Source organism: Anaerococcus marasmi, assembly GCF_900290195.1.
Classification (GTDB): domain Bacteria; phylum Bacillota; class Clostridia; order Tissierellales; family Peptoniphilaceae; genus Anaerococcus; species Anaerococcus marasmi.
The window spans coordinates 237,501-698,873 of record NZ_OLMF01000004.1; the positions used below are offsets into that span (position 1 = coordinate 237,501).

A 461,373-nucleotide genomic window follows, 5' to 3' on the forward strand; every position below is an offset into this window, starting at 1 on the left:
CCCTAAATCTTCTGCTGCGCCTTGAGCCGCTTTTTCATTATCACCTGTTGCCATAATTGGTTGTATATTGTTCTCTTTAAGAGCTTTTATTAACTCTTTGCTGGTTGGCTTTAATTCGTCTCCTAAAGCTACAGCACCAATCGCATCATCGTTTTCTACTAATATACTAAGAGTTGCTCCTTTTGGAACATCAATATCCAAATTACGTCCATATGATTTTTGGCTGATTAATTGATAACTATGGCCCTTGGCTTTACCTTCTACACCAGCACCGGAAATCACATCAATTGAATCAAATGATACTGGACGTATATCTTGCTTCTCGGCGAAACTAATAATTGATTGAGCAATTGGGTGGCTAGAACCTCCTTCAATACCTGCTAGTAAGGCAGTGATTTCCTCTTTTGTATATTTGTCATTAAGAAGTTTTACATCTAACACTTTAAACTCACCAGTTGTTAAAGTACCCGTTTTATCTAAAATCATCACATCCGCATCTTGAGCTATTTCTAGAGCCTCACGGTCTTTTACTAGTAAGCCACGGCTAGCTCCTAAGCTTGTGCTACGGGCGGTTACCAATGGAATAGCAAGACCTAATGCGTGCGGACAAGCTATAACTAATGTTGTGATAGCAAATTTTACTGCCGTTGGAATATCCGCTATAAGAATCCATACTACAAAAGCTATTAGTGCGGCAGTTACCGCAATATAGAACAGCCACCCTGCAACTTTTTGAGCAATATTTTCTGCACGAGAAGGTTGACTTTGAGCTTGGCTGATTAAATCCTGTACTTGAGAGATAAAGGACTTATCACCTGTCTCATTCACTTTAATATAAAGAACCCCTTCTCCATTTGTTGAGCCTCCGATTACTTCATCGCCAGGACCTTTTTTAACTGCTTTTGATTCTCCAGTCAAAAGAGCTTCATTTAGACGTGATTCTCCACGCTCGATAGTTCCGTCTGCTGGCACATTTTCTCCGGCTTGAACACGAATTAAATCACCTACCTTTAAGTCAGCAACTGGACGTGTTTCAATTGAATCATCTTCTAACACAACGTGAGCATCTTTTGGTACCAACTTAGCCAATTCTGTTTGTGCATCTCCTGCTTCTCCGATAGCTTTCATCTCAATCCAGTGACCTAATAACATGATTAATAGTAATGAAGCAAATTCAAAGAAAAAGTCCATCACGTTGCCACCTGTCACGTATCTATTGATAACAGTATAAATACTATATACATATGAAACGCTCAATCCTAAAGAAACCAGAGCCATCATTCCAGGTTCTTTTTGTTTAAATTCGTCAACTGCACCTTGATAGAATGGGCGTCCACCATAAATAATTAATATAGTAGATAAAATAGCTACTACAATATCAGAATATGGAAAAGTAAACTGGAATGGTAGGTCAAACCCAGCCATAGGGGATAAGAGCATAATAATGATTCCTAGTGGTAATGACTTTAAGAAAAGTTCCTTAAAGTTACCGTGATGATGATGCTCATGTCCACCGTGCCCATGGTGAGCATGATGGTCGTGATGTTGATCCTTGTGGTCTCCATGTTCTTTCGTGCTTACGTGCTCATGTTTTGAATGATCCATGTCGCCATGATTATGGTGACTGTGGGATGAATGTTTGTTGTTATTGTTCATTTTAAGTTCCTCCTTATACTTAATGATGATGTAAATGACATTCGCATTGTCCTTCTGGACAATTGCAATCCACTTCTTCTACTGCGAAAGATTTTTTCTTCTCTAATATTTTTTCTAGTCGATCTATATCATCGAAGCTTAAAACATGATCTTCAATGATGTCTCCTATTACATTTCCGACTTTCTTATTGCAAATACGGTTAAAAATATCTTCTGTATAATCTCTTACAGCTTCTTTTTCTTCAATATTTGCAGTGTAAATAAACTTTCTACCTTCTTGGTCTGTATTTAGTATGCCTTTTTCAACTAATCGACCTAAGATCGTTTTGATAGTGGATTGTGTCCAATCCATTTTTTCTTTCAATACGGAAATGACTTTTTTACTAGTTACTCGATCATTTGCCCAAACTACACGCATGACTTCCCATTCAGCATCTGTGATATGAGTATTATTTACTATTGCATCCATTTTCTTTCCCTCCTTTCTGTTTACAATTGTAGATTTAATACTTAAAATAAGTTTACTCTTGTAAACCAATCGTGTCAAGTATTTTTAATAAATTTAAGCAACGCTTATTGCGATTGTTTTCCAATTTCTTCCCAGTATGATTTATAAGGTAATCATTGATTTACATTTATTGCTTTTTTAATTCCTTATTTTTAATAATATGATAAATATGATGATACATTTTCTGAATTTATTGTTTGGCTAAATATATAGTCATAAATTTCTCAAATTCTATCCTTTCGTTTTTAATGGTAGTTTGGTTTAATTCACTGCAGGAACTTTACTCTAAATTTGTAGATTTATTTAAATGAAAGTTGTGCAATTGATTTATCTTATTAATAAAAATCTGGAGAAGTTTTTCAAAGAATATAGGGCCTATTGTTTAAAAATTAGTGACTATGTAAGGTTTTCAACCGATTTTTATTCTGTACTTTTATCCAATGGATTTAATGGGCTAAAACTTTGAGATGGTGTTAAGAATCAAGGAGAAGATTAAAAAGTGATTTTATGTAAACTGGTTATTGTGCAAGTTTCGAAGGTTATATAGTAATAAACTTAAAATTTGTCTTTATATAAAGATTATAGAAGAAATCTTCACACAATAACTATTAAGCATGAAGATATCAATGTAAGAAAAGGTGATAGAATCAAGTTAAGTTGATAATATAAAAGTGAATATAGGGCTTTGTCTTAAATTCACATCCCCATCAATGACAGAAATACCAGATAGGATAATACTTCTGTCAAAAGAAAAGATTGAATTTATTGAAACAAAAAGACCTGGAAGAGAACCAAGACCAGTTCAAAAAAAGAATAAGGCCATTTCAAAAATTAAATTTTAAGATTTATGTTCTTGATTTTAAAGAAAATATTGATGAAATAATAAAGAGAATCGAAGATTATAACTTGGACTACACTCTACGTAAATATCAAAACTATCCTACTGAATTTATAAAAGAAAATAGAAAATCGTCACTTTTACTAGATATAGGTTTAGACAAGACGGTTATAGGCCTAATGGCTATAAAAGATTTATACTTTGATGCTTTTGCAATTTCTAAAGTTTTAATTATAGTAATATTAAGAGTTGCCAGATATACTTGGAAAGAAGAGGTAGAAGGTTGGTTCCACCTTGATATTTTAAAATATTCAGTATTAATAGGTTTTGAAGGCGAAAGATTGTACAAAAGTCAGATGTGAAATACATTAAAACAAGGAGGGGATCTTAGTGAAGGTTGTTTATGGTTCTGTGTATGGACACGCACAAAGATACGCTGAAAGTTTCGCAAATAGTTTTAATACAAAGTCTATAAGTTACAAAAACATCGATCGCTTTAAAAGTGAAGATTTCATTGTATATTTTGGGAGCCTTTATGCAGGTGGTGTTAAAGGACTAGAAAAAATAAAGGGAATACCTAAAAATTTTATTTTAGTCACAGTAGGGCTTTCAGATCCAAACAAATCTGAAAACATCATAAGTATAAAGAAATCTATAAAATTATCCGAAGAGAAGCTTGATTTTGACATAACAAAAGTTTTTCATTTACGTGGCGGTATCGATTATAAACATTTAAAATTGCATCACAAAGTTATGATGAGACTACTGTACATGAAAATAAAGAACATGCCGCAAGAGGAGTCTAACGATGAGAATAAAACCATGATCAATACTTATGGAAGTAAAGTTGATTTTGTTGACTTGTCTGAACTGGAGCCTATTAAAGAATATGTAAAAAAATATAGTTTGTAAAAGGTAATTAAAAATACCATTATGGGCATTTATTATGCTCCAACACGTCGACTTAAGCCAGCATACAAGGATTAAAAAACTCAAATATTATCCACAATATATTCTCAAACCACTGAGAAGCTGTTTTGTTGCTATAAAGAAAATAAGTGTCTACAAGGAGGAAAAAAGATAAAGAAAATAGGAAGTGTTAGTATATCTAATGTTGTTTTGGGGGAAAGTTTTATTGAGCATGAAATAAAAATATGATTAGACAGATTAAATAAGTTAGGAGTAGAAATAGAGTTTTTACCTAATTCTTTGAAAGGCATTGATTATTTAAAGAATCATCAAGAGGCTATGGTATTTTATTTATACAAATAATAATTATATATTATAAGTAAATTTAGATTTAGAGATGATTTAATACATAAGAAATATACTAATGGATATATTCTTACATACGAAGCTTACTTAAAATATTAAAATTTATCCATACTGACCACTTAAGCTATGTAGAGACGGTAGCTCTATTGTCCAAACTAAATACAGAACATCATTTTTTTGAATTACCCTTATTATAACCTTTCATTTCCCACTTCTCATAATTAAGAAATATAGTTCTTTCGCTTTCAATCAGTAGGTTAATGGCGTTCTCTAAGGGTTGACGAAATAAATTATAAATAAATTCACCTTGTGCTAGTGCTGTGATTAATTTAGTGTTGAAGTCTCTCATAAGGGCCTCCTGTTTGTGATTGTTTTGTCTTAATTTCAATCTTACAAAAGGGAGGTCTCTTTTTCTATGGAGACTTCGAGGTTACACAAGATAATTTACGCTATAAATGTTGGTAATGTCAAATTTTTTGTGTAAACTCTAACTTGTAAATTTTGTCTTCTAAATTCACCATCTACAATTAAATCGTAGATTTGGTTGTAGATGGTGAATCACTTATTTTCTCTATCATCATTTTAAGCTCATATCTTACCAAACCAAATCCTATGTGGGTCCTATTTGAAAATTTATTATTATATTCTGATACTAGTATATAGATTGCTTTATCAAGGCTTTCTTCATTTGGGAATTGAACTTTCTGTTTTAGCTTTCTTTTTATATCCTTATTGAAATTTTCACATATATTATTGGTATACAAGCTTCTTCTTATTGCTTTTGGAAATAGCATAAAGGTGGATAAATTATCTTTTCCTTCTATCATTTTTCTTAGTTTAGGATATCTAACTGACCATCTTGATAAAAACTCAGTCAATCTTTTTTCTGCTGTTTCTATATCATCTGAGGTGTAGATTAGTTTGGCATCATTTGCTACTTCTAGTTTATCTTTTGCCCTTACTTTATTTTCTATATTCCTCATTAAGTGTGTCCAGCATGTTTGATGTTTTGATTTTGGGAATATATCTGTTACCGCTTCTTTTAATCCTACTAGTCCATCACTTACAAAGAGTAATACATTTTCTAATCCTCTTGATTTTAAGTTTATTAGCATTTCTTTGTAGTTATTAGCTGATTCTTCAGGGAATAATGAATAGTCTAGTACTTCTTTGTTTCCGTTTGGATCTATACCAATTATTACATGAAGAGCTTCTTTTGCTACTGAATCCCTTCTTACTGGTAAGTATGTAGCGTCGCAATACAAGACTACAAAGTCTTTTTTTATTTTTCGATTGTGATAAGCTTCTATTTCATTTTTCATTACTTTTGAGATGTTTGATATGGTTGTTGGAGAATAATTGTTTCCATACATTTTTTCTAATAGATCTGCTATTTCTCTTGTAGTTATACCTTTCTTATATAAAGTGATGACCATATTCTCAAGATTATCTGTGTTTCTAGCGTATGCTTTTACAGTTTCTTGTTTAAACTCACCTGCTCTATCTCTCGGTATTTGAAGCTCAAGTTCTCCAAATCTAGTTTTTAAGTTTCTATGATAATATTCATTTCTAGAATTGCCCGATCCATAGCCTTTGTATTCCCATTTTTCATAGTCTAAAAATACTGTTAGTTCTGATTTTAGTAAATCATTGATAGCTATTTCTAACTGTTGCCTAAAAAATTCATTGATATCTAATCCTTGGGCTAGTATTTGCATTAAATCTGTGTTAAAATTATTCATAAGAGAACTCCTTGTTAGTTTATGTTTTTCTTTTATTTCTTAACAAAACTTTACAAGTTTGAGTTCTCTTTTTCCATTTTACACATAATATTTTATACTATGGATTTTTACTAATCAAATAAATATAAAACGTTTTTATTAAAAGGCAAATATACTTATAAAGTACAAAATGTAAATATTATTGGCGATATGTATTATCAGGTTAATTGTAAGTAGGCAGAAGAGTATTATAATAAAATTAATACTCCAAAAAGAGAGCTATATATTATGAAAGTTACAAGTCATGGACTTATGGTGTCTAAATCAAATGAATTTTCAGATTTATTAGATTTAATATTTTAAAAGTATAAGTGGGTTTATGTATGCTCTCTGAAAGATGCAGCTAAAAAAGACAAGATATTCAGTGAAATTTTTAAAGGAGTAATTTCATGTATAAATTATATCAAAAAAATGAACTAGCTTTTGCCCTAGTTTGGGTTGGAATCTATTGTGTTATTATGACACCGCTTAGAGGACAATTTGGTGATGATAGCATTTTCATGGCACTATCTCTAATTGTTATGGCAATGACTATCAGTTTGTGGATTCAAAAACACAAGTTGACAGAAAAATACGGACTTAGTGCTTTTCCTAAAGATTGCAAAAGATACATTTACTTTATCCCGATGTGGATTCTTATGACGGGAAATTTGTGGGGTGGATTAGCTCTATCACATGGCGGTCTTGCTCAAGTATGGGCGACTATTTCCATGATCTTATTTGCCTATATTGAAGAAGTGATTTTCCGAGGTCTTTTGTTGAAAGCCATGCTAGCAAAAAGTGGGGTAAAAGAATCGATTATTGTAATTTCTATAACATTTGGTATAGGACACATACTAAATCTATTCACAAGTCAAGCCGGAGTTGATACCCTAATTCAGATTCTCTTTGCTATAGCATGGGGATTTATCTTTACTATGGTATCATATAAGAGTAAGAGCATATGGCCATGTATCGTTGCACATGGATTTATTAACGCCAGCTCCAAATATGCCATTGAGAATACAGAAATGAATTGGCTTTTTATAATTACCACGGTAATCACTGCCGTGTTTTACTGTCACTATCTATGGAAGCTGAATGACAAAAATATAGTTTAGAAATAGCTTAATTCAATTTCTAAACTATAATTTATTTTCATCAACACGAATTGACAAAGAACCTTTCTTTTTACACAATTATACGGACTCTATCCGTTTTCTTTATGGATAAATTTTAAATGATGTTAAAAGCTGAAATGTTTTAGGAGGAGCAATGGATAGCAAATTAGTAATACCTAGTAGTAGATTTAAAAATATAATATTAAGTTTGGCTGGCATTCTTATGACACTTATGTCAGGATTTCTGCTATTAATTGTATATTATTCCGGTAGTATTTTATATAATATATTCACATTGATTTTTGGGGTATTTGGAGTCTTGTTTTTTGGACCAGCAACCTTATTTTCCATTAAAAATATTTTCGTGAGTAAACCAGTCTTAATTATAAATAAGGATGGATTTTACGAGAATTCAAGCATGTTGTCTATGAAAAATTCTTTGATAAGTTGGGGATCAGTTCGAAAGATAAAAAATATGCCTATGATGGGTCAAGGAATGGTATCAATATTTATGAAAGATCAGGATGCATATTTGGATAAGTTACCATTATTTAAAAGGTTAATAACTAAAATGAACATTAAATTGGGATATGGAGAGATAACAATTAATATGAATCAAATCAAGAATATGGATGGGGAAGAGCTGACTGAAATTATGAATGAATATCGAAAGAATCGTCGTAAACGCAAATCTTAATTTTAAGGATATTGATAGGTTAAGGATTTAGAAGATGTTTTGCAACACAATTTTTCTATTAGATTGGATATTTTTTTACTTGTACTCCTTGTATATACATTTTAACATGGTTGTGAGTAGAGCTTTTTCAATTCTTTGATATTTTTTAAAGACATCTGTTAAAAATTTACCATCTCTTATTCTAGATATTCTAAGGGCAGGAGTTCCTATTTTTATTGTACAGTCACTTTTATATTAGCTATTACTGTAAGTGCTTATATTAGGTTCCTTTGATAAGAATTATTTTCTAAGTACTCATCTCTTTATTTTTCCATAAACTCATTAAAAACCTTGATTAGATTAGTTTTTGGCATATTGTTTTTTTGACTTCAGCATTGATTAAATTTGAATATCTTCTATGGTAAATGCAAACTGTCGTTGGTTCATTTGTCAGTCTTAGTTAGTATTTGTCGTTAAAACAATGTACTAGTTTTGGTTCAAATGACATTTTCTTTTTACATAATTATACGGACTCTATCTGGTATACTTAAAATAAGATATGAGAGAATTTTGAGAGGGAAAAATGAAAAATATATTAATTATAGAAGACAATCAAGATATAGCCATACAAATGAAAAAATATTTACTTAAGAATGGATATGGAGTTGAAATTGCCAAGTCATTTTATGAAGCTGATTACAAGATGAATATTGATATAGATGTGGCACTTCTCGATATAAATTTACCTGACAAGGAAGGTCACAACTTGATTGATAAGCTTAAGAAAAAAGATATTAGAGTTATTGTAACAACAGTTAAAAATGATGAAGATTTTATAATTGAGTCTCTAGATCAAGGAGCAGACGACTATATAACTAAACCATTTTCCCTTGCCATATTAAGGGCAAGAATTGATGCGGTTTTAAGGACAATACCTATATCACAAGATAAAAGTATATCTTATAAGGATATAAAAATAGATTTAAATCAGTCAAAAATTTATTTTAAGGGAAATCTAGTAGATTTAACTTCGCTTGAATATGAAATCCTAGTCTTATTTATTAAAAATCCCCATCGAGTTTATACCAGAAGTCAGCTGCTTGAAATGTTTTGGGAAGATAGGGATAAGTTTGTAAATGACAATACCCTTACATCAACTATTAAGAGAATCAGAGAAAAGCTTGATAGGGAAATTATCACTACTGTTAGAGGAATTGGTTATAGGATGGATTAAATGCTATATGTATTATGGATAATAAGTCTTTTTCTTCTATATTATTTTTTAGAAAGAAGAAAGAAAAATAGAATAAATGAGCTTATAGATCTGATAGAAAACATGAAAAATCAAGACTATAAAATTCCTATGAAACAAGACGATTTTTCAATTTTGGAAGATAAGATTTACAAACTTTTTATAGAAATAGTAGAAGCCAAAGAGACGACCACTAAAAACAGCGAAAAGCAAATCGAATACCTAGAAGACATCGCCCATCAAATCAAAACTCCCATCACATCAATGCTTTTTTCCATAGAAAATTTGGAGATGGACTTTCCAGATAATGGAGATATAGAGATTTTAAAAAGGCAAACAATCAGATTAAACTCACTATCAGATATTTTGCTCAAACTATCAAGCCTTGATGCAAACAAAAATCTTATGAAAAAAGAACAAGTCCGTTTAGATGAATTAGTGGATTATGCTTTAGATAGCTTAAACTTAAAGAGATCTATAAAGATAGAAAAGAGAACGGATTTAAAAGAAAATAGCATCATTGGAGATTTTTATTGGCTTGCAGAAGCTCTGATTAATATTGTGAAAAATGCTGATAATAGACCGACTTGTGATAAAATCAAAATTTTATCTCATAAAAATCCTCTCTATACAAGCCTAATCATTGAAGACAATGGCGGTGGAATAGAAAAAGAAAATATGAAAAAAATCTTTAAACGCTTTTATAAAACTCCCGACTCAAATGGCTTTGGAATAGGTCTTGCTATGGCGAAGACAATTGTTGAGAAAAATAACGGAGAAATTTCTGTTTCGAATACAAATTCTGGAGCAATATTTGAAATTAAATTTTATAATGTCACCTAAAAATCACTTTACTTTTATATACTTACCTTAAGATAAGAAAAAGGAGGCAAGTATGGAAATTTTAAAAGTAGAAAATTTAAGAAAAGAATATGGAGAGGGAAACTCCAAGGTAATTGCCTTAGATGGGGTTGACCTCACAATAGAAAGAGGAGAATTTGTCGCCATTGTAGGACCGAGTGGGTCTGGTAAATCAACACTTCTACATATCATAGGAGGAGTGGATAATCCGGATGATGGCAAAGTTTATATAGATGGTAACGACATCTCAAAGTATTCCTCAAAAGAATTAGCCTACTTTAGAAGAAGAAAAGTTGGGTTAATTTATCAGTTTTATAATTTGATACCAAATTTAACAGTTCGTCACAATATAGAGCTTCCATTAAAACTTGATAAAAGGAAAATCAATCAAGATGAATTTTCAGATATAGTAAAAAAACTTGGTATAGAAAGTAAACTTGGCTCTTTTCCAAGTGAGCTTTCAGGAGGTCAGCAGCAGAGAGTTGCCATAGCGAGAAGTCTTATCTATAGTCCATCTATTATATTGGCAGATGAACCGACTGGAAACTTGGATAGAAAAAATTCTAAGGAAATAATTGAAATTTTTAAATATTTTAATAAAACCTTAAAACAGACGATAATCCTAATCACCCACGACGAAGAAATAGCCTTAGAAGCAGATCGTATCATTACCATAGTAGATGGGAGAATCATAGGAGATGAAAGAAATGAATAAGAAGAATTTTCCTATTTTTATTTCACTATTTATTGTAAGTTTATTTTTCACAGTGGTTTTTTACTTTGGATATAGAAGCTTGAGATCCAACTATGGTAATTATATGGCTTCAAGCTTTTATCATGGGGAGATTAAAGAAGAACTCTCAAATGAAGATGTTGAAAAACTAAAGTCCATTGAAGATATAGACTTGGTCGGAAAAATGTCTCTTAAACCTGACAACGGAAAACTTGCTGACGATTTAGTCGTTATCAACTACCAAGACGAAGCAATCAATAAGATGAGAGAGTATTCAAGACTTACCCACGGCAGGTTTGCAACAAAGGAAGACGAAATTGTACTATCTGAAAGCCTAGTAAAGAAAAATAATCTTAAAATAGGCGATCGTGTAGAACTTGATTTAGGCAAAAGGTTTCTAAATGGCGAAGAGATAGGTGCCACAAGTGCAAATACTGACAGAGAAAAATTTGAGAGCCAAGGTTCTAAGAGTTTTACTTTAGTTGGTGTTTATGGAGATGTCTACAACAAGTACAGTAAACTAAGTTTTGCTTTAGGGTTACAAGATAAAATGACCATCTTCAGGACTTTTGTAAAATTTCATTCTTTCGAAGAAGCATATAGAGATAGAGATAAAATTCAAGCAGAAATCAATCAGACCTTGGGTAAAAAAGTTACTTTAGAATTTTCCGAAAGTCTAATAAACTATTACGGAGTAGAAAACGAACCCTTACAAAACATAATGAGCAAGGCCGTTCTTGTTCTATCAGTTCTTGGATGCATGGCAATATTTGTGTTTTTTATAAAAAACATCTTTTGGGTTTGGGGGCTAAGAAAGATAAGAGAGCTTTCCATTTACAAGTCTATAGGATCTACCAATGGACAAATATATCTCTTGCTCCTAAAGGAAGGACTTATTATAACTGCAATTCCAATACTCTTAGGACATCTTGTAGGCTTTTTCTCTATATATTATCTGTACAAATACATTCAAATAGACATACAATTTAGTGAATTTAATCTAGTAAAGTTTAATCCCTTATTAAGTTTAGCAATAATTTTGGTTTCTTTTACAATTGTGGCACTAGCCATTAAATCCCCTGCGAAAAAGATTTCTAAAATAAATATTATAGACGGCATAAGAGGAAATATAGATTTTTCAAAATCAAAGAAGAAAAGAGCCAAAGATTTTTGGAAGGAATTAAAACTCAATAACTTAGCTTCAATAAAATCACAAAGATATATTTCTGCAATAGGGATAATAATTATCTCATTGTTTATAATCATCATAGGTATATCAAGTTACTACAGAGATTTTTCGTTTTACGATGATGGCTATAATTTCTCTGTTGATTATTTTAGCAAAAATAACCAAGTACCAAAAATATTAAAAGAAATTGTAGATAAAATTTCTAACGAGAAGTCATATATTTCAAAAGATAAGCATGTTCAAGTGGAAAATACAAACGAATTTTCAAAACAAGCAAAGACAGCTGGATTAGACGAGGAAGCTAGAAAGAATATAGAAAAATATAAGTCAGAGGGTATGGATGGCTTTATCATCGCCTTGGAAGAAAAAGACTTAAGAGAACTTGGAGGAAAGAAGGGCGAATTTATTCTCTACAATACAATTCAAGAAGATTCTTCTATTCCAATAGCTAAGGCAAAGAGAATTCCATATTTTGAAAATCCACAGACTTTAGACATTAACTTAAATGATTATAAGAAGACGATTAAAATTTCAAATACAATAACAGATTTGGGAAAATATAAGTCGAGAACAAGACCATTTGATGTAAAAGTTTATACAGATTTTGACACTTATTTTAAACTTATGGAAGAAGCAGGTGATGAAAAATACAAAAATTATGCCTATAATTTAAATATGAAGATAAAAGATTCGGATACCAAAGATGTAAAAGAATATGCAGAGGCCATGATTAGAAGTAAAATCTCACCAGAAGATCGCTTTAATATAACAACAGGTGAGGAAACCGCAAAAAATGAATATAATGATTTGAAAAGTCTAATAAAAATTGTAATAGGAATTGCTTCAATCATCTTTGTACTAAATATCACCAATGGCTACTCGTCCATTAATTTAAGTCTTATGAGCAGAAAAAAAGAAATCGGCAGTCTTTACTCTTGTGGTATGGATGTAGATGAGTTAAAGAACATCTATCAAAAGGAATTTATTGAAGAACAGGTAAAATCCTTTATAATTTCTATTATTGTGAGCTTAGCCGTAATGCTTATAATATCATTAGTAGCCCCTGATTTAAGAATGGGTACTTTAATAAAATATTATGACTATAAAAGCTTCTTAGGATTTTCACTAGTTGTCTATGGTATTAACCTAATCATCTATCATTTTTCATTAAAGAGAATCTTAGATAGACCGACCATAGATTTAATTCGAACAATATAACCTCAAAGAAAGAGGATATTATGAGGAAGAAAATCAGCAAGAATAATCTGTAGTTGAAATCGCATTTTTGGTGATTTCTGACCTACTTTCAGCAGAGATATTTGAAAGCTATACAGGTCAAAGACCAGCTAGATTAAAATCCATGTTTGTTTGCCCAATTATTGGACAAGTAGGTTTAATATAGGGTACAAAGGGAAAGTAAAGATTGTTATAGTGTTGAATATTCTGTTAATCTTGTTACTTCCTATAGCAATGCTTGTAGGTCATCCAATATAAGTAATGCGATTTAAACAAGAAAATGATAATCTAAACAGCTCTTTTATGGGCTGTTTTTTCTTAGCTTAAGAATGATATAATATATTATAAGATGCGTATTTATTGCTCATTCCCACATTTAAGTCTTATGAGCAGAAAAAAAGAAATCGGCAGCCTTTACTCATGTGGAATGGATGTAGACGAGTTAAAGAGTATTTATCAAAGAGAATTTATTGGGGAGCAGGTGAAGCCTTTACAATTTCTATTATAACAAGTTTAGGTCTTATATTTGTAACATCATTAATCGCTTCTGATTTAAGAATGAGTACTTTAATAAAATATTATGACTGCAAAAACTTCCTAGGATTCTCACTAGTCGTCTATGGTATTAAACCTATCTTCGGAAGAAATTTGTTTAGAAGAACTGGTAGATTATGCTATAGACAGTTTAGACTTAAAGAGATCTATCAATATAAAAATAGAGAAGAGTTTAAAGGAAAATAGTATTTGTGGAGACTTTTATTGGCTGGCGGAAGCTCTCATTAATATTATAAAAATGCTGATAATAGATCCGCTTGTGATAAAATCACAATTTCATCTCATAAAAATCCTCTCTATACAAGCTTAATCATTGAAGACAATGGTGGTGAAATAGAAAAAGAAAATATGAAAAAAATCTTTAAACGCTTTTATAAAACCCCTGATTCAAATGGTTTTGGAATTGGTCTTGCTATGGCGAAGACAATTGTAGAGAAAAACAACGGAGAAATTTCTGTTTCGAATACAAATTTTGGAGCAAGATTTGAAATTAAATTTTACAATGTCACCTAAAAATCACTTTACTTTTATATACTTACCTTAAGATAAGAAAAAGGAGGGCAAGTATGGAAATTTTAAAAGTAGAAAATTTAAGAAAAGAATATGGAGAGGGAAACTCCAAGGTGGTGGCCTTAGATGGGGTTGATCTCACAATAGAAAGAGGCGAATTTGTAGCCATTGTTGGGCCGAGTGGATCTGGTAAATCAACACTTCTACATATCATAGGAGGAGTGGATAATCCGGATGATGGCAAAGTTTATATAGATGGTAACGACATCTCAAAGTATTCCTCAAAAGAATTAGCCTACTTTAGAAGAAGGAAAGTTGGGCTAATTTATCAGTTTTATAATTTGATACCAAATTTAACAGTTAGACATAACATAGAACTTCCATTAAAACTTGATAAAAGAAAAATAAATCAAGATGAATTTTCAGATATAGTAAAAAAACTGGGTATAGAAAGTAAACTTGATTCTTTCCCAAGCGAATTATCAGGAGGTCAGCAGCAAAGAGTTGCCATAGCCAGAAGTCTTATCTATAGTCCATCTATCATATTGGCAGATGAACCGACTGGAAACTTGGATAGAAAAAATTCTAAGGAAATAATTGAAATTTTTAAATATTTTAACAAAACCTTAAAACAGACGATTATCCTAATCACCCATGACGAAGAAATAGCTTTACAAGCAAATCGCATTATTACAATAGTCGATGGAAAAATTGTAGGAGATGAAAGAAATGAATAAGAAGAATTTTCCAATTTTTATTTCCTTATTTATTGTAAGTTTGTTCTTTACTGTGGTTTTTTATTATGGTTATACAATTGTTAAATATAATAATGAAAGTTTCATGACCGTAAATTTTTATGATGCAGAACTTGAAGGGAACTTAACAAGTAATGATATTGAAAAAATAAAAGATATTAATAATATAGAATTTATAGGTGAAATGTCCATAAACCCTGAATCGGCAAAGTACAAGAATGATTTGATTGCCGTAAATTATCAAGATAATGATATAAATAAAATGAGAGAGCATTCAGATTTACTTGAAGGACGCTTTGCTAGAAATGATGGAGAAATAGTTTTATCTAAAAGTCTAGTCGAAAAAAATAAGCTAAAATTAGGAGATAAAATACAGCTTGATTTTGGGCATAGACTAATAGAGGGTAAAGAGATAGATGCCATAAGTACTTTTACTGATAAGGAGTTTTATAATCTTAGTTTTAGTAAAGACTTTGAGGTAGTTGGAATTTATGAAGATGTCTATAATAAATACAGTAGAGTTAATTATGCTTTAGCACTGAAAAATGAAGATGATTCAGGCAAAATAGTATTAAAGTTTAATTCGTTTGAAAACGCTTATGATAACAAAGTAAATCTACAAAATGAAATCAATAAAAAATTAGGTAGAGATGTTCCCTTAAATTTCAATCCTAATTTAATAGATTACTACGGTGTTGAGTATGACTTTCCCCATAATATTTTAACTGAATTAGGAACCATTCTTTCTGTAATAGGGGCTATATTACTATTTGTATTTTTTGTAAAAAATATATTTAAGGTGTGGGCTTTTAGGAAAATCAAGGAACTTTCTGTATATAAGTCTATAGGCACTACGGATTTTCAGATATACTTGTTACTATTAAAAGAAGGTATTTTTCTATCTGTTCTACCTATATTAATTGGTCATATCTTTGGATACTGTCTTATCTTAAAATTGTTTAGGCATCTTGAGATTGATCAAGGGGTCGAAAACTTGGTATCTAGTTATTTCAGTCCTTTACTTAGCCTAGCGATTGTTACAGTAGCTCTTTTAGTAGTAGTATTTTCTATTATTCAACCAGCAAAGAAAGTTTCAAAAATACCTATTATTGAAGGTATAAAGGGAAATTTAAACTTTAATAGCTTTAAGAAAAAAAGATCTAGGAATTTATGGAAAGAATTAAAATCAAATAATCTTGATAGTATTAAATCACAGCGTTATGTTTCTGCTATTGGTGTCATTATAATTTCTGTTTTAGTTATTATTGTGGCAGTAACTAAATATAACAGAGATTTTTCTTACTATGATGCAGGCTACAATGTAATAGCTAGTTATTATAGTGAAAATAGGAGCGTTCCTAAAGTTTTTAAAGAAATTGAAAAAGAAATTCCAAATGATAAGTCCTACATTTCAAAAGAAAGTTATATTCAGGTAGATAATGATTTAGAATTGTCCAAAGAAGCTATTAACATGTCTCTAGATCAAAAGTTAGAGTATTATTTGAAAAAGAGTCATTCAAGCCAGTTGAATGGGATGCTTATAGCTTTAGAAGATGAAGACTTTAGTAAATTGGGGGCAAGTAAGGGAGAATTTATTCTTTATAATATGGTACAAGAAGACCCAAACACTCCAGTAGCTAAAGCAAATAAAATACCATATTTTAATAATCCGAAAGATATAAACTTACAGATAGGGGAGGATTTTCAAAAAAGTATAAAAATTTCTAAAACTATAGATGATTTGGGAAACTATGATTCAATAACTTTGCCATTTTATGTAAAAATCTACGCAGATCTCGATACCTTCTTCCAACTTATGGATGAGTCAAAAGATGAAGAACTTATTAATGCTCCGTATGTATTAAATATGAATGTAAAAGACTCGGATATGAGAAATGTAAAGGATTATTTGGATAATAAGATAAGGAAATCGATAATGCCAAATGAAAAGTACGATATTAACACAAAAGCAGATATTGAAATGAATCGAAAAAGTGATCTAGAATCTTTAAAGAAAGTCGCATTTGCGATGGCTTTCATTATTTTTATTCTTAATGTGACAAATGGTTATTCATCCATTAATTTAAGTCTCATGGGTATAAAGAAGGAAATTGGCAGCCTTTATTCATGCGGTATGGACGTAGATGAGTTAAAGAATATTTATCGAAAAGAGTTTATAGAAGAGCAAATAAAATCATTTATTGTTGCCGGAATAACCACATTAGTAGTCATGTTTGTAATATCTCGTATAGCTCCTAATTTAAGCCTTAATGTATTAATAAGATATTATGACTATAAATTGTTTCTTGGATTTTCTATTGTGGTATACGCAATCAACTTACTAATCTATAATTTTTCTTTAAAGAGAATTTTAGACAGACCAACAATTGATTTGATTAGAACAGAATAGTTTCAAAGAAAAAGGAGGCAAGTATGGAAATTTTAAAAGTAGAAAATTTAAGAAAAGAATATGGAGAGGGAAACTCCAAGGTAATTGCCTTAGATGGGGTTGACCTCACTATAGAAAGAGGTGAATTTGTAGCCATTGTAGGTCCTAGTGGGTCTGGTAAATCAACACTTCTACATATCATAGGAGGAGTCGATAATCCGGATGATGGCAAAGTTTATATAGATGGTAACGACATCTCAAAGTATTCCCCAAAAGAATTAGCCTACTTTAGAAGAAGGAAAGTTGGGCTAATTTATCAGTTTTATAATTTGATACCAAATTTAACAGTTCGTCACAATATAGAGCTTCCATTAAAACTTGATAAAAGGAAAATCAATCAAGATGAATTTTCAGATATAGTAAAAAAACTTGGTATAGAAAGTAAACTTGATTCTTTCCCAAGCGAATTATCAGGAGGTCAGCAGCAAAGAGTTGCCATAGCCAGAAGTCTTATCTATAGTCCATCTATCATATTGGCAGATGAACCGACTGGAAACTTGGATAGAAAAAATTCTAAGGAAATAATTGAAATTTTTAAATATTTTAACAAAACCTTAAAACAGACGATTATCCTAATCACCCACGACGAAGAAATAGCCTTACAAGCAAATCGTATCATTACCATAGTAGATGGGAGAATCATAGGAGATGAAAGAAATGAATAAGAAGAATTTTCCTATTTTTATTTCACTATTAATCGTAAGTTTATTTTTTACTGTGGTATTTTATTATGGTTATATAAACAGACAAGCCAACTATGGTTATGCCATGTCAAATAATTTTTATCATGCTGAGATTAAGGATGAGTTATCAAATGATGAAGTAGAAAAACTAAGGTCTATTGAAGATATCAAATTAATTGGAAAAATGTCCAATGACCCTGATAATGCTAAATATAATAATGATTTACTTGTCATTAATTATCAGGATGAAGCAATAAATAAAATGAGAGAGTATTCAAGACTTCAAAAAGGTAGATTTGCAGAAAATGAAAATGAAATTGTTCTATCAGAAAGCTTCATAAATGAAAATAGCATTAATTTAGGTGAAGAAATAAAACTTGAAATAGGTAAAAGGTTTATAGATGGGGAAAAAATAGGACCTACTAGTGCAAATACTGATAAGGAAAAATTTAAAAAAGTTTCCACTAAATCTTTTACTGTAGTAGGAGTTTATGGGGACGTTTATAACAAATATAGTAAACTAAACTTTGCTTTAGGATTACAAGAAAAGATGTCATCCTTTAAAACATATGTGAAGTTTGATTCATTTGAAAAAACTTATAAAAATAAAGAAAATATTCAGGAAGATATAAATAATAAGCTTGGTAGGGATGTAGAGCTAGAATTTTCTGATGGATTAATATATTATTATGGTATCGAAAATGATCCTTTACAAAAAATTATGAGTAAAGCGGTTATAGTATTATCTATACTTGGATGTATAGCCGTCTTTGTATTCTTTATAAAAAATATCTTTTGGGTATGGGGTCTTCGAAAAATTAGAGAACTGTCTATATATAAATCTATAGGGTCAACTAATGGTCAAATTTATTTGATGCTTTTAAAGGAAGGGTTAATTATATCAGCCATTCCAATAGTTTTAGGTCACATAGCTGGTTTTTCTTTTATATATTATCTGTATAGAAATTTACAAAAAGGTGAGGGAGTAAGTGCCTTTGAAGTAGTAAGATTTAATCCATTATTAAGTTTAGCCATACTATTTGTTTCTTTTATAATTGTTGCTTTGGCTATAAAATCTCCTTCAAAAAAGATTTCTAAAATCAACATTATAGATGGTATTAGAGGAAATATAGATTTTTCCAAGTATCAGAAAAAGAAGAAACAGAACTTATGGCAAGAACTAAGAATTAACAACTTAGCTTCAATAAAATCACAAAGGTATATTTCAGCTATTGGAATTCTAATCATCTCAGTATTTGTAATTGTAATAGGAATTGGAAATTATCTTAGAGACTATTCGTATTATGATAATGGATATAACTTTTCTGTAGATTATTATAGTGATAAGGATGTAGTGCCATCGGTACTAAAAGAAATTGATGAGAAAACTCCTAATGAAAAATCCTATATTTCTAAACAGAAATATGTAATAGTTGAAAATAATAAAGATTTTTCAAAAGAAGCTAGGAATGCAGGATTAGATAAAGAGGCTGAAAAAAACATTGAAAAATATAATGCGGAAGGAATGTATGGATTTTTGATAGCCTTAGAAGATGATGATTTAAAAGAGCTTGGAGGAAATAAGGGAGAATTTCTACTTTATAATATGATCCAAGAAGATTCTTCCATACCTATATCTAAAGCAAAGAAAATTCCATATTTTGAAAATCCAACAAGTCTTGATATAAGTATTGGAGATGATTATCAAAAAAATATTAAGATTTCAAAGTCAATAAGAGACTTGGGAAAATTTAATTCCAAAACCATGCCTTTCGATGTGAAAATCTACACCGACTTTGATACATTTTTCAGTCTAATGAAAGAAGCAGGCGATGAAAAATATAGAAATTATCCTTATATTTTGAATATGAAAGTAAATCACCTCGATGAAAAAGATACAAAAGATTATGTGGAAACCTTAATTAGGGGACAAATTTCACCTGAAGATAGATTTAATATTACTGTAGGGGAAGAGCTAGAAAAGAAAGAATTTGAGAGTCTACAAGACCTAATGAAAATTGTGCTAGGTATAGGATTAATAATATTGGTTTTAAATATTACAAATGGATATTCATCTATAAATCTAAGCTTGATGAGTAGAAGAAAAGAAATAGGAAGCCTTTATTCTTGTGGAATGGATTTGGATGAACTTAAAAGGGTTTATGAAAAAGAATATATAAATGAACAGATAAAATCATTACTTATAGTTATGTTAACTAGTATTGGTGTAATGTTTATAATTTCTATATTCTCATCAAGATTGACTTTTGTAAATTTACTTAAATATTATGATTACAAAATTTTTCTGGGATTTTCTTTAATAGTATATTGTATAAACTTACTAATCTATCACTTCTCCTTAAAGAGAATCTTAGACAGACCGACTATAGATTTAATTCGAACAATATGACCTCAAAGAAAGAGGATATTATGAGGGATAAAATCAACAAAAATAATCTGTAGTTGGAATCGTAATTTTGGTGATTTTTGCCTACTGCTAATCTACATCTTTGAAAGCTATACAAGTCTAAGACCAAGTGGACTGACATCAATGTTTATCTGCCCAATAATTGGACTAATATGTTTGATAGTTAAGATAAAGAAAGAGGATAAGTAGATTAAATTATTTAATATACTTTTAATCTTCTTACTGCCTATAGCCACGTTTGTAGGACAGCTAATATAAGTAATGAACTAGATGACGAGATAATAATCTAAACAGCTCTTTTATGGGCTGTTTTTTCTTTGTTTAAGAATGATATGATACGTTCTAAGATGGATATTATTTTTATAAGAACCGATCCTGCTGGAAACATTAAAGCATACAAGGAAAAATCTACAGATAAGATAGATGATGGGGTTATTGCTACAATCATGGCCCTTGATAGAGCGATAGGATGTGGAAATGATGCAAGTGAATCGGTTTATGATGATAGGGGATTGATTGTTTTTTTAATTTTCGTTATACATGCAAAGCAAACTTGACAATAAATGCAAAGCAAACTATACTTATAGTGAAAAGTAATTTATGTATTTAAAGAAGGTGGTTAATTGAAGACAAGGATAGCTGAATTAAGAAAAGAAAAGAAAATATCACAAGCTGAACTGGCTGATATTGTTGGAGTTACAAGGCAAACTATTACATCTATAGAAACTGAAAAATACATAGCGTCTTTGCCATTAGCCTATAAGATAGCTAAATATTTTAACTTAAAGATTGAAGATGTATTTTATCTAGAGGAGGAATAATGAACTTAGAAAATTATCATGAAGTATTGAAAAAAAGAGAAAGATTATATAAATCTTATATAAGTTTTGCACTGATATTTTGGGGAATAGGAAATTTTTTATTAAAGGATCAGGCGAGGCTCAATGATTCAGCATTAGGATTTATTAATGGCTTAACATTAGGAATAGAAATAATCTGTGTTTTCTGGGTGTTTAAAATTAGAAAAGCTTTAAAAGACGATAAAATATTAAGAAAATTGTACATTGATGAACATGATGAAAGGAAAAATTTTATAAAACTAAAATCAGGTTCTAATTTAATAGGGAAAATAGTACTTGGAATTTTTGTAGTTTCTATTTTAGCTAGTTATTTTAATATGGTTGTTTTTTATACACTAGTAATAGCTGGAATTTTACTAATAATAGTGAGTTTGTCACTTAAATTTTATTGGAGAAAGATGATATAAAATTTTAAGTAGAGCCACGTGAAGGAGGTAGTAATATAAATATTTTAAATTTTTTGGTTAGTAAAATTAGGTTAGACGCTTTTAAATTACTTGGATAGTAAAATTAAGCTAGACACTTTTAAATGAAATAAAAAGCCATTTATGATACACTTAAATTACACAAAAAAACATTAAGGAGTACCAAAATGGCTTACAATCATCTTACCATAAAAGAGTTAATTTGGATAGAGCAATACTATAAATCTGGAGAAAAAGTTACAAATATATCAAAATACTTATCAAGAGCAAGACAAACAATATATAATGTCGTAAATTGGCTAAAAAAAGGTTTAACTATACAAGACTACCATGAAAACTACAAGAAAAATAAGTCTAAATGTGGAGCCAAAACCAAACAATTAAGTGGTAAAGAATATGATTATGTCCTTGATAAAGTAAGTAAAGGATGGACTCCTGATGTAATAGTAGGCAGAGGTGAAATGAAACTATCGATGAGTTCAAGAACACTCTACAGAAGGTTCAAAGATGGAACTTTGGAAGCAAAACTTCTACCAATGAAGGGTAAAAGAAAAAAGAATGATAGTGTTGAAAAAAGAGGAAAACAAGCATTTAAGAGAAGTATTCATGGTAGGAATAAATCATATCCTAATTTCAAAAATGAATTTGGGCATTTTGAAGGGGATACCATAGTGGGCAAGGATCATAAAAGTTGTGTAATAACTTTAGTAGAAAGAGTATCCAAAGCAATAATAACTTTAAAACCAGAAAACAGAACGGCGAAAGCAATAGAAAATAGGCTAAATAGTTGGTTAGATCAAATTCCTAAACACCTTGTAAAATCAATAACATTTGACTGCGGAAAAGAATTTTCAAACTGGAAAAGTGTATGCAATAAGCATGATATATCAATATTCTTCGCAGATCCAGGCTGCCCAAGTCAAAGGGGGTTAAATGAAAATTCGAATGGGTTATTAAGAAAAGATGGATTACCAAAACAAACTGAATTTAGGCTAAAAAGTGAGGCGGATATTGTTTCTGTAGCTAGCTACAGAAACAATATCCCAAGAAAGTCTTTGAACTACAAAACACCGTTAGAAGAATTTATGAATTTAGTGTATTCTGTCTAGGTTAATTTGACAATTGAAAAAATGAAATAAGTATTCAAATTATATGCAAAAAGATAATATCGAAAATATATATTGTCTCGGTGGGTATGAAATTATAAGGATTACTTATTCAAAATTATTAGAGATCTTAGGAAATCCTAATTGATAGCAATGGGGACCTCCTACTATACTCATAGCTAAAATTTTATTAATAAACATCCAAATTTTTACCAAATCTTCTAACTTCTTCATCTAATTTTTCAAACAGATAAAAAAATACGCTAAACTTATAAACTCTTCCAAAGATGTTTAAAATTTTATAAAAATTGAGTATAGAAGAAAATGACTTCTATTAATTCACGATCTATGACATGAAAGGCATAATTTTCTTTAAAACCACTAATAACTACATAAATCTTCTTCTTTATAAGATTTATTATCTAAAAATCGAATTTTGTAGACGCTAATTAGCATATAATAAGATAGAACAATCTAAGCATTTTATGGATTATTAATGTCTAAAACTCTATTTAAGCGTATTTCAATATTTTCTTTATAAATTTTGAAAGGAATTTTAAGTCAGATTTGATTGTCATTTTTTGTGAAAATTTATATAATAAATAGAGCGATTACAAATAGAAATTTCTAAAGAATGAAAATAACATATATAAGAGGGAGAAAAAAATGAACATAAGCAAAAGTGATATGAAAATATTATTAAAATCTCAGCAAGGAGAATTAGACGTAGTTTTGATGTATCAAGCCCTTGCTAAAGTAGTTAAGGATGAAAATGATGCTGCTACCTTTAGAAAACTTGCAGCAGAAGAAGGTCATCACGCTAGCGTTTTTCATAGACTAACTCAAGAAAATTTAAAACCAAAGAAAACCTTGGCATTCTTTATGCCTATCCTTTATAAATTAATCGGTAAAAAAAGATTATATCCCAAAATCGTAAAGGGAGAGTATAAAGCTTACGAAAATTATGCTCCTGTTGCAGAAAAGTTTCCGGAAATTGAAAGCGTTAAGGAGGACGAAAAAAGGCACGGAGATATAGTCGCTAGCTTGTTATAAGAGAATCTAGTGATTGTAAATACTCCATATAAGCTTTACTTTAGGACCAATTTTGAATAAAACACTACTTAGAACAAGTATAAAACATCCATAGTTGCTAGATGGTCCTTACTTCTAGCCCAAGCTAGGCCTTAAATTCTCATCTTAAGCAGTGATTATTACTATACTTGATACCGTTGAGACTATAAAAGCTACACTAAATATGAACTTGAAAAAATAATATATGCTACAATAGCCCTTGTTTTATAGAATTTAGTATTTAAAATTTTTGACTATAAAACCTGGGCCTTTGGTATATATTTACTCTTATTTGCGTCTATCTTTTTATTATTAAAGATAGGACTACGTCTTGGGCCATTAAGAATAAATCTATAAAAGAAAATTTCTACATGAAGTAACTTGCCAAAACTTACGAATACTTTTACTATTTCATTCTATCATGCAATTTAGAAGATATTGGAGCTTCTCTTTAGTATCAGTGAGGATTGGTCTTAAAAAGACGAAGTACTGAATATTAAGCGTATAGCTGAGTTTTCATTAGAAAATAACCTAATTACTTTTTCACCTCTTCTAACTTCTTCGATTATTCCTTCCAAACAATTTGTCAATCTAAGTCTGCTACCAATGACGTCTGTAGCAAATAAGTAAAGGCATCTTCATATCTTTTATCTAAGGTGTTTAAAGAGTTTTGAAATTTCTTTTCTTTTTCATATTTTAAGAATATTTTCTATTACATTTGATCTTTTTACATATCTATAAGGACTTAGATTTAATTCGAACAATATAATTTCAAAGAAAGAGGGGTATATGTGGAAAAAATTAGTAAAAATTATTTGTACTTGGACTCATGATTTTTGCGATTTCCTTCCTACTACAAATAGACATCTTTGAAAGCTATACAAGTCCAAGATCGGCTGGAATGACATCAATGTTTGTTTGCCCAACTGTTGGACAAGTAGGTTTAATATAGGATACAAAGGGAAAGTACAGATTATTATAGTGTTGAATATTCTGTTAATCTTATTAATTCCTATAGCGATGTTTGTAGGTTATCTAATATAAGTAATGCGATTAGACCAAAAAGATAATAATCTAAACAGTTCTTTGACCTGAACCCGTAAACATGGAATAATTTAATAATCTTTTAAGCGGAATGTAATCTGTACATAGCAGGAGACGTTCCGTTTAATTTTGTTTTAATCCTATCTTCATTGTGCCACTTAATATATTTTTTAATCTCATTTCTCAAATGATCATAACTTTTAAAATCTTCTCCATAATACATTTCCTGTTTCATAATTCAAAAGAAATTCTCCATAGGAGAATTGTCTAGACAATTGCCTTTTCTTGACATAATTTGCCTAATATTCATTTTTTCTAGTTTCTTGGTCCATGAATCATGTTGGTAATGGAATCCTTGGTCTGAGTGTATTATTAAGTTATTCTTGTTTTTTAATTTGTGTAAAGCCTTATCTAACATTGTATTTGTTAATTCTATTGTTGGGTGATAACTTAGGGTATAGCTAATTATTTCACTGCTGTATAGGTTTAATATTGGTGATAGGTATAGTTTATTTTCTTGACCATTAATTCTAAACTCGGTTACATCTGTTAGCCATAATTGATTTGGTTTATCAGCTTTAAATTCTCTATTTACAACATTATCTGCTACTTTACCTATTTGTCCATTGTATGATGAGTATTTTCTTGATCTAGTTTTGAATTTAGTACATAACAAGAATTCTTCTCTCATTATTCTTAAGACTCTTTTATGGTTGATATTAAATCCCTTATTTTTTAATACCATAGTTACTCTTCTATATCCATATCTACCTTTTGATGCTTCTACTATCCTCATTATTTCTTTTCTAATTTCTTTATCTTTATCTACTGGTTTAGCTAATTTTATCTTCTATTCATAGTATGATGTTTTTGGTAGTTCAGCTATTTCCAACCATTCGCTTATCTTGCTTTTTGGATATTTTTTTATTAACTTGAGGATTATCTTTGTTTTTCCTTGCTTCTACTTCCTATTCCAGTAGCAAGGCTTGTAGCTTTTTTTCGTATACTATCTTTATTTTGAGAAGTCTATTTTCTTCCCTTAATTTTATTAATTCTTCTCTTTCACTTTCATTTATTGGAGTATTAGTTTTAGACTTTTTATTTGATTTGGTCATGTTTTTCTTAGGCCTTCCTCTCTTATCTTCTAGTCCAGATAGATCACGTTCAAGATACGTCTTCTCCCATTTGTATATCATAGACCCATTAACAAGATTAAAGTGCTCTGCAGTCTCTCTAAGCGTAGTATTATTGATTTGCCTATATTGTATTACAGATAACTTAAATTCACTAGTGTATTTATTGTTCTTTAACTTCTTAGATAAGCTCTCTAAGCTTCCTGAATTATATTTATTTATCCAGTTCCGCATGGTTGAATATGGAATATCATATTTTTAAGCCACACTTTTATGACCACCTGATTCTCCTGATAAATATTCTAGTACTAATTTTATTTTAAATTCCTTTGTGTATTTTGGTATGAAAAAAACCTCCATCCGTATTCCGTATTTTGGGGTTCAGGTCAATTACAGCGATATTTATGATTGAGGAGCTGTTGCAGAGTGAATAAATCGTCCTAATATCACCAGAGGAACCTATTAGAAAATTTTGCTTCCATAAGCCGGAAGTCTATATAAAAAATTTTCTAAGAGACCCTCTGCTATAGGACTTTAGGAGTTAGGTCGAAATCTTAAAGTAATAGTTTGTAAATGTCAACGGTGAGATTATATTTGACAGCAGACTATATTTTAATCTGAGTACTTATAAAATAAATAAAACAGATAGAGAAAGATATAATGAATAAGTCAATTATTATTTTAAGACTTTAGGACAATTAGTTTCTAGAGTCTTTTATTTTTGGGTATTTATGTGTTAGTGAATGAAATATTAAGAGCTTAAATCTATATATAAATAAGAAAAAAATCCAGCTTATAGATATTATATAAAGGAGATCTTGATGGAAACTTGTAAAGAATGTAAGAAAAAAGGTGCATGTCTATCTAAAATAAATCTTTTTAATAAACTTGGTATAGATGAATCAAATAGTATTTATATATCATCAATCCACAGAAATATTAAAAAAAACCAAAGTATTTTCTTTAGTGATGATCCAGTAGATAAAATAATTGTAATTAGTCATGGAAAAATTAAAGCTTCTTCTTATGACGAGGATGGAAGAGAGAGTATAAGGAAAATTTACCTAGAGGGCGATATTATCGGAGAGGACTCAATTTTCCTTGATAATACCTATAATTCAAATGGTGTAGCTATTGAAGATACCGGGATTTGTCAAATAGACAAAAATTTATTAAGGAATATTTTGGTAAAAGATCATGACTTTTCACTAAATATGATAAAATCACTTAGCGAAAAATTATATGATACAGAAAAACTCCTAGAAATTTTGTCAATAAAAGATTCTTACAAAAGATTAGCCGCATTTTTACTTTATAGGTCGAAAATGAGCAAGAACCATTTAGTAAGTCTTAACCAGGAAAACATTGCATCGTCAATAAATATGACAAGAGAAACTGTATCTAGAAAACTATCTGAGCTTGAAAAAGATGGATATATAGAAAATATAGCCTATAAAAAAATTAAGATAAAAAACATATCCGCTTTGGAAAACTTAACAATTATGTAAATGTGTGATATAGAACACGGAAATATATAATCTCTTAGTTTACAATATAATTAAGTAGACTATAGGAGGTTATAATGATTGGTATAAAGACTAAAATAGAAGATGTAGTCAAGACAGATAATAGTATGATAGATTTTTTTAATAAGGAGAAGATTGACTTTTGTTGCAATGGCCATATGACTGTTGAAGAGATTGCAAAAGAAAAAAATATTGATGCAAATGATCTTGCTAAAAAAATTCAAGGAGCGATTAAGTCCGATAATTCTAATAGAGAAGATATAATGAATATAGATGATTTTAAGAATTCAGATATAAAAGAGATGATAGACTCTTTAATCATAGATCATCACAAAAGAGAAAGAGATTTACTTTTTGAAATAGATCCTTTATTAAATAAAATATTATCTGTTCATTTCGCACGTCATGGTGAGGAATTGATGAAGCTACATTCTCTTTTTGCAGACCTTAAGAAGGAATTAGAAGAACACTTTGTTAAAGAAGAAGAAATAACTTTCCCACTAATGTTAGAAAATGAATCACCTAGCCAAGAAGTAATCAAAAAGGTTGAAGAATTAGAAACTGACCATGAAGAGGCGGGAGATATTATCAAGGAAATGATAGAACTAACCGATTGGTTTGAAACGCCGGAAGATGCCTGCAGAACATATGTGCATACATTTAATTTGCTAGAAAAGCTAGTAAAGGATGTATTTATCCATATATTCAAAGAAAATTCTATAATGTTTGAAAAATATAGGGAAAAAGGAGGAAAATAATGAAGAAACAAATAAAAAATAATGTATATTGGGTCGGCAAGATCGATTGGGAGCTACAGGAATTCCATGGGAGTGAATTTTCTGTACACCATGGCTCTAGCCAAAATGCATACCTAATACAAGAAGAAAAAACTGTACTGATAGATACAGTCTGGACACCTCATAAAGAAGAATTTGTTAAAAATCTCAAAACAGAAATTGACCTAAAGGAAATTGATTACATTGTAATTAATCACGGAGAACCAGACCATTCTGGATCACTTGTAGAAATCATGGAAGAAATTCCAAACACACCGATTTATTGTACAGCTAATGGAAAGAAATCTCTAATTGGTCAGTACCACCATCCGGAATGGGACTATAGGGTAGTTAGGACTGGTGATTCTGTGGATATAGGCAATGGCAAGCAACTAGTTTTTGTAGAAATGACCATGCTTCATTGGCCTGACTCAATGGCAACATATATGACGGGCGATAATATCTTGTTTTCAAATGATGCCTTTGGCCAACACTATGCCCTAAGTGAACTTTTCAATGACAAGGCAGATCCAACCATCCTTTGGAATGAAGCTATGAAATACTATGCGAATATATTGACACCTTTCTCAAGTTTTGCAAAAAAGAAAATAGAGGAAATTGTTGCAATGAACCTTCCTATAGATATTATAGCAACAAGCCATGGAAGCATTTGGAGAAAAAATGCCCTAGAGATAGTACAGAAATATGCTGAGTGGGCTGATAACTATAAGGAAGATCAAGTAACAGTTATCTATGATTCAATGTGGGGAGCAACTAAAAAAATAGCCCACAAAATTGCAGATGATATTAGAAAAATTTCACCATCTACCAGGACGAAAGTCTTATCAGTTGCAGAAATGGATAGAAATGATATTATGACAGAAGTATTTAGATCAAAAGCAATAGCTGTCGGCTCTCCTACAGTTGGTAGGTCCTCTATCACAACCATATCTGGCTGGCTTCACTTCTTAAAAGAGCTTAAATTTAAAGATAAAGTAGCAGGAGTCTTCGGATCTTATGGTTGGTCTGGAGAAGGAAATAAGGTATTGAGAGAAGAGCTTGAAAAAGCAGGTTTCCAAATTATTGATGAGGAAATAAAAGCTTCGTGGATGCCGGATGACGAATTTTTGAAGGAAACAGAAAAATTTTCTAAAGCTTTGCTTGATGCATCTGTTATTGAGAAAAAAGAATAACAAAACAAGTATTATTTTAAGATTTAGTTAAGATTTTATTAATTTTCATTAGGATGTTTTTAGCTTATCTTATTGAAAATGATGTATTTTCACTATTCTGTTATTTGTTTGCAGTAGTGACTTACAAATTCTAATATTATTTACTTTCTATAAAAAAGGGAACAAAAGAAACTGTTGGGGCTATGAATAAACATACCAGCTTCAACAGTTTTTTTAAATAGATAGTTTATCATAATAAGTGCAATATAAGATAAACTCATAGCTAATCAGCTGTGTTAATATGTAAGTGACCAAACAAAACACATTAAAAGGAGCGATAACCATCTTACCATAGAAGAGCGAGCTTGTATCTATCAATTTTTAAATTTGAAAATGAGTATAAGAAAATTACACAAGCAATTAAAAGAAATTCATCTAAAATAAAAAATAGTAGTGTAGATTATACTAAGTATTTCCCAATAAAGGCAAATGACAAATATATTGATAGAAGGAAAAACTTCTATAGGGAAAGTAAATTATCTAAAGATATTATTGATTATTTAACTATAAAGATTAACGAACATTAGTCCCCTGAACAAATATCAAATAGAAGTACAAAAGTTATTCACCAAATACCATCTACATCAAGTATATTAGCAATGCTTGTAGGTCATCTAATATAATTAATGCGATTAGACCGAGAAAAGAATAATTTAAACAGCACTTTTGACCTAAACCCATAAACACGGAATAATTTAATAATATTTTAAGCGGAATGCAATCTGTACATAACAGGAGACATTCCGTTTAAATTTAGGTATGATGCAAATTTTTGGTATATTCAGTAAGACTTGTTTAAATTGGATTTCTTTATTTGTTCATGGGAGTAATTATAATATAATGGTTATGAATAGTTATGAGGTCCATAAATAAGTCAGAATAGAGATAAAAGGTGATAAAATGAAGAAACCGAGATCATTAATATATTTATTTATTATAATAGTAACCTTTTTGTATACGGATTTTATAGTTAAAAAAGATAATTCAACTGATATTGATAAAATAAGATTAAAGGATATTCAAGAAGTTAATTTTGAATTAGATAGAGAAGAATATATTGAGGATTTCAATTTTGTATATGAAACATTAAAAACTCATTATCCTTTTTTCGAGATTAATAAAAGAAAAAATGGAGTAGATTGGCTTTCGAACAAAAGATCTTATGAAGAGTATATATCTAAATCTAAAAATGATGAAGATTTTTTTAATAGAATGAATGATATTTTATCTGATTTAAATAATGTTCATACAAATTTAGTTCCAGAGACAAATGGAATCTTCATGTACATAAGCTATAAAACTATGCCACAGAATAATTGGAGATATGATATTTCTAAGATTTATGAAAAAGATAGGGTTAGAAGTAGATATAACATAAGTAACTCTACTGTAAATGAATTTATAAACAGTAATATCAAGAACGATAAAGAAAATCTAGATGATTCAGATTATCAAAATCTAACCACTGATATTTTAATAAAAGATAAGCTAGCCTATATTAAAATTAAATCCATGTTGGGAGAACAATTCAAAGGAGACGATAGAGAAATTTTATCAGATTTCTTACGTATAATAAAATCATATCCGTATCTAATTATTGATATTCGAGGAAATGGTGGTGGAGATACTAGATATTGGCAAGATTTCTTATTGCCTCGAATCATTGATAAAGAATATGAAACTACGGTATATAGTTTTTTTAAGAATGGTGATCTCAATAGAAAAATAATCAAGCAAAAAGGTGTTAAAAAGAATGTAAATGAATTTTTAACTAACAGAGTGTTTAACGATGATGTAAGCTCAATAACTAAGGATTTTGAATATTATGGCAAGTCTAAAATTAAAATAAGTCCTTCTAAAGACTCTATCAAATATAAGGGAAACATTTATCTTATGGTAGATGAAGGAGTTTATTCTTCGTCAGAAACTCTAGCATCATTTTGCAAGGAAACAGAATTAGCAAAGCTCGTTGGTACAAAAACAGGTGGAGATGGAATAGGATTTGATCCTATGCAGGTAGACCTTCCTAATACAGGGTATGTTCTTAGATTTGCTAATAATTTGGGTATTACAGAATCAGGTTCAATAAATGAAATGGATCAAACAACTCCTGATATAATAGTAGATAGTAATTACACATATACAACTAAAAATTTAATAGACCAAGATATAGTCAAAGCCATAATTGAAGATGTAAATATTCGTTAAAGCAATACATTCTGATTGTAAGAATATGAAATCAATTAGAAAAAGTTTTACTAAAGCTCGTAATAAAGAGTTCAAAAATTTATGTTTAAATTTTCATAATTTATAATTGAAAAACTCATAAAACCAGGTCAATCATCAGTCCAAGGTTTTATGAGTTTTGTTTTTGGAGCTAGAAACAGGACTTGAACCTGCAACCTACGGTTTACGATACCGGTGCTCTACCAATTGAGCTATTCTAGCATATGTATATGATAACATATTTTTTCTTTTTTGGGAATGGATTTTAAATTCTTATTGTATCTTATGGGATTTTTGATATAATTATTAGTATGGAGTTATTATGGATTATACAAATATATTAAATGATATAGTTGAATTATTTACATACAATAGAATAACTTTGATTCCGGTAATCTTTGGTCTTATCTTATTAATACTATTTATTATTTCTAAGGCCTTTAGAAAGAGCGGCTTGTTTGTGCTCGCTTTAACTTTTGCTGTAGATTACGGTATTAGGTCTTTACCTTTTGACCTTTATGGGACTTTTCCTATTTTAAATAATGTTGTTGCAGGATTTTACTTGCTTGGTGGTATTATTTTTGTTATAAAAATTGTTAAGATTCTAGTTAAGACTTCATCTAATTTAGTAAAGGCAAGTGATTACAAGCCAGGCAAGAATGGATTTTTTAGATATACTGGTGCTTTGGCTTTTATTATAATGCTTTTAGTTAATATTATTGATAGTAATAATATTATTCCAAGATCTTTGAAGAGTCTTCTTACTTCCTTATCATTCTTGTATATGGTTTTTAGGACTTTACTATCTACTTATAAACATCTTAATGAGAAAGACGTTAGGCTTGTTAAGGATAAGATGAGTTTTGATGATATCGACGAATACTTAAATGAGAAGGACCAAGCTCCTAGAGGTGTCAATGCTGATAGGAGAGTGAGAAAAAGTCTTGATGATGATGTGAAGATATTTAAGGGATTTGATTCAGATAAGTCTCATACGGTTAAGATGGATGATCCTATAAGAGTTGAGGATTTAAGTTCTGATCTTACGAGGATTAGGAATAAGGAAAGGGAGATTGAAAAAATCGAAAGAGAACTTTCTAATACTGATATTATCCATTTAGTAAGTAGGGACGATGAGAAGGCTCTTAACGAGACGACTATTAAGATTACTAATATTGAAAGCGGCGATGTTACTTCATATACTAGTAGGAAGGCCAAGTTTAATATGGTTGAGGAGAAAGAGTATAAGGTTGATTTGGAGTTTAGACACAACAACGAGTACGATTACGGAAGATTTATAGATATTTTGATTAAGTATGCCAAGGATAAATCAGTCTATAAGTTTGAACTTATAGTTTCACCTGCTGATATCAAGGAATCTAAGATTGTTCTTTATGATCCTTCGAATATTTTCGATTTAGATGAGGAGGATTATCAAAATATTGGTGGAAGAATCATAAGTATGAATTTTCCAAAATACAAGATTAATTTTATTACTGGAAATTAGAGTTATTCGATAAAGCATGGGTAGGATGAGTCCTATCTTTTGCTTTTATAGGAGTTTATTTTTATGAACATTACAGAAATTTTATCAAAACAGCTAGAAATTAGCGAAAAGGGTATAGATGCGGTCACCAAGCTTTTGGATGAAGGCTCGACTGTTGCCTTTATCGCAAGATATAGGAAGGAAGCTACTGGAAATCTTACTGATGTTGAGATCAGGGATATAGAGAAGAATCTTAACAAATATAGGAATATTGAAAAGAGGCAAGAGGAAATTATTAATTCTATTGACTCTCAGGGTAAGCTTACTGAAGAGCTTAAAGAGGAGATTCTATCTACCAACACTCTTACTATTCTTGAAGATATTTATGCTCCCTATAAGTCTAAGAGAAAGACTAGGGCCGATATTGCTCGTGAGTTTGGACTTGATAAGCTATTAGATTTTTTGTTTACCAAGGCAGAAAGCGAGAGAGAAGCGATAGATGAAGCTCGTCAGTATCTTACAGAAAATCTAGAAAGTGAAGAGGAAGCCTTGGATAGGGCTCTGGATATTTTGGCAGAAGATATTTCTAATAGTATACCAGCGAGAAATATAATTAGAAGAGATGGTTTCTTAAGGGCTAAGCTTGTTTCAAGCTTAAAGGAGGATGAGGCTGGTCTTTATGAGAATTATTATGATTTTTCTAAGAAATTAAGGGAGATGAAATCCTTTCAAACTCTCGCTATTAATAGGGGTGAGAAGGAAAAAGCCCTTACTGTGAAGCTTGAATTTACAGATGAATATAATAAGAAACTTATTGCTGATTTGTTTAGGGAAGATAAGGACCTTAACCCTTATCAGGAATCACTTCTAGTAAAAACCGTAGATGACGCCTATAAGAGACTGATGCTTCCTTCAATTACAACAGAAATGAGAAACTTCCTTACTGAAAGTGCAGAAGATGAGTCAATTGGAGTATTTGGTAAGAATCTCAAGCCATATCTCTTGCAAAGACCGATTAAGGGCCAAGCAGTTATTGGACTTGATCCTGGTTTTAGAACAGGTTGTAAGGTGGCAGTTGTTGATCAGTTTGGTAAATATTTAGATTCTACCGTAATCTACCCAGTAGAGCCCCACAAGAAGGAAAAAGAAGCTATAGCAACTTTGAAGAAACTCGTAGAAAAATACGAGGTAAGTCTAATTGCTTTGGGCAATGCAACTGCCTCTAGGGAAACCGAGCTAGTTGTAAATAAGCTTATACAAGAAGTCGATGGACTAAGTTATGCCATAGTAAATGAAGCAGGGGCTTCTGTATATTCTGCATCAGCCCTAGGCGAAGAGGAATTTCCTGATCTTGATGTAACTATAAGAGGAGCAATTTCTATGGCTAGAAGGCTCCAAGACCCTATGGCCGAACTTGTGAAGATTGAGCCAAAACACATAGGAATTGGGCAATATCAGCACGATCTAGATGGTAAGAAGCTTGATGAAGAGCTTTCCAAAGTTGTGGAGGATGCGGTAAATGAAGTTGGTGTTAGTATAAATAATGCCTCTTATAAGCTTTTAAGTTATGTATCAGGTCTTAATGCCAATCTTGCCAAAAGAATAGAGGAAGATTTCAAAGAAGGGAAGATTGTCTACAGGAAAGATCTAAAGAGCGTAAAGGGTCTGGGAGATAAGACCTATAAGCTTTGTGCAGGTTTCTTGAGATTTCCTGACTCACCAGAAATTTTAGACAATACTGCAGTCCATCCAGAATCCTACAAGATAGCCAAGAAACTTGAAGGGGAGGACCTTGATAGTATAAATCTAGAAAGTCTTGCGGAAAAACTTGAGGTAGGAGTTCCGACCCTTAAGGATATTATTTCTGAGCTTAAAAAGCCAGGAAGAGATCCTAGAGAAGATAACCCTGAAATTCTAACTCGCAAGGAAGTAATGGGGATTGATGATTTAAAAGAGGGTATGATACTTAAAGGAAAGGTTAGAAATATTACAGACTTTGGTGCCTTCGTAGATATAGGCGTAGGAGTTGATGGACTTGTTCATGTTTCAAAAATTTCCAATAAATTTATCAACAATCCTAACGAAGTCTTGACCAATTCGCAAGTTGTTGAAGTAAAAGTAATAGAGATAGACAGGAAGAAAGAAAGAATAGGTCTATCAATGAAAGATATAGGTGAAAAATGAGATTATCAAAATATTATATGCCAACATTAAGGGAAGATCCTGTTGATGCAGAAACTGCAAGTCATAAGTTTTTGACAAGGGGAGCCTTCATTAGAAAGCAAGCAAGTGGAGTTTATTCATTCCTACCACTTGGCAAGAAAGTTATAAATAAGATAGAAGCCATTGTAAGAGAAGCTATGGAAAATCATGATTCTATCGAAGTTTCAACTTCTATCTTACAAGCAAGAGAAATTTGGGAAGCTTCAGGTAGATGGGAAACTTTCGGTCCTGAGATGTTTAAGCTCAAGGACAGACACGAAAGAGAGTACTGCCTTGGCCCAACAGCAGAAGAAGCCTTCACATCTCTTGTTAAAGATGAGCTTAATTCTTACAAGCAACTTCCACTAAATATTTATCAGATTGTAGATAAGTTTAGAGATGAGAAAAGACCAAGATTTGGTATCAATAGGTCAAGGGACTTCCTAATGAAAGATGCTTATTCCTTCGATGCTGACATGGAAGGGCTTGAAATATCCTATCAAAAAATGTGGGATGCCTACGTTGAAGCCTTTGATAAGATGGGGCTTGATTACAAAATTGTTGAAGGTGACTCGGGAACTATGGGCGGCAAAAAAAGCCATGAGTTTATCGCCCTATCAGAGACAGGAGAAGGAGTAATCCTTTATACTGATGATTCCGATTATGCCGCAACTGATGAAAAGGCAAGATTTAAGATGGACTTTGTCAAGGAAGATGAAAAAGACCTAGAATTAGTTGAAACAGTAGGGAAAACTACTATAGATGAAGTCTCAGAGTATTTAGGCAAAGATAGCCATCATTCAGCTAAGGCAGTAGACCTTTTGGTAAAGGGAGAGCCAGTACTCGCATTTGTCCCTGGAGATAGGGAGCTTAATATGGCAAAGCTTATCTCTTATCTCAAAGTACCAGAACATGAAATCGAAATGCTAGGTGATGAATCAATCGAAAAAATCACAGGAGCAAAAGCAGGTTATACTGGACCTATTGGATTAAAGGAAGACGTCCGTGTTCTAATTGATGAATCCCTAACCAAAATAAACAACCTAACAGTTGGTGCCAACAAAACCGACTATCACTACATCAATGCTAACTTTAAGAGAAACTTTGATGGAGAAATAGTAGAAGACCTTCTTACTGCTAAGGAAGGCGACATGGCTTATGACGGATCGGGCATGCTTAAGGCTGCGAGAGGAATAGAAGTAGGAAATATCTTCCAATTAGGGACAAAATATTCAGAAAGTCTAGAAGCTTACTTCTTAGATGAAAATGGTAAACAGAAACCATTTATAATGGGCTCTTACGGAATAGGAATTTCTCGTTCAGTTTCAGCCATAGTTGAGCAATATCACGACGATAAGGGAATTATATGGCCAACATCAGTTGCTCCTTTTGAGGCAATTGTAACTATTATAAACATCAACAAAGATGAGCAAAAAGAGCTTGGTGAAAAAATCTATCAAAGACTAAGGGAAGAAAGAATCGACGTTATCCTAGATGATAGAAAAGAAAGAGCTGGAGTTAAGTTTAACGATAGAGACCTAATTGGTATACCATATAGGATTACTGTTGGAAAAGATGCAGCAGATGGCATAGTGGAATATTCTACAAGAAAAGATATGGAAAATGCAAAGATCTCATCAAGTGAAGCCATAGAAAAAATCGTAGACTCAATCAAAAAAGACCTATCTTTTAAATAGAAAACGGGTATTATTATTAATGAAAGAAAAAATAAGAACTATAAGGAGACAATATGTTAGTTAATGCAAAAGAAATGTTAGATAAAGCTTACGCAAATGGATATGCAATTGGTCACTTCAATACAAACAACCTTGAATGGACAAAAGCAATCCTTAAAGCAAGCGAAGATAAACAAACAGCTGTTATAGTAGCAGCATCTGAGGGAGCTATCAAATACATGGGAGGCTTTAGAGTAGTTGCTGACCTTGTAAAAGCTATGCATGATGAAATGGGAATTACAGTTCCTGTAGCAATTCACCTTGACCATGGTTCATATGAAGGAGCAAAGAAAGCAATCGAAGCTGGCTTTACTTCAGTAATGTTTGATGGTTCACACTTCCCGCTAGATGAAAACCTTGAAAAGACAAAAGAAATTGTTGAGCTTGCTCACTCTAAAGGAATCTCTGTAGAAGCAGAAGTTGGTGGTATCGGCGGAGAAGAAGATGGAGTTACATCAGCAGGAGAGCTTGCAGACGTTGAAGAATGCAAGAAGATTGCAGGTCTTGGAATAGACTTCTTAGCAGCAGGTATCGGGAACATCCACGGAGTTTACCCAGCTGACTGGCAAGGACTTAACTTTGATAGACTAAAAGAAATTTCTGATGCAGTAAATATGCCAATAGTTCTTCACGGTGGTACAGGAATTCCTGATGATCAAATCAAAAAAGCTATCAGCTTAGGAGTTTCAAAAATCAATGTAAACACAGAATGCCAACTTGTATTTGCTGAAGCTACAAGAAAATATATAGAAGCTGGTAAAGATCAAGAAGGTAAAGGCTTTGACCCTAGAAAATTATTAGCAGATGGAACTCAAGCGATAATCGATAAAGTCGAAGAAAAAATTGACATGTTTGGTTCTGAAAACAGTGCAAAATAACAAAGAGAATGGGGGCCTTAGGGCTCCTTTTTTCTATAAAGGAATATATGGATAATTTAAAAGATAAAAAACTAGTAGAATTAAGAGAATTGGCCAAGGAGATGGGTATCGAATCTATAAGCAAGTATAGAAAAGATGAACTCATCAAGCTAATCGAAGAAGAAGAAGCTAATAGAAACGAAGAGAAAAAAGAAGAAGCAGAGAATGACCTAGGTCAAAAGTTCGATTGCGATGGTATCTTAGAAATTTTGCCTGATGGATATGGCTTCCTCCGTACCCAACTTTATGAAAGTGGAGATGATGATATATATGTTCCACCTAAACAGATTAAAATGTTTAGATTAAAGACAGGCGATTACATAAGAGGAATTGCAAGAGAAAAACACGCCAGAGATAAGTTTGCACCGCTCATTTTTGTATCTGATGTCAACGGTATCAATCCAGGAGTTGCCTACAATAGGCCATATTTTGAAGATCTAACTCCAATTTACCCAAAAGAAAAAATATCCTTAGAAACAACTAAAGATCACTTTTCTGAAAGAATCATAGATTTTATAAGTCCAATCGGTCGAGGCCAAAGAGGGTTGATTGTCTCCCAACCTAAGGCAGGAAAGACCACTCTCATCAAAGATATTGAAAGATCCATCGAGAAAAACTATGACGATATCAAAATAATAGTTCTATTAATAGATGAAAGACCAGAAGAGGTAACTGACTTTATTCGCTATGTAAACAAATACAGGGATCCAGAAAACGAGCTCATGCGTACAGAAGTTGCAGCATCTACCTTTGACAAAACACCCCAAAGCCATATAGACATGGCGGAGATGGTTCTAGAGAGAGCTAAGAGATTCGTTGAAGAAAAAAAGGATGTAGTAATACTTTTAGATTCAATAACTAGACTTGCTAGAGCTTACAATATTATGACACCACAATCAGGAAGAACACTTTCTGGTGGACTTGATCCCCTAGCTCTTGTAGGACCTAAGCAATTTTTCGGAGCAGCTAGAAATATAGAGGATGGGGGTTCACTAACTATACTTGCTACAGCTCTAGTCGATACAGGTTCTAGAATGGATGATATGATCTTTGAAGAGTTTAAGGGAACTGGCAATATGGAAATCCACCTAGACAGAAGACTTGCTGATAGGAGGATATTCCCAGCAATTAATATTGAGAAGTCTTCAACAAGAAGAGAAGACCTCCTCCTTACAAATAAGGAACTTGAGGCAGTAATCAAGTTAAGAAAGTCCAATATGAATAACGCAGAATCCATAGTCGAGTTAATCGATTGGATGAGGAGAACTGAGGATAATAATAAGTTTATAGAATTGATAAATAATTCCTACTAGGGCTTGCAATAATTTCGTCTGACTGGTATGATATTAATTGCTTATTGAAAGAAGAAACAAGAGGTGTTATATGAAAAAAGACTTACATCCAGAATATCACCAAGCAAAAGTAACATGCATTTCATGTGGCAATGAATTCACTGTAGGTTCTACTGAAGATGAAATCAAAGTAGAAGTTTGCAACAATTGTCACCCATTCTACTCAGGAAAACAAAGAAATGCTGAACGTGGTGGTAACGTTGAGAAATTTAACAAAAAATACGGTAGAAAATAGTAGAAATTATAAGGTAAGGCGACTTACCTTATTTTTGTGTATAAAAAATGAAAATAAAAGATTATTTAGATAAAAATTATGATATTAGCCTTATCGCTCTAACTTATCTTCTAGATACAAATAAAAGCTCGGTAATTCTAAAAAGTGAGGAAGAGCTTGATGACAAAATAAGTGTAAAATTAGATGATATTATAGCTAGATATAATAAGGGTTATCCACTCCAATACGCTATAGGAGAATGGGAATTTTATGGACTTAACTTTAAGGTAGATGAAAGAGCCCTTATACCGAGATTTGAAACTGAAATAATAGTTGACTTTCTAGTAAAATCTTCCTATAAGAAAGATAAAATACTTGATATTGGCACTGGTTCTGGTGCAATAGCGATTAGTCTTGGCAAAAATTTACCTGCTAGTGAAATTGTAGGCAGCGATATTAAAGATAAGGCTTTAAGTCTTGCCCAGGAGAATAAAGAGAGATTAAAGGCTTTTAACGTTTCTTTTATAAAATCTAATTTGTTTGAGGAAATTTCAGAAAAATTTGATATAATAATATCGAACCCTCCCTATATAAATCAGACTGATTATGATAAGTTAGATGAGAGATTATACTTTGAGCCAAAATCTGCGCTATTGGCAAGCGAAGATGGCTTATATTTCTACAAAAGAATAATAAAAGATGCAAAGGCTTATCTTAACCAGGGAGGAAGGCTTGTTTTTGAAATTGGATATGACCAAAAGCAAAGGATATGTGAGCTTTTGAACGAATCTGATTTTAAAAATATCAAAAGTATGAAAGATTATAATGATTTTGATAGATTTATAATCGCTGAGAAAGGATAAAAGATGTTTGAAAATATTGAACATATTAAGGAAAACTATTTGGATCTTGAGAAAAAAATGATCGATCCAGAGGTTTTGGCAGATATTTCTAAACTAACTAAGATAACTAGAGAGTACAATTCTCTAAAACCAATAGTTGAAAAATATGACCAAATCAAAGATTCTGAGTCTACAATTGAAGAAAATAAAGACCTAATCAATGAGACAGACGACCAGGATATGGTCGATATGCTAAAAGAAGAAATAAAAGAAAATGAGAAGCTCTTAGAAGAGTACAAGGAAGAGATGAAAATTCTCCTTATACCAAAAGACCCTAACGATTCAAGAGACGTTATTGTTGAAATAAGACCAGGAGCTGGCGGAGACGAGGCAGGACTTTTCGCTGGAGATCTTTATAGGATGTATCACATGTATGCTGACAAGGAAGGCTACAAGACAGAAGATGTCGAAGTAAGCAGCCAAGGAGTTGGTGGAATCAAGGAAGCTACCTTTATGATTAGAGGAGAGGGAGCCTATTCTAGATTCAAATATGAATCTGGAGTTCACAGGGTTCAAAGAGTTCCAGAAACAGAATCAGGTGGTAGAATTCATACTTCAACAGCCACAGTTGCAGTTTTGCCAGAAGTAGATGAGGTCGATGTTGAGCTTGATCCTAATGATATAAGAACAGATGTATTTAGATCATCAGGAAATGGTGGACAATCAGTAAACACAACAGATTCTGCTGTAAGGCTAACCCATATTCCAACAGGAATTGTTGTTAGTATGCAAGATGAGAAAAGCCAAATCAAAAATAAAGAAAAGGCCATGAAGATTCTTCTAGCCCGTATATATGAACTTGAAGAAGAAAAGAGAAATAAGGAAATAGCTGATAATAGAAAAAGCCAAGTTGGTACTGGTGACAGGTCAGAGAGAATTAGAACTTACAATTTCCCTCAAGGAAGAATTACAGATCACAGGATCAACAAGACGATTTATCAATTAGATGACTTCCTAAATGGTAATGTAGGAGAGATGATAGATTCCTTAATTGCCGAAGATCAAACTAGAAAATTAGAGAAAATAGGCGAGGAAGAATAGATTGTTTGAATTCTTATCGAGAAAGTTTATCAAAAAATCCACCAATATGGATGATTTTTCCTATAGACTTTCTTTAATATCCCTATCTTCATCTATAGGTATAGCTATAAACGTATTGCTATTTATTATGAAGGTAAGCCTTGGATTTGTAATCCATTCTCAGGCTATAATAAATGATGCTTTTAACAACTTATCGGATTCTGTAGTATCTTTGATGGCGCTTTTTGGATCAAATATTAGCAAGAAACCTGCTGATAAGGAACATCCTTTCGGCCATGGGAGAAGTGAGTATGTAATTAGCTTATTAGTTTCTATAGTAATTATGTATGTAGGATTCACTCTTTTTGTAAATTCTGTAAAAAGTTTTAGCGACAATAGCTTTGATGGGCTAAATCTTCTAACTTTAGTAATACTACTCCTTAGTAATGCCTTCAAAGTTTACATTTATCTATTAAATAAGAAGCTTTATAAAAGTCTCGATAGCGAGCTAAATTTAGGAGTAATGCTCGATGCGAGAAATGATATAATAGCGACAAGCGCAATCCTTGTTGGGTCAATTATACAAGCTTATGTAAGCTTTAATGTCGATGCAATTATGGGTATTATCATTTCATTTTTTGTATTCTATCCAGGTCTCGAGATGTTTAAAGATACGACGAAAGTTTTACTTGGAAAAAGGGTCGATAGCGAGATAGAAAAGAAAATTGATCAGATAATTATGGAAAGTGACCTGGCAATTGGATATCATGATTTACAAATTCATGAATATGGCAAAGGAAGGATGGCGGGATCTGTCCATGTGGAAGTTCCAGCTAACTTAACTGTAGAAGTTGTCCATAGACAAATCGATAAGATAGAAAGTGAAATCTACGATAGGACAAAAGTCGAGATAACAATTCACATGGATCCAACCTATTGTGTAATAGATGATAAGTGAAAGAAGATGTAATGGAAACAGAAGTTTTAAAGATTGATAGAGAAAACATAGATGATGAAATTATTAAAAAGGCTGCAAGCCTTCTTAGAGTCGGCGAGCTTGTAGCTATTCCAACTGAGACCGTTTATGGACTTGGGGCAAATGGCTTAGACGGTAAGGCTTGTCTAAATATTTTCAAAACTAAGAAGAGGCCAGCTGATAATCCTCTAATTTTACATATTTCTAATAAAAAAATGTTATATAATCTAGTAGAAGATGTAAGCGATGATGCAAAAAAGCTTATGACTTTATGGCCGGGACCATTGACTATGATTTTCAAAAAATCAAAGATTATTCCAGAAGTTGTAACTGCAGGTGGAGATACAGTAGCTATTAGATTTCCAGTTGATGAAATCGCTAGAAGAATAATAGATGAAGCTAATCTTCCTATTGCGGCTCCTTCTGCTAATATATCAGGTAGACCATCTCCTACAAATGCTAGTGACTGCTACTATGATCTTAATGGGAAGATCCCATTGATTGTAGATGGTGGAGCTTGTAATATAGGAATAGAGTCGACTGTAATTGACATGTCAGAAGAAATACCGACAATCCTAAGGCCGGGATTTTATACTTTAGAGTATATAAGGGAAATTCTTCCTAATGTCGTCTTAGATGATGCCTTAGTTGATGATAATAAGATTCCTAAATCGCCAGGACAAAAATACAAGCACTATGCTCCTAAAGCTAGAATGCAGATTTATGTAGGAGATAGGGCATCTGATTTTATTTATAAAAAGGCCAGAGACTATCAAAACAAGGGAATCAAAGTCGGAGTCTTGGTATTTGAAGATGATATGGAAAGATTTGATGGATTCGAGAGAATATCTTTTGGTGACAGAAATGACCTTAGACAAATGAGCCAGGTCTTATTTACGGCGCTAAGGAAGATGGACAAATTAAAAGTAGATCTTATACTAGCTGAAGGTGTAATGGATAATAACTTGGGTAAGAGTATAATGAATAGAATGAAAAAATCTGCCTCAGGCAATATAGAATATTTATAGGAGGGCATATGGGAAAAGTAAATATACTAGATCATCCAGTAATTAAACACAAGATAACAATTTTAAGAGATAAAAATACAGGTGCTAATGAGTTTAGGTCTTTAGTAACAGAGATTGCAATGATACTCGCTTACGAAGCAAGTAAGGATTTAAGCCTTGAAGAATTTGAAATGGAAACACCTATTTCAAAGACAACAGGATACAGATTAGCTGGTAAAAAACAAGCCGTAGTTCCAATTCTAAGAGCAGGACTTGGTATGGTTGATGGAGTTCTTGAAGTACTTCCAGCAGCTAAAATTGGTCACATAGGAATGTACAGGAATGAGGAGACTCTAGAACCAGTTGAATATTACTGTAAACTTCCAAATGATATTGGAAACAGAGATATTTTGGTAGTAGATCCAATGGTTGCGACAGGTGGATCAGTAAATGACGCTGTGGAAAGACTTAAAGAAAGAGGATGCAAGTCAATCAAGCTACTTTGCATAATAGCTGCACCAGAAGGAATAAAAGCTATTCAAGAAAAACATGAGGATGTAGATATTTTCGTAGCCCAAATGGATGAGAATCTCAACGAAAACGGTTATATTGTCCCAGGTTTGGGAGATGCTGGAGATAGGTTGTTCGGAACAAAATAAGGACTTAAGATGACTAAAGAGATATTAATAATAAATTCAAATGGACCACTTAAGGGAGAAGTAGAAATATCTGGTGCCAAAAACTCTGCCCTACCAATACTGGCTGCTTGTGTTTTAGGTACTGAAGAAATAATCTTAGACGGTGTTCCTGAACTTAAAGATGTTGAGATAATGGTAGATGTCCTCAAACATCTAGGTTCTAAGGTAGAATATATAGATAAAAACAGCTTGAAGATAGATTCAAGTGGAATTAATACCTGTGAGACCCCTTATGAGCTTATGGATAAGATGCGTGCATCCTTTGTGGTTATGGGCCCACTTCTTTCAAGATTTCAAAAGGCATATACAAGAGCACCAGGCGGTTGCAATATCGGTTCAAGGCCTATTGACCTTCACCTTAAGGGCTTCAATGCCTTGGGTGCAGATACTAGGATAAATGATGATGAGATCGCGATAGAAGCAAATGAAGGCCTGATAGGTGATGAAATTTATTTAGATTTCCCTTCAGTTGGTGCAACTCAAAATATTATCATGGCAGCTACCCTTGCAGAAGGTGAAACCATAATCGAAAATGCAGCCAAGGAGCCAGAGATAGTAGACCTTGCATCCTTCCTATCCAAAATGGGGGCAAAGATCAAGGGAGCGGGAACTTCTACAATTACTATTACTGGTGTAGAAAAGCTTACAGGAACCAGACACACAATTATTCCTGATAGGATAGAAGCAGCAACCTATATGCTAGCAGCTGCTATGACTAGGGGAGATGTAAAGATTACTAATGTAATCGGATCTCACATTAGACCAGTTATAGCAAAGCTTATTGAAATTGGTGCAGATGTTGAAGAAATTGAAGAAGAAGATATTATCTTTGTCAAGGCCCCAAATAGATTAAAGGCAACTAATATCCAAACCCTACCATATCCAGGATTTCCTACAGATGTCCAGGCTCAATTTATGGCTCTTTTAACCTTAAGTGATGGAGAAAGCAGGATTCAAGAAACTGTATTCGAGAATAGGTTTATGCACGTAGAAGAGCTATCTAAGATGGGGGCAGTCATAGCGACCTCTGGTAATAGAGCAACTATTGCAGGCGTTGCGAAACTTCATGGGGCAAGTGTAAAGGCAACAGACCTAAGAGCTGGAGCAGCCCTTGTTATGGCGGGCCTTGTCGCTGAGGGAGAAACCAGAGTTTCTGAAATTTATCATATAGATAGAGGCTATAGCAACCTTGTCGATAAGTTGACTAAGCTTGGAGCAGATATCAAAAGAGTTACAGTTGATTAATAGGAAATAAAATGAAGATTAAAGGCATAGTTACCAACATTATATTTAGAAACGACGAGAATGGATACACAATTATGGCTGTAGACACTCCAGATTCTGATATAACTTGCGTTGGTACCATGCCTTTTTTTAATGAGGGCGATAATGTCGAGATGGAAGGAGATTTGGTCTATCACGACAAATATGGTGAGCAATTTAAAATTTCTGCTATAAGACTTGTAAAGCCATCTTCTAAGGAAGCTGTAGTAAAATTCTTATCTTCTGGAAATCTTAAGGGTATAGGCAAAAAAACTGCTTGTGCTATCTTTGATGTTTTCGGCAAGGATTCTGTTGATATAGTCTACAACGATCCTGATAAGCTATTAAAAGTGGATGGAATTGGCAAGAAGAAACTAGAAGATATAAAGCTTTCTGCAGAAGAAACGAGAGATTCTAGAAGGACAATAGAATACCTTCAAGGCTTGAATCTATCATACAATTTATCTATGAAGATTTATAAAAAGTATGGTGAATCGACAGTAGATGTTGTAAAGGCCAATCCCTACAAGTTAATAGAAGACATAAGAGGGGTAGGTTTTACTATGGCCGATAATATAGCCTTTAATATGCAGATGGATCTTACATCTAAGTTTAGGATTTCTGCAGGAGTCTACTACATACTAAATACAGAGGCAGAATTTAACGGTCATACTTGCCTTAAATACAATACTCTGTCCCAAAAATCAGCCAATCTTTTGAAACTTGAAGAAGGAAGAATAAAAGAAGTAATTAATGATGATATAATTTCTGGTAAATTAGTTTTGGTAGAAATTGAAGATATCAATTATATCTATAGTTCTAATCTTCTTAAGGCAGAAAAATCAGTTGCAATGGCAATAGCAAGTAAAATAAATGAAAAATATAATTTTGATATAAAAATTGACTATGATCTTTCTGTATTCTCTGATGAGCAAAAAATAGCAATAGAAAAGGCCTTTGAGTCCATGGCTCTTGTTATAACTGGAGGTCCTGGTACAGGAAAGACAACTATTATCAATGCTATTTGTAAAATTTTATCCAAAAATGGCCTCTCATATGCCTTAACAGCACCGACAGGAAGAGCTGCGAAGAGGATTATGGAATCGACCGGAGAAGATGCCTACACTATCCATAGACTTTTGGGTATAAGACCTGATGAAGTTGTAGCTGAGTTTAATGAGGAAAATCCTATAGACAAGGACTATATTATAGTTGATGAGACCAGTATGGTCGATATCTTTCTAATGAAAAACTTGATGGCAGCCATTGGTGAGAAGACTGCAATAATACTTGTTGGAGATAGCGATCAGCTTCCTTCGGTAGGACCGGGTAATGTTTTAAAGGATATATTAAAGACCAGTGTTGAGTCTGTAAGACTTAAGAAAATATTTAGGCAGGCAGGTAAGTCGAACATTATAGTAAACGCCCATAGGATTAATGAAGGGAAATACCCAATCTTAAATGAAAAAGACAAAGATTTCTTCTTTATTGATACGAGGGCATCTGAATTTCTCCCAGTTTTGTTATCCCTAATGAAAGAGAGACTTCCTAAATATTATGATTTTGATCCGATTAAGGACATACAAATCCTATCTCCGACAAAGAAAACTGATTGGGGTGTAGTTAATATTAATGATAATATTCAAGAATCTATTAATAAGGAAAAAACCTCACTAAAAATAAATAATAGAATATTCAAACTACATGATAAGGTTATGCAAGTTAGGAACAATTATGATCTTAGGGCGATTAATAGTGGATATGGCTATGAAGAAGGTGTATACAACGGTGATATAGGCATTATAGAAGATATTGATAAGATCGATGAGAGTCTCGATGTAAGATTTGATGATGGACGATTAATAAGATATAAGAAAGAAGATATCAAAGATTTAGACCTTTCATATGCTATTACAATCCATAAGTCTCAAGGCTCTGAATTTCCTTGTGTAATTATTCCTATGATGCAGGTAGCACCGATGCTTCTTACGAGAAATCTCCTCTATACAGGCGTGACAAGGGCTAGGAAAATCGTAATCCTTTTAGGAAATAAGAAAATCCTAAAAACTATGGTAGATAATAATAGGTCTAACAGAAGATTTACCAACCTTTCTTACTGGATAGGAGAAATGGAGAAGGTAATTGATGATTGATTTTTTGTTTTTGGATGAAGGGCTTTGCTTTTCTTGTAAGAAAGAAAGGGTTTATAAATACAAGCTATGCAAAGATTGTCTTGATAAGTTAGACTACATAGGAAATAAGTTCGATCTTTCTGGAAATACATGCTATAGTTTATATTTTTATAATGATTTTATGAAAAGATTGATAGCTGACTATAAGTTTAGTAGAAATACTTCACTCAAAGAAGTCTTTTCTGATATGATATATAGATTTTTAGTAGATAAGAATTTAACTGATTTTGATTATATCCTAGCCTCACCTTCATCTAAGAAGACCGTAAATAAGAGAGGTTTTGACCATATTAATCTAATAGTAGATGATTTTTCTAATAAACTTGGAATTAGAAAACTTGATGAATTTAAGAAGATTAAAAATACTAAATCACAACATACGCTCAATAGACTTGAGAGAGGCGAAAATCTGAAAGGAGCTTTTAAATTAGATAAAGATATAAAAGGCTCTAGGATTTTACTTATAGATGATTTGATAACTACTGGAAATACTGCTCTGGAAATTATAAAAGAATTAAAATATATGGGAGCAAGTGAGGTTGTAACCCTTGCTATTTGTTCAGAAAGTAGCATAAATTAAAAGAGATGATAGGAAGAAGCTCCATTAGGGAGTAATTCTTCTATCATCTCTTTTTATTATTTTCTTTTAGATGGTCTAACCATACTTACATCTAGGAGATTAATTGCCTCATCGTCAATTATTCCGTCGTCGTATTGTTTCTTCTGCATAGATGCTGAAAGTGCTAGACCAATATTAATCAAACTAATAAGTTGGAAGGTTCCTCCGTATGAGAAAAATGGAAGAGGTATTCCAGTTACTGGCATAAGACCTATTGTCATCGCAATATTTTCAAATATATGGATGAATAAAAGTCCTGCAATTCCAATAAGCATGATTGTGATAAAGGTATTTCTCGATCTCTTTGCGATTATTACAAGTCTCATAATTACAATTGCAAAAAGAGCTATTACAATAATTGCTCCCAAAAATCCTAGTTCTTCTGCTAGAACTGAGAAGATAAAGTCAGTTTCTTTTTCTGGAATATATCCGTATTGGGATTGGCTTCCTTTAAGATAGCCACGGCCAGTAAGCATGCCTGATCCGATAGCAATGAGACCTTGTTGTTGCTGCCAGTTACTTCCTGAAGTATCTCTTGATGGATCTAGAAAGTTTTCTATCCTATCAAGTCTGTATCCTGAAAGGTTGGTCAATACAAAAAATCCCACTATTGCAGCAAGTCCAGCAAAAATACCAATCCATTTCCAAGAAATACCTCCAATGAAAATCATAGCAGATACAAAGAATACATATACCATAGCTGTACCAAAGTCAGGCTGCAAGAGAATAAGGCCTATTGGAAGACCTGCCATAGCTATAACCTTTAATAAAGTCAGCTTGTCATTGATATCAAACTTGTGCTTATCAAGAAAAGCAGCAAGAGAGAAAATTATTCCCACCTTGGCAATCTCTGAAGGTTGGAAGGAAAATGATCCAATATAGACCCAGGATTTCGCTCCCCATTCATCAAGACCTCGACCAAAAACTAAGGTCAACAGCAAAAGTGCAATCATTACTGCATAAACGCCGACGTAGGATCTCTTGATAAAATCCAAGTCAATTGTACATAGGACTAATATTATTATAAATCCAAGTATAGTAGCAAAAAGCTGTGTCGTTATAGGCTTAATATTTCCACCATATGCTGAATATAAAACGACTAGACCAATTACGCTTAAGGCAATGGTTGCAAACAGAAGCATAAGGTCAAGCTCTTTTAAATCTTTTTTCTTTAAATTAAACATCTAATCACTCCAATTCTCCATTTATTATATAACATGAATCAGTCTTTATCAATCAAATGTTATTTATTAGTCGAAGAGTATAATAAATTTGAGGTGATAGTATTTTAGATTCTAAAGAAATTAAAGAGCTTTTGGAAATTCTCGATAGGATGTATCCTGATGTGGATTATTCTATGCTAAATTTCACGACTCCTTTTGAGCTATTGGTAGCGACAATACTCTCTGCCCAATCGACTGATGTAAGGGTCAATAAGGTTACAAGTGTGATGTTTAAGGAAATGAATACAGCAGAAGAATTTGCTAAAGCCGATATTAAAACAATCGAAAATTATATAAGAACAGTTGGAATATATAAGAACAAGGCCAAAAATATCTCTGCTACAAGCAAGATCTTGTGTAGTGATTATAATGGTAAGGTGCCAGCAGATATAAAAGAGCTTATGAAGCTTCCTGGAGTTGGGAGAAAAACTGCAAATGTAGTGGCATCAAATGCCTTCAATATACCAGCAATTGCTGTTGATACCCATGTTTTTAGGGTGTCTAATAGACTGGGACTTGCCCAGGCTAAAAACGTAGAAAAAACTGAAAAGCAATTGATGGAAAATATTCCCAAAGAAAGATGGAGAAAGACCCACCATCAATTGATAACTCATGGCAGGGCTCTTTGTAAGGCAAGAGGCCCAATTTGTGAGGAATGTGACTTAAATGTATTCTGTGAGTTTTATAGGAGAGATCATGATTAGAATATTTGCCCTAGACATAGATGGAACACTTTTAGATTCTAATTCTAAACTCTCAGAGGACAATATTAAAGCCCTAAGGGATTTAGAAAGCACGGGAGTCAGAGTAGTTCTTGCTAGCGGTAGGGTCTTTAAGTCTGTCTTGTATTTTGCAAGTAAGATTAGCAAAAATCCATGTATAATTGCAAACAATGGAGCTCTTCTTGGATCTGACTACGATAATTTATTCTTTGAAAATCCCCTAGATGATCAATATTTAGATAGGCTTTATGATTTAGCCTTAGAAAATGACTTGGATTTTCATTTTTACGATTTAGACACTTATTATTCAAATAAATTGAAAATAGAAAAACTCGATCATCTCCGTAAGGAAAATGATAGTGAATATACTACAAATATATTGATTTCAGATGATCCTTTAAGAGAGCTTAGAGAGAAAAATCACAAGGCTTATAAATTTCAAATTAACAAGACGAATGACCATCCTCTAGGAAGTGAGGGAATTAGCAAGTTAGTCAGGGATGAATTTTCTGATAGGATTTATATGACTTCATCTTTTGGAGGTGTACTTGAATTGATGAGTAAGGGAGTATCGAAGTTTGATACCCTACTAGTCCTTGCAGATAAATTAGGATTTTCTAGAGAAAATATAGCTACAATCGGCGATGGTCTTAATGATTTAGAAATGACCCAAGGAAGTAAGCTTTCTTTTGCCATGGGAAATGGAAGAGAAGAGCTTAAGGAAATTGCAAGCCATGTAGTTTCTGATAATAATTCCGGAGCAATAAGAGAAGCTTGTGAAATAATAAAGGAATATAACCGTGTTTAATATAGTATTAATTTCGCCAGAGCATCCTGGAAATGTAGGAAATATTGGAAGGACCTGCGTCCTAACAGAATCCCGTCTTCACTTGATTAGACCCTTCAAGTTTGATTTTTCTGATAGATTTTTGAAAAGAGCGGGTATAGATTATTGGGAACATGTTGATCTTGTAATCCACGATAGTCTAGAGGAATTTATGGACTATGTAAAGGATAAAAGATATTTCCTAATAGAAACTGGAACAAAGAAGAAATATACAGATGTAGAATTTAAAGATGGCGACTTTTTGATATTTGGTAGGGAAAAAGAAGGAATACCAGATGATTTACTTAATGAGAACAAGGAAAAAATTCTAACTATCCCTATGACAAAAAAGATAGAAAGGTCCTTAAACCTAGCTAACTCTGTTAGTATAGTTTTATACGAGGCTTTAAGGCAAGATGGATTTAAATTTTAGGAGGATAAATGTACGATATAATTATAATTGGAGGAGGTCCAGCAGGACTTACCGCAGGACTTTATGCAGGAAGAAGTAAGCTTAATACACTTATTATTGAAAAAGCAGTAGCTGGTGGCCAGATTTCTGGAACAGCCTTTGTTGAAAACTACCCAGGATCAATAGATGAGGCAACAGGAATGGGGCTTTCTGAAAGGATGCTCGAGCAAGCTGAAGAATTTTGTGATATAAAGTATGAAGATGTTAAGGAAGTAGAGCTTGATGGCAAGGTTAAAAAAATAAAGACTGATGGCGGAGAATATGAGGCCAAAGTAGTTATCATTTCATCAGGTGCTACCCACAGAAAATTGGATGTTCCAGGCGAGAAAGAATTTGCCAATAAGGGAGTATCCTACTGTGCCACATGTGATGGACCATTTTATACAGGTCTTGACATATATGTAGTTGGTGGAGGAGATTCTGCCCTAGAAGAGGCGACCTATCTTACAAAATTTGGTAAATCTGTAACTATTATTCACAGAAGAGACGAATTTAGGGCAAGTGGGGTAGTCGTTGATAAGATTAAGGAAAATCCAAAAATCAAATTAGAACTTGATGCAGTTGTTAAAGAAATCAAGGGAGATAAGGAAGCAGAAACGCTTATAATTGAAAATACTAAGACTGGCGAAATAAAAGAATTAAAATCTGATGATAATTCTCCAATTGGGGTATTTATATTTATAGGATACATTCCACAAACTGAGATATTCGAAGGCAAGATTGAAATGAACCATGGTTATATCCTAACTGATGAAGATATGAAGACTAATATCGAAGGTGTATTTGCTGTAGGCGATACCAGAGAAAAGAAGGTTAGACAAATGGTTACAGCGGCTGGAGATGGATGTATTGCAGCAGTCCTTGCTAATAGATATCTCGAAGGAAGCAATTGGTAAAGTAATGTTGACAAATTTCTAACAAATAAGTAAAGTAATATTTGTAGAAAGAATTAATTAGGAGGAAATAATGGCAACAAAAGTAGCAATTAATGGATTTGGTAGAATCGGACGTCTTACACTAAGAAGAATCGCCGAAGTTGAAGAAAATATCGAAGTTGTAGCAATCAACGACCTTATTGACAAAAAAGGTCTACTATATGCTTTCAAATACGATACAGCACAAGGTAGATTTAACGGAGACGCTGAACTAACAGAAGACGGATTCAAAATCAACGGCAAAGACATCAAAGTATTTGCTGAAAGAAACCCAGAAGATCTTCCATGGGAAGAGCTTGGAGTTGATATAGTACTAGAATGTACAGGATTCTTTACAGAAAAAGAAAAAGCAGAAGCTCACATCAAAGCAGGAGCTAAAAAAGTACTAATCTCTGCACCAGGTAAGGGTGATCTAAAAACTATCGTATACGGAGTAAACCACGAAATCCTTGATGGATCTGAAACAGTTGTTTCTGGAGCAAGCTGTACAACAAACTGCTTAGCACCAATGGTTAACGTATTAAAGAATGAATTCGGATTTGTTTCTGGACAAATGTCTACAATCCACGCATACACAGCTACTCAAGCTATCCAAGATACACCAGCAACTAAGAAAGACTTAAGAGGTGGTAGAGCTGCAGCACAAAACACAATCCCTGCATCAACAGGAGCTGCTAAGGCTGTAGGTAAAGTACTTCCAGAAGTAGAAGGAAAAATTGATGGATCAGCTCTAAGAGTTCCAACAATTACAGGATCAATCACAGAACTTTACTCAGTACTTGAAAAGAAAGTTACTGTAGAAGAAGTAAACGCAGCTATGAAAAAATACTCAAGTGATGCATTTGCTTACACAGAAGATGACATTGTATCAAGTGATATAGTTGGTTATCCAGCTGGTTCAGTTTTCGATTCTCAACTAACAAAAATCGTTGAAGGCGCAGACGGAACACAAGTTGTTAAAACTGTTGCTTGGTATGACAACGAAATGGGATACGTTTCTAACCTAGTTAGAACACTTGACTATCTAGCAAATCTTTAAGAGTTAATAAAGGCGGGGGATAGCTTCCGCCTTTTTTTAACGGAAATATGAGGAGTAATATGAACAAAAAAACTGTAAAAGACTTAGACGTAAAGGGTAAAAAAGTACTAGTAAGAGTTGATTTTAACGTACCTTTATCAAAAGAAAACAACGAAGAAATTGCTGATGATACAAGAATTAGAGCAGCTCTTCCAACAATTGATTACCTACTAGAAAATGATGCTAAGGTAATCCTAATGAGCCACTTAGGTAGACCAAAGGGAGAAGCTAAGCCAGAATATTCTCTAAAGCCTGTAGCAGCTTGGCTAGAAAATCATTACAAAGACAAATTCCACTTCTTCCCATCAGATGAAGTTGTTGATGAAAAGGTAGAAGAAAAAGTTTCTTCTCTTAACGAAGGAGAAATTGCTTTAATAGAAAACACTAGATATGTTGCTGGTGAAACCAAAAATGATTCTGAATTTGCCAAAAAGCTAGCATCTCTTGCAGACTTATACGTAAATGATGCCTTTGGAACAAGCCACAGAGCACACGCATCTAACGTTGGAGTAGCAAGCATTCTTCCTTCAGCTGTAGGTTTCCTAATAGAAAAAGAAATTGACGTAATGGGTAAGGCACTAGAAGCCCCAGAACATCCATTTGTATCAATCCTTGGTGGAGCTAAGGTATCTGATAAGATTGGTGTAATCGAAAATCTTATCACTAAAGTAGATACAATCCTAATAGGTGGTGGAATGGCTTATACCTTCCTCAAGGCTCAAGGAAAAGAAATAGGTAAATCTCTTCTTGAAGAAGATAAGATGGACCTATCCCTTGAACTAATCAAGAAAGCTGAAGCTAACAACGTAGAAATCCTACTACCAGTAGATGTTGTTATAGCAGATGAAATCAAGGCAGGTGCTGAAACTGAGATAGTTGATATTGACTCTATCCCAGAAGATAAGGAAGCCCTAGATATAGGACCAAAAACTGCAGAACTTTTCTCATCAAAAATCAAAGAAGCTAAGACTGTTGTTTGGAATGGACCAATGGGAGTATTTGAAATAAAAGAATTCGCAGATGGTACAAACAAGGTTGCAGCAGCCCTTGCAGAATCAGATGCAATTACAATAGTAGGTGGAGGAGATTCTGCACTTGCAATTGAACTTGCAGGTCTAAAAGATAAGATCACTCACGTATCAACTGGTGGTGGAGCAAGCTTGGAATTCTTAGAAGGAAAAGATTTACCAGGAATATCATCAATAGAAGATAAGTAAGGAGATATAATGCGTAAACCAGTAATTGTTGGAAACTGGAAAATGAATATGACAGTTTCTGAAGCAGAAAAACTACTTGACGAAATTAAAGACTTAGACCTAGATACTGAAGTAGAAGCAGGAGTTTGTACACCAGCTATTGATCTTCTAGTTGCTAAAGAAAAACTAGCAGGAACAAACGTAGGCTTTGGTGGACAAAATATGTACTTCGAAGAAAGCGGAGCATTCACAGGAGAAATTTCTCCAACAATGCTAACAGATATCGGAGCAAAATATGTAATTTTAGGTCACTCTGAAAGACGTGAATACTTCAGTGAAGATGATTGTCTAATTAACAAAAAGGTAAAAGCAGCCCTAGACCATGACTTAGTTCCAATTCTTTGCTGTGGTGAAACTCTTGAAGAAAGAGAAGCTAACGAACACGAAGCAAAAGTTAAGGGACAAATAGAAAAAGATCTTAAGGATGTTTCAGCAGAAGATATAGAAAAAGTAATTATTGCCTACGAACCAATCTGGGCAATAGGAACAGGTAAAACTGCATCAAGTGAAGATGCTGATGCTATGTGCGGTTATATCAGAAGCTTAATAGAAGAAAAATACGGCAAAGATGCTGCTGAAAAAATTAGAATCCAATATGGTGGTTCTGTAAAACCAAACAATGTAGTAGAACTTATGGGCAAGGAAAACATTGACGGAGCCCTAGTTGGTGGAGCAAGCCTTAAAGCAGAAGATTTCAAAGCTTTAGTTAATTTTAATAAATAAGGAGATATAAATGAGTTTAATAACAGATGTATATGCAAGACAAATCCTTGATTCAAGAGGAAACCCAACAGTAGAAGTAGAAGTTTATACAGAAGATGGTGGATTTGGTAGAGCAAGCGTGCCATCAGGTGCTTCAACTGGTGAATGGGAAGCTGTTGAGCTTAGAGATGGTGACAAAAACTACTATCTTGGAAAATCAGTTCTTAAAGCAGTTGAAAATGTAAATGAAATCATAGCAGAAGAACTAGAATTTACCTATGATGTCACAGATCAAATCGGAATTGACAATGCAATGATCGAACTTGATGGAACAGAAAACAAGGGTAAACTTGGTGCTAACGCAATCCTCGGTGTTTCTCTTGCAGTTGCAAAGGCAGCAGCTAATGAACTTGGTGTTCCTCTATACAACTACATTGGTGGAACAAACGCTAAACTTCTACCAACACCAATGATGAACATCCTAAATGGTGGAGAACACGCAGACAACTCTGTAGATATCCAAGAATTCATGATCTTCCCACTTGGAGCAGAAAGTTTCGCTCACGCTCTACAAATTGGTGCAGAAGTATTCCACAGCCTAAAATCAGTTCTTTCATCTAAAGGCTACAACACAGCTGTAGGTGATGAAGGTGGATTCGCTCCAAACCTTAAATCAAACGAAGAAGCTCTAGAAATTATCTGCGAAGCTATCAAGGCTTGTGGTTATGAACCAGGCAAGGACGTTTATATAGCAATGGACTGTGCTTCAAGCGAATTCTACAACAAGGAAGATGGTAAATACCACCTTGATGGTGAAGGTACTGTTAAGACAGAAGACGAAATGATCGACTGGCTTGAAGAATTAGTAGGAAAATATCCAATCATCTCAATCGAAGATGGTCTAGATGAAAACGACTGGGAAGGTTGGGCAAAACTTACAGAAAGACTTGGAAACAAAGTTCAACTTGTAGGTGATGACCTATTCGTAACAAATACAAAGAAACTTGAAAAAGGTATCAAAGAAGGCGTTGCTAACTCAATCCTAATCAAAGTTAACCAAATCGGTTCACTAACAGAAACACTTAATGCTATTGAAATGGCTAAAGAAGCAGGTTACACTGCAGTAGTTTCTCACAGATCAGGTGAAACAGAAGATGTTACAATCTCTGATTTAGTAGTTGCAGTAAATGCTGGCCAAATCAAAACAGGTGCACCATCAAGAACAGATAGAGTTGCTAAATACAACCAACTTCTAAGAATTGAAGATGAACTTGCTGATGATGCTAAATTTAAAGGAATCAAGGCATTTTATAACATCAACAAATAATATAAATTAAGATGGCCCCTAGGGGCTGTCTTTTTTTGCCAAAATCTAAGGAAATTTATAATTTAATATTTAGAGGAAATTAGCTATCCAATTTATCTCTTTTGTTGAAATTATAGATAATTTATGGTATTATAACAGAGTATGAATCGGAGGTGTCTATATGGTAAATTTCTTAGCGATTGTACTAGTTATTGCATCAATAATCATTATAGCTGCAGTAACATTACAAGATCCTAAAACAGAAGGATTAGGAGCTCTTTCAGGAACTCAAACAAATGTTTTTGGTAGAAGCGCTCATAAGTCAAAAAACGAAATGTTAGACAAAGTAGCTATCACAGGCGGAGTAATTTTATTTGTAGCTAGTCTAATCATGATAGCAATTAACTAATAAGGGGTAAGCTATATATATAGCTTAGCCTCTTTTTTAATATAGACAACAGGAGAAATTATGAATCTAAAAGATATAATATTAAATATAGTATATGATGAAAACTACCTGCCTATGACATTTAAGGAATTAGACAAGTATCTGAAGGTTGATAAATATACTAGAAAGGCTGTTAGAGATATAATAAAGGACTTGGAGAAAGATAATAAAATCAGAGTTTCCAATAAAAAAAGAATTATGCCTCTAACAGATGAAGAGATTAATCTAACTGGTAAAATTTCTATGGCTCAAGGCGGGTATGGTTTTTTTATTTCAGATAACACAGACTTTGAAGATGTCTTTATAAAAAGGGACAACATGAACAGAGCCCACAACAATGATAGGGTAAAAATTGAGCTTGTTAAAGGTAAAGAGAAAGGAAGAAAGGCCGAAGGGAGAGTCCTTGATGTTATTGAAAGAGCTAAAGATGAAATAGTTGGAAGCTTTCAAAAAAACAAGGGCTTCGGCTTTGTAATTCCAGATGATAGAAGTTTTGGTGATGATATATTCATAGCTGAAAAATTCTTCAATAAGGCAAAAAATAAAGATAAGGTAGTAGTTGAGATCATAAATTATCCAAAAGATGGTAAGCCTGAAGGAAGAATTAAGGAAATTATCGGCGGAAAGAACGATAAAAATATTGAAATCTTATCCCTAATCAGATCTCACGGTCTTCCTTACCAATTCTCAAAGGAAAGTAAGAAAGAAAGTCTTTATGTGAAGGATAAGGTCAATGAAATAGAACTTGAAGGAAGGAAGGACTTAAGAGATCTCTTCACGGTTACGATTGATGGGAGAGATTCCAAGGACTTCGACGATGCTATTTCTATAGAGAAAAATGGTGAAAACTATGACTTGTATGTTCACATAGCAGACGTTGCTCATTATGTGAAAAAGGGGACCGCCATCGATAAAGACGCCTATGAGAGGGGAAACTCTACTTATCTATTTAATATAGTAATTCCCATGCTACCAGAGGTCCTATCAAATGGTATCTGCTCTCTAAATCCGAATGAGGATAGGCTTGCCATAAGTTTAAGGATGACAATCAATTATAAGGGCAATGTTATAGATAATGAGTTTTATGAATCAGTGATTAATTCTGACCATAGATTAGTCTATGACGATGTAAATGCATTTTTGGATAAGGATGATGAGAATGTATATGATGATGAGCTTATAAAAGAAAAGTTAAGGATTTTTGATGAGCTTAGACAAATCCTAAATACTATGAGAGAAAAAAGAGGGGCAATTGACTTTAACTTCTCAGAAAGTCAGATAGATGTAGCAGAAGACGGAAGAGTTTTAAATATATCAAACTTTGAAAGAGGATCAGGCAACAAGATGATTGAAGAATTCATGCTTGCCGCTAATGAAACGGTCGCATCTCTTTTTGCCTATATGGATTTTCCTTTTATCTACAGAATTCACGAAAAACCTAAGGAAGAAAAGATTGAAGGCTTCAAGAGAGCCCTTAACACTATGGGATATAATATAAGAGGCAATGACCTACATCCTAAGGACTTCCAACAAATTTTAGAAGAAGTGGAAGGTAAGGACGTTGAATCTGTAATTAATATTCTGATGCTAAGGACCATGCAGAAGGCCAAGTATTCCGAGCATAGGGATATGCACTTTGGTCTATCTACATCCTTTTATACTCACTTCACATCGCCAATTAGGAGGTATCCTGACCTAATAGTTCATAGATTAGTAAAAAAATTTATTCATAACAAGCTAACTAGTCTCAACCAGACAAGTCTTGAAAAAACAATCACAAATAATGCAGACCATCTTTCAATGACAGAAAGAAGAAGCGAAGATTGTGAGAGAGATGTGGAAGATTTACTTAAATGTAAGTATATGATTCGTTTTATAGGCGATGAATTTTACGGGAATATATCTGCCATAACTGACTTTGGAATATTTATTGAGTTAGATAATACCGTAGAAGGGCTTTTCATGTACAAGTTTTCAAATGATAGATACGAGTATCTAGAAGATAAGATGAAGGCATTTAATACAGATAAAAAGATCTTCTATTCTATTGGAGATAGGGTCAAGATTAGAGTAATGGATGTAGACACATATCAGAGAAATATCGACTTTGATTTGGAGGTAAACGATGAAATTATTAGCCAACAATAAGAAGGCTTATCATGATTATTTTATAGAAGAAAAATATGAAGCAGGACTTTCACTTTTGGGAAGTGAAGTAAAATCAATCAAAAAAGGAAAAGTTTCTATCAAGGAGTCATTCATATCAGATAGAAAAGGGGAGATGTTTATCTACGGTATGCATGTTACTCCTTACTCTCAGGCCTATGATAAGGATATCGATCCAACTAGAATTAGGAGACTCCTCCTTCACAAAAAGGAAATAAATAAGTTAATAGGCAAAAAAACTCAAGCAGGATATACAGTAGTTCCCCTTAAAATCTATGAGAGAGACGGACTGGTAAAGTTAGAGCTTGCCCTTGCCAAAGGTAAGAAGCAGTACGATAAGAGAGAATCTATTAAGGCTAAGGATGATAAGAGGAAGATGGATAGGGCCCTTAAGAATTATTAAAGGAGAGTAAATGACAAATAAAAGCACACTAAAAGTTAAGTTACTTAACTACACTCCTAGGGCAGAAGAGACCATAGCCCAAGCGGGAAAACTCTGCTATTCACAAGTCGGAGTAGATGAAATAGCCGAAAAACAGGACGAAGAGTCTATTGCTAGATATGTAAAAATGCTTCAAAACCTCGGCCATCTTTCACCAATTGAGCATGTCTCCTTTACCTTTGCTGCGGAGGGAGTATCTAGAGTCTTGACCCACCAGCTGGTCCGTCACAGACTCGCTTCCTATTCTCAACAGTCACAAAGATATGTTAAGCTCGACCAATTTGAGTACATAATGCCTAAAGAAATCGATGAAAATGAAGAAGCAAGAGAAATATTTATTAGGCAAATGGAAGAAAGCCAGAAGGCTTATGGTGACTTGACTGATATATTGTTTGAAAAACATTACCAAAGCTTTATGGATGAAGGTCAAGATGAAAAATCAGCCAAAAGATCTGCTAGTAAAAAGGCAATAGAAGATGCAAGATACGTCTTTCCAAATGCTTGTGAAACAAAGATCGTTTTTACAATGAATGCAAGAAATCTTCTTCACTTTTTCAATATCAGATCTTGCCTAAGGGCCCAATGGGAGATAAGAGACCTATCAGATCAGATGATAAGACTCGTAAAAGATATTTATCCAAATCTCTTCCTAAATGCAGGTCCATCTTGTCTTGTAGGACCTTGCCCAGAAGGTAAAATGACTTGCGGGAAAATAAAAGAAGTACGCGAAAAGTTTAATAATTTATAAATCTTGAATATTTTAAAATCTAAAAACAAGGATGGAGACTTTATGTCTTATATACAATTAAATAATCTAACAAAAGAATTTAAATCTGGTGATACAAGGATTGTCGCAAATGATAAGATAAACTTCTCTCTGGACAAAGGTAGACTTCTAATAATTGTCGGAGCAAGTGGGGCAGGCAAGACCACCCTTCTTAATCTTATTGGTGGGATGGATAAGGCAACAAGTGGTGAGATTTTTATAGATGGAAAAAACCTAGTAGGTCTTAGTGATAGAGAGCTTACTGAATATAGGAGAAATGATGTTGGTTTCATCTTCCAACATTACAATCTCATACCAAACCTGACTGCTCTTGAGAATGTAGAAATGGCATCAGAAATCTCTAATAATCCACTTAGTCCAAGGGAAATACTCGAAGAAGTAGGTCTTAGTCATAGGCTTAATAACTTCCCTTCTCAACTATCAGGGGGAGAACAACAAAGGGTGGCCATAGCGAGGGCGCTCGCCAAAAACCCTAAGCTTTTACTTTGTGATGAGCCAACAGGTGCCCTAGACTATGAGACAGGAAAAAATATCCTTAGGCTCTTGCAAGATGCTTCAAGGAATATGGGAGCCACAGTAGTAATCATAACTCATAATTCATTGATAAAGCCAATGGCAGATCAGGTAATAGAGATCAGAGACGGCAAGGTCGATAAGGACTATATCAATGAAACTCCAGTTTCAGTTGATGAGATAGAGTGGTAATATGAATAAAACTTATATAAAGAGCATCTTCGCTGATATGAAGAAAACTAAGGGAAAGGTCTTATCTATTATGATAATGGTAGCTCTTGCTAGCCTTGTAGTAGTGGGGCTTTTACTTTCTGGTGCTTCTATGAGAAAGAGTCTAAACAAATCTCTAGCTGAATATGAACATCCTGACCTAATAGTTAGGTCGACCTATGGACTAGACTATGAGGATGAGGCTCTTATTAAAAAAGAAGAGGGAATTGATAAGATTAATTTCATCAAGGCCACTGATCTAAGAATCGGTGAAGATATTATTAGACTAAAAGAATACAATTCCGAAGTCTCAAAATCGGTAATTACGGAGGGAAAAATACCTTCAAAAGATGACGAGATAATCCTCGATGAAAATCTTAAAGATAAATATAAGATCGGTGATGAGCTTAGTTTTTCTTATATCAATGATCAACAAAAAGATGATCAAAAGATGGCGAATTTAAGATATAAGCTTGTAGGTTTTTACAAATCATCTGATCACTTTATGGAGGATATGAAGGAAATTTCACCGCTTGGTAAAAGTGAAATTGCAGGATTTGCCTATGTCTTGCCTAATAATTTCTTGTCGGATAAGTATCATGAGGCAAATATAGTCTACAAAGACCTACTTAATCTTGATAGGACAAGTTCATCCTATATCAAAAAAATAAATAGTAAAAAAGATAACTTGACAGACAGGATTAGAAATAGGCCAGACCAAGTCTTAAATAAAATTAGAAAAGATGCTGACGATGAAATAACTGATGCAGAAAAAGACATCACTAATGCAGAAAAAGAGCTTAGTGATAATGAGAAAAAACTAATCGAAAGCAAGAATTACCTTGATGAAGGTTTTAGAAAGTATGAAGCAAATAAGAGTGATTTTGATCAAGAAATTGCTAAGGGAGAAAAAGACCTCGCTAAAGCTAAAAATGATCTAGATCAAGGAAGAGAAAAGCTTGAAGAAGGTAGAAGAGAATATCAGACAAATCTAGAAACATATGAAAATGAAATAACAAAAGCTGAAGAAGAACTTGATAAAAAACAAAAAGACTTAAATTTAGGTCTTGCCCAAATCGATGGACCTAAGAAGGAAATGGATAAGGCTTATGAAGAGCTTAATGAAAAGTTTGAGTCATCATTTAACAAATTAGAAGAGGCAGAAGCAAGTCTTATTCTAGAAGAAAATTATATTAATTCTAAAAAACAAGAGCTAGAAGAAGCGGAAAGCCTCAAAGATCAAAAAGACCCTGATCTTATAGAAAAAATTAAGCAACTAAAGGAAGAGATTCAAACAAGTGAAGCGAGCTACGAAGCGGGTAAGATAGAATATGATAAAAATAAACAAGAATTAGACGAAAAATATAGCCAGGCGAAGTTTGAACTTGATCAAAAGCTAGGTAGTTTAAGGGCTAAGGAAGAAGAATTAAACAAAGCTCAAGCCCAGCTTGATGAGGCTAAAAGACAATTAGCTAGTAAAAAATCCTCAGGTAAAACTGAGCTAGATAAAGCAAATGAGACCATTAAAAATAGCGAAGAAGAGATAAATCAAGGTCAAAGAGATTATGAAAATGGTCTAGCTGAGCTTGATAGAAATAAGGAAGAAGGAAAGAATAAACTCGCTCAAGCCTATGATGAATTAATTGATGGGCAAAAAAAATATCAAGATGCTAAGGAAAAATTCGACGAAGAAAAGGCAAAGGCTTCAAAGGATATAGATAAGGCTAAGAAAGATATCGGAGATTCAAAGGAGAGCCTCTTGACCCTACAAGATCCAGAATATTCGGTAGAAAGCATATTTGACAATAGAGGAATCGACACCTACTATCAAAACTCCTTGAATATGGACAGATTATCTAAGGTGTTCCCTGCATTTTTCTATCTAGTAGCAATGCTCGTAACTCTTACTACCATGAAAAGATATATCGAAGAGCAAAGGACTATCAATGGATGTCTTAAGTCTTTGGGTTATACCAACACAGACATAGCCAAGAGATTTTATATATATGGTATAAGTCCAACAATTATAGGAGCTCTATTGGGAGCTGTTATAGGAAGATTTGTAATCCTTAATGTAATATTTACAGCTTATTCAACAGGATTTAAGGTCCTATCAATGGAAGTAATAAATAGTTTTCCAGCCTTACTTATATCTGTTCTAGTATCGACTTTCCTTATAGCCTTTACAGTTTTTATTAGTTCTAAAGAAACAGTTAAAGAGGTACCAGCCAATCTATTAAAGGCTAAAGCTCCTGATGCTGGTAGCAAAATATTTCTTGAAAGAATCGAGTTCTTGTGGAAGAGATTATCCTTTATGGCGAAAATTACATCTAGGAATCTTTTTAGATATAAATCCAGGATGTTTATGACAATATTTGGTGTTGGAGGATGTACGGCCCTACTTTTCTTTGGCTTTGCTATGATAGATGCTATTAAGGACACATCAAGTATTCAGCAAGAAGAAATCCAGCATTATAGCCTAGTTTCTATGATAAATACTAAGGCCAAGAAGGAAGATCTTGATAGCTATAATCAACTTATAGAAAGTTACGATAATATTGATGTATATAATGAGAAGGCAAGTCTTGAAAAAAATAGGGAAAAACTTGACTTGTCTATAATAGTCCCAGAAAATGATAAAAAGCTAAAAGATTTTGTAAGCCTTAGAGATAAGCATAGAAATCCAATCGATTTAACTAGCAAGAATGTAGTTATTACAGAAAATATAGCAAAAAAATTAGGAATAAAAAAGGGAGATAGGTTAAAATTTGAAATAGATGGAGAAAATACTGAAGTTATCCTAGGAGATATAAGTGAAAACTATATCAGTGACTACATGTATATTTCTAGAAAATATTACGATGATAATATTGGAAAAAGCCTAGTCTATAATTCCAATCTAATTAAGGCGGATCCAGGAGAAATCAAAGATAAGCTTAACGATAACAAAGCGGTCAATGCCCTTATCAATAAAACTGGTGCCTACGAATCCATGGATGCACTTTTAGCTAATTTGAATTTAGTTATAAGTGTTATCACCCTGATATCTTCAGCCCTGGCTATTGTAGTCTTGTATAATATAACAAGTATTAATGTCGGGGAAAGAAAGAGAGAGCTTGCAACAATAAAAGTATTAGGTTTTTACTCCAAGGAAGTTACTTCTTATATATATAAGGAGATTTTCATCCTAACAATACTAGGAATTGTAGTGGGATTCTTCTTAGGCTATGCTATGTTTAGATATATTATAGGCATAGTTGCGCCGGAAGATATAATGATAGCATACAGGACCCACATAATCACTTACCTTATCTCAGCAGCTATAACTTTGGTAATTTCACTAGTGATATTGATATTTGTGCACAAGGACTTGAAAAGAATTGACATGGCAGAAGCGATGAGCTCTGGAGAATAAAAGTGGCCTTAGGGTCACTTTTTAAAATTTAGTAATTTTGTTATAATATGTACTGAGGTGTTTATGAAAATTATTTTAGTAAGACATGGCCAAACCCAAGCAAATATCTCTTGGAAATATTCCACAGATGATACGCACCTTGCGGAAAGTGGCCTTTATATATTAGATAAAACGAAGAAATTATTAGAAGATTATAAGATAGATAAAGTCTATACTTCAAATCTAGTTAGGAGTCAGGAAACTGCAAAGAGATTAGGTTTTTTTGACTTTAAAATAGATAAAAGATTAAATGAGATGAACTTTGGAGACTTTAGGGGTCGTGGGATTGATGAGGTAAGAGAAATCGAGAAGGAGTTTTTCCTCAAGGAAGAAGAAGATTATTTTGATATCAAATACCCATCTGGTGAATCAAGAAATGATGTGATCGAAAGGACGACTGATTTCTTAGATGAAAAGTCTATAGAAGAAGATGGTACAATTCTTTGTATATCACATGGCATAGCCATAAGGTCAACTCTTTTTTGGATATTGAAGGATTTAGATAATTGGGGAAGCTTTTGGATTGATAATGGCTCACTTACAGTCTATAATATCGAAGATAAGAAGAGATTAATCGAAAGTGTAAATAAGATATGAAGTTCATCCACCTAGCTGATGTCCACTTGGCTGATTCTTATAACTTTGATAAGACTCTATCCAAGAAAATTAGGGAGGCCTCATGGCAGAGTCTTTCTAACATACTAAATTCCAACAAGGATGTTGATTTCGCCCTAATTGCTGGTGATCTTTTTGAAAGAGCCTATTTTACAGCGAGCGATTTTAAAAGATTATTTTCTATATTTGAAGATTTTTCTAAGGATATTTATTATGTGAGTGGAAACCATGATTATTTTGACTCCTATAATAGTATTTTCTTGGAAAATTCTCCGGAAAATTTCCATGTCTTTGGCTCAGAGAATCTAGAAGTCTTCGAAAAAGATAAGCTGAGAGTTTATGGAATATCTTATAAGGATAGGATTTTTTCTAAAGATTTAGACCTATCTATAAGCTTAGACGATGAATTTTTCAATATTTTTTTAATTCATGGAGATGTTGATAGGGAAGAATCTAATTATTTTTCTTTAAATTCAAAAATAATGACCGAGACTAATTTTGATTATATAGCTATGGGCCATATACACAAGGCTCATCGTATAGATGGTATCTACTATCCAGGTTCTGTTGAGCCTCATGATTTTACCGATATATATGATTATGGTTATATCAGATACGATGATGGAAAGGTGAGTTTTATTGATTCTTCTATCCTAAAATTCTATGATATGAGCGTGAACTTTAGGGATTTTGATAATGAAGATGATCTTCTTGCTTTTATAAATCAAAAATTACTAGATAAGAAAAATATTGTAAGACTTGAAATCTCTAGCGATAAGGATATTGATGAGAGATTTATAAGAAACAATATTGATGCGATTTATAAGGAGATTCATATCAAAAATGAAAGAGACTTATCCGATATGGTAAGGCTTTTCCCAAATTCTCTTCTATCATTATATAGCCAAAAATTTGACAATTCTAGTGGTGAAATTGAAAAGCTTGCCCTAGACATTGGACTTGATGCAATTCTTAGGAGTAAAGATGACTAGAGTTTTTATCAAAGAAATCCATATGATATCCTTTGGAAAGTTTGAAGATAAGAAAATAAGATTTGATGAAAATTTCAATTTAATTTATGGAAAGAATGAAACAGGAAAATCTACTGTTACGAGTTTCATAGAGGGCTTGCTATATGGATTTGATGAAGGGAAAAATAAGAAAAGTTTTTCTTATAAAAAAGAAGCCTATAAGCCCAATCTTTCCTATAAATACGCAGGAAGTGGAATTTTTAATAAAGATGGTATAGACCTAAAAGTAACAAGGAACTTCGAAGACGGTTCATACAAGTTGATTAATCTTTCTAGTGGAGAAGAAATTTCTTCTAAGCAGTCGCATCTTGGATTTCCTGGAGAATATATTCTAGATATGAACTATGATATCTATAAGAATTACCTCACAAGTTTTCAAGGGCAAAAGTCAGAAAAAAAGGCCAGAGAGAAGTTAATAGAAAGCTTGGCCAACCAAGACATAGACTATGATTTTTCAGCAAATAAGGCTATTAGAATATTAGATGATAGGTTAAACAAACTTGGAAGCGATAGGGCCTACACAAAACCATATCTTAAGGTGAAGACTGAAATTAAAGAAATCGAAGATAGGCTTTATGAAATAAAATCCTTCAAGAAATCGTACGAGAAAGACTTTAAGAGGCTTGATTATAATAAGAAAAGACAAAAGGTCCTAAGAGAAAAATATGATAGAGAAAAAGAAAAAATAGAATCTTACAAAAAGTATAGGGCAAATCAAAACTATAAAGACTATAAGAAATGGACGGATGAGCTTTATAAAATAAATGAATCAATCGCATCTTATAGCGATGTATTTGGGCTTGATGAAGAGTATTTCCAAGATTTAGGATACGATTTAGGTCAAAGTAAAAATCCTCAAAGCTCTACGAGCAAGTATTTAATTTTTATATTTTTCTTACTTTCCTTATTCTTAGGATTTTCTATTAACAAATATTTTTACCTATTGGCCCTAGCTCTTCTAGGGGTTTTTATTTTTCTAGTAAATTCTAGTAAAAATACAGAAGATAGTAGAAATGATCTAAGCCAGTATAATAAATTGAGGGCTAGATTTCTGAAATATAATAGCTTAAAGAAGGAAAAGGAAAAAATAGAAGATGTCCTTTCAATACTTCGAAACCAAGATATCAAGCTTGGTGAAAGTCCTTTTGACCTAGAAGATTATGAAAACTATGATATTGAAAAGGCAGAACTTAAGCTAGATTCTTATCTAGACGATTTAGATAAAATAAATGGTGAGATCTCAAGAGATGAGAAAAATCTCGTAAGTATTGAGGAGAAAATAGAAGACGAAGTCGACCTAGTCGATAGATTACACTTCTTAGAAAAAAGACAAAGAGAGATTGAAAATGAAAAAAAGGCAATTAATCTCGCTAAAAATACAATAAAGAGGATTATCGATGAAAATAGAAATGATTTTACCAATCTAAACAAAAGAGCAAATCAAATTATTAAGGAAATTAGCAAAAATTCCTTTGACTCAATAATATTTGATGAAAAATTAAATCCTAAGATAAGAACTAGGGAAGGCTATGATATGATGTTAGATCAACTTTCTAAGGGTTTTATGGACCAACTATCTTTTGCTTTGAAACTTAGCATAAATGAGGAAGCTTTTTCCAAGATATTTATGGTCTATGATGATGCTTTTATCAACTATGACCTAGAAAGATTAAGAAATGCTCTATTCATTCTTTTAGATGCCGCAAGCTTTAGACAAATTATCTATTTTACCTGCCATGATAGGGAGAGGGAAGTGTTTGAGTCAGAAGGAATTAAAATTAACTATTTAGATATGGAGGATGTATGATATATGCAATAGCAGATTTACATCTTGATTATACAGAAAATAAGTCCATGGAGGTTTTTGGTGACGGTTGGGCTAATTACCAGGAGAGGATTTTTGTAAATTGGGAAAATATCGTAAATGATGACGATACTGTCCTAATACCAGGAGATATTTCCTGGGCTATGAGTGTAGAAGAAGCAAGGATTGACCTAGGAAAAATTGATAAAATGAAGGGAAAGAAAATACTCATGAAAGGCAATCACGATTACTGGTGGTCTTCCCTGAAAAAACTTGAAGACCTGGGCCTTTCTACTTTATCCTTTCTTCAGAACAATCATTTTGAAGTCGAAGGATATGATATTTGTGGAACCAGGGGCTGGATTTCTAAAGACAACAAAGAATTTGATGAACACGATTTAAAGATATATAAGAGAGAGCTTATTAGGCTTGAAAATTCATTTAGAGAAAGTAAGAGTAATAAGAGAATAGTCCTCCTCCACTATCCGCCCCTAAATGCGGATGGAAGCTTTAATGAGTTTTTTGACTTATGCAAGGAATATAAGGTATCTAAACTTATTTACGGGCACTTACATGGAGTAGGACATAAGTTAATCAAAGAAGGGAATATAGAAGGCATAGAGGTCTCTTGCGTTGCGGGAGATTATATTGATTTTATGCCAGTAAGGATAGGATAATGCATAGAGAAATAGAAGTAAAAGTTTTAAATATTGATATAGAAAAGATGAGAGAGAAGCTAGAAGGTTTGGGTGCAGATTTAATTAACCATGAATTCCAGAAAAACTACACCTTTATACCAAAAGGAAGCGATGGTTTCGAGGAAGGCTATCTAAGAGTCAGAGAAACTACCCATAAGGATAATGGCGAAAAGGAAATAGAGCTTACCTTCAAGGAAGTTAAAAATGTTGATGATGTAAGGATTAATAATGAATACACAACCCATATAGACTCAGTAACTATGATGAATAGAATCTTAGAGCATATAGGTATGGAGCTTGAATATAGTGGTGAGAAGGAAAGAATCTCCTACAGATACAAGAATCAAAGATTTGATATTGATATTTGGGATAAGGATACTTACCCAGAACCATATATGGAAATAGAATTTTCTAATCAATCAAAAATCGATGAGATCATTGATGATTTAGGCATTGATAGAAAAAATGTAACCAATAAATCAATAACAGAATTAAGAGAAGATTTATAAAAATTTTGACATTCGTTTATTTCGTGATATAATAAAAAAAACTTAAGGAGTAAACGATGATTTCTATAAAAAATTTATTAAATTCATTTGATTTGACAAAAGAAGACTTACTAGAGATAATTGAATTAGGTAATGCTATTTATAAGAGTCCTGACGATTTTTCCCATTGTGCAGATGGAAAGATATTAGGGACTCTTTTTTTTGAGCCTTCAACTAGGACTAGACTCTCATTTGAGTCAGCCATGTTAAGGCTAGGTGGTTCTGTAGTAGGATTTTCTGATGCAGGAGTTTCTTCATCAACTAAAGGAGAAAGTCTAGCCGATACTGTAAGGACAGTAAGCCAATATGCCGATATTATCGCCATGCGCCATCCACAAGAGGGAGCAGCCTTCCTCGCAAGTAAAACTGCAGATTGCCCAATAATAAACGCTGGAGACGGTGGCCACCAACATCCTACTCAAACACTTACTGATATTTTAACAATATCAAACTACAAGAAAGATCTTTCAGGTCATGTTATAGGCCTATGTGGAGATCTTAAATATGGAAGAACAGTTCACTCACTACTTAAAGTGATGAGCATGTTCCCAAACAATAAATTCATCCTTATATCACCAGAAGAATTAAAGCTTCCAGAATACGTAAAAAAAGAAGTATTCGCAGATGGAACTAATAATTTCGAAGAAGTTAGAAGCCTTGACGATGTTATGGATCAGTTGGACATCCTATATATGACTAGGATTCAAAAGGAAAGATTCTTCTCTCAAGCCCAATACACAAGACTAAAGGATTCTTACCTACTAGATAAGGAAAAAATGCAAGCTGCAAAGGATGATTGCATTGTTCTACATCCACTCCCAAGAGTAACTGAGATTGCAACAGAAGTCGACTCAGATCCTCGTGCAGTTTATTTCAAACAAGTTAAGTTTGGTATGTATGTAAGAATGGCGCTAATTTTAAAACTTTTGGAGGCAAACAATGATAGAAATAACTAGTATAAAAGAAGGAATAGTAATCGATCACATCAAGGCAGGCCTTGGAATGGAAATATTTAATAAACTTGATCTAAGACATCTTAAAGATGAGGTAGCAATAATATTAAATGCAAAATCAACCCAACATGGAAGAAAAGATATATTAAAGATAGCAAATAACATAGATATTAACCTTGATATTGTATCAATCATCGATCCATCAGCTACAATAAATATCATAAAAGACGAGAATGTTGTCGAAAAACTAAGCCTAAAGCTTCCTAAGGAAGTAAAGGGAATCTTAAGCTGCCAAAATCCAAAATGCGTATCAACTACTGAAAGGGCTGTGGAAAGCGACTTTATCCTAATAGATGAAGAAGAGAAAAATTACAAATGTGCCTACTGTGGCCATATCTATGATGTGGAAGAATAGATGAAGCAGATTTTTACAAACTTTTATGGCTTTGACGATATAAAGATTACAAAAAGACCAATCTATGTCGAAGATGGAATAATAGTTGATAAATTTGCAAAGGACGATGATACCGAAGTAATAGATTGCAATAACCTCGCCCTAATTCCTGCCTTCACAGACCTTCACGTTCACTTTAGAGATCCTGGTTTTACCTACAAGGAGGATGTTGAAACAGGCTCTAGGGCAGCTCTTAAAGGAGGATTTACATCTGTACTTCTTATGGGAAATACGAATCCCCCAGTATCAAGCCCTGAAGTCTATGATGATATTATAAGAAGGAGCAAAGTCCTAGATCTTATCGATGTAGAACAAGTCTACACAATCACAGAAAATCTTGGAGGGAAAAGTTTAGATCATCTAGAAAAAATGCCAGAATCTGTGAAGTTTCTATCAGATGATGGAAGGGGAGTAAATGATGATAATATCATGTATGAAGCTATCCTAAAGGCCAAAGAACTGGGTGTAAAGCTTGCTCTTCATGAGGAAGTTGAAAGAGTTTCTAGGAAGGATTACGAAATAGCAGAAGATGCTATGACTATTAGGGATTGCTATCTTGCCTATAAACTAGATTGTCCAATTCACTTCTGCCATGTATCGACAAAAGGGGCAATGACAGCCATAAAATATTTTAAGGATTTAGGCGCTCCAATTACATGCGAAGTAACCCCTCATCATATAAATTTTTCGGAAAAGAAAAGAGAAGAAATGATGGTCAATCCTCCAATTAGAAAAGAAATTGATAGGAAATTTCTTATTCAAATGATAAAGGAAGGTTATGTAGATGCAATTTCTACTGACCATGCCCCTCATACAAAAGAGGAGAAAGAAAAGGGAGCTCCAGGATTTATTGGCCTAGAGACAGCCTTTTCAACTTGCCTTAAAGTCCTAGTTAAAAGCGGTGAGATTTCTCTAAACAAGCTAGTGGAGATAATGTCTACGAATCCAGCAAGAATTCTTGACTTAAATAAGGGAAAACTTGAAAAAGGCTACGAGGCAGATTTCGTCCTCATAGATTTAGACGAAGAATATATCTACAAGGAAGAAGAGATTGCCTCAAAATCAAAGAATTCTCTAATGATTGGCCAAAAACTTCCTGGAAGAGTTAAAAAAGTTTACAAGAAAGGAATACTAAAATATGAAGATAATAGATAAATTATACGAAAAAGTTTCAACAAATGGATTTGTATGTATTGGACTTGATAGCTCCATTGATTATATTCCGGAGAATATGAAAGAAGGAAAAAGTGTTAGCGAGGCACTTTTTTCTTATAACAAAGAAATAATAGATCAAACTTATGATGTTTGTGCAATTTATAAATTACAAATCGCCTACTATGAGTCCTACGGTATCGAGGGAATGATTGCCTATAGAGATACACTTTCTTACCTTAGAGAAAAAGATCTTTTATCAATAGGAGATGTCAAAAGAAGTGATATAGCAGCAAGTGCGAAAATGTATGCCAAGGCCCACTTTGAAGGTGATTTCGAAACAGATTTTATAACTCTCAACCCTTATATGGGCATGGATTCAATAGAGCCTTACGAAGAATACATAGAAAAAGGAGATAAGGGGGTCTTCGTACTTCTTAGAACATCAAATCCTGGAGCTAAGGACTTCGAAGTCCTCCCAGTAGGTGGAGAAGAGTTCTTCTACAAGGTAGGAGATAGGATGAGAGAGCTTAATGATAAGTATATAGGAAAGTCAGGATTTGGCCCTATAGGGCTTGTAGTTGGGGCAACCCATAGTGAAGAAGTAGAAAAAATCAGAAATAGATATGATAAAATGTTCTTCCTAATTCCTGGATTTGGTGCACAAAAAGCGGACAGCATGAATGTATACAAACTCCTCGAAGGATTAAATGGCGGAGTGGTAAACTCTTCAAGGGCAATACTTAAAAACTGGCAAAACTATGAAGATGGAAGCGAAAAAGTTGGCTACTATGCCAGGAAAAAAGCTATAGAGACTTATGAGGAAATTAAAGCAAATGAAGTCTTATAAGAAAGCAATAATAAAAGAAAATATAGAAATATCCGAAGGAATCTATCTAATGAAGCTAGCTTGCGATATGAAGGCAAGACCTGGACAGTTTTTTATGTTTAGGTCAGATTCATTCAGGCAAGACCCACTTCTTTCAAGACCCTTTGGTGTTTGTGATGAAAAAGACGGTGAACTCTCCTTCCTCTACCAAGTTGTAGGAAAGGGAACTGAAATTATGGCAAGCTTAAGAAAGGACGCTGAGGTAAAACTATTAGGTCCTCTAGGTAATGGCTTTAGTCTCAAAAAGGGAAAGAAAATCGCAGTAGTAGGTGGGGGAATTGGTATAGCTCCTCTATTATATTTGGTAAAAAGTCTTAAAAATAAGTGTGATTTTTATGCGGGATTTGCCAAAGATCCTTACTATATGGAAGAGTTTGAGCCTTATGCAAACAAAGTAGTTACTACGAGTGATTTATATGATAAGAAATTCATAACTGATGCTATAAATCCAGACGACTATGATTATATATACGCATGCGGACCAAATCCAATGCTAAAATCTCTCTATGAAAAGGCAAAAGATACTCCTATGGAAGTATCTATGGAAGCTCACATGGCCTGTGGAATTGGAGCATGTCTAGGATGCACTATAGAAAAATCTGATGGAGAATTCCTAAGAGTTTGTAAGGACGGTCCTGTTTTTGATAGCAAGGAGGTCTTTGGATGAATACTAAGCTAGAAATTGCTGGAGTAAAATTTAAAAATCCAGTCATAGCTGCAAGTGGAACTTTCGGTTTTGGTAAGGAGTTTTCTGAATATATAGACTTAAACAAATTAGGAGGAATATGTTCCAAAGGCCTTACCCTTCACAGGAACTTAGGTAACAAGGGAGTAAGGATTCATGAGACTGCATCAGGAATAATGAATTCGATTGGCCTTCAGAATCCAGGCATTGACTACTTTACCAAGGAAGAATTACCTTTTCTTGAGAAATTTGATACGGTAGCAATAGCAAATCTTGGGGGTCATAGCGTAGAAGATTATGTCAAGGGAGCGGAGATCTTAGATAAGACAAGTGTCCCTATGATTGAGCTTAATATATCTTGTCCTAACGTCAAAGAAGGGGGAATGGCCTTCGGTACTGAGCCTAAAAAGGCTTGTGAAGTTATAAAGAAGGTTAGAAATGTAACTAAAAAGCCTCTAATAGTAAAGCTATCTCCAAACGTTGGATCTATAGGTGAATTTGCTAAAATCGCAGAAGATGAAGGAGCGGATGCAATTTCTCTAATCAATACCATAAATGCTATGGCTATAGATATCAGGAAGAAAAGGCCGGTATTTGAGAATAAGACTGCAGGTCTTTCAGGTCCTTGTGTAAAACCAATAGCTGTTAGGATGACCTATGAGGCAGCATCAGCTGTTAATATTCCAGTTATTGGCATGGGAGGAATAATGACCTACGAGGATGCCATAGAATTTATTATGGCGGGAGCCTCTGCAATTCAAGTTGGGACAGCAAACTTTATTGATTATAAGTCAATGGAAAATATTATAGATGGAATTTCTAATTTTATGAAAGAAGAAAATATAGGAAATCTTGAAGAAATAAGAGGAATAATTTAGGAGGAGATAATGGATAAAACACTAGAACTACTTAAAAAATCAGATGCACTTTTGGAAGGTCACTTTATACTATCGAGTGGTAAACATTCGAATAAATACATACAATGTGCTAAGCTAATAGAAAATCCTGTATATTGCGAAGAAGTTGCAAATATAATAGGAGAAAAGCTTAAGGAAAAAGGCATAGAGGTTGACCTATGCGTTGGTCCTGCTATGGGTGGAGTAATCATCTCTTATGAGCTTGCTAGAAAGCTTGGAGTAAATGCTATATTTACCGAAAGAGAAAATGGCAGGATGACCCTAAGAAGAGGCTTTGAAATCAAGGAAGGTATGAAGGTTATAATAGTAGAAGATGTAATCACTACAGGTAAGTCTTCATTTGAAACTGTTGATGTTATAAGATCTTGTGGAGCAGAAGTCCTTGCCTTAACATCAATTGTAAATAGGTCTAATAAAGATGAAATAAATGGACTTCCAATAATTTCAGCCACAAAAATTGACGTAGATACCTGGGATGAGGACGAAATTCCGGATGAGTTAAAAAATATCCCAGCTACAAAGCCAGGATCTAGATCGCTTAAGTAAGTCCTTGCATTATCTATAATTTAACATATAATTAAATAATAGATAAGGGGATAGTTATGAAGGTAAGAAATTCTATTAAAAAGTTAATATCTGCAGCCGCTATACTAACTCTAGGAGTTACTTTGGCTAACACAAAATCTTTCGCTAGTTCAAAAGATAAAAAGGACCTAATGTATTATGGTTTGCAGAAGATTAACGCCGAAACTTATAATCTTAGAGATATGAAGAAGGAAAGATTTGATAAGTTAGATAAGGATCTTGATAAAGCGATTGAGATCGGTTGCGATAATGTTGATAGCAAAAGCTATTTTTATCTCTTACAGGATATGCCTTTTACAGGAAGCGAGTTAGATTATGGCTTGGCTGACACAGGCCTTTACGGCTTGGGTCAAGACTTCAAGGAAGTTTCCGAAAAATACGGAATTAATCCATTCTTGCTAATGGCAATGGCCAAGCATGAAACGGGTAACGGGACTAGTGATTTGTTTAGAGAAAAGAATAATCTCTTCGGATTTAATGCTATAGATCACGATCCTTATAATATGGCAAGTAAATTCAAAGATCCAAAGGATTCTATTGATACAGTTGCCAAGCATCTTAAGGAAGAATATTTAGACAAAAACGGCACATATTTTAATGGGGTTTCTGCAAAGGGCATAGGAACATCTTATGCTTCTGATCCAGAGTGGTCCCAGAAAGTTAATTCAATGATGATTGAAATCGCAGATAAAATGTTAGAAACATACAAGGCAGGTCAGTAATGGCCTGTTTTTTTGAATAGTAATAGTATAATGTATTAAAGGAGTAGATTATGAATACAAGAGATTATTTAGAAGCTAAGTCCTTTGATGGCTACAAGTTTTTTGGAGCCCATAAGAAGGATAAGGGATATATATTTAGACTGCTCGCTCCAAATGCTAGCGAGGCATATATTATCGGTGACTTTACCAATTGGGAAAGACAAGCTATGAGAAAGTATTCTACAGGAGTTTTTTCTATAACTATCGATCAGGCCAAAATCGGTGATTCTTATCAGTTTATCTTAAGAGATGGCGAAAGTAAAGTAAAGAAGATTGATCCTTTCGCGAAGTCTATAGATTACAGAGAAAAGGCTGCTGTAATATGTGATGGGTCGTATAAATTTAAGAGTAAGAAGATCAAAACTGATGTTAGGAATATTTTGCAAGTTTTTCTAGGATCTTTATTTAAGAATGAAGAGAAGTCAGCTGATGAGATTTTAAGCTCCATTATTGATCACAGCTTAGATAATAATTACGACACAATTTTTCTTATGCCAGTAAATGAATACCAAAATTATAAATCTATGGGCTATGCACCTTTGAATTTATTTTCTTATTCAAATAGATACGGGGATATAGGATTCTTTAAGAAGTTTATTGATTTGGCTCATAAGAACAAAATAAAGGTCTTAGTAGAAATTGATATAGGTGAATTTGATCCTGATAATGCAGGGCTTATAAACTTTGATGGAAATAATATTTATAATTATGATTACGATGATATACTCTATAATTATCATGGTTCAATTAATTTCGACCTTAGTAAGGATTTGGCGAAATCTTATATTCAAAGCGCTGTGAATTATTATTTAAAAGAATATAAGGTCGATGGAATTTATTTTCCTGCTATAGAAAATATATTATATTGGCAAGGGGATAAAAATAGGGGAATAAACAAAGAATCTTCGGAGTTTTTATCTAAGTTAAATACCCACATCAAAGAATCTAAGGCTTTAAGTCTTGCTAGCTTTAGTGGAGAGTATAATTACGATATTGATTTTGATATGGTATTTGATAATAAAACTAAAGCTTGTCTCAATATGCTAAAAGATCAACCTATAAAAAGGGATTATTATAAAAACTTCATTACAGATTTAATAAATAAATCTACAAGTACAAACCTACTAGGATTTTCATATGTTGATTCTTTCCTAAATGAGGCAAGTCTTGCAATGAAGATGTATTCAGACGATAAGAAATTAGAACAACTTAAAACTTTGTTTACCTTCATGTATACAATCAAATCTCCTAAAATGCTTTTTATGGGAGATGATTCAGGAGATCTTAAGACATTTTCAGTCTATAACAAATTTGACTTTAAGAATTTTGACAATAATATAGAAGAATTAAATACTTACTATAAGGATATAAGCGATTTATTTATAAAAGAAAATTGTCTAAATGATAAAGATAGCGAAGTAAGCCTATTAGATATTGAAGGCTATAGTCTCTACGCTTACAAGAGAAGCTTTAAAAACCATAATTTATTGGTAATAGTAAACTTTACAGATATAGATTACGAAATAAAATCTCCTTACGACTTAGAAGAATTGATTAATACAGAAGACTTAAAATATAAGGGGTCAGGTAATATTAACGGTAGCTTAAAAAAGGGAGATAATATTTACATCATGCCTTTTGGATCAGCTATATTTAGAATAAAATAAAAAAAGTGGCTGTTGCAGAATGAATAAATCGTAGCGCTATCATTAGAAGAAGCTCTAGGGAAAGATTAACTAAGCCTGGGGCTTATCGCCTATTAGCCTGCGGGCTTCAATTGGCCTAGCGGCTAGGAGAGGTAAATTTCCTAAGAGCACCTTCTAACGATGGTAGGATGATTATTCATAGTTTTGCAACAGCCATTTTCAATTTATACTAAATCTCTAGTCTTCTCAACTAGGTCATATTCATAATCTATATTGTGAGCAATATGGGTGAATCTTTCAAGGGCAACCTTTCTAGGAATAATCCCCAAAAAATATCCGTTTTTGTGTGTGATACATACAAAGTTATTATTAACCAAAAATCTTAGGACGTCTTCAAGATCATAATTATCAAATAAGATTGGAACGACTTGATTCATCACTTCCTTAACCTTAATAGCCTGAAGCTTATCCTCATCGAATAGAGAAAGATCATCGAAACTTGTAACTATATCAGATATAGATATAAGTCCTCGTACGTGGTTTTCCCCGTCAAGAACTGGTATTATTTGATAGCCTGAATTTGACAAGACTAAAACTGCGTGAAGGAGAGTATCTTCTTCGTTACAAGTAGCCACATCTTTTGCCGGAATCATAAGATTTTCGGTTGGTCTGTAAAACATATCTTCAATTACATTACTTATCATTTTCTACCTCTTTAGGTTTACTTTAATATTCTTTCAATTCTCTTTTAAGTAATTATATTATATTTATATGTGTTTTTAATGTAGAAAAAAGCTAGCCTAAATATATCACTTAGATAATTCAGACTAGCTCATATGTAAGCACACCCAAGGTCGAACTTAGAATTTTTAACAGTGTCCAGAAAGACTAACTCATGTTAGGTTGGCTTACGGCACACAGAAAGTACCGCTTAATGCTGCTACGTTCCCGTCCTGACATGATTCACAGCTTTCTGTTGCGTAAGTTCTAACAATCAACACCAATCTTAAAGGTCTTAATAAAAACCCTAAGCCCTCACTTGGGGATTAAACCCTGCTATAGCGGATTGCAGGTTACAAGGCACCGCTAACTCCCTGTCTAGTGCATGGCGGAGAGCATGGGATTTGAACCCATGATACGCTTACAATACGTATACACGATTTCCAATCGTGCTCCTTCAACCACTCGGACAGCTCTCCTCGCTACATTAGTAGACTATACCCCATATAAATAATAAAGCAAAATAAAGTTCTGATTTTTCTTAGTGATAATGTTTACTTATTATTAGAGGAGACTTATGGTATAATAATCCTGATAGAAAGGAAATAATATGGCAAAAGCTTTGTATAGGCAGTACAGGCCCAAGACCTTCGACCAAGTTTTAGGTCAGGATAGGGTTGTAAATGTCCTAAAAAATCAAGTTAATAATAATAACTTTTCCCATGCTTATATTTTTGCTGGCGAGAGAGGATGCGGGAAAACAACTTGTGCAAAAATCTTTGCAAAAGCTATCAACTGCTTGCATCCTGTTGATGGTTCACCCTGTCTTGAGTGTGAGAATTGTAAGGCCATTGATGATGAATCTACTATCGATATAATAGAGATGGATGCGGCTAGCAATAGAAGAATAGATGATATTAGAAATCTTAAGGATAATGTTATCTATCCACCTAACAAGCTTAAGTATAAGGTCTATATAATAGACGAGGCTCATATGATTACAAGGGAGGCATTCAATGCTTTACTTAAAATAATGGAAGAGCCTCCAAGTCATCTTGTTTTTATCTTAGCTACGACAGAAATTGACAAGATTCCTAATACTATTTTATCAAGAGCACAGAATTACGAGTTCAATAAGATAGACAAAGGTAAGATAAAAGAGCAAATATCCTTAATTCTCAAAGATAAGGATATAGAAATGGAAAATGAGGCTATAGATCTTATAATTAGGAAAGCAAAAGGTGCTATGCGTGATGCATTAAGCATCTTGGATCAAGTCTTATCCTACGATACAAAAGCTTATAAGTTATCTGACGTGGAAAATCTTCTAGGTGTAGTTGATTTCTATGATATAGATAAGCTTACTAATTCAATTTTTTCATATAACCAAAAACAAGCTCTATCCTATATATTTTCTTTAAGAGAAAATAATAAGTCTAATAAGGATATAATTGATTCTCTTATAAACTATTTTAGGGATATTATGGTTTATAAAATGAGCGAAGATCCGGATCTTTTCGATAATGAAGAAAGATTTGACTTTATAAAGAAAAGAGCAGGAGAAATTGAAATCGATAGATTGCTGGATTTACTAGATATATTAAATGAATATTCTACTAAGATTAGGTCATCTGACAATACAGATTTGATAGTGGAGCTTATGGCAATAAGACTTATAAACTCCAAAGATGTAAAATCCTTAGATTCGAGGATTAGGGCCTTAGAAGCCAATAATGAGAAAGACTTAATGAGTATAATCAATAGATTGGTTGATGATAAACTCTCAAATCTCGATTTTAGTAAATATGAAAATATCAGTGACAGTAATGGTAGAAACGCATCATATACAGTTGTTAATAATAATGATATAAGCGATGTAAAAGAAGATAGGTCTTATAATACAGAAATAGTCGACGAAAATATAGATTTACCATACGAAGAGGATAATGAATCTCCTCCAATGGAGATTACAAATGATTCCAATACAAAGGATAATTTGAACGAATCATCTGAGGAATTCGAAAAGAATCGATCAATCGATATTCCTTCAAAAATGCTTGATGATATAAGGGATATGATTATAAATACAGCGGGTAGGATGTTAAAGCCGATGTTTGAGAAAGATGGCTTTAATTATATCTATAGACCAGGAGAATTTGTCCTTTATCTTAAGGATGAGTTCTATGGGATTTTCATCCAGACCAAGACTGATGATATAAGTAAAGAACTGAATGAAATACTAGATGATGAAGTGGTATTTTCTGTAGATAATTACTCGAATTTTATAGAGAAAAAAGACAGTAATTCGGATAGAGAAAAATCTGATAAGCTCGAAAAAGAAGAAAAAAAAACCAAAAAAATAGAAAAACTAGACGATAATAATAAGACTAATAGCGAAAAAAAAAGTCTAGCGAAGGAAGAGGATACTAAGAAAAATCAATCTAATTTAGATAGGTTGAAAAAAATATTTAAAGAAGAATTAATTGTAAAATAAAGGAGATAATAATTATGGCAAGAGGCGGATTTAGACCAGGTGCAGGAAACATGAACAATATGATGAAACAAGTTAAGAAGATGCAAGAGCAAATGGAAAAGGCTCAATCTGAAATAGAAGAAAAAGAATTCTCATCATCTGCAGGAGGTGGAGTAGTAGAAGCTACAGTCAATGGAAAAAAAGAAGTAGTTAACATAAAGATTGACCCGGATGTAGTTGACCCAGAAGATGTTGAAATGCTAGAGGACTTGATTATGGTTGCTGTAAACGATGCAAGTAAGAAGGCAAGCGACTACAATGAAGAGACAATGGGTAAACTTACAGGCGGAATAAATATACCTGGTCTTATGTAATGGCTTTATATCCAGAATCCTTACAAAACTTAATAGAACAATTTCAAAAGCTACCTACGATTGGAAGAAAAAGCGCAGAAAGACTCGCTATGGCGGTTGTAGAATCTGATTATAAGTCAGTAGACGATTTTTCTAAAAGCCTTACTGAAGTCAAAGATAGAATACACACCTGTAAGATATGTGGCAATCTAACTGAGGATGAAGTGTGCGATATCTGTAAGGATATAACGAGAAGTGAAGAGTATTTGTGTATAGTAGAAGATGTGAGAAATCTTATAGCTATCGAGAAATCGCACGCCTACAGGGGTAAATACCACGTTCTAGGTGGGCTAATTTCTCCATCTGATGGTCTTGGTCCTGATCAATTAAATATTGATAAGTTGCTAGAAAGAATCGAAAGAGAAAACATCGAGGAAGTAATTCTTGCGATTTCATCAACGATTGAAGGGGAAACAACTGTTTTGTTTTTAACAAACTTACTATCTAAAAGAAATATTAAGATTACTAAGCTTGCTCAAGGAATACCGGTTGGTTCTAACCTGGAATACTTCGACCAGTTAACTCTAGAAAGAGCCCTTGAAGATAGGAGAGAGATTATTGATTAAATTTAGAAAAACTCTTTTCATCTTAATTTTGGCATTAGCTATAACTTCTTGTAGGTCAGAAAAGATAGAAGAAAATACTAGCGAAAATAATGAAATTCAAATGGGAAAAGAGGCTACAAAAAAGCCTGTTTCTGCAGATATTCGAATAAATACCACTACTTTCGCATCGGATATTATTGTTGATAATCTAGAAAACTCTTCAGGTGACGCATATGAAATAGAACACGTTACTGATTTAGAAAGTATCAAAGAAGGAAACTTTGACATAGCGGTTGTTCCAGCTTTAATTGCTGCGAATTTATATAATGACACTGGTGGATCAGTACAACTTGCGGCTATTACTTTACTTAATAATCTATATGCTTTAAGTGATACTGAAATACTTTCACCAAAGGATTTAATAGGAAAAACACTTCTAATACCATATCTTGATGAAGATTATGATAAATTAATTGAAAGTAAACTAGCTATAGCTAAAAATTTATTAGGGATAAGTACACTTTATTACAAAGACTTTGAAGAGTTAGAGAGTTTAAGTAAAGAAAATGAATCTTCTATTGCTATCGTCTCTCAACCTAACCTTTTTAAGTTAAGTTCAAAGAGAGACTATAAGCTATATGACTTTTCAGAAATTTTACCTTTATTTTCTAAACAAAATGATGAAGGGCTAGGAGATTTTATCTCAGAAGTTATTATAGTTAACAAGAAATTTGCCCAAGACAAAAAAGAATATCTTGACCAATTCCTAAAAGAATACAAAATTAGTGTAGATAATTTTAAAGAAAAGGGAAAGATTTCTGCTGATATAATCAACGCTTATGATATAAAAAGTGATGAAGCCTTAGATATATATAATAGGATGGATCCGGTTTATATCGAAGGAGATACTATGGTTGGAATGTATAAGCTATTTCTAGACTCACTATCAAGGGTAAAGTTAGACTTATACGAGGGCGATAAGCCTGCTGAAGATTTTTACTACAAGAAATAAGATAAGGGAAAAGATGCTTGATAAGAAAACATTTGAAGAAAACTTTGTGAAATTTAGTGGAATGAAAAATAAGGTTAAAGAAGATCCTAATCTATTAAGCTTTCACATCTATCCAGAAGCAGGTTGGCTCAATGATCCAAATGGATTATGCGAATACAAGGGGAGATATCACATATACTATCAGTATTCTCCTTTAGATGAAAATAAAGCTGATACCTGCTGGGGACACGTTAGTACAGAGGATTTTATAAATTATAAAAGAGAAGGAACTCTTATTTATCCTGATTCACGATTGGATAAGGACGGAGCATATTCAGGGTCTGCTTTTATCAAAGATGATAAGATAAATTTCTTCTATACAGGCAATGTCAAATATGATGGGGAATATGACTTTATAAAAGAAGGAAGAGAGCATAACACTATTAAGCTAGTATCAGATGGATATAAATATTCTGATAAAAGATTAATCCTAGATAATAATGATTATCCAAAAGATTTGACAAAACATGTTAGAGATCCAAAAATATATGAAAAAGATGGATATTTTTATATGTTTATAGGAGCAAGAAGTCTTCTCGATAAAGGATTGGTGCTAGTTTATAAGTCAAAGGACTTAGATAATTTCACCTATCATATGAGAATTGAAACCGACTACGATTTCGGATATATGTGGGAATGCCCTGATTTCTTTACGATTGATTCTAAGGACTTTCTTATACTTTGTCCTCAAGGCCTAGCAAGTGAAACTTATAAATTTCAAAACATTTACCAAGCTGGATACTTTCCTATAGAAATTGACCTTAGTAAAAAAACCTATAAATTGGGAGAGTTTACTGAACTAGATTACGGATTTGATTTCTACGCACCCCAAACATTTAAAGATTCTAGATCAAGAAGAATCCTGATTGCTTGGATGGGAATGCCCGATGCAGATTACACAAATCCTACGATAGAATATAAATGGCAACATTGCTTAACCATACCTAGAAGGCTATCTGTAAAAAATGGAAAGCTATGTCAAAATCCTATTTCAGAGATGGAAAATATAAGAAAAGATCATGAAAGACTTAAAATAGGAGAAGTCTATGAGGATTTTATCTTTGAAGCTTTGGCAAAAAATACCAAAGACTCTTTTGTAATCAACCTAAGAAGGGACGTAAGTCTGTCCTACAAAGATGGAATATTAACATTGGATATGGGTGATTCATCTTTTGGAAGAGAAACTAGGCAGGTTAAAATCGATACTATAGGCGATATAAGAATATATTCCGATAAGTCTTCTCTAGAAATTTTTATAAATGAAGGAGAATATGTTTTAACAAGTAGAGTTTACTCTAAAAAAGCAGGATTTTATTCTAAGGATTTAGATTTTGACCTATACACATTAAACTCAATAGATTTTATATAAATAACAATACCCTTATAAGCTTGAATAATTAGAAATTAGCTAATCTAATTATTTATCTTATAAGGGTTATTTTAATTAATTTAATAATTCTTATTATTTAAATTAATTAATTTCATTTATTATTAAAATATAACAAACTAAAAAGAGGCGCATGCCTCTATTTTTAAATTGTTAGCTTTGTTTGTTTTTTCTTGAGGTCTTAGAGTTTCAAACTTCTACAAAACGGTGGTTTGAAGCCTTCTGACTTCTCTTAATTCTTATGGTGGAGGTGAAGGGAGTCGAACCCTTGTCCGCGGAAGATTTCTCCATAGCATCTACAAGCTTAGTAAGATTTATAATTTTGCATAAAGAATATAAATCTTACGAAAAATCTTTATGCTAGCTTCATGGTACTGATTGTATGGCAAAGCTTACATACAATAGTTGTCGCTAAATTATAAAACAAATATCAGGCTTGCGACGAGCTCGATATCTGCTGCTTACCTAAAACTAGGCAGCTAGTGCGAAGTTTGCTTCGCTATTGTTGTTTGCGTTTATATTTAATTGCTGATTTACGTTTTAGCATACGACTTGCAACTATGGGATCGTCGACCACGTCGAAACCAAGTCACCCCCGTAGCCATTATTATACTTTGAAAGTTTTACTTGTCAAAAGATGAGATATTGGTTAAAATATTAGTAAGAAAAGGTTTTTCTTAAATTTAATTTTTATACATTATATATATTTATATACATTGGGTATATATATGAATAGATAGATTTTCTTATCAAGGAGGAAATATGAGAAATTCAAATAAGATTTGCGCCATGCTTTTAGCAGGAGGACAAGGTTCTAGACTAAAAGCTTTAACAAGAGAGATGGCAAAACCAGTTGTACCTTTTGGCGGCAAGTACAAAATTATAGATTTTGCTTTAAGTAACTCCACAAATTCAGACATTAAAGATATAGGTGTACTTACTCAATACAAACCTCAATTACTTAATCAACACTTAGGAATTGGTGCTCCATGGGATTATGATAGAAACTTTGGAGGTTTAAGGATACTTACACCATATTACACCGAAGAAGGCGGTAGATGGTTTGAAGGTACAGCCTCTGCTATATATGAGAATATTAATTATCTAGATGAAGTAAACCCTGAATATGTTTTAATACTTTCAGGAGACCATATCTACAAAATGGACTATAGAGAGCTTTTAGATGTTCATAAGAAAAATGGAGCTGATGCTACAATTGCTGTTATGGAAGTTGATTGGGATGAGGCTTCTAGATTTGGGATAATGAATACTGATGATGAAGATAAAATCGTAGAGTTTGAAGAAAAACCAGAAAATCCAAAATCAAATCTAGCTTCAATGGGAATTTATATCTTCAATTGGCAAGTATTAAGAAGAGAATTAATCGAAGATAGCAAAAATGAGAATTCTTCTAATGACTTTGGTAAGGATATTATTCCTAAAATGCTTGATGAGGGTTTAAATCTATATGTATACAAATTTGACGGCTATTGGAAAGATGTAGGAACTGTTAGAAGTTTTTGGCAAGCAAACCTTGACCTTATAGATCCTGAAAATGAGTTAGATATTTATGACGAAAACTGGAAGATTTATACAGCTTCTCTTAATTTACCTCCACACAGGATCGGAAAAACAGGAGAGCTAAGTGATTCACTTGTTAATGAAGCTTGCGTTATAGACGGTAAGGTTAGCAATTCCGTATTATTCTCAAGTGTTGAGGTAGAGGAAGGAGCCGAAGTTTATAATTCAGTCTTACTAAACGGAGTTAAGGTAAAAAGTGGAGCTAAGATTTATAATTGCGTTGTGACATCTGATATGACAATAACAGATAAGATTGGCAAGGAAGATGATGACAAAGTCTACCTTGTAAGCAAGGAAGGAATTGGGGAGGAATAATATGCCAAATATAGTAGCTTTAATATATAGTTCAGAATTTAAAGAGAGAAATTATGGTGTATTGTGTAAACATAGGCCAGACTATATGCTTCCTTTTGGTGGTAGATATAGGATAATAGACTTTGCTCTATCAAACATAGCCAACCATGATATTTCAAGGGTAGTTTTGTATGCAGACAGGATGATTAGATCAACTCTTGATCATATTGGTAATGGAAAAAGTTGGGAACTAAATAGGAGAAATGGTGGACTATTAATAAACTCTCCTTCATATAGTTCTAATGGAAATCTTAGCGAGATAGAGACATATTATGACACTATAAGATACTTTGAAGATCATCCATCTGATTACATTTACATTAAAAACCCAATGTATATCAATAAGGTAGATATAACCGACGCAAAGGAGACTATGGAGTCCAATGATCTTGATTGTCTAATATTCTCATCCAAAACAGTGGATAAGGATGGATATTATTTAAATAGAAAAATAATATCATCTGATGAGGAAGGAAAACCATCTTCTGTAGGTCTAAATCTTGGAATGAGTGAAAATATTGATTTATTCCTTGGATCAATCATGATTAAGAGAGATTTATTCTTAAGAATCTTAAGAATTGCAATGGAAAGAAATTCACAAATGTCCTTACTTAACGCTATATTTTCTTTTGCTGGAGATATTAATATAGATTTTTATAGACATAATAAGGAATTTGAAATAATATCTGATATTAATTCTTTCTTCGAAGCTAACATGAAATTATTAAATAAAGAAGACTTCGATCAACTCTTCTACGAGGATGGATTAGTTTATACAAAATCAAAAGATGAACCTTCAACCTCCTATACCAAGGAATCTAATGTAAAGAATTCTCTAATTGCTAATGGTTCAATCATAAGAGGTGATGTTGAAAATTCAATCATATTCAGAGGTGTAGATATTGGTAAGGGCGCTACAATCAAGAACTCAATAATATTCCAGGATACTGTAATTTCTGATGGAGCAATTCTAAATTATGCTATCACAGATAAGAGGACTTTTGTGGATAAGGATACTAGACTATTTGGTAATAGGTCTCATCCATTTATAACATCAAAAGATGAACATTTAGAGAAAGGATTGTAATATGAATATTCTCTTTCTTACTGGAGAAGCAGTTCCTTTTATAAAGACAGGAGGCCTTGCTGATGTGGCAGGTGCCCTCCCAAAGGAACTAGTTAAAAAAGGTGTAGATTGTAGGGTTGTGCTTCCTTTATACGGGGATATAGGCGACGAATATAGGAGTCAGATGGAAAAGATAACAGAATTCTATGTTGATCTAGACTGGAAGCACCAATATGCTGGAGTATATCATCTAAAATGGGATGGAGTTACTTTCTATTTTATAGACAATTTAGAATATTTTGATAGGAAAGGCTGTTATGGCTTTGATGATGATGCAGAGAGATTTATCTTTTTCTCTAAGGCATGTACTCTTCTTGGCAAAGAGATAAATTTTCATCCTGATATAATTCATTCTAATGATTGGCATACAGCTATGGTTAATGTTTTTGTAAATGATTTTAGAAGGGGAGATTCTTACTATGAAAATGTAAGGACTCTATTTACTATACATAACCTTAAATATCAGGGTGTGTTTGATGCAGAAAACCTCAGACTAGCTGGACTTGATGGATCCTACTTTAACGAAAATGACCTTAAATTCTATGATGCTATTAATTTTATGAAAGGTGGTATAATTCACTCTACAGCTTTCAATACTGTATCGGAAAACTACTCAAGAGAAATCCAATATCCATTCTATGGGGAAGGCCTTGATGGTATTATAAGAAAATATTCTGATAAGCTTACAGGAATAGTAAATGGAATAGACTTTGATATTTGGGATCCTTCTACAGATGGGCTAATTAGCCAAAATTATGACATTGGCTCTATCAATGATAAGGTTAAAAATAAGTTAGACCTACAAAAAATCTATGGCCTTCCTCAAAGAGAAGACGTGCCTTTGATAGGAATCTGTTCAAGACTAACAGAGATGAAAGGTCTTGACCTAGTAAGGTATATAATGGATGAACTTTTGCAAGAAGATGTCCAATTTGTAGTTTTAGGAACAGGAGATTACACTTACGAAGAGATGTTTAAATATTTTGGGTGGAAATATCCTGATAAGCTAGCTGCTAGAATTTATTATAGTGGAGATGAAAGTCATAAGATTTATGCTGGAAGTGACTTTTATCTGATGCCAAGTGTTTCAGAACCATGTGGCATAAGCCAACTTATAGCGATGCGATATGGTTCATTGCCGATAGTAAGAGAGGCAGGAGGACTTAAGGATACAGTCATAGCATATAACGAATATACAGGAGAAGGTACTGGATTTTCATTTGCAAATATCAATGCTCACGAACTTCTATTCTGTATAAAAGATGCTCTAAAAATTTATAAGGAAGATAAAGAGGAGTTTAAGAAACTTATAGCTAATGCTATGGGACAAAATAATGACTGGGAAAAGTCTTGTGAAAAATATTTAAATTTATACAATGAAATTAAAGCGAAATAAGAAAAATGAAAGAAATTTATTAGAAAGAATACAAAGCTTTTTGTATTCTTTTTATGCTAAAGATTTGGCTAACGCCAGAATTAACGAAGTATATGATTGCTTATGTAGAGCCTTGATGGAAGATATAGGTAGAAAATGGGTAGATAGTAAGTCCGATACGAAGGAATTTGAGGTATATATACTAAGCTTTGAATACTTGCCCGGAAAATTTATTGAAAGAAATATTGCAAGGCTGGGCAAGGAAGAAGAGATTAGAGATGTATTAGCGGAAATTGGATTTTCCTATGAGGATGTAATCAATTTTGAAAAAGAGGCCAATCTTGGTGTCGGGGATATCGGTATTGGATCGAGTTTTCTGATAAGCGAACTTGCTAATAAGAAAATTAGGTCGGTAGCTTACGCTCTTCGTTATGAGAATGGTAATCTCAAACAAAAAATTGTAGATGGTAAACAGGTTGAGTATTCTGATTATTGGCTCGAAGAAGGGTCGAACTGGGAGCATAAAAAAGGATTTTCCTATGAGCTAGATATTGACGGCAAGAAACATAAGTCTATAGCCTATGATATAGCGATATTAAATGATAAGGCTGATTTTGTAAGCACACTCCGTCTTTTTCAGTCAGAACCTACCCAGGCGATAAATTATTCTGATTTTACAAGAGGAGATTTATTTAGGGCCTACGACGATTATGTGAGGGCTAGTTCTATAAATCAATTCCTATATCTGGATGATTCTTCATACGACGGAAAACTGCTAAGACTAAAACAAGAATATTTCTATTCGGCAAGCGCAATTAGAGACATATTTAAGAGATATATCAACAGATATTCTTCGATTGAAGGTATAGATGAGAGAATTAAAATCTTTGCTAATGATATCCATCCAACTATAGCTCTGGTCGAATTTATAAGGATTTTACACAGTAGATTTTCCGTTGATATAAAAGAGGCTATATTTATAACAAGAAGAATATTTGAGCATATAGCATTTTCTATTACTAGCGATAGTCTTGAAAGCTATCCAGTTGATATGATAAAAAGGATAAATCCTGAGATATTGGAAACCATTATTTTAATCCAATCAACCCTCCAGGAGGAAGATCAAAAAGTCTTTTTGATAAAAAATGGCTACGCATATTTTAAAAATATCAACTTAGCCTTATCAAACAATTATATCTACCTATCTAAGATCTTAAAGGATGAAAAAAAAGCAAGAAGAAAGCTATCCTACACAAATCTTGGAACAGATAGATTAATGTATCAAGAAAAGAATAATAAACAACTTATGGAAGTTTTTAGAAAATATGACCTTTATGACGAGTATTCATATGATATTTCTAAAATTGCAAGTTTAAGAGAGGATTCCAATTTTATAGATGATTTAGAAAGAGCAAAATACCATAACAAGCTTGAGCTAATTGAGTTGGCAAAAGAGAAGATAAATCCTTATAGCTTATTTGATGTACAGCTTTCTATAATACACGAAAGTAAAAGACAAATATTAAATGCCTTGGCTATTGCCTATAAATATTATTATTTTAAAGAAAATACAAATATTAGGATTACTCCTAAGACCTATATCTTCTCAGGGAAGGCAAACGAAGGATATTTTATGGCCAAGGAAACTATTAAATTTATCCTAGCCTTAAAGCATATGATAGACAAGGATAAGATTATAAGAGAGAAAATAAAAATAGTATTTATAGAAGATTTGGATGTATATAGGTCTAAAATCATATTAAAGGCAACTGACATATACAATAATTTGACCTTAGCGAATTTAGACAATCAAGACTTCCATATGCTAAACTCTGCTCTTAATATGGCAAATATCCTAACCACTAAAGGTGGTGTTTGTGAAAATATAGAAGGAAATAAGTCTTTTTATACAATAGGTGACACTTATAGAAAGATAGTCGATGATAAAGAATCTGGATCTTATGATGCGAACAGTTTTTACTATTCCAATGATATGGTAAGATATACTGTAGAAAATCTAATAAGAGAAAGTTATGATATTTTCCCATATGATTTTAAAGTGATGTATGATCAGATCATGATGTATAACGATTCGTTTAGAATCTTCAAAGATCTTGAAGATTTGCTTGTTAATAGAGAAGATATAGAGATAGACTATCTAGATAAGGATAAATGGGTTAAAAATGAAATCGACAATATACTATGGGCGAATAATTTTAAATTAGATAATAAAATTATAAGGAATGGTATAAATGATTGGAACAAAAATTAAAATAAGTGATAGAATCAAAGATTTGACTTATGATGAAATAAAGGACGAAAAGCTAGGAGCAATTTATAAGAATAATAAAACAACCTTCAGGGTTTTCTCACCAACGTCAGAGACCCTAGATCTCTTGATAAGTGATGACTATATGAAGGTGAGGAAAAATAAATATCAAATGGTAAAAAATGAAATTGGTATTTATGAGATCACCTTAGAAGGTGACTATAAGGGTTATTATTACAACTATTTGGTAGACAATAAGTACGAAGTAACCGATCCTTATTCTTTTACAGCATCCATAAACAGCTTAAGCTCGGTGGTTGTTGACATGAAAGAAACAGATCCTTCTGGTTTTAGGGACGAAGGGTCACCTCAAAATTTAGAAGAAGATGCAATAATTTATGAGATGAGTGTAAAAGATTATACAGCTGATAAGTCTAGTGGAATAAAGATGAAAGGGAAATTCCTTGGATTAACTGAAGAAGGAAGAAGCCTTGATGGAGTAAAGACTGGTATAGATAACATAAAAGAACTTGGTGTAAGTCACGTTCAATTACTACCAATATATGATTTTATATCAGTAGATGAAGACGATTCTTTATTTTTTGATGATGAGAACTACAACTGGGGATATGATCCAGAACTATACTTTGCTCCAGAAGGTTCTTATGCGTCAGATCCCTATGACCCTTTATCTAGGATAAGGGATGCGAAGAAAATGATTCAGACCTTTCATAGAAATGATATTTCTGTTGTAATGGATGTAGTATATAATCATACATTCAAGTCCTATGATTCAAATCTTAACACCCTAGCAAGAGGGTATTATCACAGAATGAATGAGGACGGTAGCTTTTCAAATGGATCTGGTGTTGGCAATGAAGTAAAAAGCGAAAATGCCTTTACTAGAAAATTAATAATAGATTCCCTCTGTCATTGGGCTAGAGAATATAATGTAGATGGATTCAGATTTGATCTTATGGCCTTAATTGACCTTGATACTATTAAAATTGCCTTAAAGGAACTTAGAAAAATAAATCCTAATACGATAATTTATGGCGAGCCTTGGATGGCTTTTTATTCTCCACTGCCTCTTGATAAGCAAATCCTAAAGGGAGCTCAAAGATCAAATTCATTTGGCGTATTCAATGATGATTTTAGAGATGCTATAAAAGGCGATGCAAATGGCTATGAGAAGGGATATATCCAAGGGATTTTTTCTAATAAAAGCAAAATCGAAACAGGTGTAGCTGGCTCTATTAACTTCGATAATAAAAGAATAGGATTTGCTGACGATGCAAATGAGACAATAAATTATTTTAATTGCCATGATAATCTAATAATATATGATAAGCTAGCAATTTCTTTAAATGATACTAAGGATATAGACTCTTATATTAAGCTTGCTCTTGGTCTTATTTTCTTATCCTTCGGTAAGCCATTTATATACGAGGGTAACGAGTTTAATCATAGCAAAAATAACGATGCCAACTCCTATAGATCCCCTCTTAGCATAAATTCAATCAAGTGGGAAGATAAGTTAAATAATATGGATATATTTAACTACACCAAAGATTTGATTAAACTAAGAAAATCCATAAAAATTCTAAGGATGACTAAGGCTAGTGATATCAGAAGATCCTTAACTTTTATGGAAGATATAGAGGAGTCATTGATTATTTATAAACTAGAATCTGAGAAAGAAAAATATCTAGTAGCTATCAATGCATCAATGGATGAGAAGTCAATCGATAGAAAAAAATTGGATGAATTTATTAAAGCGAGTAAAATCAGCAAGATATTTACCAAAAAGGGTATAAATAAAGTAGATATTAATGTAGAAGATGGCTTAATACTAGAAAATAAATCGGTAAATGTATTTAAATTAGGAGAGTTAAATGGACTATAAAGAAATTTATAACAAATGGTTAGAAGATGATAGATTTGACGAAGAAACCAAAAAAGATCTTTTAAGTATTAAAGATGATGAGGAAGAAATAAAAGATAGATTTCATCAATCTTTAAAATTCGGTACAGCTGGTCTTAGGGGCAAGCTTGGCGCAGGAACAAACAGGATGAATGTATACAACGTGGCACAAGCAAGCCAAGGATTTGCCGATACCATAGCAGAAGGTGGAGAAGAAGCGAAGAAAAAGGGTGTAGCTATTGCCTACGACGTAAGACATAAGTCTTATGAGTTTGCAAAAGTAGCTGCGGAAGTTTTTGCAGCGAATGGAATTAAGGTCTATATCCATAAAGAGATCCAACCAACACCAGTATGTTCCTATACAATAAGAAAACTAGGTAATGTCGCAGGTGTTATGGTAACAGCAAGCCACAACCCTAGAGAGTATAACGGATATAAGGCTTATAACCATGAAGGAAGCCAAATTTTAGATGAAACTGCAGATAAAATACTAGCCCATATACAAGAACATCCAGACTTTTTTGAGATACCAAGAATAGATTTTGAAAAGGGTTTGGAAGAAGGAATCATTGAATATGTAGATGATCAATTGATAGAAGATTATATCAAGGAAGTTTTATCTTGTACAATTAATGACGAGGATATAGATAAAAGTATTAACGTAGTCTATACTCCACTAAATGGATGTGGAAACAAATTAGTTAGAAGAATCCTTGACGAGAGAGATTTCAAAAATATCCATATAGTTAAAGATCAAGAAAAACCAGACCCTGACTTTACAACTGTTGGATATCCTAATCCAGAAGATCCAAAGGCCTTCAAATACTCTGAAGAACTCGGTAAAGAAGTATCTGCAGAACTTTTACTTGCTACAGATCCTGATTCTGATAGATGTGCAGTAGAGGTTTTGGATAAGGATGGAGAATATAAATTCTTAACAGGTAACCTAATTGGTTCTTTATTAACAAACTATATACTAGAAGCTCTCGAGGGAAATAATGAACTTCCAGAAAATGGTGCTGTAGTTAAGTCTTTGGTATCAACTGACTTAGTTAAGCCTATTGCCAATAAATATGGAGTAAAAGTATACGATGTACTTACAGGATTTAAGAATATATATGCAGTAGCCAATGAACTAGATGAAAACAAGAGTGGCAAGTTCATATTTGGTTTTGAGGAAAGTATAGGATACAACTATAAGGACTTCGTAAGAGATAAAGACGCAGTAAACTCTGCTATGATGATCACTGAAATGGCAGCCTATTACAAGGCTAAGGGCAAGAGCCTAATAGATGTTATAAATGGCTTGTTTAATGATTACGGTTACTATTCTAATGAAGTTGTTTCCATTGTGCTTGAAGGACTAGATGGACAAGAAAGAATTTCTAGAATAATGACAGAAGTTAGAAACAATCCTATTAAAGAAGTTTGTGGACTAAAGGTTAAAAATATCATAGACTACCAAAATGATGATATTGGACTTCCAAAATCAAATGTTTTAAAATATTATCTAGAAGATGATTCTTGGTTTGCCCTAAGACCTTCAGGAACTGAGCCAAAAATAAAGGTCTATATTAATGCAATTGATGACAACCTAGAGTCTTCTGAGAAGAAACTAGAAAATATAAATTCATTTATGCAAAATATCATTGATTCAATTGAATAAATCAATAACTAATCTTGATTAAATTAGCGATAAAATCTTTTTAGTAGAAAATATGAGTAATTCGAATAGTTTCTAGAAAAGATATCACTATAGAAAAAGTCGTCTTTGGGCGACTTTTTTAAATTACTTATACATAATACTTGAACTTTCTTTGAAAATGAAATAATATATATCAAAAGGAGATAAAAATGGAAAGTTTTTTTAATGTAATAGATAAAATATTTTCAGTTAATGTATTTGGAAGTTTAACTTTATATCAACTGATATCAACTATATTAAAGTATATTTTTGTATTTATAGTTTTCTACTTCATATATTCTATCATTAGAATCATATATTATGATGTAAGAACTACACTAAAGAAAGAATCTAAGTCAGATACATATCTAAAACTTTTGAATTTAAGCGAGAACTTCTCGTTTACCGTACAAGAATTTTATTTTTTAGCATCTGATAATACAATTGGAAGAGATGACAGAAATAGTATTTGTATTAAAGATAAGTTTATGTCAAAATTTCATGCAAGGATTGTAGAAGACGAGGGAATATTTTTCTTAGAAGACCTAAAATCCGCCAATGGGACTTATCTAAATAGCGAAAGGATTGAGGATGCAATAGAATTAAAATCTAACGATATAATAAATATCGGAAAACTTCAATTCTTATTTATCCAAGGTGATGGCAATGAATAGGTTAAGAAATCTCACTATAAACAAAAATAAAGCACAGAGAAAGGCTCTTTTCTTGCTATTTGCCTTTGAATTCTTAGCCCTTTCCTTAGCATTGATTTATAATATAGAAAATATTACTAATACAGATTTTATAACGTATTTAGCAATTTTAGTCGCAACATTGATATCGAGTTTTATGATAAACAAAGTCATTAAATCGGATGGGATTTTGCTAATGATTGTAAATATGCTTTTCTCTATAGGCGTTTCGGTTATCTATAGGTTAGATCCCTCACTAGGAAAGAGGCAGTTACAATATTATTTAGTTGGCCTTGTTATGTTTTTTGTAACATATTTTATATTAAAGTCATACAGCTCTTGGCATAAATTATCTAAGTTTTATGTCGGAATTTCAGTAGTACTATTTATACTTACTCTTGTATTCGGATCATATCTTGGAGGAGCTAAGAACTGGATTTATTTGGGACCAGTAAGTATTCAGCCATCAGAGTTTATCAAGGTACCCTTGGCATTTTTTATAGCAAGTTTTTACACCCATTATAATGAGTTTTGCAAAAGGCCTTTCGGAAAATACTATATGAACCTAGTGATTTTTGTATTTATAGGATTTTTATTTTTACAAAAAGACCTGGGTACAGCTTTGATTTTCTTTGGGACTATGATTTTAAGTCAATTTGTGTACGATAGAGATAGAAAGCTTATATTGATTAATCTTTTAGCAATGGTTGTAGGATCTGTAATAGCGTATTTCCTATTTTCCCACGTCAGAATAAGGGTGGCTACTTGGAAGGATCCTTGGTCAGATATCGACGCAACAGGTTATCAGATAACCCAGGCCTTATTTGCGATGGCAAGTGGGGGACTTTTTGGAAGTGGTATAGGACTCGGTAGGCCTGATTTTATACCAGTGGCTGAATCTGACTTTATCTTCTCAGCTATTTGTGAGGAGATGGGAATATTTATGGGTATTGCCGTAGTATTGTTATTTATGATTCTGGTATATAGGGCTATTAAGATTTCCCTTATACAAAAAGACAAATTTTATTCTATATTGGCATTTTGTATAGGAATCTTATTTGCTTTGCAGACCTTCATAATCTTAGGTGGTGTCCTAAAGTTGATTCCGCTTACGGGAGTAACACTTCCTTTTATCAGCCAAGGGGGATCTTCCATGATTGCAGGATTTATTCTTCTAGGTTGTTTACAATATTCAGGGGAAGAAATTAAGTATGGTGATGAATTAGATGAAGAAAAGAATTGATAAAAAAAGAAAAAATTCTCAATCTTTAATAGATAAGATAAGACAAATTGAAGAGGAGAAGAGGTTAGAAGATGTAGATAAATTAAATATCTTACCTAAGACTACACTAAACAAAAGGTTAGTCTTTGTTATGGTATTTTTTGTGGCACTTTTTATGACCCTCGCCTTATATCTAGTATATTTTCAACTTTTTAAAAGAGCTGATATAGAAAATGATTCTCATAACAGAAGGCTTTGGGTTAATGAAGATAATATCAAGAGAGGTAGTATCTACGATAGAAATGGCAATATACTTGCTTATAGTGAGGAAGATAGTGACGGTAGTCAATATAGAGTTTATAACTATGGAAAGTCAGCTTCATCAGTTACAGGCTACTCTTCCACAACTTATGGTAAAACAGGTATAGAGAAGTCTTATAATAAAGAGCTTCTCGCCCTTAGTGGAGAAAACCTATCTAACTTTAGGAAAATGGTCGTCAAAAATGATACAGGCTATGATGTTCACTTATCCTTAGATCAAAATATTCAAGAGATAGTTTATGAACATATTAAAGATATAAAAGGCTCTTGCGTTGTGATGAACCCTAAGACCGGTGAAGTGCTTGCCCTAGTATCCAATCCTAGCTATGATCCAAATAGTGTAGATGAAGATTGGGATCTTCTTATACAAAATACAGACGGTCCTCTAGTAAATAGGGCGACGTCTGGTTCCTATAGACCGGGATCAACTTTTAAGATAGTTACAGCAACTGGTGTTCTAAACTATGGTCTTGATACATCTTACAATGATACTGGAGTTGAGACTATCCAAGGCTATGATATCAAAAACTTTGCTGATCAAATATTTGGAATGGTCAACTTAAGATCTGCCTTTGTTAATTCTGTAAATACTTATTTTGCTTCAAAGACTAATGATTTAGGACGAGATAAATACGAAGAACTTGCTGAGAAGTTTATGATCAACAGAGATTATGACTTCGATTTGGAAAAGAATAAGGCAATAATTCCTTTTGATGACTTAAACCAAGTAGACTTAGCAATGACAGGATTTGGATACGGAAAAACACAGATAACTCCACTTCATATGGCTATGATTACCTCAGCAATAGCAAACGAAGGAAAGATGATGCAACCAAGGCTTGTGACAAAGGTAGTTGATAAGGATGGTAAAATTATCGAAGAGAAGAAAAATAAAGTCTTAAGCGAGGTAACAAGTGTAGAAAACGCAAACTATATTAGAGATATGATGGTTTCAGTTGTCAATGAAGGTACGGGGACAAGCGCATATTTGGATTCTGTCCAAATAGCAGGAAAGACAGGAACTGCAGATAAGGAAAATAATCTGTTGGACGCTTGGTTTGTAGGATTCGCTCCTGCCTATGACCCAGATATTGTTATTGCTCTAGTAGTAGAAGATAGTGACGATACGGGAGGTGTAGTAGCTGCGCCGATTGCACGAGATATTTTAAGTTCAATTTACCAAACAATAGAATGATCACATTAACTTATTCTTGATATTATTCCAGTAGTGGTTTTTATTGAGAATAAGTTTTTTTATTTTAGTATCTGAAACTTTGATTCTAATCTTATAATCTTTTGTAGAGTATTCCTTGCCGTCGAATATAAATAGGGTGTGATAGTTATCTCTTTTTGAAACAGAAATATCAATTGTAGCATCATTTGGTAAGACCACGGGACACCTTAGGGCCTTGTTCATATTAGAATAAACTGGGGCTACAGGTGTTAGTTGAAATCCGTTTAGTGATTGATGAAGAATTGCTCCGCCTGATGATAAATTATAGGCGGTAGATCCATGTGGGGTAGATATAATTAAACCATCTCCCGAATAGGATTCTATATAATTACCATCTATAAAAACTTTTAATCTTACGATTTGATTTCTATCACTTTTGACAACTACTTCATTTATAGAATTCATTACTTTGCCATTAACTTTTGCCTCAAGAATAGAAAGGCTTTCTGTATGGTAATTTCCTTGATCAAAGGATTTGATAAAATTATCTAACATATTAACTTCTATTTCTTGATAAAAACCAAGATGACCTGTATTAATCCCAATAAAAGGAATAGAAGAAAAGTTAGACAAGTGAACAGCGTTTAAGAAAGTACCATCTCCTCCTATAACAAGATTCAAAACAGCATCTTTGTCATAAGTAGTTGTTAGGATGTAACCGTAATTGTAGAAAATCTTCTTGCATTTTTGATAAATAGATCTAGAAAATTTAGACTTATTTTTAAAAACATTGATTTTATTTGTCATTTTTCCCTCCTCTCATATAATATATTATTATATCATAGAGGAAGGAATATGAAATATATAAAATATGAAGTTTATGAAAATACAAGTGTAAGACAATTTCTAAGGGCTAAAAATTATTCTAAAAAAAGTATAGAAAATATTCTAAAGACAGGTTATCTTTTAAATGGCAAGAAGAAAAGGAAAAGTCTTAATCTTAAAAAAAGAGATGAGTTAAAGATTATTATAGAAGATGAAAAGATCGACTATGATCCGATAAAGGGCAATCTTAGTATAATATTTGAAGATGAGCACAGCTTAGTTGTGAGCAAGGATTCTAATTTAGCAGTAAATTCTAAAAATCAGACAAGTCTATCTAATTACATAGCTTATTATTTTAAGGAAAGCAATCAAGAGAGTAAGATAAGGCTTGTCAATAGACTAGATATGAATACATCAGGACTTATGCTTATAGCTAAGAACAAATTTGCCCACGCTTTCTATCAAAAACAGCTAGAAGAAAATATAATGAAGAAAAAGTATATAGCTGTTGTAGAAGGAAAGGTAGATATTGATCTCCTATATGAAAATAGATTCTCATATAATGAAGAAAGGAAAAATTACGAGCCATCAAATACTGGAAAAATATCTAGGACATACTTTAAATCGAAAAATATTAGTGAGGATTTTTCTATAATAGAGTGTGAAATATTTACAGGAAGGACTCATCAAATTAGAGCTAGTCTAAGCGATTTAGGACATCCTATTTGGGGAGATAGCTTGTATGGATCAAATAAAAAGCTTGATAGATTCCTGCTTCATTCTTATAAGCTTGAATTTACAAGTTTCTATGAAGAGGAAAACATCAAATTGGAAGATTGTCCGAATTTTGTAGGATTCATCGAAGGGCAATGAAAACAATATTATTTGCATAAATCCTTTGCATATTATATAATAAAACTATCCTAAGGTGTCGGTCCAAATTTAAACCTACAACTTTTATAAGGGATTGCGGAGTTCTAGCTTTGATGGCAAGCCCCCTTTGAGGGGAAGTCAGAGATTCTAGACAGCTTGCCCACCTTCACATATGCGAAGGTCTTAAAGATAGGGCCCCCTTGGGATTTAATTAAATATAGTTTTACTTACCAACTTTTGGGTATATATTAAGCAAGACTAAATAATAAAGGAGAACATATGTCAATATCAGATTATATCGAACAAAAAGCACAAGCTAAAAAAAGAGAAGTAAAATACGAAATTTGGAAAGCAAAAAATCATGACAGCAGAATGAGAGCTCAAGGAGCAATCCTTGGTACTTTAGTTGGAGCTGCAGCAGGTTTATTGCTTGCCCCAAAATCTGGAAAAGAAACTAGAGAAGATATCGTAGATGCCTTCAATGATACAGTTGATACTGTAAAGGATGGGGCAATCAATGCTGTTGATAGCGCAAAAGACGGCTACGAAAATCTTAGATACAGAGCATATACTGATTTAAAACCAATCAAGGATGGTTTCGAATATGGTACAGAAATTGTAAAAGAGACTGGTAGCCAAATTAAAGATGCCTCAAAAGACGCTGCAGAAAATATCAAAGATGGCGCAAGTGATGTAAAAGATATCGTAAAAGAAGGTACTAAAGAGACTAAAGAGGTAGCTGAAGAAACAGGCAAAGAAGTTAAAAAAGACGTAAAAGATGCCGCTGATGATTCAAAGAAAGCTGCCAGAGAAGTAAAAAAAGAAGCTAAAGATACTACTAAGGAAGTAAAAAAAGAAGACGAAAAAGCCAAAAGAGAGATTAAGAAAAACTAAGGAGATTTAGATGCTAACAATAAATGTAAATCTTCTTGGAAATATTATCCTAACAATCTTAGGCATTATTGCCCTAGTGTTTTTAGTGCTTCTTCTAAAGAATTTGAATGCACTAGTGACAAAGGTCCAAGGAGTACTTGATAAGAATTCAGACAATCTTGATCAAGTAATAGACAAATTACCTAATATAGCTGATCAAGCAAATACGCTTGTATCAAATGTTAACACAATCGTAGCTGATCCTAATCTTAAAATGGCAATAGCCAAAGCTAATGATACCATGACAAATGTAAATAGCATTACTGACGATATAAGAGATACAGTAAATTATGTTGGAGTTACTGCTGTTGATAGTGTCGATACATTAGGTGCTGGGGTTGCTTCTATAACTGATTATTCAACATTAATTATGGATGTAATTGATATAGCAAGAAATGTAATATCAGGTAGATAAAATTAAGGTCATCAAGCGATGGCCTTTCTTATTTCTTATTTAAGGAGGAGATATGGGTCAACCAACAATTAAAGATGTAGCGAAGCTTGCTGGAGTGTCAATTTCAACCGTATCTAGGGTAATGAATAATTCTAAGCCAGTTAGTCCTGAAGCAAGGAAAAAAGTATTGGATGCTATAAACAAACTAGACTTCAAGCCAAATGAGCTAGCAAGATCTCTTGTAATGCGTAAATCCAACCTAGTTGGTGTAATTGTCGAGGATATAGGCATAGAATACATGGCTCAACTTATAAGAGGAATTGAAGAGATCGGTAGGGTATATAAATACGATATCCTATTATCAAGCTCTTATGGTGATGAGGAAGCTCTAGAAAATTCAATTGATTTTCTTGCAACAAAACAAGTAGAAGGTTTAGTTATAATAACCGAGAATATTTCACCAGAAGTTCTTGTTAAACTAAGAGATAGAAGGATTCCTTTTGTACTTTTAGATAAGTATCACACATACAAAAACGTTAAGTCAGTAAAAGTAGATTATGCTGCAGAAGAAAAAAGGCTTATCGAAAGTTTGCTTGAAAAGGGTCATGAAAATATTTTATATATTAATCATGAAGAGAATAATATACTTAACGATAATATGCTAAAAGGTTACAGAAAAGCCCTATCTGATTTTGGAAAGAAAGCTTTTGTTATTAATACGAAAGGAACAAGTTCTGATGATGGATACAATGTAGGTGGAGAAGTCCTAAAGCTTGTCAAAGAAGAGAAAATAACAGCAATATCCTGTGTAAATGACGAAGTAGCAATTGGTTTTATGAATTACTGTGTGGATAATGGTATAGACGTACCTGAGGACATATCGGTTACAGGATTTGGTAACTCAAATATAGCAAGCATTTACAGACCTAAAGTAAGTACTGTATCCATTCCATATTATGATATAGGGGCGATTTCTATTCGTGCCTTAATTAAAAGGATAAAGGAAGAGGAAGATATTCTCGAAGATGACTGGATTATAGACGGTCAAGTTATAGAAAGAGAATCAACAAAGTCAATAAATTAACTATAAGTATTATCTTATTGTTAATTTATAAAAAAATAGTAAAATAGAATTGTAATAATAAAATAGGAGGCAATCAATTATGGCAGAAAGAAAAGTTGTAGTAGCTAATGAAACTGGATTACACGCTAGACCAGCAGCATCATTAGTACAATTTGTTAAAAACTACCCAGGTGAAGTTAAGATAATCAAAGAAGGCAAAGAAGCAAATGCTAAATCAATCTTCAACGTTATGAGCCTTGGAATTGCTAAAGGAACAGAAATTACTTTAGTAGTAGAAGGTGAAGATGAAGAAAAATTTGCAGATGAATTAGTTGAATTTATCAATAACTTATCTGAATAATACGATTGTTATGAAGGATACTGTTACAGTATCCTTCTTTTAAAATAAGGAGTAATGATTATGACCGAAAAATATGAAGGTTTAATTGCCAGCAATGGCGTTGCTATTGGCAATTTGTATTTATTTACTAGAGATAAAGTTGTAATTAGCGATAACAAAATCGGGGAAAATGATACAAAAGAAGAATTTGCCAAAGTAAAAAAAGCGATAGATGATTATAGAAAGGATCTAGCGAAGCTAGAAGGAGCAAGCGAAGCTCAAGCAAATATTGCAAAGGCACATACTGAACTTCTCTCTGACCCATATTTTACAGATACAATAGAATCAAAAATAACAAATGAGTTAAAAAATAGCGAGATGGCTTTAGATGAGACTATCAAAGAAATGGTTGAAATCATGAGTCAAATAGATGATGACTATTTGAGAGAACGTGCAAGCGACTACCAAGATATAGGCTTCCAAGTAATGTATAAGCTAAAAGGCATCACACCTAAGACTTTATCAAATCTTGATAAGGGAAGCATAGTTATATCTAAAGAGCTTACCCCATCAGATACTTCAAATATGGATAAGGAAGCTGTAGTAGGATTTGCTACAGATCTTGGCGGAAAGACAAGCCACACTTCTATCATAGCCCAAACACTAGATATTCCAGCACTTGTAGGAATGGGAGATATTTCTAAAAATGTCAAAGGTGGAGAAAAAGCAATACTAGATGGAAATGAAGGGGTATTGATAGTAAATCCATCTGAAGAAGAAATATCAAAATACGAGCTTTTAATCAAAGAACAAAAAGAAAAGAAAGAAAGATTAAAAGAAATTAAAGATAAACAAGCAATCAGTACAGATGGCAAAAAGATAGAAGTTTCTGCTAATATTGGTAATATTGAAGATCTTAAACTTGCTATTGAGAATGGTTGTGATGGTGTTGGTTTATTTAGAACAGAGTTTTTATATATGCAAAATACTGACTTCCCATCAGAAGAAAGTCAATTTGAAGTATACAAAGAAGCTACTCAAATGCTTGGAGATAAACCTCTAATTATAAGAACACTTGATATAGGTGGAGATAAGGGACTAGATTATTTTGACTTCCCAAAAGAGGACAACCCATTCTTAGGATACAGAGCTATAAGACTTTGTCTAGATAAGAAAGAAATATTTAAAGATCAACTAAGAGCTCTAGTCAGAGCATCTGCTTTTGGAAATCTTAAGATAATGATTCCTTTTGTAGTTAATATTGATGAGCTGAAAGAAGCGAGAAATTTAATCGAAGAAATCAAAAAAGACCTTGATGAAAAAGGCATTGACTACAACAAAGATCTTGACGTTGGAATAATGGTTGAGACATCTTCATCAATTATTATGGCTGATAAATTTATAAAGTATGCTGATTTCTTCTCTATAGGAACAAACGATTTAACACAATACACCTTAGCAGTTGATAGAGGAAATGAGCACATAGCAGATTACTACTCAAACTTTAATCCTGCTGTCCTAAGAGCGATAAAACATGTAATAGATGTATCACACGAAGCTGGTAAATGGACGGGTATGTGTGGAGCCTTTGCATCAGATACCCAAGCAACAAAATTACTACTTGGTCTAGGGCTAGATGAATTTTCAGGTTCATCAGCTAAAATTGCCGAAATTAAGGATACAATCTTAACATCTAGCCAAGAGGAAGAAGCAAAATTTGCTGAAAAAGTACTTGACTGTGAGCTAACTGAGGAAGTTGAGAATTTAGTTAAAGAGCATAATTAAAAAATGATAAAGAACTATGATTTTTTAAAACATACACAATTATTTTCTGATGTAAATAATATAGTTTCTATTGATAAGATATCAGAAAATAAACTAAAAATAACAAGCAGGCTTGGAAAAGAATATGTCTTTGCCTATTATGACATCAAAGATCATGAAGCGATTGAAAGCGAACAATTTATCCAAGGGCGTCTAGAAGATATAGGGCTGGTTCCTCTTCGTATATATGAGGAGGGAATAATGCCTGATATAAACAAGGCCTACAAAATTTTTGAATATAGACAGGAGATTTCCCTAGGAGAGTTTCTCAGAGATAATAGTAATAGCGAGTGTAGGAATATTGGTATAGCTTTTGGAAAGGTCTTAAAAGATTTTCACCAAGTAAAACCTACTGAAGCTGTCGACTGGGAGAAGAAATTCCTCACCAAATCAAATTACCTATTTTATATACATGGTTTATCAGAAGATATTGGGGAAAATGACTATATACTAATAGATTATATTGAAGATAACAAACATTTAACTAAAAATACTCCTATTAATCTCATGCATGGTAAAATCAATGAAAAGAATATTAGAATATATGACAATAATAAGCTTGATTTAAGAGGCATAAAGGATATATCCTATGGAGATGGTGTCTTTGACTTTGTTGATATTAACAAGCTTGCCTTATATTCTGAGGAGTTTGCCAGAGGTGTTTTGGAAGGGTATTTTGAAGGAAATAAGCCATCTAGGAAGTTTTTTAGGCTCCTAAGCTTGTATCAAGCATATAATATTTTATATAATAAAGTTGATAGTAATAGCAAAAAAGACCATAGTTTGGATGAAGAAGAGATCAAACAAATTCTAGAAATGTATGATTATTTTAATGAATTACTTCCTGAATGGGCTAGATAAATAAGGAATGAGTCAACTTACGAATGATTGGTTGTTTAAGTATACTTATAATCAGTAATTTAATGTTTAGATTAAGAAACTTTACTGGCTAATTTATACTTAGACTAATAATTTTATATTTCGTAAGTTCTCTTCCTTTTTCATTGCTTTATTTTATAAATATTCTGATTGAATATATATCGATTTTGTGATAACATTTTATTATATAAAATCGGAGGAATAATATGAAGAAATATTTGTGGATACTTCTAGGAACTTTTCTGCTTTCAGCGGGCTTATATTTTTTCTTGATTCAACATGATATTGCTGCAGGAGGAATATCGGGTTTTTCAATAGTTTTGTCGACTTTTTTCCCCAGATTCAGTATTGGAACAATTAATCTTGTACTAAATGTATTGGTATTGGTCTTAGGTATATTGGTATTGGGCTATGATTTTGCGAAAAAGTCCTTGTTTGCATCATTTGCCTTATCAGGCTTTATTATTTTGTTTGAAAGAGTGTTTCCAAATGTAATTTTAAGTCACGATAAAATAATAAATATTATTTTTGGGGCAATTGTTATGAGTTTAGGCCTATCTATAGTATTTTATCATGATGCTTCAACAGGAGGTACTGATTTAATAGCTGCAATCGTCAAAAAACTCACTAATATGCCCATACATATATGCATGTTTATAGCTGATTTCGTCGTAGTAAGCTTATCTATCAAGGTTTTTGGTATAGAACTTGCTATGTATGCAGTTTTGACAATCCTAATCCAATCGCTTGGAATCGACTATTTTATCCAAGGCTTTGGTAGGAAAATAGCTATATTAATCATATCTGATAAATATGAGGATATAAACAAGTTAATATTAGATAAACATAAAAAGGGAGTTACTTTGCTTAAAGCTCAGGGTGGATATTCCTTAGAGAATAAAAATGTAATAATGACAGTAACATCTGTGAGAAAGTTTCCAATGCTTAGAGAAGATATAATTTCTATAGATGATAGAGCTTTTATTTTTACCTATCAGGTATCTGAGGTTCTCGGTGAAGGATTTACTTTTGATCAGTTGAATAATTAATTAGGAGAATATTATCAAAGAATTTACTATAAAAAGATTTAGCAAAAATAAGGCATATCTTAAAACAAGACTAGGAGATGCTGTAATAGATAAAAAATATTTGAAGGATAAGAGGGTTAACGATAGAGTTTGCGCAGTTATATACCATGATAGAAATCAAGTATTGAGAGCATCAACAGATTTTCCTTATGAAATAGGATCTATTCACTCTCTTAAAGCGGTGGATATTGATAAAAAGGGTGTTTATTTTGAAATTGATAATAATCAAAATATCTTTTTGCCTTTTACTGAGAGAACATACAAAATTCTAATGGATATGACATATCCTGTAGCTTTCAAAGAGGATAGAAACGCCTATGTTTATCTTACTTCCAAAATAAGAGACTTACTTAGCAATGATCATTCATACAAGGAAAATGATGAAGTAAGTGGTAGAATTTATTCCATAAACAAATCTATAGGTGCTTTTATTGCAATTGATGATAAATATGACTCATTGCTTAGAATAGTTGAGCTTAGGGGTGTTCACATAGAAGGCGAGCTAATCGAAGCAAGGGTTAAAGAAGTGAAAAATGACGGGAAACTGGAGCTTTCCTTAAGGCAGAGAGCTTACTTACAGATGGATGATGATAGTGACAAAATATTAGATTATCTCTATGATAATGAAGGTATTGCGTACTTATCAGATAAGTCTTCGCCAGATAAGATATATAGGGTCTTTAATATGAGCAAATCTGCCTTTAAAAGAGCGATTGGTAGACTTTATAAGAATAATGATATAATAATATATAAAGATAGAATAGAACTAAAGGAGAATAAATATGACAGAAGATAATAATAAATTATTAGCAGAAGTCAATGGCAAAAAAATATATACAAGCGATGTATATCAATTGATGAATAGCATTGAAGATAGAGAAAGATTTAATAGTGAAGAAGGAATAAAAATCCTGGCTGATGAGATGGTAAATCAAGAAATTTTACTAAAAGACGCCTATGATGAGGGACTCGACTCTGATGAAGAGTTTGTTAAAGAACTAGATCTAGTTAAAACTAATATGCTAAAGAACTATGCTATGCATAAAATATTTGAAGAAGTAAGTATAGATGATGATGAGATTAAAAATTATTATGAAGAGAATAAGGAAACTATAAACCCCCAAGTTTTATATGAAGCATCTCATATATTAGTAAAAGAAAGAGAAACAGCAGAGAAAGTTAAAAAACAAATAGAAGAAGGATTGGCATTTGAAGATGCAGCTAAAAAATATTCTATAGATCCTTCAAAGGAAAATGGCGGATCCCTAGGCAAATTTCCAAAAGGTGTAATGGTTAAAGAATTCCAAGAAGGTCTTGATTCTATTGAAATAGGAGAAATTTCATCTCCAGTGAAGTCTCAATTTGGATATCATATTATAAAGCTAACAAATAAAGATAATGTTGAACCTCCAATTTTCGAAGAGATAAAAAGTCAAGTTGGTCAAAGACTTATGATGGCCAAAAGACAAAAAGCATACTTGGATAAGTTAGCAAAAATTAAAAAGGATGTAGAAGTTAAGAAGTATTACTAGGAATAATTATGGATTATAAAAATATTTATAATAATCTTGATAATTATCTTGGATCTATAGATAGGATAGATGGGGAAAGAATTTCAATTGAATCTATAGAAGAGTTTATCCTAGCTAAAGCCCAGGAAAAAAACCTAGATATTATAAGTTTTGGCAACTCCCACTATATTAAAAACAATGGCTTGGCCAAAATGATCCTTCACCTGAATTTAGATGATGCTAAGGATAAGATTCAAGTAGAAGTTGAAAATCTTGAAAACACAAAGATTATTAAATCAAAATTAAATCTAAACTGCCTGATGAGCGCTTTTATTATAAATTATATGATCGAATATGCTGATAGTAATTTCGATATCTTGCTCACAAAAAACAATATTCACTTAAAAAATGGTGAGTTTGATAAGCTTAGGGAAATAATTAGAACAGATAAAGTAGTCAACTTAAATCTTTTACAAAGCGATTGTATAGCGGATGAATTCTCAGCATTAAAGTTATTTTTAAACCAAGTAAGAGTTGAAAGGTTTATTCCAGATTATGATTATCAAACATATAGGCTGGAGCTTTCTGGCCTAAGCGGAGGACACGCAGGTGAAGAGTTCGATAAGGTAAAGCTTAATTCTATTAAATTAATGATAGGAATAATTAGAAAAATTAGAGCAAAGGTAGATATAGATGTCGTATCATTAACAGGTGGCTTTAGATATGACTATATACCTAAACAAGCTCAAGTTGATTTTATTGTGAATAAGGACTTTGAAGCAGACTTAATAAATATATTTGAGATTGTAAAAAACGAAATAATAGAAAAAAATCTGAAGTATGAACCTGAGATGAAACTTTCCATAAGAAAAATCGAAAATAGAAAGCATAATCCAATAAATGGAGAATCTTTTAATCATTTAGCCTCTTTCACAGAACTAATTCCTACGGGTAGCTACTTTGTAAACTCAATTGACGAGCAAACTGTAAGCTCGTGTTCTTTGGCTACAGCAAGAAGTCTTAAGAATCATATAAACATGATTTTGGTACTAAGGTCTTTATCTGAAGAAAGCATGATAAATATGGAAGAGAAAATTAAACTTGCCTCTAAAATATCATCATCTATTCTTACCGAAAGATTTAATATCGGCAAATGGAAAAATCCAGATTCCTGTTTAACTGAAGCATTTAAAAAGTCATATATGAAGCTAGAAGGAGAACAGTTAAAGCCTATTAAGACGCAATTCTCTCTTGACAGTAGCATTATATTTAATGACTTAAATGTGAAAATCATATCAATTGGGGTAAAATATAAACAAAGTGATAGTATCTATTATTCAAGTTTAGATGATCTTTCTAAGCTCATTTCTTTACTTGAAACGGTACTTAGCGAAATTAATTAATAGGAGGGACTATGACAGAAAAGCTTAATCTACATGGTCATGAAGTGGAATTTGGAAAGAACAAGGGCAAGGCCATAATAGAGATTGGTTTTGATGAGAACACAGATCAATGTTATCTCATTGACATCTTCACTGTTGATGAAACAGATTATGTTGCTTTACTATCAAGCGATAGCTCGCAGATTTATTTATTCTACTATAACGATTCCTTCGATAATGATGAAATAAATTTAGAAATAATTGAAGATGAAGAGGAAATGGACGAAGTCTTCCATTTATTCTCCCACTATTGGGACGAAGAAGCTTTAGATAATTTAGTAGATGATTATGAAAGTGATATGGATGATAACGAAGTGATAGATGAATAATAATCCATATTATTCAGTTAGTGAGTATTATAAGGATACTTACGGAGAGAAAGTTTATAAACTACCTATCAAACTGTCCTTAACTTGTCCCAACAGAGATGGGGCTTGTGGACTTGGAGGCTGTATATTTTGTTCAGAATCTGGTGGTTCTTTTGAGAATTTACCTAGTTTTCTAACCGTAAATCAACAGCTAGAAAAAAACAAGGATTATATAGGTAGTAGGTATAAAGCAAAAAAGTTCATAGCATATTTCCAAAACTTCTCTAATACCTACATGAGTCTAGAGGATTTCAAAGAAGTGATTACAGCTTGTAACAAGGATTATATTGTAGCAATATCGATATCTACTAGAAGCGATTGTGTAAGTAGGGACAAGCTCGTGTTTTTAGATGAATTTAGACGTAAAACCGGTATTGATATAACATTTGAGCTTGGACTTCAAACAGCTAATTATAGAAGTCTAGATATCTTAAATAGGGGAGAGTCCCTAGCAGATTATATTTTAGCAGTTAATATGCTAAATGAATATAAGATTAGAGTATGTACCCATGTGATTTTATCTCTACCGTGGGATGATATAAGGGATGTTGTCGAAACAGCAAGGATTATAAATGCACTTGGTGTAAAAGAGATAAAAATTCATTCTCTGTTTATTGTTAGAAATACAAAACTTGCACAGATGTATCAAGAAAATAAAATACAGATGATTAGCAAAGAAGAGTATGAAAATAATGTTATTGAGTTTCTAAGATATATAGATAAAGATGTCGCAATAGCAAGAATTGCTGGAAGAGCCCCAAAAGAAGAAACCATTTTTTGTAATTGGGATACTTCTTGGTGGAAGATTAGAGATGAGATAATCCAAACTATGAACGATAAAGGAATAGTTCAAGGCGATAAAAGCAAAAAAATAATTTATGATAAAATAAAGGAGGATTAAAATGATTAATTTAGTGTTAGGCGAACAAGGTGTTGGAAAAACAAAATACTTGGTTGAGGAAGCAAATAGAGAGAAAGAAAAAGGCAACAATAATATCGTATTTGTTGACACTGACGATAGCCAAATCAATACATTAGATCACAAAGTTAGACTAATAAATGCAAAAAGCTACAAGGTTTCTAATATTGATGGATTGCTTGGATTTGTGGGTGGAATTCTAGCTCGTGACTATGATATTGGAAAGATTTATCTAGATGGAATATATGACATAATTGATATCAACAAAGATAACATTGAAGAACTTAGTCAAAGACTAAAAGATCTATCTGAGTATTCAAAATCTGACATATACCTAGGATTAGATTGGACAAAAGAAGACGTTCCTAGCTCTCTAGATGCAGAAGTTATTGAATTAAAACTAGAAGATTAGTTATGACCGTCTCTAAGGAGACGGTTTTTTATTATGAATATAGAAGAAAAAAAACTAGAGATTTTCGAGAATTGGAGAAAGGAATCAATTGATTTATTAGATAATGCTAAGATTGATAAGGATGAGTTTTTGGATTTAAATTATAATTTCTTTAAAAAACTTGAACTCAAACCTTTTTCACAAATCACTAAACCCAAAGAGGCCATCTACAATTATCAATATTATAATGTTATGGCCAAAAAATGTAATTTTGATGCAAGAGTGTATCAGAATTTGAAAAAGAAAAGAAGAATATATAATAAGCTTATAAATGATAGAGAAAATTACTATTATCTAAAAGATATAGCAACACAAAGATTATTAGAAATGATTGATTATAAAAACTTGGAGTGTTATTACATAAGTCTAAGGTCCAAAAGACTTAAGGGCTTGATATTTGAAATTCATATCCAAGATAGAGAAAAGCTTATATTACATTCAAAAAACAAAAAAATACTGGATAAGTTAAAACAAAAGGGTGTATTTAGTGAGATGGCAAGAGAATCGTTAATTGATTCTTATGTAAATAAATCATATTAATATGAAAGAAGTTAGAATAAGTGAAAATGACGGAAACCAACGATTCGATAGGTTTTTGAGGAAATATTTTGAGAATGCTCCTCTATCAGTGATACAGAAAAATATTAGGAAGAAAAACTTCAAAATCAACGATAAGAGGGCGAAGAATGATGATTTTGTATATCCTAATGACATAGTTAAGATGTATATAAAAGACGAGGATTATGATAAATGGATTACAAAAATCGATTATAAAGCAAGTGACTTTGATCTTGATATAGTCTATGAGGATAAGAATATAATAATTATGGACAAAAAACCAGGTCTTTTAACTCATAGCTCTTCTAAAAAAGATTACGGTAATAATCTCGTAGATAATATGTTACAATATTTGTATAAGACCAAATCTTTTGACATGTCAGATAGAACCTTCAAACCAGCTGTAGTTAATAGGCTAGATCGAAACACAGCAGGCCTTGTTATAGGAGCAAAAAATGCTGATAGCTTAAGGAAGCTTAACAAAGCAGTTAGGGATAATAAAATCGATAAGTACTATCTAACGATAGTAAAGGGATTTGTTAAAAATGATTTTTCTATAGATACTTTTATTAGTAAAAATGAGAATCGAAATCGAGTAAAAAAATCAAAAGATGGGAAAAGAATTAAGACTAATTTTAAGCCATTAGATACCAATAAAAAGTATAGTTTACTAGAGTGTGAATTAATTACTGGCAAGACTCACCAGATAAGATTTTCGTTGAAAGAAAATTCTACCCCTATAATTGGCGATAGAAAATACGGTGATAGCAATACTAATCAAAATCTTGAAAAATTTGGAATAAAAAATCAAATTCTTTTAGCTTATAAACTTAGATTTTCAAAAATCGAAGGATTAGAATATTTGGAAGGCAAGGAATTCTATTCTGAAAGACAAGGATCTGTTCTAAAATTAAAGGATAAAATATTTAAGGAGTTGTAATGAGAAAAGTAATAGGAATTGATATTGGTGGAACTAAAATTAATGCATGTCTAATAGATGACAATGGTGAAATATTAGAAAGAAAAGAAGTACCTACAAATGCGAATAGGGGTAGAGAGGTAGTTCTAGATAATATAAAAAATGCAATTTATGACTTATCTTACAAGGAGGCAAGTGCTGTTGGTATAGGTACTCCAGGCTTTATTGACTCAGAAAATGGTATTGTAACCTTTGCTGGCAATATTAAAGGATGGACAGGACTTAACTTAAAAGAAGCTGTTGAAGAATTTGTTGATGTCCCTGTCTTTGTCGAAAATGACGCTAATATTGCTTTAATAGCTGAAAAATGGATAGGAGCATGCAAGGATTACGACAATATTGTAATGATTACTCTAGGAACAGGCCTTGGAGGAGCTATTTATACAAAAGAAGCTGGTCTTCTTTCAGGATCACATTTCCAAGGAGCAGAGTTAGGTCATATGATCCTACATGCAGGTGGAGATCCTTGTACTTGTGGACAAAATGGATGTGCTGAAAGCTATTGTGCTGGAAGTGCCTTAACTAAAGGATACAAAAAGCTTACTGGTAAAGAATTGAGCGGTCAAGCTATTTTTGATCTCGTAGAAACAGATAATAATGCAAGGAAAGTCTTAGAAGATTACCAATCTGACCTTGGATATCTTCTAACATCACTAAGAAATATATTTGACCCTGATGTTATTGTAGTAGGTGGAGGAGTAATTCATGCTAAAGACGTCTTCTGGGACGGCATGGTATCTAAATATCAAGAATACTGCAATAAACCTAGTGAAGTTGATATTATTCCTGCTAAATTTTTAAACAATGCAGGTGTAATCGGTGCAGCTAAGATTGCCTTAGAAAGGGTAAATCATGGAAAATAAGAAAATTTTAATAGTTGATGATGAAGATCCTATTAGGCAGTTTATGAAGATCAACCTAGATTATCAAGGTTATCAGACAGTAGAAGCTGCTAGTGGTGAAGAAGCAATTAAAATTTTTGAAAAAGAGAAACCAGCCCTAGCCATACTTGATATAATGCTACCTGGAATGAGTGGATATGAAGTATGCGAGAAGATAAGAACTGAAGCTCCTATGACTGGAATAATAATGGTTTCTGCCAAATCACAAGATATTGATAAAATCTTAGGTCTTGAAAAGGGAGCGGATGACTATATTATCAAGCCATTTAATCCACAGGAATTAATTCTAAGAGTAAGATCTCTTATGAGGAGAGTGAACTTAGGTCAGGCAAAACCTAAGGATGATAGCAAAGAAAATTTGACAGATGGACCATTTACCCTTGATATTTACGCCAAAAGTTTCTACAAAAACGATAAGGAGATAGATGTAACTCCAACTGAATTTACAATCTTACAAAACTTTATCAAAAATAAGGGCAAGGCCATGACTAGAGATGAAATAATGACTCAAACATGGGGAGAAAATTATAGCAATGATACAAAAATTGTCGATGTAAACATCAGAAGAATTAGAGCTAAAATTGAGGATAATCCCGCAAAACCAGAATTTATAGAAACTGTGTGGGGTACAGGTTATAGATGGAAGTAATTAGAAGCGATGAATTTATAGATAAAGAAATAAAATCCTATAACAACAAGAGTCCCAACGACAGTATTAAATTTAATGTTATCAAAATTATAATGTTTTTTGTAATTACAGTAGTTATAGGGTTTGAAATATTTGCTTATAATAGCATTAGATCATATTATGAGTCTGCTCTAACAGATTCAATGAAAAATCAAGCTAGAATTAATCAATTACAATTTAACAATTACATGAATAGATATGACCTTACAGATATTATAATTGGAGATAAAAATATATTTTATAGGTCGAATGATACTCAAGTGCAGATACTTGATAATTCTGGAATTCTTTTATTTGATTCTTTAGCATCTGATCTAATTGGTAATACTATAGACAGTCCTGACGTTAAATCTGCTATAGAAGGTAAGCAAAACACTACAAAATATAAGAGAGAATCTACTGGGGAGAGTGTGCTCTCCCTATCTCATCCTTTAGTATCTAATAATCAACAAGTTGGGATTATTAGATTAACTTCTTCAATGGATAAAGTAGATAAGAGAATTAGCAATGATACTTTCTGGTATGTGATATTTGGTATACTGGTAAGTTTAGCAGCCCTAATTGTTTCCTTTTTTGCTGCATCTAGTTTCGTAAAACCAATAAATGATTTGATTGAGGTTTCCGAGAAACTTGCTTCGGGGGACTACACAGCAAAAGCCAATATTAGAGGAAATAACGAGATAACAGAGCTTGCTAACACCTTAAACAGCCTAAGCGAAAATATTATCATAAGAGAAGATATGAAAAATGATTTTATTTCTTCAGTCTCTCATGAACTTAGAACTCCACTAACATCAATAAAAGGATGGGCTATAACTCTACAGGCACAAGAAATGCAAAAGAATGAAGATATGATGAACCAAGGGCTTAAAATTATTGAAGATGAAGGTGATAGACTATCTATGATGGTAGAAGATCTATTGGATTTTTCAAGACTATCTTCATCAAGTTTTAAATATGATAAGGAAAAATTAGACATGGTAGAACTATCAAAGCAAGTTCATACCCAACTTTTCCCTAGAACACAAAGTCAAAATATAGAATTCAATTTTGTAACTGTATATAAAGAGATACCTGTATTTGCCGACAAAAATAGGATCAAGGAAGTTTTGATAAATATAATTGATAATGCTATTAAGTTTACCTCTGAGAACGGTCAAATTGACCTAATAATAGATCAGGAAGATGGAAATGTTCTTATTACTATTAAGGATAATGGAGAAGGGATTAAGGAGGATGAGATTGCATTTGTAGCAAGTAAATTCTACAAGGGTTCTTCTTCTAAATCACAAACTGGTCTAGGTCTATCTATATGTGAAGAAATCGCTAAGGCTCATGGAGGAAAGCTTGTGATTAAGAGTAAATATGGTGTAGGTACATCAGTAACAGTACAGATACCGAGGTTTGAAGATGAAGAAGATTTATAGACTACTTTTAGTTTTAGTATCGGTTATCGTCTTATCATCGTGTACTAACTCCAAGAGTGAAGAATTAAATGATTTAATACAAATGCCTAAACAAGAATCACCCTCAATTACAGGTACATGGAGGGTGAAGGAGGTAAAAAGCAAGAAGTATTCCTCCGAGGATCAAATCCCTAGAGTTGACGATTTTGTATATATCGACCAGAATCTTGTTGCTATTGGCGATTCATATGCCTTTCCTCCAGTATTTTCATCTAAGTATGTAAACTTGTCAAAATATCTCAAAAATAGAGGTATAGATAATAAGAAAATAGATAAAGACAAAAATTCTGTTGTAATCAATGCTTCTCAGGGTCAGTTGTTTTCAAAGGATTTTATAAAGCAAAGCGAAATATCTATGTTCTATATAGTTAATGACAGCATGATTGTATTAGAGAAAGTCTCCAATAAAGTTGATTCAAAAATATTAAACAGCTACTCTAAAAAGGCAAGCAAGGAAAGGATGACAAATCCAGAAGGGGAAGAAGTAGCAGAAGATCAAGCAATAACTCTAGGGATTAGGGAAAGAATTGACGAAGGTAATGATTATGTATCGTATAATTATTACACTTATTTGATAAAAATCAAGGATGATGGTGATATTTCTTACAAAAAGGCCTATAATATTTTTGTAAATGATAAGGACGAATATTGGTCAATTAATACCAATAGCAATAATATAACAAATAATTATGACGAGCTTTTAGCTTTTCCTGTTAGAATTAGGCAAAAGATGGGTGATTCTTCAACCAGAAATAAATATTCATATAAAGATATTAATCTTAACATGCGTATAAACTATGTTTCTGATGAATATATATCAATAGACTATACTAGTCCAGTAAATGATAATCCTATAAGGAAATATGCAATTCTTGAAACGAAGAACCTAAAAGATGGTAAGTTTCTATCTCTTCAAGAATTTACTGGTGAGGAAGATTCTGATTTGATTTTTAAAGAAAGAGTTTTGGATGAGGCTAATTCTAATTTTAAAAATTTTGATGAAAAAAACATTCCTTTTGATAACACTAATTTTGGTATAATAAGAAACCAAGGACAATGGATATTCCAATCTTCTATTTTTACTGGTACAGGAGAAGATTTTGAACAAAACTTTTTCCCAATTGAAATAGCTATAGGTAGTCAAATGCTAAATAAGAAACCTAGCAAGGATACAAAAGATTCCCCAACTAGGGATCAAGTTAGAAATATCAACCCGCAATTTAAGGACTATCATATACTATCTAATGGAAAATATGTTATAATACAAACTCCAGATGAGATTTTGCTTCATAAAATAAATGATAACTTAATAGATAAGAATCCTATATATTCTATACCAACTATGAATTCTACCACAATAGTATCTATCGATGAGCAATCCGCAAGTTCTGCTGAAAATTTGGAGTCAGCTTTTACTAACTACAACGAAATAATAGAAGAGCAGCGTTAATTTACTTGACTAAGTCTAAGTTTTTCTGTTATTATTTTATAAGGAGAGTATATGCAACTACTATTTGCAACTGGTAACAAAGACAAATTAAAAGAAGTTAAGAAAATGCTAGCTAACGATTCAATTAAAATGCCTATAGATGTTGGAATCAAGAATTTTGAAGTCGTTGAAGATGGCAAAACCCTTAAGGAAAATTCATATAAGAAGGCTTATGAGCTTTACAAATTAACTGGTAGAGCAGTATTTGCTGATGATACTGGACTATTTGTAAAAGCAATAGATAATAGACCTGGTGTACATTCACATAGATATGCATCAGCTAATGCTACTTATGAGGATAACCGTAAGAAGTTACTTGATGAATTGTCTGACAAAGAAGATAGAAGTGCCTACTTTGAGACCGTGATTTTATATATAGACTCAAAGGGAGAAGTCTTTTATTTTACAGGAAGACTTGATGGATATATTAGCGAGATAGAAAAGGGTGAGGGAGAGTTCGGCTATGATAAAATCTTCATCCCTGAAAACTCGCAAAAAAGCCTTGCAGAGCTAAGCATAGAAGAAAAAAACCAGATATCACATAGGGCAAGAGCAATGGAGAAATTCAAGGAGTTCTTAGTTGAAAAATGAAAATTTTAGTAACAAGTGACACCCATGGAACGTATGATGCAATAAGCGATTATATACTCACTCATGATGATATAGACTTATTAATTCATGCTGGTGATGGTCTAGAAGATGTAGAGAAGATTTACTATGAGACTGGGATAGCCCATTACGCTGTCAAAGGAAATAATGATTTCTTTATAGAAGAAGATTATGATAAAGTAATTAATATCGGAGATAAGAAAATTTTTCTAAGCCATGGTCATAGGTATAACATTGACTTTACCTATGAGAATATTTTAGAAAAAGCTAAGAGTGAATCTTGTGATATCATTATTTTTGGTCATATTCACAAATATGTAAACGAGATCAAAAATGATATACTTCTTCTAAATCCTGGATCTCCTTACTTAGCTAGAGATGGATTTTATGGTTTTGTTATATTAGAAATCGATGATAAAATAAAGATAAATAGGGTTGAGTTAAACTAATGGAGGACTTATGACTGGATTAATTAATTTAGTTTCCCAATACTCATCTAGGCTTGCGATAGTACCTGTTGTGTCTTTCATTATGGCGGCAATATCTATAGTTATATATTTCATTAATAAAAAAAGGATTGTAAAATTCATTCCTTCACTTGCATTAGGTGTATTGGCATTAATTATTGGAATAATTTCTATTACGATTTTTACAAGTGAAACAGGTTTGAATATGGCTTGGATTGCTATATTTTTGGGATCTGCTTCCATAGTGGGTATAATAGTTTGTTTTCTTATAGAACTTGTAGTAGATATAAGAAGTAAAGTAGAAGTATTAGAAGCTAACGATGATAAAAACTCGTCTAAAGAAAGAGTAGCCAAGAAGAGAAATTTTAAGAAAAAATCGGATAAGAAGGAAAAATAGAATGAATAAAAGAACGGCAGCGTTTTTTGATATTGATGGAACTCTTTTTAGAAATTCTCTTTTAATAGAGCACTTTATAAAGCTTACAGAAGACGGAATTCTTCCAAAAGAGATCTGGACTAATGAGATTGGTCCCTTGTATGAAAAATATCAAAATAGGCTTGGCGCCTATGAAGACTATCTAGATAAGGCAGCTTTAGTCTATCAGAAAAGCATGATAGGTCTTGATAGGGATATTATAGAGAAATATTCCAAGCTTGTCATAGAAGAAAACAAAAATAAAGTTTATATGGTTACGAGAAAAGCTGTCGAAAACCATAAGATGCGTGGTGATTTGATCTTTTTCATTTCTGGGTCACCTGATTTTCTAGTGAATCAATTCGCTAATTTCTATGGAGCAACAGAATCTATATCGACCGACTATGTTTTTGATGAAAATAATAAATTTTCTGGTAAAGTAATTCCTATGCGGGATGGAAATAGTAAACTTTCCGCTATAAAAGATCTTGATAATAGATACGAAATAGACTTAGAAAATTCTTTTTCTTATGGTGATACTAATGGGGATATAACAATGTTCGAAATGGTGGGCAATCCTCATGCAATAAATCCAAGCTACGAGCTTATTAACAAGTTATTGTCTAGAGAAGAGCTTAAAGAAAAAGCTGTTATAAACATAGAAAGAAAAGATGTGAATTATAATTTTAGACTAAGAGATATGGTCGTAGAATTTAAGAAGTTTTAAGATTTTGATGGATATTATTTTATTATAAAATTGATTCTAGCTAAATTGAAAGAAAAATATACAAAGATAAATTTTTCATGAATATTGTTTCTTTTGTTTAGCTATTTTTGTTCTTTGGTAGAAAAAAATATGGTTTTTGTGTCTAATTTTATGGTAAAATAATATAAGAGGTTAGGAAGTAATGAAGGCAGATTTAAGCGAAAGATATCCAATAATTGAAAAACTTGAATATAATTTTTTAATAAATGAAGATGTATACTCATTGAACACGCTTATGTCTTTGTTACATGATAAAAACTTTGTTTATTTTTCCAAAAATAGTTTTTATGTTAAAGATTATGTTCTAAAAAACCTTAAAAAATATTTTTGGAACCTAAGAGACATTGATCAAGTTATTGATTCCTTAGATAGGTTGATTAGCCAAGATATTTATAGATATGAGTACATTATTTCTATAAAAGCTCAATATAGAGCCTTCAGAGACAAGAAGGCGGTTGATCAATTAGAATATAAGTTGATTGATGATCTGGGTGTGAATTACCTTATTGAAAGCACAAACTTTCACTACAATAGACTTGACCCTGTAATTATCGAAATTTCTGATAATTTTAAGAGAAAAATTTATAGTAACAAAGGATTAGTCAAGGAGCTTAACAAAGACATCAAAGTCTATTCTGATATGTTAATTAGGGATAAAATATATAATATAGATACAACAACCCATAAACAGTTAAGTTTTGACACTGATTCTATTTATACTGAAGACATAACAAGTCAACAATCGAAGAAAATGTACGAGAAAACTCTAACTTACTTGTATAAATCTATAGTAGATACCTATGCAGAGTATTATTTTAGAGGACTAATTAGAGAGGTGTTTAAAAGATATCAATAGGGCATATAGCCCTTTTTATTTTGATGATTATGAGAATATTAGGTATAGATCCAGGTATTGCCATTATGGGATACGGAGTGATTGAATTTAAGGGAAGTAAGATTAAAGTATTAGAAAACGGGGTTGTAACTACTTCATCTAAGACCAAGACAGGGAAAAGATTGGAGCTTTTATATGATAATTTGCACCAGATTATAGAGGAATTTCAACCAGATGAGTTTGCAATTGAGGAGTTGTTTTTTAATTCTAATGTAAAGACAGCTATAATAGTGGGACACGCAAGAGGAATACAGGTTTTATGCGCTCAACAAAAAGGGCTTCCTATATATGAGTACACACCCTTACAGATAAAGCAAGCTATAACAGGTTATGGAAGGGCTAGCAAAAGTCAGATGCAACTTACCATTACTCAATTATTAAATCTAAAAGCAATTCCCAAACCAGATGATGCAGCAGATGCTTTGTCTGTTGCCCTATGCCATGCACTAAGTCAGAGATTTAAAGAAAGATACAGGTTAAACTAATGATTTCATATATTATAGGTCACATAAGAATGATCAATGAGGATAGTTTTGTTATTGAAAATAACAATATGGGTTATTTGATATTTTCCTCCCTAGCGACTTTAGCTAACATTGAGATAAATAACGAGTATAAAATTTATACTTCCATGCAAGTTAGGGAAGATGATATTTCTTTGTTTGGATTTTTTACAAAAGATGAGTTAGAGATGTTCACTCTCTTAACTTCTGTTTCAACTATTGGTCCAAAGATTGCGATGGGAATTCTTTCGTCTATTTCTGTTAATGAAATAAAAACTGCAATTATTAATAACGATATCGATAAGCTAACGGTTGCTAAAGGAATAGGAAAGAAATCCGCATCAAGGATTATCTTAGAACTTGTAGATAAGGTTAAGAAAATGGACTTTGTACCTGTAGAAAATATAAAAGTAAACAATAATAAGAACGATGAGATTGATGTTGCAAGGGAAGCTTTATTAAACCTCGGCTATGAGAAAAACGATGTTGAAAAAGTATTATTTGAGCTTAAAGACACCGACTTAAGCCTTGAAGGACTTGTCAAAGAAAGTCTTAAGAGATTGATATAGGTGATTAAATGTTTGATGAAAATGAAAGAATAGTTGGAAGCAACGAACAAATAGAAGATCTACAGTCAGAAAGTAGTATTAGACCAAGATGGTTGAAGGATTATATTGGCCAAGATAAGGTTAAAGAAAAACTTGATATCTTTATACAATCATCTCTGTCTAGAAATGAACCCCTAGACCATGTCTTGCTGCAAGGACCACCAGGCTTAGGTAAGACAACCCTTTCTACTATTATAGCTAATGAATTGGGAGTTAATTTAAGGGTAACAAGTGGTCCTGCTATAGAAAGACCTTCAGACCTTGCAAGTATTCTTACAAATTTGGGCGAAGGAGATGTCCTTTTTATAGATGAAATTCATAGGATTAATAGATCAGTTGAAGAAATCTTATATTCAGCCATGGAAGACTTTGTTTTAGATATAATTGTAGGTAAAGGTCCTAATGCTCAATCTATCAGAATCGACCTAGCTAAATTTACCTTAATAGGCGCTACAACTAGAGCTGGCATGCTTTCAGCGCCACTAAGAGATAGGTTTGGAGTCCTTTTGGCCCTTAATCTCTATGATACAAAAGATTTAACTACAATAGTGCAAAGATCAGCTCAAATCCTTGAAATTCCAATAGATGATAGGGGAGCATTAGAGATTGCTAGAAGATCTAGGGGGACACCAAGGATAGCAAACAGGCTTCTAAAAAGAGTAAGAGATTTTGCTATAGTAAAGGCTGATGAGAAAATTGACTTCGAAACTAGTAAAAGAGGTCTCGAACTTTTAGAAATTGATCCCATGGGCCTTGATACTATGGATAAGAAAATAATAATGACAATGTATGATAATTTTGGCGGAGGTCCTGTTGGAGTAGATACTATTGCAGCATCTACTGGGATAGAAAACGTCACAATTGAAGATGTATATGAACCATATTTGTTACAGATCGGCTTTATTTCAAGAACTCCAAGAGGAAGGGTCTTAACAAGAAAAGCCTACGAGCATTATGGACTTAAGATAGAGGAGTAAGATGAGAACAGAAGAATTTGATTATGATTTACCAGAAAGCCTGATAGCTCAACATCCTTCAGATAAGAGAGATGAGGCTAGGATGATGGTATTAGATAAGAATACAGGAGAGATAGAAGATAAGCACTTCTTTGATATAATAGATTATTTGAAGCCAGGAGATGTTCTGGTTATGAATGATACTAGAGTTATCCCAGCAAGGCTATTTGGCCATAGAGAAGGAAAAGATGAGTCAATTGAAGTTTTTCTCCTACACAATATAGAAGGAAAAAAATGGGAAGTCCTTGTTAGACCAGGCAAGAAAATGAAGATTGGTGTTGAAGTAATATTTTCGGATGAACTTAAGGCCAAGGTTATTGATATAAAGGAAGATGGTAATAGAATCGTAGAGTTCACTTATGAAGGAATATTTAATGAAATTCTAGACAAACTAGGTAATATGCCACTGCCACCATATATCAAGGAAAAGCTTAAAGATCCAGAAGAATATCAAACAGTGTATTCTAAAAATCCAGGATCAGTTGCTGCTCCAACGGCTGGGCTACATTTTACAAAAGAACTCTTGAAGAAAATAGAAGAAAAAGGGATAAAGCTTGCTTTTTTGACCTTAAATGTGGGTCTTGGTACCTTCAGGCCTGTAAATGAAGATGACATCAAAGACCATAAGATGCATTCAGAATTTTATACTATAAGTCAAGAAACTGCAGATATTATAAATAAGGCTAAACATGAAGGAAATAGAGTAATAGCAGTAGGTACAACGAGTATCAGAACTTTGGAATCAGTTTATAAAAAATGTGGCAAAGTCCAAGAAGATTCTGGATCGACTGATATATTTATATATCCAGGCTTTGAATATAAGGTAGTAGATGCAATTATAACAAACTTCCACCTCCCAAAGTCTACCCTTATCATGTTAGTAGCAGCTTTCACAAGTAGAGAAATAATACTTAATGCATATAAGTACGCGGTTAAAGAAAAATATAGATTCTTTAGTTTTGGCGATTGTATGTTTATTTGTTAAGGAGAAATATGGCTTTAAAATATGAATTAATAAAAAAAGATAAATACTCAAATGCTAGAGTTGGAGTCATTCACACAGCCCATGGGGATATACCTACTCCTATTTTCATGCCAGTAGGTACCTTGGGAACGGTAAAGACAATGACACCAGAAGATCTACTAGATATGGGAGCAAAGATTATTCTCGGTAATACCTATCACCTTTATCTAAAACCAGGTATGGATATTATGAAAAAAGCTGGTGGTCTTCATAAATTTATGAATTGGGATAAGCCGATTCTTACTGATTCTGGTGGATTTCAAGTCTTTTCCCTATCGGGCAACAGAAAAATAACCGAAGAAGGAGTAACCTTTAGATCTCATATTGATGGATCTAAGCATCTTTTTACTCCAGAGAAATCAATAAGCATACAAAACGACATACATTCAGATATTATGATGAGTTTCGATGAGTGTGTTGATGCAAGGGCTGATTATGACTATGTGGAAAATTCCATGAAAAGGACGCTAAGATGGGCAAAACGTGGTCTTGATTATCATAAGGAACATTCTCATCCGGACCAATCCTTATTTGGTATAGTTCAGGGTGGTATGTTTAAAGATCTTAGAGAAATCTCTGCAAGAGAGACGACAGCGATGGACTTTGACGGATTCTCGATTGGAGGACTTTCTGTAGGAGAAACTAAGGAAGAAATGATTGATTTATTAAACTTTACAACTCCATTTTTACCTGAAGATAAACCTAGATATAATATGGGGGTTGGAACGCCTGATTACTTATTTGAATCATTTGAAGCAGGGATTGATATGGCGGATTGTGTGCTTCCAACAAGAATCGCAAGAAACGGAACAGCTCTCACTTCCAGAGGAAGACTTGTCGTAAAAAATGCCGCCTACAAGGAAGATTTCACATCCCTTGATCATGAGTGTGATTGCTACACTTGTAGGAACTATTCAAGAGCTTATATAAGACATCTTATGAACGTAAATGAAATTCTTGGAGCAAGATTACTCTCTTATCACAACTTATATTTCTTATTAAAAATGTGCGAAAATATCAGGGAAGCTATTATGGAAGACAGGTTCTTGGATTATAAGAAAGAATTCTACGAGAAATATGGATATTGATGAAGATAGAATATTTAATACTGATAGTTTTAATCGCATATTATTATAAAATAAGCATAAAAGACACTATCACTGATTCAAAGAATAGAAAGTTTGTAGAGGAAAATCTTAAACTTGGGTCATTTGTAGTAAGCTCATCCGGAATAATTGGTGAAGTTATAGATATGGATGAATCGACTGTAATAATTATAAGCGGGAATAGAGAAAATAGATCCTATCTTAGAATAGAAAAAGATGCGATCAAAAAGATAATTGACAGAACATATTAATGGGGAGGCTTAGGCCTCTTTTCTTTATAAGATTAATTAAAGAAGTATAATTTATATAATTAGAAAGGAAGGGCTATGGCTAATTGGTATATATATAATAAAAAAGAAAACTATATTAATAACTTAAAAAACAAAGATATAACGAAGTTAGAAGCCCTTATCTTGGCTAATAGAGATATTGTAGATCCATCTGTCGTCGACATGTTTATTAAGCCAAGCTTAGATAAACTTCATGACCCCTTTATGCTAAAAGATATGGATAAGGCTATAAATCTTATTATAGAAACAATACAAAATAATGGAGAGATTAGAATCTTTGGGGATTATGATCAGGACGGCATTGCTTCTGTTATGACTCTTTTGGATGGACTATTGATTTACTATGACAATATAAGTTATGATATCCCCCATAGGGTAGAAGATGGTTATGGCATATCGGATAATATGAGTGAGAAGGCCATAGCAGATAAGGTAAGCTTAGTTATAACTTGTGATAATGGAATCACAGGATTTGATCAAGTAAAAAAACTTAAAGAGAATGATATCAAAGTTATAGTAACTGACCACCATCAGATAGAAAAAAAAGATAATGACGGTTGGGTCGATCAAATTCTACCAGATGCCGATTGCGTTATTAATCCCCATAGACTTGATAGCTCTTACCCCTTTAAGGACTTATGCGGAGCAGGAGTTGCCTTTAAGCTAATGCAGGCATTATATATGAAGCTTGAAGGAGATTTTGAATATCTTTTCTCGCTTCTAGAATATGTAGCCATGGGAACGGTTTGCGATATAGTATCACTTACTGATGAAAATAGAATATTCGTTATTGAAGGATTAAAGAGGCTTAATTCGACTGAGAAATATGCAATAAAAGCCCTGCTTGAAGAAGCAGGTTGGAAGAAGGAAATCAACGAATATACTTTAGGCTTCATCATAGGACCCCTAATGAATGCGACAGGTAGACTAAGCACTGCAAAACTAGCCATAGAGCTCTTAATGGAAGAGGATATCGATAAGATTCATGAGTATGCTAAAGAACTTGTAGATCTTAATAACAAAAGAAAGTCCCTTACAGAAGAGGGAATTAATAAATGTATTAAGATTGCAGAAGATAATTCTTATGAGAAAGATGATGTTATAGTTATTTATGAGCCCTCTATCGATGAAAGTATTTGCGGAATTGTTGCTGGAAGAATCAAGGAAAAATATTATAGACCTACTATAATCCTTACCAATTCTTCAAAAGAGGGGGTTCTTAAAGGATCTGGCAGGTCTATAGAGACTTATAATATGCACGATGCTATTGTTCCTTTCGATGATAAATTAGAATCATTCGGAGGCCATCCAATGGCATGCGGCTTATCGATAAAGCTAGATACATTGGATGAATTTAGACAATTTTTGAATAAAAAATCAAATCTTTCTAAGAAGGATTTAGAAGAAGTGATTAATGTTGATACTCAAATTAAACTATCAAATTTATCTTTAGAGTTTGCAGAAAGTCTTGAAAAGCTCAGACCCTTTGGTAAGGATAATCCGAGACCTATTTTTGCAAACAAGGGTGTAGATATTGCTGATGTTGAAATGATTGGAAAAGATAAAAAGACCATGAGGATGAAACTATTCCAAAATGGAAACTATTATAATGCTATTAAGTTTAATGCAGTTGATGATTATGAGTATTTATCTTTAAAATTTAATGGGAATATAAAGTCTAACAAAATTGATATAGTCTATTATCCTGATGTAAATGAGTTTAGAGGTAATAGGACTTTACAAATAAAATTGATTGATATAAGGTGATGATATGGCAACTGATTTTAATAAAGAATATGAATTATTTGAGGATGATATAAAGAAAAATAATCCAAGTGCAGATGTAAAGCTAATCAAAAAAGCCTATGATTTTGGTGAGCTTCACCACAGAGGTCAAAAGAGAAATTCTGGTGAAGATTATTTTATTCATCCCATAGCTGTTGCTAGAAAATTGTCTGATATGAAGCTTGATGATGAGACAATTTGTGCTGGTCTAATGCATGACGTCTTAGAGGATACGCCAGTAACAAGAAAAGAGATGGCCGAAGAATTTGGCGAAGAGATAACATTTCTTGTAGATGGTGTAACTAAGCTAAAGAATTTGAATTATACCTCAAGAGAAGAGAAACAAGCTGAAAATATCAGAAAGATGGTCATGGCCATGTCTAATGATGTTAGAGTTGTGCTGATAAAACTATCAGATAGGCTCCACAACATGAGGACACTTGAATATATGACTAGAAAAAAACAAATTCAAATAGCTGATGAGACTCTAGAAATATATGTCCCACTTGCTCACAGACTTGGAATATACTCACTTAAATGGGAGCTTGAAGATCTATGTTTTAGATACCAGGAGCCAGAAAAATACTACGAATTAGCTGAGATGGTAAATGTCAAAAGGCGTGAAAGAGAAGCCTATATTAATGAAATAATTAATACATTGACAAATTCCCTAAAGGGAACTAGTATAAATTTTGAGATATCTGGTAGACCTAAATCATTGTATTCTATAAACAAAAAGATGGAAAGAAATGGCATAGCCTTTGATGAGATCTATGACTTGACTGCCATTAGAGTCATTGTGGATACAATTGCAGAATGCTACGCTGTCCTGGGCAAGGTCCATTCCCTATGGAGGCCAATTCCAAATAGGATTAAAGACTACATAGGTCAACCTAAGCCAAATGGATATAGATCTCTCCATACAACGGTTTTCGGAGAAGATTCCAAGCCGTTTGAAGTTCAAATTAGAACAAGACAGATGCACAAGGAATGTGAGTATGGAGTTGCAGCCCACTGGAGATATAAGGAAAATAACAACACCAAATCTGACTTTGATGATGCAATGAGTTTCCTAAGAAGGATTGTTGAATGGCAACAAGAAGGTGGCAAGGATGTAAATAATAAAGAGTTTATGGACACATTAAAAAATGATTTCTTCTCGAGAGAAATTTACGTCTATTCACCAAGGGGAGAAGTTTATTCCTTACCTATGGATGCTTGTTCTATAGACTTTGCTTATAAAATCCATACAGAAGTTGGAAATAGTTGTGTGGGAGCTAAGGTTAACGGAAGGATGGTTCCTCTAACACATAAGCTTAAAACTGGGGATTTGGTAGAAATTATAACTAGCAAAAATTCCCATGGTCCATCAAGAGATTGGCTTAATATTGTTAAAAGTAATCAGGCTAAAAGCAAGATAAAGCAATTCTTTAAGAGAAATGATAAAGAAGAGAATATAGAAATTGGTAAAAATACTGTTATCAAAGAACTTAAAAAATATAGGCAAGGCTACAAATCTCTTTTGAGAGAAGAGTGGCTTGAAAAGATTGCTAGTGATTTGGGCTATCCTGGAGAAGATGAAATGTATGCTTCTGTTGGTTATGGAAAAACAAATGTTGAACAGATCACACAAAAACTAATTAAGTTTGAAGTAGATGAGAAAAAAGAAGAAGAGGCTAAAAAGCCAATAGATTTTAGTAAGGGTGAGATACAAAATACAGGTTCAGGTGAGATTAGGGTTAGCGACTTAGATGAAAATGTAGAAGTTAAGCTTGCAAAATGTTGTACACCAGTACCTGGAGATCCAATAATTGGTTTTATAACAAAGGGAAATGGAATATCAGTCCATGTGAAAACCTGCCCGAATATTATAAATTTGAAATCTCCTGAAAGACTAATTGACGTATATTGGCAAAATTCTAAAGAGGATAAATTCCCTGTGAAAATTCAGCTACTAACTACAAACTCACCATCTATACTCTTTGAAATAACAAAGCTTATGTCGACTGTAGATGTCAATATTTTGGCTATAAATGCAAGAACTGATAAGGATGCAGGTACAATAGATTTGTTAATCGAAGTAAACAACATGGATCAATTATCTGATGTTATTACTAAATTAAAGTCTATTAAAACTGTGGAGAATGTATATAGGATAAAGAATTAATGAGAGCAATAATACAAAAAGTAAGAGAAGCAAGTGTTGAAGTAGAAAATGAAAAAGTATCTGAAATTGGACCAGGATTTATGGTTCTACTTGGAGTCAAGGATACAGATGATAAAGATGACTTAGCCTATATAAAAAAGAAAATATCAAACTTAAGAATATTTGAGGATGATGATGAAAAAATGAACCTATCACTTAAGGATGTAGGAGGAGAAATCCTCGTGGTTTCTCAGTTTACACTTTATGGAGATGCAAGAAAGGGGAATAGACCATCATTTACAAAGTCAGCTAAGGCAGATAAGGCGAAGGAATATTATGAAATACTAATAGATGAACTTAAGGAAGAAGGTTTCAATGTGAAAACTGGAGTTTTCCAAACTCATATGCAAGTAAGCCTTACAAATGATGGACCTGTAACTATAATTTTAGATAGCGAGAGGATACTTTAGTGATAGTAAAAAGATTTATTGAAGGGCCAGTCATGACCAATATGTACGTAGTAAGTGACGATAATAGAGAAGGTTTCATCGTTGATTGTGCCTATCCTAGTAGGGCTGTAGAGGAATATATAAGTAAAAACAATATTAGAATAAAATTCATCCTACAGACCCACACTCACTTTGACCATGTCTTAGGTCTTGAGCATTTTAAAAATCTTTACAAGGTCAAAGCTTATGCTTCGGAAGATTCATTAAACATCGCTAACGACAAAGATTACAATCTAGCGTATTCATATGATCTTAAGGTAGATATTGATGAATTTTTAAAAGATGGGGAGGTCTTTAGCGAGTATAATATTAAAGCGATTAAGACTCCAGGTCATACAATTGATTCAATGTCTTTTAAAATTGATGATATGATATTTTCTGGAGATACTTTATTTAAGCTATCAATAGGAAGGACCGACTTTCCTGGGGGAAGTTATCCTCAAATAATTGATTCAATAAAAAATAAATTGGGTGGATTTGACAAAGACACTATAGTCTATCCTGGTCATGGAGATGAAACTTATATAGGCTATGAACTTAATAACAATCCATTTTTAGCATAGGAGGTAGTATGGAATTTAAAAGAACAAACATGTGTGGTGACCTAAGAATCGAAAATGTTGGAGATTCTGTAGTTTTGATGGGTTGGGTTGCCAAGAAAAGGAACTTAGGATCCCTAGTTTTTATTGACCTAAGAGATAAAACAGGAATCACTCAGATCGTTGTAAGAGAAGACGATAAGGACAATTATGAAAAGGCGAGATCTATAACTCAAGAATACGTCCTAGAAGTTAAGGGAAGGGTAAACGAAAGAGAATCAAAAAATCCTGATATAGCTACAGGTGATATTGAGATAATAGCAGATAAGATAAATATTTTAGATAAGGCTAAGACACCTCCTATATATATTAAAGACGATGATGATGTTAGTGAAAATTTAAGATTAAAATACAGATACTTAGATTTGAGAAAGCCATCTGTACAAAGAAACTTAAAGCTAAGAAGTGATATAGTTAGAACAATGAGAGAGTACATGTATGATAACGACTTTACTGAAGTAGAAACTCCTTTTCTAACTAAACCAACGCCAGAAGGAGCAAGGGACTATCTAGTACCTTCAAGAATTAATGAAGGAAAGTTTTACGCTCTTCCCCAATCTCCACAACTTCTAAAACAAATCCTAATGATTGGTTCTTTGGACAGATATTTCCAAGTTGTTAAATGCTTTAGGGATGAGGACTTAAGAGCTAACAGACAGCCTGAGTTTACCCAGCTTGACCTTGAGATGAGTTTTTCTAATCAAGATGATGTTATAGCGATGAATGAAGGCTTATTAAAGGAGTTATTCGACAAATATACTGACTACGAATTAAAACTGCCTATCGATAGGATGGATTATTCAGAAGCTATGAGTTCATACGGGTCTGATAAGCCAGATTTAAGATATGGGTATAAAATTAATGATATAAGTAGCTTATTTGAAAATAGCGACTTTAAAGTCTTTGCTGACAATACAAGCGATGGTAGATCTGTAAGAGCAATAAATTTTAAGAATATTGCAGATAATTATTCAAGAAAACAATTAGATAAATTAACTGATTTCGTTAAAGATTATGGTCTTAAAGGTTTATCTTATATCAAATATTCTGAAAATATGCAATCATCAATAAAGAAGTTCTTAACAGATGATATAATTGAAGGACTTAAGGATAAGCTTGATATGGCAGATGGTGATTTGATCTTAATTGGAGCTGATAAGGATAAGACTGTTCTTGAAGCTATGGGAGCTCTTAGAAGAAAAGTAGCAAAAGATAATGATCTGATTGAAAAAGAATATGCTCTTTGCTGGGTTGTGAACTTCCCAATGTTCGAATATAGCGAGGAAGAAGATAGGTACGTTTCCCAACACCATCCATTCACAATGCCAAATGAAGAAGATATAGACTTACTATTAACTGAACCGGAAAAAGTAAGAACTCAAGCTTACGACATTGTTATAAATGGTGATGAGATGGGAGGAGGATCTGTAAGAATTAACAATTCCGATCTCCAAGAAAAAATATTCGAAGCTCTTAAGTTAAGTGATGAAGATATAAAGAATAAGTTTGGATTCTTCATAGAAGCTCTCCAATACGGAACACCACCACACGCAGGTCTAGCATACGGTCTTGATAGGCTAGTAATGCTTTTTGCAAAAACAGACAATATAAAGGATATTATTGCTTTCCCTAAGACACAGTCTGCTACATGTCCATTGACAGAAGCACCAAGTCTTGTTGATGAGAAAGCTTTGGATGAATTAAATATAAAATTAAGGTAGGTTTTATGGATACAGTTAGAAAAGAAGGAATAGTAATCGATAATAACAAGGGTAATTTAAAGGTACAAATTTTTAGGAACGGGGCATGTGGCGCATGTGCTGCTAAGGGCTCTTGTGCTGAGAAAAAAACTACAGAAATTGAGCTTTTCTCATATGAAGATCTTAAAAAAGGTGATCGTGTTATTATTGAAGGATCTTCAAGTGATGTAAGCAAATTAACAGCTACTGTATATATTGTTCCAGTAGTAATGATGTTGATGGGAGCTCTTATTCCTAATATTTTTCTAAAGAACACATCTATGGATATTAACCTATTGACATTAATATCAGTAGCAATATTTTTCGCCATATCAATTATTTTTATGAAGAAACTAGATAAAAATGTAAAGAATAAAAATATGATGAGAGTAAGAAAAGCATGATCCTTTATCCAGAAATAGAAAAGTTTGATCCAGAAGTTTATCATGCCTTGATGAAAGAACTTGATAGACAAGAAAGAAATATAGAACTTATTGCATCTGAGAATTATGTATCAAAAGCAGTATTAGAAGCTGATGGAAGTATCCTCACAAATAAGTACGCTGAAGGACTTCCAGGAAAAAGGTATTACGGTGGATGTGAAAACATTGATATCATAGAGCAATTAGCTATAGATAGGGCCAAGGCCCTATTTGGGGCTCGTCATGTTAATGTACAAGCTCATTCAGGTTCCGATGCAAATTCAGCTGCATATTTTGCCCTCTTAGAAGATGGGGATAAGGTACTTTCCATGAACTTAAATGAAGGGGGCCACCTATCACATGGTTCTAGGGTCAATCACTCTGGAAGAAGATATGATTTTCATCATTATGGGGTTGATGTAGAGACAGGCCTTATAGATTATGATCATGTTTTATATCTTGCTAGAGAGATTAAGCCTAAACTTATAGTTTGCGGGGCAAGTGCTTATCCTAGAGAAATAGACTTTAAGAAATTCAGACAAATCGCTGATGATGTCGGGGCTCTATTAATGGCAGATATTGCACACATTGCAGGGCTTGTAGTTTGTGGAGAGCACATGTCACCCGTTGATTATTGTGATGTAGTCACTAGCACAACTCATAAAACACTAAGAGGTCCTAGGTCAGGTATCATCCTTTGTAAGGAAAAATGGGCCAAGAAAATTGATAAGGCAGTTTTTCCTGGACTTCAAGGAGGCCCATTAGAGCATATAATCGCAGCAAAGGCTATTGGATTTAAGCAAAATTTAGATCCTAGCTGGCTAAGCTATGCCAGACAGATAAAGGCAAATGCAAAACAAATGGAAATATCCTTTAAAAAGAATAACTTTAATTTAGTTTCTGGAGGAACTGATAACCATTTATTGCTTTTAGATTTAAGAAATATGGAAATAACTGGAAAAGAAGCACAAAACTTACTTGATGAAGTCTATATTACAACTAATAAAAATACAATCCCGGGCGAAGAATTATCTCCTAATATAACGAGTGGATTAAGGATAGGAACTGCCGCAGTTACTACTAGGGGAATGAAGGAAAGAGAAATGGAAATTATAGTGGACTTGATTAAGAAAACTTTGAAACAAGAAGATACTGTGGAAAATATTAGAAAAGAAGTAGAAAGCTTAACTAAAAGATTCCCAGTATATGGAGAAGTAATATGAAAATGCCGATAGTAACTCTTGTTGGAAGGACAAATGTTGGAAAAAGCACTTTATTTAACAGACTTGTAGGCAAGAGAAAATCAATAACGGAAGATATATCTGGCGTAACAAGGGATAGAATTGTAGATAAGGTTGAGTGGCAAAACAACGAATTCTTGCTAGTAGATACTGGTGGTCTCGACATTTCCAATAAGGAAGTAATGAATACTGAGATTAAATCCCAGGTAGAAAAAGCCCTTATAGAGACAAATCTGATTCTTTTTGTTGTAGATGGCAAGGAGGGAGTCAATCCTTACGATGTTGATATAGCAAACGAAATTAGAAAATATAATAAGCCAGTTATAATAGTCGCTAATAAACTAGATTCATTCAAAATCCCTGATGACATATACGACTTTTATCAATTTGGTTTTGATGATATGTCAATGATCTCTGCTGAGCAGAGTAAGGGATTAGGAGATTTATTAGATAAGATTGTTTCTTTCATCGACTTTTCTTCATTTGATCAGATAGAAGATGAAACAAGGATCGCTATTATTGGAAAGCCAAATGCTGGTAAGTCTTCCCTAGTTAACCTGTTATTAAATGAAGAAAGAATGATAGTTACAGACATTGCGGGAACTACTAGAGATGCAGTAGATAGCTACTGGCAATATAATGACGAGAATTATGTTTTGATTGATACAGCAGGACTTAGGAGAAAATCAAAGGTTAGAGAAAACGTAGAATATTATGCGAATCAAAGGACCTTCGATGCTGTAGATAGCTCAGAAATATGCTTATTTCTAATTGATGCAAATGTTGGTGTAACCGAACAAGATGCAAAAATTGCTGGATATGCTTATAATCAAAAGAAGGCAATAATAATAGCAGTAAATAAGTGGGATTTGGTTGATAAAGATACAAATACCATGAGAAATTTAGAAATGGACATTAGAAAAACACTTTCATTTGCTCCTTATGCTCCAATAGTATTTATTTCAGTCCTAGAAAATAAGAGAATTGATAAATTATTAGAATTATTTGAGATAGTTTCTAATAATTATCATACAAGAATTAAAACTGGTGTTTTAAATAATATTTTACAAGATGCGATATTATTAAATCCACCGCCTCAAGATAAGGGTAAGAGACTTAAGATATATTATATGTCACAAGTATCTACAGCCCCTCCAAAGTTTATGCTTTCAATAAACGATAGAGACCTGGTTCACTTCTCATATACTAGGTATTTAGAAAATCAAATAAGGCAAAATTACAGTCTTATCGGCGTACCATTTAGTTTTGTTTTCAAACAAAAAGGTGAGTAAAATGATCGTACTAATAGCTATATTATCCTATATATTAGGTTCTGTTCCTTTTGGTTTTATAATTGGAAAGATGTTTTTTAAAACAGACTTAAGAAAACTCGGATCTGGTAATGTAGGAGCTACAAATGCTTTAAGAAACTTTGGAAAATTTGCTGGATTTATTACTTTTCTTTTCGATTTCCTAAAGGGAAGTCTAGCTTGCTATCTAGGGGAAAAATATGGAGGAGAGTTAGGCCAAGCTGTAGCTATGTTTTTTGTAGTGATTGGACATATGTATAGCTTTATACTCAAGTTTAAGTCTGGAAAGGGAGTTGCTACATCATTTGGAGCACTTCTTGCAATAGATTATAAATTCGCTCTAGCACTTCTGGCAATATTTATTGTTTTGGTACTTATATTTAGGATAGTTTCTTTGTCATCTATAACAACAGCTATAATTGCCGCTGTTCTTTCACTATTCACATATAAGATTAGCTATCTAAGTTTGGCTATTATTTTAATAGCTTCCTTGGTAGTTTTTAAGCATAAGGATAATATAAGAAGATTAAAGTTAGGCGAAGAAAAGAAAATATTTTAAGGAGTCTTATGGAAATATCTATTATAGGATCAGGTAGTTGGGCTACTGCTATTGCAAATCTTCTAAGCGAAAGTCAAGATGTTCTTATGTATGCTAGAGATATAAATGTAGTTAATTCTATTAATGAAAATCATATAAATATTAAGTATTTCCCTGACGAGAAATTAAGAAAAAACATAAGAGCTACATCAAATATTGAGGAACTTTTTGAGAATAAATATATAGTAAACGCAATTCCAACTCAAAATATCAGAAGTGTTTACGAAAATCTCAATCCCTTTTTTGATGAGAACAAAGTGATCATAAATCTATCCAAAGGATTGGAACTTAATACTCACTTTAGAATATCAGAAATATTGAAAGATATATTAGGAGATATTAATTACGCTATTGTCAGCGGTCCATCCCATGCAGAAGAAGTAATAAAAAAGATGCCAACTACACTGGTTTGTGCATCAAATGATATAAATCTTGCCAAGGATATTCAAGATATTTTTAATAGAGATTACTTTAGGGTATATACATCTACAGATGTTATTGGAGTAGAGATAGGAGGAAGTGTCAAGAATATACTTGCATTTGGCATAGGAATGGCCGATGGCTTATCTTATGGAGATAACTCTAAGGCAGCTCTTATAACACGTGGCATACACGAAATGGAAAGATTTGCGAGAAGCTTTGGAGCGGATGAGAAAACAATAAATGGTCTTGCAGGAATTGGTGATCTTATTGTTACGGCTACTAGTAATCTTTCGCGAAACAATAGGGCTGGAAGACTTATCGGTGAAGGATATAGCATTGAAGAGAGCATAGCTAAGGTAAATATGGTCGTAGAAGGTATACCTACTACCAGGGCAGTCTATGAACTTTCTAAAGAAAAAAATATTGAAATGCCTATTACTTATGAAATCTATAAGGTTTTATTTGAAGGGAAGTCAGCTCACCAATCTGTTAAGGATTTGATGGCTAGAGACTTAAAAAATGAATATTAAATTCGAAATATTCTTCTTATTAAGATATAATGTAATAGAGAGATAAAAAACGCAAAGGAAGTAATTATGTTAGATAGGTTTAAAGAATTTATAGGTATTGATGACAAGTACGATGATTACGATGAGGATCAGTTGTATTACGACGATCTAGAAGACGAAGTAAAAGAAGAAGACAGCGATAAATCTGAGAAGGACGAAACATACAAATCTTATTTCTCTGACTCAGATTTTAAGAATGAAGAAAGTGATGAAAGTTTCAAACCATCATTTGTAGATAGCTTTAAGAATAATTCTTCGTTTAAGAGTTCTAAATCATCAAGAAGAGGAGATAATGTAGTTAAAATGAGTGATAAAAATTTTGCTGGATCAAATTCAATGAGAATTTCAATCCAAGAACCATTAGATTATGAAACTGATGCACCAAAGGTTATTGATGACATCCTTAACAAAAAAGTAGTTGTCCTAAACTTAGAAATGGTTGAATCAGATACAAGAAGGCAAATATTTGACTTCGTAAGCGGTGCTGTCTATGCTTTAAGTGGTACTGTTGAGAAAGTTACAAAGGGAATATTTGTTATAAGCCCAAATGGTATACAAATCGATCCGGCTGTTACTGATCAAATATCTGAAGGAAATTATAATCAATTATAGATCGATCTAAAAAATCGATCTTTCTTTTTTATGAGTTTAGAATATAATTTGAACTTTGTTAATGACAAAGCTAAAAAATCCAATATCAAGAAGGCTATATCTATATTGGAGAGAGGATTTTATACCAAGAAAGAAGTCTCTAGTTTCTTTCTCGACCCATTCGAGAGGAAAGTTATAAGAGATATTGCAAGAGTGAATAATATAGACATTGTGTTTGTTGGTGGTAATGATAAATGCGAAAGAAAAATCTTTGTAGCAAATTACTATTATCTCCCTTTAGAAGAGAGCGATTATATAAAAGTTCTTAGTTTTAATAGTAGTGATATCAAGCATCCTGATGTATTAGGCGCCTTAATCCATATGGGAATTGACAGAAATAGTATTGGTGATATATCTATATTAGATAATTTAGTAGAATTTGTTGTACTTGAAGAAGAAGCTAATTTCATTAAATATAATTTAAGTAAGATAAAAAGAGAAGGCATTCACATTGAAATCAAAGAAGAAAGTATATTAAATAAAGCAAAAGAAGATTATATTTTATCTACTAGCTTTATTTCTTCATTAAGACTCGATAATATAGTATCTAGCCTCGTAAATACTTCTAGGTCTAAGGCTAAGAATTTGATAAATAACAGGCTGGTGAAGGTTGATCATCAGACGATAACAGATCCGAGCTATAATGTAGATGAAGGTGCCATGCTATCGATTAGAAAGGAAGGGAGATTTATCTTTGATAGGATAAAAGGATTTAGCAAAAAGGGAAACTATCACATAGAATATAGGAAATTAGTATGATATATTTAATAATTATAATATTGGGTCTTGTAATTGATAGGCTCACAAAAATTTATGCTGTTAATAACTTAATGGAAAAAAATATTGATGGCAAGTTGTTTAATTTAACCTACCTTGAAAATAGGGGGGCGGCTTTTGGAATCTTACAAGATAAGAGATTGGTTTTTATAATACTTACAAGTGCAATAGTCATATATTTGCTTTATTATTTTGTTAAAAACATAAAAACAAGTCCAATGATACTCAATTTATCACTGGCAATGATTATATCTGGAGCTATAGGTAACTTCTATGATAGGCTTATCCAAGGATATGTAGTAGATTTTATAGAGTTTGCTTTTGTGAAATTTCCAGTATTTAATGTCGCTGATATTTTGGTAACAATAGGTTGCGCCCTTATGATTATATATATCATCTTACATGGGGATAAATGATGAGTGTACAAATTGGAAATGATTGGGATCAATTACTAAAAGAGGAGCGGGATAAGCCATATTATAAAAAACTCAGAAAGTTCTTGATTAATGAATATAAGCATTATAATATATATCCCGATATGTATGATCTTTTTAATGCACTAAAATATGTAAGTTATGAGGATACGAAAGTCGTAATTCTAGGACAGGATCCCTACCACGGCAGGGGGCAAGCACACGGCTTTTCTTTTTCTGTAAAAGAAGATGTGCCCATACCACCTTCCTTATTAAACATATATAAGGAGCTTAATAATGATTTAGGTCTTTTTATACCAGACAATGGTAATTTGACTAAGTGGGCCAAGCAAGGAGTTTTGCTTTTAAATACCGTCCTTACAGTTAGAGAAAAGTCTCCGAATTCCCATAGAGGAAAAGGATGGGAAATACTTACGGATAGGATAATAGAGTTGTTAAATAAACGTAATAAGCCGATGGTTTTTATCCTATGGGGAGCAAATGCAAAATCAAAGGAAAGATTAATTACCAATAAAAATCATCTTATCTTAAAATCAGTGCATCCTTCACCCTTATCGGCTTATAGAGGATTTTTCGGATCAAAAGTTTTCTCAAGGACAAATGAGTTCTTAAGGGCAAACAATATGGGCGAAATTGACTGGCAAATCGAGAATCAAAACTGATTCTCGATTATTTTTTTTGCCAGGGCAAGGATATTCTCGTAATTGTATTTGAAGTTTTCTCTTATTATCAAGAAATGATTGTCAATATTTACTGTGGATTTATTATCAAGTTTAAAATTGTTGATACTTACATAGCCTCTTATATTTTCAGCAAGAATCCCGTACAAAACTTGTAAATTTATTATTATAAGATTATCTTTTATTATTAATTCATAATTTTCTCCATTAAAATAAGATTCCTTTAGAAGATTTTGAGACCTTAGAGAAATTCTTGCAACGTCGTTATTTATATCACAGTTTAATAAAGTTATAGGGGATAAAGTAGAATTAATTGAAAGTTTATCTTCAAAATATTTTTCTATATAGACAATCTTCTCGGTTGCAATAAGATCATTTTCATTATGCTTCATTATAGGATAAGGATTTGTACGCCTTTTCAAATCATTAGTTAATTTGCTGAAAGTTTTGTAGCGTGAAGGGTCATTCCTATAGAAACCTGCAAGTTTCTCAATGTCATTAAGCTTAAGTGATTCAAAACCAAAAAACTTGTTGTAGGGCCTTATTAGCTTAAGTAAGTCCAAACTTTGTGGTAGTAGCGGGAAGTCTCTGTGTTTTATAAGCCTATTATTTAAGAAAGGTATATCAAAGGTATCACCATTGTAGGTGATTATTTTTTTTTCTGATATTTTTCTCTTATAAATTTCAAGCAATCTTTGCTCTTCACTGTCATCTATAGCAAAATATTGGTAAATATATGCTTCGTTGTTATTTTTTTCAATAATTCCCAATAGTACAAGACTATCTATAGAGGAGTCAAGTCCTGTAGTTTCTATATCTAAAATAATTTCATCATCTTTTAAATTTGTTGCTTTATATCTTTTCTTTAATGTAATCATGTAATTACTATACTATAATTTGTAATTAGACTTCCTTATAATATAATGAATAAGTTAAGGAGAAGTCTATGATATATTTAGATAATGCAGCAACTACAAAAATGTACAGAGAAGCCATAGAAAAAATGGTTGAAGTAGAAGAAAATTATTATGCAAATACTTCATCAATTCATTCATTTGGCATGGATTCTGAAAATTTAATAAAAAAAAGTAAAAACATAATGGCAAAGGCTATAAATGCGAAAGAAAGTGAAATATACTTCACCAAAGGAGCAAGCGAATCAAATAATATTGTCGTTTCATCTTTTGCATCTGCTGATAGCAAAGTCATTACAACAAGTATAGAGCACTCATCTATATATGATGCTGTTATAAATAATAACTACAAAGAAATAGTATTTTTAAAAAATGATAAGTATGGTTTTGTAAATATAGAAGATTTGAAAGAAAAGTTAGATAAAGATGTTAAACTTGTTTCCATTATATATGTAAATAATGAAATTGGAACAATACAAGATATAGAAAAAATTTCTAATTGTGTAAAATCTTATAATCCAAATATATGTATGCATATAGATGCTACCCAAGCTGTCGGCAAAATTTCTTGTGATGTTGATAAACTTGGCGTAGACTCTATGAGTTTTAGCGCACATAAGTTTCATGGACCAAAGGGTGTTGGCATTCTTTATGTAAGAAATAATATGCTATCTAAGATCAAACCAGTTATCTATGGGGGCAGGCAAGAAATTGTATCTTCAGGAACTGTAAATCACCCTGCAATTTATGCCGCAGGCCTTGCCCTAGAAAAGCAAATTACAAATGATGAGTACCAACATATACTAGATCTCAATGAAGGTCTTAGAAATGCAATTGAGGCAAGTATTGATGATTATTATATCATATCACCTAAGGAAAATTCTTCAGCATATGTTTTAGACGTTTGCTTTAAAAATATTAAGTCTGAGGTTTTGGTTCATTATTTTGAAGATAATGGGATTTTTGTATCGTCTGGTTCTGCCTGCTCTAAGGGAGAAGATAATAGGATATTAAAAGCTTTGGGAATAGATAGAGATTATATTGATGGAGCTATTAGATTTTCTTTTTCAAACGATACAAGTATGGACGATATTAATAAAACTGTTGAAGTTTTAAAAGAAGGAATTGAGATGATTAGGGAGGTGTTTTAATGGATTGGTTTCTAGCGGTAAGCTTCGGTGAAATATTTCTAAAAGGGAGAAATAGAAACACCTTTTATAAAACAGCTATAAACAATATAAAGAGGAATATCAGAGATATTGGCTATGAGGATATGTTCCAAGAATCATCAAAGCTATATATCAAAGCTGATAGAGACAAGTTTGATAGATTAATAAAAGAAATAAAAAAAGTATTCGGAATAGTGTATATATCTGAAGTTGTAAGATGTGAGAAAACAGTTGAAGATATAAGTAAGACTAGCATAGATTTAGTTAAATATTATGATTTTGATAAGGATATGACATTTAAGGTGGAATCCAAGAGAACGGATAAGTCATTTGCTCTTACCTCACCTAAACTAAGTGCAAAAATTGGTGGAGATATCCTAGGAAAGTACAAAGACTTAAAGGTAGATATACATAAGCCAGATTTTACAGTATTTATAGATGTAAAATCAAAAGCCTATATCTATATAAAGAGAGTAGAAGGTCTTGGAGGACTTCCTCTTGGTTCTGGTGGAGAGGGACTCCTCCTATTATCTGGAGGAATAGATTCACCAGTAGCAGGATTTCTTATGGCAAAAAGAGGAATGAATATCAACGCTATACACTTTCACTCTTATCCATTTACATCAAAAAGAGCCCATCAAAAGGCAATGGATCTTGCAAAAATTCTATCAGCCTATACTGGTAAAATGACAGTATATTCTGTAAATCTTGCTGAGATTTATAAGGCGATAAGCAAGAATTGTCCTAGAAGAGAAACTACAATCCTATCACGTAGATTTATGATGAGAATCGCGAATAAAATTTCTGAAAAATACTCTTATCAGGCCTTGATAACAGGAGAAAGTCTTGGCCAAGTTGCAAGCCAAACTATAGAATCAGTTTCAGTTATTAACGATTCTAGTAAACTTCCAATACTTAGACCCCTTATTGCTATGGATAAGAAGGATATAATAGAAATTTCTGAAATAATAGATTCCTACGAAAAGGCAATCGAACCATATGACGATTGCTGTTCGATTTTTGCGCCAGACTCACCAGTCACAAAGCCGAAACTAAAATATATAGAAAAGTCAGAAGAAAACCTAAATATAGAAGAACTAGAAAATCAAGCTATAGATAGTATGGAAATCATAGAAATTGCTTGACATATAAGTTAAAGATAGTATTATAATCAAGTAAACCGCTCAGTCCGGGTGCTGATCCCCAACACTGGCGAGAATTTTAGTAATAGGAGGTTTCCATGTACGCAATAATTAAAACAGGTGGAAAACAATACAAAGTATCAGAAGGTGACTTAGTAAGAGTTGAAAAACTTCCTTACGAAGTTGGTGACACCGTTGAATTTGACCAAGTGCTTTTAGTTTCTGGAGATGAAGTTAAAGTTGGTTCTCCAGTAATCGAAAATGCAAAAGTAACAGCAACAGTTGAAGATCAAAATAAAGATAAGAAAATTGTTGTATTCAAATACAAACCTAAAAAACAATACAGAAAAAAACACGGTCACAGACAACCTTATACTTTAGTAAAAATTGATAGCATTAGCCTTTAATGATTAATGTTGATTTATTAATCAAAGAAGGAAGAACAGTAGGATATGAAATTCGTGGCCATGCTGATTTTTCTGAGCGTGGCACAGATATTGTTTGTTCTGCAGTTACAATTTTAGCATATACCTGCATTAATACTTTAGATAAGTATGATACAGATGTCGATTTTATAGATGATGGCGATTTACTTAAGCTTAAAACTTATGAAAAATCAAAGGAAGTTGATGTTGTATTTGACTATTTTGAAACTGGAATACAAACTTTGTTAGGTAATTATAGCGATTACGTAAAATTAAATTATAAGGAGATGTGAAATGATATTAAATATAGATTTACAAAGATTGTCAAGCAAAAAGGGAGTTTCTTCATCTAAGAACGGTAGAGATTCTAATGCTAAAAGACTAGGTGTTAAAAGAAGCGATGGACAATTTGTTAACGCTGGAACTATCATAGTTAGACAAAGAGGAACAAAAATTCACCCAGGTAACAATGTTAAAAAGGGTGCTGATGATACTCTTTACGCTTCATGTGAAGGTGTTGTTAAATTCGAAAGAAAGGGCAGAGACAAAAAACAAGTTTCTGTTTACGCTGAAGCAGACATTGCTTAGAGAGTCAGAGCTTGCCAATTGGCAAGCCTTTTTTTATGAGAGGATTTAAATATGATAGATTATGCGAAAGTGAGTCTTAAGGCAGGAGACGGAGGAAATGGAGCTGTTGCCTGGAGACGTGAAAAATATGAACCAAATGGCGGTCCTGCAGGTGGAGATGGAGGAAACGGTGGCTCTATAATTATAAAAGCTACAAGAAATCTATCAACTCTAGATGAATTTAGATATAAAACTAAATATAAGGCGCAAAATGGTGAAGCTGGTGGCAAGAAGAAGAAATTTGGAAAAAAGGGTGATGATCTAATAATAAAAGTCCCTGTCGGAACCTTAGTTAGGGAAGCTAATAGTGAAGTTATAATTAAAGACCTAAATAAGGATGGGGAAGAGTATATTATAGCAAAAGGTGGTAGAGGTGGAAGAGGAAATGTCCATTTCAAAAATTCCATACGTCAAGCGCCACGCTTTGCTGAATTAGGTAGAAGTGGTCAGGAAATAGATGTTATATTCGAACTAAAAATACTTGCAGACGTAGGACTAGTAGGACTTCCAAATGTTGGAAAATCTACTTTGATTTCTGTAATTAGCAAGGCTAGACCAAAGATTGCCAACTATCACTTCACGACCATAGATCCTAATCTAGGAGTTGTAAATATTGACAGCGAAAGATCTTTTATAGTTGCCGATATACCAGGTCTTATTGAAGGAGCAAGTGACGGTAGTGGACTCGGCCATGACTTCTTAAAACATGTCGAAAGATGTAGAGTTTTGGTTCATCTTGTAGATATTTCTGGAATTGAAGGAAGAGATCCTATAGAAGATTTCAAAATGATCAATGAGGAATTAAAATTATACAACGAAAAGCTTGCACAAAAACCAATGATTATAGCTATGAATAAGTCTGACCTTGACTTTAATAATAACGCAGAGGCCTTCCTCAAGGAATTTGCTGATAAGTACGATATATATAAGATATCTGCAGCTACAACCAAAGGAATCAAGGAGTTGGTAGATGCAATATCAGAATTGTTAGCTAAAAGTGAAATTAAAGAGTTTGATCCAATGGAAGAAGTTGATACAGAATTCTTGGATAAATATTACGACAAAGAAATTGATTATGATTTAAACTTTAGAAAAGTAAATGATATTTTTGTTGTCGATGGAAAAAGAGTTGATAAGTTACTAGAAAAAGTAGACCTTGAAGACTATGATGGCAAGATGTATTTCGAGAAGACTTTGAGAGAAATGGAAGTCTTTGATAAATTAAAGGAAATGGGAATCCAAGAAGGTGATAGTGTCGCCTTTGGAGACTTAGTATTTGAATATTATGAATAGGAGGATATATGTTAACAGGTAAAGAAAGAGCAAGATTGAAACAAGAATCTCATGATTTTAAACCAGTAATTAACATTGGAAGGTTTTCTGTTACTGATGATTTGATTAAGGCAATAGATGAAGCTTTAGAAGCACGTGAGCTTATTAAGATTAAAATTCTAAATAACAATATGGACGACCAAGAAGAAATAATCGATACAATCATTGAGAAGACAGGATCTGAATTTATTTCTCACCTAGGTTCAATCTTTACAATCTATAGAAAAAACGACGATAATAAATACGATTTATAATGAGAATAGGACTATATGGGGGGACTTTTGACCCAATTCATGTAGGGCATTTGATTGTAATAGAAAATGCTATTAATTTTATGAAGCTTGATAAAGTAATCATTTTACCTAGTTCAAATCCTCCCCACAAAAAGCACAAGAAGAAGACAGATACAAATATAAGAGTTGAGATGGTTAGTGAGGCTATTAAGGATAATGATAAGATTGTCCTATCTACTTTTGAATCTACTGATGATAGAGTTAGATATACCCACGAGACTATAAGATACTTTAAGAAATTTTTCAAATATGATGATATATTCTATATAATGGGTGAAGATTCATTTTTGACTATTGATACTTGGAGAAATTATGATGACATCTTAGATGAAAATATCATTGTTTTTACAAGAAGTAATATTGATGAAGATAGTGAGTTGGTAGAAAAGGTTGAATTTATCAAGAAAGATAATCCTAATATATTTTTAATTAATAACCTTAATATCAATATTTCATCAACACTTATAAGAAATCTGGTAAAGAATAATTTAAGTATTAAATATTTAGTTAGAGATAGTGTTAGATATATTATAGAAAATAGGGGCTTATATGTTTGATATTGAATTATATAAGGATAGATTGATTTCAGATATTGGCGAGAAGAGATATAAGCATAGTCTTAGAGTTATGGATTGCGCAGAAAGATTAAGCGAAGGGAAGAAAGTTGATAAGGAAAAAGTAAAAATAGCAGCTTTCTTACATGATTGTGCTAAATATAACGAAGAAAGATACATGAAAGAACTTAACATAGACAATTTTGAACAAATCGACCCTGATTCATCAAAATCTGTAGTTCATTCTTTTTTAGGAGCAGAAGTTGCGAAAAAAGTGTATAATGTTAGAGATGAGGAGATATTAAAAGCTATCAAATATCATACAACGGGAAATGAAAATATGAGTCTTTTAGAAAAAATTGTATTCTTAGCAGATGCAATAGAGGAGAAAAGATCATATCCGGGAGTAGAAGAGATTAGAAAGAAGGCCACTAAAAATCTTGATCTAGGTGTTTTAGAGTGCTTGAATCACAATATTAGATATCTAATAGATATTGATGCTTTTATTGATCCTTTAACACTTAAGGCAAGAAATTATTTGATAAAGGAGAAAAATGGAAAAGCTTGAAACTATTTTAAAAACATTAGATGATAAATTAGCTGAAGATGTAAAAGTTATTGATTTAAATTCTTCCTCTATAGCTGATAAGTTTGTTATAGCAAGTGGTGGAAGTATTAATCAAACTAGAGCTTTAGCTGATTATATAGAAGATGATTTAGAAAAAGAAGGATATAGCATTTTATCCAAAGAAGGTCTAAGAGAAGGAGAATGGATACTCTTGGATGCTGGAGATATAATTGTACACATTTTCACACAAAAACAGCGTGAATTTTATGATTTAGATAATCTATGGGAGAATTAACTCTCATAGATTTCTAGGAGTATTTTATGTCTGATGATAAAAAAGATAAAATCATTTACGGTTTAATAATAGCAGTTTTTATCTTAATAGCTAATTTCGCGTATTCAAATAATATGGCTGGAATTTTTGACAAATCTGATAAAATTTCCTTAGTTGATGAGGATAATTTAGATGAAGATCAAGATATTGACTCTAAAAAAGAAGAATCAGCGAATGACTCAATAAAAAAAGTTTATATATCAGGCGAGATAAACAAACCTGGAGTCTATCAAATTAAAGATGGAGATAGGCTCGAGGATTTGATTAACGAAGCTGGTGGATTGACTGATAAGGCAAGTGAGAAAACACTTAATCTTGCACAAAGACTAGATGATCAAATGAAAATTTACATACCTAATATCGATGAAGAGAATTCATTAGAAAATATTGATCCTAATCAGGCTGCAAATATTAGTGCTAGTAGCAAATCTGAGCTTATTAATATTAATACCGCCAGTAAAGAAGAACTTATGAGCTTACCTAACATAGGTGATAAGAGGGCAGATGCTATAATCGAGTATAGAAGTGCAAATAAGTTTGAGAAAATAGAAGATATTAAGAATGTTACAGGAATAGGCGATAAATTTTATGAAGCCTTAAAGGATTTGATTACAATATAGGTGAGAATACAATGAAACTATCGACAAGAGGCAGGTATGGACTAAGGGCTATGTGTTATCTAGCAAGCAATAAGGAAAGAGGATATATCTCTGTATCAGAGATGAGCGAGAAGCTAAATCTATCAGAAAATTATTTGGAGCAGTTGATAAGGCTATTAAAAAATGATGGCTTAATAACATCTGCTAGAGGTCCTAAGGGAGGATATAAAATCACAAGAGATTTAGACGAGATTTCTGTTGGTGAGGTATTAAGAGTTCTAGAAGGCAACATAACCATGAGCGACTGTGTAAGCGGAAATCACTTTTGTGATGATAAATGCGATGCGTATTTTGTCTTTGACAGAATAGATAAGGTGATAAATGAAGCAGTCGACTCTATTAGTTTAAAAAATATGATAAATCAGGAAGTTTGAGGTAAATGAATGAAAAACTTAGGGATGAATGAGTTAAGAAGCAAATATTTGAATTTTTTTGGAAATGAGAAAGGTCATACACTTCTAAAATCATTTCCACTAATTCCTATTGATGATGATTCTTTGTTATTAATCAATGCAGGAATGGCACCACTTAAAAAGTATTTTACTGGCGATAAGAAGATGAAAAACAACAGAGCGACATCTTCACAAAAATGTGTAAGAACTGCCGATATAGAAAGAGTTGGAAAGACAGAACGTCATGGGACATTTTTCGAAATGCTCGGTAACTTTTCATTTGGTGATTATTTCAAGAAAGAAGCAATAACTTGGGCTTATGAATTCCTAACCAAAGAACTTGAGATTTCTAAAGAAGATATTTGGGTTACAGTATTTGAAGAAGATGATGAAGCCTACAATATATGGCATGATGAGATAGGTCTTGATAGCGAAAGAATTCTTAGAGAAGGCAAAGAAGATAACTTCTGGGAACTAGAAGTTGGTCCTTGTGGTCCTTGTTCGGAAATCTTTATAGATAGGGGAGCTAGTAGGGCTGTAGATGAAAATGATAATAAGCCAGGAAACGATAATTCCGATAGATTTATGGAAGTATGGAATCTGGTATTTACACAATTCAATAAAGATAGTCAAGGAAATTATACTCCGCTTGCCCATCCGAATATCGATACAGGAATGGGACTTGAAAGAATCGCCATGGTATTACAAGATAAGGACAACATTTTCGAAGTAGATGTAATGGCTGAGATAATATCAGAAATTGAGAACTTATCAAAAAAAGGATACAAAGAAAATAAAAAAGATGATGTATCTATCAGAGTAATAGCAGATCATGCTAAGGCAATGACATTTTTAGTTTGTGATGGAGTTATGCCTTCAAATGAAAAAAGAGGATATGTACTAAGACGCCTCATAAGAAGAGCCTATAGGCATGGTAAGCTTTTAGGAATAGAAGGTGAATTTTTAACAAATATAGTCGATAAAGTAATCGATACCTACAAAATAGAGTATGACGAACTCGATACGGATAGAGAAAAAATAAAATCTGTAGTAAGAGATGAAGAAGATAGATTCCAAAAAACAATTGATCAAGGCCTAGAAAGATTAGAATCCTTAATCGTAAGAATGAGTGAAATAAAAGAAAGAATTCTAGATGGTAAGGAAGCTTTCAAACTCTATGATACTTATGGATTCCCACTTGATTTAACTAAAGAGATCCTAGAAGAGAAAAATCTTGATGTCGACGAAGAAACTTTCAATGAACAAATGCAGATTCAAAAGCAAACAGCAAGAGATGCTAGAAAGAAAGACGCAGGATGGTCACTTGACAATATAAATACCGATGGAATCGAGAAAACCACTTTTGTAGGATATGATGATCTAGAGGTAAAAGCTAGAATTTTAAACTTATTCAAAGAAAACTCAGAAGCTTCTTCGCTAAGTAAGGGAGATAACGGTATAATAATCAGTGATAAGACTTCATTTTATGCAGAAGGCGGCGGTGAAGTAGCTGATACTGGGCTAATAATAAGTGATTCCTTTAAGGCAGAAGTAATCGACGTACAAAAGCAAAAAGATATTTATTTTCACTATATTGAAGTAATTGAAGGATCTATCAATGTTGGTGATGAGGCTAACTTTATAGTAGATAGAGATAAAAGACTAGCAATACAAAGAAATCACTCTGCAACTCACTTGCTTGACCAAGCTCTAAGAGACGTTTTGGGTGAAGAAGTTAAGCAAGCAGGATCACTAGTCGATGAAAAGAGGTTGAGATTCGATTTTTCTCATAATAGGGCTCTAACAAGAGATGAAATAAATAGAGTTGAAGAAATTGTTAATAGAGAGATTGTTAAACAAGAGCTTGTTACAAAGGATATAGTTGATTACAAAGAGTCACAAAAAATGGGGGCAATAGGCCTATTCGAAGACAAATACAAGGATAAGGTCAGAGTTGTTTCTATGGGTGATTACTCTAGGGAATTATGTGGTGGTTGCCATGTAAATTACACAAGCGACATTTTGATTTTTAAAATTAAACAAGAATCATCTGTATCTGCTGGTGTAAGAAGAATCGAAGCCCTTACGGGTGAAAAAGCGTTTGAATATCTAAACGACAAAGCTAATAAACTAAATCAACTAGCTGATAGACTAAATACCAGCTCTAATAATATAACTAATAGAATAGACAGCCTAGAAAATGAAATTGAAAAGTTAAAATCAGAAAATAGTAGGTTAAAGACCACTAACAGTTCTGACATAGTTAGCGAACTAAAAGAAGACGTAAGAGAAATTAAGGGTATAAATTTATTAGTTAAGAAATTTGATAATGTTTCTATGGACGAGCTAAGAGATTATGAAAATAGGATAAAGTCATCTTTTGATAATCTAATAATTGTCTTTGCTTCAGTAAGTGATAAGATTGTATTTACAGTTTCTGTTGATGATAAACTTACCGATAAGTACAATGCTGGTAAAATAGTAAGACAAATAGCTCAAATTACTGGAGGTAATGGTGGAGGCAAGAAGAACTTTGCTCAAGCCGGAGGAAAAGATATTTCTAAACTAGAAGAAGCTTTAGAAAAAGTCAGTGAAATAATTTAAAGGAGATATTATGGCTGATAAAAATAACTTCAATGAGACCATGCTATTTAAGGCAGATAAGGATCAAGAAAAAGATATTAGAGAAATTCTAACAACAGTATATAAATCTTTGGAAGATAAAGGATACAAACCAACAGGTCAAATAGTAGGCTATTTATTATCAGGAGATCCAACTTATATCACTGCCCATAACGGTGCTAGAAAATTAATAAGAACAGTAGACCGTGATCGTATACTTGAAGAGTTACTAGAGAAGTATATTAATGAGTAGAATAATGGGTCTAGATGTTGGTAATAAAACAATTGGGGTTGCTCTAAGTGACCCTATGTTTTTATTAGCAAATGCACTAGAGACAATAAAAAGAAAAAAGGCAAGTTTAGACATCGAAAGAATTAAAGAATTAGTCGAAGAAAATGATGTGAATCTAATAGTAGTTGGCCTACCTAAAAATATGAATAATACAATAGGCCCTCAAGCTATGAGAGTTATAAGTTTTGTAGATTTACTAAAAAAACAAGTAGATGTCGAAGTTGTCTATGAAGATGAAAGAATGACTACTATTCAATCAGAAGCTGTTCTTATGGATATGGAAGTTAGACGTGAAAATCGTAAAAAGTATATAGATAAAATCGCTGCAACTTTCATCCTTCAAACATATTTGGATAGGAGAAAAAATGGATAATATTATTTTGCTCGATGAAGATAACAATGAAGTCGAATTTGAAATATTAGATACATTCGGAGTAGATGAGGCAAATTATGCTGCCTTAAAACAAGTAGAAGATGAGCTTATTTTAATTGTAGAAGTTATTGAAAAAAATAACGAGATTGAACTAAAATCCATAGAAGACCAGGATTTATTAGATGAGCTCATCGAAATTTATGAAGAAATGAAAGAAGATGTCGATGAATACTGATCAGATTAGAAAAATTTTTGAAGAAAATAACCAAAAATTTACTAAACAAAGAGAGATTATCTTTAACGCACTGAAAAACTCTGAGGCAAAACACATTACGCCAGAAGAACTTTTTTCAATAGTACATCAGGAACATAAGCAAGTAGGAATAGCAACAATTTATAGAACTTTAAATATTTTTGAAGAACTTGGAATTGTTAATAAACAGGAATTTACCGACCAAGCATATACTTACGAACTTATCGATCCTAAAAATGATCATCATGATCACATTATTTGTACTACATGCGGTAAAATTATAGAAGAAGAATTTCTATCAAAAGATGAAATGAAAGAATCTTTAAAAAAAGTATATGATTTTGATTTAGATTATTATTCGTTGAGAATCTTTGGAACATGCTCCGATTGTCAAAAAAACAAGGAGTAATAATGCAAAATGACAAAAAATTAAGAATAATCCCTCTTGGAGGATTACAAGAAGTAGGTAAAAACTGTACATTGGTAGAATATGGAAATGACATGATTATGATAGATTGCGGATTGACCTTTCCTGATGCAGAGATGCTAGGGGTTGATATCGTAATTCCTGATTTTACTTATGTTGAAGAAAATAAAAACAAACTAAGAGGAATATTTGTAACACATGGCCACGAAGACCATATTGGAGCTATACCTTATTTTCTAAAAAACATTGATACCAATGTATATTGCTCAAAATTAACTAAGGGTTTATTAGAAAATAAATTTAAAGAGCACGGACTAAATCCTAACAAAATCAAGATGGTAAATGTAAATAATACTGTCAAAGTTGGATCATTGAGTGCTGAATTTATTAGAGTAAGCCATTCTATACCTGACGCTTGTTCTATAGCTGTTAAGTCTCCAGTTGGAACAGTCATATTTACCGGGGACTTCAAGATGGACTTTACCCCAATTGATAATGACCCAACTGACATCCAAAGACTTGCAGAATTAGGACGAAAGGGAGTATTAGCCCTATTTGCTGATAGTACAAACGTTGAAAGAGAAGGATACTCCCTAAGCGAGAAAACTGTTGGAGATACCTTTATTCAAATATTTGGAAGAGCTAAGTCAAGAATAATCGTTGCAACATTTGCATCAAACCTTCATAGGGTCCAACAAATAATTTATGCTGCAGAAAGATATAATAAGAAAGTTGCCCTATCTGGTAGGTCTATGCTTAATAACGTAAGAATCGCTAGTGAATTAGGATATCTAAAAATTAAAAGCAATACCCTAATAGATATGAAAAATATCAAAAACTACGCTGACGATGAGATTGTTGTTCTTTCAACAGGCACCCAAGGTGAGCCTCTATCAGCACTTACTAGAATGGCTAATAGAGAACATAAACAAATAAATCTAAATGAAACAGATACGGTGATCCTATCATCTTCAGCGATTCCTGGCAATGAGATGGCAATTAATAATACTATAAACAATCTAACAAAAATAGGGTGTAAGATTATTTATTCATCTCTTGCTAAAGTACATGCTTCAGGACACGCTTGCCAAGAAGAGATTAAATTGATGTATCAATTAGTTACACCAAAATACCTTATTCCAGCCCACGGTGAAGTAAGGCAATTACAAAAACATGCCGAAATAGCTGAAGATATGGGTCAGCCTAAGGAAAATATCTTGATTGGTAAAAACGGTGATGTTTATGAATTTACAAAAAAACATGGATCAATCAATGGTAGAGTTCAAGCTGGAAATATCCTAGTAGACGGTTCTGGAATCGGTGATGTTGGTAATATCGTTCTAAAGGATAGAAAACACTTATCTGAAGATGGGTTAGTTGTAGTTTCAATTACCTTTGATAAACATACCCAACAATTACTAGCTGGACCAGATATTGTTTCACGTGGTTTTGTTTATGTGAAAGAAAATCAAGATATCATAGAAAATGCTAAGGATGTAGTATTAAGATCAATTAAGAAATGTGCAGATAAAGAAATTCGAGCTATAAGTCAGATTAAATACAAGATTAGAGAGGATTTGAAATCTTATATTTACAATGAATTAGGCCGTGATCCTATGATACTACCAGTTATATCAGAGTTAGAGAGTAATGAATCGTATAAATAATGAATATATCTCATCATTTATTGAAGATATAATTATAGATTATGATTTCCTTGAGCTTAGAAAGTTTGCTGAAAAAGAAAATGTCCCTATTATGAAACTAGAATCTAAAGAATTTCTTAAAAGCTTGCTTGCTATTAAAAGACCAAAGTCAATACTGGAAATAGGGACAGCTATTGGCTATTCATCTTTAGTATTTGATAAGTATTCTGATGCTAAAATTACTACAATAGAGTTATCAGAACATATGGCTCATATCGCTCAGGAAAATTTTAATAAATATAATGTAGATATAAATTTAATAAATGATGACGCAGAAAAAGCCTTGACTAAATTGAATCAAGGCTTTGATTTTGTTTTTATAGATGCAAATAAAGCTAATTACAAATTCTATTTTGACTATGTAGATAAAAATCTCCTTAATGATGGAGGAGTAATTGTAGCAGATAATATTTTGTTTAGAGGCGAAGTTTGTAATGATGATTTGGTTGAGAAAAGGAAGATTACAATAGTAAAAAGACTTAGGAATTTCCTAGCATATATTACTTTAAGAGATGATTTCAAGACATCTATTATACCTATAGGAGATGGAATAAGTATTAGTATTAAGGAGGAAAAGTGAAAGATAAAAAAGTAGAGTTATTAGCTCCCGCAGGGGATATGGAAAGATTAAAATCAGCAATTAAGTTCGGAGCAAATGCAGTCTTTCTTGCAGGAGACAGTTTTGGCTTAAGAGCTAATGCCAAAAATTTTGACAAAGAAGAGCTAAAGAAGGCTGTGGAATATGCTCATGAGAATAATGTAAGAGTCCATGTTACAATGAATATTTTGCCTCATGATGAAGATATGACAGGACTTGTTGAATATCTAGAGTATCTAGATTCTATAGAGGTAGATGCATTAATAATTTCTGATCCAGGAATTTTTGCACTAGCAAAAGAGCACACTAATGTTGATCTTCATATTAGTACTCAAGCTTCTGTTACAAACACTGCTACCGTTAAATTTTGGCATGATATGGGTGCTAAAAGAGTTATACTAGCTAGAGAGTTATCTTTTGAAGAAATAAAAGAAATAAAGAAAAATGCTCCTAAGGACATGGAGATAGAATGTTTCGTTCATGGTGCAATGTGTATATCATACTCAGGTAGATGCCTGCTTTCTAACTATATGACAGGAAGAGATGCTAATAGGGGAGATTGTGCTCAATCATGCAGATGGAAATACTCTATCCAAGAAGAAACAAGGCCAGGTGAGTATTACCCAATTGAAGAAGACGGCAAGGGTGGTACCTTTATAATGAACTCCAAGGACCTTTGTCTTTTAGATGAAATTGATAAACTTATAGAAGCAGGCGTAGATAGCTTTAAAATCGAAGGAAGGATGAAAACAGCCTTTTATGTGGCAACAGTAATTAGAAGCTATAGACAGGCTATTGATGCTTATTATGAGGGTAAGTTCAATAAGGATGTAGCTAAAAAATATTATGATGAGCTTACTAAGGCAAGTCATAGACATTTTACTAAGGGATTTTTCTATAAAAAGCCTGACAGCAATGATCAAATATATGAAAATTCTTCCTATATAAGAAATTACGACTTCATTGGAGTAGTATTAGATTATGATAAGGAAAATAAAATTGCAACAATTGAGCAAAGAAATAGATTTTTCTTAAATGATGAGATAGAGATATTCTCAAACTCTCCTGACTTTTACGAATTTAAAATTGACAATATGAAAAACTCTAAAGGAGAGGACATAGAAGTTGCAAATAAACCAAAAGAGAAGATTATGATTAAGATTGATCTTCCTCTTGAAAAAGGTGACATGCTTAGAAGAAAAATTTAAGATTAGTAATTTAAAAACCCAGGCTTTTCACCTGGGTTTATGTAATATTTTCTAGTCTTCTGAAGGATTCTCAGAAAAATCAGCTCTTGTTCTACGTGATTCTGCACCAACGTTTGAGTTTTCATCAGCTTCATCGCTAATGCTTCTAAGATTTTCTTGGTCAGGGCCTAGTTTTTTGTCTAATGATTCTCCACCAGTTTCTTTGTTTTCTTCCCTAACTTTTTTGTCAAGTTCGGCATTTCCTCTGTATTGGTTTTCATTAGATACTTTTTTGTCGTTTGTCATATAAATCTCCTTTTATATATTCAAATTTCCTTACATTTATATTATAACAGATTTCTAAAAAAATTTCATTAATTATCGTTTGCAATTAGCTTAATTATTTCTATTACAGTTTCGCTAGCTTTTTTCATATGCTCTATCGGTATGATTTCATAGACTCCATGATAGTTCATACCACCGGTAAATATATTTGGAGTTGGTAGATCCATGAATGAAAGTTTGGACCCATCTGTACCCCCTCTAATTGGCTCAATGATTGGTTTTATCCCAAGATTTTCCATTGCTGTCTTGGCATAATCAACAATCTTCATGTTTTTCTCAATTATTTCACCCATATTATAGTAAGAATCTGAAATATCTATACTAATATAATCTCCGTATTTTTTATTTAAATAAGAAGCATTATCGGAAAACTCTTTTTTCATAGCTTCAAATTTATTTCTATCATGTTCCCTAATTATATATTCCATTTTGGTATTTTCTATGTCACCATTAATACTTAATAGATGGAAAAATCCTTCGTAGCCTTCAGTATGCTCCGGTCTTCTTACATCACCTAGTAAACTATCAAATTCGCGAGCGATACTAATTGAATTTACCATGGTGTTTTTTGCAGAACCTGGGTGGATTGATTTTCCTTTTATATTTACTAGACCACTGGCTGCATTAAAAGACTCATATTCTAATTCTCCTAGATACCCACCGTCAACTGTATAGGCAAAGTCTGCTCCGAAAGATTCTACATCAAAAGTATCGCATCCTGTTCCAATTTCCTCATCAGGAGTAAAGGCTATCATAACATCTCCATGCTCTATATCAGGATTATTTACAAAGTATTCAACCGCATTCATGATTGAAGCTATACCGCTCTTATCATCAGCTCCCAATAAGCTTTCTCCCCTAGTAGTGATTAGTGTTAGGCCTTTGAGTTTATCTAGAATTGGAAACTCACTAACTTTAATAGATCTATTGCTATTAAGTTTAATATCTCCGCCTTCATATTTAATCATTTGAGGATTTTCAATCTTACCATACATCTCAGGTGATGTATCCATATGGGATAAGAAACCTACTACAGGTATTTTTTTATCAGTATTTGAGGCTAATTTAGCAAAGACAAAGCCTTCTTCATTTATACTAGCTTCTAGTCCCAATTCCTCTAGTTCTTTTTTAAGTTCTTTTGCAAGTACAAGTTGACCTGGAGTTGATGGCTTTTGAGTTTTTCCCAACTCTGGGTCACTTTTTGTATCAAAAGAAATATACTTAAGAAATCTTTTCGTTATATTATCCATAATTCACCTTCCTTCTTTTTTATTATACTCTTATGATTGTAAAAATAAGGAAAATTGGTATATTAATTAAGGAAAAGGTGGGATTATGAATAATAAAAAACTCAAAATGATTGTTGAAGATAAGGTTCCAGCATATGGCACTAGCCATGCTGCTGGTATTGATTTATACTCGTACACAAAAGAAGATATTGAAGTTAAACCAGGAGAAACGGTGAAGATTCATACTGGGGTTAAAGTAGAAATTCCTGAAGGCTATTTTGGAGGAGTTTATCCAAGATCATCAACTGGAGTGAAAAAACAATTGATGCTTGCAAACACCATTGGGGTAATTGACTCCGATTATAGGGGCGAAATAATGGTGTTTTTCTATAATTATGGTAATGAGACACAAGTTATTAAAAACGGTGATAGACTGGCTCAGTTAGTTATTCAGCCTTACTTAAAATGTGATATAGAACTTGTAGATAGCCTAGAAGATTCTGCTAGAGGAGAGGATGGATTCGGTTCTACCGGTAGATGATGAGAAGAGATGCACTTAAAAGATTTAAAAAGAATAAATATAATATTTATTTAGCTTTGATAGGATTTGTTGTCTTATTACTTATATTTTTCTTCGTAAAAAATAAAATATCTGATTATAATTTAAAAAAACATGATAATGAAATTGTAATTATAAAAGATAGTGAGAATAATCAACATTCTTATACTCTAAAAGAAATTAGAAAGTTAAAATCTGTTAAGAAAAAAGTTAAACTTGAAAAGGGCTTAGAGGAAGTAGAGTTAACTGGAGTAGCTTTGGAGAAGCTCTTAGGCGATTTAGGATATAAATTAGAAGAATCACCAGATCTAATAATAGAAGACTCAGATGGTAATTATACTACATATCCAATGTCTGTAGCCCTAGAAGTAGATAGGGTTCTCTTAGTATATAAGATAAATAACAAGCCAAATCAGGATTATGACGATGCTATGGGAGCTCTCTCATTAATAGATACTAATAGTGACAGTAAAGATGATTGGATTAAGGATGTAAAAGTTTTAAACATTAAATAATAAGGCTATTGCAAATTAAAATCTACTGGTAAAACCTACGTAATTCATTAAGACTTAAACAAAGCCTTAAAGATTATAGTAAGTTAGTAGATTAATTTTGCAGTAGTCTCATTTTATTTATGGATTAATAAAAAGGAGTCAAAATGAAAAACAATTTTAAATATGATAAACTTACTCCTATGTTAAAACACTACGTGGACGTTAAAAATGATTTCAAAGATGCTATACTCTTATATAGGGTAGGAGATTTTTATGAGGCTTTCTTTGATGATGCAATAATGACTAGCAAAGCTCTTTCTCTTACGCTGACTGGCAAAGAGTGTGGTCACGAAAAGAAAGCTCCTATGTGTGGTGTCCCACATCATGTGATAGATAATTATGCCTTTAAACTAGTAAAACAAGGCTATAAAGTGGCTTTGTGTGATCAAGTAGAAGACCCAAAAGAAGCTAAAGGACTCGTCAAAAGGGCTATAACTCGTGTTATAACTCCAGGCACAATTACTGATATGGAGTCCTTAGATAATAGAAAAAATAATTATCTCCTCTCAATATTTCAAAACGATTATGGTCTATCAATTAGCTATTGTGATATTTCAACTGGGAAGCTCGTAAGCTTTGAAATAAAAGGATTAAGCTCTTCTATAGGGAAAAAAGCAATAGATCAGATAGAGAAAATTAACCCATCAGAAATTCTAATTAACTCTGATTTTAATGATCAAAGCTTAAGAAGATATTTTCAGGATGAAGAAATATTTGTAAATTATATACAAAATCCTAAAGATTATATGAATAGGGCAAGTCTTATAAGAGATCATTTGGGAGATGATAATCTTAAAAAGATTGAAAATATGAGACTATCTATTCTTTCTCTTGCAAATCTTCTTGATTATATCTATAAATATCATAAGGATAATTTAGTCCATATTAATAACATTGAGATTATTGAAATAAATGATTACATGGAGCTTGAAGCAAGTACAAGGAAAAACTTAGAATTAAGTAAGAATTTAAACAATAATACTAAGGAAAATTCGCTATTAAGTATAATTGACAAGGCTGATACAGTTATGGGTTCTAGGATGATTAGCGAGTATCTAGAAAGACCTCTAATAGACAAAAGGAAGATAGAGAGAAGGTTAGATATTGTAGAAGTCCTATTTAATGATAGAATTCTTGCTAGTAACATTTCAAATCTATTGTCAGATGTCTATGATCTTGAAAGACTTATAGCTAAGATATCTTATAAGAGAGCAAATGGACGTGACTTTATATCACTGAAGAATTCTATTGCTAACATTCCTCAGCTAAAGGATATATTAAGATCTTATTCAGATACAAATATCAGTAATATAGGTGAAAACATACCAGATGTTAGTGATATATTTAATTTGATAGATAAGGCTATAGTGGAAGATCCACCTATTGCTATAAGCGAAGGTGGCATAATTAAAGACTCATATAACGATGAACTTGATAAACTTAAAGAGTCATCCTCTAGTGCACAAAGTGCTTTGATAGAATATGAAAATAAGGAAAGAGAAAAAACTGGTATTAAAAACTATAAGATAGTTTTTAATAAAAATAATGGATATTCTATCGAGATAACTAAATCAAACTTAGACAAAGTTCCGGATTCTTATGTAAGAAAACAAACACTAAAAAATCAGGAGAGATATACAACCGAAAAGTTAGAAGAAATATCTAGTTTGATTTTAGGTGGTAAGGATAAGATAAACGACTTAGAATATAAAATATTTCAAGATATTCGCGAAAAAGTTTTAAGAAATACCATCAAGCTTCAAGCTTTAGCTAAGATTCTCGCTACGGTCGATACCTTAAATACCTTTGCCAAGATTTCTTTAGAAAACTCTTATGTCAGACCAGTAATTCGTGAAGATAATATAATAAAAATTAAAGATGGAAGACATCCTGTTATAGAAAGAAAGCTCAAAGAAAATGAATTTATCCCTAATGATACTGATATAGGAGAGGAGAATAATTTAATCCAGATTATAACAGGACCTAATATGGCAGGCAAATCCACCTATATGAGACAAATGGCAATAATTATAATTCTTGCACAAATGGGATGCTTTGTACCAGCATCTCTAGCAGAAATCTCAATCTGTGATCAAGTTTTTACTAGGATTGGTGCAAGTGATAATATTTCAAAAGGTGAATCTACTTTTATGCTTGAGATGAATGAAGTAAGTAGTATTCTTAAAAATTCTACAGAACATTCTTTCGTTATCCTAGATGAAGTGGGTAGGGGGACTTCTTCTGATGACGGATTAAGCATAGCTATGGCGATTGTCGAATATCTTAGCAAGAGAAAAAAAGTAAAGACAGTTTTTGCTACACACTTTCATGAGCTTACTATACTTGAAAACGAGCTAGATAATGTTAAGAATCTTAAGATTGAAATATTAGAAGAGAATAATAATTTAGTTTTTTTAAGAAAGATAAGCGAAGGAAAGTCTGATAGATCATATGGAATAGAAGTAGCTAAATTAAGTGGTCTCCCTGATGAAATAATCGACAATGCCAAAATAATTATGGATAAGCTTTCAACAGATGATTTCTATGATCTTGATAAGAAAAAGGAAATATCGACTTCTTTGGAGGAGATTTCTGATCAAAAACTAGAAGAAGTTAAGATAGAGGCATCAAATATTGATATAAATAATTTGACTCCAATGGAAGCAATTAATTCTTTAAGCAATTTATTAAATAAGATTGGTGAACTTTGATGACTATACTAAAACTAGATGATAAAACAATTGAAAAAATTGCTGCTGGAGAAGTAATAGAATCACCAGTATCTATTGTAAAAGAACTAGCAGAAAATTCTATAGATGCAGGTGCTGATAGTATAACAGTTGAGATTAAAAATGGTGGCAAGACTTATATAAGAGTCACAGATAATGGATCAGGTATAAGTAATGATGAAATCGAGCTTGCTTTTAGTAAGCACGCTACATCTAAAATTCGTGACTTCAATGATTTATACGATATCTACTCCCTAGGCTTTAGGGGTGAAGCCTTGGCTAGTATTGTAAGTGTCAGTGAAGTAACTGCAATAAGCAAAACAAAAGATGAACTAGTAGGAAGTAAAATTAATTTTAATAATGGTGAGAAAACTCTTACAAGTATTGCTACAAATGTGGGCACCAGTATTATAGTGAAAGATTTATTTAGAGATATTCCTGTCAGAAGGAGATTTCTTAAGTCAGATATTGTTGAATCTAATCATATAAGCAAACTTATGTATGCCATAGCAATTGGATACCCTGAAATCTCATTTAAGTTTATCAAAAACGAAAATATTGAATTTTCTACAATAAAAAATGAAGATTTGAAAATGAGAATAGCTAAACTTTTAGATGATAAGTTAGAGGAACATCTAATAAAAATTTCTGATAACAACGACATCTATCATCTAGAAGGATTTATATCTAATAATAATTATTACAGGGGAAATAGGTCTTTGCAATATATTTATATTAACAATAGACTTGTTGAAAGTGAATTGATAAGAGATAGGATAGAGATGGCATACAGGGGAAATATACCAAATGGTAGATTTCCGGTTTTCTTTATATATATAAAGACAAATCCCAAAAATATAGATATTAATGTCCATCCAAATAAAAGAGTGATTAAGTTTTCTTATGAAGACCAATTGATTAATCTTATAGATTCAAGCATTAGTAGGTATATAAATGCTTCTAATGGAGTAAAAGAAGTAAGTATCGAAGAAAATAATAAGAATGATCTAATGGATTTTTCTGATTATTCTCAAATACTAAATAACTATAATAGTAGTAAATCTCTTGTAAGAGAAAGTTCATTTGACAATTTGTATGAATCTGAAAATAATGATTCTAACATAGAAGAAGAATCTAAAAACTTTTTTGATAGTAATACAGACATAAGTTTTAAGGAAGAATCAAACTACAAAGAATGTCTACTAAATAACAATAGTGGGCTAGAAGAAGAAATCGAAGAAAATAGTTTCATTGAAGATTTTGAATATCTTAACTATAAGTGTTCAATATTTGCTAGGTATTCTATATTTGAAAGAAAAGATAAACTTTTCATACTAGATCATAGGAGAGCTAGCGAAAAGATTAATTTTAGTAGATTCTTAAATCAATTTGAAAATAAAACTATGGATGAACAAATTCTTTTAAATCCATTAATAATTAACTTGAATAAATTTGATATTGATAGGTTCATTGAAAAGAAAGATTTAATAAAGAGATTGGGATTCGATGCGGAAATAATTGGGGATAGGTCTATAATAATTAGATCAGTTCCTTTCATCTTTTCTGTACCTGAAGATGATAAGTTCTTCTATGACTTATTAGACCTTGATTACAGCAAGGATACAGACTATTTGTATAAAAAACTTAAGAAATTAAATCTCTCTTTATCTTTTAGAAAAGGAGATAAGATAAATGAAGCTGAGGCTTATGAACTTATTGGAAAGATAAAAGAACTGGAAAATCCATATGCAACTTATGACGGGAAAGCAGTTCTTATAGAGATAAATGAAAAAGATGTGGAGAAATATTTTGAAAGATAGATTAATTGTAATAACGGGACCAACAGCGAGTGGTAAAAGCGATATAGCAATTAACTTGGCTAGAAATCTCGACTCAATGATAATATCAGCAGATAGCCAACAAGTATATCGATATATGGATATAGGTACGAATAAGACTCGTGATGTTTTTGAGGTTGATCATTTTATGCTAAATATGGTTGATCCCGATGAGGAATTTTCAGTAGATGATTTCTCTAAGGAAGCAAAGAGTTTAGTAGAGAAAATAAATCAAAATCTTAGAATACCGATAGTAACTGGAGGTACTGGATTTTATATAGATTCATTAATTTATGATATGAATTATGGAAGAGTCGAAAAAAATCAAGCCTATAGAGATGAATTACAAAAATTGGTGGAAGAAAAAGGCAATGAATATCTCTACAAGAAGCTAGAATCACTAGATCCAGAAACTAGCAGGAGATACCACCCCAATGAAGTAAATAGAATTATAAGAGCCCTTGAGATATATAAAGTTAGCGGAGAAGTTCCTTCAAAGATAAGAAAGGGTGAGAGAAAGCTAAACGATAAGCTAGATCCTTTAATTTTCTTTTTAAACTATGATGATAGAGATTTACTATATAATAGAATAAACCAAAGAGTTCTAGATATGCTAAATTCTGGCTTAGTAGATGAAGTTAGAGAATTAATAAAAAGATTTAACCTAGATAATAAGTCTCAGTCTATGTCCGCTATTGGATATAAGGAAGTATTAGACTATCTTAATCACGATATAAACTTAGATGAGATGATTGATTTAATACAAAAAAACACTAGGCATTATGCCAAAAGACAGATAACGTGGATGAAAAAATACTTAAATTATCCATTTACTTATGAAATAAAGATGGATGAGTTAAGTAAAAAAGACGCAAGTGATATAATTTTAAGTATAGTTAAGGAAGTATATGAACTATAAAGAAATAAATGATACATTTAAAATAGATAATAATTTTGACAAAGAAATAAAAGAAATAGAAAAACAATTACAAGATGAATTTTCAAGAATAGATGAAATATCTGAATACAATCAGCTAAAAGTATTAAAGGCATTTAAGCGAAATGATCTTCAAACTTCTGATTTCATGCAATCTACGGGATATGGATATGCGGATACAGGAAGAGATAAGATAGAGGCTATTTTTTCGGATATATTTAAGGCTGAAGATTCCCTGGTACGCCCAAGCATAGTATCTGGCACCCATGCCTTATCAATCGTCTTATTTGCTCTTCTAAAAGCAGGTGATAAGATGGTTGCCATCACAGATGATCCCTACGATACTATGCAACAAGTTATAGGTATTGCTGGTAATAAAAAAGGAAATCTTATTGAAAGAGGAATCAAATATGATAAGCTCGAACTAGATTCAGCTAATAGAATACAATATGCTAAAATAAAGAATCATGTAGATTCTTATACTAAGCTTGTCCTTATTCAAAGATCTACAGGATATACTCAAAGAAGAGCCTTCACTATAGAAGAAATCAAAAAGGCTATAGAATATATAAGAAAGGCTAATCCTAATGCTATAATCTTTGTAGATAATTGTTATGGAGAATTTACCGAAACAAGTGAACCCATTGAGGTTGGAGCTGATATTCTTGCAGGATCTTTAATCAAGAACCTTGGAGGGGGAATAGCTATTACAGGTGGATACATCTGTGGTAAGAAAGATTTAGTAGAGTATTGTGCCAATCACTTAACAGCGCCTGGTATAGGAAAGGATGAAGGCTTAAGTTTTGGTACCAACAGACTTGTAGCAGAAGGCTTATATTTTGCTCCTCACATTGTGAAAGAAGCTATTAAGGTGGCCTTATTATTTGCTCATACATTTAATAACTTATCTTACGAAGTAATACCAAAAATCGATGATCCAAGATCTGATATAGTCCAATCTATAATTCTAGAAGATGCCGAAAAAGTTAAAGTATTTTGTAAGGCAGTCCAAGAAGCTTGTAGTGTAGATTCCAACTTCGTACCAGAAGCCTTTCCAATGCCTGGTTATGAAGATCCTGTAATAATGGCGGCTGGTGGATTTGTTGAAGGTGCTACATCTGAATTATCTGCCGATGGACCATTAAGAGAGCCTTATGTAGTGTATTTACAAGGTGGCTTAAATTATTTTCATGGTAGATTAGCTCTAAAACTTGTACTAGACAGATTTAAAAAAGAAAACTTCATATAAGAAATAAAAAGCGTTTCTATTATAAGGTTTAAGGTATATAGTTATATATAATATCTTCCTTTACTTATCTAGAACGCTTTTATTTTATATGTTAAGATTTGAGAGTGGGTTTTTATTTACGGCTTTTTTAAGATCTTCATCATCAAGGTGGGTATAAATCTGGGTGGTTGAGATACTTTCATGGCCTAAGATATCCTTGAGAGCTCTTATGTCAACATTCCCATATTTATACATGAGCGTTGCAGCCGTGTGCCTTAATTTATGGGTAGAATATACAGAAGTATCAAATCCTGCTTTTTTTAAATACTTATCTATAGTGCTCTGTACTGCTCTATTTGAAATTCTCTTCTTTCTAGTTGAGATAAATAGGGCATCAATCTTTAAATCTTTAATATATTTATTTCTTATTAATATATATTGATCGAGAAGTTCTCTGCAATTATTAGTTAAATAAACAGTTCTTTCTTTATTTCCTTTACCGATAATATTAAAATGGTCGTATATTATATCTTCCATATTGATACTTACTAGTTCCGATAAACGCATACCTGTAGTCAAGAAGGTAAATACTATAGCTAGATCCCTAAATCTAAGAAATTCGTTAGTCTCATTTTTTATAGTATCAAGCAACAACTCAGTCTCATTTAAGGTCAAATAAACAGGTTGTCTTTGGCTTATCTTAGGGTTGGAAAGCTTGTCGCTAATATTTGAATCAATTACTTCTATTTCAGAAAATAAGTACTTATAGAAGGATTTTATAGCTGATATTTTCCTTGATCTAGTGGTGGAAGAATCATTCTTCTCGTTGTCTAAAAAACTAAGAAAAGCATAGAAGTCTTGGAGTGTTAATCCTTCAAAAAATTTAGGATTAACAATTTTATTAATTTCTATATTTTCGAAGTCTTCATTATAATTCTCTTCATTACCATAATATTCTTTCCTTATAATCATATATCTAATCATAAGCATAAGGTCATATCGATACTCTTTGATTGTGTTGGAGGATAGGCCTCTGATTGATTTTAAATAATTTAAATAGTCTGTTATGATAATAGGTTCATTAATTTCTTTCATAAAATCCCTTAATCTAGTAAATTCTTATTCTTACATTTAAATTATACTAGTATTATCTATATTTTCAAATTATTGCACAAAATTACTATTTTGTGCAATAATTTATTTTTATTTCCTATCCTCTGATGTCGCATTTCTCTATAATCAATCAAATCACAAGTGCTTCTTTTAAAATTCCTTTCTATTTATAAGATTTTATTCTGTAGTTAATATTTTTATTTTTACATATGTCTAAGACAGCTTCTAAATTCTTTTTTATAGTTAAGTATTTTAAATAATTGGTCATAAACTCATTAAATTCTATATTTTCTAAACTTAAGATTATTTCCTATTATATTTCGAAATTTATAGATAATAGCTTGCTATTATATCCTTATAATCGAATAAATTTTACTCTTAATATCATATTTACAGTTTTCAATTTTCTGAAGTAAGATCTTAAAAACTAGTAACCAGCTTCTAGCATTAGAGTATAATATCCTCTATTCTAACTTAAACTGAAATTTATAAAATAATTAAATCTTTTTAAAAAATGCCAGCTCGTATTTTGCGATTTAAGGCTTTTAAAAAAATTAGACATATAATAGTATTCCTAAATTCTTATTTAATATATGATTCACGAGATGATACCTTACTTATTACTATAGAAATATCATTTACTTCTACAAAACGATTTATTATAGACCCGAAATATTTAATATAAATATATAAAATAAAAAGACTACCAAATTATTGGTAGTCAGTTAAAATACAATATTTATTTAGCAAAATCAATCACTTTAGACTCTCTTAATACATTAACCTTAATTTCTCCAGGATATTCTAATTCTTCTTCAATTTTCTTTGCAATTTCTCTAGCAATTACAATCATTTCATCGTCGGAAACCTTATTTGGTTTAACCATAATTCTTAGTTCTCTACCAGCTTGTAGAGCAAATGATTTCTCGATTCCATCGAAAGAATTAGCAATTCCTTCAAGATTTTCAAGTCTCTTAACGTATTTTTCTAAGCTTTCACGTCTTGCACCAGGTCTTGCAGCTGATATAGCATCTGCTGTTTGTACCAAAATTGATTCGACACAATTAGGCTCAACTTCGCCATGGTGGGACTCTATGGCATTTATGACATATTTATTCTCGCCATATTTATTCGCCATATCGACACCTAAGCTAACGTGAGTTCCTTCTTGTTCACGATCGATAGCCTTACCGATATCATGGAGCAAGCCACCACGTCTTGCTATTTGTGGATTTGCACCTATTTCTTCAGCAAGCATACCTGCAAGATTTGCTACTTCGACAGAGTGCTTTAGAATATTTTGTCCATAAGATGTCCTAAATTTCATCTTACCGACTAATTTAACTAACTGTGGATGTAAGTTTACAACTCCAGCCTTATCTACAGCCTCTTGTCCATCTTCCATAATTCTCTGTTCTACTTCTTCATCTGCCTTATTGATCATTTCTTCGATTCTTGAAGGGTTTATTCTTCCGTCTTGAATCAATCTTTCAAGAGCAACCTTTGCGACTTCACGTCTTACAGGTTCAAATGAAGATATAACAACAGCTTCTGGTGTATCATCTATTATGAGATCTACGCCTGAAGCCTGTTCAAAAGCTCTTATATTTCTACCTTCACGGCCTATGATTCGGCCTTTCATTTCATCATTCGGTAGAGAAATAACTGAAACTGTATTCTCAGCTACTTGTTCTGCAGCATATCTTTGAATAGTTGTTGCTAGAATATCTGTAGCTATTTTCTTGCTTTCAGCTTTTACTCTTTCCTCAGCTTCTTTTATAAGCTTAGATGATTCATGAATAGTTTCGCTTTTAACATTTTTTAGAATTATTTCTTTTGCTTCATTATTGGTGAGTCCAGCGATGTTTTGTAATTCCAATTGCTGTTCTTCAATCAATTTATCAATTCTGTCTTCTTTTTGTTTTAACTTTTTCTGATCACTAGAGATTTGATCAGACTTTTTGTCAATCAATAAAGATCGATTGTCTAAGCTTTCCTCTTTTTTTAACAGACGTGCTTCTCTCTTATCAAGATCTTTTTTAGTCTGTTTGAACTGCTCTTCATTTTCAGATTTCAATTTAGATATTTCATCTTTAGCTTCAAGAAGAGTTTCTCTCCTTAAGACTTCGGCCTGGTTATTAGCATCTTCGATTATTTTTCTACTGAGTTCTTCAGCTGAACCAATCTTTGCTTCACCAGTTTTCTTACGATAAAGATAGCCAAAATTAAAAGCTAACAATACGAAGGCGACAGCTATGATAAGAATAACGATTGGGTTAATACTTTCAAACATCATATCACCTCCTAATATAGGAATTATTATTCCTATATCATTATACCATAAATTAGATTATATACGAAAAATATAAAACTGTATTTATGAATTTACATTTTATTTTATTTCTTATTTGATATAATTCTAGCAGGTGCTCCAACAGCGGTACAATTATCACCTATGTTAGTTAATACAACTGCATTAGCTCCTACTTTGACATTATCTCCAATTTCAATATTACCCAAAAGAACAGCACCTGCACCTATCATTACATTGTTCCCAATAGTAGGATGTCTTTTAGTTTTTTCGTTTGATACTGCCCCCAATGTTACCCCGTGGTATATAAGACAGTCATCGCCGATTTCGGCTGTTTCACCAATTACTACTCCCATTCCGTGGTCTATGTATAGGCGTTTACCTATTTTTGCTCCAGGATGGATTTCGATTCCTGTCTCCATCCTGGATTTATAGGCAATTTCCATAGCTTCATATAAGTTCCCATCCATAAAGAGCTTATGGGCAGACCAATGGTATAATAAGGCTCTTATTCCTGGTGAAAAGAGGGCAGCTTCCTCCCTGCTTCTGAGTGCTGGATCCCTCTTAATTGCATTCTCGATTAATTCTTCTTTGTATTTTTTATAGTTGTCCATTTTCGTATAATTCAGTAGATAAATATCTCTCACCAGTATCAGGTAGAACTGTAACTACTGATTTACCTTCGCCTAATCTATCAGCTATCTCAATTGCTCCACATACATTTGCTCCTGATGAAATGCCCACTGCAAGCCCCTCATCATTAGCTAAAGTCCTGCTCATCTTGATTGCGTCATCTGATGCTACGTCTACGATTCCATCTACTATTGAAAAATCTAAGTTCTTTGGAATAAAGTTTCCTCCGATACCTTGTATTTTGTGTCCACTAGCCTTACCACCTGAAAGTAATGGGCTTTCTTTTGGTTCAATAGCATAGATTTTTACGTCTTGATTACTTTCTTTTAGTCTTTTACCAACTCCTGTTACTGTTCCACCTGTTCCTACACCTGCTATAAAGGCATCTGGTGTTATTTCTTCAAGGATTTCTGGACCAGTAGTTTCATAATGGGCTTTTATATTAGCAGGATTTGAGAATTGGTCTGGGAAGAAATATCCTTTTTCTTCTGATAATTCTTTTGCCTTATCATATGCTCCTTGTAAAGCATTTTCTGTAGTTCTTATAACTCGAGCTCCATAAGCCATAGCAAGTTTTGCTCTTTCTATACTCATAGAAGCTGGCATAGTTAGGATTAATTTATACCCTTTTGCAGCAGCTAAGGCAGCGAGAGCTACACCAGTATTTCCACTTGTAGGTTCTACAATTGTTCCACCTTCTTTTAATATCCCCTTCTTTTCAGCCTCTTCTATCATATATAAAGCAATTCTATCTTTAATAGAACCTGCAACATTATTTTTTTCTACTTTTACATATATATCTGCTCTTCCATCTTTTTTTAGAGATTCAAGCTTAAGTAAAGGTGTATTACCTATTAATTCTTTAGCATTATTTTTAATTGTCATGGTTATCCTTTCATTTATTACAAATTTCTAACGACATTATGTGTATACCCTTAAATTTAAATACAAAACTTTTTATTAAGTTTAGATTTGCTAATTGATAATAATTATAGAGTACATGTCCCAACGAAGTATAATTTGTACAGAAAAAGACAAACCACATAGACGAGGTTTGTCTTATACTTTAGATGTATATTTATTTTATCTATTTCATTTGGCTTTGAACTTCTTTAGCAAAGTCTTCTTCTTTTTTCTCTAAGCCTTCACCAACTTCGAATCTAGCAAATCTTCTGATTTTGATGTTTTCCCCAACATCGTTTGCTGTGTTTCTAAGGTATTCTTCGATTGTGATGTCAGGATTTTTAACAAATGGTTGATCTAATAGGCATACTTCAGAGAACCATTTTTTCATTCTTCCTTCAACCTTTTTCTCAGCGATCATTTTTTTCTTATCTTCTGGCATATTATCATTTGCCTCGTTGATAGCTTGGTTTACAAGAATATCCTTTTGCTCAGCAACAATTTTTTCATCAGCGTCGTCTTCAGAGATGAATAATGGGCTAACAGCTGCTATGTGCATAGCTATATCTTTAGCGAAATTTTTAACTGTATCAGTGTTTGCAGAGAAGTCAGTTTCTGTGTTGATTTCAACTACAACTCCGATTTTATCGTTATGAATGTAAGATCCGATAACACCTTCAGCAGCAATTCTACCAGATTTCTTATCTAGTGTTGCTTGACCTTTTTCTTTAAGGAGCTTTTGAGCTTGATCGATATCACCGTTAGCTTCTTCTAAAGCTTTTTTACAATCCATCATTCCAGCGCCAGTTCTTTCTCTTAATTCTTTAACTAATTTTGCACTAATTGCCATTGTTATCTCCTTAATTTTCTTCTGATTCGTCTAAATTTTGTGATTTTAATTCTTCTGCAGCTTCTTTTATTTCATCATCAGAAACTTCTTCAACAACTTCTTCTTGATTATCTTCTGATTCACTATCTTCGTTTTCTTCAACGAAATCTTCTTCAGATGCGTCAAATTGGCTTCCTTGGTTAGCTTCTACAACTGCATCAGCCATAACAGATGTTATAAGTTTAACAGCTCTTATAGCGTCATCATTTCCTGGGATAGCAAGATCTACTTCATCTGGGTCACAGTTTGTATCAACTATTGATATTACTGGTATTCCAAGTATTTTAGCTTCATGAACAGCTATTGCTTCTTCCCCTGGATCTACAACAAATAGTAAGTCTGGAAGTTCTTCCATTTCTTTGATACCGCCAAGGTTCTTTTCTAATCTATCCATTTCTTTTTGGTATTGTAGGACTTCTTTTTTAGGTAGAAGATCGAATGTTCCATCTTCTTCCATAGCTTCATATTTTTTAAGCTTGTTTATAGATTGTCTAATTGTCTTGAAGTTTGTAAGCATTCCACCTAACCATCTGTTAGATACGTAGAATTGTCCACTTCTTTTTGCTTCTTGTTCAATAGAATCTTGAGCTTGCTTCTTTGTACCTACAAATAACACTCTACCGCCGTCAGCTACAATATCTCTAACTTGTGCGTAAGCTTCTTCAATTTGAACTGCTGTTTTTTGTAGATCTATTATATAGATTCCATTTCTTTCTGTGAAGATGTATTTTGCCATTTTAGGATTCCATCTTCTAGTTTGGTGACCAAAGTGTACACCTGCTTCTAATAACTTTTTCATTGAAACTACTGCCATAAAATTACCTCCGTTTATTCTTCCATCTTCTTCTGCTGATAATTTAACCAAAAAAGGCAACGAAATTACCATCCAAAGATGTGTTTACTCGTAGTACTTTTTAATGATACCCCTTATTTCTAAGCTTTCAACATTAAAACATAGCTTCTACAAATGTTTTGGAGTCAAATTTCTCTAAATCATTAATTCCTTCGCCAACCCCAATATATTTAACTGGCACTTCAAGCTCCACTTGTAGAGGGAAAATTACTCCTCCCTTAGCTGTTCCATCAAGTTTAGTAAGAATAAGGCCTGATATATCTGTGACATTTTTAAATTCTCTAAGCTGACTTACTGCATTCTGGCCAGTCGTTGCATCAAGAACCAACAGATTATCTCTACTAGCTCCCTTAGCGTGGGTATCTATAGTTTTATTAATTTTTTCTAATTCTTTCATTAGATTTTTCTTGTTATGAAGACGTCCTGCTGTATCACAAATTAATACATCGGCGTTTTTTGCCTTAGCTGATTTTATGGCATCAAATACAACTGCGGATGGGTCAGACCCTTCTTTGTGAGATATCATTTCTATATCAGACTTTTCTGCCCATTCTCCTAATTGTTCTATGGCTGCTGCCCTAAATGTATCAGCAGCTGCAAGTATTACATTCTTCCCTTCTTTTTTGAGATTATTTGCTAGTTTACCTATAGTTGTTGTCTTACCTACTCCATTTACTCCTATTACAAGTATTACTGACAAATTATTATCCTCGATATTTAAATTATTATCCAGATTGTTCTCATCTAGCTTAGATGTCATTATTTCTTTTAATACAGGATAAATCTGGTCAGCTTCTTTGATACTTCTTTTCTTAATCTCATCCATAAGCTCATCTACAATCTCTAAGGTAGAGGTCATTCCTATATCTGCTGATATGAGAATCTCTTCTAATTCATCATACAAGTCATCATCAATTTTGACGTTTCTAGTGAATAGATTTGTAAGTCCTTGGCTAAATTGACTGCGAGTTTTAGTTAAACCTTTTTTTATCTTTGCAAAAAATCCAGTAGCTTCAGCATCATCATCTATTGATTCATTTGTGTTTATCTCTTCTTTATTGATTGTATCAATCTTATCATCAAAACTTTCTAATTCATTGTTGTCTTCTAACTCTTCTTCTAAAGAAAGATCGTGGGATTTATCATATCCCTCTTCTTCTGAAACTTCCTTGTCTTCTATAGGAGATTCGACAACTTCCTCAGTTTCATCTATCTCCTCTTCTTTTCTTATCTCTTCTTTGTTCTTCTTCCTTTTAAAAAAATCAAACATCTTAACTCCTTAATTAATATTTACTGGATTAAGGGCAGGTATAAAACTTGTATCCTTATATTTATTGATATATTTAATCCTTAATGAATTGATAATATCAATAACTTCGCTTAAACCCTTATCATCGACTTTTATTAATATATTATACCTAAACTTATTGTTAATTCTTGCAATTTTACATGGATTGGGTCCTATAAGATCAATACTATTATCTTTTAGTGACTTAGAAATATCTTTATAAAGATTTCTCGAAATATCTATGGCCTTAATTCTTGATTCATTAACTATTCTTATTGTCAAAAGATTTGTATAAGGTGGATAATTAAATGTCTTCCTTAATTTTAGCTCATTTTCATAGAAGGCTTCGTAATCATTGTTCTTTGCAGCCTGAATTACAAAATTATCTGGCCTATATGTTTGAATTACTACTCTACCTTTTATTTTATCTCGACCTGCCCTTCCAGATACTTGAGTTAGCAATTGAAAGGTAGTTTCATTCGCCTTAAAGTCACCCACATTTAGACTTAGGTCAGCTGATATTATTCCTACTAATGATACATTCTTAAAGTCTAAGCCCTTAGCAATCATTTGTGTTCCCAAAAGAATATCGATTTTGTTATCTTTCATATCCCTATACATTTTTTCATATAAGCTTTTATTAGTAGCTGTCATCGAATCCATTCTCAAAATATTAGCACTCGGAAAGAAACGTCTTACTTCTTCTTCTAATTTTTCAGTTCCTGCACCAAATTCTTTGATTTTTTTGGAATGGCATACCGGACAAATTCTAACCTGTTTTTTAGTTCTACCACAATAATGGCAAACTAGCTTATCTACGTTTTTGTGATAAGTCATGGCTACATCACAGGCTTCACATTTTATAACATGGCCACAAGATCTACAAAAGGTAAATGAATCATGTCCAACCTTATTTAGAAATAAGATTGTTTGCTCAGAATTTTTAAGATTATTTTCTATTTCTCTCTGTAAATTTCTAGAAATCATCGAGAAATTAGATTTTTTAAGTTCCTCTCTCATGTCGACAATATCGACGCTAGGCATGTTTTTATTGATTCTATTATTTAGTTTTATTAAATCAAAGTCACCCTTTAATACCCTATCCATAGTCCTTATAGAAGGAGTTGCAGTAGCAAGTATTAGATTACAAGAATGTATTTTTGCTCTTTCAATAGCAATTTCATCTGTATGATATTTCGGATCTTGCGATGATACATATGACTGATCATGCTCTTCATCAATTATGATTATGCCAAGGTTTCTAAAAGGAGCGAATATAGCAGACCTTGCTCCAATGACTATTTTAACTTCACCATTATTAATCATCCTCCATTGATTGAAACGTTCTTTGGGTGTAAGTTTTGAGTGCATAATTGCTATTTTCTCATCAAATCTTCCCTTAAATCTTTCAATTGTTTGTGGAGTTAGAGAAATTTCTGGTACAAGAATGATAGCTTCTTTCCCTTCACTTATTACCTTTTCTACCATCTGTAAGAAAATTTCTGTCTTGCCGCTACCAGTAACTCCATACAAAAGGAAGTGCCCTTTTCTATCATTATTTATAGTATCATAAGCTCTTTGTTGCTCTTCATTTAAGCTAAACTTATTGTATTTGCTGTATAAATTGTTAATTTCTTTTTCTTTTTCCTTTTTAGTTATAGAAATTATACTTTTACTTATGAGAGCATTTAGGCTAGTTCTACCCGCTTTTGTATGAGCAAGTAACTCTTTAACTTCTGTTATGCCATTTTCTTTAAGGTAATTGACAATCTCAATTTGTTTATGTGCTCTTGAATTTATTTTTTCTTCATTAATTTTAGTTAAATCCGCATACTCATCATAGGAAATTTTCTGACTCGTTTTTACATCAAATGTTTCTTTTATCATTTTTTTCTTGATATAGTAATCTAGTTTATCTTTATAATTAGGAAATTTCATCTTCAAGTCTTTTGCTTCCCTTTTCTCATTGAGATAATCAAGAAACTCATTTGAATGATCACTTGTGTTTTGATAATATATGTGGATATCTTTGATTTTAGTTGGAGGCATAACCTGTTTTAGGGCAGCTTGTATAGGAGAAATATATCTTTTGGACATAAAAAAAGCTAAATCCATAAGTTCTTTTGAAATTAGCTTTCTATCATCAACAAGGTCTAGAATCTCTTTAATTTTAAAATCTATATCTGAATCCATCTTATCTACTAGCTCATAGACAAAAGCCACGTAAGTCTTATTTCCTCCACCAAAAGGAACAAGGACCCTCATGGCAATAGATATATCATCAATTAATCTATCAGGGACCTTGTAGGTAAAACTTCTGTCTAAAAATCTGCTATTGGTATCCAAAATTACTTTTGCGTACAAAATATCACCTTAATAAATCAAGTATCTTATTTGCAAGTTCATCTTTAGGCATTATACCTAAGTCTTCAATGTTATCTTTTGATATTATACTTGCAATATTGGTATCTACGTTAAAGCCTGCTCCCCATTTAGTAAGATCGTTGGCAATAATATAATCAAGCTTTTTCTTTTCTAACTTAGCTTTAGCATTTTTGATTAAGTCATCAGTTTCCGCAGCAAAACCAATTATTTTTTGATTTTCTTTCTTATTTGCAAAATACTTAACTATATCTGAATTTTCGATTAGCTCTAATTCTAAATTATTTCCTGTTTTCTTAAGTTTCTTATCACTTGGATTTTCAACCCTATAATCAACCGGGGCCGCTGACATAATCAAGGCATCTGACGAATCAAAATATCTATCAATAGTATTTTTCATATCTTCATTTGTCTTGACTTCTATTCTTGTAATACCTTCTATATCTAGTGGTTTTACTGGGCCAGACACTAATATTACATCTGCTCCTCTTTTTTTTGCTTCATTGGCAATGTTATAACCCATCTTACCACTAGATTTATTCGTTATGTATCTAACAAAATCAATCGGTTCAACAGTAGGACCAGCAGAAATTATAATTTTCTTTCCTTTTAGGTCTTTTTTAGTAAAATAATCTTCTAAAAATTCTACTATCTTGCTAGGTTCTTCAAGTCTCCCGTCACCTACTGTGTTACATGCTAGGATTCCAGCTTCCGGCCTAATAATTCTTACACCATAGCCTTCTAGCGTATCCATGTTCTTAACTGTAGCTTTATTCTTAAGCATGTTAGTATTCATAGAAGGGGCTATGATTACATCCTTATCGCACGCAAGATAGGAAGCAATTAGGAAGTTATCTGCTATTCCATTAGCCATCTTGGCAATTGTATTAGCACTTGCTGGCGCTATTAGAAAGACATCTGCCCACTTAGGTAGGTCTATATGGTGAACTGATTCGTGACTTCCTTCAAATAAATCTGAGTAAACCTTGCATTTACCCATAGTTTCAAAACTAAGCGGGCTAACAAATTTACTCGCAGATTCTGTCATTATAATTTTTAGATTAGCATTTTTCTTCTTCAGTCTAGAACATAGATCTAATACTTTATAAGCAGCGATACCCCCACTTACACCCAGAAGAATATTTTTGCCTTCTAACATTTTTTGCTAACTTTCCCTTCTATAACTTCGTTTAAAGCTTGTGTTACAGGCTTAGCTTCTATTTCTTTAGTTAAAGGTGCAGAGCCATTTACAATTCTTCTGGCTCTTTTGGCGCACATCATACAAATTTCATATCTACTTGGACTAATTTCGCTTAACTTTTTAAAAGATGGATTATTCATTATCATTCTCCTTAAAATCTAAATTTTCTTCCCTAAATACCCTATGTTTTTCTGCATTTATAATCTCATTAACAGATGTAATAGCAGTATTTAAATGGTCATTTACTACTAAATAATCATAGTCTTTAATATACTCGAGCTCTTTCCTAGCATTATGCATCCTTATTTTTATATCTTCATCGGTCTCAGTACCACGACCTACAATTCTATTTTTAAGTTCAGTAAGTGATGGTGGTGCCAAAAAAATAAAGACCCCATTATCAGTATTTTTCTTGATATTTAGAGCTCCCTGTACATCTATTTCTAATATTACAATTTTTCCTTCGTTTATCTTATTTTCAACAAAATCTTTAGGAGTGCCGTAGTAGTTATTATGGACGTGAGCATATTCAAGGAATTTATCTTCTTCAATCATTTTCTCGAATTCTTCATGGCTTATATAAAAATAACTTACTCCCTCTATTTCTCCATCTCTTTTTTTTCTTGTAGTAGCTGATACAGAATACACTAAGTTAGTTTGCGTATTCATAAGATCGTGTAAAACAGTACCTTTCCCTACTCCTGATGGACCAGATATTACTAATAAAAATCCCTTCTTCATTTCGCCCCCTTATTATAGATATTCTACTTTTAGCCCCAGCTTACTTCAAGTATGTAAAAATAATTGTATAATGCATAGGAGGTGATTATATGAGCTATGATGGAATAGTTACACGTAAAATAGTTAATGAGCTTAGAGAAAAATTATTAGGAGGTAAGATTCAAAGGATTAGTCAACCTTCTAAGAACGATATTGTTTTCAATGTGTATTCCATGGGTAAAAATTACAAATTGATAATAAGTGCGAATAATAATGAAGCAAGAATAAATATAACTAATAAAAAATATGAAAATCCTGATGTCCCACCTAATTTTTGTATGGTACTAAGAAAGCATATAAATCAAGGCAAAATCATAGATATAAGCCAAAAAGGACTAGATAGAGTTGTTATATTTTCAATCTCTTCAATAGACGAGATGGGCTTTGATACATCTAAGAAGCTTATAGTGGAAATCATGGGCAAGTATTCAAATATAATCTTAGTAGATGATAATTACAAAATAATTGATGCTATAAAAAGAGTAAATAGTCAAATGTCTTCCGTTAGAGAAATATTTCCATCACTTAAGTATGAATTTATCGAAGATGATAAAGAAGATATAACAAAGGATGATTTCAAGTTAGATATAAAAACACTAGATCAGAGGCTCTCAGATGAGCAGGTTCCTTACAAAATCTTCCATCAAAATTATACAGGCTTTTCCCCTGCTGTGGGCAAAGAATTGGTTTTTAGGGCAGGGATTGATGATAGAATTAACTGGGGACTTGTAAGCGAAGATGAGAAAAGAAAGTTAGATAAACTTTTGGAAGAATTAGCTGATGATATAAGAAACAATAATTTATCTAGTTTTGTGTACAAAGATAATATAAAAGTGAAAGACTTTCACTGCATTAATTTTACTCATTTATCCTTTGATAAGGAAGAAAATGAAACTATGAGTGAATCTGTAGAGGTTTTTTTCACTACAAACAAAACCCATGATAGATTAAATCAGAAAAAATCAGATTTAAATAAGAAGCTAAATTCCAGTATAAAATCAGTTAATAAAAAAGTGAAGATCCTAAGATCTAATTTGGATAAAAAAGATTCTATTGATAAGTTTAAGAAAAGAGGAGATTTACTAGCTGCTAATGTATATAAGATTAATAAGGGAGATAAAGAGGTTAAGGTTTTAGATTATTATAAGAATAATCAAGAGACAGTAATAAATATCGATCCACAAAAAACTCCTTGGGAAAATGTTGAAGTAAACTATACTAGATCTAAAAAACTTAAAGCTTCTTATGATTATGCAAATAAAGACCTACCTAGACAAAAAGAATTATTAGATTATCTAGAACAAACTAAAGATTTTATTAATAGATCAACTAGTATAGAAGATTTAACAGATATTAGAGAAGAGCTAGTGGAAATGAAGATTATTAAGAAAAAAGGTAAAAAGAAAAAGAAATCTTCCAAAAAATCAAAACCATATCACTATATTACGAATAAATCAAGCGATATTTATGTAGGTAAAAATAGTAAGCAGAATGATTATATTACCTTAAAGCTTGCAAATAAAGATGACTATTGGTTTCATATAAAAGATTTGCCAGGAAGCCATGTCATCTTAAGAAATGACAATATAGATGAAGATGATATAAAAATTGCAGCATATCTGGCAGCAATTAACTCATCAGTTGCTAAAGGTAGCAAAGTTGATATAGACTACACGCAAAAGAAAAATGTGAATAAGGCAAAAGGAGCAAAACCTGGTATGGTTTACTACACTGATTTCAATACTATTACAATAGATACAAGTATAGATTTAAAAGAGACTTATAAAGAAGTTAAATAAATAAAAACCGGTTCTTTATTTCAAGACCGGTTTTTCATTGCTTTTTTATTTATTAACTGCTTCTTTTAGTGTCTTACCTGCTTTGAAAACTGGAGCTTTAGAAGCTGGGATTTGAATAACTTCTTCAGGTTTTCTAGGGTTTCTTCCTTCTCTAGCTTTTCTATCTCTTACTTCGAAAGTTCCGAAACCAACAAGTTGAACTTTGTCACCGTCTACTAGTGATTCAGTTACTGTTTCAAGAAATGCATTTAACGCTTTTTCTGCTTCACTTTTTTTAAGACCACTTTTCTCTGAAATATTAATTAATAATTCTGATTTATTCATATTTCCTCCTATAAATCAATATAATTCTGTTTAACTCTAAGATAGATTATACATAAGAAATAAACTAATTTCAAGCCTTTCCTACACAAAAACCTTAATCTTACTTTCTTTTATAAGTTTATTTAGGTAATCGTAATAGGCTTTTTCTAAATAAATATCCTTTGCTTTGAGAAGTAACTCATTTTCATTTTCATTATATGAATTTATCATAAGTATACAAAATTTCCCCTCATACTCAAATATATCACTTATCATATCTTTTTTCTTAACTTTAGATGCTGATAAAATAGGATCGTCTATATAAACGAAATCAGAATTTATAATTGAGTAATTTCTTGCGTTTTTATTAAGGTATGATTGAAAACTTTTGGCATCTGTAAGCTTATCTTTGATATTTTTAGCAACATTTTTATCATCAAAAACTAAGACATTATATTTGTATTGTCTGTGAAGTTTATTGTTTTTATTATAAAAGTCAACTACATCTTTGTCTTTGATATGGTTATTCTTTAGAAAAAGATCGTAGTGAGCCTTCCTAATATAGTCATTGTAGAGGATTTCATTAATAGAATTTTCATTAAAGCCCAAGGCTACTATATTGGCCTTAAGTGAGTCCTCCCCATTTAGTTTATCTGAAAGATTATTCCTTAAATTGTTTGTCCCATTATCGTCTAATTTAATCTTATTGGCCTCTAAGTCTTTTTTCATTACTTGATCTTTAATCATAGAATCTATGAGCTCTTCTCTTAGTATTTGATCATTACTCTTTCCATTCTTGCTTTTTTTCTCTAAGAAAGATTCTCCATAGACCTTGCTGTAATAGCTTTGATAAAATCTTAGTTCTTTAGAATATAAATCACTCGATATAGCCTTGCCATCTACACTCGCCACAACATTACTAGTAGCTTTGCCCTTACTATTGCAGGAAGTAAGTGTGACAAGTAGTAGAAAAGCCGTAAGACAGATTTTACTTATTATCGTCTTCAGATTCTTTATTGCTTTCATCATCTCTAGAATCTTCAACTTTTTCTTCTTTATCTTTACTTTCTTCTTCTGTTTCTGTTTTCACTTCAGTTTCAGTCTCTTTTTCTTCAACATTTGAGTCCTCTTCACTTGCATTTTCAGTAACTACATTAGATTCTTCGTGTAATTTTTTGATATAATCAGCGTATTTTTGATCTTTGATTTTCTTAGTTATCTCATCTTTAGAATCTTCGAAAGAATCAGTTACTTTATTCACTTTTATAATATGATAACCGAATTGTGACTTAACCGGATCAGAAACTTCCCCTTCCTTCATAGCGAAAGCAGCATCTTCAAATTCTTTAACCATTTGACCTTTTGCAAATGCACCTACAGATCCACCGTTTTTAGCACTTGCAGTATCAGTTGAGTATTCTTCTGCAAGCTTAGCGAAGTCTTCGCCATTATTGATTTTTTCCTTTATCTCTTTGGCTGTTTCTTCGTCTTGAACCAAAATATGAGAAGCATCTACTTTAACAAATTCATCCTTGTTATCTTCAAAATATTTTTTGATTTCATCATCTGTAACTTCATTGTTAGAATCAAACCATTCTCTGTGTTTTTTATACATTAAGTCCTTTTTGAGCGTTTCTTTGAATTTATCAAGACTCATATTATAATCATCTAGAGTTTTGTCGAATTGCTCTTGGCCGCCAAAATTTTGTACAGATTGCATCAAAGCATCATCTACTTCTTTATCGTCGATCTTAATATCATTTTTCTTGATATCATTTGCAATTAATTTATCTTGTACCATCATAGTTACGATAGAGTTTTTGAGTTGTTGTTGGCTAGCTAACATTGATGCATAGAAGCTTAGCTCGTCCTTATAATCATCCTTACTGATTTTTTCTCCATCTACAATAGCTACAGTTTTATCATCGAGTTTTTCAGTTTTCTTATCTTTTACTTCCTCTGTTTGTTCTGTTTTATTGTTCGCACCTTCTCCTGCATCTTTATTTTGATTACATCCTGCAAATAACAAAGAAGCCATTAACATTACTGGTATAATTTTATTTTTCATCTTTACTCCTTACTTTTTCGATAGTTTTTAATAGTTCATAGGTATCTAAAAGCTTGTTTTTAGACACTGGAATTTTAAATGCTGGATTAGTCGATAGATCAAGAGACATATCTCTTTCAAATAATTGATTAATCTCTGCCAATTCCTCAAAACTAAATGCATCCTTATTTTCGAAATATATGTTTACATTACCGCTTTTTTCTCTAATTTCACTAAATAATAGTTTATCAGCTGAAGATTTTATTAATGAAATGTACATTAAATTGTCTACCATTAGAGGTATATCACCATAGACATCTATTAAATCAGCAACTAATTCATCGTAATCATTCTGATTTTGAATACTTGCAATCCTGTTATAAATCTCAATTTTTTGAGCTTGATCTTCTATATAATAGTTAGGAATATATCCATCGACCTTTATATCGATATATACATCAGATTTATCTTTGATTTCTACTTCCTTACCACTAGCTTTTTCCACTGCTTCTTGAAGGAATTTAACATAGAGATCGTATCCTATTGCTTCGACATGTCCTGATTGGCTTTCTCCCAAAAGATTTCCTGCTCCTCTTAATTCTAGGTCTTTCATAGCTATTTTATAGCCTGATCCAAAATCTGAAAAGTCTCTTATAGATTTCAATCTCTTTTCACTTATTTCTGATAATATTTTTCCAGTCCTATAGGTAAAATAAGCATAAGAGGACCTATTGCCTCGTCCTATTCTTCCCTTAAGCTGGTAAAGTTGTCCAAGTCCCATCATATCAGAATCATAGATTATTATTGTATTTACATTTGATATATCCATTCCTGTTTCAATAATGGTTGTAGAAAGAAGAATGTCTATTTCGCCATCTATAAATTCAAGCATTGTTTTTTCAATCTGCTTCGGACTGATTCTCCCGTGAATTATCGCTATATTTGCGTCAGGGACAAGTTCTGTCAGGTGATTGTAAAGTTTTTCTATATCATTAACCCTATTATAGACGAAGTAGACTTGACCATTTCTATTTAGCTCTCTTTCTATAGCTTGTTTGATAATACCATTATCATATTCAAGTACATAGGTATTTACAGGCATTCTTTCTTCAGGAGCTTCATCAAGAGTTGATAGATCGCGGATTCCTGATAAGGACATCTGTAAAGTTCTTGGAATTGGGGTCGCGGATAAGGTCAAAACATCAAGGGATGATTTTAATTCTTTTAATTTCTCCTTATGTTTAACACCAAATCTTTGCTCTTCATCTATTATTAAGAGACCAAGATTTTTATAGCCAACATCTTTTGATAGCAGTCTATGAGTTCCAATTATCAAATCAACTTTTCCAGCCTTTAGATCTTTAATGATAAGCTTGTTTTTAGAAGCCTGGTTAAATCTTGAAATCACTTGCACATTTACAGGAAATTTATCAAAACGCTTTTTTATAGTTTCATAATGCTGGTTTGCAAGGATTGTAGTGGGAACCAGAAATGCTACTTGATACCCATCCATAATTGCCTTAAAGGCTGCCCTTATAGCAACTTCTGTTTTACCGAAACCCACATCGCCACATAGGAGTCTATCCATCGGTTTATCAGATTCCATGTCTTTTTTTATCTCTTCTATAGATCGTATTTGAGAATAAGTTTCTTCATAAGGGAAAGAATTTTCGAACTCATTTTGCCAAGTGGTATCTTTTGAGAAAGCATGTCCCTTAATTTTAGATCTTTTAGCATATAATTCTACTAAATCGTCTGCTATCTCGTCAACTGCCTTTTTGGCTCTTGCCTTAGCCTTTTGCCAAGTTTGGGTCCCCAAGGACGAAAGTTTTGGACTCTCCCCCCTACTTCCTATATACTTACTTATCAGGTTCATCTGATCAACTGGGACAAACAACTTATCCGTTCCTCTATATTCGATGACTATAAAGTCTTTTTCAATATTGTTTACTTCAATTTTCTCAAGACCCTTATATATACCTATACCATTATTTTCATGAACAACGTAATCACCTATATCAAGGTCAGAATAATTGATAATATCCCTAGATGATGTTTTATTTTTAGGCTTTCTCTTACGAGCTTTTCTCTGGCTACCATATATTTCCTTATGAGTAAAAACGTAAAAGTCTAAATCATAAATATAATATCCACTGCTACTTAAAGCATTGGCAATTTGTATGGGTATTTTCTCGAAGTTTTCGCCTATATCTACCTTTGAAACTTGAGTATAATCTTTGTCTAAATATGCATCTATCAACTGAGAAGCTGTTTTTTCGTTCGATTCGAGTATTAATATCTTTTTACCGCTATTTGCAAGCTCTATTGTTCTATCTATGAAATAATCTACTCGTCGGTTGAAATTTTCTAACTCAATTGTTTTTATCTCAATAATTTTTCTAGGATTAAAGAGCTTTGATTTTTTTAGAATAGATGTAAGATTTACTAATCTAAAACTAGACAGTTGTTCATAAATATCGTCAATCGGTATTCTTGCCTGTTCAAAAGATCTGAAAACTTCATTATTTTCCATTTGTAGACTTAAGTCTTCTAGGAAATTTTCATAAAAGTTCTCATAGTCTTCTAGTATTCTTGCGATATCGTCAAAAAATACCAGACTACTCTTAGGGATATAATCCAAGAAATTTGAAAAGTTGTCCTTTCTATAAGGATTAACAAGGTCAATATTACTAACGAACATGCTCTCTTCTATAAAGCTTGTAATTTGTTTATATTTATCTATGAGCTTTTGACTATTTATATCACTTGAATTTTTCTCTAAATTCTCTATTTCCTTGTTAATATTTTTGATTGCCTTGCCATAATCTTCTTTTGAATACATAAGTTCAGTTACAGGGCTTATCTCAGCTTCAGAAATCTTTTCGAGTGTTCTTTGGCTATCCTTATCAAATAATCTTATAGAATCGACTTCATCATCAAATAACTCAATTCTAATAGGATTATCATATGATACAGGCCAGAAATCTATGATGGAACCTCTTTTAGCAAAGTCTCCCTTATTCTCAACAAGAGAATTAGCTGTATAGTTAAGATTTATGAGATTTTCTATGAAGTTATTAACGTCAATAATATCTTCATCTTTTATTTTAACAAATGACTTGTTAAATCTATCTAAAGTACTCAGTTTATTTGTCATAGCCTTTAATGTAGTTATGACTATAAAGTTTTCTCCCTTAGCAAGCTTCGTTAGAACTTCCATCCTTTGAGAAAGCTTTTTGTTATCTATCGATTTTATATTGTAAAAATTAATATCTAAGCTTGGAAATAGATATGCTTGATTTTCTCTAATACCATTTATGCTATCATAATATATTTCTGCTCTTTTTTCGTTTTCTGCTATTATAACAATGCTCTCTTTAAACTTTTCAAACAAAGCAAGGACTAAGTGAGGCTTAAAACCGTCAGTTAGTCCTGATAAATATATAGGTGAGTAATCATTTATATTATTTTCTATTTGCTTTATCTGATTTAAAGACTTGATATTTTCTAATAATTTATTCATCAATATCTTCCATTAATCTAACAGAATTGTACAGATTCATTGACTTATCTATATTTTCTTCTATTAAAGTTTCTATAGACAGGCTCGCTATATCAATTTCTTTTCGTATTATTTCTGCTTCTTTTTCGCTAAATCCACTTAGGACAAAGTTTGCCAAATCCATATATTCTGGTTTCTTTCCTACTGCTATCTTTATCCTTGGGAAAGAGTCATCTTGAATTTGATAAATAATGGATTTCATTCCATTATGAGTTCCAGCTGATCCTTTTTTTCTTATCCTTATACTTCCAAAATCTATATCTATATCGTCGTAAATTACGATTAATTTGTCAGTATCAAATTTGTAGAAATTCTTTAATTCTCTTACTGCTTCTCCTGAATTATTCATGTATGTTTGTGGTTTTATAAGCATGACTTTATGGCCAGAAATTGTTCCCTGACCATAAAGTGATTTGAATTTAGATTTTCTGACATCTATATTATGTTTCCTAGCAATATAATCAATTGTCAAAAACCCAACATTATGTCTTGTATTTTCGTATTTTAATCCAGGATTGCCTAATCCTACGATATAATACATTATCTACCGTCCACGAATAGTCCGCTTATTGATTCATAAGTATTAATTCTGTGTATTGCTTCAGATAATAAAGGAGCTATAGACATTTGAGTTATCTTGTCGATTTTCTTATCTTCGCTTAAGGCAATGGTGTCAGTGATTACTACTTCTTTTACATTTGATCTGTTTATCTTATCAATTGCATCTCCACTAAATACACCATGAGTCGCAACAAGATATACATCTTTAGCACCACTATTAATTAAAAAGTCACCTGCGTTAGTAATTGTTCCTGCAGTGTCAATCATATCATCGACAATTATTGCATGTTTACCCTTGAAGTCTCCAATAACAGACATAACTTCAGAAACATTTGGTTTTGGTCTTCTTTTTTCAATTATAGCTATAGGAAGCTTTAGATAGTCCGCAAACTCTCTCGCTCTCCTAACTCCACCCAAATCAGGGCTTACTACTACAAATTCATCTGGCTTGTCATAAGCGAAATCCTTGAAATGAGTTGAAAGATGTCTTATAGCAGAAAAATGGTCTACAGGTATATCAAAATATCCTTGAATTTGCCCAGCGTGGAGATCCATTGTTATAACCCTGTCAGCACCTGCCACAGTTAGTAAGTTCGCCACAAGCTTTGCAGTAATTGGCTCACGACCTCTAGTTTTTCTATCTTGTCTAGCGTATCCATAATAAGGTATTATTGCATTGACGTATCCTGCTGATGCTCTTCTACAAGCATCAATCATGATAAGTAATTCCATCAAATTATCATTCGTTGGATTAGAGGTTGGTTGCATGATAAACACATCCTTGCCTCTTATCGATTCATTTATTTTGATAGATATTTCTCCATCTTTAAATTTCTTGATATCTGCTTCAGCTAGCTCAACTCCTAAATGCTTTGCTACACTTTCAGCGAGTTTCCTATTTGAGTTTCCTGTTAAAAGCTTTAATTCCCCTCTTTGAATATATGAGCCACTATTACAGTTTGATGTCATTTTCTCTCCTTTAATTTTATTTGATCTCTTTTTTTCTTTTTTTCTACATAGCCTGCAATGTTTTTTTGCTCCGCTCTTTCTATCGATAACTCACCTGCATCGATATCTTTAGTAATAGTAGAGCCAGCTGCTACATAAGCTTCAGATGCAATGTTGACTGGTGCAACTATATTAGAATTTGAACCTATGAATGCACCGTCTCCAACCACAGACCTATGTTTAAATTTACCATCATAGTTGACAAAAATCACGCCACAACCAACATTGATATCTTTTCCTAGATCACTATCTCCTATATATGCCAAATGTCCAGCCTTACAACCATCACCCATACTAGCATTTTTAACTTCTACAAAATTGCCAATATGAACATCCTTTCCCAAATGTGCATTTGGTCTAAGATGTGAAAAAGGTCCAATATTGCTAGATTCTTCCATGATGGATTTTTCTATTACAGAATTGTCTATTCTCACATTATCGTAAATTTTCGAATCTTCAATTCTTGATGATCCCTCAATCACACAATTAGATCCAATCTCAGTCTTACCTAGAATTTTCACATTTCCAGATATAATTGTGTCTTGTCCTATTTTTACTCCAGGTTCAATTGTGACCGTATCTGGTGTTTCGATTATTACTCCATCAAGCATGTACTCTTCATTTGTTCTCTGTCTAAGAATTCTACTAGCCTCTGCTAGTTCCTTTTTATTGTTAATTCCATAGAATAAATCAGCTTCTTCATTCATAAAAGCCATTGATTTTTCGTTTTTATTACGGAGAATTTCAATGCAATCAGTTAAGTATAATTCATTTTGATCATTATCTGTATTTATTTCTTTTAGGGCATTTTTAAGAGAGGCTCCATTAAAGATATAAATACCTGTATTTATTTCGTTAATCTCTAATTGATCATCTCTAAGATCCCTATGCTCTGTAATTTGCAAGAAATTTCCAGTTTCATCTCTTATTATTCTTCCATATCCACTAGGATCTGATACTTTGGTAGATAAGACAGATACACTTGACTTGTTTTCTATGTGTCTATCAACGAATTCTTCAAGTGCCTCCTTAGTTATAAGTGGTATGTCACCATTTAATACAAGCACCTGATCCTTATCTTCTATATAATCACTACACAAGCTTACAGCATATCCTGTTCCATAAGGAAATTCTGGACCGATTTTTTGCTCGATTATCTTACATGAATCAAACATCTTACTTATAGCTTCTTTATTCTTACCTGAGATAATGATAGTTTCAGAATCTTTTATCTTGCTTGCATCATAAACGTATCTAACTATTTCTTTGTTAAGTATCTTGTGAAGGACTTTGCTAGTAGATGATTTCATTCTGGTTCCTTCACCTGCCGCCATTATAATAACTTTTAACATATATTATTCCGGTGCCACTTCTAGAGCAAGCTCCATCATATTTGTATATGAAGTTTGTCTATTTTCAGCGCTATCAGCAACATTTTCGACAAGTGAATCACTGATTGTGAATATTCCTAGACCCTTTTTACCGTGTTTTTTGGCTGCCATAAATAGGCCGTATGATTCCATTTCTACGCACAAAACGCCGTATTTTTGAAGATTCTCAAAAACTTCATTTGGCATATCGTTGTAAAATTGATCTGATGAGTGAACTTGTCCACAGTGAGTAGTATAGCCTAATTCATTTGATTTTTCGTAGGCTTGTAATAATAATTCAAAATCTGGTGTTGATGAAAAATGTATATTTCCAAATAAATTATCGTTGATAGATGATTCAGAACAAGCTGCTGATGCAATTACAATGTCGTGTAGTTTCACATCTTTTTGCATAGAACCTGCTGTTCCTACTCTAATAATTGTATCTACGTCATAGAATTGAAACAATTCGTTGTAATAAATCATAGAAGATGGAATTCCCATTCCACTTCCCATAACAGAAACTCTTTTTCCCTTGTAGTAACCTGTGTATCCAAGCATTCCTCGAGTTTCGTTAAACTGAGTAACATCTGTTAAAAAATTATCTGCAATATATTTTGCTCTAAGAGGATCCCCTGGCATTAATACTGTCTTTGCAATTTGATCAGCACTTGTTGCTGATATATGTGGTGTAGGTATACTCAAATTTCTCTCCTTTAAATTATTCTCACTAATATAATAACATTTTTTCAGAAAATTTAAAACAAGACTGCTAAGCTTTATTGAACTTTTCTATATCCATAATTTTATCTACTCTTCTTTGATGTCTTCCGCCTTCAAATTCTGTATTTACAAACTCATTTACTATCATCCTGCATGTTTCAGAACCTATAACACGAGCTCCCATGCATAGGGTATTGGCATTATTATGGGCCCTACTCATTCTTGCTGAATAAGCTTCAGAAACGCACGCTGCCCTAATCCCCTGAATCTTATTCGCTGAAATACTCATACCAAGTCCAGTACCACAAATTAAGATAGCAAAATCAGCTCTTCCTTCAATCACCTCGGTACAGGCCTTTTTTGCATAATCGCTGTAATCTACAGACTCACTATCATAAGCTCCTACATGATATACTTCATGGCCAAGCCTTTCTAATTCATCCTTTACTACTTCTTCTAAATCAAGACCTCCATGGTCATTTCCTATTACATATTTCATATTCTCTCCTTTGCTATTAATATACTTTTAGCTAAGTTCTAATCAATTATTAATATCACTTGACTCACTTTATTATATAAATATGGTATAATAAAAACACCCATACGGTATAGATAATAACTAAGGAGAATATATGTTTAAATTTGATTTAGATAGACATGATTATAAATACATTCATTTTATTGGAGTTGGTGGCATATCAATGAGCGGCCTTGCTCAATTGCTTTTGGCTAAGGGATATGAGGTTTCTGGTTCAGATAGGTCAGATAGTAAGATTATTAATCACTTAAGAGAACTTGGAGTTAAGATATCAATAGGACAAAAGAAAGAAAATATAACAAATCCTGACCTAGTAATATATACGGACGCTATCTTAGATGATAACGAAGAGTTAATAGCTGCTAAGAAACTTAATGTACCTGTTGTTACAAGAGGAGTTTTCCTAGGTGCCTTGATGAGAAACTATAAAAATTCAATCGCAGTATCAGGTTCACATGGAAAATCTACAACAACATCTATGATTTCTAAAATTTTAATGCATTCCGACAAGGATGCTACTATCCTGCTTGGCGGCGAATTAGATGAAATGAAAGGTAATGTTAGGGTTGGTAGTGAAGAATACTTGGTAACTGAAGCCTGTGAATACAAGGGTAATATTAGATATTATTATCCTCAGACATTAATAGTATTAAATATTGACGAAGACCACCTTGATTATTACAAAGACCTAGATGATATTGTAGATACATTTAGACAGTATCTGTCTAACCAAGATGAAAATTCATTGACAATTACTAACTTAAATGAAGAAAACAATAGATTGATTTTTGATTCCGTAAAGGGAAAGTTAATAACTTATGCACAAGAAAATGATGAAGCCGACTATTGTGCTTTCAATATAAAGTTTGACGAAATTGGTAGACCAAACTTTGACTTAAGAATGAGAAATGGTGACGTTGAACATTTCGAATTAGGTGTTATAGGAAGGCATAATATCAATAATGCCATGGCTTCAATCATCGCCACATATGAAAATGGCATAGATGTTGAAACTATTAGAAGGAATATCCTTAAGTACGAAGGGCTCGATAGAAGAATGCAAATCATAGGTGAAGTTGATGATGCGACGATAATGACCGATTACGGCCACCATCCATCAGAGATTAAAGTTACCCTAGATGCCTTAAAAGAGCATACTAAGGGCCGTCTTATTTGTGTATGGCAACCTCACACCTACAGTAGGACCAAGGCATTGTTTGATGACTTCTTGACTTGCTTCGATTCTAGTGATGAAGTGATTATAACCGATATTTATGCTGCAAGAGAAAAGTTTGATCCAAGTATTCATTCAAAAGATGTTGTCGATGCTTTAGTTAAAAAGGGAATAAATGCAAAGTATATTGGCGAGTTTGAAGATTGTAGGGATTATATTTACAAGGAAATTAAAAAAGACGACTTAGTCCTCACCACAGGTTGTGGAAACCCAGATGTTTTGGCGAGAATGATTGTCGAAGATAAGTAGATATTAATTTTAAAATAGAGCTGTTGCAAGATTGAATACTTGATTCTAATGAAAGAGTAGTATTCATTCTCTAACAGCTCTTTTATGTATTATGTAAGTTCAATTATCAACTAAATCCAATGATATGGCCATAGCTTCATCTATTTTTAGCATTATGTCGTGATTGAAGCTACCTATTTTCTCTCTTAATCTTTTCTTATCTATTGTTCTAAGCTGTTCCATCAATGCTACGCTATTTTTGGGTAGTCCGAACTCATTACCCTTTAACCTAACATGAGTGGGAAGCTTGGCCTTATTAAGCTGACTAGTCACAGGAGCGACTATAATAGTTGGTGAATATTTATTTCCTACATTATTTTGTACAACAATAACAGGTCTAACACCTCCCTGCTCACTACCGACGACAGGAGATAAGTCAGCATAAAAAAGATCCCCTCTTTTAATTTTCATACAGTTCTCCTAAATAATTATCTACCTCAACAATTTCCCCATCCTTTATGTAAACCCTAGTTAATCGCATATCGAAAGATGTCATTAGTTCATAAGGTATGGTTCCAATCTTATTAGCTTCTTTGTAAATATCTGGATATATTACTACTTCATCTTCTATTTCACAATCTATATTGCTCACATCGACCATAAATTGATCCATGCAGATCCTACCACAGACTTTAACAATCTTACCATTAATTAATACTTCCCCTACATTGGAAAAAGCTCTAAAATATCCATCAGCATAGCCTATAGGAATTGTCGCAATCTTCATCCTATCTTTGGCTATAAAGCTTCTACCATAGCTAACTGAATCACCCGGGTTAATATTTTTTACGAAAGATACCCTGCTTTTTAAAGAAAAAACTTGTTCTAGCTTAATATCTTCTCTTTCCTTTAAATAATCAGAAGGATAAATGCCATACATCACTATTCCAATCCTATCTATATCACTATTAATATCATGATAAATAGATGCAGCTGAATTTGCTATATGAAATAATTCAATCTTAAATTCGTCACTAAGATTTTTTCTTAGCCTTTCAAACTTTTCATATTGCTCATGTGTAAAAGTCTTATCTTCTTCATCTGCAGTAGAAAAATGGCTGAAAGCTCCCTTTATTTTTAAATTTTTGAGCTGTTTTAACTTAAGAATTCTATCAAATTCAAATTCTCTAAATCCTAAGCGAGAATGCCCAGTATCTAAGGCTATATGAACCTTCAATAAACCGTCTATACTCTTATTTATTCTTTCCGCATAAGATAAGTCATAAACGGGGATTTCAATATCATAAGCCACGCATTCATTTGCTTCTTCAACACTGACAAAACCCAATATCATTATAGGCTTTGTAATGCCAGAAACTCTTAAGTTTTTAGCTTCAATGAAATTAGCAACAGCAAAATATGATACTTGGTTTTCTATGTATTTAGCAATAACAGTTGCTCCCAAGCCATAAGCATTTGCCTTGACTACAGCACAGATATTTTTATTTTTAGATATTTTTTTTACGTTTTCGATATTTCTCTGTATTTTATCTATATCAACTTCAATATAATTAGTAAACATTCCTACCCCAATAATTTCATAGCACCTGGAATATATTTGACTATGTCAGATGCTATTATTGAATCTTCGCATAAGTCTTTTGATGCAAGATCTCCTGCTAACGAGTGAATGTAGACACCAAGACATGCCGCCTTGTAGTTATCCAACCTATGTAATAAAGCAGAAATAACTCCAGATAATACATCCCCACTTCCTGCAGTAGCCATTCCTGGATTTCCGATTTTATTTATATAAATCCTATTGCCATCAGTAACTATAGTTTCCTCAGATTTTAATACAAGAATAACTTCGTTTTCCCTAGCAAATTTTTTAGCTATATTTACTCTATCAGAATTAATTTCATCAAGTCTTAACTTTACAAGCCTAGAAAACTCCATTAGATGAGGCGTTAATATAAGATTTTTGTGGTTTTTTAATATCTTAATATCTTTGCTAACAGCATTCAATCCATCTGCATCTATAAGTATTTTACCACTAAAGTCGATAAATATACTATTGATCAATGAATTTAATGAATCATCTTGACCCATTCCCGGGCCTATAGCTAAAACATCCTTATCTCTTAAATAATAGCTTATTTTTTCTAGATTCTCCTTGTTATTAATAATATTAAAAGAATCCAGAGGTAAAATTATCTGCTCATTAGTTTTTATCTGAAGAATATTACTAATTGACTTAGGAACTATATTATATACTAATCCTGCACCAGTTCTTAGGCAAGCCATGGAAGAAAGATATACAGAACCACTCATACCGTTACTTCCGCCAAGTATGGCAATTCTACCGTAATCACCTTTGTGGGTATTCTTCTTTCTTTTAGGAAATATTTTTTTGAAATACTCGTCTACATAAATATTGTCTAAATTAGACTCACATACAGAAAGTGCATAGTCCCCATCATGGCTTATGCTTATATTATCAGTTAAGAAAAATCCATCTAAGAAAACTTTTGGTTTTTTATCCCTGTATCTTATTTCGATTCTCTCTTTTAAAATATAAGATAAATTAAAACCATATGCCTTGATAGTGGCTTCTTTTGCAGCAAAAATTCCCGAAAGACTCATATTAAAGTCCTTACTTCTTCTTGCGTGCGCTAATTCTTTTTCTGTAAAAATCTTTAAGATACTAGATTTTTTCTTAAATTTATTTACGCTAACTAAATCTATTCCAAGCATCATCTAGCCTTAAGATCTTCGAATTGTCTTTTTGTTTTTAATATTATATTTTCTCTATCGTCATTATTAAACTTACCATCTCTATATACAATATTTCCATCTATAATAACATTTTTAATATCAGATTCATAGGTAGAAAAGCACAAGGACGATAGGATATCATTGTGGGGTGTGTGGTTTTCATTATTGATATCAATCATTATTAAATCAGCCTTATAGGATTCTTTAATCATTCCTACTTTATCAAACCCTAAGGCCTTTGCACCATTAACCGTTGCCATCTGTAGCATTTCTATGTAACTTATCGGTCTACTTGAATAAAGCTTTGATATAAGCATAGATACTTCCATCTCTCTTAGAATTGAGAGCTTGTTGTTACTTGAAGCAGAATCAGTACCTAAGCATACATTAATTCCCTTGTCGATTAATCTTGCTAGGTCTAAAAAGCCTGATGACAGTTTCAAATTAGAGCTTGGATTATGAACTATGCTCACATTATTATCTTTTATAATATCCAAATCATTATCGGATAGATATACTCCGTGAGCAGCTATTGTTTTGTTTTTAAATATGCCAGCCTTATCAAAAAGCTCGGTTGGACTCATATGGTATTTTTTATAGCAATCTTCATTTTCCTTCTCAGTTTCAGATAAGTGTATATGGATAGGCAGTCTGTATTCTTGGGCATAGTCTGATATTTTTTTCAAATAATCTAAATCTGCTGTGTATACAGCATGGGGACCAAGTCCTACGTCTATTAGACTGTCACTTTTATATGTATTGGCAAGATTTATGTTTTCTTTAATTTTAGAAAAATTCTTATCTGGAATAGTTAGTCCTCTAGATATTTGTGCCCTGATATTCATCTCTTTACAAGCTTTTATAGTCTCTTCACAGAAAAAATACATATCTGCAAAGCTAGTAGTGCCTGCTTTTATCATCTCTAATAGAGCAAGCTTTGATCCGTAGTAGACATCTTCTGCCTTAAGCTTGTCTTCAAGTGGCCATATGTAATCGTTAAGCCAAGTCATAAGGTCAGTCTCAGGTCCATAATTTCTAAAAAGAGTCATAGCAACATGGGTATGTGCATTGATAAATCCAGGCATTGTTAGGAAGTTTTTGCCGTCTATAATTATATCGCTTTTAAAATCATCCCTATTTCCTATATAGGAAATTTTGTCGTCTTCTATATAAATGTTCGCCCTTCTTATTTTGTCATCTTCCATTGTAAGTAGGCGCGTGTTTTTAATTAGTATTTTCATTTTATAAAAGAGCTTTTTTAAATAATCCCTTAAGGATCAGGAGCTTGCTATATATAAAAGCAAGCTCTTTTATTTTGTATAGCCCTACTCTCCTATCTTTTCTCTTAACAATTTATTGATTTCTTGAGGATTTCCTTTTCCCTTAGTTTTCTTCATAGCTTGTCCAACCAGGAATCCGAAAGCCCTATCCTTACCTCCCCTTATATCTTCTATAGATTCAGGATTTTCACTTAAAACCTCATCTACAACTTCCTCAAGGAAGGATGAGTCTGATATTTGAAGTAAGTTTTTTTCTTCAGCAAGTTTTTCTGGATCTTCATTTGACTCGTAGATTTCTCTAAGAAGTTTCTTAGCAACATTGTTGTTTATTTTATTTTCTTTAGCTAATAATATTAACTTAGAAAAGTTTTCAACTGAAAGTTGCATCTCTGAAGGACTTTGTTCAAACTCATTAAGCCTTCTAGATAACTCTGATAAAATCCAGTTTGCGCATGTATTAGGGTCATTAACTATAGCATTTGTTTTTTCAAATAGTTCAGCAAGCTCTCTGTCATTAGCTAGTAAATTCGCGTCATACTTGCTAAGGGATAGGTCATTGATATATCTAGCTTCTTTTTGTCCAGGCAATTCTGGTAGATTTTCTTTAACGTGGTTTATGAAATCGTCAGAAAGCTCAATTAGAGGAATGTCTCCTTCTGCGGAGAATCTATAGTCATTTCCAACTTCCTTATTTCTCATGTGAACTGTTTCAGCCAATTCATCGTCCCATCTTCTTGTTTCTTTTACACCTACTTCTCCTTTTTCAAGAAGTTCTATCTGTCTTTTTTCCTCAAAAGCTAGTGCATTTTCTATAGCTTTAATAGAGTTTATGTTTTTAATCTCTGCTATAGCAGTCCTTTCCCCATTATCTAAGTTTTCGATATTGATATTAACATCGACACGCATAGAACCTTGAGCCATGATACAGTCTGATACTCCTAAAAATCTTAAGGTAGATGCAAGAGTTTCAACATATTCTCTTGCTTCATCTGGTGAAGACATATCTGGTTCACTAACTATTTCAATTAGTGGGACACCTGCTCTGTTGTAGTCCATCAAAGTCGCATTATTTTCATCATGATTTGACTTACCTGTATCTTCTTCCATATGAATTTCAGCAATTCTAATATTTTTACCTGACTCTAAAGTTAGGTAACCATTTGTTGCATAAGGCTTATCAAATTGAGTTATTTGATATCCTTTCACGAGATCTGGATAGAAATACTTTTTCCTGTCCATTTTTTGGTCACGTCTTATATCACAATTAAAGGCAAGACCAGCCATAACAGCATACTCAACTGCCCTTTCATTCATTTGAGGAAGAGTTCCTGGATGTCCTAGACATATTGGACATACATTTGTATTAGGCACTTGTCCGAACTCATTTTTACAGGAGCAAAACATCTTCGTTTCAGTGGCTAGCTCCACGTGAATTTCTAATCCGATAATTGTTTTAGTTTTCATTTATACTCCTTAAAAATTTCTCACTCGCATTGATTAATTTGTTATCTTCAAATCTATTAGCTATAAATTGAACTGATCCAGATATGCCCTTTCTCACTGGCAATGAAAGACCGCACATTCCAGCAAGATTTACAATTACATTGAAACCATCTGACTTAAAGTCGCTTAGTGGATCGTTCTTGTCATCTGTCAAGTAAGGTGGTAGATTTGTTGTAGTTGGTGTTATCAATAAATCTATTTCTTCAAAAACTTTTTCCAATTCGTTTTTAATTAGGCTTCTCAACTTAAGCCCTTGCTTATATATCCTTTGATTATCATTTGCTGATAAATACATAGTTCCTAAAGCTATTCTTCTTTGAACTTCTTCTCCTAGACCTTCTGATCTGCTTTTTACGAAAAGTTCTTCTACAGTTTCGTAATCATCTGCCTGATAGCCAAATCTCACTCCATCAAACCTACTCATGTTTGAGGATACTTCTGAGCTCATTACAACGTTATATACAGGGTTTGCAAACTTTGCATACTCTAAATCAATAGGATAAAGCTCTGCTCCTAATGACTCTAGGGTATCTAAGGCCTTTTGATAGTCATTTTTAACTTCTTCTTCAATGCCTTCATAAAGGCTTGACTCAGTCTTTATAAATCCAATCTTTTTTCCTTTAAAATCATAATCTTCGTATGCGTACTCATATTTTTCTAAATTAGAAGTCATATCTTTTGGATCATGAGATGCAGTTGTATTGGCCAATACTCGCATATCTTCGATATTTTTAGAGAATAAAGAAACTTGATCTAGGGTGTTTGCCATAGAAACTACACCATACCTACTCATTATTGAATAAGTTGGTTTGTATCCAAGAATATTACAGTATGATGCAGGACATCTTACCGAACCACCTGTATCTGTTCCAAGAGCTACTAGGACATCACCCTTAGCTACTGCTGCCGCAGACCCCGAAGATGAACCACCAGGAACTCTCTTGTTATCAAGAGGATTTTTGGTAGGTCCAAAGTATGAGGTCTTGCCTCTACCGCCCATAGCGAATTCATCCATATTTGTCTTAGCTACAATAATAGCATCTTCTTTTAAAAGATTTTCTACAACACTTGCATTATATACAGGTTTGAAGTTTTCCAGCATTTTGGATGCACAGGTCATCTTCATTTTATCATATGATATATTATCCTTAACAGCCACAGGCACTCCAAATAAAGAACCTAACTTCTCGCCATTTTTTAGTTTTTCATCTAACTTTTTAGCCCTTTTAATAGAACCATCGCGATCAAAACTTATATAAGCATTCAATTCGTCGTTTTCTATTTTATCTAAGGTTGCTAAAATATTATCTTCAACACTTAGATTTCCGTTTTTATAATCTTCGATTAATTTTTCTATATTCATTTTAGCTCCTATAATTTCCAATCAAGTCTAAAATAACCAAATTCTGTATCTTTAGCGTTAGCCAAAGCCTCATCTCTAGTTATGGATTCTTTAGCTTCATCTTCTCTAAAGATTGCCTTGTGATTTGGTATAAGTTCAGTCATATTAACTTCATCTGTATCAATGGTAAAGATATCTTCGATAAAATCTATAACTGTATTGAACTTATTTGCTAGTAAGTCAGTGTCTTTTCCTTCTAGACTTAGATTAGCAAGCCTATATATTTTTTCTACTTCTTGTGTATTCATATTACATTCCTTCCAATTCTTCTAAGAAATCATATAATTTATCATTCTCATAAATTTCTATGCCTAAATCTTGAGCTTTATCTTTCTTAGAACCAGCTTTTTCACCAGCCAAAACTACATCTGTATTTTTTGAAACTGATCCTGTAACCTTAGCTCCATTACTTTCCAAAAGTTTCTTAATATCATCTCTCTTATAATTATCAATTGTACCTGTAATTACAAAAGTCATATCATTTAAGCTATCACTATTATTATCTGCTTTTACATCGGATATTTCTATACCTTTTTCCAATAAATTATCGATCGATTTGCTAATATTAGGATCTTTGAAGTACTCAACTATGTTTTGAGCAGTTATTTCACCGATATCTTCAATATCTGAAAGATCATCTGCGCTAGCATTTCTTAGATCATCAAAATTCTTAAACTTATTCGCCAAATCTCTGGATGTTCTCTCCCCTACATTCGGTATTCCTATTGCATAGATAAAATTATCAAGATCAACCTTTTTACTTGCTTCTATGCCATTTAAAAGATTCTTTGTTTTTTTATCTCCAAAACGATCTAGCTTAATTAGATCTTCGTAGGTTAAAGCATATATATCATCTACTTCATTGATATCTAGTTCTTCCATTAGTTGGGCTATAGTTTTTTCGGACAGTCCTTCTATATCCATTGCATTTCTTGAGGTAAAATGCTCCATTCTCGCAAGTAGTTGTGGTTTACATGAAATAGAATTAGGGCAAATTATGTGGACATTGCCTTGGATTAGCTCACTTCCACAATATGGACATTTGCTAGGCTTTTCTATCTTTTTAGTCCCTTCTTGATTTTCATCTACAACTCCTAGAATTTCAGGGATTACATCATTTGATCTTCTGATGAAGACCTTAGATCCGATTCTTACTTTTTTCCTAATAATATCATCATAATTGTTTAGGGTGGCTCGACTTACTGTAGCTCCTGAAAACTCCACTGGGTCAAGTATTGCACTAGGAGTTACTTTTCCACTTCTTCCTACATTCCAAACAACTTCTCTTAATGTTGTAGTGTATTCTTCCGCCTCGAATTTATAGGCTATTGACCAACGAGGAAATTTGTTTGTTGATCCTAAGACTTCCTGAGTTCTTTTATCATTGATCTTAATCACTACGCCATCAGTTAGAATGTCTATATTCTTTCTTTCTTCCTCTATAAAATCAAGTTCTGCTAGCATTTCTTCTAGACTATGAACTTTTTTATGGTAAGGGTGAATCAATAATCCCTGTTCTTTTAGAAATTCCAACATATCTTCTTCAGTAGCAAAGTCTAAGTTATTAGTTGGTATAGAATAGAAGTAGGCTGTAAGCTTCCTTTTGGCAGTTTCTTTGGTGTTTAGATTTCTAAGTGCTCCTGCCGCAGCATTTCTAGCATTTTTCAGCTGCAATTCATTTTCCTCATTGTAGCGAGTTAGCTCTGATAAAGGCATTAGTGCTTCGCCTTGTATTTCTAATAAAGACTTCTCTTTAATTCTATTAGGAATTGATCTAATAGTTCTAACTTGAGGAGAAATTTCTTCTCCGACGGTTCCATTACCCCTAGTCGCAGCATTTACTAAAATACCATTATCATAGGTTAAGTTTACTGTTAGTCCATCGAATTTATACTCCATTATATATTCAAGCTCAGCTAATTTATCATCGTGATTTCTATTATAGTCATCTCTTAATCTATTACACCTATCAATCCATGCGCTAAGCTCTTCATGAGTTTGGGCCTTGTTTTGAGATAAGAGCTTAGTTATATGAAAATGCTTTTCAAACTTATCAAGTATTTCTCCTCCGACTACTTGGGTGGGAGAATCATCTCTAACATAGCCTGTTTCCTCTTCAAGTTTTCTAAGTTCATCATAGATTTGATCATACTCTCCATCGGAAACTAGAGGCTCATCCAAAGTATAGTAATGGTAGTTTAAATTCTCTATTTTTTCTATTAATTTATCTATTTTCTCTCTCTTATCCATATCAAACCTTCTCTATTGGAGCGTAGTCTTGGTTAAGTTTTTTAAGACCTTTTTTATCAAAAGCAACGACAAGCTCATTACCCTTATCTTGTTTTTTGATCTGGACGACCATACCACTACCCCACTTAGCATGAACTAGCCTATCTCCAACCTTATATTGATCATCGCTCGCACTCGTTTTATTTAATTTTTTACCTAAGACTGACTGCCTAGTTTTTTCTCGCATGTAATCTTCTGCCATGGACTTTTCGTATTCTCTTGATGAATATCCATATGAACTAATCTTTTCTTCGACTTTGACATTATCAATTATTTCATCGATAAATCTAGACGGCTTATAAAATACAGGTTTGCCATAATTTCTCCTTGCCTCGGCGCTTGATAGAAATAGTTTCTCCTCGGCTCTGGTTATTGCAACATAAAAAAGTCTTCGCTCTTCTTCGATATTTCCTTCATCTATGCTTCTTTTTCCTGGAAATAGTCCTTCATCAAGACCAACTACAAATACTACTGGAAACTCTAGACCTTTTGCAGCATGCATTGTCATTAGTGAAATCGAATTATCTGTACTTTCCGTCTTGTCAAGATCTGATAGTAAAGATAGATTTTCGAGATAATCGTAGATAGTGTCTTCTGGATTATTTTCCTGATATTCTGATGCTGATGATATAAACTCATTTATATTATCTATCCTTGCCCTATCTTCAACTGAATATGATGACTCTAGAGATTTCATGTAGCCACTTTTGTCTAATACATCTTCGATAAGATCAACTATTTTGTAGTTATCTACATTAGCAAATATGTCCCTTAATGGTAAATAAAACTTCTCAGTAGACTTCTTAACTCTATCTGAGATCAATGTATTGAAACTATCATCTGTAATTAAGTCTAGAATGGCAATATTATGCAAACTAGCTACTCTCTCCAACTCTTCAATGGATTTATTACCAATTCCTCTTTTAGGCTCATTAATAATTCTTTTTAACGATAGGTCATCTTTTGGATTAACTAAAATCTTTAGATAAGATACCAAATCTTTTATTTCTTTCCTATCATAGAACTTAAGTCCACCTACTACCTTGTAGTCTAATAAGTTCTTCATCAAAATTTCTTCGAACGGTCTTGATTGGGCGTTGGTCCTATAGAGAATAGCAAAATCCTTGGCGTCGTAATCTTCTTGCATTAGGCTTTTTATATTATCAAGGACAAACTTAGCTTCTTCGCTTTCAACTGAATTCGCCTTATATATAACCTTGTCTCCGCCCTTATTTTCTGTCCAAAGTTCTTTAGCTTTTCTTTCGGAATTATTTTCTATTAGAAGATTTGCAGTTTCTAGGATGTTTTCTGTTGATCTATAATTTTGTTCCAACTTTATTGTTTCAGCATCTTTAAAGTCTTTTTCGAAGTTAAGGATATTTGAAATATTTGCACCTCTAAAACTGTATATAGATTGATCTATATCTCCTACAACGGTGACATTGTTATGAAATGCAGCAAAATATTTAATTAGCTCGTACTGACTATTATTGGTATCCTGGTATTCATCTACAAATACATACTCGAATTTCTTTTGGTAAAAGTCTAATGTTTCTTTACTTCTAACAAAAAGATATAAAACTTTGTCTATTAAATCATCAAAATCCAGTGCGTTGTAGTAAAACTTCTTTTCTTCATATTTTTTATAGATTTCATAATAGATGTCGCCCTTGCTATAGTAAGTATTTAGTTTTAGAAATTCATCTGGATCTAAAGACTTATTCTTAGCGGATGATATCACATTAAGCGCATCTTTTGGAGCAATATCATCCTTATATCCAAGTTCATTAATTATCTCTTTGATTAAAGTCTTCTGATCGCTTGTATCATAAATTGTAAAATTTCTATCATAACCAATTTTATCAATATTCATTCTCAGAATCCTTGCGCAAATTGAGTGAAATGTCCCAATCCAAAGATGTGATACATCCATACCAAGGAGTCTTGAGATTCTTTCTTTCATCTCATTTGCTGCTTTGTTGGTAAATGTTATAGCAATGATATTTCTAGGATCGATATTTTTTTCTTCAATAAGATAGGCAATACTTGTTGTAAGTACCCTAGTTTTACCAGATCCTGCTCCAGCAAGAACTAACAGAGGTCCTTTTCCATGAAGTACTGCCTTTCTTTGCATTTTATTTAATCCATCTAAGTTCATATTTCACGTCCTTCCATCTATCACATTATACCATAAAAATAAAAGAGTAAGTTATCCTTACTCTTTGCTTTTTTCTTCTTTTAAATTCTTTTCGATAAGCCTTTCCAATACAATATCATATCCGTTAGATCCATAATTTAACGATCTATTTACTCTTGAAATTGTAGCAGTTGATGCTCCTGTTTCTTCTTCGATTACACTATATGTTTTTCTAATCTTAAGAAGTTTTGCAACATGCAATCTTTGTGCTATTGATTGGATTTCTCTAGCTGTACATATATCGGTGAAGAAATCATAACATTGCTCAATATCTTCAAGCATTAATACTGCTTCAAAAAACTCATCTATTTCTTTGTTTCTTAATTTATTTTCTTTCATTTGCATCTCCTATTAATTAATATATCAATTAAGCTTTCGCATAAATTGTTGTTTCTAGCAAGTAATGGTCCATGAAGGTAAGTACCTATAGTGTTTTTATACCTAAAGCCTTCGCTCTTGTCTTTGCCATTATTGCCATTACCTTCCAAGACATATGCAAAAGGCTCTTGACCTTCTCCCAAAAATGTTATACCGCCATGATTTTCAAATCCTTTATAGATCGATTTTTCATCAAAGGCCGATTGAATTTTTATATTACCAGTAAATCTATTTTTATCTTCCTGGTTGATTGTGTAGTGGCCAAAGATCTTGAGACCTTCTATTTTATTATTGTAGGCGTCGTAATAGTACTGACCTAACAATTGGTAACCGCCACATATAGCTAATAGTATACCATTATTTTCAATGTATTCTACTATAGTATCTCTTTTTTTAAGCAAATCTTTTTGCACTATACTCTGCTCATAATCCTGACCACCTCCAAAAAATACAAAATCATACTTCGTGTAATCAAAATCATCTCCAAGGCTTACTACTTCGATATTAGTTTCAAATCCCTTAATTCTCGCCTCGTGAGCAAAAGCCATTACATTACCCACGTCGCCATATGTGTTTAATAAGTTTCCATAAAGATGTGCAATATTAACAATCATGATAATTCTAATACCTCTCTTAACCTTAGCATAGCTGTGTAAGTTGATAAGATATATACATTATCTGACTTGGCGTTTTCTATTACATCAACTATTTCCTTCTCATAATCAAAATCTTTTATATCTCCTTCATAAATCTCTGCTATCTCTAGCCTTCTTTTCATATCAGAAGATCTTTTGCCAGATACATAGACATCTTTGATATCCATCTCTTTCAATTTCTCGTAATGAGAATCATATATCCAGCTTACATCAAGCCCATCTGCATAATTGTCATTTAACAGGCAAATAAGACTTATATCACTCTTATTTAAAAGCATCAATTCTATTATTTGATTAAGACCAGTAGGATTTTTTACAAGATTAATTATTACATTCTTATCAGCTATATTTATATTTTCTTGTCTACCAAATACATTCTTTTGAGACTTTAGTCCATTGTATATTTCTTCATAAGTTAATCCTAGCTCTTTGGCAACAGCAAGTGAGGCTAAAGCATTATAAATATTATATAAACCACCTACGGATATTTCGTATTCTTCGTTTGCTATTTTAAAAACTGAATGATTACTTTCTAGTTTTACTAGATTATCTATACAATATTTCAGATTCTTTGAAGAAAAATCACATGAAGGACAAGTAAAATCTCCCAGAGATGAGTAATTAACGAGCCTATACTTAAGAACACTATTACACTTTGGACAAAGTATCCCATCAGAATTTAGTTCCGCATCTAGACTATAGTTATCATGAACATCGCTCTTATCTCTTATACCATAATACACCTTTTTGTAGGGGTCCATATTCTCATAAGCAAAAATCGGTAGATCTCCATTAGCTACTATAGTAGCATCAGGCATCTCCTCCATTCCTTCCATCATCTTGTCGTATATATTATATATTTCACCAAACCTATCCATTTGATCTCTAAATACATTAGTAAATACTACATAGTCAGCCTTGAGGAACTTGCCTATTCTAGAAAGATTTGCCTCATCTACCTCTAGAACTGCAACAGTGTCTTTGTTTGGCGGATTGTCCAATAATGAAGTAATAATTCCTTGGACCATATTAGAACCAGAATCATTAGTAAAAACATTCTCATAGTGCTGTCTTAATATATTGGTCAAAAAATGGGTAGTCATTGTCTTACCATTTGTACCTGTTACAAAGATAAATTTTGTATTCTTAGACAATTCATTAAGTATATCTTTATCCAGTTTATAAGCAACATAACCTGGTAAGGAAGTAGCCTTATGCTTTGTAATCTTTAAAGAAAATCTAATTAATTTTGCTATATTTTTTATTACTTTACTTTTAAAACTCATAAGTTTACTATATACCCAAAATTAAAATCTTGCCAGAGCTAATACAGAATTTCAAAGGAATTTTCATCTTCCTTAATTTCTAACTTGCTTATATCTTTGGATTCTATCCTCACAAATCTCTGATTCTCTAATTCCCTTATGAATGCATCAATATTTTCAGGAGATCCTTGTACGTAAACTTCTACACTTCCATCGTAGAGATTCTTAACGCTTCCTGTTAAATTTAGATCAGTAGCAATCCTTAAAGAGTGGAATCTAAATCCGACTCCTTGGACCCTACCTTTAAAAATTATTTTTAACCTTTCCATGCTTACCCCTTTAATATACTATAACATTATATAGCCTTTCTTGTAAAGACTTTACTTTAGCCTTGACATTAATGCCACGAAAGTTATAATATTATTGACACCCCCTATGGGTGTTAAGGAGGTAATATGAAAGAACGTTTTGATATTAGCGGAATGACTTGTGCTTCTTGTCAGGCTAATGTCCAAAAAGCAGTTCAAAAATTAGGGGTTGATGATGTCAATGTAAATCTTATTAGTGAATCTATGACAGTCGATTATGATACTGATAAGATTACAAACGACGATATTATAAAGGCAGTAGAGAAAATTGGTTATGGAGCAAGTCTTAAAAATCAGGATAAATCAAATGATCCTACACTAAAGGAAAACGAAGAAATGTCTACAATAAGTAGATTAAAAATTTCTTTCTTGTTTTTAATACCACTGATGTATATATCAATGGGGCCAATGATTAATCTTCCTATACCAAGTTTTCTAGAAGGTCGCTCAGGAGCAGTAAATTATGCTTTTGTTCAATTTTTGCTAGCCTTGCCTGTAATTTTTGTAAACCGCAATTTTTTTGTATCAGGCTTTAGGGGACTTATTAATAAGGCACCTAACATGGATACACTCGTTGCCCTAGGTGCAAGTGCTGCCGCTATATTTGGTATATTTGCCATAATGAGGATGTCTTATGCCTTAGGACTAAACGATACCCAAGTGTTAGATCATTATAGGCACAATATATATTTCGAATCAAGTGCAACTATCCTAACTTTAATTACTTTGGGTAAATATTTTGAGGCTAGAAGTAAAGGAGAGACCAAATCATCTCTCAAACACCTTATGGATCTAGCTCCAAAAACAGCTAAGGTGATTAAAAATGGTGAAGAAATTGAAGTTGCCATAGAAGAAATTGGAATTGGCGATACTATTGTCGTTAGACCAGGAGAGGCGATTCCTGTTGATGGTATTGTGACAAAGGGCTCTTCCCTAGTTGATCAAGCCGCCATTACTGGTGAAAGCATACCAGTAAATAAAAATCCTGGCGATGAAGTAATATCTGCAAGTATTAACAAGCAAGGATCTTTTCAATTTAGGGCTAAAAGAGTTGGTGAAAATACTACCATCTCACAAATCATAAGTCTTGTTAATGAAGCAAATGAAACTAAAGCACCAATTGCAAAATTGGCTGATAAGATAGCAGCAGTTTTTGTTCCAGTGGTAATAGTTATTGCAATTTTAACTTTTGCTATATGGGCTTATATTACAAAAGATTTTGAATTTGCCTTAAATCTTATGATAGCAGTTCTCGTAATATCATGCCCATGTGCCTTAGGTCTTGCAACTCCAATGGCGATAATGGTTTCAACTGGTAAGTCAGCAGAGTTAGGTCTTCTGTTTAAAAACGCTGAAAGCTTAGAGAACCTTCATAAGATTGATTCCATCCTTCTAGATAAGACTGGAACAATTACAGAAGGTAAGCCTGTAGTTACTGATGTCTATACAAAAATGGATGACAAGGAGTTCATATCTATTGCAAGAAGTATAGAAGAAGCTTCCGAGCATCCTTTGAGCAATTCAATTGTAGAATTTGCTAATAGCAAAAACATTAGACCTAAAGAAACTTCAGACTTTCATTCTATAACTGGAATGGGGCTTGAAGCAAAAATAGACGGCAAAATATATTATGCAGGAAATATAAAACTTATGAACGATAAAAATATTTCTGTAAAAGATTTTGAAGAAAGATCTATCTCATATTCAGAAAAAGGAAAAACATCCATGTATTTTGCTGATGAAAATGAGGTCTTAGGCTTAATAGCGGTTCAAGACTTGGCAAAGGATAGTTCTATTAAGGCAATAGAAAAATTAAAAGCAATGGGCTACCATATTGCAATGCTAACAGGTGATAATGAAAAAACGGCCGAAGCAATTAGAAAAAAACTGGCTATAGATGAAAAATATGCAGAGGTCCTTCCACAAGATAAAGATAAAGTTGTAAGAAAACTTCAAGAATCGGGTAAAAAGGTAGCGATGGTCGGAGACGGAATAAACGATGCTCCTGCTCTAGCAAGATCTGATATTGGTATAGCTATCGGTAGTGGAACAGACATTGCGATTGATTCAGCGGATATAGTACTGATCAAGAATTCCCTATTTGATATAATAAATTCGATAAAATTGTCTAGTAAGACCATAAAGATAATAAAGGAAAATCTCTTTTGGGCATTTTTCTATAATATTATCCTTATACCAGTTGCAGCAGGCATCCTTTACCCTAGATACGGTATAACATTAAATCCAATGTTTGCGGCCTTAGCAATGAGTATATCCTCAGTCTTTGTATGCCTTAACTCACTAAGACTTAGGAACTTTAAGGCAGAAGAAGAAAGTAAAGAAGAAAGTAAAGAAGAAAATATATTAGTAAAGGAGAATAAAATGAGTGAATTAAATAAAATGATTGTAAAAGTTGATGGAATGAGCTGTCAAAATTGTGCAAAACACGTTACAGAAGCCCTAGAATCAGTTGCAGGAGTAAAAGAGGTAAATGTTGACCTTGATAATAAAGAAGCTAATGTAGAATTTTTCGGATCAGTAGATGAAAATGAAATCTCAAAGGCAATTAGCGAAGCAGGCTACGAATACAAAGGTATCGAATATAAATAATGCATGCTGATAACAAAAAAACTATCAGGAAACTTAAAACCGTCGGTGGACAAATCGACGGTTTAATTAAAATGATTGAAGATGATAGGTATTGTATAGATATATCAAACCAAATTATGGCTTCAATTTCTATTCTTAAAAATATAAATAAAGAAGTCCTCCAATCCCATCTAGAGCATTGCGTATACCAATCTCTCAATAGTGATGATGAGGAAAATATAAGACAAAAAATCGAAGAGATAGAAAAAGTTATCGATAAACTCAATAAAATTTAATAAGTGGGTATATATATAATAGTAAGCGAAAATAAATTTAAAGGAGAATAAAATGGCTGAAAATTATAATAACGAAAATTTTGCTGGAGAAGTTAGCGAATACGTAGTTAGCGACAAGGTTCTAGCTAAAATTACAAAAAAAGTTGTTGATAACGTAGACGGAGTTCTAGACTTACAAGGTGGATTCTTTGATAATCTAACAAGTTCTTTTTCATCTGATGAACAATCAACATCTGGTATTTCTATAAATCAAGCTGATAAAGATTCTGTTGTTGAAGCAGGAATCATCCTTGAATATGGCAAAAGAGCCGAAGAAGTATTTAGAAATCTAGATAAAGCTATCAAAAACGAAGTAAAAAACCTAACAGGTATTAACGTTAAAGCCGTTAAAGTAAATATTGTTGATATTCTAACTAAAGAAGAATTTAACAAAAAACAAAAACAAGAAGAAGAAAAAAAGCAAAAAGAAATATAAATCGAGTAGGAGGTAAATGATTATTTCATTTACCGTCCTCTCACACCACCGTACGTACGGTTCCGTATACGGCGGTTCTACAGTTTAATTTGAACTTTATTGTAATAGCTGAATAGGGATATATACCCCCTTTCAGCTATTCTTTTGTTGTTAAGAGCTCTGCTTAATATTGGGCTTTTGGCTATTCTCCAATAGGATTTGCGTGTATTTGCCCATTGCCAAGCTTGGAATTTTGCTATTCCTAATTTTACTAGATTTGTAAATTTGGTTTTTACTTTCTTCCAGCCTTTCCACGCACACATTCTGATTCTTCTTCTTAACCATTCGTCTAAAATTTGAAGGTGTTTTCTCATATTTGCAAGTTTGAAATATTGAATCCATCCTCTTGCGATTTGGTTGATTTTTATTCTTCTTTGCCTATAGCCTAGTGCATTACTTCTGTTTGTTACCTCTTTTAGTTTTGCCTTTAGTTTCTTTAGGCTTTCTTTGTGTACTTTTAATTGGGTTCCATTGTTATGGTAAAATCCATACCCTAGATATTTTGTTTGGCTTAATTTTCTTATTGAGGTCTTTTCCTCGTTTACTTTAAGTTTTAATTTTCCTTCTAACAGATTTTTGACTCTTTTGTAGTATCTTTCGGCTGCTTTCCTATTTCTTGCGAATATTAGCATGTCGTCTGCATATCTTACAAATTTGTATCCCCATTTTTCAAGTTCTTGATCAGCTTCATTTAGGTAGATGTTTGCGAGTAATGGACTTAGGGGACCACCTTGTGGTACGCCTTTGTCTGATTTTACTTTTATTCCATCTATCATTATTCCTGATTTTAGATATTTGTGTATTAAGGATATTACATCTCCATCTTTTATTTCTTCTGATAGGATTTGTATTAGTTTGGATTGGTTTACTGTGTCGAAGTATTTTTCTAGGTCTAAATCTACTACCCATGTGTATCCTTCATCTGCTATTTCTTTTATCCTTTTTAAGGCATCGTGTGCTCTTCTATTTGGTCTAAATCCATAGCTGTTTTCTGAAAATTTATTTTCATAGATGGGGCTTAGTATTTGTGCTATTGCTTGTTGTATTACCCTATCTGTTGTTGTGGGTATTCCTAGATTTCGTTTCTTACCATTTGATTTTGGTATTTGTACCCTTTTTACTGGTTTGGGCTTGTATTTCCTTGCTCTTATTTGTCCTAGTATTTTATCTTTGTTTTCTTTTAGATGTTCTAGGAGTTCTTCTGTTGATATTCCATCTATTCCTGCTGAACCTTTATTGGATTTTACTCTTTTAAAGGCTTCGTTTAGGTTGTTTCTATGGAGTATCTTTTCAATTAGTTCATTTTTGGTATTTTCTTTTGAGTTAATCTTATCATGACTGTGTCCAGCTGATTTATTTTCACTTTCTGAGTTATCTTTGATTAGTCTGGTTGATTTTCTACAGTCTTTGTCATGATTAGTTTCTTTCATAAATTTATACCTCCTGTAGTTCGGTCCTTCCTAGTTTTACTAGTACTATGACTTCTGCTGACTTCTCATAGTTCGTTGTTACTACTAAGTCGCCTATGAGACCTCCTCGGGTAAGAACATATTCTTTCCCCTCATATATCTGCCACATTTACATTTACGTATTCCGTGTAGTTATTGGACTTTACTTTGTTAAGCAAGCTTATCCTACGTAACTGCCTTATGTGATTTCTGTTCGTCAGACCAAGAGTTTGCCTAGGGCTTCCTTCAGATTCCACCTCACGATGGACACCCTTGCCTTTGGCTATGTGTTTCCCACTACCGGGCACACTTAGGACTTGCACCTGTTAGAATATGCTCATGCCGAGCGCACTTAAAAACTCCCCTCTATCTACACGATAGAAGGGAGTTTTTTTAAAATTCTCTAATATATTTCATAAATCCATCATTCTTTTCAAGCATTTTAAATATTAAAACACCTATAATACTAACCATAATAAATTCACTTGCCATAAACTCGAGAATCATAATAAATAATACAGCATCATTAGCTAAAATAAAATATGTTCCCAAAGCAGGCACAATCACCATTAGTACTGGCCACAAAGAAGCAATAAATAAATTCTTACTCTTTAACATGAGACGGAAAGCAACATATGATGATAAGGTTCCAAACACCACATCAAAAGCAGCCATCGGTGAAAACAAGTTGGCTATAGCACATCCTAATACTAGACCTGGTATGAATCTCTTGTTATAAAACACAAGAAGAACCATAATTTCACTAAACCTTAGTTGGATTGGTCCATATGATGCCATAGGCAACAATAAAGTAAGCACAGCATATAAAGCTGCAACGATTGCGGATTTTACCAAAAAATTAGTATCCAAATTATTTTTCATTTTACACTCCTTGATATTTTTTACAATGGGTCCCAAGAAACATTGCCTAACCATTATAGCATAAAATACACCTTTTGCAAGTTATGAAATTAGATAATACAAATGAAATTAAAAAGAATAACATATAATTTTTGGTTAAGATGAATTGAACCATGTATAGTATAAGCATTAAAGGGCTCTTGCAAAATGAATAAATCCGACCAATATCATTAGAAAAAGCTCCATGGAAGTCTCAACAATCCGACTTGCAATAAGACTACAAGGATTTCAGTTCTTATAAGTCTTTTAGCGTTTGAGTAATATCACTTGTCAAAAGCTTTGGCAAAGCTCTCGGTTAAGTTCTCTGTAGTCCTTATAGCAATGATGATTATAAGCACAATAGCGTGGGCTATGAAAAGATCAGTTATTCCAAATATTATAAAAATAATTTGCCTCTAGCATGGAAGCTCAAAGACTTTCTAGATATAGTTTCTTGGTATTGCTACTTTCTGCCCATATATCAAATCCGGTGCCTCCTAACGATTAATCCCCTACCTTGTAGCAAGGATATTAGGCTTAAAAATCAAGACCCTATCACTCGTTGGCTTAACCTTTTTCCTAGACTCCTATCCCTCAGTTATTTAAGAGATTCCTTATTCTATAATTCATTCTTAACCTAAAATAATCCTAAAGGACTTCAATTGACTTACTTATTTCCCCAATATCTATCTTAGTATGATGTTGGATACTTCTTAGGAGTATTTCTTAAGTATAGCTTAATTCATCGCTTATACAATCTTAAGTTTTAATTTTATTTAATAGCTTTTAATGTCTATCATTATCTTTTGATAATTGATTAATCATCAATAAAAGGTAATGTAAACTTATGAAGTTCAATAGGTTGATATTTTTGTTAGCTGCACTTTTTTTATGCTCGTGTTCTAACAAAAGAAAATTTGATAATGAATACTTAGATAAAGAAAACCTTCAGATGATAGAAGAAATCAATTCCATTGCCAAGGATACTTTTAATAAAGGAGAAGATTTCGTTAATAATTTAGATGTTGTAAACGAAACTAAGCCTGTTTATAAAACTGATAGGAGAGATGATTTAATTAAAAACTTAGAGGATCCTGCAAAGAAAGACCCAAAGGCCAAATGGGTTTATGATAATTTCAAGAATTTAACCGATACTGAGGCCTACCTTACTGGAAATGACCCCGATACTATTGAATTCGTATATAATATGAATCATAATATCAAAGATTTCCCATATAAGGAAGGTGAAAGCATTAAGCTTGATAGACCTACCCCTTACTATATTCAATGGGATAATAGATGGGCATACCAGGAGCTATCAGATATTAATATAGGTGTTGCTGGCTGCGGACCAACTTCCATGGCCATGGTCTTAGCTAGGCTTAGGAATGATCCTTCTATAACTCCTAAAACAATCGGAGAAGATGCAAAAGAATATATGGTTGAAGAAGGAATTGCTTGGAGCTTTTTTACAGATGAAGCTAATAAGTATGGATATAAATGTGAAGACTTAGAAAAAGATAAGCAAAAAATGATAGAGGCATTAAAGGATGGTCCTTTAATAGTTTCTGTCGAAAGGGGATATTTCACCCTTGCCGGTCATATTTTCGTAATAGATTCGTATAAAGACGGTAAATTTATTATAAATGATCCAAATAGTATAAAAAATACCATGCGAGAATGGGACTATGAGCAGATTCAAGACCAAATAGTCCACATCTGGAAATTTTCTTAAAAAAATATTTGACAGCTACCCCGGAACATGGTACTATATAAGGGTAGTTGATACGCACCATTAGCTCAGTTGGTAGAGCACCTGACTCTTAATCAGGGTGTCCAGAGTTCGAGTCTCTGATGGTGCACCAAGAATTTAATACAAACCTTCATATTTCAACCTTTTGAAAATCAATGTGGGCAATATGTGGGTAATAAAAAAGAGGAGAATTTCACTCCTCCTTTTTATTTGCAAAAATCTTCCTGTTATTATTTAAAATCTTAAGGTGATATTATTTTTCTTTATTATATGCTTCACTAGATATCTTAACTAGGGCTCCTAATAAAGTATTAACTGCTGCTAGTACCGCAGTAACCCTTTCAACATTTCCATAGTTGTACGTCCCTAGGATCGCAACTATAAAAGTACTTACTGGTATCGCTACTAAAGATATAGTTTTTAAAACATCATAGACTTTATTATTTTTAAAAATCATTTTTTTCTCCTCAATTTCTGTACTAAAAAAGCGACTACAAACGTAATCGCTTAATTCTTACATGCTTAATTTATATAAAGCTAATTGATTTAACGAAATCCCCTCATGCTCTGCTTCTTCCGCAAGTTTTTTATGCAATGATTTAGGCAATCTTAAATTAAATTTGCCTGAATATGTCTTATCAACTGGTTCTGGAATTTTTTCTTTATCTTCAATCATTACTTCCAAGTTGCTTGCTAGCATTTCCATTACTAAATTGTAGCATTCTTCAAGGGTATCTCCATCTGCCCTTACTTCAGGTATTTCTTGAACTTGCCCAAAGTAATAATCGCCATCCTCATCTTTAACTTTATGAATTTTTACATTCCATGGTAAAGATAAATAATAGTTTAACTCTTTCATAAAAGTGTATTTGACTAGTTTTAGGGGAGCTAATCCTCCCCATCTAGTATATTCAGTAGGTCTTCAACTTGATATTTCCTTACTGGGTTTCTAGCTAAAACCAAGTTAAAAACTTTACCGTCTGACTTTCTTTTGAAAACTTGATGACTACCGGCGTTGGATTTTCTTCTTTCAAATCCTTCCCATTCTAACACTTTTTCAATTTCGTCCGGACTAATGTTATTGGGGCTGGTCTTCATCTTCTTGATAAGCTTATCTTTTTTAGTCAAATACTTTTCACCTCCTGTTATTATAGTACCATATATAGTATCATTTGTCAAGCTAAAAAAGTATCCATGGAGTAGTATCTCCACTAGTATATCTATAAGCAACGTAGCGTCTTTTACCTGAATCATTTCCTATATATGAGATCCATCTACATCCGTTTTCTTCATATACTGAATCATAGTAGATATTTTCCCAAGCTCCGTACTGCGCCACAATTGGTGCATCTGTACTTGGATATGCACGTATATTACATACAGTAGTAGTCAATCCATGCCAATCTTCATCTTTAACCTTGTGCCATTTAGTAGATGGAGTGTTTTTCTTTTTAGGCTTAGATTCTTCTATAGCTCCTATTGGTCTAAAGTATCTTACAGGATAATATGAATCATCTAGGTAGTACCAGTATCCCTCATTCTCATTATTAGTTGTTACTGTCCAGTTAAGTCCAGCGTTACAGTGGATGATTTCTCCTTTTCTTAGGAAAATACCAGTATGGCCATACTCTCCACCGCTTCCGCCTTCTACACCTTTTATAAAGATATCACCCTCTCTTACTTCATCGTAAGATATTTCTTTAAGATACTTACCTTCTCTTGCTAGTCTAAAAAGGTCTTCTGTTGATCCATTCCACATTGTCTCAGGTATAAATCCACCCTTCTTAAGACACTTATATTGAAAAGATGAGCAATCATCAGTAGCACTGTTATAGCTTGCTTCTTTTCCTATTCTTCCTCCGCCCATTACATATTCAGGCACATGCCATCTACTCTTTGCATAGTCAATCATTGCTTTTACACTTCCCATAAATTCCTCCTTTTATAGTCTTAAAAAGCAGCTACGATTGTAACTGCTCTTTAGGTTCATTTTTCAATGACTCTCTTATTATTTTTACATTTTTCCCAACTTCATCTACCATCTCTTTTGTTGCCAGAGTTTCCGAGTGGTCTTTTAGTACATCTAGTTGAGTATCTAGCTTATCAAATCTCTTGTCTATGTTTTCAAAATCTGCTTCAGCAGTTTTACTATGTTCTTCTAGCTGAGTACTGTAGGTTTTGATACTTAAGTCAGTACTGGCCAATACTGTTGCTAGATACTTATTTAGTTCAACTGCTTCTTTCAATCTTTTCTCTTCTAAATCGTCTTTTCTAATAGCTCTTTCTCTTTCCCAGGTCTTTTGGTTCTTCCAATTATTATTGAAGTTTATTAGCCCTACAAAAAGAGCTGCTATAACTACTATAGAGATAACAAAACTTATTCCCCTGTCTATTCCTATTTTATATAAAGTATCTACTAAAACATTCATGGAGTTACCTCCTTCCCTACATATCCATCTTCTTTCTGCCTATCTAAAATTTAGTAAGGCACTAGATACTTTCACTTATTCAGCTAAATATCCGACACCCATTTCTTCAAGCATGGTCTTAACTTCTGCCTTAAGTGATATAGGTACTTTCTTAAAAGTTAATGCACCACATGTAATTCTGTAGCATAAAAATTCTATTACCGTCATCATCTCACCTCCTTTCATTCGCTATAAACTTTAAGTATAATTTCTTGCAATAGATCTTCAGTAGAGCTTTGAGATTTACCTATAAGGTCTATCTCCTGCTGTTTTGCCTCTAAATACTCATGTAAACTCATCTGCACTTCATCATAAATGTAAAGTTCAGATTTTTCTTTTTTCTTATCATTCTTGTCTACATAAGGTCTAATGTTAGTATGGATATACACAGTATCCTTACCAATAATAAGTTTTTTACTAGATTCTTTAGACCCTATTACATCTTTTGATTTTTTCATCTAAACCTCCTTATCATCTAAAGGAACATCAAGCGAGCGCCGATAATCGAACTAGAATAAGAGGCAGAATAACCCGCAAAGAAATAGAAAGCACCCGCATCAGCACCACTACCCGCGCCACCACCCACATAGGCAATAGTGTTGCTGGATGAACTTACATATTGATAATCGCTATAATGGATGGATGAGCTTCCTCCTCCATCTTTAATCACAAAACCCTGCTCTGTATTTCCAATAACCTTTGTAGAATAAGAACCAGGTTGATTAAATATTTCATATCCCTGATAATTAGTTTTATCATCATTAAATTTATCAGTTCCTGTCCATATTTTTCCGTTTTCTGTTTTAAATCCATCGCACCATTGACCTTTTGTACCAAAAAAGTCTTCAACCCATTGAAACCTCACTTTTGTACTTGTGCTTGTTGTGCCAAAATCAATACCTTTTCCGTTAGTTTCACCAGTCACTTTATCATAATTATTTCCAGACGTATTACCCTTACCGAGAGCAGTTTGTGAGTCAAGATTTCCATATTTCAGCACATACACAGCTTGTAAGAAAGTCCGTTGATAAAAAGCTAATTGTTCATATCCTGTTCCATTAGCTTGCGCTATAGTTCTAAAATTACCTATAGTTTCACTTCCTTTAGGAACTTTGCCAGTGATCGACCTTAACTTACCATTTTCGTTAAATCCTAAATAAGCACCTAGATAGAAAGCATCTCTTGGACTATCACCCCTAGAGTGAGCGTAATATTTAAAGTTAGGATCATCAGCCTTATTTGTCATAGACACATAAACTCTATCACCAACAGTCTTTATCCTAAGCCCTTTTCTTGGGAAACGTACCATAACATCTCCATCTTCAGGCTTTAAATCATTAAGTTCATTATCTTCAAGTTCTCTTACTTCCTCACCATCCTTAAACAAGACCAACTGACTTTGGAAAAAATCATCCCATTCAGAACTACCCTTTTCCATCATCTTTGCATCATCTTCATAAGTGATACAGGTTAAAGGATTAGAGTTATATTGATCGATCACAGCAGTCATTATAAGTGGTTTAGGTGGATGGTGTCTTTCTATAAGTTTAAATAACTTCTTCCCTTGTTCCGCCGACAAAGCCTTATCACTACCACCAGTTTCAAGGTCATCAACCACTTCTACCTTAAGCATATTGATCTGTTCTTCCGTTAATTCATCAAACTTAACAGTCCCGTCTTGGCCCTTCTTAACAATAGCTTTCTTACCATCAGTAAAACTGATTTCTGTATTCCCGTCATCAAGTATCCTATAAGATGATACATTTACACTCTTACCATCTTCTATCTCCATGCTCTTACCATCAGTAAACTTAACTGTGTTGGTTGTTCCTGATTTAGATATACTTGCAACGTTTACAGGATTACCTGTATCTCCTTTTAATCCTTGTTTACCTCTTTGTATTGTTACTGTAGGGCTATTGTTATTAAATGTTATAACTGTATTACCATCACTGTCGTACTTACTAGATATAACCTTACTAGCTTCACCAGGTATGCCTTGAGGTCCAGTTTTACCAGTTAATCCTCTTAGACCTGTATCACCTTTTGGTCCTCTAATTTTTTCAACATTATTAAGAACAGCAAGTCGTATAGCCTCATCAGCAATATTTTTTGCAGTAGCTACAGCTATAAGTGCTTCTTTTCCGTCCATATAGGATTGATATCCTTCATGGATTCTTACAAACATTTCACTATTAGATGGAAATACATGGCCATCAACCTCTATGTCAATTACATATACTCCTATTCCTAAAGGTTCATCAATTGTAAAGCTAACTCTGTTGCCATTAACAACGCTACTAGTATCCCACTTTGTATTTTTAATTTTGTTATATAGTCTAATCTTAGCTTCCTTGCCATCTAGACTTGGATCATTCATAGTATCTGAATTATCATTATAACCAAGCTCATATTCAAGCTCAGACCTACTGTCTCCCTGTTTAATGTTAACTCCACCTTTAACTTGAATTAAGTTTAAAGTGTTTAATACATTAGCCATTGTTCCTCCTTTCTCAAATAAAAAAGAGCGTTAAATTACACACTCTTATGTTTAAGGTCTATATATTTTTCAATTTAAGGTTATGCGTTCTTATCAACCTTATTTATCGCTCTATGTTCTTCAAGTATTTCAAATTTCCAATCTTTCTTTAGTAGATTGCTTAGTCCTTCTTGTAGTTTTAAAAGTTCTTCGCACTCTTCTTTTTTCTCAAATTTGGTACAATCATCTAGATTACTATTCCAGTAGATGTTACCAGAATAGGTATCAATAGTTGCTAAATCTTCCCTATCTTCTAGTCCACTTCTAACTAAAATATATCTTGTTTTATTTTCTTCATATACGCTCATTTTTCATCTCCTTTTAATTTTCAAAATCAATAATTGGCTCCAAATAAAAAACATCTTCAACTGACAGTTTTAACTCCTCCAGTTCAGATGACTTGATTTTTTCTATATCTATTTCGTTTTCTATACTAAACACTTCATCTATTTCTTTTTTATTCTCCTCCTTCCCTTTAAGACTTTCGTTTATGATCATTGCTTCATCTTCCAGTTTTTTCTTTATTTTAAAAAGCTTAAAGGCAAGCTTTCCGTTTATATCAGTCTTTCCTATTTTCCCTAAAGCAAGATTAGCTTGCCATATTTCATTATTTGTTAGTTTCATACTTATTTTCTCCAATCAATAAATTGAATTAAACTTTATAAATTTGCCCTCTATAATTTATTGCAAACTTTCCAGAGACTTCATTCTCAAAAATAACGCAATCTGATTCACCTCTAATTACCCGCCCACTTGATAACTCTATGTTGTCAGTTTTTATAGAGAAACAGGACATATCTGGAGCATGTAAATGACCTCCTATATCTACAGTTTTAGAGTTTTTCCTCTGTCTACACAATATATAACAATTACTTAAAAATGGTCGTCTATCATTGGAAATAGCTATATAATTCGATCTTTTAGACCAAATATTTAACGTGCGTGTTCCATTATAGCCTTCCTCAAAAATATCACCTTCAATATATCCAACAGGTTCTTCATTTTGAAAGTATTCGTAAAACGCTAAAACACCATTTGACATTTTGACACCATTAGCACTACTGTTAGCCACCGGGCCTGCTGTTCTACTTTCAAAGCTACCTACTAAACTCACATCCCCCGTCAAATCAACCTTACTCGCCTTAATTTTAAAGCCTTCAGCAGATTGATTAATAGCAGAAATAACACCATTCTCCTTTACAATGTGACTTATTTCACTAGCCGTTTGACTTATTCTAGTTTCAGCATTGCCTAGCCTTGTATTTAAACTAGATACAGATGAAGATATCAAATCTTTAGTTTGAATTTTAGTTGAAAAATTAGTATCAACATATTTCCTTAAATTATAATCTGAATTTGTAATATCACTTTTTAATGATATAACCTTACTTGATATCAACTCATCTGTTTGAGTTTTTGTAGAATAATTATTTGTGATATAGCTTCTGATATCCCTGTCTCCCATAAGGATATTGTTCTTATTTTCTTCTATACTTTTACTTAAGGATTCTACACTACTTGATATTTTCCCATTTGCTATAGTCAAGTTTGACTTAAGGTCCAGGATTTCTTCGTCTATAAGCCTTGTCTTATCGTCTAGTTTATTTGATAATTCAGAATCTGCTTTTGTTAGACTAGCTTCAGCGCTTTTTATCTTGCCTTCCAATGCCAGTTTGCTAGAGTTTATAGCTTTGTTGGCCATCAAAATTTCTTGTTTGTTCTTTTCTATTTCCACATTCGATAACTGTTGGCCATTCTCTAAGTTTTTGATTGATTGGTTATTAGTTAGATCTATGTCTATATTCCTAAGCTTAAGAGTTTCCCCATCCCATAGCATGGAGAATTTCTCTTTGCTTTCCCCTATCCTAAAGGTCCCATCATTAAGATTCCAGAAGACCCTGCCGCCTTCCAGGATACCTGTCCTTATAGTATCTGCATTTACAGACTCACCATTTATAGCAGTAGTAAACTTCCAGGATCCATCTTCTTTTTTGCTATCAGCTATCATAAGCTTACCAGCACCTAGATATATCACCTTGGTAGGATTCTTATCTATTGGCCTATCAAAAGAATAGATACCTGCTGGCAGTTTATATTCATTATCTGCCTTTAGGTCGTATTGGTAGCCGTCTTCGTTATAATAAGTAGACTCTATTGCTCTTAGAACCTGCTCCATGTAGTCTATTTGCTGGACTGTCTCGTTATTTTTCTCAACCTGGGCAGATTTTAATCTATCCGCAGTAGTTTTTATTATCTTATCACCAAATTCAAAGCTAACTACAGTCTTAGATAAGATATTTTTCTTAATCTTAAAGACTCTGGTTTTAAATCGTATATCCATATCAGCTATTATGGTGACAATCTCTCCAAGACCGACTTGCTCAATCTCTAGACCACTTGCCCTTAGTTGGACCTTTGGTCTAGAATTTTCTAGGGCGAAGTCAAATGTTGCCTTGGCAAGCTCTTCTTTGTCCTCTATATCGTCAAAATCAACAGTGGTAATCCTTGGAGTCCCATCTGGATATCCATATAACTTTGTGGCTTCTTCTATCTCTATATAGTCAAAGCCTTTTGGACTATGGACTTTTACTCCATCTTTTTCTGCGACAAAGTCTATATCAGTAAATTTTATCTTCCTACCATAACCACCAGTGGATTGTCCTTTTTCATCAACTATTTCTTCACCCTTACCCCTACCTATAAAAGCAGTGTAAAGGTCATCTTTATTAGTTTCAGCTAGGACTGATACTAGGTTATTCCCATAAGAAAAGACCCTACCTAAATCATTGCCTAAGCTTGGATATAGGTGGATCTCTTTTGATGATATTTTTCCATCTATAAACTTAATAACAGGCTTAAACTCTACCTTCCATACACTACATACCTTGTATAAAGCATCTAGGGCAGAAATATAGTAGAAGTTAGTAGAAGCAAGGTTATCAACATGAGAAATACAAGTCCAGCCAGTACCTTCCAAGGCCTTGCCTAAAGCATAACCTGGAGTCTTATTTTGTGGCCTTAAATCTCTGACTACCTTGCCTTTAAGTTCATCAAACATTATATGGACACCTTGGTCTGTTAGAAATCCATCTTTCTTAATAATGTTTCTTACTTTGTGTAGATAGAAATTATCATCATCCTTAAAGCCAAAGTAATAGGCTTGTTCAATTTCTTTGTCATACTTACAGGTGAACTCTGCCCTAATTAGTGAATTTAATTCTAGTTCTTGGTAAGGGTCAATAAGTCTGTTTTCTTCAATTGTATCTATTAATTTTTGTTTTCTATCAAATAAATATATACCGCTCATAGTACCCTCTCCCTAAAATTAATTATCACATTGTTGGCTAGATTGCAAGTTATCTTATCTCTAGCATAGATATCAAAATCAAAATAATCACTTTCTACATAATCAAGCATAGATAGGATATTCTCTTTGTTTTTATAGATTTTCCGGTCTTTAAAAGTCACCTTATCACCAGCTTTAAAATTAGTATTAAGAACTATCCTAAGGCCCCTAGATATGTTTTTAAGGACCAGTTTATTAGCTGAAATTGTAAGAGTCATCTCTATAGACTCTGGCTTTACAGGATAATAATCATAGACCAAGTCCCTTACCTGGTTAGTATCTTTTCTTATCTTGCTATAAAGATAAGGATCTGAGCAATGTATTGTAAACTTACCAATCCCAACATTAGAATCAAAAGGTGGGTCATCAAAGGAAGAAAGCCTTCCAAACCTCACTCCTTGTTCATCTGCAAAGGAAAACTCTACATCTTCCTTGCTCTGCAGATACATGGTCAAAAGCTTCATATTTTTTAAAAACCAATGGTTATTTTCTGCCTTTATCAAGTAATGAACTGTTATCTCCCTTGAAGGGTAGGAGTCTTCTATCATTATGTCCCCATCCCTGCCTCTTACTTTTTGGTAAGAAAGGCTAGGACTAAACATCTGCCTACCCTCCACATTAATAGTACTATAGCCGTCTATGATTCTGTCCAGATTCCTCCCATTGAAGGAAAGACAGCACTTGCTAAAATTTAATATATATTCCATCTTCCCTCCTAGTATTGTAAGTCAAGATTAATCTCTGCATCTTGTAGTTTAGTAATGTCATCTACAAAGCCTTTGAAGGCCCTACCTGCAATAACAAGGTTAATATTAGCTGGAACAGATCCTAAGCTTCCAGGCTCATTATTAGTAAAATCATTTGTTACATTGCCAACATTAAAATCGTAGCTTCCTATATCAAAATCTGGACTAGGGTTGACACTACCTAATTCATCTTCTATATCAGAATTTATGTCAAATATGGTATCTTTCACATCTTTAAAACTATCTCTTAGACCTTCATCAAGGCCTTCCATAATAGCAAGACCTGCTGGTATTAAAAGCTTTCTATCGTAAGATATTGGACCTTTGTGTTGGGCTATCCAGTTACCTATTCCACTAACAAAGTTCATAACCCCTTGCCAAGCTGATTTTAAACCATTTAAGAACCCATCCATGATAGCAGATCCAGCTCCAAATAAATCGACATTAAATAATGAATCGAATACTTTTTTTATTCCATCAATGAGACTTGATACTTTGCCTGCTTCTGTTTCAATTGCTGTAGTTATAGATTTCCACGCACTACTTATAGCCTTAAAGAGACTGTCTGCTTTTTGACTAAGACCAGTGAAAAATCCTCTTATAGAATCAATCGTAATTTTTATTGCATCTTTGCTAGTTTTAATTGAATTTGATATGCTTCCCCATGCTGATGACAATAGTCCTTTAAGCTTATTTCCTGCCTCGCTAAGTCCTGTAAAAAATCTTTTTATATTTTCAATAATAGTCTTTATACCTTGACTTGCTCCGGATATTATTCCTTTAATACCATTCCAGACTTGTGATAAAGCAGTTTTAAGAACATTCCCCGATTCGGCAAGCCCTTTAAAAAATCCTTTTATACTTTCGATAATAGCCTTTATACCTTGACCTGTTCCGGATATTATTCCTTTAATACCATTCCAAACTAATGATAAGGCAGTTTTCAATGCATTACCTGCAAATCCTAAACCACTAAAAACAGACTTTATCCCCTCTATAACAGTTTTAATTATATTTCCTGCAGCACTTATGGCAGATTTAATATTAGACCATGCTGTCTTTATCATTTCACTTAAACCATTTCCAGCAGATCCCATACCGCCAAATAAGCCTATGACAGTTCCTACCCATTCAGCGATTTTACTTATAGCTGGCTCTAGATTCTTAAATGCGTTGATAAGCACTTCTATTAACGGACTTAAAAAATCTATAGCAACAGATAAACCGTCAAATAAACCTTCAATAGCCATAAGAGCCCCTTTAAATACTCCACCTAAAAAAGACCCTAAAACATCAAACGCAGGAGTTAGAGCCTCAGAAATTAAAGATACTAAAGGTTGAGCTTTATTCCATAGATTTACAAACGATTCAACTACACCATCAATTGCTGGTTTTACAATTTGTATGAACTTTTCAAAACCAGAGCTTATAGCCGGCAATAATGCATCAATTAGTTCTCTGATACCATCAAATTTAAGTCTTCCAATTGCATTTATAATAGTATCTATTATTGGCCCAATAGACTGACCTGCCAACATGAAAAATTCTGGTATTTTCATAATAGTAGTTCTAATAGATTCAATTACTGGACTTAAATTATTTTTTAAGTTTGAAAAAGCTTGAAAAACAGATGTATTATTTTCTAAAGATAGGCCAAATTGATTCATTATTTCTTTACCAGCATTAATCAATATTGGTCCAAACTCTTTTATTCCATTTTCAATAACTACAGGTATTCCTTTTAATACTCTTGCAAGCATAGGGATAAAATTCCCAACTAAAAAAATTTCTGTAGTTTCAGCTAGATTGTTTAGACTCGGTTTTATATTTTCTCCCAAGGCAAGATTACCCAGTACATCTACAAAACTTGCCTTCATAGCAGAAAATGATCCCTGCAAGGTCTCTGCCGCTTCTTTAGCTGTTGTCCCTGTTATTCCTAGATCTTGTTGAATAACATGAATAGCTTCGTATACATCACCAAGATTACTTATATCATATTTAATACCAGTTATTTTCTGAGCATCAGCAAGAAGCCTTTCCATCTCTTTTTTCGTACCACCATACATAGTACATATTCATTATGATTCGTTAGTTCATAACCGTTATTAACTGCTGTATGTCACCATACAGATTAGACTATATCTTATGCATTTGCATCCTAGCGCTTCCATTCACTTGAATGTACTCTACTCCATTAAAAAAGCACCCATTAGGATGCTTAATCTGTTTTGATAGTCGTTACATTTTATTATGTTTGATTCTATTGCCATTTAAATATTCTATTAAAAACCCTCTTGTAATTCCACGTCTACCTATATTCCCATCTTCTAACCTCAAGGATATATTAGATATAGTGCAATTAAAATAGTCAGCACATTCAGAAATACTATTAAAATATAATTTATTAATTATATTTCCCCATCCTATATGACCACCTCCACGCTTCTTTCTAAATTCCTCAAATTGTGTTACCAGGATTTTTTCACTCCTAACACCATTTGTCTTAAAACGTGAATTTTGTTCAGAATAAGTAGCCCATCTAAGATTTTTTAAATCATTATTTTCTCTGTTTCCATCTGCGTGATCTACAGTAGGCTTATTTTCAGGATTTGGTATAAATGTTTCTGCAAGTAATCTATGAATAGTAACTTTGTTAGATCTGTTATCTTCCCATAAATCAACCATAAAGTACCCATTATTTTTATTTTTATATGACTTTTTTAGGTGTCCAGTATTATCATTTCTTACCTGACCTAATTCATTAATAGAATAATTTTTAAATCTTGACAATTTTACCCAAATCATTTTAATACCTCCACATGGTTATATAGGCACTATATGCTAACCACGTACTAGGTTCAATAATAAAACACGGTATTGTCTATTAATATTTTATTAGAGTTCCACCGTTTTCACTAGGTTTATACTCGGCTATGGATTTTCTACCGAGTTTTAAATTATCTAGCATTGTATAATTCTGTTTTGCAAAGCCTTGGTATGCATTTTGTATATCCTGCATATTAGTGCCCATCTTATTAGCATTATCACCCATGTCTATCATGGCTGTATTTGCTATTTTAGATGCTTTGTCAGTATCTCCACCAAGGGAACTTACAAGGGATGCTGCAAAGCTTGTAACATTTTGCATGTATTCATTTGCAGATACACCAGTAGTTTTATAAGATTCTTTGGCATAGGCCTTTACTTTGTCGGCTGAATCTTTGAAAAGTGTTTCAACACCTCCCAAAGACTGTTCCAATTCTCCACCTTGGTAGATACTCGCTGATATAGCTTTTCCTATACCTGCTGCAGCTATACCCTTTATTGCTAGGGATTTTATCTTACTACCTAGGCTTTCTCCTAGCTTGTCCCCTGCAGATGCTACTTCGGTTCCCAGCTGCTTTTCTATCATGCCTTTAATACCCTTGGCAGATGGTATTATCTGCACATAGGCTTTTCCTAATTCACTATTAGCCATCTTTACCTCCAAGGATTTTTGCTCTCATTTTCATAAAGTCCTCACCAGACTTAAAGCCTGATACTTTCTCCTTACCGTCATTTCCTGTTAACTCTCGAACTAACATCTTTGGATAATTCTTGCCCTTCTGACCATCTTTGGTCTTGGCATATACCAAAAGACTCAGTCTATCAAGCATACCTGCCATCATCATTTGGTTCATATCATAATTTATTCCGAACATCTTCATCTTTATCCTAGAATTAGATCTCAGACCATAAGCAAGACTTGCTGATAAAGTTAAAGGCAGAACCCTATAGTCTAAAACACCATAAGTTTCTGCCATATCGCAAATAAGTAGGTCCTCATCAAGCTTTTTCATCCTGGCAAGGACTATTAGTTTTTTATTTCTTTTATACTAGAAAATATTTCCATTAGGTTCTCTGTTACCAGGTCAGCTGGCACAGTCCCATCTTCTAGCCTTACAAAATCATATAAAGCTTTCTTACCTTCTTTTCCTAATAGCATATTTATAGCTGTAGCTATAGCCAAAGGATTTTCGTCTACTTCCTCGAGAACATCTAAAAGCTCCATATTGTTTAGGTTGTTATACTTAATTTTATAGGCAAAGCCAGCTTTGGTTTTGCCTTCAATATAATCTTTCTTTGTCATTATGCTTCCGCACCTCCACCTTGGTAAATGTACTCATAGTGATTATTGCCATCTTCATCTGGTAGGGCATCTATGGTGATTCCATAGCCTACAGCATCATCATCCTTGTATTCTATGTCATCAACGTCGCTTACTACTCCATTAGGTATAACAATTCTCTTTAAAATCTTATTCTTAAGAATCATATCAATTACATAAGCCTTACCCTCTGCCATCTTGGCATTTGCCTTAACAGTTATACCAGTTTTTAAATCTCCAGTAACATTTTCTTCACCGTAGACAGTTTTCAAGACATCCACATTGATTGACTCTATAAGCTTAAAATTAAAAGTGTCTGGCTTTTCAGTAGAAACTACTAGGACAGTATCTCCACCCCAGGCCTTAATTTTATCTGAATCAGGACTGTTAGAGTTTGTAACCCCATCTTCAGATATATAGCCTAGGTTCTTAAAAGCTTCATCTATATTTTCTTGTGCGTTCTTTGGTAAAGTACTTTCTAGTGGACCAACAAATATTGACCCACCTACCATAGGTTTACCATAAGTAACATTATTTGTATTGCTCATAATCTCTCCTTAAAAAACTATATCAAATACCGCCTGATACCTATACTTCTTTGTACTTGTATCAGTAAAATTATAATTAGAATCAAGCTTACTGGCTCCGCAGTCTGGATATACAAGCATAGCCTGGACTAGACTATCATTTAGCTTAAGGACATCAAGCATCCTATCACCATAAGACTGAAAAGCATATGAAGACCTATATATCTGATCTCTCATAGTACCTCCAAGCTTTTCCATTATGATATAAGAGCCTTTTTCCCTATCTCTATGCTCCATATAGACTGGGACTTTTAGCTTATCTTCTAAATATTTTCTTATATTAATTTCTATCATTTTATCAACTTCAATAAAGTATTATTCTTAAGGTTGTCCCTATATGACCTACGATCACCAGCCTTGACACTAGCATTAGCCCTAGTCTTACCTATATAAGTGTCACTCTTATATCCAGGACCGGCTTTTGACTGAATCTCTTTGCCATAAGAATCTAGGACATCAACCATTTCTTGACCTTTTAATAGGTCTGAAACACCCTTCTTATTTAACGTAAATTTAAACTTACTCATAGGCTTCCACCCATACTTTCTTATTCCATTCTAGGGGGATTAGGTCATCTATACCTTGGGTAGCCTTGCCAAAAGTCTTCCACCTTTGGCCAAAAAACTCTACTTCCTGACCTTCCCAATTGTGCATATCACCCTTTGGTATGCCAAGTACATACACAGCCTTTTTACCGTATAAATTAGTAGAAGATATGACGTCATCACTAGATACAGGAGCAACCAAGACATTATCCACTAATACTGGATTCTCCCTGTAGATGGGACTTCCTATTTCATCAAGACCTGTCTCTATCTTTTCTATGAGTTTGATTCTAATACCCTTAATCTTGCCCATAAAAATCTATCACTCCATATCTTTGTCTTCTAAGACCAAGTCTTGATAATTCTGAATTCTTAATAAAAAGGCCTCCCCCAGGCACAAGAAAAGTTCCCGACCAGGAATATCCCAGGGCTGACTCACTTGTTTGAGTCATTGGTTCTGAATCAGTAGATGTCATAAGAGTTCTGGCCACAACATCTACAATTACGCTCTTTAGAACATTTTTATAGTCTGGATTATCTTTAGCCAATATATCTATATCTTTTCCTACGTTATCGGCTTCAGTTCTTAGCGAAGATACAACTATAGGAATTAATGTTTCGACTCTTCCTATCTCATCTGACCTTAGTTGTCTCCATAAAGATATAACATCATCTACCGTACAGTAGTCCATACTATTCTCCCATCATTAACTTATATAGATCTTCTTTCTTAGATTTTGAGTCATATTCAATACCTAAAGCATCTAGTTCGGCCATAATTTCTTTTTTTGTTATATCTGATGAAGCTTCTATTATTTTTTCTTCTTTTTTAGCATTATCTATTTCTACTTTATCTATGCTCTCTTCTGCTTCTAAAATCGCTGGAGAATATTCAGCCCAATCTCCACCAGAAATAGCAAAAGGACTATCAATGATAGCCCTAGTTTTAGTATTAATATATCTCATTCTATTCTTCCTTTGCTTTGATAATTGCAAAATGCTCAGGAACCATAATTCCCCAGCCTAGGTAAGCTTCTGCCCTTAAGTAAACTTGGTTATAGTTCTTAAGGTCTTTGCCTGTTCCGTCTGGATCTCCATATTTAATTATTTCCATTGGAATTCTCTTAGCATAACCCCATTTGAACTTACCAGCAAAATCCCCTACTATAGCACGATTTTTTCCGCCATTTGCTATAGTTTGGTTAACATCACAATTAAGTCCCTTAATAGAAGCTGGATTAGCTCCCCAAGCAAGTTCTGGGAATTGCTTAACTCCGTTTACTTTCATTTGGCTTAAGGCAGATGAGAATGCAGGTGCCATTGCAAGCCCTGTTACTGATCCTCCCGAACCTTGAACCATTCCTACAGCAACTTCAACATTTAAGTCTGGATCACTTTCTACATAATCAACATTTTGAGTTACTTTCTTTTCAAAACAGTTATTTCCGATAATATCTGACGCTTGGCCTGTTCTTGGATTGATTCCATGGATGGCCATTAGGTCTATACCCTTTGCAAGCTTGTTTGCGAATCCTTCATTGAAGGCCTCTAAGATATTTAGTTTAGTTTCTTCAGATGCAAACATAAATTCATCCGATACTCTTGCACCATATTCAATCTTAATAGGAATAATCTTAACAGAGTCTAAACTAATTCCTCCATGGCCTTTCTTTCCATTTTCTGCGACTATATCAATCTCAGAATCCATAGTGAAAGTGAATTGTTCAGTTCCGTTAAATGGTATTGGTTTTTGTTGTGATAATTTTGCAATAGAAGATTTTCCTTCTACTTTATTGATTAGGTCCTTTACTAGTTCTGGTTTAAATAAACTACCTTTTGATAATACTTCTGCCATAATATTTCCTTTCTTAATCCTCAAAATCTAGACCATCTAAAAGGTCTTTAAGTGCACTATTCTCCCCTGAATCTCCTTCAGGATTTCTAAGTGGTGGCACCATTTCTCTTTCTCCAAAGTATGTTGATAGACTTTTGGCATCTTTAATCATATCTTCTTCTGTATCCCCTTTAATTCTTTCAGCTAGCTTATAAGGGATATTATTATCAAGAGCAACTTTTCTTCTAAGCTCGGACTTTTCATATCCTTGAATTTGCCCTCTAAGATTTTCGATTTCAGTATCCTTTTCTTTTGCCTTCTCAATATTTGTCATAAGTTCAGAGTTTTCGCTCTTAAGATTTTCATTTTCAGCCTTCAAATTATTAATTACTTCATCAAGTTCATTCCTTACTTGCTCTTCTTTCCTTTGAAGTCTGTCTTTTATTCTTAGATCAAACTCTTCTTGACTATCAATAACTTTAAAATCGCTCATTTTCTCTCCTCCGTAACCCCGTCGGGAATTTTATATTAAAAAAGCAAGTGTCAATCAATGATTTACACTCGCATTAATAATCAATAATATATCTTTTGTTTTATTACTTCTCTTTCTTCTCTACAAGCCCAATGGGCAAGCAAACATGCATCCATTAAGCTTATATCCATATCTTCGAATTGACTCCTATAACCAAAGCCACCAGATGAACCAATATTCCTCTTCTCACAATTAGTTACTACTTGACTTAATGAAGGTTGGTCCATATGAACTATAGATTTTTCATAAATACCTTGCTCCCACATGGAGTTGGCCACGATTATTTCTCTTACAGTTGGTAGAATAATGTCTCTTATCTTTATATCTTTTAGCTGATCAGATAAAATTTCTTGGCCACTAGCTCCATCAATGACAACAGTGTTAGGTTTTGCTTTTGATAGAAAATCAACTATCCAATAATTTCCATTTCTAATATTTTGGCAATCAATAACTTCTACAAATATTTTTCTAGATAGAGTCTTAACTCCTACTGCTAGAGCTACATTGTCTCCATCTTTGCCATACTTAATTCCTACATTTAAGTTGCCTTTTAAGATAGGTAAAGACTTAAGCTTTAATTTATTCCAATCTAGCTCGCTTATAGCAGACTTTTGATTGTATCTTACCCAATAACCAAGCCTTTGGATATTAAAATCCAGCTCATCATCATCATCTATTTCTTCTTCTATGGCCCTTTCTCTAAGTTTATATCCCATAGATGGATTAGTCTTATACCAAGCATCTACATCATAAGGATTAGTCTTTTCACCTACAGACCATTCTGCCCAGCCGTTGTGTTTTTTTCCACCGCCAAGAATCTGATCCCTGTACTTGCTAAAAACAGTACCGCCAGATACAAGTGTAGGTGGAGTCCCACACATAAGAATCATAGGATTGTCAGAATCTGAAACAGTATATTTAAGAGCTGATTCTTGACCTTTGGTATATTCTTGTGCCTCATCTATAACAAGTAAGTCAAAGCCTTCACCAAGACCGCCAGTCTCTGTTCTGGTCCTAAACTGAATAACTCCGCCTGTTTCTATAAGCTCAATCATTTCTTGTCCCTTGGCTTTAATTGATTTGAAATCAACCTTATCAACCATACCCATCTTTTCAAGATACTTTTTAAGTTTCTTAAAAGATGAGTGTGACGTAGAAATTCTATGAGCGGTATGGATGATATTTTTACCATCCATTAAAAACCAAAGCTCGGCCATGTAGACTATCTCGGTCTTACCATTCCTTCGTGGTACTGCGTAACCAAACTTAGAGTGAGTCCATAAGCCATCATCATTGACTGCAAAAATATCTTTAATAAGCTTTTCTTGCCATGGATAAGGACTCAAACCAGTCTTCTTATAGATATCTATAGCTTCTTGGCCAAGAGTCTTTTTATAATCAAGTATTACCGACTGGCTGGGAGTCTGACAACCATATCGAACCATCATGACTCCTTCCAATAAAAAATAGCAGTTTTACGACTTACTTAGGTCGATAATTTTCTACTAAAAAAGCACCTCTAAAATCCTACACCTGTAAGTTTAGCTGTGCTTATTTTAATATTATTTCTTTTATATCTTCAATTTTTAAAGCTATTGATTTTACACCATTATTTACATAAAAAGTATCATACTGGTACTCAGAATCATCAAAATCTTCAGCCATTAAAATTCCTGCACCTGAACCTTGGAATTTTTCTCCATTTTTTAATATTACAATTATATTGTCAGCCCATTGTGCTTTCTCTAAATTAATCAAAATATTCTCCTTTTATTGGTATAATATGACTACCTTTTTTGGAATAAATTATTCTACCCTTTGTTGTAGGATACTTTTTTCCATCGTATACGTAATATCCAATTACTTTGTGAAAATTAAATTCTTCTTCACTTCTAGCCTTGCCTGCCTTTGTAACAGTGACAATGCCTTTTCCGTAATTATCATTAATTAACCTTTGAGCTTCATCATAATCAATTGTTAATATACTTTGAAGTCCATATCCCTTTTTAATCCTAGATTTATAATAATCTTCAAATCTTCTATTGCCTTCATGATGTTTCTCTAAGTGATCTTTGTTTAATTTTAAACTTAATTCACCATTTCTGACTCTTTTAGTAATTTCTATAGAAGATGACCTAGCAGCAATAGCTTTTCTTTCTTTAATTTTATCATCTTTTTCAATATCTTTCCACTGTTTAGACCATACATTTTGCTTTTTGCCATCTCCTGGTACATAGTCAACTGTACACCTACAATATCTATGTCTTTTATAAATATCTTCTGGTACGTCTGGATAAGAATATGTTCCAACTATTTCTTTACACCAATCACAGCAGTTCCCTTTTTCTCTCCTAATAATCTTGGGTCTTAATCCTGCCTTATAGTGTAGGCCTGCATTTTTCTTTATAGTATCGTCTACAATAGCCTGCGTGAAGTTTTTAATAGGTTCATCAAGCAGCCATTTACCTTGTTCAAAGGAATCATATTCACTAATTTTATATACTAGCTTATCAATCCTATCTTGGTTTAGCTCTGCTTTTTGTGCTTGTATTGATATATTAGCTTGTTTATTTAATATGCTTTGAACTTCCTTTGAATATTCAGATACTAAATCATGATTTCTTATCATATTAGGCTCTATTAATCTTTTGGCTATATTGTAGTACATCTTTCCATCTGGCAAATCTTCAGCACTGATATTTGAACTAAATGCACTAGCCAAAATATCTCCTAATTCAATAGCAAAGTCGTTTGCATCTTTGTAAGTTGCTCTTTTATCTTTGAGAGCTTTTAACTTCTCCTTGATGATTTTAGATTCTTTAGTTTTTAGTTTAAAAGTTTTTTCTATTCTCTCAAAAATACCAGGAACAATATCCTTAATTTCATCATTCTTCATTCATAGCCTCTACAACTGGTGGTTCTGTGCTTGCATCAAAACCAGTTAGCTCTGATAAGTTATCCTTACCAAAGTATCCAGGTATAGATTGATTAATTTTTATAGCTGCATCTCCTATTCCAGAAAGAGTTGCTACATCTGGTTCAAATACCGGATACCACATAGGTCTAGTTTGATAGAATTGATTTCTTCTGTATGGAATATCATCTTCTAGACATCTAGCTACATACCCAACATTAAGAAATCCTGACCCAAAACACCTCTGTGCCTTCCTTGCAGTTATTCTTAGTGTCTCGTGACTCGCTTTAATAGCTTCTGCAGACGAAGGATTATCAGTTACAAAACCTAGGTCATCAAGTGTAAGACCCGTCTCTCCTGCAAATCCAGATGCTAGAGTTCTTAGTTGTTCAGTAAAAGGGCTCATTGACTGTTGAGCAAATTGACCTAACTTCGGGCTTTCTCCCTTATCATCTTTGTTAAATTGTAACATAGAAGAAATAGTAGCCTTCCACTTTTCTAGTGGTTCAGCATCTGGCGAAAGACCCACAACGTATTTTTGAGGAAAAGAATAGAACTCTGCAGATATATCAGATCTTTCCAGAGTTCTTTTTGCATGTTTTTGAAAATAAATTGCAGGTCTAGTTATTCTACTTCTACCAAATGGCCTTACTGCATCAGGTCTATAAATAATAGGAACAAGATTAACTAAATTAGACTTGTGATTAAATACAACTGCTTTCTTTCCTTTAGCATATATTTCAGTCTTGCCAGGAAGGAAATACGCTTCTAGATTGGCTCTTCCATAATTGTCTCTTTCAAGAACTGCGTAGCCTTCTTTTAGAAGACCTGTTATTGGATCTATATTTCCTGTAGCGTTAGAACCTTCTATAATTTGAAGTCTTACGCTACCTTCCTTATCTTTAGTTATATATACAAAACAACAAGAACCTATTAATGCAGAAAGAATTGCAGAATCAAAAAATATATCAGGATTATTTATATTAAAGATCTCCTCAATACTAAAAATATCATTATCAAATCCTTTAAACACTAATCTATCTGCAAGGATATCAACAGCCTTAGCACACCAGCCAAGAACAGATAAATATCTCTGTCTTATGCCAACTGGAATAACTATTCCAGGGTCGTAATCAATCTTCTTACAATCATAATATTTATACTTAAGATTAACACGCTTTTCGTGTTTCTCAAGCTTTCTCCTTAAATCTTCAATCATTATTCAATATTTTCTCCTTCCTCCAAAAACTAAATTAACCCGCACGAGAAAAAATGTACAGTAGACGCCTGAACTCCGGCCGTCCGACCGGGGAGGGTGGTATGCCCCCATCAAGCTTTAAATTTTTTCGGTTTGTATTTCGTCCAATCAGTCGACCAAGGAAGATTCCTATTGCCTATTACTTGAGGCTCCATTGCTTCTTTATTCTTAAAAAGCTTATCAGACTTCTGTCTATTACAAGTCCAATGAGCTAGCTGTAGGTTCTCTATATCAGAAGGATGACCACCTTTACTAACTGGAACTATATGATCTATACAAGGAGCTAATGGATTAGGTGGCTTAAGGCTTAAGTCTACGGGCCTTCCGCATATACCACAAACATTCTGCGTCCTTAATATTATCTTTTTATTACGCTCAAACTGTGCCCTATGAGGTCCAGTCCTATCGGGTCTTTGCATACTATCACCTCTTTAAATCCTTGACCAAGGCCACCAAGCAATTAATGGCCGCAATTGTAAAGTTAGTTACTAATATAATAAGGAGTGGTAGCCTTGGTCAAATACTTAAAGCAAAAAGGAGACTGCAAAGCAATCCCCTTTTAAGAAACATATTTACTTGTAATATTCTCTAGACCATCTTAGTATATATAATACCACACTTTATACTAAAAATAGTCCTGTATTTTTCCTATAATATTCCTACGCTTCACCATAAAGTCTAAAAGAAATATGCTCAAGCCCTATCCTAGCTATACCATAAAGCCTAGACTTCGAATAATTGTACTTATCTTTAAGCTCCTCCACCTTATCCCAACTTTGCTTCTTACCGTAGATAGATAAAGTAATGTCAATTTCTTCTTCAGATAGACCTTTAAGACCATAATCAACACTATCAACGATATCCTTATTCTTTAGAATATTCTTCTCAAGCATCTCTATCTTAGCATTAATATTAATGATCTTATCCTCTTGACTAGATCCACCACCAAAAGAAGGAGCAAGACCATAGCTTGCTACCATCTTGCTTTCCTTCTTAGACTTTAACTCCTCCACCTGACTTGTGGCATGGTCAATAAAATCCTTGGCATATACATACTTCTTAAGCTTCTCCTTAACCAAATTCATATAAAAATCTTGCATGCTTAATAAAATCTCCTAGAATTTAATTCCTTGATAATAGCCCTAAGGACCTTAAGCCTAGGACCTTGACAAGGACTATCGACCTCATCATTGCAAATCCTCTCCTCCCAAAGCTCCTTCTGCTCCTTAAGCTCCTTCACTGACATAGACTTAAGCCTAACAATCACATCATCTACCACTAGAGCCAAATCCTTTACTTCCTCTTTCTGTGTCATTAATAATCTCCTCCACTTTTTCTAAAAAAACCTTCTTCTCATCAAAGAAAACCAGCTGGCCAATCCTATCTCCTTCATGAACCTTGTAGTCCTTATCTCCTATATTAGTAAGATTAACACCAATCTCTCCTCTATACGAACTGTCTACTAGACCCAAATGGCAAAGTATGCCCTTGCTAGATAAACCACTCCTAGGAACAACCAAAGCTCCTAATCCATCATCAAACTCTATATGAACACCAGTAGGAAAAGTAACAGTCTCCCCTTTGTTTAAAAACCTCTCCTTAGTAGACCTAATATCCCAACCCTGGTCTCCATCCTTCTTAACTAACTCATATGGAGCCTTATATCTCATTCCTTATCCTCCCTAACCAAATCAAATTCATCTCCTATCTTCCTAATAGTCTGACCCAAAAATACACACATATTCCTAAGCCACATCATTCCCTTACTATCAATAACCTCATACATCTCAGATTCCGTCAAATCAGAAAAAGAAATATTCTGCCACTTGCCATTCCTCTTTACCCTAAAATAAGCACCGTCCAAGTCTCTAAACTCTACCATAAATCTCTATCCTCCTCATCTGTTTTCATGCTCCACATACTCCTTAATATCTCCAGAATAACTTATATTCTCTATAGTGAAATAGTTATATCCCAAAACCCCTTCCTTCCTAACTCGCATGGAGCAATACTTACCAGTAACAAAAATTTCCATAATTTCATATATACTAAGGTTTAGAACCATAGCTTTGTTTTCATTAGTACAAGATAATTTTATAAAATCTTTCATTTCCTATTTCCATACCTACTTCTAAACTGCTTGCCCATCTCCTCAATATCATCTAGAAAGAAATCAACAGCCCTGGACTTCCTAATAAATTCGCAAGACCCATCAACAAGATTAATCTTATATCTACCATTCTTGCTTATTTCGATACTGTCTAAATGACTTAAATCTATAACCTTTTTCTTCATTGTCATACCTCGTAAACTTCTTTAATCCTATTAATCTTTATCTGCCTTATCTTGCCACTATCTACTATCACTGCAACTGGATAAGCTATAACACCTCCAGGAGATCCTCCTATCATTAAAGATGGCTGGGTTATAGTTGAATACTGAAATATCCCATACAAATCTGCTACAACTATTTCTCCTTCATCATTTAAATATTTACATCTATTAATCATTAATCCTCCACAAAATAATACCTAACCTCGCAAAGATTAATCATCCCTACCTGCTTGCCGTCCTTCTCCATATACAAGCAAATATCATTATCTGCTACATAATAATCATCTATACTGAAATTCTCTCTAGATCCATTCTTAAAATTAACCTTCAAAATCATTTTAACTCCTACTTATTTTAAATTATCAATCATATCTTCTAGGTCTATATGACCTAAGGCTACTTCATCAAGAAGTTCATGAACTTTACTTACAAATCTTGCATTTCTTTTCTTTCCAAAACCAAACTCTATCCTTAGAGCTTTGGAACATATACCTAAGAAATTAAGAACTAGCTCCGCTTCCCTATCTAGCTTAGCTTTCTCATATTCAGCTTTGGTTTGTCTTATATTGCCATTAGCTAAGTCTTTTAGTAGCTCTTTTTGAATCTTTCTCCTCTGCTGTCTATTCATCCTCTATTTCCCTAGCGCCTATATACTCATATCCATACATTTTAAGAATATGATCTCCTAGCCTCTTCCTATAGCAAAGAATGTTGTAATACTCATCCCTTAAGTCGCAGGTCATCTCCTCCAGATATAAATCTCTAATATAATCAATCTTCAGATAATTCTTCTCATCCCTGGCCTTATTCTTCATCCCATACATATAGACTTTCATAATAATCTCCTATTCTCTTCCAAAATCAACAAAGGTCCAATATCTCCATCTACTCTAAAATTAAACTCATGTTCAACTTTTAAATCTTTATCATAAAGATAAGCCAAAATTTCAGTATCTTCGTCTTATTGGTAAAAATATTCTAATTCTTTTATTAAGTCTTTTACTTTCATAAATCAATCCTTTTTGACTTCTTCCCCCCCACATAATAAAACATCCTTCTAAGCACCTGGTGAGGTGTCAAAGTTTTTCTAAATCTCTTATCTCTTTCTAAAGCATCAGCAATGCTTTTGCAATCTTTATACCTATACTCATAACCTCTACAATGTTCCCCGCGCTCAGCATTAGGTAATTTTCCAGCCAATTTCAAAGCTTCCCAGCAAAAATCATGACGATCAAAAGGTACAATATGCCAATCTTTTATGTCCCAGCCGTTTTCCTTACATTCTTCTTTCATAAAATTAATAACGGCATCTGCAATTTTCATTCTTCAACCTCCATTGATTTTTCAAAACCTTGATTAAAACCTAGTTCAAAATTAAGATAAGAAGTTAAAGATATAAGTTCTACTCCATTGTTTACTGATTCATTCATATCGTTAGCAAGTTGAAATTTTTCTTCGATTAATTTATCTATCATATTGACTTGATTTTCTGTTAAATCGAATTGATATTTTTTCTCACTCATTCTTCCACCTCCACCAACTCAAAATCTTTCAAATTATTTGCAAAGATTTCTAGGTCATTTTCTAGTTTATCTATGCCGTTAAATAGCTCTCCAACTCCTTTATTCCTAAAATTTTTAACATCAGATAGGATTCTGTCAATCTCTTTCAATAGTTCATCTTTCGCATCTTCACGACTACTACAATTAACATTATTGCACATCACAAACATACCTTTCGTAAACAATTTCATTTATGAAATCCCAAAACTCTTTGGTACAACCTATATCTGTACATTGTTTCATCAATAATCCCTTATTTTGATAGTCTTGTAATAAATCTATTTCGTATTTATTTAATTTGCTTCTATCAACATACTGATCCATTAGACAATGCATTAAATAAGGAAAAAATCTTATTTCATTTTTGTTTGCATCTCTTCCTAACATTTTTTGAAATTTTTTATCTAAATGTTTTATATTTTGTTTTTCAACATTACCTCTTATTTTTTCAATTATTTCCATTATTTTCCCTCCTATCCTAAATAGCTCCATTGCCTATAAACAAGAAACAAAAACCTCAATATAATTGTCATAATTACAATTGAAGATATGTTTTTCGCTTTCTTCATATCAACAAAATCAAAACTCTCTTTAAAAAACACTGCTAACATAAAATATGTTAAAGCCCTAATCATTTGTGGTGTCATACATACTCCTATTAATATTATCCAAAAATCTTATCCCTTGCCTAAAAGGAACCTCGTACTTTCTCAAATTGCTTGCAGTAACACTCTTCTTGCCCCATATGCCTTCCATATCTGACCATATCTCCCATGGCACATAGAAATGCCTATCTCCTATACCACAGCAGACTCCTACCAGACCTCCAAGCCTGTACTTACTATCAAGGACCTCTGCCTGCTTCTTAGTAATCACCGACTGTAGGATTTTATCCTTACTAGTATACTTACACTCGAAGCATATGGATCTCCCACCTCTGATTGTTCCTTCAAAGTCAGGATTTGCCTTTCTAGTGAATTGCCCTTCGAATCTCCCATTCCTTAAAAGTCTAATCACTCGAAAAGGCTCATCAACCTTACTAATATCCGCTATCCCTTCTTGCTTATAGAAATCACAGCCCATGGCCACGAACTTCTCAAAGTTTTTACCAAAGCCGTTGGACTGTCTATTCCTATACCTCTGGCGTGCCTTGGCTTGATCAAGCTCGTAAGTACTAATCATCTATGTCTCCTAACATAGACAATTGATCCTCATCCATTCTCTTAAGCATTACTGAATTATCCTTAGCATCTACCATATAATTATCAGTAACTACACTATTTTCGTTAGAAAAGGACTGCTTTAGATTTGACTTGATAGAATACTTAATAACTGGCTTCTTATATTTCTTAATTTCAAAATCACTACCAGCACGTGGTATTTTTACTTCCTCGTACTCACAGGCAAGCTTAATCTTTACAGTAACCTCTCCTGATTCAAAATCTCCTCTAACTACCTTTCCCATGACTGTAGACATATGATTATCTACACCAAAAATCAAATCATTAAATAGTTCCGGATTCTTTAAACTTAGCTTCTCCATAATTCCTCCTATATTTATTCATCATATTTTTATTTTTTATATATATTTTTATAGTGTGCATAAGTCCTTTTATATATTATAAATATCTAATCTTTTATATTGTGGATAAGTCTTTTCACTCAATATAACTAAATGATTATCCACAGAATAAAAAGTCTCAAAATATCTATGTGGATAAATAAGGCAAAATCATTCAATCCAATTATTATGTCATATAAAATCTATCTCAATTTTACATACAAGCTTATACATTTTGACTAACTCTGCCCTTTGATGTGGATAATTCACCTTTTAGAAATATTGCTTTTACCTAATCAATGTGTATAAGTCTTATAGATGTTTATATTTAAACCTTATCTTAATTGTGGATAAGTCTTTTTTATTCCAAAAGCTTATTTTTTATCTTTCTACGTAGCTTCAAATAGACTGCCCAACCGGTAAAGTCGTTATATTTAGCTTCTATTCCAAAGTCCTTATCAGCTACAGTCCAGCCAGGATATATCTTTTCCCATCTTTCTATGTCATAAGGATTTAGGGCATACTGGATTAATCTCTTCCTAGAGTATTTATGGTCATTAGTCCTCTCAAAAGGTCTCTCGAGGTTTTTGCTGCAGGACCACTTTCTCTTATAGGATGTATGCTTGGCCAAATAATTAGCCAACCCTAAAATCCCGGCATTTATATCTTCTTGGATTCTCTTACTATCTGCATATCCTATAAGGTCACCTTTTTTTTGCCCTTTTCTTCTTGGCCTTCTCCAGCAATCCTCAATCATATCTCTATCAAGACCACAGGATAATAAAAGATGATGGTGGTATCTCACACCCTTATCATCTCCTCTAGGCTCTCTCATTGATGTAACTACTATATATCTAAGCTCTTCTTCTACTCCCTGAGACTTCATCCTATCCTTAAGCCTTCTAAGGTAATTTCTAATCTCTCTTTGAGCATCATCATAAGACTTAGGTAGATATATGTCCTTATAAGTAAGCGATAAGAAAATATCATCTTGGCCAAAATTAGTTTCAGCAAGCTGGATAAATCTTCTCCTAGCATTTTTGTCATTCATTTTTTCTTGCTTAGGAAGTGATACATACTTTTTCTTAGACCTCTTACCTTTTTTCTTTTCTAACTGATACTCAGATAAAGAGTATAGGTCCACCTCCATATAATTTTCTCCACAGTATATCTTTTTTTCTCTTACAAAATTTCTCATAGCACACCTTAATTTTTGTGTACCGTACAAAAGATAATACCAATTACAAGCCCGTAAGGGAGTCACGCAAAACTCCCTGAAAATACGGCCTTGTAGCTTGTAGTCAAGCAAAATAAGGGGTATAATATAACCAGTACACAACCATTGATGAGCTTATTTTTAGCTCATCTTTTTTTATAAACTTTCTTCCTCGAACTCTTCAATCCTTTTTGCAAGGTCAGCATCTTCTTTGCTAATCTCTTCAGCTGTGAGATCTTGACCAGCCTTTATAGTCTCCAAAACTTTCTTATCAGACTCTTTAATGGAAAAATCGCAAATTGCCTTATCAAGCTTAATAGCTTCCCTCATAATCCTTACATAACCCTCAGCAGCACCAGCCCCACGTTCGTAAGCAATCGAGGTCTTAATCTGGTCAAGAATATCTTCCATCCTATGGCAAGCCTTAAGGACCTCAGTCCCATCTGGATTAATAGTTTTTACATCTTGAGCCAAATCGACCTTATCAAGACCTACATAAGAAACTGAATGAGTCTCCTCGTCAAGTACTTCAAGCCTTGGTACTAAGGCATCAATATCACGTCTCCAAACAATTCCAGTAACCTTTCTTTTTAAGTGGCCATCATAGTAAATAGGCTCTTCCGTCTTAAGAAGCTCCAAAGCTTTTTTGTAATCAATACTCATATAATCACCCCAAAAACTAAAGTAACAAAAATACAAATGCTGCCAAATATCCTATCAGTCTCTCTTTGACCAGCCAGAGCCAGAAGTAAAAACATAGCACCAATCACAATCAAAATGCTAGCCTCAATGTTTTTCTCCTTCTCCCTATACCAGGCCCTTCTAGGACTTCTCGCATAAGATCTCTTATCCTTTAATTTTTCATTATTAATAGCCCTAAAAACTTCACTAGGCTTCTCAGCCCTACTCACCTTAATAGCCTTATACATCTCACTAGCCTTTAAATAATCCATAAACCCTCCTAATAAATTCCAAATTCCCTAAGAGTATCCTCAATTCCATACTCTTCTACATCATCTGCATAGCAAGATCCAACAAACTCATCTACCGGACTCGCATCCTTATACACCAAGAAAAGTTCTCCTTCTTCCCTAGCGTAATATCCCTTTTCAAACTCTCCTAGAGCCTTATTAAAATCTTCAATACTCATAAATCCTCCTTACTTAAACAAATTCAATTCACCCTTCAAACATTTCTCAAAAGTCTGTACATCTACCAAGTACCTCCACTTGATATTCTCATCCTCAGGAGGCAAAGCAACCGCAAAAGTAAGCTTATCCGCCCTGCACGCTCTCCTTAAAACATCAATAGACATCCCAGAAAGCCTACTCTCTGCATACTCCAATCCTTCCACATACCTAGAATTCAATCTATTATCAATAACTTTCTCCATACAAACCTCATTTCAAATCCCTATCGACATCCACTACCAAATCCAACTCATTAATCTCATTGACCAGGACATTAATCCTGTCCATATTGTTTTTAAGCTTTTCAAATTCACTACTAAGTTCATCAAGTTTTTCTCTAAAGTCATCTAGCCCCTTGACCTTGATTTTTAAATTCAAACTTTTAGAATTCTCCATAATCTCTCCTTTGTTTTTAAATTCCTATCTCCTAAAACATCCTGTATAATAAAACCAAGAAAGGAGGTATAACAATGAAATTAAACAACGACTTAATTCGTGATATCCTACTTACTATTGAAGAATACACAGGATATGAAAAACCCATTACTTTTCACAAGCCTTATGAAGTCGAAGAAAACAATCAACCTTTGATTAAAGACTACTCAAGAGAAGAGTTCTTCTACCACCTAAAACAATGTGAAATATCAGGTATGATTGAAGTAATGTTAGAAACAGGAGAATATACAACAGTCTCCTATCTAACCCCGCTAGGTCATGAGTTTTTAGAAAATATAAGAAGTAATACTGTTTGGAGTAAAACTAAAACTATCTCTAAAAAACTAGGCCTTAAATCACTTGATGCAGTGAAGCAAATATCAACTAGCGTTATAACTGAAATAATCAAACAAGAATTGGGATACTAACCTCTAAAGTCATTCAAAGTGTTTTTTATAGCAGTTTGAATGACTTTTCCCATATCTATCTTGTCCATCTCATCTTCTCCAAAATGAGTACCTACGTAATACATAAGACCTTTAAAAGCCATACTATATACAAACCATTTATAAATAGAGAAAATAAGTAAAATCAATACAATAAATTTAACCAATTAAACCCTCCTTCCTTATTCCTTCAAAAGGCTGAACAGATAGAAAAAGAACTAATCTACCCTTATACTTTCAAGACGGTAAGTATCATGTGAAATTTGATTAGCATCTTGTTTAACTATGCTTATTAGTTTCTCTCTCTTGCTAACAACTATAGAAATAGACTCCTTTTTATTTCTCCCTGTTAATGAGCGATTTTTTATTTTCCTTTTTCTTTTCCAAAACATAATCTCCTCCTTCCTTATTGCTTATTAGTATTTTTTATTTAATAACATTTACCATTTTTACAATTACCATCTCCCCTATAATCGTGTATAGTGAAATTAAAAAGGAGACATTTACTAATGGAACAACCAAACTTATCACTTGATAATCACCAAATCAAAATAATAAATCACGGTCTAGCTTTGCTACCTGACTTACAAGATGCACTGCCAGATACACCAAATAATAGAAAACTATTCTCTAAATCCCATCTAGTTCCTGATTTGATAAATCAACTTGGAACTCACAAAGCTAATAATCTTACAAAAGACCAAACCGAATTAATTACACTAGCAATATTAGGTCTTCACCTTATAGCTTCAGGTCAAATCTTTATAGACCAAGAATCAAAAGACTTTTGCTCAGCCAACTTCTTTAAAATAAATCATCTTTACCAATCTTATTTGAACATCTAACCTAAAAGTCGGCTCATATTTATCCCTAAAAGGCATCTTCAAGAAACGCAAGATGTCTTTTATAGTATCAATAGGCTTTATCTCCTTTTCCTTATAGCTAAGCTTAATAAAAACATCTTCATCAGTAAATTTCTTATTAGCCAACTCAATAAATTTTTCTCTGTAAATTTTATGCCTTCCCATAACCTCCTCCTTCCTTATTCCTTAACAAACAACATTATTTTATAATCTCCTCCACAATCTCGTATAATAAAACCAAGAAAGGAGGTGACTATATGCCAACTACTTCTTTTTATGAACAAGTAGAATACTTAACACGACTTCTACTAGAATCAAAGGACTTGTCCGACCAAACTCCAGAGTCAATTGTAAAACTCTACAAAGAAACTTATGAACAAGTCAAAGAAGCTCTATCAGCTTACGGATATTAACGTGTTATGTTAATATTTACAGGAGTGCAATTTACCTTGTACTCCTTTTCTATTCTTTTCATTTTCTCAAAAATAGTATCTATAAAATCTAGGTCCTCATCCTTAAAAGCAAGAAAATTAATATTTATCTCTACATCCTTTTTGCTTGCGATTTCTAAATTTTCATATTCAACTAATCTCTCTCCCATAATCTCCTCCTTCCTTATTGCTTGACTTACGACTTTAATTTAGTATCTCCTCCATAATCTTGTATAATAAAATCAAAAAGGAGAAACCCATGTCAACCTACGACGATTTTGCAATAGTTAATGTAAAAATACTAAAATACATACTAAAAAATGATAATATACTAACAAAGCATCAAATCCTATCCAAATTCCCGGATAATAAATACCAGACACTCCACAGACTAGAAACAATGTCCAAACCCAAAGGCCTATACTTTAAGCCTGGTGAAGAAGAGACTCAATATATCGAAGAATCTTATATTTGGACCAAAGACTCTAATGGCTTTGATAAAATAAAGTACACGGGAAACTTATCCCTCACTACCAATGGCAAGTCCTATCTCCTAGACTACGTCTTACACAATCGAAGAAATATCTTCTGGGAAATTATTAGATCCTTCTTCTTCCCTTCCCTTGTAGCCCTACTAGTAAGTGCAATAGCAAACTACCTATTTCCTTAAAAAATAATTATAAAGAAAAGCCACACCCAAGGCTGACAAGCAAGGACAAATCCAATCCATAAAAAACCAAAATACCTTACTATCCTTAATCATCAGCCTTGTATAAGTTCTATCGTCCATACCATCCTTAAAATAGTTAATAGCTTTTTTAATCCATCCCACAATCTCCTCCTTCCTTATTGCTTGAAAACTTAATTAATTTATAACTTCCTCCACAATCTCGTATAATAAAACCAAGAAAGGAGGCAAAATTATGTCTGAAAATTCATTCGATAATACAACCGAATACCTAACAAAACTTTTCTTAGAATCAAGAAATCTTTCTGATCAGACACCTGAATCCTTAGTAAAGCTATACAAAGATACCTACAAGCAAATCAACGAATCTTTGAAAGCTTATAATAAGACTCAGAAAAATAATCAAAAAATATATTATTAGTTAGTAGATCTAATAATAATCTTCTTAGGCTTACAATGAACGTTGTAAGCCTTAGCAAGAATTCTAAATCCTCTCAAAGTTTCGCTTAGCTCATAAATATTACTTACGATTAGCTCATCTATAACAAAATCCTGTCTATACTCATCTTTTGAAAAATCTACCTCAGCAAAAATTTCATCTTGAAAATAATCAAAATCTTCCATATCCTCGGAAACAAATTCTTTCTGTAATTCAATTAAAATTTGCTTAGACTCTTCTACTTGTAAAATGTTTAACTTCTTAATTGCACTATTAAGCTTTCTAACTACTCCTAAAGTGAATGAATCATCTTTTAATATTTCCTTTTCTCCCATAATCTCTCCTTTGTTTTTCTAAACGGATTATCCGTTATACTGCAGTAAAAAAAATATCTATTATATCTTGCTCAGATTTTAAGTTCAGTAAATCTCTAGTCTTTTCAATCTCTGATTGATTGAAAAAAGTCTCATTTTTCAATCTGGTATTAAGCGTAGTAGAGCTAATGCCTAGAGCTTTAGCAAATTCTTGTTGAGTTCCATAAACTTCTTTAATTTTTCCTTTTAATTTATTGTAATTAAATTCCAAAGAAATACCCCCTTTTCTCTAATCGGTTTATCCGTTATTCATATATTACCATCTTCTTTTTATCTTGTCAACGGTTTTTCTTATATTTCCTTTAATAAACAGTTGTTTTTTTACGGAATATCTTATATAATATAAATAACAAAAAGTAAGGAGAAGATAAAATAATGTCAGACTTTGTGAAAAGACTAAATCAATTAATGAACGAAAATAAAATTTCTCAAAATAAATTATCAGAAATAACCGGCATAACTCAATCATCTATTAGTGATTGGGCTAACGGAAAATATAAACCCAGACAAGATAAAGTTTATTTATTATCTGAAGCCTTAAAAGTTTCTCCGGCTTATTTGCTGGGATACTCAGATAACAAAAATTTAGATCAGAAATCAACAACAAATAATACTAGTAAAATAGACAAATTATTTAATCAATTAAATGATGAGGGAAAGGGAAAAGCCATCTCCTACACCCAAGATCTAGTAGACTCAGGTAAATATAAGAAAACCATCAAAGAAGATACTTCCGACTACATAACAACAATAGATGACATGAGATCCTACCTAATGACAATCCCCATGGCTGCATTCGACGGCAAACTAAACCCAGCCCAAATGAACGACGAAGAAATTATTTCATTATACAAATTACTAAAAGATAACGAATAAGGATTAACCATGATTAAAAAGGAAATAGATGATACAATCAAAAATCTAATAAAAAATGCAGGTTCAAGTGATCTATACGATATCATCTCCTACCTTGACATAACCATCAAACCCTGCCAGGGCAAGAGCTTCTACTGTCAACTAAATGACCACAAATATATCTACATGGATAACAATTTAGTAGAAAACATCAAGCCCTTTGTCCTAGCCCACGAACTAGGCCACGCAGTCCTACACAAGGAAGAGATATATCACTACTCCCCTCTTTCTATTAACAAGACATCTACAGAAAGAGAAGCAGACTATTTTGCTTTTAGGATTTTAGGTAAGAGTATAGATCCAACTTTAGATTATACAATAAGTCAATATGCAAACCTATTAGCTGTAAGTGAGGATACTATAAAATATATAATGAATTAAAAAGGAGTTTAACATGGAATATATAATAATGGCCATCATTATAATTATTGTTATAGCAAAAGTTACCGGAGAAGATAAGAAGTTGAAGACCAAGAGTGATCCAAATGCAGAAGGCTATGATAATACTAGGTTAACGATAGAGGAGAAATATAACTATGAGGAAATCTATCTAACTGGAGTTAATTATTATACTTCAAACATAGATAAATTTATGAAAAAATTTCCACACCCTGATTGGGATAATGATAAAATAGATAAATTAGTCCATTATAAATACTATGCTCAAAACAATGCGCTAGTAAAATTAAAAAACGAAAATCATAAGAATGACCCAAAAGCTATTAAGGTTACTTTAAACCGTAGAACAATTGGATATATTTCTAGAGACCAAAAATCATTAGTGAGAAAATTAACCAAAATACCTAATTTAGTTAGAGCTGAAATCTATGGAGGTCCTAGAAAAGTCTACGATCCTAAAAAAGATAAATATATAAAATCGAAAGATTATAATTATACCGTAAGGATATATATAGAAAAATAAATAAAACATCCTTAAAATTAAATCAATTTTAAAGATAAGTGCCTACTATAAACTTTGACAAATATTAATATGTAAACTATAATCATGATAGAATATTCAATGGCCTCGCGAAAGCGGACTGCAATATCCCTATCACATTATAGTGGTAGGGTTTTTTGTTTCTATAATTATAAATAAATAAAAAGAGATTCCCCTCGTTCCCCAACGCTGGAATCTCTTAGAAACTTAGCAGACGGTATCACTCCGCCTGCTTCTATTATACCATAAATAGGAGGAAATATGGCTACAAGAAGAAAACTTCCAAACGGTACAGGCTCAGTCGAACGAGTCAAATATACCCCTCAAGGCAAAGTAAGAGTCAACCAATACAGGGCAAGACTTCCGAAAAGTAAGGGTAGAAAAGACATAGGCTTTTACAAAACCTATACCAAAGCCCTGGATGCTTTAATTAATTACAAAGAACCTGAACCAGAAATTACCTTCAAAGAAATCTTCCAACAATTTAAGAGATCAAATGAATTCTTAAAAGTGAGTAGTAAAACCCAGGCTAGACATGAGAAATCTTTCCAAAGATTTGAAGAACTCCACGACATGAATATCCATGACATAAAATATTCAGACCTACAAGACGTCTTAGACCAAATGGAGTTAGAAGGCTACGAAAAACCACTAGGCAACGGAGAATACATCCACATGGAATACTCTCAAAACTCAATAAAAAGATTAAAAATTGTAGTAAGTAAAATATACCAAAGAGCCATCAAAGAAAACCTAATCCAACTAGACCTATCAAAGTACCTGGAAGTAGGTGGTGTAGGAATAAGAAGACATAAAGAAACCTTCACAAAATCAGAAATAGAAACCTTATTCAAATCAATCCCCCACAATCCAGATGCCATGCACGTACTAGTAATGATATTTACAGGAATGAGAACAGGAGAATACTTATATCTTAAAACAAATAAGATTGACCTTGATAAAAACCAAATAAAAGATTTTGGCGAAAAAACAGATGCAGGCAAAACACGAAAAATGTATATACATCCTAGAATCAAAGACATAGTAAAATACCTAATAAAGCAAAGTCAAACAGGAAATATCGTAGAAGCAACAAGATTAAACGGAGAAACCTACATCCCAAGCGACACTAAATTTTATAAGGATATCTATTATCCCGCCCTAGAAAAAGCTGGAATAAAAAGAAAAATCCCATACACTTGCCGATACACCTTCGCAACCATTGCCCATCAATCCGGAGTAAGCGATAAGGCTCTACAAAAATTAATGGGCCATACTGACTTCGCCGTAACAGCAAATTCTTACATCCAAGAATACGACGACTACCTTTACAAAGAACTACAAAAAATATAAACCTCTGTGGGCAACGTGTGGGCAACGTACATCAATAAAGCCCAATAAAGCCAAACAAAAACGGCTTAAAATACGCAATCGTTGAAATCTCAATACCCAAGAATAGCACTGATGGTGCACCAAACATATTAGAGGCCTTGCCTCTTTTTTTTATTCTTATTTAACTAGTATATATAGTAAAAGAGCTACCATATTTATTGGCAACTCCTCTTACTATATATTTATTTATCTATCTTGTATCAAATCATTTGCTGTTTCTAATAAGGCTAGGCCTGTGTAATAATTTTCTCCCATCAAATCATAGATAGCATCTTCGCTCAGTACAGCCTGATTTATATCATCCCCTATCTCTCCTCTGTTGGATGCATCCATATCCTTTGTAAAATCTTCGCTATAATAATAAGTAACTAGTCTCTTGTACTCATCTTGATGATCTACAAATTCTTCTAGAGCTTTTTTTAAATTTTCCATTAATTTTTCATGATCTTCAAATATTTCATTTAGTTCGTTTAGGTAATTATAGTCCATTAATATCTCCTTTAATAAATTTTATCAAATTATCAACATCTTCTTTTATTGAATCTGACAAATTGTCAGATCTATCATTTGTAGTCACTATAACTATATTTTCATTGGCTAATAATGCAATTATTTGACCACCAGTTCCTGAAGCAAAAACTATTTGATTTTTACTCTTCCAGAAACCATAAGTATAAAAATCTTCAGATAGATAAGTGAATTTATCAGAATCTCTAGCAAAAACAGGGGTAAATAATTTACTAATAGAATCTTCGCTAATAATTCTATGATCCATATGCTTTCCTTTATTTAATAATAGTAGACCTATTCTTAACATTTCTAAATCACTAAGATATAGCTTGCTAGCACCAACAATAAACTTTCCATATGAATCCCACTTTACTTGTTTTATATCTATTTTATCGAATAAATTATCTTTCAAAAATTCATACATTGAAGAATTAAGATAATTTTCCATAACTACAGATAATAAGTAATAAGAGGCATTTGAATATTGAAAATGAATACCAGGCTTAAACTTGATGGGATAATTAATACATAAATTAAGTAAATCTTCTTCAGGAATACCTTCAATGTCCTTTGACATCAACAAGGATTTATCATATCCTACACTATGCGACAGTAGATGTTTTACTTTAGTTTCCTTTAAATATTTAATATTATCTTTATTTGTTAGAGTTATACAATCTTCTAATAAGGGATAAATATAGGTATCCATATTGAAATCAAATTGACTTTTTTCCATCAGTATTAAGGATCCAATAGCCAAAACACTCTTAGCCACAGATCTTACATTTAAGGGATTATCATTAGCTTTACCTATAATCTCATCCCTATTTCCATCAAAGATTATAAATGAACTGGCCAGAGATTTTTCTAGATTCTCCTTGTAATATTTTTCTAAATTTGATAGCAAGATTTGCTCCTTAAGAAATATTTATTATCCACATAAAATAATTTCATTATAATTTATTAATAGTTATAATTTTATTTTTAGATAATTGTTATTTAATATAAATCAAGTTCTACTTTTCCCTAGTCAGCAAGGCTATGGCCTCTAAATGACGAGATTTAGGGAATTGGTCATATATTTCGTAATCTTTTATTTCGAATCCTTCTTTTATAAATTCTTTTAAGTTTTCTACTTGTGTTTTTGGATTACATGAAATATAGATGAATTTATCTGTATCAATTTTAAGTATTTTATCGAGAGATTTTGGGCTAATTCCTGCTCTCGGCGGATCTAGTACAATCACATCGTACTTATCTCCTACCTTTTCGATTTCTTCTAAGACATCTCCACACAAGAAATTGATATTTTCAATCTCATTTATTTTAGCGTTCTCCCAAGCCTTATCCACGGCCTCTTCCACTATTTCGATACCTGTAGCAGTCCTTGCTCTTTTTGCCATCACTTGAGTTATTGTCCCTGTTCCCGAATAAAGGTCAAGAACATCCATGCTTTGATTTATATTTGCAAGGTCGAAAGCCTTTTGGTAAAGTTTCTCTGCTGTGTATATATTAGGTTGGAAGAAAGAAAAAGGTGAGATATTAAAGGATAGACCTAACATTTCTTCTCTAATAAATTCTTTTCCATATATTAGATTGAGTTTTTCTACAACTACAGCGTCTGCTGGCGAATCATTTATTATATGATAGACTGATACGATTTTACCTACAAGATCAATTGATAAAAGTTTGTTTAAAAATAGATTTATCCTCAAACTATCAAAGCTCTCGTCACTTGTAGTAACTAGAATTACCATTATCTCGCCAGTTCTATGGGCTTTTCTTATGATTAAATGTCTTAGAAGCCCCTCTCTAGTTCTTTTATGGTAGAAATCTGTTTTCTTTTCTCTAAAATAAGCCTGGACTTTTTCTCTAATAGTATTAAAATCTTGATCTATTATATTGCAATTTGTAGTATCTACAATTTCATAAAATCTGTTTTGTCTATGGAGTCCTAAAACAAGATCTCCACCTTTTTCACTATCTCCAAAAGTATATTCCATTTTATTTCTATAGGCTTTAGTCTTAGGAGATTGGTTTATTTTAATGTCTCCTGAGTAGTCTATAGAATTGTCCTTAAATAGATTTTTAATCATGTCCACTTTTAGCATGAGTTCAGTCTCGTAGGGAAGCTTTTGGTATGCACAACCTCCACAAATATCAGGATTATCGCATGTTTTAGTCGAGTTTTCTAGGTCAGATTTTTCGATTGTTTCGATTAATTTCGCCTTTATCTTATCCTTGCTTCGTTTTTTAGCCTTTACTTTTACTCTTTGGCCTAGTAGACCTCCCTTAAATTCAATTAAGTTTCCATCCTCGTCGTATCCTTGGCTAATATTAGGGTATTTCATTTTCTCTATTTTAATTTCTTTAATCGCTTTTTTTCTCATTTTCACTCCAAAATTTATCTGTTATATTTTTTAGTTCTTCAGATTGATTTAAAAATTTTATCCTATTCCAATGTTTAGGAAAAAGCATTTGGTATTGATTCCAAGTATATCTATCGTCAACAAGATAGATTATACCCCTATCATCTTCGCTCCTAATAACTCTGCCTGCAGCTTGGAAGACTTTATTAATTCCTGGAAAAGTATAAGAATAATCAAATCCACTTAAGCCTTCCCTATCAAAATGCTCCCTTATTAGATTCCTATCAAAAGATACTCCTGGCATACCAACCGATATAATCATAGATCCAATAAGCCTATCGCCTATAAGGTCTACTCCCTCAGAAAAGATTCCCCCAAGAACGACAAAGGCTACTTCCTTACTTTCTTCTGTAAATTTTTTAATAAATTTACTTCTGTCAAGCTGACTCATAGCCCTATCTTGAATTAAGATGTCATCCTTATATCTTACAGTATAATCGCCAGCGACAGCTTCTAGGTAGGAAAATGAAGGAAAGAATATAAAATAATTGCCTTCTTTACTATTTATAAATTCATTTATAAGATCAGATATTAGCGAAACATTTCTTAACCTATCTCTATAACGAGTGCTTATGGATTTTTGTAAAATAAGTAAGTTATCTGTAGAAAATGGCATATCAAGACGTAATTTAAGGCTGTCTCTTGCCCCCAACATATCCATAAAAAAAGGCATTGGTGAAAGTGTAGCGGAGAAAAACACGGTTGATCTTGCGTAATCGTATTTTTTCTTTAGAATATGGGAAGGATCTACACACTTAATTTCAAATATTTTATCCTCGTTTTCCTCATCGAAACTAATCACATTGTAGAATCCTTCCATAAAATAATCAGAAATCTTAAGATAGGAATTGATATTAAAATACATCTCCAAGACATAATCATAATTCCTATCGTCCTTTTCTTCTATTAAGAACTTCTCCATTTTTTTAGCTAGTTCGAGTAATATCTTATCCAAGCTATCTATGTGATTTTTCGTATAATAGTGAAGCTTTTTGCCATATTTTTCGTAATTGTTGTCAAAATTAAGGATGACCTCATCCAAAACTTTAATTATTTTTTTGTGCTTATTAATATCAAAACAAGTCCTTAGTTCTTTGAAATCACTATCCCTGAAGGAGAATGAGTACATATCTCTCGCCCTATCTAGGAGATTGTGAGCTTCGTCAATTAAAAATATATATCGCGATGAGATTTCTTCAAAAAATCTCCTAAGAAATACTGTAGGATCGAAGACATAATTATAATCACAAATTATAAAGTCAGAGTAGCTTGCTATATCAAATTCAAACTCTAAGGGGCAAACTCTATATCTTTCAGCATATGAAGTTATAATATCATAATCCATTATAGTCTCTTTTGTCAAAATATCTTTAAGAGCATCATTTACCCTATCGAAATGACCCTTGGCAAAGGGACAATCATCAGGATTGCACCTAACCTCATCATTTAGGCAGATTCTATCCTTAGATGTTATTTGAACAGCTTTTATCTTAAGTCCATTTTCTTCTAATAACTTAAGTGACTTGATAGCTTCTTTTCCAGTTGTAGTCTTAGCTGTTAGGTAAAATATCTTATCTGATAAGTCTTCTCCAATAGATTTTATAGAAGGAAATATTGATGATATAGTCTTTCCTATTCCTGTAGGAGCATCTACAAAGAGATTTTTCTCCTTAAGAATTGCTGTATACACGACCACTGCCATCTTTCTCTGCCCCTTCCTATATTCTCCGTAAGGAAAGTTCAAAGCCTTTGAGCTAGTATTTCTATCTTCGAGATTTTTTGTGATAATCTTTGAAAAATCTATATATTTTTTTAATAAATCTATGTAAAATATCTCAAGTTCTTCCCTAGTAAATGATTTTTTAAAAATTTTGGTCTTGTAGTTTTCTGTCGATACATAGGTTAGGCTTATGTTTATTTCATCTAAATCCTTATCTACTGAAAAGAAATAAGCGTAGCATTTTGCTTGTGCCCAGTGAAGCTTGTTCTTATCATCTATCTCTTCAAGCTTTCTCTTGGTAGATTTAATCTCATCAATTGTGTAGGAATTCTTATCCTTGATTAGGCCATCCGCTCTTCCTTCAACTTGAAAATCGATTCCAGAAATACTTGTTAAGTTCTTCAGAGAATATTCTTTGTTGTAATTAAGACCATACGACTTCTGGATCTTTTGGTGGGCCCTAATTCCTTCAATCATCCTTGTATTATCCCTAAAAGTATTGTCTATATCGCCTGAACGCATTACAAATTCTATTAAATTTCTTACAGATATTTTAACTAACATATTATCACCTAGCTAAATTATAACATATTGGGTATAAGTTTAGAAAGAAGAAAGGAGCTATTATGAAAGATGTAATTGATTTAGCCTTAAATCATAGGACTATAAGGGAATTCACAGATCAAAAAATAGACGATACAACTATAAAAAAATTATTAGATGTTGCTAATCATTCAGCATCGTCTAATGGTATGCAGATGTTTTCAATAGTTAGAATTACTGATCAAAATATTAAAGATCAACTAGCTGATAATGGTAATCAAGAATATATGAGAAGAGCACCAGAGCTATGGATTTTCGTAGCTGATCTATATAGGAATTACTCCATAGCCAAGGAAAAAGGAGTAGAAAATGACGAAATGATTAGTTTTGATAAGTTTATTCAAGCCTTCACAGATGCGATTATTGGAGCCCAAAATGTCGTTGTCGCCTGCGAATCCTTGGGACTTGGAACAAATTATTTTGGAAATATTCACAATGATACTCAAAGGGTAATAGACTTACTAAATCTCCCTAAACTTACCTATCCTGCTGTGGGACTAGGCTTTGGTTACCCTGACCAAAATCCGCAGCTTAAGCCAAGAATGCCGATAGAGCTTAAAGCTTTCGAAAATTCTTATAAGGTTTTTGATAATTATAACGAGAAGATTAAAGATTATGATAAGGAGATGACTACTTATTACGATCTTAGAGATGCTAATAGAAGAAGTGATTCCTTCTCCCTACAAATCCCTAAAAAACAAGGATCTCTTATAAAAAATCGTGGTAAGATGTTCGAAACATTAGAAAAACAAGGATTTCTTGTAAAAAATAAATAAAATAAATCCCTTCTATTTTTCAGCTATTTAGTTTATAATAGAAGTATCAGAGTAGATAAAGAGCATTAAGTGTTAAGAAATGGGTTGTCGTTCTTAAACGAAGCGAATGCATGATTCTTTATCGCAACCGCTGACCTCTGATAGAAAGGGGATTTATGAAAAATAAAATACTAATAAATAATTTAGTTAAGGCAGCGATGTTAACAGCACTAAGCATAATTTTATCGAGGATACTCGGTATCCAGCTTACGCAGGATATAAAGATATCCTTTGGCACCCTACCTCTTATGCTTTCAGGAGTACTATTTGGTCCCTTGCTTGGAGCCCTATCGGGACTTGCAGCCGACATCATAGGAATTATGATTAATTTGGGAGGAGCCTATCATCCTGGCTTTACCTTAGGTGCCATTCTAACAGGAATGGTGCCAGGTCTCATATTTATGTATGGCAAGAGAAAAGAAATATCTAATAAAGTTTTAATTCTTCTTGTTATAATTTTTGTATATGGGATTAACCATGGTCTGTTGACACCCTTATGGTTGACACAACTATATGGAACTCCTTACAAAGTTCTTCTTGCAGGCAGGGCCATTAAAGTTATACCAGATGCTATAATAAATTATATATTACTTTTATTAATATATGAAAGACTAATACCAAAAATGAAATAAAGAAAAAGGAGTTTGTATTCTCATTAACTTGAGACAAACTCCTTTTAAAATTAGAATTTTCTACTAGCTCCTCCGCCACCGGTGCTTCCACCTCCTCCAGAAAAGCCGCCTCCGGAAAATCCTCCACCAGAAGACCAACCTGAGAAGGGATCATCATCGTTATCATTCCAGAAACTTCTACCATACCAACCTGGGAAATTTCTCCTCCTTCTTCCTCTATAATATGAAGAAGGTCCACGACTTATTCTAGTAAACATGTTTGAAATTAATATAAATACTACTAATATAAATAATATCTCAAACATACTAATCCCATCGCTAGCTTCTAGACTTTCTTGATAGGCTTCGTAATTACCATCCAGAGTGATGTCGTATTCACTTAAAACTTGACTAACTACTGCATTGAAACCTTCATTAATACCCTCTGAGTATTGACCATTTTTAAAATAATCTAACATAAAGTTGTCTATTATTCTACCAACTTTACCATCATTAAGTATTCCTTCTAGGCCATATCCTGGTATAATCGCGATTTCTCTTTGGTCTGTATTTTTATTTTCTAGAAATAAAATCAAGACTCCATTATCTTTTACCTTATCACCGAGCTTTAGTTCATTAAATAAATCGCTTCCATAATCCATACCCTCTAGGCCATCTGGATTATCAAGGCTTAGGACTAGTATCTGAGCACCTGTCTTACTTTCTAGTTCTCTATTAGTCTTTCTAATATTCTCTTTGGTACTTTCATCTAAAATTGAAAGTTCGTCATAATAATAATCATTTACCTTGCTGGATATATCATCTGCTCGAGCAAGAGTTGGAAAAAGGCAGAAGATAATCAGCATGATTATATTTAATTTTATTCTTTTGGCCTTTTCCATAACATCTCCTATTTATTGAAATCTACTGTAGGCGCTTCTTGGGCACTTTCACTTGCTTGGAAATACTCTGCCTGTTTAAATCCTGTGATCTTTCCTATTATATTAGTTGGAAATCTCACAAGCTTGGTATTAAATTCTTGGCAGGCCTCGTTATAGTTTTTTCTTTCAACCGAAATCCTATTTTCACTACCAGCAAGCTCATCCATCAAAGCAACAAATTGAGTATCTGCCTTAAGCTCAGGATAAGATTCAACTACTACATTAATATCTCCTACAGCTCTTGTTAACTCTTCGTTAGCTTCTGCAAGTTCTTCTGGGCTGTTAGCATTTTGTACTCCAGCTCTTGCATTAGTGACCTTGGTTAAGGTATCTTCCTCGTGATCTGTATAGCCTTTAACAGTATTTACAAGGTTAGGTATAAGGTCTGCCCTTCTTTGTACAACATTTTGAACTTGTGCATAGGCTTTATTTACATTTTCTCTTGATGTAGCTAGATTGTTATATGTTGGCACAATCGCTATTAATAAGATTACAGCTACTGCAATTATAGCAATTATTGCTGAAAATCCTTTCATTTTTTTGTTTTTATTCATAATTCCTCCTCTTTGTATTATATATACCCATCCAGAAGGATAATATCCTTATATTTTAGGGAGGATTTTACGTCTATTATTCTTTGATTGCTAGATCCTCTAAAATCCAATGTCAAATCTTTATATTCTTCTATAAACTCACCATCGACTAGGACGTCAATTTGCTCTAGTATTTGTCTTGAAAGTTTCATTTTCTCTAAAACTTCAAATTTAAAGCCGCTATAGATCCAAATAGACTTGTCTGTGTGTTTTCTTATATCTATTAAGGCCTGTAGTAGCCCTTCAGGACTTTCAAAAGGTTCCCCTCCTAGAATTGTAAGGCCCTCAACTTCATCAAGCTTAAGATAGGAAATAACTTCCCTTAGCGCCTTATCATTCCACTCTTTTCCAAAGTTAAAATCCATATAATCTCTATTAAAGCAATTCTTGCAATTTCTATCGCAACCTGATAGGAAAAAAGAGGTCCTGATTCCAGGACCATTAGCTACATCATATTTTCTTATTTGCCCATATCTCATATGTGAAGCACCCTTGCTTTTATTTCTTTTGTTCTACCTTCGTTCCAGAAGTTTTCACCTAGGTAACCGCAGGTTCTCCTAACTACAGTAAGAGTGTTTCTATCCTTGTTGCCACAGTTTGGGCAATACCAATTATTATCATCATCTAAGAGGATTTCTCCATCATATCCACACTCAGCGCAATAGTCTGACTTTGTGTTAAACTCCGCATATTGTATGTGATCATAAATATATTTTACCATGGTCATCACGGCCTTAATATTATTAGTCATGTTAGGGATTTCTGCATAGGAGATACATCCACCTGTCGATAATTGTTGAAATTCTGACTCGAAATCAAACTTATCAAAGACAGAAATATCTTCTCTAACATCTACATGGAAGGAGTTTGTATAGTAACCCTTGTCGGTAACATTTTCTATACTTCCAAATCTTTCCTTATCTATTGAAGCAAATCTATGAGTTAAGCTTTCTGCTGGAGTGCCATATACTGCAAAGGCAATACCATATTCCTTCGTCCATTCTTCCTTCTTCTTATTTAAAACTTCCATAATCTTCAGAGCAAAGTCGTGACCACGCTTACTAGTATGACTTTCTCCTGTTGTAAGTACGCTTGCTTCGTAGATTCCAATATATCCAATTGTAACTGTAGCATAACCATTTTCTAAAAGTGGCTTTATAGATTGATGCCTATCTAATCTTGCTATAGCTCCATGTCTAAAGTGGATTGGAGAAGAGTCACTTGTTACCTTGGATAGGTGTTCATATCTTAGAAGTCCAACCTGCTTTATCAGGTCAAGCCTCTTATCTAGTATTTCAAAGAATTTATCCTCATCTCCATCAGCAAGGATTCCTATTTGAGGGAGATTTATTGTAGCAACTCCCATATTAAATCTTCCATCAAACTTATACTCACCATTTTCGTCTTTGTATGGAGGAAGAAAAGCCCTGCAGCCCATAGGAGAGAATACATTTCCTTCATAGTTTTCTCTCATTTTCTTAGCTGAAATATAATCAGGATACATTCTCTTGGCTGTACATTTCGCTGCAAGTTCTGTAAGCTTATAATATTTAGAACCTTCGTGAACATTATTCTCATCTAAAACATATATCAACTTAGGAAAGGCTGGTGTAACATATACTCCTTGTTCATTTTTGATTCCCTTAATCCTTTGTCTAAGAATTTCTTCTATGATTTTTACAGTGCTTGAAAGGTATAGGTCATCCTCGTCAGTATGCATAAACAAGGTTACAAATGGAGATTGGCCATTGCTAGTCATTAGGGTATTTATTTGATATTGGATTGTTTGAATACCGCTTTCTAAGTCTCTCTGAGTCAAAGCCTCTGCCATTTCTCTTATTTTTTCTTCGTCATCTAAGATAGTTCTACTTAGTTTTAGGTTTTTATCGTAAGATTTTTTGAGATAAGGACTTAGGCAGGATATATTTATGGATTGGCCTCCGTACTGGTTGCTAGCAATTTGTGCTATAATTTGTGTCATAACATTACAGGCGACTTGAAAAGACTTTGGTGTCTCAATCATCTTATCATTTACAACTGTTCCATTATCAAGCATATCCTTCATATCGACTAAGCAGCAGTTAAAGATTGGCTGGATTAGGTAATCCAGATCATGAATATGTATGGCACCAGAGTTATGAGCTTCTACTAAATCTATCGGTATCAATTTCCTTTTAGCAATGTCTTTTGCGACTTCTCCTGCAATCAAATCTCTTTGAGTAGATGCTATAATGGGATTCTTGTTGGAATTTTCATCCATCACATCGATATTAGTATGATTTAATAAGCCTAAAATATCATCATCTGATGTATTTTGCTCTCTCTTATAGGCTTGAACTGACTTATAGCTCTCATAGGATTTGGCAGTAGCTGGATTTTTCCTGTCAATTAACTTATAATAGACCATATCTTCTATCTTATAGATTGAAATATCATCCTCGCCTAAAGCTTCACTTTCTATTTCATTAGCTATATCCATAGCTTGATTTTCAACATAAACACCACTTGCTGATTTCATTGCTTTTTCTATAGCTATAACTATTTTATCTTTTTCAAATTTGGCTTTGCTGCCATCTCTTTTAATTACCTGAATCATATTAACCTCCGAAATCTATGATGATTATACCATATATAGTGGTCCTTGTAAAAAATGAATACTATATATAGTATCAAGCCTGTGATTAAGGCAATCGACTTTTATCTTTACCTATCTTTATACATATCAAAATACTTAAAAAATCCCCAAGAATCCTAACTAAAAGTTAGAATCTCGGGGATTAAAATAAAGTTTATCCTATTTTATTTTAAATATTAATTTATTATTTTCATCTAAATCTAATAAAGCTGTATCTTTTTCAGAAACTTTTCCTTCGATAATTAACTTACCAAGTTCTGTTTCTACATGAGTTTGTAGGAATCTCTTGACAGGTCTTGCACCGTATTCAATATTATATGCATTAGCCAAGATATATTCCTTAGCAGCATTTGAAATCTCTAGATTTATATCTTTATCTTCTAGCCTAGATCTGATGTCAGCGATTTGAAGGTCGATTATTTCGTAAACTTGTTCGCTTGTAAGTGGAGTAAACATCACTATATCGTCAATTCTGTTTAGAAATTCTGGCTTGAAAGAATTTCTTAAGATTACATCTACCTTTTCTTTATTTTCTTCATCAATACTTCCATCATCATTTAGTCCATCTATCAAGTATTCTGAACCGATATTACTTGTCATGATGATTATAGTATTTTTAAAATCTACAGTTCTACCTTGAGAATCTGTTAGTCTTCCGTCATCTAAGACTTGTAATAATATATTGAATACATCTGGATGTGCTTTTTCAATTTCATCAAAAAGGATTACTGAGTAAGGTTTGCGTCTAACTGCTTCTGTTAATTGGCCGCCTTCTTCGTAGCCAACATATCCAGGAGCTGCACCGATTAGTCTTGACACAGAATATTTTTCCATATATTCACTCATATCAATTCTAATCATGTTCCTCTCATCATCAAACATTGCCTCAGTCAACGCTTTGGCAAGCTCAGTCTTTCCTACACCAGTTGGACCTAGGAAGATAAAGGAACCTATAGGTTTGTTTTGGCTCTTAAGTCCAGATCTTGCCCTTATAATAGCATCTGATACTGCTCTTATTGCCTCATCTTGGCCGATTACTCTTTGGTGTAGCTTTTCTGGTAGGTGGAGGATTTTGCTCCTTTCGCTTTCTACAAGCTTAGTAACTGGTATATTTGTCCAATTGCTTACAACATCTGCTACATCTTCGTCGGTTACTTCCTCTTTGATTGAAGAATCAGTATTTTCACCAGAATTTTTCTCTTCCAATTTCTTTTTTAGCTCTTCAAGCTTACCATATTTTAATTCAGATAGCTTTTCGAAATCGTAATTTCTTTCAGCATTTTCAATCTCAACCTTTACCCTATCAATCTCTTCCTTTATATTCTTAACATCATCTATGGCAGATTTTTCATCTTTCCATTTTAGAAATTCTTCGTCATATTTTTCTGATAGGTTTGCCAAGTCTTCTTCTAATTCCTTAAGTCTCTTCTTAGAATATTCATCATCTTCTTTTTTTAGAGCGGTAATTTCTATTTGTAATTGTAAAAGTTTTCTCTTTTGCTCATCTAGATAGCTTGGCATGGTGTCAATTTCTGTTCTAACTGTCGCACAAGCTTCGTCCATCAAGTCTATGGCCTTATCTGGTAAGAACCTATCTGAAATGTACCTATCAGATAATTCTGCTGCTGCAATTACTGCGCTATCTTGGATTCTAATTCCATGGAAGATTTCATATTTGTCCTTGATACCTCTAAGAATACTTATTGTATCTTCGACAGATGGCTCTTCTACCATAACTTTTTGGAAACGACGTTCCAAGGCTCCATCTTTTTCTATATATTGTCTATACTCATTAAGGGTAGTAGCTCCTATTACTTTAATCTCTCCACGAGCGAGCATTGGCTTCATTATGTTTGAAGCATCCATTGCCCCCTCAGACTTACCAGCTCCCACAATATTATGAATTTCGTCAATAAACATTATTATTTGTCCATCTGACTTTTGGACTTCATCTATTACAGCCTTTAATCTTTCTTCAAATTGTCCCCTATATTTTGCTCCTGCTACAAGAGATCCCATATCGAGGGAAAATATAGTTCTTCCTTGAATTGGTTCAGGAACATCGTTGTTGACAATCCTTTGGGCAAGTCCTTCTACAATTGCAGTCTTACCTACACCAGGTTGACCAATTAGGACTGGGTTATTTTTCTTTCTTCTAGAAAGAATCCTTAGAGCGTTTCTAATCTCCCTATCTCTACCAATAACTGGATCTATTTTTCCTTCTCTGGCTTCTTGGGTTAGGTTTCTACCGAACTTTTCTAGTGGGTTAGTAGTTTCTTCTGGATTGTCATTAGTAACTTTTTGACCTTTCCTGACATTTTGGATAGAGTTTTTAAAGCTAACTGCACTTATGCCAAAAGTCTTATTAGTAGAATCTACTTCGGTTTTTTCCTTCAAGAGACTTAGGAAAATATGTTCAGTTGATACGAAACTATCTCCCATTTCCTTAGCTACATCTTCTGCTTTTAGAAGGATTCTTTGGAATACTTGACTTGGGTAAGTATTTGAGTTTCCAGACTGACTTGGCATAGAGTCAACCTTTTTGATTAGTTCATTCCTGTAGCCTTGGTAGTCCACATCCATTGACTTGATTATTTGGCTAACAATTGAATCTGAATTGTTAACCAAAGCATAAGCCAAATGTATTTCGTTTACTTCTGGGTTTGAATTTTTGATAGCCATTGCTTGAGCGTCATTAATGGCTTCTTGAGATTTTTGTGTGAATTTGTTAATGTCCATATTATTCCTCCTCTGCTAGTTTCTTGCATAATTCTTCTTGTTTGCTGCTGAGATTTTCTGGGTTTTCTATTACTATATTTAAGATTAAATCTCCTATATTGCCCTTCCTATCCTCATATCCTCTCTTCTTTAATCTGATTTTTCTTCCAGAATTAACTTTTTCTGGGATATTTACCATAAAAGATCCTGATTTAGTATCTATTTTTTTCTTAGTGCCAAAATAAGCTTCCCATGGTTTTAGTTTAACTTCCTTAATGAAGTCAATCCCATCGAGGGATAAACCCTCTTCGTCTTGGATTATTACCTTAACCATGATATTAGCATTTAAACCGTACTTGGAGCCATCTATTCTAATCTTGTTATTATTTTTTATACCTTTTGGGATTGTTACATTTATATCTGTAAGACTTCCTTGATTTTTAACTTTTATCGTTCTTGATGTTCCTTTGATAGCTTCATCAATGCTGATTTTCATATCGTAATCAAGGCTTTGCTTCTTCTTTTTTCCAAAACCCTGACCTATATTGGAGAACCTACTTCCACTTCCAAATCCCCTGTTAGTAGATCTTGAACCTTGTTGGAAGCCTCCAAAAAGTGTATCAAAAAAGTCTGAAAATCCACTATCGCCAGTTGAAGAATATGTGTAAGAATTTCCTCCAAAATTATTAAAGTCAAAGCCAAAATCTCTAGGATCGAAGTTCTGACCTCCTTGGAAATTGGCATTTTGACCAAACATATCGTATTTTTTACGCTTGTCTTCATCTGATAAGACTTCATAAGCTTCATTAATTTCTGTAAATTTCTTTTCTGCTTCCTTGTCGTTCGGATGAAGGTCTGGGTGATATTTCTTGGCTAATTTTCTATATGCTTTTTTTATTTCGCTGGAACTTGCTTTTTTGTCAACTCCCAACACTTCATAATAATCTCTGTATTTCATATTTACCTCCATCTTCTTTGACCATCTCTGACCTTAATAGAATTATACTAGGTCAGATTCTTTTTTCAAGATACATTTATTATTTTTATAAAAAAGAATTCCCTATTAGCTAGGGAACTCATATGTTTAATGATTATATTTTATTAATGATATTACATCGTAGTCCTTTAGGTAATCTCTTCCCTTAAGATCAGTAAGCTCTATTAAAAACTCGAAGCAAGCTACCTTACCTCCTACTGCTTCGACTAGCTTTGCTGCAGCCTTAGCAGATCCACCTGTTGCTATCAAGTCATCTAAGATGACAACTCTTTCACCTTCTTCTAAGGCATCTTTGTGCATTTCTAATTCATTGGAACCATATTCTAATTCATAAGAAACTTTTTCTATTTCTCCAGGAAGCTTTCCAGGTTTTCTTATTGGAATAAAGCCTTTTTTAAGCCTATCAGCAAGGGGTGCTCCAAATATTAATCCTCTTGATTCGATGCCTGCAATATAGTCAAAATCGTAGTCCTTTAACTTTTCTTCAAGCTGATCTATAGTCTCCTTGAAGGCATCTTTATCCCTAAGTAAGGTAGTAATATCTTTAAAGGAAATTCCTTCTGTTGGGTAGTCTTCTATCACTCTAATTTTTGATTTTAAATCCATTTAGTCCTCCACATATAAAATCTCTATATAATATAATACCCTAATAAGCAAAGTTATATAGATAATCACTCCTTATTTCTTCAATTGACTCATCATAGACTTCAAAGTAGCTTATATCATCTTCATAGGTTACGAAACCTTCTAGCCTAACCATATTTATATCTGACTTGTCTATAGACCTAAAGGCTAGGGCAAGTTGTGAAAGCTTAGAAAATTTTATATTTGTCTTAATCTTATCCTTCATAGCTAGGTATGCGATAGGAAGCTTAGGTAAATTTTTTGCCTTAGTCATCTCATTTATGAATTGCATCATAAAGTCTTGCTGGGTTGAAATCCTACCAAGGTCAGCATTTTCATATCCCTTCCTAAATCTAACGTAGTTTAAGGCTTCTTCTCCAGTGAAATGATGAGTACCAGGGCTTATATCCATAGCGCTTGCTACATAATCATCGACTTCTATGTCTATGCCCCCTATGGCATCTATTCCCTCAACTACTGCCTCAAAAGGAATAACGCAATAGTAGGTTAGATTAATTCCCAAGAAGTCCCTTATGGTCTGCATTGTCAAATCAATACCCCCATAAGAGTGGGCAGCATTTATTTTATCCATATATCCATTAATTTCGACCTTGCTATCTCTAGGGATAGAAATCAAATCCACCGACTTATTATCGACATCGGCCTTAACGAGCATCAAGGTATCAGTTCTTGTACCCGTCTCTTCTCCAGTACTATCGACTCCTGCTAAGAGAAAGAGAAATTCGTCCCCATTTCCAGATATGCTATCATCAGAATCATTTTTGATAAAATTAATAACTAGAATTATAGCGCTGAACAAAACTACAAACATTAAAAATATAAGTATAGACTTAAGTATCTTTTTAAAACTATTTTCCATATTTATCTCCTACTAGGATTATATGCCTTTTTATACAAATTAAAATGGTCCTTTTATAAATAAATAGTAAGGTATGGGAGAGGTAATTATGTTAAATGACAAATTAGATTTATATTTAAAAGAAGGATACTATCCTTTCCATATGCCAGGTTCCAAAAGAAGTGAGCTCCTAAGGTCTGATCTTCCCTACAGAAGGGACTTGACTGAAATCTATGGCTTCGATAATTTAAATGACCCAGAAGATATTTTTGTCGAGATGGAAGAAAAATTAGCTCGAATTTACGGAGTTAAGAAGGCTATTATATCGACAAATGGTTCAACTTCTGGTATTCTTTCAACGATTAGAGCCTTGTGTAGGAACAATAAAAATATATTAATCCAGAGATCTTCACATAAATCAGTATACAATGCTTGTGAATTAAATTCACTTAGTGTTTCATATATAAATATAGTGACTGATGAGCAATTAGCTATAAAGGATATAGATTATGAAAATCTAGAAGAGAAATTAAAGGAGAAAAATTACCAGGCCCTGGTATTGACTTCCCCTTCCTATGAGGGATACCTCCTTGACCTAAAAAGAATATACAAGATATGTAGGAAAAATAGAACCAAGCTTATACTTGATATGGCTCACGGCAGTCATCTTCCACTAACTAGTCTTTATGATAATTCATTTGATGTTGCAATTACATCTTTTCATAAAAACTTATCTGCCCTAACTCCCTCAGCCGCAGTTATAATCAATGATATGGAGTATTTTGATGAGATAAAAAGAAATATGGCAATATTTCAGACATCTTCTCCTTCATATGTGATTTTACAATCTATTGATGAAATGATAGGAAGATTTGAAAGCTTTGAGAATCTTTATAAAGACCTTGAAAATAATATAGACGATTTGTATAAGTTAAAGTTAGATCACTTAGAACTTGTCGATAATCCCTCAAAAGATAGAACTAAGATTCTAATATCGACTAAAAATACAAATATTAGTGGTAGTGATTTAGAAAGACTTCTCAGAGAAGATAAAATCGAAATAGAGATGGCCTATCCTGACTATGCCTTACTAATTTCTACAATATTCGATACTAAGGAGGGATTCGATAGACTAAAGAAATCTCTTAGAAGGATTGATGGATTATTAGAAGAGAAAAATAAATCTTATAGTCTAGATTTACAGGTCCCTCAAAAGAAATTTGAAATATTTGAAGCTATAAATTATAAGAAAAAAAATATTAAGCTAGAAAATTCTTTAGGTCATATTGCAGGAGAATTTGTTTACGCCTATCCCCCAGGTAGTCCAATAATAGCTCCTGGAGAGATAATCGATGCAGAAATTCTATCTACTTTTCATTATATGTTAGACAATAATATCCATTTAAACATCAAAGATGAATATATTTCCGTCATAATTGACAAATAATTAAAAAACTGTTATTATAAAGTTAGAAAAGGAGAATATACATATGAAAAGAATTGTAACTTTAAATACTAGAAATCTCCACAAGAGCAAAAAACATGGTGGTTGCGGCGAATGTCAAACATCTTGCCAATCAGCATGCAAGACAAGTTGTGGTGTAGCTAATCAAGAATGTGTTAGCAAGAAAAATAAATAATTGTTTTTAGCTTATCTAGGATAATTCTTAGATAAGTTTTTTATTGTAGGAATTTTGTTAGATTATTCTCAATTCCTAGTAAAATACTATAGTAAATATAAGGAGTAATAATGATTCATCAATACAAGGCCAAAGGCTTTAATATTGTCTTAGATATATATAGCGGTTCCGTCCACGCAGTAGATGATGTGACCTATGATATTATCGAAAAATACGAGACTAAAGATAAAGAAGATATTAAAAAAGAAATAATTGATAAATATGAAATAAGTAATGATCAATTTGAAGAAGCCTATACTGAGGTAAAAGAGTTAGAAGACGAAGGGCTTCTCTTTACTGATGACATATATGAAGATCTCTCAATTGATATAACAAATAGACCGACAACAATCAAGGCCCTCTGTCTAAACGTCGCCCATACCTGCAATCTATCATGCGAATATTGTTTTGCAAAAGGAGGTAAATATTCAGGTCCAGATGCTATTATGACAATCGATGTGGCCAAAAAAGCTATTGACTTCCTTTTAGAAAATTCCGGTAGCCATTACAACTTGGACATAGACTTCTTTGGAGGAGAACCTCTCCTAAACTTCGATCTAGTAAAAGAAACTGTTGATTATGCAAGAAGTAAGGAAGAAGAGTTTAACAAGCACTTTAACTTTACTTTAACTACTAATGGTCTTCTTCTAGACGATGATGTGATTGATTATTTAAATGAAAACATGAAAAATGTGGTCCTATCCCTCGATGGAAGAAAGGAAAAGCACGACCAATTCAGAAAGACCTTAAACGGTAAGGGTTCCTACGATGCTATAGTTCCAAAATTCCAAAACTTCGTAAAAAAACGTGGCGATAAGGAATACTATATGAGAGGAACTTTCACTGCAAATAATCTTGATTTTACCGAAGATTTGAAGACATATCTAGACCTAGGCTTTACTAGAACTTCCCTTGAACCAGTTGTAGGAAAATCTGATGAGCCATATGCTCTAAAGGAAGAACACCTAGATAAAATCTATGATGAATACGAAAAACTTGCTGATATGCTAATTGAAAAAATAGATAAGAATGAAGATTTCATCTTCTACCACTACATGATCGATTTGGAAAATGGACCTTGCGTACACAAAAGAATATCTGGTTGTGGGTCAGGAACTGAATATATGGCTGTTACTCCAACAGGAGAGCTCTACCCTTGCCATCAATTCGTAGGAAATCCTGATTTTGTTATAGGAGATATAGATGATGGAATACAAAACAAGGACTTGGTAAACCAATTTAAAACTTGTAACTGTTATTCCAAAGATGAGTGCAGGTCTTGTTGGGCAAATATGTATTGCTCTGGCGGTTGTGCTGCTAACTCCTACAATGCTACAGGAGATATAAATAATATCCATGAATATTCTTGTAAGCTTTTTAGAAAAAGAATAGAGATGGCAATTGCTGTTAAAATATATGAATATATGAAGGAATCTGAAAAAGAATTTGCATAGAAAAATAGCGCCGATTAATACCGGTGCTATTTTTTAGATTCTTCTTTTTTAATTTTATTTTCTTTGACAATCTTGGTCTTGGAGAATTCTTCTCTTTCCTTCTCCTCTATACTTTGAGATATAGTCTTAATCATTTCCTTGTATTTTGGAATTTGAACCTTATCCAAACTATTTACTTTCTTGCTTGTCTTTTTAATTTCTCTATCTAAAGAGTTAATTGTAGTATCAAGCTCAGCGAGCTTAAATATCTTAGATCTTAATTGATTAAAAGAAAGTATAGCCTCATCAAAACCAGCATTGGTTTCATAGAATGAATAAGATAAGTTAAGCTTTACATCTTCAAAGTGAATTTCAGATATTTCTGTCTGCATGAACTTATCAACTTTTAAGCTAATACTATTATCTATTGGCACAGTCTTTGATATAGAATCAAGATCCGATTCACCAATGCTTACCAAGACTTTTTTGAAATCATGGCTGACCTTTTTGATCGTCTCATTTACCTTTTCATTTAAATCATTACGTTCTTTTATCTTGGAATCATAAGCTCCAACCAAGGCCTTTCTCTTCTTATCGAGTATGTCGTATCCACCCTCTAAGAGATTTAGTTCTTCTTTTGCCTTGATTAGATTGGCCTTTGTAGCTGCAACATTATTTGTTTGCATACTATTCACCTATAAACTTATCTAGATTCTCTTTAGAAACTCTGTGAAGCTCATTTCTTGGAAGGATTTTAAGAATTTCCCAACCTAAATCTAGAGATTCATCGAGTTCTCTATTCTCATCCTTATCTTGGGCTAAGAATCTTCTTTCAAATTCATCTCCGAAACGCAAATATTTCTTATCAACATCGGACAAATCATCTTCACCAACAATTTGAGAAATATTTCTAACATCTTGGACTTTAGAATATGATTCATAAAGTTGGTTCATTAGGTCTTCGTGGTCAGCCCTTGTATAACCTTCACCTATACCGTCCTTCATAAGCCTTGATAAGGAAGGAAGTACATTTATTGGAGGATAGATTCCCTTATTAGAAAGAGATCTATCGATTACAATTTGCCCCTCTGTAATATAGCCTGTAAGGTCTGCAACAGGGTGGGTGATATCATCATTAGGCATGGTAAGTATTGGAATAAGAGTTACAGATCCCTTAACTCCCTCAATCATGCCTGCTCTCTCATATAAAGAAGCAAGGTCTGAGTAAAGATATCCAGGATAGCCCTTCCTTGAAGGAACCTCTCCTCTTATAGATGAAACTTCACGTAGGGCTTCTGAATAAGATGTCATATCTGTAACTATTACTAATACGTGATAGCCCTTCTTGTAAGCTAGATATTCAGCTGCTGTTAGGGCACATTTTGGAGCAACAAGTCTTTCCATTATTGGAGAGTCTGCAAGGTTTTGATACATTACAACCTTATCACGAACACCTGCCTTATTGAAGGCATCTTCAAAAAACATTGCTTCGTCTTTCTTAATCCCCATAGCGGCAAAAACAAAGCAAAAGTTCTCATCTGTCTTAAGCTTAGCTTGTCTTACAATCTGTGCTGCAATCTCGTTGTGTGAAAGACCAGATCCAGAAAATATAGGTAGCTTTTGTCCACGGATAAGGGTTGTTAGTGTATCAATAGAAGAGATTCCTGTTTGGATGAAGTCTCTTGGGTACTCACGTGCTACAGGATTTAGTGGAAGTCCTTCCACTGAATATTTATCATCAGAGTAGATATCTCCACCATTATCTATAGGTTCTCCTATCCCGTTAAAGCTTCTACCAAGTATTGATTCATCGAGAGGAATCTCTAAAGGCTTTTCATGAAAGCTTACTACTATGTCATTTAAGGAGAACTCTTCTGTATTACCAAAAACTTCAATAGTTACAGTATCTTCATCGATTTTTACAACTTGACCTACAAAGTCCATCCCTAAAGCGTGAACAGATACTACTGCCTTGTAGGCTACATCTGTAACTTTTTCTATTTCAATCATAGATGATTCAATTTTTCTAATCTTAGTATATTCTTTTCTCATCTATAAACCTTCCTTCACAGTTACAAAATGATTGTTGATCTTTGAATTAAGATCAATAAACTTATCCAACTCGTCATTTTTAATATTATATTTCATTTGAGTAATCTCATTAATAAGATTTGAATCATATATTTCCGCATGACTTAAGCCAGAAGAAATAGCTGCCTTACTCTTTTGGTAATAATTATAAATAATGTCGAGCATCTTGACTTGTTTTTCAAGTGGGACATACTTATCTATGTCATTGTAAGCATTTTGTTGTAAGAAGCCATTTCTTATAAGACCTGAAACATCTAATATGTTCTTTTGACTATTAGAAAGTGCATCTTCACCCACTAGCATCATGATAGATCTAACTTCGTCTTCTTCAAGGAGGACATTCATCAATTCATTTCTTATAGCAATTATGTCCTTACCAAGTCTTTCCTCATAGTAGGCTCTTATTTTTTCAATATAGTTAGAATAAGAAGAAAGCCAGTTTATAGCTGGATAGTGTCTTGAATAAGCAAGCTTTCTATCAAGCCCTAAAAATACATTTACACATCTTCTAGTATTTTCTGTTACAGGCTCTGAGAAGTCGCCTCCTGAAGGAGATACGGCCCCGATAAGAGTAACAGAACCTTCGCTTCCGTTTAAGTTTTTGAAATATCCCGCTCTTTCATAAAATTGTGAAAGTCTTGATCCAAGATATGCAGGATAGCCTTCCTCGGCTGGAATCTCTTCAAGTCTTCCAGATATTTCACGTAAGGCTTCTGCCCATCTGGATGATGAGTCTGCCATAAGGGCTACATCGTAACCCATGTCTCTAAAGTATTCAGCCATAGTTATACCAGTATAAATAGAAGCTTCCCTTGCTGCTACTGGCATGTTTGAAGTATTGGCAATTAATATAGTTCTTTCCATTAGTCCCTTACCTGTGTTTGGATCTATAAGATCAGGGAACTCCTCAAGAACCTGGGTCATCTCATTTCCACGCTCGCCACATCCAATGTAGATTATTATATCTACGTCAGAATATTGAGCAAGTTGGTGTTGAAGCATAGTCTTACCTGTACCAAATCCCCCAGGGATGGCAACTGTACCACCCTTAGCAAGAGGGAAGAAGACATCTAGGACTCTTTGTCCTGTCTCAAATAGCTTCTCTATTGGCATATTGGCCATAACTGGTCTTTGATTTCTAACTGGCCAATATTGGTAGAGTTTCTCCTCCACTACACCTTTTTCTGTCTTAATCTTAACAACTGTATCCTCAAGTGTATAGGCGCCGTCTTCAACAACTTCTATAACCTCACCACTAACTTGAGTCATAAGTCTATGCTCAATTGTTTCAGTTTCTTTTATAGTAGCGTAGATATCGCCCCTTTTAACTTTATCTCCGACTTTAACCCTAAGTTTGACATCCCATTTTTTCTCAGTGTCCAAGTTTTCAAAACCTATACCTGAAGGGATAAAGGCACCGTTTTTGTCCATAATACTCTTTAAGGGTCTTTGGATACCATCAAACATGTTCCCAAGCATTCCTGGACCAAGTCTTACAGAAAGAGGTCTGCCTGTTGGGATTATTTCTTCATTAACTTTAAGTCCTGACGTATCTTCGTAAACCTGAATTGTCGCAAGATCTCCCTCTAGTGAAATTACTTCACCTATAAGTTTTAGCTTACCAACTGAAACCATCTCACGAACTGTTAAGATTTTTGCATCTTGTGCAATTACAACAGGACCGTTTATTGTTTTAATTTTTGGATTCATTAAAACTCTCACTTTCAAGAAGTTGATTTAGTTTCTTACCAACTTCATATTTCTTATCTTTAAGTTTATTCAAATAAGTATAATTATATCTAAAATCTTTATCAAGATTTGAAATTATAAAACCACCAATGTATTCATTGTCTAAGACTTCTACATTAGGAAAATCTATAAGATTCTTATCTTTTTCCAAAACGCTTACTATTACTTCGTCCTTACTTAGGTCAAGCTCCTTTAAAGAATTATCTATCATAGAATTTAACTTGTCTTTATAGTCGTTAGTATTAGTAAAATTTTTGAGATTATCTTTGATTCTTTTTGTCAAATCTTCTAATAAAGATTGTCTATAAAGAAATATATCATTTTTAGATTCAAATTCTTTCTTAGAAACATTCTCATTCTTTCTAGTTTCAGCAAATATCTGTCTATCTTTGACACTCTCTTCTAAGTGCTTTTCTAATTCCGCCTTTTTATCTGAAACTAATTTTGAATTATCCTCTGTTGACTGATATAATTCTTTTTCACTTTTTTCTTTTTCTTCATCCCAAACCATTTTTCTAAAGGATGAAATCTTCGCTTCTAGGTCTAGCATATTTCCTCCAATCAACCATCAATAACTACGATTAAAGGCTCACTCTGATTTTCTCTATAATAATCAACATCGTTAGATATATGATTATAAATTGTTCTGCTTAAGATAAGAACAGCTAGATTATCATCTTTTACAGAAGCCTTAAACTTATCAAGACTTTCTTCGATTCTATCTACCTGCTCTATTTCTATGCCTCCAAGCCTAAACATAAGGTTTAAGCTTGGATCATTGCTTATTAATTTTGCCTTCATTTTATGCGTATAGGATTAAGATTGAGATAATTACACCGAAGATAGCAATACCTTCTGCAAGACCTACGAAGATTATTGTTCTACCAAGGATAGATTGATCTTCTGAGATAGCTCCTAGTGCTGCTGAACCAACAGTACCTACTGCATATCCTGTACCAATTGTTGCAAGACCTGTTGAAAGGGCTGCACCAATGTATTTTAGTCCATCACTTGCTGCTGCACTAGTACCAGCTTCTGCAGCTTTAGAGCTTGATGGGAAAAGAAGAACTATCATCATTACCATAATTGGAACGAAAGTAGATAGGTTAAGCTTTAATGCCTTTCTTATCTTTGCCTTTGAACTATCTTCGTTTGTTTTTAACAAATATAAACCTGAATAAATTGTCATTACGACAACTGCTAATGCTAATAAAGCAATTTTAAAAATCATATTAACTCCTTATTTTTCTGTGATTGGTCTAAATTTACGACCATTTCCTTCATAATACTTACTAAACATCTCGTAAAATTCTAGCCTTAGTCCTTGAATGAACACTATCATACCTTCAAGTCCAATTATTAAAATATTACCTAAGATTAGAATGATTATTCCAATTATTCCACCACCTGCTAGTTTTGCCATGACTTCAAATGCCATATATAAACCAACGTGGTTAATTGCGAAAGCTCCAACTCTAGTAAAAGATACTAAGTTAGAAAAGACTGACAATAGAGCTTCTACAATTGAGAATGAACTTTCTACATAATAGTCACCCTTGGAACTATCGTATAAAGGATATTCTCCATCGATCCTTCTTGCTAGTGGCTGTTTAAATATTATCATCACTATTGATAATACAAGCATAACTACAGCTACTGGCATTGGAAGTGGGCTTTTTCCTACTATATTAAGAATAATTAGAATAAAAGATATCATCATCATAAGACCTGCTAGGCCTTCTTTACCAAAGATTCCTTCTTCTATATTATTTTGTTTTTTGACTTTATTGAAAATTCCTATTATATAAGATATAACCATCAAGACTACACCGAATGCAACTGATGCTATTAGTACAGTCATTATATTATCAAAAGGCTTAATCAATAATGTAGGAATCAGTGTCTCTATACCAAAGAATGAGCCGTACATCAATCCAAATATAGATGAACTTATTCCGATTCTTCTTACTAGGCCGCCAAAGGTCTTGTTTATCTTATCTACATAGAAGCTTAACAAAACAAATACTAATCCTTGTCCTAAGTCCCCAAACATCATTCCGTATAGTAATAAATATGTTATAGCGAAAAATGGTGTTGGGTCAATCTCGTTGTAATTTGGTGCTCCATACATGTTCACCAAAAATTCGAAAGGACGAAACAAAGTATTATTCTTTAATTTGGTCGGCGGTTTCGAGGAATAACTCCTATTGTTTATATTTACCTTAGTTTTGTCGTATTTTTCTTCAAGCTCTTTGAAGTCATCGACTTTTGATTCAGGAACCCAGCCACTAAGGTAGAAGTACTTGTCCCCTTTTGCCATCTTATCCTTTATCTCGCTACTTTTTTCATAGTAGTCAATAGTATGCGGAATATCTTCTATAAGATCTTCGTTTTGATTTTTGATAGCTTCGATTTTTTCTTCTAGTTCTTTAATTTCTTTGTTAGTTTCTTCTAATTTTTTATCAACAGTTTCTAAATTATAAGACTCTGGAGTCTTTTTATCTATAAAACCCATTGTATTGACAGCTCTTTTGATATCTTCTTTAACTTGTTTAGGATAAACTAACAAATAATTTTCTTTGCTGTCAATATTTTTATTTTTATTCTTATTTGCCAATTATTTAGTCCCTTCTTCTAAAATAGATGAGCTAATCTCAGAAACTATGTCTTCACTATGATTTTCATAGATCCTATCGAGATTATCCTTCATTTGTTTATACTCGTTTTCTATATCTTTCTTCCTTGATTCGCCCTCAGATAGGATATTTGAGTAAAGCTCGTCTGTTTTATCTTTGGTTAATGAGGAATACTTTTTATCCAACTCGCTTATTACATTAAAAGTATTAGCTTTTTCATTCGATATAATCTTATCTGTGTCGGATCTAAGTTTACTTGTTTCCTTATCAAGGGCTATTAATTCGTCAAGATAGCCTAAAGACATATCGTCAAGACTATTATCTAGGTGTAGAATCAATGAAGGCAAGTTATCGTAGTTATTCTTTAGTATATATCTACCATCCTTGCTTACTTCCCCAAACCTATGATCAAAATAATTGAGATTTTTGATCTTAGCTATATCTATTCCATATTTGTTAAGGACTTCCAAATTATCCTTATACTCTTGAAGAATATTTTTTTCTTCTTCTAATCTGTTTTTCTTATCAATTAATGCGTTCAAGTCGTCGTATAAACTGTCAATTTCACTTTCAGAAATATGTTTGCTTCTTTTAGTTCCTTGAGAATCTATTTTAAACAAGTCTTTCAGTAAATTCAACTTATCTATAATAGATTTATTTGGCCTTTCAAAGCTCGATATAGTCGATATATCTTCAGTCAATTCTACATTTTCTTTACTAGCCTTAATTGAGAAAGCTCTTGATGCTACTTGATTAAAGGCATCAACCGGTTCAATATCGCCTAGTTCAATAATATCTTCTAGAAAATCGTCGAGATTATTTAATCTAGAAGTAACATTGACAAGGTGCATTTTTTCAACTGCCATAATTACCTCACAATCACTAGTTCATATCTTTCAGAAAGAGTAAAGCTCTCATCAACCTCTAACAGACTAACTAAATTTTCGATATTTGTGTAGACTTTCGTCATAGCAGAAATAACATAAAGAATAGTAGATCTTTCTTTGATTATTTCATCTCTTGAAAGTTTCATCTTCATCTTCATAATCCTAATATGTGAATCCCACGCATTATCAAAAATATTTTTGTACTTAGTACCATCAAGGTATTCAAAGAAATCATCCATGGACAAGTTAGATATCATCTTAAGCCTATCGGCATTATAGCCCTTGCCACCTTCAATCAAATAATTAAATATCTCATTATTATTTAGATTAAAGAACTTCTTGAGCCTATAAAGCATTTCAAGGTTAGATAAGTTAATTAACTCACCCACAAAATTTTCAATAAGGACTTTCTCTTTTGCCTTAAACTTCTTAGCTAATTTCAGAAGATTTCTAAAATAAAATTTCATCAAAGCATTGCTTGACAAAAATATCAATGATTCCTTATCCATATTTTCATTTATAAAGGGCAAAAGAGTTCTGTAATACTTACTATCTCTAAGCCCTTCTATAAATTCTTCTAATGAATAGTCAACATTGATTTTTAAATCTTTAGAAAACGGATTTTGTTTTAAATTTAAAATATTTTTCTCCAAAGTATTGTTGAGTATACATTGTATTACTTCTTGAATAAGATATATCTCATAAATACTGAAATATTCCTTAAAGAACTCACTCTCAATACCTTCTAGAAAAAAATCTAAACTTTGTAGTTCATCATGGAAGTTTCTAAACAATTTTAATTCGACTTCTTTTTTGCCTATAGCTCCGTCTAGAAAATCATAATGTCTTTTCAATAATCCTATTTTTCTTTCTAAATTGCTCTCATGAATTAATTTATTATAGAGATCGTCACTGGGTAGCTTTCCCATTTTTGCTTTTGCTTTTACAGTCACATCTCTCATAACAACCTCTTTCTTTGATACATTTCAATTTTATCACTTGTATTTTTTATTTAAAAGTATGAAAAATATTCTCTATGAAGTATTGATAAATATAAATTTTCAGAAAACTTTTCCAAATAAAGACAAAGCTTATATAAAACCGATTAAACTTTGTCTATTTTTGTCTATTCTACAAGCTCCCCTGAAATTGTAAACGATGTATTCTCTGTAATTTTCACCTTAACAATTTCTCCAATTAATTTTTTGCTAGCCTTAACATGGACTAACTTAAAAGTATCAGTTCTTCCTGTAAGGATATCCGGGTTATTCTTACTTTCTGATTCTAAGAGAACTTCTACAGTTTTTCCTATATATTCTTTATTTTTCTCATTAAATATAGGATATATTGTATCTAGCAGTCTATCAAACCTATCTTGAACTATTTCATCATCTATAGGGGTAAGCTTTGCGGCTCTAGTTTTTGGTCTAGGTGAATATTTAAAGGTAAAAGCAGAGTCAAATTCTATTTCTCTACACACCTTTAGAGTCTCCTGAAAATCCTCTTCTGTTTCAGTAGGATAACCAACAATAATATCTGTTGAAATCGCAATTCCTGGAATTTCTTCTCTTAATTTTTTTGCTCTTTCAATATATTTTGCTTGATCGTACTTTCTATTCATATCCTTTAGGACCTTACTTGAACCTGACTGTAGGGGTAAGTGGAAGTAATTGCATATGTTGTCATTGTTTTTGATTACTTCTATTAGCTCATCTGATAAATCTTTTGGATGGCTTGTTGTAAATCTCAATCTCCTAAGACCTTCAATCTGACTAATTTTATCCAATAATTCTGGAAAAGTCATATCGAAATCTGCCTTGTTACCATAGGAGTTTACGTTTTGTCCTAAAAGGGTTATCTCCTTATATCCTTCCTCTACGAGATGCTCTACCTCAGCAAGAATTGCAGAAGGCCTTCTTGATTCTTCCCTGCCTCTTGATTCGGGAACTATACAATATGAGCAGAAATTATCGCAACCTGTCATGATATTTACAAAAGCTTGGAAGTCATTTAGGGTGTTATAGTTTACATAATCATCCTTGACATCATCTGTTGATATATCAATAACTCGCTCATTAGTTTCTAGATATCTAAATATAAGATCTGCTAAAGAATTGATATTTTTTGTACCGAAGATAATGTCTACTTCCTTATGATCTTTTATAATAACTTCTCTAGCAGTTGAAGTTTGCATCATACAACCTGATACTGCAATAATCTTTTCAGGATGTTCTTTTTTTAGCTTCTTAAGGGAAGAAACTTGGCCGTAAAGCTTAAGTTCTGCATTTTCTCTTACTAGACATGTGTTAAATAAAATAAAATCTGCACTTGATCTATCTTCTGTCTTTTCATATCCCAAATCTTCAAGTATATATGATATTCTTTCAGAGTCGTGCTCATTCATTTGACATCCGAATGTTGTTATATTGTATGTTTTGCCCTTAAAATAATCTTTGTATTTTTCTTTTACTTGCATACTACTCCTATCATCAAAAAAGGAGATGATTTAATCATCTCCTCTTAGTTATCTAAGATTTATTCTTCTTCGCCTTCTAGTAATCCATCATTACCTTGTTCAGATAATGCTTGTTCTAGTAGGTTACCTAAATTGTTATTTAGATCGTCATCACCAAATGAAGCAGAATTATCTCTTTGTGGTCTTCTTCTTGGTCTATCGTTGTTTCTTGGAGCTCTCTTAGCTCTTCTTTCTGGTCTTTCTGGAGCTTCCTTAAGAGCTTTAATGCTTAGGCCAACTTTTTCTTCATCTGTATCGATGCTTATGATCTTAACTTCGATTTCATCACCAACGTTAAGTTCATCAGATGGCTTTTCAACATGTTCCCATGAAATTTCTGAAACGTGAACTAGTCCTTCAACCCCATCTGCTACTTCAACAAAAGCACCAAAGTCAAGTAAGTTAACAACCTTACCTGTTACAACATCGCCAACTTCATGTTGGTTAACGAATGCTTCAAATGGTTTTTCTAGAAGTTGTTTACGTCCAAGAGAAATTCTATTCTTTTCTTGATTTAATTTTAGGATTTTAACTTCGATTTCATCACCAACGTTTAGTACATCTGATGGGTGTTCAACCCTGCTCCAAGCAATATCTGATACGTGTAGGAGTCCGTCAAGACCGTTAACTTCAACGAAAGCACCGAAGTCTGTGAGTCTTGCAACTTTTCCAGTTACAACTTCTCCTTCTTCAAGTTCTTCCCAAAGTCCGTCAAGTTCATCTTCCACTACTTCTTTTCTAGAAAGAACTAGTCTATTTTTTCTTTGATCAATGCTGATGATCTTTAAATCCCACTCTTCTCCAACGAATTTCTTGAAGTTTTTAACAAAGTATGTTGCGATTTGGCTTGCTGGAACAAATCCATTTATTCCTTCAACATTAACAGTTAGACCACCCTTGTTGAATCCACTTACTACACCGTGAACTAACTCGTCGTTTTCAGCCTTTTCTGCTAGGTCTTTCCATACCTTCATTCCTTCAACTCTTCTTGTAGAAAGTGAAACATTTCCTTCACCGTCATCTAGTTTGATAACGAATACATCTATTTCGTCACCTACATTAAAACTGTTTTTTGGATCTTTTGCTTCTTCTTCTGTCATTTCGTCTAGTTTGATAATTCCGTCAGCTCTAAATTGAATATCAACGAATACCTCATCATCCTTGACATCAATAACTGTACCATTTACTATTTCCTTTGGGTAAATCTTCTTTAAACTATCCTCTAGACTGTTCATAAATTCTTCTTTTGTGAATTCATCCATACTACTTACTACCTCCTCGATAATCTCATCAGGTGTAGAGGCACCTGCGATTATACCAACTTTTTTAAATTTAGAGAGCTTTTGCAAAGGTAGATCTTTAACAGTTTCAATCCTAAAAACATTTTTACAATACATATTAGCTACTTGATATAACTTATTTGTATTAGAACTATTAAAACCACCAGCTACAATCATGCAATCAACTTCCTTTGCTAAGGATTTGGCTGCTTGTTGCCTATTTTCAGTTGCTTTACATATTGTGTTTTCTATTACTACACTATCATTATTTTCTTTTAACTTGTTAGCAATATCATAAAAATAATCAAGCCTATTTGTAGTTTGACTAACAACATAGAGCTTGTTATTACATTTTATATTTTTTGCTTCAGTCTCATCTGAAACTATTATACCATTGTTTAGGAAAGAATCCATAGCAATTATTTCAGGATGACTTTTATCTCCAACAATAATTACCTGGTATCCATCATTTTCTTTTTCTATAATCTTTTTGTATATATTATTTAAAACTGGACAAGTAGTATCTACTACTTCGTTACCATTTGCTAAAAGCTTTTCTTTAAAGTCAGCACTTTCTCCGTGCGCCCTTATAAGAATTGTAGAATCCTTTATCTTTAGAGCTTCTTGCTTCTCAACAACTTCTAGTCCTTCATTTTCCAATTTCTCGACTAATTGCGGATTATGTATCAAAGGCCCTACGCAGTAGCGCTTACCTTCTTTTTTTATAGTTTCTTCAGCAAGCTTTACAGACCTTCTTACACCGCCGCAAAATCCTGAATAATTTGCAATAATTATTTCCATTGATTCTCACTTTCCACAATCGTGTGATGCTCATAAATTTTATCATAAACCTTATCTGTCATTTTCTTCATAGCCTCCTTGTTTTTGAAAGAGGCGAATTCCTTGACTGGGATAGGTTTTTTTATCAAAATTTCACTTTTTCTAAATGGCTTGTAAGTAGAAATTATTTCTACTGGCATAATATCAGCCTTAGCCTTTAGGGCGATAAATGCCACACCATCTTTTACATTTTCTCTCTTAGCTTCTTTAACCCTAGTTCCCTCAGGAAAAATCCCAAGAATCTTATCCTCATTAACCAAGGTTACAGAAGCCCTCAAAGCTTTTAAGTCACGCCCAGATCTATCTACTGGAAAGGCTCCAAGAGCTCTTAGTAGTCCTCCTAGAAGAGGCTTATCAAAAAGTTCTTTTTTCGCCATAAAATAGATCCTTTGAGGCATACTTATTGCTAAAAATATCGGATCCAACAAAGATTTATGGTTGGCGCATACGATAACTTTATCAGTTTCTTCCATATTTTCAAGGCCCTTTACCCTTATCCTAAAGATTGGTATACAGATTATTTTTAAAAGTACTACTGCAAAATTATATAACATCTTCTCTATCCATTATAGCTAAAATCGCATCTATAGTCTCTTCTATATTTAAATCAGAGTTATCGATCAAGTGAGCATCTTCCGCCTTTTTTAAAGGAGATGTCTCTCTGTTAGAATCATATTCATCCCTCTTGATGATAGATTTTTCTAATTCGTCTATGCTTAAATCAGATTCATTTTGATCAAACCTTCTCAAAGCTCTTATCCTTGGGCTTGCTGTTAAGAAAAACTTGTAGTTAGCATTTGGAAATACAACTGTACCTATATCTCTTCCATCCAAGATGAAGCTTGTATTTTGTGCAATTTGTCTTTGCATATCTACAAGTTTCTCCCTAACATTTTTGTTAGCTGAAACCCAAGATACATTTTTAGTAACTAAATCGCTTCTTATTTCCTTACTAACATCTTCTCCATTTAGGAAAATAGCTCCTTCATTAAAATTAATTTGAATGTTTCCCAAATTTTCAACGATTTTATCCAAGTCACTTTCTTTTATATTTCTGTCCAAGAAATATTTGGTTACTGCCCTATACATGGAGCCTGTATTTAAATACTCTATTCCTAATCTATCTGACAATTCTTGAGCAATTGTTGATTTTCCTGATCCACTTGGTCCATCAAGTGCAATTATATATGTCATATCTTCTCCTTTATATCTAGACTTGCTGCATATGCTGTAGTAAAGGCAATTTGCAAATTAAAACCTCCTGTTAAGGCGTCAATATCTAGGACTTCTCCTATGAAGTATAAGTCATTAACTAGTTTTGATTCCATTGTTTTAGGATTAATTTCTTTTAGATCCACTCCTCCACTAGTAATTACAGCATTGTTAAAATTTTCTTTTTGCCTAATTTTAAAATCAAAATCTTTTATTAATTCCAAGATTCTTTTTCTTTGTTCTCGAGTGATTATACTTGCTTTAATGTCTCTTTTAATTTTTAGTCTATCAATTACAATTGATGACAATTGATCATTTAGTAGTATATTTAAAACATTTGATATATTCTTTTTACTATTCCTTTCAAATAAGGATACGAGTTTTGTATCTAACATTTCATATGTTAAGTCAGGAAGAAAATCTATTGACAAGCTCTCTAGCTCATCTCTTGCTGCAAGAGCTTGAATTTTAAGGGCAGCTGGTCCTGTAATAAAGTTTGGAGTAAGCATTATATCTCCTATAATCTCATAAGATTTTTCTTTCGTCCTTAAGATAAGTTTCTTATTGGTCAAACTTAGCGCCTTTACATCTAATCTATTCTCTAAATATAATGGCATAAGAGATGCTTTTGCTTTGCTTATCTTATGGCCAAAACTTTGAGCAAAGTTATACCCATCACCGGTCGACCCTGTTTTGGGATAAGTTAGACCTCCGGTTGCAATAATGAGGCTATCGAATTTATAATTTTTCCTAGCTGTCTTTACTACAAAACAATCTGACTTTTCTATATTTTCAACTGTAGTATTAGGAAGATATTTAATTCGTTTTTCTCTAATCAAACTTTCAAATAAAAGAATAATTTCACTCGACTTTGAAGATTTAGGAAATACCTTCCCATCCTCTTCTACTATCGTTTCTACACCTTGCTTATTTAAGAAATCAATCATTGAGAAATTATCAAATCTAGAAAATGAAGAATAAAGGAAATTTCTATTCCTAATGATATTTTCCATAAATTCATCATAGTACTTAGCGTTTGTTACATTACATCTTCCATTACCTGTAATTTTTAACTTCTCACCGATATTATTGTTTTTGTCTAATAAGTAGACTTCATTATTTTCATTTTTTATATTTATAGCTGCAAAGACTCCCGCTGGCCCTGCACCTATTATTCCAATCTTTCTCATATATAAATTTTACCATAAAAAAAGAGATAGACCTCTATCCCCTTGTTTTTCTTACAAAGTCCATCTCATCTTGGTCAAACTTTCTTTTCTCGTAAGGCTCCATACCATCAAGTTTAATAGGTCCTATGCTGATTCTTTTAAGCATTGTCACCTCACTTGAAAATTGGGCAAACATCCTTCTAATCTGTCTCTTATATCCTTGATGAATCGTAACTTTGTAAGTTTTACTTGCCTTATCAATGAGTTCTATCCTAGAATCAGAAGTTATTTCTGAATTTCCTATATCAATCCCAGATTCGAATCTTTGACAATCTTTCTTGTTTAGTAATCTAGTAACTCTAACTATGTAAGTCTTATCTAACTTCTTGCTAGGATGAATTATCTGGTTAGTAAAGGCACCATCATTCGTAATAATTAAAAGACCTTCACTATCCTTATCTAGTCTACCTGCAGCGAAAAATCTTTGATCAGTTTTTACTAAATCATTAAGATCTCGGTTGTTATAAGGATCGAAGTTACTGGTAATATAGCCTCTTGGTTTATAGAGTTTGATGTAGATTTTTTCTTCTAATTGAAGAAGCTTTCCATCAATTTCCACAATATCAGAATCTTTTATATCAAGACCTAGCTCATATGTAAGCTTGCCATTAACTTTAACCTTCCCATTTTTGACAAGATCATCGGCTTTTCTCCTTGAAGTGTAACCGCATCTAGCTATATACTTATTAATCCTCATAATCGTCTCCATCTAAGTTGATTTCTGGCAATTCTTCTAAGGAAGTTATATTAAAATATTTAAGAAAATCTGTAGTTGTCACATAAATAATAGGCTTTCCAATCTTATCCAACCTTCCATTTTCTTTAATTAGTCCCCTAGCCATTAAAGAATCGATGGTCGATTGGGAATTTACTCCCCTTATCTTATCAATCTCGGCTCTAGTAATCGGTTGTTTGTAAGCGATAATTGAAAGGGTCTCCAAAGTTGAAGTTGACAGCTTTTTTTCAGATTTTTTAATTACTTTTTCAAAATACCTGTCATGGCATTCTCTCGTGGTGAATTGATAAGACTTATCGAATTTTCTAATAATTAAGCCTGATTCCCTAGAATTTCTCTCCTCAATCATTTCATCTAAAACTCTTTGAATATCTTTTTTATTAAAGTCGTAAATTATTGCGGAAAGGTCTTCCAAGTCTATTGGTTCTGCCCATATATATAAAATTTCTTCTATTAGTCCTTTAAGATATTCCTTACCCATATTACCTCTTTATAACTACAAAAGAATTTAGACCCTTAGCCTCTAAGCTTATCTCCTTTAGTTTTACTAATTCTAGAAGTGCCAAGAATGTAGCTATACACTCAGCCTTATTTTTAATCCTATCAGTTAGATAAGATAAATTCAGTTTTTTCGTAAAATTTAAAGTCTTTTTGATCTTTTCAACATAATCATTTACATCTTCTTGCTTTATGCTTTTGACTACAGACTTATCTGACTTTTTCTTTAAATTTGTCATCAATTTTTCAAATTCTTGTGTCAGTATATTAATATCTTTATCTATTTCTACTTCTTCATATTTTTCAAATTGACTTAGGTCTTCTTGATACTTACTGTAAATTTTCCTAGCTTCTTCTTCCATGTCCTTAAACTCATCTTCTACTGATTTGATCTTCTTGTAGTAGATCAAATAAGAAAGAAATTCCTCTTCTAGGTCATCTGTTTCATCTTTAGGTAACAATTTATTGGCCTTAATAGTCAATAGGATAGATGCTATATATATAAACTCTGACAAATTTTCTATATTTTCATCTAGTTTATTAATTTCTTCTAGGTAGGAATTTGTAATCTCTTCAAGCTCTATGTCGTAAATATCTATTTTCTTTTTTTTAATTAATTTTAAAAGCAAATCAAAAGGACCTGTGAAGGCAGCAAGTTCAATATTTAATCTAGTCTCGCTCATTTAAGATTTTCTTCGCATATAAAACAGCTATAATACTTTTTGCATCTGTAAGTTCTCCATTTTCTATCATATTGTAAAGATCATCGATAGAATAGGAATACGCCATTACATTTTCATCTTCATCTTGCTCTAGTTCAGATTGTACCAGATCACTTGCCATAAAAAACGATAGTTTATCATTTGTAAAACCTGGTGATGCATGCATGTCGAATAAGTAAGAGATATTTTCAGGAAAATATCCAATTTCTTCTTGGAGCTCTCTTTTAGCTGTCTCTATTGGTAGTTCATTGCTTTCTACTAGACCTGCTGGAATCTCGAGTGTCACTTTATCTATAGCTTTTCTGTATTGTTTGACCATCCACAACTTACCCTCGTCATCAAAAGCTATAATTCCTACACCCTTTTGATGATCTACAATTTCTCTTTTAGAATACTTTTTGTTTTCAAGTTCAACGGTATCGACTCTTAACTTAAGAATCTTACCATCATAGATAGTATCAGATTTTATAGACTTTTCATAAAATTTATCTTCATTCATTTCTTAAATCCTCCGCCATTTGTAACATTTCTTCCGCAGATTTTTTGCTTGTAGATGTGATGTCTACTCCGCTTATCATCCTTGCAATCTCTAAGACGCGATCATTATTAGATAGCTTTTCTGTTTTACTTATAGTGAAATCTTTAACGTCTTCTTTCTTGATAAGTATATGGTTATTCGCAAGAGATGCAATCTGAGGTAAGTGGCTTATCGCTATAATTTGTCTCTTATTAGATAAATCTAGGATTTTCTCCCCCACAACTTGAGCAGTTCTGCCACTTATTCCAGTATCTATTTCATCGAATATCAAGGTGTCTACACTATCTGCATCAGAAAATACTTCCTTGAAGGCAAGCATAATTCTGGATAACTCTCCACCTGAAGCAGTTTTTGATAGAGGTTTTAGACAATCACCTTTGTTAGTACTGATTAGAAAGTCAATATTATCGAATCCATTTGGTCCAAGACTTTTCTTTCTATCAATGTCTATCTCGAACTTACCATTTTTGATATCCAATTCTTTTATAGCCTTGTTTATTTCTGCCTCAAGGATTTTACTTTTATTTTTACGAATTTCACTTAATTTTGAAGCATAGTCTGATAATTCCTTATCTATTTTTGAGATATCTTTGTCTATGCTAGTCCTCAATTCTTCTATTTCTTCGAGTTCTTTAATCCTCATGCTTATCTTGTCATAGTATTGTTTAATATCTTCTATAGTAGATCCGTATTTTCTCTTTAAGTTAAAGAGAGTTTGATTTATCATATCTAGTTCATACATCCTCTCAGGATCTTGCTCTAGTGATGATTCATAGGAATCTATATCTTGATAAACGTCATTTATTAACTCTGAAATATTTACCAAACTTTTATATATATCATCTATCTTTTCATCAACTGAAGTATAGGAATTGATTTCTGAAATGCACTCGTTAATCATACTAGTTAATGATACTTGGCCAAATTCACTTGAATCAAGATACTCTTTGATTTTATTAGAGGAGTTCATGATAGAGGAAATATTGTTTAGCTTTTGATATTCTCTGTCTAATTTTTCCTCATCTAGGTTGAAAATATCAACTTCTTCAATCTCATTTATCTGATAATTAATTAAATCTCTTTCTCTAGTAATCTCTTCTTCAGATAAATCCAGTTTATCAAACTTTTCTAACATTTCTGATTTTCTCTGATAGGAGTCATTTAAGCTTTCTCTTAAAACTTTGCTTTCATTATCCTTAGTAAAATTGTCTATAAGATCTAGATAATTTGTACTATTCATAAAAGAATTACTATCGCCTTGTCTATATATATCCATCAAAATATGAGAAATTTCTTTTAAACTTGTAAGATTTGTAATCCTACCATTGACTCTGATGCTTGATGATTTTTTGCCAATAGTTCTAGTTATTATAAGTTTATCATCATCAAAAGATACATCCATATCGCAAAGTATTGCTTTAGTCTCAGGGTTAACTTCAAACACTGCCTCTATAATAGTCTTATCAGCAAATCTTCCAATGCTATCCTTATCTGCCCTTGCTCCTAAGCAAAGATTGATTGCTTGTAGAATCAAGCTCTTTCCAGAACCTGTCTCTCCTGTAAGGACGTTAAAGCCTTCCTCAAAGTATATGTGATTTCTTTTGATTATTACAAAATTATCTATAAATAGCTCTAAAAGCATTATTTTATGAGACTCCTCAAATCTTCTATTAATAGGTCAATCGAATCTTCTGACGTAGGAGTAATAAAAATAGTATCGATTCCAGTAACAATCCCACCAACATTTTCAAGCTTTTCGTTTGTAATATAGGCTCCGCATACAGTCGCACAATAGGAAATTGTCTTTATTACAATCAGTCCTGAAGTTTTTTCTATTGATAAGACGGATTCCTTGAAAATCTTTTCCATTCTTTCTGTGAGTGTATCATAAACTGTATCAACAACTGTATATTTGTATTCATAATCATCAGTTTGAACTTTGGATATCCTAAGCTCTTTAATATCTCTAGATATAGTAGCTTGTGTTGCATCAACCCCGTGATCTTTTAGCATCTCCGATAATTGACTTTGAGTCTTTACGTCGTTATTTTGAATTATATCTAAAATTAATCTTTGTCTTGTATACTTTTTCATAATCGCCTCTAATATTTTCTATTCGTTAGAAATTCGATTAGAAATAAAAGAAAATCATTATTTTCTAAATCTTCAATTTCTTTTTTACATTTACCATTAATTTCAGCTAGAAATTTCTTACTAGAATCGAGATCCTTTAAGTTTAATATATTAATCTCATCTTTGAAGTCTTCTTCTAACAGATCATCCTGAATCTGAAATCCTAAGCCTAAATAATATGAATATCTTTCAAGCTTAGCTATAATTTCATCATCAAAACCATTAACAAGACCAGCTGCTACAATAGCACCCTTGAAGAAATCTCCTGTTTTCTTATCATATACTTCAACTAAGAAGTCTTCATCATAAGATTTTCTTCTCCTAAGGTCTAAGATTTGTCCAGTAATCATCCCATCCTTGCCAACCCTTCTCATTAGATAAGAAGCTGCTTTAAGATAGGCTGGATCATCTATAGAAATATCCATCATAAGCATACTTGCTTCACTTAAGAGAGCATCTCCAGTAAGTATTGCCAAATCCTCGCCAAAATGTTTGTGAACACTTTCCTTTCCACGTCTATAATCATCGTCATCCATAGCTGGCAAATCATCATGAACAAGGGAGTAAGCCTGAATCATCTCTATTGCTAAAGCAAAGAGTAAATCGTTTTTACTGATTTCATTTGTATGTAGTCTCCTAGTTTCTAAGAATAAGCTTGCACGAATTCTCTTACCAGAATCAGCTGCATAAAGCATAGCTTCATTAATTTTAGAATCTTCAGAGAAATACTTGTCCATTTCCTCATCAATAATTCTCTTATTATAGGCTAGTCTATTTTCGTATTTTTCGTAAATCGTATCATTCATCACTTGTTATCGTCTCTACCTTTGCTTTATACTCGTTAAGTCTCTCTTCTAGCTTAATGTATATATCACTAGCTTTTTCATATATCTTAATACTCTCATCGAGATTATCTTTGCTATTTTCTAACTCTTCTAAGAGCTCTTCCATTTTTTTGAAATTTTCTTCTATTGACTTATCAATCAACTACTTCCACCTTTACTTTTCCATCGCTAAATTCTATAAAAGCAATATCAGATTCTTTAAGAGAATGCTTAGAAAATATTGTATTACCCATATCATCTTTGATATGAATATTCTTCTTTCCAATTTCTATTATATCTTTAAATCTCTTTAGTTCTGATGACACAAGTCTTAGTTTTTGCTCATTGTATGATAGGTTTGACCTTAATCTTAAATTTAAATCTTTTTTTAGATAAGTAAGACTATTTATTCTCTTATCAATTTCTCTTATAGGACTCTTCCTATCTAGAATTCTTTCTGTCTCACGCAATCTATATTCATAATCCCTAATTCTAGATAAGGTTATTTCACCCATCTTAGTGACGATGTTTTTCATCTCTTTAGAAATATCGGAGTAATTCTTAATTACATAAGATCCTGCTTCTGTTGGAGTTTGTAGGCTTAAATCCGCTACTAAATCCAAAAGGGTCTGATCAATTTTGTGCCCTATGGCCGAAATAATCGGTGTTTTAGCTAGGAATGCTGCATCTATTACTAAACTATCGTTAAATGAAGATAAATCTTCACTAGATCCTCCACCCCTTGTGATAACAATTAAATCAAGATCCTTTTTATCTAATATTTCAATTGCCCTTTTTACCATAGGTGGAGAAGACTCTCCTTGAACCTTTACCGGGGATACAAATATGTGTATATCATTTGGCTTTTGATTGATGACTGATAGAAAATCTACAATCGCAGCGCCCTCTTCAGAAGTAATTAAGCCGATTTTTTGAGGTAATTTAGGGATTTCTTTTTTGTTTTCTAGATCAAAATATCCTTTTTTCCTAAATTCCTCCTTCATTTGAAGAAATTCAAGATATTTTTGAGAAAGTCCTTTCTCTTTTATTTCATTAACTGAAATAACAATTCTAGAAGAGAAGTTATTAAAAAGAACTGTTCCCTTAACTAGCACATCCTTGCCTATTTCCACAGAAAAATCTATATCCTTATCCTCATAATAATAAATTACACAGTCTATGATATCCCTATCTTCTTTTAGAGAAAAATATAAATGGGAATTATTGATCCTAACGTTCGATAATTGCCCATTTATATAAAGATTTTGGAATATAGGATCGTGTTTTATATTAGATTTAAAATATTCATTAAACTGTTTAACACTAAGCGCTTTTCTCATTTTCCATCTTTTCTAACGATTGATCCTAAGATAGAATTTACTAGCTTATAATCATCTTCATCTGAGTACTTCTTTGCTAGATTTACTGCCTCGTTGATTGAAACCGATACAGGTACATCCATAAAATACATCTCATTGATGCTCAGATATAGAATTGATCTTACTACCTTAGATAATCTCTTGTGTTTATTGTCGAGATTACTAGTAAGTTTATCATCGATGCTAGAGAAATTGTTTAGAAAAGATGCTATAGACGTTTTTACAAAATCTTCACCAATAAGGTCTAAGTCTTCTAAGACCTTGTCTATATCTTCAATTTTACTAATACTGTCTTGGTAGATGAGTTTAAAAACCCACTCTCTTTGCTCAATCCTATTCATTATATTTCTAAATTACCGACATTTACATCCACTCTAGTTACGGAAATCCCTGTCATATTTTCAACTATATTTTTGACATTTTCTTGTATTTTCTTAACTGTCTTTCTAACATTAATATTTCTATCAAAATTAACATCTAGAGTGAAATGTAGGTTTTCTCCGTGTTTTCTTACTTTACTTTTAGAATTTCTCTTGTGGAATTTGAAAGACTTATCTTGATTATCTTCACAGTAAACACCATACACATCACTAGCTGCTGCTACTGCTATTTGATCAAGAATTTCGTCTGCTATCTTGACTGATCCGTTGATGAAACTTCCTGACATTATCTGCTCCTTATACTCTTGATAGGTAATCCCCAGTTCTTGTGTCGATTTTGATTACGTCGCCTTCATTTACGAAAACTGGGACTTGTATAACTGCTCCTGTCTCAACTGTTGCAGGTTTTGTTACGTTTGTTGCTGTATCACCTTTAATAGCTGGCTCTGTTTCTTCTACCTTAAGTTCAACAAAGTTAGGTGCTTCAATTTGGAATGGTTTACCTTCATAGAATTTAATTTGAACAGGCTCATTTTCTTTTACATAAATAATTGCATCTTTAACCGCTTCATATTCAATACCGATTTGCTCAAATGTTTCTGGGTCCATAAAATAATATAGCTGGCCATCATTGTATAAATATGACATTTCTTTAGTTGAAATTACAGCTTGTTCGAACTTTTCATTTGGGTTAAAGGTAACATCCTTAGCCCCACCATTCATTACAGATCTAATTTTTGCACGAACAAATGCCGCTCCCTTACCTGGTTTAACATGTTGAAAATCCACTATTTGATAAACATCATTATCATATACAAAAGTTACGCCTTTTCTTAAATCATTTGCTGAAATCATATATCCTCCTACGCATGTTTCTTCCATTATTATACCATATGAACTAATATTTTTAAAACTATTAGCTTTTTAGCTAACTATATAATTTATTTATTAGTCTCTTTAATGTATAATTAATATGGTGATATTATGAAAAAACTTGCAATTATTTCTGAATTTAATCCATTTCATAATGGACATAAATATTTAACAGACAAGGCAAAGGAAATTACAGAAGCAGAGGTATCTATTAGCCTGATGAGTGGCGATTTTGTACAAAGAGGCGAAGCGAGCCTTATTGATAAGTATTCGAGAGCTGACGCTGCCTTAGATAATGGCTTCGACCTTGTTATAGAGATGCCAAACTTTATATCTTTGCAATCAGCGGAGTTTTTCTCCTACAAATCAATCGAGCTTTTAAACAAATTAAAGATAGACTATCTTGCTTTTGGAATAGAGAATTTAGATAGTAAAAAATTCTTAGACACTTCATATAGAATAATAAATAATAATGGAAAATTAGAAGAATTAACTAAGCATTATCTAAATAATAAACATTCATTCACAGAAGCAAGGTACCTTGCCCTAAAAAGTTTCTTAGGAGGAAATGATTTCATTAGCTCTAACAATATTCTAGCTCTTGAATATATGAGGTCTATTAGTAAAATTAACCAAAATATCAAGCCAATTCCGATCAGAAGGATAGGAGCCAATAACCAGGATCTTGATATAAAAGATGAAAAATTTGCCTCATCTACATCCATAAGGAGGAATCTATCTGGCGAGATTAAAAATCTTATGCCTTATTCATCATACCAAAAATTACAAGACTTCCAAAAGAATTATAAACAAGCAAACAAGGAAAAGCTTTTTGATATTTTTAAATATAAATTAATGATCGAAGAATCTCCGATTAGAGACTCCTTATGCTATGAAGAGGGTTTAGATAACTATTTTAGAGATTTGTTAAAAGATAATCCTAGCTACGATGAGTTCATTGATCTTGCTATATCAAAACGCAATACTAAGGCAAGAATTAACAGACTCATCCTAAATTATATACTAAACAATGATAAATGTCTTAATGAAATTGATTTTGATTTCATTAAAGTGCTTGCATTTAACGAAAATGCTACAAGAGTTTTTAAAGAGATAAAGGGAGATTTACAAATTGTAATAAGAAAGTCTGATATTATAAAATTAAGTACAGATGATCTTCTTATATATGAAAATATGATAAGAGCAAGCAAGCTCTACTCCCTTCTAATAGATAGAAAGCTCAACTCAGATTTTACGAGAAATATTACAATTAAAAAAACCTATGAGGCCAATTAGCTTCATAGGTTAAGTTTTATTTATTTTCTAGTATTGTTCTTCTATTCTTCTCTAGTTGGTTAGCGAGTTGACTGAAGTTTTCAACAGAGCCTTGGAATAATCTATCTACGTAAGCATAAGATTGTTGCCTAATCTTATCAGCTTCAATATTAGCTTCTTCGATTATTCTTTCTGCTTCATTTCTAGCTTCTCTAGTTATTTCATTTTCTGAAACTAATTGTCTAAATTTATTTCTAGCTTGCTCTTTGATATTATTAATTTCATTTTCTGCTTCATTTAATCTGCTGTCAGCTTCACTCTTGGCCTCACCAATAATCCTATCTTTCTCATCAGTTACCCATTGAGCTTGCTTGATTTCTTCTGGTAGAGCATCTTTCATCTCATTTAATAATTCATAGATTTCATCTGGATCTACAGAAACTTTTCTTGAAAATGGTACAGACGATGATTCATCCATCACATCTTCCATCTCATTAATCAAGTTAATCAATTTATTTTGTGCCATAACATCCCCCTAATATTGAAACTTCTCTTTGATTCTCTCTTCTACTTCTTTGCTTACAAAAGAAGAAACATCCCCCTTAAATGCTGCAACTTCCCTCACTCCACTTGAACTTATGAAGGAATAGTTAGGATCGCTTAAAAGAAATATAGTCTCTAGACCGTCCATAAGTTTTGAATTAAACATAGCTATGTTTTTCTCATACTCATAGTCAGTAACTTCTCTTAAACCTCTTGCAACTATCTTAATGTCGTTTTCTTTTGCAAAATTTACTAACAAGCCATCAAAAGATGAAATACTTACATTATCAATTCCATCTTTAATCATTTGCTCTTTTATAATTGCTTCTCTTTCTTCTAAAGAAAAGACTGATTTTTTATGTTCATTAATTAATACAGCTACGACAACTTCATCGAACATCTTTGATAATCTTTTGATTATATCAATATGACCAAGAGTCAATGGGTCGAAGCTACCTGGATAAATAACTTTCATTTGTTTTATATATGTTTACTTGTTTCCTTCCATAAGATTTTGCCTTAATAAGAGTCAATTCTCTTATATAAGAAAAATCTAATTCTCTATCAGATTCTGTTATTACTATACCTTCATCGGCCAATAATTCATATTCTAATATCAGCTTAATAGATTGCTCTACTAAACCACCCTCGTAAGGAGGGTCTAGAAATATGTAGTCAAAGCTACACCCACAATCCTTATATTTTTTCAAAGCTTTTTTAAAATCAAGCCTATCTACCCTTACATTAGAAGCCTTAACTTTCTCTATATTTTTATTTAGGATAGAAAAAGTGGAGGAGTTTCTTTCGTTAAAGAAAACTTCACGAGCTCCTCTAGATAGAAACTCTATTCCCATCTGCCCAGTTCCAGAAAATAGGTCCAAGGCAGTATATTCTTTCCTAAATGGGTAAAGCATATCAAATATAGCTTCTTTTACTTTATTATCAGTGGGTCTTGATGAACTTGACTTTGGGGATTGCAAGATAAAGCCCTTATATTTTCCTGCTACAACTCTCATTAGTTTAAAATAATCCTTTTATTTTCTCTAAAATATTCTTCGACATATGTAAGATCGATTCCTTGGTAGTTACCATCTTTGAGCCTCTCATATATCTTAAAACATTTCTCAATTTCATCCTTACTCATATTTAAAAAATCAACAGTCGATAGATTCTTGCCATGTTGTAAATAAGATAAGATCTTGCCACCACCTCTTTTTTCATAGTCCTTCTTAGCTATTTCAAATCCATCATTGCTTTCTACTAATATATTTAATTTATTTGATGGTGATGGGTTATCAGAAATTAAGTAGCAGTATGATTCATACTCTCCCCTACCTACTCTTCCCCTAAGCTGGTGAAGTGTTGAAAGTCCGAAATTATTAGCGTTATAAATAATCATTGTGTTCGCATTAGCTACGTCTATACCAACTTCTATGACCGTAGTAGCAAGCAATATATCGATTTTCCCATCATTGAAATCTCCTAAAATATCTTCCTTATCCTTAGCCTTCATCTTTCCATGGAGGATAGATATTTTAAATTGAGGAAATCTTTTTTTATAAATTCCATATAAATTTTCCAAAGAATTCTTATCATCTGAGTCTATATTATTAGTTACCACATATATTTGTCTATTTTCTTTTATAGTACGCTCTATATTTTCATACAAAATTTCAATCTTATCAGATCCTAAAAGTTTAGTTTCTATAGGTTTTCTTCCCTTAGGAAGCTCATTTATTATAGACAAATCGATAATTTCTGATATTTTAAGAGATAGGGTCCTAGGGATAGGGGTCGCTGTCATTGTAAGATAATTTACAACCTCTCCCTTTAGGGCTAGCATTTGTCTTTGACTTACACCAAACCTGTGTTGCTCATCATTAACAACAAATTTTAAATTATAAAATTCAACATCTTCGACTATGAGAGCATGAGTACCTATAAGGATATCAATTTCTCCATTTTTTATAGCTTTCTTAATTTCTTCCTTATCCTTACTGCTTCCAGTGAGTAAGGCTGCTTTTACATTAAATTTATCAAAAAGCTCAATATTTTTTTCAAATTGCTGAATAGCCAAAAGCTCAGTTGGTACCATCATAGCAGACTGATATCCGTTTAGGGCAAAAATTATCATAACTACTATAGCAACTATTGTCTTTCCACTTCCTACATCACCCACCAATAGTCTATTAGCAGTGTAAGGACTATTGCAATCATCTAAGATTTCTTCTAAAACCTTCCTTTGACTCCTGGTAAGTGTGAAAGAAAGCTCAGACAAAATATTATCTATCTTATAAGATAGATGGGTATCTTGGCTAAACTTAGTCATTTTTTTGAGAAAATCCAAGAAACACAAATCCTTTAGTAAGTCAACTAATTTAATCTGACTCTTTGCCTCAGTTAAATTTGCAATAGAAGTAGGAAAATGTATCTCTCTGAGATTTTCACATCTTTTATTTAAACTGAATTCTTCTAAGATATTATCAGACAAGATTTCTTCTCTTTTATCAAAGTATGCCAGAGCTTGCCCCATAAATTGTCTAATTTGTTTATTGCTAATTCCTCTTGTAAGAGGGTAAATTGATACAATAGAGCCTATTTCATCATCATCTATATCACAAAATAAAGGATTCCCAGCTTCATAAAAAGCGTTCTTCTTAGAAACTGATGTATAAAACTTATACTCTCTTCCCCTAACAAGCCTTCTAGGTGTGAATCTATCGTTAAACCAGATAAGCCTTATCTTACCGAACTCAGATTTTTCTTCGTAGACATAGACATAAGAAATGGTCATTTTACCAAAATTCTTCTGGTATAGCCTGCTGGATATCCTCCAGATAAAAAAATGTTTATTATTATCAGCTATATCTACTATATTTTTAAGTTTACTCCTATCCTCATATTCACGTGGATAGTAGTTATACAGGTCTGATACAGAAGATATTCCAAGCCTCTTGAAATCCTTACTCTTCTTATCTCCTATGCCCCTTAGAGCTGTTAAATCCATTATTCAAGTGTGATCGTATAGTAGTAAACTGGTTGTCCACCATAGACTAATTCACAGTCTACATCCTTGAACTTTTTAGCTAATTTTTTGGAGAACTCCTTAGCTTTCCTTTTTTCTATATCTTCACCATAATAAATAGTTATCAAGGAAATATCGTCTTCATCTATAATGTCTGCTATAGTTTCCTCACAAGTTTTTTCTATTGATGAATCAGTAGCGACAATTTTTCCATCAAGTATCCCAATATAATCGTCTTTTCTTATCTTTATGTCGTTGACGCTTGTATCTCTAATAGATATTGAAACTTCCGCAACATGAATATCTTCTATAATTTCATTCATATTTTCTAGATTTTCTTCAGGACTTATAGCTTCATCAAATTCAAGAATAGCACTAAAGGACTCAGGTATTGATCTTGTCTCAACAACGAATACATTCTTATCTGAAACTTCAGCAGCTTGCTTTGCAGACATAATAATATTCTTATTATTTGGGAAGATAAAAATATTTTCAGCCTTTATTTCTTCAACTGCCTTATATAAGTCTTCGGTAGATGGATTCATTGTCTGACCACCGGCTATAACCTTATCTATGTTCATGCTTTCCATAATAGCATTATAGCCTTCTCCCCTAGATACAGCTATAAATCCATATTTCTTTTCAGCAATATCATTATTTTTTTCGATTATTTCTACTTCAGGATTTAAATTTTCCACTGTGATTTTTAGTATCACACCTTCCATCAAAATCATCTGAACAATATTTTGAGGACTGTCAGTCTTAAAAGATGATTTTAATGTGTCTTTATTTAAATCAGATTCATAGTCTATAGTAATTCTTTTAAGGTTTTCATCTAAAGAAATAAGGTTAGCTTCATTGCCTGCAAGTTCAAATTCAACCTTATAGGTAAAGTCGTCATCATTTTTTTCTTTAGATAAATTAATATCCCTATCTATATTTGAATTTAGGGCATTTAATGCACCTCTTAGTAGGAAAATTAATCCTTGTCCACCAGAATCCACTACCCCAGCTTCTTTTAGAACAGGTAATTGGTTAGGGGTGTTATCTAAAGCTACTTGGCCCGCTCCAATAATTTCTATAAGATAATCGTCCAATTCTATTTCTTCTTCGAATACTTCATTAGCTTTTTCAGCCATTTTATTGGCTACAGTAAGGATTGTTCCCTCTGTTGGTTGCATAACAGCCTTGTAAGCTGTGTTACTTGCATTTATAAATATCTCTCTAATATCAGTTGCATAGATTATATCCTTACCCTTTAGAGTCTTTGACATTCCTCTAACTAGCTGAGATAGGATAACACCAGAGTTTCCCCTAGCTCCCATTAGTGTTCCTTGGCTAAGTGACTTAGACACTTCTTCAACAGAAGTCAGCCCAGACTTATTAACTTTATCAAGACCTGATTTAATAGTCATAAACATATTGGTACCAGTATCTCCATCTGGTACTGGAAATACATTTAGCTCATTAACTAAATCTTTGTTTTCATCTAAATATTCATAAGCTCCAATAATCATTTGTTGGAGTTTATTTGCATCAATACTTTTCATTTATACTCCTATTTGTTGATCCCTTGAACATAAATATTTACTTCGGCAACTCTTACCTTAAGGGATTTTTCAACATTATACTTTACATTCTCAATTATATTTTGACAAACTACAGGAATCCTAACACCATATTTCAAGAACAAAGAAATATTGATAGATATTGTACCATTGTCAAGTCTTTTGATATGAACTCCTTTTTGCATATTGTTTACTCTCAAAAGCTCATATATTCCATCTTTTGCAGATTGGCTAGCAAGACCTACAACCCCATAAGATTGCATTACACTTGCTACAGTAATATTGGTTATAAGTGAATCATCAATGGTTACTTTTCCTAAATTATTAACATACTTAATAGTCATGATACCTCCAGTATGATCAGTAAGTCTATTACCTTTTTATTATGATTATACCATAAACGATACATTAATTATAATAAAATTGGTAAAGATTTTTGAACAATAGAAAAAAACCGTCAAATTAATGACGGTTTTTGAAAATTTTATTCTTATTTTCCAGCTAATCTCTTATATGTTTCATATCTTTCTTTAGCAGCTTTTTCTGCTTCAGCATATAGCTCGTCAGCTGTTTCAGGGAAGGATCTCTTTAGTGATGAGTATCTTACTTCACCTTGAATAAATTCTTGGAATGATTCTTTTGGTTCTCTAGAATCAAGTTGGAATGGATTTTTGCCCTCGTCAGCAAGTCTTGGGTCAAATCTCCATAAGTGCCAGTAACCAGCATCAACAGCTTGTTTTTCTCTGTATTGTGATTTACCCATACCGATTCTGATACCATGGTTGATACATGGTGCATAAGCTATAACTAGTGATGGACCATTGTAGCTTTCAGCTTCTTTTAGAGCTTTAAGTGTTTGGTTTTGGTTAGCACCCATAGCTACTTGTGCACAGTATACATAACCGTAAGAAGTCATCATTAGACCAAGGTCTTTCTTTCTAACCTTTTTACCAGCTGCAGCAAATTGTGCTACTGCAGATAATGGTGTAGCTTTAGAAGATTGTCCACCTGTGTTAGAGTAAACTTCTGTATCGAATACAAGAATGTTGATGTCTTCACCACTTGCAAGTACGTGGTCAACTCCACCGAATCCGATATCGTAGCTCCATCCGTCACCACCAAAGATCCAGATTGATTTCTTAATCATGTAATCTTTAAGTTGGAAAATCTTATCAAGTAGGTCTTTACCTTCTTCGCTATCTACTGTTTCTTCTTTAAGTTTCATGATCTTAGCTGTTGCTTCTTTAGAAGTATTAACAGTTTCTTTTCCTTCTAACCAAGCCTTGAATGCTTCGTTAAATGGTGTATCAAGACCAAGTTCTAGGAAGTCATTCATGTATGTTTCTAGTAATGACTTGTTAGCATCTGCTGCAAGTTTCATACCATAACCGTATTCAGCAGCATCTTCAAATAGTGAGTTACCCCAAGCTGGACCTTGTCCACAAGAGTTCTTTGTGTAAGACATAGCTGGTGCACTTGCTCCCCAGATTGATGAACATCCTGTAGCGTTTGCAATGTACATTCTATCACCAAATAGTTGTGTTACAAGCTTAGCATATGGTGTTTCACCACAACCTGCACAAGCACCTGAGAACTCAAGTAATGGTTGTTTGAATTGGCTGCCCTTTAGAGTCATTGGATCCATAACGTCTTCTTTGTATCCAACTTCTTCGTGAGCGTAATACCAATTTTCTTTTTCTTTTTCAACTTCATCTTCGAATGGTTTCATTAGAAGAGCTTTTTCTGGAGCTGGACATACATCTGCACAGTTTCCACATCCAGTACAGTCTAATGGAGAAACTTGGATTCTAAATTCGTATCCTTCCATGCCCTTACCAATAGCTTTTTTAGTTTCAAAACCTTCTGGTGCGTTTGCCTTTTCTTCTTCTGTTACTAAGAAAGGTCTAATTACTGCGTGAGGACAAACGTATGAACATTGGTTACATTGGATACAGTTATCTATTTGCCACTCTGGAACGTTAAGAGCGATACCTCTCTTTTCGTATTGAGTTGTACCTGATTCGAAAGCTCCATCTTCTCTACCAACGAATGCTGATACAGGGATGTCGTCTTCTTTTTGTTCAAGCATTGGTTTAACAATTTCTCTGATGAATTCTGGAAGTTCTCTTTCTTCTTTCTTTTCATCAACAGCATCTTTCCATGCTTCTGGTACTTCTACTTTATGGATTGCGTCGATTCCGCTATCAACTGCCTTGTAGTTCATGTTTACAATGTCATCACCCTTGTGACCATAAGATTTAACTATAGAGTCTTTTAGGTAATTAACGGCATCTTCTAACGGAATTACGTCAGCTAGTTTAAAGAATGCAGATTGCATGATCATGTTTGTTCTAGAACCTAGACCAATTTCAGCTGCTAAGTGAGAAGCGTCAATTGTGTAGAATTCTACATCATGTTCAGCAATGTAGCGTTTCATGTTTGCTGGTAGGTGTTCTTCTAATTCTTCATCTGTCCATGCACAGTTTAGTAAGAACTTACCACCATCTTTAAGGCCTTTGAGTAGGTCGTATTGGTTAACATAAGCTACCTTTGAACAAGACATGAAGTCTGCTTCATCAAGTAGGTATGTTGATCTGATTGGGTCTTTACCAAATCTTAAGTGAGAAACTGTTAGACCACCTGATTTCTTTGAGTCATAGTCAAAGTAACCTTGTGCGTACATGTCAGTATTATCACCGATGATCTTGATAGCTTGTTTGTTAGCTCCAACAGTACCGTCAGATCCGAATCCCCAGAATTTACATCTTGTTGTACCTTCTTGTCTAATCTTAAGGTCTGTTCTTTCAAGTGATTTGTGTGTTACATCATCGTTGATAGAGATTGTGAAGTCTTCTTTTGGTTCATCTTTAGCAAGGTTTTCAAATACTGCTTCGATATCAGCTGGAACTGTATCTTTAGATGAAAGACCGTATCTACCACCGATAATTAGTGGTTTATCTTCTTGATCATAGTAAGCAGATTTAACATCTAGTAGTAGTGGCTCACCGATTGATCCTTTTTCTTTTGTTCTGTCAAGAACAGCAATTTTCTTAACTGTTTTTGGAATTGCTTTTAGTAGGTGTTCTTTAGAGAATGGTCTATATAGGTGAACTTCAATCATACCTACTTTTTTGCCTTCAGCTAGGAGGGCATCGATTGTCTCTTCTGCTGCTTGACATACAGAACCCATAGCTACTATGATTTCTTCAGCATCATCTGCACCGTAGTAGTTGAATAATTCGTAGTTTGTACCAATTAATTCATTGATTTGGTGCATGTAATCTTCAGCTATACCAACGATATCTTCATAAGCATTGTTGCTTGATTCCATTCTTTGGAAGAAGATGTTCTTTTCAGCTGTACCAATTGTTTTTGGTCTTTCTGGGTTTAGTGAATTGTTTTTAAATCTATTTACAGCTTCCATATCAACAAGTGGAGCTAGGTCTTTGTAGTCCCAAACTTCTATTTTTTGGATTTCGTGACTTGTTCTGAATCCATCAAAGAAGTTTACAAATGGGATGCTTCCTTTGATTGCTGATAAGTGAGCAACTGGAGATAAGTCCATTACTTCTTGAACTGATGATGATGCAAGCATAGCAAAACCTGTTTGTCTTGCTGACATTACATCTGAGTGGTCTCCGTAGATTGAAAGTGCGTGTGTTGCAAGTGTTCTTGCTGCAACGTGGAATACACCTGGTAATCTTTCACCTGCAATTTTGTACATATTTGGGATCATTAGTAATAATCCTTGACTTGCAGTATATGTAGTAGTTAGTGCTCCTGCTGCTAATGCTCCGTGAACTGCTCCTGCAGCACCTGCTTCAGATTGCATTTCTTTTACTTCAACTGGTCTACCAAAAATATTTTTTCTACCGTTAGCAGCCCAAACATCTACTGCTTCTGGCATTGGTGATGAAGGTGTGATTGGATAGATTGTTGCAACATCAGTGAACGCATATGATACGTGAGCTGCTGCTGTGTTACCATCCATAGTCTTCATAGCTCTTTTAACTGTCATTTAAGACCTCCTATAATATTAGTAACAAATATCGTTAACACTATTTAAAGTATAAAGTTTATTGAAAGAATTGTCAAGGGATATTTGGAAATTTTATGATTTTAGCTAAGATGATTTATTCTACATCATAATTTTCTAAATTGTCCTAATCTTAACATTTACCTTAGTTATTATTCATGCTTTGTGGAAAATCAAATCAAAAATTATTATAATCCTCTATTATTGAATTGTTTACAGGATTATCCGGATCTCTACCTGCAGCTTGTCTAAATATATTGTCAGTCATAACCTTTGCAGCATTATATCCTAGATTTTTTTCCCTCTGATTCATTGCGGCAACTTCAACAATCATAGCAAGATTTCTTCCAGCCCTAACTGGTACTACTAGATGAGGAACTTTGACACCTAGAATCTCTATGAAGTGATCGTCTAGACCAAGCCTATCGTATTCGTAATCTTCCTTCCATTGTTCTAATTCTATTACCAAATCAATTCCTGTAGTTGTCTTTACAGAACCTGAACCATATAGCCTTCTTACATTAATTATTCCAAGCCCCCTTATTTCCATATAATGCCTTATGTTTTCTGGTGAAGTTCCAGAAAGTTTATTATTTACGGAAATGATGTCGACCATATCATCTGCTATAAGTCTGTGGCCTCTGTTTACAAGATCAAGGGCAGTTTCACTCTTTCCTACAGATGATTTTCCCATTATTAGGACTCCAACACCATATACTTCTAAAAGCTCCCCATGTACATTACTGGTTTTAGCTAGTTGGTATTCTAGTTCATCTGATAGCTTGGATATCAATCTTGTAGACTTTAGTGGAGATCTTAATAGAGTAACATCATAGTAGTCGCACAAATCCTCTATATCTTGATTGATTTCCTTGTCATAGGTAAAGATGACTGCTGGAATTTTATATGATAGGATTCCCCTAAATCTTTCATACTGCATCCTTGAATCTAGACTTGTCAGATAAGTGTATTCTACTGAACCAATCAATTGAAGCCTCTTGTGGGGAAATTTTTCTAGATATCCTGTAAGTTGAAGTCCGGGTCTATTAACTTCCGCACTTTCAAGCTCTATTTCTTCAAAATCACTTGACTTATGAACTATCTCTAGATTTAAGGTTTCTACAATTTTACTTAGTTTAACAGTCTTATCATCTATTCCGCTTGTAATTTCTTTGTCTATGTGTTCGCTAAAATCGCTTATACTTGTACTATTTGCCATATCTATCCTTTCAGTCTAAAGTATTTGTATATTTCTAAGGCCTGGACTTTTCCTACCAAGTCAACTTCCATTAACTCTTCAACACTTGCCTTTTTTATATTTGAAATAGTCCCAAAATGCTTGTATAGATTTTTCCTAGTCTTTTCGCCAACTCCTTTTATATTATCAAGCTCTGACGTCTTCATTGTATTTTGCATCAGCTTTCTATGATAGTTAATTGCAAATCTATGAGCCTCTTCTTGGATTTCATAGATAAGCTTATAGACAGGATCTCTCCTGTTTATGGCGATTTCTTCGTTGTTGTAGACTATAGCCCTTGTAGTATGCTTATCATCCTTTACAAGTCCTGCAACTTCTATAGATAGCCCCAAGCTATCTATAACTTCTTTTGCTATGGAAACTTGTCCCTTTCCTCCATCCATCAAAATCAAATCAGGTAGGGATCCAAATCCAGTTTGAGTATTCCCCTTTTCTTTCTCCTCTAAGCCTCTTTTTAGCCTTCTCGTAAGAACTTCTCTATGGGAAGCATAATCATCGCTACCTACAACAGTCTTTATCTTAAACTTCCTATATTCTTTGGGAATTGGAATCCCTCCCTCAAAGACCACCATCGATCCAACCGAAAGGACTCCCGAAGTATTGGATATATCATAACATTCAAGTCTAAATACATCTTTGAGATTAAGTATATCCATGAGCTGATTTATACCAGAAGATTTTTTCCTTTCTTTTCTTTCAACCCTTTTATCATACTTAATCCTCATATCAAGAGCGTTACGGCTTGCCATATCAACTAGTTCTTTTTTCTTTCCGAGTTTTGGATTGTGAATATTAACCTTGGATTTTTTCTTTCTAGATAAGAACTCGCTAATAGAGTCAAGATCATCTGGCATATATTGAACTAGAATTTCTTTAGGGACATACATTATATCTAGGTAAAACTGTTTGATGAAGGAAGACATAATGTCTGAATCAGTTTCCATAAAATCATTTTTGATTATGAAGTGTTCCCTATCGACGATTTTACCCATACGCATAAAGAAAACCTGGATAATAATAGAATTCATTCCCTTACTCATGGCTATGATATCTAGGTCATCTCCACCAGTTTCTGTAACGTTCTGTCTTTCAGAAATCACAGATAAGGCCCTATAATAGTCCCTGTATTTCGCAGCCATCTCGAAATTTAATTCCTTGCTTGACTCTTCCATCTTAGCTAAGACCCAATTCGGGATTTTCTCTGATTTATTCTCTAAAAACTTCACAACGTCGTCTATATGATCTAAGTATCTTTCCTCATCTTCCTTGTCTATACAAGGTCCTTTGCACTTATGGATGAAATAATTTAGACAGGGCCTATCAAGCCTTGCCCCTTTATCGAAGTTTAGATTGCAAGTTCTAAAAGGATAATATAGGTGAAATAAGTCGATAGCATCGTTTACCGCATAAGCGTCAGGAAAGGGTCCGAAGTATCGTCCCCCATCCTTTACAACTTGCCTAACCTTTTTTATTCTAGGATATTTCTCCTTACAGATTTTAATATAAGGATATTGCTTATCATCTCTTAGAACTATGTTATATCTAGGTCTGTTTTTTTTGATTAAATTGCTCTCAAGAACTAAGGCTTCTACCTCATTTTGAACAATAATATATTCGAAATGGTCGATATTTTTGACCATGGCAAGGACCTTAGCCCCCTTGTTTTTATTATTGTCAAAGTATTGGCGTACTCTTCTTTTTAGGGAAATGGCCTTGCCTACATAAATAATTTCATTTTCGGCATTTCTCATTATATAAACGCCAGGTAGGTCTGGAAGTTCTTTTAACTTATCTTTAATCTGTTTTTTCGTCAAATTGCTTTACAACTCTCTTTCAAATATTCTAATTCCGCACCTTCAAGATATGGACTTAACTTTTCAAAACAGGTCTTGTTATATTCGTTTAACCAATCAATCTCGTCTCTGTTTAGCATTTCAGTCTTAATTGGTCGTATATCTATTGGAACATATGTTAAACTTTCAAATTGATTAAACTTTCCAAATTCATTTTCCATGGCTCTTTTTACGTAAGCCTCATTTTCAATTCTTATTCCATGAGAATTTTCTATATAAAGACCTGGTTCGATTGATGTAGTCATGTTTTCAACAAACTCGCTATCATCTCTTTCTGAAATTCTTTGTGGACCCTCATGTACAGTAAGTACAAAGCCTACCCCGTGGCCTGTTCCATGGAAGAAGTCCTTTCCTGCATGCCATAAAGGATATTTTGCTATAGCATCTAGTCTCTGACCGTTAATCTTATCCTTAAACCTTGCCAAAAATAGGCTTAAGAATGATTTTAAAACTAGGGTATAATCAGTTTTTTCCTGATCGGTAAGCCTTCCTAGTGCTACAGTTCTTGTGATATCTGTAGTTCCTTCTTTATAGTGGGCACCAGAATCAACTAAGATCATCCCCTCATTTTTGATTGTCTTAGATCCTGTAGCCTGTGGCGCATAGTGAACTATAGCTGCATTTTCCCTATAACCTGCTATTGTTTCGAAGGAATCTTCAATGTAGGATTCATCTTCCTTTCTTAAGTCTTGGAGTTTCTTGCTTGCCAAAAGCTCATTTAAATTTCCAGTCTTTGCCCCAACTTCAAGCCAAGCGAAAAACTTAGTCAAGGCAATACCGTCTTTAATATAGGCCTTTTTGATATTTTCTATTTCGACATCAGTTTTTATTGCCTTCATATCAGTTGTTATATTTGTGCCGAGGCTTACCTTAACATTAGAATTTATGCTATCATATATAGCAACATTTGTTCTTTCAGGATCGAGAAAGATTCTATTCTTACCTGGTATATTATTTAATAGCTTAAAGATAGATTCATAGGCATATAATTTAACACCATTATCTTCAAGATAATCTCTAACTTCTCCAGGAATTTTTTCTTCATCTATGCACAAATATGCTTCATCTTTCGATATTAAAGAATATGACAAAAGAACAGGATTGTAATCAATATCGTTACCTCTAATATTTAAAAAATAGCAAATATCTTCAGGTGATCCTATAAATGTATAATCATAACCATTGTCTGCCATTATATTTCTAAGACGAAGAAGCTTTTCAGAGATACTTTCACCTGCATATTTATCTTCCATAAGCCAAGCTTTATCTTTTCTTAAGCCTGGTCTATCAGTCCAGATTTGGGAGATGTAATCAACATCAGAGATTAAAATCCTTGCACCCATACTTTCGCTTAGGTCCTTGTAGGCTTTTACTGAGAAGTTTTCGCCATCAAAGGCTATCTTTCCAAATTCTCCTATATTTTCATCTAAGTATTCGATTAGATTAGGAACACCTTCTACTCCCATTTTCATCAATTTATACTCAGAATGTTTAAGTTCCTTAGCAGCTTGTAGGAAATACCTGCTATCAGTCCATAAAAGTGCCTCATCCATAGTTATAAGAGCTGTTCCAGCTGATCCTGTAAAGCCTGATATAAATTCACGAGTCCTGTAATAATCAGATAAATATTCTGACTGGTGCGGATCAGAAGTTGGAACTATATAAGCATCTATATTTCTTTCTCTCATTAGATTTCTAAGTTTTTCTAATCGTTCGTTGATATTCATTTTTTTCTCCTTAAAATCTTTTAGTAATCATCTAAATATATTATACTAATAATAATCTCTTTACATAATTAATTTCAAAAAAGAGATTAAACAAGCGACTGTTTACGATAAGCCATCCTATATTCTGATTGATATTTCTCTTAAAACAATTATAATATAATCATTGCAAAAATAAAAAAGTGGATGGAGTGATTAAATGAAATTAGGAATAGTAGGCTTGCCTAATGTTGGAAAATCAACATTATTCAACGCCATTACCAAAGCAGGTGCTCTTATTGCCAACTATCCATTTGCGACTATAGATCCAAATGTTGGTCTTGTAAATGTGCCTGATCAAAGACTAGAAGTTCTATCAGAAATGAGCTCTAGCAAAAAGATAGTTCCAGCAGTTGTAGAGTTTTATGATATAGCAGGACTAGTAAAGGGTGCTTCCAAGGGTGAAGGACTTGGAAATAAGTTCTTATCTAATATTAGAGAAACAGAAGCAATAGTTGAAGTCTTAAGATGCTTTGACGACGCTAATGTAACCCACGTAGATGGATCAGTTGACCCATTAAGAGATATTGAAACTATAAATCTTGAATTGATTTTCTCTGATCTTGAACTAGTATATAAGGTCTTAGAGAAAAAGAAAAAGGTCGCAAGAAGTGATAAAAGCGTAAGAAGTGAAGTTGAGCTTCTAGAAAGAATCAAGGAAGTTCTAGAAGAAGGCAAATCCGCAAGAATATTAGACTTAAATGAAGAAGAAAATAAAATGCTCAGAGCTTATCAGCTTCTTTCTACCAAACCAATCATATATGTATGTAATGTAAACGAAGAAGACGCTGCAAATGATGGTGAGGGAAATCCTTATGTAGATAAGGTTCGCGAGTTTGCCAAAAGCGAAGGAGCTGAAGTTTCTGTAGTTTCTGCTAAAATTGAGCAAGAAATTTCCGAAATCGAAGATGAAGAAGAAAGAGCGGAGTTCTTAGCTATGCTTGGCCTTGAAGAATCTGGTACAGATAAGGTAATCAAGGATTCATATAAGACACTAAACCTAATGTCCTTTTTGACAACTGGAGAAATGGAAACAAGAGCTTGGACTATCACAAATGGAACAAAGGCAGTAGATGCTGCTGGTAAAATCCACTCTGATATATCAAGGGGATTTATCAAGGCAGAAATAGTCTCATATGAAGACTTAGTAGAATCCGGTTCAATCCATAAGGCACAAGAAAAGGGTCTATTAAGGCAAGAAGGAAAAGATTACATCATGCAAGATGGAGATGTAGTCAACTTTAAGTTTAATGTATAGGGATACTATGAAAAAGCAAGGAAGATTAATAGTCCACACAGGCTCCATGTTTTCAGGAAAAACTACCTCTCTTTGGAGAGAGCTTTATAGGATGAGGATAGCGAATTATAAAATCGTAGCCTTTAAACCATCGATTGATAACAGAGATGACGAGAGGAAAATTGTAAGCCACGATAACCTAGAATTGGACGCTCATAAGGTCGAAAACCTAAAAGAAATCTTAACATACGCTAAAAATAACGATATAGATTGTATAGGAATTGATGAATTACAATTCTTCCCTAATAATCCAAGTGAAGTTATAGATATATTTAACGAACTAATGGCGATGAAGATAACTATAGTTGTATCAGGACTTGATATGGACTATAAGACCCAACCGTTTGAGATTATTAAAGAAATCATGCCTATAGCTGACGAGCTAGTAAAGCACCACGCAATTTGCGCTTCATGTGGTGAAGATGCTTGGGCCTCTTACAGAAAGACCACGGATGAATCTCGTATCCAAATTGGTTCAAAAGACTTATACGAGCCCTTGTGCAGATCTTGTTATAACAAAAAAATGAAAGAAAAAGAAAAATACAAAAACCAAATATCTTTAGAAGATATGTAAAAGCACGGCCCTATGCCGTGCTTTTCCTATATATTATTTCTTTTCTTATAAGATTCTATAAAGTCCAGGTCCTCTTCTGTTAACTTGTACTTATCTTGATCAGTTATTATTTCTGGACCGTCTTCATGGATTATTAGTTGGTGTTCGAATTGTGAACATTTGGACCCATCTCTTGTTCTCGCTGTCCAACCGTTATCGTCAACTTTCATCTTCCAATCACCAGCTGCAATCATTGGCTCAATAGTAAATACCATGCCAGCTTCGATTCTAGGTCCTCTTCCTGCCTTGCCGTAGTGGGGAACTTGTGGATCTTCGTGCATTTCCTTGCCTATTCCGTGACCTATAAAATCTCTTATAACAGAAAATCCATTTTCATCTTCAACATATTCTTGAATAGCAGCTCCGATATCTCCTATTCTATTTCCAACAACAGCAGCCTCTATTCCTCTTTTTAGACATTCTAGATCCACGTCGACTAATCTTTGATCTTCTTCACTCATCTTTCCAATTGTATAAGTCCAGCAAGAATCAGCAAGACCGCCATCAAGGTCTATTACATTATCTATTGAAACAATATCTCCTTCTTGTAGGACATAGTCTGTTGGGTAGCCGTGGCATATTTCATCATTTACTGAAATACATAGGGTAAATGGAAAACCACCATAACCTAATTGGGCAGGGATTGCCCTTTTGTGTTTTGTAATAAACTCATTGGCAAATTTATCAAGGTCAAGAGTCGTTATTCCTTCTCTAATAACTTCTCTTATAGCTAAATGAGTTTGGCAGAGAATTTCTGCTGCAGCTCTCATCTTTTCAAAATCTTTTTCTGTATATAATCTTATCAATTCTAACTCCTTCATTAAAATAAGGACGCTTGAGCGCCCATTATTCTATAAATTCTTACTTGCGATATAGGTATATTCCTTCCCATCAACAACTGGTTTGATGTCCCACTTGCTATTAGATGAAATTGTCTTTCCTAATTCGTCAATATAATACATTATTATACCAGCATCTATTAAATTTACATTGCCTGCATAGTCTTTGATATAGATTGAAAGTTTATCATCTTCTATTAGGAATCTCCATGGTTGGGAATTGTATGCTGATGGAGCATATTTCGCATAATCGAAGATACTATTAAGGCCTCTTTGCTCAAGATCCTCATCACTTGCAGGATTTTCAAAGCTATCTATATATACCAAGTCTGAGTTTGCAAGTCTGTCGTAGTACTTGTGCTCTCTTACTGTATCATCTATTGGATAGCCGATGGCTAAAAGTATTGAAACATCACCTTCTGTATAGTTGAAGGCAGATTTTTTGATATCTTCTTCTACCTCACTTACTGTAATCCAGCAATTGCCAAGCTTAAGTTCATTTAATTTAGTGATGAGCTCTTCTGTTGCGTAAGCGGCCTTGACATAGGTCTCTTTTTTGTCATTTAGGGTATTCAAAGCAATATAGCTTGGTGCCTTGATCATAACTCCCTTGTAGCCTGCTAGACCCTGGAGTTTTTGATAGACTTCATCACCATCTGTTAATAGTAAGAATTTGATGTCTTCTTTTCCATGTTCTGCAGCAGAAGCTTCCATTTCCTTATTTAATTCTTCTACTACTTTGCTTGATAAATTATCTTCTTTAAAGTCTCTAGTTGATGTTCTTGATTTCAAAAAATTTTGTGTAAGCATTATTTCCCCCATCTATTTTTTCTTCTTCTTATATTTTAACATATATTTAAAGAAATTAATATGATAAAATATAGATATGAAACTAACTAGCCAACAAAATTTAGCCTTAAGGCACAAAGATGGTCCGATTTTGGTCCTTGCTGGCCCTGGAGCAGGAAAAACCACCATGCTTTTGGAAAGAATTAAATTCTTATCAGGAACAGTTGATCCAAAGCATATCCTTACCATAACCTTCTCTAAATCCCAGGCCCTAGATATGAAGGATAGATACAATTCATCTGATGCAAATTTTATGACCATTCACGCCTTTTGCTATCTCATTATTAGAAATTATCTCAAACAAAATAATAGAAATCTAAGATTATTGGAATCAGATGACCTTTATAATAAATATGATTTAATAGGTAAGATTTATTTTAAGATTAATAATAAAAAAATATCAAAAGAAGATCTCAGTGAATTTTTTAGATTAACTTCTTATATGAAAAATGCCATGATAGATGATACTTATCTAGAAGACACCAAGGTCAAAAACTGTCTTCAAATCTATAGGGCTTACGAGAATTTTAAAATAAGAAATTACTATATAGATTTCGACGATATGCAAGTTATGGCCCTTAGGTTAATTGAAAATGACCCTAGGCTTTTAAATTCTATTAGAAAAAAATATAGATATATACAAGTAGACGAAGGCCAAGATACTTCTCTAATTCAATTTAAAATTATAGAAAAAATCGCAGCTCCCTTAAATAACTTGATGATAGTAGCAGATGATGACCAGTCTATATACTCATTTAGAGCTGCAGATGTATCCTACTTACTCAATTTAAAAAGCAAATACCCAAATTTAAAAATCATAGAGATGACAGAAAATCACAGGTCTTCAAACAATATCGTAAATTTATCCAAGGCCTTTATTGATATCAATAAGAATCGTTATCTTAAAGATTTGTTCACTAAAAACGATTTTCAAGGAATTATTTCCATAAAAAGTCTAAGAAACGTCAGGGACCAATACAAATTTATTATTGATAATATAAAAAAAGGAGAAAAAAACGCAATTTTATTTAGGAATAATATCCAAGCAGTAAATATTATTTCTTTTCTAATGGAAGATGATATCGACTTTTCTATTAATATTTCTAGTCTCGACTTCTTTGAGTCAAGAATTATAGATGATTTATTTAATATTATTGAATTTTCTGATGATTTTGATAGACTCGACCTTTTTTGCGAGATTTATTATAAGATAGGGACTTTTCTTAAGAAAAAAGAAGTAGATAGGCTATCCTTTAAGTCTATTAATAAAAATGTCTTTGAAGCTCTCTATGAAACGGACCTAGAAGATTACAAGATAGAAACCCTAGTCCAAAAGGAAAAACAATTAAAACATATAAGAAAGCTAAGTCTTGATAAGAAGATATCCTATATCTATAAATATATGGACTACAAGTCCTATATATCAAATTTCAGTAAGAAGTACAGAGAAGAAGTCGTAAATAAAGATCTCTTCGTTGAATCAATGGTTAATTTTACAAAAAATTTAAAGACTATAGAAGACTTTTATAACAAGAAAGACAAGCTAGAAAAGAAGCTCTCATCTTCTAATTCTGACTTGATCCTTTCAAGCATCCATAAGTCTAAGGGCTTGGAATATGATAATGTCTTTGTAATCAACATGGTAAAAAACGAGTTTCCTATAATTGTAGATAATGAAGACATAGAAAAGAAAATCGAGGAAGAAAGGCGAGTAATGTATGTTGCAATGACCAGAGCTAAGAAGAATCTCCATATTCTATCAATAAAAAAGAGAGGATCAGAAAAACTTAGCCCCTCTATGTTCTTTACTCAAATCAAAGATTTACTCTAGGCTCCCTTTTAAGGAGCTTTTTTCGTGTTTTAATATATCTCCCACCAAATATAAGGAACCACACCAAATAACCAAGTCGTCTTCACTCGCTGTTTTTTTGGAGTACTCATAAGCTTCTATTGGATCTTTGATCTCTATTGACCTTTTTGCTTTATCCTTTACTAAGCTATAAAGTTCATCAGTGTCAAAGGCTCTAGGATTATCTTTTATTCCTGTAACTATGATTTCATCAGCGATTTTAGCCAAGGAGTTAATTACATAATCATAATCCTTATCCTTCAATATGGAAAATCCTACGATAAGCTTTCTATATTTGTAAGAAGATATGGAATCAATCAAGGCATCTATGGCTTCTCTATTATGAGATCCGTCGACTAAAACTCTTGGATTCTTATTTATAAGTTCAAGCCTGCCAGGATTTCTCGTAGTTAATAAGCCTTCATAAATATCTTTTTCACAGATAGAAAACTCATCTTTTAGGAAATCCAAAGTTATAAGAGCTGTTACCGCATTATATATCTGATGGATTCCAACAAGTCTTGTCCTAATATTCTTATAAGACCTAAAAGAAAACTCATTGTAATCAGGTCCTGTCTTTATAATTTCTACCTCTGTCTTATCAAAAGTATGGATCCTGCTTTCTGTATTTCGTGCTTTTTCTATAAAAACTTCCTCTACAGCACCCTCCTTAGGATATAGAAAAACTTCTGACTTATCTTTTATAATTCCCGCCTTGTTTTGGGCTATTTCTTCTAGGCTATCTCCTAGGATTTGGATGTGATCTTTTGAGATAGTGGTAATGACACAGGCTATCGGATTTTTTATGATATTGGTTGAATCAAGACTTCCTCCTAGTCCAACTTCTACCACAGCGACATCTACCTTTTTTTCATAGAAATAAATATACATTATAGCAGTCAAGACTTCAAAATAAGAATTGTGGAGGCCTTTTTCATCTAGTTCTTCCAAAGGCTTCTTCAACCTATCAATAATTTCTGCAAAATCCTCATCACTTATATCAACTCCAGAAATTGATATAGCTTCATTTATCTTGGTCATATATGGCGAAGTAAATAGGCCGACCGTATTTTTCATTGAAAGTGTATTGGCGATCATATTGGCAGTAGATCCCTTGCCATTAGTTCCTCCAATATGTATTACTTTTATCTTATCTTGAGGGTTATCAAAATATTCTAAGAGACTTTTTATTTTCTCTAAACTATGACCCCCGTTTGTACTTCCCCTATTTAATATAAATTCGTAGTATTGATCAAAATTTTCCATTACTCCCTCCATTTTCATATTATAATTAATATTGAGTTTTATGGCAAGAGAAAACCCCTAGTCTTCTTTCGAAGATTTCGGGGCTTATCCTAAAACTATTTAATTGCTTCAACAAATGCCTTTACGTGGGCTGGTAGATCTTCAGGAGATCTGCTTGTAATTACCTTATTATCTATAACTACTTCCCTATCCTCCCATTTTGCTCCAGCATTTATTATATCATTTTTGATAGTAGGAGTTGATGTCGCCTTTATTCCATCCAAAAGTCCTGCATCAGCAACAACCCATGGACCGTGGCATACAGCAGCGATTGGCTTGCCATTTTCGTGAACTTTTTTAACAAAATCAATAGTAGCCTCGTGCTGTCTCATTCCATCTGGTGAGTAGCCACCTGGTATATATACTCCATCGAATTCATTTGGATCAGCTTCCTTGCTTGAGATGTCTGATTTCACTTTGTATCCAGACTTAGATGGATACTCTACATCTTTCTCGCTTCCTACAAGGACAACGTCGAAATCCTCTCTTAGTCTGTGGTATGGATATATTAATTCACTTTCTTCAAATAGTGATTCTACTAGTAATGCTATTTTTTTCATATAAACTCCTTTCACTTCTATCAACTTATTACATTACTACCCTTTGTGGTATAATTTAAACAAGGAGTTTATATGAAGAGAAATTATTATTTGGATAGCTTTAGAGGATTTACTATTATATCGATGGTCCTTTTCCACCTCGCCTATAATATTAATTACTATAGACCCATAGGCTGGTATGACGGAACTACATTCAATAGAATACGGCAGCTATCAATAGCTATATCGTTTTTTTTAATCTCGGGATTTACATCAAGCCTTCTTCCATATGATAAGAATATCAAAAGAGGTATAAAGACTTCGATGCTAGGCTTTGCTATTACCCTAAGTACTTATATTTTTGCAAAGGATCAACTAATTGTATGGGGAGTCCTAAACGGATTGGGCCTTTCTATGATTGTTTCAGGACTTATCCAAAGATTTTGGAAGATCCCTCCATACTTTGCTATTATTTTTATCCTAATTTTTATAGGAACTTATAATGTTCCAAGAGCTTCCTTGACTGGCTTTAAATTATTTGATGATTTATATGAAAATAATATCTTTATATTAGGTTTTCCTTCATCAAGCTTTACTTCAACAGATTATTTTCCTTTAATACCTTGGATTTTCGCTTATCTTACTGGCCTAAGTGCAGGGAATTATCGTAACAATAAGAATTTAGTCAAGGGAAATGATAATATCCTCGCAAAGATAGGAAGACTTTCAATGCCAATTTACCTGGCCCATCAAATAATACTTTATCCTTTAGTAAGTTTTTTCTTAAGCTAAAAATCCGCTAGCTATCTTAAGCTTGATAGCTAGCGGATTTTTTAATTTACTTTAACTGTATATTCGTTTTTAATTAAAGGGTTGATATTCAATATTTCTATAATAGCATCCTTGCTCTTATCACTAGCTTCTTCCAAAAATCCTTTTTCTAAGAGTTCTTGTTCAGTCTTTTTCATTTCATTTTTTCGAAATTCTGAGAAATCTTTTATCTTTAGTTGGTTAAAGATAGATTCCTCCTCATCAAAGATCGTAAGAGAGTCCTCATCTATCTGATGAGCTAAGATTTTGGCTTTAGGTAAGGATATATTTATAGATTTCTTCTCGTCGTTTATATCAACCTTAGCCTTATCTAAATCTATTCCCGCACTGATTTCTCCATCATAAGATATGATAAATTTCTTGGTAGTGAAAGGAATTTTAATTCCATAGAATTCATTGTCATTTTCAAATGATCCTACATTTGTGTATCTGTATTTTAATGTAGTAAGCTCCTTTACGCTAACCAGTTGTTCTTTTACAATATCGCTAGTTACTCCTTCCTTACTTCTGAATACTCCTGCCTTCATCCCAAAGAAATACGAAACAAAGATCAGAAAAACCAGAATAAGAATTCCACTCGCTAATTTTTTTGTTTTTTTAGTTTTCATAGCTATTCTCCCATGCTAATTTTTAAATTTAGCAGCTACAAAATATATAGGCATAGATCTTTGTCTAAACTTTTTCTCATATTCTGTAACAACTGATTTATTAATATCTAGATTTCTGTCAACTTTTTCTATTGCCATACCAAAGTCTTCAAAGTATTCTAAGCTTCCATCAAAGAAATCTTCATTATCAGTCTTTAGCTCAAGATCTGCTCCATCAGATATTATTTTCTTATATCTATCTAGAAATCTCTTGTGAGATAATCTTCTCTTATGATGGCGTTTTTTAGGCCACGGAGTAGAGAAATTGAGATAAATTTTATCAATTTCACCCTTCTCAAAGAATTCTTCAAGGTTTTCGGCATTTCCAATTATACCTCTGACATTTTTCATATCTTCATCTAACATCTTTCTGCTAGCTACAACAAAGGCATTTGTATTCATCTCTAAGGCTATATAGTTTATATCCTTATGTAAATTTGCCATTTGTGTGACAAAGTCTCCCTTACCAGCACCAATTTCTAGGTGGATAGGATTATCATTGCCAAAAATTTCCTTCCATTTTCCCTTATTTACGCTCGCATCAAAATATATTTTATTATTTTCCCTCATCTCAGGAATTGCATTCGGCTTGTGTCTTAGTCTCATCCATCCTCCTAACTATCTTCCCTTTTCTTTACCCCAAAATACTACAGCTAGAGTACCTGGTCCCGTATGAGAACCTATTATAGTTCCAAATTGATAAATTTCAATATCCTTCCTTATCTTAGGGAAATTTTCTAATAGTTTCTCCTTAAGGGCTACGGCTCCTTCATAGTCATGAGAATGTATAATCAAACATTCATTATCATAGTCCTTACCGTCGTCAGCTAAAGTCAACATCTTTTTTAGAAGTACCTTAATAGCTCGTTTTTTAGTTCTTACCTTATCTCTTACTATTAACTCACCAAACCTATTAACTTCCATAACTGGGCAGATATTTAGCATATTGCCTACAGCTCCCTTGGTCTTGGATATTCTTCCACCCCTAATATAGTAGGTTAAATCAGAGCTAAGAAACCGTCCATTAACCCTATCTCTATTTTTTATCACCCGGTCATTAATTTCTTCGATACTTTTTTCTTGATCTCTCATTTTTGCCATTTCTTTTACTAGAAATAGCTGGGCAGCAGAAGCGTTAAGTGAATCTATTACATATATTTTTCTTTCTGGATATTTCTCTAAAAGTTCATCTTTAGCAATTAGAGCGTTATTATATTCTCCAGTTATCCCTGAAGATAGGCAAAGGTGAATTACATCCTTACCTTTTTCTAAAAATTGCTCAAAATAATTGAGATATTCAAAAACATTTATTTGACTAGTAGTTGGGTAAGATCCTGCAATCATTTTTTCATAAAAATCGCTAATGTTGGTACTCTCTCCTAGATCATCCAAATAATCTCTTCCATCTATCTGATAATGAAACGGAATCCATTTTACATCTAACCTTTCAAAGAGTTCTTCTGTAATATCGACAGAAGATGTTGCGCTAATTATATAGCTAGCATGTGTCATACAAACCTCTCTTTTCATTTAAAAGTATATTAGTAATATTATATAAGTTTTTTTATTTAATTCTATGTAGCTTAACGACTATTATACTTAAAATAGAAAAAAATATAAGCCCTTGTTCATATTTAACAGTCAAGTCCATAATATAAAATTTTATAAAATTATAATTATATGATACAAAAAGCTGCTAGCAAGAACACGTAATCTTAACAATTTACCAGTTTAATTATCCGAGTGCTCCTGTGCTAACAGCTGTTCTTTATCCCTATAAATAAATTCTGTTTTCTAATATTTGACCAATCTCTCTAAATTTCTCTATCTCCAATTCAGTGAAGCGAGCTGGCTTTGGTGAGTCAAGGTCTATTAAACAAACTAGGTCTTCTTCATTAAATATTGGAATTACAAGCTCAGATTTGGAATTACTATCACAAACTATGTGGTCTTTAAATTCCGCCACATCATCAACCTTAACTATTTCTCTATCTCTATAAGCCTTGGCACAAACTCCCTTATCAAAGGAAAGCCTAGTGCAAGCTGGAAGTCCTTGAAATGGTCCAAGTATTAATCCTTCATCTCTTGCTATATAAAATCCTGCCCAATTTAAATCCCTGACATATGCCTTGATAAAGGCTGAAATATTCGCCATTAAGGCTATTGGGTCATCTTCATCAGATACTTGAATTCTTATAAAGTTTATAAGTTCATCAAGACACTTATCATCATCAAGCTCTGCTATTCTATTTAGATCTATATTCATTATAAAGTCTCTACATATTTTTTGACATCAGGACCAACCAGAATCTTACCATCATCAGTAAAAAGAATTGGTCTTTTGACAATCATTCCATCTGTTGCTAGAAGGTCATACTTTTCATCTAAAGTCATCTCCTTTAGCTTATCTTTTAAATTCTCTTCTCTGTAAATTTTTCCAGATGTATTGAAGAATCTCTTAATGTCATAGTCTGTTTTTTCATGCCATGATTTTAGTTCATCCCTTGTAGGATTATCATCTTTAATATCTCTTAATTCATAGGAAATATTCTTATCATCTAGCATTTTCTCAACGCCTTTACATGTTGTACATCTTTTATAGCAAATTAATTTCATTTATTTTCTCCTTTCAAATAATCATAGGCAAGGCTTGCCATAGTAGTAGGACCATAGACAATTGAATCTTCATTGGAAATAGTCTTGTCATTATTTCGCGGATATACTTCATCTGATTCTACCTTGCAGCTAACGATAAGCATCGAGGCCGGTACAAGTCATGCTATATTTTAAAAGTCATCACTTGCCGTAACCGCTTCACACTTATCAACTAAGTTTATATCCTTTATTTTATTCTCTAACTTCCTCCCGTACTCTTATAGGTCCTTATAGAAGTCCATCTCGCCTATATATTATACAATAAGGAAAGAGAGATGCTTAACTCATATTAATATCAATGGAAACTATCTATATCACAGTTATAGTTATCCATACTTTAAATTAAGCATCCCTATTGTTTTCTAGAAGTCTACCTTTTCTCCATAGAAGCTAGCCTTATAGATTTTTTTGATATCAGTAGCTGAAGTTTCCCTTGGATTTGTCAATGTACATGCATCCTTAAAGGCATTTTCACTCATTTTATCTAGATGCTTAAGGAAATCTTCCTCACTAATTACTGTATTTTCTCCTTCTTTTATATTAGGAGCAATGCCAACTTTTTTATTTAATTTTCTAATTTCTTCTGCTATATCATCAATACCTAAAATCTCTTCAAGCTTTTTATACTTATCACAAGATTTTCTATTGTAATCAATTATATATGGTAACATAATTGCATTGGCCTCACCGTGGGTTAGGTGGAAAACTCCTCCAATCTTGTGGGCCATAGAATGAACTATACCCAAAGAAGCATTTGTAAAGGCCATTCCTGCTATGGTTGATGCAGTATGCATCTTCTCACGTGCGTCCATATCATCACCCTTATCGTAAGCATTTTTAAGATTCTCAAACACTAATTCAATAGCTCTAATGGCATATGGGTCGGTAAAATCATCAGCACTTGTTGAAACAAAAGCTTCCACGGCATGAGTCATAACATCCATTCCAGTAGCAGCTGTTACCTTCTGTGGCATTTTGGAAGGTATTCTTGTATCTAATATTGCAACTTCAGGCACGAAATCTGGGTGAACGAGCGGATATTTTATTTCATTTTCTGTATCAGTTATTACAGAAAAAGCTGTGATCTCTGAAGCCGTTCCAGATGTTGATGGTATACATATAAGTTTGGCTTTATTCTTAAGAGGTGGATTATCAAACTCAGCAAGCTTTGTAAAGTCATATCCCGGATATTCATAGAAAACCCACATTGCCTTCGCTGCATCCATAGCAGATCCTCCACCGATTGCAATTATCCAATCTGGTTCGAATTCTTCCATTCTCTTGCCACCTTCAAGGCAAGTTTTAACTGATGGATCTGGTTCCACACCATCTATTATGTCGACTTCAATTCCTGCTTTTTCTAGTTGCGATTTTGCTTCATCCAAAAATCCAAATTTCTTCATGGAAGATCCACCAGTTACAAGAACTGCTTTCTTGCCATCAATAGTTGATAGGTATTCTAGGGCATCTTCTCCATGAATAATTGTGTTTGGTACTGAAAATGTTTTGTAGGTCATATTGCCTCCTTGTATTTGTTAATTATTTATCTAAGATTATTATACAAGTTTTAGCTTTGAGGACAAGCGTTTTCTCATGCTTATCCTAATCTTTTTTCTCCCCAATAGAACATAGTAATAGTTCCAGGACCAATGTGGCTACCAATAGTAGGGCCAATTTCAAATATATCTACAGAAGATATTTTCTTAAACCTATCTTCCATCATTTCCTTCAATTCCTCGGCTGCCTTTTTATTGTTAGCGTGACTTATGAATAATTTATCATTGTAATTAAGGCCTCCGATAGCATTTTTCTCCATCCTATCTACTAAGGTTTTGAGAAGTTTTTTCTTTGTTCTTATCTTTTGAGTTACCTGCATGTATCCCTCATCATCAATTTCGATTAGAGGACAAATTTTTAGGAGATTACCTATATTTGCAGCAGTCTTTGAGATCCTCCCACCTCTAGCAACGTACTCTAGATTTTCATTGCTAGTATAGCTAATGACATTAAGGGAGTTTTCTTCTGCCCATTTATATAAATCTTCTATGCTCATACCTTCATTTTTAAGTATAACTAGTTTATCTACTAGAAGACCCACACCAGAAGAAGCCATTCTTGAATCTATAGGATAGATCTTTCTTTCGGGATATTTCTCCTTGAGTATATCAACTGCTTGAACAAGACAAGAGTATTGGGTGGTAAGACCCGAAGATAAACAAACATGGATAATATCCATATCTTTTTTTAGGATTTCTTCAAAGTAATCTAAGTAAGCTTGGGTATTAATGGCTGCGGTACTTGGAGCAGCTCCTTCTTCCATATTTCTATAGAATTCTTCCATATCCAAACTTTGGCCAAAATCATCTAAGTATATTTCTCCATTAAGTTCGTAATTTGATTTTATAAAACTTACGCCGAGCTCTTTCACATAGTCGGCAGATAAATCCATTATAGATTCAGAACTAATAATATAATCTGACATAAATCCTCCTTCTGAAATCTAACAATTAATTATATTCTACCATAATCAAGGTAAATCTGAAATAAAAATCTTATCATCTGTGAATAATAGGTAAAGAAAAAGATGCACGAAAGTATTCCGTGCACCATATTTCTTTACCTAATCTATTTGTCTCGTCTTATATGACTTTCTTCATAACCAGCATCTGCTAAAGCTTGATATACTTGATTTCTGTGATCTATATTGTAAGTTTCTGCTATTATTCTTACTACAGCATGGTCAAATCCAACTGTTTCAGCTGATTTGAATTGGTCGATATCCTTGATATTTGCACCCAAATCCTTGATTATGGTAAGTAATCTGATTAATTCACCTGGTTTATCGGAGATTGTTGTGGTAATTTCTGTAAGTCTTCCAGTTTTAAATAGACCGGAGTTAATGATTTGGTAGATTGTGTTAACGTTAATATTACCACCAGAAAGAACTGCACAGACTTTTCCATCAGAGAAATCATATTTGTTTGAAAGAACTGCTGCGACAGATGAAGCTCCTGCTCCTTCTGCACTTACCTTACTTTCTTCTAGAAGTCTTAGAATGGCGTTGGTTATTTCATCTTCTGAAACTGTTACTATTTCATCGACATATTTTTCGCATAGGTCGAAGGTAATCTCGCCTGGTTTTTTGACAGCTATACCATCAGCCATAGTGTTTGCAGAATCTAAAGTTACGATTTTACCAGCTTTCCTTGAAGCAAGCATTGAAGCTGCTGTTTCTGGTTCTACACCGATAATCTTTACATCTGGTCTTAGGGATTTTACAGCTAGGGCTATTCCTGAAATTAGTCCACCTCCACCTATTGGTACTACGATGTATTTTACATCAGGAAGTTGATCTAAGATTTCAAGACCTATTGTTCCTTGGCCTGATAGTACATATTCATCATCAAAAGGTGCAACGTAGGTTAGATCTCTTTCTTTTTGAAGCTCATAAGCCTTAGCTTGTGCATCATCAAAGGTTCCATCTACTATGATAACTTCACCGCCGTAGCCTCTAGTCGCTTCGATTTTAGAAAGAGGTGCAATTGATGGAATACAGATATATGATTTGATTCCTTGTCTTGTTGCTGATAGGGCCACACCTTGGGCATGGTTTCCAGCTGAGCAAGATATTACTCCTTTTTTCTTTTGCTCATCTGTAAGATGGGCTATCTTGTTGAAGGCTCCTCTTAGTTTAAAGGAACCTGTTTTTTGTAAGTTTTCCATCTTGATATATAGGTTCTCACCCATTCTAGATGCTGTATAAATTGGAGTCTTTTCAATATTGCCATTAAGAATTTCTCTTGCTTCTTTAATCATTTCTAAATTTGCTGTCATAACTACCTCTTTTATTTTCCTTGCGCCATTTTCTTGTAAGATTCTAATCTTTCACGTGCTGCTTCTTCTGCTTCTGCATATAGTTGGTCTGCACTTTCAGGGAAGGCCTTCTTAAGTGATGCGTAACGAACTTCACCTTGAAGGAATTCTTGGAAGGATTCTTCTGGATCTTTTGAATCTAGAATAAATGGATTCTTTCCTTCTGTTGCTAAAAGTGGATTGAATCTCCATAGGTGCCAGTAACCTGAAGCAACTGCTTCTTTTTCTCTTCTTTGGGTCTTGCCCATTCCAGCCTTGATACCGTGGTTGATACATGGAGCGTAAGCAATGATTAATGATGGACCTGGGTAAGCCTCAGCTTCCTTGATTGCCTTAAGAGTTTGAGCTTGATTTGCTCCCATTGCTACTTGAGCAACATATACATAACCATAGGTTGTCATCATTAGACCGAGGTCTTTTTTACGTACTTTTTTACCAGATGCGGCAAATTTGGCAACTGCAGCAAGTGGGGTTGCCTTTGAAGATTGACCGCCTGTATTAGAGTAAACTTCTGTATCGAATACTATGATATTGATATCTTCTCCACTTGCTAGGACATGATCTACTCCAGAAAAACCTATATCGTAAGCCCAACCGTCACCACCGAATATCCATTGGCTCTTCTTAACCATATAGTCCTTAAGTGCTTTTACTCTCTCAACGATTCTCTTAGCTTCTGGATCGTCAATTTGGTTTCCTAAAAGTGATTCTATCTTAATTGCAGCTTTCTTGCTTGACTCAAAGTCGTTGTTATTTTCTAACCATTCATTAAAAGCATCATTTAATGGACTTTGTACATGTAGGCCTAGGAATTTCTTCATTAAATTTTCTAGGGCGAGTTTGTTAGCCTTGCTTGCAAGAAGCATTCCGTAACCGTATTCTGCTGCATCTTCGAATAATGATGATGCCCAAGCAGGACCTTCTCCCTTGTTGTTTGTACAATATGGCATTGATGGAACTGATGATCCCCAAATTGACGAACATCCTGTAGCGTTTGATATAAGTTGATGGTCACCATATAGTTGGGTAATTAGCTTAGCGTAAGGTGTTTCACCACAACCTGCACATGCTCCAGAAAATTCTAGTAGTGGTCTTGAGAATTGTGAATTCTTTACATTGTTAGCTTCGATTTCGTCGTCTTTGTAGCCTACTTTATTGTGAGCATATTCCCAATTGTCTGCTTGCTTATCTATTTGCTCATCGATTGGCTTCATCTCAAGGGCCTTGGTAGGAGCTGGACATACATCTACACAGTTACCACATCCCATGCAGTCATATGGAGATACTTGAATTCTAAATTCATATCCTTCTAGTCCTTTACCTATAGCTTTCTTTGTTTCAAAGCCTTCTGGTGCATTTGCCTTAGCTTCTTCATCTAATAAGAATGGTCTAATGGTTGCGTGAGGACAAACAAATGAACATAGGTTACATTGGATACAATTATCTATTTTCCATTCTGGTACGAATAAGGCGATACCTCTCTTTTCATATTGGCTTGTGCCTGCCATATATTGACCATCATCATATGGAAGGTAGGCTGATACGGGAAGATCATCTTCGTGAAGATTTATGATTGGTTTAACCATATTTCTAATGAAATCTGGCTCATCAGAATTATCTTCTGCTGCCTCAACCTTAAGATTCTTCCAACTTTCTGGAACTTCTACCTTAGATAATTCTTCTCTAGTCCTATCAACTGCCTTATTGTTCATATCGACAATATCTTGACCCTTCATTCCGTATGAAGATTGTATAGATTCCTTTAGATAATCTATAGCATCATCAATTGGTAGAACTTTTGATAGGATAAAGAAGGCTGTTTGGATTACCATGTTTGTCCTGTGGCCTAGTCCAACTTCTAGGGCAATTTTTGAAGCATTTACCGTGTAGAATTGGATATTTCTTTCTGCTATATCTTTTTTCATAGCTTCTGGCATATGCTCTTCTAATTCTTCCATATTCCATATTGTATTTAGGAGGAAGATTCCACCGTCTTTTAGGTTTTTAGTTAATTCATATTGCTTAACATAGGCTTGAGGTGAGCATGATACAAAGTCTGCTTCATCTATTAAATATGCTGCATGGATTGGATTTGGTGAGAAACGTAAGTGAGATAGGGTTAGACCATTACTCTTTTTCGCATCATAGTCGAAATATCCTTGGGCAAACATGTCTGTGTTATCACCTATAATCTTGATAGCGTTTTTATTAGCACCGACAGTACCATCACCACCATTACCCCAGAAGATACATCTATTTGTCTTACCATCATCTATTACGAAGCTCTTATCAACGTCAAGTGATGTATGCATTACATCATCATCAATACCAACTGTAAAGTGATTCTTTGCGTCTTCTTCTGCTAGATTGTCAAATACAGCCTTGATATGAGCTGGGTTTGTATCCTTTTGACCAAGACCGAAACGACCACCGATAATCTTTGGATTTCTATCAGAATTAGCAAATACTTCTACTACATCTAGGTATAAAGGCTCGCCAACAGATCCTTTTTCTTTTGTTCTATCTAAAACAGCTATTCTTTCAACAGTTTCTGGTATTGTTTTTAGTAAGTGTTCACCAGAAAATGGTCTATAAAGATGAACTTTAACTAATCCTACTTTTCTACCTTCTTCGTTTAATCTGTCAACTGTTTGATTGATTGTATCTGTACCAGAACCCATTGCCACAATAATATCAGTAGCCTCTGGATCACCTACGTAGTTGAACAATGAATAGTCTGTGCCGATTTTTTCGTTAATCTTATCCATGTATTCTTCAACTATAGCTGGTAGTCTATCATAAGCTTCATTTTGTGCTTCTGTTCTTTGGAAATATCCTCCCTTTTCAAATACGCCACGCATGGTTGGCCTATGTGGAGATAGGGAATCGTTTTTAAAGGCGTCAATAGCATCGTAATCAACCATGTCTTCAAATTGATCATAGTCCCAAACTTCGATTTTTTGAATCTCATGGCTTGTCCTAAATCCATCAAAGAAGTTTACGAAAGGAATCCTTGCCTTAATTGCAGCTAGGTGGGCAACAGGAGATAAGTCCATAATCTCTTGAACAGATCCTGATGCTAGCATTGCAAAACCTGTTTGTCTACCTGCCATAACGTCTTGGTGGTCTCCATACATGTTAATTGTACAAGTAGAAATAGAACGAGCTGCCACGTGAAATACTGCTGGAAGTCTCTCACCAGCCATTTTAAACATATCTGGAATCATTAGGAGGAATCCTTGGCTTGCTGTATATGTAGATGTTAAAGCACCTGCTGCTAAAGATCCGTGAACTGCTCCAGCAGCTCCTGCTTCGTGTTGCATCTCTGTTACTGAAACTTCATTACCGAAAAGGTTTTTTCTACCTTGAGCAGCCCACTTGTCAATAAATTCAGGCATTGGTGAAGATGGTGTTATTGGATAAATTGCGCTAACATCAGAAAATGCATAAGATACGTGAGCTGCTGCAGTATTTCCATCCATTGTTTTCTTTTTTCTTGTAATTGTCATTGTCTCTCCTTATGTAATACGTTAAAGAAATATATAAGCGGAAAAATAGAACTCTAAAGAGTTCTATTTTAACTTGTTCTTTTTATTTAACTAATTCCTCTATATAAGCTTCATTAGCTTGTGGGTCTAATTTAAATCCACTAATTTTGTTTACTATACATGCTATAGCACCGTCACCAGTAATATTGCAAGCTGTACCAAAAGAATCTTGGGCAACATACAAAGCAATGATTAGTGCTGTCATTGGCTCAGTAAATCCAAGCATTGATTGTAATATACCTAAAGCTGCCATTACTGCCCCACCAGGCACTCCAGGTGCTGCAACCATTGTCACACCAAGCATTAATATGAATGGGAACATGTGAGCTAAGGTAACATCTCCACCTTGTAGCATGAGTATAGACATAGCACAAGATGTCAGCGTTATAGTTGAACCGGATAAGTGGATTGTCGCACAAAGTGGAATAACAAAGTCTGCTATACCCTTGTTAACACCCATTTTGTAGGTTTGTCTTAATGTTACAGGAATTGTTGCTGCTGATGATTGTGTTCCTACTGCTGTCATATAAGCTGGGAAGATATTTTTGATTTTTTCAAATGGGCTTCCTCCAGCCATAGAACTTGCTATAGTGTATTGGATCAGGATAGTCAACCAGTGAAGTATAATTACCATTATAAATACTTTTGAGAATACTGATAATACTTTTGCTACTGTTCCTTGATATGCCAAATTAGCAAAAATACCAGCAATGTGGATAGGCAATAAAGGAATTACTATGTTTGAAATTAATTTTGTAATAATATCAGAAAACTCGTGAACTGCTTTTTTAAGGAATTCTCCCTTAACTGCAGCAATACCTACACCAAGTATGAATGACATAATAAGTGCGGTTGTTACACTAAATATAGGATCCATTGGTGATTCAAAGAAAGGTTCTAGGACTTTACCTGTATTTTGGTCAGGGTTAAAGTTCATTGTACCTGGATCTATGAAGTGTGGTAATATAGCGCTTCCTGTGAAATATGTAGCCGTACCGAATATTACTGTTGATAGATATGCTATTCCAGCAGTAATAGCTAGTGTCTTACCTGCATCATTTCCTAAATCTGCTATACCTGGGATAACAAATCCCATTATGATTAAAGGAATAACAAAGTTTAGGAAGTTGCCAAATAGTCCATTAAAGGTAATTAATATTCTAACAAGAACTGCTGGTCCAAATAGACCGATTAGAATACCTAAAATGATGGCTATGATTAGCCTTGGCAGTAAACCTAATTTTTTCATTTTTTCCTCCTAAATGAAAATTGATCAGTTGATCATCTTTATGATATCAAATATACGTTTTCATGTCAATGTTATTTTTACACAATTATATAGTGCTAGACCTTGTGTTTCTCTCTATTGATAGTTATTATTAGAATCAAAATATAAATGTTTTGTTATGATAACGTTTTATTATAGTGCAATCGTATTCATTCCAAAAAAAAGAAACGAGGATCGACCTCGCCTCTTTTCTGTCAAATCAGAATGATTCATCTATGATTTTTTTAAGTGTTTTTGCTGATTCCTGCATTCTTTCGTTTTCAGTATCAGTCAAAGGCATTTCTATAACCCACTTGGCTCCATCTTTACCTATAACTGTTGGAACTCCTATATAAATATTCTTAAGTCCGTACTCTCCATTAAGATATGAAGATGTAGAAAATACTGAGTTCTCGTCGTTGATGATTGATTCGACAATTCTTGCCAGTGCCATGCCTATTCCATAAAATGTTGCACCTTTCTTTTTTATTATCTCATATGCAGCATTCTTTGTCTTCTCAAATGTATCTAGTAAGGCTAATTCATCGACTTCACTGTTTGCCTTAATCCATTCATAAATCGGTAGGCCTCCAATATTGGTGTGAGACCATACTGCAAATTCACTATCGCCGTGCTCTCCTAGTATAAAAGCATCGACGCTTCTTGGATCTATGCCGATAAGTTGAGCAATTTCTTTCTTAAATCTAGAAGAATCGAGGGTTGTTCCTGTTCCAATTACCCTATTTGCTGGAAATCCCGAGAATTTCCAAGTTGCATATGTTAGGATATCCACAGGATTACTTGCTACTAGAAAGATTCCTTCAAAACCAGATTCTACTACTTTTCCTACCATATCTTTAAAAATAGATAGGTTTTTTTCTACTAAATCAAGTCTTGTTTCTCCATCCCTTTGAGGAATACCTGCTGTTATTACAACAACTTCCGCATCCTTACAATCCTTATAGTCTGCCTTATAGATTGACTTTGGCCTAGAAAAACTTAAGGCGTCAGATAAATCCATCGCATCGCCGTAAGCCTTGTCTTCATTTATGTCAATTATTCCGAGTTCTCTACCTATGCCTAGAATTGTAGAAGCATAAGCAAAGGAGGAGCCGACTGCTCCATCTCCAATTAATATAATCTTACTATCTTTCATAAAAACTCCTTTATACCCTATTCTTTTACTAGGATATAATTATTATACTTTAAAATTCTCCCTGCAAAAGATTATTTATTGTTTTTTGTAAGTTTATTATCAATTAAAGATACAGCTAATAGCGAATACAAGAGCCAATTCCCCTTGGCATAAGCCATATATTTAGGAAGCCAAATACTCGCATACTTTTGCTTATAATTTCTAAGGCCTTTAAATGAATAGAATCTACTTCCATGTGTGTAAACAAGATACGCCAATCTTTCTGATAGGTAGGCTGATTTCATAAGGCCTACATTTGATAGAGGCGCCATTCCAAGGTTGAAATATTTGTAGGAATTTTCTTTCCCATAAATAAATAGATTAAGAAATAGAAAATCCATCATAGAGTTTACATTTTTATCTTGATTGTAACGCATTAAGTCGATTGTAAGGACATCTGGATTTTTATTTGGCATAATATTGGTAAAGGCAGTTATTTCTTCGTCTTTATCCATAACGATTGCTATTTCCGTTCTTCTAAGATAATCTCTATCAAAAAATCCTAAGGAAAATCCCTTCTCCTTCCTATCCCTAAGCCAAGAATTTGATATTTCTTCTAACTTATCTAGGAATTCATCAGTATAGGGATAAGATACAAGCTTAAATTTATAACCTTCTTTAGCAAATCTGTTAAGAATATTTCTCTCGGTTGACTTTTTCCTCCCTTTTAGGGAAAAATCTGAAAGACTTACCATGGCATTTTCCCCAAACTTCATAAAGTCATATCCATAATCATGCAGGCTAAGGGTAAATTTCTCACCTACTTCATAAAATATAGGATTAAGGCCTGACCTTTGACATACTTCGTTAAAGCTAAATAAAGCTAAGGGAATATCCGCTTCTTTCCCAAAAGGTTCCCCCATGACGATTGCCTTGTTATTGATTATTTGATATTGAAAGGCTACAGTTTTTTCTCCTTCTTTATCGATATAATAATATATATATTTATCATTTAGAAATGATAATCCAGAAGCCAGAGATTGACTTGAGCCATATTTATATATTAAAGTATCTAGATCATCTAAGTTTGTATTATAAAGATTATCTCCTCCCTTTTTCATATAAGAAAATATAACCTTTGCAAGTAGGATAAATAAAGCTAGGATAAGAATTATGTATCCAAAGCTAAGAGTCAAGCTGTGATATTTATTTCTATTTATATTTAAAATATAGAAGAAAAATCCTACAAGGATTAGTATAAAATCAACTGTCATTTCTTCCCAACTATAGATAAATCTTTCCTTAAATAATAAAGACCTAGTATAAAATCCAAGAGCCATAAGGATGAGCACTGGTAAGATCGATACTATGTTTTCACCAATTGCAATTAGAAATATTATCTGACAAAATCCTGTAATCATAATGAGTTTTAGCGATTTCTTTTGCTTATCTATAGATAATCTTCCCACAATTAAGAATAAATATCCTAAAAGCAAGTATATAGTAAGAAGGACAATTTCTAAAGTTGATAATTCTACTCTTACTTCTCCTATATTATAGAAATTATCCAATGAAATTACAGAAAGAATAATATATATTCCATAAAGTGCCATAAATATGCTATTTATTTTTTGTATAAGCTCCTTAATAATTCTTAGAGCAAATTCTCCGTACTTATCCTTAATCTTACTAAGAAAGTCTCTTGAAAGAAAGGCTATCCCTGTAAATGCAAGTATAGCAAAGGCTAGAAAGAATCCATTAACATAATTATTTCTGCTCCTCTTTCCAGCTATAAAAGCTATAAGAGCAAATAATATTAAGGATAAAAATATTGTGGCTTTTTTCTTATTTATTAATTTGTTCAATTATTTCCCTCCATAAAGTCAACTACAAGTTCGTTAAATAAGCCTGGGTTAGATCTCGCCAGTTTATGGCCTGCTTTTTTTACAATGACAAGCCTTGAACGGTCGATTGACTCAGAAATGCTTTTCACATGATCAAGTCTTATAAGATCGTAAGAGCCCACTATTATCAAAACTTCTTTATCGATATCCACTAGGTCCTTCTTGCTTAACTTGAGATCTTTCAAAAGTAAGGCAGCAACCCTCTTATTCCTCTTAAAAAAAGGCAATATGTTCCAAAAGATATTCTCGCCAATACTAATAATTTTACTTATAAGCCTTGTTCCACTAAATCTTATATTAGGAGCATTTAATATTAATTTCTCTACATAATAAGGATATCTTATAGTAAATACCAAGGCAAGATTTGCTCCATCAGAAAAGCCTAAAATATTAGCACGTCTTATAGAAAGCTTTTCAAAAATCTCCTTGAGGTCACTTGCCATAAGCTCGAAGGTCAATTTATCTCTGGCATTGTCACTTCTCCCGTGGTCTCTAAAGTCTATGAGATATAGGTGAAATTCCCTAGAAAGTTGTCCAATATTGTATTCAAAATAGGTAGAGTCTCCACCATTTCCATGTAGTAGAAATAGGTTTTCTCCCAATCCTAGCTCTTCATAGTAAATATCAGTCCCATCACTTAATTTTATCATTCCCTTTGTCATAAATACCTCTTTAGAAAACTATACCTTATTACTTACCTATATAATTAAAATTATTTATAAAAATAAATCCCTCAATCATTTTACTGATTAAGGGGTAAGTTAAATTAATATTAAAGTCCTAATAGGATTGATGCAACTTCAAAATATATTAGAAGTACGAGTGTATCGACTATTGTCGTAATGAGCGGTCCTGCCATGACTGTTGGGTCTATATCAAATTTATCTGCTATAAGTGGCAATATTCCACCCATAATTTTGGAAAATATTATTGTAAGCAGAAGGGTAATTGAGACTGTAAGGTTGACTCCAATTTGAGCTTGATCTAAAATCATTAGCCTTATAAAGTTAATGATTACAAGCACTATACCGGTTATTAGACCAATGCTTGCTTCTTTCATAATCACCTTAAAAAAGTCTTTAAATCCTATATCTCCTCTATATAGAGAAGTAATTACAGTCGTCGAAGCCTGACTTCCAGCATTTCCACCCGAATCCATAAGCATTGGAATGTAGGCTGTTAGGGCGACAGCACTTGCAAGTAAAGACTCGTATTTGTGGATAATAAATCCTGTCATAGTTGCTGTAAGTAGACATATAATAAGCCAAGTAGTCCTTGTTTTTGCAATTTTAAAGCTTGATTCAACTAAGTAAGAGTCAGAGTTATCAGAAATACCTGTTATGTTTGACATATCTTCTTGGAACTCTTCGTGTGCTACATCGATTACATCTTCTGCTGGAACTATACCGATTAGTCTGTTTTCAGAATCGACTACAGGTACTTCTCCCAAATCATACTTATAGGAAAGTTTTGCAACAACTTCTTGGTCATCGTTAGGATTAACAGTTACACTTATGCTATTGGCTAGCTCATTTAGGGACTTATCCTGGTATCTTAAGAGATCTGCAATATAAACAAAACCTATTAGGACTAAGGAGTTATTGGTAAGCCATATTTGTTCAAGCTTTTCAGCATCGAGATCTGATTTCATTACCTTATCGAGGGCTTGTTTTGGACTAATATTTTCCTTAACTGACAAGAAGTTCACTGTCATTATTGAGCCGACTGACTCTTTTGGATAGCCTAAAAGTTCATTGACAACCTTTCTCCTATCCCTATCTATATGGAAAGTCATAAGTTTCTTGGTAATATTTGCAGGAAGCTCTTGTAGGGTATCTACAAGCTCATCCTCGTCTAAGTCTCTTACCAAGTCTTTTATATTTTCCTCTGATAGGATATTTACAATTCTAGCCTTATTCTTAGGTTTTAGTTCTGTGAATGCATCTGCCAAGAGATCCTTCTTGAGTAGCTTAATCCATATGGCTACGTCCTTTTCTGGCAGAATTTCGAGTTTATCCGCTATATCAACTGGATCCATCTTGTTAATAGCTTTTTGAGTCCTGTTAAGTCTTTCTACATCATAATTTTTATCTGTCATTTTTACCTCCATTAGCTAAGCTAATCGAGGCAGAAAAAAGTAAACCTCAACTAGCCTTATTTAATTAAGCCTCAGATCGGGCCCACTTTTATCCATATTTCCTCCTTGTAAATACTGTAAATTCCTCAATTAATATACCATTTTTTATCTGTATAGCTATAATTTCGCTAACTTATCATTAACTCTAAAGTTACTAAAAAAGACTTATAGAAAGAATTCATTGGCATAAATTCCTTGTTTGAATGAAAGTTACAAGCTCCAGTAAAATAATTTGGAGTAAGAATGTCCCTTGTAGATAGGTATGATCCATCGGTCCCACCTCTCATGGCTATTATTTTAGCTTTGATAGCATGTTTTTCGAAAGCCTTTTTTAATTTTTCAATAGCTATGTAATTATCTTCATTTATACTGTCTTTAATATTTGCATAAGTATCTTCTATCTTAATTCCTATATCTGCCTTCTCATATCTTTCTTTAAGTAAATCTGTAATTTTCATTAGATAAGATTTTTTCTCTAGAAATTTTTCCTTATCATGATCTCTGATATTGAATTTGACCTTACAATTGAGAGTATCAGAATTAATATCTGTTACCCAAACATATCCTTCTCTTTTCTCTGTATGCTCGGGCATCTTACTTCTATCTAGCATAGATACAAAATCATGGGCTATCATTATTGGATTTACAAGCTTATTTTTACCTGACATGGGATGGGCGCTACGACCTTTAATTTTAAGATATCCACTTGCTGCATTAAAGGTTTCATAGACAAGCTCCCCGATTTCACAACAATCAATAGTATAGGCGAAATCAACATCGAAGTTATCGAAGTCAATTTTTCTTACTCCTCTTAGGCCAATTTCCTCATCTGGAACAAAGGCTATATAGATTTTCCCGTGATCTATAGATGGATTTTCTCTAAGATACCAGATAGCTGTCATAACATTTGCAATAGCTGCCTTATTATCCGCCCCAAGCACGGACTTACCATCTGTAACTATTAGATCATCTCCAATATATTTTTCTAAGCTCTTTTCTTCACTTGGTCTAATTACGATACTTTCCTTTGGATCTAGGATAATATCTCCTCCATCGTAAGATTTTATGATTTTGGGATTTATATTAGGGCTTAAACCAACATCTACTGTATCCAAATGACAGACCCAACCTATCTTAGCTTTACTTATATCACAGGCTCCCCTAGCTTCGATTACAGCTTGCAATACTCCATATTGATTTATTCTAATGTTTTTAGCTCCAAGCTCTTCTAATTCAGTTGCGAGTTTCTTAGCTAATATTAGCTGACCCTTACTAGTAGGAATCTCCCTATTGTCTTCATTCGATTGGCTAGAAATTGAAGTATATTCTAAAAAGTTTTTCAGTAGTTTATCTTTTATAATTTTCTCATCCATAAGAACCTACAATATATCTAGTACTTGTTCCAAACTATCTACTTCATAGTCAAAATCATTATCTTTATCTTTTTCTAACCTATCAGGATTAAACCAGATAGTTTTGATCCCAGCATTTCTTCCACCTCTAATATCTGAAGTCAAGGAATCTCCTATAATCACATATTCGGACTTTTCCCTAGAGCCAACCGTATCGAATATATAATCGAAAAATTCCTTGCTTGGCTTTTCAAATCCGATTTTTTCAGATATAAAGACGTCTTCAAAGATAGTATCGAGACCTGCTCCTTTAAGCTTTCCTTCTTGGGCTATGGCAGACCCATTGGTTGCCGCATATTGCTTATATTTTCCTGAAAGTTTGCTAAGGGTTTCGTAGGCCTTGTCATTAAAAACATAGGTCTTACCCAAATTTTCCTGGAAGGATATATTAAAATCACTGACAATTTCGGTATTATAACCGTATTTTTCAAAAAATTCTCTAAATCTTCCTTCTAATACCTCAATTCTAGTGATTTCTCCCCTTTCTAGGGCCTTCCAATATTTATTATTAATCTTTCTATAAACTCCTAGCCTATCATCTGATAAGTCACCCAAACCATACTGATCGAAGCAAGCCCTAATGGCATTTTCTTCAGCTAGGTGAAAGTTTAATAAAGTTCCATCAATGTCCCACAAAACATATTTTATCAATTTTACTCTCCTAAAATTCTTCTACTAACTTCACTAACAGGAAGACCTATTATCGTATTTATGTCCCCATTTATATAAGAAATAAGTCTAGAATCTAGGTCTTGGATTCCATAGGCCCCAGCCTTATCCATAACATTTTCTTCCTTGAGATAAGAATCAATTATATCATCTAAAGCCTTATAGTAATCGGTAAATCTAACTTCGGCTATAGAATAAAAAACATCCAAATAATTTTCGCTCCTTAAGCAGACTCCAGTTATTACAAAGTGACTTTTGCCAAAATATGACATAAACATATCCCTCGCCTCGGCCATATCCCTTGGCTTACCATATATTTTATCATCCAGGATAACCATAGTATCAGACGATATATAAAGGCAATCTTTGACTAAGTGGACATCGGATTTAGCCTTGGCAATCTCGGCACAGGTATTGCCGGCTCTTTCTATGAAGTCACAGCCCTTGTACTTTTCCATATATTTTTCTTCGATAGCTCTTTCATCGATTCTTATAGAGGCAATTTCTGGCTTAAGAAAACTAAGCAAGTCCCTCCTTCTGGGAGACTTGCTCATTAAGATATATTTCTTATATTTTCCAATTTTGCCAATTTTTTCATAGTCATTTACATAGTTCATAGTTAATTCTTACCCGCATTCGAATGTTTTACAAAATCCTTTAGGATTTTTTTAGAGTATTTATCATTTTCATAAGAAAGCTCTGGATGCCACTGAACTCCTAGCATGTAAGAGTAATATGGATTTTCTATTGCTTCTATTAAACCATCATCGCTTGTAGCACTCACACTTAAGCCTTCTGCCAAATCTTTGATCCCCTCATGGTGGTAGGAATTTACTTCAATCCTATCAGAACGAAGAATTTTCGAAAGACTAGCACCTTCGCTTATATTTACCTCATGATAAGTAAGGGTCTTATCGCTTCCTCTGTGAATTATTTGTTTAGAGAATTGAATTTCTAAATCATCATAGAGACTTCCTCCATAATAGATATTAATAAGTTGCATACCCCTGCAAATACCCAAAATTGGCTTTTCTAGCCCTATTGCATAATCTAAAATAGCAAGACTCTTTTCATCATCTTCCCTGCTATAGTCCTCAACAAGGGACCTGTCTCCTCCATAAATCTCTGGATCAAAGTCGTTTCCTCCAGCAAAAATCACCCCATCAGCTCCCTCTACCTTTCTCTTACACATTTCTGTATCCATCCTACTTGTATCGATATCATTAATCGTAATTCTGTTATCAGATAGAGCGGCTTTTATAGGGGTAATATTTTGATGATTATGTACTACTGCTATCTCTTTATAAGAAAAGAATCTATCATAGATTAAAATCACACCCAAAATAACTAATAAAGCCAATAATACTAGCTTGACAAATTTTGTAACTTTCCTAAACATAAAACCCTCCTTATTAATATCACTTTTATATATTATATCATATTTTGATGAAATATTAAATATATTAATAAGGTATATCAGTAATATTAAAATCAAAATTTAATAAAATCAATATTATGAGAACAATCCTAAACTAGCTAATGTCTATAAGCAAATAAACCCTATTTAATTATAACTTGGCAAAACCTTACTTAAATTAATTCTGCTAAGTTTATATATTAGAAAGATTAATCCCAAACTTATACCAAAATACAAGACAGGACTAGGGAAGTTTATAGGAAATGAATCTGGTAAGTGGTCTAAATATCCATAATTTGCAGATAGAATTTTATTTAAAAGGTAAATCACAAAATTCATGGCAAGAGTAAGTTTACAAATAAATCTAAAGTCTAGTTCTCTTTTTTCATTTGTAAGTATCATAAGAGCAGATCCTATAGATAAGCTATGACCTAGTACATAGGTTAAGTTTGTAATATGTGGCCAAAGATACTTCGAAGGATCTGGGAAGCTGTAGGCTATGAGTGTACCTATTATCCCGAGCCAGGCAAAGTAATTACTTAGCTTGTAATTTTTACGCAAAAAACTAATAGTCATCATAAAAGCCGCTATCCTACAATGATAAAGTGGTAGGCCTTCTTTTATAAATAATCTCCTACCTGCATAATACCAAAGAAATAAGGCTATCTCTATGATAGATAAAGATACTAATTGTATAGAAAGAATTTTTCTTTTATATCTTAATTTATAAATCACTATTAAATATATCAGCAAAAATCCCCACACCAAGGGCATTTTAATATTGGTCTTTAAATCTTCACCGTGCCTAAAAAAGTATTCCATCTCTTGTTTAATCCTTGCTTCTATTTAAATCTGTCTAAAAACTTAGATAGGATATTACTTTCTTCAATTTCTAGCCATCTAAGAAGCTTTTCTTCATCAAAATAAATATCGCTCTCACTTTCCTCTATAAGTATATCCTTTGTCATATAGGCTAGACTTTGTTTTATTATATCGCTATCTTTTGAATTCTTGTCTATTGGAAATATTATTTTTCCATTTTCTTTTCTAATCTTTTTATCTTTGTCATAGTAGAAATCTCTTAAGTATTTCTTATACTCTTCGATATAAGGATTTCTTACATCAATCCATTCGAAAAAGGCCTTGGCATCTAGCTCTATATCAAGCCCTCCTATTGTTCCTACAAGGACACTTTGATCTAAGGCCTGCTTGTAGACTTCTGATGGCTTTTCATAATTTCCCTTATTTTCATCAATAGTCGCTGTATTAAAGAAGAGTGATCCTGTTTCTATATCGAAGACAAATTCCTTCTCTCCTGCCCTTTTATATAACTTTCTCCACTTTTCCTGATTGGATTCAAAATCATCCGTATACCTCTTAGTAGGAAAATATCTTGGTAGAGGCATAGAACAAAGTTTATAATAGTCTCTAAAGATCTCTCTTGTCTGATACAAAAAGTCAACCTTACCAGACCCATCTGCAAAGTGATTCCATTCATATTCATCACTATTATCAAGTCTATCTGCCATCTTTAGGGAAAAATCGGTAAACAAGTCATTATTCATTTTTTCATAAATATCCTTGTATACTAAAGGAGAGTCTTTCTTATATTTATCGTCAAACTTCTTGTCGATTTTTAGATAATAGGACCTTCTCCTTGCTTCAGGAGGAAGTGTGTATCCATCGGCATTGGTCGTTCCTATAGTTACAGGAAAGGGACTTACAATTTCAACTTGACTATTTGTTGTATTTAATATTAAGTCACGACCATAGTTTGCTTTTGAGAAAAATTCTATGGAAAATTCATCAATTATAATAGGATATACATTATCTTCCCTAGCCCGGCCTTCGATTACCTTAACCCTATTGGCCTTGGCCTGGGCTCCGCTTGCAAGCTCTGAGAAATTATAATAAGCCTTATCGCTTAGTCCAAGCATCTTGTTTATCATTTTTATTAGAGAAGACTTACCACTTCCAGCAGTTCCTCCAATAAAGAGAAATTGGGGAATATCATTTCTCTCTTCGCTAGTTCTAGCTAGTGTCTTAATCTCATAGAGAAATGGACCTGTGAAGGCATAAAATATTGCTTCCATTATCCTCTGTCCGTACTTGTCATCATATTTATGGACAAAGGACTCGAATGTATGTATAAATTCATCAAGTAGGATTAGGGCCTTTCTTATTTCTTCTATATCTTTATTTTCTCCAAAAGGAATAAATTCATTTGTAAGCTCGCTTTTAACTAGAAGACCACTATTTTCTTTTCCTATATTTCTAGTCTCTGGCTTTGAGAATAAGAGCGCTCTTTCATCTGAATCTATATCAGCATTTACCTTGATAGTCTTAATTGTCTCGTTGACAAGCTTTTTGATAGCCGGTGACTTCTTAATTGTAGGCTCTTTAGTCCTATTATTTACTGATTCGCGAACGAGCTTATAGGCTTGATTATCCAAGTCAGTTTCTCTAATTTTCTCATCATCAAGGGCCTTCTTATCCTCGTCCATGTCCTTAATCTGTCCTATAGCATCAGCTGGAATAGTAGAATTTGCCTTAAAGTCTTCTACTTTTAGGATTAACTCTATTGCTTGACTTTTCTTAATCTTTTCTACTTCTTCGTTAGTTAAGACAATTACCGAGTCAGTATCCTTTATACTTTCAAGTTTCTTCTTGTTAGTTACCATAAGCTCTTTTGGGAAGTAGTTAGTTGTGATATCAGCAAAAGACTCATAATAATCCTTATAAATATCAAAAAGCTCGCTATTATCATATATTATAATATTCTCATATTGACTTGTAGTCTTTTGAAAAGCCATCTCCGATAGATTACAAGATCCTAGGATTATCCTATTTTGAGAACTTTCCCTATTTTCTAGAAGGTAAAACTTAGAGTGAATACTTGCTCCAAAAGGAACTTTTACTTCAAATGATTTCTCCTCTAGCTTTCTTTTCATATCCATATCAAGACCTTGGTAGGTTTTGATACTCGTATTTTTAAGGACCTCCTTGATCTGTGCCTTAAGATTTTTGGCAAAAAGATTGGCAGAATGTTGGATCTTGTCTTCATTAATTCCAACTATAATCTCTACTTTGTTAAATTCCTTGATATATTTATTAAGGAAAGAGGTAGAGATTGAGTAAGTAACAGCCAAAATCGAATCGTATTTATTATGATCGAATATTTCTTCTATAGACATATCGACTTTTTTGTTATCTTTACAGATATGAAGGCTCTTTCTTTTACATTCCATAAAATCAATTCCCAAAGACATCTGCTTATCCATAAATTCACCCCTTTTCTTCGTTTATTTAATTATAATATAAAACTAATATTTTATAAAGTAATAAAAGAAAAACCTAAGGGAAAGCTCATCCCTTAGGTAAATATCTTATTCACTTTCCTTATCTTTTCTCTTAATATCCTTAACCCTATTCTTATAATCCTTCTTCACCTTAGATAAATCGATACCTTCTATATAGTAGCTCTTACTTGCCTCACCAATGGCCTTGGTACCCATAGCAGCCACTGTCGCACCTACTGCATTTCCAGCACCAGGTAGTATTATATTTAAAAGTTTCGATAATTGTTGGGATCCTAGTCTAAATAGATTTCCAGCAAGACCTACTCCTCCTAAAGATAAGAGGAATTCCTTGGCTGTTTCCTTGCTGATAGTCCTACCAGAAAGACTTGCTATTAGGCTTACTAGGGCGATTTGTAGACCTATAAGAGGATAAATATCAGCTATGGGTATTGGGGTTATGGCGACAGTTGCAGCAAAGCCTGAAAACATGTTTATAAACTTATCGCTGAGATTTGCTAGGACCCTATTCATCCTACAAGCAAGTCTTAGACCCACTATGGCATCATAATCACTTATGGACTCTTCTAAAGCATCAATTAGATTCTCAATACCAAATCTTCCATCAAATTGAATTTCAAGATCACTTAGTCTAGACTTGGAAAGATCATTTATAGAATCGACATCTATAAATTCATCTTCAATCATCCAATCGATCAAGGAAGAAACGGGGATTATTTCCTTAACTTCAAGGTCTCCTTCTTCTATGATTTTGCCATAATATTTAACAACTTCACTAATATTTTTACTCTTGCTTATAGGATATTCCTTTGGATCCTTTATCCTTGATGGGGCGAGTTCATCAACCTTGTTTATGGCAACTATTACTGGCAAGTCAACCCCATTTGCCTTTTTATAATCTTCACAAATACTTTTAACGAACTTTACATCTGTTAAGACATCATCCCTATGACTTGCATTAAGCATGAAAATTGCTACATCAGGCATAAAGTCTTTTACTTCTTTTTTTATATTCTCTTCTGCTGATATTTTATCATTAATGGCAAGGGACTCAGAGGTTCCTCTAGTGTCTAAAATCTGCATTAGGACTTCGCCGTTTTCCTCATAATCATACACATCACAGGCTTTCGTATGGGAGTAGACATCATTTACAAAAGCAAGATACCTTCCGTTAATAGCATTGATTAATGAGCTCTTTCCAACTCCAGTCCTCCCCATAAGAAAAATCCTAGGCGGTCTATAATTTTCCATATCATCCATAATTCTTTTAAGTTCCTCATCGTTTAGGATAAGATTTCTAAGCTTAGCTCTCATAGGACCTGGAACTGAGTCGATTGTTTTTTCTAAATTTTTGTAAATATTTTTAATTCTTTCGATTGCATAAGTCGAATTCTTATCAGCCATAAAATCTCCTTTACTTATTAATATCATTATACATAAAATTAACGAATAAAAAAGAGGCCTAAGCCTCTAGATAACCATGATAAGACTTCCAATACCTATAAGTATTGCACCTATGATGGATTTTTTGCTAAATTCTTCCCCTAGAAAAATAAAGGCTAGAACAAAAGTTATAAGGACACTTGTCTTATCTATTGCAGTAACCTTAGATACCTCTCCGTTCTTAATGGCAGCATAATAGCAAAGCCAAGAAAAACCAGTTGCAAGTCCTGAAAGAATTAGAAAGAGCCAAGATTTATGAGATATATCATGAATACCACTTTGGGCATTTGTAATAAAAACTATAAACCAGCTCATTCCAACAACAACTAGGGTCCTGATAGCAGTAGCGAGATTCGAATTGACATTTTCGATCCCGATTTTAGCCAGTATTGATGTTACTGCTGCAAAAAAGGCCGAAAGAATCGATAAAATTAACCACATAATAAATCCTTTAAATATTTTTACAAAATCTTCATACACATTCTACTTTAAAAATTAAATTCCTCTAAGTTTTTATTTCTGGTACAATAATTAAAAATGGAGGATATATGTTACTTCTAAGAAATATAAAAGTTCCCTTTGACAAGGGCTATGAAGATATAAAAAGGGAAATAGAAAAAACTATAAATAGAAAAATAGATTCATTTGAGATTTACAAAAAATCAATCGATGCAAGACGTGGTGTTTACTATGTCTACCAAGTACTAATTGACACCGAAGTAAGTCCTAAAATCTACAAAAAGCTCAAGCATAATATCAGTGAATACAAGGAAGAAAAGCTAGAGATAGAAAATAAGAACGAGGTTAAATCTGCTATCATCGTTGGAGCTGGTCCTGCTGGACTTTTCGCTGCCTACTCACTAGCTAAAAGAGGAGTCAAAGTTGCCATAATCGAACAAGGTGAAAGAATAGAAGACAGAGTAAAGACTATTGATAACTTTAATAATGGCGGAAGACTAAATCCAAAATCTAATATTCAATTTGGAGAAGGAGGCGCCGGAACATTTTCTGACGGCAAACTCACCTCTAGGTCTAAGGATAAAAGAAGTAGAGAAATATTTAAAATCTTTGTAGAAAATGGAGCTCCCGAAGATATCCTCTACGACCACCTACCTCATGTAGGAACTGATATTCTAAGAAAAGTAATTATAAATATAAGAAAGAAAATCGAAGCTATGGGAGGAAGCTTTCATTTTGGAGAGAAATTTATAGATCTAGAAATAAAAGATTCGATAATCGCAAGTCTAATTACCGACAAAGATTCTTACGAGGCGGATGAATACATCCTAGCCCTAGGCAATTCCGCTAGAGATAGCTTTATCATGCTCGATAAATATATAGAAATTGTACAAAAACCTTTTGCTGTTGGCTTTAGGATTGAACATCTCCAAGATCATATAAATCTAAGCCAATATAAGATCAAAGATGAAAGACTCCCTCAGGCAAGCTATCAACTAAACTACACCAACAAGGAGAAAAATACCTCTGTATATAGCTTTTGCATGTGTCCGGGAGGATTTGTAGTAAACGGCTCAAGTGAAGAAAATGAGCTTTGCGTAAATGGCATGAGCTATCATGATAGGTCAAATACCAATGCCAATGCCGCTATAGTATGCACTGTAGATCATGAGATCTTAGGACCTGGTAATCTTTCTGGAATTGATTTTCAAAGAGAAATTGAGAAAAAGGCCTTCTTCCTCGGAGGAGCAGACAACAAGGCCCCAGTTCAAAGGTTAGAAGATTTCTATGAAAATAGACCAACGACTAAGCTTGGACCAATTAAGCCTAGTATAATGACTGGATTTAAGCTAGCTAACTTAAATGAAATCTATCCAGATAAAATTAATTACGCTATAAAAGAAGCCCTTGAAGTATTCGATAAGAGACTTCATGGATTCAAGAATCCAGATGCTATCCTAACAGGTGTAGAAACTAGAACATCTTCTCCAGTAAGGATCTTAAGAGAAAATTATTCAACTAAATATAAGAATCTAAGACCAATCGGCGAAGGAGCAGGATATGCAGGAGGTATCGTCTCCTCCGCCCTTGATGGACTCAAATGTGCTATAGAAGTATTAGAAAACTAAGATCTCTTCTTAAGATTAAAAATTTCAAATAAATGGGTATCTATCTTATAGATAGACCTTAAGGTAATAGAAAAATATAAGGAGAATATATGAAGAAAATCATCAACGATGTAGATTTGATAATTGATCAAATGATTGATGGCTTGGTTAAAGCTAATGAAGATATTCTAGAAAGACTTGACGATAGCACAGTTGTCGCAAGAAAGGGACCTGCAAGAGAAGGCAAGGTAGGAATAATCTCTGGTGGCGGAAGTGGCCACGAGCCAGCCCACGCAGGCTATGTCGGAGAAGGTATGCTCGATTGTGCTATATGCGGCAGTATCTTCACCTCTCCTACCCCTGATCAAATCTTAAAGGCAATAGAGAAAGCTGACAGCGGTAGCGGCGTATTTATGGTAATCAAAAACTACCAAGGCGATGTAATGAACTTTGAAATCGCCCAAGAAATGGCAGAAATGCAAGATATCAAAGTTGATTCTATAATTGTAAGAGATGATATAGCTATAGAAAACTATGAGGACAGACGTGGAGTTGCTGGAACTATTTTCGTCCACAAGGTTCTTGGAGCTATGGCTGAAGAAGGAAAGAGTCTTGAAGAGATTAAAGAAAAGGCAGAAGAGATTGTTCAAAATATCAAAACAATAGGACTTGCCACAAAACCTTGCACCAATCCAAATGACGGCAAGGAAAGCTTTGAGCTAGAAGAAGACGAAATCGAAATGGGTATTGGAATCCACGGAGAAGAAGGTATAAAGAAAGAAAAAATCCAAAGTGCTGACACCATGGCCAAGGAAATGGTAGATAGACTACTTAAGGAAATCCCTGAGGACAAGAAAGAATATGCCCTAATGGTAAATGGTATGGGTCAAACTACAGAGATGGAACTATATCTAGTAAATAATTTCGTTAGTGATTATCTAAAGGAAAATTCTATAGAAATCAAGAGAACTTACGTTGGCAACTTCATGACAAGTATGGACATGGCAGGATTTTCACTCACACTATTTGCCGTAGATGATCAAATTGTTAAGTACCTCGATAGAGAAGTTAAGGTAGGAAGAAGATAATGAATATAGATAAGTTAAAAGTTTTATTTACAGAAATATCAGATGAAATAATAGCAAATGAAGAATACCTAACCGATTTGGATAGGAGCATAGGAGATGCGGACCATGGCTACAATATGGCCAAAGGCTTTAAAGCTATAAAGACTGACCTAGATAATGAATATTCAAGCCTCAAGGATTTTTTCAATAAGATTGCTATGAATCTCTTATCTAAGGTAGGAGGAGCGAGTGGTCCCCTCTACGGATCCTTTTTCATGAGCTTTGCCAAAGCACTCGATGGCAAGGAAGATTTATCAAGAGATGATCTTAATAAGGCCTTCGACGAAGGAATTGCTGCTGTCAAAAAAAGAGGAAAGGCCCAAGTTGGTGATAAGACTATGGTTGATGTCCTAGAGCCAGTTTCTAATGCCCTTAAGGAAGATAAAAGTCTTGATGAAGTTGTGAAAATTGCAGAAGAGAAAATGACCTACACCAAAGAGATCAAGGCCCTAAAGGGTAGAGCTTCCTATGTAGGGGAAAGATCTATCGGCCATATCGACCCAGGTGCCTATAGCTCTTATCTAATAATCAAAAAAGCTTTCAGAGGATGTTATGATTAATATATTAATAGCAAGCCACAGCAAGGACTTGGCCAAGGGGCTAACTGATATCATAGGTCAAATGACAACAGACGTAAGAATTGAGTATTCTGGTGGGGATGATGAGGGAAATCTAGGATCAAATTTTGAAGAGATTTTTGCTAAGATGAACGAGCTTGGCCCAGAAGGTCTTGTAGTTTTCTTCGATATGGGATCTTCTATGATGAATGTTGAAACAGCCTACTCTATGCTTGACGAAGACTTACAAGAAAAAATCTTAATAGCGGGAAGTCCCCTCGTAGAATCAGCCCTAGAGATTAGCCTATCTATTAATGAAGAAACTAGCCTAGATGATATAAGAGAGAAAATCTCTTCCTATAAATTTAATAAATTGGATTGATAATTAAATATAAAGAAGGATAATATAAGTAGTATTTGGCAGTTGTCTGATGACGACTGCTTTTTTGTTTGTAATATATAGAAAAGGATAATAAATGAAATTTAATGAATTAAATATAGGAAATGAAATTTTAAGGGCAATTGATGATTTAGGCTACGAAAAGCCAAGTCCTATCCAAGAAGAGTCTATCCCCTATCTTTTGGAAGGGAGTGATCTAATAGGAAAATCTCAAACAGGTAGCGGGAAAACCGCAGCCTTCGCCATACCAATTATAGAAAATATCGAAGCAAATGGAATAACTCAAGCTCTCATCCTCTGTCCAACAAGGGAGCTTTGTATCCAAGTATCAAAAGAAATAGAAAAGCTTTGTAAATACAAAAAAGATATCAGAATCCTTCCTGTCTATGGGGGAAGTCACATAGTAAGGCAAATCAAAAGCCTAAAAAAGGGAGTAGAAATTGTTGTAGGAACTCCTGGAAGACTTATGGATCTTATGAGAAGGAAGGTCTTAAGACTAGACCAACTCAAAACCGTAGTCTTGGATGAGGCTGACGAAATGTTTGATATGGGCTTTAGGGATGATATGAAGTTCATCCTAGATAGGACAAATCCTGATAGACAGACTTGTTTCTTTTCAGCAACTATGGGGCCTGAAATCCAAGAATTTTCTAAGCTTTATCAAAATAATCCCAACCCAGTCAAAATTAAATCTAAAGAAGTAACTGTAGAAAGAATCGACCAATATTATATTAAGCTCAAAGAATCTATGAAGGAAGAAGCCTTGATGCGACTTCTAGAAATCCATAAGCCAAATCTTGCTATCGTATTTTGTAATACCAAAAGGAAAGTCGACCGATTAGTAGAAAGTCTCACAAAGAAAAACTACCTAGTAGACGGCCTTCATGGAGACCTTAAACAAAGTAGTCGTGACCAAGTCATGAAGAAGTTTAGAAATAAAACCATCCAAATCCTAGTAGCAACAGATATAGCTGCTCGTGGCCTTGATGTTGATGATGTGGATATTGTCTTTAACTATGACCTGCCACAACTTGACGAATACTATGTCCACAGGATTGGAAGAACAGCAAGAGCTGGCAAAAGCGGCCTAAGCTTTTCCCTAATCTCAGGTCGTGATAATAATAGGCTAAGGCAAATCGAAAATTATACCAAGGCCAATATAAAGCAAATGTCTATCCCTACACTTGTGCAAATGAATAGGCAAAGCGACCTCCGTCTTATAGAAGATATTTCATCTAAGCTTTCTAATAATGAAGACCTTAATAGAGAAAAAGATATACTCATAAGACTTATGGAAAAGGGTCACGATCCTTTTATGATCTGTCAGGTCCTACTTAAAGATAAATTAACTGCTAATAATAATCACGAAAAGCTTGAAGGAATTGACTTTAAATCGGGGAAGAAATCTAAGAGTAAGTCAAATAATAAAACTAAAAAGAAATACGATAAAGAAATGACGACACTTTTTATGAACAGGGGTAAAATTGATAACTTTACCAAGGATAAGATAATAAAGGCCCTAGCAAGGATGGCCAAAGTCCCAAAGGATAAGATAGGGCAAATTAGAATCCAGAAATCCTATAGCTTTATAGATTTAGAAAAAGCCCACGCTTATAAGGCAATTAGGGCTATTAACAATAAGAAAATTTCTGGAAAAAAAGTTAAAATAGAAGAATCAAATAAATAGTTAATTTAAAAATCGTTCCATAGCTTAGAAGAAGTCTCCGACAGATAGAGGGCTCAGAAGCCCCCTGTCCTAAGAGTCAAATTCTAAGAATGGAACGATTTACTTATAAGATTAAATTCTTTTACTTATTTTCTTCTCTCTTAGCCTTATTTTCTTTGGATTTTTCTAGGAAGTTTTCCTTGGCATAGGCTATAATATCATCTGATTCATACATGGCCTTGCCATCAATTACCATACAAGGAACTTGGACCTTACCACCTACTTCATATAATTTATCTTGATTTTCATATCCTGAAACAACATCTTCTATGTTATATGAAGGGAATTTTATTATATCATTTTCCTTAAAATAATTAAGAACCTTTAGGCAAAATGGACAATCTGGCTTAAAATATAGTTCAAAATCCCACTCTCTTTTAATTTCTTTTCTCATAATAATCCTTTCTTCTACATAAACTCTGTCTTTACATATCTACCCCAACAACACTTATATAATCTTATAATTTTGGAGATGCCTTATATGATGTGTGAAGAATTTTATGTGCTTTCTCTGATCCAGGCTCTTTCAAGTATTCATCATACAGGTCTTTGATATAAGGGTTCTCATAAGATTTCCTAAGTTTTTTGGATTCATCCAATTTGTAGAGACCTTCTGATCTTTTCTTTAAGATAGAAATATCTCCATGATGATAAGGTTGACCTCCGCCACCGATACAACCTCCTGGACAAGCCATTACCTCGATAGCATCTAGGGATATTTCTTTATTCCTTAATTTTTCTAGAAGTCTTCTTGTATTTCCCAAACCATTGGCTACAGCAATATTAATTTCTCTTCCGTCTATATCCACTGTAGCGTATTTTATTCCTCTAAGACCTCTTAGATCATAAAACTCAACTTTTTCTAAGTCTTTTTCTGTAATTATATTATAGGCTGTACGTACTGTAGCTTCGATTACACCTCCACTCGTACCAAATATGTCACCAGCTCCTGTAGACTCTCCCATAGGATTATCAAAATCACTATTTTCCAAAGAAGTAAAGTCAATTCCAACTTCCTTAATCATCTCTGCTAACTCTCTTGTTGTAATTACTGTATCAACATCAGAGTAGCCTTCATTTTCTAGCTCATCTCTTTTAGCTTCATATTTTTTTGAAATACAAGGCATAACAGATACGACAACTATATCTTCTGGGTTAATTCCTTCTTTTTCAGCATAGAAGGACTTAGCAATTGCTCCAAACATCTCATGAGGTGACTTGCATGTGGAAGGTATGTCAATCATGTCGGAAAACTGTTGTTCCATGAAATTAACCCAACCTGGACAACAAGATGTAAGAATTGGAAGCTCTCCTTTTCCCTTTAGTCTATCTACAAACTCATTTGCTTCTTCCATTATTGTAAGATCTGCCGCAAAATTCGTATCAAATACCCTATCAAAACCCAATCTTCTTAGAGCTGTGACGATTTTACCTTCGACATTTGATCCTACTTCCATACCGAACAACTCTCCTAGGGCAACCCTAACCGCTGGTGCAACTTGAACTATTACGTGTTTGTCAGATGATAAGGCCCTCCAGACTTCTGGTATATTTGACTTTTCTGTAAGAGCTCCTGTAGGACACACTGATAGACATTGGCCACAGAAGGTACAAGTTGTCTCAAACATGGACCTATTAAAGGTTGATCCAACATGGGTGTAGAATCCCCTTCCAACTTCTGCAAGAGCTCCAACAGTTTGAACCTCGTTACACATAGTCTCGCATCTCCTACAAAGGATGCACTTGTTTGGATCTCTAATTAGTGAATATGAATTATCATCAATTGGAAGAGTTCTCATCTCTCCCCTATATCTTATCTCTCTGATATTTAAATCATGGGCGAGCTCTTGGAGAGTACAATCTAGGTTTTTGGCACATTTCAGGCAATCGGATGGATGATCTGATAAGAGTAGCTCAACAATAGCTCTTCTAGCCCTGATTACCCTTTGGCTATCCGTTCTAATATTCATTCCTTCTTTAACAAAAGTAGCACATGAAGGAATTAACTTATTCTTGTCTATATCTTCTACTAAACATACCCTGCATGAAGCAAGCTTATTTACAAATTTGATATCGTGAAGATCCATATGGCATAAGCTTGGAATTTTGATATTTAATTTACCCGCCGCCTCTAAGATTGTAGATCCTTCTTTAACTTCTACTTCTCTATTATTTATCTTTAACTTAAGCATACAAACCTCCTAGGCCAAAGCTATAGCGTCTATTGGGCAATTTTCCATGCATTGGCCACACTTGATACATTTGTCTTGATCTATTTCATGTCTTTTTCGAGCTTCTCCATTGATAGCCTCATTAGGGCATAGTCTCTTACACTTACCGCAACCTATACAATCATCACCAATAAGATAATTTAAAAGACTGATACATCTTTTGGCAGGACACGTTTTATCTTCACCTACATGGGCCTCATATTCATCATAAAAATATCTCATTGTAGAAATAATCGGGTTAGGACTAGACTTGCCGAGTCCACAAAGTGAAGCTTCGGATACTATTTCTGATAATTCTTCTAGCTTATCGAGCGTTTCATGATTAGCCTTACCTTTGGTAATATCATCGAGCATTTCAAATAATCTCTTATTGCCAATCCTGCAAGGAGTACATTTACCACATGACTCGTCTACAGAAAACTCTAGGAAAAATCTTGCGACATCAACCATGCAGTCATCCTCATCCATAACTACCATGCCGCCAGATCCCATTATGGAACCTATAGCTCCCAGTGATTCAAAATCACAAGCTGTATCGAAGAGTCTTTTAGGTATACAACCTCCTGATGGGCCTCCAGTCTGTACTGCTTTAGCAGCCTTATCATCCTGAATACCTTTTCCTATATCATAAACTATTTTATCTATACTAGTTCCCATCTCTACTTCGACAAGGCCTGCATTTTTAACCTTGCCAGATAGGGCGAAGACTTTAGTACCTGGAGATTTTTCTGTTCCAAAAGATTTAAACCAATCTGAGCCCTTATTAATAATTTGGACGATATTGGCGAAAGTCTCTACATTATTTATTACAGTAGGTTTTCCCCATAGTCCTCTTACAGTTGTCCTGTATTCCTTGTTACGAGGCATACCTCGCCTTCCTTCTATTGACTCCATTAGGGCCGTTCCCTCACCACAAACAAAAGCACCTGCTCCAAGTCTTAGTTCTATTTCAAAAGAAAAATCTGATCCTAATATATTATCTCCTAAAAGATTATATTTTTTAGCCTGATCAATTGCGATTTCAAGAGCTCTAACCGCCTTTGGATACTCTGCCCTAACATATATAAATCCCTTATTTGAGCCTATTGCCCTAGCACATATCGCCATCGCTTCAAGTACTGAGTGTGGGTCTAGTTCAAGGACTGACCTATCCATAAAAGCTCCGGGATCTCCTTCGTCTGCATTACATATTATGTATTTAATATCAGTATCTTGAAGGAAAGCCGCTTCCCATTTTCTTCCAGTAGGAAAACCTGCTCCTCCCCTTCCTCTAAGACCAGAATCTTTTACTATATCAATTATCTCTTTTCTATCTAATTCAAAAATAGCCTTATAAAGAGCCTCATATCCATCCAAGCCTATGTAATCTTCGATTGATGATGGGTCGATTATACCGCAGTTTTTAAGCACTAGTCTTTTTTGATTTTCAAAGAAATCTCCCTTAAGCTTAAAATCACCTTTATCATCTTCATAGATTTTGCTATAGTCTATTTTTTCCCTAAGCTCTGCTAGAGACTTTTCTTTAAGATTTAATAATTCTTTCTTATTCATAGATCAGCCTTTCTAACTTTATGTATAATATTGTGAACCTGAGATGGGTCGACCTTTTCTACAAAATCTTCTCCGTCTATCATAACAACTGGTGCAGATCCACATTCACCTACACACCTTGCCTCACTTAGGGAAATCTTACCATCTTCAGTGGTATCGCCTACTTCTACCCCTAGCTCTTCTGCCAAAGATTTCAAAATCTTATCAGAGCCATTGACATAGCAAGCCGTACCCAGACAGACGCAGATATCATGCTCCCCCTTAGGTTTAAGAGAAAACTGTGAGTAAAATGTAGCCACCCCGTATATTTCGCTGGATGGAACATTTAACTTTAGAGCCATTAAATCTACTACAGGCTCTGGAATATATGAGAAAACGTTTTGACACTTCTGAAGCGCCGGCATCACACAACCATCAACATCCTTAATAGAATCCAAATAGCTTGTAAAGTCATCAAGCTTATCTTTATCTAATTTATAACAAAAACTCATCTTTCCCTCCAATCTTAATTCTTTATTTTATTCTATCATATAGAAATCTTAATGTCATTATTATTTAATTTTTAACAAAAACGTTTGCTTTACTTGAAAAAAATAAGGCGGATTAAAAATAATAATCCACCTAATAAGATAAAATATAAATGGCCAAAATCTCCATAGCTATAAATATAAGTAAATAAATCTTACCCACTCTTCTTGCATAGTTTTCATCCTTAAGTCCCTTCCTATAGTCTTTCTCAAAACCATTGATTAAATCATAGGACTTTTTAAAGTAAATCTTATAGGCAAAGAATAGAAAAACAAGGCCATTAAGAGCTAACATAAGAGCAAAAATTTTCATTTAATCTCCTTCCAATACCTATAAATCACAAGTCCATTCATTAAGATAATTATAAGGGCAAAGCCTAGACATACCTTTGCCATAGTTGGGACTACATCCATTGCATAGGTCAAATCTTCTTGGAAAATTTTTATTGAATCAAAAAAATATGAGGTCGCAATCGCCATAAGACCAATTCCCATGCTTTTATAGGAATATATAATTCTCCTATCATTATCCCTGATTAGGGCAAAGATCCCATTTACTAGGGATAATATCATAAGTAAAATCTGCATAAAACCTCTTAAAAATATCTCAACATTTCCTTTATCTAATTATAACATAAGATTAAAAAAGCCGCCAGGACCATCTCCTAAGCGGCTAGATTTACCTACTTACTATCCTATAGTAGGCTTTATTTGTTATTTTAAATATCATATAATAAATTACTACAAAGACCCCTATCATGATGAAGAAGTATTTTCCGTATTGCATAAAGGTCATCACTCCAAAAAGTGCTAGGAGCTGGTAGACTATTTTGGAAGCTACTAGAGAATTAATTATAGCAAAGACCAGAGGAGCTCCAAATAGATAGCTTATCTGAGAAGCAGACGTCTTTTTGATTAGCTTATCTTCTAGACCAATCTTTTTCATAATCTCATACTTCTTTCTATCTTCAAAGCCTTCTTTTATTTGCTTGTAATAACTTATCAAAATAGTTGAGATAAGAAAGATTATAGCGATTATTGTTCCCAGGAATACAAATCCCCCGTAAAGCTCATAGGCATCTTCTAGATACTTATCTGCGTATTCGATATTTATATTCTTATCCTTAGAATATTCTTCTAGGTTTTTCCTATAAGTCATCTTATCCATGTCTGTGATATCCCAGTTTGCTGAAAGAGAAATAATTGAGTCCTTAAAGCTAGACGTCTCCCTATCAAATATCTTAAATTCGCTAGATAGATATTTAATAGTATCAAAATCTTTTACAACTATGCCATAAGTCTCGATAGCGACATTAGAAGGGATGAAGTTGTCTACAATCTTAACCTTGTAGGTCCTATCAGCAATTTCAATTTTATCTTTATCTAGCATAAATTTCTGATTGGCCGTAAGTAGAATTTCATCATCAGATAACTTATAATCTTTTCCGACTCTCTTATTATAGCCATCTAGATCACAAGCCAGGAGGAAATATGGTTTATGTTTACCATCTCCCATAAAGGTCTCAAACTTATCTCCGTCTACTTGGATACTGGTAAATAGTCCATAGGATATGAAATCATTAGTAATCTTTCCACCCTTCCTAGTTGTATCATAGACAATACTTCTAAGCTTTTCTTTTTCTTCTTCTAGATTGTCCTCATCGATTCCTACTTGACTATCCAGATTGTAATCTCTTGGAACAACATTTTTAGCAGAATATTCTATCCTGTCATAGATAGATAAGGAAGCGGATAGGGCGATGATTACACCAACGCTCATTATAGAAATACTCGCAAGAGATAGGGCATTTGACTTTATCCTATACAAAAGTCCAGATACAGCTAGGAATCTTTCCTTCCTATAGTAGGACTTCTTTTCTTTCTGTCTTTTAAGATATATTACAGAAAATGACATAAACAGAATATATGTCGCAAGCATTACTATGAGGCTCGCTAAGAAGAAATATCCAAGGCTTGCAAGGATTCCTTGTGTCCTTATGGCTATATAGTAGCCAAGTATAAGCAAAATAAATCCTAGAATCATCAAAACATATCTTGATTTTGGTTCTCCCTCCCCACTTTTTTGATCAGCTAAAAGCTCTACTGGAGTAGAATTATATATTTTTAGACTCGTTGCAAATAAACTTGTTAAAAGAGCTAGGAGAAGAAGAAGAATACTTTCTGTCATAGCTTTTAATGAGAAAGGATAATCCATCAAGCCTCCCGCAACATCTTTCATTAGTTTATTTAAGGCAAGGAAGGATAGCTTACCAAATATATATCCTCCAAGAAGACCAATCACTCCTATTATGACAAAAGCGATTAATAACTCTAAGAAAATAATCTTTCTTATATGTTTTTTCTCAAGTCCTAGAATTCCATAAAGAGCAAATTCCTTATTTCTCCTCTTGTTTAGGAAATTTGTACTATATAATAAGAATATAAAAGTTAGTATTCCTATTATAACAATTCCTATATTAATAATCTTCGGAAGAGAAGCGTGTCTTTCTCTTACATAAGTGTTAGCAGAAAGACTTGCCATAATATTAAATACCATAAGCATTATCCCAGATGATAGGATAAAGGGAAGGTAGACTAATCTGTGTGCCCTGAGATTTTTTAGAGCAAATTTGTGGGCGATTTTCTTATTCATTATATCTCACCCCTTGATAGCATGATTTGTGACTTGTTGATCCTTTCCATAAAGTCGCTACGCTCTTCTCCTTCTCCCTTGTAGATTTCATGAAATACAACTCCATCCTTGATGAAAAGAACTCTTTTCGCGAATGAAGCTGCATTTAAGGAGTGGGTTACCATAAGGACAGTTTGACCCATGTCATTTACCCTAGTAAATAAATCCAGGATCATATTTGAAGAGTTTGAATCAAGAGATCCCGTTGGCTCATCAGCTAATAGTAGGGCAGGCCTTGTAATTAAGGCCCTAGCTATGGCTACCCTTTGCTTTTGCCCACCTGATATTTGGTAAGGATATTTATCTAGGATTTCTTCTATAGCAAGTTTTTCCTTAATCTCATCTAATCTTTTATTCATCTCTTCTCTCTTCTCATCTGATAGGACAAGAGGCAAGTAGATATTATCCCTATTTGTAAATTGGTCTAAGAGATTGAAGTCTTGGAAGACAAAGCCCAGTTCCTTTCTTCTAAAAGATGCAAGCTCACTATCCTTAAGCTTTGTCATATCCTTGCCCTTTAGACTTATATTTCCAAAAGATGGCCTATCTAGGGTGGCTATAATATTTAAAAGAGTAGTCTTACCTGCTCCCGACTCTCCCATTATAGAAATGAACTCGCCTTCTTCTACCGATAAGTTCACATCTCTTAGGGCCTCGGTTTTTATGTTCTTACTTTCATAAATGCGTTTAATATTTTTTAATTCTAAGATTGGCATACAAGCCTCCTTTTCTATACTTATATTATAGAATATATAAATATCTCTAGCATTTATCTAATATTACAAGATGACTCTTAAACTTACAATTTTGTAAGATTGGCTGGAAAAATTATAAAAAATTCACTACCTTGACCTAATTTAGACTTAACTTTTACCCTAAGCTTTAAAATCTTAGAAATCTCCCTTACCAAAAATAGGCCCAGTCCACTTGATTTGTGATTGACTCTTCCATTAAATCCCGAATATCCCCTATCAAATATCTTGACCAAGTCTTCATCTCTAATACCGATTCCTGTATCCATGATTGAAAGAGTGCTTTTCTCCTTATCAAAGGAAATTCTAATCTTACCTTCCTCAGTGTATTTTAAGGCGTTAGATATGATTTGTTCAATCATTATGGAAAGAAGCTTAGAATCTGTGAGAATTTCAACCTTGGTATCTTTATAATCGAGGGATATTTTCTTGTTAATAAAAATCAAGGAATATTTTTTAAGAAGGGTCTTGATAAGTCTATCTAAATCAACCTTTTCTATATCCATATCTGTTGCCCTATCTGTAAGCTTGATATAGTTTATTGCCATATTTGTGTATTCTTCTATATAAAAAATCTCTTCTTTTAGCTTTTTAGTATCAGGATCAGACTTTTTGTTTAATATTAAGTTGGCAACAGTGATTGGCGTTTTGATCTGATGGGTCCATAGGAGAAAATACTCTTCCAAGTCTTTTTTCTCATTGATATAGCTACTTCTTAATCTCTTATTCTCATCCAATAATTTTTCGTATTTTTCTTTAAAAGATTCTTCTTTTCTAAATTTTGAATATTGAATAGATAAATATATTAGCAATAAAAATCCTATTATCTCAATCCCTAAGAAGAATTCATCCAAAGAATAATCGGATATAATAAAAATAATAACAAAGCAAAGGGAAAATACAATAAATAGGCATATTATGTGAATTTGACTTTTTAGAAAATCCTTTAATTTACTCATCCCTTGCCTCTAGGAAATAACCCATTCCCTTTTTAGTTTGTATGAAATTATCCCTGCCAATTTGTCTTAACTTTTTCCTTAATCTCGTGATATTTACAGCGAGAGTATTTTCATCAATAAAGTTCTCGCCTTGCCAGCATTTTTCTATGATATCTTCCCTCATCACTATATCTCCCTTAGATTCAAATAAACTTTCAAGAATCATAAGCTCAGTCCTTGTCAAAATAGTAGTCTCTTCCCCAAAGGATATGCTCGCCTTGGAAAGATCGAGATAAACATTATCAAATTCTAAAACATTTGAATCTATCTTATAATCATAAGCTCTCCTAAGGACTGCTTGAATCTTTGCCCTAGTTACTGCTATGTCAATTGGTTTTGTAATATAATCATCCGCTCCAAAATTCATAGCTTGGATTATATCCATAGACTCTGTGTGGGAGGATATAAAAATAATAGGGACTTTAGATTTCTTCCTAATCTCTTGGGTCCAGTAAAATCCATTAAAAAAAGGAAGAGAAATATCCATAAGGATAAGATCAGGCTTTAGAGCTTCCACTTCCTCTACCACCTTGGAGAAGTCCTTTATTTCATAGGTCTCGTAGGCCCATGCCCTAAGCTCTTCTGAGAGGAGCCTTGCTATATTTCTATCATCCTCAACTATTAGTATCTTCATTAAAATCCCATCCTTCCTCAAGGAAAATTGAAATATAAATCTTATACCATTTTCCTTTAAGCTCAATCTCTCCTATATTAGTTATAGTTTATATTAACTGAGAGATTTTTACAAGATTTAATAGATTAGGCGTGGATAATTGTTAGTTGATTTATAAAATACGAATAAATTTGTACGAACACTGAAATAATTATCTACAGAATCTGCGATTAAAAAATAAGTATAGAAATATTATAAATGTTTGGCAAGGAAATTAATTTCTTGGATATAATTTATAATAGAAAGGTAACTAAGTATATTATGAAAACATATGAACAAAAGTCCCTAAACCATAAGAAATCTTTTAGAAATACCTTAATATATGAAAAGATTTATTTATAATTTGCTCATGAGATTTTTCTATATATTTTGCAAATACTCATAAGATTTTTAGGGACAATTGTTCATTTTTATTTAATCACTAGTCTAAATTGAGGATATACATTTCATTTTCCTTTTTTATGAATCCGAGAGATTCAAACATCTTTTGACTTTGTATGTTGAAACTATAGATTTCGGCCTTAAGATACTTTCTTCCTTCTTTCTTTGCTATATCAATTAATATCTCTAAGGCACGTCTTCCGATTTTTTTATTTTGATACTCCTTTGCTACAACTATTGCAATCTCATTATTATCTAATAAAGTTATATCCCCAACTATAGCTTGACCAAACTTTATATAAAAACATTTACCATTTTTACATAGATATCTATACATCCTGATAAGTCTATCCAAATCATAAGTGTAGTCTATATTATCAACCTGCTTACATAGTATAGGGTCCTGATACCAAGACAAAGTCCTATCAAAATCATCATAATAATCTATTAATCGAATCTCTTTATTATCCAAATATTATTTCTCCCATTTATCTCTTAAGACTTTCTTCCCAAAGCTTATCTGCTGTTGGTTTCCAATTGCTTGCGTAGTCTTCGCACTTATCACAAAGCTCATCGACTTCTTCTTTCTCTAGAATATCTGTTGATTTGGCTTGGCTTTTCTTGACCATATTTCTGAGAAGTTGCGGATTTTCTAACATTGGGCATGGTCTTAACATATTTTCGTTAAATGGTTGACCATCGTGATAAGCCATAAATAACGGAGCTTGTAAGCTTTCTAGTAGGCTCTTTTCTCTAATATTTGAGTCAGAATAGTGGATAAATACGCAAGGTTCAACGTCTCCATTGGCATTTATATGCAGATAATTCCTACCACCTGCAATACATCCACCAATGTATTCGGCATCATTTTGGAAGTCTAAGAAAAATAGTGGCTTAGTCTTCCTAAATTTCCTTAATTCATGATAAACATGTTCTCTTTGATTTGGTTTTGGAAGAAGCTCTTTACCTGTACCCTTTCCAACAGGCATAAAGTGGAAATACCAAGCAAACAAGGCTCCCCTATCGATCATATCATCCACAAACTCTTCGCTTATAATTGATTCATAGTTCATAGATGTGTAGCAGCAAGATATACCAAATGGAAGGCCATTTTCTTTTAGTTTGTCCATAGCTTCTAGGACCTTGCTGTAAGTACCGTCTCCCCTTCTAGCATCTGTTGTAAACTCAGATCCTTCAACAGAAATAGCAGGTACGATATTTTTAAGTCTAAGCATTTCATCGACAAAGTCATCATCAATTAAAGTAGAGTTAGTAAAAATTAAAAATTCACAATCGTTGTGTTTTTCAGCAATCTTTAGAATATCTTTCTTTCTTACTAAAGGCTCGCCACCTGTGTATATGTAAAAATAAATACCCATATCCTTACCTTGACTTATAATATCATCTATTTCATCATAGCTAAGGTTTAGGCTCTTACCATATTCTGCAGCCCAGCAGCCAGTACATTTCAAGTTACAAGCTGTAGTTGGATCAAGAAGGATTGTCCAAGGGACATTACAATTATATTTTTCTCTTGTTTCTCTCTTAAGATCTTCACTAAACAAAACGCCATTGAGCATAAAGTTTGTAATTGTCTTATCAAAAACGTCCTCATCGATAGTATCAAGCATGTTTATAATGTATTTATAAAAAACATTATCAGGATCATTTATAACTTCCTCAATCTTATCGATTTGTGAAGAATAGGCATCTGGGGAAATCTTTCTAGCAAGGCTTACTGCCTTTGGCAAATTCTTCTTAGGATCTTTATGAATATAAGATAAAGTTTTTCCTACTGCATAAGTTGTAAATTTCTCATTCAAATTCATATTTTCTCCTCCATATTATTTCCGTATATTTTCTAACATCTTATAAGATTTATTCAACAAATCTACTAGTTCATCTTCCTCAGTTGGGTCAGCATCATATAGCTTAACTGCTAGAAGTATCGGTGAGTAAAATATTGTCGCTAGGACCTTTACGTCATAATCTTCCTTGATTCCCAGATTTCTGATAAACTCCTCATGTTTGGCAATTGGATTTTCAATGAACTTTTCCACATAAAACTGCATGGCATGGGGGTTTTTATACATCTCTATTGAAATCATTTTCCTAATTCGTGAAACATAATTATCATGAAGTAGATACTCAAATATATCGATAGAAAGTCTAGGAAGATCAAGCCTATTTGACTCGCCCTTATTCACCACATATTTATCGATCCCTTCTAGACGTTGGTCCACCTTAGATATAGCTGTAGCCAAGAGGCTATCATAAATATCCTTCTTTGACTTAAAGTGCTTGTATATCGATGGTGCCTTGATGCCAACTGCACAAGCAATTTTCTCTAAACTTACATCAGAATATCCATCTTCGGAAAATAAATCTAAAGATTTATCTAAAATTTTCTCTCTAGTGCTCACATAATCCTCCAAGGCTAATAGTTATTAGCCTTATATATATTATAAGCTAATACTCATTAGCTGTCAATACAATATCTCTTTAATTTAAAAAAGAGCTAGTAGTACTCATCATTTTCTCTGAAATATCTTAGAAATATTTCAATATAAGATAAATAACTAACAAGCTCTTTAAACTATTAATAAATCTCTTTACTAAATATTAATCCTTACATATTATCCTTTACAGCTACGGCAACCATCTTTGCCTCAGCTCTCAATTCTTCTTTGGCGTACATTTTCATATCCACTATCACTTTCCTATCTCCTATTTCCAAAGGCTTTGCTATTATTCTTACAGTTTCAGCCATTGGAGTTGGTTTTTTGAAGTTTATTTCAAGTCTTGCTGTGATAAATCTTCCTATTACTGTATCTTCAGTAAGGTCAAGGCCCTTATCCTTGTGTTTGAAGTAGGCAGCAGAAGCTGTTCCGTGGCAGTCAAATAGCATGGCTATCATTCCTCCAAATAGGTTTTGTGGGACTCCGCCAGTGTATTTAGCATCTGGAATGATTTCCGCTACGCAAGAAGCCCCATCTTCACTTGGGTATGATTTTAAGTGAAGTCCTGATTCGTTATCTGATCCACATCCCCAACAATGTCTGAATCTTTCTCCGTAGGTGTCTTGAATTGCTATTTTTTTCTTAGTCATTTATTCCTTCTTCCTTATGCAAATGTTTTCTTATATAATAAATAAAACAAGCTCCCAGCCTGAGCTAGAAGCTAGTATTTACATTAAGCTGTAGCCTATAAGCATCACTATTGGAAATGCTAAAATCAGTAAGACATTTAATAAGGCAACTGTTATTGTTTTTTCCTTGATAGCAAATAATAAGCCAACTATACCAAGTATTGGGCAAACTATTAGAGTTCCAATTCCTACAGGTCTTAAGTTCGTATAAGCTTCTAAGATATCAACAGGTAATATCAAAGATATTCCAAATACCAAAAGACCAATTATGAAAAAAATCATACTTATCTTTCTCTTATTCATATTCCCCTCCTCTATTAGTAAATTTATACCCAATTTAAGCTAGAGTTAATTACTTACTGAGCCTTTCTTCATAAGTCTTATCTATGCCCAAAAGCTCTTTAACCTTAGCCATATCTACTTCATCAAGACTTTGAATTGGCCAGTTTGGAAAGTCTCCTTTATCGATCATAGTTACTCTTATTCCCTCTTCCATTGAGCCTATTTCTACCGAATATTTTAATATTTCATAATCTAAGTCTATAGTTTCAGCATATGTTAAGTCCTTGCAAAGGAAATATTTCTCAAATTGTAGGCTTAGCATAAAAAGAAATCTCTCATTTTGATTAGAAAGAATCTTTCTAGCAAAGTCATCATGTGTATTCGCCTTAAGTTTACGATAAATCTGTCTGTAAGAGTCAAGTGAGAAGTATTCTTCAATCTTTCCTAAATCCTCTTCTATCTTTGAAGTATTTTCCTTATTTTCATATTCTCTTAAAACTTTCCTAAACTCATCTAATAACCTATCTCCTTCGTACTTTCCAGATAAATCAAACAGTTTATTTATAATTTCTTCATACTTAGATGATTTAATATAGAAATCTGCTAGGTCATATTTAATAAGGTCACTTGCCCCAAGACTTGATCCTGTCAAGGCAAGGTATTGGCCAAGAGCTTGGGGAAGTTTAGAAATCTCCTTGCATACTCCAACATCCGGTACAAAACCTAGTCTTGTCTCAGGCATAGCCCAGTTTGTCGTTTCATCAGTAATTTTCATGTCGGAGTTAATGGTTAGTCCTATTCCTCCTCCCATGGTTATACCAAACCAGTGGCTAATGATTGGCTTTTCATATCTTTCGATGTACTTATCTAGTTCAAACTCCGTCCTAAAGAATTTATCCTTATCTTCCTCATCGTCATTTGTCAGATAATCCTCGTAGACTTCCTTAAGGTCTCCCCCAGCACAAAAGCCCTTATCAGCCAAGGAATCAAATAGGACTGCCCTAATTCTTCCGTCATCCTTCCATTTTTCTAATATGTCATAAATCTCATATATCATATCAAGATTTAAAGCGTTGATTTTCTCTGCCCTATCAAGATAGATAATACCTATATTATTTTTAACTATTTCTCTTATCATTTACCCTCCTATAACTTATAAATTTATTATTAAAATATTTACTTTAAATTAGGGATAATCCTTACTATTTATTATTTATTCACCTTATAATTCTACCCAAAAGGAAAAAAATCAAGCAAGCTTGCCACTTGCCTGAATTCACCTTTAACATATTAAATATATTTATAAAACTTACTAGAATTTATTTTCTTTCGCTTAAAGGAACATAGTCTCTTCTATCATTTAAAGACTTGTAGGCAGGTCTAATTATTTTATCATCTTGAATTTGCTCTAATCTGTGAGCTGACCAGCCAACGGTTCTTGCTATAGCAAACATAGGAAGGTAGAGATCTTCAGGAATTTTTAACATATCGTAGACAAAGCCTGAATAAAGATCTACATTGGCACAAGGTGGATAAGGCCTGTTTTGTCTTTGGCTTATCAAGTCTTTTCCTATTTTTTCTACATTTTCTATGAAGTGAAAATCCTCTTCCCTGCCTTTTATAATAGAAAGCTCTCTGGCCTTTTTCTTTAGAAGGATTGCCCTAGGATCTGAAAGTGTGTAGACAGCATGACCTAGACCATAAATTAGACCCTTCTTATCAAAGGCTTTTTTATCTAGGATCTTTTCTAGATAGGCTTTGATCTTAGATCTATTATCTAAATCATCCACGTTTTCTCTAATATCTTTAAGCATCTTACTTACTTTTAGATTCGCTCCACCGTGCTTGGGACCCTTAAGTGATGCAAGACCTGCTGCTATAGCGGAATATGTATCAGTCCCTGAGGAAGAGACTACATGGGTTGCAAAGGCAGAGTTATTTCCACCACCGTGCTCTGCATGAATTATAAGCATTAAATCTAAGACTTCAGCCTCAACTTTCTCATAGGCTTGATCATTTCTTAGCATCTGCAAGATGTTTTCTGCGATTGTCAAGCTATCATCTGGATTATGGATTATCAGAGACTTCTTATCAAAATTATGGATTTTGACCTGGTAGGAGTAGACTGCAAGGATTGGTATTTTGGAAATTAAAGATAATGATTGACCTAGAACATTTAGGGCATCAGTACCGTCTGGATTTTTGTCGTAGGTATAAAGGGCGAGCATAGACCTCATCATCTTATTCATTATGTCAGAACCTGGAACTTTAAGGATTATGTCTTCAAAAAAACTATCCGTCAAGGCTCTTTCTTCGACAAGGATACTCTTAAAAGATTTAAGCTCTGCCTCATTGCCTAGTTTACTGAAGAGTAATAGATAAATTACTTCTTCAAATCCTAATCTTTTATCCTTTTCTATATCTTCTACAATTTCTGTAAGAGGGTATCCCCTGTAATAGAGTTCGCCTCGGCTAGGGATTTTTTTATTATCTATAATTTTATATCCCATCACATCCCCCACCTGGGTTACTCCGACAAGGACTCCAGTCCCGTTTTTATTTCTAAGCCCTCTTTTTATATTATAATTTTCATAGACTTCTTTTTTGATTTTATTGTTTCTTTCAATCTCTTTGGCATAAAATCTTAGTCTTTCTTCTTGTTTCTTATCCATTATTATCTCCCAAGAAAGAAATTATCGTATCTGTAATGCCATAAGTTGAATTTGTCCCGCCGAGGTCCCTAGTGTAGTTCTTCTTATCCTTCAAAGTTTCATAGATAGCGTCTCTAAGAGCTTTAGCCTTATCTTTTTCTCCTATATCATCGAGTAGCAAGCAGAAGCTTAAAAGAAGGGCTATAGGATTTGCGAGATTCTTCCCTGCTATATCTGGAGCAGAACCATGAATTGATTCATAAATTGCAATGTCTTTACCCTTGTTTACTCCAGGCATAAGGCCCAGTCCTCCAACAAGACCCGCCCCAAGATCTGATAGGATATCTCCATAGAGGTTTTCTGTAACTATTACATCAAATCTTTCTGGATTAATAACCATCTGCATGGCTGTATTATCTACTAGGAGCTCTTCGAATTCTATGTCAGGATAAGCTTTGGCAATCTCCCTAGCCACATCAAGGAAAAGCCCATCACTAAGCTTCATGATGTTGGCCTTGCTTATAACGCTGACTTTCTTGCGATTATTGGCTCTTGCATATTCAAAGGCTGCCCTAATTATTCTCTCTGATTTTTCCCTAGTTATAATTTTAATCGAATGGGCTTCATTAGGAGATACCATCTCTTCAAGACCAGCATACAAATCCTCGGTATTTTCCCTAAATATAACCATATCCACACCATCAAACTTCAAATCAAGAGGGCCTGGGGCCTTGATGGGTCTAATATTTGCATATAGGTCAAATTTCTTTCTAAGCTCTACATTAATAGACCTAAAGCCGTGGCCTATGGGGGTTGTTATTGGTCCCTTGATGGCGATTTTATTTTTATTAATAGAGTCAAATAAGGTCTGGGGAATGTAGACTCCCTCCTTCTCAAAGACAGAAAGACCTGCATTTATTTCTTCAAATTCTATATCAACTTTTAAACTACCTACTACTTTCTTTAGGGACTCGGTAATTTCTGGCCCTATCCCATCTCCCTTAATTAAAGTTACAAACATACTCCTATAATTCCAATCCTTTCGCATAATTTAGATAGCCACCTTCTAAGAGGATTTCCTTCTCCCTTTCCGATAGGTCAGCTTTTACTCGAATCCTTATATCCTTTGTTAAATCCTCTAGGATAAACTCGCCCTTTCCTATATCCTTTCTTATATTAGAAATCCTAATATCGTCATATTCGTCTATCTTGTCATAATCAGCTGGATTAACAAATTCTAGGGGAATTATTGCATTGTTAATAAGATTTGACCTATGTATTCTTGCGAAGGACTTGGATACTACCGCCTTGATTCCTAGATATAGGGGGATGAGGGCAGCATGCTCCCTAGAAGAGCCTTGGCCGTAGTTTTCTCCTGCTAGGATAATTCCTCCCTTATATTTCTCGCATCTTTCTTTAAAGTCGCTGATTTTGGTAGTGAAGGCAAAGTCTGATAGATAGGCTATATTTGACCTAAATGGTAAGAGTTTGGCATTTGATGGACAGATATCATCTGTGGTTATCCCATCACCTGCCTTATAGATTACTTTCTTTTCTATATCATTAAGCTTTTCTGTCTTTGGAAAGTCTTTGATATTTTTCCCCTTGACCGTTTCTTTTACCCTCTTTGATTTATCTTCGATTGGCTTTATAAAATAGGCTTGGCTTTGGTTAAAGCTTACATTTTTATCAAAATTTGTTTCATATGAAAGCTCTCTTGGATCTGCTATATAGCCCATAACAGCACTTACAGCACAAGTTTCTGGACTTGCTAGATATATTTGAGCGTCCATAGTCCCAGACCTTCCCTTAAAGTTTCTATTAAAGCTCCTTAGGGAAACTGCTCCCGCCTTTGGAGCTTGGCCCATCCCTATACATGGTCCACATCCTGACTCTAATACTCTGGCTCCCGCCTTGATAAATGTAGCAAGAGCCCCATTTTCTGAGATTTTCTCTAGAATAGTGGCAGATCCTGGGGAAATAACTAAGGAAACATCTGGATGAACTGTCCTATCCTTTAAGATTGAAGCAACTTTCATCAAATCTTCATAGGATGAATTAGTGCAAGATCCTATAGCCACTTGATCGACCTTTATCTTTCCTAAATCAGAAACTTTCATATATTGGTCTGGATAGTGGGGTCTTGCTACAGCAGGTTCTATTTCACTTAAATCTATGTCGATGGTCTCATCATAGGAGGCGTCAGGGTCTGCTTCTAGCTTAATATAATCATCCTCCCTATTTTGTGACTTAAGATAAATTCTAGTATTCTCATCTGTCGGGAAAATCGAAGTAGTAGCCCCAAGCTCTGCCCCCATATTACAAATAGTAGCCCTGTCTGTAAGAGATAAGGACCTTACACCTTCCCCGCTATATTCCATAATATAGCCAGTTCCACCCTTAACACTTAGCCTTCCTAATATGTATAAGATTACATCCTTGGCATTGGCATATGGAGGAAGACTTCCTTTTAGATTTACCCTATATATCTTAGGCACTTTGACAAAGTAAAATCCCCTGGCCATAGCTACTGCAACTTCAAGTCCTCCTGCCCCAATGGCAAGCTCGCCAAGTCCTCCTCCAGTAGGAGTGTGTGAATCAGATCCTAGGAGGGTATCGCCTGGTTTGGCAAACTGCTCTAGATTTACCTGATGGCAAATCCCTCCTCCTGCCTTAGAGAAGGTGATTCCGTATTTATTAGCAGCAGATTTAATAAATTCGTGATCATCTGCATTCTCAAAGCCTTGTTGGAGGATGTTGTGATCTATGTAGGCAAGGGAGTTTTGTGTCTGTACGTTTTCTATATCCATAGCTTCTAGCTGAAGATATGCCATAGTTCCTGTAGAATCCTGGGTTAGGGTCTGATCGATCCTAATTGCAATCTCTTGGCCAGGGATTAATTCTCCCTTGAGTAAGTGACTTTTGAGTATTTTCATAGCTAATGATAAGCCCATAATTTTCTCCTTTACATTAAAGCATTATCGTATCATAGGTATTATTATACTTTGAAATTTATAAAATGAAATTATCTTAGTAATTTTTGACAAAAGAAAACCCTAGCTAAAACTTCATCTCTCAAAGCTTTAGCTAGAGTCTAATTAATTAACCTAACATTATTTTTTCAAGTTCGAGTGGTTCGATATACTTATCTCCCTTATAGGCCCTCATATTTCCCCCTGAGATTTCATCTATTAGGGCTACCTTGCCATCTTCAATCCTACCAAATTCAAATTTGATATCATAAAGATCGAGGTCCTTCTTTTCTAGCTCTTCTCTTACGATTTCACCTATATTTAAGGCTAAGTCTTTGAGCTCTTCGTATTCTTCTTCAGTCATTATTCCTAATAAAACTAGGGCATCCTTGGTGATTAGTGGATCTTCTCTTTCATCATCTTTTAGGGTGATTTCTACATATGGATCGATCTTTGTTCCGCTTTCGATGTACTTGCCATATCTTCTTATGAAAGATCCAACTGCGTAATATCTTACTATTACTTCAACACCTTGACCGAATACTTCAGCCTTTTTTACTATTGCTTCGTTCTTATCTAGGTCGGCTGAAATAAAGTGAGTTGTAAGGCCCTTATCATTTAATTTCTCATAGAAGAACTTGGTCATTGCAACAGCTTGATGGCCAGCTCCTTCCATTGTAAGTCCTACACTGTTGGCACCTGGATCGAATACGCCGTCGTTTCCTGTAACGTCGTCTTTGAATTTTAATAAATATTCTTCTTCATTTAATTTGTAAACGTCTTTTGTCTTTCCTGTGTATACTTTCTCCATTTTAATCTCCTTATAATTTTATTTTGATATCCTTATTACCACTTCTTACTTTACCAATTACTTGAGCCTTGCCTTCTAGGAGGTCTAGGGCCAAATCTTTATCTTTCTCGTCTACAAATACAACCATGCCCACTCCCATATTGAAGGTATGATACATTTCATCTGTGTCTATATTGCCCCATTCTTGAATCTTAGTAAAGATTGGATCTAGGTCGAGATTACTTAGGTCGAAGTCTACTCCCAACTCATCTCCTAAAACCCTAGGGACATTTTCATAAAGACCTCCTCCCGTTATATGGGCGATTGCTTTTAGGTCAATATTTTCTTGTAAGGATTTTATTTCCTTAGCATAGATTTTGGTAGGTTTTAGAAGTTTTTCACCAATACTTTCTTCCCCACTAAATCTATCATCTAGTGAGACTCCTGCTTGTTCCATGCTAGCTCTAACTAGGGAAAAGCCGTTGCTGTGAACTCCTGATGAGTAAAGTCCTATGGCAATATCTCCTTCTTTTAGACTTTTCCCATCAATTAACTTATCCCTATCGCAAATTCCTACAGCAAAACCTGCCAGGTCATAATCATCATCCTTATAGATACCTGGCATCTCGGCAGTCTCTCCACCTATTAGACTTGCTGAGGCCTCTTTACAACCTTTTGCAACTCCTTCGACAAGCTTTGCCATCTTTTCTGGATTAAGCTTGCCTGTAGCTATATAATCTAAGAAAAATAGGGGCTTACCTCCTTGGCAGAGGATATCATTAACGCACATGGCTACACAATCAATCCCTACTGTATCATGCTTATCCATCTCCATGGCAAGTTTTATCTTTGTCCCAACCCCATCTGTTCCGCTTAGGAAAACTGGATTATCAATTCCTGTAAGATCTGGGGCAAAGGCCCCAGCAAAGCCTCCTATATCTGTTAGGACTTCCTTGCTGTGAGTTTCTTTTACGATTTTTTTGATTAACTCTACTTCCTTATAGCCCTTTTCCTTATCGACTCCGCTATCCTTATAAGTTAATTTTGCCATTATATTTCACCGAGATTTTTATCATCTGCTATAACTTTTTCAAGCATTTCTTTCTTGTGATTTTTTAGTCTAGAGGCTAGCTCTTCATCCTTTAGGGCAAGAATTTGTATAGCAAGGAGGGCTGCGTTATTGCCACCATTTATGGCAACTGTAGCTACTGGAACTCCCTTTGGCATTTGTACCATTGATAGTAAGGCGTCAAGACCTGCTGTGTTACTTCCACCAACTGGAACTCCTATAACAGGTTTTATGGTCATTCCCGCCATAACCCCTGCAAGATGAGCTGCCATGCCGGCAATTCCTATATAAACACTACAGTCATCTTTTTTTATTGTCTCATCCAGAAGATCTAGCGCACGGTGAGCAGAAATTACAGATACTTGGTAATCAATATCGAAGTCCTTAAGGATTGATGTTACTTTTTTGGCGATTTCTACATCTGAGGCTGAGCCCATTATTATTCTTACGTCTGTCATAATTCCTCCTAGTTTTTAGAATAGTTTGGTGATTCTCTAGTTATTGTGATATTGTGTGGGTGATTTTCTATAAGGGAAGCTGGAGTTATTTTTATAAACTGAGCCTTTTCATAAAGTTCAGCTAAGTCCTTGCTTCCAACATAGCCCATTCCTGATTTTAGTCCACCCAAGAGTTGGTAGACTACCTCTCCAACAGGACCCTTGTAGGCAACTCTTCCCTCAACTCCTTCAGGAACGTACTTTTTGGTATTAGTTTGGAAATATCTATCTCCAGATCCATCCTTCATAGCAGCAAGGGATCCCATACCGCGGTATTCCTTGTATTGTCTTCCCTCAAAGAGAATTGTATCTCCAGGAGATTCCTCAGTACCAGCAAAGAGGGAACCTGCCATTATTACATCTGCCCCACAGGCTAAAGCCTTGGTTATATCTCCAGAATACTTGATACCACCATCTGCTATTACTGGAATGTCGTATTTTTTGGCTTCCTCTACACAATCGATGATAGCAGTAATTTGTGGAACTCCTATACCAGTTACAACTCTAGTTGTACATATTGATCCTGGTCCGATACCTACTTTCACACAGTCAACACCAGCTTCAATCAAGTCACGAGTAGCATGAGCTGTTGCGACATTTCCTGCTATGAGGTCTAGGTCTGGATATTTTTCTTTGATCTTTCTTATAGCAGAAAGGACGTTTTTGGAATGACCATGGGCAGTATCAAGGGTTATAACATCAACATTGGCAGCAACTAAGGCATCTACCCTATCCATCATATCATTGGTAATACCAACAGCTGCTCCGACTACTAATCTATTATTAGCGTCCCTTGCAGATCTAGGATATTGCTTGGACTTTTCGATATCTTTTATTGTGATAAGTCCCTTTAGCTTGTAGTCCTCATCTACTATAGGAAGCTTTTCGATTTTGCTTTCTTCCATAAGTCCTATGGCTTCTTTCATCTTGATTCCCTCATAACCTACAACCAAGTTTTCCTTAGTCATAATAGAATCAATTACAAGATTTGGATCTTCGACAAACCTTACGTCTCTATTGGTTAGAATACCCTTAAGATACATGTCCTTATCGACTATTGGAACTCCTGAAATCCTATAGTTTTTCATTATATCTAAGGCATCTTGGAGGAGGTTTTCTGGATGAAGGTAGAAGGGATCTGTTATCACTCCATGTTCTGACCTTTTTACAACATCAACTTGCCTAGCTTGCTCATTTATAGGCATATTTTTGTGGATAATTCCTATACCACCTTGTCTTGCCATGGCTATAGCCATTTGAGATTCTGTTACAGTATCCATACCAGCAGACATTATTGGTATGTTTAGTTTTATTTTCTTGGTAAGATTGGTTGTAGTATCTACCTCGTTTGGTAGGACTTCCGAAGGTCCTGGTACTAGTAGAACGTCATCAAAGGTTAATCCGTCTCCTAAAAATTTCATTTCTCTTCCTTTCTAAAATAATTTACAGCATTTTCAAACAACAATTCTCTTTCTACATCATAGACATTCTTGAATAAATCATCATCAACTCTTTCAGCATGGGCCATCCTACCTAGGATTTTTCCATCTTTAGATAAGATTCCTTCTATATTATAGTTAGATCCATTAGGAGAAGATTCATAGACTGAAAATATTTGATCATTGTCTAGAAGCTCTTCAAGTTTTTCTTTATTTACAATAAATCTTCCTTCGCCGTGGGAGATTGGAACTCTGTAGGTCTTATCTAGGTCGATTCCCACTGTCCATGGACTGTTATTAGTCAAGCATCTTGTATTAACAAAACTTGCTATATGACGAGAAGACCTATTAAATGTTAAAGTTGGGTCAGCTTCTTCCTGGATTTTAACCCTACCGTATGGCAAGAGCCCAGTCTTAACAAGAGCTTGGAAGCCATTACAGATTCCTATTATCAAGCCATCATTTTCATTTAATAGATAATCTATCGCCTTGGAAATTTTCTCATTTCTTATAATATTAGCCAAGAACTTAGCCGAACCATCTGGCTCATCTCCTAATGAGAAACCTCCAGGAATCATAAAGATTTGAGATTCTTTTATAAGCTCTGCTAGTTTGTCTATAGATTCTTTAATCTCGCTTTCATTTTGGTTTCTAAAGACTAAAATCTCTGTATCTGCACCTGCCTTCCTAAAGGCCTTCTCGCTATCTAGCTCACAGTTTGTTCCAGGAGCAGCAAGGATTGTAACCTTTGGCTTTGAAACATAATTTTTGGCTTTCAATCTCCTAGTAACCCTATTAGGATTTAGCTTTTTATAGGAAGTATTTTCATATCCTTGGAATATTTCATCTAGACCATGGAGGTAAATATCCTCAAGTTTTTCCTTGTCAAGTTTTACTCCATTTACGATGATATCTTCGCTAAAGCTTCCAATATTTTCTATAAAGTCACGATCATCCTTATACTCAACTAGGAAAGATCCAAACATAGGATTGTAGAGATTATCGTAATCTATTGTAAAACCAGCATTTCCTATACTTTGCTCATACAAATCTGTCAGAAGTCCCTTCCTACTTAGAGAAATTGCAGATATTACATTTCCCTCTCTTATATCCTTATTAAGCCTTTGGAAGTTTTCCTTTAATTCTTCTAGATCTAGGCTTCCGTCTTCCTTGTAGGAAGTTTTTATAAGACCGATTCGTCCAGATCCCTTAAAGTCATTGGTAATAATATTTTCTATATCTTCGGTAGTTACTGCAAAAGATATTAGGCTTGGTGGGACCTTTAGATCTTCGAAAGTACCACTCATTGAATCCTTCCCGCCTATAGGAGGTGTTTCAAAAAAGCTTGATACTTCAAAAGCTCCCAGTAAGGATTTAAGTGGCTTAGACCAGGCTCTATCACTATCCATTGACTCGTAGAATTCTTGGAAGGATAGTCTGATTTTACTTGAATCTGATCCTACAGCTACAAGCCTTCCTATGGATTCTACAACTGCATAGTATCCTCCAAGATACTGACTTTCTGATGAAAGTTTTGGATCAAAGCCATAGGTCATAAGAGAAACCGTCTTTGATACGCCTCTATCAACTGGAATCCTCGCTGCCATAACTTGGGCAGGGTTTAAGAGTTTCCTTCCTCCAAGAGGACTTAGGACAGTATTTCTTCCTATGGATGAATCAAACATCTCGATAAGATTTCTCTTACTTAGTCGATCTATGTCTTTTATCTTTTCGTAGAATTTGTTTGGGTCATCATCCTTTTCCTTTAATAAATCTGGCTTATCTTCGCTTAGATAAGAAACTTTGGCATATCTTTCCGCCCCGTCGGTGTTAATGAAATCATAAGAAAGCTTGGCAACCGTATCGTCTCCGTAGTAAAGGGTCATGGTATTATTGTCTGTAATCCTCGCAACTAAAGTAGCCTCTAGGTTTTCTTCCTTAGCATAGGCCATGAATTCATCAAGGTCTTTTTTGTCAATTACCACAGCCATCCTCTCTTGTGATTCTGATATGGCTATCTCAAAAGGCTTAAGACCTTCATACTTTAAGGGAACCTTATCTAGGTATATATCAATTCCATCTGCTAGCTCTCCGATGGCAACAGAGACTCCACCTGCGCCGAAGTCGTTACATTTTTTGATAAGACTTGCCACTTCGCCTCTTCTAAAGAGTCTTTGAATCTTTCTTTCTTCTGGAGCATTACCCTTTTGGACTTGGGCAGATTCTGTCTGAATGGAAGTTATTTTGTGAGATTTAGATGAGCCTGTAGCTCCCCCTATACCATCTCTTCCTGTCCTTCCACCTAGTAGGATTACCAAATCACCAGGGACTGGGTCAAGTCTTTTTACGTTTTCAGCCGGTGCTGCTGCTATTACTGCTCCACACTCCATCCTCTTGGCGGTATAACCTTCATGGTAGAATTCATCTACAAGACCTGTTGCAAGGCCAATTTGATTGCCGTAGGAAGAATATCCCAAAGCCGCTTCCTTAGTAATCTTTGCTTGTGGGAGTTTTCCCGCGAGTGTTTCCTCGTAAGCTTCCTTTATATTTCCAGCTCCGCTTAGTCTCATGGCTTGGTAGACATAACTTCTTCCAGAAAGTGGATCTCTTATAGCTCCCCCAAGACAAGTAGATGCTCCACCAAATGGCTCTATTTCTGTTGGGTGGTTGTGGGTTTCATTCTTAAACATTAGTAGATATTCTTCTAAGTTTTCCTTCCCATCTCTTAGGACCCTTACCTTGGTAAAGACTGAGCAAGCATTGATCTCCTTACTTACTTCTAGATCATCGAAATTATCATTGGCTCTCATGTATTTAGAAAGAATAGTTCCAAAACTCATGAGATTGATTGGCTTTCTAAGGCCTAGCTCATCTCTCATTTTTAGATACTTGTCGAAGGATTCCTTAATAGCTTCATCCAGAAGAGTCTTTGCATCGATATTTATATCTAAATATGTGTTAAAGGTCGTATGCCTACAGTGATCTGACCAATAAGTATCTAGGATTTTAATTTCAGTCTCGTTTGGATCGCGGTTTTCACTTATAAAATAATCGCGAACCATCCTTAAGTCATCAAGGCTCATAGCCAAGGAGTTATCTTCTAAAAAGATTCTAAGTTTATCATCATCAAAATCCCTAAATCCGTCATAGCTTATGTTTTCTAGATTTTTCGCATGGCTTAATTTAAGGCTTGTGGGAATTCCTAAGAGATTTACCCTATGAGAATCTACTGGATTAATGATAAAGTCCTCAATGCTATCAAGCTCTTCTGAGCTTGCCCCTTCGATTTCGTAGACCGTAGCAGCCCTTACTAAAAGATTTGGATCATCTATTACAAGCGATGCTGCATCTAAAATGCCTTGCTCCCTTTGGTTAAATTGACCTGGTAGATATTCGCTCACTATAGTATTTTTAAAGCTTTCTTGAAGCTTAAGAGCATCATCAAAGGCGTAAGCTGAATCTACCGGAGCTTCGGCAAGGACTGTGTAGAGAAGTTTTTCTATATTTTTATCTTCAGTTTCTAGGTCATATCTTTTGTAAATCTTAATAGATTCAAGATTAATCCCTAGAGAATTTCGGATTTTTTTCCTTAGATTTTTAGATTCAAAGTCGTAAGCATCCTTCTTCTTAACATAAACTCTCTTAACTGATGGTCCAATATCCTTCCTGTAATACTTACCATCAAAGTGGATTTTCTCACTGTCCTCATAGACTCTTGCAATAGCCTCATCAAAGCTATCACTTACCGAAAGGATATTTAGGACCCTTCCGCCAGCTGTTAGGATCTTTCCTTCGTCTTTCTTTGTGCCAGCATGGATTATTTTTGATTTAATTCCCTCATCAAATGTTATCTCCTTTGAGACTTCATATGATAGAGGATAGCCTTCTGATGCTAGAACCAAAGAGACTGCTTTCTTGTCATTAATTTCTAGATTAACTTGGTCTAGCTTTTTAGAAGAAGTTTTCATAAGTAGGTCTAATATATCATTATCTATAAGCTCTAATACGACCTGGGTTTCAGGATCTCCGAATCTTACATTGAACTCTAGAACATAAATTCCTGATTCATTAATCATAAATCCTATGAAAAGGACTCCTCTGTAGTCGATATTTTCTTTCCTAAAACCCTCTATAATTTTAGGAAGTATATCTTCACTTATCTTTTCCTTAAAGGCTTCTGCCTCGACATTGGGAGCATATGTTCCCATCCCGCCAGTGTTTGGGCCAATTTCTCTATCATAGATTTTCTTATGGTCCTTAGCTGTTGGGAGAGGAATTATAGTAGATGAATCTGTTAGGGCAAGGAGGCTCATCTCAAATCCATCTATAAATTCTTCTATAATTAAGAATTTATCCATGGCAAGGATTTCTGAAGCTTTCTCCCTAAACTCGCTTAGCTTATCTATGATAAAAACTCCCTTACCTCCAGCAAGACCATCTCTTTTTAGGACAAGTTTTCCTTTTTCTTTTATTAGCTTTTCTCCATAGGCTAGGATTTCTTCTTTATCTTCGCTCCTAAGATAGGCTGGTGTCTTTATTTTGTATTTTTCTAGAAAATTCTTGCAATAAGTCTTGCTTGATTCGAACTTAGAAGCCTTCTTATTAACTCCAAAAACACTTAAATCATTTTCTTGGAATCTGTCTACTAGGCCCATACATAGGGGATCTTCTGGTCCCACTATTGTATAATCAATTTCTTCTTCCTTGGCAAATTCTACAAGCTTTTCAATATCAGTAGCTTCTATATCTATATTTTCGCCAATTTCACTCGTACCAGCGTTTCCTGGAGCAAAATAAAGTTTTCTATCAGAAGACTTAATTTTCTCTCCCAGGGCGTGCTCTCTTCCACCAGATCCTACAATTAAAATTTTCATTGCTTCTCCTTAATGTTTGAAGTGACGTGATTTGCTAAATACCATGCTCATACCATATTCATTACATTTATCGATTGAGTCTTTATCTCTTATTGATCCACCTGGTTGGATGATTGAGCTAATTCCCATATCGTGAGCAAGTTCTACTGTATCTGAAAATGGGAAGAAGGCATCTGATCCAAGGACTGCTCCCTCAAAGTCCCTATCCTTAAAGTGATCTTTGATAGATTCAAGCGCCCAAACCCTTGATTGTTGACCTGCCCCGCAACCTAGGGTCTTCATTCCCTTGGCTACTACAATGGCATTTGATTTGACATATTTTACTACCTTTTGGGCAAATAAGAGGTCTTTGATTTCTTCTTCACTTGGCTTTTTGTCAGTTACTATATTTACTTCGTCCTTGCCGAAATCTTTTCCTTGTATTAGGACTTTCCCGTTGAGATATCTTATCTCTTCTCTTACACTCTCATTAGCAAAATTGACTTTGACGAGCCTTACATTTTTCTTCTTTGTAAGAATTTCTAGAGCTTCTTTAGTAAAGTCCTTAGCTGCTATTATTTCTAGGAATATTTCATGCATTTTTGAAGCTGCTTTCTCATCAACTACTCCATTTACTGCAAGGATTCCTCCAAATATTGATTGGCTATCGCACTCGAAGGCCTTGATGTATGAATCATAGACATCACATCCAACGGCGACCCCGCATGGTGATTGGTGTTTAAGGGCAACTACTGCATTTTCTCCTAGCTCTTGGGCAAGCTCTAGGGCTGGGTTTAGGTCGTTGTAGTTGTTGTAGCTCATTTCCTTGCCGTGAATTACTTCTATATCTTCCATTAGTCCTGTGACAAATGGATCATTGTATAAACTTGCCTCTTGTCCTGGATTTTCCCCATAACGGAGGTCTGATTCTTTCTCAAAACCGTAGGTCTTATATTTAGATTCTTCTCCAGTAAGTTTTGTAAAATATCTCGCTATAACTGAATCATAGAAGGCTGTGAGGTTAAAGGCCTTCATAGCTAGTCTTTGCCTATAGGCTAGGTCTATATCGTCGTTTTTAAGTCTTTCGATTAACTCATCATAATCACTTGGATCTGTTACAATTAAGACATCTTTATGGTTTTTGGCAGCAGATCTAACCATGGATGGGCCACCGATGTCGATATTTTCGATTATCTCTTCTGGATTTCCCTTATCAAGGGCCTTTTGGAATTCGTATAAATTCACAACAACTATATCAATTGCCTTTATCCCTAATTCTTCTACAGTTGAAACATGACTAGCCTCATCCCTCTTGTAAAGAATTCCTCCATGAACGTAAGGAGATAGGGTCTTCACTCTTCCTTCTAGGATTTCTGGAAAGTTTGTTATATCTTCAATTTCAGATACATCTACCCCACTACCCTTAATCTTTTCGTATGTGCCACCTGTTGATATAAGACTTACACCTAATTCGCTAAGCTCTTTTGCTAATTTTTCTATACCTGTCTTGTCAGTAACTGATAGTAAAGCTCTCAATTTAATTCCTCCAAATGTTTGATTACTTCTTTCAAGCTCTTATGCTCTACTTCTAGGACCTTCTTTGCAATTTCTTCTGCGCTTTCGCACTTACTTATGTCAACTTGTCTTTGAAGAATAATATCTCCATCATCTAAGTTTTCATTTACATAATGAACACTTACTCCACTTATCTTTTCCTTGTTTTCAAATACTGCCTTGTGGACATTCATTCCATAAAATCCCTTACCTCCATATTTGGGTAATAGTGATGGGTGGATGTTGATTATTTTGTATTTATCTATAATCTTCTTAGTAACTTTTGGTAAATATCCTGCAAGAACTATGAGGTCTATTTTTTTATCCCTAAGTTTTTCTAGGATTTCTCCTTCGTCCTTGCTTATTAGATAGGCAATATTTTCTTCCCTAGCATAGTCAAGGCCCTTTGCATCTTTGTTTGAGACTACTAATTTAATCTGGCTATCGAAATAATTTTCCTTTTCCGCATCTATAAGAGCCTTTAAGTTAGATCCCGTTCCTGAAATAAATACTGCAAGCCTCATTTCTCATCCTTTCTAATAGGATAGTCACCTGTAAAACATGCCTTACAATAATCACAAGGATTATCTGTAAGATCCATCAAATTGTCAATACTTAGAAATTCCAAACTGTCAGCTCCTATCTTCTTATTTATTTCCTCTACAGATAGATTTGCTGCTATTAGCTTGCTCTTATCTGGTGTGTCCACCCCGTAATAACAAGGATTTGTAACTGGAGGCGAGGTAACTCTTAGGTGAACTTCTCTAGCCCCAGCTTTTCTTATCCTTTGTATAAGCTTAGCACTTGTAGTGCCCCTTACTATAGAATCATCTACCAAAACAATTCTTTTACCGTTAAGGACTGACTTTTGTGGATTTAGCTTAAGCCTTACAGAAAGTTCCCTTTCCTTTTGGTCTGATTTTATGAAGGTCCTTCCCATATATCTATTTCTTACAAGACCTGCCGCAAAGGGAATCCCAGATCTTTGGGCAAAGCCTATAGCTGAAGGTGTGCCAGAATCTGGCACGGGACAGACTAGATCTGCCTCTACCGGAGCCTGGTCGTAAAGCTTCTCCCCACTCCTTCTCCTAAACATGTAGGCATTAGTTCCTTCGATGTTGGCGTCAGGCCTTGCCGTGTAGATATATTCGAAGATACAATGCTTGCAATCTACCTTACTTTCTTCCTTGTAGGACTTTATCCCGTCCTTATCGCAAACTACAATCTCACCTGCTTCTATGTCCCTATAATTTTCAATATCAAGAATTTCTATAGAACAATTCTCACTCGCTATAATCGTAGTCTCCTCATCAAATCCTATCATCAAGGGCCTTATCCCATTGTAGTCTCTGAAGCCTACGATCTTATCTGGCATACAAAGCACACATGAATAAGCTCCCCTTAAATCCTTCATAGCGCGTCTTATAGCCTTTACTATATCGCCCTCAAAGTATCTAGTAATCAGAAGGAGGATCAGCTCGCTATCTGTATATGTATGAAAGGCCATGCCCATTTCTTCTTCTTTTTTCTTTAATGTTTTATAATTTACCAAATTTCCATCATGAGCTAAGGAAAATTCGTTTCCTTTAGCAAAGCTTACCAAGGGTTCGACATTATAGTCTTGGTTACATCCCTCTGGAGCACTTCTCACATGGCCTAGACCGTATTCGCCCTCGCTATCTTTAAGATTCTCATCAGCAAAAATTTCGTTAACAAGACCTAGACCTCTTATTCTTCTTAAGTTTTCTCCAGTTGATAAGATAATTCCAGAAGCATCCTGGCCCCTATGCTGGATCGAGCTTAATGAATAAAATAATTTTTGTGTTTTTCCTACTTTAGTTTTTATCCCTACTACACCGCTCATTCGTCTATCTTCTCCTATATCACTTATCTACACACATAAAAAGAGAACCCTAAACAGGGTCCTCTTAGTGCAGGGCAAAGAAATCCAATTGTAAATCTCAACTTTTTGATGCAGGCAAAGATAGAGTTAATCATGCCAATAGATCTTATAGTAAATGTTTTGTTTGTTAGACATTTGTTTTTCATAGCACCCTCCATCTTCCCTAAATTTTTGTATATCTCTATTATAAATAATTTAACAAATTTTGCAAGTTTTTTTAAGTTTTATTTCTGAAATTTCTAGCCTTTATTCTCATGAAAAGGTAAACAATTAGAATAATCCAACTATCTCATTATTTTCATCTAAATCAATTTTATATGCATTAGCAGCCTTTGGAAGTCCTGGCATGGTCAAAATATTTCCAGTATAGGCTACCAAAAATCCTGCTCCTGCATTGATCCTGACTTCTCTAATTGTTATATCATAGTCGTCTTCTGTGATATTGATATTTCCATCATCTGATAAGGAATAAGGTGTTTTTGCTATACAAATTGGTAAGTTTTGATATCCTAGGTCTTCAATTTTTTTGATATCCTTTTCGCACTTTTTGCTATAAACTACTCCCTTAGCCCTATAGATTTCCTTGGCTATAGTCTCTATTTTTTCCTTTACACCTTGGTCAAGGTCATATAGGTAGTTAAAGTCATTGTCATTTTCACAAAGCTCAACTAGGTCTCTTGCAAGCTCTTCACCGCCAGCTCCCCCATCGGTAAAGACACTTGTCTCAACTGCCTTAACTTTAAGCTCTTCTGTCATTTTCTTTACAAGTTCTATTTCTCTATCGGTATCAGTATCGAATTTATTGATAGCTACAATAATATTTTTACCGAATTTTCTCATATTTTCTATATGGATCTTGATATTCTTAAAGCCTACTTCTAGCTTTTCTAAATCTTCTTCTTTCAAATTCTCAATATTCATTCCAGCATGATATTTTAAGCTTCTTATTGATGTTACTATTACGGTTGCTGATGGTGTAAGTCCTCCTAGCCTGCACTTGATATCATTAAACTTCTCAGCACCAAGATCTGCCCCGAAACCTGCTTCAGTCACTACATAATCAGCTATGCCAAGACCAGTCTTTGTCGCAAGAAGAGAGTTACAACCGTGGGCTATATTTGCGAAAGGTCCTCCGTGGATTATTGCAGGAGTATGCTCTATAGTTTGGACTAGGTTTGGCTTAAGAGCTTCCTTCATAACTACAGCGACAGAGCCTGTAGCCTTGATATCATCGACTGTTACAGGATTATTGTCATAGTCGTAGGCTACGATCATCTTGCTTACTTTTTCTCTGAAATCTTCGATGCTTGTAGCAAGGCATAAAACTGCCATCATCTCTGTAGCAACTGTTATATCAAACTTATCCTCACGACTTACACCATCTGTCTTGTTTCCAAGTCCTATCACAACATTTCTTAGGGCCCTATCGTTTAGATCGACACATCTTCTCCAGACAATTCTTTTTGGATCTATTCTTTTCTCATTCCCTTGGTAGATATGATTGTCCAAAATCGCAGCGACAAGATTTACCGCACTAGTTATAGCGTGGAAGTCTCCTGTAAAATGTAGATTGATCTCATCCATTGGAAGTACTTGACTGTAACCTCCACCAGCAGCTCCGCCTTTTCTTCCGAAGGAAGGTCCCATAGATGGCTCTCTTAGGACAGATATTGCCTTTTTGCCAATCTTATTTAAGGCCATAGATAGACCTATGTTTAGGGTGGTTTTTCCTTCTCCACTTGGTGTTGGATTTGTCGCAGTAACAAGGATTAGCTTAGAGTCTTTTTTCATATTGTTTGCATAAGCTAACGGCAGTTTAGCCTTATATTTTCCGTATTTCTCGTAATCCTCAATTCCTAAATCCTTACAGATTTCATCAATATCTTTTAATTGAACTTCCTTCGCTATTTCAATATCAGTCTTCATCATTACTTCCTTTCGCACTCACAAATACTTATGAAATTATTACTTAGAATCATCCTTCCACCATGAATATACCATTCAATTATAAATTTTTAAGTGATTTTAATTTCTTTTTTTATATAATTATTGAAATTAATTATAAGTTTTGAGAAAAATAGGGCATACAATAAATCAGTCTTCCTAGAAATAAATTATACTTCTGCTAAGATGATTTATCGTACACCCCTTAAAGCTAGGGGCTTTAAATCTTACCAGCCTATTTGAGAAATATATCTCAAATTCATATAGGTTAATATTTCCTAGCTCCCCTAAGCTATTTATCTTATTATCTACTTTTCAATTATTGAAGCAATTCTTATAACTTAATATCCTTACCTTCAAGGATAAGATTCATATTTCTTGCAGAACACATTGACCCACACATAGTGCAAGTATCTTCCTCTTCTGGAGCTGAAGATGCCCTATAAGCCCTGCATTTTTCTGGATCTATGGCAAGTTCGAACATGCCTTCCCAATCGAGTTTTTGTCTTCTCTTACTCATTTCTAGATCCCATTTTCTAGCGTCTTTTAGTTTAGCAATATCTCCAGCGTGGGCTGCGATTTTAGCTGCAACTATTCCCTCACGCACATCTTCTACATCAGGTAGTCTCAAATGCTCTGCTGGTGTTACATAACATAAGAAGTCTGCCCCATGACTTGCTGCGATTGCTCCACCAATAGCACTTGTAATATGATCATAACCTGGAGCCACATCACAAACCAAAGGTCCTAATACATAAAATGGTGCATTGTGACAGAGTTTCTTTTCAAGCTTCATATTCATTTCTATGTCATTTATTGGAACGTGTCCTGGTCCTTCGATTATTACTTGAACGTCCTTCTCCCAGGCTCTTTTGGTAAGCTCACCGAGGGTGATTAGCTCAGCTATTTGGGCAGGGTCTGTCGCATCGTGGATTCCACCTGGTCTTAGTGAATCTCCCAGTGATAAGGTTACGTCATATTCTCTTAAAATATCCAAAAGCTCGTCATAGTATTCATAGAAAGGATTTTCGGCATCATTCATCATCATCCATCCAAATAACAAAGATCCTCCACGAGAAACAATCTCGTTAACCCTTCTATTTCTCATAAAGATCTCAGCATTTGCTCTATTAATTCCACAATGGATTGTTACAAAGTCTACGCCGTTTTCCGCATGGTTTTTTACAACGTCTAGGAACTCTTGGGCCTTGATAAAGCTTAGACCCTTATCTAAAAATCCTACCGCATCATACATTGGTACAGTTCCAATCATTGCTGTAGATTTTTCTATAAGTCTTTTCCTAAACTCTTGAGTCTTTCCGTAGTTTGAAAGGTCCATTATAGATTCAGCTCCCATATCAAGGGCCATATCTACCTTTTGCATCTCAAGATCAAGGTCATTGATGTCCTTAGAGATGCCCAAGTTCACATTAATCTTAGTCCTAAGGCCTTCTCCAATACCTTCTGGAGATATTGAATTATGATTTTTATTTCTAGGAATAACGATCTCGCCCTTGGCGATTTTCTCTAGAAGAAACTCACAACTAACGTTTTCCTTTTCGGCTACTATCTTCATCTCTTCAGTTACAAAACCATTCTTTGCAGCTTCCATCTGTGTCTTATACTTCATAAATTAAAAAAACCTCCTAAAAATTTATAGGAGAAAAAATGCTTCATCCCTCGCAGGCATTATCCTGACCGGTAAGATGGTCGAAGTCAAAACTTCCTCTCAGCATATAGCTCCCATAGATCATTAATTTACATCTACTATTATAATAGAAAAAAGAGATTAAGTAAAATTAATAACTTACATAATCTCCTTAAAGCTATCTCAGAGGTCCAAATCCGGAACAATTTGTACTTGGTAGTCTGGATATAGTGACTCGATTTCTGCTTTTATATTATCTAAACTCTCTTTTCTATCTACTTCAAAACTTAATACAACATCAAATCTTAGAATCTTTTTTTCTGTATCTAAATAAAACCCATGCACTTGTAAGGCCCAATCATGGCTCATTACAGTTTTCTCAACATTCTCCCTAATTCTATTTGCTTTTTCATTTTCAGTATTGAAAGAATAAACTCCAAGAGCTATAAGAATAATCCCTGTTTCTTTATACAACTTGTATTGTAAGCTTCGAGTTATCTTATCTACTTCTCTCACATTCATAGTATCCTTAAGCTCCACATGGGCTGAGGCATAATATTTATTAGGTCCGTAATTAAAAAGGGCAAGATCATACACACCTAAGACATCCTCTTCTGTGCTCAATACCTCTTTGACCTTACTAGTGATATCTTTATCAGCCCTATGCCCTATCAAATCATCTACTGTAGTTATCATCATTTCTATTCCTGCCTTAATCATGATGATAGAAATCACAGCGCCGACATAGGCTTCTAAGGATATGCCCCATTTCATAAATACTAATGCTGATAAAAAAACAGATAAGGAAAGAATCGAATCAAAAAGAGAATCGGCTCCTGAGGCTATTAAAGCTGTTGAATTTACCTTCTCTCCTTGCCTTTTAACATATCTTCCTAGAATAAATTTAATAACTACAGCTACCCCAATTACTACAATAGATACTGTCGTGTATGAAGCTTCACTCGGATTAATTATCTTTTTTATCGATTCAACTAATGATGTAATACCTGCATATAGCACTAAACCCGCAATTATCATAGAAGATAAATATTCAATTCGCCCATAACCCATTGGGTGTTTTTTATCAGGGTCCTTGTTTGCAAATTTCTCGCCAATAATCGTAACTACAGATGATAGAGCATCTGATAAATTATTTACTGAATCTAATAGTAGAGCAATCGAATTTACAAACAAAGCTAAAACTGCCTTAAAGGCTGCAAGCACTACATTTGTAAGTATTCCTATTACGCTAGTTTTAACTATGGTTTTTCCTCTGTTTTCCGCAAATAATATTACATCAGAATTATCATGATTCATATTTCCTCCCAATTATATATACTATCTTAGTGTATGTACTTAATAATTATATTAATCTATCTACTATTTATGTAATTCCTTAATAAAACCTTGATAAAAATTATATCTATCTAAAATATAAGGCAAATACCATCAATTATGTATTTGCCTCGACAACTATTTTATACCATGCTTTTTCATTTTCTCAGTAAATATATCCGTAATGATTTTCCTTAGCTCTTCACCTTCTTTTTCAGGAAGTTTACCCGGCTTTTTAGCAACTGCATACAGATCTGGATAGTCATTTGCGATTCTTTCAATTGTCTTAGTTGTCGAATGTTTCCTTACAAAAAAAGGTATCTTCTTAATCCATCCATCTGGTACTAAGGCTAAAATCTTATCACCTGCTTCCTTATCACTAACTTCTCCACTTGATAAACCTTTATTTATTTCTTCTTGTTCTTTTTGTGTAAAATCTTCTAATTTCATGTATAACTCCTTAATAGAAAATATTAATTAAGTTATTTAGATGGCTTAATGTAATAGCTTCTAATAATGATAATACTTTTTACTAGAGCCATTTCTAGTTAAAAATAAAACTACTTATAAAATTACAAAATCGAAAAACACATTTACAAAATGCCTAGAACCTATGTTTTTTTGATTTATCATAAAATTTACTTTACCAGCTTTTTTCTTACATATAATATAAGATAAGGTCAATCTCTATAGAATATCCCATATTTTATAGGTCCTTGAGGATGAAATGAGAAATATAGTGGGTTTTTATAATCTTTTATCAGAAAACTATAAATAGCTACTATGTTTTTAGATATATGGATAAATCATCCGCTTTGGTCATTATTTTACAATAATTTTTATTTCTTCCCAATATTAATCACAGAATCCAAACAAAGCTCTAGGGCAAAGGCGAAAGAATCCTCGGCCCAGTTTCTCTGATCGTAATTATGGGGGTCAGATAGGGTATCTGCAGTAAAAAGAATCTCGCCCCAAATCACATCCCTAAAACTTGCTACAGCAGCAAGGGAGGCACATTCCATCTCGACAACTTGGCATCCTTCTTCTATCCTATATTTGACAAAATCTTTAGTCTCTCTGTAAAATCCATCTGTAGTCCAAGTTGTAGTTTCTACATATGAAATCCCTCTTTCAAACAAAGCTGATCTTATAGAAGAAATCGCCCTCTTGTCTACATCTATAAATCTAGAGCCAGCCTTATAATGATAGCTTGCTCCCTCATCTCTCAGGGCCCTTGTTGGAATAAAAAAGACTCCCTCATCTATATCGATTAGGGATCCGCAGCTTCCAGCAGATATAATCTCCCTTACCCCATAGGATATAAGCCAATCCATAAATTGGGCGGCCGCCGCTGAACCAACAGGAGCCTGGGCAAAAGCTACTTCCTCTCCCTTATAGTCTATTACATAGACTGGATAGACCTTGGTAGCTGATACAAACTCAGAAACCTTGATAGCCTTATTATTTGCTGCATACTCATCTATATGATTAGATAGAAAGGCGTAGACACATTTTCTAGGAAGCTTTAGGTCAAGGTCTTCATGATTAGGGTTTATAACTGCATCCTTCCTATCATCAAATTCTAAAATAGGAAATTCATTTTTAAATAAAGTCATATGAAACCTCTTATATTTTCTTAGTATTTTTCCCGTAAGCTCTCTTACGGAAGGCTTCTTTTACAAATCTTCCTTCTAAATATCCTACAGGAGAAAAATCAGTTTCTCCAAAATAATCATATCTATAATCTTTTCCAATTCTATGAGGTCATCGCTATCTCAAATATCCTTAGCCAATTTAGCTAAATTCATACTATCTTTATCGCTTTCTTCATGTATCTCATAGCTTAATCTCGTATCTATAGGTCTTTTTTACTTCTCTACTTCCTTTTTTTATGAAGGTATCTTCACTTACAATCTTTCCAGCACATTTTTCTGCAACACGTCTTGATGCCATATTATCTTGATTAACAATAATACTTACTTTTCTAGCTCCTTTTTCCCTGGCGTATGATATAAGAGCCTGGGCAATTTCTGTAGCATAACCCTTATTCCATAGGGACTTGTGGACACAATAAGCAATATCGTATGTATCTCCCCCATCTGCTAAAAGAAAACTACAAGTGCCTACTCTTTTTTTACTTTCTTTAGATATTGGGATAAGGTAGGCGCAATCCGGATCATTTTCTAATTCTTCAAGCTCTTTTATATATTCCATATCTACATCTCCCTTAGCTTCATCTGGGAGGTACTCGCCCATCTCGGGATCATTCCATATTTGATAAGCCCAATAGGCGTCTTCTTTCAAAAAACTTCTGATAATAAGCCTTGGACTTTCTATTGATTCTATTTTCATAATCTATCCTTTATTTAATTTGATAATTTATGTGATTTACCCTGACTATGAATGTTACACTATTTACATAGGTCATATATTCACGATTTTTTATTCTTACTTACCACAAACCTACACTTAGGAAAGTTAGAGCATCCTATGAATTTCCCATATTTTCCTTCTCTTTCAACGAGATTTCCGCCGCATTTTGGGCAGATGTTTGCTTTAATCTTTTCTTCACTTTCCTTTTTGACTTTCTTAATCTCCCTAGTATGGGCGAAGTCGGTCTGGTTGGATTTGTTCTTCTCTAGGATTTCTGTTATCTTTCCTATATCTTCTTTGCCAATGACTTCTTCTCTCGAAAGATCTTTGATTGCCTCACTTACATATCTTATTTTGCAGACCTTAGCCTTAGTCACTTCGATTGAGTCAATATTGGCCTCTCCAGAAAAGGCGATTATCGAATGATAGGTCATCTCAGGGTATGTATCGTTTAGGATATCTTCGATTGCTCTTATATGGGCGTAGTTTTGGAAAATTGGATTCATAAAATTATTTTTCTGATTGGATAAGTATTGAGTCCAGGTGCGAGACTTCTCCTTGCCGTAAATCTTACCCTTGTAGGCCTTGGTCTCTATGACAAATATTCCAAAAGTCGAAATAACTATATGGTCTATCTGGGTTGAGCTAGTACTTCCTCCCATATTATTAAGCTTAATATCGTGGATAATCCTATATTTTTCCTTATCTAAGCCCTTTAGCATATAAGCTACTGCAAGTTCCCCTATATCTCCCTTAAACTTAGCCCTAAATAAAGTAAGGGCCAAAATAACCACAAGAAAAAATTCGATTACTCTTTCCCAGTCCATATGATCCTCCTTATTTTTGATTATAATAATTATATCACAAATTACTTTCTTCTAGGAAATTCTATTTAACAATTTATAATATAAAAAAAGGCTCTTTGTCAAATCGTGTTGGTAAATAAAAATCAACCGAATTTTTAATCAGGGATAGAAATTTCTATCCCTGAATTTTTAACTAGCTAATAAATTTCTTGTGATAAATATTCTTGTTCTAAAATCAGCAAAATTCCTGTAGCCAAAAGCTATCCTCTTTAATACTTTTATGAAGTTGTTAATCCCCTCAATAGGTCCATTAGAATAATCATAAATAAATGAGTTCTTGATAAAATCTAGGTAATAATAACAAGTATCTATTGATGTTCTCATCCTATCACTAACTTTATCCTTGAAGTAATTTAAATGAAATTTAAATAATTCAAAATCCTTCTTCTCAATATCCTCTCTTAAGCATTGGTAACAGTCATAAGTATTCTTTAAAGCCTTATCAACATCAAGACTAATATCGACAATATCCTCATCAGAAACAAACTTACCAGGAAAATGAATACGCTTAAAAAAATGAATAGAATCAAGGAGTTTGTATGGTTTTAAGAAATGTTTCCAATATTTTTTAAGTCTTTTGTATTTAATATTGCTTGTAGAATATTCCTTCATCGTGTCAATCCTTGTATGGTTAAAAGAGTTTGTAAATAGTTTTACGATATGGAACCTATCAATGATAATTTCTGCATTAACAAACAGTTCTTTAATGAGTGATATATAGGGACTGTACATATCAATGCATATGGTCTTGACCTTATCTCTAACATACCTAGGGTAGCATAAAAAATATTTATTTAGGGAATATAGCTGTCTATTCTCTACAATATCAATTACTTTGTGATTATCTGAATTTAGATATATGAAGCTCATAGCTCCTTTAGCATATTTGGTTGATTTGAACTCATCAAATGATAGGTGTTTTGGTAGATAAGAAAAGTCCACATTGAATTCATTATCATACTTAGCCATAAATCTAGCAACTGTAGTTGTAGATATGTAATTATTAGCAGATATATCTTTCATAGATAGCTTTTTTGTTAAACTAGAAAGAACATGTCTTTTAACCTGATTAGAAATATTACAATACTTATCGACTATATTAGATTCAAGTAAGAAATATTTATTGCACGATTTACAGAACATCTTCTGCTTATTCAAGTCAATTAAAATAGGATGATCACCTGCTCTGGAGCATCTTACAGTAGATGATTTAAAGCCGTATTTAATTAGATTATGGTTAGAGCCACAATGAGGGCAAACTTGGTCAGAATATTCTAATTTAGCTGTTAGAATTGTATATGTTACACCCTTAATAACTTTGTGGTGTATTCCATCAGAAAAATTAAGATTTTCATCTTTGATATTTAGTAAATTTGTAATAAAATAGTTGTTAGACATATTTAATCTCCTTTTTTTGATTGTGGTGATTTAATTATAAGGTAAATGATTAAATATGTCTTCTTTTTTTTTACAAAAAAATCGTACTGACAGAAGTATCATTTACTTCTACAAACACGATTTATTATAGACCCTAAAAAATCGCACCAGCAAAAGCGTTAACTTTCACTGATACGATTTGATAATGAGCTATTTATTATTTTTTCTTCTTTTTCTTTGATGCAAATAGGGCTGATGTAGCGCCTAAGAAGGTAAGAAGTACACCACTTGTATCGCTAACGCCTGTTTTTGGAGCACGCTTTGATTTATTCTCTTTTTGTGCTTCTTTAGCTTTCTCAGATTTCTTTGGAACAAAGTCAATTTTTACTCCCCCGTCCTTCTTATTTGGTTTTTCAGATTTGTCAGGAGTCTCTGTTTTGTCAGGACTTTCTGGCTTCTCTGGTTTTGGATCTTCAGGCTTTTCAGGATTTCCTGGCTCATTAGGTTTTTCTGGTTTGCCTGGGTCTGGGTTTGGCTCTGGTTTTTCTCCATCACCTGGCTTGCCTGGTTCTGGATCTTTTGGATCTTCTGGCTTACCTGGGTCTGGATCCTTTGGATCTTCTGGTTTGCCTGGTTCTGGATCTGGATTTGGTTCCGGATCTGGGTTTGGTTCTGGATCTGGATCTGGATTTGGTTCCGGATCTGGATCTGGATCTGGATTTGGTTCCGGATTTGGATCTGGTTTTGGATCCGGATTTGGTTCCGGATCTGGATCTGGATTTGGTTCCGGATCTGGATCTGGATTTGGTTCCGGATTTGGTTCCGGATCTGGATCTGGATCTGGATCTGGTTCCGGATCTGGATTTGGTTCCGGATCTGGATCTGGCTTTGGTTCCGGATTTGGTTCTGGATCTGGATCTGGGTTTGGTTCTGGATCTGGATCTGGGTTTGGTTCTGGATCTGGGTTTGGTTCTGGATCTGGATCTGGGTTTGGTTCTGGATTTGGATTTGGATTTGGATTTGGATTTACTGGTGGGATTTCACAGACATTCTTTGTTCCGATTTCTATAATCTTATCTTGTTTTTCTGTGATTGTCTTAGTAGTTCTATCTACTTCCTTACTATTTTCTATCTTAACAGTAGTTTCTGTTTTTCCTACGATTCCCTCTTGAAGTACATTAGTCTTTCCAGCCTCTAGATTTGGGTTTTCTCTAATGATGATGTCGTAAGCTTTTTCGCTTTCGAACGTGAATTCGCCATCAGTCTTAGAACCATACTCAACAACCTTGTTTGTTGGCTCAACTCTTTCTTCTGTAACTTCAAGCTTACCAGTTTCCTTGTTAAATGTAGTAGTATACTTTACATATCCCTTAGAACCTTCTTCGATGACTTTTTGTTCGCCTTCTTTAAGCTCTGGATTGTGTCTGTATTCTGTATCGTGTCCAAGTTCAGTTTCCTTAACAACTGGTTTTATACCAATTCTAACAACTCTATCTTCTTTTTCAGTGATAGTTTCAGTTGTTTCTGTTGGATCGCCAACTGGCTTAGAGTCCTTAACCTTTTGAGTGATAGTTACTTCTTCTTTTCCTAATTTACCTTCTTTTTCTATGATTTGGCTACCTGCTTCTAGGTTTTCGTCATAGATTACCTTAGTATCAAAAGGAATGTCTCTTTCGACTTTCTTTGTGATTTCACCTTCACTTGGTTTTCTACCAATCTTAATTACTCTATCAACAGGATCTTTTGTTGTCTTGAATTTACCTTCTTTAACTTCAATAACCTTACCATCTTTGATTACGATAGTGTTGGTTCTTTCAGCTTCCCCTGGTGAACCTTCACTCACAACTTTTTCTTCGCCTGGTTCTAAGGAATCGTCATACTCATATCTAGTTTCAAAAGGTAATTCTTTCTTTTCAACTATATCGTGAGTTCCGTCGTTTGTTCCTTTTCCTACTTGGATAAGAGCATCTTCAGGTGCTTCTTCTGTTACTGTTGGTTCGCCATCAATTTGAGAGTTCTTGATATTCCAACTTGTAGTTCTTGTTCCAACCTTACCAGGTTTTGCAATCCTGTATTCGCCCTTCTTTAGGTCGTCTACATACTCAACCTTGTAGTCAAATGGAATTTCTTCCTTGTGTTCTACCTTACCTTCGGTATTTCTACCTACCTTGATGATTTTCTTTGTAGGAGCTTTAGTTTCAGTAAACTCGCCTTCTTCAGTCTTTGTTACCTTGCCATCCTCAATTGTAAGGTTAATATCTCTTTTCTTTTCTCCTGGTGCTCCTTCTTGAGTTACTTTAGTTTCACCTGGTGCTAAGCTGTCGTCAAACTGAATTTCAGTTTCAAATGGAATTTCAACTTTTTCTTCAATCTTGTGAGTTCCGTCATTAACGCCTTCACCAACGTGGATTACACGGTTTGTTGCCTCTTTTATAAGCACTTCATTAGTCTTTGTTACTTTAGAATCTTCGATGGTGTAGGTTACCTTCTTAGATCCTTTTTCACCTTCGGTGATAACTTTGATTTCACCTTTTTTAAGATTTGGATCTTTTTCTACTATAGTTTCGAATGGAATTTCTTCAGTCTTTTCAATAGAACCATTTGTACCATAAGCCACAAATTGGACTTCTGTTTGTTTTGTTCCAGCTTCAACCGGGTCTCCATTTTCATCTTCTTCATAGTAGTGAGCTATTACAGGTACATTTAATAAGGCTCCGTCAATTGACTGGCCATCCTTGGCATTTGGAACTGTTGCAGTTACCTTACCTGTGGTTTCATCTATAGATACATTCCAAACATTACCTTTATCGTCTGTATAGGTGTCTGATTCTAGGGTGAACTTGCCTGGTCTTCTGTTGTACCTATCTTCTTCATTTAGGATAACATCTGAAGAAAGAACGTCTCCTTCTTTACCTGCCTTGGCATTGTAACGTGGGGTCATGTTTGCTTTTTCTTCAATTACGAAATAAGCATTAACATCTTCTGTTATATCTTCATTTGGTTTTTGAGGATCTTTATAGTGGGCTATAACTGGTACTGTAAGTTTCTCACCACCGTCAAAGTCTTCTGGGTTTACTGGCTTAGCTGTAACCTCTCCTGTAGTTTCATCAACAGATACAGTCCATTTATTTCCCTTATCATCTGTCGCTAACTTATTGCCAGCTTCATCAGTTTCTAAGTCATCTGGAAGAGTATAATGATCTGGTTTTATTCTCTTGGTATCATCTGGAACTTCTGCAGGTGATGTTTGTTTGTTCATTGGGTAGTTTACTTTAGTTTCATACTCTGGTCTGATGTAGGTTGATTCTTGTACTACAAAGTGGAACCAGTGGACGTCTTTTGATCCGTTTGTATAAGTGTACTCTATAGGAATAGCTATAAAGTCTCCTGCCTTAGCAGACTTTGGAGGAGTTATGGTGAAGTTTGAAATATCACCCTTTGATAATTCAACCTTCCATTGGTCTTCTTCTGCCTTACCTTCATTTTCACGATTTATAAAGTCCATGATAAGCTTACCAGAAGCTTCTCCCCTGCTTTCAGCACCGTTCATATCATCTGCAGACTTATCTGTATCTTTTGGATTTTCTGGCTCTACTATTCCAACCTTAAATGGAGTACCTGGTTTTACAGCAGATGATGTTATCTTTGATGTAATATCACCATTACCATCCTTGAAGGTTTGGTCGTAATATCTTGTGTCATCTAGGTTTAGCTTAAAATTACCGATTAGGTTGTAGTGGTCATAACGGTCGATACCTTGCTTGTCGATTGTAACATTAGTACCCTTGTGGTTGATGTCGGCAGTCCCTGCACCTGTTTCTACATAAGTTCCTGTTTCACCAAATTCATCTGGTGTTCCAGCAATTTTTCTAAATTCTTCAGCTGTTCTTGGACGAGCAAAGAATTTAACGTCTAGGTTTTGGAGCGCCTTGTAGTCAGCTTGGTTAAAGATAGAGTTTTCATTTATAACTGTCTTGCCATTTTTATCCTTTGTTAGGGCACCTTCTGGCAATTTGATGTGGATGTTGCCATCCTCTGCTATATAGGCACTTGCTCCCGGAACAATTTCTCCTGTTACAGGATTATAAACTTGACCTACTAGTCTCTCTTTGGCATTTTCGTCCATATTATCAACCTTAATACCTGTATCTATATCTTGACCTTGGACAAAATATTTTTGGGTTGGATCATAGTTTTTTGTATTAAGTTTTAGTTCCTTAAGGATGTCATTTTCATTTGGCCATGGGTTTACCTTGTAGCCTACAGCAAAGCTACTTCCAAAAAACTTAACTCCTGGATTATCTTGAGTGTAATTATCCTTAAAACCAAAGGATGTGGAAGGATTATCTTTGTTATTAATATGCTTTAGGGTTTCTTCGCTGGCATAGTAGTTTAGGTTTTTTTGTCGTCCAGCTTCAGTCACTTCTCCATTTTCATTTGGCTTGTATGTTACATTAGGAGAGTCAGAAGTCAACTTATCTCCCTCACCCATCATTGGCTTATCCCCAGCATCTACAGGAACACGACCGGAATCCGTTACATAAACCCTAGTATAAGTCCTTTGACCAGTCTTCTTATCTATAGTGACTTGGTAACCATATTCAGTCTTGCTAGGTGATGATGCTGATGGATTTTTTGTTTCAAATTTAAAACCATCTTTTTCTACCTTCTCATCAGTTTTGCCTAAAGCCTGATTTGTATCTCCTGGTTGGAGGTCAGTTTCCTTGTAACGTTCAGATCCACTGTAGTCCTTAATTATTTCTTCATCTTTAGAATAATTAAGCTCACCACTAGAAGTGGCTGCTAGGGCGACAGGCTCAGCAAGGTCAGCTACTTTTAGCTTGGGCATACTAAAAACTTCTGCCTCATCCTCACTTGCTTCAGTACTTATTTCCTCTTTATTTTCCCTATCAGATGCTATATCTTCTTCTTGGCCTTCATCGATTTTTTCTTCTTCTATATCAGTATTCTTGCCTTCATTGAGCTTGTCTTGGACCTCTAGCTCCTCTGACACTGCTTTAGCGGCTTCATCGATCTGATCGTTTTCGATTATCTCAGATGTCGCAGCCTCCGTGTCAGCATAAACAGGGTTTGCATTTCCCATTAGTCCAAAACCACCAACAATGATTGAAGCTCCAAGGAGGGCTTTCTTGATTGATTCGTTGGATAAAGGAATCACAAATTTATTCTTCTTGTTATTCATACTTATCTCCATTCTCTATTTTATAATTAGTATGTTGTTTTCTTATACTGCCTACATTATACCAATGTTTTCTACATAATCTATCCATTTTATCAAATAATTGCATTTTTTTATAAATATTTTCTATTCTAAATATTAATCAAAGATTCTTAGATATTATCCCACTTAGATTCGCTCTAATATGTATAATAATTATATTTTTCGATCTTTTTAGTTTTTTTATTTTCTTCTTCTAATATAGGCAAGACTTAATATAGATTTTTCTATAATTTAGGCTATAATCAAAACAACGGGAGGGCTTATGGATGATAAAAGAAAGCTTAAATTTATTTTTGTTGCATTTGCACTTTTATTGATATTAGGTACCTTTGGATACATGTTCCTGCTTAAGGTAAGCCTGGTAGATGCCTTATATATGACAGTGATTACCATATCGACTGTGGGTTTCGGCGAGGTCGGGACTACTAGTGCCTATTCAGAAATTTTTTCTGTGCTGATGATTTTTCTGGGAGTTGGTGTCGTGGGATACGCCTTTACCACGGTTGTTGCAATGCTCGTTGAAGGAAGGCTTGTAGATTTATGGAAGGGAAGCAAGATGGATAAGAAGATTTCTGCTCTAGATGAGCATTATATAATATGTGGGTCGGGAGAGCTTGCCGATGTGATTATTGATAAATTCATCAAGGAAAACTTAGATTTTCTTGTAATCACTGATGACAGGGCCGACCTAGATGATTACAGTCATAATAATATTTTGGTCATAGAAGGCCAAGCGACCGAGGAGGAAGTCCTCGAAAAGGCAGGCATATCAAAGGCAAAGGGCCTTATAGCAGCCCTTCCTTCAGAAGTTGATAATATAGTAACGGTCCTAACTGCTAGAAATCTCAACAAGGATATCTATATTATAGCCAATTCGACCTCTAAATCAGGTAGTCAAAAATTAATGAAAGTTGGAGCAAATAAGACCATGTCCGCCATAGAAATCAGTGGTAAGAGGATAGCATCCCTTATGATTAAGCCAAACATCATTTCCTTCTTGGATGTGGTGACCAAGGTCGGAGATATTGAGATGGACCTTGAGGAAGTCATTGTAAAGAAAGGCTCTTATCTAGAAAACAAAGACCTAATAGCCGCCCAGATTCCTAATAAAACTGGCCTCATAGTCCTTGCCATAAAGAGAAATAAAGATAAGAAAATGCTCTTCAATCCACCAGGAAACTACATCTTTGAGACCAACGATGTCCTTATAGTTCTTGGCAGAGAAGAGCAAGTAGAAAAGTTAAGACACTTAGGAGATGAAAGTAAAGAAGGCTAGTTTAGATGCTGCCTTCTTTTGTTGTTTAAGTTTTTCTTATAATTAGGATAAATATCATCAAAGCCTATTTATTTTGTTTAGGTCAATACTAATATCTATAAATTCACTAAGGCTTCTAAAAACTTGAAAAATCGCCGAACGAATGGCAAAGTCTTCGTGAGTTTGAGGAAGGTCTATCATCCTAAAGTGCTTATTCAAATATTCTATCCTTTCCTTGACCTTGATCATTTCGTTCGCATCTCCGAGCTTTTCTCCTGTATCGATTATTATGTCGGAAATTAGTTTACCTTCGTCATAGGCCCTTGGAATCTCCTTTAAGTCCTCGTACATTTCTTTTAGAAGGTCCATCTCTATTTGCCTGTGGCTTAAGTCTCTTAGGATATCCTTGCTATTATGGATTCTGTTATCATTTTCGACAATTGCAAGGTCCATGGCCTTTCCTATATCCGCTTCTAGCTTTCTTATCTTATCTTCATATATTTCTACGTCTAGTTGGTTGACTAGGATATTTCCGAAAAAGTTTAGAATGTCCTTGATGTCCCTATCTATATTATAAATCCATTCTTTAAGCTCATCCTGGCTTTCTGGTGCGTAGAGGTTGGTCAAGAAGGCAAAGCCTGTTCCTATAAGGACGAGGGCCAGCTCATTTTTTATTATAGAAGGATTAATTTGACCATAGCTTAGCAAGTGGGTGACGGTTACACTTGATGGGCCAAGTCCCAGTTCGATTTTTAATAATAAAGACAAGGGCACGAATAAGAGTAAGTAGATACCAAAAGCCCAAGTTTTGTAAGAAAATATTTCAAAGACTATGGCACCAATAGTAAATGCTAGGATTGCCGAAACCACCCTTTTAAGCCCTCCTTTGACAGTTGCTTTTCTAGTCTCAAATATATCGAGTATGGTGATGATTCCAGCAGAAGATGCGTAGTTAAGACCCAGGAAGCTTGCCAAGGATAGAGAAAGGCTAGCAGCTAGAGCTGTTTTTATAGTAGTGCTAATTATAGTTTTGTTCATGATGTCCCCTTGTAATTTATTTTTCACCTAGGTATTTAATATAAAGCTGGCAAGGATTATTCTCATCCCATAAACTAGGAAAGCACTCTAACTCCTTATATCCCATAGCCTTGTAGAAGTCATTGGTCTTATTATATTCTTCGTAAATGCCTCTCTTTACAGTCTTAACCTGAGCATAGGAAAAAGATAAAGACCTAGCTAAATCTTCAAAGGCTTTGATTAAAAGACTTCCAAGCCCCAGTCTATGGTATTTTTTCATAAGTCCCATTACAAAGATCTCAGCACAATACTTACTTGTTTCTTTCATTACTAAAAAGCCTGCTGGACTATCATCTACAAAAACAGCTAAAAATACCTTATCAAGGGATTCTTGTATGTACATCTCTCTACTTTCGGATATCCCAAACCAATCAGAAAGATCATCTAGGACTAATCTTCCTATCTTTTCTTTATCATTCTTATCTTTTATTTCAATTATTTTACTATTAATTTTAGCACTCCATAAGCTAATTGTAAATCTAGCTATAATGTATATTTTTATTTAACGATTGCGAGAGATTATTTCAGTCTACAGATAATCAAAGTAATCACTATAATCAATTAAACTTCATATAGCACTTTACTTCTACTAGCCTAAATAAAATCTAATCATATTATTTTTTAAAAAACTTCTTTTAAATGAAATTTAGAGTCTTAAATTTCTTAACTTATCTCATTTTTGTGTAAAATCGGCAGAAAAAAAGACCCCGAAGGGCCTTAGTATGTCATTTGTTTATGTAGTTGATTATTCTTGGTCGATTGCTTCTACAGGACATACTGCTGCACAAGAACCACAGTCTATACATGCGTCTGGGTCGATTTCGTAAGCTGCGTCTCCTTGAGAGATAGCTCCTACTGGACATTCACCTTCACATGATCCACATGAAATACATGTATTTTCATCTATTCTATAAGCCATAATTTTCCTCCTATTTGTTTATTTCTTATGTCTATAATATACAACACATGGAATTAAAAGTCAAGAATTTTTTTATATTTATTCTGATTTTAATTATAAAATGATAATTTATTCAAATTGATATTAATTATCATTTCTAGTATTCCATTTCCTTACATGAATAAGTCTCTTCAATTTCTTCATCAGTTCCTGTAAGCTTAACTCTTACCTTAGATTTTTCTCTAATATAATCGTTATTTAGAACCATACCATAACCATCTTCCGTTTTTACTTTTTGACCTTCTTTTGGCATTTTCTTCTTGCTGCATTTGTAGCATTCTTCTTCATAGGATAAACAGCACATGAGTCTACCACACATACCAGAAATCTTGCCTGGATCTAGGGTTATATCTTGGTCTTTGGCCATCTTTATGGACAGAGGTTTGAAGTCATTTAGAAATCTTCCACAACAGCATTTTTGCCCACAAGGACCTAGGTGTTCTATCATCTTGGCGTGATCTCTTACTCCAATTTGTCTAAGTTCAATCCTGTTTCTATAGATTGAGGCAAGATCTTTAACAAGAGATCTGAAGTCCACCCTATTTTCAGCCTTGAAGTAGAAGGTAATTTTGCTTCTGTCAAAGGTATATTTAGCATCTATTATCTTCATCTTTAGCCCATGGGCTGTGGCCTTTTCTTGGCAAAGACTTATTGCATTTTTGGCGTCTTGCTCGTTTTTGGCATAGTAATATAGGTCATCATGGGTTGCTTTTCTTAAAACCTTCGAAAGATTTCCCTTAGCTTCTGACTCGTCAACATCGACTAAGGCAACTTCTGCCATTTCCACTCCGTTGGATGTTTCTACTATTATCTTGTCCTTATATTCAAATTCATTTCCATTTGCATCGAAATGATATATCTTACCCGCTGGTCTAAATCTTATTCCTACGACTCTCAATCAGAAATTCCCCTCTCTAAATATATTAAATATGATCTTTTCTATGCTTAGATCATAATTAATATTTGTTCTTGCAGCATTTTGTATATCTTCTATCAAAAATATTGCTTTTTCTATTTCGTCTACTGAAATTTTCGGAAATTTTTTTAGCATATATTTTGTATTGTAATCTAGCTCATCTTTCTTATAATTGTAGCTTATAAGGTCCTGGTATACTTTGAGTAAGGCCTTATAGATGGTTTGTCTATCGTCCTTATATTTAGCAAAGAAGTCCTTATTCTTGTAGTATGTTTCTATCTTACCCTTATAGATATCAGATATTATTCCAAAGACCTTGTCCATGTCTATATCAAGTTCATTTTCTTCAGATTTTATTGGAATTATCTGACATCTTGACCTAATAGTTGCCAAAAGATTGTATCTATTGGTGCATGTAAAGATGATCTTTACATAATCTTTTAGCTCTTCCAGGCTTTTTAGCATGGCGTTAGACCCTTCTTGCCTTAAGTCCTGGGCGTTGTGGATTATATATATTTTAATCTTACCGTTGTAGGGTCTAAGATAGATATCCTTTAAGACCTGTCTGATAGTTTCTATATCTATTACTCCACCTTCTTTGTCAATCAGGTAAAGGTCAGGGTTGTTATCATAATCTAGGCCATAGTAGCTAAAAACTTCTTTTGCAAAATCAAGGGCAAAGGCCTTGTTAGCTTCTTCATTTTTTCCTTCAAAAATATAGGCGTTGGATAGACTATTTACATCTATCGCGCTTTCTTTAAAGCTCATAGTTGAATATATTTATCAACGTCAATTAGAAATATTGTAGCCCCGCCGACAGTTATATCTATTGGAACTGTGTTTGTCAAAAGTGAGCTTTCTGCTGTTGGGTTGATGATAGTTGTAGTTGTATCTCTCTTCTTGCAGTTTTTCTCTATGATGGAAAGGACTTCGTCTAGGTCTTCTTCCTCCACACCTATTAAGAGAGTTGTATTTCCCTTTTTGAGAAAACCACCTGTTGTAGCAAGTTTTGTAATCCTATATCCCTTATCTGTTAATGCATCAACCAAAAAGTTCACATCTGCATCTTGAACTATAGCTATAAGTAGTTTCATAGTATCTCCTCCAAAGATTTGTAAATTAAATCCATTACTTGATCAGTTACTTCCTCTATAGATTTTGTTGCATCTACCCTTTTTATATCATCCTTGTATCTTTCTGCTATATCTAGATAAGCATCAAATATCTTCTTGTGGAAGTCGAAGTCTTCACTTTCGAGCCTATCTGCTGAGAAGTTCGCTCTTTTTCTTACTAGAGCTGTCTTGTAGTCGATATCAAAGAATATGGTAAGGTCTGCCTTTATATTTTCTGTTGCAAAGTCATTAATTTCCTTTACCTTTTCTATTCCAAGTCCTCTCCCAACTCCCTGATAGAGGAGGGAACTTAGGACAAACCTATCACATATGACAAGCTTTCCTTCTTCAAGGCTTGGCCTAATCTCTTCTTCTATAAGTTGGGCCCTGCTTGCGGCAAATAGCAGACATTCGCACCTACTAGTCATTTTGTCATTGTCATTATCTATGATAATTTCTCTAATCTTCTCAGAGATTTTGGTTCCGCCTGGTTCTCTAAAGTCTAAGAATTCTATCTGATCTTTCTTAAGTCTCTTCTTTACTTTATTTATAACTGTTGTTTTTCCAGATCCATCAGGACCTTCAAATACTATTAGTTTTCCTGTCATGGTTTTATTATACCATATTAGGGAAAATTTAGCTTAGAAGATTTTCCTAAAGATAGCAAAAAAAAAAGACCGCGTGGCCTTTTTTAATCTTATTCTTCGTCTTCTGATTCACTTTCTTCAGTTTCATCAACTGTTGGAACGTCACTTGCGTCAGCTGCTTCTTCTTCGCCTTCTTCTGGAATTTCTTCCTCATTAGGTTCTTGTAGTGAGCAGATAACTTCGTCGTCCTCTTCAAGAATTGTGATATCGTCAACTTTTGCAATGTCAAGATCAGCTATTGTTCTAACATCACCGATTTGTAGATCGCTTACTTCAACGTCAGCTGTTTGAGGGATATATCTTGGTAGACATTCTACTTCAACAACGTCGATGTTTTGAACTAGTACTGATGGTTCAACTCTGATTTCATCTCTACCAACAAGAACAACTGGAACTTGTACTCTGATAGTTTCGTTTTGGTTAATTGCTTGGAAGTCAACGTGTAAAAATTGATTTTTGAATGCGTGATTTTGATATGCTTTGATAAGTACGTCTTTTTTCTCATCACCAAAATCTAATGTTATAATTGTTGATGTTCCAGCTTGTCTAAGTACTTTTTCAAAATCTCTAGCTGTTACTTGAACATTTATATTTTCTTCATCTTTGGCATAAACAACTCCTGGTACTAGTTCAGCTGCTCTTAGCTTGTTAACTTTGTTTTTACCAGTAGCTTCTCTTTTTTCTGCTTGTAAAACTAACTCTGCCATTTTGCCTCCTTATATATTCATACTGCTTAATTATACCTCATAAACATTTCATTTACAATGTTTTAGTTTCAATCAATACAATTCGGGTATATAAATTATGAAGATAATATATAGAAAGGAGTAACAATGTCAAGAAAAATTAAATTCGGTAGCGTTGAAGTGAGTGTAGATGGTGAAAAGCTCAAGGTTGGGGATATAGCCCCAGACTTTTTGGCTATTGATAATGAGCTAAACGAGTATTCGTCTAAAGAAGACGATGGTAAGATCAAACTAATATCAGTTATCCCATCTATAGATACATCAGTTTGCGAAATTCAAACTACAATGTTTACTAAGGCGAGAGAAAACCTATCGGATGACGTATCCCTTATCACTGTATCAAACGACTTACCTTTCGCTCAGGTGAGATTCTTAGAAGAGAAAGAAATAACAAACAATAAATTCGTATCAGATTACATTCACCATGACTTCTCAAAGAAATATTCAACCTTGATCAATGAACTCAAGCTTTTAAATAGGTCAGTTTTTGTAATTGATAAGGACAACAAAATCGCCTACGCAGAATATTTAGATCAAAATACTGATTTGCCAGATTATGAAAAAGCAATAGAAATCGTCAAAAGTTTAGAAAAATAAAGAATGGATAAGAATCTAAGTTAAAAGATTCTTATCCATTTTTAAATTAGAGATTCTAAGAGCATAAGTGTCGTAAGAGCTCCTATTCCCCTCTTATTTGTGAGAACTTCTATATCCATACCCTCCAAGCTCTTATAGTCCACATCGCCTATAATTTTGCCATCTAGATAGGTCGTACCTACATCTACAACAAGCATCCCTTCTGTAAAATAAGTCTTGTCATAAAAATTAGCCTTTCCTATAGCTGAAATAAATATATCAGCATTCTTTATAAGATCTTTTTGATTTGCTGTATGACGGGTTATGATTGTAACAGTCGCATATTTAGTTAGTAAATTCATTGCTAATGGCTTTCCTATAGTTGTAGTCTTATTTGAAATCGCTATATTCTTACCCTTAAGGCTAGAGTATTTCTCTTCTAGAAATCTTACTATTGCTCTAGCTGTTTGAGGAAGACTTTCTGTAGATCCCTCCATAGCATGACCTTGGGCTTTGTAGGTGAAGGCATCAAGATCCTTGATTTCAATATTATCCTTAAGAAGGGCTAAGTCTTTCCCATCTCCAAAAGGCGCAAGTATTATATAGCCATCTTCCTTATCATAGGAATTGATATATGCTAAGATTTCTTCTGGCTTTTCTGTAGTAAATTCATAGTCCACATATTCGATAGCAAACTTTTCACATCTTTTAATTATTGCCTTCTTATAGTGTAGGACTTCACTAGTGGGATTTTTGGATAAGAGCAAAATCTTATTAGTAAACTTATGGCTTGTAAGTTTATCTACCAAGGTATCTTTAATACCATCTGTATTTAATGTTTTCATTTTACCTCCATAAAAAAACCCCAACTAGGCTAAACCTAATCGGGATAATTTAAAAATTATTAATATATTCTTCTAGCTCCTACAAATGCATTTTGGAAGCTTCCATTGTATACATTGTCATATCTAACGCCTGTTGCAGGTGTAGATGCATGGACGAAGGTACCATCAGAATTTACTACGATTCCTACGTGGTCAATTCCGCCGCCACCATATGAGAAGAATACTAAGTCTCCTGCTTGAAGATTAGATGAATCTACAGCATAACCACTTGAGTATTGGGCTGCTGATTGGTGTGGGATGGATATTCCCATTTGGCCATATACATAAGATGTAAGGCCTGAACAGTCAAAGCCTACTCCTGGGTTGGCAGAACCCCATACATATGGACTACCTACAAATTGTGTTGCAAGATCTGCCGCACTTAGGCCAGATCCACTATAGGCTGGTGCTGAAGCTTGTTCTACTTCTTGAACTTCTTCGTTAGCTTCAGCTGCTTCTTCTTTCACTTCTTCCTTAGCTACTTCAGTGTCAGATAGGAAGTCTATTGATACATATCCTTTTTGACCGTTATAGTCGACTTCTAACCAACCGTTAGAAGCTTCGCCTTCTATCCAATCACCTTTTCTAACAGACCCTATTATACTACCGTCTCCTGCACTAGATCTAACATTTAGAACTGATGTATTAACCCATCCTGTATAATAGTATGATTGGGCAGCTTGAGCTTGTCTTTCTTCTTCAGCTCTTCTAGCTTCTTCAGCTTTCCTAGCCTCTTCGGCCTCTTTTGCTTCTTGAGCTTTCCTAGCCTCTTCAGCTTTTCTTGCTTCTTCAGCCTTCTTAGCTTCTTCGGCTTTTTTTGCTTCTTCAGCTTTCTTAGCTTCTTCGGCTTTTCTTGCTTCTTCAGCCTTCTTAGCTTCTTCGGCTTTTCTTGCTTCCTCAGCTTTTTTAGCTTCTTCAGCTTTTCTTGCTTCCTCTGCTTTCTTAGCCTCTTCAGCCTCTTTTGCTTCTTGGGCTTTCTTAGCTTCTTCAGCCTCTTCTTTTTCATTTAGTTCATTTACTAAATCTAATGGATAAACATCTGAAAGGAATTCTTCGTTTACATATCCTAATTCAGTCTTTAGGAATCCGTCTTCTAGAACTCCTTCTATTTCATCGCCAGCTCTAAGAGAAGAAACGATATTATTTTCGTCCATATTCTTGGTGCTTCTTACGTTAAGAACTTCTGTATTAACGTATTTTACAACAGTAGGCTCTTTTTCTTCTTCCTTATCAGATTCTTCTGTTATTTCTTCGCTAGCTTCATTTTCTTCGTTAGCTTTCTCTTTAGAAACTTCTTCTTTCTCGACTTTTTCCTCAGTTTCTTCCTTGACCTCAGCTTTTTCATCCTTTTTTTCAGGAACTTCTTCGCTTGCTTCTACTTTTTTAGCTGCTGTTACCTCAACTACAGCATCTCTTGCTGCATTTTCTACTAATTTATCTAAGTCAGATTTTACTTCTGTTTTTTCTTCTTTGGCTGGTTTGGCCTCTTTAGCAATTTTTGTATTCTTTACATCTTCAGTATATTCAGATTTCACTAGATCATAATCAGAATAGCTTTCTGTGTAATTCGCTTCTGTAATTAGCGAATTTGTATGTTGATCTTGGTCTAAATTGTCAATTGTAGTAGCATATGCACTCGCACCTGCTGTAACTGCAGCTATAACTGATAGCATAGCTCCTATATTTTTTTTATTCATCAAGTCCTCCATAATCTATGTAATGAATCTTATTTTGATAATGTTTCTGTTTTGAAATCTGTATACATTTTATATCTTTTTAACAAAAGTGTCAAGAATTTGTTACAAAAAAATTACACTTTTTAGATAGATTTTTAGATTTATTGACCAAAATCCATAAAATAACCAATAAAACTAAAAAATAGTTCTAAAAAATGTAATTCTTCCTAACATTTTCTCCATAATTAGTTACAAAAATGTTAATGCTATGTAGAAGAGCAAATCTATAAGCCGTGTTCTGTCTTGGATAATCATCTGTCTAGGCTTATTGTTGCCAATAAGCTCAAGCGAACAACCATACCGGACCGTGCCGAGCAGGCATCCTACTGTCCCTTCGTTCTTGCACCGGATGGGGTTTACATAGCCTGTCTATCACTAGACAGCTGGTGAGCTCTTACCTCGCCATTCCAACCTTACCAGAAAATCTGGCGGTATACTTTCTGTTGCACTTGCCTGAGGATCACTCCTACTTGACGTTATCAAGCATCCTCGCTCTGTGGTGCACGGACTTTCCTCGTGAATTAACCCGCGATTACCCGATTTACTCCTCCTAGATTATACTTTTTTTCTTCTAAAAAACAACTAGTAAAACTTCCTAAAGCTATCACCTTTTGAAAATGTCATTACATTTCCATCGAAGATTTCCTCTATATCCTTTTGAAGCTTATAGATAATATGATTTTCACTTGCGAAATGCCCTACATCACAGATTATGATTCCTTCATTAGCAAGGTCCATACCGTCGTGGTATTTCACATCCCCTGTAATCATCATATCACAAGAAATTTCTAGGGCATCTCTTATAAGATCGCTCCCTGCTCCACCGCAGACTCCAATCTTTTTAACCTTCTTGGATGTATCACCGTAGACTACAAGGCCTGTTGCCTTAAGTTTATCTTTCATTTCTCTGATAAATTGGTCAGCATCCTTTTCTTCGATGAAGCCATATCGGCCAAGTCCAAGGTCTTTTCCCTTTTCAAGGACCCTAGTCTTATCTATTTCCAAAATCTTACATAGATTATCATTTACCCCGCCCCCTGCTATATCAAGGTTGGTATGAAAGGCGTAGACTGTTATATCGTTTTTGACACAAGTATTTAATCTTTTATAAAATCTCCTACTAAAATCGATGGACTTAGCTCCATTAAACAAATATGGATGGTGGGTTATGATTAGATTGCAGTCATTAGCTATAGCCTCTTTAATTCCTTCTTCCTCAAGATCTAGAGAAACTAAGACATTTTTTACATGATCTTCCGGATTTCCTATTTGAAGGCCAGAGTTATCCCATTCTTCTTGGAGAGAAAAAGGGTATTTCTTTTCCAAATTTTCTATTAATTCTCTAATTTCCATATATTTTCTATCTCCTTAATAGCTTTAAGTTTCTCGTCAATTTTCTCAAGGCTCTTTTTATCATTTGATTTAGCAAGAATATCTTCTCTAAATTTCTGGTTTTTCTTACGGTCGATTTCAAGCTTTTCTTTTATGATTTGACTCTTGTTTTTTATATCATCCTTACCATAGTAGATTTCTGAAAGCTTAAGTGGCTTAGACTTGGAAAATCTTGTCTTTATGATATCGTAGTACTTCTTATTTTCAAAACTTAGAAAATCATTCATTATCTCGAAGTCATTATCTATCAAAAAAAGTCTAAGCTTTTCGGTGTTGATATTGCTTGCAAGAATCAGGTAATCGAGATTTTGAGCAAAGTCCATAGATTCTTCTATTATATCTATAATGGTATTTGCTCCCATGCCTGCGATTACGGCGACTTGTCCCTCTTTTTTATCAATACCCTTAAATCCATCTGTAACCATGGTTTGTATATGAATTTTGCTATCAGAATCCAAGACGCTTCTTAATTTATCTAGAGACTTCTCTGATATATCTGTCGCCAAAATTTCTTTGCTTATTCCGTTTTTTGCTAAATATAAAGGAACTAATCCATGATCAGTTCCTATATCTATAACTTTTTTATTTTTATCTATTAGACTTATAATATCTAACAATCTTTTTTTATCTTCCATTATAAAAAATCTTTCAATAATTCACTTTTGTTTGGAGATTTAAGCTTCCTTAGGGCCTTGGCCTCTATTTGTCTTATCCTCTCCCTAGTTACGTCAAATTCCTTGCCTACTTCTTCAAGGGTCCTTGGTGTCCCATCGATTAGTCCAAATCTTAATTGGAGGACACGTTTTTCCCTAGCACCAAGGCAAGATAGAACGTCATTTAATTGCTCACGAAGCATAGTATAGTTTGCTGCTTCACCAGGATCGATCGCACTATCATCCTCTATGAAATCTCCTAAGTGGGAATCATCCTCCTCACCTATTGGAGTTTCTAAGGAAACTGGTTCTTGGGATATTTTTCTTATCTCTCGAACCTTCTCTACTTCTAGTCCCATCTGCTCAGCAATCTCTTCGTTTGAAGGATCCCTACCCAAATCTTGAACTAACTGCCTTTGGATTCTTACGAGTTTGTTTATTGTTTCTACCATGTGGACTGGAATTCTTATAGTCCTTGCCTGATCTGCTATAGCACGGGTAATAGCCTGTCTAATCCACCAGGTAGCATAGGTTGAGAATTTGAAGCCTCTGTTGTAATCGTACTTGTCAACTGCCTTCATAAGTCCCATATTTCCTTCTTGGATTAGGTCTAAAAAGCTCATGCCACGGCCAACATATTTTTTGGCAATAGAAACTACAAGTCTAAGGTTTGTTTCTGCAAGTTTCTGCTTTGCTCTTTTTGAATTAACTACAGCTCTTTTTAAATCTAGAATATCCTCATCACTTAAATCTTCGTCATTAATCACCTTGTAGGCAAGATCTCTTAGGGCAATAGTTTCTTCTATCTCCCTTAGCTCATCATTATCTAAGGCGATATTTTCAGAAATCTTTTTAGCCCTCTGACTTGTGATAATAAAATCTTCTAGAATCATACTATCATTGGTCTTTATATGCTCTTTGTTGGCAGCTTTTGATAGAATATCATTAAATGATAGATAGATTAAATTAACTATCTCATCTGACTCAGTAATGTTAAGCATATGGTCAAAGGAATCAAAAAGATCACAAAGAGAATTGGCCTTACTTCTGTCGAGTACATTATCGCTTACGGCATTTTCTGCTATATTACAGATTAATACTCTTGCCTTTAGTTCCTCTAGGACTTCTTTATCCATATCTTTGTCCATAATTTCTCTAAAAAGCTCGCCCATGCTGATAAGTCCTCTTATCTCTTCGTAGCTTTTCTTATCAAGACTTCCATTTTCTACAATCTTTTCGTTGGATACCTTGAGTACCTTAGCAAGATCTCCAAAGAATATATCATTTGCAAGTTTAGTCTTGTTTTGCTTGTTAAACTTAACCCCTTCTAGTTTCTTTCTAGCAATCTCGCCCATTTCCATCCTGCGAGCAAGTATTATCTCTTCTGTCGCTGTAAGAAGGTCTACCTTACCAATTTCCTTAAGATACATCTTTACAGGGTCATCAACTTTAACTCCAGCCATAATATCTACAGATTTCTTGATACCTTCTTCTATCTTCTCCTCGTCGATATCGTCTTCGTCGTCATCATCTATTTCATCATCTAAATCATCCGTTTCTTCCTCTTCTTCAAGAACTGTTTCAGATTTTTCGACGATTTCTATACCTAAACTTATAATCTGATTTATAACAAACTTTTTGCTATCATCTTCCATTTCCTTGAAGTTTTCGAATGTATTTATCTGAGAATAGGTAATCAATCCATCTTGAGACTCGCTCATAGACTGAAATTCTTCTATTATTTCTTTTAGAACATCATCATCGAGCAACTTACTGTCATCGCTTGTCATCAATACTCCCCTTACTTCTAAAGACTATCTCTTCTTTAATCTCTTAAGTTCTCTCTTCCTATTGTAGAGAATTATCTTCCTTTTTAATTCCTCTGCCATTATGGGATTTGTATTATCTCTGATATAATCCAGAATATACTTATAGTCCTCATCTGAAAGATCGAACTTACTAACATCCTTTTCTTTTAAAAAAGTCTTAACATTGTTTATCTTCTCATTTTCTATAGCCTTATCAAAAAAGTCTCTGTCCTTCTCGTAATCAGACCTCTGATTGAAAAACAATCTTAAAACTTCCAACTCATTTATTCTAAAGTTCTTATTAGAACTTTCTACTATGATTTTTTCTTTCTTACTAAACTTATCCTTATTCTTATCTCTTAAGTCAGTATCTCTATTATACCTTGAAACAGCTTGTTTTAAAGTAGTCTTGTCTATGTCAAATAGCTTGCTTACGTTGTTTATAAAGATTTCTTGAGTCAATTCCTGTTTAATAGATGCTAGAAAATCAACGAACAAATTTAGCTTATCAAACCTCTCTGCGGGCTTTGCCGAACTATATTCATCTAGGATTTTATTGTATTCATAATTGTAAGAATCCTGGGCATTGTTAATTTTTTCCTCAAAGGCATCTTTACCCTTACTCTTTATGAAATCATCCGGGTCATTGCCATCATCTAAGACAATTACACTTGGGTTAACTCCTATTTCGTGAAAAATCTTAATAGCCTTCTCAGTCGCCTTAACTCCAGCATTATCCTGGTCATAGCAAATATATATATCATCAGAATATCTCTTCATTAGCTTGGCCTGATCTATAGTAAGTGCCGTTCCTAAAGATGCTACAGCAATGTCTAGACCGTGGTTATTAAGAGCTATCACATCCATATAGCCTTCTACAAGTATAAGCTCTTTTCTCTTTTGCCTCTTATAGACATTTAGGCCGTAGAGATTGTATCTTTTCTTAAAGATGCTAGATTCTGGTGAATTAAGATACTTTGGCATCTGGCCTGATACAGCTCTTCCCCCAAATCCAATAACCTTACCAAAATGATTTATAATAGGAAATATAATCCTATCCCTATACTTATCATAGTAATTACCCTTAGAGGACTTCTTGATAAGTCCAATCTCCTCCAGGTCCTTTTCGCTATAATTGTTCTTTCTTATATAGGAATACAAATCATCCCATGAATCTTTCGCATAACCTAGCATAAAGGTATTTACAATCTTACTAGATAGACCACGATTTTTAAGATAGGCCTGGGCTTTTCTGTCAGTTAATAGATTCTTGTAGAAAAACATCATAATATCTTTATTGATATCGAAAAGTTCCTTATTCTTTTTATTTACTCCAGGATCTTCGGTGTAGTCTATGCTAATACCTGCCTTATCCGCAAGAAATTTGAGGCTTTCTGGATATGAAAGTCCTTCTTTTTGCATTATAAAAGAAACAACATCTCCTCCTGCTCCACAGCCGAAGCAGTGAAAAAGTTGTTTCTTCTCATCTACCGTGAAAGATGGTGTTTTCTCATTATGGAAGGGGCACAGACCCTTAAAGGATGAGCCAGCTCTTTTTAGATCAACATACTCACCTATAATATCAACTATATTTGAGCTTTCTAGTATTTGATTTATCTTACTATCAGAAATTAAACTCATATCATCACCTAAAAAGACTATACTAAACTTGTATTATATTTCAATTTCATAAAATCTAGAAAAATGCAAATAATTTTTTTCTCGTTATATTTGTCTTTGAAATTATTGGCTTAAGATTTGTCATAGGACCTATCTTTATGATAAGATATATAAAAGATTGGCTACTAATTCTGATGTAATTAAGAACCAATAACAGGGGAAATTATGGAAAATATAAACGAAAATATACTTGAGTCTAGTATCTTTAAGAATGATATAGAAATAAAGATTTTGGATGCTAATGAAAGCTTATTGACTAATGAAAATAGCTCTAGAATTCAGTTTCATCCCTTCATATACTTTTACTACATAGTAAACGGAAGTGGAACCTTTTTTATAGAAAATGATTCAATAAAAGTAAATAAAAATGATTTAATTATAATAAATTCAAATGTCGGTCACAATATTTATGTCGATGAAGACGAGTATGCTGTAAAGACCTTAGGATTCGGTCTTGAAAGCATTGGGCTAACTTCCCACCTAGAAGAAGTCCATTCAGAAGAAGAATTGGATCTTGATAACTTTTTCCACATAACTTGGGATGGCAAAGAGACAAAACTTAAGGAAATCTTTACTAAAATCGTCGAAGAATTCCACTCGGATCGTATGTATTCAAAGACCTTGGCTGATGCCTTGGCTTCTTATTTTCTTATTAATTTCTTAAGAGATTTTAAGGATAAAATAGAAGTTGTTCACGATATAAATATTAATAGACAAATTGATTACATAAAAAGCTATATAGACAACAATTACTCACTCGACCTAAGTTTGGAAGGCCTTTCTAATATGGCCTATATGAATAAGTTCCACCTCATAGGAGAATTCAAGCAAGCCTACAGGGTAACTCCTATAGAATACCTCATCCTTAAAAGAATCGAGGTATCCAAAGGTCTTTTGATCTCAACAAATCACTCTATGGAAACAATCGCTGAAATCGTAGGCTTTAATTCTCAATCTTATTTCAATCAAGTCTTTAGGAAAAAGGTAGGCATAACACCTTCCCAATTCAGAAAAAAACACAGACTATAAAAACCCAAATCCATTTTTAGGATTTGGGTCTTTTCTAATTTTCTTCAATTCTTACTCTTGTAACTACACCATCATCAACTGACAAGATTCTATAAACATAAGCTCCATACACTATAGTGGTGTTCTCATGAATTTCACTAATTTTTTCCTTATCTGCGAGCTCATATATAAGACCTCCCAATGTGTGGGTCATTGTTGGAAGATTTAGCTTATATTCCTTGTTGAGTTTTTCAATCGACATAGATGCATCAAATGTATTATCAAGCTTTGCTATAAGATTCTTATCTGATAAGATAAACTTCATCACAGCAAAAATTATGGCAACAGAAACAGTTCCTATCAAAATATCTGTCAGACCTTGTGAATAAACAAGCATCTTCCTTGCTATCACGAAAAGAATCAAAGTTAGAATTGATTCATGACTTCTAGTAATAATCATAGCTATTAGCTCTATTCCTACAATTAGGAGCAAGGCATGCTTTAAGAATTCATTCATTAATAAATAGGAGTTTTGGAGGTGTTCTACCCTTAATATCTCAACTATATATCCAATAAGTTTAGGTATACCAGAGCAGACTCCCAAAATCACTATCAAACATATTACGATTTCAATAGCATTTGCCGACTTATCTATTAATTCATTTGCTTTTGTATGTTTCATTAGTATTCTACATCTTGGGTATATTCACTGCTTGCATTCCAAATCAAAAATTCCTCTTGACCAGAATCATATATGGCCTGGATTTGAGCTTCAACTGCATCCTTATCATATTCCATCCAGTTACCCTCACCTATCCAACTTGCAGTAAAATCTTGGATCCAAGGACGTGATAGTGGCGGATGGTCAAGTTTTGATAGGTAATCTTGCTCCGCTTCTAGATATCTTTTCACAAGTTCATAAGGTTCAAGGTCAGGCTTTTCTATATCAAAAGAGTTAAAGCCCCAGTGGGAAGGATAAATCATAGAAGATATAACATCGGTTTGATTGCTCATCTCACCAAAATCTTGTCCTATACCATCTGCTCTTTCAACCTGAAGAGCGTAGCCAAATACGTCAATAGATATAGGAACGCCATCTTCTTGAAGCTCTTCCCTAGCCCTTTGGACAAAACCTGTAATTGCTGCGACTCTCTTATCGCCTTCTTCCATATTCTTATCTTCAAATTCTCCCCTAGGATAGTCTAGAGTATCACCAAAGGTCTCAAATCCTTCAGCAAACCTTACATAGTCAAACTGAACCTCATCAAAGCCAGCTTCGGCTGCAAGTTTAGCAATTTTTATATCGTAGTCTTGGACTTCTCTTAGGAAAGGATTCATAAAAGCCTCACCATGGCCATTCTTCCACAAAGAACCATCATCTAGGGTAAAGCCCCAGTCAGGATGTTTTTCTGTAATGATAGAATCCTTGAAGGTAGTTACCCTGCCGATAACATAAATTCCCTTATCGTGCATTTCTTTTATAAAGTCTTTTGGATTTATAATATCAATACTCGCATACTTAATATCTGGATCATCAGTATCAAAATCCATCGTGACATTACCCCAGTCGTCTTTTATATCGACTACGATTGAATTAAGTCTAGTGTTTTCTAACATATCCATTATTTTGTTGTAAACTTCAGGATTGTTTATGGAATATGTATTGAAATACAAACCCTTAACCCCATCTTTAGGATAATATTTACTCTTCTTATCCTTAAGGGAATGTAGCCTTGAAGTGTCGTAGTCCATATTATAATCATCAGGAGTAACTCCTACTTCATAAGGTACTCCAATTTCCTTATCGACAGCATCATTGACCAAGCCCTTGCTATCGGCCTTATCATCTTTCTTCTTAGAATCATCTTCATTTTCGATACTCTCTTCGCTCTTTTTATTTTCGCGAGTCTCACTGCTTTTGCTCGTCTCTTTAGAGCAAGCAGTGAAAATAAGAGCAAGAGTCATCAAAAAAGAAATGATTAACTTTTTATTCTTCATCTAAGCTCCTTAAAGAATAAGAGCGAACCAAACGGTCCGCCCCTATGAACTTTTAATTTTTAGTTTTATCTTAAAATAAAATGCTTCGCATTTTTCACCCTTACATGATATCCTCTCAAAGGTCATTCCATGACCTTTTATCTTAGTTTTTCGGACTCAGCATAAGCCCGTCCGGCTCATTGAGGACTTCGTCTCGAAAATGAAAAATGCTTTCGCATTTTTCACCCTTACATGATATCCTCTCAAAGGTCATTTCATGACCTTTTCGCTTAGTTTTTCGGACTCAGCTACGCTTCGTCTCGAAAATGAAAAATGCTTCGCATTTTCCACCCTTACATGTTGGGACTACTTAATTATTTTTGTAACAACTCCAGATGCAACTGTTCTTCCACCTTCACGTACAGCGAATCTTAGTCCTTCTTCTAGAGCGATTGGTTTTTGGAGTGCGATCTTGAATGTTGCGTTGTCTCCTGGCATTACCATTTCTACGCCTTCTTCTAGTTCGATATCTCCTGTTACGTCTGTTGTTCTAAAGAAGAATTGTGGTCTGTATCCACTGAAGAATGGTGTGTGACGTCCACCTTCTTCTTTTGTTAGTACGTATACTTGTCCTTCGAATTCTGTGTGTGGGTTTACACTACCTGGTTTTGCTAGTACTTGTCCTCTTGAGATTTGATCTCTTGTGATTCCTCTTAGTAGGAGTCCTACGTTATCTCCAGATTCTGCTTGGTCTAGGGATTTGTGGAACATTTCTACTCCAGTTACTACTGTTTCTTTTGTAGCTTCTGTTAGTCCTACGATTTCTACTGTATCACCAACTTTTAGTGTTCCTCTTTCAACTCTTCCTGTTGCTACTGTTCCACGTCCTGAGATTGTCATTACGTCTTCTACTGGCATTAGGAATGGTTGGTCGTTGTCTCTTTCTGGGATGTCGAAGTATTCGTCTACTTGGTCCATTAGGTCAAGGATTTTGTCTGACCATGGGCCTTCTCCGCCTTCTTCTAGTGATTTAAGAGCAGATCCTACTACTACTGGAGCGTTGTCTCCGTCGAAGTCGTATTCTGAAAGTAGGTCTCTGATTTCCATTTCTACTAGTTCGATTAGTTCTGGATCGTCTACTTGGTCTTCTTTGTTTAGGAATACTGCGATTTTTGGAACGCCTACTTGTCTAGCTAGTAGGATGTGTTCTCTTGTTTGTGGCATTGGACCGTCAGCTGCAGATACTACGATGATAGCACCATCCATTTGTGCTGCACCTGTGATCATGTTTTTAACGTAGTCAGCGTGGCCTGGAGCGTCGATGTGGGCATAGTGTCTGTTTGCTGTTTCGTATTCTACTACAGAAGTGTTGATTGTGATTCCACGTTCTCTTTCTTCTGGAGCCTTATCGATGTGTTCGTAGTCTACGTATTCACCTGTACCGTATTTTTTGTTTAGGGCTTGGGTGATTGCTGCTGTTGTTGTTGTTTTACCGTGGTCTACGTGGCCGATTGTACCAATATTAATATGTGGTTTGCTTCTTTCAAATGTTTGTTTGCTCATTTAATCCTCCTAATATACTCATATAGTCTATAATACCATAAAGCTTGCAAAAATTCTATTATTTTTATTATACCATATAGATTTTTATATTAAAACTTCTTGTGAATAAAATTTTCCTTGAAAATTTGCTTTTTATTTTTTATGTTGTACAATTATATATGTGCCACTTTAGCTCAGTCGGTAGAGCGCTTCCATGGTAAGGAAGAGGTCCTCGGTTCAATTCCGGGAAGTGGCTCCATTTTTTTGCCCATTTTTACATTTACATAAGCTATAGGCTAGATACTATTATCTTAATTCTCACAAATTTCTATTGTAATCTAAAAATGTAATCTAAAAAATCGCCCCTATATTTTAGAAAATTCAAAAGATTTCAAAGAGGCGAATTTTAATAATCGAAATTTTTATCTTACTTACACAAGACCCATAAAGTATTCAACACTAATTGCAACTATTACAACTAAGAGCGATGTAATAAATCCGTGAATCATTGGATTAATTCCTGATTTTTTCATTTCCTTGAATTTTGTATTAAGGCCGATTGCAGCAAGAGCTGCTACCATTAAGAACTTGCTTAGGTTTTTTAGTGAATCTAAAGTCTCTGGTCTAAATACTCCAGCTGAGTTTAGGCCAACCATTATCAAAAATCCAAATATAAAATATGGGAGGATTTATGTTATGGATAGTTTGTGACTTTTACTTTTAAATCCTTTTTTTCTCTTAATTCGATTATTAATTAGAGAGAATATAATCACATTTGGAATTATAGCAAGGGTCCTAGTAAGCTTAACCATTACAGCGAAGTCTCCTGCCTTCTCAGAGAAGGCAAAACCCGCTGCTACGACGCTTGACGTATCATTTACAGCAGTCCCTGTCCAAAGACCATAAGCGATATCGCTTAGACCCAAGGCCCTACCCATTATTGGGAAAAAGACTATCATTAGCATATCAAATAGAAATGTAGCACTCATTGCATAGGCTAGGTCAGTATCATCTGCATCTATTACTGGAGATATTGCAGACCCTCCACAAATTCCTGTTCCAGCTGATATAAGATTACTCATCTTCCAATTTAGTCCCAAAGCCTTTCCTATAAAATGACCCAGACCAAAGCAGCTAGCTAAGGTAAAGACCATTACGTATATGGATAATCTACCTACATTTAGGACCATTTTTATATTTAAAGATGCTCCTAAAAGAATTATTGCAAATTTTAGAAGTCGTTTTGATGTAAACTTAATCCCATCTTTCAGTAGACCATCAGTATTTATGTAATTATTTAAGGCCATCCCTATAAATAGGGCAATTACCGATCCTCCTATAAGATGCATAGGTAATATGTTTTCGATAAATTTCGCTATAATAGCAATAAAAATCGCCAGTGCAAATCCTGGTATTATTGATTTAACTTTTTTCAACCCTTCCTCCTTTAAACAATATTAGTATTATATCATATTTGTTTAACTTTAGGGTATAAATATAAGGAAAATAAATTGGGAGGTAAATATGAAATGGAAAGATAGAAGACGATCCTCTAATGTCAATAGAGGCTCCAGGGCTCCTATGGCTGTTGGAGGCGGTATTGGTGGTATCGTAATTATGCTAGTCTTATATTTTTTGGGAGTTGACCCTAGTGTAGTAACAAATGAAAATCAACAAGTAAATCAAAATACTCAAATAGAATCGAGTGAAGTCTCAAAGGAAAGGGAGACTCTAGAGGACTTCTTGTCAGTAATCCTCGCTGATACTGAAGACGTATGGCATGATAAGTTTGAGGAAAATGGCGGGACTTATCATGAAGCACAAATGACCCTTTATCAAGATACAACTAAAACCGGCTGCGGTATAGCCCAATCTAGGATGGGACCTTTCTATTGTCCGGTAGATAAGACAGTATATTTTGATGTATCTTTCTATGATGATCTTAAAAATAGATTTGGAGGTGGAGGGGATTTCGCCCTTGCTTATGTACTTGCTCACGAGGTAGGTCACCACGTCCAAAATGAACTCGGTATTATAAAACAAACTAATGACTTAAGACAGAGATTATCAGAGACGGAATATAACAAGGTATCTGTAGCCCAGGAGCTTCAAGCCGATTATTTTGCTGGTCTTTTTGCCTACTATGTAAAAGAGAAGGGCTATCTTGAAGAAGGAGATATAGAAGAGGCAATGAATTCTGCTTCGGCAATCGGAGACGATAGGATCCAAGAAATGGCCGGCCGTGATGTAGATGTCGATTCCTTCACCCACGGATCTAGCGCCCAAAGAAAAGAAGCCTTCGATTTAGGCTTTAAATATCACGACATAGATCATTCTATGAAGTTTTTTGAAGATTTGAATATGTATTGACAAACTATGAATAATCATCCTAGCATCCTTAGAAGCCTCTCTTAGAGAAGTTTACCTCTCCTAGACCCTAGGCCAATTAGCCTTACTGGTCAGGAGAGGTATTGAAACTTTTCACAGATGTTTTCTAAGGATTATGCTAGGATTTATTTATTTAAAGATCCCTTAAATTCTTAGTTATTTCTCTTTCTTGCTAGCAAATAGAGCACCAAATGATGCAAATAAAGCTATAGCGTATCCCATTACTGAGGATACTCCAGTTTTTACATTTTCTCCGTTTGCTTTCTTTAGATTTTGCTTAGACTCTTTATTAATTTTTCTTTCATCTTTATCTTTATTATGAGAATTTTGACTATTTTCGACTTCTTTTTTATCTAGTTCTTTCGTTTCTTTTACAATTTTTGCATCTGCAAATTCTACTTCACAAAGTCTAGTCTTTAGTACTTCTATTGCTTGGTCAACTTCTTCCCTACTTGCAAACTTATCATTTAAAACTGCCTTAGCTCTATCCACTGCTTCATTGTATTTTTTAATATTAGACTCATCTTCAACTACAGTTAAGTTTTCTACTTTATCAATAAAGCTTTTAAGACTTTCCTTTCTTACATTTTCTCCTTCAATGTGAGGATTATTTATAAAATCATCAGTTTTTTCAATTTTATATAAGTCAACAACCTTTCCACTTGTATCCATTGTTAGGATAGAGAAGGAGTTTTTACTGAATCTTAAATTTGAGAAAAGTTGGCTTCTATCATCAAGACTTTTTGCTACAAACCAAGAGTCTTCCCCTATTGGATTATAGAATTTTGCTCCGGCAGAACCTGCCATTGTTAGAAATAAGGTTCCTCTTGGATTTAATACTTTATTTCCATCATAATCTAAGCCTATACCATCTACTATTACATTACCGTTTTTGTAAATCTTATTGTTAAATGTCTCAGAATACCCGTCCTTTATCCCTGCATTCTCATTACTTGGATTTACTCCATAAGCATCTTCAAAGCTTAAAGTTTTCTCACCAGCTAACATATGTTTGCTTCTTGTGTAGATATGATCGTGACCGTTTAGGACAATGTCAATTCCATTATCATTAAAAATTTTAACTAGTTCTTTTCTTCTTTCGATTATATCAAGGTCAGACGTATGGGTTGCTGTTGAGTATGGAGCATGATGGAAAGAAACTACCTTCCAAGAGAATTTAGCATTTCTCTTATCTTCCGCTTCCTTAATTGCTTTTTCTATAAATTCTCTGTGTTCATTGGAATTTGTATTGTTAGAATTTAAATTAATGAAAAGTGTATCACCATATGTGTAGTAGTAATCTCCAGGAACATATGTCAAACTACCATCTTCGTTATTTTTAGTAAAAGATCCGAGTTCTGATACATTTGGCAAGTAGAAATGGTCTCTAAATACAGTATTTTGCTGGTTGTCGTCGTTTTTGTCCATATAAGTTTCATGGTTACCAGTAACTGTAGAAAAGATTCTTTCTCTAAACATATCATGATCTAGGAAGCTATCGTATTCTCCCTCATATCCCGCTATTTCTACATTATCTCCCATAGAAAAGTAAAAATGTGGATCCATCTTCATAGCCCTATCTATTGCCTTAGCAAAGTCTATTTTATCTTGGTCTACCTTTGCCTGGGTGTTTTTATTTAAACCCTTAGAATCCCAAACACTATCACCTGATCCGATTTGAGGATCCCCAAAGTACGCTAGGGAAAATTCGTTGTTTTCACCAAGAGCTTTGGTCTTTAATGTGTAAGTATCGCTAGTGTATGATGGCGCTTTGATATAGTATGTGTATGTATTTCCTGCTAATATATCCAAGACAACAGTATGAGACATATATCCTTTAGAATCGCCTGTTTGATATACTCGTGAGGCTTTATAAGTTTTCCCATCAAAGACTAGATAACTTTGACTGCTCAAATCATTTCTTACGAAGTAAGTTATAGCGATTTGATTTTCATTATCCCCATTATTAACCACTATGTCCTTGACTGGATCCGTATTTTCTCTAAGGTTGTTACCTGCGTAAGCTCCATCCTTTTTGCCATACTCTCCCTTAGTCTCTTCTAGCTTTTCTTTAACTTCAGGATCGATATTTGTAACATTTTTATCTTCTCCAAATGTATCTCTTTCAGTTTCTGTCGCCCTATTGAACTTATTAGTTCCATCAACTTCTCTAATGTTTTTCTCATTTTTTTCAAATAATACTTCGTCATCTTCTGGTATGTCAGCCTTATAGTTGTTATAATCGTTGATAAAGTTAGAAAGATCTTCTATTTCTTTATCTGATAGGCTAGATACCTCAGTTATTTCATTTGCATTTGTCGTTGAATTTTCCTCATCTGCCCTAACATTTGTACAAAGTGCAGTTGATGAAATAGTACTTATCATCAAGGCTACAATTAGTTTATTGAATTTCATAATTCCTCCTTTATTATCTATACATATATTCTAATATTCAAATATTATATAGGCACTAAAGTTTTGTAAGAAATATGTTAAATTCTCAATAAAAAAACTTGCACTAATTTAAAAGCACAAGTTATAATTAATCTTTATGTAAGCAAATCGGGCATAAGCCCCTGTATATTACTTCGACATTGTCTATTTCGTATTCATTAAGCTCTTTTGGGTATTCTAAGTCATCAACATCCAAATCTTCTATTAAGCCGCAAGACTCACAGATGAAATGGCCGTGATTAGTCTTTTTAAACTCATATCTCTTACTTGACATATTGAAATCAAGTTCCTTCACTAGTTTATGCTCGACCAATAGATTTAAGGTATTATATACCGTCGCCTGACTTATAACCGGATCCACCTTCTTCAAATCCTTATAGATAGTATCTGCTGTAGGATGGGTAGGATGCATTATAAGATAATCCAATATCAGTAGCCTTTGGTGAGAAACCCTTATATTATGCTTAGCTAAAAGCTCTCTGAGTTTGGGTAATCTTTGATTGTATTCTTCATTTCTCAGCTCATTAATTATCTTTTCCACCATTTGCCTCTTTCTAATATTAGAATTATTCTATAATACTAATATACTTATGTTTTGCAAGTTGTCAAATTAAGCAAAAGAAAAGACCCTCACAGAGGGCCCTTCTACTTAAATAGATTAAGCAAGTTCTACTTCAGCGCCTGCTTCTTCTAGTTTAGCTTTTAGTTCTTCAGCTGCATCTTTAGCAACACCTTCAGCTACTGCTTTTGGAGCTGCATCTACTAGAGCCTTAGCATCTTTTAGTCCAAGTCCAGCTGCATCTTTAACAACCTTGATTACGTTGATCTTAGCTGATCCTGCTGATTTAAGAATTACGTCGAATTCTGATTTTTCAGCTGCTGCTGCTTCGCCTGCGCCAGCTGCTGCTGCTGGAGCTGCTGCTACTGCTGCTTGAGCTGTTACGTCAAATTCTTCTTCGATTGCTTTTACTAGGTCAGATAGTTCTAGTACTGTAAGTTCTTTGATTTCTTCTAAAATGTTTGTTACTTTTTCGCTTGCCATTATTATATTCTCCTTTAATCTTTATATTTTATTATTCGCCTGCTTGTTCTTTTTTCTCACGTACTGCATCAAGAGCAAAGGCAATCTTTGCAACTGTGTTGTTAAGATCTCCTGCAAGTGTTCTAATTGGTGCTTGAAGTACGTTAGCTAGCATTGAGTGTAGTGCTTCAGTTGTTGGTAATGTAGCAATAGCCATCATTTGTTCACCAGTTTGGAAGTTTCCTTCTACTACTCCTGCTTTAAGAACTAATTTTTCTTTTTCTTCATCGCCTTCTTTTGTGTAGTCTACTGCAACTTTTGGTCCGTTAACTAAGTCTTCATTTGAAAAGATTAGTGCGTTTGATCCTTTAAGTTCGTCTATGAGCTCATCATATCCTAACTCTTGGAAGGCAAATCTCATCATTGTGTTCTTGTAAACTTTGTATTCAGCATTTTTCTCTCTGAACTTGTTACGTAGGTCTGTAATTTCTTTTACATCCATACGATCAAATCCAACTAATGTTACTGATTGTGCGCTTTCGATTTTTTCTTTAATCTCGTTTACGACTTCTTGTTTAGCTGCTATAGCTTTCTCGCTCACTCTTTCACCTCCTATAGGCTTTGGTAGGTATATAAAAATCCCCACATTAGGCAGATTAATCCTGCCTACATCGGTGGGGATGTAGATTCTTCTTCCCACCTATACGCAATAATTAAACATTTCTGTCTGCGTAGTCTTTGGTAGCCTGTTTATTTGACTTTTATATTATATCACAAAATAAATTTTTTGCAAATTTATTTTTCAACTAAATCCATAGCTCTTGCTGGAGATAACTTGATTCCAGGTCCCATAGTTGATGCAAGAGTAACTGTTTTCATGTATTTACCCTTTGCAGCAGCTGGTCTTGCTTTTGCAACAGCTGTTAGTAAGCTTCTGATGTTCTCAGCTAGTTTTTCTTTTCCGAAAGATACCTTTCCTGTTGGTACGTGGATAAGGTTAGCCTTGTCTGTTCTGTATTCTACCTTACCAGCTTTGATTTCTTCGATAGCTTTTTTAACATCTGGTGTAACAGTTCCAGTCTTTGGGTTTGGCATTAGACCTTGTGGTCCAAGTACTCTACCAAGTCTTCCTACAACTGCCATCATATCAGGGGTAGCTACTACAACGTCAAAGTCTAGCCATCCTTCGTTTTGGATTTTAGCTGCTAGGTCTTCTCCACCTGCATAGTCAGCGCCTGCTTCTAGTGCTTCATCGATTCTGTCTTCTTTAACGAAAGCTAAAACCTTTTGAGTTTTACCTGTTCCGTGAGGAAGGATTACTGTTCCTCTTACTTGTTGGTCAGCGTGTCTGCTATCTACTCCAAGTGAGAAGTGTAATTCTACTGTTTCATCAAACTTAGCACTTGCTGTCTTTTCAATTATATCTAAAGCTTCGTCTAGTGTGTATTCTTGTGTTGAATCGAAAGATTTTTTCGCTTCAATATATCTTTTTCCTCTTTTAGCCATTTAATTCCTCCTGTGGTCTTAGATTTTTATCTCCCACTAATCTTCTACAGTAACTCCCATACTTCTTGCTGTTCCAGCTATCATGCTTACAGCTGCTTCTAAGCTAGCTGCGTTAAGATCTTGCATTTTTGTCTTTGCAATTTCTTCAAGTTGGCTTCTCTTAATTGAAGCAACCTTGTTCTTGTTTGGCTCTCCTGAACCTTTTTGAAGATTGATAGCTTTTTTGATTAATACTGGTGCTGGTGGTGTTTTTGTAATAAAGTCAAATGTCCTATCCGCATAAATAGTCATTTCTACCGGTATTATCATTCCAGCTTGGTCTGCTGTCTTTGAATTAAATGCTTGCACGAATTCCATAATGTTAATTCCGTGTGGTCCGAGTGCTGTACCTACTGGTGGTGCTGGAGATGCAGCTCCTGCTGGTACTTGTAATTTAACTAATGCTTTTACTTCTTTATCTGCCATTTTTACCTCCTTGTGGTTTTGCGGGCTAAGCCCTCCCACTAACTTCGACAGTTACTAAATAGTTTCGATATCTGTAAAATCTAGATCTATAAGTGTATCTCTACCAAACATATCTACAAAAGCTTTGATAGAGCCTTTTTCCTTATCAACTTCTTCAACCTTGGCTACGAATCCTTCAAATGGACCGCTTATGATATTTACATCATCGCCAACATTTACATTGATATTTAAGATTGGTGCCTCATCTTTTACTCCGAACTTTCTAACTTCAGCTGGAGTTAGGGCAACTGGTTTTCCATCTGGTCCTACAAAGCCTGTAACACCTTGGGTATTTCTAATGATATACCAGCTTTTGTTGGTGATATTCATCTTAACCATTACATATCCTGGAAAAAGCTTTCTAGTTTTTACTTTTTTAGTATCATTTTTAACTTCAACATACTCTTCTGTTGGTACGGTTACTTCTAAGATATCAGGGTTTTGTTCATTGTCAATCATCATTTGAATCTTGTCATTGACTCTGTTTTCATAGCCTGTGTAGGTATGAACTACATACCATCTAGCATTTTCCTTGATAGCTTCTAAGTCTCTGTCCTTAGATTCTTCTGTTGAAATTTCTTTATCTTCTGATAAATTTTCTTCTTCTTTGTTTTCTGAGAAATCGTAAGAATCTGTCATTTCACACCTACATTATGATTTGAAGTAGGAATTGGAAGACTTGATCAAGTAGCCAAATTGCCAAAGCTGTTACAGCTGAGATTGCAATTACTATCCAAGAATACTCAAATGCGGTCTTCTTTGTTGGCCATTGAATCTTCTTAAATTCTCTTGATACGCCAGAAAAGAAAGAATCCTTTTTCTTAGCCATATTTGCTCCTACTTTGTTTCTCTGTGAACAGTGTGTTTTTTACAGAATGGGCAATATTTCTTTAGCTCTAATCTTTCGCTATGATTTTTTTTGTTTTTTGTTGTATCATAGTTTCTGTTTTTGCATTCTGTACATTCCATTTTTACTTTATCTGCCATAAAACACCTCCTATTAATTTATACGGATACTTCCATACAAGGTATGATAGTACCACCTTTAGACGGTTTTGTCAAAGATTTTTATTGGTTTTGTGAGAGTTTTTCATAGAATTTTTTCCTTCTTTCTATAAGAAACTTTCTTATATCATCTAAGTCATGGTTGGAAAAGATCTGGTCCTCATAATCTAATAAGATATCTTCTATATCCTCTAGCTCAAAAACTCCCTCGTCATACATCTTTCCTAGAAGATTTTCATCCTTATCATAGTAAACCTTGGGAGGGTAATCTATTAGCTTTGATGTATCCACGGCTATGAAAGACTCTCTTGCATAAACTTTATTTCCAACGACGAGAACAGCTTCCTTTATATCTATTTCTCTTCCCGTCCTAAAATCCTTCATTATATACTAAGACCTAAATCCTTAATTCTTTCTACGATTTCATTCACAGAACTTTCTGCAATTTCATCTGTTTCAGCTTCCACCATAACCCTTATAAGTGGCTCGGTTCCGCTTTTTCTGACCAAGACCCTACCGCTATCTTGTAATTTATCTTCTATTTCTTTAATTTTTCCTTGAACTTCTTTGTTTTCTAGGGTCTCTTCCTTATCTTTTACTTTGACATTGACAAGTTTTTGTGGATAGATTTTTAAGTCTCTTCTTAGGCTTGCTATATCAGTTTTTTCTTCTATCATAGCTTCCATTAGCTTAAGAGATGTTAAGATTCCGTCTCCTGTATTGGCAAACTTCTTGTAAATGATATGTCCTGATTGCTCACCACCTAGTTCATAACCATTTTCATCCATACAAGCGTGGACATATTTATCACCTACATCAGTTTTTACATAGTCAATTCCTAACTCATCAAAAGCCTTGTATAGTCCAATGTTACTCATTACTGTAGTCACAACCGTGTTAGAGTTTAAAGCGCCTTCTTTTTTCATGTACTTGGCAGATATATAAAGGATAGAATCTCCATCTATCACTTCCCCCTTATTATCCACAGCTATACATCTATCAGCATCACCGTCAAAAGCAAAGCCAATATCTAGATTATTTTCTACTACGAATTTTTGGAGATTTTCTATATGAGTTGAGCCTGCATCCTTATTGATATTGAATCCATTTGGATCAGCATTTATCACAAAGGTATCAGCACCTAAGGCATCATAGACAGGTTTTGCTATAGTAAAGCTTGCTCCGTTTGCACAGTCAAGGCCCACCTTAATTCCTTCAAAGGACCTAGTTACAGTTTGGATAAGATAAGCAATATATCTATTTCTTCCTCCAATGAAGTCAACAGTTCTTCCGATGTTTTCATCCACTGCAAGGTCAATATCTTCTATATCACTATCTATATATTTTTCTAACTCTTCTAGGAAAGAATCTTCCATCTTCTCTCCTTCGCTATTAATAATCTTGATACCATTGTCATAGTAAGGGTTGTGGCTTGCTGTTATCATTATTCCACAATCAAAGTCTTCTGTTTTTGTTATATAAGAAACAGAAGGAGTAGGTGTTACGTGCATGAGGTGGGCGTTTGAGCCTGACGAAGTAATTCCTGCAGAAAGTGCAGCTTCATACATATAAGAACTTCTCCTTGTATCCTTACCTATAAGTATCTTTCCATTTCCATTTTTATTTTTTGAGAAGTAATCTCCAATAAATCTTCCTATTTTAAAAGCATGGTATACATTAAGGGTCTTGTTAGCTTCTCCCCTAAATCCATCTGTACCAAAATATTTCATATATGTCTCCTTTGTCTACTTTGAGTAAATTGTTCGTAAGTATTATACCCTTTCAATAAATAAGAAAAAATTTGGGTAGTTATTATATAAGGAGGCTTAGATGAGTTTTAAGAATCTTGGATAGTAAAATTAAGCTAGACACTTTTAAATGAAATAAAAAGCCATTTATGATACACTTAAATTACACAAAAAACATTAAGGAGTATCAAAATGGCTTACAATCATCTTACCATAAAAGAGTTAATTTGGATAGAGCAATATTATAAATCTGGAGAAAAAGTTGCAAATATAGCAAAATATTTGTCAAGAGCAAGACAAACCATATACAATGTAATAAATTGGCTAAAAAAAGGCTCAACCATACAAGAATACTACGACAGCTACAAGAAAAATAAATCAAAATGTGGAGCAAAGATTAAACAATTAAGTGATGAAGAATATGACTATGTTCTTGATAAAGTAAATAAAGGATGGACCCCAGATGTCATAATTGGAAGAGGAGAAATTAAGCTTTCAATGAGCTCTAGAACACTATACAGGCGTTTTAAAGACGGTAGTTTAGATAAAAAACTATTACCAATGAAAGGTAAACGAAAAAAGAATGGAAGTGTTGAAAAAAGAGGAAAGCAAGCCTTTAAAAGAAGTATTCATAGTAGGAATAAATCATATCCTAATTTCAAAAATGAATTTGGGCATTTTGAAGGGGACACCATAGTAGGAAAGAATCATAAAAGTTGTGTAATAACTTTAGTAGAACGAGTATCAAAAGCAATAATAACTTTAAAACCAGAAAATAGGACAGCAAAAGCAATAGAAAATAGGCTAAATAGTTGGTTAGATCAAATTCCTAAACACCTTGTAAAATCAATAACATTTGACTGCGGAAAAGAATTTTCAAACTGGAAAAGTGTATGCAATAAGCATGATATATCAATATTCTTCGCAGATCCAGGCTGCCCAAGTCAAAGGGGGTTAAATGAAAATTCGAATGGTTTATTAAGAAAAGATGGATTACCAAAACAAACTGACTTTAGGCTAAAAAGTGAGACGGATATTGTTTCTGTAGCTAGCTACAGAAACAATATCCCAAGAAAGTCTTTGAACTACAAAACACCGTTAGAAGAATTTATGAATTTAGTGTATTCTGTCTAGGTTAATTTGACAATTGAAAAATTTAAATAATGAAAAATTGTATATAAATGGAGAATATATAGAAAGTAAATCCAACAAATGGATTGAAGTAGAAAATCCTGCCACAGGAGAGATAATAGGAAAAGTGCCTAAGGCAACTGATAGGGAGATAAATCTAGCATGTGAGGCTGCCTATGAAGCCTTTAAGGAATTTTCCAAAACTAGCCTTGAGGAGAGAATTTCTTATATAGAAAAATTTAGAGACTGGCTAGTAGACCATGAAGATGAGATAATGGATACAATCCTTAAAGAGCTTGGAGTTCCTATAAAAATTGCAAAGCCTGGTCAATTTGATAAGCAAATCAAAAGGATAGATACCTTTATCGACCAAGCCAGATTAATAGACTATAAAATCGAAATGAATGGAGGCTTCGTAAGGATGGAGCCAATCGGAGTTGTAGCAAGCCTTACTCCATGGAATTATCCTCTAGGTCAAATTATAATGAAGGTAATCCCTTCAATACTAATGGCCTGCCCTGTAGTAGAAAAGCCAGCCTCAGATACACCTCTTACAGCGTATTTCGTGGCCAAGGCCTTTGATGAAATAGGTCTTCCTAAGGGAGTCTTCAATCTTATAACAGGATCTGGTGCCGAAGTTGGAGATATATTAAATACAAATCCACATGTAGCTATGGTATCCTACACGGGAAGCCTTGCCGGTGGATCAGCTTCTGCAAAAAACGCTATGGATACTGCTAAAAAAGTTGTCCTAGAGCTTGGTGGCAAGTCTCCTGGAGTTTTCGTCAAAGGATGCAATAAGGAAGACGGGGTCAAGCAAGTCCTCGATAGGGTCTATCTAAATGTAGGGCAAACCTGCTCTTGCCTATCTAGGGCTATCATCACCGAAGATATCTACGACGAAGTCCTAGAAGAATTTCTAAAACAATATGACAACTATCCAGTAGGAGATCCAAGGGATGATGCTACTGTAGTCGGAACTCTTTCAAGTAAGAAACAATTCGACAAGGTCAAAGCCTACATCGAAGAAGGAATCAAAGAAGGTGCAAATCTTATAAGAGGAGAAGTTCCTACAGAAACTGAAGTGGGTTATTATGTAAAACCTGCAATATTTACTGATGTTAAGCCAGGTATGAAAATCCACGATGAAGAAATCTTTGGACCAGTTCTTTCTATAATTAAGGTTAAGGACAAGGAAGAAGCAATCGAGGTCGCTAATGCAGTAGACTTTGGCCTATCTTCAGCAGTTTTCGGAAGTGAAAAAGAAGCAATGGATATAGCCTATGAAATAAAGGCTGGAGATGTCTATGTAAACTCCTTCGGAGGAAGCTCAGAACTTCCATTTGGAGGCTACAAGCAATCTGGAGTCGGCAGAGAAGGTGGAAGATTTGGCCTAATGGAATACCTAGAGCCAAAGTCAATCCACACAGCCTAGTCACTAGAGGGCTGTTGTAGAATGAATAAATCGTACCGTTATCGTTAGAAGAACCTCCACGGCAATTTCGCCTCCATCAGCCGGCAGGCACCACTGAAAATTCCCTAAGAGAACCTTCTAACGATGGTACGATGATTATTCATAGTTTTGCAACAGTCCCTTTTTATTTGCTATAATTAAAGTATGAAGAAATTAGATTACCTACCAAGAACAAATATAAAAATGATACATGTAGATGGGTCCTACTCATTTGGAGTGGACTCTATAATACTGGGAGATTTCGCCAAAATGAAGAAGGATAAAGTAGCTCTTGATATAGGCTCAGGCTCTGGCGTCCTTTCTTTTCTTACAAACTCCCTTTATGGGCTTAAGAAGGTCTATGCAGTCGAGATTCAAAAGGCTAAGGCAGATCTTTTAAGAGATAATATATCCTTAAATAATATAGAAAATATCGAGCTTATCAACGACGACCTAAATAATATTGATTTTAAGGAAAATTTTCTCGATTATATAATAACCAACCCACCCTACTATAAAATCACCGACAATATAGGAAATAAGGAAGAGGAATTTCTTATATCTAGGCAGGAAAAATACTTGACGCTAGAAGATATCTTCGACTTTTCTAACAAGACCCTCAAGGATAAGGGCAAGCTATTTATGATTCATAAGCCTGAGAGGATGGTTGAGATTTTCAATAAGTCGGGCAATCTCAAGCCTAAGAGAATCCGTTTTGTAGAATCAAGGGTCTACGAAAAACCCCAGTTTATCCTTATTGAATTTGTAAAAAACGCAAGAGATGGGCTAAAGATAGAAGATCCTTTAGTTATATATGAAGGAAATTCTTACTCAGAAGAGATGAAAGAAATAAATAATTTAGACTAAGGAGGTCTTATGGATTATCAAATATATTTTGTCCCTACACCAATTGGCAATCTAGAGGATATGACTATTAGGGCCATCAATGTCCTTAAGGAAGTTGATGTGATAGCTTGTGAAGATACTAGAGAATCCAGGAAGCTTTTAAATTACTACGAGATAGATAAACCCCTCACCTCTTATCATAAGTTTAACGAATCATCTAAGTCTATAGATATCATTTCCGAGATAAAAAAGGGTAAGACCTATGCTGTTATAACTGACCAAGGTATGCCGGGTATATCTGATCCCGGCCACATCCTCATCAAGAAATGTATAGAAGAAGAAATTACCTACACTATCCTTCCAGGGGCAAGTGCTATAATCACAGCCCTTGTAGGATCAGGCCTAGATAATGACAAGTTTTCCTATTATGGCTTTATACCGAAAAAGTCCTCGGATAAGAAAGTGCTTTACGAAAAGCTAAAAAACGAGGAGAAGACATCTATAATCCTAGATACTCCCCATAATTTCGCAAATACCCTAGCTGATTTTAAGAATCTTTTCCCTAAGAGAAAACTTGCCCTTGCAAGAGAGCTTACTAAAAAATTCGAAGAATATAGGCAAAGCCCTATAGGAGATATAAATATAGAGGATGTAACCCTAAAGGGGGAATTTGTCCTAATCCTTGAAGGAGGAGAGAAAAAAGAAGAATCGATCGAAGCCTATAAGGATCAAATATTAGAATCTTTAAACGATGGTAAACGCACCAAGGAGATCGTAAAAGAGATCAAGAAAAAATCAAAGCTTGGCAAAAACGAAATCTATGACTATGTTTTGGAGTTAAGTAAATGAGAAGAAAAGATAGGAAAAAAGATAAAAATTTCGCCCTAGAAATAATTGATAAAGTAAGCTTTGGAGTAATGACTATCGGTGAAAGTTCCTACTCCCTTCCCCTTAGCTTTGCTAGAGATGGAGATTATCTATACTTTCACGGAGCAAAAATCGGAGAAAAGAACAGTCTTTTGGAGAAGGAAAATCATGTAAGGATAGTCTTTGTAGGAGATAATTACTTGCCCGATCCAATTAGCCATGAGGAGATTATGAAAGAGCCAAAAAAGCTCGCTAAACTTTTTACTCTAAAATACGAATCGGCAATAGTAGAGGGGACTTGTTCTCTAATAGAAGATAAAAAAGAAAGAGACCTGGCCCTTACCCTTATTTGTAAGAAATTCTATCCAGATCTTGATGAGTATATAAAAATGGCAGTTGGAATTAATGGAGATATTACCTCTTGTTATAAAATCAAAATAGAAGAAATCAGCGGAAAATCAAATATAAATTAGGGGACTTTCGTCCCCCCCTTTTGATTATAAAATATTCATTAGCTCTTCTATTGAATTTATCTTATAGGTTGCTTTCTCGCCTTCATGGGATTTTCCATAACCGTAGCTTGCAAAGATAGTTTTTTGCTTATTCTCGTATCCTGCCATTATATCCTCGTACCTGTCTCCAACCATGACATAATCGTCTTTGACATTTTCCCTTAGGATCTTGTACTTATCCATAAAATCAAAGTCTTCGCCTACTAGGTATTTAGAAAAATAGTCATCTAGCTTATAGACTCTTCTCGCCTCATCCATATAGGCTCTTAGGCACTTGCTTAGGATGTATAAGTCGTATTTTCCTTTTAGATAGTTAAGAGTTTTATAAGAGTTTTCGTAAAGTGCCCCAGTTTTTGATAAGTTTTCTCTAATTCTTTTGCCATTTACCTCTATCAGATGATCTTTGTTTGAATCATCCTTTAGGATATCATCCCAGCAGGCCTTTGGGCTCATGCCTATATATTCCTTATAGTCAACACTTTTTGGGTCAATTCCAAGCTCTCTTAAAGTTGTATAGAGAGCTTCCTTGTAGACTAATTCGGTCTTGTGGATGGTCCCATCGAAGTCAAAGATGACTATCATAGGATATCCATTAGATTTGCCATCTCGATTGCTGCAAGAGCCGCTTCACTTCCCTTATTACCAGCCTTAACACCAGATCTTTGGAGGGCTTGGTCTATGGTATCTGCTGTGATTACACCAAATATTACAGGCTTATCACTTTCAAGACCAACATTGGCAACTCCCTTAGATACTTCTGCACAAACATAGTCAAAGTGAGGAGTATCTCCACGGATAACTGCTCCAAGGCAGATTACAGCATCATATTCGTCCTTTTTGGCAAGTTTCTTGGCAACTAAAGGAATCTCGAAGGCTCCTGGAACCCTAATTAGGTCGATATTTTCTTCCTTTGTGTCGTGTCTTTTTAGGGTATCAAGGCAACCTTCAACTAGTCTATCTGTTACAAAGTGGTTGAATCTTGCAACCAAAACCGCATATTTTTTGTCATTTGAAATTAAATTAGCACTAAACTCACGCATTTTCTCTCTCCTTAAATTCTTCTAGTTCGTGACCCATTCTTAAAGCTTTTATTTCTAGATATTTCCTATCTGTTTCGTTTGATTTTATCTCTATAGGACATCTAGACTCTACTTTTATTCCGTAATCTTCTAATTGATTTATCTTATCAGGGTTATTTGTCATCAGCTTAACTGATTTTACCCCAAGTCTATCTAGCATTTCTGAAGCGATCTTATAGTCTCTCATATCTTCAGGAAATCCTAGTTTAAGATTAGCATCCACCGTATCGTAGCCATGTTCTTGAAGCTCGTAGGCCTTAAGCTTGTTAAAGAGTCCTATGCCTCTGCCCTCTTGTCTTAGATAAAGAAGTACACCTTCGCCATTTTCTTCTATGTTTCTTAAGGCCTTGTGAAGTTGACTACCACAGTCACATCTTCTTGAACCTAGTACATCACCTGTTAGGCATTCGGAGTGGATTCTTGTGAGTACTCCGCTCTTTTTGATATCTCCCTTGGTAATTGCTATATGTTCTTTGCCAGTTTTCCTATCAAGGAATCCATAGGCCTTGAAGCTGCCGTATTCACTAGGAAGGTTAACAGGATTGGTTGATATTACATCTACTTCTAGACTCTTCCTATACTCCTTAATCTCACTAACTGTTGTCACCTTTAGATTTAGCTTTTCAGCAAGTTTTAGGAGGTCATCTCCCCTCATCATATGGCCATCATCTGCCATAATTTCACAACAAAGTCCTACTTCCTTAAGTCCTGCTAGTCTTAAAAGGTCAACTGTTGCTTCTGTATGACCGTCCCTTTCGAGAACTCCTCCGTCTTTGGCAACTAGGGGAAATACATGGCCTGGTCTTCTAAAATCACTAGCTTTAGAATCTTCTGCTGCAAGCGCTCTTATTGTATCGGCTCTTTCAAAGGCAGAGATGCCTGTAGATGTATCTACGTGATCTACTGAAACTGTAAAGGCTGTTTCGTGATTGTCAGTATTTTGGACAACCATAGGATTTAGGGAAAGTCTACTGGCTACTTCCTTACCAATAGGAGTACAGATTAAGCCCCTAGCATAGGTTGCCATGATATTTATCATCTCTCCTGTGACATTTTCTCCGGCGCAAATCATATCGCCTTCATTTTCCCTATCCTCGTCGTCAGTAACTAGGATTATTTCGTTTCTTTTAAGTGCTTCTAGGGCTTCTTTAACTCTATTCATCTATAATAGACCCAAAATTGAGTCTCTATCCTCCTTTTTTTCGCTTCTATTTAACTTTTCTACTATCCTTGATAGGATATCTGTTTCTAGATTTACTAAATCTCCAACCCTTCTATTTTTAAGATTCGTCCTAGAGAGGGTCTCTGGTATGAGGGAGACTTCGAATATATCGCCTTGTTCGTAAGATACTGTAAGAGATATGCCATCAATGGCGATAGATCCCTTGTTTACAATGTATCTTCCGATATCCCTCGTAGTTTTAAATCTATAGACATTTTTATTAATTGAAATCAGTCTTCCTACTCCGTCCACATGGCCTTGGACTATGTGACCGTCTAGTCTATCAGAAAATCTTAGGGCTCTTTCGAGATTGACTTCCTTTCCCAAAAGACTTCTATCAAACTTAGTCTTCTTAAGAGATTCATTCATTATATCGGCCTTGTAGTAGGAATCCGTCATCTCAGTAACTGTAAGGCATACTCCGTCAGTCATTATCGAATCTCCTAGCTTTGTATCTTCTAGGACTTTTTGGCATGAAATTTTAATTTCGACCGTATCGGATTTTTGCTTAAATTCCTTAACTATACCTAACTCTTCAGCTATTCCTGTAAACATTATTTACCTCAAACATTACATCAGATCCAAATCTTTTGATTTCATCAATGGAAAATCTCTTGGCATCTTTTATGGCCTTGGCCCCTTCTCCTATAAAGGCAGATCTTGAATCAAGGCCCGATACTACTATTGGAGCCATAAACTGATAAATTTTATCTACTAGGTCTTCTTCTAGGAAAGAGTTATTTATTATAGACCCTCCTTCTACAAGAACTGAGCCTATATTTCTCTCGTAGAGTTTTTCCAATAAGTCCTTAAGATCAACTCTGCCCTCTTTTTCCTTACATCTTATAATTTCTGCATTTATATCTATATCTTTATCAGAAATTGTTGCAATATAAGTTTTTTTATCAAAATTTTCCTTAAAGACTTCGTAGTTTCTATCTATATCAAGCTTATCAGAAAGGATAATTCTATAAGGGTTAACTCCCCCTGCAGTCCTTGAAGTAAGCCTTGGATTATCATTTCTTAGGGTGTTTGCTCCAACTAAGATTGCGTCATATTCACTCCTTAGTTTGTGAACATAGGCCCTAGATTCTTCATTAGTAATCCACTTAGAATCAAAAGATCCTGTAGCGATTTTCCCATCCAGGCTTTGAGCATATTTTAAAGCTACTAGAGGCCTATTATTTTCCATATTGAAGAAAAACTTTTCATTTAATTTTCTTCCTTCGTCTTCTAAGACTCCAGTAATAACCTCAATTCCGGCTTTCTTTAATTTGCTAATACCGTCCACCTTGGGATTGGTATCAAGATTTGCGATAACAACCCTTTTAACTTTCCTTTTTATGACTTCATCGACACAGGGTGGATGCTTGCCAAAATGGGAACATGGCTCGAGATTTACTATCAGAGTAGCTCCTTCTGCGCTTTCCTTAAGATTATTAAAGCAATCGATTTCTGCATGGTCATCGGTATAGCTTTTGTGATAGCCCTTAGCTATTATATCTCCATTTTTAATAAGAATTGCTCCAACCATAGGATTGGTCAAAACCTTTCCAGCACCCTTTCGGGCTAGGTCGAAACATTCTCTCATCAAGTTATCATAATTCATTTCTTCTCCTTTTGGAGACTAAAAAAGTCCCCTTTCAGGGACTTCGAATTTATAAGTATGCAAAATGAGCATAGAAAAACTCTTCTTTCATCCAGACTATACTGTCGGTATCGGAATTTCACCGATTCGGCTTACGCTCGCAGACTTTACTGCCGGTGGAGACTTGCACTCCGCCCTGAAGATTAAATTTATTATTAACTTAATATAAGTATAAGCTATTGTAGAAGTTTTGTCAAGACTTTTTTGAATTTTTATGTAATATTTTAGGAAAACTTGTATTTTTAAATGTTTTACACCTAATAATTTCTAAAGTTATAATCCAGTCCTTATTTTTTACTTTAGAAAAATTCCTAGAAGCCCAATAAAAAAGAAGCCGAAGCTTCTTAAATTATTATCTTTTTTTTCTGTTTTTTCTCTTAGCAGCGTCATTTTTCTTTTTTCTTATAACGCTTGGTTTTTCGTAGTGCTCTCTTCTTCTGTATTCAGAAAGTACACCGGATCTTGCGCATTGTCTTTTGAATCTTTTGATTGCACTATCGATTGATTCGTTTTCTCCAACTCTGATCTCTGTCATCTTCTATCCCCCCTCTCGTATTCGCACTAACTTCCATCAACCTGGTGGCCACTTAAATCCTCTGCCTCCAAGTACATGGAAATGCAAATGAGGCACGCTTTGTCCCCCATCTTCACCGACATTACTTACAACTCTATAGCCGTTTTCATCAAGGCCTTTCTCGCTAGCTATCTTTTTAATACTAGCAAAGATTCGGCTTATGATTTGGCTATCAGCTTCATCTAATGTAGCTATGCTTTGAATGTGCTTTTTTGGTATTACAAGAAAATGGATAGGTGCTTGTGGATCTAAATCGTTAAATGCAATAACATCACTATCTTCATAGATTATATCTGAAGGAATTTCCTTATCTATAATCTTACAAAATACACAATCCATACTTCACCCCCATTAGTATATATTCTACCACAAGAAAAAAAGTGAGTCAATAAAATATGTTCATAAATACTAATCTTTTATTAGACTAATAAAAGGGTAGATATATAGTGAACTAGAAAAAGAAAGGATTATTAATGAAAATTTTAATTTTAGGCTCCAATGGTGGAGTTGCTTCTAAGATTAGTCAAATATTAAAGGATAATAAAGCAGATTTTACAGCAAGTGTAAGAGATGAAAATAAGCTAGATGATTTAAAAAATCAAGGAATGGATGTTAAATTAATCGATGTAGTCAAGGATTCTATTGATGATTTGGCTAAAAGCTTTGAAGGCTATGATAAGATATTATTTTCTGTAGGAGCTGGTGGCAAGGGCGGAGCTGAGAATACAGTAAGTGTTGATTTAGATGGAGCCGTTAAGACTATGATTGCAGCAAAAAAGGCTGGCGTTAATCAATATTATATGATCTCTACTTGGGATTCTTCTAGAGAAGCAGTGGATAATCCTAAAGATCCAATCAAAACCTACACAATTTGCAAACACTATGCAGATTTATATTTGACTGAGCTTTCAGGATTAACCTATACAATAATTCATCCATCAACTTTAAACGATGATGAAGGCAAGGGAAGTATAGAAATAACCGATACTCACTCAACTTCAGTTGCAGTTAATCAGTCTATATCTCGCAGTGATGTAGCAAGTTTTGTATCTAAGCTCCTACTAACTGATAGCTTCAAAAACCAATCAATTCAAATTGCATCAGGTAATACTGATATAGATGAAGCTATAAAAAACATAAAATAAAAAGGCTTAGCACAATTATAAAAACATCGCTTATATCTTATAATTTAAGAAAAGCGATGTTTTTTCTAATGCATAGCCTTTATACGAGCTTACCGACTAGTTCATCATTTTTGATTTCGGTAATTAAGACATCTCTTATTTCATTATCAGCAATATTATCTTCTACATTTACTCTCAGATAGTTTGTAGAATATCCTGACTTAAAGCCATCCATATCGGACTTACTTTCAAATAATACAGACAAGGTCTTACCTATCTGGTTTTTTAGGAAGTTCAATCTATTTACTTCCTCTATTGCTTCTAACTCTTTAAGTCTTTCTTTTTTGATATTGCCATTTACTTCTGGACTCATTGAAGCTGCCTTTGTTCCATCTCTTTTTGAATATTTAAATAGATGGGTCTTGGCAAATTTAATTTCCTTGACGAAGTCTTTGGTATCTTCATGGTTTTTTTCTGTTTCTGTTGGAAATCCTACTATTATATCCGTAGTAAGTCCCGCATTAGGGAAGACTTCTCTTATTAGATCTACCTTTTCTTTAAAGATCTTAGTATCATACTTCCTATTCATCGCCTTTAGAATCTCATCTGATCCTGATTGGAGGGATAGGTGAAAGTGATCGCAAGCCTTTTCTGTCGCCTTCATTCTTTCTAGGAAATCTCTTGTAATATGCCTTGGCTCCATAGAAGATAGCCTAATTCTTTCGATTCCTTCTGTCTTTGAGACTTCTTCTATGACATCTATTAGGCGTATCCCTTCTCTTAAATCTTTGCCGTAACTTGCAACGTGGATTCCAGTGAGGACTATTTCCTTGTAGCCATTTTGAGCAAGTCTTCTTGCTTCTTTCTTGATTGAATCCATATCTCTACTAGAAATATTGCCTCTGGCATAGGGTATTAGGCAATAGGAGCAATACATATTGCAGCCATCTTGGATTTTCATATAGGCACGGGTCATGGCCTCTTGGTTAGATATCTCAAGCTCTTCAATAGTTTTTGTCTCGCTAAAGGATAGGACCTTGTCGATTGCCTTTTTATTTTGGAGGACATTTTCGCAAAGATCTACCACTTCTTCCTTATTTCTTGAGCCTAATACTACATCTACTCCCTCTATTGCTGCTACTTCCTCTGGTTTTACTTGGGAATAGCAGCCCATTACAGCAATTACTGCTTCCGGATTATCTCTCCTTGCCCTTGATATCATCTGTCTAGACTTCCTATCGCTCATATTTGTAACGGTGCAGGTGTTTATTACATAGATATCTGCGTTATTTGGTTTTTTTTCATAGCCTCTAGATTGAAAGATTTCTTCTACGGCTTCAGATTCATACTGGTTAACCTTACAACCTAGGGTTATTATGTTGAATGTGTTTTTCATTAATCAAAAAAGTCCTTTAATTTATCAAAGAAGGATTTCTCTTCCTTAACCTCTTCTCCGCTAACATTGGCATAGGCTTCTAGGGCCTTTCTTTGTTCCTTGTTTAGCTTCTTAGGAGTTATAACTTTGACAAAGAAATAGAGATTACCATTTCTTCCTCTTCTCTTATCATGGATTCCTTCGCCTTTTAATTTAAACTTAGTTCCAGTTTGAGTTCCTGCTGGAATTTCGTAGCTTTTGGTTGATTTAAGGGTAGGGATCTGGATCTCTCCTCCAAGAGCTGCAGTGGTAAAGCTTATAGGCATCTCATAGAAGATATCGAGTCCATCTCTTTTAAATATTTCATGCTCAGCTACCTTAAGCACTAGATAAAGATCTCCGTAAGGACCGCCATTTTCTCCTACATGACCCTTGCCAGATACTCTTATTACATTGTTATCTTCAACTCCTGCAGGAATATCTACCTTGACCTTTTCAGACTTAAATTCCTTACCAGTTCCTTTACAGTTCTTGCAAGGCTCTTCTATAACTTGGCCATCTCCTCCACATTTATCGCATGTAACAGTCCTTGACATAGTTCCAAAAGCTGTTTGGCTAACTTGGTTAACCACTCCCCTACCATTACACTTATCACAAGTGTGGACCTTGCTTGGGTCTTCGCTTTTTTCTCCATGACATACATGGCAGGTTACTTCATGCCTTACTTGGATCTCCTTGCTAACACCAAAGGCCGATTCTTGGAAAGTTAGGTTTACTACTTGCTGTATATCAGCTCCCTTGATTGGTCTATTGGCAGATCTCGCATTTGAGAAGCCTCCGCCAAATAAATCTCCAAACAAGTCTCCAAATATATCTTCAAATCCACCTTGAGAAAAACCAGAAAATCCACCTTGGCCACCCTCGAAGGCGCTTGATCCAAACCTATCGTACTGACTTCTCTTCTCTTCATCAGAGAGGATTTCGTAGGCAAGTGTTGCTTCCTTAAACTTTTCGGCTGCCTCTTCGTTATCTGGGTTTAGGTCTGGATGGTATTTCTTAGCAAGTTTTCTATATTCTCTTTTTATTTCACTTTGGCCTGCGGTCTTCTCTACCCCAAGCACTTCATAAGGGTCTCTCATTTATCCTCCATCCACTAAAAAAGGAGCTGTTGCAATATGAATCCTATCGTCCATCATTAGAGGCTTCTGAGAAAGTCGGTCGATCTGCCTATAATTCATAGGCTTTAGACAGACTCTCTCAAGCTTCTTCTAAATTTCGGGACGATTATTCATTCTGCAACATCCCCTCTACTATTTTTCTTTAATTATACTCTTTTGATAATTACTTGCAATCGCAAATTATTCTTCGTCATCATCGATTACTTCGTAATCAGCATCTACTACATCTTCGTCATCATTTCCGCCTTGAGCTTCACCGTTTGCTTCGTTTGCCTTATACATAGCTTCACTCATTGAGTAGATTTTTTGAGTCAAAGCTTCTGTTTTGGCCTTGATATCGTCGATGTCATCTGCCTTGATAGCTTCTTCAAGCTTGTTGATTTCAGCTTCCATCTCTTCTTTTTCGCTACCTTCAAGTTTAGCATCTTCTATTGTTTTTCTTGCTTGGTATACTAGGTTTTCTGCGTTGTTTTTAGCGTCTATACCTTCTTTTTTCTTCTTATCTTCTTCAGCGAATTGTTCAGCTTCTTTTACTTTTCTATCGATTTCTTCGTCGGATAGGTTGGATGAAGATGTGATTGTAATCTTTTGTTCTTTTCCTGAACCTTGATCTTTTGCAGTAACATTTACTATACCGTTGGCATCTATATCGAATGTTACTTCGATTTGTGGAACTCCACGTCTAGCTGCTGGTATGCCTGTTAGTTGGAATCTACCAAGTGTTGTGTTGTCTGCTGCCATTTCACGTTCACCTTGAACTACGTGGATATCAACTTCTGTTTGTCCGTCTGCAGCTGTTGTAAATACTTGTGATTTCTTTGTTGGGATGGTTGTATTTCTTTCAATTAGTTTTGTAGCTACTCCACCTAGAGTTTCAATTCCTAGTGATAGAGGTGTTACGTCAAGTAGGAGTAGGTCTTTTACTTCACCACTTAATACACCACCTTGGATAGCTGCTCCTAGAGCAACACATTCGTCAGGGTTGATATCTCTTTGTGGGTCTTTTCCTATTAGGTTTTTAACAAGTTCTTGAACTGCTGGAACTCTTGTAGATCCACCAACTAATAGTACTTTTTCAATATCGTTGTGGCCAAGTCCCGCATCCTTAAGAGCATCTTCTACTGGTTTTCTTGTTGCTTCTACTAGATGTTTTGTTAGCTCATCAAACTTAGCTCTTGATACAGTTTGCTCTAAGTGAACTGGTTGACCATCTACTGCTGTTATAAATGGTAGAGAAACTGTTGTTGATACTGTTGATGAAAGTTCCTTCTTAGCCTTTTCTGCAGCATCTTTTAGTCTTTGCATAGCTGTAAGATCTTTTGTTAAGTCAACTCCAGATTCTTTCTTAAATTCGCTTGCAAGATAATCTACTAGGGCATTGTCGAAGTCATCTCCACCAAGTTTGTTGTTACCTCTTGTTGAAAGTACTTCGAATACTCCATCTCCTACTTCAAGGATTGATACGTCGAATGTACCACCACCGAGGTCGTAGACCATAATCTTAGATTGGTCAGTTTCCTTATCCATACCGTAAGCTAGGGCTGCTGCTGTTGGCTCGTTTATGATTCTGTCAACTTTAAGACCTGCGATTTGTCCAGCATCCTTTGTTGCTTGTCTTTGAGCATCAGTAAAGTAAGCAGGTACTGTGATTACTGCATTTGTTACTGTATCATTAAGATAATTTTCAGCATCTGATTTTAGTTTTTGAAGAATCATTGCTGAGATTTCTTCTGGTGTGTATGTTTTACCATCTATTTCTGGTGTCTTCCAATCAGTTCCCATTTCTCTTTTAACAGATGCTATAGTTCTGTCTGGGTTGGTGATTGCTTGTCTTTTTGCAGTTTCTCCTACAAGTCTTTCTCCATCTTTTGAGAAAGCTACGATTGATGGGGTTGTTCTATTTCCTTCGCTGTTTGGAATTATAGTAGATGTTCCACCTTCCATTACAGCTACTGCTGAGTTTGTTGTACCTAAGTCAATTCCTATAATTTTAGCCATATTTTCCTCCTATTTACTTACCTTAACCATAGCTGGTCTAAGGACTCTGCCGTTTAGTTTATATCCTTTTTGGAATGTTTCTATTATATGATTTTCTTCTACTTCGTCATTTTCCTCGGCAAGGACTGCTTGATGGATGTTGTGATCAAACTCGCAACCATCAGATTCAATTTCTTCTAGACCTTCGTTTTCTAGGACTTTCATAAGTTCCTTCCTAGTCATGATGACACCTTCAACAAAAACATCGTCTTCGTCAGCCTTTGCCAAAGCCCTATCGAGATTATCTATTACTGGTAGAAGTTTTTCTATAAGTGAGCTTTGGGCAAACTTCTTAAAGTCAGCCTTACTAGCTTCTTCTCTTTTCTTATAGTTTTCGAAATCGGCTAGAAGTCTTTGATATCTTTCTTGATATTCATTTACTTCATCTGTTTCAGAAGCTTTACCATCTTCTTCATCATCTACGATTTCAGCCTCTATATAGTCTTCTTCATCTATTTCTTTATCTTCTATATCTAAATTTTCATCTTTTTTCTCTTCATTTGCCAAGACATTTACCTTCCTTTACTCGTTTAATAAGTCAGAAATCATCTTGATACTCGCTATAACATCTCTGTAGTTAATCCTTGTAAGGCCTACAATTCCAATCTTTCCAACTGTGTTTTCGTCAACATTGAAAAACGATGTGATTATAGTGGTATCTTTCAGTAAGTCTATTGCGTTTTCTTCGCCAATAGTAATTACTAAACTATCATCTTCAATATCTGACCAAAGACTTCTTATATCATCTTTACTATCAAATAGTTTGATTAGATCTCTGGCCTTTGATAAATCATCAAATTCCTTAAAATTGAAGATATTACCAATTCCTTCGATTTTGACATCTCTATCATTTCCATCTTTAGCGTTCCTATCAATCCTTGTTCCAATTATATCGACAAGATTTTTATAATTTCTAAGGATTTTCTCCTCAAGCTCAACTAGCTTCTCGTTGATATCAGAAAGCTTAAGTCCAACTAGTTCGTGACTTAATATCAGATTAATATTTCTTAGGTCTTCATCACTTATAGGAAAGTCTAAGATAATCTGATCATTTACCAAAGAACCATTATCAAAAACTGCTATTAGTAAGAGGAAGTTCTCACTTACTCTTATAAGTTCAATGCTAACAATCTTTGAAATTTCTTTTTTGTAACTTACTGATACAGCTGTAAGATTAGTCATAGCTGCCAAAGTTTTGGTCGCAGTCTCAATGATGTCACTTGCATTGTGGTATCTCTTATCTAGAATTTCTCTGATATTTTTGACATCGTAATTGTCACTAACACCCACAAGGCCATTTTCCAAAAGGTAGTCGACAAATAGTCTATAACCCTTATCAGAAGGCAATCTGCCACTAGATGTATGAGCTTTCTTCAAGAATCCCTTTTTCTCTAGAGTACTCATATCATTTCTTATAGTAGCCGGCGATACATCAAATGAGTAATCATCAGCCAAAGACTTAGATCCCACTGGCTCTCCTTTAAAAATATATGAGTCTATGATAGAGAAAAGTATTTGCGTTCTTCTATCTTTCAAAGCTTCTCACTCCTTTTAGCACTCTTTGCTTCCGACTGCTAATTATAGTATACTTAGTCTAAAACCATTGTCAAGTAAATAATATTAAATTATAAATCTGCAACCTGATATGTATAAGTTCATTTGCTTTTATAATTATTATGAGGGGAACATTCTTAATTTCTCTAATAATAAGTTAAATTAATGTAAAATATTAGTTTTAGATAAATTACCTATTCTAATAAGATGCCCATTTATGGTATACTTTAATCAAGAACATAAAGGGGATATATTATGAATAAGAAAGTTTTAATTATAGAGGATGATAATGATATAAATGATCTAGTCTCAAGCTTTTTGACAAAAAATGGATTTGTTTGTAAAAAAGCATACTCTGGAACCGAATCCCTAATATATCTTAAGGATGATTTTGACTTATTTATCCTAGACCTCATGCTACCTGGCATGGATGGAGAAAAAGTCATAGAAGAAATAAGAAAAGTGACAAGCGCGCCTGTTTTGATTTTATCTTCAAAAGATTCTATGGATTCTAAACTTGCCCTGCTTAGAGGTGGCGCTGATGATTATATGACCAAACCATTCAACCTCGAAGAATTAGTTGCCAGAGCAAATATTCTTACAAAAAGAATAGAAAAACAAAACAAGAACAATATTAGCTATAAATCTCTAAGTCTAGATCCTATTAATTACCAGGCCTTTATCGATGGCAATCTCCTTAACCTAACAAAAACTGAATTTAAAATCCTAGAGCTTTTAATATCAAACCCTAAACAAGTTTTCACCAAGGAAAACTTATACGAATATTGCCAAGGAGATTATTATCTTGCAAATGACAATTCTATCAATGTCCACATATCAAATCTTAGAAAGAAGGTAAAAAAATATACCGACGAAGACTACATAGAAACTGTCTGGGGCATTGGATTTAAGCTCACTTGAACATATTCCCATCTTAATGATGGGTTTTTTAATCTTTATGATTTCTTTAAACTTTATATAAGCTTTATTAATTTTTTCCTGATATTATACTTATAGATAAAACATATGAAAGGAGCTTTTATGAATCCAATAATTCAAACAAATAATTTAACAAAAACTTTCGGAGACCATAAGGCAGTTAATAACATAACACTTACAGTTAATCAAGGAGATATATATGGCCTCATCGGTAGAAACGGTGCTGGCAAAACCACCCTTATGAAGATCATTTCAAATTTGTCTACTCCCACTTCTGGGACCTATCAAATTTTCCCTGGGTCAGAGAGAACTAATAAGCTAAATAATACTAGAATTTCTGCCCTCATAGAAAATGTAGGTTCCTACCCAACTATGACAGCCTATGACAATATGCTACTTAAAGGCAAGTCAATGGGATTAACAGGAGATAGATACATATATGAAACCTTGGACCTTTTGGGTCTTGGGAAAGTAGGTAAGAAAAAGGTCAAGGATTTTTCTCTAGGTATGAAACAAAGACTGGGAATATCCCTCGCCCTTGTTGGCAATCCTGATATTATGGTCCTAGATGAACCAATAAACGGTCTTGATCCACAGGGAATTATAGACATTAGAAAAATAATTGTAGACTTAAATAGGGAAAAAAATATAACTTTCCTAATTTCTTCTCATATTTTGGATGAACTTGCAAAAATTGCTACAAATTTTGCCATAATAGATAATGGTACACTAATTGGAAATTTTTCGAAAAAAGATTTAGAAGAATCAACTAAAGATAGGATTGAACTTATCACAGATAACCCAAAAAAGACAATTCTTACCCTAGATAAGGAAAATATAGGACCATACAAATTACTCGATGTAAATATGATTCATATATATGTAGATACTGAATTTACCAACCATATAATCTCTTGTCTTTATGAAGCAGGTATAAAAATCAATTATTTTAACGTCCACAACACATCTTTGGAAGAATACTATATCAAATTAATAGAAAATAAAGGAGTTTAATATGTTAAATCTAATGAAAATGGAATTTACTAGAATATTCAAAAGCAAATATGTCTTAGTTATATTTTTAGCTACTATACTTACATTTTTGATCACAGTTGGCCTTGTAGACTATACAAGCAAAAATATTGATAACTTAGAGCAAAATATAAGCCAAACAAGTGATGAAAATACAAACGGAATCAAAGTTGATATTAATAAAAAACAGGCAGAAGAGTTGACAGATTCTGGTGAGGATTTTGTCATATCTTCTTTTTCACAATCAACCTACCTTATATTTCTAATAATCTTTGGAGCGCTTTTCTTTAGCAATCCTTATGCTCACGGCTTTGTGAAAAACTTTTTAGGAATGGGCAAAAATAAGGGGACTTATAGTTTGGCTACATTTCTTGTCGCTTCCCTATTTGTCCTTGTAAGTTTTTCTTTGGCTGCTATGATTTTAACCATATCCGTTCCACATATTAATAATGGCATGCTAAAGATCACTGATTACGCTAGATTAATCAAGATCCTTTCCGTTGAGTTGGTATCACACATTTCATATCTCGCAGTAATTCTACTTTTAGCAACATTTACAAGGTCAACATCCAAAACCTTGATCGTTACCTTCTTATACCCAACAATTTTCTTTAACTTTTTAAGAGGAATTGGAGATCAGTTTTTATCTATATTTGTAGACCTACCTGATGATTTTTCTGTTGCAAACTTTGTAAATATTGGTAATATCATTTCCACAAACTTTTCAAGCTCAAATTCGGACCTAATTAGAGCTCTTGTTGTTGCTATAATTATAGGTGCCATAGCTTTGATCCTATCTTATCTTATAATAAATAAAAAAGACATTTAGAAAGGAAATATTATGATTGCTAACCAGATTTTAACTTTGCTACTTATAAGCTCGCTTGCTGCTAATTTTCTAATGATAAGAGAAATTTACAAAATAAACGACCAGGTAAAATTCCTCATAGAAAATAATTCTCAAATGAGAATAAGTACAAGTTTTTCTATAAGGCCTTTTGTGGTCTTTGCTGAGATTATCAATAATTTTCTGGATAGCTTTCATAATAAAGAAAAAATTTATATCAACAAAGAAAGATACTTGCAAAATACCATTAGAGGACTTTCTCACGATATTAGGACTCCCCTAACTTCTCTTGACGGCTACTTGCAAGTTGTTAGGGATAACGTGGAAGATCCTAAAAATAAAAAATACTTTGATATAATGAAAAATCGTATCGAAAGTCTAAATAGTATTCTTGACCAGCTTTTTACTTTTGTAAAGCTCCAGGAAGAAGAATACAAGCTCGAAATGGAAAAAATCGATATATCACGCCTTGCTCTAGAAACCTTATTTAACTATTACGAGGACTTTAAATACAGAAATTTAGATCCTAAGATTAATTTTGATAAGGATAAAATTTTTATAAGGGCAAACACCGATGCTTTAGAAAGAATTTTTCAAAATATTTACAAAAATATTCTCGAACACGGTGATAATCCTCTTAGCCTAAGTCTTTCAGAAAATAATGGAAAAGCTCTATTTATAAGCAAAAATAGAATTAAAGGCGACCTTAAAATAAACAAAGACGATCTTTTTAAAGAATTTTATAAGGCAGATAATTCTAGACGAGGTTCTTCTACAGGTCTGGGTCTTGCTATTACAAAGGCTTTGGCCGAAAAATTAGGCGGTCAAATTACTGCTGACATAGAGGATGACATTTTTATAATTAAAATAATTTTTGACACAATCTAAAAAACTTCCTAGTTAGTTTCTTGGAAGTTTTTTAGATTATATCAACCTATTTCAACAAAAGTGATTTTATCACTACTTTTTATTTTAATTGTATTTGTAGAAGCCTTGACCAGATTCAATTCCAATATGGCCTTTGTCAGCCATTTCTTTTAGCTTAATCATTGCCTTACCAATTGGTGTAGAAGAGTCATTTGATGCTGGGTTGTTGCTTAAGATATTAATTACTGTTGTTAAACCAACTATATCTATTATCTCGAAAGGTCCTTTTGGAGAACCTGTACCGATTTTCCAGTCCATATCAATATCAACTGGGTCTGCTACGTCATTTCCGTAAAGAGTTAAGCCTGCATTTATTACTGGAACAAGGATTGAATTTAGGATGTAGCCAGGTTGTTCTTTTTTAATTACTGCTGGGTACATACCAATTGATCTTGCAAATTCAACTACTGCATCAAAAGCTTCATCAGAGGTCCTATCGTGTCTCATAACCTCAGCTAGATTTTGTCTATGGATATTATTTGCGAAGTGTAAGTGCAAGTATCTTTCTTCCCTTCCAGTAAAATCTTTAAGCATTGATGGCATGAAGGTTGAAGAGTTTGAAGCAAGTATTGCATCATCCTTTAAGATATCTTTAATCTTCTCATAAAAGTCTCTTTTCTCGTCAACTTTCTCTGCTATAGCCTCTATAACAAGATCACAATCAGCAAAGGCTTCTTCTAAGTCGACTGTGTATTTTAAATCTTTGTAGGCTTTTTCATTATTTTTCTTTAACTCTTCAATTTTTTCTAAATTTATATCCTTAACATCATCAAAAAATGACCTAGGATAGTTTGGGAATTCTGCTCCGATGTATCTTGGTGCAAGTTCCAATTCTTTAGTATAAGTCTCATATACTTTGTTAATCCTTGGTTTAGCTCTTTCAATCGAACCTTCGCTTCTTCCCCATATAGTAACGTCAAAACCGTGAAAGGCAGCGGCATAGGCAATTTGAGCTCCCAAAACTCCACCACCTGCAACAGTTATTTTTTTAATTTCCATAATATCATCTCCTTGTATGTTCTATAAGATATTTACCCACTTAGAAAAATATAATTCACTAAAGTTAAATAATTTCAAGATAAAATTCATTGGAAAGACTCATGCCTTTTTTAGTAAAATAGAAATTATCATCAAGCTTATAAAAGTCCTGACCCTTGAATTTTTCTATCACGTCCTTATACTTAACTAAGAAATCACAAGTAAATTTTTCCTTAAAGTCTAATAGATTTATACCGGAACTTTCTCTAAGCTTAAATATAATATATTCCTTTTCTCTTTCATCCTTATCTATAAATTCTTCAAAAACGATAGGATACCTAGCTTCTCTAATAGCCTTGTCATATTTTACAAAATTTCTAGTGTTGTTATATCTCTTATTAGATAAAAATCCCGAAGCCCCTAGGCCAAAGGCTATATAGTCATCTATATTCCAGTATTTCTTGTTATGAATTGATTCCTTACCTTCTCTTGCGAAATTGGATATCTCATATCTTTTAAGCCCCAATTTATCTAAGCTATCAACAAGATATGAAAATATATCTACCTCGAGGTCATCTTCCATCAAGTCTAGCTTGCCCTTCTTATCTAAAGCATAAAATCTAGATCCCTTATCTAGGATTAACGAATACCGAGAAATATGGTCTGGCGATAGTCTCTTTACCATTTCTAGGTCCTTTTTGACAGAAGCAAAATCTTGGCCTGGTAGATTCAGCATTAGGTCGAAGGATAGGTCAAAACCAAAACTTTTGATTAGCTTAATATCTCTTATAGCAATTTCTCTACTATGATTTCTCCCAATATTTCTTAACACCTTATCATCAAAAGACTGGACTCCCAGAGAAATCCTAGTCACACCCAAATCCTTGTAGGCTTGTAATTTATAAGAGTCTATGGAGTTTGGATTACATTCTAGGCTAAATTCTTTGATATCTGTATCAAATCTCCTAACTTCTCCCACGATTTTCTCTATGTAAGCAGGGTCAATATAAGATGGAGTCCCCCCTCCTATATAGATCGTATCGATAGCAAGTTCCATATTTTCCTTGTAGAGGCGGATTTCTTTTATTAAATTGTCAATATAAGGATCAATCCAAGCCTCAAGCCCCTCAAATGCTGCAAAGTCACAATAATAACATTTTTTCTCGCAAAAGGGAATGTGGATGTAGCAACCAACTTTTTTCATAAAAAACCTAACTCAAATCACTTTCAACTACAATAATTTCACTATCTCTAAGACCCTTTAGCTTGATGTCGTCTCCTATTTCAATCCTTACAAGGTCTCCTCCTGGATATACCTTAGACTTATATTCGATTAGTCCAATCCTTACAAAGACTAGGATATTTGAATAACTTGGTTTGATGAGGACTTCTTCTCCCATTTTTAAGTCTTTATGATAAATAATTTGCTTATCATATTTTTGGGTAGCTTTTCCATCTTCTATCGTGATGTTTTCTGATTCTTCTTTTGCTTTACTAGATAAATATTTTTCAAAATCTTCTTTACTAAGGATATATTCATGGGTTACTTCCATAGTTCCCATATTTGTTTTTGTAAGATGGGAAGAATAATACTTGTAATTTAATTTCTCATGAATCTTTTTAGATATAAAATTGCCTCTATAAAAACCTCCTACTAAGACGTCTAGACCGCATTCGTTAAACAAGTAGGAGATTAGAACCTCCACGGCTTCTGTCATTATTCCCTGCTTCTGGAAATTACTCGATAAGACAAAACCAAGCTGTGCTGCCTTCTTTTGAGATAAATCTTCAAAAAATTCTTCATCATACTTGTGGATTCCTATTGATCCTATGACCCTACCGTCTTTTTCAATAGCTAAGATATTCTTATCTTTAATAAAGGTATCTAGTATTTTCTCGCTTTCATCTTTTGACTTATGGTGAAACCAGCCAGCTGCTTCTCCAAGTCCTGGGGTTTTGGCATAATTATAGAAGTCGTCTAGGTCAGTTTTCTTAAAGGCTCTTAGTTTTATTCTTTCGCCTTCAAGTATAATTTTTTCTGTATTAATGTCAATATTCATAGTTTCTCCTATGTAAAAAGGCGACTTTCGTCTTAAATCGCCGCCTTTATAACTAATAAGTCACTATCTTCTATTGCCTTAAGGGAGTGGACTTCATTTGGATCCATTCTAATTATATCACCAGGAAGAATAATATCTTTTCCGTCTTCTCCTGTAAAATCAACTTTACCCCTATAAATCACAACAATAACAGTCTTATCAGACTTATGACTTGGTATTTCTTCGCCAGATTTTATTTGTAAGTGGGTTACTTGTAATTTGTCTTCGTCTATTAAATGTTCAAACTTTCCATCCAAAATATTAGCACTTAATTTTTTCATAATATCTCCTATAAAAACTCATGGTTTCTAGCTGCCATAAACATGGTCTCTCTTTTCTTATCATTTAAATCTATCATTATATCACTATCATCTACTCCGAGTTCTCTAAGAGTTACAATATTATCTAGGAGGAACTCATTGCTTCCTACGATATAAAAGATTGAATCCTTAATTTCCATATCCCTTAATGTCTCGAAGAAATTTGCCCTAGAGTCGACCCAAACTTGTCTAAATATCTTATCATCTATCTTAGAAATCTCAGATTCAAATAGGTGCTTGTCCTTCCTTGCTACATTGATGCTTAAAAGTTCAGGAATCCCACTTGGATCCTTTTTGAATTTATTGATTAAAGGTCTCATGGTAGTAAGACCAATTCCCATAGATAAAAGGACTATAGGCCTATTTTCTCTTCTAAGCTTCATATGGCATCTGACCTTGAAAAATTCTAGATAATCTCCCACCTTCTTCTCTAGAAGAGCCTTCTTAAAGTCGGACTTTCTTATAGAAAACTTGGTCGTAAAATTAACTGTATCATCATCTGTGAGGGTGTTGATACTAAGGTGGTGGACGAGCTTCTTATTAACCTCTCCTCCTTCATTAAAACCAGGGATTGCTAGATGAAAGCTTGATCCTTCCTCCCAGTCAAGGCCCTCTGGCTTTTCTAGAGTATAGGTCTTTACATTCTTAAACTCATCTTTTATATCTAAAATCTTTACTTTATAAATCTTCTTATCTAAATTTTCCATAAATTCTCCTTAATGATAATTACTATCAACATTATCACTATACCCAATTTTCTTAAGAATAATAATTTATAGGATTTCTCCTACAAGATTTCTTAGAGCCGTGAGAACTTCTTTCTCAAAGAAAGGATTCTTCGCCATCCACCTATTATTTAGGGGACTTGGGTGAACTAGAGGAAAATATTTAGGGAGATAGTCCTCAAAGGATTTTACAGTTTCAGTGAGATTCTTCTTAAAATTATCCTTTAGGTAAAATTTTTGTGAGTAAGCTCCTATAAGAATCGTAAGTTCTATGTTTTTAAGATTTTCTAGTAGATAGGGATGGTATTCCTTCGCTATAAATCTTCTAGGAGCCTTATCTCCCGACTTGCCCTTACCTGGATAATAAAAATCCATAGGAATTATGGAAAATTCCGGTCCATGGAGTCTATCTATATCAATTCCAAGCCAGTCTACCAGTCTTTCACCACTCTTATCATTGAACAATATCCCTGTCTCTTCGACCTTTTTTCCAGGGGCTTGACCTATTATTAAAATCTTGGAATCTTTATTTATTTGAAAAATTGGATCAATTCCTCTTTTGCTGTAGGATTTATTTCTTTCGTCCTTTTTTAACTTCTCTTTTATTTGATTTATATTCATCAAAACTCCTTAAAGAAAAAGCAACTCCTGGGATTGCTTAAACTGTAGACATAATAAAAATCACCCTTATTTCGACCGGGTAAACATCCATTGATTTGGATATTTACCCCTCTGACTAGTGCGGAAGCACGGAAAAGTTACGAAGTAACTAGTCAGAGTACGGAGTGAGCGGAGAAATCTAATGAGATCTCTCCATGCGTTCGTTTCACTCTCTTAGTCGAGATAAGGGTAAATTAAATATAAAATAAATATCAATTAAGCTACTTTACTACCCTATGAGCAACCCTTGGGATTGCTTTATTTTTACTTATTTCTTGATAACTTAGTATTATTTCTAAATCTTATAAACTTTCTATTCATCGTCTAATTTTAGGACAGCGAGGAAGGCATCTTGTGGAACTTCTACGTTTCCTAACTGACGCATTCTCTTCTTACCTTCTTTTTGTTTTTCAAGAAGCTTTTTCTTTCTTGAAATATCGCCGCCGTAGCATTTAGCTATAACGTCTTTTCTTAGAGCTCTTACAGTCTCTCTTGCTATAACCTTGCCACCAACTGCAGCTTGGATTGGCACTGCAAATTGTTGTCTTGGAATCTCTTGCTTAAGCTTTTCTACAATTCCACGTCCTCTGGTATATGCGCTATCTCTGTGAACTATTAATGATAGGGCATCTACGGTCTGATCGTTAATTAATATATCAAGCTTTACAAGGTCAGACTTATCATAGCCTATTAGCTCATAGTCTAGGGAAGCATATCCCTTTGATCTTGATTTAAGCGAATCAAAGAAATTATATATTACTTCATTTAAAGGAATCTTATACTTAATTGAAACCCTATTTTCATCTATATAGGTCATATCGATTAGCTCGCCCCTTCTCGATTGGGCAAGATCCATTACTTGACCTATATATTCTTTAGGGGTGATTATCTCAGATCTTGTAATTGGCTCTTCTATATAGTCTATCTCTGTTGGATCAGGGAAATCATTAGGGTTTTGTAGCTCTAACATTTTATCAGATCCCTTAAGTTTGACATCATAGATTACTGATGGGGCAGTCGCTATGATATCTAGGTCGTATTCTCTCTCTAACCTTTGGGTTATGATATCCATATGGAGTAGTCCCAAAAAACCTGCCCTAAGACCAACACCCAAGGCTTGTGAGTTTTCTTGTTCAAAGACTAGGGCCGCGTCATTTACTTGAAGTTTTTCAAGTGAATCACGTAGCTTATCAAAGCTTTCTCCTTCTGCTGGATAAATTCCAGAATATACCATAGGAAGAACTTCCTTGTAGCCAGATAGGGGCTTATCTGTAGGATTGGCAATAGTAGTTATTGTATCACCGACTCTAGCATCCTTTACTTCCTTGATGCTTGCTTCGATAAAACCTACATCACCGCTTCTAAGCTCTTTGGTGGCTATTCTTTGCTTCATAGTGTAGCCCACGGTATTTACTTCGTATTTTTTACCTGTATTCATCATGACAATCTCATCACCAGGTCTTACTACACCTTCAAAGACTCTTACATAACAAATTACTCCTACATAAGAATCATAGTAAGAATCGAAGATTAAGGCCTTAAGTGGCTTATCGTCATGATCTTCTGGGGCTGGGACATTGGCTACGATATCTTCTAGGACATCTTCTATATTTAGTCCCGTCTTTGCAGAAATTTGTGGTGCATTACTAGCATCTAGTCCAATCTCGTTTTCTATTTCATTTTTTACTTCGTTAGGTCTTGCTGATGGTAAGTCGATTTTGTTAAGCACAGGTAAAATCTCTAGGTCTTGCTCTAAGGCAAGATAAGTATTTGCAAGAGTCTGAGCCTCAACTCCCTGACTTGCATCAACAACAAGAATTGCTCCCTCACACGCCTTAAGTGATCTTGAAACTTCATAATTAAAGTCGACGTGTCCAGGAGTATCTATTAGGTTTAGCTCGTAAACCTTGCCATCCTTGGCCTTGTAGTGGATTTTTATTGACTTTAATTTTATTGTTATTCCTCTCTCTTGCTCTAGTTCCATATCATCGAGCATTTGGTTAGACATCTCTCTTTGTGATAGATTTTCACTTTTTTCTATTAGTCTATCTGCAAGAGTGCTCTTACCGTGGTCGATATGGGCAATAATCGAGAAATTTCTAATATTTTCTTTCTTCTTCATATAGCTCCTTATTCTTCATCTGGATATGGATTATGATCAATAAGACCTGCCCTGTTTATTGGATAAAATCTTACAAAGGCATGTCCTACAAGCCTATCTTTATAAATAGGTCCAAAGCTTCTAGAATCATTGCTTGCTCCAGGAATCCTATTATCCCCCATAACAAAATACTCATCAGCTCCCAAAGTCCATTCACTAATCTCAGTTGAAGGATCTGTTTCTGGTATGGATGTGTAGTTTTCGTCAAGTTCTACTCCATTGACAAAAACCTTGCCATCTTCAATCTTAATAGTATCTCCTTCTTCTCCTATAACTCTTTTGACATAGAGCCTATTAGGATGATCTGGAGCTTTAAGAATTACTATATCGCCTCTTTTAAAGTCTTTAAACCTACTTCCTATCTTATCTACTAGGAGAATATCCCCATCGTGGAGGGTATTTAGCATAGATTTTCCTGAAACTTTAGTAGCATCCATTATAAACATCTTTATAAGTATAGTTATGATTAGGGCAATAGCTATGGTCTTCACCCAATCCCAAATTGCATAAAGTATGCTCTCGCTTTTAGATTTTTTATTATTTTCACTCATATTTACCTCTCATTTCTATTAAATTATATACTAAATTTCTCTTTCTTCCAAATTATTGGACAATTTTAAAAAAATCCTTGTTTAATATCCTAATTTATGGTAAAATGTATCAGTCGAACAAAAATGTTCGGGAAAGAGGTGAAAGTTAAATGGCAAATATTAAATCTAGTAAAAAGAGAATCGACATCGCTAGAAGAAATACTCTAAGAAACAAATCTAGAAAAAGCGAAATCAAAACACTAATCAAAAAATTTGACGCAGCTATCGAAGAAAAAGACGTAGAAAAAGCTACTGCTATCTTCAAGAAAGCTGACAAAAGATTAAAACAAGCTGAAGCTAAAAATGTAATACACAAAAACAAAGTTGCAAGAACAACATCAAGACTAGCTAAGGCTCTAAATCAAGTAAATGCATAATAATAATGAGTGAATATCAGTATCGGATCCTCACATATGTCTACTGATAATCACTCATTTTTTATTTTATAATTTTTCCTATAAGAATCTTAAGTTCTAGATCCATATCAAAGGCCCCACTTTTCTGCCTAACTTCCATATCGAAGAGAGTATCGTGTAGGCTAAAAAGCTCTTCTAGGCTAAAATTTCTCGCAAAACCCTTGACTTTTCTTAGCTCAAAGGGAGAAATGCCCAAAGATTTTTGTATAAAAGAATCATTAAAGCCACGACTAGTTAAGCTTTTTATCCCTATGAGATTTCTCACCTGTCTTATAATCATATGATAGATCATAAAGAGATCTTCGCCGGATTTTCTCATAGTCTCATAGACTTCAATCGACCTTCTCCCATCCTTACTTGACAGAGCATCGGTTAGGTTAAAAATATTAAGATTTAAAATCTCGTCAAGCTGATCCTTTACGTCCTCTGGTCTAACTATCTCATCTGCCGAGTTTGCGATAATCTTATCTATGGTATTAGAAACGTCATATAATTTAATCTCGCTATCCTTATTTAAATAAGAAAATCTATTTATAATATCATCAATTAGGGATTTTTTGATCTTTTTGTTTGCTCTAGTAAACTTCTTTCCTATAAAAGATTTAAGTTCGTTTATATCTAATCTTTCTATTTTGACAACTGAATCTGTTTTCGCTAGCTTCTTATAAAATTTCCCCTTAAAAGGTGGATTGTCAGATATTATAAACATGCTAGCATATTCAGGAAAGTCATCCAAATCGTGGATTAAGTTATCTGTTATGTCCTTGTAGTTTTTGATCGCCCCTTTGGATAGGTCTATGTTTCTTAAAATAATGATCTTCTTATCTTCCATAACAGGCAGGGTCTCTATTGAGTTTTTGATAACTTCATAATCCTCCCCTCCCTTTAAATCTATAAAGTTAAAGTCAGGGATGCTTACCTGATTTCTCGCCTCTTCTATAATTGAATCGGTGAGAAAGTCCTCCTCAGAGTCAAATAAATAGATCCCACTAATATCCTTATCTAGAAATTTTTTCATAAATTCCATGTAATTCATCTAAAGTATCCTCCCTTAAGAAATCTCTCTATCTCAAAATCTCCATTAAATCTCATCTCGACCATTCCGTCTGTCTGACTATTATAAATCTTCCTGTCATATACATTATCCAAAACTTCCTTGTGGGGATGGCCGTAAATATTGTCTCTTCCGGCAGAAATTAGGACGATTTTAGGATTTATCCTCTCTACAAAGTCCCTACTAGTAGAAGTCTTTGATCCATGGTGGGATAGTTTTAATATATGAGCTGTATCTTTTATATTTCTTTCAAATTCACTCGGCAAATCTCCCAGGGTCATTATCCTAACTGACCTTATATCAAGGATCAGCCCCATAGAATTTGCATTTTCATCATATTTGTAGCCCTCATCTATTACTCTAATGTAGCCTGATTTAAGCTTAATCCTATCTCCCTTTTTTAGGATATGAGGCTTATATTTTCTAAGAGAATTCTCATTAAGCTTATTGGTGTAAATATTTTTAACCTGGAAATTATCCCAAACTAGGTCAAGATTTCCCATATGGTCCTTATCCTCATGGGAGATAAATATCCCTTCAATCTCCCTAATTCCAAGCGACTTAAGGTAGGGAATGAAAATTTTCTCCCCTGAATCATAATTTTTATATTTGGGACCTCCTACATCTATCATATAGTAAGATCCCCCATCATTTAATAAAAAGGCGTCTCCTTGGCCGATATCTATCATCTGATAGCTAATCTCTCCCCTCTCTTTGCCAATAGAAAATATCATTACCATGATTGATAGGAGTATTATATTAGCATGAGCCTTGGCCCTGTTTTTTCCTAAATTTAACATTATTATGATAAGGATAAATCCATAAAATGCAAGTAGGATGTGGGGCTTTCTAAAATCTAGGGCAAGGAATTTAATTTTATTTAAAAGTTCTGTCATATTTAATATGCTTTCTACAAGAAAGTTAAGACCAACAAATAATAGCTTAATTAAGCTCCCTAATATTGGATAGGCAAATATTATTATAAATATTATATACATAGATAGGCTAAAGACAGGTAGGATTAGAAAGTTTGCCAGAATGCTTACCAGGTTAAAGCTCCCATAATAATAAATCATAAAAGGAAGAAGAGCAAGCTGGATGGAGCTAGTAAAGGCGAGGCTTTCTCCTATGTAGGATTTGCTAAAGTGATTTTTAATCTTTGGATAGACCAAATAGACTGCAAAGCTTGCCGCAAAGGTCAAAATAAAACCAGCATTTAAAGCCCCAAAGGGATTTACAAGTAATATAGCTGATCCTATAAGTAATAGGGCCTTTACCTTATCCATAGGCTTATTATACAAAAAGGCTAGAAATCCAATCACATTTAGGCCTATCACCCTAATTACTGAAAAGGGAAAGCCTATAAGGTATCCATAAATAGTGGCAAGTAAAAGTCCAAGACCATAGGCAAACCTATAGTTAAATCTTCCAAACAAAATAAGGATAAAGAAAAATAGCATATCCATATGTAGTCCACTTACAGCAAGGATGTGGCTTAGACCTAGGTCCCTTATCGAATCATTTTCTATAAGATTTTCACCAAGGATAACAGAAACGACGAAGTCAGCTGATCTTTTACTTAGATTATTATCGAAAATCTTATGGATATAATTATAAAAGGAATTTCTCAATTTTAGAAGAAGACTTGTAGCCTTACTTCTTTCACCTATTCTTTCTATCTTAATTTCCTTAAAAATTCCCTTGCTAGCTAGATACTTCCTGTAGGAAAATAGATTGGGATTGGTGTTTGTAGAAGGAAGCTTAACTTTCCCATACCCTACAAAGGATTCTCCAATAGCCAAGTCTTCGTCCATAAAGGCAAGGACTTTACCCTTAGACTTCCCATTTTCCGCCCTCAAAAAGTACCTAAATCCATAATCTTCCTTCCTTTTTTCTAGGACTGTGAGATTAAACTTCCCCTCATCTCCAATATTCCCTATCTGACTTTTAAGTTTTATAGATGATAAGGAAAATAACAGAAATATCCCAATAGCCATATAGATCAAATTATTTTTCCTATAGACTGATAGAAGGCTTATCAGAATACATCCTGTTAGTATATATAAAATATTCAAATTTTCATAATTAATAAATATCAAAAGGCCCAAAAGTAGGCCTAAGATAAATAAAAGAATCTTTTTTCGCATAATTGCCTCTTTTTTATTATATCATATGATATAATATTAGAGAGGTATATTATGACTAAGATTTACGAAAAATTTCCAGAAATAACAGATGTTAAAGCAAAAGTCCTATCCAAGAAATTTGTAAATAATAACACCTATCTGATCTTGGACAAGACCATCTTCATGCCCCAAAACGATACTCTCTTAGACGAGCCAGGCCATATAGGGGGACGCAAAGTTCTTTCAGTAGAAAAAAAGAGAGATAACATCATCCATTTAGTTGAAGGAAGGGAAAATAGGACCAACCTTCTCCTATCCCTAGATAAGGATGCCCGTTTTCACAATCTCTACTATTCGACTAGCTTCTCCTTATTTAAAATTTTCTTTTCTTCCTATTACAAGGCTGATAGGGTAAGCTTTAAGCTTTATGAAGATTATGGGGATATCATAATCACCAAGCCTTCGCGTGACTTCGACCCAAGTCTTATCGAAGAGCTTGTAAATTATGCCATAGACAAGGGCCTTAGTCTAAATCTCGATAAGGGAATTGTAGAACTTAAGTCCATAGGAAAGACTATAAATAATTTAATCTCTTTTGACAATACCTACAAGATCAAATCCTTTGAAATAGAAGAATGTTTAGTCGAAGAAAACAATACTGTAATAAGCTTTAAGGCAGGAAAATGATTAATGCTTTCCCCAAAACTAAATAATTATAAGAAATTAGCCGCAGAAATGCGGTTTTTTATATTAAAGTACTATTGCGTAAATAGATTTTCTATGCTAAAATAAAATTATCATTAAGAAAGGAGAAAGAAAAATGAACAAAAAAGTAAGAATGGATGTAAAAATTAACTAACTATAGTAAGTATCAGGATACTCCTTGATCCTTACGATTAATAAACAAGGAGAAATATGACAGAATTTAAATTTTTAATGAGAAAGATGGCCAAACTTGAGCCACTTATGTTTTTACTAATCGCACTTTACGGTCTATTTGTGGGGATCAAGCCCTTCTTATGGATTATTTCACCTGCCTTTATATTGAAAAATTACTCTACTAATCCAGAGATTTTCCCATTTTTCTTTATAGGCTTATTTTTTATATCATCTTTAATCAGCTTCTTCGATTCATTTATCATGGGCAACTACCGCATGAGGATGAACCACGTCCGCTATAAGCTAATGAATATGATCACAGAGTACTCACTCTATCTACCTTATGCAAAGAAAAAAGAAAAATCCGAATCAGAAAAAATAAGTGATGCCATGAAGGCTGTAGAATCGCCTTGGCTTGGAGCTGGTGGCATTATGATGGATTTGCCAAATATTTTTTCTATGTTTATCTCTATAGGTGGATTTTTGTGGATATTTACATCTATGGATCTATGGGTTTTGGCTACAACAATAATATTGACTGGCATTTCATGGACTCTTCTAAACGAAGTTCCTAAAAGCTATGACAAATATTGGGAAGACATGAGTCCTAATTGGAATAAATTTACAAAGCTTAATAACGAAATGAAATCTCCCCTATCAAAACAAGATATTTTGATTTTTGACACAGTTAAAATTTTCAAATCCTATTATGGCAAAACTGACAAGGATAGGATAAATCGCCTAGGAGATGTTAATACAAAAACTCTAAGATTTTTCACCCTAGCTAATTTTGTTAGCCTTATAAGGGATGGCCTTATAATCTATTGGCTGATGACAGGCCTTATTGGAGGTAGAATTTCTATAGCAAATTTCTATGTTTACTTTACAGCAATATTTGCCTTTATTAGCTTTAACCATCAAACAATGTGGGTCTTCTCTGATATTAGAAGGAACTTTACTGTCTTTAAGCCATTTTTTAAGATAAGAGAAATCTATAAGAAAGATAAAAAACAGATTTATCCAGAAGAGATGGAAATTACTCTTGATAATGTATCTTTTAAATATCCGAAGACAGATACATATGTATTAGAAAATCTTAATCTAAGCATAAAAGACTCTGAAACAATCGCTCTTGTAGGTGAAAATGGTGCCGGTAAGTCAACTCTAGCTCTACTTCTTGCAGGTCTGTACGAACCTACAGAAGGTAGGATTTTAATAAATGGAGAAGATATTAAGAAATCCCATATAGACTATAAAAAGCTAATTTCAGCTGTCTTTCAAGATTCAAATCTTTTGCCATTTTCCTTTAAGGAAAATATTCTAATGTCAACTAAAAATGAAGATCTAGATGATATTTACAAGATGACCCACTTAGATGAAATCATAAACACCTATGAGAAAAAGGATGATCAAACTCTTCTTAGAATTTTAGACAATGATGGGGTCGACTTATCAGGTGGCCAAAAGCAAAGACTATTTTTAGCCCGTGCTATAGCAAAATCTAAGGCAAAACTTCTTATTCTAGATGAACCAACAGCCCAACTTGACGCTCTTAACGAAAGAGAACTTTATATGCTATATGATGATCTGACAAAAGATAAGTCATCGATTTTTATCTCCCACAGGCTTGCTTCTACCAAGTTTTGTGACAGGATTATTTATCTTAGGGATGGCAAGATTATAGCGAATGGGACTCATGATGAATTAATGAAGACATGCGAAGATTACAAAGACCTCTACAATCTCCAAGCAAAAAATTACAAGGAGGTCCTATGAAAAATATAAGAAAACTTTTTAAAGAAATAGACAAAGTCCATCCAGCTTTTACCCTTAGGGTAATTATCACAAATCTAATCCTTGGATTATTACCCCTTATTAATATTTTTGCCCCAAAACTAATAATCGATGAGCTTATGGGACAAAAAAGAATTTCCTACTGCCTAGGTCTTGGTGCCTTGGTTTTGATTCTAGGTTTTATCAAGGAAATTACTTATAGGTGGTTAAATAATTATTTAACCCTAACCTTTGAGGATATGTCAGATAAGCTAACCTTCAAAATTGCGCAAAAATCCCTAAGGCTTCCCATAGAAAAATCTGACTCCAAGGATATTCAGGACATGATGGAACAAGCCCACTATGCGGTTTGGGAAATGTACACCCTCTATGACATAATAGTTTTGGTAATATCAGCAGTAATTACAGGTATCTTATCTTTGGGAATCCTTGTAAGACTAAATCCTGCAATTCTTATCTTATTGCTTTTATTAATTTTGATTAATAAAAAATTAGTAAAACTGATAAAAGAAAACGAACTGAAATACCAGGAAAATAACATTTCTGACCTTAGGTCTTATAGATTTTTTTCTAATTTTGCCTCTGACTTAAGATATTTTAAGGATATAGAAATCTTCGATGGCCAAGATTTGGTCCTTGAAAAAGCGGATTATTACCAACAAGAAATGATAGTATCATCAACCGAATACTTCAACAAAAACGGAATCTACACAGGAATCATGAATGTAAGTGCCAATGGCTCAATAATCCTTACTTTAATTTATCTGACCTATAAATTAATAGATAAGACAATTAGTCTTGCAAATTTCACTATGTATTTTAACTCCCTAATCCAGGTAATAAATGCAACTAACCTTATCCAGCAAAATTATGCTAAGGTAATTTCAGTAAATGCTCAACTAGAAGTGTTTTTTAACTTCCTTGAAATGGAAGAAGGTCTCCTCGATAAGGGCCATATCGACCATATCGATACAAGTGAAGTTAGGATAAGATTTGACAATGTATCCTTTAAGTACCCAGCAAGTAAAGACTATGTCCTAAAGTATGCTAGTTTTGAGATAAAAAATGGTGAGACAGTCGCCCTTGTAGGCAAAAACGGTGCCGGCAAATCGACTATTGTAAAGCTCTTATGCAAGTTCTACGAACCTAGTGAGGGAAATATTTACCTAAATGATATAAATATCAAAGACATTAATACAAAAGAATACTACAAAATCCTATCCCCTACCTTCCAGGACTTTAGGCTCTTTCCTTTTAGGATAAGCGAAAATATTACAGGAAAGCTAAAAGATGAGATAGAAGATAAGGATTACGAGAAGATGGATAGGTCTTTTGACCTACTTAAGCTAGAGCCTTGGATTGATAAATTAGTAGACAAAGAAGACACCTTCCTAACCTACCTATTCTCCGACGAGTCTGTTGAGCCTTCAGGAGGAATCGGCCAAAAACTAGCCCTTGCCCGTTCCATGTATCATGAGGGTAAGTTTTTCATAATGGATGAGCCTACAAGTGCCCTAGATCCACGAAGCGAGGAGGAAATCTTTGAAAACATGCTAAAAATTTCCAAGGGACAGACTTCTCTTTTCATCTCCCACAGACTTTCATCAACCAAATATGCAGATAAGATTATAGTCTGTGATAAGGGATGCATTAGCGAAGAAGGAAGTCATGAAGATCTTATGAGAAAAGATGGTTTGTACAAGGAAATGTTTACCAGCCAAGCAGACTTATATCTATAGAAAAAAGCTTATGCAAAATCAATGAACTGGCCTTCTCTAGTTAGGTGCAAGACTTAACTAGAGAAGGAAGTTTATAACTTGCATAAGCTTTTCTTTAATTAAAATGACATATTCTTATAATATATTAAAAATCCAATAAACACAGCCCCTCCTATGAGGTGGATTAAGAGAGCTAGGCGGGATTTTTTCTTGAAAGCTTCGAGATTTTCCTTATCCCTCTTTCCTAAATTTTGTATAGGATATTTCTTCCTTCCTATAAGATAGGCTAGGAGAAAGGCATTGCCATTATTGCCTGATATATTTAAAACTCCAAGTAGCTTAGGATGCTTAAGTCCTCTTGCCCTCGCATCAATTTTAGTCATTTGATAGATATTATATTGTAGGATAAGACCACCAAGTACAGTTACAGCTCCACTTATAATTATAATTATTAATTGTAAATTCATAAAATCCTCCTAGAATCTTTTTATAATCTCTGAATAGATTAGCCCTGTTAAAATTATGGAAAGTACAAATATAGCTACCATGTTTAATCTTTCTGGCATAAATTCTGTAAATAAGGCGATGATTATCATAGTAATTAAGGCGAGTATTATTATTCCTATAAGTTTCTTATTTGATTTTACTAAGTCAGTTGACTCTTCCAAGTGTTTCATAAAATTATCGCTTCCTTTCAAAAGTTCGTCCAAAGAAATCTCATATAGATCGGATAGGGCAATTACATTTCCTATATCAGGATAGGTCTTGTTGTTTTCCCAGTTGGAAATGGATTGCCTAGATACGAAAATCTTCTCTGCGACTTCTTCTTGGGTCATATTTTTCTTAAGTCTCGCTTCCTTCAACTTATCTCCTATCAACATTTCTACCTCCTAAGTCTATATTAAAAAAATATTTTATTTAGTCTATCTATATCACTTTACACCCAAGATTTTTCATGTAAAAATGCTTTTACGTCCTTTGATTTTCATGGACTTCACAAAAATTTGACCAAATTTACCAAATATATGATAATTAAATAAGGAGGAATTATGGAAGGAATAATAATTGGTGTAGTAACATTTTTTCTTATAGGAATTTTTCATCCGCTTGTGATTAAAGGCGAATATTATTTTGGCAAAAAGATTAATAAATATTTTGCACTTTTCGGCCTTATTTTTGTAGGAATTTCTATATATGTTAATTCACTTATACCTAGCATTTTTGCAGGTGTAATCGCTTGCTGTTGTTTTTGGTCTATAGGTGAAGTTAATGAACAAGAAAAAAGAGTTTTAAAAGGTTGGTTTAAGGAAAATCCCAAGAGAAAAGAATACTACGATAATTTAAGAAAAAATAAAAATTTTGACAAATAAAAATAAACTTTATAAAAATAATTAACAATGTTCATTAAGGATTCATTCATGGATATTTCACGAAAATCAATCCTAAAGAGTAAAAATATTTAGTATTTAGAGGAAGGACTTAAGACTCTGAGTATTTGGAAGCTTGCTAATACCTTGGGGTGGCAATAGAGACATTCTTCAATTACTTTTCCTCAAAAGATGACCTCTCTTTAGAAAGGGTCTGGGAAGATATCTTCCGCATATATAATTAAAATAATAAGTCCAATGATTTTCTAATCTATTTATCCAATTTCTCAAAGTTTCATCTGGAATATCATATTTCTTAGCGACATTTCGATAACCACCAGATTCACCTGATTAGTGTTCTAGTGCTAATTTTATTTTAAATTCTTTTGTGTATTTTGGCATAAAAACCCCTCCATCCGTATTTTGGATTTTGGGGTTCAGGTCATTTTTTGTGGGCTTCTTTTAATTTATTTTCTAATAATATCCCACTAGTTATATATAATAAAACTTCTACAATTAAAATTATTATTATTCTTACAGTTGTTATTTCGAGATATTTTTGGACCAGAAATCCTACAAGGAGAAACACAGCCCCAAGGATAAAGCAAAGTTTACTCATCTTATCATTAGCATAATACCAATTAGCCTTATTTTTCATAGAAAGAGCTGACCTATAACCGTATTTGTCATTAATCTTCTTATCCTTTACTCTTTCGCAAACAAAGCCTGTTATAATCAAAAAGGCTGGCACAAAGTAAAGCAATAAATTTTTGTAAAACATAAGGCCTCCTATAAGTATCTTTCAAATATAAAGTCAAGTCCCATCGCCCAAGCCATGGAGTAGAGAAATATGGATGGACCCTTGAAGAGAAATATTACACTTGCGAATTTCTTAAAGCTCATATCTGTAAGTCCTGACAAGTAACAAAGGAAATCGTCAGGAGCTACCGGAAATAAAATCGCAAGGGCAAAGAACTTCTCATAGGACTTGTCGTTAATCTTGTGATGGTATTTCTCAAAAGTGTCCTTACCGAAAATCCTTATCACAATTGACTTGCCGAAATTTCTAGAGATAAAAAACACTAGAATTGATCCAATACAGATAGAAATGTAATTATAGATAAAACCCCAAAAGGCTCCGAATATAATCACGCCAAATACAGTAGTAAGTCCGCCTGGGATTATTGGAAGGACAACCTGAACCACTTGGATAATCATAAAGAAAAGAGGGGCTAGCTTACCCTTAGATAGGATATAAGTCCTAAAGCTATCTATAGAATTAAATAGTCCTGCCCTATAGCCTAAATATCCCAAGATTGTAAATATTACAAGCATAAGGACTGATATTATGTTGAAAATATTTTTCTTTATTATAGCTTTCATAAATCCCTCTTTGTATGATGTTTGTAATACAATATTACACCTTTATTTCTTCCTTGTCAAATCTATTATATGAAATTAAGCAATATTTTTCAAGATTTAACATTGTTAATCTAAGTCTTACTTATATTAAATTTTATGTAAATAAAAAGGCCTCAAAGCCTTTATTTTTTTCGTAAAATCAATTATCAATTTACTTTGAGGTCTATTTTCTTCTTACTTACCAGCTACTTCTATCAGTCTCTTAGTTTGATGAACTACTGCTGGCATTACATCATTAGTAGTTGTAGAGTCTTGTTTTTGTGGATCTTGGCTCGCGCTTACTCCGTAAGGATTTCCTCCTTGCAGATAGATAGAATCATCTGTATATCCTGTTGGAACAATTATTGCTCCCCAATGCATAGCACTTGTATAAATTGCTCTTATAGTTTGCTCTTGGCCCCCATTTGCGTTTTGTGCAGATGAGAAGGCAGTAACGTATTTATTAACTAGTTTTCCTTCTGCCCATACTCCGCCTAGACTATCTATAAAGGCCTTCATTTGATAGGATACATTACCAAATCTTGTTGGTGTGGAAAATATTATTGCATCTGCCCATACTAAGTCCTCTGCTGTGGCTTCTTCAATATCTGCTGTCTCCTTTAGAAGCTTATCCCAAGCAGATCCTTCTATTACATCTGATGTATCGAGGCTTTCGTGGACTTTTCTAAGCCTTACCTCAGCCCCAGCTTCTCTCGCAGTTTCATAAGCCTTCTTGGCCATGGAATAATTAACCCCTGTTTGTGAATAGTAAATTATCGCAAGTTTCATTATATATTCCTTTCTTTAATTATATCTAGTTAGTTATAATTTCGTCTTTATATATATAACCAATATCATTATTTCCAAACATTAAATATCTTTTTCAAAAAGCTTTATCACTTACAAAATTTATGGGATAAAAAATTAAAAAAAGAAAAACCCAAAAGTTAGACCTTTGAGTTTTCCTTTAAACTATCTAAGATATCAGCTTAGACAACTATATTTAAGATTTTACCAGGAACGTAAATTATTTTTCTAATTTCTTTTCCTTCGATATATGAGTTAATATTATTATCTTCTTGGGCGCTCTTTATTGCATCTTCCTTGCTTGCATCCTTATCCATGATGACCTTGCCCCTAACTTTACCGTTGATTTGTACTGGCATTTCGAATGAATCGAAGCTTAATTTGTCCTCATCATAGCTTGGCCATGAAGTTTGGTTAAGCTCTCCCTCATAAGCCATAATCTCCCACAATTCTTCAGTCATGTGTGGAGCTACTGGGTTTAGAAGGGTTATATATGTTTTAAAGTCCTTCTTGGTAATTTTACCTAGAGATTTCATCTCATTTAGGAGGGTCATAAGTTGGGCGATTGCAGTATTAAACTTGAGGTTTTCGTAATCTTCACTTACCTTCTTTATAGTTTGGTTGATCACAACTTCAAGGTCTTTGCTGTACTTATCGCCTTCTACTACAAGATCTGTTAGGTTAAATACTCTTTCTAGATATTTTCTACAGCCTCTTACTCCCTCATCTGACCAGATTGCCATTGATGAGAAATCTCCCATAAACATCTCATAGCATCTTAAGGTATCAGCCCCGTAATCTCTTATAATATCATCTGGGTTTATTACATTTCCACGAGACTTGCTCATCTTTTGGTGGTCGCTTCCTAGGATCATTCCATGGCTAGTTCTTTTCTTGTAAGGTTCTTTTGTTGGAACTACTCCTATATCATAGAGGAATTTGTGCCAGAATCTTGAGTAAAGTAAGTGAAGAGTGGTATGCTCCATTCCACCATTGTACCAATCAACTGGAGAATAGTAGTCTAGGGCTTCTTTACTTGCAATGGCTTCCTTGTTAGCTGGATCCATATATCTTAGATAATACCAGCTTGATCCTGCCCATTGAGGCATGGTGTCTGTTTCTCTTTTGGCAGGTTTTCCACAGATTGGACAAGTAGTGTTTACAAACTCTTCTATCTCTGATAGTGGAGACTCTCCTGTAGCCGTAGGCTCATAGGAAGGAACGTCAGGAAGCTTTACTGGAAGCTCTTCTTCAGGAACTGGAACCCAACCGTGCTCTTCGCAGTAGATCATAGGTATTGGTTCACCCCAATATCTTTGACGAGAAAATACCCAGTCTCTTAGCTTAAAGTTGGTCTTTGCCTTACCAAGTCCCTTTTCTTCTACATATTCGATTGCTTTTTTCTTAGCATTACTTGCTGATAGGCCGTTTAGGAAGTCTGAATTGATTGCCTCTCCCTTATTGATATCAGTAGTAGGAAGCTCTTCTCCCGTATCATAAACCGGAATAATTGGCATATCAAACTTCTTAGCAAATTCAAAATCACGGCTGTCGTGAGCAGGAACTGCCATTATTGCTCCTGTACCATAGGTCATTAGGACATAATCTGATACCCAAATTGGAATTTCCTTATCGTTTAGTGGGTTGATTGCAGAGATTCCATCAATCATTACACCAGTCTTATCCTTATTAAGCTCACTTCTTTCGAAGTCAGATTTCTTTTTAGCTTCTTCTTGGTAGGCTTCTATTTCAGAGAAGTTTTTGATTCTTTCTTTGTATTTGTCGAGGATTGGATGCTCTGGGCTTACTACCATGTAGGATACACCAAAAATAGTGTCAGGTCTTGTTGTATATACTGTTAGCTTTTCGTCTAGGTCTTTTATCTTAAAATCTACATCACAACCATGGCTCCTACCTATCCAATTGATTTGGCTGGCCTTAATTCTTTCTTCAAAGTCAACTTCTTCTAGATCATCTATCAATCTGTCTGCATATTCCGTTATTTTTAGCATCCATTGATTTTTCATCTTGTGGACTACTTCTGTGCCGCATCTTTCACACTTACCATCTACTACTTCTTCGTTGGCAAGTCCTACTTGACAAGATGGACACCAGTTTACTGACATTTCATTCTTGTAGGCTAGTCCACGCTTATACATTTGAATGAAGATCCATTGGCTCCACTTATAATAATCAGGA

At 33.7% G+C, this 461,373-nt stretch carries 471 protein-coding genes, 4 tRNA genes, 4 other RNA genes, 6 pseudogenes and 2 riboswitches (2 of these 487 running past the window's edge); of the genes and pseudogenes, 204 read left to right on the forward strand and 281 right to left on the reverse strand.

Annotated features, from left to right (window positions below):
* Window positions 1-1,656, reverse strand: the 5' portion of a protein-coding gene (locus C7D97_RS01300; RefSeq protein ID WP_105300346.1) for a heavy metal translocating P-type ATPase. Its footprint begins 438 nt before the window's first position; only the first 1,656 of its 2,094 coding nucleotides appear in the window; the start codon lies at window positions 1,654-1,656; its stop codon lies beyond the left edge, outside the window.
* Between the two features lie 19 nt (window positions 1,657-1,675).
* Complete coding sequence (locus C7D97_RS01305; RefSeq protein ID WP_105300347.1) at window positions 1,676-2,125, reverse strand: CopY/TcrY family copper transport repressor; 450 nt, start codon at window positions 2,123-2,125, stop codon at window positions 1,676-1,678.
* 795 nt (window positions 2,126-2,920) lie between these two features.
* Between C7D97_RS01305 and C7D97_RS10685 the strand changes: the two genes are divergently transcribed.
* Together C7D97_RS10685 and C7D97_RS01320 are read left to right on the forward strand one after the other, a co-directional pair.
* A complete protein-coding gene (locus C7D97_RS10685) occupies window positions 2,921-3,364 on the forward strand; it encodes a DEAD/DEAH box helicase family protein (protein WP_240308876.1) in 444 nt (147 codons plus the stop codon).
* Window positions 3,365-3,392: 28 nt separating this feature from the next.
* Window positions 3,393-3,914: a flavodoxin domain-containing protein gene (locus tag C7D97_RS01320; RefSeq protein WP_205408047.1), complete on the forward strand. Its 522-nt coding sequence runs from the start codon at window positions 3,393-3,395 to the stop codon at window positions 3,912-3,914.
* Between the two features lie 532 nt (window positions 3,915-4,446).
* Here C7D97_RS01320 and C7D97_RS01330 read toward each other — a convergent pair.
* Window positions 4,447-4,626 carry a hypothetical protein gene (locus C7D97_RS01330; RefSeq protein ID WP_105300349.1) on the reverse strand — a complete coding sequence of 60 codons (180 nt, stop codon included), beginning with the start codon at window positions 4,624-4,626 and terminating at the stop codon, window positions 4,447-4,449.
* Between the two features lie 178 nt (window positions 4,627-4,804).
* Window positions 4,805-6,019 (reverse strand): IS256 family transposase, encoded by a 1,215-nt coding sequence (locus tag C7D97_RS01335; RefSeq protein WP_105300350.1) that lies wholly within the window; start codon window positions 6,017-6,019, stop codon window positions 4,805-4,807.
* Between the two features lie 428 nt (window positions 6,020-6,447).
* Between C7D97_RS01335 and C7D97_RS01340 the strand changes: the two genes are divergently transcribed.
* On the forward strand, window positions 6,448-7,158 hold the full coding sequence (locus tag C7D97_RS01340; RefSeq protein WP_105300351.1) for a CPBP family intramembrane glutamic endopeptidase: 711 nt from the start codon (window positions 6,448-6,450) through the stop codon (window positions 7,156-7,158).
* Window positions 7,159-7,312: 154 nt separating this feature from the next.
* Complete coding sequence (locus tag C7D97_RS01345; RefSeq protein ID WP_105300352.1) at window positions 7,313-7,855, forward strand: STM3941 family protein; 543 nt, start codon at window positions 7,313-7,315, stop codon at window positions 7,853-7,855.
* A gap of 75 nt (window positions 7,856-7,930) precedes the next feature.
* On the opposite strand, the gene C7D97_RS10795 is transcribed toward C7D97_RS01345, so the two are convergent.
* Window positions 7,931-8,071 carry a transposase gene (locus C7D97_RS10795; protein ID WP_158679140.1) on the reverse strand — a complete coding sequence of 47 codons (141 nt, stop codon included), beginning with the start codon at window positions 8,069-8,071 and terminating at the stop codon, window positions 7,931-7,933.
* Between the two features lie 346 nt (window positions 8,072-8,417).
* Here C7D97_RS10795 and C7D97_RS01350 point away from each other — a divergent pair, with 346 nt between their 5' ends.
* From C7D97_RS01350 to C7D97_RS01425, 15 genes and pseudogenes are all read left to right on the forward strand, one after another.
* A complete protein-coding gene (locus C7D97_RS01350) occupies window positions 8,418-9,068 on the forward strand; it encodes a response regulator transcription factor (RefSeq protein WP_105300353.1) in 651 nt (216 codons plus the stop codon).
* Entirely contained in the window at window positions 9,069-9,929 is an 861-nt protein-coding gene (locus C7D97_RS01355; protein WP_105300354.1) for a sensor histidine kinase, read from the forward strand. It abuts the gene before it with no gap.
* Between the two features lie 52 nt (window positions 9,930-9,981).
* Window positions 9,982-10,662, forward strand: coding sequence for an ABC transporter ATP-binding protein (locus C7D97_RS01360; RefSeq protein ID WP_105300355.1), 681 nt, complete (start codon window positions 9,982-9,984; stop codon window positions 10,660-10,662).
* Window positions 10,655-13,087: an ABC transporter permease gene (locus C7D97_RS01365; RefSeq protein WP_105300356.1), complete on the forward strand. Its 2,433-nt coding sequence runs from the start codon at window positions 10,655-10,657 to the stop codon at window positions 13,085-13,087. The genes C7D97_RS01360 and C7D97_RS01365 overlap by 8 nt, the downstream gene beginning before the upstream one ends.
* A gap of 391 nt (window positions 13,088-13,478) precedes the next feature.
* Window positions 13,479-13,741 (forward strand): annotated as a pseudogene (locus C7D97_RS10570) (ABC transporter permease); the annotation flags it as partial.
* Window positions 13,737-14,173, forward strand: a pseudogene (locus C7D97_RS01375) (sensor histidine kinase); the annotation flags it as partial. The pseudogenes C7D97_RS10570 and C7D97_RS01375, both read left to right, overlap by 5 nt.
* 53 nt (window positions 14,174-14,226) lie before the next feature.
* Window positions 14,227-14,907 carry an ABC transporter ATP-binding protein gene (locus tag C7D97_RS01380; RefSeq protein WP_105300357.1) on the forward strand — a complete coding sequence of 227 codons (681 nt, stop codon included), beginning with the start codon at window positions 14,227-14,229 and terminating at the stop codon, window positions 14,905-14,907.
* Window positions 14,900-17,335 (forward strand): ABC transporter permease, encoded by a 2,436-nt coding sequence (locus tag C7D97_RS01385; protein WP_105300358.1) that lies wholly within the window; start codon window positions 14,900-14,902, stop codon window positions 17,333-17,335. The genes C7D97_RS01380 and C7D97_RS01385 overlap by 8 nt, the downstream gene beginning before the upstream one ends.
* A 23-nt stretch (window positions 17,336-17,358) precedes the next feature.
* Window positions 17,359-18,039, forward strand: coding sequence for an ABC transporter ATP-binding protein (locus tag C7D97_RS01390; RefSeq protein WP_105300359.1), 681 nt, complete (start codon window positions 17,359-17,361; stop codon window positions 18,037-18,039).
* The gene (locus C7D97_RS01395) at window positions 18,032-20,467 is read left to right on the forward strand and encodes an ABC transporter permease (RefSeq protein ID WP_105300360.1); all 2,436 of its coding nucleotides are present in this window, start codon (window positions 18,032-18,034) and stop codon (window positions 20,465-20,467) included. Before C7D97_RS01390 ends, C7D97_RS01395 begins: the two co-directional genes overlap by 8 nt.
* A 350-nt stretch (window positions 20,468-20,817) precedes the next feature.
* Entirely contained in the window at window positions 20,818-21,042 is a 225-nt protein-coding gene (locus tag C7D97_RS01405; protein WP_240308877.1) for a hypothetical protein, read from the forward strand.
* A 66-nt stretch (window positions 21,043-21,108) separates the two neighbouring features.
* Complete coding sequence (locus C7D97_RS01410) at window positions 21,109-21,306, forward strand: helix-turn-helix transcriptional regulator (RefSeq protein ID WP_105300361.1); 198 nt, start codon at window positions 21,109-21,111, stop codon at window positions 21,304-21,306.
* The gene (locus C7D97_RS01415; RefSeq protein WP_105300362.1) at window positions 21,306-21,752 is read left to right on the forward strand and encodes a hypothetical protein; all 447 of its coding nucleotides are present in this window, start codon (window positions 21,306-21,308) and stop codon (window positions 21,750-21,752) included. Before C7D97_RS01410 ends, C7D97_RS01415 begins: the two co-directional genes overlap by 1 nt.
* A gap of 185 nt (window positions 21,753-21,937) precedes the next feature.
* Window positions 21,938-22,879 carry an IS30 family transposase gene (locus C7D97_RS01420; RefSeq protein ID WP_105300363.1) on the forward strand — a complete coding sequence of 314 codons (942 nt, stop codon included), beginning with the start codon at window positions 21,938-21,940 and terminating at the stop codon, window positions 22,877-22,879.
* Window positions 22,880-23,542: 663 nt separating this feature from the next.
* Window positions 23,543-23,929, forward strand: a complete 387-nt coding sequence (locus tag C7D97_RS01425; RefSeq protein WP_105300364.1) for a ferritin family protein — start codon at window positions 23,543-23,545, stop codon at window positions 23,927-23,929.
* A 512-nt stretch (window positions 23,930-24,441) separates the two neighbouring features.
* Here C7D97_RS01425 and C7D97_RS10805 read toward each other — a convergent pair.
* A pseudogene (locus tag C7D97_RS10805) lies at window positions 24,442-24,546 on the reverse strand (transposase); the annotation flags it as partial.
* Between the two features lie 230 nt (window positions 24,547-24,776).
* On the opposite strand from C7D97_RS10805, the pseudogene C7D97_RS10695 reads away from it, so the two are divergent.
* Window positions 24,777-24,991: pseudogene (locus tag C7D97_RS10695) on the forward strand (hypothetical protein).
* 82 nt (window positions 24,992-25,073) lie between these two features.
* Here C7D97_RS10695 and C7D97_RS10810 read toward each other — a convergent pair.
* From C7D97_RS10810 to C7D97_RS01445, 3 genes are all read right to left on the reverse strand, one after another.
* Entirely contained in the window at window positions 25,074-25,226 is a 153-nt protein-coding gene (locus tag C7D97_RS10810; protein WP_105300365.1) for an IS3 family transposase, read from the reverse strand.
* A 3-nt stretch (window positions 25,227-25,229) separates the two neighbouring features.
* Complete coding sequence (locus tag C7D97_RS01440; RefSeq protein WP_275886696.1) at window positions 25,230-25,838, reverse strand: IS3 family transposase; 609 nt, start codon at window positions 25,836-25,838, stop codon at window positions 25,230-25,232.
* 121 nt (window positions 25,839-25,959) lie between these two features.
* Window positions 25,960-26,358: a helix-turn-helix domain-containing protein gene (locus C7D97_RS01445; protein ID WP_240308878.1), complete on the reverse strand. Its 399-nt coding sequence runs from the start codon at window positions 26,356-26,358 to the stop codon at window positions 25,960-25,962.
* A 587-nt stretch (window positions 26,359-26,945) separates the two neighbouring features.
* Between C7D97_RS01445 and C7D97_RS01450 the strand changes: the two genes are divergently transcribed.
* From C7D97_RS01450 to C7D97_RS01470, 5 genes are all read left to right on the forward strand, one after another.
* Window positions 26,946-27,632, forward strand: coding sequence for a Crp/Fnr family transcriptional regulator (locus tag C7D97_RS01450; RefSeq protein WP_105300367.1), 687 nt, complete (start codon window positions 26,946-26,948; stop codon window positions 27,630-27,632).
* 74 nt (window positions 27,633-27,706) lie between these two features.
* Window positions 27,707-28,408: a DUF542 domain-containing protein gene (locus tag C7D97_RS01455; RefSeq protein WP_105300368.1), complete on the forward strand. Its 702-nt coding sequence runs from the start codon at window positions 27,707-27,709 to the stop codon at window positions 28,406-28,408.
* The gene (locus C7D97_RS01460) at window positions 28,408-29,619 is read left to right on the forward strand and encodes an oxygen-binding di-iron domain-containing protein (RefSeq protein WP_105300369.1); all 1,212 of its coding nucleotides are present in this window, start codon (window positions 28,408-28,410) and stop codon (window positions 29,617-29,619) included. The genes C7D97_RS01455 and C7D97_RS01460 overlap by 1 nt, the downstream gene beginning before the upstream one ends.
* 344 nt (window positions 29,620-29,963) lie before the next feature.
* On the forward strand, window positions 29,964-30,185 hold the full coding sequence (locus C7D97_RS01465; RefSeq protein WP_240308879.1) for a hypothetical protein: 222 nt from the start codon (window positions 29,964-29,966) through the stop codon (window positions 30,183-30,185).
* A 373-nt stretch (window positions 30,186-30,558) separates the two neighbouring features.
* Window positions 30,559-31,866, forward strand: coding sequence for a S41 family peptidase (locus tag C7D97_RS01470; protein ID WP_105300370.1), 1,308 nt, complete (start codon window positions 30,559-30,561; stop codon window positions 31,864-31,866).
* 164 nt (window positions 31,867-32,030) lie between these two features.
* Here C7D97_RS01470 and C7D97_RS01475 read toward each other — a convergent pair.
* A tRNA-Thr gene (locus tag C7D97_RS01475) sits at window positions 32,031-32,106 on the reverse strand.
* A 100-nt stretch (window positions 32,107-32,206) separates the two neighbouring features.
* Here C7D97_RS01475 and C7D97_RS01480 point away from each other — a divergent pair.
* From C7D97_RS01480 to C7D97_RS01545, 14 genes are all read left to right on the forward strand, one after another.
* Complete coding sequence (locus C7D97_RS01480) at window positions 32,207-33,391, forward strand: hypothetical protein (protein WP_105300371.1); 1,185 nt, start codon at window positions 32,207-32,209, stop codon at window positions 33,389-33,391.
* 63 nt (window positions 33,392-33,454) lie between these two features.
* Window positions 33,455-35,554: a Tex-like N-terminal domain-containing protein gene (locus tag C7D97_RS01485; protein ID WP_105300372.1), complete on the forward strand. Its 2,100-nt coding sequence runs from the start codon at window positions 33,455-33,457 to the stop codon at window positions 35,552-35,554.
* The gene (locus tag C7D97_RS01490) at window positions 35,551-37,269 is read left to right on the forward strand and encodes a proline--tRNA ligase (RefSeq protein ID WP_105300373.1); all 1,719 of its coding nucleotides are present in this window, start codon (window positions 35,551-35,553) and stop codon (window positions 37,267-37,269) included. The genes C7D97_RS01485 and C7D97_RS01490 overlap by 4 nt, the downstream gene beginning before the upstream one ends.
* Window positions 37,270-37,322: 53 nt before the next feature.
* Complete coding sequence (gene fba, locus C7D97_RS01495) at window positions 37,323-38,186, forward strand: class II fructose-1,6-bisphosphate aldolase (protein WP_105300374.1); 864 nt, start codon at window positions 37,323-37,325, stop codon at window positions 38,184-38,186.
* A 47-nt stretch (window positions 38,187-38,233) separates the two neighbouring features.
* The gene (gene rho / locus C7D97_RS01500) at window positions 38,234-39,538 is read left to right on the forward strand and encodes a transcription termination factor Rho (RefSeq protein ID WP_105301838.1); all 1,305 of its coding nucleotides are present in this window, start codon (window positions 38,234-38,236) and stop codon (window positions 39,536-39,538) included.
* A 70-nt stretch (window positions 39,539-39,608) separates the two neighbouring features.
* Entirely contained in the window at window positions 39,609-39,812 is a 204-nt protein-coding gene (gene rpmE, locus C7D97_RS01505) for a 50S ribosomal protein L31 (RefSeq protein WP_015777682.1), read from the forward strand.
* A gap of 47 nt (window positions 39,813-39,859) precedes the next feature.
* Window positions 39,860-40,654 carry a peptide chain release factor N(5)-glutamine methyltransferase gene (gene prmC / locus C7D97_RS01510; protein ID WP_105300375.1) on the forward strand — a complete coding sequence of 265 codons (795 nt, stop codon included), beginning with the start codon at window positions 39,860-39,862 and terminating at the stop codon, window positions 40,652-40,654.
* Window positions 40,655-40,657: 3 nt separating this feature from the next.
* Window positions 40,658-41,734, forward strand: coding sequence for a peptide chain release factor 1 (gene prfA, locus C7D97_RS01515; RefSeq protein ID WP_105300376.1), 1,077 nt, complete (start codon window positions 40,658-40,660; stop codon window positions 41,732-41,734).
* A gap of 1 nt (window position 41,735) precedes the next feature.
* Complete coding sequence (locus tag C7D97_RS01520) at window positions 41,736-42,671, forward strand: cation diffusion facilitator family transporter (protein ID WP_105300377.1); 936 nt, start codon at window positions 41,736-41,738, stop codon at window positions 42,669-42,671.
* Between the two features lie 11 nt (window positions 42,672-42,682).
* The gene (locus C7D97_RS01525) at window positions 42,683-43,717 is read left to right on the forward strand and encodes an L-threonylcarbamoyladenylate synthase (protein ID WP_105300378.1); all 1,035 of its coding nucleotides are present in this window, start codon (window positions 42,683-42,685) and stop codon (window positions 43,715-43,717) included.
* 8 nt (window positions 43,718-43,725) lie between these two features.
* On the forward strand, window positions 43,726-44,355 hold the full coding sequence (gene upp / locus C7D97_RS01530) for a uracil phosphoribosyltransferase (RefSeq protein WP_105300379.1): 630 nt from the start codon (window positions 43,726-43,728) through the stop codon (window positions 44,353-44,355).
* Window positions 44,356-44,364: 9 nt separating this feature from the next.
* Window positions 44,365-45,639, forward strand: coding sequence for a UDP-N-acetylglucosamine 1-carboxyvinyltransferase (gene murA / locus C7D97_RS01535; protein WP_105300380.1), 1,275 nt, complete (start codon window positions 44,365-44,367; stop codon window positions 45,637-45,639).
* Between the two features lie 11 nt (window positions 45,640-45,650).
* The gene (gene recD2 / locus C7D97_RS01540; RefSeq protein WP_105300381.1) at window positions 45,651-47,810 is read left to right on the forward strand and encodes an SF1B family DNA helicase RecD2; all 2,160 of its coding nucleotides are present in this window, start codon (window positions 45,651-45,653) and stop codon (window positions 47,808-47,810) included.
* Complete coding sequence (locus C7D97_RS01545) at window positions 47,803-48,429, forward strand: ComF family protein (protein ID WP_105300382.1); 627 nt, start codon at window positions 47,803-47,805, stop codon at window positions 48,427-48,429. The genes recD2 and C7D97_RS01545 overlap by 8 nt, the downstream gene beginning before the upstream one ends.
* A 56-nt stretch (window positions 48,430-48,485) precedes the next feature.
* Here C7D97_RS01545 and rodA read toward each other — a convergent pair whose 3' ends face one another.
* On the reverse strand, window positions 48,486-49,652 hold the full coding sequence (gene rodA / locus C7D97_RS01550) for a rod shape-determining protein RodA (RefSeq protein ID WP_105300383.1): 1,167 nt from the start codon (window positions 49,650-49,652) through the stop codon (window positions 48,486-48,488).
* Window positions 49,653-49,753: 101 nt separating this feature from the next.
* Between rodA and nth the strand changes: the two genes are divergently transcribed.
* The 28 genes from nth (at window position 49,754) to C7D97_RS01690 (ending at window position 77,767) form a co-directional block, all read left to right on the forward strand.
* Window positions 49,754-50,395, forward strand: coding sequence for an endonuclease III (gene nth, locus C7D97_RS01555; RefSeq protein ID WP_105300384.1), 642 nt, complete (start codon window positions 49,754-49,756; stop codon window positions 50,393-50,395).
* Window positions 50,388-51,221: an HAD family hydrolase gene (locus C7D97_RS01560; protein WP_105300385.1), complete on the forward strand. Its 834-nt coding sequence runs from the start codon at window positions 50,388-50,390 to the stop codon at window positions 51,219-51,221. The genes nth and C7D97_RS01560 overlap by 8 nt, the downstream gene beginning before the upstream one ends.
* Window positions 51,214-51,672, forward strand: coding sequence for a tRNA (cytidine(34)-2'-O)-methyltransferase (locus C7D97_RS01565; RefSeq protein ID WP_105300386.1), 459 nt, complete (start codon window positions 51,214-51,216; stop codon window positions 51,670-51,672). Before C7D97_RS01560 ends, C7D97_RS01565 begins: the two co-directional genes overlap by 8 nt.
* Window positions 51,673-51,680: 8 nt before the next feature.
* On the forward strand, window positions 51,681-52,607 hold the full coding sequence (gene trxB / locus C7D97_RS01570) for a thioredoxin-disulfide reductase (RefSeq protein WP_105300387.1): 927 nt from the start codon (window positions 51,681-51,683) through the stop codon (window positions 52,605-52,607).
* A 70-nt stretch (window positions 52,608-52,677) separates the two neighbouring features.
* The gene (gap, locus tag C7D97_RS01575) at window positions 52,678-53,685 is read left to right on the forward strand and encodes a type I glyceraldehyde-3-phosphate dehydrogenase (RefSeq protein WP_105300388.1); all 1,008 of its coding nucleotides are present in this window, start codon (window positions 52,678-52,680) and stop codon (window positions 53,683-53,685) included.
* Between the two features lie 59 nt (window positions 53,686-53,744).
* Window positions 53,745-54,941, forward strand: a complete 1,197-nt coding sequence (locus C7D97_RS01580) for a phosphoglycerate kinase (RefSeq protein WP_105300389.1) — start codon at window positions 53,745-53,747, stop codon at window positions 54,939-54,941.
* A 9-nt stretch (window positions 54,942-54,950) separates the two neighbouring features.
* Entirely contained in the window at window positions 54,951-55,703 is a 753-nt protein-coding gene (gene tpiA, locus C7D97_RS01585; protein WP_105300390.1) for a triose-phosphate isomerase, read from the forward strand.
* A gap of 10 nt (window positions 55,704-55,713) precedes the next feature.
* Window positions 55,714-57,009, forward strand: coding sequence for a phosphopyruvate hydratase (gene eno, locus C7D97_RS01590; RefSeq protein ID WP_105300391.1), 1,296 nt, complete (start codon window positions 55,714-55,716; stop codon window positions 57,007-57,009).
* 160 nt (window positions 57,010-57,169) lie between these two features.
* Window positions 57,170-57,397 carry a preprotein translocase subunit SecG gene (gene secG / locus C7D97_RS01595; RefSeq protein ID WP_105300392.1) on the forward strand — a complete coding sequence of 76 codons (228 nt, stop codon included), beginning with the start codon at window positions 57,170-57,172 and terminating at the stop codon, window positions 57,395-57,397.
* Window positions 57,398-57,457: 60 nt separating this feature from the next.
* A complete protein-coding gene (gene rnr / locus C7D97_RS01600) occupies window positions 57,458-59,584 on the forward strand; it encodes a ribonuclease R (RefSeq protein WP_105300393.1) in 2,127 nt (708 codons plus the stop codon).
* Window positions 59,562-60,005 (forward strand): SsrA-binding protein SmpB, encoded by a 444-nt coding sequence (smpB, locus tag C7D97_RS01605; protein WP_105300394.1) that lies wholly within the window; start codon window positions 59,562-59,564, stop codon window positions 60,003-60,005. The genes rnr and smpB overlap by 23 nt, the downstream gene beginning before the upstream one ends.
* 10 nt (window positions 60,006-60,015) lie before the next feature.
* Complete coding sequence (thyX, locus tag C7D97_RS01610) at window positions 60,016-60,792, forward strand: FAD-dependent thymidylate synthase (RefSeq protein ID WP_105300395.1); 777 nt, start codon at window positions 60,016-60,018, stop codon at window positions 60,790-60,792.
* A 42-nt stretch (window positions 60,793-60,834) separates the two neighbouring features.
* Window positions 60,835-61,536, forward strand: coding sequence for an ABC transporter ATP-binding protein (locus C7D97_RS01615; RefSeq protein WP_105300396.1), 702 nt, complete (start codon window positions 60,835-60,837; stop codon window positions 61,534-61,536).
* Window position 61,537: 1 nt separating this feature from the next.
* Window positions 61,538-64,969 (forward strand): FtsX-like permease family protein, encoded by a 3,432-nt coding sequence (locus C7D97_RS01620; RefSeq protein WP_105300397.1) that lies wholly within the window; start codon window positions 61,538-61,540, stop codon window positions 64,967-64,969.
* A gap of 63 nt (window positions 64,970-65,032) precedes the next feature.
* A complete protein-coding gene (locus tag C7D97_RS01625) occupies window positions 65,033-65,605 on the forward strand; it encodes a histidine phosphatase family protein (RefSeq protein WP_105300398.1) in 573 nt (190 codons plus the stop codon).
* Window positions 65,602-66,615 (forward strand): metallophosphoesterase family protein, encoded by a 1,014-nt coding sequence (locus C7D97_RS01630; protein WP_105300399.1) that lies wholly within the window; start codon window positions 65,602-65,604, stop codon window positions 66,613-66,615. The genes C7D97_RS01625 and C7D97_RS01630 overlap by 4 nt, the downstream gene beginning before the upstream one ends.
* The gene (locus tag C7D97_RS01635) at window positions 66,608-68,461 is read left to right on the forward strand and encodes an ATP-binding protein (protein WP_105300400.1); all 1,854 of its coding nucleotides are present in this window, start codon (window positions 66,608-66,610) and stop codon (window positions 68,459-68,461) included. Before C7D97_RS01630 ends, C7D97_RS01635 begins: the two co-directional genes overlap by 8 nt.
* Window positions 68,458-69,135, forward strand: coding sequence for a metallophosphoesterase (locus C7D97_RS01640; protein WP_105300401.1), 678 nt, complete (start codon window positions 68,458-68,460; stop codon window positions 69,133-69,135). Before C7D97_RS01635 ends, C7D97_RS01640 begins: the two co-directional genes overlap by 4 nt.
* Window positions 69,135-69,665: a class IV adenylate cyclase gene (locus C7D97_RS01645; RefSeq protein ID WP_105300402.1), complete on the forward strand. Its 531-nt coding sequence runs from the start codon at window positions 69,135-69,137 to the stop codon at window positions 69,663-69,665. Before C7D97_RS01640 ends, C7D97_RS01645 begins: the two co-directional genes overlap by 1 nt.
* Window positions 69,666-69,721: 56 nt before the next feature.
* A complete protein-coding gene (pyrB, locus tag C7D97_RS01650; RefSeq protein WP_105300403.1) occupies window positions 69,722-70,660 on the forward strand; it encodes an aspartate carbamoyltransferase in 939 nt (312 codons plus the stop codon).
* Window positions 70,644-71,072, forward strand: a complete 429-nt coding sequence (locus C7D97_RS01655; protein WP_105300404.1) for an aspartate carbamoyltransferase regulatory subunit — start codon at window positions 70,644-70,646, stop codon at window positions 71,070-71,072. Before pyrB ends, C7D97_RS01655 begins: the two co-directional genes overlap by 17 nt.
* The gene (locus C7D97_RS01660) at window positions 71,073-72,266 is read left to right on the forward strand and encodes a dihydroorotase (protein ID WP_105300405.1); all 1,194 of its coding nucleotides are present in this window, start codon (window positions 71,073-71,075) and stop codon (window positions 72,264-72,266) included.
* Window positions 72,250-73,113 (forward strand): orotidine-5'-phosphate decarboxylase, encoded by an 864-nt coding sequence (pyrF, locus tag C7D97_RS01665; protein ID WP_105300406.1) that lies wholly within the window; start codon window positions 72,250-72,252, stop codon window positions 73,111-73,113. Before C7D97_RS01660 ends, pyrF begins: the two co-directional genes overlap by 17 nt.
* Window positions 73,100-73,819, forward strand: coding sequence for a dihydroorotate dehydrogenase electron transfer subunit (locus tag C7D97_RS01670; protein WP_105300407.1), 720 nt, complete (start codon window positions 73,100-73,102; stop codon window positions 73,817-73,819). The genes pyrF and C7D97_RS01670 overlap by 14 nt, the downstream gene beginning before the upstream one ends.
* Window positions 73,816-74,715, forward strand: coding sequence for a dihydroorotate dehydrogenase (locus tag C7D97_RS01675; protein ID WP_105300408.1), 900 nt, complete (start codon window positions 73,816-73,818; stop codon window positions 74,713-74,715). The genes C7D97_RS01670 and C7D97_RS01675 overlap by 4 nt, the downstream gene beginning before the upstream one ends.
* Before the next feature lie 9 nt (window positions 74,716-74,724).
* Complete coding sequence (pyrE, locus tag C7D97_RS01680) at window positions 74,725-75,300, forward strand: orotate phosphoribosyltransferase (protein ID WP_105300409.1); 576 nt, start codon at window positions 74,725-74,727, stop codon at window positions 75,298-75,300.
* 56 nt (window positions 75,301-75,356) lie between these two features.
* Window positions 75,357-76,061: a glucosaminidase domain-containing protein gene (locus tag C7D97_RS01685; RefSeq protein WP_105300410.1), complete on the forward strand. Its 705-nt coding sequence runs from the start codon at window positions 75,357-75,359 to the stop codon at window positions 76,059-76,061.
* A 50-nt stretch (window positions 76,062-76,111) separates the two neighbouring features.
* Complete coding sequence (locus tag C7D97_RS01690; protein WP_105300411.1) at window positions 76,112-77,767, forward strand: glycogen-branching protein; 1,656 nt, start codon at window positions 76,112-76,114, stop codon at window positions 77,765-77,767.
* 203 nt (window positions 77,768-77,970) lie between these two features.
* On the opposite strand, the gene cbpB is transcribed toward C7D97_RS01690, so the two are convergent.
* The 3 genes from cbpB to C7D97_RS01705 form a co-directional block, all read right to left on the reverse strand.
* Window positions 77,971-78,450 (reverse strand): cyclic-di-AMP-binding protein CbpB, encoded by a 480-nt coding sequence (cbpB, locus tag C7D97_RS01695; RefSeq protein WP_105300412.1) that lies wholly within the window; start codon window positions 78,448-78,450, stop codon window positions 77,971-77,973.
* A gap of 136 nt (window positions 78,451-78,586) precedes the next feature.
* An RNA gene (ffs, locus tag C7D97_RS01700) (signal recognition particle sRNA large type) lies at window positions 78,587-78,853 on the reverse strand.
* A tRNA-Ser gene (locus C7D97_RS01705) sits at window positions 78,853-78,945 on the reverse strand. Before C7D97_RS01705 ends, ffs begins: the two co-directional genes overlap by 1 nt.
* A gap of 131 nt (window positions 78,946-79,076) precedes the next feature.
* On the opposite strand from C7D97_RS01705, the gene dnaX reads away from it, so the two are divergent.
* The 5 genes from dnaX to C7D97_RS01730 are packed head-to-tail and all read left to right on the forward strand — an operon-like array spanning window position 79,077 to window position 84,317.
* A complete protein-coding gene (gene dnaX, locus C7D97_RS01710) occupies window positions 79,077-80,960 on the forward strand; it encodes a DNA polymerase III subunit gamma/tau (protein WP_105300413.1) in 1,884 nt (627 codons plus the stop codon).
* 14 nt (window positions 80,961-80,974) lie between these two features.
* Window positions 80,975-81,313: a YbaB/EbfC family nucleoid-associated protein gene (locus C7D97_RS01715; protein WP_105300414.1), complete on the forward strand. Its 339-nt coding sequence runs from the start codon at window positions 80,975-80,977 to the stop codon at window positions 81,311-81,313.
* Entirely contained in the window at window positions 81,313-81,918 is a 606-nt protein-coding gene (gene recR / locus C7D97_RS01720; RefSeq protein WP_105300415.1) for a recombination mediator RecR, read from the forward strand. The genes C7D97_RS01715 and recR overlap by 1 nt, the downstream gene beginning before the upstream one ends.
* Window positions 81,911-82,909 carry a substrate-binding domain-containing protein gene (locus C7D97_RS01725; RefSeq protein WP_105300416.1) on the forward strand — a complete coding sequence of 333 codons (999 nt, stop codon included), beginning with the start codon at window positions 81,911-81,913 and terminating at the stop codon, window positions 82,907-82,909. Before recR ends, C7D97_RS01725 begins: the two co-directional genes overlap by 8 nt.
* 13 nt (window positions 82,910-82,922) lie before the next feature.
* The gene (locus C7D97_RS01730; RefSeq protein WP_105300417.1) at window positions 82,923-84,317 is read left to right on the forward strand and encodes a glycoside hydrolase family 32 protein; all 1,395 of its coding nucleotides are present in this window, start codon (window positions 82,923-82,925) and stop codon (window positions 84,315-84,317) included.
* Window positions 84,318-84,577: 260 nt separating this feature from the next.
* Here the strand turns inward: C7D97_RS01730 and ssrA are convergent.
* Window positions 84,578-84,932, reverse strand: a transfer-messenger RNA (tmRNA) gene (ssrA, locus tag C7D97_RS01735).
* A 165-nt stretch (window positions 84,933-85,097) separates the two neighbouring features.
* Here ssrA and C7D97_RS01740 point away from each other — a divergent pair.
* From C7D97_RS01740 to C7D97_RS01780, 9 genes are all read left to right on the forward strand, one after another.
* A complete protein-coding gene (locus C7D97_RS01740; RefSeq protein WP_105300418.1) occupies window positions 85,098-86,231 on the forward strand; it encodes a glucose-1-phosphate adenylyltransferase in 1,134 nt (377 codons plus the stop codon).
* Window position 86,232: 1 nt separating this feature from the next.
* Entirely contained in the window at window positions 86,233-87,357 is a 1,125-nt protein-coding gene (gene glgD / locus C7D97_RS01745) for a glucose-1-phosphate adenylyltransferase subunit GlgD (RefSeq protein WP_105300419.1), read from the forward strand.
* A 1-nt stretch (window position 87,358) separates the two neighbouring features.
* Entirely contained in the window at window positions 87,359-88,792 is a 1,434-nt protein-coding gene (gene glgA / locus C7D97_RS01750; protein ID WP_105300420.1) for a glycogen synthase GlgA, read from the forward strand.
* Between the two features lie 115 nt (window positions 88,793-88,907).
* On the forward strand, window positions 88,908-91,043 hold the full coding sequence (locus C7D97_RS01755; protein ID WP_240308880.1) for a glycogen/starch/alpha-glucan phosphorylase: 2,136 nt from the start codon (window positions 88,908-88,910) through the stop codon (window positions 91,041-91,043).
* Window positions 91,024-92,946: a type I pullulanase gene (gene pulA, locus C7D97_RS01760; RefSeq protein WP_105300422.1), complete on the forward strand. Its 1,923-nt coding sequence runs from the start codon at window positions 91,024-91,026 to the stop codon at window positions 92,944-92,946. The genes C7D97_RS01755 and pulA overlap by 20 nt, the downstream gene beginning before the upstream one ends.
* Window positions 92,936-94,630 carry a phospho-sugar mutase gene (locus C7D97_RS01765; protein WP_105300423.1) on the forward strand — a complete coding sequence of 565 codons (1,695 nt, stop codon included), beginning with the start codon at window positions 92,936-92,938 and terminating at the stop codon, window positions 94,628-94,630. Before pulA ends, C7D97_RS01765 begins: the two co-directional genes overlap by 11 nt.
* A gap of 188 nt (window positions 94,631-94,818) precedes the next feature.
* Window positions 94,819-95,322: an FHA domain-containing protein gene (locus C7D97_RS01770; protein WP_015777805.1), complete on the forward strand. Its 504-nt coding sequence runs from the start codon at window positions 94,819-94,821 to the stop codon at window positions 95,320-95,322.
* A complete protein-coding gene (locus tag C7D97_RS01775; protein WP_105300424.1) occupies window positions 95,315-96,583 on the forward strand; it encodes an FtsW/RodA/SpoVE family cell cycle protein in 1,269 nt (422 codons plus the stop codon). The genes C7D97_RS01770 and C7D97_RS01775 overlap by 8 nt, the downstream gene beginning before the upstream one ends.
* Window positions 96,567-98,078, forward strand: coding sequence for a peptidoglycan D,D-transpeptidase FtsI family protein (locus C7D97_RS01780; RefSeq protein ID WP_105300425.1), 1,512 nt, complete (start codon window positions 96,567-96,569; stop codon window positions 98,076-98,078). Before C7D97_RS01775 ends, C7D97_RS01780 begins: the two co-directional genes overlap by 17 nt.
* Here the strand turns inward: C7D97_RS01780 and C7D97_RS01785 are convergent, their stop codons facing one another.
* Window positions 98,079-98,864 (reverse strand): NAD(+)/NADH kinase, encoded by a 786-nt coding sequence (locus C7D97_RS01785; RefSeq protein ID WP_105300426.1) that lies wholly within the window; start codon window positions 98,862-98,864, stop codon window positions 98,079-98,081. It lies immediately after the preceding gene.
* Between the two features lie 48 nt (window positions 98,865-98,912).
* Here C7D97_RS01785 and C7D97_RS01790 point away from each other — a divergent pair, with 48 nt between their 5' ends.
* From C7D97_RS01790 to C7D97_RS02015, 46 genes are all read left to right on the forward strand, one after another.
* A complete protein-coding gene (locus tag C7D97_RS01790) occupies window positions 98,913-99,755 on the forward strand; it encodes an RluA family pseudouridine synthase (protein WP_105300427.1) in 843 nt (280 codons plus the stop codon).
* A 44-nt stretch (window positions 99,756-99,799) separates the two neighbouring features.
* Window positions 99,800-99,966: non-coding RNA, 6S RNA (ssrS, locus tag C7D97_RS01795), on the forward strand.
* A gap of 68 nt (window positions 99,967-100,034) precedes the next feature.
* Window positions 100,035-100,649, forward strand: coding sequence for a YtxH domain-containing protein (locus C7D97_RS01800; protein WP_105300428.1), 615 nt, complete (start codon window positions 100,035-100,037; stop codon window positions 100,647-100,649).
* A 10-nt stretch (window positions 100,650-100,659) separates the two neighbouring features.
* On the forward strand, window positions 100,660-101,103 hold the full coding sequence (locus C7D97_RS01805) for a hypothetical protein (protein WP_105300429.1): 444 nt from the start codon (window positions 100,660-100,662) through the stop codon (window positions 101,101-101,103).
* A 52-nt stretch (window positions 101,104-101,155) separates the two neighbouring features.
* A complete protein-coding gene (locus C7D97_RS01810; RefSeq protein WP_105300430.1) occupies window positions 101,156-102,166 on the forward strand; it encodes a LacI family DNA-binding transcriptional regulator in 1,011 nt (336 codons plus the stop codon).
* Between the two features lie 79 nt (window positions 102,167-102,245).
* A complete protein-coding gene (locus C7D97_RS01815) occupies window positions 102,246-102,506 on the forward strand; it encodes an HPr family phosphocarrier protein (protein WP_105300431.1) in 261 nt (86 codons plus the stop codon).
* Between the two features lie 60 nt (window positions 102,507-102,566).
* Window positions 102,567-104,270, forward strand: coding sequence for a phosphoenolpyruvate--protein phosphotransferase (gene ptsP / locus C7D97_RS01820; RefSeq protein ID WP_105300432.1), 1,704 nt, complete (start codon window positions 102,567-102,569; stop codon window positions 104,268-104,270).
* Window positions 104,271-104,273: 3 nt separating this feature from the next.
* Window positions 104,274-105,170, forward strand: coding sequence for a kanamycin kinase (locus C7D97_RS01825; protein WP_105300433.1), 897 nt, complete (start codon window positions 104,274-104,276; stop codon window positions 105,168-105,170).
* Between the two features lie 224 nt (window positions 105,171-105,394).
* Window positions 105,395-106,237, forward strand: a complete 843-nt coding sequence (locus tag C7D97_RS01830) for a YitT family protein (RefSeq protein WP_105300434.1) — start codon at window positions 105,395-105,397, stop codon at window positions 106,235-106,237.
* A 163-nt stretch (window positions 106,238-106,400) separates the two neighbouring features.
* Entirely contained in the window at window positions 106,401-107,072 is a 672-nt protein-coding gene (locus C7D97_RS01835; protein WP_240308881.1) for a S1 RNA-binding domain-containing protein, read from the forward strand.
* A complete protein-coding gene (locus C7D97_RS01840) occupies window positions 107,059-107,808 on the forward strand; it encodes a peptidylprolyl isomerase (RefSeq protein WP_105300435.1) in 750 nt (249 codons plus the stop codon). The genes C7D97_RS01835 and C7D97_RS01840 overlap by 14 nt, the downstream gene beginning before the upstream one ends.
* 8 nt (window positions 107,809-107,816) lie before the next feature.
* A complete protein-coding gene (locus C7D97_RS01845; protein ID WP_105300436.1) occupies window positions 107,817-109,190 on the forward strand; it encodes a zinc-binding metallopeptidase family protein in 1,374 nt (457 codons plus the stop codon).
* Window positions 109,191-109,201: 11 nt separating this feature from the next.
* A complete protein-coding gene (locus C7D97_RS01850; RefSeq protein ID WP_105300437.1) occupies window positions 109,202-109,558 on the forward strand; it encodes a DUF1292 domain-containing protein in 357 nt (118 codons plus the stop codon).
* Window positions 109,551-110,498, forward strand: a complete 948-nt coding sequence (gene mnmL / locus C7D97_RS01855) for a tRNA modification radical SAM protein MnmL/YtqA (protein ID WP_105300438.1) — start codon at window positions 109,551-109,553, stop codon at window positions 110,496-110,498. Before C7D97_RS01850 ends, mnmL begins: the two co-directional genes overlap by 8 nt.
* A 1-nt stretch (window position 110,499) precedes the next feature.
* Window positions 110,500-110,928 (forward strand): hypothetical protein, encoded by a 429-nt coding sequence (locus C7D97_RS01860; RefSeq protein WP_105300439.1) that lies wholly within the window; start codon window positions 110,500-110,502, stop codon window positions 110,926-110,928.
* Between the two features lie 33 nt (window positions 110,929-110,961).
* Window positions 110,962-111,507: a DUF6648 family protein gene (locus C7D97_RS01865; RefSeq protein ID WP_105300440.1), complete on the forward strand. Its 546-nt coding sequence runs from the start codon at window positions 110,962-110,964 to the stop codon at window positions 111,505-111,507.
* A 1-nt stretch (window position 111,508) separates the two neighbouring features.
* The gene (locus C7D97_RS01870; RefSeq protein WP_105300441.1) at window positions 111,509-112,465 is read left to right on the forward strand and encodes an RluA family pseudouridine synthase; all 957 of its coding nucleotides are present in this window, start codon (window positions 111,509-111,511) and stop codon (window positions 112,463-112,465) included.
* Window positions 112,465-113,367, forward strand: coding sequence for an ROK family protein (locus tag C7D97_RS01875; protein ID WP_105300442.1), 903 nt, complete (start codon window positions 112,465-112,467; stop codon window positions 113,365-113,367). The genes C7D97_RS01870 and C7D97_RS01875 overlap by 1 nt, the downstream gene beginning before the upstream one ends.
* Entirely contained in the window at window positions 113,357-114,055 is a 699-nt protein-coding gene (locus tag C7D97_RS01880; protein WP_105300443.1) for a response regulator, read from the forward strand. The genes C7D97_RS01875 and C7D97_RS01880 overlap by 11 nt, the downstream gene beginning before the upstream one ends.
* Window positions 114,046-115,521, forward strand: a complete 1,476-nt coding sequence (locus tag C7D97_RS01885) for a sensor histidine kinase (RefSeq protein WP_105300444.1) — start codon at window positions 114,046-114,048, stop codon at window positions 115,519-115,521. The genes C7D97_RS01880 and C7D97_RS01885 overlap by 10 nt, the downstream gene beginning before the upstream one ends.
* Window positions 115,505-117,010, forward strand: coding sequence for a hypothetical protein (locus tag C7D97_RS01890; protein WP_105300445.1), 1,506 nt, complete (start codon window positions 115,505-115,507; stop codon window positions 117,008-117,010). The genes C7D97_RS01885 and C7D97_RS01890 overlap by 17 nt, the downstream gene beginning before the upstream one ends.
* A 51-nt stretch (window positions 117,011-117,061) precedes the next feature.
* Complete coding sequence (gene rdgB, locus C7D97_RS01895; RefSeq protein WP_105300446.1) at window positions 117,062-117,640, forward strand: RdgB/HAM1 family non-canonical purine NTP pyrophosphatase; 579 nt, start codon at window positions 117,062-117,064, stop codon at window positions 117,638-117,640.
* Window positions 117,637-118,107 (forward strand): YfcE family phosphodiesterase, encoded by a 471-nt coding sequence (locus C7D97_RS01900; RefSeq protein ID WP_105300447.1) that lies wholly within the window; start codon window positions 117,637-117,639, stop codon window positions 118,105-118,107. Before rdgB ends, C7D97_RS01900 begins: the two co-directional genes overlap by 4 nt.
* A gap of 10 nt (window positions 118,108-118,117) precedes the next feature.
* Window positions 118,118-118,522, forward strand: coding sequence for a hypothetical protein (locus C7D97_RS01905; protein WP_105300448.1), 405 nt, complete (start codon window positions 118,118-118,120; stop codon window positions 118,520-118,522).
* A gap of 1 nt (window position 118,523) precedes the next feature.
* Entirely contained in the window at window positions 118,524-119,267 is a 744-nt protein-coding gene (locus C7D97_RS01910; RefSeq protein ID WP_105300449.1) for an HAD family hydrolase, read from the forward strand.
* Window positions 119,268-119,448: 181 nt separating this feature from the next.
* Complete coding sequence (locus C7D97_RS01915; RefSeq protein ID WP_105300450.1) at window positions 119,449-120,162, forward strand: hypothetical protein; 714 nt, start codon at window positions 119,449-119,451, stop codon at window positions 120,160-120,162.
* Window positions 120,163-120,191: 29 nt separating this feature from the next.
* Window positions 120,192-120,686: a crossover junction endodeoxyribonuclease RuvC gene (gene ruvC / locus C7D97_RS01920; protein WP_105301840.1), complete on the forward strand. Its 495-nt coding sequence runs from the start codon at window positions 120,192-120,194 to the stop codon at window positions 120,684-120,686.
* Window positions 120,686-121,273: a Holliday junction branch migration protein RuvA gene (ruvA, locus tag C7D97_RS01925; protein WP_105300451.1), complete on the forward strand. Its 588-nt coding sequence runs from the start codon at window positions 120,686-120,688 to the stop codon at window positions 121,271-121,273. Before ruvC ends, ruvA begins: the two co-directional genes overlap by 1 nt.
* A gap of 8 nt (window positions 121,274-121,281) precedes the next feature.
* Complete coding sequence (gene ruvB / locus C7D97_RS01930) at window positions 121,282-122,289, forward strand: Holliday junction branch migration DNA helicase RuvB (RefSeq protein ID WP_105300452.1); 1,008 nt, start codon at window positions 121,282-121,284, stop codon at window positions 122,287-122,289.
* 1 nt (window position 122,290) lies between these two features.
* Window positions 122,291-123,313 (forward strand): tRNA preQ1(34) S-adenosylmethionine ribosyltransferase-isomerase QueA, encoded by a 1,023-nt coding sequence (gene queA / locus C7D97_RS01935; RefSeq protein WP_105300453.1) that lies wholly within the window; start codon window positions 122,291-122,293, stop codon window positions 123,311-123,313.
* Between the two features lie 8 nt (window positions 123,314-123,321).
* Window positions 123,322-124,440 (forward strand): tRNA guanosine(34) transglycosylase Tgt, encoded by a 1,119-nt coding sequence (gene tgt / locus C7D97_RS01940; protein WP_105300454.1) that lies wholly within the window; start codon window positions 123,322-123,324, stop codon window positions 124,438-124,440.
* A complete protein-coding gene (locus C7D97_RS01945) occupies window positions 124,440-124,709 on the forward strand; it encodes a preprotein translocase subunit YajC (RefSeq protein ID WP_105300455.1) in 270 nt (89 codons plus the stop codon). The genes tgt and C7D97_RS01945 overlap by 1 nt, the downstream gene beginning before the upstream one ends.
* A gap of 75 nt (window positions 124,710-124,784) precedes the next feature.
* Window positions 124,785-126,515, forward strand: a complete 1,731-nt coding sequence (gene recJ, locus C7D97_RS01950) for a single-stranded-DNA-specific exonuclease RecJ (protein WP_105300456.1) — start codon at window positions 124,785-124,787, stop codon at window positions 126,513-126,515.
* A gap of 4 nt (window positions 126,516-126,519) precedes the next feature.
* Entirely contained in the window at window positions 126,520-128,700 is a 2,181-nt protein-coding gene (locus tag C7D97_RS01955; protein ID WP_105300457.1) for a RelA/SpoT family protein, read from the forward strand.
* Window positions 128,700-129,149 carry a D-aminoacyl-tRNA deacylase gene (gene dtd, locus C7D97_RS01960; RefSeq protein ID WP_105300458.1) on the forward strand — a complete coding sequence of 150 codons (450 nt, stop codon included), beginning with the start codon at window positions 128,700-128,702 and terminating at the stop codon, window positions 129,147-129,149. Before C7D97_RS01955 ends, dtd begins: the two co-directional genes overlap by 1 nt.
* Entirely contained in the window at window positions 129,149-129,751 is a 603-nt protein-coding gene (locus C7D97_RS01965) for an MBL fold metallo-hydrolase (protein ID WP_105300459.1), read from the forward strand. The genes dtd and C7D97_RS01965 overlap by 1 nt, the downstream gene beginning before the upstream one ends.
* Before the next feature lie 8 nt (window positions 129,752-129,759).
* Entirely contained in the window at window positions 129,760-131,508 is a 1,749-nt protein-coding gene (gene aspS, locus C7D97_RS01970; RefSeq protein WP_105300460.1) for an aspartate--tRNA ligase, read from the forward strand.
* A 5-nt stretch (window positions 131,509-131,513) separates the two neighbouring features.
* Window positions 131,514-131,930 (forward strand): SoxR reducing system RseC family protein, encoded by a 417-nt coding sequence (locus tag C7D97_RS01975; protein WP_105300461.1) that lies wholly within the window; start codon window positions 131,514-131,516, stop codon window positions 131,928-131,930.
* On the forward strand, window positions 131,927-133,171 hold the full coding sequence (locus C7D97_RS01980; RefSeq protein ID WP_105300462.1) for a serine hydroxymethyltransferase: 1,245 nt from the start codon (window positions 131,927-131,929) through the stop codon (window positions 133,169-133,171). Before C7D97_RS01975 ends, C7D97_RS01980 begins: the two co-directional genes overlap by 4 nt.
* On the forward strand, window positions 133,168-134,481 hold the full coding sequence (gene der / locus C7D97_RS01985) for a ribosome biogenesis GTPase Der (protein WP_105300463.1): 1,314 nt from the start codon (window positions 133,168-133,170) through the stop codon (window positions 134,479-134,481). The genes C7D97_RS01980 and der overlap by 4 nt, the downstream gene beginning before the upstream one ends.
* A 1-nt stretch (window position 134,482) precedes the next feature.
* Complete coding sequence (gene plsY / locus C7D97_RS01990) at window positions 134,483-135,058, forward strand: glycerol-3-phosphate 1-O-acyltransferase PlsY (RefSeq protein WP_105300464.1); 576 nt, start codon at window positions 134,483-134,485, stop codon at window positions 135,056-135,058.
* A gap of 8 nt (window positions 135,059-135,066) precedes the next feature.
* On the forward strand, window positions 135,067-136,050 hold the full coding sequence (locus C7D97_RS01995) for an NAD(P)H-dependent glycerol-3-phosphate dehydrogenase (RefSeq protein WP_105300465.1): 984 nt from the start codon (window positions 135,067-135,069) through the stop codon (window positions 136,048-136,050).
* Window positions 136,051-136,116: 66 nt separating this feature from the next.
* A complete protein-coding gene (locus C7D97_RS02000) occupies window positions 136,117-136,701 on the forward strand; it encodes a cell division protein SepF (RefSeq protein WP_105300466.1) in 585 nt (194 codons plus the stop codon).
* Window positions 136,702-136,749: 48 nt separating this feature from the next.
* Entirely contained in the window at window positions 136,750-137,499 is a 750-nt protein-coding gene (locus C7D97_RS02005) for a YlmH/Sll1252 family protein (RefSeq protein WP_338024816.1), read from the forward strand.
* Window positions 137,496-137,933 (forward strand): signal peptidase II, encoded by a 438-nt coding sequence (gene lspA, locus C7D97_RS02010; protein ID WP_105300468.1) that lies wholly within the window; start codon window positions 137,496-137,498, stop codon window positions 137,931-137,933. The genes C7D97_RS02005 and lspA overlap by 4 nt, the downstream gene beginning before the upstream one ends.
* Window positions 137,933-138,613, forward strand: a complete 681-nt coding sequence (locus tag C7D97_RS02015) for a uracil-DNA glycosylase (protein WP_105301841.1) — start codon at window positions 137,933-137,935, stop codon at window positions 138,611-138,613. The genes lspA and C7D97_RS02015 overlap by 1 nt, the downstream gene beginning before the upstream one ends.
* On the opposite strand, the gene C7D97_RS02020 is transcribed toward C7D97_RS02015, so the two are convergent.
* Entirely contained in the window at window positions 138,604-139,509 is a 906-nt protein-coding gene (locus tag C7D97_RS02020) for a ribonuclease H-like domain-containing protein (RefSeq protein ID WP_105300469.1), read from the reverse strand. The two genes, C7D97_RS02015 and C7D97_RS02020, sit on opposite strands and share 10 nt — an antisense overlap.
* 68 nt (window positions 139,510-139,577) lie before the next feature.
* On the opposite strand from C7D97_RS02020, the gene C7D97_RS02025 reads away from it, so the two are divergent.
* From C7D97_RS02025 to C7D97_RS02120, 20 genes are all read left to right on the forward strand, one after another.
* A complete protein-coding gene (locus C7D97_RS02025) occupies window positions 139,578-140,696 on the forward strand; it encodes a cysteine desulfurase family protein (protein ID WP_105300470.1) in 1,119 nt (372 codons plus the stop codon).
* Window positions 140,696-141,859, forward strand: a complete 1,164-nt coding sequence (thiI, locus tag C7D97_RS02030) for a tRNA uracil 4-sulfurtransferase ThiI (RefSeq protein ID WP_105300471.1) — start codon at window positions 140,696-140,698, stop codon at window positions 141,857-141,859. Before C7D97_RS02025 ends, thiI begins: the two co-directional genes overlap by 1 nt.
* 95 nt (window positions 141,860-141,954) lie before the next feature.
* Window positions 141,955-142,263 carry a 50S ribosomal protein L21 gene (gene rplU, locus C7D97_RS02035; protein WP_015777857.1) on the forward strand — a complete coding sequence of 103 codons (309 nt, stop codon included), beginning with the start codon at window positions 141,955-141,957 and terminating at the stop codon, window positions 142,261-142,263.
* Window positions 142,263-142,574 carry a ribosomal-processing cysteine protease Prp gene (locus C7D97_RS02040; protein ID WP_105300472.1) on the forward strand — a complete coding sequence of 104 codons (312 nt, stop codon included), beginning with the start codon at window positions 142,263-142,265 and terminating at the stop codon, window positions 142,572-142,574. The genes rplU and C7D97_RS02040 overlap by 1 nt, the downstream gene beginning before the upstream one ends.
* Before the next feature lies 1 nt (window position 142,575).
* Window positions 142,576-142,869 (forward strand): 50S ribosomal protein L27, encoded by a 294-nt coding sequence (gene rpmA / locus C7D97_RS02045; RefSeq protein ID WP_015777859.1) that lies wholly within the window; start codon window positions 142,576-142,578, stop codon window positions 142,867-142,869.
* A 51-nt stretch (window positions 142,870-142,920) separates the two neighbouring features.
* Window positions 142,921-144,201, forward strand: coding sequence for a GTPase ObgE (obgE, locus tag C7D97_RS02050; RefSeq protein ID WP_105300473.1), 1,281 nt, complete (start codon window positions 142,921-142,923; stop codon window positions 144,199-144,201).
* A gap of 8 nt (window positions 144,202-144,209) precedes the next feature.
* The gene (yhbY, locus tag C7D97_RS02055; protein WP_105300474.1) at window positions 144,210-144,494 is read left to right on the forward strand and encodes a ribosome assembly RNA-binding protein YhbY; all 285 of its coding nucleotides are present in this window, start codon (window positions 144,210-144,212) and stop codon (window positions 144,492-144,494) included.
* Complete coding sequence (gene nadD, locus C7D97_RS02060; RefSeq protein WP_105300475.1) at window positions 144,494-145,090, forward strand: nicotinate (nicotinamide) nucleotide adenylyltransferase; 597 nt, start codon at window positions 144,494-144,496, stop codon at window positions 145,088-145,090. The genes yhbY and nadD overlap by 1 nt, the downstream gene beginning before the upstream one ends.
* Window positions 145,083-145,655 carry a bis(5'-nucleosyl)-tetraphosphatase (symmetrical) YqeK gene (gene yqeK / locus C7D97_RS02065; RefSeq protein WP_105300476.1) on the forward strand — a complete coding sequence of 191 codons (573 nt, stop codon included), beginning with the start codon at window positions 145,083-145,085 and terminating at the stop codon, window positions 145,653-145,655. Before nadD ends, yqeK begins: the two co-directional genes overlap by 8 nt.
* Window positions 145,642-145,950 (forward strand): ribosome silencing factor, encoded by a 309-nt coding sequence (gene rsfS / locus C7D97_RS02070; protein WP_105300477.1) that lies wholly within the window; start codon window positions 145,642-145,644, stop codon window positions 145,948-145,950. Before yqeK ends, rsfS begins: the two co-directional genes overlap by 14 nt.
* A gap of 26 nt (window positions 145,951-145,976) precedes the next feature.
* Window positions 145,977-146,609, forward strand: a complete 633-nt coding sequence (locus C7D97_RS02075) for a helix-hairpin-helix domain-containing protein (protein WP_105300478.1) — start codon at window positions 145,977-145,979, stop codon at window positions 146,607-146,609.
* Window positions 146,610-146,620: 11 nt separating this feature from the next.
* Complete coding sequence (locus C7D97_RS02080) at window positions 146,621-147,022, forward strand: RrF2 family transcriptional regulator (protein ID WP_105300479.1); 402 nt, start codon at window positions 146,621-146,623, stop codon at window positions 147,020-147,022.
* Between the two features lie 9 nt (window positions 147,023-147,031).
* Window positions 147,032-149,644 (forward strand): alanine--tRNA ligase, encoded by a 2,613-nt coding sequence (alaS, locus tag C7D97_RS02085; protein ID WP_105300480.1) that lies wholly within the window; start codon window positions 147,032-147,034, stop codon window positions 149,642-149,644.
* Between the two features lie 10 nt (window positions 149,645-149,654).
* Entirely contained in the window at window positions 149,655-149,915 is a 261-nt protein-coding gene (locus C7D97_RS02090; RefSeq protein ID WP_105300481.1) for an IreB family regulatory phosphoprotein, read from the forward strand.
* Window positions 149,908-150,327 (forward strand): Holliday junction resolvase RuvX, encoded by a 420-nt coding sequence (gene ruvX, locus C7D97_RS02095; RefSeq protein ID WP_105300482.1) that lies wholly within the window; start codon window positions 149,908-149,910, stop codon window positions 150,325-150,327. Before C7D97_RS02090 ends, ruvX begins: the two co-directional genes overlap by 8 nt.
* On the forward strand, window positions 150,320-150,562 hold the full coding sequence (locus tag C7D97_RS02100; RefSeq protein WP_105300483.1) for a DUF1292 domain-containing protein: 243 nt from the start codon (window positions 150,320-150,322) through the stop codon (window positions 150,560-150,562). Before ruvX ends, C7D97_RS02100 begins: the two co-directional genes overlap by 8 nt.
* Complete coding sequence (locus C7D97_RS02105; protein ID WP_105300484.1) at window positions 150,552-150,989, forward strand: Fur family transcriptional regulator; 438 nt, start codon at window positions 150,552-150,554, stop codon at window positions 150,987-150,989. The genes C7D97_RS02100 and C7D97_RS02105 overlap by 11 nt, the downstream gene beginning before the upstream one ends.
* Before the next feature lie 2 nt (window positions 150,990-150,991).
* Window positions 150,992-152,674 (forward strand): ribonuclease J, encoded by a 1,683-nt coding sequence (locus C7D97_RS02110; protein WP_105300485.1) that lies wholly within the window; start codon window positions 150,992-150,994, stop codon window positions 152,672-152,674.
* A complete protein-coding gene (locus C7D97_RS02115; protein ID WP_105300486.1) occupies window positions 152,658-153,293 on the forward strand; it encodes an O-methyltransferase in 636 nt (211 codons plus the stop codon). The genes C7D97_RS02110 and C7D97_RS02115 overlap by 17 nt, the downstream gene beginning before the upstream one ends.
* Window positions 153,290-154,519 carry a peptidase U32 family protein gene (locus C7D97_RS02120; protein WP_105300487.1) on the forward strand — a complete coding sequence of 410 codons (1,230 nt, stop codon included), beginning with the start codon at window positions 153,290-153,292 and terminating at the stop codon, window positions 154,517-154,519. The genes C7D97_RS02115 and C7D97_RS02120 overlap by 4 nt, the downstream gene beginning before the upstream one ends.
* 51 nt (window positions 154,520-154,570) lie before the next feature.
* On the opposite strand, the gene C7D97_RS02125 is transcribed toward C7D97_RS02120, so the two are convergent.
* Entirely contained in the window at window positions 154,571-154,804 is a 234-nt protein-coding gene (locus C7D97_RS02125) for a hypothetical protein (protein ID WP_015777875.1), read from the reverse strand.
* Window positions 154,805-154,872: 68 nt separating this feature from the next.
* On the reverse strand, window positions 154,873-156,093 hold the full coding sequence (pepT, locus tag C7D97_RS02130) for a peptidase T (RefSeq protein ID WP_105300488.1): 1,221 nt from the start codon (window positions 156,091-156,093) through the stop codon (window positions 154,873-154,875).
* 85 nt (window positions 156,094-156,178) lie between these two features.
* Here pepT (C7D97_RS02130) and dut (C7D97_RS02135) point away from each other — a divergent pair, with 85 nt between their 5' ends.
* From dut (C7D97_RS02135) to C7D97_RS02160, 6 genes are all read left to right on the forward strand, one after another.
* The gene (gene dut / locus C7D97_RS02135; RefSeq protein ID WP_105300489.1) at window positions 156,179-156,613 is read left to right on the forward strand and encodes a dUTP diphosphatase; all 435 of its coding nucleotides are present in this window, start codon (window positions 156,179-156,181) and stop codon (window positions 156,611-156,613) included.
* The gene (locus tag C7D97_RS02140) at window positions 156,610-157,146 is read left to right on the forward strand and encodes a hypothetical protein (RefSeq protein WP_240308882.1); all 537 of its coding nucleotides are present in this window, start codon (window positions 156,610-156,612) and stop codon (window positions 157,144-157,146) included. The genes dut (C7D97_RS02135) and C7D97_RS02140 overlap by 4 nt, the downstream gene beginning before the upstream one ends.
* 143 nt (window positions 157,147-157,289) lie before the next feature.
* Window positions 157,290-159,896, forward strand: a complete 2,607-nt coding sequence (gene mutS / locus C7D97_RS02145) for a DNA mismatch repair protein MutS (RefSeq protein WP_105300490.1) — start codon at window positions 157,290-157,292, stop codon at window positions 159,894-159,896.
* Window positions 159,896-161,734 carry a DNA mismatch repair endonuclease MutL gene (mutL, locus tag C7D97_RS02150; protein WP_105300491.1) on the forward strand — a complete coding sequence of 613 codons (1,839 nt, stop codon included), beginning with the start codon at window positions 159,896-159,898 and terminating at the stop codon, window positions 161,732-161,734. Before mutS ends, mutL begins: the two co-directional genes overlap by 1 nt.
* Complete coding sequence (gene miaA, locus C7D97_RS02155) at window positions 161,724-162,671, forward strand: tRNA (adenosine(37)-N6)-dimethylallyltransferase MiaA (RefSeq protein WP_105301843.1); 948 nt, start codon at window positions 161,724-161,726, stop codon at window positions 162,669-162,671. Before mutL ends, miaA begins: the two co-directional genes overlap by 11 nt.
* Window positions 162,661-163,938, forward strand: a complete 1,278-nt coding sequence (locus C7D97_RS02160; protein ID WP_105300492.1) for a methionine gamma-lyase family protein — start codon at window positions 162,661-162,663, stop codon at window positions 163,936-163,938. The genes miaA and C7D97_RS02160 overlap by 11 nt, the downstream gene beginning before the upstream one ends.
* Before the next feature lie 84 nt (window positions 163,939-164,022).
* Here the strand turns inward: C7D97_RS02160 and C7D97_RS02165 are convergent, their stop codons facing one another.
* The 11 genes from C7D97_RS02165 to gmk all read right to left on the reverse strand — a co-directional run bounded on the left by C7D97_RS02165 (window position 164,023) and on the right by gmk (window position 176,231).
* Window positions 164,023-165,012 carry a tyrosine recombinase XerC gene (locus C7D97_RS02165; RefSeq protein ID WP_105300493.1) on the reverse strand — a complete coding sequence of 330 codons (990 nt, stop codon included), beginning with the start codon at window positions 165,010-165,012 and terminating at the stop codon, window positions 164,023-164,025.
* A gap of 757 nt (window positions 165,013-165,769) precedes the next feature.
* Complete coding sequence (rny, locus tag C7D97_RS02170) at window positions 165,770-167,311, reverse strand: ribonuclease Y (protein ID WP_420807424.1); 1,542 nt, start codon at window positions 167,309-167,311, stop codon at window positions 165,770-165,772.
* A 116-nt stretch (window positions 167,312-167,427) separates the two neighbouring features.
* Window positions 167,428-167,955, reverse strand: a complete 528-nt coding sequence (gene epsC, locus C7D97_RS02175; RefSeq protein ID WP_105300495.1) for a serine O-acetyltransferase EpsC — start codon at window positions 167,953-167,955, stop codon at window positions 167,428-167,430.
* Window positions 167,942-168,859: a cysteine synthase A gene (gene cysK / locus C7D97_RS02180; protein ID WP_105300496.1), complete on the reverse strand. Its 918-nt coding sequence runs from the start codon at window positions 168,857-168,859 to the stop codon at window positions 167,942-167,944. Before cysK ends, epsC begins: the two co-directional genes overlap by 14 nt.
* A 202-nt stretch (window positions 168,860-169,061) precedes the next feature.
* Window positions 169,062-169,727 (reverse strand): translation elongation factor Ts, encoded by a 666-nt coding sequence (gene tsf / locus C7D97_RS02185; RefSeq protein WP_105300497.1) that lies wholly within the window; start codon window positions 169,725-169,727, stop codon window positions 169,062-169,064.
* A 10-nt stretch (window positions 169,728-169,737) separates the two neighbouring features.
* Window positions 169,738-170,580, reverse strand: a complete 843-nt coding sequence (gene rpsB / locus C7D97_RS02190) for a 30S ribosomal protein S2 (RefSeq protein ID WP_105301844.1) — start codon at window positions 170,578-170,580, stop codon at window positions 169,738-169,740.
* A gap of 133 nt (window positions 170,581-170,713) precedes the next feature.
* Window positions 170,714-171,889: a signal recognition particle-docking protein FtsY gene (ftsY, locus tag C7D97_RS02195; RefSeq protein ID WP_105300498.1), complete on the reverse strand. Its 1,176-nt coding sequence runs from the start codon at window positions 171,887-171,889 to the stop codon at window positions 170,714-170,716.
* Between the two features lie 9 nt (window positions 171,890-171,898).
* Window positions 171,899-174,271 (reverse strand): primosomal protein N', encoded by a 2,373-nt coding sequence (gene priA / locus C7D97_RS02200; RefSeq protein WP_105300499.1) that lies wholly within the window; start codon window positions 174,269-174,271, stop codon window positions 171,899-171,901.
* A 4-nt stretch (window positions 174,272-174,275) separates the two neighbouring features.
* Window positions 174,276-175,448, reverse strand: a complete 1,173-nt coding sequence (gene coaBC, locus C7D97_RS02205) for a bifunctional phosphopantothenoylcysteine decarboxylase/phosphopantothenate--cysteine ligase CoaBC (protein WP_105300500.1) — start codon at window positions 175,446-175,448, stop codon at window positions 174,276-174,278.
* Window positions 175,442-175,630 carry a DNA-directed RNA polymerase subunit omega gene (rpoZ, locus tag C7D97_RS02210; RefSeq protein ID WP_105300501.1) on the reverse strand — a complete coding sequence of 63 codons (189 nt, stop codon included), beginning with the start codon at window positions 175,628-175,630 and terminating at the stop codon, window positions 175,442-175,444. The genes coaBC and rpoZ overlap by 7 nt, the downstream gene beginning before the upstream one ends.
* A complete protein-coding gene (gene gmk, locus C7D97_RS02215) occupies window positions 175,623-176,231 on the reverse strand; it encodes a guanylate kinase (RefSeq protein WP_105300502.1) in 609 nt (202 codons plus the stop codon). Before gmk ends, rpoZ begins: the two co-directional genes overlap by 8 nt.
* An 89-nt stretch (window positions 176,232-176,320) precedes the next feature.
* Here gmk and C7D97_RS02220 point away from each other — a divergent pair, with 89 nt between their 5' ends.
* Window positions 176,321-178,069: an Rqc2 family fibronectin-binding protein gene (locus C7D97_RS02220; protein ID WP_105300503.1), complete on the forward strand. Its 1,749-nt coding sequence runs from the start codon at window positions 176,321-176,323 to the stop codon at window positions 178,067-178,069.
* 45 nt (window positions 178,070-178,114) lie between these two features.
* Here C7D97_RS02220 and C7D97_RS02225 read toward each other — a convergent pair whose 3' ends face one another.
* From C7D97_RS02225 to rpiB, 9 genes are all read right to left on the reverse strand, one after another.
* Window positions 178,115-178,393 (reverse strand): HU family DNA-binding protein, encoded by a 279-nt coding sequence (locus C7D97_RS02225; RefSeq protein WP_105300504.1) that lies wholly within the window; start codon window positions 178,391-178,393, stop codon window positions 178,115-178,117.
* Window positions 178,394-178,474: 81 nt separating this feature from the next.
* Window positions 178,475-179,416: a SurA N-terminal domain-containing protein gene (locus C7D97_RS02230; protein WP_240308883.1), complete on the reverse strand. Its 942-nt coding sequence runs from the start codon at window positions 179,414-179,416 to the stop codon at window positions 178,475-178,477.
* On the reverse strand, window positions 179,361-180,440 hold the full coding sequence (locus C7D97_RS02235; protein WP_105300505.1) for a peptidylprolyl isomerase: 1,080 nt from the start codon (window positions 180,438-180,440) through the stop codon (window positions 179,361-179,363). The genes C7D97_RS02230 and C7D97_RS02235 overlap by 56 nt, the downstream gene beginning before the upstream one ends.
* Entirely contained in the window at window positions 180,430-183,942 is a 3,513-nt protein-coding gene (gene mfd / locus C7D97_RS02240; protein WP_105300506.1) for a transcription-repair coupling factor, read from the reverse strand. Before mfd ends, C7D97_RS02235 begins: the two co-directional genes overlap by 11 nt.
* On the reverse strand, window positions 183,935-184,522 hold the full coding sequence (gene pth, locus C7D97_RS02245) for an aminoacyl-tRNA hydrolase (RefSeq protein ID WP_105300507.1): 588 nt from the start codon (window positions 184,520-184,522) through the stop codon (window positions 183,935-183,937). Before pth ends, mfd begins: the two co-directional genes overlap by 8 nt.
* Window positions 184,522-185,511: a ribose-phosphate diphosphokinase gene (locus C7D97_RS02250; protein WP_105300508.1), complete on the reverse strand. Its 990-nt coding sequence runs from the start codon at window positions 185,509-185,511 to the stop codon at window positions 184,522-184,524. The genes pth and C7D97_RS02250 overlap by 1 nt, the downstream gene beginning before the upstream one ends.
* Window positions 185,508-186,902 carry a bifunctional UDP-N-acetylglucosamine diphosphorylase/glucosamine-1-phosphate N-acetyltransferase GlmU gene (glmU, locus tag C7D97_RS02255; protein WP_105300509.1) on the reverse strand — a complete coding sequence of 465 codons (1,395 nt, stop codon included), beginning with the start codon at window positions 186,900-186,902 and terminating at the stop codon, window positions 185,508-185,510. Before glmU ends, C7D97_RS02250 begins: the two co-directional genes overlap by 4 nt.
* A gap of 3 nt (window positions 186,903-186,905) precedes the next feature.
* On the reverse strand, window positions 186,906-187,625 hold the full coding sequence (deoD, locus tag C7D97_RS02260; protein ID WP_105300510.1) for a purine-nucleoside phosphorylase: 720 nt from the start codon (window positions 187,623-187,625) through the stop codon (window positions 186,906-186,908).
* Between the two features lie 67 nt (window positions 187,626-187,692).
* Window positions 187,693-188,142 carry a ribose 5-phosphate isomerase B gene (gene rpiB, locus C7D97_RS02265; RefSeq protein WP_105300511.1) on the reverse strand — a complete coding sequence of 150 codons (450 nt, stop codon included), beginning with the start codon at window positions 188,140-188,142 and terminating at the stop codon, window positions 187,693-187,695.
* A 133-nt stretch (window positions 188,143-188,275) separates the two neighbouring features.
* Here rpiB and murC point away from each other — a divergent pair, with 133 nt between their 5' ends.
* Window positions 188,276-189,664: a UDP-N-acetylmuramate--L-alanine ligase gene (gene murC, locus C7D97_RS02270; RefSeq protein ID WP_105300512.1), complete on the forward strand. Its 1,389-nt coding sequence runs from the start codon at window positions 188,276-188,278 to the stop codon at window positions 189,662-189,664.
* A 99-nt stretch (window positions 189,665-189,763) separates the two neighbouring features.
* Here the strand turns inward: murC and C7D97_RS02275 are convergent, their stop codons facing one another.
* From C7D97_RS02275 to C7D97_RS02335, 13 genes are all read right to left on the reverse strand, one after another.
* Window positions 189,764-190,114, reverse strand: a complete 351-nt coding sequence (locus tag C7D97_RS02275; protein ID WP_015777905.1) for a type II toxin-antitoxin system PemK/MazF family toxin — start codon at window positions 190,112-190,114, stop codon at window positions 189,764-189,766.
* Window positions 190,104-191,225 carry an alanine racemase gene (alr, locus tag C7D97_RS02280; protein ID WP_105300513.1) on the reverse strand — a complete coding sequence of 374 codons (1,122 nt, stop codon included), beginning with the start codon at window positions 191,223-191,225 and terminating at the stop codon, window positions 190,104-190,106. Before alr ends, C7D97_RS02275 begins: the two co-directional genes overlap by 11 nt.
* Window positions 191,226-191,227: 2 nt before the next feature.
* Window positions 191,228-192,403: an NAD(P)H-hydrate dehydratase gene (locus C7D97_RS02285; protein WP_240308884.1), complete on the reverse strand. Its 1,176-nt coding sequence runs from the start codon at window positions 192,401-192,403 to the stop codon at window positions 191,228-191,230.
* On the reverse strand, window positions 192,400-193,662 hold the full coding sequence (locus C7D97_RS02290; protein ID WP_105300515.1) for an amidohydrolase: 1,263 nt from the start codon (window positions 193,660-193,662) through the stop codon (window positions 192,400-192,402). Before C7D97_RS02290 ends, C7D97_RS02285 begins: the two co-directional genes overlap by 4 nt.
* Window positions 193,663-193,746: 84 nt before the next feature.
* Window positions 193,747-195,165 (reverse strand): Asp-tRNA(Asn)/Glu-tRNA(Gln) amidotransferase subunit GatB, encoded by a 1,419-nt coding sequence (gatB, locus tag C7D97_RS02295; protein WP_105300516.1) that lies wholly within the window; start codon window positions 195,163-195,165, stop codon window positions 193,747-193,749.
* Window positions 195,155-196,567, reverse strand: a complete 1,413-nt coding sequence (gatA, locus tag C7D97_RS02300) for an Asp-tRNA(Asn)/Glu-tRNA(Gln) amidotransferase subunit GatA (RefSeq protein ID WP_105300517.1) — start codon at window positions 196,565-196,567, stop codon at window positions 195,155-195,157. The genes gatB and gatA overlap by 11 nt, the downstream gene beginning before the upstream one ends.
* Before the next feature lie 8 nt (window positions 196,568-196,575).
* Window positions 196,576-196,854, reverse strand: a complete 279-nt coding sequence (gene gatC, locus C7D97_RS02305; protein ID WP_015777911.1) for an Asp-tRNA(Asn)/Glu-tRNA(Gln) amidotransferase subunit GatC — start codon at window positions 196,852-196,854, stop codon at window positions 196,576-196,578.
* 1 nt (window position 196,855) lies between these two features.
* A complete protein-coding gene (gene ligA / locus C7D97_RS02310; protein WP_105300518.1) occupies window positions 196,856-198,856 on the reverse strand; it encodes an NAD-dependent DNA ligase LigA in 2,001 nt (666 codons plus the stop codon).
* A gap of 1 nt (window position 198,857) precedes the next feature.
* Window positions 198,858-201,053: an ATP-dependent helicase gene (locus tag C7D97_RS02315; RefSeq protein ID WP_105300519.1), complete on the reverse strand. Its 2,196-nt coding sequence runs from the start codon at window positions 201,051-201,053 to the stop codon at window positions 198,858-198,860.
* A 57-nt stretch (window positions 201,054-201,110) separates the two neighbouring features.
* On the reverse strand, window positions 201,111-201,431 hold the full coding sequence (locus C7D97_RS02320) for a YerC/YecD family TrpR-related protein (protein ID WP_015777914.1): 321 nt from the start codon (window positions 201,429-201,431) through the stop codon (window positions 201,111-201,113).
* Window positions 201,428-202,084 carry a type 1 glutamine amidotransferase gene (locus C7D97_RS02325; protein ID WP_105300520.1) on the reverse strand — a complete coding sequence of 219 codons (657 nt, stop codon included), beginning with the start codon at window positions 202,082-202,084 and terminating at the stop codon, window positions 201,428-201,430. Before C7D97_RS02325 ends, C7D97_RS02320 begins: the two co-directional genes overlap by 4 nt.
* Window positions 202,081-203,412 carry a Mur ligase family protein gene (locus C7D97_RS02330; RefSeq protein WP_105300521.1) on the reverse strand — a complete coding sequence of 444 codons (1,332 nt, stop codon included), beginning with the start codon at window positions 203,410-203,412 and terminating at the stop codon, window positions 202,081-202,083. The genes C7D97_RS02325 and C7D97_RS02330 overlap by 4 nt, the downstream gene beginning before the upstream one ends.
* Window positions 203,413-203,450: 38 nt before the next feature.
* Window positions 203,451-203,720: an acylphosphatase gene (locus C7D97_RS02335; protein ID WP_105300522.1), complete on the reverse strand. Its 270-nt coding sequence runs from the start codon at window positions 203,718-203,720 to the stop codon at window positions 203,451-203,453.
* Between the two features lie 126 nt (window positions 203,721-203,846).
* Here C7D97_RS02335 and C7D97_RS02340 point away from each other — a divergent pair, with 126 nt between their 5' ends.
* Genes C7D97_RS02340 through C7D97_RS02350 form a run of 3 tightly spaced genes read left to right on the forward strand, consistent with a single transcriptional unit; the run spans window position 203,847 to window position 207,119 of the window.
* Window positions 203,847-206,369: a heavy metal translocating P-type ATPase gene (locus tag C7D97_RS02340; RefSeq protein WP_105300523.1), complete on the forward strand. Its 2,523-nt coding sequence runs from the start codon at window positions 203,847-203,849 to the stop codon at window positions 206,367-206,369.
* Complete coding sequence (locus tag C7D97_RS02345; RefSeq protein ID WP_105300524.1) at window positions 206,369-206,644, forward strand: metal-sensing transcriptional repressor; 276 nt, start codon at window positions 206,369-206,371, stop codon at window positions 206,642-206,644. Before C7D97_RS02340 ends, C7D97_RS02345 begins: the two co-directional genes overlap by 1 nt.
* 52 nt (window positions 206,645-206,696) lie before the next feature.
* Window positions 206,697-207,119, forward strand: coding sequence for an Asp23/Gls24 family envelope stress response protein (locus C7D97_RS02350; RefSeq protein ID WP_105300525.1), 423 nt, complete (start codon window positions 206,697-206,699; stop codon window positions 207,117-207,119).
* A 77-nt stretch (window positions 207,120-207,196) separates the two neighbouring features.
* On the opposite strand, the gene ltrA is transcribed toward C7D97_RS02350, so the two are convergent.
* Window positions 207,197-208,588, reverse strand: coding sequence for a group II intron reverse transcriptase/maturase (gene ltrA, locus C7D97_RS02355; protein WP_105300526.1), 1,392 nt, complete (start codon window positions 208,586-208,588; stop codon window positions 207,197-207,199).
* Window positions 208,589-208,999: 411 nt separating this feature from the next.
* Window positions 209,000-209,488: a QueT transporter family protein gene (locus C7D97_RS02360; protein WP_105300527.1), complete on the reverse strand. Its 489-nt coding sequence runs from the start codon at window positions 209,486-209,488 to the stop codon at window positions 209,000-209,002.
* A gap of 865 nt (window positions 209,489-210,353) precedes the next feature.
* On the opposite strand from C7D97_RS02360, the gene C7D97_RS02365 reads away from it, so the two are divergent.
* A complete protein-coding gene (locus tag C7D97_RS02365) occupies window positions 210,354-211,241 on the forward strand; it encodes a C39 family peptidase (RefSeq protein WP_105300528.1) in 888 nt (295 codons plus the stop codon).
* A gap of 54 nt (window positions 211,242-211,295) precedes the next feature.
* Window positions 211,296-211,371: transfer RNA gene (locus C7D97_RS02370), tRNA-Lys, on the forward strand.
* Window positions 211,372-211,512: 141 nt separating this feature from the next.
* Here the strand turns inward: C7D97_RS02370 and C7D97_RS02375 are convergent.
* The 52 genes from C7D97_RS02375 to C7D97_RS02620 all read right to left on the reverse strand — a co-directional run bounded on the left by C7D97_RS02375 (window position 211,513) and on the right by C7D97_RS02620 (window position 240,434).
* Window positions 211,513-211,716, reverse strand: coding sequence for a phage holin (locus tag C7D97_RS02375; protein ID WP_105300529.1), 204 nt, complete (start codon window positions 211,714-211,716; stop codon window positions 211,513-211,515).
* Window positions 211,717-211,773: 57 nt separating this feature from the next.
* Window positions 211,774-212,118 (reverse strand): type II toxin-antitoxin system HicB family antitoxin, encoded by a 345-nt coding sequence (locus C7D97_RS02380; protein WP_105300530.1) that lies wholly within the window; start codon window positions 212,116-212,118, stop codon window positions 211,774-211,776.
* A 29-nt stretch (window positions 212,119-212,147) separates the two neighbouring features.
* Window positions 212,148-212,387: a hypothetical protein gene (locus tag C7D97_RS02385; RefSeq protein ID WP_158679103.1), complete on the reverse strand. Its 240-nt coding sequence runs from the start codon at window positions 212,385-212,387 to the stop codon at window positions 212,148-212,150.
* Window positions 212,388-212,439: 52 nt separating this feature from the next.
* On the reverse strand, window positions 212,440-213,189 hold the full coding sequence (locus C7D97_RS02390; RefSeq protein ID WP_105300532.1) for a peptidoglycan amidohydrolase family protein: 750 nt from the start codon (window positions 213,187-213,189) through the stop codon (window positions 212,440-212,442).
* Window positions 213,190-213,220: 31 nt separating this feature from the next.
* Window positions 213,221-213,688, reverse strand: a complete 468-nt coding sequence (locus tag C7D97_RS02395; RefSeq protein ID WP_105300533.1) for a hypothetical protein — start codon at window positions 213,686-213,688, stop codon at window positions 213,221-213,223.
* 75 nt (window positions 213,689-213,763) lie between these two features.
* Window positions 213,764-213,898, reverse strand: coding sequence for a hypothetical protein (locus C7D97_RS10750; protein WP_275886691.1), 135 nt, complete (start codon window positions 213,896-213,898; stop codon window positions 213,764-213,766).
* An 11-nt stretch (window positions 213,899-213,909) separates the two neighbouring features.
* Window positions 213,910-214,185, reverse strand: coding sequence for a hypothetical protein (locus tag C7D97_RS02400; protein ID WP_105300534.1), 276 nt, complete (start codon window positions 214,183-214,185; stop codon window positions 213,910-213,912).
* Between the two features lie 17 nt (window positions 214,186-214,202).
* On the reverse strand, window positions 214,203-216,227 hold the full coding sequence (locus C7D97_RS02405; protein ID WP_105300535.1) for a hypothetical protein: 2,025 nt from the start codon (window positions 216,225-216,227) through the stop codon (window positions 214,203-214,205).
* 80 nt (window positions 216,228-216,307) lie between these two features.
* A complete protein-coding gene (locus C7D97_RS02410; protein ID WP_105300536.1) occupies window positions 216,308-216,574 on the reverse strand; it encodes a hypothetical protein in 267 nt (88 codons plus the stop codon).
* A gap of 13 nt (window positions 216,575-216,587) precedes the next feature.
* Entirely contained in the window at window positions 216,588-216,890 is a 303-nt protein-coding gene (locus tag C7D97_RS02415; RefSeq protein ID WP_105300537.1) for a hypothetical protein, read from the reverse strand.
* Window positions 216,891-216,918: 28 nt separating this feature from the next.
* Window positions 216,919-219,573, reverse strand: coding sequence for a phage tail spike protein (locus C7D97_RS02420; RefSeq protein WP_105300538.1), 2,655 nt, complete (start codon window positions 219,571-219,573; stop codon window positions 216,919-216,921).
* Window positions 219,570-220,319 carry a distal tail protein Dit gene (locus tag C7D97_RS02425; protein WP_105300539.1) on the reverse strand — a complete coding sequence of 250 codons (750 nt, stop codon included), beginning with the start codon at window positions 220,317-220,319 and terminating at the stop codon, window positions 219,570-219,572. Before C7D97_RS02425 ends, C7D97_RS02420 begins: the two co-directional genes overlap by 4 nt.
* A gap of 8 nt (window positions 220,320-220,327) precedes the next feature.
* Window positions 220,328-222,400 carry a phage tail protein gene (locus C7D97_RS02430; RefSeq protein ID WP_105300540.1) on the reverse strand — a complete coding sequence of 691 codons (2,073 nt, stop codon included), beginning with the start codon at window positions 222,398-222,400 and terminating at the stop codon, window positions 220,328-220,330.
* Window positions 222,401-222,596: 196 nt separating this feature from the next.
* Window positions 222,597-223,163, reverse strand: coding sequence for an HNH endonuclease (locus C7D97_RS02435; protein ID WP_105300541.1), 567 nt, complete (start codon window positions 223,161-223,163; stop codon window positions 222,597-222,599).
* Window positions 223,164-223,242: 79 nt separating this feature from the next.
* A complete protein-coding gene (locus tag C7D97_RS02440; RefSeq protein ID WP_105300542.1) occupies window positions 223,243-223,836 on the reverse strand; it encodes a hypothetical protein in 594 nt (197 codons plus the stop codon).
* The gene (locus C7D97_RS02445) at window positions 223,829-224,197 is read right to left on the reverse strand and encodes a DUF5361 domain-containing protein (RefSeq protein ID WP_105300543.1); all 369 of its coding nucleotides are present in this window, start codon (window positions 224,195-224,197) and stop codon (window positions 223,829-223,831) included. The genes C7D97_RS02440 and C7D97_RS02445 overlap by 8 nt, the downstream gene beginning before the upstream one ends.
* A gap of 14 nt (window positions 224,198-224,211) precedes the next feature.
* On the reverse strand, window positions 224,212-224,487 hold the full coding sequence (locus tag C7D97_RS02450; RefSeq protein ID WP_105300544.1) for a hypothetical protein: 276 nt from the start codon (window positions 224,485-224,487) through the stop codon (window positions 224,212-224,214).
* A complete protein-coding gene (locus C7D97_RS02455; protein WP_105300545.1) occupies window positions 224,487-225,053 on the reverse strand; it encodes a phage tail tube protein in 567 nt (188 codons plus the stop codon). Before C7D97_RS02455 ends, C7D97_RS02450 begins: the two co-directional genes overlap by 1 nt.
* Window positions 225,054-225,062: 9 nt before the next feature.
* Window positions 225,063-225,386, reverse strand: coding sequence for a hypothetical protein (locus C7D97_RS02460; protein ID WP_105300546.1), 324 nt, complete (start codon window positions 225,384-225,386; stop codon window positions 225,063-225,065).
* The gene (locus C7D97_RS02465; RefSeq protein ID WP_105300547.1) at window positions 225,383-225,619 is read right to left on the reverse strand and encodes a hypothetical protein; all 237 of its coding nucleotides are present in this window, start codon (window positions 225,617-225,619) and stop codon (window positions 225,383-225,385) included. The genes C7D97_RS02460 and C7D97_RS02465 overlap by 4 nt, the downstream gene beginning before the upstream one ends.
* Complete coding sequence (locus C7D97_RS02470) at window positions 225,612-225,950, reverse strand: hypothetical protein (protein ID WP_105300548.1); 339 nt, start codon at window positions 225,948-225,950, stop codon at window positions 225,612-225,614. Before C7D97_RS02470 ends, C7D97_RS02465 begins: the two co-directional genes overlap by 8 nt.
* Window positions 225,937-226,329: a phage Gp19/Gp15/Gp42 family protein gene (locus C7D97_RS02475; RefSeq protein ID WP_105300549.1), complete on the reverse strand. Its 393-nt coding sequence runs from the start codon at window positions 226,327-226,329 to the stop codon at window positions 225,937-225,939. Before C7D97_RS02475 ends, C7D97_RS02470 begins: the two co-directional genes overlap by 14 nt.
* Window position 226,330: 1 nt before the next feature.
* Window positions 226,331-226,603, reverse strand: coding sequence for a hypothetical protein (locus C7D97_RS02480; protein WP_105300550.1), 273 nt, complete (start codon window positions 226,601-226,603; stop codon window positions 226,331-226,333).
* Window position 226,604: 1 nt separating this feature from the next.
* Window positions 226,605-227,492: a phage major capsid family protein gene (locus C7D97_RS02485; RefSeq protein WP_105300551.1), complete on the reverse strand. Its 888-nt coding sequence runs from the start codon at window positions 227,490-227,492 to the stop codon at window positions 226,605-226,607.
* Window positions 227,493-227,505: 13 nt separating this feature from the next.
* Window positions 227,506-227,964, reverse strand: coding sequence for a hypothetical protein (locus C7D97_RS02490; RefSeq protein WP_105300552.1), 459 nt, complete (start codon window positions 227,962-227,964; stop codon window positions 227,506-227,508).
* Window positions 227,965-228,044: 80 nt separating this feature from the next.
* Window positions 228,045-229,448 carry a DEAD/DEAH box helicase family protein gene (locus C7D97_RS02495; RefSeq protein ID WP_105300553.1) on the reverse strand — a complete coding sequence of 468 codons (1,404 nt, stop codon included), beginning with the start codon at window positions 229,446-229,448 and terminating at the stop codon, window positions 228,045-228,047.
* A 106-nt stretch (window positions 229,449-229,554) separates the two neighbouring features.
* A complete protein-coding gene (locus tag C7D97_RS02500) occupies window positions 229,555-229,761 on the reverse strand; it encodes a hypothetical protein (RefSeq protein ID WP_105300554.1) in 207 nt (68 codons plus the stop codon).
* Window positions 229,754-230,899, reverse strand: coding sequence for a polymorphic toxin type 50 domain-containing protein (locus C7D97_RS02505; protein ID WP_105300555.1), 1,146 nt, complete (start codon window positions 230,897-230,899; stop codon window positions 229,754-229,756). Before C7D97_RS02505 ends, C7D97_RS02500 begins: the two co-directional genes overlap by 8 nt.
* Window positions 230,889-232,136 (reverse strand): phage portal protein, encoded by a 1,248-nt coding sequence (locus tag C7D97_RS02510; protein WP_105300556.1) that lies wholly within the window; start codon window positions 232,134-232,136, stop codon window positions 230,889-230,891. Before C7D97_RS02510 ends, C7D97_RS02505 begins: the two co-directional genes overlap by 11 nt.
* A gap of 110 nt (window positions 232,137-232,246) precedes the next feature.
* Window positions 232,247-232,594, reverse strand: a complete 348-nt coding sequence (locus C7D97_RS02515; protein ID WP_105300557.1) for an HNH endonuclease — start codon at window positions 232,592-232,594, stop codon at window positions 232,247-232,249.
* 240 nt (window positions 232,595-232,834) lie between these two features.
* Complete coding sequence (locus C7D97_RS02520) at window positions 232,835-233,275, reverse strand: hypothetical protein (RefSeq protein WP_105300558.1); 441 nt, start codon at window positions 233,273-233,275, stop codon at window positions 232,835-232,837.
* Window positions 233,276-233,277: 2 nt separating this feature from the next.
* On the reverse strand, window positions 233,278-233,490 hold the full coding sequence (locus C7D97_RS02525; protein ID WP_105300559.1) for a hypothetical protein: 213 nt from the start codon (window positions 233,488-233,490) through the stop codon (window positions 233,278-233,280).
* Window positions 233,444-233,845 (reverse strand): dUTP diphosphatase, encoded by a 402-nt coding sequence (gene dut / locus C7D97_RS02530; protein WP_105300560.1) that lies wholly within the window; start codon window positions 233,843-233,845, stop codon window positions 233,444-233,446. Before dut (C7D97_RS02530) ends, C7D97_RS02525 begins: the two co-directional genes overlap by 47 nt.
* Window positions 233,842-234,057, reverse strand: a complete 216-nt coding sequence (locus tag C7D97_RS02535) for a hypothetical protein (protein WP_105300561.1) — start codon at window positions 234,055-234,057, stop codon at window positions 233,842-233,844. The genes dut (C7D97_RS02530) and C7D97_RS02535 overlap by 4 nt, the downstream gene beginning before the upstream one ends.
* Window positions 234,058-234,072: 15 nt before the next feature.
* On the reverse strand, window positions 234,073-234,285 hold the full coding sequence (locus tag C7D97_RS02540; RefSeq protein ID WP_105300562.1) for a hypothetical protein: 213 nt from the start codon (window positions 234,283-234,285) through the stop codon (window positions 234,073-234,075).
* Window positions 234,282-234,470: a hypothetical protein gene (locus C7D97_RS02545; RefSeq protein WP_105300563.1), complete on the reverse strand. Its 189-nt coding sequence runs from the start codon at window positions 234,468-234,470 to the stop codon at window positions 234,282-234,284. Before C7D97_RS02545 ends, C7D97_RS02540 begins: the two co-directional genes overlap by 4 nt.
* Window positions 234,471-234,472: 2 nt before the next feature.
* Window positions 234,473-234,685, reverse strand: a complete 213-nt coding sequence (locus C7D97_RS02550; protein WP_105300564.1) for a hypothetical protein — start codon at window positions 234,683-234,685, stop codon at window positions 234,473-234,475.
* Window positions 234,685-234,846 carry a hypothetical protein gene (locus C7D97_RS10465; RefSeq protein ID WP_158679104.1) on the reverse strand — a complete coding sequence of 54 codons (162 nt, stop codon included), beginning with the start codon at window positions 234,844-234,846 and terminating at the stop codon, window positions 234,685-234,687. The genes C7D97_RS02550 and C7D97_RS10465 overlap by 1 nt, the downstream gene beginning before the upstream one ends.
* A 12-nt stretch (window positions 234,847-234,858) precedes the next feature.
* Window positions 234,859-235,137, reverse strand: a complete 279-nt coding sequence (locus tag C7D97_RS02555) for a hypothetical protein (RefSeq protein ID WP_105300565.1) — start codon at window positions 235,135-235,137, stop codon at window positions 234,859-234,861.
* A complete protein-coding gene (locus C7D97_RS02560) occupies window positions 235,130-235,345 on the reverse strand; it encodes a hypothetical protein (RefSeq protein ID WP_105300566.1) in 216 nt (71 codons plus the stop codon). The genes C7D97_RS02555 and C7D97_RS02560 overlap by 8 nt, the downstream gene beginning before the upstream one ends.
* A gap of 169 nt (window positions 235,346-235,514) precedes the next feature.
* The gene (locus tag C7D97_RS02565) at window positions 235,515-235,832 is read right to left on the reverse strand and encodes a hypothetical protein (RefSeq protein ID WP_105300567.1); all 318 of its coding nucleotides are present in this window, start codon (window positions 235,830-235,832) and stop codon (window positions 235,515-235,517) included.
* Window positions 235,829-236,032 (reverse strand): hypothetical protein, encoded by a 204-nt coding sequence (locus C7D97_RS02570; RefSeq protein ID WP_105300568.1) that lies wholly within the window; start codon window positions 236,030-236,032, stop codon window positions 235,829-235,831. The genes C7D97_RS02565 and C7D97_RS02570 overlap by 4 nt, the downstream gene beginning before the upstream one ends.
* Window positions 236,029-236,232, reverse strand: coding sequence for a hypothetical protein (locus C7D97_RS02575; protein WP_105300569.1), 204 nt, complete (start codon window positions 236,230-236,232; stop codon window positions 236,029-236,031). Before C7D97_RS02575 ends, C7D97_RS02570 begins: the two co-directional genes overlap by 4 nt.
* A complete protein-coding gene (locus tag C7D97_RS02580) occupies window positions 236,222-236,533 on the reverse strand; it encodes a hypothetical protein (protein ID WP_105300570.1) in 312 nt (103 codons plus the stop codon). The genes C7D97_RS02575 and C7D97_RS02580 overlap by 11 nt, the downstream gene beginning before the upstream one ends.
* A 165-nt stretch (window positions 236,534-236,698) precedes the next feature.
* Window positions 236,699-237,253 carry a Holliday junction resolvase RecU gene (locus C7D97_RS02585; protein WP_105300571.1) on the reverse strand — a complete coding sequence of 185 codons (555 nt, stop codon included), beginning with the start codon at window positions 237,251-237,253 and terminating at the stop codon, window positions 236,699-236,701.
* On the reverse strand, window positions 237,246-237,614 hold the full coding sequence (locus tag C7D97_RS02590; protein ID WP_240308885.1) for a hypothetical protein: 369 nt from the start codon (window positions 237,612-237,614) through the stop codon (window positions 237,246-237,248). Before C7D97_RS02590 ends, C7D97_RS02585 begins: the two co-directional genes overlap by 8 nt.
* Window positions 237,615-237,993: 379 nt before the next feature.
* Window positions 237,994-238,830: a rolling circle replication-associated protein gene (locus tag C7D97_RS02595; protein ID WP_105300573.1), complete on the reverse strand. Its 837-nt coding sequence runs from the start codon at window positions 238,828-238,830 to the stop codon at window positions 237,994-237,996.
* Window positions 238,831-239,004: 174 nt separating this feature from the next.
* Window positions 239,005-239,511, reverse strand: coding sequence for a hypothetical protein (locus C7D97_RS02600; RefSeq protein ID WP_105300574.1), 507 nt, complete (start codon window positions 239,509-239,511; stop codon window positions 239,005-239,007).
* The gene (locus tag C7D97_RS02605; RefSeq protein WP_105300575.1) at window positions 239,508-239,801 is read right to left on the reverse strand and encodes a hypothetical protein; all 294 of its coding nucleotides are present in this window, start codon (window positions 239,799-239,801) and stop codon (window positions 239,508-239,510) included. Before C7D97_RS02605 ends, C7D97_RS02600 begins: the two co-directional genes overlap by 4 nt.
* A gap of 8 nt (window positions 239,802-239,809) precedes the next feature.
* Window positions 239,810-239,998 (reverse strand): hypothetical protein, encoded by a 189-nt coding sequence (locus C7D97_RS02610; protein ID WP_105300576.1) that lies wholly within the window; start codon window positions 239,996-239,998, stop codon window positions 239,810-239,812.
* Between the two features lie 9 nt (window positions 239,999-240,007).
* Window positions 240,008-240,241, reverse strand: a complete 234-nt coding sequence (locus C7D97_RS02615; RefSeq protein WP_105300577.1) for a hypothetical protein — start codon at window positions 240,239-240,241, stop codon at window positions 240,008-240,010.
* 7 nt (window positions 240,242-240,248) lie between these two features.
* On the reverse strand, window positions 240,249-240,434 hold the full coding sequence (locus C7D97_RS02620) for a hypothetical protein (RefSeq protein WP_105300578.1): 186 nt from the start codon (window positions 240,432-240,434) through the stop codon (window positions 240,249-240,251).
* Between the two features lie 74 nt (window positions 240,435-240,508).
* On the opposite strand from C7D97_RS02620, the gene C7D97_RS02625 reads away from it, so the two are divergent.
* The gene (locus C7D97_RS02625; RefSeq protein WP_105300579.1) at window positions 240,509-240,901 is read left to right on the forward strand and encodes a DUF2513 domain-containing protein; all 393 of its coding nucleotides are present in this window, start codon (window positions 240,509-240,511) and stop codon (window positions 240,899-240,901) included.
* On the opposite strand, the gene C7D97_RS02630 is transcribed toward C7D97_RS02625, so the two are convergent.
* A complete protein-coding gene (locus C7D97_RS02630) occupies window positions 240,898-241,086 on the reverse strand; it encodes a hypothetical protein (protein ID WP_105300580.1) in 189 nt (62 codons plus the stop codon). The genes C7D97_RS02625 and C7D97_RS02630 overlap by 4 nt on opposite strands.
* Window positions 241,087-241,137: 51 nt before the next feature.
* Entirely contained in the window at window positions 241,138-241,311 is a 174-nt protein-coding gene (locus tag C7D97_RS10470; RefSeq protein WP_158679105.1) for a hypothetical protein, read from the reverse strand.
* Between the two features lie 117 nt (window positions 241,312-241,428).
* On the opposite strand from C7D97_RS10470, the gene C7D97_RS02635 reads away from it, so the two are divergent.
* Window positions 241,429-241,764, forward strand: a complete 336-nt coding sequence (locus C7D97_RS02635) for a hypothetical protein (protein WP_105300581.1) — start codon at window positions 241,429-241,431, stop codon at window positions 241,762-241,764.
* Here C7D97_RS02635 and C7D97_RS02640 read toward each other — a convergent pair.
* Complete coding sequence (locus C7D97_RS02640; protein WP_105300582.1) at window positions 241,711-241,947, reverse strand: hypothetical protein; 237 nt, start codon at window positions 241,945-241,947, stop codon at window positions 241,711-241,713. The two genes, C7D97_RS02635 and C7D97_RS02640, sit on opposite strands and share 54 nt — an antisense overlap.
* Before the next feature lie 92 nt (window positions 241,948-242,039).
* Between C7D97_RS02640 and C7D97_RS10475 the strand changes: the two genes are divergently transcribed.
* Entirely contained in the window at window positions 242,040-242,195 is a 156-nt protein-coding gene (locus tag C7D97_RS10475) for a hypothetical protein (RefSeq protein ID WP_158679106.1), read from the forward strand.
* Here the strand turns inward: C7D97_RS10475 and C7D97_RS02645 are convergent.
* The gene (locus C7D97_RS02645) at window positions 242,192-242,383 is read right to left on the reverse strand and encodes a hypothetical protein (protein ID WP_105300583.1); all 192 of its coding nucleotides are present in this window, start codon (window positions 242,381-242,383) and stop codon (window positions 242,192-242,194) included. The two genes, C7D97_RS10475 and C7D97_RS02645, sit on opposite strands and share 4 nt — an antisense overlap.
* A gap of 89 nt (window positions 242,384-242,472) precedes the next feature.
* Here C7D97_RS02645 and C7D97_RS02650 point away from each other — a divergent pair, with 89 nt between their 5' ends.
* Window positions 242,473-242,883, forward strand: coding sequence for a hypothetical protein (locus C7D97_RS02650; RefSeq protein ID WP_105300584.1), 411 nt, complete (start codon window positions 242,473-242,475; stop codon window positions 242,881-242,883).
* Here C7D97_RS02650 and C7D97_RS10480 read toward each other — a convergent pair.
* Window positions 242,872-243,045, reverse strand: a complete 174-nt coding sequence (locus C7D97_RS10480) for a hypothetical protein (RefSeq protein ID WP_158679107.1) — start codon at window positions 243,043-243,045, stop codon at window positions 242,872-242,874. The genes C7D97_RS02650 and C7D97_RS10480 overlap by 12 nt on opposite strands.
* Window positions 243,046-243,136: 91 nt before the next feature.
* Here C7D97_RS10480 and C7D97_RS02655 point away from each other — a divergent pair, with 91 nt between their 5' ends.
* On the forward strand, window positions 243,137-243,322 hold the full coding sequence (locus C7D97_RS02655; protein ID WP_105300585.1) for a hypothetical protein: 186 nt from the start codon (window positions 243,137-243,139) through the stop codon (window positions 243,320-243,322).
* On the opposite strand, the gene C7D97_RS02660 is transcribed toward C7D97_RS02655, so the two are convergent.
* The gene (locus C7D97_RS02660; RefSeq protein WP_105300586.1) at window positions 243,319-243,675 is read right to left on the reverse strand and encodes a hypothetical protein; all 357 of its coding nucleotides are present in this window, start codon (window positions 243,673-243,675) and stop codon (window positions 243,319-243,321) included. The two genes, C7D97_RS02655 and C7D97_RS02660, sit on opposite strands and share 4 nt — an antisense overlap.
* A gap of 34 nt (window positions 243,676-243,709) precedes the next feature.
* Window positions 243,710-243,925 carry a DUF739 family protein gene (locus tag C7D97_RS02665; RefSeq protein ID WP_105300587.1) on the reverse strand — a complete coding sequence of 72 codons (216 nt, stop codon included), beginning with the start codon at window positions 243,923-243,925 and terminating at the stop codon, window positions 243,710-243,712.
* Between the two features lie 164 nt (window positions 243,926-244,089).
* Here C7D97_RS02665 and C7D97_RS02670 point away from each other — a divergent pair, with 164 nt between their 5' ends.
* From C7D97_RS02670 to C7D97_RS02685, 4 genes are all read left to right on the forward strand, one after another.
* A complete protein-coding gene (locus C7D97_RS02670; RefSeq protein ID WP_105300588.1) occupies window positions 244,090-244,590 on the forward strand; it encodes a helix-turn-helix domain-containing protein in 501 nt (166 codons plus the stop codon).
* Between the two features lie 9 nt (window positions 244,591-244,599).
* Window positions 244,600-245,010, forward strand: coding sequence for an ImmA/IrrE family metallo-endopeptidase (locus C7D97_RS02675; protein WP_105300589.1), 411 nt, complete (start codon window positions 244,600-244,602; stop codon window positions 245,008-245,010).
* Between the two features lie 13 nt (window positions 245,011-245,023).
* Window positions 245,024-245,551 (forward strand): hypothetical protein, encoded by a 528-nt coding sequence (locus tag C7D97_RS02680; protein WP_105300590.1) that lies wholly within the window; start codon window positions 245,024-245,026, stop codon window positions 245,549-245,551.
* Between the two features lie 279 nt (window positions 245,552-245,830).
* A complete protein-coding gene (locus C7D97_RS02685; RefSeq protein ID WP_105300591.1) occupies window positions 245,831-246,922 on the forward strand; it encodes a tyrosine-type recombinase/integrase in 1,092 nt (363 codons plus the stop codon).
* Between the two features lie 225 nt (window positions 246,923-247,147).
* Here the strand turns inward: C7D97_RS02685 and C7D97_RS02690 are convergent, their stop codons facing one another.
* The 4 genes from C7D97_RS02690 to C7D97_RS02705 all read right to left on the reverse strand — a co-directional run bounded on the left by C7D97_RS02690 (window position 247,148) and on the right by C7D97_RS02705 (window position 252,184).
* The gene (locus tag C7D97_RS02690) at window positions 247,148-247,450 is read right to left on the reverse strand and encodes a DUF4298 domain-containing protein (RefSeq protein ID WP_105300592.1); all 303 of its coding nucleotides are present in this window, start codon (window positions 247,448-247,450) and stop codon (window positions 247,148-247,150) included.
* Window positions 247,440-248,378, reverse strand: coding sequence for a serine hydrolase domain-containing protein (locus C7D97_RS02695; RefSeq protein ID WP_158679108.1), 939 nt, complete (start codon window positions 248,376-248,378; stop codon window positions 247,440-247,442). Before C7D97_RS02695 ends, C7D97_RS02690 begins: the two co-directional genes overlap by 11 nt.
* Window positions 248,379-248,487: 109 nt before the next feature.
* Complete coding sequence (rlmD, locus tag C7D97_RS02700; RefSeq protein ID WP_105300594.1) at window positions 248,488-249,861, reverse strand: 23S rRNA (uracil(1939)-C(5))-methyltransferase RlmD; 1,374 nt, start codon at window positions 249,859-249,861, stop codon at window positions 248,488-248,490.
* The gene (locus C7D97_RS02705; RefSeq protein ID WP_105300595.1) at window positions 249,842-252,184 is read right to left on the reverse strand and encodes an ATP-dependent DNA helicase; all 2,343 of its coding nucleotides are present in this window, start codon (window positions 252,182-252,184) and stop codon (window positions 249,842-249,844) included. Before C7D97_RS02705 ends, rlmD begins: the two co-directional genes overlap by 20 nt.
* A 62-nt stretch (window positions 252,185-252,246) precedes the next feature.
* On the opposite strand from C7D97_RS02705, the gene C7D97_RS02710 reads away from it, so the two are divergent.
* Together C7D97_RS02710 and C7D97_RS02715 are read left to right on the forward strand one after the other, a co-directional pair.
* Window positions 252,247-252,999: an NADPH-dependent oxidoreductase gene (locus C7D97_RS02710; RefSeq protein ID WP_105300596.1), complete on the forward strand. Its 753-nt coding sequence runs from the start codon at window positions 252,247-252,249 to the stop codon at window positions 252,997-252,999.
* A gap of 45 nt (window positions 253,000-253,044) precedes the next feature.
* A riboswitch (THF riboswitch) is annotated at window positions 253,045-253,134 on the forward strand.
* Window positions 253,135-253,154: 20 nt separating this feature from the next.
* On the forward strand, window positions 253,155-253,670 hold the full coding sequence (locus C7D97_RS02715; RefSeq protein ID WP_105300597.1) for a folate family ECF transporter S component: 516 nt from the start codon (window positions 253,155-253,157) through the stop codon (window positions 253,668-253,670).
* A 50-nt stretch (window positions 253,671-253,720) separates the two neighbouring features.
* Here the strand turns inward: C7D97_RS02715 and C7D97_RS02720 are convergent, their stop codons facing one another.
* The 8 genes from C7D97_RS02720 to C7D97_RS02755 all read right to left on the reverse strand — a co-directional run bounded on the left by C7D97_RS02720 (window position 253,721) and on the right by C7D97_RS02755 (window position 263,037).
* Window positions 253,721-254,551 carry a TPM domain-containing protein gene (locus tag C7D97_RS02720; protein ID WP_105300598.1) on the reverse strand — a complete coding sequence of 277 codons (831 nt, stop codon included), beginning with the start codon at window positions 254,549-254,551 and terminating at the stop codon, window positions 253,721-253,723.
* An 8-nt stretch (window positions 254,552-254,559) separates the two neighbouring features.
* A complete protein-coding gene (locus C7D97_RS02725; RefSeq protein WP_105300599.1) occupies window positions 254,560-255,144 on the reverse strand; it encodes a LemA family protein in 585 nt (194 codons plus the stop codon).
* Window positions 255,145-255,161: 17 nt separating this feature from the next.
* The gene (gene nrdG, locus C7D97_RS02730; protein WP_105300600.1) at window positions 255,162-255,662 is read right to left on the reverse strand and encodes an anaerobic ribonucleoside-triphosphate reductase activating protein; all 501 of its coding nucleotides are present in this window, start codon (window positions 255,660-255,662) and stop codon (window positions 255,162-255,164) included.
* A complete protein-coding gene (gene nrdD / locus C7D97_RS02735) occupies window positions 255,659-257,779 on the reverse strand; it encodes an anaerobic ribonucleoside-triphosphate reductase (protein ID WP_105300601.1) in 2,121 nt (706 codons plus the stop codon). The genes nrdG and nrdD overlap by 4 nt, the downstream gene beginning before the upstream one ends.
* A gap of 198 nt (window positions 257,780-257,977) precedes the next feature.
* On the reverse strand, window positions 257,978-260,557 hold the full coding sequence (gene clpB, locus C7D97_RS02740) for an ATP-dependent chaperone ClpB (protein ID WP_105300602.1): 2,580 nt from the start codon (window positions 260,555-260,557) through the stop codon (window positions 257,978-257,980).
* A gap of 1 nt (window position 260,558) precedes the next feature.
* Window positions 260,559-261,494, reverse strand: coding sequence for a DnaJ domain-containing protein (locus tag C7D97_RS02745; RefSeq protein ID WP_105300603.1), 936 nt, complete (start codon window positions 261,492-261,494; stop codon window positions 260,559-260,561).
* 126 nt (window positions 261,495-261,620) lie between these two features.
* Window positions 261,621-262,139, reverse strand: coding sequence for an adenine phosphoribosyltransferase (locus tag C7D97_RS02750; protein ID WP_105300604.1), 519 nt, complete (start codon window positions 262,137-262,139; stop codon window positions 261,621-261,623).
* A gap of 40 nt (window positions 262,140-262,179) precedes the next feature.
* The gene (locus C7D97_RS02755) at window positions 262,180-263,037 is read right to left on the reverse strand and encodes an LCP family protein (RefSeq protein WP_105300605.1); all 858 of its coding nucleotides are present in this window, start codon (window positions 263,035-263,037) and stop codon (window positions 262,180-262,182) included.
* 88 nt (window positions 263,038-263,125) lie between these two features.
* Between C7D97_RS02755 and C7D97_RS02760 the strand changes: the two genes are divergently transcribed.
* The 3 genes from C7D97_RS02760 to scfB all read left to right on the forward strand — a co-directional run bounded on the left by C7D97_RS02760 (window position 263,126) and on the right by scfB (window position 266,149).
* On the forward strand, window positions 263,126-264,463 hold the full coding sequence (locus C7D97_RS02760; RefSeq protein WP_105300606.1) for an aminotransferase class I/II-fold pyridoxal phosphate-dependent enzyme: 1,338 nt from the start codon (window positions 263,126-263,128) through the stop codon (window positions 264,461-264,463).
* A 43-nt stretch (window positions 264,464-264,506) separates the two neighbouring features.
* A complete protein-coding gene (gene scfA / locus C7D97_RS02765) occupies window positions 264,507-264,656 on the forward strand; it encodes a six-cysteine ranthipeptide SCIFF (protein ID WP_004835906.1) in 150 nt (49 codons plus the stop codon).
* Between the two features lie 110 nt (window positions 264,657-264,766).
* Window positions 264,767-266,149, forward strand: a complete 1,383-nt coding sequence (scfB, locus tag C7D97_RS02770; RefSeq protein WP_105300607.1) for a thioether cross-link-forming SCIFF peptide maturase — start codon at window positions 264,767-264,769, stop codon at window positions 266,147-266,149.
* A gap of 26 nt (window positions 266,150-266,175) precedes the next feature.
* Here the strand turns inward: scfB and C7D97_RS02775 are convergent, their stop codons facing one another.
* The 26 genes from C7D97_RS02775 to efp all read right to left on the reverse strand — a co-directional run bounded on the left by C7D97_RS02775 (window position 266,176) and on the right by efp (window position 288,632).
* Window positions 266,176-266,814, reverse strand: a complete 639-nt coding sequence (locus C7D97_RS02775) for a V-type ATP synthase subunit D (RefSeq protein ID WP_105300608.1) — start codon at window positions 266,812-266,814, stop codon at window positions 266,176-266,178.
* A 1-nt stretch (window position 266,815) separates the two neighbouring features.
* Window positions 266,816-268,180, reverse strand: coding sequence for a V-type ATP synthase subunit B (locus C7D97_RS02780; RefSeq protein ID WP_105300609.1), 1,365 nt, complete (start codon window positions 268,178-268,180; stop codon window positions 266,816-266,818).
* Complete coding sequence (locus tag C7D97_RS02785) at window positions 268,181-269,929, reverse strand: V-type ATP synthase subunit A (protein ID WP_105300610.1); 1,749 nt, start codon at window positions 269,927-269,929, stop codon at window positions 268,181-268,183. It lies immediately after the preceding gene.
* Entirely contained in the window at window positions 269,913-270,518 is a 606-nt protein-coding gene (locus tag C7D97_RS02790) for a V-type ATP synthase subunit E (protein WP_105300611.1), read from the reverse strand. The genes C7D97_RS02785 and C7D97_RS02790 overlap by 17 nt, the downstream gene beginning before the upstream one ends.
* Before the next feature lie 11 nt (window positions 270,519-270,529).
* A complete protein-coding gene (locus tag C7D97_RS02795; protein WP_105300612.1) occupies window positions 270,530-270,769 on the reverse strand; it encodes a V-type ATP synthase subunit F in 240 nt (79 codons plus the stop codon).
* Window position 270,770: 1 nt separating this feature from the next.
* Window positions 270,771-271,199 carry an ATP synthase subunit C gene (locus C7D97_RS02800; protein ID WP_015777945.1) on the reverse strand — a complete coding sequence of 143 codons (429 nt, stop codon included), beginning with the start codon at window positions 271,197-271,199 and terminating at the stop codon, window positions 270,771-270,773.
* 9 nt (window positions 271,200-271,208) lie between these two features.
* Window positions 271,209-272,585 carry a V-type ATP synthase subunit I gene (locus tag C7D97_RS02805; protein ID WP_105300613.1) on the reverse strand — a complete coding sequence of 459 codons (1,377 nt, stop codon included), beginning with the start codon at window positions 272,583-272,585 and terminating at the stop codon, window positions 271,209-271,211.
* A complete protein-coding gene (locus tag C7D97_RS02810) occupies window positions 272,586-273,470 on the reverse strand; it encodes a V-type ATP synthase subunit I domain-containing protein (RefSeq protein WP_105300614.1) in 885 nt (294 codons plus the stop codon).
* Between the two features lie 2 nt (window positions 273,471-273,472).
* Complete coding sequence (locus tag C7D97_RS02815) at window positions 273,473-274,453, reverse strand: V0D/AC39 family V-type ATPase subunit (protein WP_105300615.1); 981 nt, start codon at window positions 274,451-274,453, stop codon at window positions 273,473-273,475.
* 164 nt (window positions 274,454-274,617) lie between these two features.
* Window positions 274,618-275,967, reverse strand: a complete 1,350-nt coding sequence (gene miaB / locus C7D97_RS02820; RefSeq protein WP_105300616.1) for a tRNA (N6-isopentenyl adenosine(37)-C2)-methylthiotransferase MiaB — start codon at window positions 275,965-275,967, stop codon at window positions 274,618-274,620.
* Between the two features lie 59 nt (window positions 275,968-276,026).
* Entirely contained in the window at window positions 276,027-278,087 is a 2,061-nt protein-coding gene (locus tag C7D97_RS02825; RefSeq protein WP_105300617.1) for a bifunctional 4-hydroxy-3-methylbut-2-enyl diphosphate reductase/30S ribosomal protein S1, read from the reverse strand.
* Window positions 278,078-278,680, reverse strand: coding sequence for a lysophospholipid acyltransferase family protein (locus C7D97_RS02830; protein WP_105300618.1), 603 nt, complete (start codon window positions 278,678-278,680; stop codon window positions 278,078-278,080). The genes C7D97_RS02825 and C7D97_RS02830 overlap by 10 nt, the downstream gene beginning before the upstream one ends.
* Window positions 278,670-279,320, reverse strand: a complete 651-nt coding sequence (gene cmk, locus C7D97_RS02835; RefSeq protein WP_105300619.1) for a (d)CMP kinase — start codon at window positions 279,318-279,320, stop codon at window positions 278,670-278,672. The genes C7D97_RS02830 and cmk overlap by 11 nt, the downstream gene beginning before the upstream one ends.
* On the reverse strand, window positions 279,317-280,528 hold the full coding sequence (locus tag C7D97_RS02840; RefSeq protein ID WP_105300620.1) for a BaiN/RdsA family NAD(P)/FAD-dependent oxidoreductase: 1,212 nt from the start codon (window positions 280,526-280,528) through the stop codon (window positions 279,317-279,319). The genes cmk and C7D97_RS02840 overlap by 4 nt, the downstream gene beginning before the upstream one ends.
* A gap of 34 nt (window positions 280,529-280,562) precedes the next feature.
* Window positions 280,563-281,264, reverse strand: coding sequence for a pseudouridine synthase (locus C7D97_RS02845; RefSeq protein ID WP_105300621.1), 702 nt, complete (start codon window positions 281,262-281,264; stop codon window positions 280,563-280,565).
* On the reverse strand, window positions 281,254-281,784 hold the full coding sequence (gene scpB / locus C7D97_RS02850) for an SMC-Scp complex subunit ScpB (protein ID WP_105300622.1): 531 nt from the start codon (window positions 281,782-281,784) through the stop codon (window positions 281,254-281,256). The genes C7D97_RS02845 and scpB overlap by 11 nt, the downstream gene beginning before the upstream one ends.
* Window position 281,785: 1 nt before the next feature.
* A complete protein-coding gene (locus C7D97_RS02855; protein WP_105300623.1) occupies window positions 281,786-282,484 on the reverse strand; it encodes a segregation and condensation protein A in 699 nt (232 codons plus the stop codon).
* Window positions 282,471-283,022 (reverse strand): NUDIX hydrolase, encoded by a 552-nt coding sequence (locus tag C7D97_RS02860; RefSeq protein ID WP_105300624.1) that lies wholly within the window; start codon window positions 283,020-283,022, stop codon window positions 282,471-282,473. Before C7D97_RS02860 ends, C7D97_RS02855 begins: the two co-directional genes overlap by 14 nt.
* A complete protein-coding gene (gene recN, locus C7D97_RS02865) occupies window positions 283,015-284,703 on the reverse strand; it encodes a DNA repair protein RecN (RefSeq protein WP_105300625.1) in 1,689 nt (562 codons plus the stop codon). Before recN ends, C7D97_RS02860 begins: the two co-directional genes overlap by 8 nt.
* Window positions 284,703-285,155: an arginine repressor gene (locus tag C7D97_RS02870; protein ID WP_105300626.1), complete on the reverse strand. Its 453-nt coding sequence runs from the start codon at window positions 285,153-285,155 to the stop codon at window positions 284,703-284,705. Before C7D97_RS02870 ends, recN begins: the two co-directional genes overlap by 1 nt.
* 8 nt (window positions 285,156-285,163) lie before the next feature.
* Window positions 285,164-286,000, reverse strand: coding sequence for a polyprenyl synthetase family protein (locus tag C7D97_RS02875; protein ID WP_105300627.1), 837 nt, complete (start codon window positions 285,998-286,000; stop codon window positions 285,164-285,166).
* Entirely contained in the window at window positions 285,993-286,181 is a 189-nt protein-coding gene (gene xseB / locus C7D97_RS02880) for an exodeoxyribonuclease VII small subunit (protein WP_105300628.1), read from the reverse strand. Before xseB ends, C7D97_RS02875 begins: the two co-directional genes overlap by 8 nt.
* Window positions 286,174-287,358 carry an exodeoxyribonuclease VII large subunit gene (gene xseA / locus C7D97_RS02885; RefSeq protein ID WP_105300629.1) on the reverse strand — a complete coding sequence of 395 codons (1,185 nt, stop codon included), beginning with the start codon at window positions 287,356-287,358 and terminating at the stop codon, window positions 286,174-286,176. The genes xseB and xseA overlap by 8 nt, the downstream gene beginning before the upstream one ends.
* On the reverse strand, window positions 287,355-287,738 hold the full coding sequence (locus C7D97_RS02890; RefSeq protein ID WP_105300630.1) for a transcription antitermination factor NusB: 384 nt from the start codon (window positions 287,736-287,738) through the stop codon (window positions 287,355-287,357). The genes xseA and C7D97_RS02890 overlap by 4 nt, the downstream gene beginning before the upstream one ends.
* Window positions 287,738-288,064 carry an Asp23/Gls24 family envelope stress response protein gene (locus C7D97_RS02895; RefSeq protein ID WP_105300631.1) on the reverse strand — a complete coding sequence of 109 codons (327 nt, stop codon included), beginning with the start codon at window positions 288,062-288,064 and terminating at the stop codon, window positions 287,738-287,740. The genes C7D97_RS02890 and C7D97_RS02895 overlap by 1 nt, the downstream gene beginning before the upstream one ends.
* 10 nt (window positions 288,065-288,074) lie before the next feature.
* Window positions 288,075-288,632: an elongation factor P gene (gene efp / locus C7D97_RS02900; protein ID WP_015777965.1), complete on the reverse strand. Its 558-nt coding sequence runs from the start codon at window positions 288,630-288,632 to the stop codon at window positions 288,075-288,077.
* 129 nt (window positions 288,633-288,761) lie between these two features.
* Here efp and C7D97_RS02905 point away from each other — a divergent pair, with 129 nt between their 5' ends.
* On the forward strand, window positions 288,762-289,946 hold the full coding sequence (locus C7D97_RS02905) for a tRNA(Met) cytidine acetate ligase (RefSeq protein WP_105300632.1): 1,185 nt from the start codon (window positions 288,762-288,764) through the stop codon (window positions 289,944-289,946).
* A gap of 16 nt (window positions 289,947-289,962) precedes the next feature.
* Here the strand turns inward: C7D97_RS02905 and C7D97_RS02910 are convergent, their stop codons facing one another.
* The 10 genes from C7D97_RS02910 to C7D97_RS02955 form a co-directional block, all read right to left on the reverse strand.
* Window positions 289,963-290,451: an ATP synthase subunit B family protein gene (locus C7D97_RS02910; RefSeq protein ID WP_105300633.1), complete on the reverse strand. Its 489-nt coding sequence runs from the start codon at window positions 290,449-290,451 to the stop codon at window positions 289,963-289,965.
* Window positions 290,452-290,460: 9 nt separating this feature from the next.
* Complete coding sequence (gene coaD, locus C7D97_RS02915) at window positions 290,461-290,943, reverse strand: pantetheine-phosphate adenylyltransferase (protein ID WP_105300634.1); 483 nt, start codon at window positions 290,941-290,943, stop codon at window positions 290,461-290,463.
* The gene (gene rsmD / locus C7D97_RS02920; protein WP_105300635.1) at window positions 290,921-291,484 is read right to left on the reverse strand and encodes a 16S rRNA (guanine(966)-N(2))-methyltransferase RsmD; all 564 of its coding nucleotides are present in this window, start codon (window positions 291,482-291,484) and stop codon (window positions 290,921-290,923) included. Before rsmD ends, coaD begins: the two co-directional genes overlap by 23 nt.
* Window positions 291,484-293,475 carry an ATP-dependent DNA helicase RecG gene (locus C7D97_RS02925; RefSeq protein ID WP_105300636.1) on the reverse strand — a complete coding sequence of 664 codons (1,992 nt, stop codon included), beginning with the start codon at window positions 293,473-293,475 and terminating at the stop codon, window positions 291,484-291,486. The genes rsmD and C7D97_RS02925 overlap by 1 nt, the downstream gene beginning before the upstream one ends.
* Complete coding sequence (locus C7D97_RS02930) at window positions 293,475-295,043, reverse strand: DAK2 domain-containing protein (RefSeq protein WP_105300637.1); 1,569 nt, start codon at window positions 295,041-295,043, stop codon at window positions 293,475-293,477. Before C7D97_RS02930 ends, C7D97_RS02925 begins: the two co-directional genes overlap by 1 nt.
* 8 nt (window positions 295,044-295,051) lie before the next feature.
* Entirely contained in the window at window positions 295,052-295,405 is a 354-nt protein-coding gene (locus C7D97_RS02935; protein ID WP_105300638.1) for an Asp23/Gls24 family envelope stress response protein, read from the reverse strand.
* 146 nt (window positions 295,406-295,551) lie between these two features.
* Window positions 295,552-299,079 carry a pyruvate:ferredoxin (flavodoxin) oxidoreductase gene (gene nifJ / locus C7D97_RS02940; RefSeq protein WP_105300639.1) on the reverse strand — a complete coding sequence of 1,176 codons (3,528 nt, stop codon included), beginning with the start codon at window positions 299,077-299,079 and terminating at the stop codon, window positions 295,552-295,554.
* A 196-nt stretch (window positions 299,080-299,275) separates the two neighbouring features.
* Window positions 299,276-300,316: an HPr(Ser) kinase/phosphatase gene (gene hprK / locus C7D97_RS02945; protein ID WP_205408048.1), complete on the reverse strand. Its 1,041-nt coding sequence runs from the start codon at window positions 300,314-300,316 to the stop codon at window positions 299,276-299,278.
* A 2-nt stretch (window positions 300,317-300,318) separates the two neighbouring features.
* Window positions 300,319-302,169 (reverse strand): excinuclease ABC subunit UvrC, encoded by a 1,851-nt coding sequence (uvrC, locus tag C7D97_RS02950; RefSeq protein WP_105300640.1) that lies wholly within the window; start codon window positions 302,167-302,169, stop codon window positions 300,319-300,321.
* The gene (locus C7D97_RS02955) at window positions 302,166-303,935 is read right to left on the reverse strand and encodes an aminopeptidase P family protein (protein ID WP_105300641.1); all 1,770 of its coding nucleotides are present in this window, start codon (window positions 303,933-303,935) and stop codon (window positions 302,166-302,168) included. Before C7D97_RS02955 ends, uvrC begins: the two co-directional genes overlap by 4 nt.
* Before the next feature lie 196 nt (window positions 303,936-304,131).
* On the opposite strand from C7D97_RS02955, the gene ychF reads away from it, so the two are divergent.
* Window positions 304,132-305,229, forward strand: coding sequence for a redox-regulated ATPase YchF (gene ychF, locus C7D97_RS02960; protein ID WP_105300642.1), 1,098 nt, complete (start codon window positions 304,132-304,134; stop codon window positions 305,227-305,229).
* A gap of 7 nt (window positions 305,230-305,236) precedes the next feature.
* Window positions 305,237-305,842, forward strand: coding sequence for a thymidine kinase (locus C7D97_RS02965; protein ID WP_105301848.1), 606 nt, complete (start codon window positions 305,237-305,239; stop codon window positions 305,840-305,842).
* A 26-nt stretch (window positions 305,843-305,868) separates the two neighbouring features.
* Here C7D97_RS02965 and map read toward each other — a convergent pair whose 3' ends face one another.
* Together map and C7D97_RS02975 are read right to left on the reverse strand one after the other, a co-directional pair.
* Window positions 305,869-306,687, reverse strand: coding sequence for a type I methionyl aminopeptidase (gene map, locus C7D97_RS02970; RefSeq protein WP_105300643.1), 819 nt, complete (start codon window positions 306,685-306,687; stop codon window positions 305,869-305,871).
* Between the two features lie 45 nt (window positions 306,688-306,732).
* Window positions 306,733-307,530, reverse strand: coding sequence for a nitroreductase family protein (locus C7D97_RS02975; protein WP_105300644.1), 798 nt, complete (start codon window positions 307,528-307,530; stop codon window positions 306,733-306,735).
* A 76-nt stretch (window positions 307,531-307,606) separates the two neighbouring features.
* Between C7D97_RS02975 and C7D97_RS02980 the strand changes: the two genes are divergently transcribed.
* Entirely contained in the window at window positions 307,607-309,400 is a 1,794-nt protein-coding gene (locus C7D97_RS02980; protein ID WP_105300645.1) for an ATP-dependent helicase, read from the forward strand.
* Here C7D97_RS02980 and C7D97_RS02985 read toward each other — a convergent pair.
* Complete coding sequence (locus C7D97_RS02985; RefSeq protein ID WP_105300646.1) at window positions 309,392-310,684, reverse strand: bifunctional folylpolyglutamate synthase/dihydrofolate synthase; 1,293 nt, start codon at window positions 310,682-310,684, stop codon at window positions 309,392-309,394. The genes C7D97_RS02980 and C7D97_RS02985 overlap by 9 nt on opposite strands.
* 95 nt (window positions 310,685-310,779) lie before the next feature.
* Window positions 310,780-311,283, reverse strand: a complete 504-nt coding sequence (locus C7D97_RS02990; protein WP_105300647.1) for a type 1 glutamine amidotransferase domain-containing protein — start codon at window positions 311,281-311,283, stop codon at window positions 310,780-310,782.
* A gap of 72 nt (window positions 311,284-311,355) precedes the next feature.
* Between C7D97_RS02990 and C7D97_RS02995 the strand changes: the two genes are divergently transcribed.
* Window positions 311,356-312,054, forward strand: coding sequence for a heparan-alpha-glucosaminide N-acetyltransferase domain-containing protein (locus C7D97_RS02995; RefSeq protein ID WP_105300648.1), 699 nt, complete (start codon window positions 311,356-311,358; stop codon window positions 312,052-312,054).
* A 41-nt stretch (window positions 312,055-312,095) separates the two neighbouring features.
* On the opposite strand, the gene C7D97_RS03000 is transcribed toward C7D97_RS02995, so the two are convergent.
* From C7D97_RS03000 to C7D97_RS03105, 23 genes are all read right to left on the reverse strand, one after another.
* On the reverse strand, window positions 312,096-312,701 hold the full coding sequence (locus C7D97_RS03000; RefSeq protein ID WP_105300649.1) for a DUF4230 domain-containing protein: 606 nt from the start codon (window positions 312,699-312,701) through the stop codon (window positions 312,096-312,098).
* Between the two features lie 15 nt (window positions 312,702-312,716).
* Entirely contained in the window at window positions 312,717-313,346 is a 630-nt protein-coding gene (trmB, locus tag C7D97_RS03005) for a tRNA (guanosine(46)-N7)-methyltransferase TrmB (protein ID WP_105300650.1), read from the reverse strand.
* Window positions 313,347-313,358: 12 nt separating this feature from the next.
* Window positions 313,359-314,252: a DegV family protein gene (locus tag C7D97_RS03010; RefSeq protein ID WP_105300651.1), complete on the reverse strand. Its 894-nt coding sequence runs from the start codon at window positions 314,250-314,252 to the stop codon at window positions 313,359-313,361.
* Between the two features lie 262 nt (window positions 314,253-314,514).
* Window positions 314,515-315,006 (reverse strand): GAF domain-containing protein, encoded by a 492-nt coding sequence (locus C7D97_RS03015; protein WP_105300652.1) that lies wholly within the window; start codon window positions 315,004-315,006, stop codon window positions 314,515-314,517.
* On the reverse strand, window positions 315,006-315,356 hold the full coding sequence (locus tag C7D97_RS03020) for a Spx/MgsR family RNA polymerase-binding regulatory protein (RefSeq protein WP_105300653.1): 351 nt from the start codon (window positions 315,354-315,356) through the stop codon (window positions 315,006-315,008). Before C7D97_RS03020 ends, C7D97_RS03015 begins: the two co-directional genes overlap by 1 nt.
* Window positions 315,353-315,499, reverse strand: coding sequence for a hypothetical protein (locus C7D97_RS10485; RefSeq protein ID WP_158679109.1), 147 nt, complete (start codon window positions 315,497-315,499; stop codon window positions 315,353-315,355). The genes C7D97_RS03020 and C7D97_RS10485 overlap by 4 nt, the downstream gene beginning before the upstream one ends.
* A 258-nt stretch (window positions 315,500-315,757) precedes the next feature.
* Window positions 315,758-316,912 carry an iron-containing alcohol dehydrogenase gene (locus tag C7D97_RS03025; protein ID WP_105300654.1) on the reverse strand — a complete coding sequence of 385 codons (1,155 nt, stop codon included), beginning with the start codon at window positions 316,910-316,912 and terminating at the stop codon, window positions 315,758-315,760.
* Window positions 316,913-316,992: 80 nt separating this feature from the next.
* Entirely contained in the window at window positions 316,993-317,877 is an 885-nt protein-coding gene (locus tag C7D97_RS03030; RefSeq protein WP_105300655.1) for a DegV family protein, read from the reverse strand.
* 143 nt (window positions 317,878-318,020) lie between these two features.
* Window positions 318,021-319,229, reverse strand: coding sequence for a threonine ammonia-lyase (ilvA, locus tag C7D97_RS03035; protein WP_105300656.1), 1,209 nt, complete (start codon window positions 319,227-319,229; stop codon window positions 318,021-318,023).
* An 11-nt stretch (window positions 319,230-319,240) separates the two neighbouring features.
* Entirely contained in the window at window positions 319,241-322,777 is a 3,537-nt protein-coding gene (gene nifJ, locus C7D97_RS03040) for a pyruvate:ferredoxin (flavodoxin) oxidoreductase (RefSeq protein ID WP_105300657.1), read from the reverse strand.
* A gap of 82 nt (window positions 322,778-322,859) precedes the next feature.
* A complete protein-coding gene (locus C7D97_RS03045) occupies window positions 322,860-324,065 on the reverse strand; it encodes a dicarboxylate/amino acid:cation symporter (protein ID WP_105300658.1) in 1,206 nt (401 codons plus the stop codon).
* Window positions 324,066-324,303: 238 nt separating this feature from the next.
* Window positions 324,304-325,239 (reverse strand): L-lactate dehydrogenase, encoded by a 936-nt coding sequence (locus tag C7D97_RS03050; protein WP_105300659.1) that lies wholly within the window; start codon window positions 325,237-325,239, stop codon window positions 324,304-324,306.
* A gap of 71 nt (window positions 325,240-325,310) precedes the next feature.
* The gene (locus tag C7D97_RS03055; RefSeq protein ID WP_105300660.1) at window positions 325,311-327,083 is read right to left on the reverse strand and encodes a phosphatidylglycerol lysyltransferase domain-containing protein; all 1,773 of its coding nucleotides are present in this window, start codon (window positions 327,081-327,083) and stop codon (window positions 325,311-325,313) included.
* Window positions 327,080-327,784 (reverse strand): alpha/beta fold hydrolase, encoded by a 705-nt coding sequence (locus C7D97_RS03060; RefSeq protein WP_105300661.1) that lies wholly within the window; start codon window positions 327,782-327,784, stop codon window positions 327,080-327,082. The genes C7D97_RS03055 and C7D97_RS03060 overlap by 4 nt, the downstream gene beginning before the upstream one ends.
* Window positions 327,785-327,894: 110 nt before the next feature.
* On the reverse strand, window positions 327,895-329,220 hold the full coding sequence (gene mgtE, locus C7D97_RS03065; RefSeq protein ID WP_105300662.1) for a magnesium transporter: 1,326 nt from the start codon (window positions 329,218-329,220) through the stop codon (window positions 327,895-327,897).
* A 167-nt stretch (window positions 329,221-329,387) separates the two neighbouring features.
* Entirely contained in the window at window positions 329,388-330,632 is a 1,245-nt protein-coding gene (gene pepT, locus C7D97_RS03070) for a peptidase T (protein ID WP_105300663.1), read from the reverse strand.
* Window positions 330,633-330,638: 6 nt separating this feature from the next.
* Window positions 330,639-331,322, reverse strand: a complete 684-nt coding sequence (locus tag C7D97_RS03075) for a YjjG family noncanonical pyrimidine nucleotidase (RefSeq protein WP_105300664.1) — start codon at window positions 331,320-331,322, stop codon at window positions 330,639-330,641.
* Between the two features lie 2 nt (window positions 331,323-331,324).
* On the reverse strand, window positions 331,325-331,957 hold the full coding sequence (locus C7D97_RS03080) for a Maf family protein (RefSeq protein WP_105300665.1): 633 nt from the start codon (window positions 331,955-331,957) through the stop codon (window positions 331,325-331,327).
* A gap of 2 nt (window positions 331,958-331,959) precedes the next feature.
* Entirely contained in the window at window positions 331,960-332,739 is a 780-nt protein-coding gene (locus tag C7D97_RS03085) for a gamma-glutamyl-gamma-aminobutyrate hydrolase family protein (protein ID WP_105300666.1), read from the reverse strand.
* A gap of 165 nt (window positions 332,740-332,904) precedes the next feature.
* Window positions 332,905-333,579 carry a YwaF family protein gene (locus C7D97_RS03090; RefSeq protein ID WP_105300667.1) on the reverse strand — a complete coding sequence of 225 codons (675 nt, stop codon included), beginning with the start codon at window positions 333,577-333,579 and terminating at the stop codon, window positions 332,905-332,907.
* A 20-nt stretch (window positions 333,580-333,599) separates the two neighbouring features.
* Window positions 333,600-336,038: a phospholipase D family protein gene (locus C7D97_RS03095; protein ID WP_105300668.1), complete on the reverse strand. Its 2,439-nt coding sequence runs from the start codon at window positions 336,036-336,038 to the stop codon at window positions 333,600-333,602.
* Between the two features lie 105 nt (window positions 336,039-336,143).
* Window positions 336,144-337,478 carry a GTPase gene (locus tag C7D97_RS03100; protein WP_105300669.1) on the reverse strand — a complete coding sequence of 445 codons (1,335 nt, stop codon included), beginning with the start codon at window positions 337,476-337,478 and terminating at the stop codon, window positions 336,144-336,146.
* Window positions 337,479-337,544: 66 nt separating this feature from the next.
* A complete protein-coding gene (locus C7D97_RS03105; RefSeq protein WP_105300670.1) occupies window positions 337,545-337,958 on the reverse strand; it encodes an EamA family transporter in 414 nt (137 codons plus the stop codon).
* A gap of 107 nt (window positions 337,959-338,065) precedes the next feature.
* On the opposite strand from C7D97_RS03105, the gene C7D97_RS03110 reads away from it, so the two are divergent.
* The 5 genes from C7D97_RS03110 (at window position 338,066) to C7D97_RS03130 (ending at window position 343,354) form a co-directional block, all read left to right on the forward strand.
* Complete coding sequence (locus C7D97_RS03110; RefSeq protein WP_105300671.1) at window positions 338,066-339,604, forward strand: NAD(P)/FAD-dependent oxidoreductase; 1,539 nt, start codon at window positions 338,066-338,068, stop codon at window positions 339,602-339,604.
* Window positions 339,605-339,693: 89 nt separating this feature from the next.
* Window positions 339,694-340,671 carry a dihydroxyacetone kinase subunit DhaK gene (gene dhaK / locus C7D97_RS03115; protein ID WP_105300672.1) on the forward strand — a complete coding sequence of 326 codons (978 nt, stop codon included), beginning with the start codon at window positions 339,694-339,696 and terminating at the stop codon, window positions 340,669-340,671.
* Window positions 340,671-341,270 carry a dihydroxyacetone kinase subunit DhaL gene (dhaL, locus tag C7D97_RS03120; RefSeq protein ID WP_105300673.1) on the forward strand — a complete coding sequence of 200 codons (600 nt, stop codon included), beginning with the start codon at window positions 340,671-340,673 and terminating at the stop codon, window positions 341,268-341,270. The genes dhaK and dhaL overlap by 1 nt, the downstream gene beginning before the upstream one ends.
* Complete coding sequence (dhaM, locus tag C7D97_RS03125; RefSeq protein ID WP_105300674.1) at window positions 341,263-341,649, forward strand: dihydroxyacetone kinase phosphoryl donor subunit DhaM; 387 nt, start codon at window positions 341,263-341,265, stop codon at window positions 341,647-341,649. The genes dhaL and dhaM overlap by 8 nt, the downstream gene beginning before the upstream one ends.
* Window positions 341,650-341,743: 94 nt before the next feature.
* Window positions 341,744-343,354, forward strand: coding sequence for a DEAD/DEAH box helicase (locus C7D97_RS03130; protein ID WP_105300675.1), 1,611 nt, complete (start codon window positions 341,744-341,746; stop codon window positions 343,352-343,354).
* Window positions 343,355-343,475: 121 nt separating this feature from the next.
* Here C7D97_RS03130 and C7D97_RS03135 read toward each other — a convergent pair whose 3' ends face one another.
* The 35 genes and pseudogenes from C7D97_RS03135 to C7D97_RS03315 all read right to left on the reverse strand — a co-directional run bounded on the left by C7D97_RS03135 (window position 343,476) and on the right by C7D97_RS03315 (window position 389,102).
* Window positions 343,476-343,787 carry a glutaredoxin family protein gene (locus C7D97_RS03135; RefSeq protein ID WP_105300676.1) on the reverse strand — a complete coding sequence of 104 codons (312 nt, stop codon included), beginning with the start codon at window positions 343,785-343,787 and terminating at the stop codon, window positions 343,476-343,478.
* A 64-nt stretch (window positions 343,788-343,851) separates the two neighbouring features.
* On the reverse strand, window positions 343,852-345,585 hold the full coding sequence (locus tag C7D97_RS03140; RefSeq protein WP_105300677.1) for an NADH-dependent [FeFe] hydrogenase, group A6: 1,734 nt from the start codon (window positions 345,583-345,585) through the stop codon (window positions 343,852-343,854).
* A gap of 9 nt (window positions 345,586-345,594) precedes the next feature.
* Window positions 345,595-347,666 (reverse strand): annotated as a pseudogene (locus C7D97_RS03145) (NAD(P)H-dependent oxidoreductase subunit E).
* A 130-nt stretch (window positions 347,667-347,796) separates the two neighbouring features.
* Window positions 347,797-348,015, reverse strand: a complete 219-nt coding sequence (locus C7D97_RS03155; RefSeq protein ID WP_105300680.1) for a DUF3784 domain-containing protein — start codon at window positions 348,013-348,015, stop codon at window positions 347,797-347,799.
* Window positions 348,012-348,290, reverse strand: a complete 279-nt coding sequence (locus C7D97_RS03160; RefSeq protein WP_105300681.1) for a hypothetical protein — start codon at window positions 348,288-348,290, stop codon at window positions 348,012-348,014. The genes C7D97_RS03155 and C7D97_RS03160 overlap by 4 nt, the downstream gene beginning before the upstream one ends.
* 91 nt (window positions 348,291-348,381) lie before the next feature.
* Window positions 348,382-350,355 carry an FtsX-like permease family protein gene (locus tag C7D97_RS03165; RefSeq protein WP_105300682.1) on the reverse strand — a complete coding sequence of 658 codons (1,974 nt, stop codon included), beginning with the start codon at window positions 350,353-350,355 and terminating at the stop codon, window positions 348,382-348,384.
* On the reverse strand, window positions 350,355-351,110 hold the full coding sequence (locus C7D97_RS03170; RefSeq protein ID WP_105300683.1) for an ABC transporter ATP-binding protein: 756 nt from the start codon (window positions 351,108-351,110) through the stop codon (window positions 350,355-350,357). Before C7D97_RS03170 ends, C7D97_RS03165 begins: the two co-directional genes overlap by 1 nt.
* Window positions 351,111-351,193: 83 nt before the next feature.
* Window positions 351,194-352,105, reverse strand: a complete 912-nt coding sequence (locus C7D97_RS03175) for a sensor histidine kinase (RefSeq protein WP_105300684.1) — start codon at window positions 352,103-352,105, stop codon at window positions 351,194-351,196.
* A complete protein-coding gene (locus C7D97_RS03180) occupies window positions 352,098-352,778 on the reverse strand; it encodes a response regulator transcription factor (RefSeq protein WP_105301849.1) in 681 nt (226 codons plus the stop codon). Before C7D97_RS03180 ends, C7D97_RS03175 begins: the two co-directional genes overlap by 8 nt.
* Window positions 352,779-353,238: 460 nt before the next feature.
* Window positions 353,239-353,670 carry a GNAT family N-acetyltransferase gene (locus C7D97_RS03185; protein WP_105300685.1) on the reverse strand — a complete coding sequence of 144 codons (432 nt, stop codon included), beginning with the start codon at window positions 353,668-353,670 and terminating at the stop codon, window positions 353,239-353,241.
* A 16-nt stretch (window positions 353,671-353,686) separates the two neighbouring features.
* Window positions 353,687-355,027: a radical SAM/SPASM domain-containing protein gene (locus tag C7D97_RS03190; RefSeq protein WP_105300686.1), complete on the reverse strand. Its 1,341-nt coding sequence runs from the start codon at window positions 355,025-355,027 to the stop codon at window positions 353,687-353,689.
* Window positions 355,028-355,042: 15 nt separating this feature from the next.
* Window positions 355,043-355,621 carry a TetR/AcrR family transcriptional regulator gene (locus C7D97_RS03195; protein WP_105300687.1) on the reverse strand — a complete coding sequence of 193 codons (579 nt, stop codon included), beginning with the start codon at window positions 355,619-355,621 and terminating at the stop codon, window positions 355,043-355,045.
* 206 nt (window positions 355,622-355,827) lie between these two features.
* Window positions 355,828-356,307 (reverse strand): hotdog domain-containing protein, encoded by a 480-nt coding sequence (locus tag C7D97_RS03200; protein ID WP_105300688.1) that lies wholly within the window; start codon window positions 356,305-356,307, stop codon window positions 355,828-355,830.
* A gap of 78 nt (window positions 356,308-356,385) precedes the next feature.
* Window positions 356,386-356,649, reverse strand: coding sequence for a hypothetical protein (locus tag C7D97_RS03205; protein WP_105300689.1), 264 nt, complete (start codon window positions 356,647-356,649; stop codon window positions 356,386-356,388).
* Window positions 356,650-356,698: 49 nt separating this feature from the next.
* A complete protein-coding gene (locus C7D97_RS03210) occupies window positions 356,699-357,766 on the reverse strand; it encodes an enoyl-CoA hydratase/isomerase family protein (protein WP_105300690.1) in 1,068 nt (355 codons plus the stop codon).
* Between the two features lie 181 nt (window positions 357,767-357,947).
* On the reverse strand, window positions 357,948-359,300 hold the full coding sequence (locus C7D97_RS03215) for a citrate/2-methylcitrate synthase (RefSeq protein WP_105300691.1): 1,353 nt from the start codon (window positions 359,298-359,300) through the stop codon (window positions 357,948-357,950).
* Window positions 359,293-360,300 (reverse strand): isocitrate/isopropylmalate dehydrogenase family protein, encoded by a 1,008-nt coding sequence (locus C7D97_RS03220; RefSeq protein ID WP_105300692.1) that lies wholly within the window; start codon window positions 360,298-360,300, stop codon window positions 359,293-359,295. Before C7D97_RS03220 ends, C7D97_RS03215 begins: the two co-directional genes overlap by 8 nt.
* A gap of 4 nt (window positions 360,301-360,304) precedes the next feature.
* Window positions 360,305-362,233 (reverse strand): aconitate hydratase, encoded by a 1,929-nt coding sequence (locus tag C7D97_RS03225; protein ID WP_105300693.1) that lies wholly within the window; start codon window positions 362,231-362,233, stop codon window positions 360,305-360,307.
* A gap of 148 nt (window positions 362,234-362,381) precedes the next feature.
* Window positions 362,382-363,062 (reverse strand): phosphoribosylaminoimidazolesuccinocarboxamide synthase, encoded by a 681-nt coding sequence (locus C7D97_RS03230; protein ID WP_105300694.1) that lies wholly within the window; start codon window positions 363,060-363,062, stop codon window positions 362,382-362,384.
* 10 nt (window positions 363,063-363,072) lie between these two features.
* Window positions 363,073-364,092: a phosphoribosylformylglycinamidine cyclo-ligase gene (gene purM, locus C7D97_RS03235; RefSeq protein WP_105300695.1), complete on the reverse strand. Its 1,020-nt coding sequence runs from the start codon at window positions 364,090-364,092 to the stop codon at window positions 363,073-363,075.
* Complete coding sequence (purE, locus tag C7D97_RS03240) at window positions 364,092-364,568, reverse strand: 5-(carboxyamino)imidazole ribonucleotide mutase (RefSeq protein ID WP_105300696.1); 477 nt, start codon at window positions 364,566-364,568, stop codon at window positions 364,092-364,094. Before purE ends, purM begins: the two co-directional genes overlap by 1 nt.
* An 8-nt stretch (window positions 364,569-364,576) precedes the next feature.
* Window positions 364,577-366,028, reverse strand: a complete 1,452-nt coding sequence (gene guaB, locus C7D97_RS03245) for an IMP dehydrogenase (RefSeq protein ID WP_105300697.1) — start codon at window positions 366,026-366,028, stop codon at window positions 364,577-364,579.
* Window positions 366,025-370,920, reverse strand: a complete 4,896-nt coding sequence (locus tag C7D97_RS03250) for a phosphoribosylformylglycinamidine synthase (RefSeq protein ID WP_105300698.1) — start codon at window positions 370,918-370,920, stop codon at window positions 366,025-366,027. The genes guaB and C7D97_RS03250 overlap by 4 nt, the downstream gene beginning before the upstream one ends.
* Window positions 370,921-370,929: 9 nt before the next feature.
* Window positions 370,930-372,435 carry a bifunctional phosphoribosylaminoimidazolecarboxamide formyltransferase/IMP cyclohydrolase gene (gene purH / locus C7D97_RS03255; protein ID WP_105300699.1) on the reverse strand — a complete coding sequence of 502 codons (1,506 nt, stop codon included), beginning with the start codon at window positions 372,433-372,435 and terminating at the stop codon, window positions 370,930-370,932.
* Entirely contained in the window at window positions 372,432-372,977 is a 546-nt protein-coding gene (purN, locus tag C7D97_RS03260; protein WP_105300700.1) for a phosphoribosylglycinamide formyltransferase, read from the reverse strand. The genes purH and purN overlap by 4 nt, the downstream gene beginning before the upstream one ends.
* Complete coding sequence (purF, locus tag C7D97_RS03265) at window positions 372,974-374,317, reverse strand: amidophosphoribosyltransferase (protein WP_105300701.1); 1,344 nt, start codon at window positions 374,315-374,317, stop codon at window positions 372,974-372,976. The genes purN and purF overlap by 4 nt, the downstream gene beginning before the upstream one ends.
* 309 nt (window positions 374,318-374,626) lie before the next feature.
* A complete protein-coding gene (locus tag C7D97_RS03270) occupies window positions 374,627-376,282 on the reverse strand; it encodes a formate--tetrahydrofolate ligase (RefSeq protein ID WP_105300702.1) in 1,656 nt (551 codons plus the stop codon).
* Between the two features lie 352 nt (window positions 376,283-376,634).
* On the reverse strand, window positions 376,635-377,930 hold the full coding sequence (thiC, locus tag C7D97_RS03275) for a phosphomethylpyrimidine synthase ThiC (protein WP_105300703.1): 1,296 nt from the start codon (window positions 377,928-377,930) through the stop codon (window positions 376,635-376,637).
* Between the two features lie 201 nt (window positions 377,931-378,131).
* The gene (locus tag C7D97_RS03280) at window positions 378,132-379,265 is read right to left on the reverse strand and encodes a cation diffusion facilitator family transporter (protein WP_105300704.1); all 1,134 of its coding nucleotides are present in this window, start codon (window positions 379,263-379,265) and stop codon (window positions 378,132-378,134) included.
* Between the two features lie 156 nt (window positions 379,266-379,421).
* Window positions 379,422-379,733, reverse strand: coding sequence for a hypothetical protein (locus C7D97_RS03285; RefSeq protein WP_105300705.1), 312 nt, complete (start codon window positions 379,731-379,733; stop codon window positions 379,422-379,424).
* Between the two features lie 389 nt (window positions 379,734-380,122).
* Window positions 380,123-380,899, reverse strand: a complete 777-nt coding sequence (locus C7D97_RS03290; protein WP_105300706.1) for a nucleoside phosphorylase — start codon at window positions 380,897-380,899, stop codon at window positions 380,123-380,125.
* A gap of 220 nt (window positions 380,900-381,119) precedes the next feature.
* Window positions 381,120-381,635, reverse strand: a complete 516-nt coding sequence (locus C7D97_RS03300; protein ID WP_105300707.1) for a GNAT family N-acetyltransferase — start codon at window positions 381,633-381,635, stop codon at window positions 381,120-381,122.
* 80 nt (window positions 381,636-381,715) lie between these two features.
* The gene (locus tag C7D97_RS03305; protein ID WP_105300708.1) at window positions 381,716-382,483 is read right to left on the reverse strand and encodes an NERD domain-containing protein; all 768 of its coding nucleotides are present in this window, start codon (window positions 382,481-382,483) and stop codon (window positions 381,716-381,718) included.
* A 168-nt stretch (window positions 382,484-382,651) separates the two neighbouring features.
* Window positions 382,652-383,920, reverse strand: coding sequence for an ISL3 family transposase (locus C7D97_RS03310; RefSeq protein WP_105300709.1), 1,269 nt, complete (start codon window positions 383,918-383,920; stop codon window positions 382,652-382,654).
* A 196-nt stretch (window positions 383,921-384,116) separates the two neighbouring features.
* Window positions 384,117-389,102: a G5 domain-containing protein gene (locus tag C7D97_RS03315; protein WP_105300710.1), complete on the reverse strand. Its 4,986-nt coding sequence runs from the start codon at window positions 389,100-389,102 to the stop codon at window positions 384,117-384,119.
* A gap of 301 nt (window positions 389,103-389,403) precedes the next feature.
* Between C7D97_RS03315 and C7D97_RS03320 the strand changes: the two genes are divergently transcribed.
* On the forward strand, window positions 389,404-390,417 hold the full coding sequence (locus C7D97_RS03320; RefSeq protein ID WP_105300711.1) for a potassium channel family protein: 1,014 nt from the start codon (window positions 389,404-389,406) through the stop codon (window positions 390,415-390,417).
* 57 nt (window positions 390,418-390,474) lie between these two features.
* Here the strand turns inward: C7D97_RS03320 and C7D97_RS03325 are convergent, their stop codons facing one another.
* The 8 genes from C7D97_RS03325 to C7D97_RS03360 all read right to left on the reverse strand — a co-directional run bounded on the left by C7D97_RS03325 (window position 390,475) and on the right by C7D97_RS03360 (window position 395,813).
* Complete coding sequence (locus C7D97_RS03325) at window positions 390,475-391,434, reverse strand: aromatic acid exporter family protein (RefSeq protein WP_105300712.1); 960 nt, start codon at window positions 391,432-391,434, stop codon at window positions 390,475-390,477.
* 16 nt (window positions 391,435-391,450) lie between these two features.
* Window positions 391,451-391,975 carry a GNAT family N-acetyltransferase gene (locus C7D97_RS03330; RefSeq protein WP_476692329.1) on the reverse strand — a complete coding sequence of 175 codons (525 nt, stop codon included), beginning with the start codon at window positions 391,973-391,975 and terminating at the stop codon, window positions 391,451-391,453.
* Window positions 391,976-392,218: 243 nt separating this feature from the next.
* Window positions 392,219-392,392 (reverse strand): indolepyruvate ferredoxin oxidoreductase subunit alpha, encoded by a 174-nt coding sequence (locus C7D97_RS03335; protein WP_105300714.1) that lies wholly within the window; start codon window positions 392,390-392,392, stop codon window positions 392,219-392,221.
* A gap of 136 nt (window positions 392,393-392,528) precedes the next feature.
* A complete protein-coding gene (locus C7D97_RS03340) occupies window positions 392,529-393,329 on the reverse strand; it encodes a PSP1 domain-containing protein (protein ID WP_105300715.1) in 801 nt (266 codons plus the stop codon).
* Complete coding sequence (locus C7D97_RS03345; RefSeq protein ID WP_105300716.1) at window positions 393,330-394,115, reverse strand: DNA polymerase III subunit delta; 786 nt, start codon at window positions 394,113-394,115, stop codon at window positions 393,330-393,332.
* Window positions 394,112-394,441, reverse strand: a complete 330-nt coding sequence (locus C7D97_RS03350) for a cyclic-di-AMP receptor (RefSeq protein ID WP_105300717.1) — start codon at window positions 394,439-394,441, stop codon at window positions 394,112-394,114. The genes C7D97_RS03345 and C7D97_RS03350 overlap by 4 nt, the downstream gene beginning before the upstream one ends.
* Window positions 394,438-395,067 (reverse strand): dTMP kinase, encoded by a 630-nt coding sequence (tmk, locus tag C7D97_RS03355; protein WP_105300718.1) that lies wholly within the window; start codon window positions 395,065-395,067, stop codon window positions 394,438-394,440. The genes C7D97_RS03350 and tmk overlap by 4 nt, the downstream gene beginning before the upstream one ends.
* A gap of 89 nt (window positions 395,068-395,156) precedes the next feature.
* The gene (locus C7D97_RS03360) at window positions 395,157-395,813 is read right to left on the reverse strand and encodes a 50S ribosomal protein L25 (protein ID WP_105300719.1); all 657 of its coding nucleotides are present in this window, start codon (window positions 395,811-395,813) and stop codon (window positions 395,157-395,159) included.
* Between the two features lie 126 nt (window positions 395,814-395,939).
* Between C7D97_RS03360 and tpx the strand changes: the two genes are divergently transcribed.
* The gene (tpx, locus tag C7D97_RS03365; RefSeq protein WP_105300720.1) at window positions 395,940-396,449 is read left to right on the forward strand and encodes a thiol peroxidase; all 510 of its coding nucleotides are present in this window, start codon (window positions 395,940-395,942) and stop codon (window positions 396,447-396,449) included.
* Between the two features lie 41 nt (window positions 396,450-396,490).
* Here tpx and C7D97_RS03370 read toward each other — a convergent pair whose 3' ends face one another.
* The 7 genes from C7D97_RS03370 to dnaG all read right to left on the reverse strand — a co-directional run bounded on the left by C7D97_RS03370 (window position 396,491) and on the right by dnaG (window position 404,542).
* Window positions 396,491-397,273 (reverse strand): bifunctional 5,10-methylenetetrahydrofolate dehydrogenase/5,10-methenyltetrahydrofolate cyclohydrolase, encoded by a 783-nt coding sequence (locus tag C7D97_RS03370; protein WP_105300721.1) that lies wholly within the window; start codon window positions 397,271-397,273, stop codon window positions 396,491-396,493.
* A 59-nt stretch (window positions 397,274-397,332) separates the two neighbouring features.
* The gene (locus C7D97_RS03375) at window positions 397,333-399,009 is read right to left on the reverse strand and encodes a C40 family peptidase (protein ID WP_105300722.1); all 1,677 of its coding nucleotides are present in this window, start codon (window positions 399,007-399,009) and stop codon (window positions 397,333-397,335) included.
* 250 nt (window positions 399,010-399,259) lie between these two features.
* Window positions 399,260-399,596, reverse strand: an RNA gene (rnpB, locus tag C7D97_RS03380) — RNase P RNA component class A.
* A gap of 34 nt (window positions 399,597-399,630) precedes the next feature.
* On the reverse strand, window positions 399,631-400,401 hold the full coding sequence (locus C7D97_RS03385; protein ID WP_105300723.1) for a Nif3-like dinuclear metal center hexameric protein: 771 nt from the start codon (window positions 400,399-400,401) through the stop codon (window positions 399,631-399,633).
* Window positions 400,383-401,075, reverse strand: coding sequence for a tRNA (adenine(22)-N(1))-methyltransferase (locus C7D97_RS03390; RefSeq protein WP_105300724.1), 693 nt, complete (start codon window positions 401,073-401,075; stop codon window positions 400,383-400,385). The genes C7D97_RS03385 and C7D97_RS03390 overlap by 19 nt, the downstream gene beginning before the upstream one ends.
* Window positions 401,075-402,883, reverse strand: coding sequence for an RNA polymerase sigma factor RpoD (rpoD, locus tag C7D97_RS03395; protein ID WP_105300725.1), 1,809 nt, complete (start codon window positions 402,881-402,883; stop codon window positions 401,075-401,077). Before rpoD ends, C7D97_RS03390 begins: the two co-directional genes overlap by 1 nt.
* Window positions 402,884-402,907: 24 nt before the next feature.
* Window positions 402,908-404,542, reverse strand: coding sequence for a DNA primase (gene dnaG / locus C7D97_RS03400; RefSeq protein ID WP_105300726.1), 1,635 nt, complete (start codon window positions 404,540-404,542; stop codon window positions 402,908-402,910).
* Window positions 404,543-404,746: 204 nt separating this feature from the next.
* Between dnaG and C7D97_RS03405 the strand changes: the two genes are divergently transcribed.
* Entirely contained in the window at window positions 404,747-405,610 is an 864-nt protein-coding gene (locus tag C7D97_RS03405) for an AraC family transcriptional regulator (protein ID WP_105300727.1), read from the forward strand.
* 34 nt (window positions 405,611-405,644) lie between these two features.
* Here C7D97_RS03405 and C7D97_RS03410 read toward each other — a convergent pair whose 3' ends face one another.
* The 3 genes from C7D97_RS03410 to tuf all read right to left on the reverse strand — a co-directional run bounded on the left by C7D97_RS03410 (window position 405,645) and on the right by tuf (window position 409,129).
* On the reverse strand, window positions 405,645-406,271 hold the full coding sequence (locus C7D97_RS03410; RefSeq protein ID WP_105300728.1) for a transporter associated domain-containing protein: 627 nt from the start codon (window positions 406,269-406,271) through the stop codon (window positions 405,645-405,647).
* Window positions 406,271-407,587, reverse strand: a complete 1,317-nt coding sequence (locus C7D97_RS03415; protein WP_105300729.1) for a putative glycoside hydrolase — start codon at window positions 407,585-407,587, stop codon at window positions 406,271-406,273. Before C7D97_RS03415 ends, C7D97_RS03410 begins: the two co-directional genes overlap by 1 nt.
* 345 nt (window positions 407,588-407,932) lie before the next feature.
* Entirely contained in the window at window positions 407,933-409,129 is a 1,197-nt protein-coding gene (tuf, locus tag C7D97_RS03420; RefSeq protein ID WP_105300730.1) for an elongation factor Tu, read from the reverse strand.
* Window positions 409,130-409,291: 162 nt separating this feature from the next.
* On the opposite strand from tuf, the gene C7D97_RS03425 reads away from it, so the two are divergent.
* Window positions 409,292-409,367 (forward strand) — tRNA-Thr (locus C7D97_RS03425).
* A 172-nt stretch (window positions 409,368-409,539) separates the two neighbouring features.
* On the opposite strand, the pseudogene C7D97_RS03430 reads toward C7D97_RS03425, so the two are convergent.
* A pseudogene (locus tag C7D97_RS03430) lies at window positions 409,540-410,544 on the reverse strand (YeiH family protein).
* A gap of 88 nt (window positions 410,545-410,632) precedes the next feature.
* Here C7D97_RS03430 and ypfJ point away from each other — a divergent pair.
* Window positions 410,633-411,478: a KPN_02809 family neutral zinc metallopeptidase gene (ypfJ, locus tag C7D97_RS03435; RefSeq protein ID WP_105300731.1), complete on the forward strand. Its 846-nt coding sequence runs from the start codon at window positions 410,633-410,635 to the stop codon at window positions 411,476-411,478.
* Window positions 411,479-411,652: 174 nt separating this feature from the next.
* On the opposite strand, the gene C7D97_RS03440 is transcribed toward ypfJ, so the two are convergent.
* The 11 genes from C7D97_RS03440 to glmM form a co-directional block, all read right to left on the reverse strand.
* A complete protein-coding gene (locus C7D97_RS03440; protein WP_105300732.1) occupies window positions 411,653-413,911 on the reverse strand; it encodes a metallophosphoesterase family protein in 2,259 nt (752 codons plus the stop codon).
* Between the two features lie 127 nt (window positions 413,912-414,038).
* A complete protein-coding gene (locus C7D97_RS03445) occupies window positions 414,039-414,491 on the reverse strand; it encodes a Fur family transcriptional regulator (protein ID WP_105301850.1) in 453 nt (150 codons plus the stop codon).
* A 117-nt stretch (window positions 414,492-414,608) separates the two neighbouring features.
* Window positions 414,609-414,992, reverse strand: a complete 384-nt coding sequence (gene rplL, locus C7D97_RS03450; RefSeq protein ID WP_105300733.1) for a 50S ribosomal protein L7/L12 — start codon at window positions 414,990-414,992, stop codon at window positions 414,609-414,611.
* Between the two features lie 31 nt (window positions 414,993-415,023).
* Window positions 415,024-415,572 carry a 50S ribosomal protein L10 gene (rplJ, locus tag C7D97_RS03455; protein ID WP_105300734.1) on the reverse strand — a complete coding sequence of 183 codons (549 nt, stop codon included), beginning with the start codon at window positions 415,570-415,572 and terminating at the stop codon, window positions 415,024-415,026.
* Window positions 415,573-415,766: 194 nt separating this feature from the next.
* Entirely contained in the window at window positions 415,767-416,477 is a 711-nt protein-coding gene (gene rplA / locus C7D97_RS03460; protein ID WP_105300735.1) for a 50S ribosomal protein L1, read from the reverse strand.
* 36 nt (window positions 416,478-416,513) lie between these two features.
* On the reverse strand, window positions 416,514-416,942 hold the full coding sequence (rplK, locus tag C7D97_RS03465) for a 50S ribosomal protein L11 (protein WP_105300736.1): 429 nt from the start codon (window positions 416,940-416,942) through the stop codon (window positions 416,514-416,516).
* 54 nt (window positions 416,943-416,996) lie between these two features.
* Entirely contained in the window at window positions 416,997-417,620 is a 624-nt protein-coding gene (nusG, locus tag C7D97_RS03470; RefSeq protein WP_015778076.1) for a transcription termination/antitermination protein NusG, read from the reverse strand.
* A 7-nt stretch (window positions 417,621-417,627) separates the two neighbouring features.
* Complete coding sequence (secE, locus tag C7D97_RS03475) at window positions 417,628-417,810, reverse strand: preprotein translocase subunit SecE (RefSeq protein WP_105300737.1); 183 nt, start codon at window positions 417,808-417,810, stop codon at window positions 417,628-417,630.
* 8 nt (window positions 417,811-417,818) lie between these two features.
* A complete protein-coding gene (rpmG, locus tag C7D97_RS03480; protein ID WP_004835249.1) occupies window positions 417,819-417,968 on the reverse strand; it encodes a 50S ribosomal protein L33 in 150 nt (49 codons plus the stop codon).
* 81 nt (window positions 417,969-418,049) lie between these two features.
* Window positions 418,050-418,370: an aspartate 1-decarboxylase (aspartate alpha-decarboxylase) gene (locus C7D97_RS03485; RefSeq protein WP_105300738.1), complete on the reverse strand. Its 321-nt coding sequence runs from the start codon at window positions 418,368-418,370 to the stop codon at window positions 418,050-418,052.
* Window positions 418,370-419,716: a phosphoglucosamine mutase gene (gene glmM, locus C7D97_RS03490; protein ID WP_105300739.1), complete on the reverse strand. Its 1,347-nt coding sequence runs from the start codon at window positions 419,714-419,716 to the stop codon at window positions 418,370-418,372. The genes C7D97_RS03485 and glmM overlap by 1 nt, the downstream gene beginning before the upstream one ends.
* Before the next feature lie 210 nt (window positions 419,717-419,926).
* Between glmM and C7D97_RS03495 the strand changes: the two genes are divergently transcribed.
* From C7D97_RS03495 to C7D97_RS03515, 5 genes are all read left to right on the forward strand, one after another.
* The gene (locus C7D97_RS03495; protein WP_105300740.1) at window positions 419,927-420,868 is read left to right on the forward strand and encodes an IS30 family transposase; all 942 of its coding nucleotides are present in this window, start codon (window positions 419,927-419,929) and stop codon (window positions 420,866-420,868) included.
* Window positions 420,869-420,881: 13 nt separating this feature from the next.
* Window positions 420,882-422,300 (forward strand): aldehyde dehydrogenase family protein, encoded by a 1,419-nt coding sequence (locus tag C7D97_RS03500; RefSeq protein WP_105300741.1) that lies wholly within the window; start codon window positions 420,882-420,884, stop codon window positions 422,298-422,300.
* A 183-nt stretch (window positions 422,301-422,483) separates the two neighbouring features.
* A complete protein-coding gene (locus C7D97_RS03505; protein ID WP_105300742.1) occupies window positions 422,484-423,185 on the forward strand; it encodes a tRNA1(Val) (adenine(37)-N6)-methyltransferase in 702 nt (233 codons plus the stop codon).
* Between the two features lie 9 nt (window positions 423,186-423,194).
* On the forward strand, window positions 423,195-424,013 hold the full coding sequence (rsmI, locus tag C7D97_RS03510; RefSeq protein WP_105300743.1) for a 16S rRNA (cytidine(1402)-2'-O)-methyltransferase: 819 nt from the start codon (window positions 423,195-423,197) through the stop codon (window positions 424,011-424,013).
* Complete coding sequence (locus tag C7D97_RS03515) at window positions 424,010-424,504, forward strand: pyridoxamine 5'-phosphate oxidase family protein (RefSeq protein WP_105300744.1); 495 nt, start codon at window positions 424,010-424,012, stop codon at window positions 424,502-424,504. The genes rsmI and C7D97_RS03515 overlap by 4 nt, the downstream gene beginning before the upstream one ends.
* Window positions 424,505-424,528: 24 nt before the next feature.
* Here C7D97_RS03515 and C7D97_RS03520 read toward each other — a convergent pair whose 3' ends face one another.
* The 7 genes from C7D97_RS03520 to C7D97_RS03550 form a co-directional block, all read right to left on the reverse strand.
* Window positions 424,529-425,125 carry an HAD family hydrolase gene (locus tag C7D97_RS03520; protein WP_105300745.1) on the reverse strand — a complete coding sequence of 199 codons (597 nt, stop codon included), beginning with the start codon at window positions 425,123-425,125 and terminating at the stop codon, window positions 424,529-424,531.
* Window positions 425,122-425,583, reverse strand: coding sequence for a 6,7-dimethyl-8-ribityllumazine synthase (gene ribH / locus C7D97_RS03525; RefSeq protein ID WP_105300746.1), 462 nt, complete (start codon window positions 425,581-425,583; stop codon window positions 425,122-425,124). The genes C7D97_RS03520 and ribH overlap by 4 nt, the downstream gene beginning before the upstream one ends.
* The gene (gene ribA / locus C7D97_RS03530) at window positions 425,576-426,784 is read right to left on the reverse strand and encodes a GTP cyclohydrolase II (RefSeq protein ID WP_105300747.1); all 1,209 of its coding nucleotides are present in this window, start codon (window positions 426,782-426,784) and stop codon (window positions 425,576-425,578) included. The genes ribH and ribA overlap by 8 nt, the downstream gene beginning before the upstream one ends.
* The gene (locus C7D97_RS03535) at window positions 426,785-427,399 is read right to left on the reverse strand and encodes a riboflavin synthase (RefSeq protein WP_105300748.1); all 615 of its coding nucleotides are present in this window, start codon (window positions 427,397-427,399) and stop codon (window positions 426,785-426,787) included.
* Window positions 427,380-428,453 (reverse strand): bifunctional diaminohydroxyphosphoribosylaminopyrimidine deaminase/5-amino-6-(5-phosphoribosylamino)uracil reductase RibD, encoded by a 1,074-nt coding sequence (gene ribD / locus C7D97_RS03540; RefSeq protein ID WP_105300749.1) that lies wholly within the window; start codon window positions 428,451-428,453, stop codon window positions 427,380-427,382. Before ribD ends, C7D97_RS03535 begins: the two co-directional genes overlap by 20 nt.
* A gap of 75 nt (window positions 428,454-428,528) precedes the next feature.
* A riboswitch (FMN riboswitch) is annotated at window positions 428,529-428,640 on the reverse strand.
* A 204-nt stretch (window positions 428,641-428,844) separates the two neighbouring features.
* Window positions 428,845-429,027: a 30S ribosomal protein S21 gene (rpsU, locus tag C7D97_RS03545; protein WP_105300750.1), complete on the reverse strand. Its 183-nt coding sequence runs from the start codon at window positions 429,025-429,027 to the stop codon at window positions 428,845-428,847.
* A gap of 36 nt (window positions 429,028-429,063) precedes the next feature.
* Window positions 429,064-429,405, reverse strand: coding sequence for a histidine triad nucleotide-binding protein (locus C7D97_RS03550; protein ID WP_105300751.1), 342 nt, complete (start codon window positions 429,403-429,405; stop codon window positions 429,064-429,066).
* A gap of 134 nt (window positions 429,406-429,539) precedes the next feature.
* Between C7D97_RS03550 and C7D97_RS03555 the strand changes: the two genes are divergently transcribed.
* Window positions 429,540-430,211 carry an NAD(P)H-binding protein gene (locus C7D97_RS03555; protein ID WP_105300752.1) on the forward strand — a complete coding sequence of 224 codons (672 nt, stop codon included), beginning with the start codon at window positions 429,540-429,542 and terminating at the stop codon, window positions 430,209-430,211.
* Window positions 430,212-430,290: 79 nt separating this feature from the next.
* Here the strand turns inward: C7D97_RS03555 and mtaB are convergent, their stop codons facing one another.
* The 5 genes from mtaB to hrcA all read right to left on the reverse strand — a co-directional run bounded on the left by mtaB (window position 430,291) and on the right by hrcA (window position 436,316).
* Window positions 430,291-431,586, reverse strand: a complete 1,296-nt coding sequence (mtaB, locus tag C7D97_RS03560) for a tRNA (N(6)-L-threonylcarbamoyladenosine(37)-C(2))-methylthiotransferase MtaB (RefSeq protein WP_105300753.1) — start codon at window positions 431,584-431,586, stop codon at window positions 430,291-430,293.
* Window positions 431,586-432,704, reverse strand: coding sequence for a molecular chaperone DnaJ (dnaJ, locus tag C7D97_RS03565; protein WP_105300754.1), 1,119 nt, complete (start codon window positions 432,702-432,704; stop codon window positions 431,586-431,588). The genes mtaB and dnaJ overlap by 1 nt, the downstream gene beginning before the upstream one ends.
* Window positions 432,705-432,923: 219 nt before the next feature.
* The gene (gene dnaK, locus C7D97_RS03570; protein ID WP_105300755.1) at window positions 432,924-434,741 is read right to left on the reverse strand and encodes a molecular chaperone DnaK; all 1,818 of its coding nucleotides are present in this window, start codon (window positions 434,739-434,741) and stop codon (window positions 432,924-432,926) included.
* Between the two features lie 9 nt (window positions 434,742-434,750).
* On the reverse strand, window positions 434,751-435,287 hold the full coding sequence (gene grpE / locus C7D97_RS03575; protein WP_105300756.1) for a nucleotide exchange factor GrpE: 537 nt from the start codon (window positions 435,285-435,287) through the stop codon (window positions 434,751-434,753).
* 15 nt (window positions 435,288-435,302) lie between these two features.
* Complete coding sequence (hrcA, locus tag C7D97_RS03580) at window positions 435,303-436,316, reverse strand: heat-inducible transcriptional repressor HrcA (RefSeq protein WP_105300757.1); 1,014 nt, start codon at window positions 436,314-436,316, stop codon at window positions 435,303-435,305.
* A gap of 273 nt (window positions 436,317-436,589) precedes the next feature.
* Between hrcA and C7D97_RS03585 the strand changes: the two genes are divergently transcribed.
* From C7D97_RS03585 to C7D97_RS03600, 4 genes are all read left to right on the forward strand, one after another.
* Window positions 436,590-437,255, forward strand: a complete 666-nt coding sequence (locus C7D97_RS03585; protein WP_105300758.1) for a response regulator transcription factor — start codon at window positions 436,590-436,592, stop codon at window positions 437,253-437,255.
* 120 nt (window positions 437,256-437,375) lie between these two features.
* A complete protein-coding gene (locus tag C7D97_RS03590; RefSeq protein WP_158679110.1) occupies window positions 437,376-438,287 on the forward strand; it encodes an ATP-binding cassette domain-containing protein in 912 nt (303 codons plus the stop codon).
* Between the two features lies 1 nt (window position 438,288).
* Window positions 438,289-439,134, forward strand: a complete 846-nt coding sequence (locus C7D97_RS03595; RefSeq protein ID WP_105300760.1) for an ABC transporter permease subunit — start codon at window positions 438,289-438,291, stop codon at window positions 439,132-439,134.
* Between the two features lie 12 nt (window positions 439,135-439,146).
* A complete protein-coding gene (locus C7D97_RS03600) occupies window positions 439,147-440,040 on the forward strand; it encodes a sensor histidine kinase (protein ID WP_105300761.1) in 894 nt (297 codons plus the stop codon).
* A gap of 84 nt (window positions 440,041-440,124) precedes the next feature.
* Here C7D97_RS03600 and C7D97_RS03605 read toward each other — a convergent pair whose 3' ends face one another.
* From C7D97_RS03605 to lepB, 8 genes are all read right to left on the reverse strand, one after another.
* Window positions 440,125-441,078, reverse strand: a complete 954-nt coding sequence (locus C7D97_RS03605; protein WP_105300762.1) for a 3-hydroxyacyl-CoA dehydrogenase — start codon at window positions 441,076-441,078, stop codon at window positions 440,125-440,127.
* A gap of 64 nt (window positions 441,079-441,142) precedes the next feature.
* Window positions 441,143-442,261, reverse strand: a complete 1,119-nt coding sequence (hemW, locus tag C7D97_RS03610; protein WP_105300763.1) for a radical SAM family heme chaperone HemW — start codon at window positions 442,259-442,261, stop codon at window positions 441,143-441,145.
* Window positions 442,262-442,268: 7 nt separating this feature from the next.
* Window positions 442,269-443,117, reverse strand: a complete 849-nt coding sequence (locus tag C7D97_RS03615) for a GNAT family N-acetyltransferase (RefSeq protein ID WP_162841575.1) — start codon at window positions 443,115-443,117, stop codon at window positions 442,269-442,271.
* A gap of 32 nt (window positions 443,118-443,149) precedes the next feature.
* A complete protein-coding gene (locus C7D97_RS03620; protein WP_105300764.1) occupies window positions 443,150-443,437 on the reverse strand; it encodes a cupin domain-containing protein in 288 nt (95 codons plus the stop codon).
* A gap of 8 nt (window positions 443,438-443,445) precedes the next feature.
* On the reverse strand, window positions 443,446-444,183 hold the full coding sequence (locus tag C7D97_RS03625; protein ID WP_105300765.1) for a ferredoxin reductase domain-containing protein: 738 nt from the start codon (window positions 444,181-444,183) through the stop codon (window positions 443,446-443,448).
* 66 nt (window positions 444,184-444,249) lie between these two features.
* A complete protein-coding gene (locus C7D97_RS03630; RefSeq protein ID WP_105300766.1) occupies window positions 444,250-444,822 on the reverse strand; it encodes a uracil-DNA glycosylase family protein in 573 nt (190 codons plus the stop codon).
* A gap of 352 nt (window positions 444,823-445,174) precedes the next feature.
* Entirely contained in the window at window positions 445,175-446,983 is a 1,809-nt protein-coding gene (gene lepA / locus C7D97_RS03635; RefSeq protein WP_105300767.1) for a translation elongation factor 4, read from the reverse strand.
* Between the two features lie 8 nt (window positions 446,984-446,991).
* On the reverse strand, window positions 446,992-447,573 hold the full coding sequence (lepB, locus tag C7D97_RS03640; RefSeq protein ID WP_105300768.1) for a signal peptidase I: 582 nt from the start codon (window positions 447,571-447,573) through the stop codon (window positions 446,992-446,994).
* A 149-nt stretch (window positions 447,574-447,722) separates the two neighbouring features.
* On the opposite strand from lepB, the gene rpsT reads away from it, so the two are divergent.
* On the forward strand, window positions 447,723-447,989 hold the full coding sequence (gene rpsT / locus C7D97_RS03645; protein ID WP_105300769.1) for a 30S ribosomal protein S20: 267 nt from the start codon (window positions 447,723-447,725) through the stop codon (window positions 447,987-447,989).
* 61 nt (window positions 447,990-448,050) lie between these two features.
* On the opposite strand, the gene holA is transcribed toward rpsT, so the two are convergent.
* Window positions 448,051-449,064: a DNA polymerase III subunit delta gene (gene holA, locus C7D97_RS03650; protein ID WP_105300770.1), complete on the reverse strand. Its 1,014-nt coding sequence runs from the start codon at window positions 449,062-449,064 to the stop codon at window positions 448,051-448,053.
* Window positions 449,061-451,229, reverse strand: a complete 2,169-nt coding sequence (locus C7D97_RS03655; RefSeq protein ID WP_105300771.1) for a DNA internalization-related competence protein ComEC/Rec2 — start codon at window positions 451,227-451,229, stop codon at window positions 449,061-449,063. Before C7D97_RS03655 ends, holA begins: the two co-directional genes overlap by 4 nt.
* Window positions 451,230-451,280: 51 nt before the next feature.
* On the opposite strand from C7D97_RS03655, the gene C7D97_RS03660 reads away from it, so the two are divergent.
* The 3 genes from C7D97_RS03660 to C7D97_RS03670 all read left to right on the forward strand — a co-directional run bounded on the left by C7D97_RS03660 (window position 451,281) and on the right by C7D97_RS03670 (window position 455,620).
* Window positions 451,281-451,895 carry an alanyl-tRNA editing protein gene (locus C7D97_RS03660; protein WP_105300772.1) on the forward strand — a complete coding sequence of 205 codons (615 nt, stop codon included), beginning with the start codon at window positions 451,281-451,283 and terminating at the stop codon, window positions 451,893-451,895.
* A gap of 228 nt (window positions 451,896-452,123) precedes the next feature.
* Window positions 452,124-453,863, forward strand: a complete 1,740-nt coding sequence (locus tag C7D97_RS03665) for an ABC transporter ATP-binding protein (RefSeq protein ID WP_105300773.1) — start codon at window positions 452,124-452,126, stop codon at window positions 453,861-453,863.
* Window positions 453,860-455,620, forward strand: coding sequence for an ABC transporter ATP-binding protein (locus C7D97_RS03670; RefSeq protein WP_105300774.1), 1,761 nt, complete (start codon window positions 453,860-453,862; stop codon window positions 455,618-455,620). The genes C7D97_RS03665 and C7D97_RS03670 overlap by 4 nt, the downstream gene beginning before the upstream one ends.
* Window positions 455,621-455,718: 98 nt before the next feature.
* Here C7D97_RS03670 and C7D97_RS03675 read toward each other — a convergent pair whose 3' ends face one another.
* Together C7D97_RS03675 and C7D97_RS03680 are read right to left on the reverse strand one after the other, a co-directional pair.
* The gene (locus C7D97_RS03675) at window positions 455,719-456,066 is read right to left on the reverse strand and encodes a hypothetical protein (protein WP_105300775.1); all 348 of its coding nucleotides are present in this window, start codon (window positions 456,064-456,066) and stop codon (window positions 455,719-455,721) included.
* 9 nt (window positions 456,067-456,075) lie between these two features.
* Complete coding sequence (locus tag C7D97_RS03680; protein ID WP_105300776.1) at window positions 456,076-456,480, reverse strand: helix-turn-helix domain-containing protein; 405 nt, start codon at window positions 456,478-456,480, stop codon at window positions 456,076-456,078.
* Window positions 456,481-456,648: 168 nt separating this feature from the next.
* Here C7D97_RS03680 and C7D97_RS03685 point away from each other — a divergent pair, with 168 nt between their 5' ends.
* Window positions 456,649-456,969, forward strand: coding sequence for a DUF4491 family protein (locus C7D97_RS03685; RefSeq protein ID WP_105300777.1), 321 nt, complete (start codon window positions 456,649-456,651; stop codon window positions 456,967-456,969).
* 439 nt (window positions 456,970-457,408) lie between these two features.
* Here the strand turns inward: C7D97_RS03685 and C7D97_RS03695 are convergent, their stop codons facing one another.
* The 4 genes from C7D97_RS03695 to leuS form a co-directional block, all read right to left on the reverse strand.
* On the reverse strand, window positions 457,409-457,747 hold the full coding sequence (locus C7D97_RS03695; RefSeq protein ID WP_105300778.1) for an SdpI family protein: 339 nt from the start codon (window positions 457,745-457,747) through the stop codon (window positions 457,409-457,411).
* An 8-nt stretch (window positions 457,748-457,755) separates the two neighbouring features.
* Window positions 457,756-458,349: a TVP38/TMEM64 family protein gene (locus C7D97_RS03700; protein WP_105300779.1), complete on the reverse strand. Its 594-nt coding sequence runs from the start codon at window positions 458,347-458,349 to the stop codon at window positions 457,756-457,758.
* Between the two features lie 213 nt (window positions 458,350-458,562).
* Window positions 458,563-459,156 (reverse strand): NAD(P)H:quinone oxidoreductase, encoded by a 594-nt coding sequence (gene wrbA / locus C7D97_RS03705; RefSeq protein ID WP_105300780.1) that lies wholly within the window; start codon window positions 459,154-459,156, stop codon window positions 458,563-458,565.
* A 200-nt stretch (window positions 459,157-459,356) separates the two neighbouring features.
* A protein-coding gene (gene leuS, locus C7D97_RS03710) for a leucine--tRNA ligase (protein ID WP_105300781.1) crosses the window boundary here: on the reverse strand, window positions 459,357-461,373 show its 3' portion. It continues 386 nt past the right edge of the window; only the last 2,017 of its 2,403 coding nucleotides appear in the window; the start codon falls outside the window, past its right edge; its stop codon occupies window positions 459,357-459,359.

Excerpts from the sequence above, each read along its gene's own strand:
- dnaG (WP_105300726.1), bottom strand. The coding sequence starts at position 404,542 with ATGAGTTTAATTTCTGATAGTAAGATAAATCAAATACTAGAAAGCTCA.
- C7D97_RS02650 (WP_105300584.1), top strand. The coding sequence starts at position 242,473 with ATGTCAACCTACGACGATTTTGCAATAGTTAATGTAAAAATACTAAAA.
- efp (WP_015777965.1), bottom strand. The coding sequence starts at position 288,632 with ATGATTTCAGCAAATGATTTAAGAAAAGGCGTAACTTTTGTATATGAT.
- ruvX (WP_105300482.1), top strand. The coding sequence starts at position 149,908 with ATGAGTAGAATAATGGGTCTAGATGTTGGTAATAAAACAATTGGGGTT.
- C7D97_RS03270 (WP_105300702.1), bottom strand. The coding sequence starts at position 376,282 with ATGAAGACTGATATTGAAATAGCGAAGGAAGTTCAATTAAAAGATATT.
- C7D97_RS01630 (WP_105300399.1), top strand. The coding sequence starts at position 65,602 with ATGAAGTTCATCCACCTAGCTGATGTCCACTTGGCTGATTCTTATAAC.
- recJ (WP_105300456.1), top strand. The coding sequence starts at position 124,785 with ATGGCTAATTGGTATATATATAATAAAAAAGAAAACTATATTAATAAC.
- prmC (WP_105300375.1), top strand. The coding sequence starts at position 39,860 with ATGAAAATAAAAGATTATTTAGATAAAAATTATGATATTAGCCTTATC.
- pyrE (WP_105300409.1), top strand. The coding sequence starts at position 74,725 with ATGGATAAAACACTAGAACTACTTAAAAAATCAGATGCACTTTTGGAA.
- C7D97_RS02610 (WP_105300576.1), bottom strand. The coding sequence starts at position 239,998 with ATGAGTATTGAAGATTTTAATAAGGCTCTAGGAGAGTTTGAAAAGGGA.
- C7D97_RS02520 (WP_105300558.1), bottom strand. The coding sequence starts at position 233,275 with ATGCAAGATTTTTATATGAATTTGGTTAAGGAGAAGCTTAAGAAGTAT.
- rho (WP_105301838.1), top strand. The coding sequence starts at position 38,234 with ATGGATAATTTAAAAGATAAAAAACTAGTAGAATTAAGAGAATTGGCC.
- C7D97_RS03310 (WP_105300709.1), bottom strand. The coding sequence starts at position 383,920 with ATGTCTAACAACTATTTTATTACAAATTTACTAAATATCAAAGATGAA.
- recN (WP_105300625.1), bottom strand. The coding sequence starts at position 284,703 with ATGCTTTTAGAGCTATTTATAGATAATTTTGTAATAATCAAAAGAAAT.
- rpmE (WP_015777682.1), top strand. The coding sequence starts at position 39,609 with ATGAAAAAAGACTTACATCCAGAATATCACCAAGCAAAAGTAACATGC.
- C7D97_RS03230 (WP_105300694.1), bottom strand. The coding sequence starts at position 363,062 with ATGGAGAAAGTATACACAGGAAAGACAAAAGACGTTTACAAATTAAAT.
- nifJ (WP_105300639.1), bottom strand. The coding sequence starts at position 299,079 with ATGACAGTTAAAAGAGCTATGAAGACTATGGATGGTAACACAGCAGCA.
- mutL (WP_105300491.1), top strand. The coding sequence starts at position 159,896 with ATGACTATACTAAAACTAGATGATAAAACAATTGAAAAAATTGCTGCT.
- C7D97_RS01810 (WP_105300430.1), top strand. The coding sequence starts at position 101,156 with ATGGGTCAACCAACAATTAAAGATGTAGCGAAGCTTGCTGGAGTGTCA.
- C7D97_RS03050 (WP_105300659.1), bottom strand. The coding sequence starts at position 325,239 with ATGAAAGATAGTAAGATTATATTAATTGGAGATGGAGCAGTCGGCTCC.
- C7D97_RS01360 (WP_105300355.1), top strand. The coding sequence starts at position 9,982 with ATGGAAATTTTAAAAGTAGAAAATTTAAGAAAAGAATATGGAGAGGGA.
- C7D97_RS02075 (WP_105300478.1), top strand. The coding sequence starts at position 145,977 with ATGTCTGATGATAAAAAAGATAAAATCATTTACGGTTTAATAATAGCA.
- C7D97_RS03325 (WP_105300712.1), bottom strand. The coding sequence starts at position 391,434 with ATGAACAAAACTATAATTAGCACTACTATAAAAACAGCTCTAGCTGCT.
- wrbA (WP_105300780.1), bottom strand. The coding sequence starts at position 459,156 with ATGAAACTTGCGATAATTTACTATTCACAAACAGGGGTTAATTATTCC.
- pth (WP_105300507.1), bottom strand. The coding sequence starts at position 184,522 with ATGTATTATATCGTAGGATTAGGCAATCCTGGATTAAAATACGAAAAT.
- ptsP (WP_105300432.1), top strand. The coding sequence starts at position 102,567 with ATGACCGAAAAATATGAAGGTTTAATTGCCAGCAATGGCGTTGCTATT.
- C7D97_RS02590 (WP_240308885.1), bottom strand. The coding sequence starts at position 237,614 with ATGGAGAAGCTAAGTTTAAAGAATCCGGAACTATTTAATGATTTGATT.
- C7D97_RS02635 (WP_105300581.1), top strand. The coding sequence starts at position 241,429 with ATGGAACAACCAAACTTATCACTTGATAATCACCAAATCAAAATAATA.
- C7D97_RS03335 (WP_105300714.1), bottom strand. The coding sequence starts at position 392,392 with ATGGCTTATAGAATAGATGAAAATACATGTATTTCATGTGGATCATGT.
- C7D97_RS02320 (WP_015777914.1), bottom strand. The coding sequence starts at position 201,431 with ATGAAAGAAAATAAATTAAGAAACAAAGAAATAGATGAGTTTTTTGAA.
- rpiB (WP_105300511.1), bottom strand. The coding sequence starts at position 188,142 with ATGAAATATGTAATAGGAAATGACCATGGAGGTCTTGATTTAGAAGAA.
- trxB (WP_105300387.1), top strand. The coding sequence starts at position 51,681 with ATGTACGATATAATTATAATTGGAGGAGGTCCAGCAGGACTTACCGCA.
- C7D97_RS01305 (WP_105300347.1), bottom strand. The coding sequence starts at position 2,125 with ATGGATGCAATAGTAAATAATACTCATATCACAGATGCTGAATGGGAA.
- ruvC (WP_105301840.1), top strand. The coding sequence starts at position 120,192 with ATGAGAATATTAGGTATAGATCCAGGTATTGCCATTATGGGATACGGA.
- C7D97_RS03225 (WP_105300693.1), bottom strand. The coding sequence starts at position 362,233 with ATGGGCTTATCATTAGCTATGAAAATACTCAAAAGTCACTTACTCAAG.
- C7D97_RS02475 (WP_105300549.1), bottom strand. The coding sequence starts at position 226,329 with ATGGACTACTGTACGGTAGATGATGTTATATCTTTATGGAGACAACTA.
- C7D97_RS10475 (WP_158679106.1), top strand. The coding sequence starts at position 242,040 with ATGCCAACTACTTCTTTTTATGAACAAGTAGAATACTTAACACGACTT.
- C7D97_RS03620 (WP_105300764.1), bottom strand. The coding sequence starts at position 443,437 with ATGAAAAAATTAAGTGCTAATATTTTGGATGGAAAGTTTGAACATTTA.
- C7D97_RS03175 (WP_105300684.1), bottom strand. The coding sequence starts at position 352,105 with ATGAGTAAATTAAAGGATTTTCTAAAAAGTCAAATTCACATAATATGC.
- C7D97_RS03285 (WP_105300705.1), bottom strand. The coding sequence starts at position 379,733 with ATGAAATTAGAAGATTTTACACAAAAAGAACAAGAAGAAATAAATAAA.
- C7D97_RS02825 (WP_105300617.1), bottom strand. The coding sequence starts at position 278,087 with ATGGAAATAATTATTGCAAATTATTCAGGATTTTGCGGCGGTGTAAGA.
- C7D97_RS01620 (WP_105300397.1), top strand. The coding sequence starts at position 61,538 with ATGAATAAAACTTATATAAAGAGCATCTTCGCTGATATGAAGAAAACT.
- C7D97_RS03205 (WP_105300689.1), bottom strand. The coding sequence starts at position 356,649 with ATGAATAAGAGAAAGATAAGTATGATTTTTTTCATAATTGGTCTTTTG.
- ribH (WP_105300746.1), bottom strand. The coding sequence starts at position 425,583 with ATGCGTGAGTTTAGTGCTAATTTAATTTCAAATGACAAAAAATATGCG.
- nusG (WP_015778076.1), bottom strand. The coding sequence starts at position 417,620 with ATGACAGATTCTTACGATTTCTCAGAAAACAAAGAAGAAGAAAATTTA.
- C7D97_RS01425 (WP_105300364.1), top strand. The coding sequence starts at position 23,543 with ATGAACATAAGCAAAAGTGATATGAAAATATTATTAAAATCTCAGCAA.
- murA (WP_105300380.1), top strand. The coding sequence starts at position 44,365 with ATGACTAAAGAGATATTAATAATAAATTCAAATGGACCACTTAAGGGA.
- C7D97_RS03630 (WP_105300766.1), bottom strand. The coding sequence starts at position 444,822 with ATGAATATAAATCAAATAAAAGAGAAGTTAAAAAAGGACGAAAGAAAT.
- lepA (WP_105300767.1), bottom strand. The coding sequence starts at position 446,983 with ATGAAGAAGAAAGAAAATATTAGAAATTTCTCGATTATTGCCCATATC.
- gatC (WP_015777911.1), bottom strand. The coding sequence starts at position 196,854 with ATGAATACACAAGAAGTAGAAAAAATATATAGGCTTGCTAATCTAAGT.
- C7D97_RS03390 (WP_105300724.1), bottom strand. The coding sequence starts at position 401,075 with ATGGAAGATAAAAAAAGATTGTTAGATATTATAAGTCTAATAGATAAA.
- C7D97_RS02925 (WP_105300636.1), bottom strand. The coding sequence starts at position 293,475 with ATGGATTTAACAGCTCTAAGGGGCATAGGAGATAAGAAGAGTAAGGAT.
- C7D97_RS02575 (WP_105300569.1), bottom strand. The coding sequence starts at position 236,232 with ATGTGCAATAATGTTAATTGTAGTAGTCGTGAAGATGCGAAAGATGAA.
- C7D97_RS01790 (WP_105300427.1), top strand. The coding sequence starts at position 98,913 with ATGAAATATATAAAATATGAAGTTTATGAAAATACAAGTGTAAGACAA.
- C7D97_RS01900 (WP_105300447.1), top strand. The coding sequence starts at position 117,637 with ATGAAAATTTTAGTAACAAGTGACACCCATGGAACGTATGATGCAATA.
- miaB (WP_105300616.1), bottom strand. The coding sequence starts at position 275,967 with ATGCAAGTAAAAGAAAAATACAAAGATTATTTTAAGGGCAAAACATAC.
- yhbY (WP_105300474.1), top strand. The coding sequence starts at position 144,210 with ATGTTAACAGGTAAAGAAAGAGCAAGATTGAAACAAGAATCTCATGAT.
- C7D97_RS02430 (WP_105300540.1), bottom strand. The coding sequence starts at position 222,400 with ATGGAAAGGCTTCTTGCTGATGCTCAGAAAATAACTGGTATTAAATAT.
- C7D97_RS03515 (WP_105300744.1), top strand. The coding sequence starts at position 424,010 with ATGAGAAGAAAAGATAGGAAAAAAGATAAAAATTTCGCCCTAGAAATA.
- C7D97_RS02425 (WP_105300539.1), bottom strand. The coding sequence starts at position 220,319 with ATGGAATATATATTAAATTTTAGCAAGTGCTGTCTTTCCTTCAATGGG.
- glmM (WP_105300739.1), bottom strand. The coding sequence starts at position 419,716 with ATGAAATATTTTGGTACAGATGGATTTAGGGGAGAAGCTAACAAGACC.
- C7D97_RS01355 (WP_105300354.1), top strand. The coding sequence starts at position 9,069 with ATGCTATATGTATTATGGATAATAAGTCTTTTTCTTCTATATTATTTT.
- C7D97_RS02420 (WP_105300538.1), bottom strand. The coding sequence starts at position 219,573 with ATGAGCGGTATATATTTATTTGATAGAAAACAAAAATTAATAGATACA.
- C7D97_RS02595 (WP_105300573.1), bottom strand. The coding sequence starts at position 238,830 with ATGAGAAATTTTGTAAGAGAAAAAAAGATATACTGTGGAGAAAATTAT.
- cysK (WP_105300496.1), bottom strand. The coding sequence starts at position 168,859 with ATGACAATTAAAAATAATGCTAAAGAATTAATAGGTAATACACCTTTA.
- C7D97_RS02780 (WP_105300609.1), bottom strand. The coding sequence starts at position 268,180 with ATGAGAAAAGAATATACTAAGATTAGAAAAATTGAATCATCTATGATT.
- C7D97_RS02040 (WP_105300472.1), top strand. The coding sequence starts at position 142,263 with ATGATTAATGTTGATTTATTAATCAAAGAAGGAAGAACAGTAGGATAT.
- C7D97_RS03370 (WP_105300721.1), bottom strand. The coding sequence starts at position 397,273 with ATGAAAACATTAAATACAGATGGTATTAAAGATACCTTGGTAGATAAA.
- C7D97_RS02015 (WP_105301841.1), top strand. The coding sequence starts at position 137,933 with ATGAGTGTACAAATTGGAAATGATTGGGATCAATTACTAAAAGAGGAG.
- C7D97_RS01675 (WP_105300408.1), top strand. The coding sequence starts at position 73,816 with ATGAATACTAAGCTAGAAATTGCTGGAGTAAAATTTAAAAATCCAGTC.
- C7D97_RS01660 (WP_105300405.1), top strand. The coding sequence starts at position 71,073 with ATGAAGCAGATTTTTACAAACTTTTATGGCTTTGACGATATAAAGATT.
- rsmI (WP_105300743.1), top strand. The coding sequence starts at position 423,195 with ATGGATTATCAAATATATTTTGTCCCTACACCAATTGGCAATCTAGAG.
- coaBC (WP_105300500.1), bottom strand. The coding sequence starts at position 175,448 with ATGTTAGAAGGCAAAAATATTCTTCTGGGTGTAAGTGGGGGTATCGCT.
- purF (WP_105300701.1), bottom strand. The coding sequence starts at position 374,317 with ATGAGCGGTGTAGTAGGGATAAAAACTAAAGTAGGAAAAACACAAAAA.
- dhaM (WP_105300674.1), top strand. The coding sequence starts at position 341,263 with ATGATTAATATATTAATAGCAAGCCACAGCAAGGACTTGGCCAAGGGG.
- C7D97_RS02640 (WP_105300582.1), bottom strand. The coding sequence starts at position 241,947 with ATGGGAAGGCATAAAATTTACAGAGAAAAATTTATTGAGTTGGCTAAT.
- C7D97_RS02160 (WP_105300492.1), top strand. The coding sequence starts at position 162,661 with ATGAACTATAAAGAAATAAATGATACATTTAAAATAGATAATAATTTT.
- C7D97_RS02620 (WP_105300578.1), bottom strand. The coding sequence starts at position 240,434 with ATGGAGAATTCTAAAAGTTTGAATTTAAAAATCAAGGTCAAGGGGCTA.
- C7D97_RS02550 (WP_105300564.1), bottom strand. The coding sequence starts at position 234,685 with ATGATTAATAGATGTAAATATTTAAATGATGAAGGAGAAATAGTTGTA.
- dtd (WP_105300458.1), top strand. The coding sequence starts at position 128,700 with ATGAGAGCAATAATACAAAAAGTAAGAGAAGCAAGTGTTGAAGTAGAA.
- rpmA (WP_015777859.1), top strand. The coding sequence starts at position 142,576 with ATGATATTAAATATAGATTTACAAAGATTGTCAAGCAAAAAGGGAGTT.
- C7D97_RS02985 (WP_105300646.1), bottom strand. The coding sequence starts at position 310,684 with ATGGAAAATTTTGATCAATACTACGAATTTATATTAAATAGGGGAAGT.
- C7D97_RS01450 (WP_105300367.1), top strand. The coding sequence starts at position 26,946 with ATGGAAACTTGTAAAGAATGTAAGAAAAAAGGTGCATGTCTATCTAAA.
- C7D97_RS01945 (WP_105300455.1), top strand. The coding sequence starts at position 124,440 with ATGAAGATAGAATATTTAATACTGATAGTTTTAATCGCATATTATTAT.
- recD2 (WP_105300381.1), top strand. The coding sequence starts at position 45,651 with ATGAAGATTAAAGGCATAGTTACCAACATTATATTTAGAAACGACGAG.
- C7D97_RS02725 (WP_105300599.1), bottom strand. The coding sequence starts at position 255,144 with ATGAATAAAAACAAAAAAATGAAAGGATTTTCAGCAATAATTGCTATA.
- C7D97_RS02375 (WP_105300529.1), bottom strand. The coding sequence starts at position 211,716 with ATGATTTTTAAAAATAATAAAGTCTATGATGTTTTAAAAACTATATCT.
- rnr (WP_105300393.1), top strand. The coding sequence starts at position 57,458 with ATGAATCTAAAAGATATAATATTAAATATAGTATATGATGAAAACTAC.
- gmk (WP_105300502.1), bottom strand. The coding sequence starts at position 176,231 with ATGAAGAAGGGATTTTTATTAGTAATATCTGGTCCATCAGGAGTAGGG.
- C7D97_RS01870 (WP_105300441.1), top strand. The coding sequence starts at position 111,509 with ATGAAAGAAGTTAGAATAAGTGAAAATGACGGAAACCAACGATTCGAT.
- C7D97_RS02025 (WP_105300470.1), top strand. The coding sequence starts at position 139,578 with ATGATATATTTAGATAATGCAGCAACTACAAAAATGTACAGAGAAGCC.
- C7D97_RS02330 (WP_105300521.1), bottom strand. The coding sequence starts at position 203,412 with ATGAGTTTTAAAAGTAAAGTAATAAAAAATATAGCAAAATTAATTAGA.
- dut (WP_105300560.1), bottom strand. The coding sequence starts at position 233,845 with ATGAGATATAAGGCTCCATATGAGTTAGTTAAGAAGGATGGAGACCAG.
- C7D97_RS02410 (WP_105300536.1), bottom strand. The coding sequence starts at position 216,574 with ATGAGCGTATATGAAGAAAATAAAACAAGATATATTTTAGTTAGAAGT.
- mutS (WP_105300490.1), top strand. The coding sequence starts at position 157,290 with ATGAAAAACAATTTTAAATATGATAAACTTACTCCTATGTTAAAACAC.
- C7D97_RS01445 (WP_240308878.1), bottom strand. The coding sequence starts at position 26,358 with ATGCGGAACTGGATAAATAAATATAATTCAGGAAGCTTAGAGAGCTTA.
- C7D97_RS02875 (WP_105300627.1), bottom strand. The coding sequence starts at position 286,000 with ATGAATGATACGATTTACGAAAAATACGAAAATAGACTAGCCTATAAT.
- C7D97_RS02955 (WP_105300641.1), bottom strand. The coding sequence starts at position 303,935 with ATGAATATCAACGAACGATTAGAAAAACTTAGAAATCTAATGAGAGAA.
- dnaK (WP_105300755.1), bottom strand. The coding sequence starts at position 434,741 with ATGGCTAAAATTATAGGAATTGACTTAGGTACAACAAACTCAGCAGTA.
- ilvA (WP_105300656.1), bottom strand. The coding sequence starts at position 319,229 with ATGACAGCAAATTTAGAAATGATTAAAGAAGCAAGAGAAATTCTTAAT.
- C7D97_RS03405 (WP_105300727.1), top strand. The coding sequence starts at position 404,747 with ATGGAAAATATAAACGAAAATATACTTGAGTCTAGTATCTTTAAGAAT.
- C7D97_RS01975 (WP_105300461.1), top strand. The coding sequence starts at position 131,514 with ATGGATACAGTTAGAAAAGAAGGAATAGTAATCGATAATAACAAGGGT.
- C7D97_RS02115 (WP_105300486.1), top strand. The coding sequence starts at position 152,658 with ATGAATCGTATAAATAATGAATATATCTCATCATTTATTGAAGATATA.
- C7D97_RS03300 (WP_105300707.1), bottom strand. The coding sequence starts at position 381,635 with ATGAAAATAGAATCAATAGAAAGTCCAAGGCTTATTATCAGAAGTTTT.
- epsC (WP_105300495.1), bottom strand. The coding sequence starts at position 167,955 with ATGGACAACTATAAAAAATACAAAGAAGAATTAATCGAGAATGCAATT.
- C7D97_RS02775 (WP_105300608.1), bottom strand. The coding sequence starts at position 266,814 with ATGCAAACAAATAATGTTGCAGCTACAAAGGCCAATCTAATCAAGGCA.
- C7D97_RS02560 (WP_105300566.1), bottom strand. The coding sequence starts at position 235,345 with ATGAAAGTCTATATGTATGGGATGAAGAATAAGGCCAGGGATGAGAAG.
- mtaB (WP_105300753.1), bottom strand. The coding sequence starts at position 431,586 with ATGAAAAACACATTCAACATAATAACCCTAGGTTGTAAGGTTAACCAG.
- C7D97_RS01770 (WP_015777805.1), top strand. The coding sequence starts at position 94,819 with ATGGAAAGTTTTTTTAATGTAATAGATAAAATATTTTCAGTTAATGTA.
- C7D97_RS03385 (WP_105300723.1), bottom strand. The coding sequence starts at position 400,401 with ATGGAAATTAGAGAATTAATAGAAAATTTGGAAAAGAAATACCCTTTT.
- C7D97_RS03595 (WP_105300760.1), top strand. The coding sequence starts at position 438,289 with ATGTTAAATCTAATGAAAATGGAATTTACTAGAATATTCAAAAGCAAA.
- C7D97_RS02795 (WP_105300612.1), bottom strand. The coding sequence starts at position 270,769 with ATGAAGGCAAAATTAATAAGCAATGATCCAAGCTTAAACCTTATGTTT.
- der (WP_105300463.1), top strand. The coding sequence starts at position 133,168 with ATGAAAATGCCGATAGTAACTCTTGTTGGAAGGACAAATGTTGGAAAA.
- C7D97_RS01955 (WP_105300457.1), top strand. The coding sequence starts at position 126,520 with ATGGCAACTGATTTTAATAAAGAATATGAATTATTTGAGGATGATATA.
- C7D97_RS03155 (WP_105300680.1), bottom strand. The coding sequence starts at position 348,015 with ATGAAAATTTTTGCTCTTATGTTAGCTCTTAATGGCCTTGTTTTTCTA.
- C7D97_RS03160 (WP_105300681.1), bottom strand. The coding sequence starts at position 348,290 with ATGCAGATTTTACTTATGATATTATCCCTAGTAAATGGGATCTTTGCC.
- ruvA (WP_105300451.1), top strand. The coding sequence starts at position 120,686 with ATGATTTCATATATTATAGGTCACATAAGAATGATCAATGAGGATAGT.
- nrdD (WP_105300601.1), bottom strand. The coding sequence starts at position 257,779 with ATGATTCAGGTAATTAAAAGAGATGGCAGCAAAGCCAAATTTGAAAAA.
- C7D97_RS02615 (WP_105300577.1), bottom strand. The coding sequence starts at position 240,241 with ATGGAGAAAGTTATTGATAATAGATTGAATTCTAGGTATGTGGAAGGA.
- C7D97_RS01645 (WP_105300402.1), top strand. The coding sequence starts at position 69,135 with ATGCATAGAGAAATAGAAGTAAAAGTTTTAAATATTGATATAGAAAAG.
- C7D97_RS03550 (WP_105300751.1), bottom strand. The coding sequence starts at position 429,405 with ATGGATTGTGTATTTTGTAAGATTATAGATAAGGAAATTCCTTCAGAT.
- C7D97_RS01365 (WP_105300356.1), top strand. The coding sequence starts at position 10,655 with ATGAATAAGAAGAATTTTCCTATTTTTATTTCACTATTTATTGTAAGT.
- C7D97_RS02220 (WP_105300503.1), top strand. The coding sequence starts at position 176,321 with ATGAGCTATGATGGAATAGTTACACGTAAAATAGTTAATGAGCTTAGA.
- C7D97_RS01330 (WP_105300349.1), bottom strand. The coding sequence starts at position 4,626 with ATGAGAGACTTCAACACTAAATTAATCACAGCACTAGCACAAGGTGAA.
- C7D97_RS03290 (WP_105300706.1), bottom strand. The coding sequence starts at position 380,899 with ATGACTTTATTTAAAAATGAATTTCCTATTTTAGAATTTGATGATAGG.
- rpmG (WP_004835249.1), bottom strand. The coding sequence starts at position 417,968 with ATGGCAGATAAAGTAAAAATGGAATGTACAGAATGCAAAAACAGAAAC.
- C7D97_RS02845 (WP_105300621.1), bottom strand. The coding sequence starts at position 281,264 with ATGAGGATTAATAAGTATATAGCTAGATGCGGTTACACTTCAAGGAGA.
- C7D97_RS02745 (WP_105300603.1), bottom strand. The coding sequence starts at position 261,494 with ATGAAATACAGAGATTATTATGAAGTGTTGGGAGTTGACAAAAAAGCA.
- C7D97_RS01755 (WP_240308880.1), top strand. The coding sequence starts at position 88,908 with ATGGAAGATATAGGTAGAAAATGGGTAGATAGTAAGTCCGATACGAAG.
- C7D97_RS02340 (WP_105300523.1), top strand. The coding sequence starts at position 203,847 with ATGAAAGAACGTTTTGATATTAGCGGAATGACTTGTGCTTCTTGTCAG.
- C7D97_RS10810 (WP_105300365.1), bottom strand. The coding sequence starts at position 25,226 with ATGAAACAGGAAATGTATTATGGAGAAGATTTTAAAAGTTATGATCAT.
- hemW (WP_105300763.1), bottom strand. The coding sequence starts at position 442,261 with ATGAAAAAAGTTGGTTGCTACATCCACATTCCCTTTTGCGAGAAAAAA.
- ribA (WP_105300747.1), bottom strand. The coding sequence starts at position 426,784 with ATGAATAGAGTTAAAGAAGCCCTAGAAGCACTTAAAAGAAACGAAATA.
- C7D97_RS02860 (WP_105300624.1), bottom strand. The coding sequence starts at position 283,022 with ATGAATGAAGATAAATTTTATGAAAAGTCTATAAAATCTGATACTATC.
- C7D97_RS03350 (WP_105300717.1), bottom strand. The coding sequence starts at position 394,441 with ATGAAACTACTTATAGCTATAGTTCAAGATGCAGATGTGAACTTTTTG.
- ychF (WP_105300642.1), top strand. The coding sequence starts at position 304,132 with ATGAAATTAGGAATAGTAGGCTTGCCTAATGTTGGAAAATCAACATTA.
- C7D97_RS01490 (WP_105300373.1), top strand. The coding sequence starts at position 35,551 with ATGAGATTATCAAAATATTATATGCCAACATTAAGGGAAGATCCTGTT.
- C7D97_RS03220 (WP_105300692.1), bottom strand. The coding sequence starts at position 360,300 with ATGTTTGTAACTTTAATTAAGGGAGATGGGATAGGGCCAGAAATTACC.
- C7D97_RS03605 (WP_105300762.1), bottom strand. The coding sequence starts at position 441,078 with ATGGAAATTAAAAAAATAACTGTTGCAGGTGGTGGAGTTTTGGGAGCT.
- C7D97_RS01690 (WP_105300411.1), top strand. The coding sequence starts at position 76,112 with ATGAATACAAGAGATTATTTAGAAGCTAAGTCCTTTGATGGCTACAAG.
- C7D97_RS03140 (WP_105300677.1), bottom strand. The coding sequence starts at position 345,585 with ATGCTTAAGTTAAAGATAAATAATAGAGAAGTAGAAGTTAAAGAAGGA.
- glgA (WP_105300420.1), top strand. The coding sequence starts at position 87,359 with ATGAATATTCTCTTTCTTACTGGAGAAGCAGTTCCTTTTATAAAGACA.
- C7D97_RS01545 (WP_105300382.1), top strand. The coding sequence starts at position 47,803 with ATGATTGATTTTTTGTTTTTGGATGAAGGGCTTTGCTTTTCTTGTAAG.
- C7D97_RS02645 (WP_105300583.1), bottom strand. The coding sequence starts at position 242,383 with ATGGGAGAGAGATTAGTTGAATATGAAAATTTAGAAATCGCAAGCAAA.
- C7D97_RS03165 (WP_105300682.1), bottom strand. The coding sequence starts at position 350,355 with ATGAATAAGAAAATCGCCCACAAATTTGCTCTAAAAAATCTCAGGGCA.
- clpB (WP_105300602.1), bottom strand. The coding sequence starts at position 260,557 with ATGGACATTAACAAATTCACACAAAAATCTCAAGAAGCCATTAATGAC.
- C7D97_RS03020 (WP_105300653.1), bottom strand. The coding sequence starts at position 315,356 with ATGAAATTAATTTGCTATAAAAGATGTACAACATGTAAAGGCGTTGAG.
- rpsT (WP_105300769.1), top strand. The coding sequence starts at position 447,723 with ATGGCAAATATTAAATCTAGTAAAAAGAGAATCGACATCGCTAGAAGA.
- C7D97_RS02895 (WP_105300631.1), bottom strand. The coding sequence starts at position 288,064 with ATGTCAGGAAGTTTCATCAACGGATCAGTCAAGATAGCAGACGAAATT.
- C7D97_RS02585 (WP_105300571.1), bottom strand. The coding sequence starts at position 237,253 with ATGATTAGTACTTACGAGCTTGATCAAGCCAAGGCACGCCAGAGGTAT.
- C7D97_RS03215 (WP_105300691.1), bottom strand. The coding sequence starts at position 359,300 with ATGGATAAGAAACAAGAAGAAAGACTAAGATTTTATGCCAAAGAGATT.
- C7D97_RS01345 (WP_105300352.1), top strand. The coding sequence starts at position 7,313 with ATGGATAGCAAATTAGTAATACCTAGTAGTAGATTTAAAAATATAATA.
- C7D97_RS02525 (WP_105300559.1), bottom strand. The coding sequence starts at position 233,490 with ATGACACAGAAAGAGGAAGTAAAGGATTTGGCTCTAGTGGTAGATGAT.
- C7D97_RS02080 (WP_105300479.1), top strand. The coding sequence starts at position 146,621 with ATGAAACTATCGACAAGAGGCAGGTATGGACTAAGGGCTATGTGTTAT.
- smpB (WP_105300394.1), top strand. The coding sequence starts at position 59,562 with ATGAAATTATTAGCCAACAATAAGAAGGCTTATCATGATTATTTTATA.
- C7D97_RS02435 (WP_105300541.1), bottom strand. The coding sequence starts at position 223,163 with ATGATTTGGGTAAAATTGTCAAGATTTAAAAATTATTCTATTAATGAA.
- secE (WP_105300737.1), bottom strand. The coding sequence starts at position 417,810 with ATGGCTAAGAAAAAGGATTCTTTCTTTTCTGGCGTATCAAGAGAATTT.
- C7D97_RS03680 (WP_105300776.1), bottom strand. The coding sequence starts at position 456,480 with ATGTTGATAGGAGATAAGTTGAAGGAAGCGAGACTTAAGAAAAATATG.
- alaS (WP_105300480.1), top strand. The coding sequence starts at position 147,032 with ATGAAAAACTTAGGGATGAATGAGTTAAGAAGCAAATATTTGAATTTT.
- C7D97_RS02555 (WP_105300565.1), bottom strand. The coding sequence starts at position 235,137 with ATGAATAGACAGCAGAGGAGAAAGATTCAAAAAGAGCTACTAAAAGAC.
- purN (WP_105300700.1), bottom strand. The coding sequence starts at position 372,977 with ATGAGGCTTGCAGTATTTATTTCAGGAACGGGATCTAACTTAAAGGCT.
- glgD (WP_105300419.1), top strand. The coding sequence starts at position 86,233 with ATGCCAAATATAGTAGCTTTAATATATAGTTCAGAATTTAAAGAGAGA.
- C7D97_RS03250 (WP_105300698.1), bottom strand. The coding sequence starts at position 370,920 with ATGAAAATTTTAATTGTAGGATCTGGTGGAAGAGAGCACGCCCTGGGA.
- C7D97_RS10465 (WP_158679104.1), bottom strand. The coding sequence starts at position 234,846 with ATGATTTTGAAGGTTAATTTTAAGAATGGATCTAGAGAGAATTTCAGT.
- dnaJ (WP_105300754.1), bottom strand. The coding sequence starts at position 432,704 with ATGAGAGACCCTTATGAAGTGCTTGGGGTAGAGAAGACCGCAGGCCAA.
- tpx (WP_105300720.1), top strand. The coding sequence starts at position 395,940 with ATGTCAAGAAAAATTAAATTCGGTAGCGTTGAAGTGAGTGTAGATGGT.
- mfd (WP_105300506.1), bottom strand. The coding sequence starts at position 183,942 with ATGAATAAATTATTAGAAAATATCAAGTCTTTAAATCAGATAAAGCAA.
- C7D97_RS03585 (WP_105300758.1), top strand. The coding sequence starts at position 436,590 with ATGAATAAGAAAGTTTTAATTATAGAGGATGATAATGATATAAATGAT.
- C7D97_RS02625 (WP_105300579.1), top strand. The coding sequence starts at position 240,509 with ATGAAATTAAACAACGACTTAATTCGTGATATCCTACTTACTATTGAA.
- C7D97_RS01625 (WP_105300398.1), top strand. The coding sequence starts at position 65,033 with ATGAAAATTATTTTAGTAAGACATGGCCAAACCCAAGCAAATATCTCT.
- C7D97_RS02515 (WP_105300557.1), bottom strand. The coding sequence starts at position 232,594 with ATGCAAAGACCCGATAGGACTGGACCTCATAGGGCACAGTTTGAGCGT.
- C7D97_RS02275 (WP_015777905.1), bottom strand. The coding sequence starts at position 190,114 with ATGAAAATTAAAAGAGGGGATCTTTTTTATGCTGACTTATCTCCTGTC.
- C7D97_RS03085 (WP_105300666.1), bottom strand. The coding sequence starts at position 332,739 with ATGTTTAGGAAAGTTACAAAATTTGTCAAGCTAGTATTATTGGCTTTA.
- C7D97_RS02090 (WP_105300481.1), top strand. The coding sequence starts at position 149,655 with ATGGCTGATAAAAATAACTTCAATGAGACCATGCTATTTAAGGCAGAT.
- C7D97_RS01910 (WP_105300449.1), top strand. The coding sequence starts at position 118,524 with ATGAATAAAAGAACGGCAGCGTTTTTTGATATTGATGGAACTCTTTTT.
- lepB (WP_105300768.1), bottom strand. The coding sequence starts at position 447,573 with ATGAGTGAAAATAATAAAAAATCTAAAAGCGAGAGCATACTTTATGCA.
- C7D97_RS01635 (WP_105300400.1), top strand. The coding sequence starts at position 66,608 with ATGACTAGAGTTTTTATCAAAGAAATCCATATGATATCCTTTGGAAAG.
- C7D97_RS02335 (WP_105300522.1), bottom strand. The coding sequence starts at position 203,720 with ATGGAAAGGTTAAAAATAATTTTTAAAGGTAGGGTCCAAGGAGTCGGA.
- C7D97_RS03095 (WP_105300668.1), bottom strand. The coding sequence starts at position 336,038 with ATGGATAAGCAGATGTCTTTGGGAATTGATTTTATGGAATGTAAAAGA.
- xseA (WP_105300629.1), bottom strand. The coding sequence starts at position 287,358 with ATGAGAAAAGCGCTTAGTGTTAAACAGTTTAATGAATATTTTAAATCT.
- C7D97_RS01640 (WP_105300401.1), top strand. The coding sequence starts at position 68,458 with ATGATATATGCAATAGCAGATTTACATCTTGATTATACAGAAAATAAG.
- C7D97_RS02400 (WP_105300534.1), bottom strand. The coding sequence starts at position 214,185 with ATGAAAAAATCAAAAGATGTAATAGGGTCTAAAGAATCTAGTAAAAAA.
- C7D97_RS02800 (WP_015777945.1), bottom strand. The coding sequence starts at position 271,199 with ATGATTTTTAAAATTGCTTTATTAGCATTAGCAGTTGTCGTAATGACA.
- C7D97_RS02690 (WP_105300592.1), bottom strand. The coding sequence starts at position 247,450 with ATGGACTATAATTACCTAAACGAACTAAATGAAATATTTGAAGATCAT.
- C7D97_RS02315 (WP_105300519.1), bottom strand. The coding sequence starts at position 201,053 with ATGAACTTAGATGGATTAAATAAAATGCAAAGAAAGGCAGTACTTCAT.
- scpB (WP_105300622.1), bottom strand. The coding sequence starts at position 281,784 with ATGGGTAAGGAATATCTTAAAGGACTAATAGAAGAAATTTTATATATA.
- C7D97_RS02285 (WP_240308884.1), bottom strand. The coding sequence starts at position 192,403 with ATGATGCTTGGAATAGATTTAGTTAGCGTAAATAAATTTAAGAAAAAA.
- pyrB (WP_105300403.1), top strand. The coding sequence starts at position 69,722 with ATGATTTCTATAAAAAATTTATTAAATTCATTTGATTTGACAAAAGAA.
- cmk (WP_105300619.1), bottom strand. The coding sequence starts at position 279,320 with ATGACATATATAATTGCACTTGATGGACCAAGTGGATCAGGAAAATCA.
- C7D97_RS02125 (WP_015777875.1), bottom strand. The coding sequence starts at position 154,804 with ATGACAAACGACAAAAAAGTATCTAATGAAAACCAATACAGAGGAAAT.
- C7D97_RS03615 (WP_162841575.1), bottom strand. The coding sequence starts at position 443,117 with ATGAATATTGACATTAATACAGAAAAAATTATACTTGAAGGCGAAAGA.
- C7D97_RS01765 (WP_105300423.1), top strand. The coding sequence starts at position 92,936 with ATGGACTATAAAGAAATTTATAACAAATGGTTAGAAGATGATAGATTT.
- coaD (WP_105300634.1), bottom strand. The coding sequence starts at position 290,943 with ATGAAAGTTATTTATCCAGGTAGCTTCGACCCATTGACTCTTGGTCAT.
- C7D97_RS01715 (WP_105300414.1), top strand. The coding sequence starts at position 80,975 with ATGGCAAGAGGCGGATTTAGACCAGGTGCAGGAAACATGAACAATATG.
- C7D97_RS03600 (WP_105300761.1), top strand. The coding sequence starts at position 439,147 with ATGATTGCTAACCAGATTTTAACTTTGCTACTTATAAGCTCGCTTGCT.
- C7D97_RS02100 (WP_105300483.1), top strand. The coding sequence starts at position 150,320 with ATGGATAATATTATTTTGCTCGATGAAGATAACAATGAAGTCGAATTT.
- C7D97_RS03190 (WP_105300686.1), bottom strand. The coding sequence starts at position 355,027 with ATGAATTTGAATGAGAAATTTACAACTTATGCAGTAGGAAAAACTTTA.
- C7D97_RS02540 (WP_105300562.1), bottom strand. The coding sequence starts at position 234,285 with ATGAAAGATTTTATAAAATTATCTTGTACTAATGAAAACAAAGCTATG.
- C7D97_RS02660 (WP_105300586.1), bottom strand. The coding sequence starts at position 243,675 with ATGGGAGAAAAGGAAATATTAAAAGATGATTCATTCACTTTAGGAGTA.
- C7D97_RS03090 (WP_105300667.1), bottom strand. The coding sequence starts at position 333,579 with ATGGAATACTTTTTTAGGCACGGTGAAGATTTAAAGACCAATATTAAA.
- guaB (WP_105300697.1), bottom strand. The coding sequence starts at position 366,028 with ATGAAATTTTTAGGAGACGGATTAACCTTTGATGACGTTCTACTAGTA.
- C7D97_RS03110 (WP_105300671.1), top strand. The coding sequence starts at position 338,066 with ATGTTACTTCTAAGAAATATAAAAGTTCCCTTTGACAAGGGCTATGAA.
- C7D97_RS02870 (WP_105300626.1), bottom strand. The coding sequence starts at position 285,155 with ATGAAAAAGTATACAAGACAAAGATTAATTTTAGATATAATTCAAAAT.
- purM (WP_105300695.1), bottom strand. The coding sequence starts at position 364,092 with ATGGCAAAATTAACTTATAAGGATAGCGGAGTCGATAAGGAAAAGGGC.
- C7D97_RS02235 (WP_105300505.1), bottom strand. The coding sequence starts at position 180,440 with ATGAAAAATAAAATTATACCAGTAATGTTAATGGCTTCTTTGTTATTT.
- C7D97_RS03535 (WP_105300748.1), bottom strand. The coding sequence starts at position 427,399 with ATGTTTACAGGAATAGCTGAAGAGTTAGGTATAGTTAAGGAATTTAAG.
- C7D97_RS03060 (WP_105300661.1), bottom strand. The coding sequence starts at position 327,784 with ATGACAAAGGGAATGATAAAATTAAGTGATGGGACTGATATTTACTAT.
- C7D97_RS02140 (WP_240308882.1), top strand. The coding sequence starts at position 156,610 with ATGATGAGAAGAGATGCACTTAAAAGATTTAAAAAGAATAAATATAAT.
- C7D97_RS03025 (WP_105300654.1), bottom strand. The coding sequence starts at position 316,912 with ATGACCTACAAAACATTTTCAGTACCAAACACAATTATTCATGGAGAA.
- C7D97_RS02480 (WP_105300550.1), bottom strand. The coding sequence starts at position 226,603 with ATGAGATATATTAATACTAAAACTAGGGCTATCATTGATAGTCCTTTT.
- C7D97_RS02975 (WP_105300644.1), bottom strand. The coding sequence starts at position 307,530 with ATGCTTACACAAAATTTTTTGAAATCAAGAACATCAACTAGAGACTTT.
- C7D97_RS02000 (WP_105300466.1), top strand. The coding sequence starts at position 136,117 with ATGTTAGATAGGTTTAAAGAATTTATAGGTATTGATGACAAGTACGAT.
- C7D97_RS01905 (WP_105300448.1), top strand. The coding sequence starts at position 118,118 with ATGACTGGATTAATTAATTTAGTTTCCCAATACTCATCTAGGCTTGCG.
- C7D97_RS01730 (WP_105300417.1), top strand. The coding sequence starts at position 82,923 with ATGCTTGATAAGAAAACATTTGAAGAAAACTTTGTGAAATTTAGTGGA.
- C7D97_RS01775 (WP_105300424.1), top strand. The coding sequence starts at position 95,315 with ATGAATAGGTTAAGAAATCTCACTATAAACAAAAATAAAGCACAGAGA.
- ruvB (WP_105300452.1), top strand. The coding sequence starts at position 121,282 with ATGTTTGATGAAAATGAAAGAATAGTTGGAAGCAACGAACAAATAGAA.
- purE (WP_105300696.1), bottom strand. The coding sequence starts at position 364,568 with ATGACAGACGTAAGAATAATAATGGGCTCAGCCTCAGATGTAGAAATC.
- C7D97_RS02510 (WP_105300556.1), bottom strand. The coding sequence starts at position 232,136 with ATGATTGAAGATTTAAGGAGAAAGCTTGAGAAACACGAAAAGCGTGTT.
- C7D97_RS03280 (WP_105300704.1), bottom strand. The coding sequence starts at position 379,265 with ATGAATCATGATAATTCTGATGTAATATTATTTGCGGAAAACAGAGGA.
- C7D97_RS01560 (WP_105300385.1), top strand. The coding sequence starts at position 50,388 with ATGATTAGAATATTTGCCCTAGACATAGATGGAACACTTTTAGATTCT.
- C7D97_RS03505 (WP_105300742.1), top strand. The coding sequence starts at position 422,484 with ATGAAGAAATTAGATTACCTACCAAGAACAAATATAAAAATGATACAT.
- mgtE (WP_105300662.1), bottom strand. The coding sequence starts at position 329,220 with ATGACAGATAAAAATTATGATGTAGAAAGACTTAACAGGACTCAAAAA.
- rplU (WP_015777857.1), top strand. The coding sequence starts at position 141,955 with ATGTACGCAATAATTAAAACAGGTGGAAAACAATACAAAGTATCAGAA.
- dnaX (WP_105300413.1), top strand. The coding sequence starts at position 79,077 with ATGGCAAAAGCTTTGTATAGGCAGTACAGGCCCAAGACCTTCGACCAA.
- queA (WP_105300453.1), top strand. The coding sequence starts at position 122,291 with ATGAGAACAGAAGAATTTGATTATGATTTACCAGAAAGCCTGATAGCT.
- secG (WP_105300392.1), top strand. The coding sequence starts at position 57,170 with ATGGTAAATTTCTTAGCGATTGTACTAGTTATTGCATCAATAATCATT.
- C7D97_RS03410 (WP_105300728.1), bottom strand. The coding sequence starts at position 406,271 with ATGAAACATACAAAAGCAAATGAATTAATAGATAAGTCGGCAAATGCT.
- C7D97_RS02580 (WP_105300570.1), bottom strand. The coding sequence starts at position 236,533 with ATGGAAATAATTGAAAAAATAAGAGGTAATGTTGAAAAACAAAATATA.
- C7D97_RS03520 (WP_105300745.1), bottom strand. The coding sequence starts at position 425,125 with ATGATAGTCATCTTTGACTTCGATGGGACCATCCACAAGACCGAATTA.
- C7D97_RS02670 (WP_105300588.1), top strand. The coding sequence starts at position 244,090 with ATGTCAGACTTTGTGAAAAGACTAAATCAATTAATGAACGAAAATAAA.
- C7D97_RS03415 (WP_105300729.1), bottom strand. The coding sequence starts at position 407,587 with ATGAAGAATAAAAAGTTAATCATTTCTTTTTTGATGACTCTTGCTCTT.
- C7D97_RS02250 (WP_105300508.1), bottom strand. The coding sequence starts at position 185,511 with ATGACATCAAACTGTAATAGTGGCTCATATATTCAAAGAGGGGAATTA.
- C7D97_RS03590 (WP_158679110.1), top strand. The coding sequence starts at position 437,376 with ATGAATCCAATAATTCAAACAAATAATTTAACAAAAACTTTCGGAGAC.
- rplL (WP_105300733.1), bottom strand. The coding sequence starts at position 414,992 with ATGGCAAGCGAAAAAGTAACAAACATTTTAGAAGAAATCAAAGAACTT.
- holA (WP_105300770.1), bottom strand. The coding sequence starts at position 449,064 with ATGAATTACATGGAATTTATGAAAAAATTTCTAGATAAGGATATTAGT.
- C7D97_RS03670 (WP_105300774.1), top strand. The coding sequence starts at position 453,860 with ATGAAAAATATAAGAAAACTTTTTAAAGAAATAGACAAAGTCCATCCA.
- ypfJ (WP_105300731.1), top strand. The coding sequence starts at position 410,633 with ATGAAATGGAAAGATAGAAGACGATCCTCTAATGTCAATAGAGGCTCC.
- rlmD (WP_105300594.1), bottom strand. The coding sequence starts at position 249,861 with ATGAGAAAAAAAGCGATTAAAGAAATTAAAATAGAGAAAATGAAATAC.
- ftsY (WP_105300498.1), bottom strand. The coding sequence starts at position 171,889 with ATGTTTGATTTTTTTAAAAGGAAGAAGAACAAAGAAGAGATAAGAAAA.
- C7D97_RS01875 (WP_105300442.1), top strand. The coding sequence starts at position 112,465 with ATGAGAAAAGTAATAGGAATTGATATTGGTGGAACTAAAATTAATGCA.
- C7D97_RS02350 (WP_105300525.1), top strand. The coding sequence starts at position 206,697 with ATGGCTGAAAATTATAATAACGAAAATTTTGCTGGAGAAGTTAGCGAA.
- tuf (WP_105300730.1), bottom strand. The coding sequence starts at position 409,129 with ATGAGCAAACAAACATTTGAAAGAAGCAAACCACATATTAATATTGGT.
- C7D97_RS01685 (WP_105300410.1), top strand. The coding sequence starts at position 75,357 with ATGAAGGTAAGAAATTCTATTAAAAAGTTAATATCTGCAGCCGCTATA.
- scfB (WP_105300607.1), top strand. The coding sequence starts at position 264,767 with ATGATTCATCAATACAAGGCCAAAGGCTTTAATATTGTCTTAGATATA.
- C7D97_RS01580 (WP_105300389.1), top strand. The coding sequence starts at position 53,745 with ATGAACAAAAAAACTGTAAAAGACTTAGACGTAAAGGGTAAAAAAGTA.
- C7D97_RS02600 (WP_105300574.1), bottom strand. The coding sequence starts at position 239,511 with ATGAGTATTGATTACAAAAAAGCTTTGGAGCTTCTTAAGACGGAAGAG.
- C7D97_RS02565 (WP_105300567.1), bottom strand. The coding sequence starts at position 235,832 with ATGAAAATTGCAGATGCCGTTATTAATTTTATGAAAGAAGAATGTAAG.
- C7D97_RS01980 (WP_105300462.1), top strand. The coding sequence starts at position 131,927 with ATGATCCTTTATCCAGAAATAGAAAAGTTTGATCCAGAAGTTTATCAT.
- C7D97_RS02760 (WP_105300606.1), top strand. The coding sequence starts at position 263,126 with ATGTTAAATGACAAATTAGATTTATATTTAAAAGAAGGATACTATCCT.
- C7D97_RS03660 (WP_105300772.1), top strand. The coding sequence starts at position 451,281 with ATGACTAAGATTTACGAAAAATTTCCAGAAATAACAGATGTTAAAGCA.
- C7D97_RS01885 (WP_105300444.1), top strand. The coding sequence starts at position 114,046 with ATGGAAGTAATTAGAAGCGATGAATTTATAGATAAAGAAATAAAATCC.
- C7D97_RS02105 (WP_105300484.1), top strand. The coding sequence starts at position 150,552 with ATGAATACTGATCAGATTAGAAAAATTTTTGAAGAAAATAACCAAAAA.
- rpsU (WP_105300750.1), bottom strand. The coding sequence starts at position 429,027 with ATGACAGAGATCAGAGTTGGAGAAAACGAATCAATCGATAGTGCAATC.
- C7D97_RS01335 (WP_105300350.1), bottom strand. The coding sequence starts at position 6,019 with ATGAATAATTTTAACACAGATTTAATGCAAATACTAGCCCAAGGATTA.
- eno (WP_105300391.1), top strand. The coding sequence starts at position 55,714 with ATGAGTTTAATAACAGATGTATATGCAAGACAAATCCTTGATTCAAGA.
- C7D97_RS01470 (WP_105300370.1), top strand. The coding sequence starts at position 30,559 with ATGAAGAAACCGAGATCATTAATATATTTATTTATTATAATAGTAACC.
- pyrF (WP_105300406.1), top strand. The coding sequence starts at position 72,250 with ATGAAGATAATAGATAAATTATACGAAAAAGTTTCAACAAATGGATTT.
- C7D97_RS02365 (WP_105300528.1), top strand. The coding sequence starts at position 210,354 with ATGAAGTTCAATAGGTTGATATTTTTGTTAGCTGCACTTTTTTTATGC.
- ribD (WP_105300749.1), bottom strand. The coding sequence starts at position 428,453 with ATGAATTATGATAACTTGATGAGAGAATGTTTCGACCTAGCCCGAAAG.
- C7D97_RS02165 (WP_105300493.1), bottom strand. The coding sequence starts at position 165,012 with ATGAAAGAAATTAATGAACCTATTATCATAACAGACTATTTAAATTAT.
- C7D97_RS02395 (WP_105300533.1), bottom strand. The coding sequence starts at position 213,688 with ATGAATGTTTTAGTAGATACTTTATATAAAATAGGAATAGACAGGGGA.
- mnmL (WP_105300438.1), top strand. The coding sequence starts at position 109,551 with ATGAATAATAATCCATATTATTCAGTTAGTGAGTATTATAAGGATACT.
- C7D97_RS03695 (WP_105300778.1), bottom strand. The coding sequence starts at position 457,747 with ATGTTTTACAAAAATTTATTGCTTTACTTTGTGCCAGCCTTTTTGATT.
- C7D97_RS03675 (WP_105300775.1), bottom strand. The coding sequence starts at position 456,066 with ATGAATTTACAATTAATAATTATAATTATAAGTGGAGCTGTAACTGTA.
- C7D97_RS01390 (WP_105300359.1), top strand. The coding sequence starts at position 17,359 with ATGGAAATTTTAAAAGTAGAAAATTTAAGAAAAGAATATGGAGAGGGA.
- C7D97_RS03360 (WP_105300719.1), bottom strand. The coding sequence starts at position 395,813 with ATGGCAGAGTTAGTTTTACAAGCAGAAAAAAGAGAAGCTACTGGTAAA.
- murC (WP_105300512.1), top strand. The coding sequence starts at position 188,276 with ATGTTTAAATTTGATTTAGATAGACATGATTATAAATACATTCATTTT.
- rpoZ (WP_105300501.1), bottom strand. The coding sequence starts at position 175,630 with ATGAATAATCCATCTTTTAAAAAGTTAAGCGAAATTAGTCCAAGTAGA.
- C7D97_RS02990 (WP_105300647.1), bottom strand. The coding sequence starts at position 311,283 with ATGAAAAAAATAGCATTACTAGTAGAATCACTATTTGAAGAAAGTGAA.
- C7D97_RS01340 (WP_105300351.1), top strand. The coding sequence starts at position 6,448 with ATGTATAAATTATATCAAAAAAATGAACTAGCTTTTGCCCTAGTTTGG.
- C7D97_RS02910 (WP_105300633.1), bottom strand. The coding sequence starts at position 290,451 with ATGGCACAAAATAAATTGATTAACTTGATTAATGAGATGGAAGATGTG.
- C7D97_RS02460 (WP_105300546.1), bottom strand. The coding sequence starts at position 225,386 with ATGATAGAAATTAATATAAGAAAATATTTAGAAGATAAGCTAAAAGTC.
- dut (WP_105300489.1), top strand. The coding sequence starts at position 156,179 with ATGAATAATAAAAAACTCAAAATGATTGTTGAAGATAAGGTTCCAGCA.
- thiC (WP_105300703.1), bottom strand. The coding sequence starts at position 377,930 with ATGAAGTATAAGACACAGATGGAAGCTGCAAAGAATGGTTTTGTAACT.
- C7D97_RS02505 (WP_105300555.1), bottom strand. The coding sequence starts at position 230,899 with ATGAAGAATGATGAAATTAAGGATATTGTTCCTGGTATTTTTGAGAGA.
- C7D97_RS01805 (WP_105300429.1), top strand. The coding sequence starts at position 100,660 with ATGCTAACAATAAATGTAAATCTTCTTGGAAATATTATCCTAACAATC.
- C7D97_RS01815 (WP_105300431.1), top strand. The coding sequence starts at position 102,246 with ATGGCAGAAAGAAAAGTTGTAGTAGCTAATGAAACTGGATTACACGCT.
- C7D97_RS03625 (WP_105300765.1), bottom strand. The coding sequence starts at position 444,183 with ATGGAAAATTTAGATAAGAAGATTTATAAAGTAAAGATTTTAGATATA.
- C7D97_RS01480 (WP_105300371.1), top strand. The coding sequence starts at position 32,207 with ATGGATTATACAAATATATTAAATGATATAGTTGAATTATTTACATAC.
- rsfS (WP_105300477.1), top strand. The coding sequence starts at position 145,642 with ATGGAAAAGCTTGAAACTATTTTAAAAACATTAGATGATAAATTAGCT.
- glmU (WP_105300509.1), bottom strand. The coding sequence starts at position 186,902 with ATGTTAAAAGTTATTATAATGGCGGCAGGTGAAGGAACCAGAATGAAA.
- C7D97_RS01670 (WP_105300407.1), top strand. The coding sequence starts at position 73,100 with ATGAAGTCTTATAAGAAAGCAATAATAAAAGAAAATATAGAAATATCC.
- C7D97_RS03665 (WP_105300773.1), top strand. The coding sequence starts at position 452,124 with ATGACAGAATTTAAATTTTTAATGAGAAAGATGGCCAAACTTGAGCCA.
- rplA (WP_105300735.1), bottom strand. The coding sequence starts at position 416,477 with ATGGCTAAAAGAGGAAAAAGATATATTGAAGCGAAAAAATCTTTCGAT.
- C7D97_RS02495 (WP_105300553.1), bottom strand. The coding sequence starts at position 229,448 with ATGGTTCGATATGGTTGTCAGACTCCCAGCCAGTCGGTAATACTTGAT.
- tgt (WP_105300454.1), top strand. The coding sequence starts at position 123,322 with ATGGCTTTAAAATATGAATTAATAAAAAAAGATAAATACTCAAATGCT.
- C7D97_RS01395 (WP_105300360.1), top strand. The coding sequence starts at position 18,032 with ATGAATAAGAAGAATTTTCCTATTTTTATTTCACTATTAATCGTAAGT.
- rplK (WP_105300736.1), bottom strand. The coding sequence starts at position 416,942 with ATGGCAGATAAAGAAGTAAAAGCATTAGTTAAATTACAAGTACCAGCA.
- C7D97_RS03045 (WP_105300658.1), bottom strand. The coding sequence starts at position 324,065 with ATGAAAAAATTAGGTTTACTGCCAAGGCTAATCATAGCCATCATTTTA.
- C7D97_RS02935 (WP_105300638.1), bottom strand. The coding sequence starts at position 295,405 with ATGACTATTAAGTATGTTAATAATTTAGGAAAAGTAACCATTGATGAT.
- pepT (WP_105300663.1), bottom strand. The coding sequence starts at position 330,632 with ATGGATGAGAAAATTATAAAAGATAAACTACTGAAAAACTTTTTAGAA.
- C7D97_RS02705 (WP_105300595.1), bottom strand. The coding sequence starts at position 252,184 with ATGTTAGTTAAAATATCTGTAAGAAATTTAATAGAATTTGTAATGCGT.
- C7D97_RS02345 (WP_105300524.1), top strand. The coding sequence starts at position 206,369 with ATGCATGCTGATAACAAAAAAACTATCAGGAAACTTAAAACCGTCGGT.
- C7D97_RS03180 (WP_105301849.1), bottom strand. The coding sequence starts at position 352,778 with ATGAAGATACTAATAGTTGAGGATGATAGAAATATAGCAAGGCTCCTC.
- C7D97_RS01880 (WP_105300443.1), top strand. The coding sequence starts at position 113,357 with ATGGAAAATAAGAAAATTTTAATAGTTGATGATGAAGATCCTATTAGG.
- C7D97_RS02755 (WP_105300605.1), bottom strand. The coding sequence starts at position 263,037 with ATGGAAAATAGTTTTAAAAAGATACTTAAGTCTATACTTATATTTTTA.
- C7D97_RS02965 (WP_105301848.1), top strand. The coding sequence starts at position 305,237 with ATGAAAAAGCAAGGAAGATTAATAGTCCACACAGGCTCCATGTTTTCA.
- C7D97_RS03555 (WP_105300752.1), top strand. The coding sequence starts at position 429,540 with ATGAAAATTTTAATTTTAGGCTCCAATGGTGGAGTTGCTTCTAAGATT.
- C7D97_RS03320 (WP_105300711.1), top strand. The coding sequence starts at position 389,404 with ATGGATGATAAAAGAAAGCTTAAATTTATTTTTGTTGCATTTGCACTT.
- C7D97_RS03315 (WP_105300710.1), bottom strand. The coding sequence starts at position 389,102 with ATGAATAACAAGAAGAATAAATTTGTGATTCCTTTATCCAACGAATCA.
- C7D97_RS02785 (WP_105300610.1), bottom strand. The coding sequence starts at position 269,929 with ATGAATCCAAAAATTAAAACAATAAACGGTCCTGTTGTAATTGCACAA.
- C7D97_RS02905 (WP_105300632.1), top strand. The coding sequence starts at position 288,762 with ATGAAAAAACTTGCAATTATTTCTGAATTTAATCCATTTCATAATGGA.
- C7D97_RS01420 (WP_105300363.1), top strand. The coding sequence starts at position 21,938 with ATGGCTTACAATCATCTTACCATAAAAGAGTTAATTTGGATAGAGCAA.
- C7D97_RS01785 (WP_105300426.1), bottom strand. The coding sequence starts at position 98,864 with ATGACAAATAAAATCAATGTTTTTAAAAATAAGTCTAAATTTTCTAGA.
- C7D97_RS02685 (WP_105300591.1), top strand. The coding sequence starts at position 245,831 with ATGGCTACAAGAAGAAAACTTCCAAACGGTACAGGCTCAGTCGAACGA.
- C7D97_RS02440 (WP_105300542.1), bottom strand. The coding sequence starts at position 223,836 with ATGGCTAATAGTGAATTAGGAAAAGCCTATGTGCAGATAATACCATCT.
- C7D97_RS02930 (WP_105300637.1), bottom strand. The coding sequence starts at position 295,043 with ATGAAAAGTATTGATGCAAATAAACTCCAACAAATGATTATTGGAGCT.
- nifJ (WP_105300657.1), bottom strand. The coding sequence starts at position 322,777 with ATGACAATTACAAGAAAAAAGAAAACAATGGATGGAAATACTGCAGCA.
- C7D97_RS02450 (WP_105300544.1), bottom strand. The coding sequence starts at position 224,487 with ATGACAAAGAAAGATTATATTGAAGGCAAAACCAAAGCTGGCTTTGCC.
- gatA (WP_105300517.1), bottom strand. The coding sequence starts at position 196,567 with ATGAATATAGAAAAATTAATCGAAGATTATAAAAACGGAAATCTAAGT.
- C7D97_RS02810 (WP_105300614.1), bottom strand. The coding sequence starts at position 273,470 with ATGGCAGTTGAAAAAATGCACCTTGTCAATGTTACTTCTAGATTAAAT.
- C7D97_RS02840 (WP_105300620.1), bottom strand. The coding sequence starts at position 280,528 with ATGAGAAAGATTGGAATAATAGGTGCAGGGCCAGCGGGAGTCTTTGCA.
- rpsB (WP_105301844.1), bottom strand. The coding sequence starts at position 170,580 with ATGGCAGTAGTTTCAATGAAAAAGTTATTAGAAGCAGGTGTACACTTT.
- alr (WP_105300513.1), bottom strand. The coding sequence starts at position 191,225 with ATGTTTACTAATTATATTGAAGTTGATATAGATAAAATACAGAGAAAT.
- pepT (WP_105300488.1), bottom strand. The coding sequence starts at position 156,093 with ATGGATAATATAACGAAAAGATTTCTTAAGTATATTTCTTTTGATACA.
- C7D97_RS03000 (WP_105300649.1), bottom strand. The coding sequence starts at position 312,701 with ATGAAAACTAAAAAAACAAAAAAATTAGCGAGTGGAATTCTTATTCTG.
- C7D97_RS01780 (WP_105300425.1), top strand. The coding sequence starts at position 96,567 with ATGAAGAAAAGAATTGATAAAAAAAGAAAAAATTCTCAATCTTTAATA.
- C7D97_RS02680 (WP_105300590.1), top strand. The coding sequence starts at position 245,024 with ATGGAATATATAATAATGGCCATCATTATAATTATTGTTATAGCAAAA.
- C7D97_RS03685 (WP_105300777.1), top strand. The coding sequence starts at position 456,649 with ATGGAAGGAATAATAATTGGTGTAGTAACATTTTTTCTTATAGGAATT.
- C7D97_RS02890 (WP_105300630.1), bottom strand. The coding sequence starts at position 287,738 with ATGAATAGGATTGAGCAAAGAGAGTGGGTTTTTAAACTCATCTACCAA.
- C7D97_RS02485 (WP_105300551.1), bottom strand. The coding sequence starts at position 227,492 with ATGGCAGAAGTATTATCAAAAGGTAGTTTATTTAAACCAGAACTAGTA.
- C7D97_RS10750 (WP_275886691.1), bottom strand. The coding sequence starts at position 213,898 with ATGATGACGGTAATAGAATTTTTATGCTACAGAATTACATGTGGTGCA.
- C7D97_RS01915 (WP_105300450.1), top strand. The coding sequence starts at position 119,449 with ATGAAGGCAGATTTAAGCGAAAGATATCCAATAATTGAAAAACTTGAA.
- hprK (WP_205408048.1), bottom strand. The coding sequence starts at position 300,316 with ATGGCAAATAGTACAAGTATAAGCGATTTTAGCGAACACATAGACAAA.
- C7D97_RS02490 (WP_105300552.1), bottom strand. The coding sequence starts at position 227,964 with ATGAGCGATTTTAAAGTTATTGATAGTCAAGAAGAGTTTGATCTAAGA.
- C7D97_RS03200 (WP_105300688.1), bottom strand. The coding sequence starts at position 356,307 with ATGACTAAGAAAAAAATAGCAATTCAAGACACCTACGGAGAAAGATTC.
- trmB (WP_105300650.1), bottom strand. The coding sequence starts at position 313,346 with ATGAGACTAAGACACAAGCCGAATGCAATTCCTGAGATGAGGGAAAAT.
- yqeK (WP_105300476.1), top strand. The coding sequence starts at position 145,083 with ATGTTTGATATTGAATTATATAAGGATAGATTGATTTCAGATATTGGC.
- C7D97_RS01845 (WP_105300436.1), top strand. The coding sequence starts at position 107,817 with ATGGATTATAAAAATATTTATAATAATCTTGATAATTATCTTGGATCT.
- upp (WP_105300379.1), top strand. The coding sequence starts at position 43,726 with ATGGGAAAAGTAAATATACTAGATCATCCAGTAATTAAACACAAGATA.
- dhaK (WP_105300672.1), top strand. The coding sequence starts at position 339,694 with ATGAAGAAAATCATCAACGATGTAGATTTGATAATTGATCAAATGATT.
- C7D97_RS01350 (WP_105300353.1), top strand. The coding sequence starts at position 8,418 with ATGAAAAATATATTAATTATAGAAGACAATCAAGATATAGCCATACAA.
- C7D97_RS02675 (WP_105300589.1), top strand. The coding sequence starts at position 244,600 with ATGATTAAAAAGGAAATAGATGATACAATCAAAAATCTAATAAAAAAT.
- nadD (WP_105300475.1), top strand. The coding sequence starts at position 144,494 with ATGAGAATAGGACTATATGGGGGGACTTTTGACCCAATTCATGTAGGG.
- C7D97_RS03210 (WP_105300690.1), bottom strand. The coding sequence starts at position 357,766 with ATGATAAGAGAAATAGTTAAAAATAATATAGGTATTATCTATCTTGAT.
- C7D97_RS01485 (WP_105300372.1), top strand. The coding sequence starts at position 33,455 with ATGAACATTACAGAAATTTTATCAAAACAGCTAGAAATTAGCGAAAAG.
- C7D97_RS03440 (WP_105300732.1), bottom strand. The coding sequence starts at position 413,911 with ATGAAATTCAATAAACTAATTGTAGCCTTGATGATAAGTACTATTTCA.
- C7D97_RS03655 (WP_105300771.1), bottom strand. The coding sequence starts at position 451,229 with ATGCGAAAAAAGATTCTTTTATTTATCTTAGGCCTACTTTTGGGCCTT.
- C7D97_RS10485 (WP_158679109.1), bottom strand. The coding sequence starts at position 315,499 with ATGCTTATCGTTAGCTGCAAGGTAGAATCAGATGAAGTATATCCGCGA.
- nrdG (WP_105300600.1), bottom strand. The coding sequence starts at position 255,662 with ATGAGATATGGGCAAATAAGAAAATATGATGTAGCTAATGGTCCTGGA.
- C7D97_RS01460 (WP_105300369.1), top strand. The coding sequence starts at position 28,408 with ATGAAGAAACAAATAAAAAATAATGTATATTGGGTCGGCAAGATCGAT.
- C7D97_RS01890 (WP_105300445.1), top strand. The coding sequence starts at position 115,505 with ATGAAGAAGATTTATAGACTACTTTTAGTTTTAGTATCGGTTATCGTC.
- C7D97_RS02815 (WP_105300615.1), bottom strand. The coding sequence starts at position 274,453 with ATGAGAGATGTGACTGTAAAAGCAAAAGCAAAAATGGGAAAGCTACCC.
- C7D97_RS01380 (WP_105300357.1), top strand. The coding sequence starts at position 14,227 with ATGGAAATTTTAAAAGTAGAAAATTTAAGAAAAGAATATGGAGAGGGA.
- obgE (WP_105300473.1), top strand. The coding sequence starts at position 142,921 with ATGATAGATTATGCGAAAGTGAGTCTTAAGGCAGGAGACGGAGGAAAT.
- C7D97_RS02225 (WP_105300504.1), bottom strand. The coding sequence starts at position 178,393 with ATGAATAAATCAGAATTATTAATTAATATTTCAGAGAAAAGTGGTCTT.
- C7D97_RS02545 (WP_105300563.1), bottom strand. The coding sequence starts at position 234,470 with ATGAAGAAAAAGGTTATAGATTTAAGTCATTTAGACAGTATCGAAATA.
- C7D97_RS01615 (WP_105300396.1), top strand. The coding sequence starts at position 60,835 with ATGTCTTATATACAATTAAATAATCTAACAAAAGAATTTAAATCTGGT.
- C7D97_RS01860 (WP_105300439.1), top strand. The coding sequence starts at position 110,500 with ATGATTAATTTAGTGTTAGGCGAACAAGGTGTTGGAAAAACAAAATAC.
- fba (WP_105300374.1), top strand. The coding sequence starts at position 37,323 with ATGTTAGTTAATGCAAAAGAAATGTTAGATAAAGCTTACGCAAATGGA.
- C7D97_RS03015 (WP_105300652.1), bottom strand. The coding sequence starts at position 315,006 with ATGAATATAGATCTAAATAGAATAGCAGAGCTTGATGATGATAAGTGT.
- C7D97_RS02325 (WP_105300520.1), bottom strand. The coding sequence starts at position 202,084 with ATGATTGTTAATATTGCACATCTTTATGGAAACTTATTAAACACATAT.
- C7D97_RS02535 (WP_105300561.1), bottom strand. The coding sequence starts at position 234,057 with ATGGTAGAGTTTAGAGACTTGGACGGTGCTTATTTTAGGGTAAAGAGG.
- C7D97_RS02830 (WP_105300618.1), bottom strand. The coding sequence starts at position 278,680 with ATGTTATATAATTTTGCAGTAGTACTTTTAAAAATAATCTGTATACCA.
- C7D97_RS02360 (WP_105300527.1), bottom strand. The coding sequence starts at position 209,488 with ATGAAAAATAATTTGGATACTAATTTTTTGGTAAAATCCGCAATCGTT.
- tmk (WP_105300718.1), bottom strand. The coding sequence starts at position 395,067 with ATGACAGGAAAACTAATAGTATTTGAAGGTCCTGATGGATCTGGAAAA.
- C7D97_RS02020 (WP_105300469.1), bottom strand. The coding sequence starts at position 139,509 with ATGATTACATTAAAGAAAAGATATAAAGCAACAAATTTAAAAGATGAT.
- C7D97_RS01740 (WP_105300418.1), top strand. The coding sequence starts at position 85,098 with ATGAGAAATTCAAATAAGATTTGCGCCATGCTTTTAGCAGGAGGACAA.
- C7D97_RS02405 (WP_105300535.1), bottom strand. The coding sequence starts at position 216,227 with ATGGCTAATGTATTAAACACTTTAAACTTAATTCAAGTTAAAGGTGGA.
- pulA (WP_105300422.1), top strand. The coding sequence starts at position 91,024 with ATGATTGGAACAAAAATTAAAATAAGTGATAGAATCAAAGATTTGACT.
- rodA (WP_105300383.1), bottom strand. The coding sequence starts at position 49,652 with ATGTTTAATTTAAAGAAAAAAGATTTAAAAGAGCTTGACCTTATGCTT.
- tpiA (WP_105300390.1), top strand. The coding sequence starts at position 54,951 with ATGCGTAAACCAGTAATTGTTGGAAACTGGAAAATGAATATGACAGTT.
- C7D97_RS02605 (WP_105300575.1), bottom strand. The coding sequence starts at position 239,801 with ATGGATTATTTAAAGGCTAGTGAGATGTATAAGGCTATTAAGGTGAGT.
- C7D97_RS03010 (WP_105300651.1), bottom strand. The coding sequence starts at position 314,252 with ATGACACATGCTAGCTATATAATTAGCGCAACATCTTCTGTCGATATT.
- C7D97_RS02465 (WP_105300547.1), bottom strand. The coding sequence starts at position 225,619 with ATGAGTAAGTTTAAATTTACGTTAAATAAGAAGGGTGTTTCAGACCTA.
- ligA (WP_105300518.1), bottom strand. The coding sequence starts at position 198,856 with ATGGATAAGAGAGAGAAAATAGATAAATTAATAGAAAAAATAGAGAAT.
- C7D97_RS01385 (WP_105300358.1), top strand. The coding sequence starts at position 14,900 with ATGAATAAGAAGAATTTTCCAATTTTTATTTCCTTATTTATTGTAAGT.
- C7D97_RS01850 (WP_105300437.1), top strand. The coding sequence starts at position 109,202 with ATGACAGAAAAGCTTAATCTACATGGTCATGAAGTGGAATTTGGAAAG.
- C7D97_RS03030 (WP_105300655.1), bottom strand. The coding sequence starts at position 317,877 with ATGTCAGATTATATTATTAGTTCTGAATCTATAATGGATTTATCTGCC.
- C7D97_RS02655 (WP_105300585.1), top strand. The coding sequence starts at position 243,137 with ATGTCTGAAAATTCATTCGATAATACAACCGAATACCTAACAAAACTT.
- ltrA (WP_105300526.1), bottom strand. The coding sequence starts at position 208,588 with ATGAAAGAAACTAATCATGACAAAGACTGTAGAAAATCAACCAGACTA.
- C7D97_RS01525 (WP_105300378.1), top strand. The coding sequence starts at position 42,683 with ATGGAAACAGAAGTTTTAAAGATTGATAGAGAAAACATAGATGATGAA.
- C7D97_RS02290 (WP_105300515.1), bottom strand. The coding sequence starts at position 193,662 with ATGAAAATACTAATTAAAAACACGCGCCTACTTACAATGGAAGATGAC.
- C7D97_RS03375 (WP_105300722.1), bottom strand. The coding sequence starts at position 399,009 with ATGAATAAAAAAAATATAGGAGCTATGCTATCAGTTATAGCTGCAGTT.
- C7D97_RS01995 (WP_105300465.1), top strand. The coding sequence starts at position 135,067 with ATGGAAATATCTATTATAGGATCAGGTAGTTGGGCTACTGCTATTGCA.
- C7D97_RS01405 (WP_240308877.1), top strand. The coding sequence starts at position 20,818 with ATGATACGTTCTAAGATGGATATTATTTTTATAAGAACCGATCCTGCT.
- lspA (WP_105300468.1), top strand. The coding sequence starts at position 137,496 with ATGATATATTTAATAATTATAATATTGGGTCTTGTAATTGATAGGCTC.
- C7D97_RS03495 (WP_105300740.1), top strand. The coding sequence starts at position 419,927 with ATGGCTTACAATCATCTTACCATAAAAGAGTTAATTTGGATAGAGCAA.
- C7D97_RS10470 (WP_158679105.1), bottom strand. The coding sequence starts at position 241,311 with ATGTTTTGGAAAAGAAAAAGGAAAATAAAAAATCGCTCATTAACAGGG.
- C7D97_RS01830 (WP_105300434.1), top strand. The coding sequence starts at position 105,395 with ATGAAGAAATATTTGTGGATACTTCTAGGAACTTTTCTGCTTTCAGCG.
- C7D97_RS02380 (WP_105300530.1), bottom strand. The coding sequence starts at position 212,118 with ATGAAAGAGTTAAACTATTATTTATCTTTACCATGGAATGTAAAAATT.
- thyX (WP_105300395.1), top strand. The coding sequence starts at position 60,016 with ATGACAAATAAAAGCACACTAAAAGTTAAGTTACTTAACTACACTCCT.
- C7D97_RS03135 (WP_105300676.1), bottom strand. The coding sequence starts at position 343,787 with ATGAGAAAAGAAATTAAAAGAGAGTGGGATTTTGAACTATATTTTAAG.
- C7D97_RS02750 (WP_105300604.1), bottom strand. The coding sequence starts at position 262,139 with ATGGATTTAAAATCAAAAATTAGAGTGATAGAAGACTACCCAACAGAA.
- C7D97_RS02720 (WP_105300598.1), bottom strand. The coding sequence starts at position 254,551 with ATGGAAAAGGCCAAAAGAATAAAATTAAATATAATCATGCTGATTATC.
- plsY (WP_105300464.1), top strand. The coding sequence starts at position 134,483 with ATGATCGTACTAATAGCTATATTATCCTATATATTAGGTTCTGTTCCT.
- gap (WP_105300388.1), top strand. The coding sequence starts at position 52,678 with ATGGCAACAAAAGTAGCAATTAATGGATTTGGTAGAATCGGACGTCTT.
- C7D97_RS03100 (WP_105300669.1), bottom strand. The coding sequence starts at position 337,478 with ATGGCTGATAAGAATTCGACTTATGCAATCGAAAGAATTAAAAATATT.
- C7D97_RS02980 (WP_105300645.1), top strand. The coding sequence starts at position 307,607 with ATGAAACTAACTAGCCAACAAAATTTAGCCTTAAGGCACAAAGATGGT.
- rsmD (WP_105300635.1), bottom strand. The coding sequence starts at position 291,484 with ATGAGAGTTGTAGCAGGAAAATATAAGGGCTTTATCTTGCAATCCCCA.
- C7D97_RS02415 (WP_105300537.1), bottom strand. The coding sequence starts at position 216,890 with ATGAAACTAACAAATAATGAAATATGGCAAGCTAATCTTGCTTTAGGG.
- C7D97_RS02390 (WP_105300532.1), bottom strand. The coding sequence starts at position 213,189 with ATGGGAAGTGTAAAAGCAATGATTGACTATGCAAAGAGTAGATGGCAT.
- prfA (WP_105300376.1), top strand. The coding sequence starts at position 40,658 with ATGTTTGAAAATATTGAACATATTAAGGAAAACTATTTGGATCTTGAG.
- C7D97_RS03700 (WP_105300779.1), bottom strand. The coding sequence starts at position 458,349 with ATGAAAGCTATAATAAAGAAAAATATTTTCAACATAATATCAGTCCTT.
- C7D97_RS03105 (WP_105300670.1), bottom strand. The coding sequence starts at position 337,958 with ATGTGGTTAATTTTATCGATTCTTTCGGCCTTTTTTGCAGCAGTAACA.
- C7D97_RS02855 (WP_105300623.1), bottom strand. The coding sequence starts at position 282,484 with ATGAGCGAGACTAGATTAAATATTGAACTTGCTGCCTTCACAGGTCCT.
- C7D97_RS01655 (WP_105300404.1), top strand. The coding sequence starts at position 70,644 with ATGATAGAAATAACTAGTATAAAAGAAGGAATAGTAATCGATCACATC.
- C7D97_RS03080 (WP_105300665.1), bottom strand. The coding sequence starts at position 331,957 with ATGAACTATGTAAATGACTATGAAAAAATTGGCAAAATTGGAAAATAT.
- C7D97_RS01800 (WP_105300428.1), top strand. The coding sequence starts at position 100,035 with ATGTCAATATCAGATTATATCGAACAAAAAGCACAAGCTAAAAAAAGA.
- C7D97_RS02995 (WP_105300648.1), top strand. The coding sequence starts at position 311,356 with ATGAAGAGAAATTATTATTTGGATAGCTTTAGAGGATTTACTATTATA.
- scfA (WP_004835906.1), top strand. The coding sequence starts at position 264,507 with ATGAAAAGAATTGTAACTTTAAATACTAGAAATCTCCACAAGAGCAAA.
- C7D97_RS02470 (WP_105300548.1), bottom strand. The coding sequence starts at position 225,950 with ATGGGCAAGATTAAGGGTATTAGAATCAAACTCATAGAAAAGATAGAG.
- C7D97_RS01865 (WP_105300440.1), top strand. The coding sequence starts at position 110,962 with ATGAATATAGAAGAAAAAAAACTAGAGATTTTCGAGAATTGGAGAAAG.
- C7D97_RS03130 (WP_105300675.1), top strand. The coding sequence starts at position 341,744 with ATGAAATTTAATGAATTAAATATAGGAAATGAAATTTTAAGGGCAATT.
- rdgB (WP_105300446.1), top strand. The coding sequence starts at position 117,062 with ATGCAACTACTATTTGCAACTGGTAACAAAGACAAATTAAAAGAAGTT.
- gatB (WP_105300516.1), bottom strand. The coding sequence starts at position 195,165 with ATGAAAACTAAAACAATTATCGGATTAGAAATTCACGTGGAGCTAGCC.
- C7D97_RS03305 (WP_105300708.1), bottom strand. The coding sequence starts at position 382,483 with ATGGACTGGGAAAGAGTAATCGAATTTTTTCTTGTGGTTATTTTGGCC.
- C7D97_RS02455 (WP_105300545.1), bottom strand. The coding sequence starts at position 225,053 with ATGAGCAATACAAATAATGTTACTTATGGTAAACCTATGGTAGGTGGG.
- dhaL (WP_105300673.1), top strand. The coding sequence starts at position 340,671 with ATGAATATAGATAAGTTAAAAGTTTTATTTACAGAAATATCAGATGAA.
- C7D97_RS01455 (WP_105300368.1), top strand. The coding sequence starts at position 27,707 with ATGATTGGTATAAAGACTAAAATAGAAGATGTAGTCAAGACAGATAAT.
- C7D97_RS03485 (WP_105300738.1), bottom strand. The coding sequence starts at position 418,370 with ATGAAGGATTTTAGGACGGGAAGAGAAATAGATATAAAGGAAGCTGTT.
- C7D97_RS03170 (WP_105300683.1), bottom strand. The coding sequence starts at position 351,110 with ATGCCAATCTTAGAATTAAAAAATATTAAACGCATTTATGAAAGTAAG.
- C7D97_RS02110 (WP_105300485.1), top strand. The coding sequence starts at position 150,992 with ATGCAAAATGACAAAAAATTAAGAATAATCCCTCTTGGAGGATTACAA.
- C7D97_RS01840 (WP_105300435.1), top strand. The coding sequence starts at position 107,059 with ATGACAGAAGATAATAATAAATTATTAGCAGAAGTCAATGGCAAAAAA.
- rpoD (WP_105300725.1), bottom strand. The coding sequence starts at position 402,883 with ATGACAAGCGATGACAGTAAGTTGCTCGATGATGATGTTCTAAAAGAA.
- C7D97_RS02445 (WP_105300543.1), bottom strand. The coding sequence starts at position 224,197 with ATGAAAAAGCTTGATGAGGACCTACTTATTTGCGATATGGCAGAAACT.
- C7D97_RS01825 (WP_105300433.1), top strand. The coding sequence starts at position 104,274 with ATGATAAAGAACTATGATTTTTTAAAACATACACAATTATTTTCTGAT.
- tsf (WP_105300497.1), bottom strand. The coding sequence starts at position 169,727 with ATGGCAATTAGTGCAAAATTAGTTAAAGAATTAAGAGAAAGAACTGGC.
- C7D97_RS02570 (WP_105300568.1), bottom strand. The coding sequence starts at position 236,032 with ATGAGTGAGAAAAAATATCAATTCGATTTAACAGAAAATCAAGTCAAT.
- thiI (WP_105300471.1), top strand. The coding sequence starts at position 140,696 with ATGGATTGGTTTCTAGCGGTAAGCTTCGGTGAAATATTTCTAAAAGGG.
- C7D97_RS01415 (WP_105300362.1), top strand. The coding sequence starts at position 21,306 with ATGAACTTAGAAAATTATCATGAAGTATTGAAAAAAAGAGAAAGATTA.
- C7D97_RS02710 (WP_105300596.1), top strand. The coding sequence starts at position 252,247 with ATGAAAGATGTAATTGATTTAGCCTTAAATCATAGGACTATAAGGGAA.
- C7D97_RS02790 (WP_105300611.1), bottom strand. The coding sequence starts at position 270,518 with ATGCTAGACCTAGAAGCGAAGATTTCATCCTTTAGAAAAATGGTTTGG.
- C7D97_RS02715 (WP_105300597.1), top strand. The coding sequence starts at position 253,155 with ATGAAAAATAAAATACTAATAAATAATTTAGTTAAGGCAGCGATGTTA.
- cbpB (WP_105300412.1), bottom strand. The coding sequence starts at position 78,450 with ATGATAAGTAATGTAATTGAAGATATGTTTTACAGACCAACCGAAAAT.
- aspS (WP_105300460.1), top strand. The coding sequence starts at position 129,760 with ATGGAATTTAAAAGAACAAACATGTGTGGTGACCTAAGAATCGAAAAT.
- C7D97_RS03345 (WP_105300716.1), bottom strand. The coding sequence starts at position 394,115 with ATGAGCTTTAAAGAAAGCGCGATAGATGTAAATAGTCTATCCAACGCC.
- recR (WP_105300415.1), top strand. The coding sequence starts at position 81,313 with ATGGCTTTATATCCAGAATCCTTACAAAACTTAATAGAACAATTTCAA.